The 455,481-nt window shown below is 67.9% G+C and carries 386 protein-coding genes, 4 tRNA genes, 1 other RNA gene, 5 pseudogenes and 2 riboswitches (1 of these 398 only partly in view); of the genes and pseudogenes, 170 read left to right on the plus strand and 226 right to left on the minus strand.

The annotated features are described in order from the left end of the window. Both dnaK and grpE read right to left on the minus strand, forming a co-directional pair. Window positions 1-1,020: the 5' portion of a molecular chaperone DnaK gene (gene dnaK, locus ACTWJ5_RS27650; protein ID WP_074981313.1), read on the minus strand. The gene continues 897 nt to the left of window position 1, outside the view; only the first 1,020 of its 1,917 coding nucleotides appear in the window; the start codon lies at window positions 1,018-1,020; the stop codon falls past the left edge of the window. Window positions 1,021-1,109: 89 nt separating this feature from the next. Next, a complete protein-coding gene (grpE, locus tag ACTWJ5_RS27655; protein WP_009613068.1) occupies window positions 1,110-1,673 on the minus strand; it encodes a nucleotide exchange factor GrpE in 564 nt (187 codons plus the stop codon). 170 nt (window positions 1,674-1,843) lie between these two features. On the opposite strand from grpE, the gene recN reads away from it, so the two are divergent. Continuing rightward, window positions 1,844-3,520 carry a DNA repair protein RecN gene (gene recN / locus ACTWJ5_RS27660; RefSeq protein ID WP_444436937.1) on the plus strand — a complete coding sequence of 559 codons (1,677 nt, stop codon included), beginning with the start codon at window positions 1,844-1,846 and terminating at the stop codon, window positions 3,518-3,520. A 456-nt stretch (window positions 3,521-3,976) separates the two neighbouring features. On the opposite strand, the gene fur is transcribed toward recN, so the two are convergent. Continuing rightward, complete coding sequence (gene fur / locus ACTWJ5_RS27665; RefSeq protein WP_009613072.1) at window positions 3,977-4,381, minus strand: ferric iron uptake transcriptional regulator; 405 nt, start codon at window positions 4,379-4,381, stop codon at window positions 3,977-3,979. A gap of 96 nt (window positions 4,382-4,477) precedes the next feature. Between fur and ACTWJ5_RS27670 the strand changes: the two genes are divergently transcribed. Beyond that, window positions 4,478-5,011, plus strand: coding sequence for an outer membrane protein assembly factor BamE (locus ACTWJ5_RS27670; protein ID WP_444436939.1), 534 nt, complete (start codon window positions 4,478-4,480; stop codon window positions 5,009-5,011). Window positions 5,012-5,071: 60 nt separating this feature from the next. On the opposite strand, the gene ACTWJ5_RS27675 is transcribed toward ACTWJ5_RS27670, so the two are convergent. Further along, window positions 5,072-5,380, minus strand: a complete 309-nt coding sequence (locus ACTWJ5_RS27675) for an RnfH family protein (RefSeq protein ID WP_301501314.1) — start codon at window positions 5,378-5,380, stop codon at window positions 5,072-5,074. Beyond that, the gene (locus ACTWJ5_RS27680; protein ID WP_116425876.1) at window positions 5,373-5,807 is read right to left on the minus strand and encodes a type II toxin-antitoxin system RatA family toxin; all 435 of its coding nucleotides are present in this window, start codon (window positions 5,805-5,807) and stop codon (window positions 5,373-5,375) included. The genes ACTWJ5_RS27675 and ACTWJ5_RS27680 overlap by 8 nt, the downstream gene beginning before the upstream one ends. Window positions 5,808-5,979: 172 nt before the next feature. Between ACTWJ5_RS27680 and smpB the strand changes: the two genes are divergently transcribed. Next, window positions 5,980-6,459, plus strand: coding sequence for an SsrA-binding protein SmpB (smpB, locus tag ACTWJ5_RS27685; protein WP_043268990.1), 480 nt, complete (start codon window positions 5,980-5,982; stop codon window positions 6,457-6,459). 194 nt (window positions 6,460-6,653) lie between these two features. Here the strand turns inward: smpB and ACTWJ5_RS27690 are convergent, their stop codons facing one another. Next, window positions 6,654-7,418 carry an FCD domain-containing protein gene (locus tag ACTWJ5_RS27690; protein ID WP_074981305.1) on the minus strand — a complete coding sequence of 255 codons (765 nt, stop codon included), beginning with the start codon at window positions 7,416-7,418 and terminating at the stop codon, window positions 6,654-6,656. 318 nt (window positions 7,419-7,736) lie between these two features. On the opposite strand from ACTWJ5_RS27690, the gene ACTWJ5_RS27695 reads away from it, so the two are divergent. The 11 genes from ACTWJ5_RS27695 to ACTWJ5_RS27745 all read left to right on the plus strand — a co-directional run bounded on the left by ACTWJ5_RS27695 (window position 7,737) and on the right by ACTWJ5_RS27745 (window position 20,237). Next, window positions 7,737-9,413 carry a lactate permease LctP family transporter gene (locus ACTWJ5_RS27695; RefSeq protein ID WP_074981303.1) on the plus strand — a complete coding sequence of 559 codons (1,677 nt, stop codon included), beginning with the start codon at window positions 7,737-7,739 and terminating at the stop codon, window positions 9,411-9,413. Window positions 9,414-9,483: 70 nt separating this feature from the next. Continuing rightward, a complete protein-coding gene (lldD, locus tag ACTWJ5_RS27700; protein WP_074981300.1) occupies window positions 9,484-10,629 on the plus strand; it encodes an FMN-dependent L-lactate dehydrogenase LldD in 1,146 nt (381 codons plus the stop codon). A gap of 147 nt (window positions 10,630-10,776) precedes the next feature. Further along, window positions 10,777-13,602, plus strand: coding sequence for an FAD-binding and (Fe-S)-binding domain-containing protein (locus ACTWJ5_RS27705; protein ID WP_444436941.1), 2,826 nt, complete (start codon window positions 10,777-10,779; stop codon window positions 13,600-13,602). Window positions 13,603-14,016: 414 nt separating this feature from the next. Beyond that, the gene (locus ACTWJ5_RS27710) at window positions 14,017-14,691 is read left to right on the plus strand and encodes a response regulator (protein WP_043268986.1); all 675 of its coding nucleotides are present in this window, start codon (window positions 14,017-14,019) and stop codon (window positions 14,689-14,691) included. Continuing rightward, window positions 14,688-16,073 (plus strand): sensor histidine kinase, encoded by a 1,386-nt coding sequence (locus ACTWJ5_RS27715; RefSeq protein WP_444436942.1) that lies wholly within the window; start codon window positions 14,688-14,690, stop codon window positions 16,071-16,073. The genes ACTWJ5_RS27710 and ACTWJ5_RS27715 overlap by 4 nt, the downstream gene beginning before the upstream one ends. A gap of 92 nt (window positions 16,074-16,165) precedes the next feature. Next, window positions 16,166-16,417: a hypothetical protein gene (locus ACTWJ5_RS27720; RefSeq protein ID WP_253393082.1), complete on the plus strand. Its 252-nt coding sequence runs from the start codon at window positions 16,166-16,168 to the stop codon at window positions 16,415-16,417. 113 nt (window positions 16,418-16,530) lie between these two features. After that, a riboswitch (yybP-ykoY riboswitch) is annotated at window positions 16,531-16,700 on the plus strand. Window positions 16,701-16,763: 63 nt separating this feature from the next. Continuing rightward, window positions 16,764-17,774 (plus strand): sodium:calcium antiporter, encoded by a 1,011-nt coding sequence (locus ACTWJ5_RS27725; RefSeq protein ID WP_444436943.1) that lies wholly within the window; start codon window positions 16,764-16,766, stop codon window positions 17,772-17,774. Window positions 17,775-17,878: 104 nt separating this feature from the next. Continuing rightward, window positions 17,879-18,556, plus strand: coding sequence for a type 1 glutamine amidotransferase domain-containing protein (locus tag ACTWJ5_RS27730; RefSeq protein ID WP_074981289.1), 678 nt, complete (start codon window positions 17,879-17,881; stop codon window positions 18,554-18,556). Between the two features lie 74 nt (window positions 18,557-18,630). Then, window positions 18,631-18,986, plus strand: a transfer-messenger RNA (tmRNA) gene (ssrA, locus tag ACTWJ5_RS27735). Window positions 18,987-19,173: 187 nt separating this feature from the next. Then, window positions 19,174-19,242: transfer RNA gene (locus tag ACTWJ5_RS27740), tRNA-Ile, on the plus strand. 86 nt (window positions 19,243-19,328) lie between these two features. After that, window positions 19,329-20,237, plus strand: a complete 909-nt coding sequence (locus ACTWJ5_RS27745; RefSeq protein ID WP_444436944.1) for a hypothetical protein — start codon at window positions 19,329-19,331, stop codon at window positions 20,235-20,237. On the opposite strand, the pseudogene ACTWJ5_RS27750 reads toward ACTWJ5_RS27745, so the two are convergent. Further along, window positions 20,225-20,526, minus strand: a pseudogene (locus tag ACTWJ5_RS27750) (tyrosine-type recombinase/integrase); the annotation flags it as partial. The gene ACTWJ5_RS27745 and the pseudogene ACTWJ5_RS27750 overlap by 13 nt on opposite strands. On the opposite strand from ACTWJ5_RS27750, the pseudogene tnpC reads away from it, so the two are divergent. Together tnpC and ACTWJ5_RS27760 are read left to right on the plus strand one after the other, a co-directional pair. After that, window positions 20,508-21,307 (plus strand): annotated as a pseudogene (gene tnpC, locus ACTWJ5_RS27755) (IS66 family transposase); the annotation flags it as partial. The pseudogenes ACTWJ5_RS27750 and tnpC sit on opposite strands and share 19 nt — an antisense overlap. Window positions 21,308-21,366: 59 nt before the next feature. Then, entirely contained in the window at window positions 21,367-21,621 is a 255-nt protein-coding gene (locus ACTWJ5_RS27760; protein ID WP_444436945.1) for a hypothetical protein, read from the plus strand. Between the two features lie 153 nt (window positions 21,622-21,774). On the opposite strand, the gene ACTWJ5_RS27765 is transcribed toward ACTWJ5_RS27760, so the two are convergent. From ACTWJ5_RS27765 to ACTWJ5_RS27795, 7 genes are all read right to left on the minus strand, one after another. Further along, entirely contained in the window at window positions 21,775-22,641 is an 867-nt protein-coding gene (locus tag ACTWJ5_RS27765) for a hypothetical protein (protein WP_444436946.1), read from the minus strand. Between the two features lie 336 nt (window positions 22,642-22,977). After that, entirely contained in the window at window positions 22,978-24,003 is a 1,026-nt protein-coding gene (locus tag ACTWJ5_RS27770) for a reverse transcriptase family protein (RefSeq protein WP_444436947.1), read from the minus strand. Then, a complete protein-coding gene (locus ACTWJ5_RS27775) occupies window positions 23,969-24,286 on the minus strand; it encodes a helix-turn-helix transcriptional regulator (protein ID WP_444436948.1) in 318 nt (105 codons plus the stop codon). The genes ACTWJ5_RS27770 and ACTWJ5_RS27775 overlap by 35 nt, the downstream gene beginning before the upstream one ends. A 42-nt stretch (window positions 24,287-24,328) precedes the next feature. Next, entirely contained in the window at window positions 24,329-24,493 is a 165-nt protein-coding gene (locus tag ACTWJ5_RS27780) for a hypothetical protein (RefSeq protein ID WP_444436949.1), read from the minus strand. 585 nt (window positions 24,494-25,078) lie between these two features. Further along, window positions 25,079-25,402 (minus strand): XRE family transcriptional regulator, encoded by a 324-nt coding sequence (locus ACTWJ5_RS27785; RefSeq protein ID WP_444436950.1) that lies wholly within the window; start codon window positions 25,400-25,402, stop codon window positions 25,079-25,081. Continuing rightward, window positions 25,395-25,760 carry a type II toxin-antitoxin system RelE/ParE family toxin gene (locus tag ACTWJ5_RS27790; RefSeq protein WP_444436951.1) on the minus strand — a complete coding sequence of 122 codons (366 nt, stop codon included), beginning with the start codon at window positions 25,758-25,760 and terminating at the stop codon, window positions 25,395-25,397. Before ACTWJ5_RS27790 ends, ACTWJ5_RS27785 begins: the two co-directional genes overlap by 8 nt. 197 nt (window positions 25,761-25,957) lie before the next feature. Next, window positions 25,958-26,164 (minus strand): hypothetical protein, encoded by a 207-nt coding sequence (locus ACTWJ5_RS27795; protein WP_444436952.1) that lies wholly within the window; start codon window positions 26,162-26,164, stop codon window positions 25,958-25,960. 160 nt (window positions 26,165-26,324) lie between these two features. Here ACTWJ5_RS27795 and ACTWJ5_RS27800 point away from each other — a divergent pair, with 160 nt between their 5' ends. The 5 genes from ACTWJ5_RS27800 to ACTWJ5_RS27820 all read left to right on the plus strand — a co-directional run bounded on the left by ACTWJ5_RS27800 (window position 26,325) and on the right by ACTWJ5_RS27820 (window position 28,630). Beyond that, window positions 26,325-26,573: a hypothetical protein gene (locus ACTWJ5_RS27800; RefSeq protein WP_009613099.1), complete on the plus strand. Its 249-nt coding sequence runs from the start codon at window positions 26,325-26,327 to the stop codon at window positions 26,571-26,573. Between the two features lie 51 nt (window positions 26,574-26,624). Continuing rightward, the gene (locus ACTWJ5_RS27805; RefSeq protein WP_444436953.1) at window positions 26,625-27,137 is read left to right on the plus strand and encodes a hypothetical protein; all 513 of its coding nucleotides are present in this window, start codon (window positions 26,625-26,627) and stop codon (window positions 27,135-27,137) included. A gap of 178 nt (window positions 27,138-27,315) precedes the next feature. Continuing rightward, a complete protein-coding gene (locus tag ACTWJ5_RS27810) occupies window positions 27,316-27,789 on the plus strand; it encodes a hypothetical protein (protein WP_444436954.1) in 474 nt (157 codons plus the stop codon). A gap of 131 nt (window positions 27,790-27,920) precedes the next feature. After that, a complete protein-coding gene (locus ACTWJ5_RS27815; protein WP_444436955.1) occupies window positions 27,921-28,181 on the plus strand; it encodes a hypothetical protein in 261 nt (86 codons plus the stop codon). 104 nt (window positions 28,182-28,285) lie between these two features. After that, the gene (locus ACTWJ5_RS27820; RefSeq protein WP_444436956.1) at window positions 28,286-28,630 is read left to right on the plus strand and encodes a hypothetical protein; all 345 of its coding nucleotides are present in this window, start codon (window positions 28,286-28,288) and stop codon (window positions 28,628-28,630) included. Between the two features lie 15 nt (window positions 28,631-28,645). Here the strand turns inward: ACTWJ5_RS27820 and ACTWJ5_RS27825 are convergent, their stop codons facing one another. Further along, a complete protein-coding gene (locus tag ACTWJ5_RS27825) occupies window positions 28,646-29,566 on the minus strand; it encodes a LysR family transcriptional regulator (RefSeq protein ID WP_444436958.1) in 921 nt (306 codons plus the stop codon). A gap of 158 nt (window positions 29,567-29,724) precedes the next feature. Here ACTWJ5_RS27825 and ACTWJ5_RS27830 point away from each other — a divergent pair, with 158 nt between their 5' ends. From ACTWJ5_RS27830 to ACTWJ5_RS27840, 3 genes are all read left to right on the plus strand, one after another. After that, complete coding sequence (locus ACTWJ5_RS27830) at window positions 29,725-31,416, plus strand: AMP-binding protein (RefSeq protein WP_444436959.1); 1,692 nt, start codon at window positions 29,725-29,727, stop codon at window positions 31,414-31,416. After that, window positions 31,413-34,685, plus strand: a complete 3,273-nt coding sequence (locus ACTWJ5_RS27835; protein ID WP_444436960.1) for a carboxyl transferase domain-containing protein — start codon at window positions 31,413-31,415, stop codon at window positions 34,683-34,685. Before ACTWJ5_RS27830 ends, ACTWJ5_RS27835 begins: the two co-directional genes overlap by 4 nt. Before the next feature lie 154 nt (window positions 34,686-34,839). Next, window positions 34,840-35,271 carry an HMA2 domain-containing protein gene (locus tag ACTWJ5_RS27840; RefSeq protein WP_444436961.1) on the plus strand — a complete coding sequence of 144 codons (432 nt, stop codon included), beginning with the start codon at window positions 34,840-34,842 and terminating at the stop codon, window positions 35,269-35,271. 4 nt (window positions 35,272-35,275) lie between these two features. Here the strand turns inward: ACTWJ5_RS27840 and ACTWJ5_RS27845 are convergent, their stop codons facing one another. The 14 genes from ACTWJ5_RS27845 to ACTWJ5_RS27910 all read right to left on the minus strand — a co-directional run bounded on the left by ACTWJ5_RS27845 (window position 35,276) and on the right by ACTWJ5_RS27910 (window position 49,498). Next, window positions 35,276-35,812, minus strand: a complete 537-nt coding sequence (locus ACTWJ5_RS27845; protein ID WP_074981257.1) for a hypothetical protein — start codon at window positions 35,810-35,812, stop codon at window positions 35,276-35,278. A 19-nt stretch (window positions 35,813-35,831) separates the two neighbouring features. Continuing rightward, a complete protein-coding gene (locus tag ACTWJ5_RS27850; protein WP_444436962.1) occupies window positions 35,832-36,077 on the minus strand; it encodes a FeoC-like transcriptional regulator in 246 nt (81 codons plus the stop codon). Further along, window positions 36,074-38,401 (minus strand): Fe(2+) transporter permease subunit FeoB, encoded by a 2,328-nt coding sequence (gene feoB / locus ACTWJ5_RS27855; protein WP_444436963.1) that lies wholly within the window; start codon window positions 38,399-38,401, stop codon window positions 36,074-36,076. Before feoB ends, ACTWJ5_RS27850 begins: the two co-directional genes overlap by 4 nt. After that, complete coding sequence (locus tag ACTWJ5_RS27860; protein WP_249918724.1) at window positions 38,398-38,631, minus strand: FeoA family protein; 234 nt, start codon at window positions 38,629-38,631, stop codon at window positions 38,398-38,400. The genes feoB and ACTWJ5_RS27860 overlap by 4 nt, the downstream gene beginning before the upstream one ends. Window positions 38,632-38,652: 21 nt before the next feature. Then, window positions 38,653-38,886 carry a FeoA family protein gene (locus ACTWJ5_RS27865; RefSeq protein ID WP_074981249.1) on the minus strand — a complete coding sequence of 78 codons (234 nt, stop codon included), beginning with the start codon at window positions 38,884-38,886 and terminating at the stop codon, window positions 38,653-38,655. Beyond that, window positions 38,883-41,003, minus strand: coding sequence for a heavy metal translocating P-type ATPase (locus tag ACTWJ5_RS27870; RefSeq protein ID WP_444436964.1), 2,121 nt, complete (start codon window positions 41,001-41,003; stop codon window positions 38,883-38,885). Before ACTWJ5_RS27870 ends, ACTWJ5_RS27865 begins: the two co-directional genes overlap by 4 nt. Next, the gene (locus ACTWJ5_RS27875; RefSeq protein ID WP_074981244.1) at window positions 41,003-41,443 is read right to left on the minus strand and encodes a YtxH domain-containing protein; all 441 of its coding nucleotides are present in this window, start codon (window positions 41,441-41,443) and stop codon (window positions 41,003-41,005) included. The genes ACTWJ5_RS27870 and ACTWJ5_RS27875 overlap by 1 nt, the downstream gene beginning before the upstream one ends. A 2-nt stretch (window positions 41,444-41,445) precedes the next feature. Continuing rightward, entirely contained in the window at window positions 41,446-41,745 is a 300-nt protein-coding gene (locus tag ACTWJ5_RS27880; protein ID WP_249918721.1) for a hypothetical protein, read from the minus strand. Further along, window positions 41,742-41,987, minus strand: coding sequence for a hypothetical protein (locus ACTWJ5_RS27885; protein WP_253411284.1), 246 nt, complete (start codon window positions 41,985-41,987; stop codon window positions 41,742-41,744). The genes ACTWJ5_RS27880 and ACTWJ5_RS27885 overlap by 4 nt, the downstream gene beginning before the upstream one ends. A gap of 2 nt (window positions 41,988-41,989) precedes the next feature. Next, entirely contained in the window at window positions 41,990-42,712 is a 723-nt protein-coding gene (locus ACTWJ5_RS27890) for a ferritin-like domain-containing protein (protein ID WP_253411286.1), read from the minus strand. Continuing rightward, window positions 42,699-43,046, minus strand: coding sequence for a hypothetical protein (locus tag ACTWJ5_RS27895; RefSeq protein ID WP_249918719.1), 348 nt, complete (start codon window positions 43,044-43,046; stop codon window positions 42,699-42,701). Before ACTWJ5_RS27895 ends, ACTWJ5_RS27890 begins: the two co-directional genes overlap by 14 nt. Before the next feature lie 896 nt (window positions 43,047-43,942). Beyond that, window positions 43,943-45,274, minus strand: coding sequence for an OprD family porin (locus ACTWJ5_RS27900; RefSeq protein ID WP_116425900.1), 1,332 nt, complete (start codon window positions 45,272-45,274; stop codon window positions 43,943-43,945). 276 nt (window positions 45,275-45,550) lie between these two features. After that, window positions 45,551-48,208 carry a bifunctional diguanylate cyclase/phosphodiesterase gene (locus ACTWJ5_RS27905; protein ID WP_444436965.1) on the minus strand — a complete coding sequence of 886 codons (2,658 nt, stop codon included), beginning with the start codon at window positions 48,206-48,208 and terminating at the stop codon, window positions 45,551-45,553. Between the two features lie 255 nt (window positions 48,209-48,463). Further along, window positions 48,464-49,498 (minus strand): LacI family DNA-binding transcriptional regulator, encoded by a 1,035-nt coding sequence (locus ACTWJ5_RS27910; protein ID WP_253411290.1) that lies wholly within the window; start codon window positions 49,496-49,498, stop codon window positions 48,464-48,466. Between the two features lie 204 nt (window positions 49,499-49,702). On the opposite strand from ACTWJ5_RS27910, the gene ACTWJ5_RS27915 reads away from it, so the two are divergent. The 4 genes from ACTWJ5_RS27915 (at window position 49,703) to ACTWJ5_RS27930 (ending at window position 53,587) form a co-directional block, all read left to right on the plus strand. Then, entirely contained in the window at window positions 49,703-50,224 is a 522-nt protein-coding gene (locus tag ACTWJ5_RS27915; protein WP_024128099.1) for a gluconokinase, read from the plus strand. 74 nt (window positions 50,225-50,298) lie between these two features. Beyond that, window positions 50,299-51,651, plus strand: coding sequence for a GntP family permease (locus ACTWJ5_RS27920; RefSeq protein ID WP_058070069.1), 1,353 nt, complete (start codon window positions 50,299-50,301; stop codon window positions 51,649-51,651). A 36-nt stretch (window positions 51,652-51,687) separates the two neighbouring features. Beyond that, window positions 51,688-51,837 carry a hypothetical protein gene (locus ACTWJ5_RS27925; RefSeq protein ID WP_181926053.1) on the plus strand — a complete coding sequence of 50 codons (150 nt, stop codon included), beginning with the start codon at window positions 51,688-51,690 and terminating at the stop codon, window positions 51,835-51,837. A 130-nt stretch (window positions 51,838-51,967) separates the two neighbouring features. Then, entirely contained in the window at window positions 51,968-53,587 is a 1,620-nt protein-coding gene (locus ACTWJ5_RS27930) for an NADP-dependent glyceraldehyde-3-phosphate dehydrogenase (RefSeq protein WP_074981226.1), read from the plus strand. Window positions 53,588-53,606: 19 nt separating this feature from the next. On the opposite strand, the gene ACTWJ5_RS27935 is transcribed toward ACTWJ5_RS27930, so the two are convergent. Both ACTWJ5_RS27935 and ACTWJ5_RS27940 read right to left on the minus strand, forming a co-directional pair. Next, window positions 53,607-53,906, minus strand: a complete 300-nt coding sequence (locus tag ACTWJ5_RS27935; protein WP_423359355.1) for a hypothetical protein — start codon at window positions 53,904-53,906, stop codon at window positions 53,607-53,609. A 97-nt stretch (window positions 53,907-54,003) separates the two neighbouring features. After that, a complete protein-coding gene (locus ACTWJ5_RS27940; protein ID WP_444436967.1) occupies window positions 54,004-54,681 on the minus strand; it encodes a YceH family protein in 678 nt (225 codons plus the stop codon). 231 nt (window positions 54,682-54,912) lie between these two features. Between ACTWJ5_RS27940 and ACTWJ5_RS27945 the strand changes: the two genes are divergently transcribed. Next, window positions 54,913-56,406, plus strand: coding sequence for an aldehyde dehydrogenase (locus ACTWJ5_RS27945; protein ID WP_116425904.1), 1,494 nt, complete (start codon window positions 54,913-54,915; stop codon window positions 56,404-56,406). 337 nt (window positions 56,407-56,743) lie between these two features. Here the strand turns inward: ACTWJ5_RS27945 and ACTWJ5_RS27950 are convergent, their stop codons facing one another. Then, the gene (locus tag ACTWJ5_RS27950; RefSeq protein WP_444436968.1) at window positions 56,744-57,424 is read right to left on the minus strand and encodes a type 1 glutamine amidotransferase; all 681 of its coding nucleotides are present in this window, start codon (window positions 57,422-57,424) and stop codon (window positions 56,744-56,746) included. Window positions 57,425-57,708: 284 nt separating this feature from the next. On the opposite strand from ACTWJ5_RS27950, the gene ACTWJ5_RS27955 reads away from it, so the two are divergent. The 9 genes from ACTWJ5_RS27955 (at window position 57,709) to ACTWJ5_RS27995 (ending at window position 67,486) form a co-directional block, all read left to right on the plus strand. After that, window positions 57,709-58,929 (plus strand): cytochrome P450, encoded by a 1,221-nt coding sequence (locus ACTWJ5_RS27955; protein ID WP_043268890.1) that lies wholly within the window; start codon window positions 57,709-57,711, stop codon window positions 58,927-58,929. Then, window positions 58,926-60,206 carry an FAD-dependent oxidoreductase gene (locus ACTWJ5_RS27960; RefSeq protein WP_444436969.1) on the plus strand — a complete coding sequence of 427 codons (1,281 nt, stop codon included), beginning with the start codon at window positions 58,926-58,928 and terminating at the stop codon, window positions 60,204-60,206. The genes ACTWJ5_RS27955 and ACTWJ5_RS27960 overlap by 4 nt, the downstream gene beginning before the upstream one ends. Next, window positions 60,203-60,643: a flavodoxin domain-containing protein gene (locus tag ACTWJ5_RS27965; protein ID WP_074981214.1), complete on the plus strand. Its 441-nt coding sequence runs from the start codon at window positions 60,203-60,205 to the stop codon at window positions 60,641-60,643. Before ACTWJ5_RS27960 ends, ACTWJ5_RS27965 begins: the two co-directional genes overlap by 4 nt. 10 nt (window positions 60,644-60,653) lie before the next feature. Then, entirely contained in the window at window positions 60,654-61,376 is a 723-nt protein-coding gene (locus tag ACTWJ5_RS27970) for a type 1 glutamine amidotransferase (protein WP_253392559.1), read from the plus strand. A 121-nt stretch (window positions 61,377-61,497) separates the two neighbouring features. Further along, a complete protein-coding gene (locus tag ACTWJ5_RS27975) occupies window positions 61,498-62,871 on the plus strand; it encodes a glutamine synthetase family protein (RefSeq protein ID WP_444436970.1) in 1,374 nt (457 codons plus the stop codon). Then, the gene (locus ACTWJ5_RS27980) at window positions 62,868-63,560 is read left to right on the plus strand and encodes a substrate-binding periplasmic protein (protein ID WP_058070077.1); all 693 of its coding nucleotides are present in this window, start codon (window positions 62,868-62,870) and stop codon (window positions 63,558-63,560) included. Before ACTWJ5_RS27975 ends, ACTWJ5_RS27980 begins: the two co-directional genes overlap by 4 nt. A gap of 152 nt (window positions 63,561-63,712) precedes the next feature. Continuing rightward, on the plus strand, window positions 63,713-64,462 hold the full coding sequence (locus ACTWJ5_RS27985; RefSeq protein ID WP_116425909.1) for a FadR/GntR family transcriptional regulator: 750 nt from the start codon (window positions 63,713-63,715) through the stop codon (window positions 64,460-64,462). Window positions 64,463-64,904: 442 nt separating this feature from the next. Further along, window positions 64,905-65,648 (plus strand): cache domain-containing protein, encoded by a 744-nt coding sequence (locus ACTWJ5_RS27990; protein ID WP_009613135.1) that lies wholly within the window; start codon window positions 64,905-64,907, stop codon window positions 65,646-65,648. Window positions 65,649-65,998: 350 nt separating this feature from the next. Continuing rightward, on the plus strand, window positions 65,999-67,486 hold the full coding sequence (locus tag ACTWJ5_RS27995) for an APC family permease (protein ID WP_444436971.1): 1,488 nt from the start codon (window positions 65,999-66,001) through the stop codon (window positions 67,484-67,486). Window positions 67,487-67,723: 237 nt separating this feature from the next. Here ACTWJ5_RS27995 and yjiA read toward each other — a convergent pair whose 3' ends face one another. The 4 genes from yjiA to ACTWJ5_RS28015 form a co-directional block, all read right to left on the minus strand. Then, a complete protein-coding gene (gene yjiA / locus ACTWJ5_RS28000; protein WP_444436972.1) occupies window positions 67,724-68,704 on the minus strand; it encodes a GTPase in 981 nt (326 codons plus the stop codon). Between the two features lie 75 nt (window positions 68,705-68,779). Then, window positions 68,780-68,983, minus strand: coding sequence for a YbdD/YjiX family protein (locus ACTWJ5_RS28005; RefSeq protein WP_249918706.1), 204 nt, complete (start codon window positions 68,981-68,983; stop codon window positions 68,780-68,782). Between the two features lie 15 nt (window positions 68,984-68,998). Further along, a complete protein-coding gene (locus tag ACTWJ5_RS28010; RefSeq protein ID WP_444436973.1) occupies window positions 68,999-71,065 on the minus strand; it encodes a carbon starvation CstA family protein in 2,067 nt (688 codons plus the stop codon). A gap of 200 nt (window positions 71,066-71,265) precedes the next feature. Next, window positions 71,266-71,772 (minus strand): DUF3015 domain-containing protein, encoded by a 507-nt coding sequence (locus ACTWJ5_RS28015; protein WP_074981201.1) that lies wholly within the window; start codon window positions 71,770-71,772, stop codon window positions 71,266-71,268. 146 nt (window positions 71,773-71,918) lie between these two features. Here ACTWJ5_RS28015 and ACTWJ5_RS28020 point away from each other — a divergent pair, with 146 nt between their 5' ends. Beyond that, window positions 71,919-72,290, plus strand: coding sequence for a PilZ domain-containing protein (locus ACTWJ5_RS28020; RefSeq protein ID WP_009613140.1), 372 nt, complete (start codon window positions 71,919-71,921; stop codon window positions 72,288-72,290). 656 nt (window positions 72,291-72,946) lie between these two features. Here ACTWJ5_RS28020 and radA read toward each other — a convergent pair. The 3 genes from radA to ACTWJ5_RS28035 form a co-directional block, all read right to left on the minus strand. Further along, window positions 72,947-74,320, minus strand: a complete 1,374-nt coding sequence (radA, locus tag ACTWJ5_RS28025; RefSeq protein ID WP_444436974.1) for a DNA repair protein RadA — start codon at window positions 74,318-74,320, stop codon at window positions 72,947-72,949. 95 nt (window positions 74,321-74,415) lie between these two features. Beyond that, window positions 74,416-74,658 carry a hypothetical protein gene (locus ACTWJ5_RS28030; RefSeq protein ID WP_074981196.1) on the minus strand — a complete coding sequence of 81 codons (243 nt, stop codon included), beginning with the start codon at window positions 74,656-74,658 and terminating at the stop codon, window positions 74,416-74,418. Between the two features lie 77 nt (window positions 74,659-74,735). Next, on the minus strand, window positions 74,736-74,978 hold the full coding sequence (locus ACTWJ5_RS28035; protein WP_074981193.1) for a YdcH family protein: 243 nt from the start codon (window positions 74,976-74,978) through the stop codon (window positions 74,736-74,738). 193 nt (window positions 74,979-75,171) lie between these two features. Here ACTWJ5_RS28035 and mscL point away from each other — a divergent pair, with 193 nt between their 5' ends. Further along, window positions 75,172-75,585 (plus strand): large-conductance mechanosensitive channel protein MscL, encoded by a 414-nt coding sequence (mscL, locus tag ACTWJ5_RS28040; RefSeq protein WP_301501267.1) that lies wholly within the window; start codon window positions 75,172-75,174, stop codon window positions 75,583-75,585. 17 nt (window positions 75,586-75,602) lie between these two features. On the opposite strand, the gene ACTWJ5_RS28045 is transcribed toward mscL, so the two are convergent. Beyond that, window positions 75,603-77,156 (minus strand): TerC family protein, encoded by a 1,554-nt coding sequence (locus ACTWJ5_RS28045; protein ID WP_444436975.1) that lies wholly within the window; start codon window positions 77,154-77,156, stop codon window positions 75,603-75,605. Between the two features lie 188 nt (window positions 77,157-77,344). Next, window positions 77,345-78,121: a ferredoxin--NADP reductase gene (locus ACTWJ5_RS28050; protein ID WP_061562836.1), complete on the minus strand. Its 777-nt coding sequence runs from the start codon at window positions 78,119-78,121 to the stop codon at window positions 77,345-77,347. 128 nt (window positions 78,122-78,249) lie between these two features. On the opposite strand from ACTWJ5_RS28050, the gene ACTWJ5_RS28055 reads away from it, so the two are divergent. The 3 genes from ACTWJ5_RS28055 to ACTWJ5_RS28065 all read left to right on the plus strand — a co-directional run bounded on the left by ACTWJ5_RS28055 (window position 78,250) and on the right by ACTWJ5_RS28065 (window position 80,124). Further along, window positions 78,250-79,374 carry a methyltransferase gene (locus ACTWJ5_RS28055; protein ID WP_444439673.1) on the plus strand — a complete coding sequence of 375 codons (1,125 nt, stop codon included), beginning with the start codon at window positions 78,250-78,252 and terminating at the stop codon, window positions 79,372-79,374. A gap of 82 nt (window positions 79,375-79,456) precedes the next feature. Beyond that, on the plus strand, window positions 79,457-79,717 hold the full coding sequence (locus tag ACTWJ5_RS28060; protein ID WP_253412216.1) for an antitoxin: 261 nt from the start codon (window positions 79,457-79,459) through the stop codon (window positions 79,715-79,717). Beyond that, window positions 79,714-80,124: a type II toxin-antitoxin system VapC family toxin gene (locus ACTWJ5_RS28065; protein ID WP_009613158.1), complete on the plus strand. Its 411-nt coding sequence runs from the start codon at window positions 79,714-79,716 to the stop codon at window positions 80,122-80,124. Before ACTWJ5_RS28060 ends, ACTWJ5_RS28065 begins: the two co-directional genes overlap by 4 nt. A 146-nt stretch (window positions 80,125-80,270) precedes the next feature. On the opposite strand, the gene ACTWJ5_RS28070 is transcribed toward ACTWJ5_RS28065, so the two are convergent. From ACTWJ5_RS28070 to ACTWJ5_RS28095, 6 genes are all read right to left on the minus strand, one after another. Next, window positions 80,271-81,248 carry an IS110 family transposase gene (locus ACTWJ5_RS28070; protein WP_444436200.1) on the minus strand — a complete coding sequence of 326 codons (978 nt, stop codon included), beginning with the start codon at window positions 81,246-81,248 and terminating at the stop codon, window positions 80,271-80,273. A gap of 561 nt (window positions 81,249-81,809) precedes the next feature. After that, window positions 81,810-82,385 carry a nucleotidyltransferase family protein gene (locus ACTWJ5_RS28075; protein ID WP_444436976.1) on the minus strand — a complete coding sequence of 192 codons (576 nt, stop codon included), beginning with the start codon at window positions 82,383-82,385 and terminating at the stop codon, window positions 81,810-81,812. After that, a complete protein-coding gene (locus tag ACTWJ5_RS28080; protein ID WP_249918700.1) occupies window positions 82,382-83,350 on the minus strand; it encodes an XdhC family protein in 969 nt (322 codons plus the stop codon). Before ACTWJ5_RS28080 ends, ACTWJ5_RS28075 begins: the two co-directional genes overlap by 4 nt. Window position 83,351: 1 nt before the next feature. Continuing rightward, window positions 83,352-84,587, minus strand: a complete 1,236-nt coding sequence (locus tag ACTWJ5_RS28085) for a c-type cytochrome (RefSeq protein WP_444436977.1) — start codon at window positions 84,585-84,587, stop codon at window positions 83,352-83,354. A 2-nt stretch (window positions 84,588-84,589) separates the two neighbouring features. Further along, a complete protein-coding gene (locus ACTWJ5_RS28090) occupies window positions 84,590-85,123 on the minus strand; it encodes a (2Fe-2S)-binding protein (protein WP_064584484.1) in 534 nt (177 codons plus the stop codon). Then, window positions 85,116-87,947: a xanthine dehydrogenase family protein molybdopterin-binding subunit gene (locus ACTWJ5_RS28095; RefSeq protein WP_261747565.1), complete on the minus strand. Its 2,832-nt coding sequence runs from the start codon at window positions 87,945-87,947 to the stop codon at window positions 85,116-85,118. Before ACTWJ5_RS28095 ends, ACTWJ5_RS28090 begins: the two co-directional genes overlap by 8 nt. Before the next feature lie 300 nt (window positions 87,948-88,247). Here ACTWJ5_RS28095 and ACTWJ5_RS28100 point away from each other — a divergent pair, with 300 nt between their 5' ends. Next, window positions 88,248-89,459, plus strand: a complete 1,212-nt coding sequence (locus ACTWJ5_RS28100) for an MFS transporter (protein WP_116424339.1) — start codon at window positions 88,248-88,250, stop codon at window positions 89,457-89,459. Between the two features lie 444 nt (window positions 89,460-89,903). Here ACTWJ5_RS28100 and ACTWJ5_RS28105 read toward each other — a convergent pair whose 3' ends face one another. The 3 genes from ACTWJ5_RS28105 to ACTWJ5_RS28115 are packed head-to-tail and all read right to left on the minus strand — an operon-like array spanning window position 89,904 to window position 92,507. Next, entirely contained in the window at window positions 89,904-90,050 is a 147-nt protein-coding gene (locus ACTWJ5_RS28105) for a DUF2474 domain-containing protein (RefSeq protein ID WP_009613174.1), read from the minus strand. A gap of 10 nt (window positions 90,051-90,060) precedes the next feature. Then, entirely contained in the window at window positions 90,061-91,068 is a 1,008-nt protein-coding gene (gene cydB / locus ACTWJ5_RS28110; RefSeq protein ID WP_074982911.1) for a cytochrome d ubiquinol oxidase subunit II, read from the minus strand. A gap of 2 nt (window positions 91,069-91,070) precedes the next feature. After that, window positions 91,071-92,507 carry a cytochrome ubiquinol oxidase subunit I gene (locus ACTWJ5_RS28115; RefSeq protein WP_444436978.1) on the minus strand — a complete coding sequence of 479 codons (1,437 nt, stop codon included), beginning with the start codon at window positions 92,505-92,507 and terminating at the stop codon, window positions 91,071-91,073. 426 nt (window positions 92,508-92,933) lie between these two features. On the opposite strand from ACTWJ5_RS28115, the gene ACTWJ5_RS28120 reads away from it, so the two are divergent. From ACTWJ5_RS28120 to ACTWJ5_RS28165, 10 genes are all read left to right on the plus strand, one after another. Beyond that, the gene (locus tag ACTWJ5_RS28120; protein WP_074982906.1) at window positions 92,934-93,713 is read left to right on the plus strand and encodes a MetQ/NlpA family ABC transporter substrate-binding protein; all 780 of its coding nucleotides are present in this window, start codon (window positions 92,934-92,936) and stop codon (window positions 93,711-93,713) included. 90 nt (window positions 93,714-93,803) lie between these two features. After that, on the plus strand, window positions 93,804-94,700 hold the full coding sequence (locus ACTWJ5_RS28125) for a sigma 54-interacting transcriptional regulator (protein WP_009613178.1): 897 nt from the start codon (window positions 93,804-93,806) through the stop codon (window positions 94,698-94,700). Between the two features lie 220 nt (window positions 94,701-94,920). Beyond that, a complete protein-coding gene (locus ACTWJ5_RS28130) occupies window positions 94,921-95,262 on the plus strand; it encodes a hypothetical protein (protein ID WP_135499954.1) in 342 nt (113 codons plus the stop codon). A 302-nt stretch (window positions 95,263-95,564) separates the two neighbouring features. Further along, window positions 95,565-97,520 (plus strand): choline BCCT transporter BetT, encoded by a 1,956-nt coding sequence (gene betT, locus ACTWJ5_RS28135; protein ID WP_444436979.1) that lies wholly within the window; start codon window positions 95,565-95,567, stop codon window positions 97,518-97,520. 273 nt (window positions 97,521-97,793) lie between these two features. Further along, the gene (locus ACTWJ5_RS28140) at window positions 97,794-98,300 is read left to right on the plus strand and encodes a sigma-70 family RNA polymerase sigma factor (RefSeq protein ID WP_074982904.1); all 507 of its coding nucleotides are present in this window, start codon (window positions 97,794-97,796) and stop codon (window positions 98,298-98,300) included. Next, the gene (locus ACTWJ5_RS28145; RefSeq protein WP_074982901.1) at window positions 98,297-99,265 is read left to right on the plus strand and encodes a FecR domain-containing protein; all 969 of its coding nucleotides are present in this window, start codon (window positions 98,297-98,299) and stop codon (window positions 99,263-99,265) included. The genes ACTWJ5_RS28140 and ACTWJ5_RS28145 overlap by 4 nt, the downstream gene beginning before the upstream one ends. A gap of 101 nt (window positions 99,266-99,366) precedes the next feature. Further along, window positions 99,367-101,778 carry a TonB-dependent receptor gene (locus ACTWJ5_RS28150; RefSeq protein ID WP_074982899.1) on the plus strand — a complete coding sequence of 804 codons (2,412 nt, stop codon included), beginning with the start codon at window positions 99,367-99,369 and terminating at the stop codon, window positions 101,776-101,778. Window positions 101,779-101,785: 7 nt separating this feature from the next. Then, window positions 101,786-102,934 (plus strand): PepSY-associated TM helix domain-containing protein, encoded by a 1,149-nt coding sequence (locus tag ACTWJ5_RS28155; protein WP_074982897.1) that lies wholly within the window; start codon window positions 101,786-101,788, stop codon window positions 102,932-102,934. Next, window positions 102,931-103,113, plus strand: coding sequence for a hypothetical protein (locus ACTWJ5_RS28160; RefSeq protein ID WP_074982895.1), 183 nt, complete (start codon window positions 102,931-102,933; stop codon window positions 103,111-103,113). Before ACTWJ5_RS28155 ends, ACTWJ5_RS28160 begins: the two co-directional genes overlap by 4 nt. Then, complete coding sequence (locus ACTWJ5_RS28165) at window positions 103,110-103,835, plus strand: DUF6796 family protein (protein WP_074982893.1); 726 nt, start codon at window positions 103,110-103,112, stop codon at window positions 103,833-103,835. The genes ACTWJ5_RS28160 and ACTWJ5_RS28165 overlap by 4 nt, the downstream gene beginning before the upstream one ends. Here the strand turns inward: ACTWJ5_RS28165 and ACTWJ5_RS28170 are convergent. The 16 genes from ACTWJ5_RS28170 to ACTWJ5_RS28245 form a co-directional block, all read right to left on the minus strand. Further along, complete coding sequence (locus ACTWJ5_RS28170; protein WP_058073004.1) at window positions 103,823-104,188, minus strand: type II toxin-antitoxin system VapC family toxin; 366 nt, start codon at window positions 104,186-104,188, stop codon at window positions 103,823-103,825. The two genes, ACTWJ5_RS28165 and ACTWJ5_RS28170, sit on opposite strands and share 13 nt — an antisense overlap. Then, on the minus strand, window positions 104,182-104,397 hold the full coding sequence (locus ACTWJ5_RS28175; protein WP_253392721.1) for a ribbon-helix-helix domain-containing protein: 216 nt from the start codon (window positions 104,395-104,397) through the stop codon (window positions 104,182-104,184). The genes ACTWJ5_RS28170 and ACTWJ5_RS28175 overlap by 7 nt, the downstream gene beginning before the upstream one ends. A 68-nt stretch (window positions 104,398-104,465) precedes the next feature. Then, a complete protein-coding gene (locus ACTWJ5_RS28180; protein ID WP_444436981.1) occupies window positions 104,466-106,490 on the minus strand; it encodes an OPT family oligopeptide transporter in 2,025 nt (674 codons plus the stop codon). Between the two features lie 278 nt (window positions 106,491-106,768). Continuing rightward, on the minus strand, window positions 106,769-107,605 hold the full coding sequence (gene tauD, locus ACTWJ5_RS28185) for a taurine dioxygenase (protein ID WP_043268829.1): 837 nt from the start codon (window positions 107,603-107,605) through the stop codon (window positions 106,769-106,771). A 195-nt stretch (window positions 107,606-107,800) separates the two neighbouring features. After that, entirely contained in the window at window positions 107,801-108,619 is an 819-nt protein-coding gene (locus ACTWJ5_RS28190) for an ABC transporter permease subunit (RefSeq protein WP_444436982.1), read from the minus strand. Further along, window positions 108,609-109,400, minus strand: coding sequence for a taurine ABC transporter ATP-binding protein (locus ACTWJ5_RS28195; RefSeq protein WP_116424329.1), 792 nt, complete (start codon window positions 109,398-109,400; stop codon window positions 108,609-108,611). The genes ACTWJ5_RS28190 and ACTWJ5_RS28195 overlap by 11 nt, the downstream gene beginning before the upstream one ends. 289 nt (window positions 109,401-109,689) lie before the next feature. Further along, window positions 109,690-110,700 carry a taurine ABC transporter substrate-binding protein gene (tauA, locus tag ACTWJ5_RS28200; protein WP_444436983.1) on the minus strand — a complete coding sequence of 337 codons (1,011 nt, stop codon included), beginning with the start codon at window positions 110,698-110,700 and terminating at the stop codon, window positions 109,690-109,692. 80 nt (window positions 110,701-110,780) lie between these two features. Beyond that, window positions 110,781-111,752, minus strand: coding sequence for an aliphatic sulfonate ABC transporter substrate-binding protein (locus ACTWJ5_RS28205; protein ID WP_009613194.1), 972 nt, complete (start codon window positions 111,750-111,752; stop codon window positions 110,781-110,783). Window positions 111,753-111,928: 176 nt separating this feature from the next. Continuing rightward, window positions 111,929-112,831 carry an acyl-CoA dehydrogenase family protein gene (locus ACTWJ5_RS28210; protein ID WP_444436984.1) on the minus strand — a complete coding sequence of 301 codons (903 nt, stop codon included), beginning with the start codon at window positions 112,829-112,831 and terminating at the stop codon, window positions 111,929-111,931. 177 nt (window positions 112,832-113,008) lie between these two features. Further along, complete coding sequence (locus ACTWJ5_RS28215; protein WP_444436985.1) at window positions 113,009-113,971, minus strand: ABC transporter substrate-binding protein; 963 nt, start codon at window positions 113,969-113,971, stop codon at window positions 113,009-113,011. An 11-nt stretch (window positions 113,972-113,982) separates the two neighbouring features. Beyond that, window positions 113,983-114,969, minus strand: a complete 987-nt coding sequence (locus ACTWJ5_RS28220) for an aliphatic sulfonate ABC transporter substrate-binding protein (protein WP_444436986.1) — start codon at window positions 114,967-114,969, stop codon at window positions 113,983-113,985. Between the two features lie 112 nt (window positions 114,970-115,081). Further along, window positions 115,082-116,233 carry an acyl-CoA dehydrogenase family protein gene (locus ACTWJ5_RS28225; protein WP_444436987.1) on the minus strand — a complete coding sequence of 384 codons (1,152 nt, stop codon included), beginning with the start codon at window positions 116,231-116,233 and terminating at the stop codon, window positions 115,082-115,084. A gap of 4 nt (window positions 116,234-116,237) precedes the next feature. Next, entirely contained in the window at window positions 116,238-117,320 is a 1,083-nt protein-coding gene (locus ACTWJ5_RS28230; protein WP_058488300.1) for an LLM class flavin-dependent oxidoreductase, read from the minus strand. 17 nt (window positions 117,321-117,337) lie between these two features. Beyond that, window positions 117,338-118,282 carry an ABC transporter substrate-binding protein gene (locus ACTWJ5_RS28235; protein WP_253412243.1) on the minus strand — a complete coding sequence of 315 codons (945 nt, stop codon included), beginning with the start codon at window positions 118,280-118,282 and terminating at the stop codon, window positions 117,338-117,340. A gap of 12 nt (window positions 118,283-118,294) precedes the next feature. After that, on the minus strand, window positions 118,295-119,362 hold the full coding sequence (locus ACTWJ5_RS28240; RefSeq protein WP_444436988.1) for an LLM class flavin-dependent oxidoreductase: 1,068 nt from the start codon (window positions 119,360-119,362) through the stop codon (window positions 118,295-118,297). Between the two features lie 531 nt (window positions 119,363-119,893). Next, window positions 119,894-120,790, minus strand: coding sequence for a LysR family transcriptional regulator (locus ACTWJ5_RS28245; protein WP_444436989.1), 897 nt, complete (start codon window positions 120,788-120,790; stop codon window positions 119,894-119,896). A gap of 113 nt (window positions 120,791-120,903) precedes the next feature. On the opposite strand from ACTWJ5_RS28245, the gene ACTWJ5_RS28250 reads away from it, so the two are divergent. The 3 genes from ACTWJ5_RS28250 (at window position 120,904) to ACTWJ5_RS28260 (ending at window position 123,461) form a co-directional block, all read left to right on the plus strand. After that, on the plus strand, window positions 120,904-121,509 hold the full coding sequence (locus tag ACTWJ5_RS28250; RefSeq protein ID WP_043268807.1) for a 3-mercaptopropionate dioxygenase: 606 nt from the start codon (window positions 120,904-120,906) through the stop codon (window positions 121,507-121,509). Beyond that, window positions 121,506-123,089, plus strand: coding sequence for a rhodanese homology domain-containing protein (locus ACTWJ5_RS28255; RefSeq protein WP_444436990.1), 1,584 nt, complete (start codon window positions 121,506-121,508; stop codon window positions 123,087-123,089). The genes ACTWJ5_RS28250 and ACTWJ5_RS28255 overlap by 4 nt, the downstream gene beginning before the upstream one ends. A 120-nt stretch (window positions 123,090-123,209) precedes the next feature. Next, window positions 123,210-123,461: a hypothetical protein gene (locus ACTWJ5_RS28260; protein ID WP_074982868.1), complete on the plus strand. Its 252-nt coding sequence runs from the start codon at window positions 123,210-123,212 to the stop codon at window positions 123,459-123,461. 6 nt (window positions 123,462-123,467) lie between these two features. Here the strand turns inward: ACTWJ5_RS28260 and yedA are convergent, their stop codons facing one another. Then, entirely contained in the window at window positions 123,468-124,355 is an 888-nt protein-coding gene (gene yedA / locus ACTWJ5_RS28265; protein WP_444439675.1) for a drug/metabolite exporter YedA, read from the minus strand. A 167-nt stretch (window positions 124,356-124,522) separates the two neighbouring features. On the opposite strand from yedA, the gene ACTWJ5_RS28270 reads away from it, so the two are divergent. Beyond that, complete coding sequence (locus ACTWJ5_RS28270) at window positions 124,523-124,969, plus strand: Lrp/AsnC family transcriptional regulator (protein ID WP_009613218.1); 447 nt, start codon at window positions 124,523-124,525, stop codon at window positions 124,967-124,969. Between the two features lie 195 nt (window positions 124,970-125,164). Next, window positions 125,165-126,327 (plus strand): IS3 family transposase gene (locus ACTWJ5_RS28275; protein WP_112302876.1). Its coding sequence is split into 2 segments (ribosomal slippage): window positions 125,165-125,420 and window positions 125,420-126,327, totalling 1,164 coding nucleotides; the frame shifts between segments, so codons are not numbered across the junction. A gap of 320 nt (window positions 126,328-126,647) precedes the next feature. Here the strand turns inward: ACTWJ5_RS28275 and ACTWJ5_RS28280 are convergent. Continuing rightward, window positions 126,648-127,928 carry an acetyl-CoA C-acetyltransferase gene (locus ACTWJ5_RS28280; protein ID WP_074982866.1) on the minus strand — a complete coding sequence of 427 codons (1,281 nt, stop codon included), beginning with the start codon at window positions 127,926-127,928 and terminating at the stop codon, window positions 126,648-126,650. Between the two features lie 167 nt (window positions 127,929-128,095). On the opposite strand from ACTWJ5_RS28280, the gene ACTWJ5_RS28285 reads away from it, so the two are divergent. Beyond that, a complete protein-coding gene (locus ACTWJ5_RS28285; protein WP_301501227.1) occupies window positions 128,096-129,451 on the plus strand; it encodes a 3-oxoacyl-ACP reductase in 1,356 nt (451 codons plus the stop codon). Window positions 129,452-129,893: 442 nt separating this feature from the next. Here the strand turns inward: ACTWJ5_RS28285 and ACTWJ5_RS28290 are convergent, their stop codons facing one another. Further along, entirely contained in the window at window positions 129,894-130,886 is a 993-nt protein-coding gene (locus ACTWJ5_RS28290) for an AraC family transcriptional regulator (protein ID WP_043268798.1), read from the minus strand. Window positions 130,887-131,098: 212 nt separating this feature from the next. Between ACTWJ5_RS28290 and ACTWJ5_RS28295 the strand changes: the two genes are divergently transcribed. The 9 genes from ACTWJ5_RS28295 to ACTWJ5_RS28335 all read left to right on the plus strand — a co-directional run bounded on the left by ACTWJ5_RS28295 (window position 131,099) and on the right by ACTWJ5_RS28335 (window position 135,974). Next, complete coding sequence (locus ACTWJ5_RS28295) at window positions 131,099-131,956, plus strand: MaoC family dehydratase (RefSeq protein WP_074982862.1); 858 nt, start codon at window positions 131,099-131,101, stop codon at window positions 131,954-131,956. Between the two features lie 48 nt (window positions 131,957-132,004). Continuing rightward, the gene (locus ACTWJ5_RS28300) at window positions 132,005-132,313 is read left to right on the plus strand and encodes a MazG-like family protein (RefSeq protein WP_043318744.1); all 309 of its coding nucleotides are present in this window, start codon (window positions 132,005-132,007) and stop codon (window positions 132,311-132,313) included. Further along, entirely contained in the window at window positions 132,306-133,058 is a 753-nt protein-coding gene (locus tag ACTWJ5_RS28305; protein ID WP_074982859.1) for a methyltransferase, read from the plus strand. The genes ACTWJ5_RS28300 and ACTWJ5_RS28305 overlap by 8 nt, the downstream gene beginning before the upstream one ends. Window positions 133,059-133,116: 58 nt before the next feature. Continuing rightward, a complete protein-coding gene (locus ACTWJ5_RS28310) occupies window positions 133,117-133,707 on the plus strand; it encodes a DUF4136 domain-containing protein (RefSeq protein WP_058071695.1) in 591 nt (196 codons plus the stop codon). A 120-nt stretch (window positions 133,708-133,827) separates the two neighbouring features. Next, complete coding sequence (locus tag ACTWJ5_RS28315) at window positions 133,828-134,391, plus strand: DUF4136 domain-containing protein (RefSeq protein ID WP_074982930.1); 564 nt, start codon at window positions 133,828-133,830, stop codon at window positions 134,389-134,391. Next, window positions 134,388-134,873, plus strand: a complete 486-nt coding sequence (locus ACTWJ5_RS28320; protein ID WP_074982854.1) for a GNAT family N-acetyltransferase — start codon at window positions 134,388-134,390, stop codon at window positions 134,871-134,873. The genes ACTWJ5_RS28315 and ACTWJ5_RS28320 overlap by 4 nt, the downstream gene beginning before the upstream one ends. Further along, the gene (locus tag ACTWJ5_RS28325; protein ID WP_043318751.1) at window positions 134,860-135,234 is read left to right on the plus strand and encodes a DsrE family protein; all 375 of its coding nucleotides are present in this window, start codon (window positions 134,860-134,862) and stop codon (window positions 135,232-135,234) included. Before ACTWJ5_RS28320 ends, ACTWJ5_RS28325 begins: the two co-directional genes overlap by 14 nt. Then, complete coding sequence (locus ACTWJ5_RS28330) at window positions 135,231-135,695, plus strand: glycine cleavage system protein H (protein WP_074982852.1); 465 nt, start codon at window positions 135,231-135,233, stop codon at window positions 135,693-135,695. The genes ACTWJ5_RS28325 and ACTWJ5_RS28330 overlap by 4 nt, the downstream gene beginning before the upstream one ends. A 72-nt stretch (window positions 135,696-135,767) precedes the next feature. After that, window positions 135,768-135,974 (plus strand): hypothetical protein, encoded by a 207-nt coding sequence (locus ACTWJ5_RS28335; protein ID WP_009613244.1) that lies wholly within the window; start codon window positions 135,768-135,770, stop codon window positions 135,972-135,974. A gap of 7 nt (window positions 135,975-135,981) precedes the next feature. Here the strand turns inward: ACTWJ5_RS28335 and ACTWJ5_RS28340 are convergent, their stop codons facing one another. Further along, window positions 135,982-137,607 carry a methyl-accepting chemotaxis protein gene (locus ACTWJ5_RS28340; RefSeq protein ID WP_074982850.1) on the minus strand — a complete coding sequence of 542 codons (1,626 nt, stop codon included), beginning with the start codon at window positions 137,605-137,607 and terminating at the stop codon, window positions 135,982-135,984. Window positions 137,608-137,797: 190 nt separating this feature from the next. On the opposite strand from ACTWJ5_RS28340, the gene ACTWJ5_RS28345 reads away from it, so the two are divergent. Further along, window positions 137,798-138,472, plus strand: a complete 675-nt coding sequence (locus ACTWJ5_RS28345; RefSeq protein WP_083426807.1) for a M15 family metallopeptidase — start codon at window positions 137,798-137,800, stop codon at window positions 138,470-138,472. A 544-nt stretch (window positions 138,473-139,016) separates the two neighbouring features. Here the strand turns inward: ACTWJ5_RS28345 and ACTWJ5_RS28350 are convergent. The 3 genes and pseudogenes from ACTWJ5_RS28350 to ACTWJ5_RS28360 all read right to left on the minus strand — a co-directional run. Further along, window positions 139,017-139,103, minus strand: a pseudogene (locus tag ACTWJ5_RS28350) (LysR family transcriptional regulator); the annotation flags it as partial. Window positions 139,104-139,111: 8 nt separating this feature from the next. Then, window positions 139,112-141,397, minus strand: a complete 2,286-nt coding sequence (locus ACTWJ5_RS28355; protein WP_444436991.1) for an ATP-binding cassette domain-containing protein — start codon at window positions 141,395-141,397, stop codon at window positions 139,112-139,114. Next, the gene (locus ACTWJ5_RS28360; protein ID WP_074982848.1) at window positions 141,394-141,858 is read right to left on the minus strand and encodes a MarR family winged helix-turn-helix transcriptional regulator; all 465 of its coding nucleotides are present in this window, start codon (window positions 141,856-141,858) and stop codon (window positions 141,394-141,396) included. Before ACTWJ5_RS28360 ends, ACTWJ5_RS28355 begins: the two co-directional genes overlap by 4 nt. 622 nt (window positions 141,859-142,480) lie before the next feature. On the opposite strand from ACTWJ5_RS28360, the gene ACTWJ5_RS28365 reads away from it, so the two are divergent. After that, window positions 142,481-142,657, plus strand: coding sequence for a hypothetical protein (locus ACTWJ5_RS28365; RefSeq protein ID WP_444436992.1), 177 nt, complete (start codon window positions 142,481-142,483; stop codon window positions 142,655-142,657). Between the two features lie 64 nt (window positions 142,658-142,721). After that, complete coding sequence (locus tag ACTWJ5_RS28370; RefSeq protein WP_444436993.1) at window positions 142,722-143,318, plus strand: GrpB family protein; 597 nt, start codon at window positions 142,722-142,724, stop codon at window positions 143,316-143,318. 148 nt (window positions 143,319-143,466) lie between these two features. Here ACTWJ5_RS28370 and ACTWJ5_RS28375 read toward each other — a convergent pair whose 3' ends face one another. Then, window positions 143,467-143,706 (minus strand): hypothetical protein, encoded by a 240-nt coding sequence (locus tag ACTWJ5_RS28375; RefSeq protein WP_058071700.1) that lies wholly within the window; start codon window positions 143,704-143,706, stop codon window positions 143,467-143,469. Window positions 143,707-143,880: 174 nt separating this feature from the next. Between ACTWJ5_RS28375 and ACTWJ5_RS28380 the strand changes: the two genes are divergently transcribed. Further along, on the plus strand, window positions 143,881-144,138 hold the full coding sequence (locus tag ACTWJ5_RS28380) for a hypothetical protein (RefSeq protein WP_253392210.1): 258 nt from the start codon (window positions 143,881-143,883) through the stop codon (window positions 144,136-144,138). A 37-nt stretch (window positions 144,139-144,175) separates the two neighbouring features. On the opposite strand, the gene ACTWJ5_RS28385 is transcribed toward ACTWJ5_RS28380, so the two are convergent. From ACTWJ5_RS28385 to ACTWJ5_RS28420, 8 genes are all read right to left on the minus strand, one after another. Next, window positions 144,176-144,271: transfer RNA gene (locus ACTWJ5_RS28385), tRNA-Sec, on the minus strand. Between the two features lie 82 nt (window positions 144,272-144,353). Continuing rightward, window positions 144,354-146,279 (minus strand): selenocysteine-specific translation elongation factor, encoded by a 1,926-nt coding sequence (gene selB / locus ACTWJ5_RS28390; RefSeq protein WP_444436994.1) that lies wholly within the window; start codon window positions 146,277-146,279, stop codon window positions 144,354-144,356. Further along, the gene (selA, locus tag ACTWJ5_RS28395; RefSeq protein WP_444436995.1) at window positions 146,276-147,682 is read right to left on the minus strand and encodes an L-seryl-tRNA(Sec) selenium transferase; all 1,407 of its coding nucleotides are present in this window, start codon (window positions 147,680-147,682) and stop codon (window positions 146,276-146,278) included. Before selA ends, selB begins: the two co-directional genes overlap by 4 nt. 95 nt (window positions 147,683-147,777) lie before the next feature. Continuing rightward, window positions 147,778-148,710 carry a formate dehydrogenase accessory protein FdhE gene (fdhE, locus tag ACTWJ5_RS28400; protein ID WP_444436996.1) on the minus strand — a complete coding sequence of 311 codons (933 nt, stop codon included), beginning with the start codon at window positions 148,708-148,710 and terminating at the stop codon, window positions 147,778-147,780. 171 nt (window positions 148,711-148,881) lie between these two features. Then, a complete protein-coding gene (locus tag ACTWJ5_RS28405; RefSeq protein ID WP_074982835.1) occupies window positions 148,882-149,508 on the minus strand; it encodes a formate dehydrogenase subunit gamma in 627 nt (208 codons plus the stop codon). Window positions 149,509-149,589: 81 nt separating this feature from the next. Next, on the minus strand, window positions 149,590-150,522 hold the full coding sequence (gene fdxH / locus ACTWJ5_RS28410) for a formate dehydrogenase subunit beta (RefSeq protein WP_074982833.1): 933 nt from the start codon (window positions 150,520-150,522) through the stop codon (window positions 149,590-149,592). Beyond that, entirely contained in the window at window positions 150,519-153,614 is a 3,096-nt protein-coding gene (fdnG, locus tag ACTWJ5_RS28415; RefSeq protein ID WP_444436997.1) for a formate dehydrogenase-N subunit alpha, read from the minus strand. The genes fdxH and fdnG overlap by 4 nt, the downstream gene beginning before the upstream one ends. 169 nt (window positions 153,615-153,783) lie before the next feature. Next, window positions 153,784-153,978, minus strand: a complete 195-nt coding sequence (locus tag ACTWJ5_RS28420; protein WP_074982828.1) for a hypothetical protein — start codon at window positions 153,976-153,978, stop codon at window positions 153,784-153,786. Window positions 153,979-154,176: 198 nt separating this feature from the next. On the opposite strand from ACTWJ5_RS28420, the gene ACTWJ5_RS28425 reads away from it, so the two are divergent. The 3 genes from ACTWJ5_RS28425 (at window position 154,177) to ACTWJ5_RS28435 (ending at window position 157,023) form a co-directional block, all read left to right on the plus strand. Next, window positions 154,177-156,204: an NADPH-dependent 2,4-dienoyl-CoA reductase gene (locus tag ACTWJ5_RS28425; RefSeq protein ID WP_249918668.1), complete on the plus strand. Its 2,028-nt coding sequence runs from the start codon at window positions 154,177-154,179 to the stop codon at window positions 156,202-156,204. A gap of 238 nt (window positions 156,205-156,442) precedes the next feature. After that, entirely contained in the window at window positions 156,443-156,721 is a 279-nt protein-coding gene (locus tag ACTWJ5_RS28430; RefSeq protein ID WP_249918667.1) for a type II toxin-antitoxin system RelE/ParE family toxin, read from the plus strand. A 14-nt stretch (window positions 156,722-156,735) separates the two neighbouring features. Further along, window positions 156,736-157,023, plus strand: a complete 288-nt coding sequence (locus tag ACTWJ5_RS28435; RefSeq protein ID WP_043318788.1) for a HigA family addiction module antitoxin — start codon at window positions 156,736-156,738, stop codon at window positions 157,021-157,023. Window positions 157,024-157,281: 258 nt separating this feature from the next. On the opposite strand, the gene ACTWJ5_RS28440 is transcribed toward ACTWJ5_RS28435, so the two are convergent. Continuing rightward, window positions 157,282-157,716, minus strand: a complete 435-nt coding sequence (locus tag ACTWJ5_RS28440; protein ID WP_253392203.1) for an SRPBCC family protein — start codon at window positions 157,714-157,716, stop codon at window positions 157,282-157,284. An 89-nt stretch (window positions 157,717-157,805) separates the two neighbouring features. Between ACTWJ5_RS28440 and ACTWJ5_RS28445 the strand changes: the two genes are divergently transcribed. From ACTWJ5_RS28445 to ACTWJ5_RS28465, 5 genes are all read left to right on the plus strand, one after another. Further along, window positions 157,806-158,255: a DMT family transporter gene (locus ACTWJ5_RS28445; protein WP_253392202.1), complete on the plus strand. Its 450-nt coding sequence runs from the start codon at window positions 157,806-157,808 to the stop codon at window positions 158,253-158,255. Window positions 158,256-158,410: 155 nt separating this feature from the next. Then, window positions 158,411-159,655 (plus strand): DUF1835 domain-containing protein, encoded by a 1,245-nt coding sequence (locus tag ACTWJ5_RS28450; protein WP_444436998.1) that lies wholly within the window; start codon window positions 158,411-158,413, stop codon window positions 159,653-159,655. A gap of 47 nt (window positions 159,656-159,702) precedes the next feature. After that, complete coding sequence (locus tag ACTWJ5_RS28455) at window positions 159,703-160,140, plus strand: YkgJ family cysteine cluster protein (protein WP_074982816.1); 438 nt, start codon at window positions 159,703-159,705, stop codon at window positions 160,138-160,140. Window positions 160,141-160,192: 52 nt separating this feature from the next. Then, entirely contained in the window at window positions 160,193-161,542 is a 1,350-nt protein-coding gene (locus ACTWJ5_RS28460) for an MATE family efflux transporter (protein ID WP_253412627.1), read from the plus strand. 112 nt (window positions 161,543-161,654) lie between these two features. Further along, window positions 161,655-162,113, plus strand: coding sequence for a DUF2214 family protein (locus ACTWJ5_RS28465; protein WP_074982812.1), 459 nt, complete (start codon window positions 161,655-161,657; stop codon window positions 162,111-162,113). Here the strand turns inward: ACTWJ5_RS28465 and ACTWJ5_RS28470 are convergent. Beyond that, the gene (locus ACTWJ5_RS28470; RefSeq protein WP_444436999.1) at window positions 162,110-162,943 is read right to left on the minus strand and encodes an arylamine N-acetyltransferase family protein; all 834 of its coding nucleotides are present in this window, start codon (window positions 162,941-162,943) and stop codon (window positions 162,110-162,112) included. The two genes, ACTWJ5_RS28465 and ACTWJ5_RS28470, sit on opposite strands and share 4 nt — an antisense overlap. Further along, window positions 162,940-163,152, minus strand: coding sequence for a hypothetical protein (locus ACTWJ5_RS28475; RefSeq protein ID WP_074982808.1), 213 nt, complete (start codon window positions 163,150-163,152; stop codon window positions 162,940-162,942). The genes ACTWJ5_RS28470 and ACTWJ5_RS28475 overlap by 4 nt, the downstream gene beginning before the upstream one ends. Window positions 163,153-163,336: 184 nt before the next feature. On the opposite strand from ACTWJ5_RS28475, the gene ACTWJ5_RS28480 reads away from it, so the two are divergent. Continuing rightward, window positions 163,337-163,897, plus strand: coding sequence for an NADPH-dependent FMN reductase (locus ACTWJ5_RS28480; RefSeq protein WP_074982806.1), 561 nt, complete (start codon window positions 163,337-163,339; stop codon window positions 163,895-163,897). Between the two features lie 726 nt (window positions 163,898-164,623). Here the strand turns inward: ACTWJ5_RS28480 and ACTWJ5_RS28485 are convergent. Both ACTWJ5_RS28485 and cbpA read right to left on the minus strand, forming a co-directional pair. Then, window positions 164,624-164,926 carry a chaperone modulator CbpM gene (locus tag ACTWJ5_RS28485; protein WP_074982804.1) on the minus strand — a complete coding sequence of 101 codons (303 nt, stop codon included), beginning with the start codon at window positions 164,924-164,926 and terminating at the stop codon, window positions 164,624-164,626. Beyond that, window positions 164,923-165,873: a curved DNA-binding protein gene (gene cbpA, locus ACTWJ5_RS28490; RefSeq protein ID WP_074982802.1), complete on the minus strand. Its 951-nt coding sequence runs from the start codon at window positions 165,871-165,873 to the stop codon at window positions 164,923-164,925. The genes ACTWJ5_RS28485 and cbpA overlap by 4 nt, the downstream gene beginning before the upstream one ends. Before the next feature lie 125 nt (window positions 165,874-165,998). On the opposite strand from cbpA, the gene pdxR reads away from it, so the two are divergent. Next, window positions 165,999-167,417 (plus strand): MocR-like pyridoxine biosynthesis transcription factor PdxR, encoded by a 1,419-nt coding sequence (gene pdxR, locus ACTWJ5_RS28495; RefSeq protein WP_074982800.1) that lies wholly within the window; start codon window positions 165,999-166,001, stop codon window positions 167,415-167,417. 284 nt (window positions 167,418-167,701) lie between these two features. Here pdxR and speA read toward each other — a convergent pair whose 3' ends face one another. From speA to ACTWJ5_RS28515, 4 genes are all read right to left on the minus strand, one after another. Then, window positions 167,702-169,615 carry an arginine decarboxylase gene (gene speA, locus ACTWJ5_RS28500; RefSeq protein ID WP_074982797.1) on the minus strand — a complete coding sequence of 638 codons (1,914 nt, stop codon included), beginning with the start codon at window positions 169,613-169,615 and terminating at the stop codon, window positions 167,702-167,704. A gap of 232 nt (window positions 169,616-169,847) precedes the next feature. Continuing rightward, window positions 169,848-170,219, minus strand: coding sequence for a translation initiation factor Sui1 (locus tag ACTWJ5_RS28505; RefSeq protein ID WP_043268734.1), 372 nt, complete (start codon window positions 170,217-170,219; stop codon window positions 169,848-169,850). A 390-nt stretch (window positions 170,220-170,609) separates the two neighbouring features. Continuing rightward, window positions 170,610-171,149 (minus strand): NUDIX hydrolase, encoded by a 540-nt coding sequence (locus ACTWJ5_RS28510; RefSeq protein WP_436278283.1) that lies wholly within the window; start codon window positions 171,147-171,149, stop codon window positions 170,610-170,612. Then, entirely contained in the window at window positions 171,149-172,216 is a 1,068-nt protein-coding gene (locus ACTWJ5_RS28515) for a DUF2333 family protein (RefSeq protein WP_074982793.1), read from the minus strand. The genes ACTWJ5_RS28510 and ACTWJ5_RS28515 overlap by 1 nt, the downstream gene beginning before the upstream one ends. 249 nt (window positions 172,217-172,465) lie before the next feature. Between ACTWJ5_RS28515 and ACTWJ5_RS28520 the strand changes: the two genes are divergently transcribed. Further along, a complete protein-coding gene (locus ACTWJ5_RS28520) occupies window positions 172,466-174,079 on the plus strand; it encodes a GGDEF domain-containing response regulator (RefSeq protein WP_074982790.1) in 1,614 nt (537 codons plus the stop codon). Between the two features lie 352 nt (window positions 174,080-174,431). Here ACTWJ5_RS28520 and speB read toward each other — a convergent pair whose 3' ends face one another. Both speB and ACTWJ5_RS28530 read right to left on the minus strand, forming a co-directional pair. Next, window positions 174,432-175,394, minus strand: coding sequence for an agmatinase (gene speB / locus ACTWJ5_RS28525; RefSeq protein ID WP_061562890.1), 963 nt, complete (start codon window positions 175,392-175,394; stop codon window positions 174,432-174,434). Between the two features lie 67 nt (window positions 175,395-175,461). Then, entirely contained in the window at window positions 175,462-176,559 is a 1,098-nt protein-coding gene (locus ACTWJ5_RS28530) for a polyamine ABC transporter substrate-binding protein (RefSeq protein WP_444437000.1), read from the minus strand. A 109-nt stretch (window positions 176,560-176,668) separates the two neighbouring features. Between ACTWJ5_RS28530 and ACTWJ5_RS28535 the strand changes: the two genes are divergently transcribed. The 24 genes from ACTWJ5_RS28535 to ACTWJ5_RS28650 all read left to right on the plus strand — a co-directional run bounded on the left by ACTWJ5_RS28535 (window position 176,669) and on the right by ACTWJ5_RS28650 (window position 205,462). Then, window positions 176,669-177,577, plus strand: coding sequence for a LysR family transcriptional regulator (locus ACTWJ5_RS28535; protein WP_444437001.1), 909 nt, complete (start codon window positions 176,669-176,671; stop codon window positions 177,575-177,577). A 133-nt stretch (window positions 177,578-177,710) separates the two neighbouring features. Continuing rightward, the gene (dsbD, locus tag ACTWJ5_RS28540) at window positions 177,711-179,567 is read left to right on the plus strand and encodes a protein-disulfide reductase DsbD (RefSeq protein WP_444437002.1); all 1,857 of its coding nucleotides are present in this window, start codon (window positions 177,711-177,713) and stop codon (window positions 179,565-179,567) included. A 141-nt stretch (window positions 179,568-179,708) separates the two neighbouring features. Further along, on the plus strand, window positions 179,709-180,152 hold the full coding sequence (gene aroQ / locus ACTWJ5_RS28545; RefSeq protein ID WP_009613296.1) for a type II 3-dehydroquinate dehydratase: 444 nt from the start codon (window positions 179,709-179,711) through the stop codon (window positions 180,150-180,152). A 25-nt stretch (window positions 180,153-180,177) separates the two neighbouring features. Then, a complete protein-coding gene (gene accB, locus ACTWJ5_RS28550) occupies window positions 180,178-180,645 on the plus strand; it encodes an acetyl-CoA carboxylase biotin carboxyl carrier protein (protein ID WP_043268722.1) in 468 nt (155 codons plus the stop codon). A gap of 17 nt (window positions 180,646-180,662) precedes the next feature. Beyond that, on the plus strand, window positions 180,663-182,009 hold the full coding sequence (accC, locus tag ACTWJ5_RS28555) for an acetyl-CoA carboxylase biotin carboxylase subunit (RefSeq protein WP_074982782.1): 1,347 nt from the start codon (window positions 180,663-180,665) through the stop codon (window positions 182,007-182,009). 108 nt (window positions 182,010-182,117) lie between these two features. Then, on the plus strand, window positions 182,118-182,996 hold the full coding sequence (gene prmA / locus ACTWJ5_RS28560; protein ID WP_116424288.1) for a 50S ribosomal protein L11 methyltransferase: 879 nt from the start codon (window positions 182,118-182,120) through the stop codon (window positions 182,994-182,996). 75 nt (window positions 182,997-183,071) lie between these two features. Next, the gene (locus tag ACTWJ5_RS28565; RefSeq protein WP_444437003.1) at window positions 183,072-184,580 is read left to right on the plus strand and encodes a DUF3426 domain-containing protein; all 1,509 of its coding nucleotides are present in this window, start codon (window positions 183,072-183,074) and stop codon (window positions 184,578-184,580) included. 227 nt (window positions 184,581-184,807) lie between these two features. After that, the gene (gene dusB, locus ACTWJ5_RS28570) at window positions 184,808-185,806 is read left to right on the plus strand and encodes a tRNA dihydrouridine synthase DusB (protein WP_009613304.1); all 999 of its coding nucleotides are present in this window, start codon (window positions 184,808-184,810) and stop codon (window positions 185,804-185,806) included. Then, on the plus strand, window positions 185,803-186,123 hold the full coding sequence (fis, locus tag ACTWJ5_RS28575) for a DNA-binding transcriptional regulator Fis (RefSeq protein WP_009613305.1): 321 nt from the start codon (window positions 185,803-185,805) through the stop codon (window positions 186,121-186,123). Before dusB ends, fis begins: the two co-directional genes overlap by 4 nt. A 97-nt stretch (window positions 186,124-186,220) precedes the next feature. Next, window positions 186,221-187,828: a bifunctional phosphoribosylaminoimidazolecarboxamide formyltransferase/IMP cyclohydrolase gene (gene purH, locus ACTWJ5_RS28580; RefSeq protein WP_074982777.1), complete on the plus strand. Its 1,608-nt coding sequence runs from the start codon at window positions 186,221-186,223 to the stop codon at window positions 187,826-187,828. A 220-nt stretch (window positions 187,829-188,048) separates the two neighbouring features. Beyond that, entirely contained in the window at window positions 188,049-189,338 is a 1,290-nt protein-coding gene (purD, locus tag ACTWJ5_RS28585; RefSeq protein WP_074982774.1) for a phosphoribosylamine--glycine ligase, read from the plus strand. A gap of 137 nt (window positions 189,339-189,475) precedes the next feature. Further along, a complete protein-coding gene (locus ACTWJ5_RS28590) occupies window positions 189,476-192,280 on the plus strand; it encodes a hybrid sensor histidine kinase/response regulator (RefSeq protein WP_301503095.1) in 2,805 nt (934 codons plus the stop codon). Window positions 192,281-192,750: 470 nt separating this feature from the next. Further along, window positions 192,751-193,347 (plus strand): MarC family protein, encoded by a 597-nt coding sequence (locus tag ACTWJ5_RS28595; RefSeq protein WP_074982771.1) that lies wholly within the window; start codon window positions 192,751-192,753, stop codon window positions 193,345-193,347. Between the two features lie 273 nt (window positions 193,348-193,620). Beyond that, the gene (urtA, locus tag ACTWJ5_RS28600; protein WP_253412600.1) at window positions 193,621-194,889 is read left to right on the plus strand and encodes an urea ABC transporter substrate-binding protein; all 1,269 of its coding nucleotides are present in this window, start codon (window positions 193,621-193,623) and stop codon (window positions 194,887-194,889) included. A 172-nt stretch (window positions 194,890-195,061) separates the two neighbouring features. Beyond that, a complete protein-coding gene (urtB, locus tag ACTWJ5_RS28605; protein WP_116424282.1) occupies window positions 195,062-196,648 on the plus strand; it encodes an urea ABC transporter permease subunit UrtB in 1,587 nt (528 codons plus the stop codon). 133 nt (window positions 196,649-196,781) lie between these two features. After that, window positions 196,782-197,861: an urea ABC transporter permease subunit UrtC gene (urtC, locus tag ACTWJ5_RS28610; RefSeq protein ID WP_253393091.1), complete on the plus strand. Its 1,080-nt coding sequence runs from the start codon at window positions 196,782-196,784 to the stop codon at window positions 197,859-197,861. Then, on the plus strand, window positions 197,858-198,703 hold the full coding sequence (urtD, locus tag ACTWJ5_RS28615) for an urea ABC transporter ATP-binding protein UrtD (protein ID WP_116424280.1): 846 nt from the start codon (window positions 197,858-197,860) through the stop codon (window positions 198,701-198,703). Before urtC ends, urtD begins: the two co-directional genes overlap by 4 nt. Before the next feature lie 202 nt (window positions 198,704-198,905). Further along, window positions 198,906-199,604: an urea ABC transporter ATP-binding subunit UrtE gene (urtE, locus tag ACTWJ5_RS28620; RefSeq protein WP_116424279.1), complete on the plus strand. Its 699-nt coding sequence runs from the start codon at window positions 198,906-198,908 to the stop codon at window positions 199,602-199,604. A gap of 289 nt (window positions 199,605-199,893) precedes the next feature. After that, window positions 199,894-200,727, plus strand: a complete 834-nt coding sequence (locus tag ACTWJ5_RS28625; RefSeq protein WP_444437005.1) for an urease accessory protein UreD — start codon at window positions 199,894-199,896, stop codon at window positions 200,725-200,727. Between the two features lies 1 nt (window position 200,728). Continuing rightward, window positions 200,729-201,031, plus strand: coding sequence for an urease subunit gamma (locus tag ACTWJ5_RS28630; RefSeq protein WP_043268703.1), 303 nt, complete (start codon window positions 200,729-200,731; stop codon window positions 201,029-201,031). Between the two features lie 43 nt (window positions 201,032-201,074). Next, window positions 201,075-201,581, plus strand: coding sequence for a GNAT family N-acetyltransferase (locus ACTWJ5_RS28635; RefSeq protein WP_116424277.1), 507 nt, complete (start codon window positions 201,075-201,077; stop codon window positions 201,579-201,581). Window positions 201,582-201,731: 150 nt separating this feature from the next. After that, the gene (locus tag ACTWJ5_RS28640; RefSeq protein ID WP_009613335.1) at window positions 201,732-202,037 is read left to right on the plus strand and encodes an urease subunit beta; all 306 of its coding nucleotides are present in this window, start codon (window positions 201,732-201,734) and stop codon (window positions 202,035-202,037) included. Window positions 202,038-202,156: 119 nt separating this feature from the next. Continuing rightward, entirely contained in the window at window positions 202,157-203,857 is a 1,701-nt protein-coding gene (ureC, locus tag ACTWJ5_RS28645; protein ID WP_249918642.1) for an urease subunit alpha, read from the plus strand. A gap of 357 nt (window positions 203,858-204,214) precedes the next feature. Beyond that, window positions 204,215-205,462, plus strand: a complete 1,248-nt coding sequence (locus ACTWJ5_RS28650) for a substrate-binding protein (RefSeq protein WP_074982750.1) — start codon at window positions 204,215-204,217, stop codon at window positions 205,460-205,462. Between the two features lie 6 nt (window positions 205,463-205,468). Here ACTWJ5_RS28650 and ACTWJ5_RS28655 read toward each other — a convergent pair whose 3' ends face one another. After that, window positions 205,469-205,732, minus strand: coding sequence for a DksA/TraR family C4-type zinc finger protein (locus ACTWJ5_RS28655; protein WP_043318848.1), 264 nt, complete (start codon window positions 205,730-205,732; stop codon window positions 205,469-205,471). A gap of 156 nt (window positions 205,733-205,888) precedes the next feature. Between ACTWJ5_RS28655 and ACTWJ5_RS28660 the strand changes: the two genes are divergently transcribed. After that, a complete protein-coding gene (locus ACTWJ5_RS28660) occupies window positions 205,889-206,560 on the plus strand; it encodes a hypothetical protein (protein ID WP_444437006.1) in 672 nt (223 codons plus the stop codon). A 99-nt stretch (window positions 206,561-206,659) separates the two neighbouring features. Further along, on the plus strand, window positions 206,660-207,316 hold the full coding sequence (locus ACTWJ5_RS28665; protein WP_074982745.1) for a hypothetical protein: 657 nt from the start codon (window positions 206,660-206,662) through the stop codon (window positions 207,314-207,316). 6 nt (window positions 207,317-207,322) lie between these two features. On the opposite strand, the gene ACTWJ5_RS28670 is transcribed toward ACTWJ5_RS28665, so the two are convergent. After that, window positions 207,323-208,186, minus strand: coding sequence for an isocitrate lyase/PEP mutase family protein (locus ACTWJ5_RS28670; protein ID WP_009613347.1), 864 nt, complete (start codon window positions 208,184-208,186; stop codon window positions 207,323-207,325). Window positions 208,187-208,402: 216 nt separating this feature from the next. Between ACTWJ5_RS28670 and ACTWJ5_RS28675 the strand changes: the two genes are divergently transcribed. Together ACTWJ5_RS28675 and osmE are read left to right on the plus strand one after the other, a co-directional pair. Continuing rightward, entirely contained in the window at window positions 208,403-209,668 is a 1,266-nt protein-coding gene (locus ACTWJ5_RS28675) for an Hsp70 family protein (RefSeq protein WP_253412755.1), read from the plus strand. Window positions 209,669-210,546: 878 nt separating this feature from the next. Beyond that, window positions 210,547-210,897, plus strand: a complete 351-nt coding sequence (gene osmE / locus ACTWJ5_RS28680) for an osmotically-inducible lipoprotein OsmE (protein ID WP_116424272.1) — start codon at window positions 210,547-210,549, stop codon at window positions 210,895-210,897. A 16-nt stretch (window positions 210,898-210,913) separates the two neighbouring features. Here the strand turns inward: osmE and ACTWJ5_RS28685 are convergent, their stop codons facing one another. Beyond that, on the minus strand, window positions 210,914-211,168 hold the full coding sequence (locus tag ACTWJ5_RS28685) for a hypothetical protein (RefSeq protein WP_116424271.1): 255 nt from the start codon (window positions 211,166-211,168) through the stop codon (window positions 210,914-210,916). 112 nt (window positions 211,169-211,280) lie between these two features. Between ACTWJ5_RS28685 and ACTWJ5_RS28690 the strand changes: the two genes are divergently transcribed. Continuing rightward, a complete protein-coding gene (locus ACTWJ5_RS28690; protein WP_301296436.1) occupies window positions 211,281-211,736 on the plus strand; it encodes a GyrI-like domain-containing protein in 456 nt (151 codons plus the stop codon). Between the two features lies 1 nt (window position 211,737). On the opposite strand, the gene ACTWJ5_RS28695 is transcribed toward ACTWJ5_RS28690, so the two are convergent. Then, a complete protein-coding gene (locus ACTWJ5_RS28695) occupies window positions 211,738-213,810 on the minus strand; it encodes an AsmA family protein (RefSeq protein ID WP_444437007.1) in 2,073 nt (690 codons plus the stop codon). 496 nt (window positions 213,811-214,306) lie between these two features. Here ACTWJ5_RS28695 and ACTWJ5_RS28700 point away from each other — a divergent pair, with 496 nt between their 5' ends. Then, a complete protein-coding gene (locus ACTWJ5_RS28700) occupies window positions 214,307-214,813 on the plus strand; it encodes a phage infection protein (RefSeq protein WP_444437008.1) in 507 nt (168 codons plus the stop codon). Between the two features lie 69 nt (window positions 214,814-214,882). Here the strand turns inward: ACTWJ5_RS28700 and ACTWJ5_RS28705 are convergent, their stop codons facing one another. Next, complete coding sequence (locus ACTWJ5_RS28705; RefSeq protein ID WP_444437009.1) at window positions 214,883-216,184, minus strand: MFS transporter; 1,302 nt, start codon at window positions 216,182-216,184, stop codon at window positions 214,883-214,885. A 252-nt stretch (window positions 216,185-216,436) separates the two neighbouring features. Here ACTWJ5_RS28705 and ACTWJ5_RS28710 point away from each other — a divergent pair, with 252 nt between their 5' ends. The 3 genes and pseudogenes from ACTWJ5_RS28710 (at window position 216,437) to ACTWJ5_RS28720 (ending at window position 218,776) form a co-directional block, all read left to right on the plus strand. Further along, complete coding sequence (locus ACTWJ5_RS28710) at window positions 216,437-216,682, plus strand: DUF6868 family protein (RefSeq protein WP_116424267.1); 246 nt, start codon at window positions 216,437-216,439, stop codon at window positions 216,680-216,682. Window positions 216,683-216,991: 309 nt separating this feature from the next. Beyond that, window positions 216,992-217,873, plus strand: a pseudogene (locus ACTWJ5_RS28715) (methyl-accepting chemotaxis protein); the annotation flags it as partial. Between the two features lie 198 nt (window positions 217,874-218,071). After that, on the plus strand, window positions 218,072-218,776 hold the full coding sequence (locus tag ACTWJ5_RS28720; RefSeq protein WP_411353680.1) for a methyl-accepting chemotaxis protein: 705 nt from the start codon (window positions 218,072-218,074) through the stop codon (window positions 218,774-218,776). 148 nt (window positions 218,777-218,924) lie between these two features. On the opposite strand, the gene ACTWJ5_RS28725 is transcribed toward ACTWJ5_RS28720, so the two are convergent. From ACTWJ5_RS28725 to ACTWJ5_RS28735, 3 genes are read right to left on the minus strand one after another with little or no spacing between them, the layout of a single operon-like run. Beyond that, window positions 218,925-219,581: a DUF799 domain-containing protein gene (locus ACTWJ5_RS28725; protein ID WP_253392916.1), complete on the minus strand. Its 657-nt coding sequence runs from the start codon at window positions 219,579-219,581 to the stop codon at window positions 218,925-218,927. Then, complete coding sequence (locus tag ACTWJ5_RS28730; protein ID WP_061563343.1) at window positions 219,581-219,952, minus strand: DUF4810 domain-containing protein; 372 nt, start codon at window positions 219,950-219,952, stop codon at window positions 219,581-219,583. Before ACTWJ5_RS28730 ends, ACTWJ5_RS28725 begins: the two co-directional genes overlap by 1 nt. A 30-nt stretch (window positions 219,953-219,982) precedes the next feature. After that, entirely contained in the window at window positions 219,983-220,660 is a 678-nt protein-coding gene (locus tag ACTWJ5_RS28735; RefSeq protein ID WP_009613369.1) for a CsgG/HfaB family protein, read from the minus strand. A 577-nt stretch (window positions 220,661-221,237) separates the two neighbouring features. Here ACTWJ5_RS28735 and ACTWJ5_RS28740 point away from each other — a divergent pair. Beyond that, window positions 221,238-222,773 (plus strand): hypothetical protein, encoded by a 1,536-nt coding sequence (locus ACTWJ5_RS28740; protein WP_444437010.1) that lies wholly within the window; start codon window positions 221,238-221,240, stop codon window positions 222,771-222,773. 350 nt (window positions 222,774-223,123) lie between these two features. Then, complete coding sequence (locus tag ACTWJ5_RS28745; protein WP_444437011.1) at window positions 223,124-223,576, plus strand: BRO-N domain-containing protein; 453 nt, start codon at window positions 223,124-223,126, stop codon at window positions 223,574-223,576. 181 nt (window positions 223,577-223,757) lie between these two features. On the opposite strand, the gene ACTWJ5_RS28750 is transcribed toward ACTWJ5_RS28745, so the two are convergent. The 9 genes and pseudogenes from ACTWJ5_RS28750 to ACTWJ5_RS28790 form a co-directional block, all read right to left on the minus strand. Beyond that, window positions 223,758-224,177, minus strand: a complete 420-nt coding sequence (locus tag ACTWJ5_RS28750; protein ID WP_444437012.1) for a hypothetical protein — start codon at window positions 224,175-224,177, stop codon at window positions 223,758-223,760. Window positions 224,178-224,341: 164 nt separating this feature from the next. After that, window positions 224,342-224,767, minus strand: a complete 426-nt coding sequence (locus ACTWJ5_RS28755) for a hypothetical protein (RefSeq protein ID WP_444437013.1) — start codon at window positions 224,765-224,767, stop codon at window positions 224,342-224,344. Window positions 224,768-224,935: 168 nt separating this feature from the next. Next, window positions 224,936-225,328 (minus strand): hypothetical protein, encoded by a 393-nt coding sequence (locus ACTWJ5_RS28760; RefSeq protein WP_444437015.1) that lies wholly within the window; start codon window positions 225,326-225,328, stop codon window positions 224,936-224,938. 592 nt (window positions 225,329-225,920) lie between these two features. Then, window positions 225,921-226,175, minus strand: coding sequence for a MafI family immunity protein (locus ACTWJ5_RS28765; RefSeq protein ID WP_444437016.1), 255 nt, complete (start codon window positions 226,173-226,175; stop codon window positions 225,921-225,923). 5 nt (window positions 226,176-226,180) lie between these two features. Then, window positions 226,181-226,378, minus strand: a pseudogene (locus ACTWJ5_RS28770) (hypothetical protein); the annotation flags it as partial. Window positions 226,379-226,756: 378 nt separating this feature from the next. Then, window positions 226,757-236,005, minus strand: coding sequence for a two-partner secretion domain-containing protein (locus tag ACTWJ5_RS28775; protein WP_444437017.1), 9,249 nt, complete (start codon window positions 236,003-236,005; stop codon window positions 226,757-226,759). A gap of 126 nt (window positions 236,006-236,131) precedes the next feature. Continuing rightward, window positions 236,132-237,829 carry a ShlB/FhaC/HecB family hemolysin secretion/activation protein gene (locus ACTWJ5_RS28780; RefSeq protein WP_444437019.1) on the minus strand — a complete coding sequence of 566 codons (1,698 nt, stop codon included), beginning with the start codon at window positions 237,827-237,829 and terminating at the stop codon, window positions 236,132-236,134. Between the two features lie 113 nt (window positions 237,830-237,942). Continuing rightward, window positions 237,943-239,022 (minus strand): fatty acid desaturase family protein, encoded by a 1,080-nt coding sequence (locus ACTWJ5_RS28785; RefSeq protein ID WP_444437020.1) that lies wholly within the window; start codon window positions 239,020-239,022, stop codon window positions 237,943-237,945. A gap of 18 nt (window positions 239,023-239,040) precedes the next feature. After that, on the minus strand, window positions 239,041-240,138 hold the full coding sequence (locus ACTWJ5_RS28790) for a flavin reductase family protein (protein WP_444437021.1): 1,098 nt from the start codon (window positions 240,136-240,138) through the stop codon (window positions 239,041-239,043). 147 nt (window positions 240,139-240,285) lie between these two features. Between ACTWJ5_RS28790 and ACTWJ5_RS28795 the strand changes: the two genes are divergently transcribed. The 5 genes from ACTWJ5_RS28795 (at window position 240,286) to ACTWJ5_RS28815 (ending at window position 243,884) form a co-directional block, all read left to right on the plus strand. Then, window positions 240,286-240,921 carry a TetR family transcriptional regulator gene (locus ACTWJ5_RS28795; protein ID WP_043268660.1) on the plus strand — a complete coding sequence of 212 codons (636 nt, stop codon included), beginning with the start codon at window positions 240,286-240,288 and terminating at the stop codon, window positions 240,919-240,921. 486 nt (window positions 240,922-241,407) lie between these two features. Beyond that, the gene (gene ureE / locus ACTWJ5_RS28800; protein ID WP_116424259.1) at window positions 241,408-241,908 is read left to right on the plus strand and encodes an urease accessory protein UreE; all 501 of its coding nucleotides are present in this window, start codon (window positions 241,408-241,410) and stop codon (window positions 241,906-241,908) included. Beyond that, window positions 241,905-242,579 carry an urease accessory protein UreF gene (locus ACTWJ5_RS28805; RefSeq protein WP_074985080.1) on the plus strand — a complete coding sequence of 225 codons (675 nt, stop codon included), beginning with the start codon at window positions 241,905-241,907 and terminating at the stop codon, window positions 242,577-242,579. The genes ureE and ACTWJ5_RS28805 overlap by 4 nt, the downstream gene beginning before the upstream one ends. 11 nt (window positions 242,580-242,590) lie before the next feature. Continuing rightward, complete coding sequence (gene ureG / locus ACTWJ5_RS28810) at window positions 242,591-243,205, plus strand: urease accessory protein UreG (RefSeq protein WP_444437022.1); 615 nt, start codon at window positions 242,591-242,593, stop codon at window positions 243,203-243,205. Between the two features lie 106 nt (window positions 243,206-243,311). After that, on the plus strand, window positions 243,312-243,884 hold the full coding sequence (locus tag ACTWJ5_RS28815; protein ID WP_074985082.1) for a HupE/UreJ family protein: 573 nt from the start codon (window positions 243,312-243,314) through the stop codon (window positions 243,882-243,884). Window positions 243,885-244,132: 248 nt separating this feature from the next. Here the strand turns inward: ACTWJ5_RS28815 and ACTWJ5_RS28820 are convergent, their stop codons facing one another. From ACTWJ5_RS28820 to mdlC, 4 genes are all read right to left on the minus strand, one after another. Then, window positions 244,133-245,383, minus strand: coding sequence for an OprD family porin (locus tag ACTWJ5_RS28820; protein ID WP_074985084.1), 1,251 nt, complete (start codon window positions 245,381-245,383; stop codon window positions 244,133-244,135). Window positions 245,384-245,479: 96 nt separating this feature from the next. Beyond that, window positions 245,480-246,943: an aldehyde dehydrogenase family protein gene (locus ACTWJ5_RS28825; RefSeq protein WP_301500806.1), complete on the minus strand. Its 1,464-nt coding sequence runs from the start codon at window positions 246,941-246,943 to the stop codon at window positions 245,480-245,482. A gap of 14 nt (window positions 246,944-246,957) precedes the next feature. Continuing rightward, window positions 246,958-248,295 (minus strand): MFS transporter, encoded by a 1,338-nt coding sequence (locus ACTWJ5_RS28830; RefSeq protein ID WP_261747509.1) that lies wholly within the window; start codon window positions 248,293-248,295, stop codon window positions 246,958-246,960. A gap of 63 nt (window positions 248,296-248,358) precedes the next feature. Further along, window positions 248,359-249,945 (minus strand): benzoylformate decarboxylase, encoded by a 1,587-nt coding sequence (gene mdlC / locus ACTWJ5_RS28835; protein ID WP_301500807.1) that lies wholly within the window; start codon window positions 249,943-249,945, stop codon window positions 248,359-248,361. A gap of 109 nt (window positions 249,946-250,054) precedes the next feature. On the opposite strand from mdlC, the gene ACTWJ5_RS28840 reads away from it, so the two are divergent. Further along, window positions 250,055-250,951, plus strand: a complete 897-nt coding sequence (locus ACTWJ5_RS28840; RefSeq protein ID WP_116424253.1) for a LysR family transcriptional regulator — start codon at window positions 250,055-250,057, stop codon at window positions 250,949-250,951. Window positions 250,952-250,958: 7 nt separating this feature from the next. Here ACTWJ5_RS28840 and ACTWJ5_RS28845 read toward each other — a convergent pair whose 3' ends face one another. Next, a complete protein-coding gene (locus tag ACTWJ5_RS28845) occupies window positions 250,959-252,284 on the minus strand; it encodes an MFS transporter (protein WP_444437023.1) in 1,326 nt (441 codons plus the stop codon). A gap of 335 nt (window positions 252,285-252,619) precedes the next feature. On the opposite strand from ACTWJ5_RS28845, the gene ACTWJ5_RS28850 reads away from it, so the two are divergent. Both ACTWJ5_RS28850 and ACTWJ5_RS28855 read left to right on the plus strand, forming a co-directional pair. After that, window positions 252,620-253,678, plus strand: coding sequence for a Rieske 2Fe-2S domain-containing protein (locus ACTWJ5_RS28850; protein WP_444437024.1), 1,059 nt, complete (start codon window positions 252,620-252,622; stop codon window positions 253,676-253,678). A gap of 51 nt (window positions 253,679-253,729) precedes the next feature. Then, a complete protein-coding gene (locus tag ACTWJ5_RS28855) occupies window positions 253,730-254,674 on the plus strand; it encodes a PDR/VanB family oxidoreductase (protein WP_444437025.1) in 945 nt (314 codons plus the stop codon). Window positions 254,675-254,880: 206 nt separating this feature from the next. Here the strand turns inward: ACTWJ5_RS28855 and ACTWJ5_RS28860 are convergent, their stop codons facing one another. The 10 genes from ACTWJ5_RS28860 to amaB all read right to left on the minus strand — a co-directional run bounded on the left by ACTWJ5_RS28860 (window position 254,881) and on the right by amaB (window position 266,546). Continuing rightward, window positions 254,881-255,609, minus strand: coding sequence for a GntR family transcriptional regulator (locus ACTWJ5_RS28860; RefSeq protein WP_074985099.1), 729 nt, complete (start codon window positions 255,607-255,609; stop codon window positions 254,881-254,883). A gap of 361 nt (window positions 255,610-255,970) precedes the next feature. Further along, entirely contained in the window at window positions 255,971-256,732 is a 762-nt protein-coding gene (locus ACTWJ5_RS28865) for an SDR family oxidoreductase (protein WP_009613404.1), read from the minus strand. A gap of 357 nt (window positions 256,733-257,089) precedes the next feature. Then, window positions 257,090-258,022 carry an ornithine cyclodeaminase family protein gene (locus ACTWJ5_RS28870; protein WP_444437026.1) on the minus strand — a complete coding sequence of 311 codons (933 nt, stop codon included), beginning with the start codon at window positions 258,020-258,022 and terminating at the stop codon, window positions 257,090-257,092. A gap of 121 nt (window positions 258,023-258,143) precedes the next feature. Then, entirely contained in the window at window positions 258,144-258,860 is a 717-nt protein-coding gene (locus ACTWJ5_RS28875; protein WP_058071166.1) for an ABC transporter ATP-binding protein, read from the minus strand. Beyond that, window positions 258,857-259,729 carry an ATP-binding cassette domain-containing protein gene (locus tag ACTWJ5_RS28880; protein WP_074985104.1) on the minus strand — a complete coding sequence of 291 codons (873 nt, stop codon included), beginning with the start codon at window positions 259,727-259,729 and terminating at the stop codon, window positions 258,857-258,859. The genes ACTWJ5_RS28875 and ACTWJ5_RS28880 overlap by 4 nt, the downstream gene beginning before the upstream one ends. Continuing rightward, a complete protein-coding gene (livM, locus tag ACTWJ5_RS28885) occupies window positions 259,726-261,015 on the minus strand; it encodes a high-affinity branched-chain amino acid ABC transporter permease LivM (RefSeq protein ID WP_444437027.1) in 1,290 nt (429 codons plus the stop codon). Before livM ends, ACTWJ5_RS28880 begins: the two co-directional genes overlap by 4 nt. 2 nt (window positions 261,016-261,017) lie before the next feature. Beyond that, entirely contained in the window at window positions 261,018-261,932 is a 915-nt protein-coding gene (locus tag ACTWJ5_RS28890; RefSeq protein ID WP_074985108.1) for an ABC transporter permease subunit, read from the minus strand. Between the two features lie 143 nt (window positions 261,933-262,075). Continuing rightward, window positions 262,076-263,212, minus strand: coding sequence for a branched-chain amino acid ABC transporter substrate-binding protein (locus ACTWJ5_RS28895; RefSeq protein WP_074985110.1), 1,137 nt, complete (start codon window positions 263,210-263,212; stop codon window positions 262,076-262,078). Window positions 263,213-263,599: 387 nt separating this feature from the next. Next, on the minus strand, window positions 263,600-264,883 hold the full coding sequence (gene amaA / locus ACTWJ5_RS28900) for an L-pipecolate oxidase (RefSeq protein ID WP_444437028.1): 1,284 nt from the start codon (window positions 264,881-264,883) through the stop codon (window positions 263,600-263,602). A gap of 172 nt (window positions 264,884-265,055) precedes the next feature. Beyond that, on the minus strand, window positions 265,056-266,546 hold the full coding sequence (gene amaB / locus ACTWJ5_RS28905) for an L-piperidine-6-carboxylate dehydrogenase (protein ID WP_444437029.1): 1,491 nt from the start codon (window positions 266,544-266,546) through the stop codon (window positions 265,056-265,058). Window positions 266,547-266,716: 170 nt separating this feature from the next. On the opposite strand from amaB, the gene ACTWJ5_RS28910 reads away from it, so the two are divergent. Both ACTWJ5_RS28910 and nadE read left to right on the plus strand, forming a co-directional pair. Continuing rightward, window positions 266,717-267,613, plus strand: a complete 897-nt coding sequence (locus tag ACTWJ5_RS28910) for a LysR family transcriptional regulator (protein WP_074985116.1) — start codon at window positions 266,717-266,719, stop codon at window positions 267,611-267,613. Window positions 267,614-267,713: 100 nt separating this feature from the next. Continuing rightward, window positions 267,714-268,541 (plus strand): ammonia-dependent NAD(+) synthetase, encoded by an 828-nt coding sequence (gene nadE / locus ACTWJ5_RS28915; RefSeq protein WP_074985118.1) that lies wholly within the window; start codon window positions 267,714-267,716, stop codon window positions 268,539-268,541. A gap of 1,299 nt (window positions 268,542-269,840) precedes the next feature. Here nadE and trhA read toward each other — a convergent pair. Next, window positions 269,841-270,473 carry a PAQR family membrane homeostasis protein TrhA gene (gene trhA, locus ACTWJ5_RS28920; protein ID WP_116424244.1) on the minus strand — a complete coding sequence of 211 codons (633 nt, stop codon included), beginning with the start codon at window positions 270,471-270,473 and terminating at the stop codon, window positions 269,841-269,843. A 102-nt stretch (window positions 270,474-270,575) separates the two neighbouring features. Beyond that, window positions 270,576-271,022 (minus strand): azurin, encoded by a 447-nt coding sequence (gene azu, locus ACTWJ5_RS28925; protein WP_009613416.1) that lies wholly within the window; start codon window positions 271,020-271,022, stop codon window positions 270,576-270,578. A gap of 374 nt (window positions 271,023-271,396) precedes the next feature. Here azu and ACTWJ5_RS28930 point away from each other — a divergent pair, with 374 nt between their 5' ends. Beyond that, complete coding sequence (locus ACTWJ5_RS28930; RefSeq protein WP_116424243.1) at window positions 271,397-271,984, plus strand: LOG family protein; 588 nt, start codon at window positions 271,397-271,399, stop codon at window positions 271,982-271,984. Here ACTWJ5_RS28930 and ACTWJ5_RS28935 read toward each other — a convergent pair. From ACTWJ5_RS28935 to ACTWJ5_RS28995, 13 genes are all read right to left on the minus strand, one after another. After that, window positions 271,981-272,376 (minus strand): type IV pilin protein, encoded by a 396-nt coding sequence (locus ACTWJ5_RS28935; protein ID WP_116424242.1) that lies wholly within the window; start codon window positions 272,374-272,376, stop codon window positions 271,981-271,983. The two genes, ACTWJ5_RS28930 and ACTWJ5_RS28935, sit on opposite strands and share 4 nt — an antisense overlap. Beyond that, a complete protein-coding gene (locus ACTWJ5_RS28940; protein WP_116424241.1) occupies window positions 272,373-276,041 on the minus strand; it encodes a pilus assembly protein in 3,669 nt (1,222 codons plus the stop codon). The genes ACTWJ5_RS28935 and ACTWJ5_RS28940 overlap by 4 nt, the downstream gene beginning before the upstream one ends. Before the next feature lie 9 nt (window positions 276,042-276,050). Next, window positions 276,051-276,626 (minus strand): pilus assembly PilX family protein, encoded by a 576-nt coding sequence (locus ACTWJ5_RS28945; protein ID WP_116424240.1) that lies wholly within the window; start codon window positions 276,624-276,626, stop codon window positions 276,051-276,053. After that, window positions 276,623-277,381 carry a PilW family protein gene (locus tag ACTWJ5_RS28950; RefSeq protein ID WP_181926001.1) on the minus strand — a complete coding sequence of 253 codons (759 nt, stop codon included), beginning with the start codon at window positions 277,379-277,381 and terminating at the stop codon, window positions 276,623-276,625. Before ACTWJ5_RS28950 ends, ACTWJ5_RS28945 begins: the two co-directional genes overlap by 4 nt. A 1-nt stretch (window position 277,382) precedes the next feature. Further along, on the minus strand, window positions 277,383-277,904 hold the full coding sequence (gene pilV, locus ACTWJ5_RS28955; protein WP_116424238.1) for a type IV pilus modification protein PilV: 522 nt from the start codon (window positions 277,902-277,904) through the stop codon (window positions 277,383-277,385). After that, complete coding sequence (locus ACTWJ5_RS28960) at window positions 277,901-278,365, minus strand: GspH/FimT family pseudopilin (RefSeq protein WP_116424354.1); 465 nt, start codon at window positions 278,363-278,365, stop codon at window positions 277,901-277,903. Before ACTWJ5_RS28960 ends, pilV begins: the two co-directional genes overlap by 4 nt. Window positions 278,366-278,643: 278 nt before the next feature. After that, window positions 278,644-279,492 (minus strand): mechanosensitive ion channel family protein, encoded by an 849-nt coding sequence (locus ACTWJ5_RS28965; protein WP_074985138.1) that lies wholly within the window; start codon window positions 279,490-279,492, stop codon window positions 278,644-278,646. Window positions 279,493-280,552: 1,060 nt separating this feature from the next. Next, window positions 280,553-281,482 (minus strand): transglutaminase family protein, encoded by a 930-nt coding sequence (locus ACTWJ5_RS28970; protein ID WP_116424236.1) that lies wholly within the window; start codon window positions 281,480-281,482, stop codon window positions 280,553-280,555. After that, a complete protein-coding gene (locus tag ACTWJ5_RS28975; protein WP_301500815.1) occupies window positions 281,482-283,980 on the minus strand; it encodes a circularly permuted type 2 ATP-grasp protein in 2,499 nt (832 codons plus the stop codon). Before ACTWJ5_RS28975 ends, ACTWJ5_RS28970 begins: the two co-directional genes overlap by 1 nt. Window positions 283,981-284,030: 50 nt before the next feature. Continuing rightward, window positions 284,031-287,315, minus strand: a complete 3,285-nt coding sequence (locus tag ACTWJ5_RS28980; protein ID WP_444437030.1) for a transglutaminase family protein — start codon at window positions 287,313-287,315, stop codon at window positions 284,031-284,033. A gap of 505 nt (window positions 287,316-287,820) precedes the next feature. Then, complete coding sequence (locus tag ACTWJ5_RS28985) at window positions 287,821-288,948, minus strand: SO2930 family diheme c-type cytochrome (RefSeq protein ID WP_444437031.1); 1,128 nt, start codon at window positions 288,946-288,948, stop codon at window positions 287,821-287,823. Next, complete coding sequence (locus ACTWJ5_RS28990; protein ID WP_074983324.1) at window positions 288,945-290,192, minus strand: parallel beta-helix domain-containing protein; 1,248 nt, start codon at window positions 290,190-290,192, stop codon at window positions 288,945-288,947. The genes ACTWJ5_RS28985 and ACTWJ5_RS28990 overlap by 4 nt, the downstream gene beginning before the upstream one ends. A gap of 423 nt (window positions 290,193-290,615) precedes the next feature. Then, a complete protein-coding gene (locus ACTWJ5_RS28995) occupies window positions 290,616-292,871 on the minus strand; it encodes a YgiQ family radical SAM protein (RefSeq protein WP_444437032.1) in 2,256 nt (751 codons plus the stop codon). Between the two features lie 223 nt (window positions 292,872-293,094). On the opposite strand from ACTWJ5_RS28995, the gene ACTWJ5_RS29000 reads away from it, so the two are divergent. Next, entirely contained in the window at window positions 293,095-294,972 is a 1,878-nt protein-coding gene (locus ACTWJ5_RS29000) for a diguanylate cyclase domain-containing protein (RefSeq protein WP_253409444.1), read from the plus strand. Here ACTWJ5_RS29000 and alr read toward each other — a convergent pair. From alr to rnr, 8 genes are all read right to left on the minus strand, one after another. Further along, a complete protein-coding gene (alr, locus tag ACTWJ5_RS29005) occupies window positions 294,969-296,045 on the minus strand; it encodes an alanine racemase (RefSeq protein WP_253409446.1) in 1,077 nt (358 codons plus the stop codon). The genes ACTWJ5_RS29000 and alr overlap by 4 nt on opposite strands. Window positions 296,046-296,178: 133 nt before the next feature. Beyond that, the gene (dnaB, locus tag ACTWJ5_RS29010; protein ID WP_074983332.1) at window positions 296,179-297,573 is read right to left on the minus strand and encodes a replicative DNA helicase; all 1,395 of its coding nucleotides are present in this window, start codon (window positions 297,571-297,573) and stop codon (window positions 296,179-296,181) included. A gap of 131 nt (window positions 297,574-297,704) precedes the next feature. Further along, window positions 297,705-298,151 (minus strand): 50S ribosomal protein L9, encoded by a 447-nt coding sequence (gene rplI / locus ACTWJ5_RS29015; protein ID WP_009613455.1) that lies wholly within the window; start codon window positions 298,149-298,151, stop codon window positions 297,705-297,707. 21 nt (window positions 298,152-298,172) lie between these two features. Next, window positions 298,173-299,042 carry a hypothetical protein gene (locus tag ACTWJ5_RS29020; RefSeq protein ID WP_058072195.1) on the minus strand — a complete coding sequence of 290 codons (870 nt, stop codon included), beginning with the start codon at window positions 299,040-299,042 and terminating at the stop codon, window positions 298,173-298,175. Window positions 299,043-299,077: 35 nt separating this feature from the next. Then, a complete protein-coding gene (gene rpsR, locus ACTWJ5_RS29025; RefSeq protein ID WP_009613459.1) occupies window positions 299,078-299,308 on the minus strand; it encodes a 30S ribosomal protein S18 in 231 nt (76 codons plus the stop codon). 29 nt (window positions 299,309-299,337) lie between these two features. Then, window positions 299,338-299,754: a 30S ribosomal protein S6 gene (rpsF, locus tag ACTWJ5_RS29030; RefSeq protein ID WP_074983333.1), complete on the minus strand. Its 417-nt coding sequence runs from the start codon at window positions 299,752-299,754 to the stop codon at window positions 299,338-299,340. Window positions 299,755-300,089: 335 nt separating this feature from the next. Continuing rightward, entirely contained in the window at window positions 300,090-300,839 is a 750-nt protein-coding gene (rlmB, locus tag ACTWJ5_RS29035; RefSeq protein WP_074983335.1) for a 23S rRNA (guanosine(2251)-2'-O)-methyltransferase RlmB, read from the minus strand. Beyond that, complete coding sequence (gene rnr / locus ACTWJ5_RS29040) at window positions 300,836-303,553, minus strand: ribonuclease R (RefSeq protein ID WP_074983337.1); 2,718 nt, start codon at window positions 303,551-303,553, stop codon at window positions 300,836-300,838. The genes rlmB and rnr overlap by 4 nt, the downstream gene beginning before the upstream one ends. A 205-nt stretch (window positions 303,554-303,758) precedes the next feature. On the opposite strand from rnr, the gene ACTWJ5_RS29045 reads away from it, so the two are divergent. Beyond that, window positions 303,759-303,845 (plus strand) — tRNA-Leu (locus ACTWJ5_RS29045). A gap of 138 nt (window positions 303,846-303,983) precedes the next feature. Next, window positions 303,984-304,070: transfer RNA gene (locus tag ACTWJ5_RS29050), tRNA-Leu, on the plus strand. A gap of 88 nt (window positions 304,071-304,158) precedes the next feature. Here ACTWJ5_RS29050 and ACTWJ5_RS29055 read toward each other — a convergent pair. From ACTWJ5_RS29055 to ACTWJ5_RS29115, 13 genes are all read right to left on the minus strand, one after another. Further along, window positions 304,159-306,093 (minus strand): methyl-accepting chemotaxis protein, encoded by a 1,935-nt coding sequence (locus tag ACTWJ5_RS29055; protein WP_444437034.1) that lies wholly within the window; start codon window positions 306,091-306,093, stop codon window positions 304,159-304,161. 304 nt (window positions 306,094-306,397) lie between these two features. After that, window positions 306,398-307,693: an adenylosuccinate synthase gene (locus ACTWJ5_RS29060; protein ID WP_074983342.1), complete on the minus strand. Its 1,296-nt coding sequence runs from the start codon at window positions 307,691-307,693 to the stop codon at window positions 306,398-306,400. Window positions 307,694-307,767: 74 nt separating this feature from the next. Further along, entirely contained in the window at window positions 307,768-308,946 is a 1,179-nt protein-coding gene (locus tag ACTWJ5_RS29065) for an ATP phosphoribosyltransferase regulatory subunit (RefSeq protein WP_261747495.1), read from the minus strand. A 35-nt stretch (window positions 308,947-308,981) separates the two neighbouring features. Continuing rightward, window positions 308,982-309,167, minus strand: coding sequence for a DUF2065 domain-containing protein (locus ACTWJ5_RS29070; RefSeq protein ID WP_009613466.1), 186 nt, complete (start codon window positions 309,165-309,167; stop codon window positions 308,982-308,984). Window positions 309,168-309,273: 106 nt separating this feature from the next. Then, complete coding sequence (gene hflC / locus ACTWJ5_RS29075) at window positions 309,274-310,143, minus strand: protease modulator HflC (RefSeq protein WP_074983351.1); 870 nt, start codon at window positions 310,141-310,143, stop codon at window positions 309,274-309,276. Further along, entirely contained in the window at window positions 310,143-311,312 is a 1,170-nt protein-coding gene (hflK, locus tag ACTWJ5_RS29080) for an FtsH protease activity modulator HflK (protein ID WP_074983354.1), read from the minus strand. Before hflK ends, hflC begins: the two co-directional genes overlap by 1 nt. A 94-nt stretch (window positions 311,313-311,406) precedes the next feature. Continuing rightward, window positions 311,407-312,708: a ribosome rescue GTPase HflX gene (gene hflX, locus ACTWJ5_RS29085; protein WP_074983357.1), complete on the minus strand. Its 1,302-nt coding sequence runs from the start codon at window positions 312,706-312,708 to the stop codon at window positions 311,407-311,409. A 12-nt stretch (window positions 312,709-312,720) separates the two neighbouring features. After that, a complete protein-coding gene (gene hfq / locus ACTWJ5_RS29090; RefSeq protein ID WP_003095657.1) occupies window positions 312,721-312,969 on the minus strand; it encodes an RNA chaperone Hfq in 249 nt (82 codons plus the stop codon). Between the two features lie 100 nt (window positions 312,970-313,069). Next, the gene (gene miaA / locus ACTWJ5_RS29095; protein ID WP_116424225.1) at window positions 313,070-314,035 is read right to left on the minus strand and encodes a tRNA (adenosine(37)-N6)-dimethylallyltransferase MiaA; all 966 of its coding nucleotides are present in this window, start codon (window positions 314,033-314,035) and stop codon (window positions 313,070-313,072) included. A gap of 92 nt (window positions 314,036-314,127) precedes the next feature. Continuing rightward, window positions 314,128-316,029 (minus strand): DNA mismatch repair endonuclease MutL, encoded by a 1,902-nt coding sequence (gene mutL / locus ACTWJ5_RS29100; RefSeq protein WP_253391102.1) that lies wholly within the window; start codon window positions 316,027-316,029, stop codon window positions 314,128-314,130. Beyond that, window positions 316,026-317,462 (minus strand): N-acetylmuramoyl-L-alanine amidase AmiB, encoded by a 1,437-nt coding sequence (gene amiB / locus ACTWJ5_RS29105; protein WP_253391101.1) that lies wholly within the window; start codon window positions 317,460-317,462, stop codon window positions 316,026-316,028. Before amiB ends, mutL begins: the two co-directional genes overlap by 4 nt. 8 nt (window positions 317,463-317,470) lie before the next feature. Beyond that, window positions 317,471-317,938, minus strand: coding sequence for a tRNA (adenosine(37)-N6)-threonylcarbamoyltransferase complex ATPase subunit type 1 TsaE (gene tsaE, locus ACTWJ5_RS29110; RefSeq protein ID WP_069863176.1), 468 nt, complete (start codon window positions 317,936-317,938; stop codon window positions 317,471-317,473). Then, on the minus strand, window positions 317,926-319,428 hold the full coding sequence (locus ACTWJ5_RS29115) for an NAD(P)H-hydrate dehydratase (RefSeq protein WP_444437037.1): 1,503 nt from the start codon (window positions 319,426-319,428) through the stop codon (window positions 317,926-317,928). The genes tsaE and ACTWJ5_RS29115 overlap by 13 nt, the downstream gene beginning before the upstream one ends. Before the next feature lie 82 nt (window positions 319,429-319,510). Here ACTWJ5_RS29115 and queG point away from each other — a divergent pair, with 82 nt between their 5' ends. Continuing rightward, complete coding sequence (gene queG, locus ACTWJ5_RS29120) at window positions 319,511-320,578, plus strand: tRNA epoxyqueuosine(34) reductase QueG (RefSeq protein WP_253391099.1); 1,068 nt, start codon at window positions 319,511-319,513, stop codon at window positions 320,576-320,578. A 404-nt stretch (window positions 320,579-320,982) separates the two neighbouring features. On the opposite strand, the gene orn is transcribed toward queG, so the two are convergent. Continuing rightward, the gene (gene orn / locus ACTWJ5_RS29125) at window positions 320,983-321,525 is read right to left on the minus strand and encodes an oligoribonuclease (protein WP_074983370.1); all 543 of its coding nucleotides are present in this window, start codon (window positions 321,523-321,525) and stop codon (window positions 320,983-320,985) included. A gap of 89 nt (window positions 321,526-321,614) precedes the next feature. Between orn and rsgA the strand changes: the two genes are divergently transcribed. Further along, window positions 321,615-322,646, plus strand: a complete 1,032-nt coding sequence (gene rsgA / locus ACTWJ5_RS29130) for a small ribosomal subunit biogenesis GTPase RsgA (protein WP_253391098.1) — start codon at window positions 321,615-321,617, stop codon at window positions 322,644-322,646. Between the two features lie 46 nt (window positions 322,647-322,692). Here rsgA and motB read toward each other — a convergent pair whose 3' ends face one another. Both motB and motA read right to left on the minus strand, forming a co-directional pair. Continuing rightward, a complete protein-coding gene (gene motB / locus ACTWJ5_RS29135) occupies window positions 322,693-323,742 on the minus strand; it encodes a flagellar motor protein MotB (protein WP_253391097.1) in 1,050 nt (349 codons plus the stop codon). A 3-nt stretch (window positions 323,743-323,745) separates the two neighbouring features. After that, window positions 323,746-324,597 (minus strand): flagellar motor stator protein MotA, encoded by an 852-nt coding sequence (gene motA, locus ACTWJ5_RS29140; RefSeq protein WP_043268576.1) that lies wholly within the window; start codon window positions 324,595-324,597, stop codon window positions 323,746-323,748. A 122-nt stretch (window positions 324,598-324,719) separates the two neighbouring features. Between motA and ACTWJ5_RS29145 the strand changes: the two genes are divergently transcribed. The 5 genes from ACTWJ5_RS29145 to ACTWJ5_RS29165 all read left to right on the plus strand — a co-directional run bounded on the left by ACTWJ5_RS29145 (window position 324,720) and on the right by ACTWJ5_RS29165 (window position 332,214). After that, the gene (locus ACTWJ5_RS29145) at window positions 324,720-326,270 is read left to right on the plus strand and encodes an HDOD domain-containing protein (RefSeq protein WP_253391096.1); all 1,551 of its coding nucleotides are present in this window, start codon (window positions 324,720-324,722) and stop codon (window positions 326,268-326,270) included. Window positions 326,271-326,397: 127 nt separating this feature from the next. Continuing rightward, window positions 326,398-327,213 carry a thiosulfate sulfurtransferase gene (gene rhdA, locus ACTWJ5_RS29150; RefSeq protein WP_253391095.1) on the plus strand — a complete coding sequence of 272 codons (816 nt, stop codon included), beginning with the start codon at window positions 326,398-326,400 and terminating at the stop codon, window positions 327,211-327,213. A gap of 3 nt (window positions 327,214-327,216) precedes the next feature. Beyond that, entirely contained in the window at window positions 327,217-328,086 is an 870-nt protein-coding gene (asd, locus tag ACTWJ5_RS29155) for an archaetidylserine decarboxylase (protein ID WP_116424216.1), read from the plus strand. 184 nt (window positions 328,087-328,270) lie between these two features. Next, window positions 328,271-330,079, plus strand: a complete 1,809-nt coding sequence (locus ACTWJ5_RS29160) for a molecular chaperone (RefSeq protein WP_074983385.1) — start codon at window positions 328,271-328,273, stop codon at window positions 330,077-330,079. 62 nt (window positions 330,080-330,141) lie between these two features. Next, the gene (locus ACTWJ5_RS29165) at window positions 330,142-332,214 is read left to right on the plus strand and encodes an EAL domain-containing response regulator (protein WP_253391094.1); all 2,073 of its coding nucleotides are present in this window, start codon (window positions 330,142-330,144) and stop codon (window positions 332,212-332,214) included. Between the two features lie 372 nt (window positions 332,215-332,586). Here the strand turns inward: ACTWJ5_RS29165 and ACTWJ5_RS29170 are convergent, their stop codons facing one another. After that, entirely contained in the window at window positions 332,587-333,723 is a 1,137-nt protein-coding gene (locus ACTWJ5_RS29170; protein ID WP_135499969.1) for an IS481 family transposase, read from the minus strand. Between the two features lie 383 nt (window positions 333,724-334,106). Then, entirely contained in the window at window positions 334,107-335,327 is a 1,221-nt protein-coding gene (gene serB / locus ACTWJ5_RS29175) for a phosphoserine phosphatase SerB (protein WP_253391093.1), read from the minus strand. Between the two features lie 188 nt (window positions 335,328-335,515). Here serB and ACTWJ5_RS29180 point away from each other — a divergent pair, with 188 nt between their 5' ends. Further along, window positions 335,516-337,093: an AhpA/YtjB family protein gene (locus ACTWJ5_RS29180; protein ID WP_444437038.1), complete on the plus strand. Its 1,578-nt coding sequence runs from the start codon at window positions 335,516-335,518 to the stop codon at window positions 337,091-337,093. A 60-nt stretch (window positions 337,094-337,153) separates the two neighbouring features. Here ACTWJ5_RS29180 and ACTWJ5_RS29185 read toward each other — a convergent pair whose 3' ends face one another. From ACTWJ5_RS29185 to ACTWJ5_RS29230, 10 genes are all read right to left on the minus strand, one after another. Beyond that, the gene (locus ACTWJ5_RS29185; protein WP_444437039.1) at window positions 337,154-338,788 is read right to left on the minus strand and encodes a glycosyltransferase family 39 protein; all 1,635 of its coding nucleotides are present in this window, start codon (window positions 338,786-338,788) and stop codon (window positions 337,154-337,156) included. Window positions 338,789-338,929: 141 nt separating this feature from the next. Beyond that, window positions 338,930-339,643 (minus strand): PqiC family protein, encoded by a 714-nt coding sequence (locus ACTWJ5_RS29190; protein ID WP_074983391.1) that lies wholly within the window; start codon window positions 339,641-339,643, stop codon window positions 338,930-338,932. A 155-nt stretch (window positions 339,644-339,798) separates the two neighbouring features. Further along, window positions 339,799-342,063 (minus strand): DNA topoisomerase IV subunit A, encoded by a 2,265-nt coding sequence (parC, locus tag ACTWJ5_RS29195; RefSeq protein WP_444437040.1) that lies wholly within the window; start codon window positions 342,061-342,063, stop codon window positions 339,799-339,801. A gap of 7 nt (window positions 342,064-342,070) precedes the next feature. Then, window positions 342,071-342,595 (minus strand): retropepsin-like aspartic protease family protein, encoded by a 525-nt coding sequence (locus tag ACTWJ5_RS29200; RefSeq protein ID WP_074983396.1) that lies wholly within the window; start codon window positions 342,593-342,595, stop codon window positions 342,071-342,073. Continuing rightward, window positions 342,592-343,602, minus strand: a complete 1,011-nt coding sequence (locus tag ACTWJ5_RS29205; RefSeq protein ID WP_074983399.1) for an esterase-like activity of phytase family protein — start codon at window positions 343,600-343,602, stop codon at window positions 342,592-342,594. Before ACTWJ5_RS29205 ends, ACTWJ5_RS29200 begins: the two co-directional genes overlap by 4 nt. Beyond that, window positions 343,602-345,500 (minus strand): DNA topoisomerase IV subunit B, encoded by a 1,899-nt coding sequence (parE, locus tag ACTWJ5_RS29210; protein ID WP_043316906.1) that lies wholly within the window; start codon window positions 345,498-345,500, stop codon window positions 343,602-343,604. Before parE ends, ACTWJ5_RS29205 begins: the two co-directional genes overlap by 1 nt. Before the next feature lie 11 nt (window positions 345,501-345,511). Continuing rightward, entirely contained in the window at window positions 345,512-346,117 is a 606-nt protein-coding gene (locus ACTWJ5_RS29215; protein WP_301500841.1) for a YqiA/YcfP family alpha/beta fold hydrolase, read from the minus strand. A gap of 48 nt (window positions 346,118-346,165) precedes the next feature. Beyond that, window positions 346,166-346,978: a 3',5'-cyclic-AMP phosphodiesterase gene (cpdA, locus tag ACTWJ5_RS29220; protein WP_058488188.1), complete on the minus strand. Its 813-nt coding sequence runs from the start codon at window positions 346,976-346,978 to the stop codon at window positions 346,166-346,168. A 156-nt stretch (window positions 346,979-347,134) separates the two neighbouring features. Continuing rightward, window positions 347,135-347,593, minus strand: coding sequence for a DUF1249 domain-containing protein (locus tag ACTWJ5_RS29225; RefSeq protein WP_009613530.1), 459 nt, complete (start codon window positions 347,591-347,593; stop codon window positions 347,135-347,137). Further along, window positions 347,584-348,201 carry an NUDIX domain-containing protein gene (locus tag ACTWJ5_RS29230; RefSeq protein WP_074983404.1) on the minus strand — a complete coding sequence of 206 codons (618 nt, stop codon included), beginning with the start codon at window positions 348,199-348,201 and terminating at the stop codon, window positions 347,584-347,586. The genes ACTWJ5_RS29225 and ACTWJ5_RS29230 overlap by 10 nt, the downstream gene beginning before the upstream one ends. A 193-nt stretch (window positions 348,202-348,394) precedes the next feature. Here ACTWJ5_RS29230 and ACTWJ5_RS29235 point away from each other — a divergent pair, with 193 nt between their 5' ends. Continuing rightward, entirely contained in the window at window positions 348,395-349,150 is a 756-nt protein-coding gene (locus tag ACTWJ5_RS29235; protein WP_444437042.1) for an RsiV family protein, read from the plus strand. 383 nt (window positions 349,151-349,533) lie between these two features. Here ACTWJ5_RS29235 and cytX read toward each other — a convergent pair whose 3' ends face one another. Further along, window positions 349,534-350,811: a putative hydroxymethylpyrimidine transporter CytX gene (gene cytX, locus ACTWJ5_RS29240; protein WP_444437043.1), complete on the minus strand. Its 1,278-nt coding sequence runs from the start codon at window positions 350,809-350,811 to the stop codon at window positions 349,534-349,536. A gap of 129 nt (window positions 350,812-350,940) precedes the next feature. Continuing rightward, window positions 350,941-352,821, minus strand: a complete 1,881-nt coding sequence (gene thiC, locus ACTWJ5_RS29245; RefSeq protein WP_009613534.1) for a phosphomethylpyrimidine synthase ThiC — start codon at window positions 352,819-352,821, stop codon at window positions 350,941-350,943. Window positions 352,822-352,933: 112 nt separating this feature from the next. After that, a riboswitch (TPP riboswitch) is annotated at window positions 352,934-353,041 on the minus strand. A 182-nt stretch (window positions 353,042-353,223) separates the two neighbouring features. Here thiC and ACTWJ5_RS29250 point away from each other — a divergent pair. Beyond that, window positions 353,224-354,687, plus strand: coding sequence for a TolC family outer membrane protein (locus ACTWJ5_RS29250; RefSeq protein WP_444437044.1), 1,464 nt, complete (start codon window positions 353,224-353,226; stop codon window positions 354,685-354,687). A gap of 628 nt (window positions 354,688-355,315) precedes the next feature. Here ACTWJ5_RS29250 and ACTWJ5_RS29255 read toward each other — a convergent pair. Continuing rightward, window positions 355,316-356,101 carry a class II aldolase/adducin family protein gene (locus tag ACTWJ5_RS29255; protein ID WP_444437045.1) on the minus strand — a complete coding sequence of 262 codons (786 nt, stop codon included), beginning with the start codon at window positions 356,099-356,101 and terminating at the stop codon, window positions 355,316-355,318. A 213-nt stretch (window positions 356,102-356,314) separates the two neighbouring features. Next, window positions 356,315-357,358 (minus strand): ABC transporter substrate-binding protein, encoded by a 1,044-nt coding sequence (locus tag ACTWJ5_RS29260; protein ID WP_061562971.1) that lies wholly within the window; start codon window positions 357,356-357,358, stop codon window positions 356,315-356,317. A gap of 340 nt (window positions 357,359-357,698) precedes the next feature. On the opposite strand from ACTWJ5_RS29260, the gene ACTWJ5_RS29265 reads away from it, so the two are divergent. From ACTWJ5_RS29265 to ACTWJ5_RS29275, 3 genes are all read left to right on the plus strand, one after another. Continuing rightward, window positions 357,699-358,049, plus strand: a complete 351-nt coding sequence (locus ACTWJ5_RS29265) for a cupin domain-containing protein (protein WP_249918578.1) — start codon at window positions 357,699-357,701, stop codon at window positions 358,047-358,049. Window positions 358,050-358,152: 103 nt separating this feature from the next. After that, a complete protein-coding gene (locus tag ACTWJ5_RS29270; protein WP_444439677.1) occupies window positions 358,153-360,036 on the plus strand; it encodes an oxidoreductase in 1,884 nt (627 codons plus the stop codon). A 240-nt stretch (window positions 360,037-360,276) separates the two neighbouring features. Then, window positions 360,277-360,870, plus strand: coding sequence for a helix-turn-helix domain-containing protein (locus ACTWJ5_RS29275; protein WP_009613541.1), 594 nt, complete (start codon window positions 360,277-360,279; stop codon window positions 360,868-360,870). A 131-nt stretch (window positions 360,871-361,001) separates the two neighbouring features. On the opposite strand, the gene waaA is transcribed toward ACTWJ5_RS29275, so the two are convergent. Together waaA and ACTWJ5_RS29285 are read right to left on the minus strand one after the other, a co-directional pair. After that, window positions 361,002-362,270 carry a lipid IV(A) 3-deoxy-D-manno-octulosonic acid transferase gene (waaA, locus tag ACTWJ5_RS29280; protein ID WP_444437046.1) on the minus strand — a complete coding sequence of 423 codons (1,269 nt, stop codon included), beginning with the start codon at window positions 362,268-362,270 and terminating at the stop codon, window positions 361,002-361,004. 131 nt (window positions 362,271-362,401) lie between these two features. After that, window positions 362,402-363,280, minus strand: coding sequence for a LysR family transcriptional regulator (locus tag ACTWJ5_RS29285; RefSeq protein ID WP_064584696.1), 879 nt, complete (start codon window positions 363,278-363,280; stop codon window positions 362,402-362,404). A gap of 112 nt (window positions 363,281-363,392) precedes the next feature. On the opposite strand from ACTWJ5_RS29285, the gene ACTWJ5_RS29290 reads away from it, so the two are divergent. The 4 genes from ACTWJ5_RS29290 (at window position 363,393) to ACTWJ5_RS29305 (ending at window position 366,976) form a co-directional block, all read left to right on the plus strand. Then, on the plus strand, window positions 363,393-363,725 hold the full coding sequence (locus tag ACTWJ5_RS29290; RefSeq protein ID WP_058488179.1) for a DMT family transporter: 333 nt from the start codon (window positions 363,393-363,395) through the stop codon (window positions 363,723-363,725). A gap of 56 nt (window positions 363,726-363,781) precedes the next feature. Beyond that, on the plus strand, window positions 363,782-364,957 hold the full coding sequence (locus tag ACTWJ5_RS29295) for an NAD(P)/FAD-dependent oxidoreductase (protein WP_444437047.1): 1,176 nt from the start codon (window positions 363,782-363,784) through the stop codon (window positions 364,955-364,957). Then, the gene (locus ACTWJ5_RS29300) at window positions 364,954-365,757 is read left to right on the plus strand and encodes an aldo/keto reductase (protein WP_444437048.1); all 804 of its coding nucleotides are present in this window, start codon (window positions 364,954-364,956) and stop codon (window positions 365,755-365,757) included. Before ACTWJ5_RS29295 ends, ACTWJ5_RS29300 begins: the two co-directional genes overlap by 4 nt. 307 nt (window positions 365,758-366,064) lie before the next feature. Further along, complete coding sequence (locus ACTWJ5_RS29305; protein ID WP_444437049.1) at window positions 366,065-366,976, plus strand: metal ABC transporter ATPase; 912 nt, start codon at window positions 366,065-366,067, stop codon at window positions 366,974-366,976. A gap of 332 nt (window positions 366,977-367,308) precedes the next feature. Here ACTWJ5_RS29305 and ACTWJ5_RS29310 read toward each other — a convergent pair whose 3' ends face one another. The 6 genes from ACTWJ5_RS29310 to msbA form a co-directional block, all read right to left on the minus strand. Continuing rightward, entirely contained in the window at window positions 367,309-368,517 is a 1,209-nt protein-coding gene (locus ACTWJ5_RS29310; RefSeq protein ID WP_444437051.1) for an acyl-CoA dehydrogenase family protein, read from the minus strand. Between the two features lie 11 nt (window positions 368,518-368,528). Beyond that, on the minus strand, window positions 368,529-369,812 hold the full coding sequence (locus ACTWJ5_RS29315) for an acyl-CoA dehydrogenase family protein (protein WP_444437052.1): 1,284 nt from the start codon (window positions 369,810-369,812) through the stop codon (window positions 368,529-368,531). Window positions 369,813-370,150: 338 nt separating this feature from the next. Further along, window positions 370,151-371,575, minus strand: a complete 1,425-nt coding sequence (gene hldE, locus ACTWJ5_RS29320) for a bifunctional D-glycero-beta-D-manno-heptose-7-phosphate kinase/D-glycero-beta-D-manno-heptose 1-phosphate adenylyltransferase HldE (protein ID WP_074983432.1) — start codon at window positions 371,573-371,575, stop codon at window positions 370,151-370,153. A 75-nt stretch (window positions 371,576-371,650) separates the two neighbouring features. After that, window positions 371,651-373,066, minus strand: a complete 1,416-nt coding sequence (locus ACTWJ5_RS29325) for a PIG-L deacetylase family protein (protein ID WP_444437053.1) — start codon at window positions 373,064-373,066, stop codon at window positions 371,651-371,653. A gap of 122 nt (window positions 373,067-373,188) precedes the next feature. After that, on the minus strand, window positions 373,189-374,085 hold the full coding sequence (locus ACTWJ5_RS29330; protein ID WP_074983481.1) for a GNAT family N-acetyltransferase: 897 nt from the start codon (window positions 374,083-374,085) through the stop codon (window positions 373,189-373,191). Between the two features lie 6 nt (window positions 374,086-374,091). Then, window positions 374,092-375,912 carry a lipid A export permease/ATP-binding protein MsbA gene (gene msbA, locus ACTWJ5_RS29335; protein WP_074983437.1) on the minus strand — a complete coding sequence of 607 codons (1,821 nt, stop codon included), beginning with the start codon at window positions 375,910-375,912 and terminating at the stop codon, window positions 374,092-374,094. A 99-nt stretch (window positions 375,913-376,011) separates the two neighbouring features. Between msbA and ACTWJ5_RS29340 the strand changes: the two genes are divergently transcribed. Then, a complete protein-coding gene (locus ACTWJ5_RS29340; RefSeq protein ID WP_261747471.1) occupies window positions 376,012-376,659 on the plus strand; it encodes a lipopolysaccharide kinase InaA family protein in 648 nt (215 codons plus the stop codon). Here the strand turns inward: ACTWJ5_RS29340 and ACTWJ5_RS29345 are convergent. The 14 genes from ACTWJ5_RS29345 to glnE all read right to left on the minus strand — a co-directional run bounded on the left by ACTWJ5_RS29345 (window position 376,646) and on the right by glnE (window position 393,994). After that, entirely contained in the window at window positions 376,646-377,824 is a 1,179-nt protein-coding gene (locus ACTWJ5_RS29345; RefSeq protein WP_245322944.1) for an O-antigen ligase family protein, read from the minus strand. The two genes, ACTWJ5_RS29340 and ACTWJ5_RS29345, sit on opposite strands and share 14 nt — an antisense overlap. 56 nt (window positions 377,825-377,880) lie before the next feature. Then, the gene (locus tag ACTWJ5_RS29350) at window positions 377,881-378,747 is read right to left on the minus strand and encodes a glycosyltransferase family 2 protein (RefSeq protein WP_083426822.1); all 867 of its coding nucleotides are present in this window, start codon (window positions 378,745-378,747) and stop codon (window positions 377,881-377,883) included. A 50-nt stretch (window positions 378,748-378,797) separates the two neighbouring features. Beyond that, window positions 378,798-379,754 carry a glycosyltransferase family protein gene (locus tag ACTWJ5_RS29355; RefSeq protein ID WP_444437054.1) on the minus strand — a complete coding sequence of 319 codons (957 nt, stop codon included), beginning with the start codon at window positions 379,752-379,754 and terminating at the stop codon, window positions 378,798-378,800. 25 nt (window positions 379,755-379,779) lie between these two features. Beyond that, complete coding sequence (locus ACTWJ5_RS29360) at window positions 379,780-380,916, minus strand: glycosyltransferase (RefSeq protein WP_074983444.1); 1,137 nt, start codon at window positions 380,914-380,916, stop codon at window positions 379,780-379,782. Beyond that, window positions 380,900-382,657, minus strand: coding sequence for a carbamoyltransferase family protein (locus tag ACTWJ5_RS29365; RefSeq protein WP_253391075.1), 1,758 nt, complete (start codon window positions 382,655-382,657; stop codon window positions 380,900-380,902). The genes ACTWJ5_RS29360 and ACTWJ5_RS29365 overlap by 17 nt, the downstream gene beginning before the upstream one ends. Window positions 382,658-382,878: 221 nt before the next feature. After that, window positions 382,879-384,342: a lipopolysaccharide kinase InaA family protein gene (locus ACTWJ5_RS29370; RefSeq protein WP_074983448.1), complete on the minus strand. Its 1,464-nt coding sequence runs from the start codon at window positions 384,340-384,342 to the stop codon at window positions 382,879-382,881. Continuing rightward, complete coding sequence (locus ACTWJ5_RS29375; protein ID WP_074983450.1) at window positions 384,339-385,094, minus strand: lipopolysaccharide kinase InaA family protein; 756 nt, start codon at window positions 385,092-385,094, stop codon at window positions 384,339-384,341. The genes ACTWJ5_RS29370 and ACTWJ5_RS29375 overlap by 4 nt, the downstream gene beginning before the upstream one ends. After that, window positions 385,091-385,825, minus strand: coding sequence for a lipopolysaccharide kinase InaA family protein (locus tag ACTWJ5_RS29380; RefSeq protein ID WP_444437055.1), 735 nt, complete (start codon window positions 385,823-385,825; stop codon window positions 385,091-385,093). The genes ACTWJ5_RS29375 and ACTWJ5_RS29380 overlap by 4 nt, the downstream gene beginning before the upstream one ends. Next, complete coding sequence (gene rfaP / locus ACTWJ5_RS29385; RefSeq protein WP_043316963.1) at window positions 385,825-386,631, minus strand: lipopolysaccharide core heptose(I) kinase RfaP; 807 nt, start codon at window positions 386,629-386,631, stop codon at window positions 385,825-385,827. Before rfaP ends, ACTWJ5_RS29380 begins: the two co-directional genes overlap by 1 nt. A 112-nt stretch (window positions 386,632-386,743) precedes the next feature. Continuing rightward, window positions 386,744-387,865 (minus strand): glycosyltransferase family 4 protein, encoded by a 1,122-nt coding sequence (locus ACTWJ5_RS29390; RefSeq protein ID WP_249918566.1) that lies wholly within the window; start codon window positions 387,863-387,865, stop codon window positions 386,744-386,746. Next, window positions 387,862-388,929: a lipopolysaccharide heptosyltransferase I gene (gene waaC / locus ACTWJ5_RS29395; RefSeq protein WP_074983457.1), complete on the minus strand. Its 1,068-nt coding sequence runs from the start codon at window positions 388,927-388,929 to the stop codon at window positions 387,862-387,864. The genes ACTWJ5_RS29390 and waaC overlap by 4 nt, the downstream gene beginning before the upstream one ends. Next, window positions 388,926-389,960: a lipopolysaccharide heptosyltransferase II gene (gene waaF, locus ACTWJ5_RS29400; RefSeq protein WP_253409509.1), complete on the minus strand. Its 1,035-nt coding sequence runs from the start codon at window positions 389,958-389,960 to the stop codon at window positions 388,926-388,928. Before waaF ends, waaC begins: the two co-directional genes overlap by 4 nt. A 79-nt stretch (window positions 389,961-390,039) precedes the next feature. Beyond that, window positions 390,040-390,963, minus strand: coding sequence for a branched-chain-amino-acid transaminase (gene ilvE, locus ACTWJ5_RS29405; protein WP_043316973.1), 924 nt, complete (start codon window positions 390,961-390,963; stop codon window positions 390,040-390,042). A gap of 82 nt (window positions 390,964-391,045) precedes the next feature. Then, entirely contained in the window at window positions 391,046-393,994 is a 2,949-nt protein-coding gene (gene glnE / locus ACTWJ5_RS29410; protein ID WP_444437056.1) for a bifunctional [glutamate--ammonia ligase]-adenylyl-L-tyrosine phosphorylase/[glutamate--ammonia-ligase] adenylyltransferase, read from the minus strand. Between the two features lie 243 nt (window positions 393,995-394,237). Here glnE and aceE point away from each other — a divergent pair, with 243 nt between their 5' ends. The 4 genes from aceE to msrA all read left to right on the plus strand — a co-directional run bounded on the left by aceE (window position 394,238) and on the right by msrA (window position 402,257). Next, complete coding sequence (aceE, locus tag ACTWJ5_RS29415; RefSeq protein WP_444437057.1) at window positions 394,238-396,886, plus strand: pyruvate dehydrogenase (acetyl-transferring), homodimeric type; 2,649 nt, start codon at window positions 394,238-394,240, stop codon at window positions 396,884-396,886. An 11-nt stretch (window positions 396,887-396,897) separates the two neighbouring features. After that, on the plus strand, window positions 396,898-398,538 hold the full coding sequence (aceF, locus tag ACTWJ5_RS29420) for a dihydrolipoyllysine-residue acetyltransferase (protein ID WP_444437058.1): 1,641 nt from the start codon (window positions 396,898-396,900) through the stop codon (window positions 398,536-398,538). A gap of 301 nt (window positions 398,539-398,839) precedes the next feature. Beyond that, the gene (locus ACTWJ5_RS29425; protein WP_444437059.1) at window positions 398,840-401,527 is read left to right on the plus strand and encodes a putative bifunctional diguanylate cyclase/phosphodiesterase; all 2,688 of its coding nucleotides are present in this window, start codon (window positions 398,840-398,842) and stop codon (window positions 401,525-401,527) included. An 82-nt stretch (window positions 401,528-401,609) separates the two neighbouring features. Next, a complete protein-coding gene (gene msrA / locus ACTWJ5_RS29430; RefSeq protein WP_116424178.1) occupies window positions 401,610-402,257 on the plus strand; it encodes a peptide-methionine (S)-S-oxide reductase MsrA in 648 nt (215 codons plus the stop codon). Window positions 402,258-402,580: 323 nt separating this feature from the next. On the opposite strand, the gene ACTWJ5_RS29435 is transcribed toward msrA, so the two are convergent. Further along, on the minus strand, window positions 402,581-403,429 hold the full coding sequence (locus tag ACTWJ5_RS29435) for a 23S rRNA (adenine(2030)-N(6))-methyltransferase RlmJ (protein ID WP_116424177.1): 849 nt from the start codon (window positions 403,427-403,429) through the stop codon (window positions 402,581-402,583). Window positions 403,430-403,562: 133 nt separating this feature from the next. On the opposite strand from ACTWJ5_RS29435, the gene ACTWJ5_RS29440 reads away from it, so the two are divergent. The 8 genes from ACTWJ5_RS29440 to ACTWJ5_RS29475 all read left to right on the plus strand — a co-directional run bounded on the left by ACTWJ5_RS29440 (window position 403,563) and on the right by ACTWJ5_RS29475 (window position 415,873). Continuing rightward, the gene (locus ACTWJ5_RS29440; RefSeq protein ID WP_253391065.1) at window positions 403,563-405,365 is read left to right on the plus strand and encodes an acyl-CoA dehydrogenase; all 1,803 of its coding nucleotides are present in this window, start codon (window positions 403,563-403,565) and stop codon (window positions 405,363-405,365) included. 419 nt (window positions 405,366-405,784) lie between these two features. Beyond that, window positions 405,785-407,527 carry a potassium/proton antiporter gene (locus ACTWJ5_RS29445; RefSeq protein ID WP_253391064.1) on the plus strand — a complete coding sequence of 581 codons (1,743 nt, stop codon included), beginning with the start codon at window positions 405,785-405,787 and terminating at the stop codon, window positions 407,525-407,527. A 132-nt stretch (window positions 407,528-407,659) separates the two neighbouring features. Further along, entirely contained in the window at window positions 407,660-411,028 is a 3,369-nt protein-coding gene (gene mscK, locus ACTWJ5_RS29450) for a mechanosensitive channel MscK (RefSeq protein ID WP_261747459.1), read from the plus strand. A 63-nt stretch (window positions 411,029-411,091) separates the two neighbouring features. Then, entirely contained in the window at window positions 411,092-412,552 is a 1,461-nt protein-coding gene (gene selO, locus ACTWJ5_RS29455) for a protein adenylyltransferase SelO (RefSeq protein WP_074985629.1), read from the plus strand. 123 nt (window positions 412,553-412,675) lie between these two features. After that, window positions 412,676-413,953: a bifunctional O-acetylhomoserine aminocarboxypropyltransferase/cysteine synthase gene (locus ACTWJ5_RS29460; protein ID WP_444437060.1), complete on the plus strand. Its 1,278-nt coding sequence runs from the start codon at window positions 412,676-412,678 to the stop codon at window positions 413,951-413,953. Window positions 413,954-414,005: 52 nt separating this feature from the next. Beyond that, window positions 414,006-414,440 (plus strand): thioredoxin TrxC, encoded by a 435-nt coding sequence (trxC, locus tag ACTWJ5_RS29465; RefSeq protein ID WP_116424174.1) that lies wholly within the window; start codon window positions 414,006-414,008, stop codon window positions 414,438-414,440. A gap of 103 nt (window positions 414,441-414,543) precedes the next feature. After that, the gene (locus ACTWJ5_RS29470; RefSeq protein ID WP_253409533.1) at window positions 414,544-414,987 is read left to right on the plus strand and encodes a YiiD C-terminal domain-containing protein; all 444 of its coding nucleotides are present in this window, start codon (window positions 414,544-414,546) and stop codon (window positions 414,985-414,987) included. Between the two features lie 76 nt (window positions 414,988-415,063). Next, entirely contained in the window at window positions 415,064-415,873 is an 810-nt protein-coding gene (locus ACTWJ5_RS29475; RefSeq protein WP_253409535.1) for a universal stress protein, read from the plus strand. 25 nt (window positions 415,874-415,898) lie between these two features. Here ACTWJ5_RS29475 and ACTWJ5_RS29480 read toward each other — a convergent pair whose 3' ends face one another. Beyond that, entirely contained in the window at window positions 415,899-416,666 is a 768-nt protein-coding gene (locus ACTWJ5_RS29480) for a ParA family protein (RefSeq protein ID WP_253409537.1), read from the minus strand. Between the two features lie 89 nt (window positions 416,667-416,755). Further along, window positions 416,756-417,649, minus strand: coding sequence for a LysR family transcriptional regulator (locus ACTWJ5_RS29485; protein WP_074985579.1), 894 nt, complete (start codon window positions 417,647-417,649; stop codon window positions 416,756-416,758). A gap of 183 nt (window positions 417,650-417,832) precedes the next feature. On the opposite strand from ACTWJ5_RS29485, the gene ACTWJ5_RS29490 reads away from it, so the two are divergent. Together ACTWJ5_RS29490 and gabP are read left to right on the plus strand one after the other, a co-directional pair. Next, window positions 417,833-419,155 (plus strand): MFS transporter, encoded by a 1,323-nt coding sequence (locus tag ACTWJ5_RS29490; protein ID WP_253409539.1) that lies wholly within the window; start codon window positions 417,833-417,835, stop codon window positions 419,153-419,155. A gap of 261 nt (window positions 419,156-419,416) precedes the next feature. After that, complete coding sequence (gene gabP, locus ACTWJ5_RS29495; protein WP_249918545.1) at window positions 419,417-420,811, plus strand: GABA permease; 1,395 nt, start codon at window positions 419,417-419,419, stop codon at window positions 420,809-420,811. A gap of 149 nt (window positions 420,812-420,960) precedes the next feature. Here the strand turns inward: gabP and hemE are convergent, their stop codons facing one another. The 11 genes from hemE to ACTWJ5_RS29550 all read right to left on the minus strand — a co-directional run bounded on the left by hemE (window position 420,961) and on the right by ACTWJ5_RS29550 (window position 436,686). After that, entirely contained in the window at window positions 420,961-422,025 is a 1,065-nt protein-coding gene (gene hemE, locus ACTWJ5_RS29500; RefSeq protein ID WP_249918544.1) for a uroporphyrinogen decarboxylase, read from the minus strand. 200 nt (window positions 422,026-422,225) lie between these two features. Beyond that, on the minus strand, window positions 422,226-423,644 hold the full coding sequence (locus ACTWJ5_RS29505; protein WP_058070738.1) for an FAD-dependent oxidoreductase: 1,419 nt from the start codon (window positions 423,642-423,644) through the stop codon (window positions 422,226-422,228). Between the two features lie 27 nt (window positions 423,645-423,671). Beyond that, entirely contained in the window at window positions 423,672-428,117 is a 4,446-nt protein-coding gene (gltB, locus tag ACTWJ5_RS29510) for a glutamate synthase large subunit (protein WP_253409546.1), read from the minus strand. A 219-nt stretch (window positions 428,118-428,336) separates the two neighbouring features. Next, window positions 428,337-430,013: an AAA family ATPase gene (locus ACTWJ5_RS29515; RefSeq protein ID WP_074985590.1), complete on the minus strand. Its 1,677-nt coding sequence runs from the start codon at window positions 430,011-430,013 to the stop codon at window positions 428,337-428,339. A gap of 6 nt (window positions 430,014-430,019) precedes the next feature. Continuing rightward, window positions 430,020-431,126, minus strand: a complete 1,107-nt coding sequence (gene aroB, locus ACTWJ5_RS29520; protein WP_074985593.1) for a 3-dehydroquinate synthase — start codon at window positions 431,124-431,126, stop codon at window positions 430,020-430,022. Between the two features lie 51 nt (window positions 431,127-431,177). Beyond that, window positions 431,178-431,669: a shikimate kinase AroK gene (gene aroK, locus ACTWJ5_RS29525; RefSeq protein WP_370311007.1), complete on the minus strand. Its 492-nt coding sequence runs from the start codon at window positions 431,667-431,669 to the stop codon at window positions 431,178-431,180. Between the two features lie 35 nt (window positions 431,670-431,704). Further along, window positions 431,705-433,792, minus strand: a complete 2,088-nt coding sequence (gene pilQ / locus ACTWJ5_RS29530) for a type IV pilus secretin PilQ (protein ID WP_074985595.1) — start codon at window positions 433,790-433,792, stop codon at window positions 431,705-431,707. A gap of 56 nt (window positions 433,793-433,848) precedes the next feature. Next, window positions 433,849-434,373, minus strand: a complete 525-nt coding sequence (gene pilP, locus ACTWJ5_RS29535; RefSeq protein WP_074985598.1) for a type 4a pilus biogenesis lipoprotein PilP — start codon at window positions 434,371-434,373, stop codon at window positions 433,849-433,851. After that, window positions 434,370-435,026: a type 4a pilus biogenesis protein PilO gene (gene pilO, locus ACTWJ5_RS29540; RefSeq protein WP_009613645.1), complete on the minus strand. Its 657-nt coding sequence runs from the start codon at window positions 435,024-435,026 to the stop codon at window positions 434,370-434,372. Before pilO ends, pilP begins: the two co-directional genes overlap by 4 nt. Continuing rightward, entirely contained in the window at window positions 435,023-435,622 is a 600-nt protein-coding gene (gene pilN, locus ACTWJ5_RS29545) for a type 4a pilus biogenesis protein PilN (RefSeq protein ID WP_009613648.1), read from the minus strand. Before pilN ends, pilO begins: the two co-directional genes overlap by 4 nt. Further along, entirely contained in the window at window positions 435,622-436,686 is a 1,065-nt protein-coding gene (locus tag ACTWJ5_RS29550) for a pilus assembly protein PilM (RefSeq protein WP_009613650.1), read from the minus strand. The genes pilN and ACTWJ5_RS29550 overlap by 1 nt, the downstream gene beginning before the upstream one ends. Before the next feature lie 185 nt (window positions 436,687-436,871). Here ACTWJ5_RS29550 and ACTWJ5_RS29555 point away from each other — a divergent pair, with 185 nt between their 5' ends. Beyond that, window positions 436,872-439,304, plus strand: coding sequence for a penicillin-binding protein 1A (locus ACTWJ5_RS29555; RefSeq protein WP_116424167.1), 2,433 nt, complete (start codon window positions 436,872-436,874; stop codon window positions 439,302-439,304). Between the two features lie 412 nt (window positions 439,305-439,716). On the opposite strand, the gene ACTWJ5_RS29560 is transcribed toward ACTWJ5_RS29555, so the two are convergent. From ACTWJ5_RS29560 to tkt, 8 genes are all read right to left on the minus strand, one after another. Continuing rightward, the gene (locus tag ACTWJ5_RS29560) at window positions 439,717-440,208 is read right to left on the minus strand and encodes a M48 metallopeptidase family protein (RefSeq protein WP_074985605.1); all 492 of its coding nucleotides are present in this window, start codon (window positions 440,206-440,208) and stop codon (window positions 439,717-439,719) included. 61 nt (window positions 440,209-440,269) lie between these two features. After that, entirely contained in the window at window positions 440,270-441,040 is a 771-nt protein-coding gene (locus tag ACTWJ5_RS29565) for a class I SAM-dependent methyltransferase (protein WP_074985607.1), read from the minus strand. A gap of 43 nt (window positions 441,041-441,083) precedes the next feature. Further along, window positions 441,084-441,506, minus strand: coding sequence for a hypothetical protein (locus ACTWJ5_RS29570; RefSeq protein ID WP_074985610.1), 423 nt, complete (start codon window positions 441,504-441,506; stop codon window positions 441,084-441,086). Window positions 441,507-441,577: 71 nt separating this feature from the next. After that, on the minus strand, window positions 441,578-442,642 hold the full coding sequence (gene fba / locus ACTWJ5_RS29575) for a class II fructose-bisphosphate aldolase (protein WP_074985612.1): 1,065 nt from the start codon (window positions 442,640-442,642) through the stop codon (window positions 441,578-441,580). A 93-nt stretch (window positions 442,643-442,735) separates the two neighbouring features. Further along, complete coding sequence (locus tag ACTWJ5_RS29580; protein ID WP_116424165.1) at window positions 442,736-443,077, minus strand: MliC family protein; 342 nt, start codon at window positions 443,075-443,077, stop codon at window positions 442,736-442,738. Between the two features lie 116 nt (window positions 443,078-443,193). Beyond that, window positions 443,194-444,357, minus strand: a complete 1,164-nt coding sequence (locus ACTWJ5_RS29585; RefSeq protein WP_074985618.1) for a phosphoglycerate kinase — start codon at window positions 444,355-444,357, stop codon at window positions 443,194-443,196. 27 nt (window positions 444,358-444,384) lie between these two features. Next, window positions 444,385-445,434 carry an erythrose-4-phosphate dehydrogenase gene (epd, locus tag ACTWJ5_RS29590; protein ID WP_116424164.1) on the minus strand — a complete coding sequence of 350 codons (1,050 nt, stop codon included), beginning with the start codon at window positions 445,432-445,434 and terminating at the stop codon, window positions 444,385-444,387. A 112-nt stretch (window positions 445,435-445,546) separates the two neighbouring features. After that, window positions 445,547-447,544, minus strand: a complete 1,998-nt coding sequence (gene tkt / locus ACTWJ5_RS29595) for a transketolase (protein WP_444437061.1) — start codon at window positions 447,542-447,544, stop codon at window positions 445,547-445,549. A gap of 291 nt (window positions 447,545-447,835) precedes the next feature. Here tkt and ACTWJ5_RS29600 point away from each other — a divergent pair, with 291 nt between their 5' ends. The 3 genes from ACTWJ5_RS29600 to ligB all read left to right on the plus strand — a co-directional run bounded on the left by ACTWJ5_RS29600 (window position 447,836) and on the right by ligB (window position 452,212). Then, window positions 447,836-448,837 carry an ArsR/SmtB family transcription factor gene (locus ACTWJ5_RS29600; protein ID WP_074985626.1) on the plus strand — a complete coding sequence of 334 codons (1,002 nt, stop codon included), beginning with the start codon at window positions 447,836-447,838 and terminating at the stop codon, window positions 448,835-448,837. A gap of 16 nt (window positions 448,838-448,853) precedes the next feature. Further along, complete coding sequence (metK, locus tag ACTWJ5_RS29605; RefSeq protein WP_058070747.1) at window positions 448,854-450,044, plus strand: methionine adenosyltransferase; 1,191 nt, start codon at window positions 448,854-448,856, stop codon at window positions 450,042-450,044. Between the two features lie 503 nt (window positions 450,045-450,547). Continuing rightward, entirely contained in the window at window positions 450,548-452,212 is a 1,665-nt protein-coding gene (ligB, locus tag ACTWJ5_RS29610) for an NAD-dependent DNA ligase LigB (RefSeq protein ID WP_444437062.1), read from the plus strand. A gap of 4 nt (window positions 452,213-452,216) precedes the next feature. Here ligB and ACTWJ5_RS29615 read toward each other — a convergent pair whose 3' ends face one another. Continuing rightward, window positions 452,217-453,518 (minus strand): ferredoxin reductase family protein, encoded by a 1,302-nt coding sequence (locus ACTWJ5_RS29615; RefSeq protein ID WP_249918536.1) that lies wholly within the window; start codon window positions 453,516-453,518, stop codon window positions 452,217-452,219. A gap of 170 nt (window positions 453,519-453,688) precedes the next feature. Between ACTWJ5_RS29615 and ACTWJ5_RS29620 the strand changes: the two genes are divergently transcribed. Beyond that, complete coding sequence (locus ACTWJ5_RS29620) at window positions 453,689-454,432, plus strand: metallophosphoesterase (RefSeq protein WP_249918535.1); 744 nt, start codon at window positions 453,689-453,691, stop codon at window positions 454,430-454,432. Here the strand turns inward: ACTWJ5_RS29620 and ACTWJ5_RS29625 are convergent. Further along, on the minus strand, window positions 454,411-455,400 hold the full coding sequence (locus tag ACTWJ5_RS29625) for an alpha/beta hydrolase family esterase (protein WP_444437063.1): 990 nt from the start codon (window positions 455,398-455,400) through the stop codon (window positions 454,411-454,413). The two genes, ACTWJ5_RS29620 and ACTWJ5_RS29625, sit on opposite strands and share 22 nt — an antisense overlap. Window positions 455,401-455,481 lie beyond the last annotated feature (81 nt).

Here is a 455,481-nt window from a genome sequence, read left to right on the forward strand (position 1 = left end):
GACGAGGATCACTTCGTCGATCTTCGATACGTCCAGGCCGGCGTCCTTCAGGGCCACGCGGCAGGGCTCGATGGTACGGGTCACCAGGTCTTCCACCAGGGACTCCAGCTTGGCGCGGGACACCTTGACGTTCAGGTGTTTCGGGCCGCTGGCGTCGGCGGTGATGTACGGCAGGTTGACGTCGGTCTGCTGGGTCGAGGACAGCTCGATCTTGGCCTTCTCGGCAGCCTCTTTCAGGCGCTGCATGGCCAGCGGGTCGCCCTTGAGGTCCATGCCGGTTTCTTTCTTGAACTCGTCGACGAGGTAGTCGATCAGGCGCAGGTCGAAGTCTTCGCCACCAAGGAAGGTGTCGCCGTTGGTGGCCAGCACTTCGAACTGGTGCTCGCCGTCGACTTCGGCGATCTCGATCACCGAGACGTCGAAGGTACCGCCGCCCAGGTCGTAGACGATGATGGTGTGGTCGCCCTTGGCCTTGTCCAGGCCGTAGGCCAGCGCAGCCGCGGTCGGCTCGTTGATGATGCGCTTGACGTCCAGGCCGGCGATGCGGCCGGCGTCCTTGGTGGCCTGGCGCTGGCTGTCGTTGAAGTAGGCCGGCACGGTGATGACCGCTTCGGTGACCGGCTCGCCCAGGTAGTCCTCGGCGGTCTTCTTCATCTTCTTCAGGACTTCGGCGGAAACCTGCGGCGGGGCCATCTTCTGGCCCTTGGCTTCGACCCAGGCGTCGCCGTTGTCAGCCTTGACGATGCTGTACGGCACCATCTTGATGTCTTTCTGCACGACGTCTTCTTCGAAGCGACGGCCGATCAGGCGCTTCACCGCGTACAGGGTGTTCTTCGGGTTGGTGACCGCCTGGCGCTTGGCCGGCTGGCCGACCAGGATCTCGCCATCGTTGGCGTAGCCGATGATCGACGGGGTGGTGCGAGCGCCTTCGGCGTTCTCGATCACCTTGACGCTGCCGTTTTCCAGGATGGAGACGCAGGAGTTGGTGGTCCCCAGGTCGATACCAATGATTTTGCCCATATTCACTCTCCAGAAATTAGATTCCGTGCTGATCCCGCTGCGGACCTTGTGCTCGGTTGATTACCCAGATGGGGACCGGGTGGCGGATTTCAAGCCTTCTCGTCGATCGAAGGCGGGGTTTGCTCGGGTGCCTTGCTGACCACGACCATGGCCGGGCGCAGCAGGCGACCGTTGAGCAGGTAGCCCTTCTGGAACACCTTGACCACGCTGCCGGGCTCCAGGTGCACGCTCTCCTCCATCGCCATCGCCTGATGGTGCTCGGGGTTGAACGGCTCGCCGTGGGGGTCGACCGGCTCCAGGTTGTAGCGCTTGAGGGTGTCGTGGAACATCTTGAGGGTCAGCTCGATGCCTTCGCGCATCGGCTTGATCGCCTCGTCGTCCGGGCTGGACATCTCCAGCGCGCGCTCCAGGGTGTCGACCACCGGCAGCAGGTCGCCGGAGAACTTCTCCAGGGCGAACTTGTGCGCCTTCTCGATATCCTGCTCGGCGCGGCGACGCACGTTCTGCAGCTCGGCGGCGACGCGCAGGCTCTGGTCCTTGGCCGCGGCCAGCTGTTCCTCGAGGTCCAGCACGCGGGCGTTCAGGTCGTCGCCGGCAACCTGTTCCGGCTGCTCGTTCAGGTGCGAATCCTGAGTCTGTTGCTCGTCAGACATGCCACTCTCCTAAAAAAGAAAAAGCCTTTGAAAACAAAGCGAACCCAATGGCTCGCGGCTCTGCCGGCTATATGGGGGCCATTTGCGCCGGTTCAAGGGGCGGGCGGTGAATTGCCAGCGACAAAAAATACTGTATAAATAAACAGACCTTTTCACCGGAGCCGCCCTCCATGCTGGTTCACCTCTCCGTGCACAACTACGCCATCGTCGAGCACCTCGATCTCGAGCTCGCCGCCGGCATGACCGTGATCACCGGCGAGACCGGCGCCGGCAAGTCGATCATGCTCGACGCCCTCGGCCTGGCCCTGGGCGACCGCGCCGACAGCGGCGTGGTGCGCCCCGGCGCGGACAAGGCCGACATCCTCGCCAGCTTCGACGTCGGCGCCATCGCCGAAGCCCGCGACTGGCTGGCCGAGCGCGACCTGGAACAGGACGGCCCGTGCATCCTGCGCCGGGTGATCACCGCCGAGGGCCGCTCGCGTGGCTACATCAACGGCACGCCCTGCACCCTGGGCGACCTCAAGGCCCTGGGCGAACTGCTGATCGATATCCACAGCCAGCACGAGCACCAGTCGCTGCTCAAGGCCGACACCCACCGCCGCCTGCTCGACGAATACGCCGGCAGCCAGGACCTGGCGCGCCAGGTGCAACTGGCCGCGCAGCGCTGGAAGCAGACGCGCCACGAATTCGACCGCCTGTCGCGCAGCAGCGACGAACAGCGCGCCCGCCACCAGTTGCTCAGCTACCAGTTGGACGAACTGGAGAACCTGGCCCTGGGCGAGAACGAACTGGAGGCGCTGGAGGCCGAGCACAAGACCCTGAGCAACGCCGGTGCCCTGCTCGGCGCCTGCCGCCAGGTGGTGGACATGTGCAGCGAAAGCGACGCCGGCAACGTGCTGTCGGTGCTGACCGCCAGCCTCAACCGCCTGACCGCCTTCCAGAGCCAGCCCGCGGCGCTGGCCGAGGCGGTCAACCTGCTATCCAGCGCGCAAATCCAGGTAGAGGAAGCGGTGGGCGAGCTGAACCGCTTCGTCGACAACTTCGATGCCGACCCCAGCCGCCTGCAGCTACTGGAAGAACGCATGGACGCCATCTACAGCCTGGCCCGCAAGCACCGTGTGCAGCCCCATGATCTTCAAGCCCTGCAACAGCGCCTGCTGGAGGAACTGGAAGCGCTGAACGCCGACGACGAAGCCGCGGAACGCCTGGGCGAAGAACTGGCCGCCTACGAGCGCCATTACCAGGAAAAAGCCGCGGAACTCAGCGCCCTGCGCCGCCAGGCCGCCCCGCAGCTGGCGGCCCTGGTGGAGACGGAAATGCAGCGCCTGGGCATGCCCGGCGGGCGCTTCGCCATCGAACTGAACGACGCCCCCGCCGACGAGCCCCAGGCCAACGGCCTGGAACAGCTGGAATTCCTGGTCAGCGCCAACCCCGGGCAACCGCTGAAAGGCCTGGCGCGGGTCGCCTCCGGCGGCGAACTGTCGCGCATCAGCCTGGCCATCCAGGTGATCACCGCGCAGACCTCGCGCACGCCCACCCTGGTCTTCGACGAAGTGGACGTCGGCATCGGCGGCCCCACCGCGGAAGTGGTCGGCCAACTGCTGCGCCGCCTCGGCGAAGGCGGCCAGGTGCTGACCGTCACCCACCTGCCGCAGGTCGCGGCCCAGGGCCACCAGCACCTGTTCGTGCACAAGGAGCGCGGCAGCAGCGAAACCCGCACCGCGGTAGCCAACCTGAAGAAGGCCGAACGCATAGAAGAGATCGCCCGCATGCTCGGCGGCGTGGACATGACCAAGGAATCCCTGGCCCACGCCCGCAAGATGGTGGACCGGGCGCTGCAGGGCTGAACGATCGCGAACAAAGCCCTACGAACACGGCGGCTTCTCGTAGGAGCGAGCTTGCTCGCGAATGAGCCCCGCAGCGGAGTCTGTTCGCGAGCAAGCTCGCTCCTACGAAGAGCAGCTCGGCGGCCAACTGTAGGAGCAGGCCCTGCCTGCGATTCGCGCGCAGGGCGCGCTCCTACAAGGGCACGGCGTATGGGCAACCTGTAGGATCTCATCCGCGAATCGCGCCAGATTGTCCGCACCTACACCCCAGGCAAACACAAGGCCCGCAGGATGGCGTTGAGCGAAGCGATACCCATCACCACCACCGCATGGGTTTCGCAAGCTCAACCCATCCTACGAAAAGCGATTCGGCGCAGTAGGCAAGACAGTTGCTCCTACGCGCCAATCTCACCTGAAATCCCCCCTAAAAATGAAAACGGCGGCCCCAAGGCCGCCGTTTTCCGTTCGTTGCAAGGCTTATTTCTTCTTGCGCACGTACAGGACCAGGTTGTGGTCCACCAGCTCGAAGCCGCGTTCCTTGACGATTTCCTTCTGGCGCTTCTCGATCTCGCTGTCCATGAACTCGATGACCTCGCCGGTATCCACGCAGACCATGTGGTCGTGGTGGCCGCTGTCGGCCAGCTCGAACACGGCATGGCCGCCGTCGAAGTTGTGGCGCACCACCAGGCCGGCTGCCTCGAATTGGGTCAACACGCGGTACACGGTGGCCAGGCCGACATCCTCGCCGGCTTCCATCAGCGCCTTGTAGACGTCCTCGGCGCTCATGTGGCGTTGCTCGGCGGAATCGAGCATCTGCAGGATCTTGACGCGCGGCAGGGTGACTTTAAGGCCGGCCTTGCGCAGTTCGCTATTTTCAACCATGTGTGCTTTCTCGGCGCGGAATGCTTCGCAGCATCCTTCAATGCGGGTATGATCGGGGTTTCGTCGCCCAGCCAAGATAGTGGAAGTCACCCCCTGATGCAAAACACCAAGCTCATGCTGACCAGTCTCGCATTCGCAATGGGACTAGCCGCACTCGCCGGTTGTTCGTTCCCGGGGGTCTACAAGATCGACATCCAGCAAGGCAACGTCGTAACACAAGACATGATAGACCAACTGAAGCCGGGAATGACCCGTCGGCAGGTACGTTTCATCATGGGCAACCCGCTGATCGTGGATACCTTCCACGCTGACCGCTGGGACTACCTGTACAGCATCCAGCCCGGCGGCGGCCAGCGCCAGCAGGAGCGCGTCAGCCTGATGTTCAACGGCAACGACCAGTTGATCGGCCTGAACGGCGACTTCCGCCCGGGCGTCAGCCGCGACGAGGCCATCCTCGGCAAGGAATCCACTCCCGCCTCGCCGCAGCAACCGCAGCAGCAGAAGCCGGAACAGCCCAAGGAAGAACCGGCCAAGCCGGGCTCGGTGGAAGAACAGCTGCAGCGCGAAGTCGACGAGGCCAAGCCGGTCGCCGTGCCCACGCCGGAGCCGCTGGAAACCAACCCGCAGTAACAGGCGCATTTATGAAAAAGCCCGGCATCGACCGGGCTTTTTCATGTCCGCGTGTTTCGCTCAGTTCTTGCCCGCCTTGGCGCGGGCGGCGCGCTGCTTGCGCACTTCCTTGGGGTCGGCGATCAGCGGCCGGTAGATTTCCACCCGCTCGCCCTCTTCCAGCACCCGGCCGTCCGGGTCGGCGACCGCCTTGCCGAAGATGCCCAGCGGGCTGTTGAGCACGTCCAGTTCGGGAAACTGCGCGGCGATGCCGGACAATCTCACTGCCTCGCGCACCCGCGTGCCGTAGGGCACGCTCAGGCGCAGCAGGCGCTGGCGCTCGGGCAGCGCGCAGACCACCTCGATGGCGATGCTGCGTTCATCAGCCATACAGCTGCTTGGCGCGCTGGCAGAAGGCGTCGACCATGGTGTTGGCCGCCTGGGTGAACAACGGCCCGAGGGTCGCCTTGACCAGGGCGCCGGCGTAATCGAAGGTCAGGTCCAGGGTGATCTTGCAGGCCTTGTCGCCCAGGGCCTTGAAGGTCCACACGCCGTGCAGCTCGGAGAACGGGCCGTCCTCGAGGTTCATCTCGATGCTCTGCCCGGGTACCAGCACGTTGCGCGTGCTGAAGCGCTGCGACAGGTTGCCCTTGGCCACACAGAGCTCGGCGCGCATCGCCGTTTCGCTTTCCTCCAGCACCTTGCTCGCCGAGCACCAGGGCAGGAACTCCGGGTAGCGCGCCACATCGTTGACCAGGTCGTACAGCGCCTTCGCGGGATAGGGCAGCAGGGCCGAACGCTGGATATGCGTGCTCATAGGGGTCTCGCTTCTTCAGTGGCGGACGCCGGCGAATCGGCGTCCATCGGTACGAAAAACAGCGCGCATTCTCCGAGATTAGCCACCTACCCTCAAGCGCGCATCCCGCCGCACCCGGAATTGGCCGACCCCGATGGCGGTGCGACGAGCGACTCCCTATAATGCGCGGCCTATGGCTAAACAGAAGAAACACCCCCAGGGGACCATCGCGCAGAACAAGAAGGCTCTGCACGACTACTTCATCGAGCAACGCTTCGAGGCGGGCATCGCCCTGGCCGGCTGGGAGGTCAAGAGCCTGCGCGCCGGCAAGGCCCAGCTGGTCGACAGCTACGTCCTGCTCAAGGACGGCGAGGCCTGGCTGCTGGGCAGCCACATCACCCCGCTGACCACCGCCAGCACCCACGTGATCGCCGACCCGGTGCGCACGCGCAAGCTGCTGCTGCACAAGCGCGAGCTGGGCAAGCTGTTCGGTGCGGTGCAGCAGAAGGGCTACGCCTGCGTGGCGCTGTCGATGTACTGGAAGAAGCACCTGATCAAGTGCGAGATCGCGCTGGCCAAGGGCAAGAAGGAATACGACAAGCGCGACACCGAGAAGGAACGCGATTCCAATCGCGAGATCCAGCGCGCCATGCGGCACGGCAAGGACGACTGACGCCAGCCCCCGCCTGCCGCTGTTCGTAGGATGGGTGGAGCGAAGCGATACCCATCGCCGTGACAGCATGGGTATCGCCAAGGCTCAGCTGACACCAGCCCCTGCTTTTCGTAGGAGCGAGCTTGCTCGCGAACAGGGCAGGCACGGCGCCAGGCCTTGTTCGCGAGCAAGCTCGCTCCTACAGGTTCCTGCCGTTAAACCCCCAGCCTGCGCTGCGCCCGCTCCAGGCGCCGCACTTCGTCCTGCGCCTCCTCCAGCACCTCCCGCACATAGGCAATGTGCCGGTGGGAAATCTCCCGCGCCTCTTCCGCCCGGCCCTGCATGATCGCCTCGTACAGCTCGCGGTGCTGACTCATCAGCTGCTCGCGGGTTTCCGCGCGCTGGGCGTACATGCCGCCGATGTTGGTCACCACGTTGTGCTTGAGCAGGTCGAACAGGCCGCGGATGGTGTGCAGCAGCACGGTGTTGTGGCTGGCCTCGGCGATGGCCAGGTGGAAGCTGGCATCGGCCGTCCCCTCCTCGTCGCTGACCTTGTCGTAGTGCTGGTAGCAGGCCTGCAGCGTCTCGAAGGCGCTGGTCAGGCGCTGGTGGTCCACCTCGGTGGCGCGCAGCGCGGCATAGTAGGCGCAGGAGCCTTCCAGGGTGTGGCGGAACTCCAGCAGGTCGCGCTGCGCCTCGGGGTTGCTCTCCAGCAGGTGCAGCAATGGGTCGCTGAAGGTCGAGCCCAGGGACTGCGCGACATAATTGCCGCCGCCCTGGCGGCTGACCAGCAGCCCCTTGGCCACCAGCTTCTGGATCGCCTCGCGCAGCGATGGCCGCGACACGCCGAACTGCTCCGCCAGCACGCGCTCGGCCGGTAGGCGTTCGCCCGCCTTGAGCGTGCCCTCGAGGATCATCGCCTCGAGGCGCTCGACGATATCGTCCGACAAGCGGCGCTGCCGTACCTGATTGAAAGCCATCTTTTCCCCACCTCTCGGCCCGCCTGGCGGAAGGCCCCGTTTCGCAGGGGCGGCAGCCTAACCAGCGGCGCCAACCACAACAAGCCCGGCGATCGCCTGGATCGCCCGGCCCGACAAAAGTTGTAGCGCCGCAAATTGACAGCCTACAGGGATGCTTTTACTCTGGGCGCTCGCTTTTGTAAATTGGTATTACCAATTTTCGAGAGATACGCCGAGACGGTCGTCAGCCTGCCGCCAACCCTTCCCGGGGCGGCGCAAAACCCACGACGCGGCGCAAGACTAGACTCCAATCAAAAAACAATTAGGAGCCAAAACAGCATGCAAACCTGGCAGCAGATCTATACCCCGCTCGGCAGCCTCGGCCTGTCCGCGCTGGTCGCCGTGATCCCGATCGTCTTCTTCTTCCTCGCCCTCGCCGTGTTCCGCCTCAAGGGCCACGTCGCCGGCACCATCACCCTGATCCTCTCCATCGTCGTCGCCATCGCCGCCTACGGCATGCCGGTCGGCAAGGCCCTGGGCGCCGCGTTCTACGGCTTCCTCTACGGCCTCTGGCCGATCGCCTGGATCATCGTCGCGGCGGTGTTCCTGTACAAACTGACGGTGAAGAGCGGGCAGTTCGAGATCATCCGCAGCTCGGTCCTGTCGATCACCTCCGACCAACGCCTGCAGGTGCTGCTGATCGGCTTCTCCTTCGGCGCCTTCCTGGAAGGCGCGGCCGGCTTCGGCGCACCGGTGGCGATCACCGCCGCCCTGCTCGTCGGCCTGGGCTTCAACCCGCTGTACGCCGCCGGCCTGTGCCTGATCGCCAACACCGCGCCGGTGGCCTTCGGCGCCCTGGGCATCCCGATCATCGTCGCCGGCCAGGTCTCGGGCATCGACGCCTTCAAGATCGGCGCCATGGCCGGCCGCCAGTTGCCGCTGCTGTCGCTGCTGGTCCCCTTCTGGCTGGTGTTCATGATGGACGGCCTCAAGGGCGTGAAGGAAACCTGGCCGGCCGCCCTGGTCGCCGGCGGCAGCTTCGCCGTCAGCCAGTACTTCACCTCCAACTTCATCGGCCCGGAACTGCCGGACATCACCTCCGCGCTGATCAGCCTGGTGTGCCTGACGCTGTTCCTCAAGGTCTGGCAGCCGGCCCACGCCGTGGAAGTGCTCGGCGTCTCCGGTGGCGCAGCCGTCGCCGGCGGTGGCAGCGCACCGCGCGCCGAGCCCTCGCCCTACAGCACCGGCGAGATCATCAAGGCCTGGTCGCCGTTCCTGGTGCTCACCGTGCTGGTCACCATCTGGACGCTGAAGCCGTTCAAGGCCATGTTCCTGCCCGGCGGCGCGCTCTACAGCCTGGTGTTCAACTTCCCGATCCCGGGCCTGGACCAGTTGGTGTTCAAGGGCCCGCCGATCGCCGCCGCCGCCACCGCGCTGCCGGCCGTGTTCAAGTTCGACCCGCTGGCCGCCACCGGCACCGCGATCCTGATCTCCGCGATCGTCTCGATGTTCATCCTGCGCATCGCCGCGAAAACTGGTCTGACCACTTTCAAGGAAACCCTGGTTGAACTGAAGTGGCCGGTGCTGTCCATCGGCATGGTGCTGGCCTTCGCCTTCGTCACCAACTTCTCCGGCATGTCCACCACCCTGGCCCTGGTCCTGGCCGGCACCGGCGCGGCCTTCCCGTTCTTCTCGCCGTTCCTCGGCTGGCTGGGCGTGTTCCTGACCGGTTCGGACACCTCGTCCAACGCGCTGTTCGGCGCCCTGCAGGGCACCACCGCGCACCAGATCGGCGTCAACGACACCCTGCTGGTGGCCGCCAACACCACCGGTGGCGTGACCGGCAAGATGATCTCGCCGCAATCCATCGCCGTGGCCTGCGCCGCCACCGGCATGGTCGGCAAGGAATCCGACCTGTTCCGCTTCACCCTGAAGCACAGCCTGCTGTTCGCCGCGGTGATCGGCGTGATCACCCTGCTGCAGGCCTATGTCTTCACCGGCATGCTCGTTCACTAAGCTGTACCTGCCGGGCCCCAGCGCTACGGGGCCCGGCCTTCACCGTCCACCCCAACCGGTGCCCTGCCAGATGATCATTTCCGCCTCCACCGACTACCGCGCCGCGGCCCAACGCAAGATTCCGCCCTTCCTGTTCCACTACGCCGACGGCGGCGCCTACGCCGAGCACACCCTGCGCCGCAACGTGGCGGACCTGTCGGACATCGCCCTGCGCCAGCGCGTGCTGAAGAACATGTCCGAGCTGAGCCTGGAAACCAAGCTGTTCAACGAGACCCTGGCGATGCCGGTGGCCCTGGCCCCGGTCGGCCTGACCGGCATGTACGCCCGCCGCGGCGAAGTGCAGGCGGCGCGCGCCGCGGCCTCCAAGGGCGTGCCCTTCACCCTGTCGACCGTCTCGGTGTGCCCGATCGAGGAAGTGGCGCCGGCCATCGACCGGCCCATGTGGTTCCAGCTCTACGTGCTGAAGGACCGCGGCTTCATGAAGAACGCCCTGGAGCGGGCCAAGGCCGCCGGCTGCTCGACCCTGGTGTTCACCGTGGACATGCCGGTGCCCGGCGCCCGCTACCGCGACGCGCACTCCGGCATGAGCGGCCCGAACGCCCCGCTGCGGCGCATGTGGCAGGCCATGACCCACCCGCAGTGGGCGCTGGACGTGGGCCTGCTGGGCCGCCCGCACGACCTGGGCAACATCTCCAGGTACCGCGGCAACCCCACGGGCCTGGCCGACTACATCGGCTGGCTGGGCGCCAACTTCGACCCGTCGATTTCCTGGAAGGACCTGGAGTGGATCCGCGACTTCTGGGAAGGCCCGATGGTGATCAAGGGCATCCTCGACCCGGAGGACGCCAAGGACGCGGTGAAATTCGGCGCCGACGGCATCGTCGTCTCCAACCACGGCGGCCGCCAGCTCGACGGCGTGCTGTCCAGCGCCCGCGCCCTGCCGGCCATCGCCGACGCGGTGAAGGGCGATTTGACCATCCTCGCCGACTCCGGCATCCGCAACGGCCTGGACGTGGTCCGCATGATCGCCCTGGGCGCCGACAGCGTGCTGCTCGGCCGCGCCTTCCTCTACGCCCTGGCGGTGGATGGCGAGGCCGGCGTGCGCAACCTGCTGGAGCTGATCGAGAAGGAAATGCGCGTGGCCATGGTGCTCACCGGCGCCAAGTCGATCGGCGAAATCACCCGCGATTCGCTGGTGCGCGAACTCGGCGCCTGAGAGCGCCCCCTGTAGGAGCGAGCTTGCTCGCGAACCTGCCCGGCTCCGAGCCCGCCGGGTTCGCGAGCAAGCTCGCTCCTGCAAAATCAAAAGAACACCGATGGGCCGTCCAGCGGTCCACGCTCACCGATGATGACTGGAGCCGCCATGAGCCTGCCCGCCGCGTTCCTCGACACGGTAGAACACCTGATCCCCCGCGAGCGCCGCTTCGACGACCCGCTCTCGACCCTGGCCTTCGGCACCGACGCCAGCTTCTACCGGCTGATCCCCAAGCTGGTGATCCGCGTGGAGAGCGAAGACGAGGTGCGCACCCTGCTGCGCGCCGCCCACGCCCAGCAGGTGGCGGTGACCTTCCGCGCCGCCGGCACCAGCCTTTCCGGCCAGGCGGTCAGCGACTCGGTGCTGCTGGTGCTGGGCGACAACTGGAACGGCCGCGACATCCGAGGCAGCGGCGAGCGGATACGCCTGCAGCCCGGCGTCATCGGCGCCCAGGCCAACGCCTGGCTGGCGCCCTTCGGCCGCAAGATCGGCCCGGACCCGGCCTCGATCAACGCCTGCAAGATCGGCGGCATCGTCGCCAACAACGCCAGTGGCATGTGCTGCGGCACCGCGCAGAACAGCTACAACACCCTGGCCGGCCTGCGCCTGGTGCTGGCCGACGGCACCCTGCTGGACAGCGAGGACGACGCCTGCGTCGAGGCCTTCCAGGCCAGCCACGGCGAACTGCTGGAACAGTTGGCCGAACTGGGCCGGCAGACCCGCGCCAACACCGAGCTGGCAGCGAAGATCCGCCACAAGTACCGCCTGAAGAACACCACCGGCTTCTCCCTCAACGCTCTGGTGGACTACGACCAGCCGCTGGACATCCTCACCCACCTGATGGTCGGCTCCGAGGGCACCCTGGGCTTCATCAGCGCGGTGACCTACGACACCGTGCCGGACCACCCGCACAAGGCCAGCGCGCTGATCGTCTTCCCCGACGTGGAAACCTGCTGCAAGGCTGTGCCGGTGCTCAAGCAGCAGCCGGTGTCCGCCGTGGAACTGCTGGACCGCCGCAGCCTGCGCTCGGTGGAGAACATGCAGGGCATGCCGGTGTGGGTGAAGAGCCTGTCCGCCGGCGCCTGCGCGCTGCTCATCGAATCCCGCGCGGCGACGCAGACGCTACTGCACGAACAGCTCGCGCAGATCATGGCCTCCATCGCCGAATTCCCGGTGGAGAAGCAGGTCGACTTCAGCGAAGACCCGGTGGTCTACAACCAGCTCTGGCGCATCCGCAAGGACACCTTCCCGGCGGTGGGCGCGGTGCGCGAGACCGGCACCACGGTGATCATCGAAGACGTCACCTTCCCCGTCGAACAACTGGCCGAGGGCGTCAACCGCCTGATCGAGCTGTTCGACAAGCACGGCTACGACGAGGCGATCCTGTTCGGCCACGCACTGGAGGGCAACCTGCACTTCGTCTTCACCCAGGGCTTCGACTCGCCCGAGCAGGTGGCGCGCTACTCGGCCTTCATGGACGACGTGGCGCACCTGGTGGCGGTGGAATACGGCGGCTCGCTGAAGGCCGAGCACGGCACCGGGCGCAACATGGCGCCCTTCGTCGAGCTGGAATGGGGCCACGACGCCTACCAGCTGATGTGGCAGCTCAAGCGCCTGCTCGACCCGCAGGGCATCCTCAACCCCGGCGTCATCCTCACCGACGACCCGCAGCTGCACCTGAAGAACCTCAAGCCGCTGCCGGCCGCCGACGAAATCGTCGACAAGTGCATCGAGTGCGGCTTCTGCGAGCCGGTCTGCCCGTCCAAGGGCCTGACCTTGAGCCCGCGCCAGCGCATCGTCATGTGGCGCGACATTCAGGCCAAGCGCCGCAGCGGCGTCGACACCACGCAACTGGAGCGCGACTACCAATACCAGGGCATAGACACCTGCGCCGCCACCGGCCTGTGCGCCCAGCGTTGCCCGGTGAACATCAACACCGGCGAGCTGGTGAAGAAACTGCGCGGCGAGCAGGCCCGCCACGCCGGCACCGCCACCTGGCTGTCGCGCAACTTCGCCACGGCGATGAAAGGCACGCGCTTCATGCTGCATGCCGCCAACGGCGCGCGCATGGTTCTCGGCGCCCCGCGCCTGGCCAGCCTCAGCGCCTCCATCAGCCACGCCAGCAAGGGCCGCGTACCGCAGTGGACGCCGGCCATGCCGCAGCCAGTGCGCTTCAGCCTGCCGGCGGCCAGCGATATCGCCGACAAGCCACGGGTGGTCTACCTCACCGCCTGCGTGTCCCGCGCCATGGGCCCGGCGGCCGGCGACGAGGAACAGGTGCCGCTAATCGACAAGACCCGCCAGTTGCTGGAGAAAGCCGGCTACCAGGTGGTGTTCCCGGACAACGCCGACAACCTCTGCTGCGGCCAGCCGTTCGCCTCCAAGGGCTACAAGCAGCAGGCCGACGACAAGCGCGACGAACTGCTGGCCGCGCTGCTGCAGGCCAGCCGTGGCGGGCTCGACCCGATCTACTGCGACACCAGCCCCTGCACCCTGCGCCTGGTCCAGGACCTGGCCGACAGCCGGCTGCAAATCTACGACCCGGTGAAGTTCATCCGCAGCTTCCTGGTCGAACGCCTGGACTTCCAGCCGCTGGACAAGCCAGTGGCGGTGCACGTCACCTGTAGCACCCAGCACCTGGGCGAAAGCCAGGCGCTGATCGACCTGGTGCGCCGCTGCACGAACGAAGTGGTGATCCCCGAAGGCATCCACTGCTGCGGCTTCGCCGGCGACAAAGGCTTCACCACCCCGGAACTCAACGCCCACTCGCTGCGCAGCCTGAAAGACGCGGTGCAGTACTGCGAAGAAGGCATCTCCACCAGCCGCACCTGCGAAATCGGCCTGAGCGCCCACAGCGGCATCGACTACCACGGCGTGGTCTACCTGGTGGACCGCGTAACCCGCCCCCGCACAGAGGCAATGAATCGCGGATAAATCCGCTCCTACACGAACGGCCCCCTCTCCCGTCAAGGAGAGGGCTGGGAGAGGGAGCGGCGCCAACCCCGAATGCCGCAGCCTCCGAAAAACTGTAGGAGCGGACTCCGTCCGCGATCCGCCACATCCACCATTGCCCCGGCACACAGCACCCCGGCGAGCTCCCGTAGGATGGGTTGAGCGAAGCGATACCCATCGCCGCCACTAACCGGCCCTGCCGCCTTTCCGCTCTTCGTAGGAGCGAGCTTGCTCGCGAACAAACCCCGCTGCCGAGTCTGTTCGCGAGCAAGCTCGCTCCTACAGGAAACACCTCCCCTCGCCTTAACCCCACGTTAAGCGAGCCCTGCCAGCCTCTGCCGCGAAACCGCCGCTGCGGCTATCCTGCTCGGCGACACCATGCGAATGGGGGCGAAGATGAGAATCCTGCTGGCTGAAGACGACCCACTGCTGGGCGACGGCATCCGCGCCGGGCTGGGCCTGGAAGGCGACACCGTGGACTGGGTGACCGACGGCGTGGCCGCCGACCAGGCCCTGGCCACCGACGAGTTCGACCTGCTGGTGCTCGACCTCGGCCTGCCGCGGCGCGACGGCATGGAAGTCCTGCGCGGCCTGCGCAAGCGCGGCGACATGACTCCGGTGCTGATCCTCACCGCCCGCGACAAGGTCGCCGACCGCGTGGCCGGCCTGGACGCCGGCGCCGACGATTACCTGAGCAAACCCTTCGACCTCGACGAACTGCTGGCCCGCGTGCGCGCCCTCACCCGCCGCCACACCGGCCGCGCCCAGCCGCTGCTGGAACACGGCGAACTGCGCCTGGACCCGGCCACCCACCAGGTCAGCCTGGGTGGCGAGCCGGTGGAACTGGCCCCGCGCGAATACGCCCTGCTGCGCCTGCTGCTGGAACAGCGCGGCAAAGTGCTCTCGCGCACCCGCCTGGTGGAAGCCCTGTACGGCTGGGACGGCGAGCTGGAAAGCAACGCCATCGAAGTCCACGTCCACCACCTGCGGCGCAAGCTGGGCAACGAGCTGATCCGCACCGTGCGCGGCATCGGCTACGGCATCGACCGCCCGGCCAAGGACGCGCCTTGAGCGCCACGCCTGGCCGCACGCGCCGCGCCGGCTCGCTGAGCCGGCGCCTGCTGGCGCTGCTGATCGGCGGCGTGACGCTGTGCTGGCTGCTGGCCGGCACCCTCACCTACCACCTCGCCTCGCGCCAGGTGGACCGGCTCTACGACGAAGACATGATCGACTTCGGCGAGGCCGCCCTGCGCCTGGTGGACGTCGCCGGCGGCCAGGGCGAGCTGATCGCCCGCAGCCGCAAGGCCATCGAGGGCCTGCCGCTGGTCAAGCGCGAATCCGCCCTGGGCTACAGCCTCTGGTACCAGGGCCAGCCGCTGTTCGCCACGCCCGGCCTGCCCACCGGCCTGGAGGCCCTGGAGACCGGCTTCTCCGAGATCAGACACAGCGGCATCACCTGGCGCGTCCTGCAACTGAGCACCCGCGACGAAAACGCGCGCATCTGGGTAGTGGAGAACCTCCACCACCGCAGCCACACCCTGCACCTGCTGCTGCTCAGCGCCCTCTTCCCGCTGCTGCTGGCCCTGCCGCTGCTGGCCCTGCTGGTGTGGTTCGGCGTCAACAACGGCCTGGCGCCGCTGCGCAGCCTCACCGCGCAACTGCACCAGCGCAGCGCGCGCAGCCTGCAGCCGGTGGCGCTCAACCGCGCGCCGGTGGAAGTGCACAGCCTGGTCAACGAACTCAACCTGCTGCTCGAACGCCTGGGCACCGCCATGGAGGCCGAGCGCCGCCTGACCAGCGACGCCGCCCACGAAATCCGCACGCCCCTGGCCAGCCTGCGTACCCATGCCCAGGTAGCGCTGCGCTCCTCCGACCCGGCGGTGCTCGCCCACGGCCTGCAGCAGGTCAGCCGCAGCGTCGAGCGCATCGGCACGCTGATGGAACAGATCCTCCTGCTGGCACGCCTGGACAACGAGGAACTGCACGAGACCTTCACCCCCGTCGACCTCGGCCAGCTCAGCGAGGAAACCATCGCCGACCTGGCGTCCCAGGCCATCGACAAGGGCATCGAGCTGACACTGGAGAGCCAGGGCGCCGTGGTCATGGGCGTGCCGGTGTGGCTGGGCATCATGCTCGGCAACCTGGTGAGCAACGCCCTGCGCTACACCCCCGAGGGCGGCCGCGTGGAAGTGCGCCTGGGCACCGAGGATGCGAAGGTGCAGCTGTGGGTGCTGGACTCCGGCCCCGGCGTGGCCGCCGCCGAGCAGGCCGCCATCTTCACCCGCTTCTACCGCAGCCCCGGCGTCGCCTCCGGCACCGGCGGCAGCGGCCTGGGCCTGCCCATCGTCAAGCGCGTGGTGGAAATCCACCAGGGCCACATCAGCCTGCACCCCGGCCTGGACGGGCGCGGCCTGGGCGTGCGGGTGGAGCTGCCGTCCGCGCAACTTTCCTGAACCCCGGCAGCCGCGGCGCAGTCCACCGTTCAGGCCCCGCTCGCCTGGCGAGTCGCCGCCTGTGACATGTTCAGCCGTACAGGTACCGCATCATGAAAACCACCATCCTGTTCATCAGTGCCGCGCTGCTCGCGTCGCCGGTGTTCGCCGCCGACCGCTGCAGCGACAACCTGCAGAGAATCGACGAGAGCATGCAGAGCACCAACCGCAGCGACAGCGTGCAGGAGCAGGCCATGCGGCTCCAGGAAAAGGCCGCCCAGGCCCAGGAACAGGGCAATAGCCAGGCCTGCGTGGCCATGACCGAGAAGGCCCTCAAGCTGCTGAAAGCCTCGTCCAGCAGCTGAAACGACGCCCGGCGGGCGCCGCCGCGAGCGGGGAAACGCGGCGGCCTCGGGGCCGCGGCAATCGACACATGAGGAAACAACCCCTTGAGCGCGCCGGGCAATCCGCTAGAATGCCCGGCGTCATTGGGGAGTAGCCGCCCGCCCGGAACACCGGCGGGGACCACGTCAACATCCTTGGCCGGCAGGCCATGGCGTGGCCAGCGCAAAGCCTGGCAAGACCTTTGACCATGCAACCTCCGCAACGGCCGGGGAGGCGCATGGTCATGGGTACCATACCGGCCGGGAGTTCCACCGTGATGCACCGCCTCCGCCTCGAATCGCCCTCCACCCGCGAGGAGCGCGCGCCATGCTGACCTTCGTCCTCGAACTGCTCGGCATGCTGTTGCTGATCCTGATCGCCGCCGAACTCTTCACCAACGCCCTGGAACACCTGGGCGAGCGCCTGGGCATCTCCGAAGGCGTCACCGGCTCGCTGTTCGCCGCCATCGGCACCGCCCTGCCGGAAACCCTGGTGCCGCTGCTGGCGCTGGTGGCCGGCACCAGCAACGTCTCGCTCAACGAAGAAGTGGGCGTGGGCGCCATCCTCGGCGCGCCGCTGATGCTCTCCACCCTGTCCACCTGCCTGATGGCCTGCTTCGTCCTCCGCGGCCGTGGCCTGCGCGGGCGGCTGGTACCCGAGCGCAGCGGCCTGCTGCGCGACCTCAACTTCTTCCTCCTGGCCTTCTGCCTGGCCACGGTGGCGATGTTCGTGCCCTCGCAACTGCACAGCTACCGCATCGGCCTGAGCGTGTTGCTGGTGCTCACCTACGTCGGCTACATCACCCTCACCCTGCGCGCCTCCCGCGACCTGGTGGAGGACGGCCACGGCACCGCGGCGGAAAACCCCATGTGGCTGTCGCGCCTGGGCCTGCCGACCAACGCCTTCACCGTCCTCGTGCAACTGGCGCTGGGCCTGGCCCTGCTGGTGCTCGGCGCCAAGGGCTTCATCCACGGCGTGGAGGGCCTGTCCGACCTGCTCGGCATCTCCGCCCTGCTGCTCTCGCTGCTGATCATCCCCATCGCCACCGAACTGCCGGAGAAGGTCAACAGCATCCTCTGGGTGCGCCGCGGCAAGGACACCCTGGCCTTCGGCAACATCACCGGCGCCATGGTCTTCCAGGGCACCCTGCTGCCGGCCATCGGCATCCTGCTGACGCCCTGGCAGCCGCGCATCGAAGTGCTCACCGGGGTGCTGGTGACCCTTGGCGCGGCGCTCTGGCTGCGCCTCAACGCCCGCCACAACGGCATCGCCGCCTGGGTGCTGCTGGGCAATGGCGGGCTCTACGTCGCCTACCTGGCCATCACCCTCGGCCGCTGAACGCCGGCGCCGCCGTGCAAGCCACGGCGCAGCGCCTAAACTGACGGTTCCGCCAGGCGCCCGGCCGGCGCCTGCCGTCACACCGCTGCATGCAAGGAGAGGCCATGAAGATCCTGGTAGTGCTCACATCCCACGACCAACTGGGCGACACCGGCAAGAAAACCGGCTTCTGGCTGGAGGAATTCGCCGCGCCCTACTACGTGTTCAAGGACGCCGGCGCCGAGCTGACGCTCGCCTCGCCCAAGGGCGGCCAGCCGCCGCTGGACCCGAAAAGCGACGAGCCCGACGCCCAGACGCCGGCCACCGAGCGCTTCCGCAAGGACCCCGAAGCCCAGGCCGCCCTGGCCAACACGCGCAAGCTGGCCGAGGTGAACGAGGCCGACTACGACGCCGTCTTCTACCCCGGCGGCCACGGCCCCCTGTGGGACCTGGCCGAGGACCAGTACTCCATCGCCCTGATCGAATCCTTCGCCAGCGCCGGCAAGCCGGTCGCCGCCGTCTGCCACGCCCCCGGCGTGCTGCGCCATGTGAAGAACGGCGACGGCAAGCCGCTGGTCGAGGGCCGCCACGTCACCGGCTTCTCCAACAGCGAGGAAGAAGCCGTGGGCCTGACCAACGTGGTGCCCTTCCTGGTGCAGAGCGAACTCAAGGCCAAGGGCGGCCGCTACGCCAAGGCCGACGACTGGCAGAGCCACGTGGAAGTGGACCGCCTGCTGATCACCGGGCAGAACCCCGCATCGAGCGAAGCGGTGGCCGCCGCCGTGCTGAAACTCCTGGGCTGACAGGAGCTTGCAGAGCCCCCTGGTGGACTCGCCGGGGGCTTTGCCGTACACTGGCGCGTACCTTCAAAGGTTCTGGGGCCGATTAGGATTCGACGCCGGTAACAAAACTTGAGGGGCATGCCGAGTAGGTGACAGTTCTCGTAAATCCGCTGCCACAATTCATAGTTGCCAACGACGACAACTACGCTCTGGCCGCCTAAGGGCGCCAGCAGACCCTAGGGGATGCCTGTAAACCCGAAGATTAGGTCTGTCAGATAGAACAGGATCGCCGCCAAGTTCGCTGTAGACGTAACGGCTAAAACTCATACAGCTCGCTCCAAGCGCCCTGCCACTCGGGCCGCGCGGAGTTAACTCAGTAGAGATGGCTAAGCATGTAGAACCGATAGCGGAGAGCTGGCGGACGGGGGTTCAAATCCCCCCGGCTCCACCAAATGCAAGACGAGAAGCCCCTGATTTTCCTAGCGAATTTCAGGGGCTTTTTCATTTCTCGACCGGAGTGTCGAAAAAGTGTCGCGATCTCGCCCCCTGAGATCACGCCCCCCCATACCTGCTGCTATCGCCTCACCACCCCTCCGTCAAGACTTGAAATAAAAAAAGAATTGATGAACTATGCGCACGGGCATGTGGTGTAAAGGTTGCACGCTCTACTAATCATAGAGAGGTCCAGGTTCGAGTCCGGCATGCCAAAGTAATTTGAAGAGATTACTTTGGCATCTGGACTCCATAATAACGAGCTATGGTAAGCGCACTTATCAGAGCCCTTCATTACGTTGTGAAGCGCTCATACTCCTCTTCCGATAGTACGAACCCCCTAGCTCGTAAAACTACGTCTTCAAACCCCTTAATAGGTAGCGAAGCAACAGCGGTTGGCAGTGCCCCTATTGTTCCTGCTGTTCCTGCTGTTCCTGCTGTTCCTGCTGTTCCTGCTGCCGCTCCCGCAACTACCGCCGAAATCCAGAAAGTTCAGTCATACCATGAGGCTAACTTTCAACATGTCACAGAAGCATTAAAACAAACGGAAAAGCACCTAAGAAAAGTCATATCAAAAAATGACTCAACAGGCGAACTTACATTCAGCAGACTATACACAATGCTACTTGGCGTTTGGTGCGAGGCCAGGCTCCACAAGCTCTTATATGAGAAAGGCGCATTCAACGAAGACGAGAGAGAGCTTGTCTACAACAAGAAAGCACTTGATCAGCGCTGGCAGTGCGCACTAGATATAGGCATAAAAAAGAATGCCGGACTAGCGTTGAGTGCAGAAATAACTCGAACCACCGTCCCATTCTCAAAGTTTCACTATTACCAAGAAATGAGCGAGTGGATAACTGAGCACTTTGCACAAGCCATCACATTGCGAAACAAGGTCGCTCATGCCCAATGGCAGTGGCCATTCGGAAACATGCAGGATACCTGGGAGAGCAGCAACAGCTTTAAGGTTTGCGGCACATCGATAGCTTCGTTAAAGAAAGAAAACCTGCTTACCACCTCATTAAAAGTTGACTTGATTAAAGAAATATCAATCACAATCAACAACCTGTCAGTAGACGGAACCATTTACAATGCCGATAACTTCGACTCTCGATATAGAGTCGTTTCAGGCATTATCGAAAAACTGAAAACTGCTGACTATCCCGCATACAGAAGCACCATTGCAGGGACTTACAATCAAACACCATAGCTTCGCAACGGACCATAATTGATTGCCTCCTGCAAATGGTCAGGCGAAAGATGGGCATATCGCATCGTCATCGTGAGCGTCGAATGACCCAGGATTTTCTGGAGCGTGAGGATGTTCCCGCCATTCATCATGAAGTGACTGGCGAAGGTATGCCGGAGCGCGTGGCTAGCCTGCCCTTGCGGCAGCTGAATCGTGGTCCGCTCCAGGGCGCGGCGGAGGATGTGATGCAGGACGTGAACGCACCATGCATTCGCCAATGCGCCCTTACTCCGTCTGCAGGTGCTGCACGAACCGGGGCACGATCCCTTCCCTCTGCGCACTCCTGGATGTGGGTGCAGAGCGGTGGTCCACCGGACAAACCGATCGTCCTCTTCGACTACAGCGCCAGCCGCGCGCAGGACGTGCCGCTGCGTCTGCTCGATGGCTATCGCGGCTACCTGATGACCGACGACTACGCTGGCTACAACGCCGTGGCCGCGCAGGAAGGGATCGAGCGCCTGGCCTGCTGGGCGCATGCGCGGCGCAAGTTCGTCGAGGCGCAGAAGGTGCAGCCCAAGGGCAAGACCGGCCGTGCCGACATGGCGCTGAACCTGATCAACAAGCTCTACGGCATTGAGCGTGATCTGAACGAAACCAACGACACCGAACTCCTGGCCGCCCGCCAGCAACGCAGCCTGCCACTGCTCGGCCAGCTCAAGGTCTGGCTGGACAAGTCCCAGCCACAGGTCGCTGGGCAAACCGCTCTGGGCAAAGCGCTGAACTACCTGGCCAGCAACTGGAGCAGGCTCGTGCGCTATGTCGAAGGTGGGCATCTGCCCATCGACAATAACCGTGCCGAGAACGCCATCCGCCCGTTCGTCATCGGCCGCAAGAACTGGCTGTTCAGCGACACGCCCAAGGGCGCCACGGCCAGCGCGCAGATCTACAGCTTGGTCGAAACCGCCAAGGCCAACGGACAGGAGCCTTACGCCTGGCTGCGCCATATCCTCGATTGCCTGCCAGCGGCACAGAGTGTTGAGGATTACGAAGCACTGCTGCCGTGGAATTGCCCGACGGCCAGTGCATCCTGATCACACGGCCTCGTCAAAGGAAGATGGGGTTTGTGGAGCGTTTACAACGAAGCTGCTGTATGCAGCAGACCTTGAAGCAAGCCGAGCAAGACTCCAGTCGTACGCAGGCAGAAATGCGGCAACGGATGGCAGCTGAGGAAGACGCTAGAGAACAGCGACGCGCTGAGCAGCGTGCTCAATTACAAGCAGAGCAAGCCCGAGCGGAACAGGAAAAGCGCTTCAAGTCATTCCAGTGCCAGTTCTGGTGGCAGCAGCACAGCCAAAACCCTACGGAGCGAACAGCACAGAAGAAGGCTGAAGCATGTGGAGATTGATAGAAAATCCTCGCTCGCCTACATGGATTGGGCAAAGAAAGGAGAAGAGAAAATTCATTCCCTTTCAATGATAAAACCCTAAAGCTTAACTAACCTAATAGTTCTTGCCCTCCCAACTAACAGGACTCTAGGGCTTATTGGAGCAAAGTATTTTCATCTAATTTTTTTACGCGACACCTCCTTTCCACTCTCATCACGGGTAATGAGTTCGCCAGAGCATATTTCAGATAAAAACCCTCTATAGAACTCATTCATCATTGGATTATGGCAGGGCATTACTCCTGCCTTATGATCCTCGACAGCCTCACGCAAAATATCGACATGCCAACATTTCCCTAAGGATATCTCTGCTAGTTTCGTACTCCCTATTGTTCCCGAGTAAACGCCGAGCAACTTGAATTTCTTTTCCTTTTCATGCTCAAGCTTAGTCATGTCGAGCTCTAACAACGCAGAGCTATCACCAGCATTCATCGCTGCAAAAATAGCCTTATTGTGTTCATCGGCCGACTTCATCATGTCCGAATCTTCGCTCAGTACAATAGGTGCCCCGGACATACCAGCGCGGGATAACGAGTCAATCAATAATACGTGACCGCCTAGACGTACCTTTGGCTCACTAGCTATCGTCCCCTTCTTCCAAGTTGGAAGATAATATGGAGCCTCGTCCCCGAAGACGGATTTCATCTCCTCCTTGCTAAATGGATAGCCAAGAATGTATACATCCTTTGCTACAGCCTCCGTGATTTCCGTTCCAGACGCTGCAGAGTGGATATCAACGAAGTGAAAATGATCCTGCAACCCTAGCGGCAACTCATATATTGCGACATCCACTTTATAGCCAAGAGGATGTTCATACCAACATGGAGACATATCCTCAGAATAGAGTGGCAGCATCAACTCAGTTAACTTATTACTCTTGTTTATTAAGGAGACCTTCAAAATGGTAGGTGGAGGATTCGCAATTGAGCATGCGGATGGATTCGCAGGGTCTAACCCGCTCACCACGTGCCAGTTTGTCACCAGCAAAATTGCGTTCCCCACATTGAGAAAAAATCCCGTCGCATGTGAGCGGAGATAGTGTCTCCCCGTATCGGGCTGAATATAGAACGTTTGAAGGTAGCTAGTAGACTGCGAAAGCCTGTGAATCATACGAAGCCTCGGCAAATAAATTAAAATTGCAGTGAGAGCTTAGTTATATTAGCTATCTTTTGACTGAAAAGTAGAAATTTAACAGTCGAAAAGTGTCGAAATCACAGACCAAAGATTGCCGAAAATAGCCTGAGCTACTTCGCTGAAGGGTCCGGCTTTGCTCGTTTTAACCAGATATGGCAATCAACGACCATAGCAAAAAACTAGTTACGCCCCCTTTCCTAAATCGATCACCATTAGCTTGTACTGGGTCGACTTGAGTTTTTTTGCATCCTGCTTGGCATGAAGCGCCCACTTGTTAAATTGGCCATCAATGGAGGCCGCTTCACTCACAGTTCCCGCCAACTTCCTTTTGAGCTCTTCCACAGTATAACCGTAGGAATCCCCTCTGCCTTCAATTGCATCTATCAACTTCCGCACAGCCATAAGACGAGCAAATGGCACTGATAGCGCGGCATCCATTTTTATAACGCCCGTAATATGAGCTGGCTCACCAAAACGAAAGACTTTAGTCTTTCCACTTTTCAGCCGATACCCGTACCGTTTACATATTATTTTTAGCCTAGACTTCAACTCGCGAGGAATTCGGTCGCCAGAGAAAGTCAAGTCATCAATATAGCAACTGAATTTCATGCCGTACTCTTTAGCGACTACGGCACACTCATCGAATAGCTCTTTCGCGACCCAGAAAGATAGTAACGGACTCAAAGGGCTACCGGTGGGCATAACGCCGTCACACGTGGTTAGCCTAGCTAGCTTACCTGCTATGTCGGTAGGGCACTTCATAACATTATGAAAAAACGAATGAACCAAATGCTGCTTGGTTGACCCGTAGAAATCGCTAATATCAAAAGTTGCCGTTTGCCTAGAGCCTATGTGTAAGGCGGCATTGGTTTGATAGGATCGATACCGCACTGCGCCTTGGACGTAATCTGGATAGCTAACTCTGCGCAATAGAGCTAGCACTCTATTATGAACTCTACGCAGCTTTGATTTTGGCTCTTGGACTCCGCGCTGCTTCCTAGGCTTCCCCGTGAATGGATTTGCAGACTGAGAGACAGTAAATTTTTTATAGTTTCCATCCGAGACAAGCAGGGCCTTTATTTCGGCAGGAGTAATTTTCAGAACATCCGACAACTTCTTAAATGAGCCGATCTTGTAAAGACGGCACTGATCAACAGCTATTTCGTTATCAGATTTACGTTTTGGCTTTTCGCTTTTCTTTGGCTGCATTTCGACTCTCGTTCCATTCCAGCAAAGTGATAATGGTTTTAGCCACACCTAGTCGCAACGAATCCGTCGGACGTGGCGCATCGAGATTCTCTGAAAAGAAAAGTATGGATGAAAGCGGGATGTCGAAGTACTCACTATATTTGCTTAGCATATCTAGCGAGGGTTGTTTTTTACCAGACTCTATTTCCGAAAGATGGGAATTCGAGACCCCTAAGCTCTCCGATAAATCAGTTTGAGATAGACCGTAATACGAGCGGATTAATTTAAGGGCTTTACCTAACATACTCACACCTCGGGGGGATGTGACAACAGCGGGGTAGGTTACTCATTCAAGCATCGCAACGATCTTGTGCCAGTATTTATCAATCAGTGGAAGCAAAGGACCAATCACTTTGATCACACTGAAGCAAATTTTAAGCAACAACACACGCCGTTCCGCTTTCAGTTTCTCCAGGTACAGTTCTGCGGTTTTTTTGTCACGTGGTCGCATTTTTGGTGCTCCTATAGGGTTTGCGTCAGCCCACGGAATGTGGAACCAACCTCTCGAGGCAACCGCTATAGACCAGTGACTGATGATCGAACTGTACTTTTCCCCCTACTGAAACCACCAGGCATCGTCGCTCTCGACGATGCCGACTAGGCTGGACGGCCGTGACCCGCGATGGACTACGATGGGCGCGTCGGTGCCAAAATTTAGAGGCCGAAGCCTCCACGGTGCCGGAGCACCAACAGCAATCGAGAAATCATCGCCGCAGAGCCATACTGCGCGCGCATCCAAGCAGCGTCAAGAAAAAATTCGCTCACAGCGAAAATAATTCGCCAGCGATCGATGATCGCTTTCGTCTACCCCTATCTCAGAGGGTCGAAGAAGTGTCGAAAGCAAACGCTGACACTTGCCCTCATTGCCCACCACGCCCCGCTTGAAACTCCCGCCTTTGCTGACTTCTACCAGTAATCGCCATTAACGACGGCGTCAATGAACGGGTTCAAATCCCCCCGGCTCCACCAAACGCAAGACGAGAAGCCCCTGATTTTCCTAGCGAACTTCAGGGGCTTTTTCTTTTCCCACCGGAGCTCACGCACCCGCCTCTTCGATATCGGCGAAATTGCTGATCTTCACCACGCCATCCGGGAATCGGGCAATTACTTCCAATTGCCCGCCCATGGCCTCGATATGGCTGCGCAACGTGGAGATGTACATGTCCGTACGCTTCTCCATCTTGGCGATGGCCGGCTGCTGGACGTGCAATACTTCCGAGAGCATTTTCTGCGAAAGCCCGCGGGCCTGGCGTAACTCGTTCAGCGGCATTTCTGCCAGCAACGCCTGAGCCTTGCCCTCGACTCGAGCCTGAGCCTTAGGCGACATCTTCGCCCGCAGGTCCGCAAATTTCTTAGCCATCGATCAATCCCTCCTGGCGGAGCTGCTGCAAATGTTCGTCATAGAGGCGGTCAGCCACCGGGACGTTTATTCCATACCAGCGATCATCGCCTGTCTTGTCGCCACCGATCAGCAGTATCGCCGAGCGCCTGGGGTCGAACGCATAGAGCGTCCGGAAAGGTCGCCCACCATGCTGGGTCCGCAGCTCTCTCATATGCCCGTGACGGGAACCATTGATGCCGCTGCTGTAGGGGTGGCCCAGTGACGGCCCACGCTCCTCAAGCAACCGAACTGTCACCGCGACGGATTCCTGTTCCTCTTCGGAAAGGGAACTCCACCAGTCACCGAACTCATCGGTGTACTCGATCTCCCACGTCACGAAATATAACCCTCATGGAATATTCCATCAAAGGAATCTTAGATAATAATAGTAGCGCCTGGCAACGACCGAACCAGATAGCATCCTACGCATAGCCTGAAGACAGGTGCGCATGGCGCATTGTCATCGTTAGCGTCGAATGGCCCAGGATTTTCCATAGACGTTTTATGCCCATTCTGTCGCTGGCCAACTCTCATCTAGTCCCCACACGCAGGAACACTCTGCCAGCCACTGAGTTGTGCAGCGCAAAGCCTCCGCAGGTCGACCAGACAGATACCGGCAATGCTCCGGCTCGGCAGCACGCCAGCCTCGATCCACTCGGCTACCACCTCGTCAGGCAAAACACACATCCGACCAAAAGCTTCGATGGTGCACAGATCGAGGTTCAGGTCTGGTTGGTTCATAACACCCACTCCCTAATGGCTTTCTTCCACACCCATAGCCTTTGCTGCACTATGGCGGCTTATGGACGACTCATTTCATGAACTATGTTCATGTACATAGTCAAAATACCTTCCAGGCCTATGCTTTGTACATAGTCCAAAACAATCAGTTACCATTTGAATGAGCATCACCGAGAGAGCACTTCGACTGATAAGCCAGAGCAACCTGAGCGAACTGACGCGCGCAGGCGACACGGACTACAACCGCTGGGTCAGCATCAAACGCGGGAGGGCGCGGGTCGGCGCCGATGAGGTGGAAATCCTCGGCAAGGTCTACCCGCACTACCGCTGGTGGCTGAGCACGGGCGAGGTGTTGCCGGAGATCGGGCAGACAAGCCCTGATCACGACCAGGCCAACCCTGCGGGCTAGGGATATCCACAAGGTTCGATCACAGGAAGTGCGGCAAGGAACGCGGCAGGCATGGCAAAGCGCGAAATCGACGAGCAACTGAAAAGCCTCAGCCTCGACATGGATGAGGAAATAGACGATCGCAACGAACGTCTTGGCCGCAGGCTGGCCCCTGCCCGCCGCGCCCATCAGCCGATGGACCCCAGCCACGCCATCATCCTGGCTGCCTTCATCGTCGTGGGCGGTATCTGGGGCGGAAAGCTGCTTTACGACTACATCCAGGAGCAGCGCATCAAGGCCGCGCTCAATGACGCCGGCCTCTACCTGCAGCAAGCCATGCGCCAGGCCGAACGGGATTCGCAAAGAGCCCAAGCCGAGTTGCGCCAACGAGTAGCGCAGGAAGAAGAGGCGCTGCGACAGCAGAAAGCCGAACAACTCGCCCAGGCTCAGGCGGAACAAGCCAGGGTGGCGCAGGAGAAACGCTTCGCGTCAGCGCAGTGTCAATTCTGGTGGCAGCAGCATGAGCAGCATCCAACCGAGAGAACTGCGCAGAAAAAGGCCGAGGCGTGCGCAGGCGGTAATTGAAAGCGGACGTACTTCGGCATCGAGTTCGATCCACATGAATCGGCCGCCCTCCTCTTCCGCTTTCGCGCCCTTCTCGAACGAAGTATCCGAACCGATACCAAGCCGCTAACAAACCCCACTAAAGGTTTCCCCGCGAAGGCCGCCATGCCGGGTATCCATCACGATCCGGAGCCTTCCGATGTCCAGCATCTCGTCCGTCAGCAACCTGAATCTCCGCTTCACTTCCACCTCAAACTCATCCACCACCACCGCGTCGACGAGTGACGACAGCGGCACCGCCTCCAGTACAACGAGCACCTCCCAAACCAATGCAAGCGGTTCGGCACAAGATGCTGGCGGGGCCGGTGGCGCTGAGGGAAGCGGCAGCAGTTCCAGCAGCACCTCGGACAGCACGCTGGAAAAACTCAAGGAGGCTGTGGAACAGGCGCAAAAGGAGCTGCAGGAAGCCGAACAGGAACTTGCCAAGGTCAGCCAGGGCGGCGGCAACCAGACCGAGGAAGAGAAGCAGGCCCGCCAGGTTCAGGAGCAAGCAGCCCGGGCGCGTGTCGCGACCGCCAGCGCTGCTGTGGCGACGGCCTATGCGGCGTACTCCGAGGCGTTGACGGACTCCGGCAGCAGCACCAGCGGGACCGGAGTGAATACCACGGCTTGAAAACGAAAAAGGGGGGAGGTATTCCTTTCTGGCACAGCCTGGAGCAGCGACACCGCCGCCAGCTCTGGCATAATCCCCGCATTCAGCCGATGGACTCGGCGCTCGCTTTCATCAACGACACGGAGGTCGCCATGCGCGCCATCAAGACCGTTCTGTTCCACCTGCTCTACACCTTCCGCGGCCTGGTACGGCTGGTCTGCAAGCTCCTTTCCGGGCTGTTCCTGTTCGGCTTCATCTTCGGCCTGTTCGCCATCGCCAACCACGACGGCATGGTTGGCGGCACCTTGAGCATGTTGGTGTTCTGCGTCGGTTTCGGTGCGCTGGCGTTCTACTACGACGTGTTGCTGCTCAAGCTGAAGCCCGAAGGCATCGACCTGGTGCTGCTGCAGTAAGCGCTGCGCCGCCGCCATAAGCCCTCGCCTCGTCGGGGGCTTTTTGTTGCCGGGCCTGTAATTACACACTGTGTTCCATCCCTCCCCCACCACGAGGCAAGGCCATGGAAGTGCTCTGCGTCCTCATCCTGCTTTCGACGAGCTACTGGTATTTCAAGACTGCGCCAGCCAGCACCTCGATAGCCCTGCGGCTGATTTCGTCTGCCCATGGGGTGTGCGCACTGCTGCTGTTTTCGCTCGCGCTCGTCATCGGGTCTGGCGGTTGGCATCGGGAGGGGAATGGGCAACTGTTCGCCCGGCTGCAGTTGCTTCCCCTGGCCTTGATAGCCTTGTCCTTCTGGTCGTTCCGCGGCCCCAAGGCGCTTCATTGGCTGCAGTTGCTCAACGTCCCGGCCACGCTGTGGCTGGCGCTGATCGACAGCATGCTGGTCAGCGGGAAATGGCTTTAGGCGCAGCCACCGGCCTCAACGCATCCGCTTCACCACCTCCATCAACTGCCCGCGCAGCCACTGGTTCCCAGCCTCGCCATCGGCGTGCCGTGACCAGTAGAGGTTCAGCGTCACCGGCGGCAGTTCCAGGGGCATTGGCAGCAGGCGGTTGCCCAGGCCGCGGTTGAGCAGTTCGGCGTAGCGTCTGGCCATGGTCAGCAGGCAATCGCTTTGGGACACCAGCAGCGCGGCCGACAGGTAGTGCTGGCAATGCTGGCGCACCTGGCGGGTCAGGCCGAGTTGGCCGAGCGCCAGGTCTTCTATGCAGATGCCGCGGCGCCGTGAGGTGACGGCGACGTGTTCGGCGGCCAGGTAGCGTTCTGCCGTCAGTTCGCCGGCGAAGGCCGGGCCGGCCATTACGCACAGGTCGTCGCGCCACAGTTGCCGGTGGCGCAGGGTGGCGTCGGTGGGGCGGGCGATCTCGATGGCGAAGTCGATGCGGCCGGCGGCCAGTTCCTGTTTCAGTTCCGCCCAGTGCACGCTGCTGCTGCGCACGCCGACCTGCGGGGCAGTGCGCTGCAGGTGGTCGAGGATGCCCGGCAGCACCACCGGCTCCAGCTGTTCGGGCATGTTCAGGTGGAAGGTGCGTTGGTCGCGCTGCGGGTCGAAGTCCTGGCGGCGGATCACGCTGCGGCGCAGGCCGTTCAGGGCGTGCTGAATGTCCGGCGCCAGCTGTTCGGCCAGCGGTGTCGGTGCTACGCCGCGGCCGTGGCGGACGAACAGCGGGTCGCCGATCTGCTCGCGCAGGCGCGCCAGGGCGTGGCTGACCGCCGACTGGCTCAGGTGCAGGACGTCCGCCGCGCGGGTCAGGTTGCGCTCGCGGTAGACCACCTCGAAGACGCGGAACAGGTTCAGGTCCAGACGACCGAGCGTCGACCATTCATGTGCTTGATTCATGCCGATCACCCTCTATCCCCAGCCGCTCCAGCCTAGCAGCGATCCCTACTGGAACAACCATGCATAGCGTTCATGGATATCGATGAATAGGCGTCAGTTCTTTCGCTTCCCCCGGCTTTTTAAGATGCAGCGCAACAAGAACGACAAGAGTGCCCGCCATGAACGAAGCCCGTTACCTCCAGGCGCTGCATCGCCTCCAGGCCGCCGCCTGGCCAGCCGGCACGCCGCGCGAGCCGCACTACCCGCACGGGCAGCAGCCGCTTGGCGAATACCTGCGTACCTGGGCGCGCCTGAAGCCGGAGGCGCCCGCGCTGGACTTCTACGGCCACAGCCTGGCCTGGGCCGAGCTGGACCGCCTGGCCGACCGCTGCGCCGCGTTGCTGGCCGAGCTGGGCGTGCGCCCCGGCGAGCGCGTCGCCGTGTTCCTGCCCAACTGTCCGCAGCTGCACATCGCCTTCTACGGCATCCTGCGCGCGGGGGCGGTGTACGTGCCGGTCAGCCCATTGTCGAAGGCGCTGGAGCTGGGCTACCAGCTCAACGACAGCGGCGCCGAAACCCTGCTGTGCTTCGACCAGTTGCTGCCGATCGTGCGCCAGGTGCGCGGTGAAACGCCGTTGCGCCGGCTGCTGGCCACCAGCCTCAGCGAGCTGTGCCCGGCCACGCCGAGCCTGCCGCCGCCCGACATGCTGCTGGCGCCGAAACTGGCCGGGGACGACTTCATCGACTTCCTCCCGGCCCTGGAGGCCTGCCGGGGGCCGGTGCCGCAGCACCAGGCGCGGCTCGGCGACGTGGCGGCGCTCAACTACACCGGCGGCACCACCGGCCTGCCCAAGGGCTGCGTGCATACCCACGGCGACATGCTCTACACCTGCGCCAGCTACCTGTCGGTGGCGAACCGGCTGGAGCAGGACAGCGTCTTGCTGAACTTCCTGCCGGAGTTCTGGATCGCCGGGGAGAACGGCGGCCTGCTGTTCCCGGTGTTCGCCGGCTGCCGCCTGGTGCTGCTGGCGCGCTGGGACGCCGAGGCCTTCATGGCCGCCGTGCAGCGCTACCGCGTCAGCCACTGCACCCTGCTGGTCGACAGCGCCGCCGAGGTGCTGGAGCACCCGCGGGTCGGCGAATACGACTTCTCCTCGCTGCGGGTGTCGGGCGCCATCTCCTTCATCAAGAAGCTGACGCCCAGCTACCGCCGGCGCTGGCGCGAGCTGACCGGCACCACGCTGGTGGAAACCAGCTTCGGCATGACCGAAACCCACACCTGCGACACCTTCATCGTCGGCTTCCAGCAGGACGATTTCGACCTCAACAGCGCGCCGACCTTCGTCGGCCTGCCCGTGCCGGGCACCGACTTCAAGGTCTGCGATTTCGAAACCGGGGAGCTGCTGCCCCTGGGCGCGGAAGGCGAGCTGTGCATCCGCAGCCCGTCGCTGCTCAAGGGCTACTGGAACCGCCCCGAGGCCAGCACCGAAGTGCTGCGCGACGGCTGGCTGCACACCGGCGACCTCGGCCAGATCACCGAGCTGGGCTTCATCCGCTACCTCGGCCGGCGCAAGGAGATGATCAAGGTGAACGGCATGAGCGTGTTCCCCAGCGAGCTGGAGGCACTGCTCGGCCAGCACCCGGCGGTCCTCGCCAGCGCGGTGCTGGCCCGCCCCGACGAGCGCCGCGGCCAGCAGCCGGTGGCTTTCGTCGTGCTCAAGCCGGGCGCCGGCGAAAGCGCCGAGAGCCTGCTCGCCTGGTGCCGCGAGGCCATGGCCGTCTACAAGGTGCCGGAGGTCCGCGTGGTCGCAAGCCTGCCGATGACCGCCACCGGCAAGATCAAGAAGAACGAACTGGAGCCTCTGCTGTGACCCCGCCCTTCGCCAAGCTGCTGATCGCCAACCGTGGCGAAATCGCCATCCGCATCGCCCAGGCCTGCGCCGACCTGGGCATCCGCAGCGTCGCGGTGTTCGCCGAGGACGACGCCGCCAGCCTGCACACGCGCAAGGCCGACCAGGCCGCGCCGCTCAAGGGGCGCGGCGTGCCCGCCTACCTGGACATGGAGCAGCTGATCGCCATCGCCCGCGAACAGGGCTGCGACGCGGTGCACCCGGGCTACGGCTTCCTCGCCGAGAACCCCGGCTTCGCCCGCCGCTGCCAGGCCGCCGGGCTGACCTTCGTCGGGCCGGCGGCCGAGGTGCTGGAGCTGTTCGGCGACAAGGCCGCCGCCCGCGCCCTGGCCGAGCGCTGCGGCGCCCCGCTGGTGGCCGGCCTGAACCACGCCATCGACCTGGCCGAGGCGCAGGCGTTCGCCGCGCAGCACGGCGCGGTGATGCTCAAGGCCCTGGCCGGCGGTGGCGGCCGGGGGATGCGCGCCGTGCGCGAGCCGGCGGAATTGGCCGAGGCCTATGCCCGCTGCCAGTCCGAGGCGCAGGCCGCCTTCGGCAATGGCGCGCTGTACGTGGAGCAGTTGCTGGGGCAGGCCCGGCACATCGAGATTCAGGTGCTCGGCGACGGCACGGGCGCCGTCAGCCACCTGTGGGAACGCGACTGCAGCCTGCAGCGCCGCCACCAGAAGCTGGTGGAAATCGCCCCCAGCCCCGGCCTGGACGCGGGCCTGCGCGAGGCCATCATCGCCTGCGCCCTGCGCCTGGCCGACGAGGTGAACTACCGCGGCCTGGGCACCTTCGAGTTCCTGGTGGCCGACGGGCGCTTCTACTTCATGGAGGCCAACCCGCGGATCCAGGTGGAGCACACGGTCACCGAGCAGGTCACCGGCGTCGACCTGCTACACACCCAGCTGCGCCTGGCCGCCGGCGCCACGCTCGGCGAACTCCAGCTGGACCGGCCGCCCGTCGTGCAGGGCTGCGCCATACAGCTGCGGCTGAACCTGGAAACGCTCCAGGCCGACGGCAGCGCGCGGCCGGCCGCCGGCGTGCTGAGCGCCTACCAGCCGCCGTCCGGCCCCGGCCTGCGGGTGGACGGCTACGGTTACGCCGGCTATGCGGTCAGCCCGGCCTACGACTCGCTGCTGGCCAAGCTGATCGCCAACGCCGGCGACTATCCCAGTGCCCTGCGCCGCGCCTACCGCGCGCTCTGCGAGTTCCGCCTGGAGGGCGTGGCGAGCAACCTGCACCTGCTGCAGAACCTGCTGCAACGCGAGGAGGTCGCCGCCAACCAGGTCGACACCCGCTTCGTCGAGCGCCACCTGGGCGAACTGCTCAGCGCACGCGGCGAGAGCCACCCGCACCGCTATTTCAGCGGGACCGGCAGCGTGGCCGAAACCCGACGCCAGAACGTCGATGCGCCGCCCGGCAGCGTCGCCCTGAACGCGCCGAGCACCGGGGTGGTGGTGGCCCTGGCGGTCGCGGAGGGCGACAGCGTGGCCGCCGGCCAGACCGTCGCCGTGCTGGAGGCGATGAAGATGGAATTCGAGGTCAAGGCCACAAGCGGCGGCATCGTCCGCCTGCTGGCGGCGGCCCCGGGCGATGCGCTGGCCGAGGACCAGCCGCTGCTGTTCCTCGAACCGGCCGAGGTCGAGGGCGGCGCGGCGTTGAGCGAGCAGGCCGTCGACCTCGCCCACATCCGCGCCGACCTGGCCGAGGTCAGGGAGCGCCATGAGCGCCTGAGCGACACGCGCCGCCCCGCGGCGGTGGCCAAGCGGCGCAGGACCGGCCAGCGCACCGCCCGCGAGAACCTCGCGGACCTGCTGGACGAAGGCAGCTTCAGCGAATACGGCGCCATGGCCCTGGCCGCGCAGCGCCGGCGCCGCTCCACCGAGGAGCTGCTGGAACTGAGCCCGGCCGACGGCCTGGTGGCTGGTATCGGCACCGTGGGCGCCGCACAGTTCGGCGAGCAGGCGGCGCGCTGCATGGCCATCGCCTACGACTACACGGTGTTCGCCGGCACCCAGGGGGTGATGAACCACAAGAAGACCGACCGCCTGCTCGCCCTGGCAGCACAGTGGCGCCTGCCGGTGGTGCTGTTCGCCGAGGGCGGCGGCGGCCGCCCGGGGGATACCGACTTCGTCGGCGTGGCCGGGCTGGACTGCCACACCTTCGTCAGCTTCGCGAAGCTCTCGGGGCGGGTGCCGACCGTCGGTGTCGTGTCCGGCCGCTGCTTCGCCGGCAACGCCGCCCTGCTCGGCTGCTGCGAGGTGATCATCGCCACCCGCAACGCCAGCATCGGCATGGCCGGCCCGGCGATGATCGAGGGCGGCGGCCTGGGCAGCTACACGCCGGAAGAGGTCGGCCCGACCAGCGTGCAAGGCCCCAACGGGGTGATCGACGTGCTGGTGGAGGACGAGGCCGAGGCGGTGCGGGCAGCCAAGCAGTACCTGGCCTACTTCCAGGGCGAGACAAGCGACTGGCAATGCGCCGACCCGCGCGAGCTGCGCCATGTGATCCCGGAAAACCGCCTGCGCGTCTACGACATCCGCCGGGTGATCGAGCTGCTCGCCGACCAGGGCAGCGTGCTGGAGCTGCGCCGCCAGTTCGCCCCCGGGCTGGTCACCGCGCTGGTGCGCATCGGGGGCAAGCCGTTCGGCCTGATCGCCAACAACCCCGCGCACCTGGGCGGCGCCATCGACGCGGTGGCCGGCGACAAGGCCGCGCGCTTCATGCAGCTGTGCCAGGCGCGCGGCCTGCCGATCGTCTCGCTGTGCGACACCCCCGGCTTCATGGTCGGCCCCGAGGCGGAAAAACAGGGCACGGTGCGCCACGTCTCGCGCATGTTCGTCACCGCCGCCAGCCTCAGCGTGCCCTTCTTCACGGTGGTGCTGCGCAAGGGCTACGGCCTGGGCGCCCAGGCGATGGCCGCCGGCAGCTTCCACGCGCCGCTGTTCACTGCAGCCTGGCCCAGCGGGGAGTTCGGCGCCATGGGCCTGGAGGGCGCGGTGCGTCTGGGCTTCGCCAAGGAGCTAAGCGCGCAGCCGGACGAAGCCGCGCGCCAGGCGCTGTTCGACAAGCTGGTGGCCAAGGCCTACGAGAGCGGCAAGGCGCTGAACATGGCGAGCTACCTGGAGATCGACGCGGTGATAGACCCGGCGGATACCCGCGCCTGGCTGCTGCGCGGCCTCAACGCTGCCTCCGGCGCCACGCCCGTAGACACCGGCGGGCGGTCGTTCATCGATACCTGGTAACGACGGCACAGGCACCGGGCGACGCCGCCGGTGCCTTTCCCGCGCCGGCTATGCAAGCCGCCCCGCGCCTGCCACGTCGAGCCGACCGCCGGCGACTCTGCGGCGGAATACAAATCGCTATGATGCGGACTCCTATCAGCCGCTCGCCGCCCCCATGACCAACATCGTTTCCTCCCTGCCCGGCCGCATCCGTGTCCGGGACGCCCGGCTGCGCAATGCCGAACGCCTGCACAGGCTGCACGACAAGCTGGCCGCCCTGGACGGCGTGCTTTCCTGCGAGGCCAACGCCAAGTCGGGTTCGCTGCTGGTGCATTTCGCTGCGGAGCAGGTTCGCCTTGTGGACTTCGAGGGCCGCATCGACGCGCTGGTCGACGCCGAACTGGCCGCCCCGCTGCAGGCTGCTGGCCGGCGGCCGCTGAAGATGCGCGTCAACCGCTACGCCAAGCTGGGGATGATCGCCGGGCTGGGCAGTTCGCTGGCCCTGGTGGGCATGGGCTCCAAGCGCGGCCATGCGGCCTGCGGCGCGGTGTTCGTCGCCTGCCTCGGGGTGCACCTGAGCACGCACCGCCGGCACATCCTGCGCTAAGCCTTCAGCCGCCCTCGAACGCCTGCGCCTCCTGGCTGACCAGGCCCACCAGCCGCCTGGCCAGTTCCACGGCTTCGCCCTGCTCGCCGTCGGGCAGGTAGACCTCCATGCCGACGTAGAGGAAGCGCGGGTTGTCCCAGATGCGCCGGGGGATCACCGTGGCGACCGAGTCGCCCAGCGGCACCACTTCGATGCCGCGGCCGGCCAGGCCTTCCCGGGCCAGGGCTGCCGCCAGCGCCTGGCAGAAGCGCGGGTGGCCGCAGTAGAGGTCCACGCTCGGGCCGTCGCGGTCGCGGCCGCTGTGCAGGTCGATCAGCACCCGGTAGCGGCCGCTCGCCAACGGCAGCAGCTGCTCGTACAGGGCGGCATGCAGGAGTTCGTGGTGGAAGCGCTGGTCCGCCCGCGGGTGGCGCCCGGACAGGCCGTCGGGGATGCGCTGCACATCCGCCCGCGCGGGGTCCACGCCTTCGGCGACGCGCTCGCCGAAGGCCAGTTCCTCGCGGTGGATGCCGATGACCAGCAGCGCCGGCGGCCGCCTCATGGCCCCGCGCCCGGCCTCGCTAGCCATTGCCGGGCGTGGCCGCGGCGACCCATTCGTAGACGACTATGCTGGCCGGGTCGCACTTGCAGCAGGAACCCCCGCCGCAGGAGGTGCCGCTCGGCAGGCGCCGTACCCGGCCCTTGCGTTCGAGCACGGCGAGCATGCCTTCCAGGGCCTCGGGCGTGGTGTCCAGGTAGTGCTGCATGTCGTGCAGGCTGACGCGCCCGTGCAGCTTCAGGTAGTCGCTCAGTTGCGACAGGATCATGGCGAGCCTCCTGCGGATGGCGAGAGCGGCACGCCGGCCGGCGCCCGTGGCGCGCGCTGGCCGGCGATGCGCAGGGAAACGAAGGCGGCGGCGAAGGCGAGCAGCACACCGCTGCACCAGGCCAGCGAACTCAGCGGGTGCTCCGCCCAGTTCACCAACTGGTAGAACAGCACCGCCACGCCGTAGGCCAGGCCGGTGGTCCAGCCCACCACGAAGAGCATCCAGCGGGTGCCGGCCTCCTGGTACACGGCGGCCATGGCGGCCGTGCAGGGCGAGTAGAGCAGCACGAACAGCAGGTAGGCGAAGGCCGCCGAGGCGCTGACGAAACGGGTGACCATGGCGCCGAAGATGCTGCTCGACACCTCGTTGGCGGCGGCGACCGCGTCCTGGTCCCCCAGGTCGGCCTCCAGGCCGAGCGGGTCGGTCCAGCGGCCGAAGGCCTCGGCCAGGTTGGCCGGCACGGTGGCGAAGGCGTCGACGATGCCGCCGGCCAGGTCGAAGGGCTTGTCGTCCTCAGCCTCCCCCTGCCCGGCCAGCGCGCCGTAGGTGGCGTTGAGCGTACCGACCACCGCTTCCTTGGCCAGGATGCCGGTGATGATGCCCACCGCCGCCGGCCAGTTCTCCTCGGTCACGCCCATGGGGCTGAAGGCCGGCGCTATGCCCCGGCCCACCTCGGCCAGCACCGAGTGGTCGGGCGCCACGCTGGCGAAGCTGCCGTCGGTGCCGGTGGAGTTCAGCATGTTCAGCACCAGCACCGTGGGCACGATGATGCGCCCGGCCTTGATCACGAAGCCCTTGAGCCGCGCCCAGGTGTGCAGCAGCACGCCCTTGACGGTGGGGATGTGGTACGGCGGCAGCTCCATGATGAAGGGCGTGGCCTCGCCTTCCAGCAGGCTGTGCTTGAGCAGCAGGCCGGTCAGCACAGCGGCGCCGATGCCGATCAGGTAGAGGCCGAACACCACGTTCTGCCCGTGCTCGGGGAAGAACGCCGCGGCGAACAGCACGTACACCGGCAGCCGCGCCCCGCAGGACATGAACGGCGCCATGGCGATGGTCAGCAGGCGGTCGCGGCGGTGTTCCAGGGTACGCGTGGCCATCACCGCCGGGACGGTGCAGCCGAAGCCGACGATCATCGGCACGAAGGACTTGCCGGGCAGCCCCACCCAGCGCATGAAGCGGTCCATGACGAAGGCCGCGCGGGCCATGTAGCCCGAGTCTTCGAGCACCGAGAGGAACAGGAAGAGGAAGCCGATCACCGGGATGAAGGTGGCCACCGTCTGCACGCCGGCGCCGATGCCCTGGGTCAGCAGCGCCACCAGCCAGTCGGGGGTGCCGAACGCGCCGAGCAGGCGGCCCAGGCCGTCGACGAAGAACAGCGCGCCGAGCTGGTCGAAGAGGTCGATGAAGGAGCTGCCGATGTTGATGGTGAACATGAACATCAGGTACATCATCGCGAAGAAGATCGGGATGCCCAGCATGCGGTTGAGCACCACGCGGTCGATGCGGTCGGTCAGGTCGCGGCTGGTACGGCCGAGGCGCGTCAGGGCCTCGCGGGTGATGTCGTTGGCCAGCCCGTAGCGGGCGTCCGCCACCATCACGTCGATGTCGTCGCCCAGCTCCTCGGCCAGCCGGTTCGCCGCCTCGGTCACCTGCGGCCCGGCGATGGCTCGGGCCAGGTCGTCGCCCTCCAGCAGGCGCACCGCCAGCCAGCGCGGCGCCATGCCGCTGCCCGCCTCGGCCAGCTGCGGCAGCAACTCGCCGATGGCCTGTTCCAGGGCGGCGTCGTAGGTCACCTTCACGCCCGGCCGGCGGGCCTGGCGCAGGGCCTCGCGCAGCGCCAGCTTGAGTTCGTCGATGCCGGTGCCTTCCGAGGCCACCACGGGCACCACCGGGCAGCCTAGGCGCTCGGCGAGCTTGCCGGCGTCCACCCGCATGGCCTTTTCCTCGGCCACGTCGACCATGTTCAGCACCACCACCAGCGGCACCTGCATCTCGGCCAGCTGCAGCGTCAGGTAGAGGTTGCGCTCCAGGTTGGAGGCATCGACGATGTTGACCACCAGGCTCGCCTCGTTGGCGTGCACGTAGTCGCGGGCGATCTTCTCGTCCAGCGAGACTTCCTGGTCGACCACGTCCAGGGAATAGGTGCCGGGCAGGTCGACCACTTCGTAGCGCTCGCCCTCGAAGCGGTACTCGCCGACCTTGCGCTCCACCGTCACCCCCGGCCAGTTGCCGACGCGCTGGCGCGAACCGGTGAGGGCGTTGAACGCCGTGGTCTTGCCGCAATTGGGGTTGCCCACCAGGGCGACGACGCGATGTTCTGTCATGGCAGGCGCTCCACCATCAGCGCATCGGCCTCGGCCTTGCGCAGCGACAGGGAGAAGCCGCGCACGCGGATCTCCACCGGGTCGCCCATCGGCGCCACCCGCGTCACCGAGAGTTCGGCGCCGGGGGTCAGGCCCATGGACAGCAGCTTGCGCCGGTAGGCGCTGCCGCCCTGGTTGAAACCGGTCACCCTGGCCCGCTCACCCACCGCCAGTTCTTTCAGCATTGCCATGGTCTGCCTCCCGGTGCGCCGTCAGACGGGGCACACCATGATTCTGTGAGCCACTCCGGCACCCAGGGCGAAACGCGTCTCGCCCCTGGATACCACCAGACCGCCGCCCTGGCTTTGCCGCACGGTGATCTCGCTGCCGACGTTCAGCCCCATCTCGGTCAGCCGCCTGGCCAGGCCCGGCCCGCCGAGCAGCGCGACGATGCGCACCTTGACGTTCTCCCCGGCCATGCTCAGCGGCAGTGCATCGCTGCTCATGGGGCCTCCTGCGGGCGCGGCTGGCCCGGCAGCCCGGCGCCGGCCAGGGCGCGCAGGAGAATGCCGATGGTGCAGCCGTTGTGCAGCATCGAGGCCGAGACCGGGCTCAGCAGGCCCAGCGCGGCGGCGCCGAGGATGCTGCTGTTGAGGCCGGCGATGAGCTTGAAGTTGCTGTTGATCAGGTCGCGCGCGGCCATGGCGATGGCCCGCACGTCGGCCACCCCGGCGATGCCGTCTTCCAGCAGGGCGATGTCCGAGGCCAGGCGGGCGATGTCCGAGCCCTGGCGCATGGAGATGCCGACGTGGGCGCCGCTGAGCGCCGGCGCGTCGTTGATGCCGTCGCCGACGAAGGCGATGCGTGCGCCCTCCTCGGCCAGGGCCTTGATCGCCTCGGCCTTCTCGTCCGGCAGCAGCCCGGCGCGGAAGCCGTCCAGGCCCAGTTCCTCGGCCAGCGCCTGGGCGCGCTCGGGGTGGTCGCCGGTGAGCATGACGATGCGCCGGGCGCCCAGTTCGCGCAGGCGGGCGATGGTGGCGGCGCTGTCCGGGTGCACGCTGTCGAGCATGCCCAGCATGCCGAGCAGCTCGCCGCCGTAGCCGATGTACAGCAGCGTCTTGCCTGCCCGGCGCAGGCGCTCGATGTCCTGCGCGTAGGCGGCGGTGGAAATGCCCTCGTCCTCCTCGACGAAGTGCCGCGAGCCGACCACGATGCGCTTGCCGTCGATGACGCTGGCCACGCCGTGGGCGACGATGAACTCCACCTCGCCGTGGTTGAAGTGCTGCCGGTGCGGCAGGTGGCTGGCCGCCTCGACCACCGCCATGGCCATGGGGTGGTAGTAGTGTTCTTCCACCGAGGCGGCGATGTTGATCACGTCCTCGGCGCTGTAGCCGGCGCTGCACACCAGCGAATCGGTGACGCGCAGGGCGCCGGTGGTCAGGGTGCCGGTCTTGTCGAAGACGAAGGTGTCCGCCTCGGCCAGGCGCTCCAGGGCGTTGGCGCCCTTGACCAGCACGCCGTGACGGCCGGCCTGGTACATCGAGGCCTTGAACGCCACCGGCGTGGCCAGCTTGAGGGCGCAGGAATAGTCGGCCTGGAGCACCGCCGAGGCGCGCTGCAGGCTGCCCGACAGCAGCCAGGTGCCGCCGGCCAGGCCGAGCACCATGGGCACCAGACGGTCGGCCAGGCGCGAGGCTTCCAGCTGGGTGGCGCTCTTCACCGCCAGGGATTGCTCGACGAAGCTGGCGATGCGCGCCGCGGCGGCGTGGCGGCCGACCTTTTCCGCGTAGATGCGCAGGCGCCCCTCCTCCACCAGCGTGCCGGAGAGCACGATGTCGCCGCGGTGACGCACCACCGGCACGCTCTCGCCGGTCATGGTCGCCTGGTTGACCAGCGCCTCGCCGCCCAGCACCGTGCCGTCGACCGGGATCACCGTGCCGGTGGCGGCGATCACCGTGTCGCCGAAGGCCACTTCGCGGGCATCGATCAGTTGCTCGACGCCGTCACGCTCCACCCAGACTTCGTTGCTGGCCGGGCGCAGCAGGCTCTTGAGCAGGTTGTCCGAATGGCGCTCGATGGAGCGCTCCAGGTAGTCGCCCAGCGCCAGCAGGAAGGTGGTGATGTTGGCGGTGAGGAAGTCCTGGCGGCCGATGGAGATGGCCACCGCCAGCGCCTCCAGCACGTGGGAGGTGATGCCCCGCTGCACCAGTTCCGCCAGGGCCTTGCCGAACAGCGGCAGCGACACCGCCATGGACAGCGGGCCCTGCAGTTCCGGTTGCAGGCGGCGGTCGGCCAGCAGCGCCGCGCCGGTGGTCAGCACCCCGGCCGGCGATTCGTCGCCATGGCCGCCGGCCCGCCCCGCGGCCAGCGGCAGGTCCGGGTACTCCAGGGCGAGGATGTCCTGGCGCAGGCGCTCGGCATCGGTCAGCGCGCGCTCGTACTCGACGACCAGGGCCTGGATCGCCGGGTTGACGCGCACCTTGCGCACCCCGCGCAGGGACTCGACGGCCCACTCGATGCGATGCAGTTCGCCGCGCCTGCCCGCCTGGCAGCGGTAGCGATAACGCGCCCGCCCGGCGCTGCCGTGCACCAGGTCGAGGCTGGCGAACCAGGGCCCCGGCATTACTTGTCACCGCTTTGCTGCGCGCCCATCTCGGCCTTGAGGTCGGCCATCTGCTCCTTGAATTCCTCCAGGCCGCCGGCCAGGTTGGCGTAGAGCTTCACCACGGACTTCATCAGCTTGCCGCGCAGTTCCTCGTCGCTCATCACCCAGGCCGCCGCGCCGCCGACCAGCAAGCCGAGGAGGAACTGCTCGGTGTGCCGCGAACGCAGGAAGGTCGGCAGCCCCTGGAGGATGCCGGCGTCCATCCCGCCGGCCAGGCCGAACAGCCCGGCCGCCTCCTGCATGCCCGGCGCGCCGCCCATCATCTGCGGCGGCGGCATCTGCCAGCCGGGCGGGTTCTGCGGCGCATAGCCGTAGCCGCCGTAAGCGTTGCCGGCGTAAGCCTCTTCCCCGTAGCCATATCCGGCGGCGTGGTGCCGCCGCTTGCCCTTCTTAGCCATGCTCAGTTCTCCTGACAGGGCCGTGCCCCGTCGCGTAGCCAACGTTCCACAAGCATCACGCCCACTGCCCCGGCCATGCCGGCGAACAGCGCCCGTGCGTATTCCTGCCGCTGCAGCGCCCGCGCAGCGAGGGTGCCGGCGCACAGCGCGGTGCCGCCCTGCAGGGCATGGCGCGCCACCCGCCGCAGGTCGGGCTGCCCGCTCGCATCCTGGAAGGCGGACAGGCAGGCGCTGGCGACGAAGCCCTTGGCGAAGTTGGCGTCATCCCACCCCGCCCCGCGCACCACCGGATAGGCTTTCATGCCCCCGGCTCCGTGGCGGGCGCAGGCCGGGTGGCCTTGCGTGGGCGGGCGGCGGGTTTCTTCGCCGCCGCGGCCTTGTTCGCGGCGGGCCGGCGCGCGGCCTTGGGCGCCACGACGGGCACCGGCGCCGGCTCGGCCGCTGGCGGTTCTTCGGCGGTTCTCGCCGCCTTGCCGCGGCGGATCAGGCGCAGGGCGACGGCCCCGGCCACCACCCCGGCGGCGAAGGAAATCAGTGGCTGCATGGTCAGTTCTCCTCTTCAGGGTGTGCAGGGTGTGCAGGGTGTGCAGGATTTGCGCGCTGGTGTTTCCACAGGTAGACACCGCCGCCACCGACGGCCACGCCGGCCAGCAGCACCGGGTTGACGCGCTGCAGCAACGGCCCAGCCAGGCCCAGCAGGCCGCCCTGGCCGCTGAGGTGGGCGATCAGGTATTCGGTGAAATCGGAAATCGGGCCATGGCTGGCGTAGGCCTCCTGCGGCGGAACGCCCTTGCCGGCGTGGTAGCGCTCCTGGTCGAAGGCGTCGATGGCCGCCTCGCGGAACGCCGCCAGGTGGTTGGCGGAAGCGGCGGCCTGCAGGTCGAGGAACACCCGGCGCACCTCGGGCTGGCGCACGTGGGCCAGCAGGTAGTCGTAGAGGCGGACGTTGGCGCTCTCGCCCACCACCGCGCGCATGCAGTTGGCCAGCCAGGTCGGCTCGATGGCGGTCTCCGCCGGGAAGGGGTCCAGCGGCCGGGGAATGCCGAACCGCGCGGCCAGCGCCGACAGCGTCTGGATGTGCCGTTCCTGGTCGCGCAGCACGGCGGGGAAAGGCGGCCGCTCGCCGAACGCCTCCACCACCCGGGCGTAGAAACTGCGCGCGGCGTATTCGTCGTACAGGGCGATGCGCACCGCCTGGTGCAGGATCGGGAAGGGCGCGGCGGGTTGCAGCTGGCGCCCGCGCAGGATCGGCTCGTCATAGTTGCGCATCGACGATCTCCCGGTAGCTGTCGAGCAGGATCTCTTCCAGGATGCGGGCCGCCGGCGAGCGGGTGCCGGCAAGAAGATCGCCCCAGGCCTGCTCGGGAATGATCCGCGGGTCGTACTCCACGGCACAGGAACGCGCCAGCGGGTTGAGCCGCAGCGAACGCACGCCGGGAATGCGCGCGGCAATGTCATCGACCTTGCGCAAGGCGCCACGCTCCGGCAGGCGGGCGGCGGAAGGCAACTCCAGGTCCACCAGCTTCAGGCGGATGCGCCCGGGAATGTGATGAACCACGCGAACCTTCGGCAAGAGCGCGAGGAGCGTTTCGAATCCGACCATCCCGATACCTCCCTCAAAGGCGGCTCGAAAATTCCCGAAGACAGTCGGAGATCACTCTCAAACGATTCGGAAGGGGCTGATCGACAATTCGATGATTCTTCGAATTCGCCGGCCCTCGTGGCTCACGCTAGTTCTACGCAAATGATTCGCAATTGACGGCGATCAAATAAGCACGTTGGGTGGCGGGGATTTCGGATGTAAGGCGGGGTGGGAGCGAAAGCCGGGCGGGGACTATCCGTGCCACCGGGGCGGCCGGCGTGGTCGGGGAATCCAATCGCGGACGGAGTCCGCTCCTACATCCGTGCGTCCCAGGGGTCTCGATGCCTACCTGTAGGAGCGCGCCCCGCGCGCGATTCGCGGGCAGGGCCCGCTCCTACAATGGGAATGACGTGGGTGGTCTGTCTTGCAGGCCGCGCCGAGGCGCTCTTCGTAGGAGCGAGCTTGCTCGCGAACGGGGTTTCCCGGGGGCTTAGGTACTGGGTTTGAGAGCGCCCTCTCCCCAACCCTCTCCCGCAAGCGGGAGAGGGGGCTGTCCTGAGTGGCGTTGAAGTCGGGCACCATCCTTCCATCCCGTCACTCCCGCAAACGCGAGAGCCCAGAAAACAGCCCCCTCCCCATCCCCACACAAACCCACCAGCAAAAAAAAGCCGCCCCTGGCGGAGCGGCTGGAAGGACGTTGAATTGAGCAATCACGATTTAATCAACGTCAGGAGCAGGGATTCGGGAATAACCGCTACGCAGCGGGCCGAATCGGATGGGTAATACGTTAACGACCAGCCGGCCTCAGATAAATTCCCTGTCCTGGGAAACACCTTCAGCGAAAACGTAACAATCTGCGGGGAACTCTTGGGGAAGCTGCGATCATCGCGCGGCAACTTCCCCAAGAGAGCGGCGCATCAGAGGATCGACAGCGGATAGTCGACGATCAGCCGCAGTTCGTTGTTGTCGGCCTCGGCCTGGTCGGCGTTGCCGCGGTGGAAGGCCTGGCGCACACGGAAGGACAGGTCCTTGGCCGGGCCGGACTGGACCACGTACTTGGCTTCCACGTCGGTTTCGTGGTGGCTGCCGTCGCTGCCATAGCCGTAGCCGCGGTACGGGCTGTCGGCGGCCATGTGCTCGCCGTTGATGTTGGTGCCGTTGATGTAGCGGGCCATGAAGCTCAGGCCGGGCACGCCGTAGGTGTCCATCGCCAGGTCGTAGCGGGCCTGCCAGCTGCGCTCGCCCGGGCCGTTGAAGTCGGAGTACTGCACCGAGTTGGCCAGGAAGATCGAGTCGCCGGCGGCGCCCGCGCCGTTGTCGCCGAAGCCCACGTAGTCGAACGGGGTGTCGCCCTGCACCTTCTGGAAGGCCAGGGTCAGGGTGTGCGCCTGCAGGAAGGAGTAGGCGGTGGCGAACGACCAGGCGGTGTTGTCGATGCGCCCGGCCTTGGCCTGGCCGTAGTCGTTGGTGCGGTAGATGTTGAAGTCGAAGCCCAGCGACTGGTCGCCGCCCAGCGCCAGAGTGTAGTTGGCGTTGCCGTAGTACTGGCGCCAGATGTCTTCCAGCTCGGCGGCGTAGAGCGACACGCTCAGGTCCGGGGTGATGGCGTAGCGGCCGCCGACGAAGTCGGCGCTGTCGGCCTCGACGTTGGCGTAGGTGGCCCAGATGCCGCCGGTGTGGCTGGTGGTCACCGGGCTGGTGGCGGCGGTGTAGTGGCCGGCTTCCAGGTCCAGGCCCTGCAGCTCGCTGCTCATCAGCGCGAAGCCCTTGGCGGTCTGCGGCATCAGGCGGGTGCCGCCGGCGGCGAAGACCGGGGCGGTGGGCTGCATGTCGCCGAACTTCAACTCGGTCTTGGAGATGCGCACCTTCAGCGCGCCGCCGGCCTTGCCGTAGTCGTCCTCGGGGTTGCCGTGGCGGTCCACCGGGAGGTTGCCGGTGCCGGCGGTGCCGGAGCCGCCGTCGAGCTTGATGCCCAGGTAGCCGAAGGCGTCGACGCCGAAGCCGACGGTGCCCTGGGTGTAGCCGGAGCTGTAGGTGGCGAAGATGCCCTGGGTCCAGTCGCGCTGGTCGCCGGCGCCGTTCTTGCCGTCGTGGTTGTAGTAGAAGTTGCGCAGCAGCAGGTCGAGGTGGCTGTCCTCGAGGAAGCCCTTGGCGTCGGCCTGGTCGCTGACGAAGGGTTCGGCCTGGGCCAGTTGCATGGCGGCGGTGGAAACGGCGAGCACGAGCATGCTGCGTTTGAGGTGCTTCATGGAGTTGCCCCTTGAGTCTTGGAGTGCCGGCCAGTGGTTAGCGTGATGGCCGACTTTTCTTGTAGGCAGGCACAAATGTTCGGCCATGCGTAACAGTCATGGTCGAGCGAACGTAAGTTTCTGTAGTGGAAGTACTTCCGCGCCCCGCTCTATTCCCCTGGCGGAGTGGGGACATGATGCCGGATCGAAGCGCTATTTGAATCCGGATATGGACAAAGGTCTTTTAACAAATACGTAACAATTGTCAGACCTTGTCCGCGCGCCACGCGGCGCGCCTCAGCTCAGGCCGAGGGCTTCCAGCTGGCGCTGCAGGCGCCAGTCCATCACCTGGGCGGCGCCCATCGGGCGGCCGAAGTGGTAGCCCTGGGCGATGTCGCAGCCCAGCCGCGCCAGGGCGGTGGCCGTGGCCGCGTCCTCCACGCCTTCGGCCACCACCTGCATGCCGAAGTTGTGCCCGAGGGCGATGGTCGACTGCACGATCATGGCGTCGGAGAAGTTGTCGGCCATGCCGGAGACGAAGGTGCGATCGATCTTCAGCACCTGCACCGGCAGGCGCTTGAGGTAGGCCAGGGAGGAGTAGCCGGTGCCGAAGTCGTCGATCGACAGCGTCACCCCCAGGTCGCGGATCGCCTGCAGGCTGCGCAGGGCCATCTCCGGGTCTTCCAGCAGGGTGCCTTCGGTGACTTCCAGCTCGACCAGGGCGCCGGCGATGCCGTGGCGGGCCAGCAGGCCCTGCAGTTCGCTGACGAAGTGCGGGTTGCGCAGGTTGTTGGCGCTGATGTTCACCGCCATGCAGGTTTCCAGGCCGTGCTCGCTCCAGGCGCGCAGCTGGCGCAGGGCCTCGTCCAGCACCCAGCGGGTGAGCGGGTGGATCAGCTCGGTGGACTCGGCCATGGGGATGAATTCGCCGGGCGGGATCATGCCGCGCTCGGGGTGCTCCCAGCGCAGCAGGGCCTCGAAGCCGATCACCTGGCCGTCGGCCAGGCTCACCTTGGGCTGGTAGTGCAACTGCAGCCCGCCCTCGCGGATGGCCCGCCCCAGCCAGGTGTGCAAGGCCAGGCGCTCGGGGGTGTAGGTGTCGTCGCAGCGCTGGTAGAGGAGGAAGTCGCGGCGCCCGTGCTTGGCCTGGTACATGGCGATGTCGGCGCAGCGCAGCAGGTCGCCGGGGGTGTCGCCGTGGTCCGGGTAGAGAGCCACGCCGATGCTGGCCGACAACTCCAGCTGGATGCCGCCGGCGGACAGCGGCTGGCGCAGCACCCGGGCGATGCCCTGGCACAGCCCGGGCACGCCGCGCTCGTCGTCCAGCTCGCGGGTGATCACCGCCATCTCGTCGCCGCCCAGGCGGGCGATGCCGGCCTCCTGGGTGCGCAGCCAGGCGCCCAGGCGCGCGCCCACCTGCTGCAGCACGCTGTCGCCGTGCTGGTGGCCGAGGGTGTCGTTGACTTCCTTGAAGCGGTTCATGTCCAGCAGCAGGACGGCGAAGCGCTCGCCGCCGCGGGCGATGCGCTGCTCGATGTGGCGGCCCAGCCAGTAGCGGTTGGGCAGGCCGGTGAGCGAATCGTGGTTGGCCAGGTATTCCTGCTCGGCGAGGTAGCGCTTGCGTTCGGTGATGTCGTGCAGCACCACCAGCAACAGCGCGTTCTGCTGCCAGCTGAAGCGCGTGACGTGGGCCTCGCAGTCGAACGGCAGGCGGGTGTCGCGGCGCAGGAACTGCCACTCGCTGTCCACCTCGCGCAGCTCGCCGCTGAGCAGCCCTTCCAGGTTGGCGCGGCTGGCCACCAGCGACAGGCGCCCGTCAGGCTGGCACTCCGGCGACAGCTCCGAGGGCAGCAGGCCGATCAGGCGCTCCGGCGAGTCGACGCCGAACATGCTCGCGGCGCGTTCGTTGGTGGCGCGCACCCGGCCGTCCACGCCGATCAGCAGCACGCCGTCGTTGATGTTGGTGAACAGTTGGCGGTAGAAACGGCCGTTCTGGCTGATCTCGCCGATCAGCCGGCGCAGCTGCCAGGCGGAAAGGCCCAGGGCCAGGGCGCAGATGGCCAGCAGCACCGCGCTGAAGCCGGCGCGCTTGAGCCAGGGCAGCAGGTAGCTGGCCGAGGCCTGGCCGACCACCGCGTGGATCGGGAAGCTCGCCGAGGGCGCGTCGGCGAACAGCGACGGCTCGCCGCTGATGCTGCGGCCCTCGACCAGGGCGAAGTCCGAGCGGCCCAGGCGCGGGAACAGCGGCGACCACTCCGGCAGGCGGCGGCCGACGGAGTTCAGGGTGTCGGGGGTGCGGTAGAGCACGGTGCCGAAGTTGTCGAACATGCCAGCGTTCATGTGCTCGGCCAGGCCCAGGCGGCGCAGCAGGTCGCCGACGCGGTCGGTGTCGATCAGCGCGCCGACGCGCTGGGTGCGGCCGTCGGCGCCGCGCTGGCCGACGTACATCGGCAGCAGGAAGGCGCCGTTGGGGCCGCGCAGCGTGTGGCCGAAGGCCGGGCGCTCGCTGGCCGGCAGGTCGCCCAGGGCGAGCAGCGGGCGCAGGTGCTCCTCGGCCGGCTGGCCGTGGCCGTCCACGGCGTAGAGATGGCCGTCGCGGAGCACGAACAGGTAGGTCGACACCGGGTCGTAGCGCATCGCCTGCGCCAACTTCCCGCGCACCTGGCCGGCGTCGGCGACCTCGGCCAGGCCCTGCAGGTCTTCCGACACCGCGTAGATGCTGCCGTAGCTCTGCAGCAGCAGAGCGCTGATGTAGCCCTCCAGCGAGCGGGCCAGCGCCGAGAGGTTCTGCCGCACCTGGTCGGTGCTGCTGCGGTAGTCGCGGTACACGCTCCAGCCGCTCAGCCCGACCAGCAACGTGAGGACCAGCAGCACGCCGGCATAGAAGAGCACGCCGATGCGCTGCCGGCGCGAACCTCCCCGGGCGTGGGTGAAGACATCGAAATTGCTGGTCATGTAGATCCGTCTGTGACTGCAGCGAGAGTGTCGAACCCGGTTATGTCACTTAGCCATCATCCGATCAACCACCGGGCGGGTACCTGATGCCTATCGGCAGACCGGCGGCATTCCCCAGTACCGGCCGTCGAACGATGGGCGGGACGCTCTGCAACGCGCCCCGCCGGCCGTGAAACAGGGCGACCGCAAGGCCCGGGAAATGAAGCGCGGCGGCAGCGGACGCAGCGAGATCGGCAGAAATACCCTGTGCATGTTTCAACTGCTCTCGCGCACCATCAGTTCGAAGCCCAGGTCCTGCACCGGCTCGGCGATCGGCCGCGCGGCGATCAGCGCCAGCAGCGTCTCGGCGGCGCGGCGGCCGATGGCCTCGCGCGGGGTACGGATGCTGGACAGGCGCGGCACCATGTAGGCCGAGCTGGGCAGGTCGTTGAAGCCGACCACGGCGACCTGCCGCGGCACTTCGATGCCCTGGCGCAGCGCTTCCAGCAGGGCGCCCTGGGCCAGGTCGTCGTTGCCGAAGAAGATGCCTTCCACGTCCGGCCGCGCGGCCAGCAGCTGGCGGAACAGCTCGCCGCCCAGGCCCACCGAGGACGGCCGCGGCGTCAGCATCTCCAGCGCCGGGTCGTAGCAGCCGGCCTTCTGCAGGGCGCGGCGGAAACCCTCGCCGCGCAGCAGGGTGCGCTGGTCCAGCTGCGCGCCGACGTAGGCCAGGCGCTTGCGCCCGCCGGCCAGCAGGTGCTCGGCGGCGGCCATGCCCGCGGCGATCTGCGAGAAGCCCACGCAGTGCAGACCGGGGCTGTGGTCCAGGTCCATCATGTAGACGCAGGGCACGCCGCTGGCCTCGACCATCCGTCGCGCGCTCTCGGTGCGCTCGAAGCCGGTGAGCAGCAGGCCGCGCGGCTGGTAGGCCAGGTAGTTGCGGATCAGGTCTTCCTCTTCGTCGCGCGAGTAGTGGAAGTTGCCGATCAGCACTTCCAGGCCCTGGGGGCGCAGCACGCCGTGGATGGCTTCGAGGGTGTCGACGAACAGCTGGTTGGACAGCGACGGCACCAGCACCACCACGCTGTGGCTCTGCGCCGAGGCCAGCGCCCGCGCCGCGGGGTTGGCCACGTAGCCCAGCTCGGCGGCGGCCTCGCGGACCTTCAGCACCAGCGCCTCGGCGACGCTGCTGACGCCGCGCAGGGCGCGGGAGGCGGTGATGGGGCTGACGCCGGCGCGCTGCGCCACTTCGTTCAGGGTGGGGCGGCCGCTGGCGCGGGAGTGCTTGTCGTTCTTCTTCTGTGAGGACATCGGCTGGCTTGCCAAACGAAAATCGAGGCACTAAGGTAGCGCTGTCTCGCGAACCCGGCAATTGCCTGAAAGCCCCGGATCGCGCTGTGGCGGAAAAACCGCGGACACCATACGCAAGCACTAGAATGACAAGAAAGCGGAGGCAGCCCCATGCTCTTGGCTTCGACTCTTAAAGACAGCGCTGTCTCCCCACCGAGGTGCGATATGCTCCCCCCCATCCACGCCCTGCTGATCATGGGTGTCTCCGGTTGCGGGAAGACCAGCGTCAGCCAGGCGCTGTGCCGCGCCAGCGGCGCCCACGAGATCGAAGGCGACACCTTCCACCCGGCCGAGAACATCCGCAAGATGAGCGCCGGCATCCCCCTGACCGACGACGACCGCGCCGGCTGGCTGGCCACCCTGGCCGAGCTGCTGCGCCAGGCCGTAGCCGCCGGCCAGCGCCCGGTGCTGACCTGCTCGGCGCTCAAGCTGGCCTACCGCGAACGCCTGCGCGAGGCCGTGCCGGGCCTGGGCGTGGTGTTCCTCGAACTGCCCCGCGAGGAAGCCGCGCGCCGCGTCGCCGAGCGCCCCGGGCACTTCATGCCGGCGACCCTGGTGGACAGCCAGTTCGCCGCCCTGGAGCCGCCCCACGACGAACCGCTGACCCTCGCCGTCGATGCCACCCTGCCGGTGGAAATCATCGTCGAGCAGGCCCTGGCCTGGTGGCGCGCCCACGAGCCGGCCTGAACCGTTTTTTGCCGCGCGCTGAAGACAGCGCTATCCCAAAACGCCCGTAAAAACAACGACAAGGGAGCCCCGCCATGTTCGGTCTGTCCCACGACACCTATCTGCTGCTGGATGCGCTGGTCACCATCATCGGCCTGATCGTGCTGATCACCCGCTTCAAGATCCACCCCTTCCTCGCCCTGATCATCGCCGCCGGCTTCCTCGGCCTGACCTCGGGCATGCCCGTGGCGCAGATCGTCAAGGCCTTCCAGGACGGCTTCGGCGGGGTGCTCGGCTTCGTCGGGGTGATCCTCGCCCTGGGCACCATGCTCGGCAAGATGATGGCCGAGTCCGGCGGCGCCGATCAGATCGCCCGCACCCTGATCGACGCCTTCGGCGAGCGCAAGGTGCACTGGGCGATGATGCTGGCGGCCTTCCTGGTGGGCATCCCGCTGTTCTTCGAGATCGGCTTCATCCTGCTGATCCCGCTGGTGTTCATCGTCGCGCGGCGCAGCGGCGTGTCGCTGATCAAGATCGGCATCCCGCTGCTGGCCGGGCTTTCCGCGGTGCACGGGCTGGTGCCGCCGCACCCGGGGCCGCTGCTGGCCATCGGCGTGTTCGGCGCCGACATCGGCAAGACCATCCTCTACGGCCTGATCGTCGCGCTGCCCACCGCGGCCATCGCCGGCCCGCTGTTCGGCGCCTGGATCGCCCGGGTGATCCCCGGCAGCCCGTCCGAGGAACTGGTGGCGCAGATCGCCCATGAGCCGGAGACCAGCAACCTGCCCAGCTTCGGCATCACCCTGCTGACCGTGCTGCTGCCGGTGTTCCTGATGCTGCTGAAGACCTTCGCCGACGTGCTGCTGCCCGACGGCCACGCCTTCCGCGCCTGGATGGACATGATCGGCCACCCGATCACCGCCCTGCTGCTGGCGCTGCTGCTGGCCCTGTACACCTTCGGTTACGCCCGCGGCTTCGGCTCGCAGCAGATTCTCAAGCTGCTCGACCAGAGCCTGGCGCCCACCGCGGCCATCGTGATGATCATCGGCGCCGGCGGCGGCTTCAAGCAGATGCTGGTGGCCAGCGGCGTGGGCGACGTGATCGGCCACCTGGCCGTGCACGCGCAGATTTCGCCGATCCTGCTGGCCTGGCTGGTGGCGGCGGTGATCCGCGTCGCCACCGGTTCCGCCACGGTCGCCACCATCACCGGCGCCGGCATCGTGGTGCCGGTGGTGGGCATGATCCCAGGGGTCAACCGCGAGCTGCTGGTGCTGGCCACCGGCGCCGGCTCGCTGATCCTCTCCCACGTCAACGACGCCGGGTTCTGGCTGGTCAAGCAGTACTTCAACATGAGCGTCGCCGAGACCTTCAAGACCTGGACGGCCATGGAGACCATCCTCTCCGTGGTCGGCCTGGTGTTCATCCTGCTGCTTTCGCTGGTGGTCTGAGGACCACCGGCTTCCCCCGTGAAAGGAGTACCGCCGATGTCCACCCGAGCCCGCGACCCCAAGCCTTCCCCCGCCAACGACTGGCCGCGCGACTTCGACGTGCGCGAGCGCTATGCCGAGCAGCAGGAGCTGCTCGGCGAGGCCCGGGCGCCAGCCGCGCCCCGGCCGTCCGGCCGCGCCCGCTGAAAGCCCCTCGCCGGGCTTTCCGACGAACGCAAGCTGAAACGATTCACCTTCAGGCCGATCCAGGCTAAAAACAACATTCCGGGCGCCCTTCCCTTCTGCCCCAGCGGCGCCCGTTCCTGAGGGAGGAACCATGAGCCACAACCTCGACACCCTGTTCCCCGCCATCGACGACATCCCCGAGGCCTGGCGCCCCGACGCCCCGGTCGAGCAACGCGACTACCTGGTGAACGGCCAGCTGCGCCGCTGGGACGGTCCGCTGGCGCCGGTGCGCAGCCCGATCTTCCTGAAGAGCGCCGAGGGCGAACGCCAGGTGATCCTCGGCAGCACCCCGCTGCTGGACGCCGACGCCGCGCTGGCCGCCCTCGACGCCGCCGTGGCCGCCTACGACAACGGCCAGGGCCTGTGGCCCAACCTGCGGGTGGCCGAGCGCATCCAGCACGTGGAGACCTTCCTGGCGCGCATGCGCGAGCAGCGCGAGGCGGTGGTGCGCCTGCTGATGTGGGAGATCGGCAAGAACCTCAAGGATTCGGAGAAGGAATTCGACCGCACCTGCGACTACATCGTCGACACCATAGACGCGCTCAAGGACCTGGACCGCCGCTCCAGCCGCTTCGAGCTGGAACAGGGCACCCTCGGCCAGATCCGCCGCGTGCCGCTGGGCGTGGCGCTGTGCATGGGCCCGTACAACTATCCGCTGAACGAGACCTTCACCACGCTGATCCCGGCGCTGATCATGGGCAACACCGTGGTGTTCAAGCCGGCCAAGTTCGGCGTGCTGCTGATGCGCCCGCTGCTGGAGGCCTTCCGCGACAGCTTCCCGCCGGGGGTGATCAACATCATCTACGGCCGCGGCCGCGAGACCGTCTCGGCGCTGATGGCCAGCGGCAAGGTCGACGTGTTCGCCTTCATCGGCACCCACAAGGGCGCCGCCGACCTCAAGCGCCTGCACCCGCGCCCGCACCGCCTGCGCGCGGCCCTGGGCCTGGACGCGAAGAACCCCGGCATCGTCCTGCCGCAGGTGGACCTGGACAACGCCGTGGAGGAAGCCATCACCGGCGCGCTGTCGTTCAACGGCCAGCGCTGCACCGCGCTGAAGATCCTGTTCGTCCACGAAAGCGTGCTGCAGGGCTTCCTCGACAAGTTCAGCGCGCGCCTGGCCCAGCTCAAGCCGGGCATGCCCTGGGAGCCGGGCGTGGCGCTGACGCCGTTGCCCGAGCCGGGCAAGGTGGACTACCTCAACGGCCTGCTGGCAGATGCCCTGGAGAAAGGCGCCAGGGTGATCAACGCCGGTGGCGGCCAGTCGCGCGAGAGCTTCTTCTACCCGGCGCTGCTCAGCCCGGTGACGGCGCGGATGCGCCTGTACCACGAGGAGCAGTTCGGCCCGCTGGTGCCGGTGGTGCCGTACCGCGAGCTGGAGGAAGTGATCGACTACGTGCTGCAGTCCGACTACGGCCAGCAGCTGAGCCTGTTCGGCAGCGACCCCGAGCAGGTCGGCCGGCTGGTGGACGCCTTCGCCAACCAGGTCGGCCGCATCAATATCAACGCCCAGTGCCAGCGCGGCCCGGACAGCTACCCGTTCAACGGCCGCAAGAACTCCGCCGAGGGCACCCTGTCGGTGCACGACGCGCTGCGCACCTTCTCCATCCGCACCCTGGTGGCGACGCGCTTCAATGCCGCCAACAAGGCGCTGATCAGCGAGATCATCCAGGGCCGCGAGTCGAACTTCCTGACTACCGACTACATCTTCTGAAGCCTGCGCAGGCGCCGCCTCAGATGCGGATCAGTGTCTCGGTCGGCGGCGCCTGTTCGTTCAGTTCCTCCACCTGCAGCGCGTAGGGACGGCGCAGGCGCAGCCGCTCGGCATCGCAGAGCAGCGGGCCCTGGGCGTCCTCGGCGCCAAAGGGGTCGTCACGCAACACGCCGGTGATGCGCCCCTGGCGGAACAGCTCGCGGATCGCCAGCAGGTTGTTCTCGCGCTGCCCGCTCAACTCGGCGAGCGAGCGCGGCTGGCTTTCGGACAGCTGGCACAGCACCGACACCAGCAGCGCCTGCGTAAGTCTGGGCCCCATGGAAGCTCCCCTGTGCAGCCATGAAAACGGTCCTGGCACTATGCGGACGAATTCTTAAAGAATGCTTATCCGGCCGTTTCCATGGCCATCGTTGGTTTCAGTCCAGGCCGTTGTCGCGGTCCTGCTCCAGGCGCGCCAGGCGCTCCTCCAGAGCGGCCACGCGGGCCTCCAGCTCAAGGATGCGCGCCTCGTCCTGCACGCTGTGCTCGCCGCGCGGCGCCGGGGCGCCACGGCCGCTGGCGGCGATGGCCGCCTCGCGGTCGGCGGCACTGCCCAGCAGGTGCATGTAGCGGTCCTCGCGCTGGCCGCTCTGGCGTTCCAGCTGCACGGCGAAGCCGCGGGCGGCCAGGCGTTCCAGCTGGTGGCGGACTTCCTCGGTGTCGTCGAAATCGTGCATGCGCATGCTGCGGGTGAGCAGCTCGTTGAGCGTCTGCGGGCCGCGCAGGAACAGCAGGCCGAGCAGCACCCACTGCGGCTTGACCAGCTCCAGCGCCTTGTCCAGGCGCTGCTCCCAGCGGTCGGCGCGGCTGCCCATCACCAGGCGCACCATCTCCAGGCCCTCCAGCCTGCGCAGGGCCTGGCCGACCTGGCCGGGGTTGAGGTCCATCACCGGCTCGCGGCTGGTCTTCTGGTTGCAGGCGGTGACCAGGGCGTTGAGCGTCAGCGGATAGGTTTCCGGGGTGGTCAGCTGCTTCTCGATCAGGCTGCCGAGCACGCGGATCTCCACCGCGCTGAGGGGGTCGCGCTCGGGCAGGCTTGTGGATTCTTCGTTCATGTTGTTTCCAAGGGTCGCGTCGAGGCCCTTAGCCTAGCCGCGTCCGTCGGCTTTGGCACCCTCCATGGCGTCGCGCCTCACAGCGGGCCGGCCTGCAGGCGGCTGACCGGCAGCGCTTCGCAGGCGACTATTGGCACTGGCGAGGGCTTAAGATATGGTCTCATATGTATTATTCGGCTCGCCTCCCCGGCGGCCACCCACACCACAACAACGATCAGGAGCGACCCCACCATGACCCAAGCGACCCGAGCCGACTGGGAAGCCCGCGCCAGCCAACTGCGCATCGAAGGCCGCGCCTTCATCGACGGCCAGTACCGCGACGCCGCCGACGGCGCCACCTTCGACTGCCTCAGCCCGGTGGACGGGCGCCTGCTGGCCAAGGTCGCCAGCTGCGACGCCGCCGATGCCGAGCACGCCGTGCAAAGCGCCCGCGCCGCCTTCGAGGCAGGCACCTGGTCGCAGCAGGCGCCGGCCGCGCGCAAGGCCGTGCTGGTGCGCTTCGCCGAGCTGCTGGAGGAGCACGCCGAGGAGCTGGCGCTGCTGGAAACCCTGGACATGGGCAAGCCCATCGGCGATTCGCTGAACGTCGACCTGCCCGGCGCGGTGGACAGCCTCCGCTGGAGCGGCGAGGCCATCGACAAGGTCTACGACGAAGTGGCCGCCACCCCGCGCGACCAGCTCGGCCTGGTCACCCGCGAAGCGGTGGGCGTGGTCGCCGCCATCGTGCCGTGGAACTTCCCGCTGATGATGGCCAGCTGGAAACTCGGCCCGGCCCTGGCCACCGGCAACTCGGTGATCCTCAAGCCGTCCGAGCGCTCGCCGCTGACCGCCATCCGCATCGCCCAGCTGGCGCTGGACGCCGGCCTGCCCAAGGGCGTGCTCAACGTGCTGCCGGGCTACGGCCACACCGTGGGCAAGGCCCTGGCGCTGCACATGGACGTGGACACCGTGGTGTTCACTGGCTCGACCAAAATCGCCAAGCAGTTGCTGGTCTACGCTGGCGAATCGAACATGAAGCGCGTGTGGCTGGAGGCCGGCGGCAAGAGCCCGAACATCGTCTTCGGCGACGCTCCGGACCTGCAGGCCGCCGCCGAGTCCGCGGCCGCCGCCATCGCTTTCAACCAGGGTGAAGTCTGCACCGCGGGCTCGCGCCTGCTGGTGGAAAAATCCATCAAGGCGCAGTTCGTGCCCATGGTGGTGGAAGCCCTGAAAGGCTGGAAAGCCGGCCACCCGCTGGACCCGGACACCAACGTCGGCGCCCTGGTGGACGGCCGCCAGTTGGAGCAGGTGCTGGGCTACATCGAGGCCGGCAAGGCCGAGGGCGCCCAGCTGATGACCGGCGGCCGCCAGGTACTGGAGGAAACCGGCGGCACCTACGTGGAGCCGACGCTGTTCGACGGCGTGAGCAACGCCATGAAGATCGCCCGCGAGGAAATCTTCGGCCCGGTGCTCTCGGTGATCGAGTTCGAAGGCGCCGAGGAAGCCATCCGCATCGCCAACGACACCCAGTACGGCCTGGGCGCGGCGGTCTGGACCCGCGACATCACCAAGGCCCACCAGACCGCCCGCGCCCTGCGCGCCGGCAGCGTGTGGGTGAACCAGTACGACGGCGGCGACATGACCGCGCCCTTCGGCGGCTTCAAGCAGTCGGGCAATGGCCGGGACAAGTCGCTGCATGCGTTCGATAAGTACACCGAGTTGAAGGCGACCTGGATCAAGCTCTGAGGCGGCGCTTGCCGGCTGCGGTGAGGCGCCTTTCGTAGGAGCGAGCAAGCTCGCTCCTACGGTCCAGGCCGGCGAGGCTCCTCATAGGATGGGTTGAGCTTGCGAAACCCATGCGGCCGCGGTGATGGGTATCGCTTCGCTCAACGCCATCCTACGAAAAGCTGTGCTTCCTGGCACCGTAGGAGCGGGCCCTGCCCGCGATTCGCGCGCAGGGCGCGCTCCTACAGTGGGCACGGTGCTGGGGCAATCCGTAGGAGCGGATCTCATCCGCGAATCGCGCCGGAGATGACGGCTATCGCGGAGAAGCTCCGCTCCTACAAAAGCACCAAGCCCCCAATCACAACCGCCCCAGAAAATCCCCCAGCAACCCCCGGCAATTCCCCTTGTTCACCCCCTCCCGCTCGGCAATCTCCGCACGAATCCGCTCCGGCAAATCCCCCGCTTCGGCCATAAAGCGCCGGCCCTCCTCGCTGCGCCGCCAATAGGCGATCCAGGTATCGAACATCGCCGTATCGATCTCCGGGTGGAACTGCACGCCCAGGCTGCGCCCATGGCTGTAGGCCTGGGGCGCCAGTTCGGTGGCACCCAACAGGGTGGCACCCGGCGGCGGAGTGAAGGCATCGAAGTGGAAGTTCAGCCACGGACCGCGGAAGGCCCAGTCCGCCTGCGGGGTGTCGATGGGCGTCCAGCCGATCTCGGCCTGGCGGTTGCGGTACACCTCGCCGCCCAGGGCGCGGGCCAGCAGCTGGCTGCCGAAGCAGATGCCCCAGGTCGGCACGCCGCGCGCCTGCACGGCCTTCAGCCAGGCCAGCTCGCCGCCCAGCCAGGGCACGCGGTGGTCGTAGGCCGACTCGGGGCTGCCCAGCACCAGCAGCAGTTCCAGGCTCTCCGGCGGCGGCAGGCCTTCCTCTACGCAGCGCAGTTCCAGGTCGATGCCCTGCTCGGCGAACAGCTCCGGCAGGCAGCCGGCGACGTCGGCGGCGTCGTGCAGCACGGCGATGGCACGGGATGGTTTCATGGCGCTTTCTCCTTAAAAGATTTTAAAACAGATTTTTTATTTGCCTCATCCGCTGCGCTGAAACCCGCATGAAACCTGGACCCTCGCTTTCACGAGCAACCAAACCCCACCCAAAAGGCACCGGAAAGGCGAAAAAAGCCTGTTGAAAACTATGAAACCATATTTTAAATTCAAATCCATCCCCCGCCGTCCACCGACGGCGGATGGCGGCGCCGCCCGGCATCGCCCATCACAACAACAGCGCACCGCCCACTGGCGGCAAGCGCCAGAACGGAGGTGTCCGAATGACCACCAGCGCCCCTACCCGCCTCGATGACGCGCCCTACCTGGATGTCAGCGATCCGAGCTTCTCCATCCGCTCCCAGGCGGTGATGGATGCCCGCGCGCAAAGCTGGTTCGCCCGCACGCCCTATGGCATCGCCGTGCTGCGCTACGACGAGGTGAACAAGCTGCTGCGCGACCAGCGCCTGCGCCAGGGCAGCTACGCCTGGCCCGCGCACAACAACGCCAGCGGCAGCTTCGCCGACTGGTGGATGCGCATGCTGCTGAGCAAGGAAGGCGCCGACCATTCGCGCTTGCGCCGCCTGGCCAACCCGGCCTTCGCGCCCAAGCTGGTGAAGCAGATGATGCCGGACTTCCAGCGCCTGGCCGGCGACCTGATCGCGCAGTTCGAAGGCCGCGGCGAGTGCGAGTTCGTCAGCGAGTTCGCCGAACCCTACGCCACCCAGGTGATCTGCCTGCTGCTCGGCCTGCCGATCAGCGAGTGGAAGGGCCTGGCCGACCTGGCGGTGGAGATGGGCCTGGCCCTGGGCGTGACCTTCAAGCGCGACGAGGCGCGCATCAACGCCGCCACCGACAAGCTGTTCGGCTACGCCCGCCAGGCGGTGGAAGCGCTCAAGCGCAACGGCCTGGGCGAGGACTTCCTCAGCAGCCTGGTGCGCGCCAACGAAGAGGACAAGAACGCCCTCAGCGACCAGGAGCTGTACGACATGATCGTCCTGGCGATCTTCGGCGGCATCGACACCACCCGCAACCAGCTCAGCCTGGCCATGGACACCTTCCTCCAGCACCCCGCGCAATGGGAGCTGCTGGGCAACGACGCGGAACTGGCCCGCGCCGCCGTGGAAGAAGTGATGCGCGTGCGCCCGACCGTCACCTGGGTCACCCGCGAGGCGCTGGAAGACTTCGAATACCAGGGTCTGCACATCGCCAAAGGCACCACCGTGCACCTGTTCAGCCAGGCCGCCGGCAGCGACCCGCACGCCTTCGAGGACGCCAGCTTCGACATCACCGCCAAGCGCCTGCCGCACTTCGGCTTCGGCGCCGGCGCGCACCACTGCATCGGCCACTTCATCGCCCGCGGCGACATGACCGCGGCCCTGGCCCTGCTCGCCCAGCACCTGAAGCACCCGGCGCCCAACGGCGAGGCCGAATGGCTGCCGGACAGCGGCAACACCGGCGCCACCCGCCTGCCGATCCGCTTCGACGCGGTGCCGGCGAAATGAACGCCCCCAGCATAGCCATCGTCGGCAGCGGGCCCTCGGCCTGCTACCTGGCCCAGGCCCTGCGCAAGCACTGGGCGGACGCGCAGATCGTGCTGATCGAGCGTCTGCCCGCGCCCTTCGGCCTGGTGCGCTACGGCGTGGCGCCGGACCACCAGGGCACCAAGGCGGTGTGCCGGCAGTTCGAGCGGCTGTTCAAGCGCGAAGGCGTGGCATTCCTCGGCAACCTGGAAGTGGGCCGCGACCTGTCCCTGGAGCAATTGCGCGAGGCCTTCGACCTGGTGGTGCTCGCCACCGGCCTGTACGGCGACCGCCGCCTGGGCATTCCCGGCGACGAGCTGCCCGGCGTCTACGGCTCCGGCCGCGTCACCCGGCTGTTAAACGGCCACCCGGACGAACAGGGCTTCGCCCCGGCGTTCGGCCGCCGCGTGGCCATCGTCGGCAACGGCAACGTGGCCATCGACGTGCTGCGCCTGCTGGCCAAGTCGGCCGAGGACTTCGCCGGCTCCGACATCGCCGAGGCGCCGCTGCAGGCGCTGCTGGCCGAAGGCGTGGAGCGCATTGACATCCTCGGCCGTTCGCCCGCCGCCCAGGCCCGCTTCGACCCGGTGATGCTGCGCGAACTCGGCAAGCTGGCCGGGGTGCGCATCCGCATCGAGGACCTGCCGCCGGCAGACGCCCCCTGTGCCGATGCCGCCGAGCAGGCGCGCCTGGACGTGCTGCGCGCGCTGGCCGCGCAGGAGCAGCCGGTGGCGGGCCGCGAACTGGTCTTCCACTTCGGCTGGACACCCCAGGCCATCCACGGCGCCGCAAGCGTCGAAGCCCTGGAGCTGCGCCACGTCGACGGCCGCGAACTGCGCCTGGAGGTGGACAGCCTGGTCAGTGCCATCGGCTTCGAGGAAGCGGCCGACGGCCTGCTGCAACGCGATGCCCTGCTGGGCGCCAGCGCCGACCTCAAACGGGGCCGCCTGGACGAGGGCCTGTACTGCGTCGGCTGGCTGCGCCGCGGCCCGCGCGGGACCATCCCGGAGAACCGCCAGGACGCCCGCCTGGTCGCCGAAGCCATGGTCGCCGACCAGCAGGCCGCGCCGCGCAGTGGCCGCCCCGGGCTCACCGCCCTGCCCGCCGGGCTGCGCGAACGTGGCGTCGGCTACGCCCAGTGGCAGCGCATCGACCACGCCGAAACCCGGGCCGCCGCCCCCGGCCGCGTGCGCCGCAAGATCACCGACCGCGCCGGCATGCTCGCCATCGCCCGCAGCCCCCAGGAGAACCCCGCATGAACATCCTCATCCTCTTCGGCACCGAGACCGGCAACGCCGAGATGGTCGCCGACGACCTCGCCGACGCTATGGGCGCCGACTATCCCACCCAGGTCCGCGACATGGCCGCGTTCGACCCGGCCGGGCTGAACCCGCAGGACTTCCACGTCATCGTCTGCTCCACCTACGGCGACGGCGAGCTGCCCAACAGCGCCCAGCCGTTCCACGCCGCGCTGCAAGGCCAGCGCCCGGACCTGGCCGGCCTGCGCTTCGCCACCTTCGGCCTGGGCGACAGCTTCTACGAGACTTTCAACCGCGGCAGCCGGATCATCGCCGATGCCCTGGTGGAACTGGGCGCGCAGCAGGTCGGCGAACACGGCCAGCACGACGCCTCCAGCGGCGAGCTGCCCGGCGACGCGGCGCTGGCCTGGGCCAAGGGCCTGCTCGGGCAGATCTGAGGAGAACGCCATGCGCCTGTGCATCATCGAGAACGGCCTGATCCCCGAGGAACTGCAGGACGCTTTCGGCAGCTACCCGGCGATGATCGAAAGCTGGCTGGCCCCGGCGCTGCCCGAGGCGGACTTCACCTACGTCTCGGCGGTGCGCGGCGAGCCGCTGCCCGAGGCCACCGCCTTCGACGGCTACCTGCTGACCGGCTCGCGCCACAGCTGCTACGAGCACAGCCCCTGGATGCTGCATCTGGTGGCCCTGTTGCGGCGCCTGCGCAGCCTGCGCCGGCCGGTGTTCGGCATCTGCTTCGGGCACCAGATCATGGCCGACGCCTTCGACGGCCGCACCACCCGCGCCGAGGTCGGCTGGGGCGTCGGCGCCCAGGCCTACCGGTACGACGCCGAGGGCCTGGAGGACGCGGCCACCCTGGTGTTCCACCAGGACCAGGTCAGCAGCCTGCCGCCGCAGGCGCGGGTGGCCGGCGGTTCCGCGCATTGCCCGCACGGCGTGCTGGAGTACGCCTTCCCGGCGCGCTCGGTGCAGTTCCACCCGGAGTTCAGCGTGGACTACCTGGCCGCCCTGCTCGACCGCTATGGCAACGGCCTGCTACCGGCGGACGTCACCGCGCGGGCCTGGGAATCGCTGCGGCGGCTGAGCCCGGACAACCGGCAGATCGCCCGCTGGGCCGCCGCCTTCTTCCGCGAACACGCCCGCCCGGCCTGTTCCCCGTTCATCCCCTAGCCCGGCACTTCGCAGAGAGGTTCCGTTCTTCGCCCAAAAACATATAAACACAGTTTGTAAATTTAAATTCATCCGCCATCGCAGCGTGCCTTGCCTGCCGCTGCCCGAGGAGAACCCCGAAATGACAGCGCTCGATCTACACAAGGAATACAACACCAGCTCCGCCGTCGCCCAGGATCTCGCCGCGCGCATCCGCGAATCCGGCGTGGAGTACCTGTACTACCAGGTGGTCACCCTCAGCGGCCGCGTGCTGGCCAAGGTGGTGCCGGCCAAGCACCTGCTGCGCAACCTGGAGAAGGGCGTGCAGTTCCACCGCACCGCGCTCTCCGACCTGCAGAGCACCCGCGCCGGCGTGCTGCTCGGCGGCGGCGCCCAGGCCGCGGAGTTCACCGCCATCCCCGACGTCGGCAGCTTCAACGTGCTGCCCTGGGACAAGTCCATCGGCAGCTTCTTCTGCCGCCTGTACGAGCCCGACCACCGCCAGGAAGTGGCCGGCCAGGTGCTGGCCACCGACGCCCGCGGCCTGCTGATCGACAGCCACAAGGCCTTCACCGCCGGCACCGGGCTGAGCCTGAAGACCGGCTGCGAACCGGAGATGACCTGGTTCGGCGACAAGCTGGAGGTCAAGGTGCGCCCCGGCGCCAGCCCGGCCTACCACCTGGGCAACCTGGAGACCATGCGGCCGATCTTCCAGCGCGTGATGCAGTACGCCGGCGCCATGGGCCTGGACATGATCGAGGGCGACTACGAGGACCCGGGCCAGCTCGAACTGAACTGGATGTTCGACGACTGCCACCTCACCGCCGACCGCCTGGTGACCTACCGCCTGATCTGCCGCCAGGTGGCCAACGAGTTCGGCGTGCGCGCCAGCTTCATGCCCAAGCCCACCACCGGCAGCATGGGCAGCGGCTGCCACCACAACTTCAGCCTCTGGCGCGGCGAGCAGAACGTGCTGGCCGAAGCCGGCCGCCGCGAACTGCACCTGACCGACACCGGCCGCCACGCCCTCGGCGGCCTGCTGGCCCACGCCCCCGGCTCGATGCTGGTGATGGCTTCCACCGTGAACTCCTACAAGCGCTTCTGGGACGCCGGCCTGTTCGCCCCCAACCGCCTGAACTGGGGCATGGACAACAAGACCTGCACCGTGCGCCTGTCGGCCAACGGCCGCCTGGAATACAAGCTGCCCGACGCCAGCGTGAACCCCTACCTATCGCACACCCTGCTGCTGGCCGGCATCCGCGACGGCCTGGAAAACCGCACCGACCCGGGCGCCCCGGACAACAGCGACAGCATCCCCGCCGCCCGCGAGAACGTGCGCATGCCGATGACCCTCGGCGAAGCCGTGCAGGCCTTCGACGAAGACGCCGTGGTGCGCGGCGCGCTGCCACCGGCGATGGCCGAGCTGTACCGCGACCTCAAGGCCGACGAGTGGGCGCGCTACTGCTCCGTCGTCACCGAGTGGGAAGCCAAGATGTACATGGACTACCTGCCATGAGCGGCGTATTGCGCGTTCTCTGCGCCGACCTGCCGGCCCCGCCGCTGTTCCACAAGGATGCCGAGGGCTATCGCCACGGCTACGAGTCCGACGTCGCCCGCGCCCTGGCCAGGCGCCTGGGCCGCGAAGCGCAGTTCGTCTACCGCAACTGGGCGGACTTCTACCCGGCGCTGCAGGCCGGCGACGCCGACATCCTGCTGTGCGGCCAGGGCATCTCCAACTACCGCCTGACCCTCGCCGACTTCACCGCGCCCTACGCGGTGTTCGACGAGGCGGTGATGGTGCTGCGCGGCAGCCTGGTGCGCAGCCCGGCGGACCTGGTCGGCAAGCGCGTCGGGGCGATCGCCAACAGCCTCAACATGGCCCTGGCGGAAACCTTCGAAGGCTGCGTCACCGTGCCCTTCGGCGGCGACACCGACGACGTGCTCGGCGACATGGTCCGGGCCCTGCGCGAAGGCCATATCGACGCCCTGGTGGACGACGACGTGGCGCTGGTGCCCCTGGCCGAGGAGCCCGACCTGGCCATCGGCTTCAGCGTGCCCACCCACAACCGCTGGGGCATCGCGGTGAAGCGCGGCCAGGGGCCGTGGCTGGACGAGGTGGACAGCGCCCTGGCGGCGCTGAAGGCCGACGGCGAACTGCAACGCATCTGGCAACAGTGGATGCCGAGCCTGGCCTACCCGTTCTGACACAACTCGCGGCAATCGGCCGCCCCCTGGGGCGGCCGCTTTCTACATTGAACTCTGAGTATGAGGTTATACTGCGCCAGCCCCTCACCCTCTCCGGCCCTTACAGGAGTTCTGGCTCCGGCGCCCAGCCCCCGCCGCGGCCGCAACGCAGCATGAATGGATCCTCACCCACCGCTCCCGGCCCCTTCATCCGCCTGCGCCAGGAAGGCCGCACCGAAGAGGTCGTGCGCCGGCTGATGGACGCCATCGACCTCGGCCTGTTCGCCGAGGGCCAGCAACTGCCCAGCGAGACCGAGCTGGCCATGCAGTTCGGCGTGGCCACCGTGACCCTCCGCGAAGCCCTGGCCTACCTGCGCCAGCGCGGCGTCATCGAGACCCGCCGCGGGCGCAACGGCGGCAGCTTCATCCGCGCCATCGAGGAAATCCCCGCCGAGATCGTCTTGAGCCGCCTCGACGAGCTGAGCACCATCGACCTGCGCGACCTCTGCGACGAACACATCGCCATTTCCGGCACCGCCGCGCGCCTGGCCGCCCGCCGCGCCTCCCGCGAGCACCACCAGCACCTGGCGCAGTACATCGAGACCCTGGGCAAGGCCACCACCCGCCACGAACGCCGTCGCGCCGACGCGCGCTTCCACATCGAGATCGCCGTGGCCTCGCAGTCGGTGCGCCTCACCCACGCGGAAATCCGCCTGCAGGCGGAGATCGGCGAGCTGCTCTGGCTGCCGGTGCCCGGCGCGCCCGGCGTGGAAACCATCCAGCAGGAGCACACGGCGATCCGCGAAGCGATAGTCGCCGGCGACCCGAACCTGGCCGGCGCCCTGGTCGAGGCCCACGTCAACCGCGGCGTGAAACGCCTGATCGACATGAAGCTGGAACTCCTGGCCCAGGAAGCGCCCTAGGCCGAACGGCCCCACGTAGGAGCGCGCCCTGCGCGCGAATCGCGGACAAGGTCCACTCCTACCCCCACGGCAAATATGACACCCATCGCCTGGCCGCATGGGTTTCGCCAAGGCTCAACCCATCCTACGAAAAGCGCCTCGGTGCAATCGGCAAGACAGTTGCTCCCACATCGGCTGGCGACGTCTTTCGTAGGATGGTGTTGAGCGAAGCGATACCCATCGCCAAGGCAGCATTCACAGCTCAACCCACCCTACGTGGAAGTTGACTGCGTACACCTGTAGGAGCGGGCCCTGCCCGCGATTCGCGCGCAGGGCGCGCTCCTACAGGTGGATTCGGAGCCAATTGGCACAACCCTTGCCCTGTTTTTCCCCTACAAACCTCTGATTTAGGATTTTTATCCGCCGGAGGTCCGCTTCCCCTTAGAACAAGAGACTCCAGGCCATGGCGAGCGCAGTGTGTGAAACCCCGTTGGACGAGTGCGCCCAGCGCATCGACGTGTCGATCAGTAACATCTTTGCCCAGATCGACACCCTGGCCAACGCCATCGACAGCATCTGGCGCGAGGCCGACGGCAGGCCCGTGGATTCCGCCGACCTGGCCAGCCTGCGGCCGCTGATCGAAGGCTGCCTGACGCAGCCCGGCGCCTGCCTGCAGGGTTGCGGCGTGGTGCTGCAGCCGGGCGTGCTGCGCGACAAGGAGATGTACCTGGAGTGGCGCCAGCTGGGCGCCGGCGGGCGCACCGTGCCGCTGAGCCTGAACTTCAACCGGCGCAGCGAGAACTTCTACGACTACTGCGCCATGCCCTGGTTCGCCATCCCGCGCGACAGCGGGCGCAGCAGCGTGGTCGGTCCTTACGTCGACCTCTACGGCCAGGACATGTACATCCTCACCTTCTCCCGCCCGCTGCTGCTGGAGGGGCGCTTCCTCGGCGTGGCCGCCGCGGACATCGCGCTGAACCGCTTCGAGCGGGTGGTCACCGCCAAGCTCATGCGCCTGGAGCACGAGGCGCTGATCCTCAGTGGCGAGGGCCGGGTGGTGGCGGCCAACACCGCCAACTTCATCGCCGGCGAGATAGCCAGCCTCGGCCTGGCCAGCGATACCCGCTGCCAGCGCGCCAACCTGGCCGAGCAGTCCGCCCACTGGACCCTGGTGCAACTGCCGGAGAAGCGCCACCGCGCAGCCTGAGCCCGCCAGTGCTCCCGAAGGGAGCAATGCGGCGTTACTCCGCCCTATTTTCGTCCCCCGCCGGGGCGCTGAACGGCCCTGGCGGCCCCGTCGCCCGGGCCGTTGCGCGCAAGAGCCCGCCGCTCTAACTCCAGCCTTCCCATCGTCCAGCGCAGAGAGCCCAATAAAACATTTTAAATCATATGTAATATGGCATAGGCTGTGCTTGCTCCACGCAGGCGGCCGCCGCTGTTACCCCGGCCCGGCCGCCCCGGTTTTCACCGCTGCCGCCACACGCCGTGGGCAGCGGGCTCCCAGTCCCGATCCATCTGTTCAATGCCGACGTGCATAGCCATACAGGAACAATAACGATGAACAGTCCGATCCAACCCGGCATCGCCCCGGTCGACCGCGATGCGGAACAGCTCCGCGCGCTGGGCTATTCCTCCAACTTCGAACGCAGCATGAGCCTGTGGCAGAACTTCGCCCTGGGCTTCACCTACCTGTCGCCGGTGGTCGGCGTGTACAGCATCTTCGGCCTGTGCCTGGCCGCCGGCGGGCCGCCGATGTTCTGGTCGTACCTGCTGGTGGGCCTGGGGCAGATGCTGGTGTGCCTGATCTTCTGCGAGGTGGTTTCGCAGTTCCCGATCTCCGGCGGCGTGTACCCCTGGGCCCGACGCCTGGTGGGCAAGCGCTGGGCGTGGATGGTCGGCTGGATCTACTCGGTGTCGCTGTGCGTGACCATCGCCGCGGTGGCCCTGGGCGCCGGCCCCTACGTCGCCACGCTGCTCGGCTTCGAGGCCGACCCGGCGACCAACACCCTGATCGGCCTGGGCCTGACGCTGGTCGCCACCCTGCTCAACCTCAGCGGCACCAAGCTGCTGGCGCGGGTGGCCATGTTCGGCTTCCTCTGCGAGCTGATCGGTGCCATCGTCATCGGCGGCTACCTGCTGATCTTCGAACGCCACCAGCCGATCTCGGTGCTGTTCAACACCTTCGACATCCGCATCGACGGCGCCTACTGGCCGGCGTTCCTCACCGCCTCCCTGGCCGGCATGTTCCTCTACTACGGCTTCGAGGCCTGCGGCGACGTCGCCGAGGAAACCCCGAACCCCAGCCGGCGCATTCCCAAGGCCATGCGCATGACCATCTGGATCGGCGGCGGCGCCTCGATGTTCGCCGCCCTGGCGCTGATCCTCGCGGTGCCGGACATCGGCGCGGTGATCTCCGGCGCCGACAAGGACCCGATGACCACCATCTTCGACGGCGCCTTCGGCCCGCTCGGCGCGCGCCTGGTGATGCTGGTGATCCTGGTGTCGTTCGTCTCCTGCGTGCTCAGCCTGCAGGCCGCCGCCAGCCGCCTGCTGTACTCCTACGCCCGCGACGAGATGGTCATGGGCAGCCGCCTGCTGCAGCGCCTGTCGCCCAACACCCACGTGCCCACCGCGGCCCTGGTGGTGTGCGGGGTGATCCCGGCGATCATCGTGTGCATCGGCTTCTACCTGCAGAACGCCATCGGCACCGTGGTCAGCTTCGCCGCCATCGGCATCTACCTGGCCTTCCAGATGATCGTCGGCGCCGCCCTGTTCGCCCGCCTGCGCGGCTGGAAGCCCAGCGGCGCCTTCACCCTGGGCAAGTGGGGCTGGCCGGTGAACATCGCCGCCCAGGTCTACGGCCTGCTGGCGATCATCAACATGTCCTGGCCGCGCACGCCGGACGCGCCCTGGTACATCAACTACGGGATCATCCTGGTGGGCACCATCGTGATCGCCGTGGGGCTGGTGTACATGACGGTGTTCAAGCCCTATGACAAGGGCACTGCGCCGGCTGGGGATGCCTGGAAGCTGGCCCGGCATTGAGGCCTGGCCTGAAGAAGAACGCCCGGTGAATGCCGGGCGTTTCTTTTTGAGGAGGGGTCAAGGGCTGGGGAGAGGGAGCGGAGCCCGCCCGATACACCGCAGCCACCGGATAGCGAGGTAGGGCGTTATCCGCCGAATCGCGGACAGAGTTGCTCCTACGGTTACAGGGAGGCTCGGGCGTAGGAGCGGACTTTGTCCGCGATTGGGCTCACCGTGCGCCCTACGGATTCCCGGCGCTCACCCCACGATCGCCTCGAACCCCTGGCGGATCTGCTCCTCCGGCAGGTTGTCGCCGATGAACACGATCACGCTCTCGCGCGCCTCCTCGCCCCAGGGCGTGTCCCAGTCGAAGCCGTACAGCCGCAGCACGCCCTGGAACACCAGGCGGCGTTCCTCGCCCTGGATGTTCAGCACGCCCTTGTAGCGCAACAGCGAGTTGCCGTGCCATTGCAGCAGGTCGTCCATGAATTCGCTCAGGCGCTCGATGTTCAGCGGCTTGTCGCTGCGCAGCACCAGGGTGCGGATGCGGTCGTCGCTGGCCGCCACCGGACGCAGCGGCTGCAGCGGGCGCAGGCCGAGGTCGGCGTTGAGGTTGAAGCCGCGCACGTCGAGCAGGCGTTCCAGTTCGATGCGGCCATGGTCCACCGGGTACAGCTCGGCGCGGCGGTTGATGTGTTGCAGGCGTTCGGCCAGGGCCTGGTACTGCTCGACGCTGACCAGGTCGCGCTTGCTCACCAGGATGCGGTCGCCGAAGCCGACCTGGGCCTGGGCGATGGCCTCCTGCAGGTGACGGTCGGCGTTGGCGGCGTCCACCAGGGTGATGATGCCGTCGAGCAGGTAGCGCTCGCGCAGCGTCTCGTCGACGAAGAAGGTCTGCGCCACCGGCGCCGGGTCGGCCAGGCCGGTGCATTCGATCACCAGGCGGTCGAAGGCGATCTCGCCGCTGTCGCGCTGCTCCAGCAGCAGGTACAGCGAACGCTCCAGGTCGTTGTTGATGGTGCAGCAGACACAGCCGTTGGACAGCGTCATGACCTGCGCCGGGGCATCGCCCAGCAGTTGGCCGTCGATGGGGGCGTCGCTGAATTCGTTCTCGATCACCGCGATCTTCAGGCCGTGTTCGGCCTGCAGGATGTGGCGCAACAGGGTGGTCTTGCCGGCGCCGAGGAAGCCGGTGAGCACGGTCACCGGAATCTGCGCGGGCACTACGGAATCACTCATGGGAACCATCCGGGCAGGAAAATGAAAACGGGCCGCTCGCTGGCGGCCCGTCCGTTTATACACCCATCCGCGGCTTCAGCAGCAACGGATCGGTCGCCCCTTGCCGCCGCCGTAGCGTGCCTCCTGGCGTTCGCGGAAGAACTCCTTGTAGCTCATCACCGGCTTGTCCGGGTGCTTGCTGCGCATGTGCTCGACATAGGTGTCGTAGTCGGGCATGCCCACCAGCATCCTGGCGGCCTGCCCGAGGTACTTGCCCATGCGACTGAGGTCATTGAACACGTGTCACCTCCTGCCTCAGGCCTCGGGAATGGGCTGGAACGGCGCTTCCTTGTCGGTACGCTCCTTCTTGGTCCAGGCCTTGGCGCCGACCTTGATGGAGTACACCAGCACGCTGAACACCACCAGCAGGAACAGCGCGGTGAGGCCGGCGTTGATGTAGGCGTTGACCATCACCGTCTTGACCTGGGCGATGTCCTTGGCCGGGGCCAGGACCTGGCCGGCGTCCAGCGCGGCGCCGTACTTCTGCGCCAGGGCGACGAAGCCCACCGCCGGGTTGCCGTCGAAGATCTTGATCAGGCCCGCGGCGCTGGTGCAGATCAGCAGCCAGGCCGCCGGCAGCGCGGTGACCCACACGTACTGCTGGCGCTTCATCTTGATCAGCACCACGGTGGCGAGCATCAGGGCGATGCCGGCGAGCATCTGGTTGGAGATGCCGAACAGCGGCCACAGGGTGTTGATGCCGCCCAGCGGGTCGACCACGCCCTGGTACAGCAGCCAGCCCCACAGCGCCACGCAGCCGCCGGTGCCGACGATGTTGGCGCCCCAGGAGTCGGTCTTCTTCAGCGACGGGACGAAGTTGCCCAGCAGGTCCTGCAGCATGAAGCGCCCGGCGCGGGTGCCGGCGTCCACCGCGGTGAGGATGAACAGCGCCTCGAAGAGGATCGCGAAGTGGTACCAGAAGGCCATGGTGTTCTCGCCCGGCAGCACCTGGTGGAGGATGTGGGCGATGCCCACGGCCAGGGTCGGGGCGCCGCCGGCGCGGGCCAGGATGGTGGTCTCGCCGATGTCCTTGGCGGTCTGGGTGAGTATTTCCGGGGTGATGGCAAAGCCCCAGCCGCTGACGGTCGCGGCCACCGCGGCGACGTCAGTGCCGACCACCGCCGGCGGGCTGTTCATGGCGAAGTAGATGCCCGGCTCGATCACCGAAGCGGCGACCATGGCCATGATCGCCACGAAGGACTCCATCAGCATGCCGCCGTAGCCGATGTAGCGGGCGTCGGGCTCGCGGTTGAGCAGCTTGGGCGTGGTGCCCGAGGAGATCAGCGCGTGGAAGCCGGACACGGCGCCACAGGCGATGGTGATGAACAGGAAGGGAAACAGGCTGCCCTTCCACACCGGGCCGGTGCCGTCGGTGAACTGCGTCAGGGCCGGCATCTTCAGCTCCGGCATGACGATCAGGATGCCGATGGCCAGGGCGACGATGGTGCCGATCTTCAGGAAGGTCGACAGGTAGTCGCGCGGGGCCAGCAGCAGCCACACCGGCAGCACCGAGGCGATGGCGCCGTAGCCGATCAGCATCCAGACGATCTGCACGCCGTGGAAGGTGAACACCGGCGCCCATTCGGGGCTGGCCGCGACCTGCCCGCCGAGCCAGATGGAGCCCAGCAGCAGGGCCACGCCGACCACCGAGATCTCGCCGATGCGGCCCGGGCGGATATAGCGCATGTACACGCCCATGAGGATCGCGATCGGGATGGTGGCCATCACCGTGAACATGCCCCAGGGGCTTTCCGCCAGGGCCTTCACCACGATCAGGGCGAGCACCGCGAGGATGATGATCATGATCAGGAACGCGCCGAACAGGGCGATGGTCCCCGCCACCTGCCCCATTTCCTCGCGCACCAGTTCACCCAGCGAGCGCCCGTTGCGGCGGCTGGAGATGAACAGGATCATGAAGTCCTGCACCGCGCCGGCCAGGACCACCCCGGCGATCAGCCAGAGGGTGCCGGGCAGGTAGCCCATCTGCGCGGCGAGCACCGGGCCCACCAGCGGGCCGGCGCCGGCGATGGCGGCGAAGTGATGACCGAAGAGGATGTGCTTGTTGGTCGGGACGTAGTCCAGGCCGTCGTTGTTGAGCACCGCGGGGGTGGCTCGGTTGGGGTCCAGTTGCATCACCTTCTCGGCGATGAACAGGCTGTAGTAGCGGTAGGCGACCAGGTAGATGGCAACCGCCGCTACCACGATCCACAGGGCATTGATGGCTTCGCCGCGGCGAAGCGCCACGACTCCTAAGGCACATGCTCCGACTATCGCCACGATCGCCCAGGCGATGTGACGTAGCAGGCTGTTGTTATTGTTCATGGCGATGCTTCCGACTGTTGAAGGGCGAGAATTCGCAGGAAAAATTCTAGTCCTTTCCGGCGAGTCATTTATACGACCTTAGTCTAGAGCCGTTGCAACGATATTGCCGCCTGAAAAGGGGCGGTCTGGTGTCGCGGCCAGCGCCGCGCAAACCGCTCTGCGTCGAGGGTTTGCGCGCGGGCCGGAGCTGGGTGGGAAGCTCAGGCGGGTTGCTTGGCGTAGCGCGCCAGGGTGGCGTCGCGCTGCATCACCGCCAGGGTGTTGGCGTAGACCTGTTCGCTGGTGGCGTCCTGGCTGGCGAAGATTTCGCCGAAGTGCTGCCGGGTGACCTGGGCGAAGTGCGCGCGGTCCTGCGCCTGCACGCCTAGCAGGGTGGCGTAGGCGTCCAGCGCCTCGCCGTGGCCCCTGGCCATGTCCTCGGCGATGCTGTCGAGCATGCCGTTCATGGCCAGGACCGAGCGGCCGCTGTAGCGGATACGCACGTTGGAGTCGCAGCCGTTGGTGCCGGAGGTGAGGCCGAAGGTGGCGTTGCCCGAGGTGCCGTTAGTGGTGGTGGCCAGCAGGTGCGGGAGCAGCCCGCGCTGGCCTTCGAAGAGCAACTGGCCCCAGCCGCAGCCCTTGCTGCTGGCGTCATCGGCCTGGGCCAGCAGGCTCGCCGACGCCAGAACCCCGAGGATAAGCCCCTTTCCCAGAATCTTGTTGTCCATGCTCCGCTCCGCCTTGGTTTGATGGGGAACCGCCCTAGCAGCTTTGGCGACGCCCGGACGGCTGTCAAACCGCCGGCCGGCGATGCGACGGGCGACAGGGGCTTGGCTATAGTGAGGCGAACGCAAATCGGCCGGAGAGCCCACCCATGAGTGACGATCACGCTGAACGACGGCGCTTCAGCCGCATCGCCTTCGACGCCAGCACCGAGGTCGCCCAGGACGGCCAGCGCTGGAAGGCCGAATTGCAAGACCTGTCGCTGCAGGGCCTGCTGGTGACCCGCCCGCCGGGCTGGAACGGCGACCCGGGCAAGCCCTTCGAGGTGCGCATCTACCTGGGCTTCGACGCCAACATCTACATGGAGGCGGACCTGGCCTGGGAACGCGAAGGCCTGCTGGGCTTCATCTGCCGGCACATCGACCTGGACTCCATCAGCCACCTGCGCCGCCTGGTGGAACTCAACCTGGGCGACGCGAGCCTGCTGGAACGCGAGCTGACGGCGCTGGGGGAGCAGGCGTAGGGCGTACAACCGTTCGCGGTTGTACGCCGTTTGACCCAGGGTACGGCCCGCGCCCAGGTCAGCCTCGGGGCTGCCGGGAATCACGGTTAACCGGCGGATAACGTCGAACGTTATCCGCCCTACGCCGCCCCACCCACGCCATTCCCCTGTAGGAGCGCGCCCTGCGCGCGAATCGCGGGCAGGGCCCGCTCCTACAGTTCGCTGGGTAGCACGGCATTCCTCCCCCGGAGCGGACCTTGTCCGCGATAGCCGGAACTATCGGCGCGATTCGCGGATGAGATCCGCCTACGTCGCCCCACCTGCGCCATTCCCCTGTAGGAGCGCGCCCTGCGCGCGAAATCGCGGGCAGGGCCCGCTCCTACAGTTCGCTGGGTAGCACGGCATTCCTCCCCCGTAGGAGCGGACCTTGTCCGCGATAGCCGGAACTATCGGCGCGATTCGCGGATGAGATCCGCCTACGCCGCCCCACCTGCGCCATTCCCCTGTAGGAGCGCGCCCTGCGCGCGAAATCGCGGGCAGGGCCCGCTCCTACCGTATGGGCGAACACGGCTTTTCGTAGGAGCGAGCTTGCTCGCGAATGAGCCCCGCTACGGAATCTGTTCGCGAGCAAGAACTAGGCGTCCCCCTCGCTCCTACGAAGGGCAACTCGGCGCTGGCTATTCGAACAACGCATCCAGCGCCTGCTCCAGGCGCGTCACCGGGATCACCTGCAGCCCCGGCGGGGCCTCCTTGGGGGCGTTGCCCTGGGGCACGATGGCGCGCTTGAAGCCGTGCTTGGCGGCTTCCTTCAGGCGCTCCTGGCCGCTGGGCACCGGGCGCACCTCGCCGGACAGGCCGACCTCGCCGAACACCAGCAACTGATGATCCAGCGGCCGGTTGCGCAGGCTGGACATCACCGCCGCCATCAGCGCCAGGTCCGACGCGGTTTCCAGCACCTTCACCCCGCCCACCACGTTGAGGAACACGTCCTGGTCGTAGGTGGGAATGCCGCCGTGGCGGTGCAGCACCGCCAGCAGCATGGCCAGGCGGTTCTGGTCCAGGCCCAGGGTGACGCGCCGCGGGTTGGCCAGGTGGCTGGTGTCGACCAGCGCCTGCACCTCCACCAGCATCGGCCGCGAGCCCTCCCAGGTGGCCATGACCACGCTGCCGGGCACCGACTCCTGGGCGCGGGTGAGGAAGATCGCCGAGGGGTTGGAGACCTCCTTCAGGCCGCGGTCGGTCATGGCGAACACGCCCAGTTCGTTGACCGCGCCGAAGCGGTTCTTCACCGCCCGCAGCAGGCGCAGGCGGCCGTCGGACTCTCCCTCGAAATACAGCACGGTGTCGACCATGTGCTCCAGCACCCGCGGGCCGGCCAGGGCGCCTTCCTTGGTGACGTGGCCGACCAGGAAGATCGCCGTGCCGCTCTGCTTGGCGAAGCGCACCAGCAGCGCGGCGCTCTCGCGCACCTGGGCGACGCCGCCGGGGGCCGATTGCAGCTGTTCGGTGAAGATGGTCTGGATGGAGTCGATCACCATCACCTTGGGCTGCTCGTGGCGAGCGGTGGCGATGATGCTTTCGATGCAGGTCTCGGTCATGACCTTGAGCTTGTCTTCCGGCAGGCCCAGGCGCCGCGCGCGCATGGCCACCTGCTGCTGCGACTCCTCGCCGGTGACGTAGAGCGCCGGCATGCGGCTGGCGATGCTGCACAGGGTCTGCAGGAGGATGGTCGACTTGCCGATGCCCGGGTCGCCACCGATCAGCACGACGGAGCCGTCCACCAGGCCGCCGCCCAGGGCGCGGTCGAGTTCGTTGGAGGCGGTGCTGAAGCGCGGCATCTCCTCGACGCTGACTTCCGCCAGAGTCTTGATGTTGGCCTGCTGCCCGGCCCAGCCGCCGCGCCCGGAACCAGCGGAACCGCCGGTGGGCGTGGTGTCGACGACGGTCTCCACCAGGGTGTTCCAGGCGCCGCAGTCGGCGCACTGACCGGCCCATTTGGGGAAGGTGGCGCCGCACTCGGTGCAGCCGTACATGCGCTTGGCCTTGGCCATGGGCGGACTCCGTCGAAGACAAAGCCCGCATCATAGCGGTTCGCGCCGGGCGCTTCAGCCCGGCGCGGCAGTGGCCGACGGATGTCGCCGGAGGATCAGCCCGCCAGCAGGCGGTACTGGCTCTCCATGTCGTAGCGCAGGCCTTCGCGACGCATGATCAGCGAGGCCAGGGTGCAGTCGGGGCGCTCGATCCCCTCCTCCACCCGGCTGATGCGCTGGTCCAGCAATTCGTACTGCAGTTTCAGGCGCACCAGGCGCTCCTGGGCCCGGCGCGGGTCGAAGGGGGTCTTGGCCTGCTTGCGGAGGGTCTTGCCGAGGGGACGCTGCTCTTTACGCATGGCGAATCACCAGCAGTAGAAAAGGATGTCCGAAGACTACGCCCGACCTCGGCGAGCCCCCTTGATATCGATCAAGCTCAGGCTGAACGCTGCAACAGTTCGGCGATCTCGTCCTTCAGGGCGACCCGCTGCAGCTTGAGGTTGTTCAGCGCCAGGTCATCCAGCGGCTCGCGCCCGTCCTCGATGTCGTAGATGCGCCGGTCCAGCTCCTCGTAGGTGCCGGCCAGGCGGGTGAAATGGCTGTTCTCGCCGATGAGCTTGGCGATCTTGGCGCGCTGATCGGGAAACTCACGGGCCAGGGGATGGTGCTCCAGCGGCATGGCGGTCCTCCTTACTGCGTGGGTGGATGATTCCCTTCAGCCTAGACCACCACCGAATTTCGCCCAGCGCCGCCGGTCATGCCGGAACTTTTGCGCTGGCGGCTGTCCATGGCGGCTCGGGGGGGAGTGTTCAACGCCGGCGCGGCCGCTAAACTCCCCCCTGTCCCTCTCTATCCCTACAAGGAGTCTGTGCATGAGTCTGCTTAGCGAGTTCAAGGCCTTTGCCGTCAAAGGCAACGTGGTCGACATGGCCGTCGGTATCATCATCGGGGCCGCCTTCGGCAAGATCGTCTCGTCCTTCGTCGGCGACGTGATCATGCCGCCGATCGGCCTGCTGATCGGCGGGGTCGACTTCTCCGACCTGGCCATCACCCTCAAGGCCGCCGAGGGCGACGTCCCGGCGGTGGTGCTGGCCTACGGCAAGTTCATCCAGACCTGCCTGGACTTCCTGATCGTCGCCTTCGCCATCTTCATGGGCGTGAAGGCCATCAACCGGCTCAAGCGCGAAGAGGCCGCCGCCCCCGAAGCGCCGCCGGCGCCGACGCCCGAGGAAGTGCTGCTGACCGAGATCCGCGACCTGCTGAAGAGCCAGCAGAACCGCAGCTGAACCAACCCCGCGCGCCGTCAGGCGGCGCGCGGCGGTTGCAGCAACAGGCGCTCGACGCGCCGCTCCTTCACTTCCAGCACCCGCAGGCGCCAGCCGCGGTGCTCCAGTTCGTCACCGGCCGTCGGCAGGCGGTCCAGCAGGTGCAGCGCCAGGCCGCCCAGGGTGCGGCAATCCTCCGGCGCCTGGCCGCGGAAGCCGATGCGCTCGGCCAGCAACGCCAGGGTGGTGGCGCCGCGCACGCGCCAGCCATCGCTGCCCTTCTCGATGTCCGGGCCGGTCATCTCGCTGGCGTCCGGCAGTTCGCCGGCGATCGCCTGGAGAATGTCGGTCAGCGTCAGCAGGCCCTCGAAGCCGCCGAACTCGTTGACCACGAAGGCCACGTGGGTCGAGGCCTGGCGCATCTGTTCCAGGGCGCCGAGCACGCTGCAGCTGTCCGGCAGGTTCAGCGGCGCCCGCAGCAGCGGCTCGATGTCCGGCTGGCGGCCGGCGAGGATGGCCTTCAGCAGTTCCTTCTTGTGCACGTAGCCCAGCGGCTCATCGACCTGGCCGGCGCGGATCACCAGCAGGCGCGAGTAGGGCGAATCCAGCAGCACCTGGCGCGTCTGAGCGGCATCGGCATCCAGGTCGATGCGGTGCACCTCGGTGCGTTCGGTCATCACCGAGCGGATGGAGCGCTCGGCCAGCTCCAGCACGCCGCTGATGAGCACCCGCTCGCGGCGGTCGAAGGGCGCGTCGGCCGGCTCTTCGCCCAGCATGTCGGCGATTTCCTCGCCCACCTCGTCGGCCTCCACCTTGCCGCCCAGCAGGCGCAGCACCGCGTAGCGCGTGCGCTCGCGCGGGCCGCGGCTGCCCTGCAGGCTGCGCCGGCGGCGCCAGCGCACCACCTGGTTGGCCAGCTCGATGAGGATAGAGAAGCCGATGGCGGCGTACAGGTAACCCTTCGGGATGTGGAAGCCCAGGCCCTCGGCGGTGAGGCTGAAGCCGATCATCATGAGGAAGCCCAGGCACAGCATGATCACCGTGGGGTGGGCGTTGACGAAGGCGGTCAGCGGCTTGCTGGCGACCATCATCAGGGCCATGGAGAAGACCACGGCGATCATCATCACTTCCAGCTGCTCGACCATGCCCACGGCAGTGATCACCGCGTCCAGGGAGAACACCGCGTCGAGCACCACGATCTGCGCCACCACCGGCCAGAACGCGGCGTAGACCCGCGCGCCGCCAGCCTTGTGCACGCGGCCCTCGAGGCGCTCGTGCAATTCCAGGGTGGCCTTGAACAGCAGGAACAGGCCGCCGAACAGCATGATCAGGTCACGCCCGGAGAAGGCCTTGCCGAACACCTCGAACAGCGGTTCGGTGAGGGTCACCAGCCAGGAGATGCTGGCCAGCAGGCCCAGGCGCATCAGCAGCGCCAGCGACAGGCCGATCAGCCGGGCGCGGTCGCGCAGCTGCGGCGGCAGCTTGTCGGCGAGGATGGCGATGAACACCAGGTTGTCGATGCCCAGCACCAGCTCCAGCAGGATCAGGGTGAGCAGGCCGAGCCAGGCCGTAGGGTCCAGGAGCCACTCCATGGTCAGCTCCGGGGCGCGCGCTGGGGCGCGGCGAGGGTGTGGGGGAAGGTATTACCGAAGGGGTCGTCGGCCGCCGGGGGCGGCTCGCTCGTGTGGCAGTCCATGGGGTTCCAGGGGCTATGGATGGACGGCCATCCTAAGGGCAAAGACGCCCGCCCCTTAAGCGGGCAATCTTTTCCAAATCTTGCCTACCAGTAGTTCTCCACGGCGATCTGCCCGGGCTTGCGCGTCAGCGCCAGGCTCATGCCGCGGGTCTTCAGCGCCGTGCGGGTGTCCTCGATCATCTGCGGGTTGCCGCAGAGCATCACCCGCGAATGCTCGGGGGTGAGTTCCAGGCCGGCGGCGCGTTCCAGCTCGCCGTTCTCGATCAGCGTGGTGATGCGCGCGCCCAGGCAGCCGGGCACCTGCTCGCGGGTGACCACGGGGATGAACTGCAGCTTGTGCGCGTGCTCGGCCAGGTAGTCGCGCCCGGCCAGGCCGGCGATCAGCTCGCGATAGGCCAGCTCCTTTTCCTCGCGGGCGCTGTAGACCAGCTTGATGGTCTCGAAGCGCTCCCACACCTCGAAGTCCTGGAGGATCGACAGGAAGGGCGCAAGCCCGGTGCCGGTGGCCAGCAGCCAGAGGTCGCGGCCGTCGGGGAAGCGGTCGAGGGTGAGGAAGCCGAAGGCCTGGCGGTCGACCAGCAACTGGTCGCCCTCGCGCAGGCGGCTCAGCTCGCTGGTGAACTCCCCGCCCGGCACCACGATGGAGAAGAACTCCAGGTGCTCGTCGTGGGGCGCCGAGACCATCGAATAGGCGCGCCAGACGATGCTACCGCTGGGCTTGTACACGCCCAGGCGGGCGAACTGCCCGGCGCGGAAGCGAAAGCCCGCGTCGCGGGTGGTGCGCAGGGTGAACAGGCTGGGGGTCAGCGTCTGCACGTCGAGCAGCGTCTGACGGGTGAACTTCTCTTCGCTGGCGGTCATACTCCGCTCCCGATCCAATCTCTACCTACAGTTTCTCCCATCGCAAGAGCGAGAAACACCGTCAGATATCAGGGCCTTTGCCTCAAACCGCGGCCGGCCTGACCTGGCGCAACGAAAAAGCGATGCCCATGCCGACCTTCCACACGCCCTTCGCCGAACTCGACCTGATCCGCCAGCCGGAGCAACGCAACGACCCGCTGCAAGCCTTCGACGCCGCCGACGAATACCTGCTGCGCCAGGTGGCCGCCGACGGCCTGGCCGGCGATTGCCGGGTGCTGGTGCTCAACGATGCCTTCGGCGCCCTGGCCGCGGGCCTGGCCGGGCACGCGCAGGTGACCAGCAGCGGCGACTCCTTCCTCGCCGGCCAGGCCCTGGGCAAGAACCTGGCGCGCAACGGCCTGGCGGAGGACGCCGTGATATTCGTCCCGGCCAGCGAAACCCCGGCGGGGCCCTTCAACCTGGTGCTGCTGCGGGTGCCCAAGACCCTGGCCCTGCTGGAGGAACAGCTGATCCGCCTGCACGGCCGCCTGGCGCCGGGCGCGCGGGTGATCGCCGGGGCCATGGTCAAGCACCTGCCGCGCGCCGCCGGCGACCTGCTGGAAAAATACATCGGCCCGGTGCAGGCCTCGCTGGCCGAAAAGAAGGCCCGCCTGCTGTTCGCCACGCCTGTGGATAAAGCCCCGGTCGCCTCGCCCTACCCCAGCCGCTACACGCTGGACGAGCCGAAGCTGGAACTGCTCAACCATGCCAACGTGTTCTGCCGCGAAGGCCTGGACATCGGCACCCGCGCCTTCCTCCCGCACCTGCCGCGCGGCCTGGGCCGGGCGCGGGTAGCGGACCTGGGCTGCGGCAACGGCGTGCTCGCCATCGCCAGCGCCCTGGCCAACCCGGAGGCCCACTACAGCCTGGTGGACGAATCCTTCATGGCTGTGCAGTCGGCCCGCGAGAACTGGCGCGCCGCCCTGGGCGAACGCGAGGCGGAATTCCACGCCGCCGACGGCCTGGCCGGACAGCCGGCGGACTCGCTGGACGTGGTGCTGTGCAACCCGCCCTTCCACCAGCAGCAGGTGGTCGGCGACTTCCTCGCCTGGCGCATGTTCCAGCAGGCCCGCCACGCGCTGGTCACTGGCGGCCAGCTGTGGATAGTCGGCAACCGCCACCTGGGCTACCACGCCAAGCTCAAGCGCCTGTTCCGCGGCGTAGAGCAGGTGGCGGCGAACCCGAAGTTCGTGGTGCTCAAGGCGAGCAAGTAGGACCGACGGTCATTGCCTTCTGCGGGGCGGCGGCGCAGGATACACACACAGCTGTACACACATATCTGTGGAGGTCCTTGCCATGTCCTCGCCCACACTCCCCAGCCGCGTCTTCATGAACGGCAACAGCCAGGCGGTGCGCATTCCCCAGGAGTTCCGCCTGGACGCCAGCCGCGTGGAGATCCGCCGCCAAGCCAATGGCGACCTGGTCATCCACCCATTGCCCGAGGACCGCGGCGAGGCGTTGCTGCAGGCGCTGTCCGGCTTCGACGAGGCGTTCATCGAAGCGCTGGAGGAAGGGCAGCGCGAACAGCCGCCGATGCAGGAGCGGGAAGAGCTGTGAAATACCTGCTCGACACCAACATCCTCATCTACCTGCTGAAGAACCGCCCGGAATCCGTGGCCCGACGGGTCAACGCCCTGCCCGCCGACGCCGGCCTGTGCATGTCCTTCTTCACCTACGCAGAACTGCTCAAGGGCGCCGAACGCAGCACCCGGCGCAGCGAGGTCCTGCGCCAGCTGGAGCGCCTGACGCGCCAGGTGCCGGTGGTCTACGACGGTACCCCACGCCTGTGCGAGCACTACGCGACGCAGTTCACCCGCCTCAAGCTGGCCGGCACGCCGATCGGCGCCAACGACCTATGGATCGCCTGCCACGCCCTGGCGCTGGAGGCGACCCTGGTGACGCACAACACCCGCGAGTTCGAACGCATCGACGGGCTGTGCCTGGAAGATTGGGCTGCCGAGTAGGACATCGTGGACGGAGTCCGCTGCTACGCTGCCCCAGCCGCGCCGCGTCCCTGTAGGAGCGCGCCCTGCGCGCGAATCGCGGGCAGGGCCCGCTCCTACAGGTTACCGGGAGGCACGGTATTCCTCCCCCGTAGATACCGTGTCACCTAGCCTCGAGCAAGGGCCAGTTCCACATTGTATGGCTGGCCCGACTTGAGGACGCCATAGGCGATCTGCAGCAGCTTGCGCATGGCAGCACAGATGATCTGTTTACCCGCTTTGCCTTTCTCCTCGAGCCGTAAACGCAGTGCCCGTATCGCCTGGTTATGGCTCATGGCACAGATGGCTGGCATGAACAGGCCTGCCCGCAAGAGGCGTGAGCCGATCTTTGAGATCCTCACCTGGCCCTTGTGTTGGCCGGATTCCCTGAGCCTCGGATTGAGTCCTGCAAAAGCCACGACCGCCCGGGCACTCTCGAAGCGGCTGATTGATCCAAGTTCGGCCAGCAACAGGGCTGCAGTTTTGTCGCTGATACCCTCGATACTCGTCAGCAGATCGCGCTTGCCCCGCAAGTCAGGATCGTTGTCGATATGTTGGCGAATCGCTTCCAGCGTCTGTTCAATCTGCTGTTCCAGATGGGCCGAGACCGACAGGATCGACTCTTTCACCACGTCGCTCTTGGCGGTTTCCAGGCGGTTGATTTCCATCTGGAACAGCTCCTTGAGCTCTTCGTAGCGCCGTACCAGCGCACGGAGTTGCCGCACGCTCACCGGGTCCGGCTGCCAGAGCTGGAGATCCTCGGCATGCCGAGCGCCGTAGAGGGCGATCAACTTGGCGTCGACCTTGTCGGTCTTGACCCGTTGCAACTGGCTTTGCGCATAGCTGGCGATACGTGCCGGATTCATCACGCAGACACGATATCCCCGGGCCAACAGATAATCGCCCAGAGCTTCGTGATAGATGTTGGTGGCTTCCATCACCACCCACGCCCCTGGCTCGGCATGTTTTTGCAGCCACTGGTCAAAGACGCTGAAGCCCGACTGATCGTTGCTCAGATTGCCTTTGGTGCGGTATTTGCCATTGCTCTGCAGAACCGCAATGTCGAAAGTTTTCTTGGCGATATCCACGCCAACTACGATGGCCATAACTCCTGCTACCTCTTACAGCTTTACATCATCAGCACTCCACTCCATCCAACCTTGCCTATACGAGCTACCACCGGGGTGGGGCTCCAGATACCGTTCGGACTCACGAGTGGATTGGGAAGGCAGGAGACTATCTACAGTGCAGGCTCGTAGCCTAGGAGCGGACACGTCTTCCTGGTCTTCCTTCCGGTGATCAGCCGGAGACTACCCGCCGTTATGGCGGGTCGTCGACATACAAGGAGCGGACCTTGTCCGCGATAGCCGGACATATCGGCGCGTTTCGCGGATGAGATCCGCTCCTACGCTGCCCCAGCCACGCCGTGTCCCTGTAGGAGCGCGCCCTGCGCGCGAATCGCGGGCAGGGCCCGCTCCTACAGGTTGCCGGCAGGCACGGTATGCCTCCCTCGTAGGAGCGGACCTTGTCCGCGATAGCCGGACGTATCGGCGCGATTCGCGGATGAGATCCGCTCCTACGCTGCCCCAGCTGCGGCATTCCCTTGTAGGAGCGAGCTTGCTCGCGAACCATGCCGTGCCTGTAGCGGTTCGCGAGCAAGCTCGCTCCTACGAAGAGCCGGGCGTTAGGGACGCGGGGGTGTCTACGTCGCGTAGGACGCCGGGGTCGCCCACTTCGATGGGGTGCCAGGCTTCGCGGTGGGCTTGCAGCACCGTGCGGGCGCCTTCGTCGCCTTGCAGGGTACGGAGTTCCGGCCAGAAGGCGCGGCCGAAGAGGACCGGGTGGCCGCGTTGGCCTTGGTGCAGGGGGAAGACGATGCGCTGCTCGCTGGCTTGCGAAGCCAGCAGGCGCAGGGTTTGCGGTGCTATCCAGGGCATGTCGGCGAGCAGGATCGCCACGCTGGTGGCCGGGTTGTCGGCCAGCGCGGCGACGCCGGCGGCGAGGCTGTGGCCCAGGCCGGATTCCGCCTCCGCGCAGCGCACGACGGAGATATCCACAGGTACGCCAAGCACCGCCGCATCATCCTCCGGGCGCAGCACCACGCAGACCTCGTCGAACGCCTCGCGGGCATTGGCCAGGCTCGCCGCCAGCAAACCACGGCCATCGGCCAGGCGCGCCAGGCGCTTGTCGGCGCCGAAGCGCCGGCCGAAGCCGGCCGCCAGCAGCAGCGCGACGGTCGTCACAGGCTTTCGCGCTGGATGCCGCTGCGGGTGCGGAGGATGTCGGCGAGCACCGCCAGGGCGATTTCCGCCGGGGTCTTGCTGCCCAGGTTGAGGCCGATGGGCGCGTGGATGCGCGCCAGCTCCGCCTCGCCCAGGCCGCCGACGCGCTCCAGGCGCTCCATGCGCCTGGCCGAGGTGGTGCGCGAGCCCATCACGCCGATGTAGAAAGCTTCGGTGCGCACCGCTTCGAGCATCGCCAGGTCGTCGATCTTCGGGTCGTGGGTCAGCGCCACCACCGCGGTATCGGCGTGGCAGCCGCCGTTGGCGATGAAGATCGACGGCAGCTCGCGGCGAATCTCGATGCCGTCCAGCTCGACGCCATCCAGCGCTTCCTCGCGCGGATCGCACAGGATCACTTCGAAGCCCAGGCCCTTGCCGAACTCGGCGCAGGCATGGGCCACGCTGGAATAGCCGGCCAGCAGCAGGCGCTGGGCCGCGCCGACGCGCAGCTGCACCGTGCCGGCGTCGCGTTCCACCCGGGGGCCGTGGCTGTGGTCGTCGTTCAGGCTGCGCGCGCCGCTGGCCAGGTCCACCCGGCGCAGCAGGCGGCGCTGGCCGAGCAGCGCCGCCTCCAGTTCGCGCAGGTGCGCCTGGACTTCGCAGTCCGGCGCCAGGTTTTCCACCAGCACGTCGAGGATGCCGCCGCAGGGCAGGCGGATGTTGCTGCGCTCGTCGCCTTCGCCGTAGCGCACCACCTTCACCGGCTCGGCGAACTCCCCGGCGGCCACGCGTTCGAGGAAGTCATCCTCGACGCAGCCGCCGGACAGCGAGCCCACCCACTGCCCGCCCTGGTTCACCGCCAGCAGCGAGCCCGGCGCGCGCGGCGCCGAGCCGTAGGTGAAGAGCACGGTGCAGAGCCAGACGCGCTGGCCCTCCCGGGACCAGCGCAGCGCCTGGCGAATCACTTGCAGATCGAGATGTTGCACTTCACATCGCCTTGCCGGCGTGGACCGGCACACCATCGGACTTCAGTTGCGCAACCGCCTTGGCGTCGAGGTCGCCGGGCAGGCCGCCCCAGCTTTGACGCAGGTAGTTGAGCAGATCGGTGAGTTGCGCGTCATCCAGTTTATCCGCGAAGCCGGGCATCGGCTGCATGCGTTCGAAGCCGCCGAACTGCTGTTCGCCGATGCCGTCGACGATCACCCGCAGCAGGTTGCGCGAGTCGGCCAGGCGCAGGGTGGTGTTGCCCTGCATGGCCACGGCGATGTGCGGCTTGCCCTCGCCTTCGGTGCCGTGGCAGCCGGCGCAGACGTTGAGGTACTGCTGGCGGCCGCGCTTGGCGCTGGCGGACAGTTGTGGATAAGCCACCGCCTGCACCACCTTGGCCGCCGGCGGCTGGTCGCCCAGCAGGTAGCTGGCCATGGCCCGCAGGTCGGCGCTGTCCAGGTGCTGGGTGCTGTGGTGCAGCACCGGGAACATCTCGTTGAACATGCTGCCCTGGGCGCTCATGCCGTGCTCGAGGAAGGCCGACAGGTCGGCGTGGTTCCAGCCGCGCGCGGCCAGGTCCTCGGGCAGCAGGCTGGGCGCCAGGTAGCCGTTGAGCAGGGCGCCGGACAGGCGCTTGTCCTGCTGCAGCGCGCCGATGGCGTTGCGCGGGGTGTGGCATTCGCCGCAGTGGCCGAGCACTTCCACCAGGTACTGGCCGCGCTGCCAGGGCTCGCTCCTGCCCTCGACGCTCTGCAGCTGGACGCTCTTGCCGTACAGCAGGTTCCAGCCGGCCAGCCCCGCGCGCACGTTGAACGGGAAGCTCAGCGCGGTCTCGGGCGCCGCGCGGTGCACCGGCTCGACGGTCATCAGGTAGGCGTGGATGGCGTCGGAATCCTCGCGCCTGATCAGGTGGTACGAGGTGTAGGGCATCGCCGGGTAGAGGTTGGCGCCGTCCTTGCGCTTGCCCTCGGTGAGGGCGGCGAAGAAGTCGTCGGCGCTGTAGTTGCCGATGCCGTAGTCCTTGTCCGGGGTGATGTTGCTGCCGTAGATGGTGCCGAACGGCGAGGCGATCGGCAGGCCGCCGGCGAAGGGCGCGCCGCGCGCCGCGGTGTGGCAGGCCATGCAGTCGGCGGCGCGGGCCAGGTACTCGCCGCGCTTGACCAGGTCGGCGTCGGCGGCCTGGGCGCCGGCGACCAGGCCCGCGCTCAGCAGCAGGCCGGTTAGCAGTCGCGCCATGCTCAGCCCTCCTTGACCAGGCCGAGGTCGCTGAGGACCTCGGCGGTGGCGTTGTAGTAGCGCACGTAGCCGGTGCAGCGGCAGATGTGGTGGCCCAGGCTGGCCTCGATCACCGACTCCAGCTCGCTCTTCTTCAGCGGCTGGCGCTGGGCCTTTTCCACCAGCACGGTGGCGGCGTTGACGAAGCCCGGCGCGCAGTAGCTGCACTGGAAGGCGAAGCGCTCGACGAACTTCTGCTGGATCGGGTTGAGCTCGCTCACCTGGCCCTGCGCATCGCGCTTGGCGTGGCCTTCGATGGTGCGCACCTTCTTGCCGTCGAACCAGTTGGCGCCGGTGATGCAGGTGCGCACTTCCTCGCTGGTGCCATCGGGGTTGTCGACGATCACCACGCAGGCGTGGCAGATACCCTGGCCGCAGCCCAGGCGCGAGCCGGTGAGGTTCTGGTATTCGTGCAGGTAGTCGATCATCGGCAGGTCTTCGGGGACCTCGACCGGGCCGACGCCTTGACCGTTGAGGGTCAGCTGGAGCTTAGCCATTGAGGGCCTCCTTGATGCGGGCGGGGGTGGCGGGCAGGTCGCGGACGCGCTTGCCGATGGCGTGGGCGATGGCGTTGCCCACGGCGCCGGCGATGGGGATCATCACCACTTCGGCGATGCCCTTGGACGGGTCGCTGGGCGACAGCGGCGGGAGGATCTCCGAGGTCTGCTGCCACACCGCCACGTCCTTGGCGCGCGGCAGGCGGTAGCGGTTGAAGTTCCAGTCGCCCTCGGCCGGGCCGCCCTCGTGCAGCGGCATCTCTTCCAGCAGCGCGTGGCCCAGGCCCATGGCGGTGCCGCCCTCGATCTGGCCCTTGACCAGCTCCGGCACCAGCACCCGGCCGCACTCCACCCAGGAGTGGTGGTTGAGCACCTGCACCTCGTGGCTGCCCTTGTTGACCTTCAGTTCCACCAGGGTGGCCACCGGGCTGTAGTAGGTGACCGCGGCGTTGTTCAGCTGCACCGGCGGGTAGTTCACGCTCCTGCGGTCCAGCAGGTGGAAGCCGGCGCTGGTCATCTGCGCCTTCTTCGCCTGCGGCGCGCCGTCGCCGTATTTCACCGCCAGGCCGTCCAGCGGCAGGCGCTCGCTGACGCCGTCGATGCTGAATTCGCACTCGGCCCAGCTCCAGCGGTTGAAGGCGTGCACCGTGGCGCCGGTGACCAGGCCGCGCTCGTGGGCGCGCCTGGCCAGCACGGCGAAGGGCAGCGGCTGCATGCCGTTGGCGGTGAGTTCGCCGTTCACCCAGTGGGCGTCCTCGCGGCGCACCACGTAGGGGTTGGCCTGGCCGCCGTAGGGGCCCTGGCGCCAGATTTCCAGGGCCGCCGGCCACAGCCCGTGGTTGAACAGCACGCGCGCCGCCTCGCGGGTGGCGTGGCTGAAGTAGTAGGCCGAGTTGGTGGCCGAGGACGCCGAGGCGTACTTGCCCACCCAGCGCGGGTTGCGCAGCTTCTCGTCCTGGGTGGCCTGGCTCATGGTGTAGGGGTCTTCGCCGCTGAGCAGCTGCAGCTCCGGCCACTGCGTCTCGGCGGTCTTCACCTCGTCCGCCGGGCGGCCGAGGAAGTCGGCGGCCACCAGGGCCTGGGAGGTGGACATGCCGGTGCCGATCTCGATGCCGATGTGGCGCAGGTGGATGCGCCCCTCGGCGTCGAACTCCAGGCTGGCCATGGGCGCCTCGGAGCCGGTGCCGAAGTCCTTCTGGCAGATGGCGAAGCCGACGCCGTACCAGTTGTCCGGGTCCTGCGCGTCGAACTGCTTCTTGCGCTCGGCACGGTTCTTCCACACCTCGTGGGCGGCGGCCTTGTCGAGGATCTCGTGCAGGCGCAGGGCGCCGGCGGGCACAGCGCCCTGAGTGTTCTTCATGCCCGAGACCAGCGCGTTGCGCCGGCGCAACTCGATGGGGTCGGCGCCCAGGCGCTCGGCGATCTCGTCCACCATCATCTCGGTGGAGGCCATGCTCTGCAGGGTGCCGTAGCCGCGCATGGAGCCGGCCTCGACGCCGCGCGAATGGTAGGCGGTGGCCTGCAGGTCGCTCTGCGGCATGTAGTAGATGGACTGCGCGGCGGTGGCGCCCACGGCGGCCACCGAGGCGCTGTAGTTGGCGCGGCCGCCGCCGTCCAGGCTCATCTCGGCGCGGAAGATGCGGAAGCCCAGGTCCTTCTTGTCCACCGCCAGCTGGTAGCGGATGTCGAAGGCGTGGCGCTTGATGCCGCTCTGGAACTGCTCGTAGCGGTCGTTCGCCAGGCGCACCGGCACGCCTTCGCCATACAGCGCCGCCAGGGCCGCGTAGAAGACGAAGATGTTGTGGTCCTTGGAGCCGTAGCCGACGGTGTAGCCGGGGTGGATGTTCAACGTGGCCAGGCCGAAGCGCGACGGCGCGATCATGTGCACCGTCTCGTAGGCGGCCTCGAACGGGCACTGGGTGGCGACCACGAAGTGCAGGGTCTTGCTGGCCGGGTCGTACCAGCCGTTGCCGTTGTCCGGCTCCAGCGCGGCGGGCTCGATGGACGGCGTCCTGTAGCGCTCGTCGAAGACCAGCCAGTCGGCCGGCGGGTTGTCCACCTGGTCCTTGATCTTCTGCGCGTAGAACAGGCCCTGCTCGGTGAGGTCGCCGTGCTGGCTGGGCTGCTGGTCCCACACCGGCTTGCGGTTGCGGATCATCGGGAACAGGATCGAGGCCTTGAGGCTGGAGAACTCGTCCTCGTCGGCCGAGGTCTTCCCGCCCACCCGCACGTAGCGGAAGCTGCCGTAGGGGTCGCCCTGGTACAGCGGCGCCTGGGCGCCGTAGCGGATGGCCTTGTCGTTGAACTTCAGCTTGAGCTTGGCCCGGCGGAAGCGCTCGAAGTCGTGCCAGATGAGGATGGCCACCGGGTGGCCGATGAACATCGGCACCTTGCCGGCGGGCAGCAGCGGGTCCGGGCCGTGGGCCTCGGGGAAGGCGATGCCGTCTTTGGCCAGATCGTCGGCGGTGACGATGCGGTCCGGCTGCAGATCATCGCCCAGCCAGGCGAGGTCGTAGCCTTCGTAGAGGCGGTCGGCCTTGAGCGTCTTCAGCAGCATGGCGTGGCCCTGCTGCTGTGGCCAGCCGGGCATGTCCTTGGCGCGGATGTCGCGGGCGAACACCTTGTTGCCGCAGACCTTGGAAATGGCGTCGTTGCGGAAGCGCACCTTGCCGTCGTGGCCGAGCCACTGCTCGGCCGGCACCGTCACGCTCTTCTCCATCAAGGCAGCGAAAGCCCGGCTGCCCAGCGGCGCCAGGGTGACGCTCACGCCGGCGATCAGACCGCCCTGGAGGAAAGCGCGCCGGGAGATATCACGGTTGGACATGGATCATCCTCTGGGCGGTGCACTACCCGCCCATGTCGTTATGGAGTTCTGGAACCGGCGGAACCGAGGCAAAGGACTGCGCGACGGCGGCATGCGAGCCGCGTCGTCCTACGGAAAATCCTGACCGATACGTCAACTTTACCCAAATCCTACGCCTCAGGCAAAAGTTAAGCAGGGCGGTCAGCGAACCGAATGCGCCGTGGCCGTCCACTCGTCTGAAGGAAAATGCCTACCGAATTTGTTACGGCGTGCTACGCTCACCGGCCTTTGCTTAGCTCCCTAACCAGTCGTCCGCGCACCATGTCCGCCGAAGCCACCTCGCTGCTCCGCCACCGTCCCTTCCTCGCCTTCTGGCTCGCCCGCGTGTGCACCGCCAGTGGCTTCCAGATGCTCACCGTGGCCATCGGCTGGCACATGTACGAGCTGACCCACAATGTGCTCGACCTCGGCCTGGTGGGCCTGGTGGAGTTCCTGCCGCGGGTGCTGTTCATGCTGCACACCGGGCACGTCGCCGACCGCTACGACCGGCGCAAGGTCGCCGCCCTGTGCCAGGTGGCCCAGGGCTTGGTGGCGCTGGCCCTGGTGCTGGGCGCCAGCACCGGCAACGTGACCCGCGAGATGATCTTCGTGCTGGCCTTCCTGCTCGGCAGCGCGCGTTCCTTCGAGATGCCGACCACCCAGGCGCTGCTGCCGAACATCGTGCCCAGCGCCCTCTTCCCCCGCGCGGTGGCCGCCTCGGCCTCGGCCATGCAGGCGGCGACCATCGCCGCGCCGGCCCTGGGCGGCCTGCTCTACGCCTTCGGCGCCTTCTGGGTGTACGCGCCGACCACGCTGCTCTATTTCATGGCCTGCGCGCTGTCGCTGAGCCTGCAGGCGCGCCGGCAGAACAGCATCCAGGGCAAGGCCAGCCTGCAGTCGCTGATGGCCGGCATCCATTTCATCCGCAGCCGCCCGGACATCTTCGGCGCCATCTCCCTGGACCTGTTCGCCGTGCTGCTGGGCGGCGCCACCGCGCTGCTGCCGGTGTTCGCCAAGGACATCCTGCTCACCGGCCCCTGGGGCCTGGGCCTGCTGCGCTCGGCGCCGGCGGTGGGCGCGCTGCTGATGTCGTTCTGGCTGGCGCGCTTCCCCATCGAGCGCAACGTCGGGCGCATCATGTTCCTGGCGGTGGGCATCTTCGGCGTGGCGACCATCGCCTTCGGCCTGTCCACGTCCTTCTGGCTGTCCCTGGGCGTGCTGGTGGTGCTGGGCGCGGCGGACATGATCAGCATGGTGATCCGCGGCGCCTTCGTGCAGCTGGAGACCCCGGACGAGATGCGCGGCCGCGTCAGCGCGGTGAACGGGCTGTTCATCGGCGCCAGCAACCAGCTCGGCGAGTTCGAGTCGGGGCTGACGGCGCACTGGTTCGGCACGGTGCCGGCGGTGGTCATCGGCGGCGTGGGCACGCTGATCGTTACCGGGGCGTGGATGAAGCTGTTTCCGACGTTGGCGCAGCGCGACAAGCTGCACTGAAGCGCTCTTCGCTCTTCGCTCTTCGCTCTTCGTAGGAGCGAGCTTGCTCGCGAACAGAGTTCCCCGGCGATTCTGGAATTCAGGTTTCAGAGCGCCCTCTCCCCAGCCCTCGGCTGCGCGCCCCGCCCTGAAGGGAGAGGGGGCTAGTCCGTGCCGAGAGGGGGAATGGTTTCAGCCGGTAATCCCTGTGCTAGCCGGCTAACGCCGAAATATCAGCATCTGCCCAACAGTCCCCTCTCCCTTCAGGGAGAGGGTTAGGGAGAGGGAGCGGAGTCAACCCCAGGCGCTGTAGCGACAGGGAAACTCCGTTCGCGAGCAAGCTCGCTCCTACGAAAAGCCAAAAAGCCAAAAAGCCAAAAAGCCGAAAGCCCAAAAAGCCCCCGCATAAAAAAGCCCCCGCCAAAGCGGGGGCTACAGGCACCCGAAGGCGCCCAAGTGGGAGTCTCAGTGCGGCGTCCCCAACCCCGCCGCATTCATCAGCAGGCGCATCAGCCAAGCCGCCACACCCAGGGCGGCGACGCTACCCGCCCAGATCAGCACCAGCCAGCCCAGGCGCTTGTACAGTGGCGCTTTCACGGTTTGCGGTTTCATCGCCGAGCCCTCAGTGGTAGCCATCGCCGTGCTTCACCTTGCCGCGGAACACGTAGTAGCTCCAGGCGGTGTAGCCGAGGATGAAGGGGATGATGAACAGCGCGCCCACCAGCATGAAGCCCTGGCTCTGCGGCGGCGCCGAGGCAGCCTGGATGCTCACCCCCGGCGGGATGATGTTCGGCCACAGGCTGATGCCCAGGCCGCTGTAGCCGAGGAAGATCAGCACCAGGGTGAGCACGAAGGGCAGCGCGTTGTCGTTGCGCGCCACCGAGCGCAGCAGGGCGTAGAAGGTCAGCAGCACCAGCAGCGGAACCGGGGCGAACCAGAACAGGTTGGGCAGGCTGAACCAGCGCTGGGCTATGTCGGCGTGGGCCAGCGGCGTCCACAGGCTGACGATGCCGATCACCGCCAGCAGCACCAGCGCCAGCGGCCGCGCCAGGTCGTGCATGCGCTCCTGCAGCTTGCCTTCGGTCTTCATGATCAGCCAGGTGCAGCCCAGCAGGCTGTAGGCGACGATCAGGCCCAGGCCGCAGAACAGCGGGAAGGGCGCGAGCCAGGCCAGCGAGTCGCCGGCGTACTGTCCGTCGACCACCGGCAGGCCCTCGATGAAGGCGCCCAGGGCCACGCCCTGGAAGAAGGTCGCCGCCAGCGAGCCGCCGATGAAGGCCTTGTCCCAGATGTGCCGCTTGCGCGCCTTGGCCTTGAAGCGGAACTCGAAGGCCACGCCGCGGAAGATCAACCCCACCAGCATCAGCACCAGCGGCAGGTACAGCGCCGAGAGCACCACCGAGTAGGCCATCGGGAAGGCGCCGAACAGCCCCGCGCCGCCGAGCACCAGCCAGGTCTCGTTGCCGTCCCACACCGGCGCCACCGTGTTCATCATCACGTCGCGGTCGCGCTCGTCCTTGAAGAACGGGTAGAGCATGCCGATGCCGAGGTCGAAGCCGTCCATCACCACGTACATCATCACGCCGAAGATGATGATCACCGCCCAGATCAGCGGAAGGTCGATACCCATGCTCAGTTCCTCCCCGCCGGGTGGTCGTCATCGTCGTCGAAGCCCTCGGCGGTGGCCGACAGCGGCCGCGCCGCGGTGCGCTGGCGACCGGCGCCACCCTCGTTGTGCTCGCGGCCCTCGTCGGTGACCGGGCCCTTGCGCACCAGGCGCATCATGTAGCCGATGCCCACGCCGAACAGCGAGAAGTACACCAGCACGAACATCACCAGGGTCAGGCTCATCTGCAGGGTGCTGTGGTTGGACACGCCGTCGGCGGTGCGCATCAGCCCGTAGACCACCCAGGGCTGGCGGCCGACCTCGGTGGTGAACCAGCCGGCGAGCAGCGCCAGCAGCCCCGAGGGGCCCATCCACAGCACCAGGCGCAGGAAGGCGCGGTTGCGGTACAGCCCCTCGCGCCAGCGCAGCCACAGGCTCCAGACGCCAACCAGGATCATCAGCATGCCCAGGCCGGCCATGATGCGGAACGACCAGAAGACGATGGTGGAGTTGGGCCGGTCCTCGCGCGGGAAGTCCTTCAGCGCCGGGATCGGCTCGGTCAGGCTGTGGCGCAGGATCAGGCTGCCGAGCACCGGGATCTCGACCTTGAAGCGGGTTTCCTCGCGCTGCATGTCCGGCCAGCCGAACAGGATCAGCGGCGTCGGGCCGCCCTCGGCGTTGTCCCAGTGGCCCTCGATGGCGGCGATCTTCGCCGGCTGGTGCTCCAGTGTGTTCAGCCCGTGGGCGTCGCCGATCATGGCCTGGATGGGCGCGACCAGCAGCGCCATCCACATGGCCATGGAAAGCATCTTGCGAATCGCCGGGTTGTCGCGCCCGCGCAGCAGGTGCCAGGCCGCCGAGGCGCCGACGAAGAAGGCGGTGGAGAGGAAGGCGGCGATGGACATGTGCAGCAGGCGGTAGGGGAAGGACGGGTTGAAGATCACCGCGAACCAGTCCACCGGGATCACCCGCCCGTCGACGATCTCGAAGCCCTGCGGCGTCTGCATCCAGCTGTTGGAGGCGAGGATCCAGAAGGTCGACATCAGCGTGCCCAGGGCCACCATCACCGTGGCGAAGAAGTGCAGGCCCGGGCCGACGCGGTTCCAGCCGAACAGCATCACGCCGAGGAAGCCGGCCTCGAGGAAGAACGCGGTGAGCACCTCGTAAGTCAGCAAGGGCCCGGTGATGCTCCCGGCGTAGGCGGAGAAGTGGCTCCAGTTGGTGCCGAACTGGTAGGCCATGACCAGGCCGGAGACCACGCCCATGCCGAAGTTGACCGCGAATATCTTCGACCAGAAGTGATAGAGGTCGCGGTAGACCTCCTGGCCGCTCTTCAGCCACAGCCCTTCGAGCACCGCCAGGTAACTGGCCAGGCCGATGGTGATGGCGGGGAAGATGATATGGAAGGAGACGGTAAAGGCGAACTGCATACGCGCCAGTTCCAACGCCTCAAGACCCAACATGACGTTTCCTCTTCAGGGTGACGCCCGTCGTCGCACGCAGCGGGCAACTCGCCGGCCCACGGGAGCCGACAGTTTCAGCGGTGATCCTGGAATCGGATTCTTGTTCGGGCCGGCGGACCTGTGGTCGCGGCGGTACGCCAAGCAAAGACTAGCAGGGCGTGCATTGATGCAGCTCAAGAAAGCCCGTCGATGGTACCCCCGGCCCCGGAAAATGCCGCCGTGGCGGGTTGCCGCGCGGCAGCTTGCCTCAGTCCGAATATGAATTTCAGTCATATAAAAATGAATAAATAATATTTTAATGGAATAAAAAATCCCGGTAGCTTTCGCTCCAACGGCGCCCGCAGAGGCGCCGGAGCCAACCCCCGCCGCCCGCGTCGCCGCCACGAGCGCGACCTGCCCGGCACGCTGCCCTACAAGGACACCGTCATGAAGAAACTGCTGCTCATCACTGCCCTCGCCGCCGCCTTCAGCGCCTCGGTCAACGCCAACGAGAAACTGGTGGTGGCCGCCACCCCGGTGCCCCACGCGGAAATCCTCGAGCTGATCAAGCCGACCCTGGCCAAGGAAGGGGTGGACCTGGAGATCAAGGTCTTCACCGACTACGTGCAGCCCAACGTGCAGGTGGCCGAGAAGCGCCTGGACGCCAACTACTTCCAGACCAAGCCGTACCTGGACAACTTCAACAAGGGCAAGGGCACCGACCTGGTCACCGTGACCGGCGTGCACGTCGAACCCTTCGGCGGCTACTCGAAGAAGTACAAGTCCCTGGCCGAGCTGCCCGACGGCGCCACCGTCGCCCTGCCCAACGAAGGCAGCAACAGCGGCCGCGCCCTGCTCCTGCTGCAGAAGGCCGGCGTCATCAAGCTGAAGGACCCGCACAACGCCCTGGCCACGCCGAAAGACATCGCCGAGAACCCCAAGCACCTGAAGTTCAAGGAGCTGGAATCGGCCCTGCTGCCGCGCGTGCTGGACCAGGTCGACCTGGACCTGATCAACACCAACTACGCCCTGGAAGCCAAGCTCAACCCGGTGAAGGACGCCCTGATCCTCGAAGACCGCAACTCGCCCTACGTGAACTACCTGGTGGCGCGCCCGGACAACAAGGACAGCGACGCGCTGAAGAAACTCTCCGCGGCCCTTACCAGCCCGGAAGTGAAGGCCTTCATCGAGAAGAAATACGACGGCGCGGTGATCCCCGCCTTCTGATCGATGCCCAGCCGGCGGCGCCGCGCAGCGCCGCCCATCCCCCACGCCGGTGAGCATCCGCACCGGCGTTTTCATTTCGAGATCGCGCAGATGAAAGTCCCCCAACCGCTGCTGACCTTCCCCGACGCCGATAAGAGCCCGCTGAGCATCCGCGCCAAGGCGCTGGTGTTCTTCGACCCGCGTTCGCACCAGGTGCGCGACGAGGTCGAGCGCCTGGCCCCGGGCCTGCAGCCGGTGCTGATCCGCGGCGAGACCGGCACCGGCAAGGAACTGCTGGCCCGGCACATCCACCGCGCCAGCGAGCGCCCCGGGCTGTTCGTCGCGGTGAGCTGCAGCGCGCTGAGCCGCAACTTCGCCGAGGCCGAGCTGTTCGGCTACGCCCCCGGCGCCCACAACGGCCCGGTGGGCAGCCGCGCCGGCTGGCTGGGCTCGGCCAACGGCGGCACCCTGTACCTGGACGAGATCGCCGACCTGCCGCTGGCCTTGCAGGAGAAACTCCTGCGCGTGCTGCAGGAACGCGAAGTGCTGCGCGTCGGCGCCCGCGAACCGATCCCGGTGGACGTGCGCCTGGTGGTGGCCACCAGCATCGACCTGGGCCAGGCGGTGGCCGCCGGCAAGTTCCTCGAACCGCTGCGGCAATACCTGGTGGACGGCGACCTGGAACTGCCGCCGCTGCGCCAGCGCATCGGCGACATCCTGCCATTGGCCGAATACTTCCTCGGCATCCACGCCCAGCGCCTGGACCTGCCGGTGCCGCACATCGGCGAAGCGACCCAGGCGGCGCTGGAAGCCTACCCCTGGCCGGGCAACATCCGCGAGCTGGAGAACGTCATCCACTTCGCCCTGCTGGTCAGCCCGGGAGCGGAAATCCAGCCGCAGCACCTGAACCTGCCCGACGCCGCGCCGGCGGACCTGCGCCAGCTGCTGCGCCGGCCCGGCGTGCGCGAACAGTTGCGCGCGCTGCTGGAAGAAGACCCGCTCCCGTAGGTGCCGGCTATGCCGAGCTGCTCTTCTGCTCTTCGTAGGAGCGAGCTTGCTCGCGAACAGACTCCGCTGCGGGGCTCATTCGCGAGCAAGAACTAGGCGTCCCCCTCGCTCCTACGAGAAGCCGTGCTCGCCTGCAATGTAGGAGCAACTGTCTTGCAAGCCGCGCCGGGGCGCTTTTCGTAGGATGGGTTGAGCTTGCGAAACCCATGCGGTTGCGCTGATGGGTATCGCTTCGCTCAACACCATCCTACGAAAAGCCATGCGCGCTCCTGCAAGGATCTCGGCCCCCGCGAAAAAGCGTCTCCTAAGCCCTGAACGTCCGCGAAAAGCGACGAATGGTCGCAGTGAAACGATTCGCCTACCCCGCCGCCGGCAGCAGGGAATCCTGATGGAAAGGTCAAAAACAGGAATTTCTCTGACATTTACAGCAAAAAGCAGCCTCATCGACCACATCGATACCGATCATCAGGCGCATCAACTTCTTTTTGTCATGAAGATCAGGGAAAATGGCTGTCAGGCAGTCGGGACCCAATTTCCCCGGCGCCTTTGGAGACTATCGTGACCAGCTTTGCCGCTCTTGCCAGCTTTTTCGCCGCCACCGCTTTCCTCAACGTACCTCAGCAGGTCGATCCGGAACGCCGTGAAGTCCGCCGCGTGAAGCGCCGCCGCAAGTAAAGCAGTACCCGCTCCGCTCGGCCCCCGCACGGGGCCGGCGGCGGGACCATCGGTCCCGAGGATTGGCCCTGGCACGGCCTTTCGTGTTTATATTGATCGGTTGATCAATTAAAAACACGAGGAACCCCGCCCGTTTTGTCCGCCGTTCCCTCCCCCTCCGTCACCGCGTCCCCCACCCCCGCCATGCGCATGAACCCACCGGTCTTCTACGGTGCGGCAGCGCTGATCCTGCTGTTCGTCGCCCTGGTCATCGGCTTTCCCGCCGAGGCCGGCCAATGGCTGCTCGACGCCCAGGCCTGGGCCGCCGCCAACGTCGGCTGGTACTACCTGCTGGCGATGACGCTGTACCTGATCTTCGTGGTGGTCACCGCGCTTTCCGGCTACGGGAAGATCAAGCTCGGTGCCGACCACGACGAGCCGGAATTCAGCTACCTGTCCTGGGCCGGCATGCTGTTCGCCGCGGGCATCAGCATCACCCTGTTCTTCTTCTGCGTGTCCGAGCCGCTGACGCACTTCCTGCAGCCGCCCCAGGGCGCGGCCGGCGGCGCCGAGGCCGCGCGCCAGGCCATGCAGCTGCTGTTCCTGCACTGGGGCCTGCACGGCTGGGGCGTGTTCGCCCTGGTGGCCATGGCCCTGGCCTACTTCGCCTACCGCCACAACCTGCCGCTGGCGCTGCGCTCGGCGCTGTACCCGCTGATCGGCAAGCGCATCAACGGGCCCATCGGCTACACCGTGGACTGCTTCGGCATCGTCGCCACCGTGTTCGGCCTGGGCGCGGACATGGGCTTCGGCGTGCTGCAGCTCAACGCCGGGCTCGACTACCTGTTCGGCGTGGCCCACAGCCACCCGGTGCAGATGACGCTGATCGCCCTGATGATGGGCGCGGCCATCGCCGTGGCGGTGTCCGGCGTGGACAAGGGCATCCGCCTGCTGTCCGACATCAACATGCTGCTGGCCTGCGGCCTGCTGCTGTTCGTGCTGTTCGCCGGGCCCACCCAGCGCCTGCTCAACACCCTGGTGCAGAACATCGGCGACTACCTGGGCGCGCTGCCGACCAAGAGCTTCGACCTCTACGCCTATGGCGAGGGCGGCGACTGGCTGGGCGGCTGGACGGTGTTCTACTGGGCCTGGTGGATCGCCTGGGCGCCCTTCGTCGGCCTGTTCATCGCGCGCATCTCCCGCGGGCGGACCATCCGCGAATTCGTCTTCGGCGTGCTGTTCATTCCCCTGGGCTTCACCCTGGCGTGGATGTCGATCTTCGGCAACAGCGCCCTGGACCAGGTGCTCAACCACGGCGCCGTCGAACTCGGCCGGGTGGCCGTGGCGGAGCCGCAGATGGCGCTCTACCAACTGCTGCAGGACTACCCCGGCAGCCGCGCGCTGATCGCCGTGACCGTGCTGGTCAGCTTCGTATTCTTCGTCACCTCGGCCGACTCCGGCACCGTGGTGCTCTCCACCCTCTCCGCCCGCGGCGGCAGCGCCGACGACGACGGGCCGAAGTGGCTGCGGGTGTTCTGGGGCCTGGCCACCGCGCTGGTCACCGGCGGCCTGCTGTTCGCCGGCAGCATCGATGCGCTGAAGTCGGCGGTGGTGCTCACCTCGCTGCCCTTTTCGCTGATCCTGCTGCTGATGATGTGGGGCCTGCACAAGGCCTTCTACCTCGAATCCCAGCGCCAGCGCGCGCGCAGCCACTCCCTGGCGCCGCCGCTGGCGGCCAAGGCCGGCGGCTGGAAGCGGCGCATCTCCCAGGCGGTGCACTTCCCCACCCGCGACGAGGTGTACCGCTTCCTGGCGGACGTGGTGAGCCCGGCGATGGCCGAGGTGGCGGAGGTGTTCCGCGACAAGGGCCTGCAGGTGGACGCCGACCTCGACCCGGGCAACCTGGAACTGAGCCTGGAGATCGGCCACGGCGAGCAGCACCCGTTCTACTACCAGGTATCGATGCGCGGCTACTTCACGCCGTCCTTCGCCCGCGCCGGCATGGGCGGCCTGCACCTGAAGAACCGCCGCTACTTCCGCGCCGAGGTGCACCTGGCCGAGGGCAGCCAGGACTACGACCTGATGGGCTACGGCAAGGAGCAGATCATCAACGACATGCTCGACCAGTACGAGCGGCACCTGCAGTTCCTGCATCTGGTCCGCTGAGAACCTGCCTACGATCTGCTGCGCGTCGGCATAACTGCGTTGAAAACAGGCGAGGAATGCTCATTTAGCGGCCTAAACTCCGCTTCCTCGCCTGTCTGACTCGCTGCGCTCGCCCTTCGGGCCAGCCTTCGGCTGTTACTCCCGTTGGTCGTTGCGCCTTGTTCTGCTCTAGCTCGCGAGATCGTAGACAGATTCTGGGCACGACCAAGGGAGGCCTGGAAATAGGCAATTGATAGTGATTATCATTGGCCATTCTTTTTCCAGGCCATTCCCATGTCGGCTACCGTCCTCAACCAACAGCACGCCCTGCGCGACCTCTACAGCGAGCACCACGGCTGGCTGCACGGCTGGCTGCGGCGCCGCCTGGGCAATGCCTGCGATGCCGCCGACCTGGCCCAGGACACCTTCGTCCGCGTGCTGCGCGCGCGCAACGCCAGCGAAATCCGCGAGCCACGCGACTACCTGGCCACCGTGGCCCGCGGCCTGATGGTCGACCACTTCCGCCGCCGCGCGCTGGAACAGGCCTACCTGGAAGCCCTGGCCAGCCTGCCGGAAGACGAGCAGCCCTCGCCGGAGACCCAGGCCCTGCTGTTCGAGGCGCTGATGGAGATCGACCGCCTGCTCGACGGCCTGGGCGCCAAGGTCAAGCGCAGCTTCCTGCTGGCCCAGGTGGAAGGTCTGACCTACGCCGAGATCGCCGAGCGCCAGGGCATTTCCCTGCGCACGGTGAACAACCACATGGCCAAGGCCATGGAACACTGCTGCCTGATGCTGCCATGAGCACCGCCACTCCCAGCGAGACCGAGCGCCAGGCCATCCGCGCCGCCGCCCAGTGGTACGCGCGCCTCTACTCCGGCCAGGCCAGCGATGCCGACCGCAACGCCTGGCAGCACTGGTACGCCGCCAGCGCCGAACACCAGCACGCCTGGGCCCGGGTGGAACAGGTGCGCCAGCAATTCGCCCGGGTGCCGGGGCAACTGGCCGGACCGACGCTGGGCGCCCGCGCGCTGTCGCGCCGGCAGATGCTCGGCGGCCTGGGCAGCCTCGCCCTGGGCCTGCCGCTGGCCTGGCTCGCCTGGCGCGACACGCCCTGGCAGGCCTGGCTGGCCGACTACCGCAGCGCGGTGGGCGAACGCCGCGAAGTCACCCTGGCCGACGGCTCCTCGCTGACGCTCAACACCGACAGCGCGGTGGACGTGCTCTTCGACCCCCGACAACGCCTGCTGCGCCTGTTGCGCGGGGAAATCTTCGTCAGCACCGCGCCGGACCCCAGCGGCAGCGCGCGGCCCTTCCGCGTGGAGACGCCCCAGGGGCGCATCCTCGCCCTGGGCACCCGCTTCAGCGTGCGCCTGCTCGACGGCCGCACCCGCGTCGCCGTGCTCGACAAGGCCGTGGAAGTCCGCCCCCAGGCCGCGCCGCAGCGCAGCCGCATCCTGCACGGCGGCGAGCAGCTCGACCTCGACGCGCTGGAACTCGGCCAACTGCGGCACAACGACGCCAACACCGCGGCCTGGCTGGCCGGCAGCCTGATCGCCGTGGACCGCCCGCTGGGCGAGCTGCTGGAGGAACTCTCGCGCTACCGCAACGGCGTGCTGCATTGCGACCCGCAGGTGGCCGGCCTGAAGGTCTCCGGCAACTTCCCCATCGGCGACACCGACCTGGCCCTGGCCGCCCTGGAATCCGGCTTCGACCTGCGCATCGTGCGCCATACGCGCTTCTGGATCAGCGTGCAGCCACGCGCCTGAACGCCGGGGGCGAAAAAAATCCGCCCGCCCTTGCACTTTTTTCCGCCCTCGCCCGGCCCCCTCTTATTCCGGGCCATCTGGCCCAACTTGGGGGAGCTTGCATGAACCGCTACACCACCCCGGCGCCGACCACCGGCAGCCGCTCGTTGCACAAACCGCTGGCCCTGGCCATCGCCCTGGCCCTGGGCGCCGGCGCGCTCGCCGCCACCACGACCCAGGCCGCGGAAGCCGCGCGCTACGACATCGCCGCCGGCCCGCTGGCCGAGGTGCTCGGGCGCTTCGCCAGCGCCGCCGGGGTGGCCCTGTCGTTCGACGCCGCGCAACTGCGCGGCCGCCAGTCCAGCGGCCTGCACGGCAGCTACGACGTCACCGGCGGCTTCAGCGCGCTGCTCGCCGGCAGCGGCCTGGAAGCCGAGCCCCAGGCCAACGGCAGCTACGTGCTGCGGCCGCTGCCCACCGACGGCGCCGTGGCGCTGTCGGCCAGCACCATCACCGCCAGCCTCGGCGCCGAGACGCTGCCGCCCGCCTATGCCGGCGGCCAGGTGGCCAGCGGCGCGCGCCTGGGCATGCTGGGCAACGCCGACCTCATGGACACGCCCTTCAGCGTCACCAGCTACACCGCGCAGACCATCGAGGCGCAGCAGGCGCGCAGCGTCGCCGACCTGCTGGTGGCCAACGACCCGTCGGTGCGGGTGGTCGGCGGCCGCGGCGACCTGGTGGACACCTACGTCATCCGCGGCTTCAACGTGAACAACGCCGACGTCGCCCTCAACGGCCTGTACGGCGTGCTGCCCTACTGGCGGGTGCCGATCGAGTTCGCCGAGCGCGTCGAAGTGCTCAAGGGCCCCACCGCCCTGCTCGGCGGCATGTCCCCCGGCGGCAGCGTCGGCGGCACCATCAACCTGGTGCCCAAGCGCGCCGAGGACCAGCCGCTGACCCGCGTCAGCCTGGACTGGACCGACCGCTCGCAGGTCGGCACGCACCTGGACATCGGCCGCCGCTTCGGCGAGGGCAACGCCTTCGGCGTGCGCTTCAACGGCGTGTACCGCAACGGCGACACCGCCATCGACCACCAGAGCCGCGAGTTCCCGCTGATGTCCCTGGCCCTGGACTTCCGCGGCGAGCGCCTGCGCCTGTCCAGCGACCTGCTGTACCAGAAGGAAAGCCTGGAAGGCGTGGTGCGCCCGGTGATCACCGGCACCGCCACCAGCATCCCCCACGCGCCGGACTCCAAGACGCGCTTCGGCCTGCGCGATTCCTACCTGGACCAGGAGGACTACTCCATGGTCAACCGCGGCGAGTACGACCTCAGCGACCACCTCACCGCCTTCGCCAGCATCGGCGGACGGCAGAGCAACTACGAGACCATCGCCGCCAACAGCATCCTCAACGGCAACCAGGGCGACATCATCAACGGCCTGGCGCGCCAGCGCGCCGACCGCCGCACCTACTCCGGCGAGGCCGGCCTGCGCGGCGACTTCGACACCGGCCCGGTGCGCCACGACTGGACCTTCAGCGCCAACCGCCTGCACGAGCGCGTGGGCATGGTCTACGTGTTCACCGGCATGCAGCCGGGCAGCCTCTACGAGACCTCGCCGCACACGCCGATCCCGGACTTCTCCAGCCTCGACGGCGGCATCCCCAAGACCAACGAAACCGACCTTTCCGGCGTGGCCCTGGCCGACAAGCTGTCGATCCTCGACGAGCGCGTGCAGTTCACCGCCGGCGTGCGCCGGCAGACGGTGCAGTCCAAGGACTACGACCCGTCCAGCGGGGCGCGCACCAACAAGTACGACGAGCACGCCTGGACGCCGATGTTCAGCCTGCTGGTCAAGCCGCTGGACGAGCTGTCGCTGTACGCCAACTACATCCAGGGCCTGAGCCAGGGCGACACCCCGCCCTCCACCGCGGCCAACGCCGGCCAGGCGCTGGCGCCGTACAAGGCCGAGCAGTACGAGGTCGGCGCCAAGTACGAACTGGGCAGCTTCACCACCACCCTGGCGCTGTTCGAGATCAAGAAGCCCAACGCCTTCCTCGACGCCGACAACGTGTTCCGCGCCGACGGCGAGCAACGCAACCGCGGCATCGAGCTGAGCCTGTTCGGCGAACTGACCGACGACCTGCGCGTGCTGGCCGGCGCCACCTACATCAAGGCCGAGCAGAGCAAGACCGCCAACCCCGCCAGCGAAGGCCAGGACGCCCCCGGCGTGCCGCGGCGCCAGGCCAACCTGGGGCTGAGCTGGGACACCCCGTTCGTCCAGGGACTGACCCTCGACGGCCGCTGGATCTACACCGGCGCGGCCTACCTGGACACCACCAACGACCTCAAGGTCCCGCACTGGAACCGCGTCGACGTCGGCGCCAGCTATGCCTTCCAGGTCGCCGGCAAGCCGCTGGTGGCGCGGGCCAACCTTGAGAACCTGCTGGCCAAGGACTACTGGACCGCGTCCAACGGCTACATGACCGTCAGCTCGCCGCGCACCCTGTCGCTGTCGCTGACCGCGGACTTCTGAGGCGCCCATGACCGCGAAAGCCCTGCGCACCTGGTACCTGGTGCACAAGTGGACCAGCCTGGTGTCCACGCTGTTCCTCCTGCTGCTGTGCCTGACCGGCCTGCCGCTGATCTTCCACGAGGAGATCGAGCACTACCTGGAACCGCACCCGGAGCTCAAGCCGCTGACCGCCGAGTCGCCGCGCATCGACTACGACGACGTGGTGGCCCGCGCCCTGGCCGCGCGCCCGGGCGAGGTGGTGCGCTTCGTGGTGTTCGACCCCGACGAGCCGCTGGGCGCGGTGATCACCGCGCCCAGCCTGGTGCCGCCGCCGGAGATCGGCCACGTGCAGCCGTTCGACGCGCGCACCGGCGAGTTCTTCGACCCGGAGCCGCCGCCCGGCGGCTTCATGTACCTGATGCTCAAGCTGCACACCGACCTGTTCATGGGCCTGCCCGGCTACCTGTTCCTCGGCTTCATGGGGCTGCTGCTGGTGGCCTCGCTGGTATCCGGGGTGGTGGTCTACACGCCCTTCATGCGCAAGCTCGACTTCGCCGCGGTGCGCACCAGACGTAGCCGCCGGGTGAAGTGGCTGGACCTGCACAACATGCTGGGCATCGTCACCCTGGCCTGGGTGCTGGTGGTGGGCGCCACCGGGGTGATCAACACCCTGGCGCTGCCGATCCTCATGCTCTGGCGCAGCGACCAGCTGGCCGACATGACCGCGCCCTACCGCGACGCGCCGCCCATGGCCGACAACGGCTCGCTGCACAAGGCGCTGCAGACCGCCCAGGCGGCGGCGCCGGACATGACCATGAGCTTCATCGGCTTCCCCGGCACCCAGTTCAGCAGCCAGCACCACTACGCGGTGTTCATGCACGGCGCCACGCCGCTGACCAAGCGCCTGCTCAAGCCGGCCCTGGTGGACGCGCAGACCGGCGAGCTGACCGACATCCGCGAGATGCCGCTGTACGTGAAGACGCTGTTCCTCTCGCAGCCGCTGCACTTCGGCGACTACGGCGGGCTGCCGCTGAAGATCGTCTGGACGCTGCTCGACCTGGTGGCCATCGTCGTCCTCGGCAGCGGCCTGTACCTGTGGTTCGCGCGGCGCAAGACCATGGAGAAACGCCTGGCCGACCTGCAGGCCGGGCACCTGGCCGCGGAGGGCGAGGCATGAAGCGCAACCTGTGGATGGTGTTCCGCTGGCCCCTGGCGCTGGCCGTGCTCAGCCTGGTAGGGCTGATTTCCGCGCTGGTCGGCGACGGCCCCTGGGACGCGCTGTCCTGGTTCGCCCTGGGCGTTCCCCTGGTGGTGATCCTGGCGGCGCTGGCCCGCGCCCGCAGGCCGTCGCCATGAACCCGATCTACAGCGACCGCGCCCTGCGCCTGTGCGGCTACGCCGGGCTGCTGGCCGCGGTGTTCTGGATGATCGGCGACGCCGGCCTGCTCGGCGCCCGGGCCAACCTCGCCGACTACCCGCCGCTGCAGGACTACCTGGCGCGGATCAGCTTCGAAGGCCTGGACTACATGCTGCCCAACAGCGAGCCGCGCCTGGCCTTCGGCGCCCTGGTGGCAGTGCTGGCCATGCCGCTGTACCTGCTCGGCGCCTGGCACTGGTTCCTGGTCGCCCGCGGCCGGGGCTGGATGGCCTGGACGCTGTTCGCCCTGCTGGTCTGCGGCAACGCCTACTCGCCGCTGGGGCACGCCGCCTTCTACCACCTGGGGATGGTCTACAAGACCCTCCTGCTGGTGCCGGCGGACGCCCATCCGGCGCTGCTGGCGCTGGGCGAGCAGTTCCACCGCCTGCTGATGATCGCCTGGGTGGCGGCGGTGGGCGGCCTGGTGGCCGGGCTGGCCGTGCTCACCCTGGCCATCGCCTGCGGGCGCACGCGCCTGCCGCGCAGCAGCGCGCTGCTGCTCAACCCGCTGAGCCTGGGGGTGCTGGGCCACTTCGCCCCCGCCGTGCTGGCGGAGCCGCTGGGCACCTGGCTGCGCGGCGCCGGCATCAACATCGGCTGGTTCGTCGCCTACGCCTTCTCCAGCCTGTGGTTCGCCCGGCGCGGGGCTCAGAGCCGGTAGGGCAGGCGCACGCCGGCGTCGTCGACGGGGAAGTCCCTGGTGTTGCGGGTGACCAGCAGGCGCCCCTGCACCTCGGCGCTGGCCTTGATGATGGCGTCCGGCAGCTTCACCCGCAGCGCCTGGCGCACCGCCACGGCGCGCTCGGCGACGGACGCGTCGAGCGGCACCAGGGCGAAGCTGTCGAGGAAGGCGCGGGTGGCCGCGGCGGTGGCGGGCGTGGCGCCGATCATCACCTCCATCCAGGTGACGATGCTGATGGCGGGGTCATCGTAGCGGCGCAGCTCGTCGCGGGCCTGTTCGTGGCCGTTGAGGTAGTCGATGAGGATGTTGGTGTCGAACAGCGCCTTCACCATTCCTCGCGCACCTTCTCCTGGTAGGCCAGGCCGTCGCCGGCGCTGCCGTTCCACAGGCCGAAGGCGGCCTCGGCATCCTGCCGGCGGTGCCGGACCAGGTATTCGGCGACCGCCTCGCGAATCAGCGCGGCGCGCGATTGCTGCTGTTGCTCGCCCAAGGTATTGAGCGCCTCGAGGTGTTCGGCGGGGATGTCGACCAGGGTACGCATGGCGTCCTCCATATGTGATATCGATAACATATATCACATATCTCTGATCGACCAAGCCTCCGTTTGTATCAGCGTTTGCCCAGCACCTGGCGGTGGAACAGCACGCAGACCACCACGAACACCAGCAACCCCAACCACTGCGCGGTGTCCTCGAAGCCGGCGCCGACCAGCGCCAGGGGCGCGTCCTTGCCGCTGGTGCCGATCAGCGCGGCGAGCAGGATGCCCATCAGGCTCTCGCCGACGATCAGCCCGGAAGCCAGCAGCACGCCGCGGCGGCGCGGCAGGTCGGCGTACTTGTCCTCGTTCACCCCGGCGGCCTGGGCGCGCTTCTTCAGCGCGCTCTCCAGCAGCCAGGCGAGCACCGCGCCCACCACCAGGGTCATGCCGATGGTCGGCGGCAGGTAGATGCCCAGGCCCACGGCCAGCACCGGCAGGCTGGCCTTGCCGGTGCGGCGCAGGAGCAGGTCGACGAGGATCAGGGCGATGCCCAGGGCCATGCCGATGAGGATCATGTTCCAGTTCAGCGCGTTGTGGAAAATCCCGCTGGCGATGGCGGTCATCAGCGTCGCCTGGGGCGCGGCCAGGGCCGCGCCGGGGTCCATGCCCTCGCGCGGCAGGGCACCGGTGAAGCCATAGGCGTTGTACAGCAGCTCCAGCACCGGCGGGATCACCAGCGCGCCCACCAGGCAGCCGACGATCAGCGCCACCTGCTGGCGCCAGGGCGTGGCGCCGACCAGGTAGCCGGTCTTGAGGTCCTGCAGGTTGTCGTTGGAGATGGCGGCGATGGCCAGCACCACGGCGGTGGTGAACAGCGCCAGGGCGATCGCCAGCTTGCCGCCCTCGCGGGCCAGGAAGCCGGTCTCCAGCGAGCCGACGCCGAGGATCAGCAGCGACACCAGGATCACCGCGATGATGCCGATGCCGGAGATCGGGCTGCTGGAGGAACCCACCAGGCCGGCCATGTAGCCGCAGGCGGCGGCGATCAGGAAGCCGAAGAAGAAGGCGAACACCACGCAGGTGGCCACCAGGCCCCAGAAGGCGAAGCCGGCGAGGTCCGGCGCGGCCTGGCCGAGGAAGTAGGCGAAGACCACGAACAGCGCCACCAGCAGCACGGCGGCGATGGCCAGGATCCAGGCCGCCGGCATGTCGCGCTCGGTGCGCAGGTCGCTGGTCTCGGCGCGCCCGCTGATGGCGCTGAGCGAGGCCCAGACGCCCTGCACCATGGGCTTGAACAGGGTGGCCAGGGTCCAGAGCGCTGCCACGCCGATGGTGCCGGCGCCGAGGAAGCGCACCTGGCTGCTCCACAGCTTGCTGGCCAGCTCCGGCAGGCTCTGCCCGGCAGCCAGGGTGCTGTTCACGGTGAGCAGCGGCACCGCCACGCCCCAGGCAATCACCACGCCGATGAGGATGGCGATGCCGGCGGTGATGCCCATCAGGTAGCCGGCGCCGACCAGCGCCAGGGAGAAGCCGGTGGACAGACGGAACGCCGCCTGGCCGGCGGTGAGCCAGAAACTGAAGCCCTCGGCCAGCAGCTTGAAGCCGCTGCTGAACAGGCTGAACAGCGCCGCCACCAGGCCGCCGGCGAGGATGTCGCGCAGGCCCGGCTTGCTGCCGTCGCCGGTCTGCGGGTGTTCCTCGTCATGGCTGCCGACGCGCAGGATCTCCGCCGCCGCCACGCCCTCGGGGTACGGCAGGCTGCTCTGCACCACCATCACCCGGCGCAGCGGGATGGTGTAGAGCACCCCGAGGATGCCGCCGATGGAGCAGATGGCCGCGGTCTGCCAGAACGGGAAGCCGGCCCAGTAGCCGATCATCAGCAGCCCCGGGAGGATGAAGATGATCGACGACAGGGTGCCGGCGGCCGAGGCCTGGGTCTGCACCATGTTGTTCTCCAGGATGTTCGAGCCGGAGAAGTAGCGCAGCACCGCCATGGAGATCACCGCGGCGGGGATCGAGGAGGCGAACGTCAGGCCGACCTTCAGGCCCAGGTAAACGTTGGAGGCGGTGAAGACGACGGTGATGAGGGCGCCGAGAATGAGCCCGCGCAGGGTCAGTTCGGCCAGGTTCGATTCGTCCGGAATCCGTTCGAGCATGGAAGGAAGTCTCTGAAAGGCAACCTGCCAAGCTTAGGCCAGAGCGGCGCGCGCGCCCACGACGCCGAATATCGCCCAGGCGACGCCCCCCGCTTTTCGTAGGAGCGAGCTTGCTCGCGAACAGCTTCGGCACGAAGCGGTTCACACCCACCACGCCGAATGCCACCCACTCAACGCCCCCGCTTTTCGTAGGAGCGAGCTTGCTCGCGAACAGCTTCGGCACGAGGCGGTTCGCGAGCAAGCTCGCTCCTACAAGGGCAAGGGTTGGCGTGCGGGGATCAGAACGGTTTGTCGCCGAGGATGGTCGCGCGGTGCATCACCCGGCGCTGCGGGCGGTAGTCGTCCACCGCGTAGTGCTGGGTCACGCGGTTGTCCCAGAAGGCCACGTCGTTCTCGCGCCAGCGCCAGCGCACGGTGAACTCCGGGCGGGCGACGTGGGCGAACAGCAGGTCGAGGATGGCCCGGCTCTCGGCCGCCGAGAGCTCGTTGATGCGGGTGGTGAAGCCATCGCTGACGAACAGCGCCTTGCGCCCGGTGACCGGGTGGGTGCGGATCACCGGGTGCGAGCGCGGCGGGTTCTTCTTGCGCGCCTCCTCCAGCCGCGCCAGGTCGGCGTCGGTGGCGCCGAAACGTTCCTGGGGGAAGGACTTGCTGATGTCGTGGGTGGCGGTCAGGCCATCGAGCAGGCGCTGCAAGGGTTTGGACAGCGCCTCGAAAGCGGCGATGCCGCTGGCCCAGAGGGTGTCGCCACCGTAGGGCGGCAGTTGCTTGGCGGCCAGCACTGCACCCAGGGCGGGGGTTTCCAGGAAGGTCACGTCGGTGTGCCAGATGGCGTTGTCGCGCACGTCGGTGACGGCGGTGTCGAGCACGATCACCTCACGCTGCTCGGGCACGCTGGGGTAGATCGGGTGGATATGCAGGTCGCCGAAGCGCGCGGCGAAAGCGGCCTGCTGCGAAGGAGTCAGCGGCTGGTCGCGGAAGAACAGCACCTGGTGGGTGAGCAGGGCCTGCTCGATGGCCTGCTGTTGGGCGTCGTCCAGCGGCTGGCGCAGGTCGATGCCGGAGACTACGGCGCCGAGGGCGGGGCTGAGGGGGGCCAGGGTCAGGGTGGTCATTTCTTTTCTCTCTCGTGTTCTATACAGGGAAGAGCACCCTCTCCCCAGCCCTCTCCCGCAAGCGGGAGAGGGAGCCGTTCGGTGTATCCGTCGAGCGCCGAGCTAGCCGGCGACTCCGATCAGTCCCCTCTCCCGCTTGCGGGAGAGGGTTAGGGAGAGGGGCTCTGGCTCTTGCTCTTACCCCAGCCCCAGGCCCTACTCCCAGGAAGCAAACCGCCCCTGCAACCAGCGCAAGCCCACCTCGAAGCTCAACGCGATCCCGGCGATCAGCAGAATCCCCAGCACCACCACATCGGTCGCCAGGAACTGCGCCGCCGACTGCACCATGAAGCCCAGCCCGCGGTTGGCGGCGATCAGCTCGGCGGCGACCAGGGTCGACCAGCCCACGCCCAGGGCGATGCGCAGGCCGGTGAGGACTTCCGGCAGGGCGCTGGGCAGCACCACGTGGCGCACCACCTGCCAGCGGTTGGCGCCCAGGCAGCGCACCGCCTGGATGCGCGACTTGTCCACGCGGCGCACGCCGGCGGCGGTGGCGATCAGCAACGGGGCGAACAGCGCGAGGTAAATCAGCAGCACCTTGGACAGCTCGCCGATGCCGAACCAGATGACGATCAGCGGCAGGTAGGCCAGCGGCGGGATCGGCCGGTAGAACTCCACCAGCGGGTCCAGCGCGGCGCCCACCAGCGGGTTGAGGCCCATGAGGATGCCCAGCGGAATCGCCGTGAGCACCGCGGCGCCGAGAGCCAGCAGCACTCGCAGCAGGCTGGTGCCGATGTGCTGCCACAGCGTGGCGTCGACGTAGCCTTCGGCGAGCACCCGCTGCAAAGCTTCGTAGAGTTGCTCGGGAGCCGGCAGGAACAGCGTGTCGACCCAGCCGAAATGGGTGGCGAACCACCAGAGCGCGGCAAGTGCGGCGATGCTCCCGGCGGCGGCCCAACGCCGCGCGTCGCGCGGGCGGGTAGGCTTGGCGCGGCGGCGGGCGGGCAGCTTGGCGCTGAGGGTGTCAGTGGGCATGTTCGGCCTCCGGTTCTTCGAGGAACTCATCCAGCAACGCCTGGCGCAGGCGGCCGAACTCCGGGTCGGCCTTGATCGACCGCACCGGCTCGCCGGCCGCGTAGCGCCGCGCGAAGTCCGGGCGCAGGCGCTTGACGATGCGCGCCGGCGGGCCGTCCATGACCACCAGGTCGGTAGCCAGGAACAGCGCCTCGTCGACGCTGTGGGTAATCAGGAACAGGCCCTTGCCGGTCTTGCGCCACAGGTCCAGGGTGAGCACCTGCATGCGCTCGCGGGTCAGCGCGTCGAGGGCGCCGAAGGGCTCGTCCAGCAGCAGGAAGTCCGGCTCCACCGCCAGCGCGCGGGCCAGGCCCAGGCGCTGGCGCTGGCCGCCGGAAAGCTGCGAGACGCGGTAATGCGCGTGCTCCTGCAGGCCCACCAGGGCCAGCACCTCGCGGGCGCGGACCTCGCGTTCGGCGCGGCCCAGGCCACGGATGCGCAAACCCAGGGCGACATTGTCGAGGGCGTCCAGCCAGGGCATCAGGGCGTCGTCCTGGAACACCACGCCACGCTCGCCGCCGGGGCCTTCGAGGGTCCGCCCGTCGATCTGCACGCGGCCGCGGTCGGGCTTCTGGAACCCGGCCAGGACGTTGAGCAGCGTGGACTTGCCGCAGCCCGAAGGGCCCAGCACCACCAGGGACTCGCCCTTGGCCACGTCCAGGGTCAGCTCATGCAGCACGCGCCGGGTCTGGCCATGCTGCTGGAAAGAAAGGCTCACGGCCTCGGCCGTCAGACGGCTCATGTTTCTGCCCTCCGTAGGGTAAGAAGGAATGCTGGGGGCGCTTCGCACGTTGCGCTCTTCGCTCTCAGCTCTCTGCCCTTCGCTCTTCGCTCTTCGTAGGAGCGAGCTTGCTCGCGAACAGCCCGGCACCTTTCTCCACCTCGTCATCCCCGCGAACGCGGGAACCCAGAGACTCTGGATCCCCGCGTTCGCGGGGATGACGGGGAAGGTGCGGTGTGAAGCGGGTTCGCGAGCAAGCTCGCTCCTACAGGGAGATCGAGCGGGGAGATCGAGCTGGGAGATCGTGCGATCAGCGCTGCCCCACCTGCACGCTCTCCGCCTGGCGCACGTACTCCGCGCTGACGTAGGGCGAGTAATCCTTGAGCACCGAAGGCACGCGCTTCTGCTCTTTCAGGAAGGCCGCAGTGCCGGCGATGTCCTTGGCGGTACCGCCGCCCAACAGCGCGCTGGACAGTTGTTCCTTGGTCTCGGGGAAGGCGCTGCCGGCCAGCAGCTCCGGCACGTCCTCGGGCGAAGCGCCGGTCAGCCGGGCGATCTTCTTCGCCTGCTCGGAATCGGCGGTCCACTGGGCCTTGTGCGCGTTGTAGTCGGCGAAGGAATCGAGGGTCACGCGGGCGAACTTGGCCAATACCTCCGGGTGCTTCTCGGCGAAGTCCTTGCGCGCCACCCAGACTTCGAAGGTCGGCGCGCCCCATTTGCCCACTTCCGCGGCGTCGGTCAGCACCTTGCCGCTCTTCTTGATCTCGCCCAGGGCCGGGGCCCAGACGAAGGCGCCGTCGATGTCGCCACGGCGCCAGGCGGCGGCGATCTCGGTGGGGTTGAGGTTGACGATCTTCACCTGGGTCGGGTCGATCTTCCAGTGCTTGAGCGCGCCCAGCAGGCTGTAGTGCGAGGTGGAGACGAAGGGCGTGGCGATGGTCTTGCCGACCAGGTCCTCGGGCTTCTCGATCTTGCTGCCGTTGTGCACCACCAGGGCCTCGGCCGCGTTGATCTGCGCAGTGACGATGAAGGCCACGATCGGCAGGCCGCGCGAAGTGGCGGCGGCCAGCGGGCTGGAGCCCAGGTTGCCGAGCTGCACGTCGCCCGAGGCGATGGCGGCGACCACTTCCGGGCCGCTGTTGAAGCGGCGCCAGTCGAGCTTCTCGCCGATGGCTTTCTCGTAGGTGCCGTCGGCCTGCGGGACCTTGGTCGGGTCCACGCCGGTCTGGTAGCCGAGGGTGATGTCGGCCTGGGCGATGCCGGCGACGCCGGCCAGGGTGAGCGCGGCCAGCAGGCGGCGCGGGGCGAAAGTGCGTTTCATGGGGTGCTCCTGGAAATGCATTCGGGGCGGCCGGCCGGGCCGTGACGGGCCGCCCCTCGCGGAGCGGCGGAAAGTTCGCTTCAGTTGCGCGCCAGGTCCGGCTGCCAGACCTGCACGGCGCGGGCGTCCACCGGCTTGGGCAGCAGACCCTCGGCGTAGAAGGCGTCGGCGATGCGCTGCTGCTCGTCGAGGCCGTCGGCGCGCACCGGCTGCACGTCGTAGCTGCGGCGGGCGTTGGCCTGCTCCACGGTGGCGGCGTCGAGGTTGCCCCACAGCGGGCCGAGCAGCCTGGCCGCGTCGGCCGGGTGTTGCTTCACCCAGCGCCCGGTCTTCTGCAGTTCGGCGAAGACCTGCCCGAGCACTTGCGGGTGGGCCTTGGCATAGTCACTGGAGGCCAGGTAGTAGCGCTGGTAGCTGGCCAGGCCCTGGCCGTCGGCGAGCACGCGGGCGTGCTGCTGGCGCTGGGCGCTGGCGACGTAGGGGTCCCAGGTCACCCAGGCGTCCACCTTGTGATTCTCGAAGGCGGCGCGGCCGTCGGCGGGGGTCAGGTAGGCCGGCTGGATGTCGGAGAACTTCAGCCCGGCCTTGGCCAGCGCGGCGATCAGCAGGTAGTGGCTGCCAGCGGCCTTGGTCACGGCCACGCGCTTGCCTTTCAGATCGGCCAGGGATTTCAGCGGCGAATCCTCCGGCACCAGGATCGACTGCGCGGTGGGCGACGGGGTTTCGCGGGCGAAGTAGGTCAGCTGCGCACCGGCGGCCTGGGCGAAGACCGGCACGGTGTCGGCGACGTCGGCGGACAGGTCGACGTTGCCGACGTTGAGCGATTCGAGCAGCGGCAAGCCGCTGGGAAACTCATGCCAGGACACCTTGATGCCCTGCTTGCCCAGCTCGCGCTCCAGGGTGCCCTGGGCCTTGACGATGGTCAGCAGGGTGGAGGACTTCTGGAAACCGATGCGCAGGGTGCCTTCGGCGTGCGCGCCCAGGGCGCCCAGCAGGGCGGCGGAGGCGGCGAGGCCGACGGCGAAACGGCGCAGGAACGGGCTGCGGGACATGGGTACGGCTCCTCGGGTACGGGGCGGCCGCCTGCAGAGCGAGGACGGACCACGGGACTGGTGTCAGGTGTTCTGGATGAGTCCGGTGGTCCGGTGAAGTGAAGATTACAGCTATAAAAAATCAGAAATAAATAATTTTTAGTTCTTAACTAATACCGCGCGGATTCATCCCGCCATCAGTGCGCAGCCCCCAGCAGCCGGGCCCTCACGCCCTCCGCGCGGAGGCTGGCCTGGGCCGCCTGGCGGGCCACCGCCAGGGCCTGGGCGGCGAGGTTGGAGAAGTGGCTGGCGCGACCGAAGGCCAGCGCCGCGCCCGCCTCGATGTCCTCGTCCAACTGCCGGGCGGCCTGCTCGCTGAGCACCAGGCCCAGGCCGAGCAGCCGCGACAGCTCCGAGGCCTCGGGCAGGTCCAGGCTGTCCGCGGCCTGCAACGCCAGGCCCAGGGCGACGTTGGCCTGCAGCAGCTGCGCCAGGCCGTCGCCGAGCACGCGCCGCGGCGTGGCCGCCAGGCCCGGCGGCAGCAGGATGTCCTCCGGGTGCAGGCGCAGGCCCTGGCAGTGGGCGCCGGCGCGCAGCGCAAGGCCGGCCCGCGCGCTGGGCAGCGCAGCCAGCAGGAAGTCGCCGCTGGGCGCGTGCCAGGCGCGCAGCAGCAGCCAGTCGGCCGCCTCGGCGGTGAAGGCATCCCATTGCGCGCCGTTGACGCGGAAGCCGCCGCGCAGGTGTTCCTCGGCCCGCAGCAGTTGGCCATCGTCCTCGCCCAGGGCGCCCCACAGCGGCTCGCGCAGCAGGCTCAGGTGCAACAGGCGCTGCAGCTGTTCGCGGCTGCCGAGCAGGCGCACGCGGGTCAGTTGCAGGTGGTGCACGGCGAACAGCCGGGCCAGGCCGCCGTCGCGCTCGCAGAGGTCGCGCAGAACCTGCAGGACCTCGCGCCAGGGGCTGCCGGCGCCGCCCAGCTGGGCCGGCAGCGACAGCCGCAGCAACCCGGATTCGCGCAGGGCGCGGGCCCAGGCGGCGGGGCCGGCGACGGCGGGCTGGGGGAACGGCTCGGCGGGAGCCAGCCGGGGCGGGGCGACGCTCATGGGCACCTCGGGACGACGGGATCAGTGCCTGGGCGAATGGCGCGCGGGAAGACTGAAGCGAAGGGGTTCGGCGGCGCCCCGTTGCGCCGCGCGCGAGGCGCGGCCGGGGCGGCACTTAGAACCATATCCAAGCAGTGCGGCAAGGTTAAATAACCTTTTTGCCTTAGCTGAGAACCGTCAGGGCTGCCGTTGGCCAACGGCCGGCCCCTGCTCCACCGCGAAGCCCGCGGCGAAGGTCGGCTGCACGTCCAGGCGCTGCGGGATCAGCCCATGGGCCTGGTAGAAATCCGCGGTCTCCTGCTGCTGGGCGAGGGTCTGCGCGTCCAGCGCCTGCCAGCGCAGTTGCCGGCGCTCGAACTGCAGGCGCGCGGCGTCCTCGGGGAAGCCGATGATCTTCGCCAGGCTGCGCGAATACTCGTCCAGGTGCGCGTAGGCCCAGCGCTGGGCGCCGGCCAGGCGTTGCAGGTAGTCCTGCAGGGCGGCGCGTTTCGCCGGGTCGGCCAGGGCGCTGTCGGTGGCGGCGAGGAAGCTGTTGCCGGCCCACAGGCCGCGGCCGTTGACCAGCACCCGCGCCTTGTCGGCGGTCTCCGAGAGCGCGGTGTAGGGCTCCCAGGTCGCCCAGGCGTCCACCGAGCCGTTGGCCAGGGCCATCTTCGCGTCCACCGGGCCGAGGAAGCGCAGTTCCACGTCCTTCTCGCTCAGGCCTGCCGAAGCCAACGCCTTGAGCGCCACGAAGTGGCCGATGGAGCCGCGCCCGGTGGCGATGCGCTTGCCCTTGAGGTCCGCCGCCGAATGCAGCGGCGAGTCGCCGCGGACGATCACGGCGGTGCCGTAGGGGTCGGACTTGTCCACCGCGATGGCCTTCACCTGGGCGCCAGCAGCCAGGGCGAAGAGCAGGGGTGCATCGCCGATGATGCCGGCATCCACCGCGCCGGCGTTGAGCGCTTCGGCCAGGGGCGCGGCGGCGGGGAATTCGAACCACTGGATGTCGTAGGCCAGGCCCTTGAGCGCGCCGGCGGCGTCCAGCTGGGCACGCATGTTGCCCTTCTGGTCGGCCAGGCGCAGGGTCGCGCGCTCGGCGGCGAGGGCCTGGCCGGCGGCCAGGCACAGCAGCAGGAACAGGCTGAGGATCTTGCGCATGGCGGGGCTCCTCAACGCTGGCCGACTGTGAGGTCGGCAGACAGCTGGCGGGCCACCTCGGCGGCGCCGGCGGACAGGCTGAAATCGAACGCCGGGGCGACGTCCAGCGCCTTGGGCAGCACGCCCTCGCCGTGGAAGAAGTCGGCGGCCTTCTGCAGCGTGGCGGCGATGTTCGCATCGAACACGATGGGGCTGATGCGCGCCTCGCCCACCCAGCGGCGCGTCACCTCCCGGGGCATGTTCAGGTCCTTGGCCAGCGCCGCGGCGAAGGCGTCCGGATGCTGCAGGGCCCAGACCTGGGCGCGCGCCAGGCGCGTCAACAGGTCGCTGATGGCGGCCTTCTTGCCGGCGATGGCGGCGTCGCTGGCCAGGGCGTAGGAGTAGCCGGTCATGATGCCGTCGCCGTTGTCGATCACCCGCGCCTGGTCGAGCAGCACGGCGCTGGAGGTGTAGGGCTCCCAGGGCACCCAGGCGTCCACCGAGCCGCGCACCAGGGCGGCGCGGCCGTCCACCGGGCCGAGGAAGGAGAAGGTCACGTCCTCGGGCTTGAGCCCGGCGCGGCGCAGCGCGCCCAGGGCCATGAAGTGGCCCCAGCCGCCGCGGTTGACGGCGATGCGCTTGCCCTTGAGCTCGGCCACCGAGTGGATCGGCGAATCCTTGCCCACCACCAGCGCCACGGTCGCCGGGTTGAAGTGCCAGGCGCCCACGGCCTTGAGCGGCGCGCCGGCGGCGTAGACGAAGAGGAACGGGATGTCGCCGGTGAAGCCGATGTCCAGGGCGCCGGCGTTCAGCGCTTCGAGCACCGGGGCGCCGGAGGGGAAGGCGGACATCTCCAGCTTGTACGGCAGGTTGTCCAGCTCGCCGGAGGCGCGCAGCGAGGCGTAGCGGTCGCCCTTCACGTCGCCCAGGCGCAGGGTGACGGGTTCGGCGGCGCTGGCGGCGCCGGCCAGCAAGGTCGCGGCCAGCAGGCCGGCGAAAACACGCAGGGTTCGTTTCATGGGGCAATCTCCAGGCGGCTTCGCACGGAAGCCAGGGGTTGTCTTGGGGCTATCCGTTCCGCCGGTGCGGTCGCCGATATTGCCGTCGTTGTTGTCGGGTGATCGCGCGGGCTCAGGGACTCAGCGCCGCCCTCCCCGCCGCGATCCAGACGCTGTCCTTCTGCGGGGTGTGCACGCGCCCGCAGAGCACGTCGCGGTAGTGGCGCTGCAGCGGGTTGTGCCGGCTCAGGCCGTGGTTGCCGCTCAGCTCCAGGGCCTTCTCGACCACCGTCACCGCGTTGTCGGTGACGGCGACCTTGATCAGTCCCGCCTCGCTGGCGCTCAGCCGCTCGCGGCAGGCGGCGTCGAGCAGCAGGCGGTTCTGCAGCAGCAGGCCGTCGATGGCGCCCAGCGCTTCCTGCACCCGCGGCAGGCTGGCCAGGGGCGCGCCGAGGCTGGCCGGCACGCGCTCGCGCAGCCAGCCCAGCAGCCAGTCGCGGGCGGCACCGGCGATGCCGTCGTAGAGCGCGCCAAGCAGCGCCGCGCTGGCCTGGGCGAAGTCGCGCAGCACCGCTTCGTCCGGCGCCGGCGGCTGGTCGTGGGGGTAGAGGCCGACGGCGTGTTCCAGCGGCACCGGCACGTCTTCGAAGATCACCTCGTGGCTGCCGGTGGCGCGCATGCCCAGGTGGTCCCAGCTTTCCACGATGCGGATGCCGGGGCTGTCGCGGCGCACCAGCCAGGCGCCCACGCGCGGCGTCGGCTCGTCGCTGCGCGCCCACACCGCCAGCCAGGTCAGCCCGGGAATGCCGGTGGTGTAGAGCTTGTGCCCGGACAGCCGCCAGCACTCGCCGTCACGCCGCGCCACGGTTTGCGGCAGGCCGCCGCGCGAGGGCGAGCCCAGCTCCGGCTCCACCCGCAGGCTGTTGATCAGCGCGCCCTGCTCCAGCGCCTCGCGGGCCACGCGGCGCTTCAGCGCTTCGGGCCAGCCGGGGTTGTCGGCCAGGCGCCGCAGGTGCAGGTACTGCATGCACAGCACCAGCGCGGTGGAGGGTTCGCCACGGGCCACGGCGCCGACCACCCGGCGCAGTTCGCCGAGGCCGGCGCCGGGGCCGCCGAGCGCCTGCGGCAGGGCCAGGCCGAGCAGGCCGAAGTGCTGCAACAGGGCGAGGTTGGCATGGGGGAAGTCGCCGCTGCGGTCGTAGGCCTCGGCGCTCTCGGCCAGTTGCCGGGTGAGCGCCGGCAGCAGGTCGTTGAGCGCCAGCGGCGGGGTCTGCAAATTGGCCATGGGTTCAGGCCGTGGCACGCCGGCGCTCGCGCTCGGCGACCTTGGCGCGGGTCAGCGGGATCAGCTCGCGGCCGTATTCCACGGCGTCGTTGAGCGGGTCGAAACCACGGATGAGGATGCTGCGCACGCCCAGGTCGTAGTAGGCCAGCAGCGCATCGGCGACCTGCTCCGGGGTGCCGACCAGCGCGGTGGAGTTGTGCCCGCCGCCGACCAGCTTGGCGATGCCGGTCCACAGGCGTTCGTCGACGCGGTCGCCCTGCTCCACCGCCTTGAGCAGGCGCTGGGCGCCGACGCTCTGCGGCTTGCCCTTGGGGAAGCCGGCCTCGCCCAGGCGCTGGCTGGCGGTCGCGCGGATCGCCTCGGCCCTGGCCCAGGCCTCTTCCTCGGTGCGCCCGAGAATGGGCCGGAACGACAGGCTGAACTCCACCTCGCGGCCGTTCTGCCGAGCCTGCTCGCGCACCGCGGCGATGGTCTCGGCGGCCTGGGCCAGGGGCTCGCCCCAGAGCATGAACACGTCGGCCTGCCTGCCGGCGACCTTCAGCGCCGCCTCCGAGGAGCCGCCGAAATACACCGGGATGTGCGGCTTCTGCTGCGGGCGGATAGCCGAGAAGGCCTGCTCCACGCGGTAGTGCTCGCCGTGGAAGTCGAAGGGCTCGGCGCTGGTCCAGGTGCGCTTGAGCACTTCGATGAACTCGTCGCTGCGGGCGTAGCGCTGGTCGTGGTCGAGGTAGTCGCCGTCCTTGCGCTGGTCGGCGTCGCTGCCGCCGCTGATGATGTGCACCGCCAGGCGCCCGTCGAGCAGGTGTTCGAGGGTCGCCAGCTTGCGCGCGGCCAGGGTCGGGGCGACGAAGCCGGGGCGGTGCGCCAGCAGGAAGTTGATCCTGGAAGTGGCCAGGCCGGCGGTGGCGGCCACCAGGAAGCCGTCCGGCTGATCGGACCAGTAGCCGACCAGGATGCGGTCGAAGCCGGCCTCCTCGTGGGCGCGGGCGAAGGCGGCGATGTACTGCTTGTCGAGGATCGGGCCGGCCGGGGCGATGGTCTCGGAGGCCAGGCGGTGGCCGATCATGCCGAGGAACTGGATGCTCATGGGGTTGCGTCCTGTGCTCAGTGGAAGGCGTTGGCGAAGGAGGGGTCGATCACGCTGGCGGTGTCGAAGGCCTTGGGCAGCGCGCCGGTCTGCAGCAGGAAATCGGCGGTGCCCTGGTAGTCGGCGGCGGCCTGGGCGTCCACCGGGCCGACGCTCATGCCGGCCTGGCCGATCCAGTGACGCGACACGGCCGGGTCGAGGTTGGCCTTCTTCGCCCAGATGTCGGCGTACTGCTCCTTGTGCGCCTCGACCCAGGCCCGGGCCTTCTGCAGGCGGCCGAGGAAGTCGGCGATCTGCGCGCGCTTGGGCTCGATGGAGGCGGCGTTGGCGGCGATGCTCGACAGCCCCGGCATCAGGTCGCGGGCGGTGAGGATCGGGCGCGCGCCGGAGAACACGATCTGCTGCGAGATGTACGGTTCCCACACCGGGAAGGCGTCGATGCTGCCGCGCGGCAGGGCGGCGGCGGCGTCGATGGGCATCAGCTTGACGAAGTCGACGTAGTCGCTGGGCAGGCCGGCCTTCTCCAGCGCGCGCAGGGTCAGTTGCTGGCTCCAGGCGCCGGGCCAGTAGGCGACCTTCTTGCCCTTGAGGTCGGCGATGCTCTGCACCGGCGAGTCCTTGGGCACCAGCAGGGCGATGGTGTCGGGGTTCTGCCGCGACACGCCGATGAGCTTCACCGGCGCGCCCTTGGCGGCCAGGAAGATGAACCCGGAATCGCCGAGGAAGCCCAGGTCCAGCGCCCCGGCCTGCAGCCCTTCGGCCACGGGCGCGGCGGACTGGAAGTGCTTCCAGTCGACCGTGTAGGGCGCGCCTTCGAGCACCCCGGAGGCCTCCATGGAGGCGCGCACGTTGTAGTAGTTCTGGTCGCCCACGCGCAGCGTCGGCAGGTCGGCGGCCTGGGCCAGGGGCGCGCCCAGCAGCAGCGCGGCGAAGGTGGCGCGCAGGCGTCGTTTCAGGTTCATCGGTGGGGCTCCTCAGCCGGCGCGGCGCAGTTGCGGCAGGCGGGCGATGTGGTCGTGAATGGCGGGAATCAGGCCCTGGCCGTAGCGCACGGCGTCGCCGAGCGGGTCGAAGCCACGGATCAGGAAGGTGGAAACGCCCAGGCGGTAGTACTCGCCCAGGGCGGCGGCGACCTGCTCGGGAGTGCCGACCAGGGCGGTGGAGTTCCAGCGCGCGCCGGTCAGCCGGGCCACGCCGGTCCACAGCCGGGTGTCGAGCACGTCACCTTGTTGCGCGGCGGCCAGCAGGCGTTGCGAGCCGACGTTCTGCGGCTGGTGGTCGTGCAGCGGCAGGCCCAGGCGCTCACGGTTCTCGCGCACCTGTTCGAGCACCTCGGCGGCGCGCTTCCAGGCGGCTTCCTCGGTGTCGGCGACTATCGGCCGGAACGACACCGAGAAGCGCGGTTCGCGGCCCTGGGCCCGGGCGGCGGCGCGCACCCGGCGGATGTGGCCGTCGACGGCGGCCAGCGGCTCGCCCCAGAGCATGTAGGTGTCGGCGTGCCTGGCGGCGACCTCGATGGCGGCGTCGGAGGAGCCGCTGAAGTAGATCGGGATGTGCGGCTTCTGCCGCGGGCGCACGGCCGGCGAGGCGCCCTGGAAGCGGTAGAACTCGCCGGCGAAGTCCACCGGGGCCTCGGCGGTCCAGATGCGCCGCAGGGCGTCGAGGTATTCGTCGGTGCGGGCGTAGCGGCGGTCGTGGTCGAGGTAGTCGCCGTCGCGCGCCAGGTCTTCGTCGTTGCCGCCGCTGACCACGTTCAGGGCGAGGCGGCCGTCGCTGAACTGGTCGAGGGTGGCGAGCTGGCGCGCGGCCAGCGGCGGTGCGATCACCCCGGGCCGGTAGGCCAGCAGGATACCCAGGCGCCGGGTGGCGGCGGCGACGAAGGAACTGACCACGGCGCCCTCGGCGGCATTGCTGAAGTAGCCCACCAGCACGCGGTCGAAGCCGGCGTCCTCATGGGCCTGGGCGAAGCGCCGGACGAAACCGGCGTCCACCGCCTCCCCCAGCGGCTGGTCCACCTCGGAACTCGGGGTGGCGGTGATCATGCCGAGAATTTCCACGCTCACTGTGTTGCCCTCGCCTGGGCCGCTGCATAAGGGCGGCGGCTTTCGTTATAAGAAAAACGTCTTGATGGACGTTGTTCTTAGAAGCTATAGGCAAGCACTTCATGATGGAAATTCATTTTTGGCATATTCTAATATGCTAATTACGCATATTCAGGGTTGGCCAAGTTGCGCGGGGGAGGTTTTTTGCTTTTGTAGGAGCGAGCTTGCTCGCGAACAGAGTTTCCCGGTCATGCCGGTATCAGGCATGAGAGCGCCCTCTCCCTAACCCTCTCCCTGAAGGGAGAGGGGACCGTTGGGCAGGGTTTGATGTTATGGCGTCAGCCGGCAACCCCCGCGGTTTCCGGCTGAAACCACTTCCTCTCTCGGCACGGACAAGCCCCCTCTCCCTTCAGGGCGGGGCGCGCAGCCGAGGGCTGGGGAGAGGGGACGGAGTCGACCTGAGACGACAGCGCTGCCGGGAGAGTCTGTTCGCGAGCAAGCTCGCTCCTACAGGGGGCGAATGAGTAAGACTCACCCCACCCGCATATCCAACCCATCAGCCACCGCATCGCCGAACAACCGCGCCGGCGCCTCCAGGTTGCCCAGCAAGCGCGGCCGCACCAGCCAGAGCTGGATCAGCGGCTGGAAATCCTCCAGCTGCAACACCCGCAGCTGCTCCCGATAACGGCTGCGCGCAAGAGCCGGCGCCGGCACCAACCCGAGGCCACGCCCCTCGGCAACCAGACCCAACTGCAGCTCGCTACCGAAGGTCTCCAGGTTCAGCTGCAAGCCCAACCCCTGGTCGGCCAGGGCGCGCTGCAGGCCGGCGCGGAAGCCGCAGCCGTCGGGGTTGAGCACCCAGCCGTGCTGGTAGCAGTCGAGCAGACGGCGGGCCTGCACGTCGTTGTCGCGGGCGGCCACCACGCACAGCTCCACGCGGCCCAGCGGCGTGGCGCCGAGGTCGTCGGGGAACACCTTGCTCGGCGGGAACAGCACCACCGCCGCGTCCAGCTCGGCGTTCTCCAGCCGCGCCAGCAGGTGGCTGCCCCAGCCGCTGCTGACCTGGGCGCGCAGCTCCGGGTACTCGCCGGCCAGGCGCCGCAGCGCTTCCAGCAGCACCACCTCGCCGATGCTCTGCGGCACGCCCAGGCGCAGCACGCCGCTGGGCGCGGTGTCGCTGGCCACCAGTTCGCGCAGCCCGTCCACCTCGCGCAGCACCCGGCGGCACTGCTCGTAGACGCGCAGGCCGGCGGCGGTGGGCTTGAGCGGCTTGGTGTTGCGGTCCAGCAGTTCCACGCCCAGGGCTTCCTCCAGGCTCTGTATCCGGCGGGTGATGGCCGACTGCGTCAGGCCCAGGCTCTCGGCGGCCTGGCTCAGGGAGGCGTTGCGGATCACCGCGACGAAGGCGTCGATGTCGTCGATCTTCATGGGGCTGGCACCAATTGCATTTCTCGCATATTAGCTTAGATTCAAAATGCATTTCAGGAATAAAAACGCGTTTGCTACCGTACAGCCAGAACCTTCCGGAGTGAATACGCCGCATGTCCGCCCCCCTGCGTTTCGACCGCCTGCGCCAGTTCATCGGCGACCTGGCCAGCCTGCTCGACGAACATCCCGACGAAGCCACCCTGCTCGCCAGCGCCCGCCCGCTGCTGGCCGAGCTGGTGCGCCATGACGACTGGCTGCCCGAGGCCTGCGCCCAGCCCGACGCGCAGCGCTACCAGCAGTACCTGCTGCACGCCGACTCGCAGCAGCGCTTCTCGGTGGTCAGCTTCGTCTGGGGTCCGGGCCAGCGCACGCCGGTGCACGACCACCGCGTCTGGGGCCTGATCGGCATGCTGCGCGGCGCCGAATACTCGCAGCCCTTCGCCTTCGCCGCCGACGGCAGCCTGCAGCCGGCCGGCGCGGCGCTGCGCCTGGAGCCGGGCGAGGTGGAGGCGGTGTCGCCGCGCATCGGCGACATCCACCAGGTCAGCAACGCCTTCGCCGACCGGCCGTCCATCAGCATCCACGTCTACGGCGCCAACATCGGCGCGGTGCGGCGTGCCGTCTATACCGCCGAGGGTGAAGAGAAGCCCTTCATCTCCGGCTATTCCAACAGCCAGTTGCCCAATATCTGGGACCTGTCGAAAGAGAACCCCGCATGAGCCAGATCGCCCGCCGTACCTTCCATGACCTCCGCGCCGCCCTCCTCGCCCGCCGCGAGCTGGCGCTGCTCGACGTGCGCGAGGAAGACCCCTTCGCCCAGGCGCACCCGCTGTTCGCCGCCTACCTGCCGCTGTCGAAGCTGGAGCTGGAGGTCTACGCCCGCGTGCCGCGCCGCGATACGCCGGTCACCGTCTACGACGACGGCGAAGGCCTGGCCGAAGTCGCCGCGCAGCGCCTGCTGGCGCTGGGCTACAGCGACGTGGCCGTGCTCGACGGCGGCCTGGCCGGCTGGCGCGCTGCCGGCGGCGAGCTGTTCAAGGACGTCAACGTGCCGAGCAAGGCCTTCGGTGAGCTGGTGGAAGCCGAGCGCCACACCCCGTCGCTGGCCGCCGAACAAGTGCAGGCCCTGCTCGATGCCAAGGCCGACGTGGTGGTGCTGGACGCCCGCCGCTTCGACGAATACCAGACCATGAGCATCCCCGGCGGCATCAGCGTGCCCGGCGCCGAGCTGGTGCTGCGCGTCGCCGAGCTGGCGCCCAGCCCGGCCACCCGCGTCATCGTCAACTGCGCCGGGCGCACCCGCAGCATCATCGGCACCCAGTCGCTGGTGAACGCCGGCATCGCCAACCCGGTGTCGGCGCTGCGCAACGGCACCATCGGCTGGACCCTCGCCGGCCAGCAACTGGAACACGGCCAGGCGCGGCGCTTCGGCGAAGTCTCCGCCGCCACCCGCGCAGCCGCCGCCCAGCGCGCCCGCGCCGTGGCCGACCGCGCGCGGGTGGCGCGCATCGACCTGGCCGGCCTGCGCCGGTGGCAGGCCGAAGGCGCGCGCACCACATACCTGTTCGACGTGCGCACCGCGGAGGAATACGAGGCCGGCCACCTGCCCGGCTCGCGCTCCACTCCCGGCGGCCAGCTGGTGCAGGAGACCGACCACGTCGCCAGCGTGCGCGGCGCGCGCCTGGTGCTGGTGGACGACGACGGCGCGCGCGCCAACATGAGCGCTTCCTGGCTGGCGCAGATGGGCTGGGAGGTGGCGGTGCTGGACGGCCTGTCCGCCGCCGACTTCAGCGAACGGGGCGCCTGGTCCGCACCGCTGCCGCAGCAACCGCAGGCCGAGACCATCGCCCCGCAGACCCTGGCCCAGTGGCTGCGCGAGCCGGGCACCCGGGTGCTCGACTTCACCGCCAGCGCCAACTACGTGAAACGCCACATTCCCGGCGCCGCCTGGGCCCTGCGCAGCCAGTTGAAAGAAGCGCTGGCGCAGCTGGGCACGGCCGAGCGCTACGTGCTCACCTGCGGCAGCAGCCTGCTGGCGCGCTTCGCCGTGCCGGAAGTGCAGGCCCTGAGCGGCAAGCCGGTGTTCCTGCTCGAAGGCGGCACCGCCGCCTGGGTCGCCGCGGGGCTGCCCACCGAGGAAGGCGAGAGCCTGCTCGCCGCGCCGCGCATCGACCGCTACCGCCGTCCCTACGAGGGCACCGACAACCCGCGCGAGGCCATGCAGGGCTACCTGGACTGGGAATTCGGCCTGGTCGAGCAGCTCGGCCGTGATGGCACCCACGGCTTTTTCGTCATCTGAAACCCCGCCATTTCGCGACGTCTGTCGGTGAGTGGCGAAAAAATGACCACCTGTCGGCTGTCCGGGAAAGTGATGGGAATTTTGACGTTCCGGGGTGTCTTAGCCTGCAGAGGTGCCACCATGAACGTCACCCACCGCTACGCCATCCACTACCGCCTGCGCGAACAGCCGCGCCGGCTGATCCACGAGTGGTCCGAGGAACCCAACGAATTCCTCGCCCTGCTCCAGGTGCTGCTGCACCTGGCGCAGGAGACCGGCGAAGACCCCACCGGGCTGACCGACGCCCCCCTGGACCCCAACCTGATCCCCAACCTGCGGCACAGCGCCGACCGCGTCGGCGTCAGCCGCGTGCGCATCGTCCCGATCAACTGAGCCGGCTCAGGCCGCCTCGCGCCGCCGCCACTGCGGCAGGCTGATCAACACCACCGCCCCGATGATCACCGCCATCGCCAGCGCCTCCGGCCAGCCGATGTGCTCGCCGGCGAACGCCACCCCGAGCAGCACGGCCACCGCCGGGTTGACGAAGGCATAGCTGGTGGCCGCCGCCGGCCGCACGTTGGCCAGCAGGTAGACGTAAGCGCTGAAGGCGATGATCGAACCGAACACCACCAGGTAGCCCAGCGCCAGCCAGCCGCGCACATCCAGCATCTGCTGCAGGTGCTCGCCGGAAAGCTGGCTGCCCAGCAGCAGCGCGGCGCCGCCCACCAGCATCTCCAAGGCGCTGGCCATGGGCCCGGCCGGCAGGTCCAGACGCCGGCTCCACACTGAACCGAAGGCCCAGGCCGCGGCGGCGAAGAGAATCAGCGCGGCGCCCGCCGGGCTGCCCTGCAGGTTGGAGCCGAGGTTGAGCAGCACGATGCCGCACAGCCCAAGGCCGATGCCGCTCCACTCCAGCAGGCTGTTGCGCTGGCCGAACAGGCGCGCGAACACCAGGGTGAACAGCGGCACCGTAGCCACAGCCAGGGCGGCCACGCCCGAAGCCACGCCCCAGTGCTCGGCCACCGTCACCCCGCCGTTGCCGCAGCTGAGCAGGAGCACGCCGATGGCCCCGGCGTTCAGCCACTGCCGCCCGCTGGGCAGCGGCGCGCCGCGGTACAGCGCCCAGGCCAGCAGCAGCGTCCCGGCGATGACGAAGCGGCAGCCGGCCATGAGCATCGGCGGCCAGCTTTCCACGCCGATGCGGATCACCAGGTAGGTCGAGCCCCAGATGAAATAGAGGGCGAAGAAGGCGGCGATCAGCGTCAGCGAAACGCGGGCTTTGGGCATGGGCATGACGGACATGGCAGAGGGCTCGACAAGTGGGTCGTAGCGTCTCATTTTATTAAGTGCTTTCAGGCCTTATAAGGCACAGAAAACGCATTATCTGGCGGAACACTTTTCTTTCGATGGATTTTCAAACGCAAAGCCATCGATTCGACAGACGAGAGAAACCGATGGACAAATACGACCGCGCACTGCTCGCCGCCCTGCTGGAAAACGGCCGCCTGTCCTTCGCCGAACTGGCCCGGCGCATCAACCTCTCGCCCCCGGCGGTGGCCGACCGCGTGGCGCGCCTGGAGGCCGACGGCGTGATCACCGGCTACCACGCCAGCGTAGACCTGACCAAGCTCGGCCGCCCGATCCAGTGCCTGATCGAACTGCGCCTGAACGACCACCGCGGCGCCCTGCAACTGCAACGCCTGACGGAAATCCCCCAGGTGCTCGACTGCTACCGGGTGACCGGCGAATCCTGCGTGATGCTGCGGGTGACGGTGACCAGCACCGCCGAGCTGGAAGAGCTGATCGACCAGTTGGCCCAGCACGGGGCGAGCAAGACTTCGCTGGTGCTGTCCACGGCGCTGGATGGGCGGGTGCATCCGGCGATGTTGCAGGGGGGATGAAAGGCTGAGGGCTGGGGGCTGAGGGCTTTTCGTAGGAGCGAGCTTGCTCGCGAATGGTGCTTGCCGGCGGGCTTGGGAGGTGGGCTTTAGAGCACCCTCTCCCTAACCCTCTCCCTGAAGGGAGAGGGGACTGTAGTGGTCTACTAACCCCGGACACCCATTTAGGCGAGAATGCTCGCCACAGAGAGGTGTCCGATGACCAAGCAACGCCGTACCTTTACCCCTGAGTTCAAGCGCGAAGCTGCCTGCCTGGTGCTCGATCAAGGCTACAGCCATGCCGAAGCGGCCCGTTCGCTCGGCTTGGTCGAGTCGGCCCTACGCCGATGGGTTAATCAGCTTCAGCAGGAGCGCGGCGGCGTTACGCCGGCCAGCAAAGCGTTGACGCCAGAGCAGCAAAAAATCCAAGAGTTGGAAGCCCGGATCACGCGCCTTGAACGCGAGAAATCGATACTAAAAAAGGCTACCGCGCTCTTGATGTCGGAAGATCTCGAGCGTACGCGCTGATCCGCCAGCTCAGCGACCATGAGCCCGTTGATTGTTTGTGCGAAGTGTTCGAAGTCACTCGCTCAAGTTACTACGCACATCGTCACAGAAGGCGAACTCCGGACGTTGAACGACTGCGGTTGCGCAGTCGAGTGAATGAGTTGTTTACGCGAGGTCGAAGTGCGCCCGGCAGCCGTACCATCATGGCAATGATGCAAGAAGAAGGTGAGCAAATCGGGCGGTTCAAGGTCCGCAGCCTGATGCGTGAGCTGGCGTTGATCAGTAAGCAGCCAGGATCACATGCGTACAAAAAGGCCACAGTGGAGCGGCCAGATATTCCGAACACCTTGAACCGAGCGTTTGATGTCGAAGCGCCAAATCAGGTCTGGTGTGGAGACATCACTTACGTCTGGGCACAGGGCAAATGGCACTATCTGGCGGTTGTCCTGGATCTGTATGCACGCAGAGTGGTTGGTTGGGCCTTATCAGAAAAGCCGGATGGAGACCTGGTGGTCAAAGCGCTGGACGTCGCCTACGAACAACGTGGAAAGCCTCAAGGACTCCTGTTCCACTCCGACCAGGGATCGCAATATGGCAGCCGTCAGTTCCGCCAGAGACTGTGGCGCTACCGCATGCGCCAGAGCATGAGCCGCCGAGGCAACTGTTGGGATAATGCACCGATGGAGCGAGTATTTCGCAGTTTGAAATCAGAGTGGATACCGACCACGGGCTACCTGACCGGGCAGCAAGCTCAACGAGACATTGGCCAATACCTGATGGGCCACTACAACTGGATCCGGCCGCATCAGTTCAACGATGGACTGGCTCCAGCGAAAGCTGAAGAAAAACTTAAAACCGTGTCCGGGATGAGTTGACCACTACAGACTGTTCGGAGCGCTTGGATGCTCTGGAGTCAGCCGGCAACCTCGGCGATTTCCGGCTGAAACCACTTCCTCTCTCGGCACGGACTAGCCCCCTCTCCCTTCAGGGAGAGGGCTGGGGAGAGGGGGACGGAGTCGACCTGAGACGATAGCGCTGCCGGGAGAGGCTGTTCGCGAGCAAGCTCGCTCCTACGAAAAGCCAAAGCCCCCACCCTGCGCGCAAAAAAAGAGGCGGCACCGCTCGCACGGCACCGCCTTAAGTCACGGAGTTGCTGTTACATCGTGGGCCGGCCACAGCCGCCCGATGTATTGGATTACTTTTCCACGATCGCGGTCACACCTTGCCCGCCCGCCGCGCAAATCGAGATCAGCCCGCGCCCTTTCCCGGCCGCGTCCAGCAGCTTGGCCAGGTTGGCGACGATGCGACCGCCGGTGGCGGCGAAGGGATGGCCGGCGGCCAGGGAGCTGCCCTTGACGTTGAGCTTGCTGCGGTCGATCGAGCCCAGCGGCGCGTCCAGGCCGAGGCGGGTCTTGCAGTATTCCGCGTCCTCCCAGGCCTTGAGGGTGCACAACACCTGGGCGGCGAAGGCCTCGTGGATCTCGTAGTAGTCGAAATCCTGCAGGCTCAGGCCGTTGCGCGCCAGCAGCCGCGGCACGGCGTAGACCGGGGCCATCAGCAGGCCTTCTGCGCCCTCGCCGACGAAGTTCACCGCCGCCGCCTCGCCGTCGCGCAAATACGCCAGGATCGGCAGGCCGCGTGCCTTGGCCCAGTCCTCGCTGGCCAGTAGCACCACCGATGCACCGTCGGTCAGCGGGGTGGAGTTGGCTGCCGTCAGGGTGCCGCGCGGGCCCCTCTCGAACACCGGCTTGAGGGTGCCGAGCTTCTCCAGGTTGATGTCCGGGCGCAGGTTCTGGTCGCGGGTCAGGCCGCGGAACGGCGTCATCAGGTCGCTCTGCCAGCCCTCGGCGTAGGCCGCGGCCAGCTTGATGTGGCTTTCGTAGGCGAGCTTGTCCTGCTCGTCGCGGGGAATCTGCCAGGTCTGCGCCATCAGCTCGCAGTGCTCGCCCATGGACAGCCCGGTGCGCGGCTCGCCGTTCTTCGGGATGTGCGGCAGCAGGTGGCGCGGGCGGATCTTCAGCAGGCTCTTGAGCTTGTCGCCGTTGGACTTGCCGCGGTTGGCCTCCAGCAGGATGCGCCGCAACCCCTCGTTGACGCCGATGGGCGCGTCGGAGGTGGTGTCCACGCCGCCGGCGATGCCGCAGTCGATCTGCCCCAGGGCGATCTTGTTGGCCACCAGGATCGCCGCCTCAAGGCCGGTGCCGCAGGCCTGCTGGACGTCGTAGGCCGGGGTCTGCGGGGCCAGGCGGGTGCCCAGCACGCATTCTCGGGTGAGGTTGAAGTCCCGCGAGTGCTTGAGCACCGCGCCGGCCACCACCTCGCCCAGGCGTTCGCCGTGCAGGTTGTAGCGCTCGATCAGGCCGTCGAGGGCGCAGGTCAGCATCTCCTGGTTGCTCGCCGTGGCGTAGACGGTGTTGGAGCGGGCGAAGGGAATACGGTTGCCGCCGACGATGGCGACCCGTCGGGTCTGGGTCATGCAAGGCTCCTTGCGGGCTGAGCGGGTTCTGGCGCACAGGCTAACCTTAGCCGGTCCCGTCGCATTGGCCGCCCCGCCATGGCGCAGGTCAGCGCGGTCAATTGCGCGGAACCGGTGCCTGCGTAGAGTGGTCGGCACTTCGAGTATCCGTGCAGGAGCCCCCGTCCATGACCGATCGCTACATCGCCTTCGCCAACTCCAACGTCGGCCGCCGCCTGGTCGGCGCCTTCGGCCTGCCCGCGCCGGTACGCCTGGAACGCTGGAGCGCCGGGCGCACCCGGCCGGTGGACGGCGCCCTGTTGCTGGGCGGGGCGGGCAACCTGGGCGAGGCCGTGCTGGGCTTCAGCCAGCGCCTGACCGACGCCGTCTACGCCGCCGTGGAAGGCCAGTACGGCCTGCCGCGCTGGACCGCCGAGCACGGCCCGAAGCTCAAGGCGATGGTGTTCGACGCCAGCGGCCTGAGCGGCTTCGAGCAACTGATCGAACTGCGCGACTTCTTCCAGGCCGCCCTCAAGGGCCTGGACCTGTGCCCCCACGTGGTCATCCTCGGGCGCGCCCCGGAATCGCTGAAAGACCCCGTCGCCGCCAGCGTGCAGCGCAGCCTGGAGGGCTTCAGCCGCTCCCTGGGCAAGGAGATCCGCCGCGGCGGCAACGTGCAGCTGCTGTACGTCGGCAAGGGCGCGGAAGACCAGCTCGAAGGCGCCCTGCGCTTCTTCCTCTCGCCCAAGAGCGCCTACGTGTCCGGCCAGGTGATCCGCCTTTCCGCCTACGCCGGCCAGGTGCAGGACTGGAGCCGCCCACTGGTGGGCAAGCGCGCCCTGGTCACCGGCGCGGCCCGCGGGATTGGCGCGGCCATCGCCGAAACCCTGGCCCGCGACGGCGCCGAGGTGGTGTTGCTGGATGTGCCGCCGGCCAAGGACGCCCTCGACGCCCTGGCCGCGCGCCTGGGCGGCAAAGGCGTGGCCCTGGACATCTGCGCGCCGGACGCCGGCGAGAAGCTGGTGGAAGCGCTGCCCGAAGGCGTGGACATCGTGGTGCACAACGCCGGCATCACCCGCGACAAGACCGTGGCGAAGATGAGCGAGGCGTTCTGGAACTCGGTGATCGACGTCAACCTCAAGGCCCCGCAGGTGCTCACCCAGGCCCTGCTCGACGCCGGCAAGCTGCGCGACGACGGCCGCGTGGTGCTGCTGGCCTCCATCAGCGGCATCGCCGGCAACCTCGGGCAGACCAACTACGCGGTGAGCAAGGCCGGCCTGATCGGCCTGGCCCAGGCCTGGGCCCCGGCCCTGGGCAAGAAGGGCATCAGCATCAACGCGGTGGCCCCGGGCTTCATCGAGACGCAGATGACCGCGGCCATCCCCCTGACCATCCGCGAGGCCGGCCGGCGCATGAACTCCATGGGCCAGGGCGGCCTGCCCCAGGACGTGGCCGAGGCCGTGGCCTGGTTCGCCCAGCCGGGCAGCGGGGCGGTGAGCGGGCAGGTGTTGCGGGTTTGCGGGCAGAGTTTGCTTGGGGCGTGAGGGTGGCGATGATGTGCCGGCTTTGCCGGGGGGATCGCGGATGAATCCGCTCCTGCACCTCCAGGGAAGCACGGCTTTTCGTAGGATGGTGTTGAGCGAAGCGATACCCATCACCACGGCAGCATGGGTATCGCAAACTCAACCCATCCTACGAAGAGCACCTCGGCGCAAGACAGTTGCCCCTACGATCGTGCTTCCACACGATGACGCCAAACCCACCTGTAGGAGCGCGCCCTGCGCGCGATTCGCGGGCAGGGCCCGCTCCTACAAGGTTAATGCCGAACCTTCGCCCCACGCCGGACAGGCCCGCGGGGCGCGCAGCCGAGGGCTGGGGAGAGGGCGCTCTTCAGGACAAACACCAAAGCCACCGGCAGAACAGCGTTCGCGAGCAAGCTCGCTCCTACGAAAAGCCATGCCCTCCCGTCGCGAGGTTCTTCCCCCCTCAAACCTTCCCGCGCTTGCGGAACTCCACCGGCGTCTCCCCCACCCAGCGCTTGAAGGCGCGGTAGAAGGTACTCGGCTCTGAGAACCCGGTGCGCTCGACGATCACCTCGATACGCTCGTCGGTCTTCAGCAGCAGCTCCTTGGCCAGCCGGCAGCGGTAGTCGGTGACCAGGTCGTTGAAGCGCACCCCGGCCATGGCCAGGCGCTCGCGCAGGCGCCGGGCCGGCATGTCCAGGCGTGCCGCCACCTGCTCCAGGGTGGCGCCGCCGTCCACCAGCAGCTCGCCGATCAGCTCGCGCACCTTGCGCACCAGGTCCAGGCGTTCCACCTCGGCCAGTTGCCGGCGCGCCAGCGACTCGTGCATGCGCAGCAGTTCCGGCGCGGCGTGGCGCGAGGGCTTGTCCAGCACCGCGGCGTCGAAGACCAGCGCGTAGCGCTCTGCCCCCAGGCGCACCGGGCAGCCATAGACCTGGCGATAACGTTCGGCAGGGGCGCCCTCGCCGTGCATCAGCTCCACTTCGTGGGGCCTGAAGTCGCCCTCGGTGAGCGCGTGGAACAGGCGGATCACCGCGCCGGCGAGCATTTCCGGGAAGTGCCGGTTGGTTCCGGCGCTGTGGCCGAGCAGCAGCACGGCGCGCTCGCCCTCCACTTCCAGGCGGGCGTTGAGGGTGTCGGAGAGCAAGCGCACGTAGCGCAGGGCGTGGCGCAGGCCCTCGCCGAAGGTGGCGCTGGAGAGGAACAGGTATTCCAGCAGCAGGCCGTGGAAGGCCGGCAGGTGCCCGGCCAGGTACAGGCCGACGTGCTCCTCGCCGCATTCCTCGGCGGCGGCCTTCCAGAACAGGTTCTGCGCACTATGCGGGAAGCGCCCGGCCGGCAGGGCGCCCGGCGGCAGGCCAACCCGGGCGAGCACACGGTCGGGATCGCTGCCGCTGGCGCGCAGCGCGTCGATCACCGGGCGCATCAGCGCCACATCGTCGGTCAGATCGTGCATGGTATTTATTCTGGTTATCCATGAAGCGGGCCCATCTTAGGCAGCTTTCCTACCGCCTCTCAAGTAACACGCCATGGCAGCGGTCGAATTATCCACAAGCCCCATGCCAGAGCCGCCAATTGACCGGCCTGCCGCCACGCCGCCCCGCCCCGGCCAATGCCCGGCCGGGCCCGGCGGCTAAGCTGAAGGCAATACCGCTCAGGAGATTCCGAATGCCCAAAGACTGGCTGGACCTGTCCGCCCCACCCGCCCTGCCCGGCCTGTTCCTGCGCGCCGCCGTGCGCCGCGGCCTGCGCGGCCGCAGCCTGCCCACCCGCGGCGTGCGCGCGCCGGTGATGGTCGACGCCCGGCACCTGGAGCGCTACCGCCAGGTGTGCGGCTTCAGGAACGACCACCTGCTGCCGCCGACCTACCCGCACATCCTCGCCTTCGGCCTGCAGATGGGCCTGCTCACCGACGCCCGCTTCCCCTTCCCGCTGCTGGGCCTGGTGCACCTGGAGAACCGTATCAGCGTATTGCGCCCGCTCGGCGGCCTGGGCCCGTTCCAGGCCAGCGTGCGGGTGGCCGACCTGCAGCCCCACGACAAGGGCGTGACCTTCAGCCTGATCACCCAGCTGCACGACCAGCTCGGCCTGCTCTGGGAAGGCGACAGCCGCCTGCTGTTCCGCGGCATGCGCCTGGAAGGCACGCCGCCGGAACGCGAGGAACAGCCCGAGCTGCCGCTGGAGCAGATCGACCACTGGCAATGCCCGGCGGACATCGGCCGGCGCTACGCCCGCGTGGCCGGCGACTACAACCCCATCCACCTGTCGGCGGCCAGCGCCAGGCTGTTCGGCTTCCCCCGCGCCATCGCCCATGGCCTGTGGAACAAGGCGCGCAGCCTGGCGGCCCTGGGCGAGCGCCTGCCGGCGGCCGGCTACCAGGTGGAAGTGCGCTTCCAGAAGCCGGTGCTGCTGCCCTCCAGCGTCACCCTGCTGGCCAGCGAGGTGGCCCCGGCCGGGCAGTTCGCCCTGCGCGGCGAGGACGGCCTGCCGCACATGGCCGGCGCCTGGAAACCGCTCGACGCTTGATGCGGCGCCGCTGAAGCCGGAAGCTATGGGGCTCCCAAGGAGCCCCCGATGAACCTCGACGAACTCACCGCGCGCCTGCACGCGATCCGCGACCACAACGATTGGAAGCGCTTCCACAGCCCGAAGAACCTGGCCATGGCCGCCAGCGTGGAAATGGCCGAGCTGGTGGAAATCTTCCAGTGGCTGAGCGAGGACGAGTCGCGCCAGCTGCCCGCCGACAAGCTCGCCCACGCAGGCCAGGAGGTCGGCGACATCGTTCTCTACCTGCTGCTGCTCTGCGCCGAACTGGGCCTGGACATGGACCAGGTGGTGCGCGCCAAGCTGGCCGACAGCGAAAGGCGCTTCGTGCATGGCTGACCGGCATTTCGACGAACTGGCCACGCGCTTCGCCGAGAAGATCTACGGCGGCGCCAAAGGCGCCATCCGCCTGGCCGTGCTGCAGGCCGACCTGGCCGAAGCGCTGCCCGAGCGCCCGCTGCGCGTGCTCGACATAGGCGCCGGCCTGGGCCACATGGCGCTGTGGCTGGCCGAGCGCGGCCACCAGGTGACCCTCGCCGAACCCGCCGCGCCCATGCTCGAAGGCGCCCGCCAGCGCTTCGCCGAGGCCGGCCGCGCGGCCACCTTCATCGAGGCGCCCTGGCAGGCGCTGCTCGGCCAGCTCGACGAACCCTACGACCTGGTGCTGTGCCACGCCGTGCTGGAATGGCTGGCCGAGCCCCAGGCCATCCTCCCCGTGCTGCACCTGCTGACCGCCCGCGACGGCTGGCTGTCGCTGGCCTTCTACAACCGCGACGCGCTCATCTACCGCAACCTGCTCAAGGGCCACTTCCGCAAGCTGCGCAAGCAGCGCTTCGCCGGCGAAGGCCAGAGCCTGACGCCGCAGCAGCCGCTGGACCCGCGCGAGCTGGAAGCGGCCATGGCGGACGCCTGGAACATCGAGGCACGCAGCGGTGTGCGGGTGTTCCACGACTACATGCCGCAGGAATTCCAGCACAAGGCCGAGCCCCTGGACCTAGTGGAAATGGAACTGGCCTACCGCCGCCACCCGGCCTTCGCCGGCCTGGGGCGCTACCTGCACTGGCTGTGCCGCCCGCGCGAATAGGTGCACAATCGCCCCATCACCGTCGTCGCCCGCGCCCCGGCGCGGGCGGGAGCCCCGCATGTCGCCACGCCTGATCCTGCTGCCGCTGCTCGCCGCGCTGGCCGCCTGCCAGAGCCAGAATCCCTACACCAACCAGTCGCTGCCGCCGCCCCCGGTGCCAGCCCAGGCCAGCGCCCCGGGCTTCGATCCCGGCGCCTACCCGGCCGCGCCGCCGGACTACGGCCGCTACCGCTCGTGGAACTGGACCGGCGCGCCCAGCGGCGCCACCACCTACGGCAGCTCGCTGCAGGACGCGGTCAGCGAAGGCCTCGACCAGGTCGGCCTGCGCCCGGCGCGCCCTGGCGCCACGCCGGACCTGCGCGTGAGCGCGCGGGTCAGCAGCGAGCAGCGCACCCGCCAGGTCACCGACTACTACGGCGGCGGCTACTACGGCGGCTGGAACGATCCCTGGTACGGCGCCTCCATCCCGGTGACGCGGACCTACATAGTGCAGGTCAACGTGGTGCGCATCGAACTCTACGACGCCCGCGACAACCACGCCGTCTGGGTGGCCTCGGCCGAATACCAGCCCAGCGGCAACCAGAGCGAACAGGCCCGCGGGCTGCGCGAAGCGGTGCGCAAGGCGTTGTCGGGCTACCCGCCGCACTGAGGCGCTTGTCCGGCTTTCCTGCCAGAAAACTGCGGAATAGGGCCATTTCGAGGCATTCCGCCACTTGCCTTTGCGCACGCTCTGAGCTTCGATGAAGACTCTGTCTGGAGTATGCCGATCATGATCCGCCGTCTGTTGTTGCTGGGCCTGCTGCTGGGCCTGGCCGCCTGTGAGACCGTCAACCTCAACCGCGACTACGATTCCAGCCGCGATTTCGCCGCGTACCGCAGCTGGGCCTGGGCGCAACCGGCCTTCGAATACCGCCCGGACGACCCGCGCATCAAGAGCGACCTCACCGAGCAGCGCATCCGCTCGGCGGTGGCCGACCAGCTCGACCAGCGCGGCCTGCGCCCGACTCAGGGCAGCGCCGCGCCCGACGTGACGGTGCGCGCCTACCTGATCGTCGACCAGCGCCAGGACCAGGTCACCACCTACACCGGCGGCTACTGGAACGGTTATTGGGGCGGCTACTGGGGCGGCCCGGCGATGGCCGAGTCGCGCACCGTGACCTACAAGGTCGCCACCATCCAGGTCGACCTGCTCGACGGCAAGGACGGCAAATTGGTGTGGCGCGGCAGCGGCGAGCAGATCATGCGCAGCAGCCCGCCGACCCCGGCCGAGCGCGAAGCGGCGATCCGCGAGACCGTGCAGAAGGTCCTCGCCCAGTACCCGCCACGCGGATGAGCCTGCAGCATCGCCCCGTGGAAGCCGGCGACCTCGCCGAGGTGGCCGGCTTCGTACGTGATGCCGACGAGCTTTTCTACGCCTACCCCAAGGCCCGGTGGCCGTTCAGTGTCGAACAGCTGGCCGCCGCCGTGGCCGAGCGCCGCGCCAGTACCCTGGCCCTGCTCGACGGCCGCGCCGCCGGCTTCGCCAACTTCTACCAGAGCCTGCCCGGCGAGTACTGCGCGCTGGGCAACATGATGGTCGCGCCCTGGGCCCGCGGGCACGGCGTGGCGCGCTACCTGATCGGCGTCATGGAAGACCTCGCCCGGCGTGACTACGCTGCACCGCTGATGAAAATCTCCTGCTTCAACGACAACGCCGGCGGCCTGCTGCTCTACGCCGGCCTGGGCTATCGCCCGGTAGGCATCGTCGAGCGCCAGACGCCGGACGGCCGCCGCGTGGCCCTGGTGCAGATGGAGAAAGCCCTTGGACCAGCCTGACATCCAGCGCGTGCTGATCATCGTCAGCAGCGGCCCGAGCACCCCGGCGCGCTGCGCCGCGCCCTTCTACACCGCCACCCTGCTGGCCTGCATGGACGCCGAGGTGACGCTCTTCCTCAGCGGCGAGGGCGTGCAACTGGCGCGCCAGGACGTGGTGGACAACCTCTACGCCGCCCCTGGCGGCGAACCGCTCAGCCACTTCATCCAGCAGGCCAAGGAAGCCGGCGCGCGCCTGCTGATGTGCCGCGCCCCCGGCGTGCCCATCGACGAAAGCGCGCTGATCGGCGAAATCGACGAAATCGCCAGCGGCGGCGAACTGGCGCGGATGATCCTCGAATACGACCGGGTGCTGACCCTGTGAAACTGCATGGCCTGGAATTCCCCGACGACCTGCTCTACGCCCCGGACTACAACCTGTGGCTGCGCGAAGAAGCCGACGGCGCCGTGACCCTCGGCCTGAGCGCCTATGGCTGCGCGCTCTACGGGCAGATCTTCGCCTTCACCCCCAAGCGCGACGGCTGGCACATCGAGCACGACCGCAGCTTCGGCGTGGTGGAGTTCGCCAAGGCCGCCTCTTCGGCCCGCTGCCCGCTGGCCGGCACCCTGCTGGTAAGCAACGAGGAAGTGCAGCGCCGCCCCGGGCTGATCAACCTCGACTGCTACGGCGAAGGCTGGATGGTGCGCCTGCGCCCGGACGACTGGGCCGCCGCCAAGGCCGGCTTCGTCAGCGGCCAGGCGGCGCTGGAGGCCTTCGCCGAACGCATGCGCCTGGATGCCTTCGACCCCGAGGGCAACGACGTCCAGGCCCTGCGCCGCGACTGAGCTTAAGCCAGCCATAATCTTCGCCGGCCTAGGCTGTGCGATCCGCAAGCTCCCCCACAGAAGGAGTCCACCATGCCCCGGCTTCCCGCGCTCGTCCTCGCCCTGCTCGCCCTCTCCGGCTGTGCCGGGCAGAGCAGCTACAACCTCGGCGCCATCGAGTCGCCGGTGAAGGAATCCTTCGGCCTCGACGACGTCGAACGGCAGCCCATGATGGGCGCGCAGTTCCAGCAACAGGGCGGCTTCTCGTCCCAGCAGCAGCGCCTGCTGATGGGCCAGTAAGGGCGCCCTAGTCCACCCGGAAGCCCGCCAACTGCTGCTGTTGCTCGACCGCCAGGCGCGCCAGCTCCAGGCTCGCCGCGGCGCTCTGCTCGGCGTTCTCCACCACGCTCTGGATGCTGTCGTTGAGCTGGGTGATGTTCTGGCTGATCTCATGGGCCACCGCCGTCTGCTCCTCGGTGGCGGTGGAAATCTGCGCGTTGCCGTCGGCGATGCGGTCGATGGCATTGGCGATGTGCCGCAGCGCCTCGCCGGACTCGCGCGAATGCCGCACGCTGTCCCCGGCCCGCTCGCGGGATTCCTGCATCACGCCCACCGCCTGGCGCGCGCCGCTCTGCAGCGAATCGATCATGCCGCGGATCGACTCGGTGGCCTTCTGCGTGTTGCTCGCCAGGCTGCGCACCTCGTCGGCCACCACGGCGAACCCGCGCCCGGCCTCGCCGGCCCGCGCCGCCTCGATGGCGGCGTTGAGCGCCAGCAGGTTGGTCTGCTCGGCGATGCTCTGGATCACCCCCAGCACGCTGCCGATCTCGTCGCTCTGGCTGTGCAGGCGGTCGATCACCTCGGCGCTCTCCTGCACCGCCTGCGACAGACGCTCGATGGCGCCCAGGTTGGCCTCCACCAGCTCGGTGCCCTGATGCGCCTCGCGGCGCACGTCCTCGGCCACCCGCGCCATGTCCAGGGCGTTCTCCGCCACCTGCTGCACCGCGGCGCTCATCTCGTGCACGGCGGTGGCGACCATGGCGGTCTGGTCGCCCTGGCCGTTGGCGGCATCGCTGACCTGGGCGCTGATGGCGCTCATCTCCTCCGACGCGCTGGCCAGCTGCACCGAGGCGCCGCCCAGGTGGCGGATCAGCCGCTGGAAGTGTTCGAGCATGGTGTTGAAGGCCTGGGCGGTCTGCGCCAGCTCGTCGCGGCCCACGGCCTCGGCGCGCAGGCTCAGGTCGGAATTGCGCTGCACCGTGGCGATGGTCCGGCCCAGTTGTTCCAGCGGGCGGTTGATCGAGCGGCTGACCAGCAGGCTGAACAGCAGCATGCCGACCAGCACCACCACGGCGATGGCCACGAAGCTGGCCTTCATCGCCTGGTAACGCGCGGTGGAGGCCTGGCTCAGCCTTTCGCCCTCGCGGACCTGCAGCTGGGCCAGCTCCTCCAGCGCATCCCCCAGCGGGTCGAAGGCCGCATACAGGCGCCGGATGAAGCCGGCGTCGCTCTCGCCGCGCAGGCTGCCGTCGGTCTGCGCCTGCAGCGCGTCCACCAGCTTGTCCACCGCGGCCATGCGCGCGCGGATGCCGGCCACCATCTGCTGCTCGGCATCGGTCATCTTGCTGTCCTGCACCAGGCGCCAGGAGTCCGCGATGGTCTTGCGCGCCCCGCCGATGGCGCCGCGCAAATCGTCCACGTCGATCACCCCGGAGCGGTACTTGTGCAGCGCATCCACCATGTTCACCGCATAGGCGTTGGAGATCAGGTTGAGCCGGTTCACCGGGCGCATGCGGTCGTTGAACAGCTCGTCGAAATCATCGTTGAGCCGGTCGGCGTTGTACGCCGCCAGCGCCATCACCCCGGCCAGCACCAGCAGGGGCAGGAACGCCAGCGACAGCAGGCGGGTACGTACGCGGATCTGGTTGAGCATCGCATCTCTCCTGGGCTGCTCGAACTCGTGCGCGGACCGCACAACCGCGATCCGCTCGTCTCGGCGAATGGATCGGCCCACCCGGGAGGAACTGGACCTGAGGATTGAGTAGGAAAAATCCCGCCATTTCGAGAGATGCGTCCCAGGAAAGGGCTGCTAGGGTGAAAGAAACCCCACGCCCGGAGGCCGGATGCTCCGCCACGCCCTCGCCCTGCTCCTGCTGCTGGCCAGCCTCGGCGCCAACGCCGACCAGCCGGCGCAACCCGGCTTCGTCTACCTCGACCAGGTGCTGCAGCACGCCCATTACGAAGCGCGCTACTACAGCGGCGACAACTTCGTCGGCAGCCGCATCGACGGCTACGAAAGCCCACGGGTGATCCTCACGAAGGAAGCGGCCACGGCCCTGGCCGAGGTGGAACGCGACGTCGCCCTGAGCGGCCTGCAACTGAAACTCTTCGACGGCTACCGCCCGCAACGCGCCGTGGCCCACTTCCAGCGCTGGGCCGCAGACCTGGCCGACACCCGCACCAAGGACCGCTACTACCCGCACCTGGACAAGGCGGCACTGTTCCGCGACGGCTACATCGCCAAGAAATCCGCCCACTGCCGCGGCAGCACGGTGGACCTCACACTGGTCGATGCCAGGACCGGCCAGGAACTGGACATGGGCAGCCACTTCGACTTCTTCGGCCCCATCTCCCACCACGGCACCAACCTGATCACCGTGCAACAGACGCGCAACCGCGAAACCCTGCGCAGCGCCATGCAACGCCACGGCTTCGAACCCTACGCCAACGAGTGGTGGCACTACACGTTGAAGCAAGAGCCCTACCCCAACACCGCCTTCGACTTCCCCGTGAAATAGCTAGCGCACGCTTTTCGTAGGAGCGAGGGGGACGCCTAGTTCTTGCTCACGAACCGCCCAAACTCCGCAATCACCGGATAACACGTTCGCGAGCAAGCTCGCTCCTACAGTCAACCCCTCAACCAGGACACCCCATGACCCAGCCCCCACCTTCGACGGCCAACGCTGGAGCAACGCCGAAGCCGACCGCCACCTGATCTTCCGCAACTGGCTGCGCAGCCATCCGCATACCAGCACCTCAAGGAACGGCTCGCCGAGCAGTTCGCTACCGACCGCAAGGCCTACAAGCAAGGCAAGGACGAGCTAGTGGCACGGATACTGGGCAAGGCCCTGCACCAACGACAGGCACAGGGCAGCGACTCAGGCGGGCGGGTACAGGGAGCCAGAACGTAGGATGGGTTGAGCGCAGCGATACCCATGCGGCCGACGTTCTTGTTGATGCCGCAGAGTTGCGCAGCCCTGCGTACCGCCAGACTCTGGACCAGAGTCTCGGGATAGGCTTGCCAGAGGTGAGGTTTTCGCAGTCGCGCCATCGGTGTGCCCGTCGCTCGATATGTAAACGCTCAGCAGCCCGTGAGAAGCGTAGTTCTTCGGCCGCGACCAGGAAGCAGCGCAAGTGCCGAAGCTCCATGTCTCACCTCACCGCGTCCCGGACAAATGGCGCCGAAGAAATGGCCCCGTCACGGATTCCGGATCGCTGATCATCGCTGCGGGCAAACCCTCGAAAATGATCCGCCCGCCTTGCTTGCCTGCTCCCGGCCCCATCTCGATCAACCAGTCGGCATGAGCCATGACATCCAGGTTGTGCTCAACCACGATGACGGTGGCGCCTCGCTGCGTGAGACCGTCGAGAATGGCAAGCAGCCGATCGACATCAGACATATGCAGACCGGATGTAGGCTCGTCGAAGACGTACAGGCTGCCTTCCTCCGCCAATCTGGACGCCAGTTTCAAACGCTGGCGTTCGCCGCCGGACAGGGTGCTCAAGCGCTGTCCCAGCGTCAGATAGCCCAGCCCCACTTTGGAGAGCCGCTGCAAGGGTTCGGAAATGTCCCGGCAGGACTGGAAATGCCGCAGCGCCTGCTCCACCGATAAGGCCAGAACCTGGGCGATATTGCAGCCCTGCCAGGTGATCGCGCGTGCCGCCTCGTTGAACCCCGTGGCGCCACAGGCATCGCACGGCGTTTCCACGCTGTCCATGAAAGCAAGGTCGGTCTGGACCAGCCCCAGGCCCTTGCAGGCCGGACAAGCGCCCTGGGCATTGCTGCTGAACAGGCTGGCGGGTTGGCCGCTGGGCTTCGCAAAGCCCGCGCGAATCTCGTCGAGCACGCAGACGTAGCTTGCCACCGACGAACGCCGCGTTCCTCCCAGGCCTTTCTGATCGATCAGGATGGCCTGCGGGCAATGGCGCGGCAGCAGGCGGTTGACGAGCGTGCTTTTACCGGAGCCGGCAACGCCCGTCACTACGCTCAGCACGCCCGTGGGTATGGATACGCTGACATCGCGCAGGTTGTGCAGCGAAAGGCCATGCAAGGCGATCTGCCCCGTCGGCGCGCGCGGCTCGCGTTTCAGGGGGGTGGCCCGTCGCAGGTAACGCCCCGTCAGGGTATCGGCCTGCCGCAGACCTGCGTAGTCGCCCTGGTACACCACCTGGCCGCCATCCTTCCCGGCGCCAGGCCCCATGTCCACCACATGATCGGCAATGGCGATGACGTCCGGGTCGTGCTCCACCACCAGGACGGTGTTGCCCTTGTCGCGTAGTCCACGCAGCAAGGTGTTGAGTTGGTGGACATCGCGCGGATGCAACCCCACGCTGGGCTCGTCGAAGATGTAGGCGATGTCGGCCAGGCTGCTGCCCAGGTGGCGAACCATCTTCACGCGCTGGGATTCCCCACCCGACAAACTGGCGGTCTCCCGGCCCAGGCTGAGGTAGTCCAGGCCGATGGCGCGCATCTGTTCCAGTCTTTCGACGATGGCTGCCAGCACCGTCGCAACGGATTCGGCGCCGATCGTCCGGATGAAGGCCAACAGGTCGGCAATCTCCAGGCTGGCGCAGTCCGCGATGGACTTGCCGTTGATCTTGCAGGACAGGATGGCCGGATTGAGCCGCGCGCCCCCGCAGTCCGGGCAGCGCTGGCGTGTGATGACGCGGGCAAGCCCCTCGCGCTCGGCGGGGGTCAGGCGGCTGGGCTCATGGTCCAGATAGGCGCGCCGAAAGCGCGGAACAACACCCTGAAACCGCGCCGATGACGGCCATCCGGGCAGCGGACTGCTCACGGCAAGATCGTCGGCATACAGCAGCGTCTGCCATTCGTCCGGGCTGTAGTCGGCCAGCGGCTTGTCACAATCGAACAGGCCGGAGCAGGCATAGCGTTTCCAGCGGAACGTGCCGCGGGCAAATGTGGGGAATCGGATCGCCCCCTGGTTCAGGGACTTGCTGCAGTCGAACAGAAGGTCAAGGCCCAGCTCGTCCACCCAGCCCAGCCCCTGGCAGGTCGGGCACATCCCCTGCGGGTGATTGAACGAGAACACATTCGAGTAGCCCACGAAAGGCTGGCCCAGGCGCGAGAACAGCAGCCGCAGCAACGGCTGTATGTCGGAGGCCGTCCCTACCGTCGAGCGCGCATTGCCGCCCAGCGGTTTCTGATCGACCACGATGGATGCTGGCAGATTGCGCAAGGCGTCGGCCTGCGGCTGGCCGTAGTGCGGCAGCCGGTGCCGCACGAAGGCGCTGTGGCTTTCGTTGAGCTGGCGCTGGGACTCGGCCGCGATCGTGTCGAACACCAGTGAGGACTTCCCCGAGCCGGATACGCCGGTGAACACCGTAAGGCAGTGCTTGGGAACCTTCAGGGTGACGCTGCACAGGTTATTGTTGCGCGCGCCGATGATCTCCATGTCGCGGTACGGGGTGTGTACGGGGCTCACGGGCGCGTTTCCTGTTCGGCGTCATGCGCGGTCAATGCCGCGCTGACCTTCTCGCAAAGCTCCGTAAACATGGCCTGCTCACCGGGCGTCAGCGCGGCCATGGCGCACTGTGCCGCGTCGCGCCTGCCTGTGGCGGCGCGCACGAGGAAGTCGCGCCCTCGCCGCGTCAACGCGGTGACCTGCTCGCGACGGTCCCCGTCGCCCTGCATTTGCTCCACCAACTTGAGGTCCTTGAGCACGCGCAGGGACTTGGAGATGCCGGTACGCGCCGCGCCCAACTTGTCACCCAGCAGCGAGGGTGTCATGGGGCCTTGCAGGCGCAGCAGTTCCAGAATGTCGTACTGGGCCCAACTCACCGCCTCGGGCGTGTAGCGGGTGCGTCGCGCCACGAGGATGCACTGGAGGTGCGAGAGTGCATTCTCCAGAGCACCGGGTTCTTCGTCGGGCTGAACTGTGGTCATGGAAATACAACAAGTTGCTTTAATGCAACTTGACTCAAGTGGATTCAGGTATATTTTACACATATGGTTTCCATATGGAAATCATATGTGTAATCTGTGCTGCCTCCCCAACTGCCAAGAAACCACGCCACCGCGCACTGGGGCGGCAGCTTGCCGCCCCGGTCGCTACTCGATCGCCGGCTTCCGCAGTGCCTTCCATAGCCCTTCGGCCACGCGCTCCACAGGGATCGAGCCTGATGCGCTACAACACCGGTGTCATCGGTATCGTTCTGCTGAACAATTACTCTACTGCCGAAGATTGAGGAGACCTCATCGCTGTCGCCCGTCAGGTTGCGGAGAAGGCAGGCATCACCACTGCCGACTTCAGCACAAGCGCCACCGAGTGGTAGCACTACACGTTGAAGCAGGCGCCGTCTCCCAACACCGCCTTCGACTTCCCCGTGAAATAGCTAGCGCACGCTTTTCGTAGGAGCGAGGGGGACGCCTAGTTCTTGCTCGCGAACCGCCCAAACTCCGCAATCACCGGATAACACGTTCGCGAGCAAGCTCGCTCCTACAAGAGCATGGCCAACCCGCCCCCCTCAGGAATAGGCTCAGCCAAAACCTGCAAACGGGAAGACTCATGAGTACCGTCGACGACCAGACCAACCCACACGCCAGCGACCAAAGGACGCAAGACCGCCATCGCTTGCGAAACCTCCTTCTGGCCGGCGCCGAATCCGCTCCCACAGAGCACGCCGATGCGGCCTTCTTCGAGCACCTGCGCAACCGAATCAATGAACAAAGGAAGAAGCCCTAACAACGACGATGAACCTGCGCACCGGCCCGAACGTCGAACGACAGCCCCTCAGCCAGGACACCCCATGACCCAGCCCCCCACCTTCGACGGCCAACGCTGGAGCAACGCCGAAGCCGACCGCATCGAACTGGCAGAAGCCAACCCGGACTGGCTCCGGCGCTTCGCCGAGGAAGCCGATGCCATCGCCACCGCCCTGTCCCTGCCCGGCCTGAAGATCGAACACTTCGGCAGCACGGCGGTGCCCGGCCTGAAGGCCAAGCCGATCATCGACATCCTCCTGCTCCCCCCGCCCGACGCCGACTGGCAAAGCCTGGTCGCCCCGCTGGAAGCCCTCGGTTACCAATACTGGCGCGACAACCCGGCGCCGCAGCGGATGTTCTTCGTCAAGGGCATGCCGCCCCAGGGCCAGGGCAGAACCCACCACGTCCACGTCATGAACCTGGCCGACGCCGACTGCCACCTGATCTTCCGCAACTGGCTGCGCAACCATCCGCAGGACGCAGCCGAATACCAAAGCCTCAAGGAACAACTGGCAGAACGCTTCCCCACCGACCGCGAGGCCTACACGCAAGGCAAGGACGAGTTGGTGGCCCGGATACTGGGCAAGGCCCTGCAAGAGGGCCGCGACTCAGGTGGATCGGCACAGGGAGCCAGGACGTAGGATGGGTTGAGCGCCAGCGATACCCATGCGGTCGATGATGGGTATCGCTGCGCTCAACGCCATCCTACGTGGTGCAGCAGGCACGCATGGGTGCAGAGGAACCACATCGCTTTCCTGGCTCTGTCTGCCGAGCTTTCCATGACTGCAACTACTGCTCTTCGTCAGGACTGAGTTGCCCGGCAACGGGCAAAGACTCTCCAGTCAGCAACCACCACCGATACTGCGGATAAAGCTCCCCAAGCCGCTCCAGCTCCTCAGCACCAATGCGTGCTCTTCCCCGCTTGATGCTCTGCCAGCGCACGTAGTCCTTGCTGTTCACCTCAGCCAAATCCTTCAGACTCGTCTGCTCCAGCAAGAGCAGCGCTCTATCGGCCATGCCTTGCGCCATTAAAAAATTCCGTTATGGAGTATTGCCATAAGTGCAGATTTATGGAAATAATCCATAAATCATCGTGATCCCAAGTCCGATGAATACTGACGGAACAGGCGTTGAACTGGAAGACTGCTGCCCAGGATCGGCCTGTTCCTGTCCCCTGAGTTTCCATCACGGAAGGAGACACCAATGCCCCATTTCGACACCTCCACCGCCCTCGCACTGCTGGGCAAGACCATCCAAGCGGACCTGACCTTGAAAGACGCGCCGTATCTTGAAAGCTATCGCGGTCGCGTCGTCGGGGTGGCCCTGACCGTGGAGGATGAGCCCCCGTACTTTCTGGTGCGCAATCCGGCTGAGCCGCAGCGCTTTCCGGAAGAATTGCTATGGAGCGATATCCACAGCCTGCAAGTAATCGACGACGAGACGCCAGCCAGCGAAACCTGAAAGTTATCGCAGCGAAGACAGAATAATCGGAGGGAAGTGGCGGAAGGCAGTGAGAGTCGAACTCACCCAGGAACGGCTGCCGTCCCCCACCGGGTTTGAAGCCCGGCCACGCCACCGGGCGTGATTGCCTTCCGTGTTGGCTTGCGCCTTTGCGCCAGAGAGTGGCGCTTGGATGTTGCCATCTTTGTGTCGACGCTGGCCACAGCCTGCGGTTGTCATACCTCCGAATTTTCCGTGGCCTGCAGCGCCAATGCCGAATCCTCGCGAACCCTCCGCTCATTGCCGAACCGCCGGGTGAAGCCGATGCGGTCGAAGTATTCCAGTAGCTGGATGCTGCGCTTGCGGCCTATGCCGATGCGGTCGCGGAAGGCGGCGGCGCGGATCAGGCCTTGTTCGGTGTGGAGTTGCAGGGCTTGTCGGGCCAGTTGGCGGAGGGCTTCGTCGGGGTAGAACAGGTCTTTCACCACCTGGTGCAGTTGGCCGAGGCGGGCGAGTTTGCGCAGCAGCAGGCGCATGGTGGCTTCGTCGACTTGCAGTTCGCGGGCCAGGTCGCGGGTCCACGGTGGGTCGTAGGCACCGGCTTGCAGCAGGGGGCGGATGCGTTCGCGCAGGGCTTCGTCTTCGGCGCCCAGTTGCACGCGATGGTCCGGCAGGTGCAGCCAGGGGCCGCTGCTTTCCACGGTCTTGCCGGCCAGGGCCTGTTCCAGCAGGGCGATGAAGATCGGGCGTTCCAGTTGCGCAAAGGCGTAGCGGCGCAGGCGGTCGCGGTCGGGGCCGAGTTCGTCGGGTTGTTCGGCGTGGAAGCGGGCCAGGGCTTGCAGCAGGTGTTCGCCCAGGGCGTACCAGCGTTCGGCGGTGAACAGGCGCGGGCCGCCGCGGGTGGGGATTTCCAGCAGTTCGGCGGGCAGTTGCCAGCTTGCCCGGGGGCGGTTGAATTGGCGGGCCAGCAGTTTGGGGTCTAGGCCGTTTTCGGCGTGTTGCAGCAGCACCGGCAGGGCCTGTTCCAGGCCTTCGCCGCGCAGGGCCTGGAGTTGTGCCAGACGCTCCGGGCTGCGGCGGTTGCGGGCCGGGGCGAAGGGGTCGAGCACGCGGCCGCCGCCGAGGGTGCGTTGGGCGGATTGGTCGCGCAGCACCAGGCGGTCGCCGTGCACGGTTTGCACGGGAGCGTTCAGCACGAGCTGCGCGAAGGCTCTTTCGCCCGGCGCCAGGCGTTCGTCTTCCAGCAGGGCGACGCGGCCGGTCACGTCCTGGGCGCCCAGGTGCACGTGCAGCGGCGTCCAATGGGCCAGGGCGCGGGGCTCGCCGGGAAGCAGTTGCAGGTCGATGTCGATGCGGGTGGTGGGCGCGTGCAGTTCCGGCGCCAGCAGCCAGTCGCCGCGTTTCACCTGGTCCGGGCCCAGGCGTTCGCCGGCGATGTTGACCGCCACCCGCTGGCCGGCGTGGGCCTGCTCGGCGGCGCGGTTCTGGGCGTGCAGGCCGCGCACGCGCACCGGGCGGCCGGCGTTGCCCAGCTGGAGTTCATCGCCCACCTTTACGCTGCCGGAGAAGGCCGTTCCGGTGACCACCAGGCCCGCGCCGCTGACGCTGAAGGCGCGGTCCACGGCCAGGCGGAAGCCGCCCTGGCTGGAGCCTTCATGGACCTCGCGGGCGGCCTTGGCCAGAGCCTGGCGCAAAGCATCTACGCCCTCCCCCGTGACGCTGGAAACCGGGTAGATCGGCGCGCCGGCCAGCGGCCCCGCGGCCAGCAGGCTTTCCACTTCGCCGCGGGCCTCGGCCAGGCGCTGCGGGCTGACGCGGTCGGCCTTGCTCAGGGCCACCAGGGCGCGGGGGATGCCGAGCAGTTCGACGATGGCCAGGTGCTCGCGGGTCTGCGGCATCACGCCGTCGTCGGCGGCCACCACCAGCAGCACCAGGTCGATGCCGCTGGCGCCGGCCAGCATGTTGTGGACGAAGCGTTCGTGGCCGGGCACGTCGATGAAGCCGGTCAGCGCGCCGTCGCCGAGGTCGGCGTAGACGTAGCCCAGGTCGATGGTGATGCCGCGTTCGCGCTCGGCCGGGCGGCGGTCGCCTTCCACGCCGGTGAGCGCGCGCAGCAGGGCGGTCTTGCCGTGGTCGATGTGCCCGGCGGTGCCGACGATCAAGCCTCGCCCTCCGCCAGCAGCGGCAGTTGCGCGAGGAAGGCGGCCTCGTCGTCGAGCTGGCGCAGGTCGAGCCACAGGGTGTCGTCGTCGATGCGCCCGAGCACCGGGATCGGCAGGCCGCGCAGGCGTTCTTCCAGTTCGCGCAGGGCGCGGCCGCGCAGGCGTTTGTTGCTCTGCGGGCGCAGGGCCAGGGCAGCGCTGGGCAGGCGCGCCACCGGCTGGGCGCCGCTGCCGATCATGCCCAGGGCGGCTTCCGCGCTCACCGCCCAGTTGGCGCCCAGTTGTACGGCAAGCAGCGGCGCCAGGCGCGCGGCCTGGGCCTGGATGTCGACCTGTGGGCGGCTGAGCAGGCGCAGGGTGGTGAGGCGTTCGGCCAGGCGGTCGGGGTCGCGGTACAGGCCGAGCACGGCCTCCAGCGCGGCGAGGGTCAGCTTGTCCACGCGCAGGGCGCGCTTGAGCGGGTTCTTCTTGATCCGCCCGATGAGTTCCTTGCTGCCGAGGATCAGTCCGGCCTGGGGGCCGCCGAGGAGTTTGTCGCCGCTGAAGGTGACGATGTCGGCGCCGTCCTTCAGGGCTTCCTGCACGGTCGGTTCCTTGGGCAGGCCCCAGCGCGTCAGGTCCACCAAGGTGCCGCTGCCCAGGTCTTCCAGCAGCGGCAGGCCGTGGGCGTGGGCGATGCCGGCGAGGTCGCGGGTGGCGACGCTGGCGGTGAAGCCCTGCACGCTGTAGTTGCTGGTGTGCACGCGCATCAAGAGGCCCGAGCGCGGGCCGATGGCGGCTTCGTAGTCCTTGGCGTGGGTGCGGTTGGTGGTGCCGACCTCGACCAGTTTCACCCCGGCGCGGGCCATGATGTCGGGGATGCGGAAGGCGCCGCCGATCTCGATCAGTTCGCCGCGGGAGATGATGCCTTCCTTGCGCGCGCCCAGGCTGTTGAGCGCCAGCAGCACGGCGGCGGCGTTGTTGTTGACCACGGTGACCGCCTCGGCGCCGGTCAGCTCGCGGATCAGCCCGGTGATGAGGTCGTCGCGGTCGCCACGCCTGCCGCTGGCCAGGTCAAACTCCAGGTTGAGCGGGTAGCGCGCGGCCAGGGTGATGGCTTCGATGGCTTCATCCGGCAGCAGGGCGCGGCCGAGGTTGGTGTGCAGCACGGTGCCGGTGAGGTTGAACACCCGCCGCACACGGCTGGCGTGGTGCGCGGCCAGGCGTTCGCCGGCGCGGCCGGCGAGCACCGCTTCGCTCAGTTCCACGGCGGCGAGCTGGCCGTGGCGGGCCGGCTCGCGCAGTTCGTCGAGCAGGTCGCGCAGGGTGCCGAGCAGGGCTTCGCGACCGTAGCGCTGTTGCAGGGGAGCGCAGGCCGGGCTGCGCAGCAGGCGGTCGATGGAGGGCAGGCGGGCGGAGGTCATGCGCAGTCCTGTCTGGTGCTTCGAGGGTTGGGGAGGCGATGGGTATCGTCGCGGGCTCCTCAACCCATCCTACGGGGGTCTGGATGCAGTCTAGGTCAGTCTGCGCCGCCGGGTGACAGCAGCAGGTTGGGCGCGCTGCGCAGGTAGCCTTCCTCGGCCAGGCGGATGTCCAGGGCCAGGCTGGCGAGGTCGTCGGCCTGGGGCTCGGCGGCTTCGTCGTGCTCCAGGTAGCACTGCTTGAGGTAGGCCTGGCAGTTGGGGCAGACCTCGGCGCGCAGCGGGGCATGGATGACCTCGCGGCTGTCGCTCTGCTCCGACAGGTAGAACAGGCCCTTGCTCTGTCGGCAGTGGCTGCACTTGATGCGCACGTAGTGCCACTGGCAGGAGCACAGCGAGCAGGCCAGGTAGCGCAGGCCGTTGTACTTGCCGCGATTGTGGATGACGCCGGCCACCGGCGGCGAGCCGCAGGCCGGGCACAGGGTCTGTTCCTCGCGCTCGCTGAGCAGGCCTTCGGGCAGGCGCAGCAGCCAGTGGCTGAAGGCGACCTGCAGGGTGGCGCCGAGGAAGGGCACCAGGGCCGCCGGCAACAGGTCGAACTGACCGTTGAGCAGGGCCAGGGCCCAGGCCTTGCGCTGGCCGGCGTCGGCCTTGCGCAGTTGCTGCAGGGCATCGGCGATGGAGCTGGCCGGGCTGGTGGCGAAGGCCTGCAGCAGCGGGTCGAGCAGCGCCAGCCAGGCGCCTTCGCGCACCAGCACTTCGAAGCCCAGCGGCGGCATGCCGTGTTCGACGCTGCGGCGCAGGGCGGCTTCGTCGGGCATGGGCAGCGGCGGTGGGTTGTCGAGCAGGTGTTGCTGGATGTCGCACAACTCGGCCAGCAGGCTCAGGTAGTCGCCCAGGGGGTGGCCTTCGGCGAGCTGGCGCAGGCGCTGGCCACGCAGGGTGAAGAGCTGTGGCGCGGGCAGCTTGAGGAACGGGGGGATGTTGGCGGCGGCTTCGATCTGGCCGGGTTCGAGGATTTGGCCTGGCACGCAGGACTCCTTTGCGATGGGCTTTGGAGAGGGGGTGAAGGCCGAGCCCTGAGCTGGCGTGGGTTCCCTCTCCCTAGCCCTCTCCCTGAAGGGAGAGGGGATTGTTCGGTGTATGGGTGGATGCCGTGCCCATGGGGGTTCGCGAGCAAGCTCGCTCCTACAAGGGCCTGCTCAGTGGCCTTCCCCCTTGTCCACGCTCTTCAGCCAGGCGGCGTGGTGCTTGCGTGCCCAGGCGCGGCTGACCCAACCATAGAGCATCGCGCCCATGGAGCCCTTGACCCAGATACCGGCGTAGATGTGCACGATGATGCTGCTGATCAGCACGAAGGCGGCGAAGGCGTGCAGCAACGCGGACAGGCGGATGACCTCGATGCCGAACCAAGCGCTGAAGTACTGGCGCCAGATCACCAGGCCGGTCACCAGCAGCGCCAGCATGCACAGCAGCAGGACCCAGAACAGCAGCTTCTGCCCGGCGTTGTAGCGGCCCACCGCGGGGAGGTTCTCCTCGCGGTTGCCGACCACGTCGCGCCACTGCTTCAGCCACTGCACGTCGCTGCGGTCGAGCAGGTTGTGGTGGGCGAAGCGCAGCACCAGGCCGAGGAAGAACACGAACATCGCCAGCCCCAGGAAGGGGTGCAGGATGCGCGTCCAGGGCCCGCCGCCGAACAGGCTGCTGAGCCAGAACAGCGCCGGGTGGAAAAGCGCCAGCCCCGACAGGCCGGCGAGGATGAAGAAGATCGCCACCAGCCAGTGGTTGCTGCGCTCGTTGGCGGTATAGCGTTGGATGTCTTTTTTCATGCTGGGCTCCTCTGAGGGCCGACGAGCGCCCTCTCCCCAACCCTCTCCCCGACGGGAGAGGGGGCTGTTCGGTGCATGGGCTCAACGCGGGTCGCGCGGGTCATAGCGGTGCACCGAAGGGTCGACCTTGTGTACCGGCGCCTCCGGGTCCGGCCCCGGCTGCTCGTCCTCTTCCGTGCGGTTGGGGCCGATGCGGGTGTAGTGGAAGAACCCGGCGAGCACCACCGCGCCCATGGCCAGCAGGCCCAGCGGCTTGGTGATGCCCTTCCACAGGCTGACCATCGGGCTAATGGCCGGCTTGTCGGGCAGGCCGGCGTACAGCGAGGGCTGGTCGTTGTGGTGCAGCACGTACATCACGTGGGTGCCGCCGACGCCTTCGGGGTCATACAGCCCGGCGTGCTCGAAGCCGCGCGACTTGAGGTCCTCGATGCGTTCGGCGGCGTGCTCCTTCATGGCGTCCTTGGTGCCGAAGACGATGGCGCCGGTGGGGCAGGTCTTCACGCAGGCCGGCTCCATGCCCACGCTCACGCGGTCGGAACACAGGGTGCACTTGTAGGCCTTGTGGTCCTTCTGCGAGATGCGCGGGATGTTGAACGGGCAGCCGGTGATGCAGTAGCCGCAGCCGATGCAGTGGTCCTGGTTGAAGTCGACGATGCCGTTGGCGTATTTCACGATCGCCCCCGGGCTCGGGCAGGCCTTCAGGCAGCCCGGCTCGGCGCAGTGCATGCAGCCGTCCTTGCGGATCAGCCATTCGAGGTTGCCGTTGGGGTTCTCGTGCTCGGTGAAGCGCATCACCGTCCAGGAATCGGCCGTCAGGTCCAGCGGGTTGTCGTACACCCCGTGGTTGTGGCCCACCTCGTCGCGCAGCTCGTTCCATTCCGAGCAGGCCACCTGGCAGGCCTTGCAGCCGATGCACTTGGACACGTCGATGAGCTTGGCCACTTCCTGCTGGTTGCGCACCGAGGGCATCGGCGTGGTGGTGGCCGAACGGGCACTGATGTCTTGCGTGCTCATGCCTCACCTCCGCTGATTTTCTCGACGTTGACCAGGAACGACTTGAACTCCGGCGTCTGCGTGTTCCCGTCGCCGACGAAGGGCGTCAGGGTGTTGGTCAGGTAGCCGTTGCGCGCCACCCCGGCGAAGCCCCAGTGCAGCGGGATGCCGACGTGGTGCACGGTCTTGCCGTCGACCTGCAGCGGGCGGATGCGCTTGGTCACCACCGCCACGGCCTTGATGTAGCCGCGGTTGGAGGAGACCTTCACGCGGTCGCCGGCAGCAATCCCCAGTTCCTTGGCCAGTACCTCGCCGATTTCCACGAACTGCTCCGGCTGGGTGATAGCGTTCAGCCGGCAATGCTTGGTCCAGAAGTGGAAGTGCTCGGTGAGGCGGTAGGTGGTGGCCGCGTAGGGGAACTCGTCGGCCTTGCCGAAGACTTCCATGTCGTTCTTGAACACCCGCGCGGCCGGGTTGCTGGTGGCCTTGGGGTTGTCCTTGTGCAGCGGGTTGACGCCGATGGGCGTCTCGAACGGCTCGTAGTGCTCGGGGAAGGGACCCTCGGCCATCTTGTCCACGGCGAAGAAGCGCGCCACCCCCTCGGGGTTCATGATGAACGGGTTCATGCCCGCCTCCGGCGGCACGTCGGGCTTGTAGTCGGGCACGTCGGTGCCGCCCCAGGCCTTGCCGTTCCACCACACCAGGCGTTTCTTCTCGGGGTCCCACGGCTTGCCGGCAAGGTCGGCCGAGGCGCGGTTGTAGAGGATGCGCCGGTTGGCCGGCCAGGCCCAGGCCCAGCCGAGGGTCTGGCCCATGGCGTAGGGGTCGGCGTTGTCGCGGCGGGCCATCTGGTTGCCCTGCTGCGTCCAGGAACCGGCGAAGATCCAGCAGCCGCTGGCGGTGCTGCCGTCGTCGCGCAGCAACGCGAAGCCGGGCAACTGCTCGCCGGCCTTGGCCAGGACCATGCCGTTCTTCGGGTCGACCAGGTCGGCCAGGGCCTTGCCGTTGTACTCCTTGGCCAGCTCTTCGGGGCTCGGCTCGTCCGGGCGCAGGTAGGGCCAGTCGAGGCCGAGGATGGCGTCGGGGAACTTGCCGCCCTCCTTCGTGTACAGCTCGCGCAGGCGGTGGTACAGCCCGGCCATGATGGCGATGTCCGGGCGCGCCTGGCCCGGCGGCTCGCCGCCCTTCCAGTGCCACTGCAGCCAGCGCCCGGAGTTGACGATAGAGCCGTCCTCCTCGGCGAAGCAGGTGGTGGGCAGGCGGATCACCGTGGTCTGGATGGCCTGGGTGTCGACGTTGTTGAAATCGCCGGCGTTGCGCCAGAACTCCGAGGTCTCGGTGGCCAGCGGGTCCATGATCACCAGCCACTTGAGCTTGGCCAGCGCGGCGCCGACCTTGCCCTTGTTGGGGAACGAGGCGATGGGGTTGAAGCCCTGGCAGAAGTACCCGTTGACCTTGCCCTGGTACATCATGTCGAACACCCGCAGCACGTCGTAGCCGGCGCCGGGCATGTCCAGCTTGGGCAGCCAGTCGAAGCACCAGTTGTTCTCGGCCGTGGCGGCCTTGCCGAACCAGGACTTCATCAGGCTGACGTGGAACTTGCCGTAGTTCTGCCAGTAGGACAGTTGCCCCGGGCGCAGCGGCTTGGCGGTGCGCTTGGCGATGTAGGCGGCGTAGTCCTGCTCGGCGTCCATGGCCAGGGTCAGGTAGCCGGGCAACGAGTTGGACAGCAGCCCCAGGTCGGTCAGGCCCTGGATGTTGGAGTGCCCGCGCAGGGCGTTCATGCCGCCGCCGGGCATGCCGATGTTGCCCAGCAGCAGCTGCACCATGGCGCCGGTGCGGATCATCTGCGCACCCACCGAGTGCTGCGTCCAGCCCAGGGCGTACATGATGGTCATGGCCTTGCCGGGGGCCGAGGTCTCGGCGATCTCGGCCCAGACCTTGAGCATCATGTCCTTGGGCGTGCCGCAGATGTTGCTGACCACGTCCGGCGTGTAGCGGCTGTAGTGCTGGCGCAGCAGGTTGAACACGCAGCGCGGGTGCTGCAGCGTGGGGTCGACCTTGGCGAAGCCGTCCTCGCCGCGCTCGTAGTTCCACGCGGACTTGTCCGGGTAGCTGCGCTTCTCGGCGTCGTAGCCGTTGAACAGGCCGTCCTCGAAGCCGAAGCCTTCCTGCACGATGAAGGCGGCGTCGGTGTAGTGCTCGACGTATTCCTTCTGGTACTTGCCGTTCTCGATCAGGTAGCTGATCAGGCCGCCGAGGAAGGCGATGTCCGTCCCCGTGCGGATGGGCGCGTAATAGTCGGCCACCGAGGCCGAGCGGGTGAAGCGCGGGTCCACCACCAGCAGGCGCGCCTTGTTGTGCGCCTTGGCTTCGGTCACCCATTTGAAGCCGCAGGGGTGCGCCTCGGCGGCGTTGCCACCCATGATGAGGATCAGATCGGCATTCTTGATGTCGGTCCAGTGGTTGGTCATGGCTCCACGGCCAAACGTCGGGGCAAGACTTGCCACCGTCGGGCCGTGTCAGACACGCGCTTGGTTATCGAACCCCAGGATGCCGAGGGAACGCACCACCTTGTGGGTGATGTAGCCCGCTTCGTTGGAAGACGCCGAGGCGGCCAGGAAGCCGGTGGTCAGCCAGCGGTTCACCGTCTGGCCCTGCTCGTTCTTCTCGATGAAGTTGGCGTCGCGGTCGTCCTTCATCAGCCGGGCGATGCGGTCCAGCGCCTCGTCCCACTCGATGCGCTTCCACTCGCTGGAGCCGGGCTCGCGGATCTGCGGGTACTTCAGGCGGTTGGGGCTGTGGACGAAGTCCAGCAGGCCCGCGCCTTTCGGGCAGAGGGTGCCGCGGTTGACCGGATGGTCGCCGTCGCCCTCGATGTGGATGATGTTCTGGGTGACGTTCTTGGCCGCGTCGCCCTGGCTGTACATGAGGATGCCGCAGCCTACCGAGCAATAGGTGCAGGTGTTGCGGGTCTCGGTGGTGCGTTCGAGCTTGAAGTGGCGGATCTGTTCGGCGAAGGCCTCCGGGGGCGCCATGCCGAGGGCCGCAAGGCTTGATCCTCCAAGGCCGACGGCGGCGACCTTGAAGAATTGCCGACGGTTCATATCCATCGTGCGTCTCCTGATCAGGCAAAGGGCGCCCAGTACCTGGCCAGGCGCCTCTGTTTAAAAGATAGCCAACCTGGCACTTTGTGCCAGGGCAAACCATAGGGAGCAGGCGCAGACTCTGCCTGAAAAGACCGATTCGCTTTCCTGACCCGCGTCAGCACGCGGGGCCGGGTCAGCGGAAATAAAGCAGTACCTGCAAATCGGTACGCGAGGGGTAGGAACAGATCAGCTGGCCGTCGTCGCCCAGGCAGGAGGGCTGCAGGTCCTGGTTGACGGTCTCGTGCAGCCCCAGCAGGAGCAGGCCCAGCAGCGCGGCGAGCAGGTAGTGGCGGTAGTGCCGCAGGTGCTTTCTTCTTGTGCTGTTCATGACAACCTCCCGCGCAAGCCTGTCAGGGAACCGGGGGCGGCGAAAGCTGCCGCCCCACCGTTCCAGTGTGTGCCCGCTGCGCCAGCTGTCAAGCCGCGGCGGCTTGGCCCAAATGCCCGCGGCAGCCGTCAGCCGGGCCGTTCACCGGCGCCGCGCAACTTCCTATGGTGCGCTCATCGCCCTGCCGACGAAGCCAGCATGCACGCCACCGACGCCAGCCCCTACCCTCACCTGCTCGCCCCGCTGCGGATCGGCCCGCTGCAGCTGCGCAACCGCGTGGTCATGGGCTCCATGCACACCGGCCTGGAGGACCGCCTGTGGGACTTCGGCAAGCTCGCCGCCTACTACCGCGAGCGCGCCCGCGGCGGCGTGGGGCTGATCATCACCGGCGGCTTCGCGCCCAACCGCGAGGGCTGGCTGCTGCCGCTGGGCAGCGACCTGACCGGCAGCCTGCAGGTGCCGGCGCACCGCCGCCTGACCCAGGCGGTGCACGCCGAGGGCGGGCGCATCCTGCTGCAGATCCTCCACGCCGGGCGCTACGGCTACCACCCGCTGGTGGTCTCGGCCTCGCCGCTCAAGTCGCCGATCAGCTGGTTCGCCCCGCGCGAGCTGTCCGAGCGCGGCATCGCCCGCACCATCGCCGCCTTCGGCCGCTGCGCGCGCCTGGCCCGCGCCGCCGGCTACGACGGGGTGGAAATCATGGGCAGCGAGGGCTACCTGCTGAACCAGTTCCTCTGCCCGCGCGGCAACCGCCGCCAGGACCGCTGGGGCGGCAGCCTGGAGAACCGCATGCGCCTGGCGCTGGAGATCGTCCGGCGCATCCGCCGCGCGGCGGGCGAGCGCTTCGTCATCGGCTACCGCCTGTCGCTGCTCGACCTGGTGGAAGGCGGCAATACCTGGGACGAGGTACGCCAGGTGGCGCTGGCGCTGCAGGAGGCCGGCGTCGATGTGCTCAACAGCGGCTTCGGCTGGCACGAGTCGCGGGTGCCGACCATCGTCACCTCGGTGCCGCGCGCGGCCTTCGCCGAGGTGACCGCGCGCCTGCGCCGCGAGCTGCGCATCCCGCTCATCGCCAGCAACCGCATCAATACCCCGGAGCTGGCCGAGGCGCTGCTCGCCAGCGGCCAGGCGGACCTGGTGTCACTGGCCCGGCCGCTGCTGGCCGACCCGCAGTTCGTGCAGAAGGCCGCCGCCGGCCAGCCCGGGCGCATCAACACCTGCATCGCCTGCAACCAGGCCTGCCTCGACCACGCCTTCGCCAACCGCCGCGCCAGTTGCCTGGTCAACCCACGCGCCGCCCACGAGACCGAACTGCGCTACCGCAAGGCGCGCCAACCCAAGCGCATCGCGGTGATCGGCGCCGGCCCCGCCGGGCTCTCGGCCGCCTGCGTGGCGGCCGAGCGCGGCCACCGCGTCAGCCTGTTCGAGGCCAGCGGCGCGATCGGCGGGCAGTTCAACCTGGCCCGGCGCATCCCCGGCAAGGAAGAGTTCGGCGAAACCCTGCGCTACTTCGCCGTGCGCCTGGCCGAGCTGGGCGTGGACCTGCAGCTGAACCGGCATATCGCCCGCGGTGAGCTGCAAGGGCAGTTCGACGAGGTGATAGTCGCCACCGGCATCCGCCCGCGAGCGCTGAAGCTCCCGGGCATCGAGCATCCCAAAGTGCTCGGCTACCTCGACGTGCTGAACGGCGCGCCGGTGGGCCGGAAGGTGGCGCTGATCGGCGCCGGCGGCATCGGCTTCGACGTCGCCAGCTTCCTGCTCGCCGAACGCGAAGGCCCGCAGCCGCTGGGCCAGTGGCTGGGCGAATGGGGCATCGACCTGGACAACAGCACACCCGGCGGGCTGCGCAGGCCCACGCCGATCACGCCGAAACGCCAGCTCTGGCTGCTGCAGCGCAAACCGGGCACGCCCGGCGCCGGCCTGGGCAAGACCAGCGGCTGGGTCCACCGCGCCCACCTGAGGCACCACCAGGTGCGGATGCTGGGCGGCGTGGAATACCTGCGCATCGACGACGCCGGCCTGCACATCCGCATGGACGGCCGCGAACAGTGCCTGGCGGTGGACAACGTGGTGATCTGCGCCGGCCAGGAACCGCTGCTGGAGCTGCACCCCACCCAGGCCGCGGAGAACCTGCGCCACCACATCATCGGCGGCGCCCGCCTGGCGCGCGAGCTGGATGCCAAGCGGGCGATCAGGGAGGGGGCGGAGTTGGGGGCGCGGTTGTGAGGGGGTGTGTTTCGTTGGGGGGGGCTTGGTGCAGTTCTGAAGAGCGCCCTCTCCCTAACCCTCGGCTGCGCGCCCCGCCCTGAAGGGAGAGGGCTGGGGAGAGGGAACGGTGGTGACCTCATGCACCGCCATGACCGGGAAACTCCGTTCGCGAGCAAGCTCGCTCCTACGAGAAGCGGCGCCATCCTACAAGCATCTCGGCTCAGGAAACTGTAATCTGTTAGATTACAGTCCGGCGATGATCAGGAGCTTCCGCCACAAGGGCCTGCGTGCCCTATACCTGCATGGGGATCATCGCGGCGTCAGGGCTGACCATGTGTCCAGGCTGCTGCGCATCCTTGCTGCCCTGGATGCCGCCAAGGACCCCAGGGAAATGGACCTGCCCGGCTATCGCCTGCACGGGCTGAAAGGCACGCTGCGGGGCTACTGGTCCGTCAGCGTCTCCGGCAACTGGCGGGTGATCTTCCGCTTCGAAGGCACCGACGCGGAACTGCTGGACTACCTCGACTACCACTGAGCGGAGGGCTCGCCATGGCCATGCACAACCCACCCCACCCGGGCGAAATCCTGCGCGAGGATGTTTTGCCGGCCCTGTGCCTGTCGGTCACCGCGCTGGCCGCGCACCTGGGTTTCAGCCGGCCGCACCTGTCCAAGGTGCTGCATGGCCGCGCGCCCATCAGCGCCGACCTGGCCTGGCGCCTGGAACAGGCCGGCCTGTCCAGCGCCCGGCACTGGCTGGCGATGCAGGCCGCCTACGACCTCTGGCAGGTCAGCCAGCAACCCCATCCACCGATCCCCCGCCTGCAGGCAGTGGCATAAAACGGGAAATCCCGAGGCCCCTTCGTAGGAACAATTATCTGCCGGCTGCACCAGGTGCATTTCGTAGGATGGGTTGAGCCTGCGAAACCCATGCGGTCACGGTGATGGGTATCGCTTCGCTCAACCCATCCTACAGGCTACGAAAAGCAGCGGCGCCTACAAGTGGCGTAGGGCGTATAACCGTTCGCGGTTATACGCCGCCTGACCTTGGCCCCAAACACGCTCCGCGTTCAACCTCGAAGCACCCGCCCCCGAACCTCACGGCGAAAACCCCATCGACCAAGGCAGCTCCTCCGACTCCAGCAACGCCTTGATCGCCCGCAAATCCTTCTCCACCCACTGCGCGTCGCGTTCGAAGGCGGCGTCGTCCATCGCCGGCTGGCGCAGCAGGGTCAGCTGCAGTTCGCAGCCGTCGCCGTTGGCGATCAGGCGCAGGGGGATGTGGATGGGCGGGGCGTCTTCCGGCAGCACGTCGTGGTCCAGCACGCCGAACGGGTTGCGCGGCGAGAAGCGCACCCGCAGCGGCCCCTGGGGCGTCTGCGCCAGCCAGTGGTCGGCGTCCAGCGGCTCGATGGCGCTGCACAGGCCCGAGGCCCAGCGCGGGAAGTTGCGCGGCTCGGCGAGGAAGTCGTAGGCCACCTGCCAGGGGCGCTCGATGCGCGCGGCCAGGGTACGGGAAGCGGAGGTGCCCATGGTTTCTCTCCTGGGAAGCGGGAGCGCTGCTCCGGTCTGGTGCATACTAGCCGGCTGTCCTTTTCGCTTCGACTGCCAAGGAGTACCCCATGCCCACGCCACCCTGGTGGATGTTCGTCCTGCCGCTGATCGCCGGCGCCTGCCTGCCGCTGCAGGCGGGCATCAACGGCCAGTTGGCCAAGCAGGTGTCCAGCGTGCTGGCCGCCGCGCTGATCTCCTTCGTCGTCGGCACCTTCGGCCTGCTGGTGCTGACCCTCGCCAACCGCGAGTTCCCCGCCCTTCAGGCGCTGCGCTCGCTGCACTGGTGGCACTGGTGCGGCGGCTTCCTCGGCATGTTCTTCATCTTCATCGCCGCCTTCGCCGCGCCGCGGGTCGGCGCCCTGCTGTTCATGGTGCTGGTGCTGGCCGGCCAGCTGGGCATGGCCATGACCCTCGACCACTTCGGCTGGGCCGGCTTCAAGGAAAACCCGGTCAGCGCCCTCAAGCTGGCCGGCATCGCCGCCATCGGCGTGGGCATCTGGCTGATCCGCAAGGGCTGAGCCCCGGCATTGCCCGGCGCGGGCGCCGCCGCTATAGTCGGGCGGCGGCGTCCACCACGCCACCGGTCCGCGGAAAGGGTTCGCCCAGGTGCTGCATCCGCCGACTTTCCATACGACTCCGGCCCGACAGCGGACCCGGCCCGAAAGGAGCTCGTATGTCCCCGACTTCCGGCCAAGACGGCCGTATCGACCTCGACCGCCAACGCCAGCACGCCAAGGCCCTGCTGCGCGACCTGCGCGCCGGCCAGGCGCAAGCCCTGCAACGCCTCCGCGCCCAGGCCCCGCACGGCCTCGGCCACCCGCCGCGGCTGGCCGACTGCCAATGGCTGCTGGCGCGGGAGCTGGGCTTCGCCAGCTGGCCGAAGCTCAAGGCCCACGTCGAGGCCATCGCCTTCGCCGCGCGCCACCCGGACTTCGCCAGCGGCGACGAAGCCGCCTGCCTGCACCTGCGCTGCGGCAACGACATCGCCCACAGCCTGGAACTCGCCGGCTTCCGCGGCGAGTTCCGCATGTTCGCCGACCCGCTGAGCATGGGCCCCGTGCCGGCGCTGCCGGAAGAAAGCTTCCGCCAGCTGCGCGCGGCCTTCGTCAGCCAGGCCTTCGACATCCCCGCGGCCGACGCCCTGCGCCGCACCCAGGACGAATACGCCCTGCTCGACAGCCTACCCGAGCGCCAGCGGGTGGTGCTCTGGTGCGAGGCCGATGCCTACGACCAGCTGTTCCTGATCCGCGTGCTCGCCGGCCTGCCGCGCTTGCCCGAGCGCCTGGAGCTGATCGAGACCGACCGGGTGCCCGGCGTGCAGCGCTTCATCGGCATCGGCCAACTGGCCCCCGACCTGCTCGCCTGGCTCTGGCCGCAGCGCCGGCCGCTGGGCGAAGAGGCCCTGCTGCTGGCCCGCGAAGCCTGGGACGCCTACCGCCAGCCCTCGCCACAGGCCTGGGCCACGCTGGCCAGCAAACCGACACCGGCGTTGCCGCTGCTGGGCAATGCCCTGCGCCGCCAGTTGCAGGAGCTGCCCGGCGCGCGCGACGGCCTGTCGCTGACCGAACGCCTGAGCCTGGGCATAGTCGCCGAGCGCGGCGAGCTGCCCCTGGGCCGGGTGTTCGCCGAGCTGATGACGCACCGCGAGCCGTTGCCCTACCTGGGCGACCTGATGTTCCACGTGCTGATGCGCCCGCTGATCGACAGCCCCACCCCGCTGTTGCTGGAAGCCGAGCCGCAGCTGCCCTGGGCCCAGCGCCCGGTGCATCTCACCGCGCTGGGCCGCCAGGTGCTGGCCGGCGAGCGCCACGGCCTGGACCAGCTGGCCGCCGAGCGCTGGGTCGGCGGCGTGCGCCTGCGCCCGGGGCAGCCGCACTGGACGCTGGACGACGACCTGCAGCCGCGCTGGCGCGACTGACGCCGCCGTTTCGTCGAAAGGGCGCGCAATCCGCCGCCGAGGCCACTATGATTGCGCGCCCCGCAACGCACCGTGCCGCCGCCATGAGAAAACCGCCGCTGATCGCCAACGCCGAACTCGACCGCCTGGAAACCTGGGCGAAGTACAGCTCGGGCCTGTGCCGCGACTGCCACGCCACCTGCTGCACCATGCCGGTGGAAGTGCGCATCGGCGACCTCATCCGCCTGGGCGTGGTGGACGAGTTCGAACGCGAGGAGCCGGCGAAGAACATCGCCAAGCGCCTGAGCAAGGAAGGCCTGGTCGAGCGCTTCAACCAGAAGAGCGGCATCTTCACCCTCACCCGCAGCAGCAACGGCGACTGCCTGTACCTGGACCGCAAGACGCGCCTGTGCACCGTCTACGCCAAGCGCCCGGACACCTGCCGCAACCACCCGCAGGTGGGCCCGCGCCCAGGCTACTGCGCCTACCGCAAGAAGCAGGCATAAGGCCGCGGGCGCTCCGGTCCCGCTATACTGCGGCGCTGCTGCGGAGCCTTGCATGAACCCACTGAGCGACGCCTGGCGCGATCGCCCGACCCACCGACGGGTCTGGGCGCTGGCCGCGCCGATGATCCTGTCCAACGTATCCGTGCCGCTGGTGACCCTGGTCGACAGCGCGGTCATCGGCCACCTGCCCCACGCCCACCAACTGGGCGCGGTGGCCGTGGGCGGCAGCCTGTACACCCTGCTGGTGGGCGTGCTCGGCTTCCTGCGCATGGGCACCACCGGCTTCGCCGCCCAGGCCGCCGGGCGCGGCAACGGTGGCGCGCTGCGGCGCATCCTCGGCCAGGGCCTGCTGCTGGCGATGGGCCTGGCCTTGCTGCTTGGCCTGCTGGCCCTGCCGCTGACACCCGTGGCCATGGGCCTGATGAACGCCTCGCCGGAACTCGACGGCCTGGCCCGGCAGTTCTTCCACATCCGCCTGTTCGGCCTGCCCGCGGCCCTGGCCAGCTACGCGCTGATCGGCTGGCTGCTGGGCACGCAGAACGCCCGCGGGCCGCTGGCCATCCTGCTGACCACCAACCTGGTGAACATCGCCCTGGAGCTGCTCTTCGTGCTCGGCCTGGGCTGGGGCGTGGCCGGCGCCGCGCAGGCCTCGGTGATCGCCGAGTGGAGCGGCGCGGCCCTCGGCCTGTGGCTGGCCCGCGGCGCGCTGGGGCGCTTCCCCGGCGTGCCGGACTGGCGCCGCCTGCGCCGCTGGGTGAGCTGGGCGCCGCTGCTGATGGTCAACCGCGACATCTTCATCCGCAGCCTGGCGCTGCAGGGCGTGTTCTTCCTGGTGACCGTGCAGGGCGCGCGCCTGGGCGACGCCACGGTGGCGGCCAACGCCCTGCTGCTCAACGGCCTGATGATCACCTCCTATGCCCTCGACGGCCTGGCCCACGCGGTGGAGGCCCTGTGCGGCCACGCCATCGGCAGCGGCGACCGGCGCACGCTGCGCCGCTCGCTGCTGGTGGCCTGCGGCTGGTCGCTGCTGGCCAGCCTGGCCTTCGTGCTGTTATTCGGCAGCGCCGGGCACCTGTTCATCGCCCTGCAGAGCGACATCCCCGAGGTGCGCGCGGTGGCCGACCAGTACCTGCCGTACCTCGCCGTGCTGCCCCTGATCGGCATGTGGAGCTACCTGCTGGACGGGCTGTTCATCGGCGCCACCCGCGCCCGCGAGATGCGCAACGCCATGCTCCTGGCCTGCGCCGTGAGCCTGCCGCTGGGCTGGCTGCTGCAGCCGCTGGGCAACCACGGGCTGTGGCTGGCGTTCCTCAGCTTCATGCTGCTGCGCGGGCTGATCCTCGCCGCCTACGCCTGGCGCCTGACGCGCCGCGACGCCTGGCTCGGCCTGCCCTCGGCCTGACTGGCAGGCGCCGCCGCCGCGCTCTAAAGTGCCAGGCGGCGCCCATGATCGCGCCGAGCACAACGAAGCCGTGGCGCAGACCACGGCCCACGCCTGACAAGGAACCGACGACATGGCTTCAGCCCTGGTTGCCTACCTGCACTTCATCTCCATCTTCGTGATGTTCGCCCTGCTGGTGCTGGAGCACCGCCTGTTCCAGCTGCCGCTGGACGCCAGGCGCGCCCGCAGCCTGGTGATCATCGACCTGGCCTACGGCGCCAGCGCCGGCGTCGTGCTGCTCACCGGCATCGCCCGCACCCTGTGGTTCGCCAAGGGCCTGGACTACTACCTGCACAACGCCGCCTTCCACGCCCTGGTCGGCCTGTTCGTGCTGGTGGCGCTGCTGTCCATCTACCCGACGCTGACCTTCCTCAACTGGCGCAACGCGCTCAAGGCGGGCCAGGCCCCGCAGGTCGGCGAGGCCCAGGGCCGGCGGGTGACGCTGGTGATCCGCATCGAGCTGCTGGCGATGCTGATCCTACCGCTGCTGGCCAGCCTGATGGCCCACGGCATCGGCATGACCGGCAACTAGAGCAGCCGCGCCAGGGGCTCGCGCAGGGCCTCGGCGGTGGCCGGCGGCAGGCGCAGGTGGAAGCGCCCGCGCAGCACCTCGATCAGTTCGTCCACGTCGAGGATCCGCCGCTGCTCGGCGTTGCCCTTGGCATCGCGCCAGCCGAACTGGCCGTCGAGCAGGGTCAGGCGCGTGTCGCCCTCGCTGAGCGCTACCCGCAGGCTCTTGCGGAACACGCTGTCCGGGTGCGTCGAGGTGTACCAGTTGCGCGGCAGGTAATCGACCCAGTGCTGCGGTTGCAGGGTGAAGCGGTACAGTGCCTGCCAGCCGCTGGCGGTGTGCAGCGCCAACTCCAGCTCATCGCCGTCGTGGGGCGCGATGCGCCAGCCGCCGGGCAGCTCCTCGCCGATCACCAGCGGCAGCGGCCGCGGCGGGTTGGCGCCGCCGAAGCCGACATCCGCCAGGTAGGGCCCCTCGTCCAGCTCGATGCGCAGCAGCAGGTGGCTCTGCTGGGTGCGCTCGACCTCCGCCGGCATGCCCCAGCGCACCCGCGCCACCAGCAGGCTGACGCGGTAGCCAAGGCTGGCCAGAAGCCGGGCGAACAGGCTGTTCAGTTCGAAGCAGTAGCCGCCGCGGCCACCCTCGACGACCTTGGCGAAGACCGCCTCCGGCTCGATGGCGACGGGCCGCGCCAGCAGCACGTCGAGGTTCTCGAAAGGCAGGTGGTGCAGCGCCGCGTCGACCAGGCGTTCGAGGCTCTGCAGGGTCGCGGCCGGCGGCTGCGGCGGCAGGCCGAGGCGCGCCAGGCAGGCCTGCAGTTGCTGCGGGGTGAAGGGGGTGAGTGGCGTCATGGGGTTTCTCCTCGGGCCAGGGCGGCGGCCTCCAGACGGAAGCCCGGCTGCCAGCCGAGCCGGTGGCGCGCCAGCGCGGTGCTGACCTCGGTGTCCTGCTCCGCCAGGTTGTAGCACCCGGGCGCGCCCCACTCCAGCGCCAGCAATATGGGCAACAGGCGCTTACCCACGGCGCCGGTGGCGCCGGCGAAGAAGATTCTCGTGCACATGTTCGACCTCGTCTGGAGAGTGGATGGGGCCACTCTAGGGGCCCAATGGCACAGTCAACAGAGCCAAGAATCAACGGAAAGACTGGGACATCGCCTCGCGACCGATCCGCGCAGCGCCCCCGCGAATGCCACATTTCTCGTCTATAACGAAGGTTCCCGACTTCCCTAGCCACAAGGAAATGCCATGAGCAAAGTCTTCGACGTCGCCGTGCTGGTCGGCAGCCTGCGCAAGGAATCCCTCAACCGCAAGGTGGCCCTGGCCCTGGCCGAGCGGGCCCCGGCGAACCTGAAGCTGGAGATCGTCGAGATCGGCCAGCTGCCGCTGTACAACGAGGACCTGGACGGCGACAACGCCCCGGCCGCCTACGCGCCCTTCCGCGAGCGCATCCGCCGCGCCGACGCGGTGCTGTTCGTCACCCCGGAATACAACCGCTCGGTGCCAGGGGCGCTGAAGAACGCCATCGACGTGGGCTCGCGCCCGTACGGCAAGAGCGCCTGGGGCGGCAAGCCGGGCGGCGTGGTCAGCGTCTCGCCGGGGGCCATCGGCGGTTTCGGCGCCAACCATGCGCTGCGCCAGTCCCTGGTGTTCCTCGACGTGCCCTGCATGCAGCAGCCGGAAACCTACCTGGGCGGCGCCGGCAACTTCTTCGACGCCGCCGGCAAGGCCAACGACCAGGTCGGGCCCTTCCTGCAGACCATCATCGACAGCTACGCCCGCTGGGTGGAGAAGATCGCCGGGGCCTGAGGCCCGCGCCGAGCCGCTTTCGTAGGAGCGAGCTTGCTCGCGAACAAGCCCCGCAGCGGAGATGGTTCGCGAGCAAGCTCGCTCCTACGAAGAGCATCATTCTCCTCGTAACGCGTCATCGTTCCAGGGCAACGGTGTGCCTTCCTGCCCACGAAATCGCGCGCAGGGCGCGCTCCTACATTGGAATGGTGTGGGTGGAGTGGCGTAGGAGCGGATCTCATCCGCGATCCGCGCCGGGATATCCGGCTATCGCGGACAAGGTCCGCTCCGGGGAGGAATACCGCGCCTCCCGGCAACCTTGTAGGAGCGGGCCCTGCCCGCGAAATCGCGCGCAGGGCGCGCTCCTACATGGAATGGTGCGGGTGGGGCAGCGTAGGAGCGGATCTCATCCGCGATCCGCGCCGGGATATCCGGCTATCGCGGACAAGGTCCGCTCCTACGGGGAGGAATACCGCGCCTCCCGGCAACCTTGTAGGAGCGGGCCCTGCCCGCGAAATCGCGCGCAGGGCGCGCTCCTACATGGAATGGTGCGGGTGGGGCAGCGTAGGAGCGGATCTCATCCGCGATCCGCGCCGGGATATCCGGCTATCGCGGACAAGGTCCGCTCCTACGGGGAGGAATACCGCGCCTCCCGGCAACCTGTAGGAGCGGGCCCTGCCCGCGATTTCGCGCGCAGGGCGCGCTCCTACATGGGGAACGTGGGGCGGGGCGGACTCCCCCGCCCCTTCAATCTTCCTCGTAACGCGCCAGCCGCTGGCGCAGGCGGGCGTTCTCGGCGCGCAGCTGCTCCACCTCATCGAGCAGGCGCAGGGCCAGGGCGATGCCCGGCCAGTCCACCTCGAACTCGCGTTGCAGGCGCACCGCGCGGCGCACCAGGGTCAGCGACTCGACGCTGAACAGCCAGGTGTCGCCCCGCCGTTCCAGGGGCTCGACGATGCCGACCTCGACTATCTCCAGCAGCGTCTCGCGCGGCAGCCGCGCGCCCTCGCAGAGCTCTTCCAGCTCCAGGCTCAGCAGTATGTCGCTCATGGCCGTTTACCCCACTGGCTGCGTGGATCGAAGGCCGCGCGGGCGGCCAGTTCTTCCCAGTGCTTGCGCGTCTCGCCCTCGGGCGCACCCTTGGGCATCACCACCTTGAGCACCGCGTAGAGGTCGCCGGCGGGGTCCTCGCCCTTGCCGGCCAGGCCCTTGCCGCGGATGCGCAGGCGCTGGCCGCTCTGGCTGCCCGGCGGCACGCTGAGGGCGATGCGGCCGTTCAGGGTGGGCACCTCGATCTTCGCCCCCAGCGCCGCTTCCCAGGGCGCCAGCGGCACGCTGAGGACGAGGTCGCGGCCGTCGACGTCGAACAGCGGGTGCGGCGCCAGGCGGATGATCAGGTAGAGGTCGCCGGCCGGCGCGCCGCCGATGCCGGGCGCGCCCTGGCCCTTCAGGCGGATGCGCTCGCCGTCCACCACGCCCGGGGGAATGCGCACCTTCAGCGTCTTCTCCACGTCGGGCCGGCGCCGGCCCTGCTCGTCGTAGCTGGGCAGGCCGAAGCGGATCGGCTGCGGCTCGCCGGACTGGCTTTCCTCCAGGAACAACGGCACTTCCAGTTCGATGTCGCGGCCGCGCCTTTCCCGCCGGCGATGCGCCTGCGGGCCGGCGTGGGCGCCGAAGATCGACTCGAAGAAGTCGGAGAAATCCTGCTCCTGGAAATGCTCGGCGCCTTCGAAGCCGCCGGACGGCTGCCAGCCCGGCGGGGCCTCGAAGCGACCGCTCTGCTGGTACTGGCGCAACTGGTCGTATTCGGCGCGCTTCTCGGGGCTCTTGAGCACCTCGTAGGCTTCGGAGACTTCCTTGAAGTGCGCTTCGGCGTCCGCCTCCTTGCTGACGTCGGGGTGGTATTTGCGCGCCAGTTTGCGGTAGGCGGTCTTGATCGCCTTTTCGTCGGCGTCCGGCGCCACGCCCAGCGCCGCGTAGTAATCCTTGAAGTCCATCGCCTTGCTGCTCCCGGGTCTGGAACTGCAAGCCTAGCCGCTGGCGCGGCACTCGTCCGCTCGCGACGGCTGATCCGCGTCATGGCATAGTCATTTTTTCCACAACCTCCGCAGCGAACCAGGCCATGACCGAGCCCCTCGCCCTGCGCCTGGACCCCGGCCTGGCGCAGCCGATCTACCGCCAGCTCTACGAGCGCATCCGCGAGGCCATCGCCCGCGGCACCCTGCGCCCGGGCGAGCGGGTGCCGCCGGTGCGCGGCCTGGCCAGCGAGCTGGGCGTGGCCCGCGGCACCGTGGAGCTGGCCTACCAGTTGCTGACCAGCGAAGGCTACCTGCTGGCCCGCGGCCCGGCGGGCACCGTGGTTTCGCCGCAACTGGCGGGGCGCAACGCCGAGCGCCCGGCGCGCCTGGCGCCGCAACCGGAGCAGGTGCTGCCCGGGCTGATCGCCCACGGCCCGCAGGTGCTGCCGCTGCAACTCGGCCTGCCGGCGCTGGACGCCTTCCCCAAGGCGCTGTGGTCGCGCCTGGCCGCGCGCCGCCTGCGCAACACCGCCGACGTCGAGCTGGCCTACCCCGACCCTTGCGGCTACGCCCCGCTGCGCGAGGCGCTGGCCGGTTACCTCAACGTATCCCGCGGGATCGCCTGCGAGCCGGCGCAGGTGCTGATCTGCGCCGGCTACCAGGGCGCCCTGGACCTGGTCAGCCGCACCCTGCTGCAGCCGGGCGATGCCTTCTGGCACGAGGACCCCGGCTACCCGCGCGGGCGCCAGCTGATGGCCGCAGCCGGCGCCAGGTCGGTCGCGGTGCCGGTGGACGCCGACGGCCTGTGCGTGGAACAAGGCCTGCGCCGCGCGCCCGACGCCCGCTTCGCCCTGGTCACGCCCTCGCAGCAGAGCCCCACCGGCGTGGCCCTGAGCCTGCCGCGGCGCCTGGCACTGCTGGACTGGGCGGCCCAGGCCGGGGCCTGGATAGTGGAAGATGACTACGACAGCGAATACCGCTATGCCGGCTTCCCGCTGCCGGCGCTCAAGAGCCTGGACCGCCAGGGCCGCGTGCTCTACGCCGGGACCTTCAGCAAGGTGCTATGCCCGGCCCTGCGCCTGGGCTACCTGGTGGTGCCGCCGCCACTGCTGGAGCGCTTCGTGCGCAGCCAGCAGACCTTCGCCAACGGCTGCGCCGAGCTGCAGCAAGCGACGCTGTGCGACTTCATCACGGAAGGCCACTTCGCCCGCCACCTCAAACGCACCCGCACGCTCTACGCACAGCGCCGGCAACTGCTGCGCACGGCCCTGGAGCGGCGCCTGGGCGAGCGCATGAAATTCGCCGAGCTACCCGGCGGCCTGCACCTGATCGGCCGGATCGACGGCGACGACAAGGCCATCGCCGCCCGCGCAAGGGAAGCCGGCCTGGGCTTGCAGGCGCTGAACAATTGGTGCGTGGAGGCGCGCCAGGAACCGGCGCTGGTGATGAGCTTCACCAATGTAAAAGACGAGAGGCAGGCAGCCGAATTGGCCAGGCGCGTGGCGGGGGTAATGGGAGCGTAGGGCGTATAACCGTTCGCGGTTATACGCCGCTACACCTCACTTATCCCGCGCACCAAGGCTGAGCTGGACACCCAGGCCAGACCGCAGGCTAGCCCGGGAGCGGTTCCGAGGCTGAATCCAGTGTGCGCCTATGGCCAAGGTCAATCGGCGTATAACCGCGAACGGTTATACGCCCTACGAATGGGTGATGCAGCCCTGTAGGAGCGAGCTTGCTCGCGAACAACCGCCGCAGCAGGGTCAGGTTCGCGAGCAAGCTCGCTCCTACGAAGAGCGGGTCGTGCCGGTCAGGAGGACAGGTAGGCCGAGCGCGTCAGGCCCAGGCGCAGGGCGTCGAGGAACTGGGTGCGCTCGCGGGCGGTGAGCTTGGCCCCGGCCACCTTGTCGCGGTAGTGGGTCATCAGCTCCTCGGGCGACAGGTGCACGTAGCGCAGCATGTCCTCGATGGTGTCGTGGGTCTCGATGCCGGCGTGGTGGAAGCTGCCGTCGGCGTTCTGGTAGACGTTCACCGAGTCGGTGTCGCCGAACAGGTTGTGCATGTCGCCGAGGATTTCCTGGTAGGCGCCGACCAGGAACACGCCGATCAGGTAGTCCTCGCCTTCCTTCACATCGTGCACCGGCAGGCTGGTCTCGATGCTCTGCTCGTCGACGTACTGGGTGATCTTGCCGTCGGAGTCGCAGGTCAGGTCCTGCAGCACCGCGCGGCGGTCCGGCTCCTCGCCCAGGCGGTGGATCGGCAGGATCGGCAGCACCTGGCCGATGGCCCAGGTGTCGGGCAGGCTCTGGAACACCGAGAAGTTGCAGATGTATTTGTCGGCGAGCTTGTCGTTGAGCTCGTCGAGCACCTGGCGGTGCGAACGCTGGCGGGCCTTGAGCTGGTTGTGCAGGCGCCGGCAGATGGCGAAGTAGCACTGCTCGGCCAGGGCCTTCTGGGCCAGGCTGATCTTGCCCTCGGCGTACTGGCTGGCGGCGTCACTCATGTAGTGGGTGGCGCGCCAGTAGGTCTCGGTGACCATCTCGGCGTCGGTCGGGCCGAGCAGGTCGGCCAGGTACTGGACGATCTCCGGCTGCTCGGCGAGGTCGGTGATCTTCGGCAGCTCGTCGTTGTGCCGCTCGACGTCGGTGACCTGGGTGATCAGCACCGCGTGGTGCGCGGTCAGCGCGCGGCCGCTCTCGGAGAAGATGTGCGGGTGCGGCAGGCCCTGGGCGTCGCAGAACTCCTTGAGCATGCCCACCACCACACCGGCGTAGTCGTCGATGTCGTAGTTGATCGAGCTTGCGTTGCGCGAGTGGGTGCCGTCGTAGTCCACGCCCAGGCCGCCGCCGACGTCCACGTGGTCCACCGGCAGGCCGAGGGCGCGCAGCTCGCCGTAATAGCGGATGGCTTCCTTGAAGCCGTGCTGGTAGTCGGCCAGGTTGGCGATCTGCGAGCCCATGTGGAAGTGCAGCAGGCGCACGCCCTGGTCCAGCCCGGCCTTGCGGAAGCGCTCGACCACCGACAGCAGCTGCGCGGCGGAGAGGCCGAACTTGGCCTTCTCGCCGCCGGTGTCGGCCCACTTCGAGGAGGCCAGCGAGGACAGCCGCACGCGCAGGCCGACCTGCGGCAGCACGCCGACGTGCTCGGCCTCCTCGATCACCAGCTGCACCTCGGACTCCTTCTCGATGACGATGAAGACGTTGTGCCCGAGCTTCTGCCCCATCAGCGCCAGCTTGATGAACTCGCGGTCCTTGTAGCCGTTGCAGACTATGGTCCCGCCCTTGGGCGCCAGCGCCAGCACCGCCATCAGCTCCGGCTTGGAGCCGGCTTCCAGGCCGATGGAGACCTTCTGGGTGGCGATGATGCTTTCCACCACCGCTTCCTGCTGGTTGACCTTGATCGGGTAGAGCGCGGTGTAGCGGCTGCCGTATTCCAGGCGCGCGATGTTGGCGTCGAAGGCGCCGGTCAGCTTGCGCACGCGGTCCTGCAGGATGTCCGGGAAGCGCACCAGCAGCGGCAGCGACAGGCCCGCCTCGCGCAGCTGGCCGACCAGCGCATGCAGATCGATCGGCTGGGCGTCGGCGCCCTGCGGGCGCACCTCGACGTTGCCGGCGTCGTTGATCGCGAAATAGCCGGCGCCCCAATGGCGGATACCGTAGATGCTGCGGCTGTCCGCCACCGTCCAGTTGCTGCCGTCGTCTTTGCGGGTCCGTCTTGCGGCCATGCGCGGGTGTCTCCTGAAAAGAAAGTCGAGCGCCCGGCGCGGGTAGCGCGCGGACGCAACAAGCCTAAACGTCGGGTATGACGTTGCCGTGTTGACCGCCATCTCTGGCGGTAGTTTAGGAAAGCGTGGCGAACTCGCGAGCGCGGCGCATCTCCCATCTAGGGAACGGGCTGGCCGGCATGCCGGCGCCATGCGCCGCTGCCTAACCCGTTCCCTGCAGGGGAGAGACGAATCAGCCGCCGGATTTCTTAGCCTTGAAGCCGCGCTTGGCCAACTCTTCGAGGAGCAGTTCGACGTGGTCGCCCTGGATCTCGATGACGCCGTCCTTCAACGCGCCGCCGGTGCCGCAGCGTTTTTTCAGCGCCGTGGCCAGTTCCTTGAGGGCGTCTTCGGCCAGGGGCACGCCGCTGACCGTGGTCACGGTCTTGCCGCCGCGGCCCTTGGTCTCGCGGCGCACACGGGCGATGCCGTCGCCGGCCGGGATCACGGACTGCTTGCAGATGCAGGCGCCAACGGGCTGGTTGCAGTCCGGGCAATGCCGGCCCGCATCGGTGGAGTAGACGAGCCCGCCGAGGGCGGACAGGGAGGATGCTTTCTTGACCACCGGGCGTTTTCCCCAGGATTGGCCTCTAAGGGCCAGGTCAACGAATGATCGGCTGGCGCCGACCGCGACGCCCCACTCAGGCAGGGGCTGCGCATTCCCGCCGGAGGACCCGAGCGGAAAGGTCGCGCAATTTACCAGCATTGGAGGCAAATGCTAAGGGTGGAAATGCGTCATTGATCGGCGGATTGGCGACATGCCGGTAGAGCACCCTCACCCCGGCCCTCTCCCGCAAGCGGGAGAGGGAGTCCGCGCCGGGAGCACCGAGCACCACTGCTATTGCGGCGTGGATGCACAAACCACGGCTTGCCCATGGCACAGTTTCGCCGCCCACTCAGGACAGTCCCCTCTCCCGCTTGCGGGAGAGGGTTAGGGAGAGGGGCTCTTGCTCTTTTAAAGCTGCCCCAGGAACAACCGCAAAGCCTGCAACGAATCCGGACAATACAAAGCCCCGGAACCAGCCTCCTCCAACGCCACCACCGGCTCGACGAACCGCGCCTCCAGCACCTCCTCCGGCTGCAGCCTCAGCGCCCCATCCCAGGTCGCCGAGAACACCGCACACCACAGCCGATTACCCGGCTCGTCGAAAAAGAAGGTGCCATGCTCGCGCAACTCCACACCGGCCACGCCCAACTCTTCCTCCAACTCACGGCTGGCCGACAGCGCATAGCTCTCGCTGGCCTGGACCATGCCGCCAGCGGCGGCGTCCCAGTAGCCCGGGTACACCGCCTTGCTCAGGCTGCGGCGGTGCACGCAGAGCTGCCCGGCGCCGTTGAACAGCAGGATGAAGGTGCCGCGGCCGATCAGCCCGCGCTCACGCAGCTGGGCGCGCGGCAGCTCGCCCAGCAACTGGTCACGCTCATCGACCCAGGCGATCAGTTCCCGGTCCGAGGCCAGCCGGTGGGCGGCCTCGGCGGCGCTGACGAGGTCCATCAGCCCTGCGCCAGCAGTTGCCGCAGATCGATGATCGCGGCGTTGGCCCGGGAAATGTAGTTGGCCATCACCAGCGAATGGTTGGCCAGCACGCCGAAGCCGCTGCCGTTGAGCACCATCGGGCTCCACAGCGGCTCCTGGGTGGCTTCCAGCTCACGGATGATCTGCCGCACGCTGACGGTGGCGTTCTTCTTCGCCAGCACGTCGGCGAAGTCGACCTCGATGGCGCGCAGGATGTGCGACAGCGCCCAGGCCTGGCCGCGGGCCTCGTAGAACACGTTGTCGATCTGCAGCCAGGGGGTTTCCTGCAGCTCTTCGTCGACCTGCGGCGCCTGCCCCGGCGCCAGCGCCGAGGCGGTCTTGATGTTGGTGTTCAGCTTGACCCGCCCGACACTGGCGGACAGGCGCTGGGACATCGAGCCCAGGCGGGTGGAAACGTCGCCCAGCCAGTTGTTCAGGCTGTCGGCGCGGGCATAGAACTGCGCGCTGGGCTGCTCGGCGGAAAGCCGCGCCAGGTAGCGGTCCAGGGACTTGATGCCCTCGGCGTACTCCGACTCGGAAGACGGCAGCGCCCAGCTCTTGTTGTCGAAGTTGAAGCGCGGCTCGGCGCGGGCCAGGTCGGCGTCCTCGGTGGACTGCGACTGCGAACGGGCGAAGTCCTTGCGCAGCGCGCGGGACAGGTCGCGGGTCTGCACCAGCACGCCGTATTCCCAGCTGGGCATGTTGTCCAGCCACAGGCCCGGCGGGAAGATGTCGTTGGACAGGTAGCCGCCCGGCTTGTTCAGCAGGGTGCCGACCACTTCCTTGAGGGTTTCCACGGTGGTGTAGCCCACCACCATCTGCCGCCCGGCGCGCTCGGCGGCCTGCTGCGCATGCTGCTGCACGGGGAACAGGTCCGGCTCGCGGCTCCAGTACCAGCCGACCAGGGCGGCGATCACCAGGTAGGCGCCCAGCAGGCCACCGACCACGCGCACCAGCCAGGGCCCGCCGAAGTAGGCGCGCACATCGTCAACCCTGTCGTCGACGCGCTCGCGCACCGAGCCGCCGCGATTCTTCCAGTTCCACATGGCAAAGTCCTTGGTTCGACCTAACGGAAAAAGGTTGGACCGCAGGCCCCGCCACAGGTGCCGGGCGATGCCGCGATCCAGGCGCACTAGCATGCCGCAGTCGGCGCCCGAAGGGCAGCCTACCCTCTGCATGGCACGCCTGGCGATCCTTGACCGACATCACTGGAATTGCCAGCGGCAAATGGTAGCATGATGCCATCACCGCTCTGGCGACCCCGCCACCGCGTCAGCCCTCACAAGAAGTGCGCCATGACCGAGCACGACGATCCCACCCGCGATCGCTTGAAACACCATTTTGCCCAGCGGGTGATCCACCAGGCCCGGCACGTGCTGGAGATCTGGCAGCAGCTCAGCCGCTCGGAGTGGACCGCCAGCGGCATGGCCGACCTGCGCGAGGCCGTCCTGCGCCTGCAGCGCTACGCCGAACGCTTCGAACAGGCCGAGCACGCCCAGTTGGCCGCCGCCATTGGCGCCGGGCTGGACGCCGTGGCGGGCAACCGCGGGCGCCTGTCCAGCGAGCTGATCAACGAGTTCGCCCAATTGATGCTACGCCTGTCGCGCACCGGCCTGCGCCATGGCGACCAGCTCGAACACACCCAGCTGCCGCCGCTGCGCAAGCCGGTCTACCTGGCCCTGCAGGACGCCGAGCGCGCCGAGCGGCTGGCCCAGCAGCTGGAATTCTTCGGCGTCCACGCGCAACTGTGCGAGCACGCCGCGGCCTTCCGCGCGGCCATGGCCGAACGCCACCCGGCGGCGCTGCTGATGGACGTCGACTTCGCCGGCGCGGGCCTCGGCCTGGCCCTGGCCGAGGAAGTCCAGGCGGGCCTGGCGCACAAGCTGCCGGTGCTGTTCTTCAGCCACGAGGACACCGACACCCCGACGCGCCTGGCCGCGGCCCGCGCCGGCGGCCAGGAGTTCTTCAGCGGCACCCTGGACGCCTCCGGGGTGCTGGAAAAGATCGAGATGCTCACCCGCGTCGCCCACTACGACCCCTTCCGCGTGCTCATCGTCGACGACTCGCGGGCCCAGGCGGCGCACACCGAGATGGTCCTCAACGGCGCCGGCATCGTCACCCGCGCGCTCACCGCGCCGCTGTCGGTGATGGCCGAGCTGGCCGAGTTCCAGCCGGACCTGATCATCCTCGACATGTACATGCCCGAATGCCTGGGCACCGAATTGGCCAAGGTGATCCGCCAGCACGAGCGCCACGTCAGCGTGCCGATCATCTACCTGTCGGCCGAGGACGATCTGGACAAGCAGCTCGACGCCATGAGCGAGGGCGGCGACGACTTCCTCACCAAGCCGATCAAGCCGCGCCACCTGATCGCCACGGTGCGCAACCGCGCGGCGCGGGCGCGCAGCCTCAAGGCACGGATGGTGCGCGACAGCCTCACCGGGCTGTACAACCACACCCACACCCTGCAGCTACTGGAAGACGCCAGCTACCGCGCGCGCCGCGAAGGCCAGCCGCTGGCCTTCGCCATGCTCGACATCGACCACTTCAAGAAGGTCAACGACAGCTACGGCCATCCCATGGGCGACCGGGTGATCAAGAGCCTGGCGCTGTTCCTCAAGCAGCGCCTGCGCAAGACCGACCACATCGGCCGCTACGGCGGCGAGGAATTCGCCGTGGTGCTGCCGGACACCGACAGCGCGGCGGCGCACAAGGTGCTGGAGGAAATCCGCCAGCGCTTCGCCGAAATCCGCTACCCGGCCAAGCCCGCCGACCTGGCCTGCACCTTCAGCTGCGGCATCGCCCAGCTGGGCGCGGACGAAGACGCCACCGTCCTGGCCCGCCGCGCCGACGAAGCGCTGTACCGCGCCAAGCATGGCGGGCGCAATCGGGTCGAGGTGTTCGCGTAGCACGCCGGCCCCCCCGGCTATCGCGGACAAGGTCCGCTCCTACGCTGTTTTCTGGGTTCCCGCGTTCGCGAGAATGACGCCGGAAAATACGACGCTCACCCCGTCATTCCCGCGAACGCGGGACGCGGCTCCATCGCGAACAGCGCTTGCGCTGGCCCGAAGGGGAATAACCCAATAGACAGCGGCTTTTCGTAGGAGCGAGCTTGCTCGCGAACCGCATTGCACCGCGTTTGTTCGCGAGCAAGCTCGCTCCTACGAAGAGCATTTCGGCGCAGCCGGCAAGTCATTCGCGCGCCAGGTTCGACCATGAAGCCCCATAGGATGGGTTTCCCGCGCCCACAGGGTCATCCCATCAACGCTCGCCCAGCTTGTGCCGCGCCGCGTACAGGCAAACCATCTCCATCGCCAGGGTCGCGCCGGCCAGGGCGGTGATCTCGGCGCTGTCGTAGGGCGGCGCGACTTCCACCACGTCCATGCCCACCAGGTTGATGCCACGCAGCGCGCGGAGGATTTCCAGCGCCTGGTGCGAACTGAGCCCGCCGCAGACCGGCGTGCCGGTGCCCGGCGCGAAGGCCGGGTCGAGGCAGTCGATATCGAAGGTCAGGTACACCGGGTTGTCCCCCACCCGCGCGCGGATGCGTTCGGCGATGGCCTGCGGCGAGTGGCGGTGCACTTCGCGGGCGTCCAGCACCTGGAAGCCCATCACATCGTCGTTGGTAGTGCGCAGGCCGACCTGCACCGAGCGCGCCGGGTCCACCAGCCCCTCGCGGGCGGCATGGTAGAACATGGTGCCGTGGTCGATGCGCTGGCAGTCCTCGTCCGGCCAGGTGTCGCTGTGGGCGTCGAAGTGGATCAGCGACAGCGGGCCGTGCTGCTTCGCATGGGCCTTGAGCAGCGGGTAGCTGATGAAGTGGTCGCCGCCCAGGGTCAGCAGCGCGCAGCCGGCATCGAGGATGCGCGCGGCGTGGGCTTCGATGGCTGCCGGGGTTTCCTGCGGCACGCCGTGGTCGAAGGAACAGTCGCCGTAGTCGATCACCGCCAGGTGGTCGAAGGGGTCGAACTCCCAGGGGAAGTGCCGGGCCCAGGCCATCTGCACCGAGGCGGCGCGGATCGCCCGCGGCCCGAAGCGGCTGCCGGGGCGGTTGGTGGTGGCGGTGTCGAAGGGCACGCCGCTCACCACCAGGTCGACGCCGCGCAGGTCGCGGCTGTAGCGGCGGCGCATGAAGCTGGTGATGCCGGCGTAGGTGGATTCGGCGGCGGTGCCATACAGGCTGTCGCGGGTGATGGCCTGGTCGTTGTCGTGGGCTTGATCCATGGAGTCCTCATCATCGGTGTTTTTTGGGTGTGTCCTGATAGCTCGGTGCCTGCGGCTCCACCCTCGCTCAGGAGCGGGTGCGGAACGCCGACCACAGCCGCGTCCGCTCGCGCTGCTGCTTCAAGGTCAGCAACTGCTCGCCGAACAGCTTCTGGCGCATGGCCGGCGCCGGGTAGATGTCCGGGTCGCCGGCCACATCGGCATTGAGCAGCGGCGTGGCCTTGCGGTTGGCGTTGGCGAAGTACAGGGTGTTGGTCAGCTCGGCGATGGCGTCCGGGCGCAGCATGAAGTCGATGAAGGCGCGCGCTTCCTGCGGGTGCGGCGCGTCCACCGGGATGGCCATGGTGTCGAACCAGATCAGCGTGCCTTCCCTGGGTATCCGGTAGATCACCTCGAATGGCTTGTTCGCCTGCCTGGCCTGCGCGGCGCCCATCAGCGCGTCGCCGGTGTAGGTCAGCGCGAGGCACAGCGTGCCGTTGGCCAGGTCGTTGATGTGCTTGCCGCTGGCGATGTAGCGCACGTTGGGCTGCAGCTTCTCAAGCAACTGGCGGACCTGGGCCAGGTCGGCCGCGTAGGTGCTGTAGGGCGACTTGCCCAGGTAGTTGAGCGCCACGCTGATCACCTCCTGGGGCGAGTCGATCAGCGAGATGCCGCAGTCGGCCAGGCGGCTGGCGTATTCGGGCTTGAACAGCAGGTCGAGGCTGTCCAGCGGCGCGTCGGGGATGCGCTTGAGCACTTCGTCCTTGTTGATCGCCAGGCCCACGGTGCCCCAGGTGTAGGGCACGCCATAGCGGTTGCCCGGATCGATGGCGGCCAGCTTGGCCAGCAGCTCCGGGTCGAGGTTGGCGAAGTTCTTCAGCTGCGCATCGTCCACCGGCTGCACGGCCTTGGCCTGGATGGCGCGGGCCAGCCCGCTGCTGGCGGGGAAGACCACGTCATAGCCGCTGCGGCCGGTCATCAGCTTGCTGTCGAGCACCTCGGCGCTGTCGAAGGTGTCGTATTTGACGCGGATGCCGGTTTCCTTCTGGAAGCGCTGCAAGGCTTCGGCGCCGACGTAATCCGCCCAGTTGTACAGGTTGAGCACCCGCTCCTGCGCCTGCAGGGGCATGGCCAGGGCCGCGAGCAGGGCCGCAAGGGAAGCCCAGGGAAACACACGCATGATCATCGCCTCGGGGTTGTTGTGGTTATGGGGCGAGCATGGGGCGGGCTTTACTTTGTAAAAATACAAAGTTAATTACTTTGGCATTGCATTTTTGCAATGTTTGGAGACAGCCATGCTCAGCCAGTTGCGCGACCTCGACCTGCAGTTGCTGCGCCTGTTCGTCACCGTGGTGGAGTGCGGCGGCTTCAGCGCGGCACAGGGCGAGTTGGGCCTGAGCCAGCCGAGCATCAGCATCCAGATGGCCAAGCTGGAGACGCGCCTGGGCTACCGCCTGTGCGAGCGCGGCAAGGGCGGCTTCCGCCTGACGCCCAAGGGCGGGCACCTGCTGCAATCGACGCGGCGGCTGTTCGTCGCCATCGAGGGCTTCCGCGACGAGGCGCGCGGCGTGGCCGACAAGCTGCTGGGCGAGGTGCGCATCGGCCTTTCGGAAAGTCTCGAAGAAAGCGTCGTCGCGCGACTGTCCGAGGCGATCCGCCGCTTCCGCCAGCGCAACGAGGCGGTCAGCCTGGAGCTGCTCACCGCCACCCCCGCCGAACTGGAGCGCCTGTTATTGCAGGACCGGCTGCACCTGGCGGTCGGCTACTTCGCCGGCACCCAGGCGGCGCTGGAGCATCACCCCCTGTTCATCGAATCCCAGGGCCTGTATTGCGGCGCGGGCCACCCGGCCTTCGAGCACAGCAAGCCGACCCGCGACTCCCTGGCCGACGCCGATCAGGTGCTGCATCCCTACCGCTTCATCGCCGCCGACGAACCGCTGCAGACCAGCCGCAGCAGCGCGCGCTGCGAACAGGTGGACGGCAGCCTGGCGTTCATCCTCTCCGGCGCGCACATCGGCTACCTGCCCCGGCATGTCGCGCAACCCTGGATCGAGCGCGGCCAGTTGCGCGAACTGCTGCCGGGTGAACTGGGCTTCGAGGTGGCCTTCAGCCTGACCCGCCACCGTGGCCGCCACCCCGGCGACGCCGAACAGGCCTTCGTCAGCGACCTGCTGGGGGCGTTCGGCCAGCGCGCGGCCGATTGACGCGGCAGCGACGCGGGAACCAGGACTCGCCGGCGCAGTCCCACAGCCTCGATCACTTCTTGTGACAGCTCCTCGGGCCGCATCGGAAGCTTTCCGCTATCATGCCGCCACCCAGAAAGTCCGCGAGAGTTCCATGCGCCGCCTGCTGACCCTGCTCCTGTTCCTGGTCGCCCTGCCCGCCACGGCCGGCCTGTTCGACAAGCCGGCCCCCGCCGCCCCCGGTTTCAGTACCGCGGCGCCGGCCGAGGGCAAGTTCCTCCCGGTGGCCGAGGCCTTCCGCCTGAGCGTCGAGGACAGCGACAGCCAGCAGGTGCTGCTGCGCTTCGTCAACGCCGAGGGCTACTACCTCTACCGGCACCGCATGAAGTTCCAGGTCGAGCCGGCCGAGGTCAGCCTCGGCGACGTGCAGCTGCCGCCGGGCAAGGCGCACCACGACGACTACTTCGGCGACTCCCAGGTCTACTACGCCATCACCGACGTCAAGGTGCCGGTGAACAACCCGCAGAAGCTGCCCTACCGCCTCACCGTCACCTACCAGGGCTGCGCCGACAAGGGCCTGTGCTACGCCCCGGAAACCGCCCAGGTGCAGGTTTCCGCCGCGGGCGTCGCCAGCCTCGGCGCCAAGCCCGCCGCCGCCGGCAAGGCGGCCGTGGCCTCCGGCGAGCCGGCGGTGGTCGACGACCTGCTGGCGCTGCTCAAGGGCGAAGGCAGCGGCAAGATCAAGAAGCTCGACCGCGGCCTGCTGATCGCCTTCCTCGCCGGCCTGACGCTGACCTTCACCCCCTGCGTGCTGCCGATGCTGCCGATCCTCTCCGGCGTGGTGCTGCGCGGGCGCCCGGGCGGCATGCGCGGTTTCACCCTGTCGCTGGCCTACGTGCTGCCGATGGCGGTGTGCTACGCCGTGCTCGGCGCGCTGATGGGGCTGTTCGGCGCCAAGCTCAACCTGCAGGCGATGTTGCAGTCGCCCTGGGTGCTGGTGCCCTTCGCGGCCTTCTTCGTGGCCTTCGCCATCGCCATGTTCGGCATCTTCGAGCTGCGCCTGCCGGGCTTTCTGCGCGAGCGCCTGGACCGCATGGCAGCCGACACCCGCGGCGGCTCCATCGCCGGCGCGGCCACCCTGGGCGTGCTTTCCAGCCTGCTGGTCTCGCCCTGCGTCTCGGCGCCCCTGGCCGGCCTGCTGCTGTACATCGGCAGCACCGGCGACGCCCTCGGCGGCGGCCTGTTGCTGTTCGCCCTGGGCCTGGGCATGGGCACCCCGCTGGTGATCTTCGGCGCCGGCGGCGGCGCCGTGCTGCCGAAATCCGGGGCCTGGATGACCGGCGTGCGCAACTTCTTCGGCGTGCTGCTGCTGGCGGTGGCCATCTGGCTGCTGGAGCGGGTGCTCTCCGGCCCGGTGAGCCTGGCCCTGTGGGGCGCCCTGGCCGGCGGCGTGGCCATCGCCCTGGGCACCCTGGAACTGGTGAACAAGACGCCGCTGCAACGCGGCGCCCAGTTGCTCGGCCTGATGTTCCTGGTCTACGCCCTGGCGGCCTGGGCCGGCGCCCTGCGCGGCGAGTCCGACCCGCTGCACCCGCTGGGCCGCTCCGAACCCTCCAGCCATGCCGGCCCTCCCAGCTCGACGCCCGGCCAGTGGCAGAACCTGACCACCCCGGCGCAGCTCGACGCCGCCCTGGCCCAGGCCAGCGCCGCCGGCCGGCCGGTGCTGCTGGACTGGTACGCCGACTGGTGCATCAGCTGCAAGATCATCGAACGCCAGGTGCTGCCGGACGCGGCAGTGCAAGCGCAACTGGCCGGCTACCAGTTGCTGCGCTTCGACATGACCGACAGCACCGCCGAGCAGCGCGCCCTGCTCGACCGCTACAACCTCTTCGGCCCGCCGGCGCTGCTGCTGTTCGCCGCCAACGGCCAGGAACACAGCGACCTGCGCATCGTCGGCGAGACCAACGCGGCCACCCTGGCCGCCCATCTGCAACAGGCCGGCGCGCGCTAGAGCGCGCCTCATATTTCTGCAGCAATCATCAGGCAACATGCCGACATCTACCGCAAAACCGGCATGACTGGACAGTCACGCCCGGTTTCCGGCATAGTCCCGGCCAATTTCCAATCCGCGCGATGAGAGAACAACAAGCCGATGGCCACCCTACTGGTCCTGCACGGGCCCAACCTGAACCTGCTCGGCACCCGCGAACCCGGCGTCTACGGCTCGGTCACCCTCGAGCAGATCAACCAGGACCTGGAGCGCCGCGCCCGCGAGGCCGGCCATCACCTGATGTACCTGCAGAGCAACGCCGAGTACGAACTGATCGAGCGCATCCACGCCGCGCGCGGCGAAGGCGTGGACTTCATCCTCATCAATCCGGCGGCTTTCACGCATACGAGTGTCGCACTACGTGACGCGTTGCTCGCGGTGAGCATCCCATTCATCGAAGTGCACCTGTCCAACGTGCACAAACGTGAACCTTTCCGGCATCACTCCTACTTCTCCGACGTGGCGGTAGGGGTGATCTGCGGCCTGGGCGCCACAGGCTACCGCCTGGCCCTGGAGTCCGCCCTCGAACAACTTGAACGCCCGTGACCATCACCTGGGAGTGCGAACGCTAATGGACATCCGTAAAGTCAAGAAACTGATCGAACTGCTCGAAGAATCCGGCATCGACGAGCTGGAAATCCGCGAAGGCGAAGAATCGGTACGCATCAGCCGCCACAGCAAGACCGCCGCCCAGCCGATCTACGCTGCCGCCCCGGCCTACGCGCCCGCCCCCGCTGCCGCGCCGGCCCCGGCCGCTGCCGCCGCACCAGCCGCCGAAGCCGCGCCGGCCGCCGCCAAGCTCAACGGCAACGTGGTCCGCTCGCCGATGGTCGGTACCTTCTACCGCTCGCCGTCGCCGACCGCCGCGCCCTTCGTCGAAGTCGGCCAGAGCGTGAAGAAAGGCGACATCCTGTGCATCGTCGAAGCCATGAAGATGATGAACCACATCGAGGCTGAAACCAGCGGCGTCATCGAGCAGGTCCTGGTCGAAAGCGGCCAGCCGGTCGAATACGACCAGCCGCTGTTCACCATCGTCTAAGCCGCGGGGAACCTGCGATGTTGGATAAAGTACTGATCGCCAACCGCGGCGAGATCGCCCTGCGCATCCTGCGCGCCTGCAAGGAGCTGGGCATCAAGACGGTCGCGGTGCACTCCACCGCCGACCGCGAGCTGATGCACCTGTCGCTGGCCGACGAGGCCGTGTGCATCGGCCCGGCCCCGGCCGGCCAGTCCTACCTGCACATCCCGGCGATCATCGCCGCCGCCGAAGTCACCGGCGCCAACGGCATCCACCCGGGCTACGGCTTCCTCGCCGAGAACGCCGACTTCGCCGAACAGGTGGAACGCTCCGGCTTCACCTTCATCGGCCCGAGCGCCGACGTGATCCGCCTGATGGGCGACAAGGTCTCGGCCAAGGACGCCATGAAGAAAGCCGGCGTGCCCACCGTGCCGGGTTCCGACGGCCCGCTGCCGGAAGATGAGGAAACCGCCCTGGCCATCGCCCGCGAAGTGGGCTACCCGGTGATCATCAAGGCCGCCGGCGGCGGCGGTGGCCGCGGCATGCGCGTGGTGCACAGCGAGGAAGAGCTGATCAAGTCGGCCAAGCTGACCCGCACCGAGGCCGGCGCCGCCTTCGGCAACTCCATGGTCTACCTGGAGAAGTTCCTGACCAACCCGCGCCACGTGGAAGTCCAGGTGCTCTCCGACGGCCAGGGCAACGCCATCCACCTGGGCGACCGCGACTGCTCGCTGCAGCGCCGCCACCAGAAGGTGCTGGAAGAAGCCCCTGCGCCGGGCATCGACGAGAAGGCCCGCGCGGAAGTCCTCGAACGCTGCGTTCGCGCCTGCGTCGAGATCGGCTACCGCGGCGCCGGCACCTTCGAGTTCCTCTACGAGAACGGCCGCTTCTACTTCATCGAGATGAACACCCGCGTGCAGGTGGAGCATCCGGTGTCGGAGATGGTCACCGGCATCGACATCGTCAAGGAAATGCTGCGCATCGCCTCCGGCCAGAAGCTGTCGGTACGCCAGGAGGACGTGGTGATCCGCGGCCATGCCCTGGAATGCCGGATCAACGCAGAGGACCCGCGCACCTTCATGCCCAGCCCGGGCAAGGTGAAGCACTTCCACGCCCCCGGCGGCAACGGCGTGCGCGTCGACTCGCACCTGTACAGCGGCTACACCGTACCGCCGAACTACGATTCGCTGGTCGGCAAGCTGATCACCTACGGCAAGGACCGCGACGAGGCCCTGGCGCGCATGCGCAATGCCCTGGACGAGCTGATCGTCGACGGCATCAAGACCAACATCGACCTGCACAAGGACCTGGTCCGCGACAAGGAATTCTGCAAGGGCGGCGTGAATATCCATTATCTGGAAAAGAAACTCGGCATGGGTCACTGACCTCAAGCCGATAAAAGCGCTGGAGGCTGGAAGGCTGGACGAAAAAGCGGATAATCCCGCCCTTCGTCCGGCCTTCCAGCCTTCAGCCGTTTTCTCACGAGGTTTTTTATGCCCTGGGTTCAAGTCCGCCTCGCCATCACCCCGGAACAGGCGCCCACCTACGAGGACGCGCTGCTGGAAGTCGGCGCCGTCTCGGTGACCTTCATGGACGCCGAGGACCAGCCGATCTTCGAGCCGGACCTGGGCACCACCCCGCTGTGGACCCACACCCACCTGCTGGCCCTGTTCGAGGACGGCACCGACGAGGCCGCGCTGCTGGCCCACCTGCAGCTGCTGACCGGCGGCGAACTGCCCCAGCACCAGGTCGAAGTGGTCGAGGACCAGGACTGGGAACGCAGCTGGATGGACAACTTCAAGCCGATGCGCTTCGGCCGCCGCCTGTGGATCGTGCCCAGCTGGCACGAGGCGCCGGAGCCGGAGGCGGTGAACCTGCTGCTCGACCCGGGCCTGGCCTTCGGCACCGGCACCCACCCGACCACCGCGCTGTGCCTGGAATGGCTCGATGGCCAGGAACTGGCCGGCGACACCGTGCTGGACTTCGGCTGTGGCTCCGGCATCCTCGCCATCGCCGCGCTGCTGCTGGGCGCGAAGCGGGCGCTGGGCACCGACATCGACCCGCAGGCCCTGGAGGCCTCGCGCGACAACGCCACGCGCAACGGCATCGACCCGGCGCTGTTCCCGGTCTACCTGCCCGCCGATCTGCCCGCCGGGCAGGCCGACGTGGTGGTGGCGAACATTCTCGCCGGTCCCCTGGTCTCACTGGCAGGCCAGCTGACTTCCCTGGTCAAGCCCGGCGGCCGCCTGGCCCTGTCGGGCATCCTCGCCGAGCAGGCCGAGGAAGTGCGCGCCGCCTACGCCGACGCCTTCGAGCTGGAGCCGACCGCCGAGCGCGAAGGCTGGGTACGCATCAGCGGCCGCCGCCGCTGAACCCTGGTGGCGGCCAACTGCCCGCACGCCGAGGCTTGAGTTAGACTAAGCGACCGTTTATCGCCGGACCGCCGCATGAGCGCCAGTTTCATCACACAGTGCCCGCATTGCCTCACCAGTTTCCGCGTCAACCAGGCGCAGCTGGGTGCGGCCAATGGCGCTGTGCGCTGCGGCGCCTGCCTCAAGGTATTCAACGCCCCGCAACATATGCTGGGCGGCACCGCTCGCTCCGGCGGCGAGCCCATCCAGCCGCCGGCAGCGGCCCCGAAACCCGCAGCGCCCGCCGCGCCGAGCGAGCCCCCGCGCACCGTCCCGGCGCCCGGCGTCGCCACCCTCGGCTGGCCGCTGGCGCCGCACAGCGCGCGGCCGTCCGCCGACAGCACGGTAGCCCCGGCCATCACGCCCGCGCCGGCCCCCATTCCGGCACCGGCGCCCGCCCTGGCAGCGCCCCCACCGGCGGAAGAAGCCCCCGCCGCGGCCAAGCCCGCCGACGATACCCTGTGGATCCACGACGATCTGGACCTGGACAGCCTCAACCTCGACGAAGAGCTGGCCAAGCTCGACGAATTCGAGCTGTCCCAGGAATTCCGCGAACTGCAGTCCGCACCCAAGCCGGCCGAGGCCCTGCTGGGCAACCGCCCGGTGGTGCGCGACCCGCATGACGAGCGCTGGGCCGAGGCCCTGCTGCGCGACGAGGAACGCCAGGCGAGCGAAGGCGGCCGCCAGGAACCAAGCCTGGGCCGCATCGACGCAGAGGCCGAGCAACCGTCCGTCGCGCCGCCCCAACCGCAGCCGGCGCCGGCCGAAGAGCCGGCCGTGGCCGCCGCGGTCGAAGAAGAGGAAGACGACGACCTGCCGAGCTTCAGCGCCCGCCGCGACGACGAGCCGCTGGAAGCGCTGGAGGCGGAAGCCACCGAGCAGGATGAGGAACCCGAGGCCGAGCCTCCGCTGATGTCGCGCGAAACGCCCCGCCTGGGCACACCGCCGGACGAGGACGAAGAAGACCGCGAGCCCCTTCGCCCCGACCCGGGCCTGGGCGAGACCGCCCTGCGCGACCTCAGCGACGAACCCCTGCAGTTGGACTGGCAGAAGCCCAAGAGCCGCTGGGGCCGCCGCCTGCTCTGGCTGCTGCTGATCCTCCTGGCCCTGGCCGGCCTGGGCGGCCAGTACGTGGCCTACCACTTCGACGAGCTGGCCCGCGAGGACGCCTACCGCCCCTGGTTCGCCGAACTCTGCCCGCAACTGGGCTGCAGCCTGCCGTCCAAGGTCGACGTCGAGCAGATCCGCAGCAGCAACCTGGTGGTGCGCAGCCACCCGGACTTCAGCGGCGCCCTGGTGGTGGACGCGATCATCTACAACCGCGCCAGCTTCTCCCAGCCCTTCCCGCTGCTGGAGCTGCGCTTCGCCGACCTCAACGGCCAGCTGATCGCCAGCCGCAGCTTCAAGCCCAGCGAATACCTGGGCGGCGAACTGGCCGGGCGCAGCGAGATGCCGCCGCAGACGCCGATCCACGTGTCGCTGGACATCCTCGACCCGGGCCCCAAGGCGGTCAATTACAGCCTCAGCTTCCATTCGCCGGAGTGACCGGCGCGTAGCGCAGAACCCCGCGCAGCGCCAGTTCCGCTCGTCTTCCAACCCCAGGCAATAAGCCGGCGGCTGTTCAGAATTTATCCAAAATCGCCTTTATCCGGTCATCGAGAGCGGGTATCATGCCCTCCCTTTTTTGCAAGCACCGGTGGCCTCTCGCCGACCCTCCCCGAGTCCTCGACCCGCGGGAGCGTACAGCGATTACGCCCCATAACAGGGAAGCGATGTCGGTGGTTCGCATCGGCTCTTACACACTGCCCAACAGACTGATCCTGGCTCCCATGGCCGGCGTCACCGATCGCCCGTTCCGCCAGCTGTGCCGCCGCCTCGGCGCCGGCATGGTGGTCTCGGAGATGGTCACCAGCGACGTGCGCCTGTGGAACAGCCGCAAGTCGCGCCTGCGCCTGGTGCATGACGGCGAGGACCAGCCGCGTTCGGTGCAGATAGCCGGCGGCGACCCGCAGATGCTCGCCGAGGCCGCCCGCGCCAACGTCGAGCTGGGCGCGCAGATCATCGACATCAACATGGGCTGCCCGGCCAAGAAGGTCTGCAACAAGGCCGCCGGCTCCGCGCTGCTGCGCGACGAGAAGCTGGTGGCCGAGATCCTCGAGGCCGTGGTGGCCGCCGTCGAAGTGCCGGTGACGCTGAAAATCCGCACCGGCTGGGACCGCGACAACCGCAACGGCGTGAACGTCGCGCGCATCGCCGAGCAGTCGGGCATCCAGGCCCTGGCCGTGCACGGCCGCACCCGCGCCGACCTGTACACCGGCGACGCCGAATACGAAACCATCGCCGCGATCAAGCAGGCGGTGTCCATCCCGGTGTTCGCCAATGGCGACATCACCTCGCCGCAGAAGGCCCGCCAGGTGCTCCAGCACACCGGCGCCGACGCCTTGCTGATCGGCCGCGCCGCCCAGGGCCGGCCGTGGATATTCCGTGAGATCGAGCACTACCTGAGCACCGGCGAGACCTTGCCGGCGCCGTCCCTGGCCGAGGTGGAAAGCATTTTGCTGGAGCACCTGGCCGCCTTGCATGCCTTCTATGGGGAAGAGCTGGGTGTCCGCATCGCCCGCAAGCACGTGGGCTGGTACCTGGCGACGTTACCGGGGGCGGCGGAGTTCCGCGCCCAGTTCAATCGTTTGCAGAACACGGATGCACAGAGCGCCAGCGTCAGGCAGTTCTTCGCCGAGCGCCATGACAACGGAAAAGGGGTGGCCGCATGACAACGATGACCGAGACTTTAGTGAGTGGAATGACACCCGTGAGCGACAACGCGAACCTCAAACAGCACCTGAACACGCCGACGCAGGAAGGCCATACCCTGCGTGACAGCGTCGAGAAGGCACTGCGCAACTACTTCGCCCACCTCGATGGGCAGCCGGTCACGGACGTGTACAACATGGTGCTCTGCGAAGTGGAGGCACCGCTGCTGGAAACCGTGATGGACCACGTGAAGGGTAACCAAACCAAGGCGTCGGAGCTGCTCGGCCTGAACCGCGGCACCCTGCGCAAGAAGCTCAAGCAATACGACCTGCTCTAAAAGCCGCTGGAGGCTAAAGGCTGAAGGCCGGACGAAAAAGCGCCCCTCGTCCAGCCTCCTGCCTCCAGCGCTCTTATCCTCATCAGATGGAACCGTTATGACCGACCACTCCCTCCGCCTGCCCATCCGCCGCGCGCTGATCAGCGTCTCCGACAAGACCGGCGTCGTCGACTTCGCCCGCGAGCTGGTCGCCCTCGGCGTGGAGATCCTCTCCACCGGCGGCACCTACAAGCTGCTCAAGGACAACGCCATCGCCGCCGTGGAAGTGGCCGACTACACCGGCTTCCCGGAAATGATGGACGGCCGCGTCAAGACCCTGCACCCGAAGGTGCACGGCGGCATCCTCGGCCGTCGCGACATCGACGGCGCGGTGATGGCCGAGCACGGCATCAAGCCGATCGACCTGGTGGCGGTCAACCTGTACCCCTTCGAGGCCACCGTGGCCAAGGCCGACTGCGACCTGCCGACCGCCATCGAGAACATCGACATCGGCGGCCCGACCATGGTCCGCAGCGCGGCGAAGAACCACAAGGACGTCGCCATCGTGGTCAACACCGGTGACTACGCCGGCGTGGTCGCGGCCCTGAAGGCCGGCGGCCTGACCTACGCCCAGCGCTTCGACCTGGCCCTGAAGGCCTTCGAGCACACCGCCGCCTACGACGGCATGATCGCCAACTACCTGGGCACCATCGACCAGGCGCGCGACACCCTCTCCACCGAAGGCCGCGGCGCCTTCCCGCGCACCTTCAACAGCCAGTTCATCAAGGCCCAGGAAATGCGCTACGGCGAGAACCCGCACCAGAGCGCGGCCTTCTACGTCGAGGCGAAGAAGGGCGAGGCCAGCGTCTCCACCGCCGTGCAACTGCAAGGCAAGGAGCTGTCGTTCAACAACGTGGCCGACACCGACGCCGCGCTGGAGTGCGTGAAGAGCTTCGTCAAGCCAGCCTGCGTCATCGTCAAGCACGCCAACCCGTGCGGCGTGGCCGTGGTCCCGGAGAACGAGGGCGGCATCCGCAAGGCCTACGACCTGGCCTACGCCACCGACACCGAGTCGGCCTTCGGCGGCATCATCGCCTTCAACCGCGAGCTGGACGGCGACACCGCCCAGGCCATCGTCGAGCGCCAGTTCGTCGAAGTCATCATCGCCCCGAAAGTCTCCGCCGCCGCCCGCGCCGTGGTCGCCGCCAAGGCCAACGTGCGCCTGCTGGAATGCGGCGAGTGGCCGGCCGAACGCGCCCCGGGCTGGGACTTCAAGCGCGTCAACGGCGGCCTGCTGGTACAGAGCCGCGACATCGGCATGATCACCGAGGCGGACCTGAAGATCGTCACCCAGCGCGCGCCCAGCGAGCAGGAAATCCACGACCTGATCTTCGCCTGGAAAGTGGCCAAGTTCGTCAAGTCCAACGCCATCGTCTACGCCAGGCACCGCCAGACCGTGGGCGTCGGCGCCGGCCAGATGAGCCGCGTCAACTCCGCGCGCATCGCCGCCATCAAGGCCGAACACGCCGGCCTGGAAGTCAAGGGCGCGGTCATGGCCTCGGACGCCTTCTTCCCGTTCCGCGACGGCATCGACAACGCGGCCAAGGCCGGCATCACCGCGGTGATCCAGCCGGGCGGCTCGATGCGTGACAACGAAGTCATCGCGGCGGCCGACGAAGCCGGCATCGCGATGGTGTTCACCGGTATGCGCCACTTCAGGCACTGATCGTAAAAAGCCGCTGGAGGCTGGAGGCTGGACGGAAAAGCGCCAGCCTTCTGCCCAGGACGGGGCTATTGATGATTGGCAATGGTCTTCGCCGGCATGTGTCATTTTCGATCACTGATCGTAAAAGCCGCTGGAGGCTGAAGGCTGGAGCTGGACGAAAAAGCGGCACCCTCGTCCAGCCTCCAGCCTTCAGCCTCCAGCCCAACACAGGGTTATAGCAATGAACGTATTAGTGATTGGCAGCGGCGGCCGTGAACACGCCCTGGCCTGGAAGGTCGCCCAGGACCCGCGCGTGGCGAAGGTCTTCGTCGCCCCGGGCAACGCCGGCACCGCCACCGAGCCCAAGTGCGAGAACGTCGCCATCGACGTGCTGGCCCTGGAGCAACTGGCCGACTTCGCCGCGAAGAACGTGCAGCTGACCATCGTCGGCCCCGAAGCACCGCTGGTCGCCGGCGTGGTCGACCTGTTCCGTTCGCGCGGCCTGGACATCTTCGGCCCGACCAAGGGCGCGGCCCAGCTGGAAGGCTCCAAGGCCTTCACCAAGGACTTCCTGGCCCGCCACAAGATCCCCACCGCCGACTACCAGAACTTCACCGAAGTCGAGCCGGCCCTGGCCTACCTGAAGGAGAAAGGCGCGCCCATCGTGATCAAGGCCGACGGTCTGGCCGCGGGCAAGGGCGTGATCGTCGCCATGACACTGGAAGAAGCCGAGGAAGCCGTGCGCGACATGCTCGCCGGCAACGCCTTCGGCGACGCCGGTTCGCGCGTGGTGATCGAGGAGTTCCTCGACGGCGAGGAAGCCAGCTTCATCGTCATGGTCGATGGCCAGAACGTGCTGCCCATGGCTACCAGCCAGGACCACAAGCGCGTCGGCGACGGCGACAGCGGCCCGAACACCGGCGGCATGGGCGCCTACTCGCCGGCCCCGGTGGTCACCCCCGAGGTGCACCAGCGGGTGATGGACGAGGTCATCTACCCGACCGTGCGCGGCATGGCCGAGGAAGGCAACGTCTACACCGGCTTCCTCTACGCCGGCCTGATGATCGACAAGAGCGGCGCGCCCAAGGTCATCGAGTTCAACTGCCGCTTCGGCGACCCGGAGACGCAGCCGATCATGGTGCGCCTGGAAAGCTCCCTGGTCCTGCTGGTGGAAGCCGCCCTGGCCAAGGCGCTGGACAAGGTCGAGGCCACCTGGGACCCGCGCCCCACCGTGGGCGTGGTGCTGGCCGCCGGCGGCTACCCGGGCGACTACGCCAAGGGTGACGTCATCGAAGGCCTGGCCGAAGCCGCCAAGCTCGACGGCAAGGTGTTCCATGCCGGCACCGCGCTGAAGGACGGCCAGGTGGTCACCTCCGGCGGCCGCGTGCTCTGCGCCACCGCCATCGGCCCGAGCGTGTCCTCGGCGCAGCAGCAGGCCTACCGCCTGGCGGAGCAGATCCGCTGGAACGGCTGCTTCTACCGCAAGGACATCGGCTACCGTGCCATTGCCCGCGAACGCGGCGAAGGCTGAAAGGCCGGCGGGCGCTGCCTTTGCGCCCGCTTTTTCCGACCTGCGGTCGGCAGGCAGCCATGTGCGGGCCCGGGTGGATTTCGGGCCCGTCGGCACTTGGCTATAATCCGGCCACTCTCCACCGAAGGGAATTCGCCGTGCGCCGGCTCTGGAACGCCACAGGACTCCTGGTCTGCCTGCTGCTGACCGCCCTGCTCGCCGGCCCGGGCTTCGCCCAGGCGCAGGATGCCGGCGGTTGGTCGCAGTTGCACGACGGCGAAGGCCGCCTGCAGTTGCAGGACGTCCTCTCCGCACGCCTGCGCCCGCTGTTCAGCCCCCTCGACATCGAAGACCTGCACGCCCCCGCCGGCCCCGGCGCCATCTGGCTGCACTACCGCCTGCCGGCCAGCGACGCGCCGCGCCAGCTGCGCCTGTTCTCGCCGAGCCTGGACAGCCTGCAGCTCTACCTGCTGCACGGCTCGCAACTGCTGGAAGAACGCCAGGCCGGCAACCTCTACCCCGGCCAGCGCCCGCTGCTCAACAGCGACATCCTGCTGCCACTGCGCAGCAGCCCCGAAGTCCTCGACCTCTACCTGCGCCTGAGCTCCAGCCAGAGCCTGCGCCCCACCATCAGCCTGGAAAGCACCGAGTACCCCGCCGGCCAGCAACGCCCGCTGCAGTTCGGCATCCTCCTCGGCTGCCTGGGCATGCTGCTGCTCTACAACCTGGTGCGCTTCGCCTACAACCGCGTGCGCAGCGGCCTCTGGCTGGCCGGCGTGCACGCCGGGCTGCTGCTGGCCTGCCTGACGCTGTTCGGCCTGCTCAGCCCCTGGTACGGCACCCACCAGACCTGGCAGCCGCTGACCGCCCAGCTGGCCCTGCTGCTGGTGCTGTGCTGCGCCCTGGGCTACACCGCCAGCTTCTTCCACGACCAGCCGCCGCGCCGCCCGCTGGGCCGCCTGTTGGCGCTGGGCAGCCTCGGCCTGCTGGGCTTCGGCGCGCTGCTGCACCTGGCCCTGGACATCCCCACCGGCGAGCTGCTCTATGGCCTGGTGGCGATCACCAGCCTGGGCATGTTCCTCATCGCCGCCTACTACATGCGCCACGGCTACCGCCCGGCGCGCCTGTTCGTCGTCGCCACCGGCCTGTTCGTCAGCGCCTGGCTGCTGTCCCTGCCGGCCCTGCTCGGCTACGTGCCCACGCGCAGCGACTGGCTCGGCAGTGCGCTGCTGGGGCTGACCGCGGCGGCCGGCTTCCTGCTCAGCCTGGCCCTGGCCGAGCGCCAGCGCCAACTGCAGCAGGAGAGCTTCGACGCCAGCCGCAAGCGCGCCGCCAGCAGCGCCGAGCTCAAGGCCAAGGGCGAGTTCCTGGCGAAGATCAGCCACGAAATCCGCACCCCCATGAACGGCGTGCTGGGCATGACCGAGCTGCTGCTCGGCACGCCGCTGTCGGCCAAGCAGCGCGACTACGTGCAGACCATCCACAGCGCCGGCAACGAGCTGCTGGCGCTGATCAACGAAATCCTCGACATCTCCAAGCTGGAGTCCGGGCAGATCGAGCTGGACGAGGTGCAGTTCGACCTGGGCGCGCTGATCGAGGACTGCCTGGCGATCTTCCGGGTGCGCGCCGAGCAGCAGAAGATCGAGCTGATCAGCTTCACCCAGCCGCAGGTGCCACGGGTGATCAGCGGCGACCCGACGCGCCTGCGCCAGGTGCTGCTGAGCCTGCTGGACAACGCCTTCAAGCAGACCGAGGAAGGCGAAATCCTCCTGGTGGTGGCCCTCGACGGCCCGCCGGGCAAGACGCGCCTGCGCATCGCCGTGCAGGACAGCGGCCGCCCGCTGGACCCCAACGACCGCCAGGCCCTGCTCACCGCCGAGCTGCACAGCCGCGACTTCCTCTCCGCCACCCGCCTGAGCAGCCGCCTGGGCCTGGTGATCGCGCGCCAGCTGATCCAGCTGATGTCCGGCCAATTGGGCATCGAAAGTGGCCTGGACAGCGGCGGCGACAGCGGCAACACCCTGTGGCTGAGCCTGCCGCTGGACCAGGACATGCTCGAACACCCCACCGCCGACCTCGACAGCCCGCTGCAGGGCGCGCGCCTGCTGGTGGTGGACGACAACCAGACCTGCCGCAAGGTGGTGGTGCAGCAGTGCAGCGTTTGGGGCATGAACGTCAGCGCCGTGGCTTCCGGCAAGGAGGCCCTGGCCCTGCTGCGCACCAAGGCGCACCTGCGCGAATACTTCGACGTGGTCCTGCTCGACCAGGACATGCCCGGCATGACCGGCATGCAACTGGCGACCAAGATCCAGGAAGACCCCAACCTCAACCACGACATCCTGCTGATCATGCTCACCGGCATCAGCAACGCGCCGAGCAAGATCATCGCCCGCAACGCCGGGATCAAGCGCATCCTGGCCAAGCCGGTGGCCGGCTACACGCTCAAGGCCACCCTTGCCGACGAACTGGCCCAGCGCGGCCCCAGCGGCGTGACCAACTACCTGCCGGCGGCCGCCGAACCCACGCCGCTGAGCCCGCCCAGCGACTTCCGCGTGCTGGTGGCCGAGGACAACAGCATCTCCACCAAGGTCATCCGCGGCATGCTCGGCAAGCTCGACCTGCAGCCGGACACCGCCAGCAACGGCGAGGAAGCCCTGGCCGCGATGAAGGCCACCCAGTACGACCTGGTGCTGATGGACTGCGAGATGCCGGTGCTCGACGGCTTCTCCGCCACCGAGCGCCTGCGCGCCTGGGAAGCCAGCGAACACCGCCCGCACACCCCGGTGGTGGCGCTCACCGCGCACATCCTCAGCGAACACAAGGAACGCGCCCGCCTGGTCGGCATGGACGGGCACATGGCCAAGCCGGTGGAACTGTCGCAACTGCGCGAACTGGTGGCCTACTGGGTAGCCGAGCGCGAACGCCGCCTGCGCCAGCAGAGCGACGCGGCGCTGCCGTCCTGACGCCCATCACGGCGCCGAGGTGCTTTTCGTAGGATGGGTTGAGCTTGCGAAACCCATCGGGCCACGTTGATGGGTATCGCTTCGCTCAACCGCATCCTACGGGCGTTGTGTTTGCCGGGGGATGTAGGAGCGGACTCCGTCCGCGATGGGCAAGGCCCAGGCACCGCCCTATGCACTTTCCCGCTTTTCCGCTTTTCGTAGGAGCGAGCTTGCTCGCGAACGGGGTTTCCAGGCGGCTTAGGTGTTTCGAGTTGACCTCGCCCCAGCCCTCTCCCTGAAGGGAGAGGGCTGGGGCGAGGGAAAGGAGCCGAGCCAATACACCAACGTCACCGGTGAACACCCTTCGCGAGCAAGCTCGCTCCTACAAATAACAACCCCCGCCGAAACCCGCCCCCAGGCAATGACCCACCCCACCCCGCCCGCTATGCTTCTGCCCCAGCAGAGCCATCTCACCCGGACGAGATTCCCCCATGCATGTGCTGTTCAGCGTGTACCTGAAGATGCTGGTGCTCTACAGCCCCTTCTTCGTGCTTTCCTGCTTCATCAGCCTCAGCCGCGGCTTCGCCCCGCGCGATCGCAAGCACATGGCCTGGCGCGTGGCCCTGGCGGCGCTGGTCGCCAGCGTGCTGCTGTACCTGTTCGGGCGCTACATCTTCACCCTCTTCGGCATCACCGCCGATGCCTTCCGCATCGGCGCCGGCAGCGTGCTGTTCATCTCCGCCCTGGGCATGGCCCAGGGGCGCTCGGCGGTGCAGAGCGACAACGTGCAGCAGGACGTCACCATCGTCCCGCTGACCATCCCCATCACCGTCGGCCCCGGCACCATAGGCGCGCTGCTGGTGATGGGCGTCGGCCAGCACTGGGAGGACAAGCTGCTGGCGCTGCTGGCGATCTTCCTCGCCTGCCTCACCCTCGGCGTCACCCTCTACCTGTCCGACCGCATCGAGCGGATGCTCGGCGAGCAGGGCCTGCAGATCGTCAGCCGGCTGATGGGCCTGTTCGTCTGCGCCCTGGCCGCACAGATCATCATGACCGGCGTGCGCGGCTACTTCCTGCCCGCGCCCTGAGACCGGCATCACGCGACGGCGCGCCCCAATTGGGGGCGAATCGTCCGTGCACCACGCCGGCGCACCAGAATGGCGCCCCGAAAACCCTGGCCGAAACGGCAGAAAATCCCGCGCAGGCCTTCTGGCACAGGGCTTTGCGCTGCTTGGCACGGATGCTGCGATAGACCTCCCGACCCGCAGGGGTCCCCTACCCATTTCGGGAGGCTGCACAGGCGACGGCCCAGAATCCGCCCGGCACCCTCCCAGGTACTGGAAGCCAAGGAGGCTGCCGCGATGAAACGTCGTCCCCTGTTGAAAAGCACCCTGGCGGTGAGCGCGCTGCTGCTCACCGGCCTGTTCCCCTTCGGCTCCCAGGCCGCCGAGACCATCAAGGTCGGCATCCTGCATTCGCTGTCCGGCACCATGGCCATCTCCGAGACCTCGCTCAAGGACATGGCGCTGATGACCATCGATGAAATCAACGCCAAGGGCGGGGTGAACGGCAAGAAGCTGGAGCCGGTGGTGGTAGACCCGGCGTCGAACTGGCCGCTGTTCGCCGAGAAGGCCCGCCAGTTGCTGACCCAGGACAAGGTCGCGGTGGTCTTCGGCTGCTGGACCAGCGTGTCGCGCAAGTCCGTGCTGCCGGTGTTCGAGGAACTCAACGGCCTGCTGTTCTACCCGGTGCAGTACGAGGGCGAGGAAATGTCGCCCAACGTCTTCTACACCGGCGCCGCGCCGAACCAGCAGGCCATCCCCGCGGTGGAATACCTGATGAGCGAGGACGGCGGCGGCGCCAAGCGCTTCTTCCTGCTCGGCACCGACTACGTCTACCCGCGCACCACCAACAAGATCCTGCGCGCCTTCCTGCACAGCAAGGGCGTGGCCGACAAGGACATCCAGGAGGTCTACACGCCGTTCGGCCACAGCGACTACCAGACCATAGTCGCCGACATCAAGAAATTCTCCGCCGGCGGCAAGACTGCGGTGATCTCTACCGTCAACGGCGACTCCAACGTGCCCTTCTACAAGGAACTGGCCAACCAGGGCCTGGAAGCCACCGAAGTGCCGGTGGTGGCCTTCTCGGTGGGCGAGGAAGAACTGCGCGGCATCGACACCAAGCCGCTGGTGGGCAACCTGGCGGCGTGGAACTACTTCGAGTCGGTGAAGAACCCGCAGAACGAGAAGTTCGTCGCCGACTGGAAGGCCTACGCCAAGGCGAAGAACCTGCCGAACTATTCCACCGCCGTGACCAACGACCCGATGGAAGCCACCTACGTCGGCATCCACATGTGGGCCCAGGCCGTGGAGAAGGCCGGCAGCACCGACGTCGACAAGGTCCGCGAGGCCATGGGCGGGCAGACCTTCAAGGCGCCCTCGGGCTTCACCCTGACCATGGACAAGACCAACCACCACCTGCACAAGCCGGTGATGATCGGCGAAATCCAGGACGACGGGCAGTTCAACGTGGTCTGGAAGACCCCCGAGCCGATCCGCGCCCAGCCCTGGAGCCCGTTCATCCCGGGCAACGACAAGAAGCCGGACTACGCGGTGAAGAGCAACTGAGCCGGCGCTCGCCAGAGCCCCTCTCCCCAGGAGAGGGGACGCCACGCCAACCTCACGCGCGACAGTGAGCGCCATGCTCCCGGTCGCGTGCCGTACGGCCCCCTCTCCCTTCAGGGAGAGGGCTGGGGAGAGGGTGCTCTAGCCCAAGCGCCAGCCTCTCAGGAACCACACCATGCCCACTGCCCTCTACCGCCTGCTGCAAACCTGCGCCCTCGCGCTGGCCACCCTCCTCGCCCTGCCCGCGCAAGCCGGCCCGGCGCAGGACTTCGCCGCCGCCGACAACGACGGCCGCGCCACGCTGCTCGAACACTGGGCCGCCGCCCCCGAGGCCGAGCGCCTGCCGCTGCTCGAAGCGCTCCAGGCCGGGCGCTTCGCCGTCGACGCGCAGAACCACGCCTTCCTCCTCGGCGACGACAAGCAGTACCGCCCCGCCGAAGGCGACGCCACACCCGCCGGCGAACCCGACAAGCTGCGCCTGAACAACCGCCTGCGCGGCCTGCTCAACACCGCCCTGGCCAGCCACCAGCTGGTGGCGAAGGACCCGACGCTGCGCCTGGAAGCCGCGCGCCAGCTGCAGAAGACCGCCAAGCCCGCGCAGCGCGAACTGCTCGCCCAGCGCACCGGCGCGGAAACCGACGACAAGGTGAAAGCCGCCCTGCAACTGGCCCTGGCCAACCTGCAACTGGCCGACGCCGACCCACAGGTACGCCTGGCTGCCGTGCGCCTGCTCGGCGACTCCGGCGACCCGCTGGCCCTCACCCGCCTGCAGAACCTGCTCGACCCGGCCGTGGAAGCCGACGAACAGGTGCGCACCGCCGCCGCCACCAGCCTGGCCCAGGTCAAGCGCCGGCTGATGGTCGGCGACCTGCTCGGCCAGGCCTTCAGCGGCCTGTCGCTGGGCTCCATCCTGCTGCTGGCGGCCCTGGGCCTGGCCATCACCTACGGCCTGCTCGGCGTCATCAACATGGCCCACGGCGAGATGCTGATGCTCGGCGCCTACTCCACCTACGTGGTGCAGTCGCTGCTGCAACGCTTCGCCCCCGGCCTGCTGGAGTACTACCCGCTGCTGGCCCTGCCGGTGGCCTTCGGCGTCACCGCGGCCATCGGCATGGCCCTGGAACGCACGGTGATCCGCCACCTCTACGGCCGCCCGCTGGAAACCCTGCTGGCCACCTGGGGCATCAGCCTGGTGCTGATCCAGCTGGTGCGCGTGCTGTTCGGCGCGCAGAACGTCGAGGTGGCCAACCCGGCCTGGCTGTCCGGCGGCGTCCAACTGCTGCCGAACCTGGTGCTGCCGTGGAACCGCATCGTCATCATCGGCTTCGCCCTGTTCGTGCTGGCGCTCACCTGGCTGCTGCTCAACCGCACGCGGCTGGGCCTGAACGTCCGCGCGGTGACGCAGAACCGCAACATGGCGGCCTGCTGCGGCGTGCCAACCGGGCGCGTGGACATGCTCGCCTTCGGCCTCGGCTCGGGCATCGCAGGGCTCGGCGGGGTGGCCCTGTCGCAGGTCGGCAACGTCGGCCCGGACCTGGGCCAGAGCTACATCATCGACTCCTTCCTGGTGGTGGTGCTCGGCGGCGTCGGCCAGCTGGCCGGCAGCGTCTGCGCGGCCTTCGGCCTGGGCGTGGCGAACAAGATCCTCGAACCGCAGATCGGCGCAGTGCTGGGCAAGATCCTGATCCTGGCGCTGATCATCCTGTTCATCCAGAAACGCCCGCAGGGGCTGTTCGCCCTGAAAGGGAGGGTCATCGATTGATGAAAACGCCAATGCCCGAACCAGCTGCTCTTCGTAGGAGCGAGCTTGCTCGCGAACAGCGCCCGCAGCGAAGCCGTTCGCGAGCAAGCTCGCTCCTACAGGGTGCATCCGCCGACCGTGGGGAGATCTGCCCGTGAACCAACCACTCACCGTGACGGCCGCGCAGAAGGCCGGCCCGAAACTCACCGCCGGCATCGTCGTCGCAGCCCTCGTCGCGCTGCTGATCCTGCCGCTGCTGCACCTGCTGCCCGAGGCCAACGCCCTGCACCTGTCGGCCTACGGCCTGACGCTGACCGGCAAGATCCTCTGCTACGCCATAGTCGCCCTGGCCCTGGACCTGGTCTGGGGCTATGCCGGCCTGCTGTCCCTCGGCCACGGCCTGTTCTTCGCCCTGGGCGGCTACGCCATGGGCATGTACCTGATGCGCGAGGCGGCCGGCGACGGCCTGCCGGCGTTCATGACCTTCCTGTCGTGGAACGAATTGCCCTGGTACTGGGCCGGCACCCAGCACTTCCTCTGGGCCCTGTGCCTGGTGGTGCTGGCGCCGGGGCTGCTGGCCTTCGTGTTCGGCTTCTTCGCCTTCCGCTCGCGGATCAAGGGCGTGTACTTCTCGATCATGACCCAGGCCCTGACCTTCGCCGGCATGCTGCTGTTCTTCCGCAACGAGACCGGTTTCGGCGGCAACAACGGCTTCACCAACTTCCGCAGCATCCTGGGCTTTTCGATCACCGCGCCGGGCACCCGCGCCGCGCTGTTCCTGGCCATCGTCCTGCTGCTGGCGGCCAGCCTGGCGCTGGGCTTCGCCCTGGCACGGAGCAAGTTCGGCCGGGTGCTCACCGCCCTGCGCGACGCCGAGAACCGCCTGATGTTCTGCGGCTACGACCCGCGCGGCTACAAGCTGTTCGTCTGGACCCTGAGCGCGGTGATCTGCGGCCTGGCCGGCGCCCTGTTCGTGCCGCTGGTGGGCATCATCAACCCCAGCGAGATGTCGCCCACCAACTCCATCGAAGCCGCCGTGTGGGTGGCCCTGGGCGGGCGCGGCACGCTCATCGGCCCGCTGCTCGGCGCCGGCGTGGTGAACGGCGCCAAGAGCTGGTTCACCGTGGCCTTCCCGGAGTACTGGCTGTTCTTCCTCGGCGCCCTGTTCATCGTCGTCACCCTGTACCTGCCGCGGGGCATCCTCGGGCTGATCAAGCGGGAGAAAGCGCAATGAGAGCCGTTCCCCACCTGATGCTGGAACCGGCCTTCGACCCCAGCGGCACCAGCCGCGACGCCGTCGGCCTGGGCGCCAGCGCGAGCGAAGGCCTGGACGTGCGCCACGGCACCATCCTCACCCTGGAAGACATCAACGTCAGCTTCGACGGCTTCCGCGCCCTGCGCGACCTGACGCTGTACATCGGCGTGGGCGAGCTGCGCTGCATCATCGGCCCCAACGGCGCGGGCAAGACCACGCTGATGGACGTGATCACCGGCAAGACCCGCCCCGACAGCGGCAAGGCGTACTTCGGCGAGACCTACGACCTGCAGCGCATGAGCGAGGTGGAAATCGCCCAGGCCGGCATCGGCCGCAAGTTCCAGAAGCCCACGGTGTTCGAGGCGCTCTCGGTGTTCGAGAACCTGGAGCTGGCGCAGAAGGCCGACAAGTCGGTGTGGGCCAGCCTGCGGGCGAAGCTCAGCGGCGAGCAGAGGGACCGCATCGAGGAGGTGCTGACCACCATCCGCCTGCGCGAATCGCGCAACCGCCCGGCCGGCCTGCTCTCCCACGGCCAGAAGCAGTTCCTGGAGATCGGCATGCTGCTGGTGCAGGAGCCGCAACTGCTGCTGCTCGACGAACCGGTGGCGGGCATGACCGACGCCGAGACCGAATTCACCGCCGAACTCTTCAAGTCCCTCGCCGGCCAGCACTCGCTGATGGTGGTGGAGCACGACATGGGCTTCGTCGGCAGCATCGCCGACCACGTCAGCGTGCTGCACCAGGGCCACGTGCTGGCCGAGGGCTCGCTGGAAGAAGTGCAGGCGAACGAGCAGGTGATCGAGGTTTATTTAGGACGATAAAAGAGTCGATAAGAGCCGATAAAAAGCGCTGGAGGCTGGACGAAAGAGCCGGTGCTTCCTCGTTCAGCCTCCAACCTTAAGCCTCCAGCGGCTTTTAAAACCGATAAGAGCCGAGAAAAGCGCTGGAGGCTGGACGAGGGAGTCGCTTTTTCGTTCAGCCTTCAGCCTCGAGCCTTCAGCGGCTTTTCAAAGGATTCAAAGCATGCTCAATGTTGAAAATCTGCATCAGTTCTACGGCGGCAGCCACATCCTCCGCGGCCTGTCGTTCGACGCGAAGATCGGCGAAGTCACCTGCCTGCTCGGGCGCAACGGCGTGGGCAAGACCACCCTGCTGCGCTGCCTGATGGGCCTGGTGCCGGCGCGCGAGGGCAGCGTCAGCTGGGAGGGCAAGGCCATCACCGGCTTCAAGCCGCACCAACGGGTGCACGCCGGCATCGCCTACGTGCCCCAGGGCCGCGAGATCTTCCCGCGGCTGAGCGTGGAGGAGAACCTGCTGATGGGCCTGTCCCGCTTCAGCGCCAGGGAAGCGAAGCAGGTGCCGGAGTTCATCTACGAACTCTTCCCGGTGCTGCGCGAGATGAAGCAACGCCGCGGCGGCGACCTCTCCGGCGGCCAGCAGCAACAGCTGGCCATCGGCCGCGCCCTGGCCAGCCGCCCGCGCCTGCTGATCCTCGACGAGCCCACCGAAGGCATCCAGCCCTCGGTGATCAAGGAGATCGGCGCGGTGATCCGCAAGCTCGCCGAGCGCGGCGACATGGCCATCCTGCTGGTGGAACAGTTCTACGACTTCGCCGCCGAACTGGCCGACCAGTACCTGGTGATGGCCCGCGGCGAGATCGTCCAGCAGGGCCGCGGCGCAAACATGGAAAGCGAAGGCGTACGCGGGTTGGTCGCCATCTGAACGGATGCTGCGCTGTCTTCTGGGTTCCCGCGTTCGCGGGAATGACGATGGGGGAATACGATTTCAATCCCGTCATTCCCGCGAACGCGGGAACCCAGTGACGTCACCACCCAGTCGCGAACCATAATGGTGCACGACACGCCCCAATGCACCGCAATCGCCCCCATACCTGACCACTCGGACAACCCGCCCAGCCGCATAACCCAGGCACTTCAGGGCCCACGCACTATCCTGGCGCAGAAGGCACGCCAATTGCTCTACCCAGGGCAACCCCAGCAGAACACGCCCCATGAACGCACCCGCCGCCCTCTTCCACCCCGCCTGGCACGCCGAGCTTGAGTTGGCCTACGCCCGCGTCGGCGACAGCACGCGGCCGGTCACGCGGCGCCACCTGGGGCCGCTGCGGGTGCAGAAGCACCTCTACGCCGAAGGGCCGGAAGTCTGCCAGCACATCGTGGTGCACCCTCCCGGCGGCATCGCCGGCGGCGACACCCTCGCCCTCGACATCCATGCCGGCCCCGGCGCCTGGGCCCAGCTCACCAGCCCCGGCGCGGCCAAGTGGTACCGCGCCGCCACGCCGGCCAGCCAGCGCCTGCGCATCCGCGTCGAGGCCGGCGCCACCCTGGAATGGCTGCCCCAGGAAACCATCGTCTTCTCCGGCGCCCAGGCCGAACTGCAGACCGACATCGACCTGCAGGGCGACGCCCGCCTGTTCTACTGGGACGTGGTCGCCCTCGGCCGCCCCGCCGCCGGCGAGCGCTTCGACCAGGGCCGCTTCGCCGCCACCCTGGACATCCGCCGCGACGGCCGCCGCCTGTGGCACGAACGCCAGCGCATCGACGGCGGCGAGCGCCTGCTGGACTCGCCCATCGGCCTGGCCGGGCAACCGGTCATGGCCACGCTGATCGCCAGCGGGCAGATCGACGCCGAGTTGCTGGAAGCCTGTCGCGCGCTACCCTGCCAGGGCCGCGGCAACCTCAGCCAATTGCCCGGCCTGCTGGTCGCCCGCTGCCTGGCCGCCGAGGCGCTGCACGCCCGCGCCTGGCTCATCGAACTCTGGCGCGCGCTGCGGCCCGCGCTGCTCGGCCGCGAGGCCGGCCCCCCCAGAATCTGGAGCACCTGAGATGGATTTGACGCCCCGCGAGAAAGACAAGCTGCTGATCTTCACCGCCGGCCTGGTGGCCGAACGGCGCCTGGCCCGTGGCCTGAAGCTGAACCACCCGGAGGCCATCGCGCTGATCTCCGCCGCTCTGCTCGAAGGCGCCCGCGACGGCCGCACGGTGGCCGAGCTGATGCACTATGGCACCACCCTGCTCAGCCGCGAGCAGGTGATGGAAGGCGTGCCGGAGATGATCCCGGAGATCCAGGTGGAAGCCACCTTCCCCGACGGCACCAAGCTGGTCACCGTGCACCAGCCCATCGCCTGACCAGCGACCGCTTTCGAACGAACCTGCCTGAAGGAACACCGCAATGCTGATCCGCGACGCCAACCCAACCGACCTCGGCGCCCTGCGCGACATCTACAACGACGCCGTGCTCAACACCACCGCGATCTGGAACGAAGTCGCCATCGACCTCGACAACCGCCGCGCCTGGCTGGAACTGCGCGCCCAGCAGGGCTTCCCGGTGCTGGTCGCGGAAGACGCCAGCGAAGTGGTGGGCTACGCCAGCTACGGCCCCTGGCGCGCCTTCGACGGCTTCCGCGAAACCGTCGAGCACTCGGTGTACGTGCGCGCCGACCAGCGCGGCAAGGGCGTCGGCCCGCAACTGATGCAGGCGCTGATCGACCGCGCCCGCGCCCAGGGCCTGCACGTGATGGTGGCGGCCATCGAGAGCGGCAACGCCGCCTCCATCCGCCTGCACGAACGCCTGGGCTTCGCCACCACCGGGCAGATGCCGCAGGTGGGCCAGAAGTTCGGCCGCTGGCTCGACCTGACCTTCATGCAACTGATCCTCGATGCGCGGGATACGCCCTGACAAAAGACGAGAAAAGCCGCTGGAGGCTGAAGGCTGGACGAGGGCCATCGCTTTTTCGTTCAGCCTCCAGCCTCCAGCGAATCGAGGGAAGCTGCGCATGAAAAACAGTCGTCAACCCCACACCGACAGGTTCGGCCCCAGGAGCACCCCATGATCCCTGGCGAATACGACGTCCAGCCCGGCGAGATCGAACTCAACGCCGGCCGCCGCACCCTGGCCCTGACCGTGGCCAACGGCGGCGACCGGCCGATCCAGGTCGGCTCGCACTACCACTTCTACGAGACCAACGACGCCCTGCAGTTCGACCGCGAAGCGGCCCGCGGCATGCGCCTGAACATCCCCGCCGGCACCGCGGTGCGCTTCGAGCCGGGGCAGAGCCGCGAGGTGGAGTTGGTGGAGCTGGCTGGCGAGCGTCGCGTCTATGGCTTCGCCGGGCGGGTGATGGGCAATCTGTAAAGCCGATAAGAGCCGATAAGAGCCGATAAGAGCGCTAGAGGCTGGACGAGGGAGTCGCTTTTTCGTTCAGCCTTAAGCCTTAAGCCTCCAGCGGCTTTTAAACCGAGAGGAAGGGAACCATGAAAATCAGCCGCCAAGCCTACGCCGACATGTTCGGCCCCACCGTCGGCGACCGCGTGCGCCTGGCCGACACCGAGCTGTGGATCGAGGTGGAGCAGGACTTCACCGTCTACGGCGAGGAAGTGAAGTTCGGCGGCGGCAAGGTCATCCGCGACGGCATGGGCCAGGGCCAGCTGCCGGCGGCCGAGGTGGTCGACACCGTCATCACCAACGCGCTGATCCTCGACCACTGGGGCATCGTCAAAGCCGACGTGGGCCTGAAGGACGGCCGCATCTCCGCCATCGGCAAGGCCGGCAACCCGGACATCCAGCCCGGCGTGACCATCGCCCTGGGTGCCAGCACCGAGGTCATCGCCGGCGAGGGCATGATCCTCACCGCCGGCGGCATCGACACGCACATCCACTTCATCTGCCCGCAGCAGATCGAAGAAGCGCTGATGAGCGGCGTCACCACCATGATCGGCGGCGGCACCGGGCCTGCCACCGGCACCAACGCCACCACCTGCACCTCCGGGCCCTGGCACCTGGCGCGCATGCTCCAGGCTGCCGACGCCTTCCCGATGAACATCGGCTTCACCGGCAAGGGCAACGCCAGCCTGCCGCTGCCGCTGGAAGAACAGGTGCGCGCCGGCGCCATCGGCCTGAAGCTGCACGAGGACTGGGGCACCACCCCGGCGGCCATCGACAACTGCCTGAGCGTGGCCGACCGCCTCGACGTGCAGGTGGCCATCCACACCGACACCCTCAACGAATCCGGCTTCGTCGAAACCACCCTCGCCGCCTTCAAGGACCGCACCATCCACACCTACCACACCGAGGGCGCCGGCGGCGGCCACGCGCCGGACATCATCCGCGCCTGCGGCTTCGCCAACGTGCTGCCCAGCTCCACCAACCCGACGCGGCCGTTCACCCGCAACACCATCGACGAGCACCTGGACATGCTCATGGTCTGCCACCACCTGGACCCGAGCATCGCCGAGGACGTGGCCTTCGCCGAATCGCGCATCCGCCGCGAGACCATCGCCGCCGAGGACATCCTCCACGACCTCGGCGCCTTCAGCATGATCAGCTCCGACAGCCAGGCCATGGGCCGCGTCGGCGAAGTGATCACGCGCACCTGGCAGACCGCCGACAAGATGAAGAAGCAGCGCGGCGCCCTGGATGGCGACGGCGCGCGCAACGACAACTTCCGCGCCAAGCGCTACATCGCGAAATACACGATCAACCCGGCGATCACCCATGGCGTCAGCCACGAAGTGGGCAGCATCGAAGTGGGCAAGCTGGCCGACCTGGTGCTCTGGCGCCCGGCCTTCTTCGGCGTGAAGCCGAGCCTGATCCTCAAGGGCGGCGCCATCGCCGCCAGCCTGATGGGCGACGCCAACGCCTCCATCCCCACCCCGCAGCCGGTGCACTACCGGCCGATGTTCGCCAGCTTCGGCGGCAGCCGCCACGCCACCAGCCTGACCTTCCTCAGCCAGGCCGCCTGGGAATCCGGCCTGCACGCCCGCCTGGGCCTGCACAAGGCCATCGGCGTGGTGCAGGGCTGCCGCACGGTGCAGAAGACCGACCTGATCCACAACGCCTACCTGCCGCACATCGAGGTGGACCCGCAGAACTACCAGGTGCGCGCCGACGGCCAACTGCTGTGGTGCGAACCGGCCGAGGTGCTGCCCATGGCGCAGCGTTATTTCCTGTTCTGAGCACCCGCCCAGGAACACCCTCGTAGGATGGTGTTGAGCGAAGCGATACCCATCGCCACGGCCGCATGGGTTTCGCAAGCTCAACCCATCCTACGAAGGCACCTCGGCGCAGCCTGCAAGACAGTCGCACCTACGCCACAAGCGAGCACGGCTTCTCGGTACACCACGCCATTCCCCTGTAGGAGCGCGCCCTGCGCGCGATTCGCGGGCAGGGCCCGCTCCTACAGGCGGCTGAAATCCCCCGGGGAAATTCAGAAGACCTCCCCCACCGGCACCGCTTCGCATTTCCCCGCCGAGTCCACCCCCTACGCTGGCAGGGCCTCTGTGCCCGTCCCTCCAGAACAACAAGGACTCCCGATGAAACGACTGACCGCCACCCTGGCCCTGGCGCTGGGCCTGTGCGCCTGCGCCCAGGCCGCCAACCCCATCACCCTGGGCCTCAACTACCCCCGCACCGGCAGCTACCAGAACGAAGGCCGCGACCAGATGCGCGGCGCCCTGCTGGCCATCGACGAGATCAACGCCAACGGCGGCGTGCTCGGCCGCTCGCTGCGGCTGTCCAGCCACGACAGCGCCTCGCGCTCGAAGAAGGCCGTGGCCAACGTCGACAAGCTGGCCGACGAGGGCGCCGCCATGCTCTTCGGCGGCGCCTCCAGCGCCGTGGCCATCGCCGCCGGCAAGCGCGCCGCCGAGCGCGGGCTGCTGTACTTCGGCGCCGTCACCTACTCCAACGACACCACCGGCAAGGACGGCCACCGCTACATGTTCCGCGAGGGCATCAGCGCCTGGATGAGCGCCCGGGTGCTGGGCCAGTACCTGGCGCAGAAGCACCCGGGCAGCCGCTACTTCTACGTCACCTCCGACTACACCTGGGGCCACACCACCGAAGCCTCGCTACGCCAGGCCACCGGCACCCAGGACGGCGCCCAGCACCCCGGGCGGCGCATTCCCTTCCCCGCCGTCGGCCTGGCGCACTACCGCGACAGCCTCGCCCAGGCGGCCGCCAGCGACGTCCAGGTGCTGGTCCTGGTGCTGTTCGGCCGCGACCTGGTGCGGGCCATGCAGGTGGCCCACGACCTCGGCCTGACCAGGCGCATGCAGATAGTCGCGCCCAACCTCACCCTGAACGTGATCGAGCAGGCCGGGCCGAGCGTGATGGAGGGCGTGGTCGGCACCGAGCCCTGGACCTGGCGCGTGCCGGAACTGGAGAACAGCGCCCGCGGCAAGGCCTTCGTCAACGACTACGTGAAGCGCTACCAGAAGTACCCGTCCAGCTCCGCCGCCTCGGCCTACGGCATCGTCTACCAGTGGGCGGACGCCGTCAGGCGCGCCAACAGCCTGGACAGCGAGGCGCTGATCAGGGCGCTGGAAGGCCACCGCTACGCCCTGCTCAAGGGCGAGCAGTACTGGCGCGCGTTCGACCACCAGAACGTGCAGCGCATTTATGCGGTGAAGGTGAAGCCGCGCAGCGAAGTGCTGAAGGACCCGCTGAAGCAGGACTACTTCGAGATCATCCACCAGCTCGACGGCGACCAGGCCGCACCCAGCCTCGACGAGTGGAAGGCGGAAAGGCGCGCCGCCGGCAAGCCCCCGCAGTTGCAGTGAGGCGCCTCAGCGCAGCTGGCTGTCCTTGCTGCCGCGCCGGTTGTAGCCGGCGAAGGCCGCCTGCTCGTCGTGGGCGGCCTGGCAGTTCACGCACAGACGCACGCCGGGCACGGCCTTGCGCCGCGCCTCGGGAATGGGCGCATCGCACTCCTCGCAATGCGTCAGGCTCTCGCCGCGGGGCAACTGGCTGCGCGCCCGGGCGACTGCGTCCTCGATGGTGCTGTCGATCTGTTCCTGCACCGCGCCGTCGTTCGCCCAACCACTGGCCATGGCAACCTCCGATCAAACTTTGTACAGATTGCAGATATTGGCGCCCCGGCGGCCGATTGCAAGGGCGAAAACGCGGCGGGGTGCGCTGAAAAGCCCCTTCCCCGGGCGCCGCGCAACGAGAACAATAGCGCGCTTTCCCGCCATGGATGTTCCCCGATGCGAATCCTCCCGTCTCCTCTGCTCCACTGCCTGCCGCTGGCCCTCTGCGCCCTGCTCGGCAGCCAGGCCCAGGCCGCCGAGGCCCCCGGCGTCGAAGCCGACCTGGTCGACGCCAACCGCTACCTGCTGCTGTACAGCGCCACCGCCGACGAGCGCTTCCTCGACCGCCTGGACGCCACCGGCAAGCACCTGCAAGCGGCCCTTGCGCAACGCCAGGATGCCACCACGCTGCGCACACTCTGGGCCAGCTACGAGCAGGGCCGCCAGCAGATGCTGGCCGAGCACGCCGCCCGCAAGCTCGACCAGAACGGCGAGATGGCCCGCAGCCTGAAGCTGGCCGAGCCCCTGGACGCCTACCTGCAAGCCCACCCCCTGGCCACCCCGGGCCTGGCCGACGACCTGCGCAGCCGCGCCCTGCTCACCGCCCGCCTGGCCAACCTGCAGAAGGTCGACGGCCCGCGCGCCGAGGCCGAGGCGGCGAACGTCAAGGCCCTGGACGAGCGCATCCAGCAGCGCATCGATGCCCTGGCGAAGAGCGACCCGGCCCTGCACGACGAACTGGACAAGCGCTGGCGCTACCTGCAGGTCAGCCAGCGCAACGGCCAGCAGTTGCTCTATCCCTTCAACGCGCAGATCGAGGCCATGCTCGGCAAGCTGGCCGGCGCCTGACGGGGACCCGGAGGCGGTCTACCGCAGCTTCGGAATCGTCCGATATCCGGCGCCGGGAGGGCCGCCAAGAATGGCGGCTCCATCGCCAGGAGCCGCCCCATGCACCGCCTCGTCCTTTCCCTGCTGCTGAGCCTGCTGGCCAGCCTGCCGACCGCGGCCCTGGCCGATGACTTCGACGCCACCCTGCAGGCCGCGCAGCGCTACCTGCTGCTCTACAGCGCCACGGGGGACGAACGCTTCCTCAAGCGCCTGGAACGGCTCGACGAGGCCTTCCAGGGCCAGGTCGCCGAACAGCACAACGGCGAGACGCTGCAGGACATCTGGTCGCTCTACGGCGAAACGGTGGCGCAGGTGGAAAGCGGCTACGAACAGAGCGGCCCGGCGCTACGCCAGGCGCTGGCCCAGGCCCTGGAAGTCTCGGCGCTACTGCAGGAATTCCGCCTCCAGCCCGGCGCCACGCCGGGGGATGCGACCCTGGCGGCCAACCTGCAGCGCCTGGCCCTGCTGCAGGCCAAGCGGGCCAACCACCGCCTGCTGGGGGAAGACACCGACACCCTGCGCGAGGCCATCGCCGACCTGCAGCAGACCATCGAGACGCAGTTCGCCGCCCTGCCGGCCAGCGTCGAAGGCGAAGCGATGCGCGCCCGCTGGCGCTACCTGCGGCTGACCGAGCGCCCGGCCGGTACCCTGCTCTACCCGTTCAACGCCCAGGTCGAGTACCTGCTGGAGAAGCTCGGCGAGAACGGGGAAGCCTGAAAGGCCCTACTCCTTCACTTCCATGTATTCCCTGGCGAAGATCTGGTACTCCTCCGGCAGGGTGTACTTCTTCGCCAGCTCCGAGGCTGTCAGGTCGGAGGCATCCACGCCGCGCTGCTCGCGCAGGCAGTCGTAGGTCGCCTTGATGGCGGCGAAGTAGGCGGCATGGCCGTCCACCACGATGCGCACACCGAGCTTGGCCAGGCGCTTGTCGTCGTGCAGCTTCGGGTTGCCGTAGGACACCAGCATCAGCGGCACGCTCAGGTGCCGGGCGATGGCCTCCAGGTGCTCGAAGTCGCGGATGCCGACCATGCAGATGCCGTCGGCGCCGGCGGCCTGGTAGGCCAGGGTGCGGCGGATCACGTCGTCCACCTCGATCACCTCGGCGTTGGTCCGCGCGATGATCGCCATCTCCTGGTCCACCCGCGCCTCCAGCGCCGCGCGGATCTTGCCCACGCCCTCCTCCACCGGGATCAGGTCGGTGGACTTGCGGCCGAACTGCGCCGGCAACAGGGTGTCCTCGATGGTCAGCGCGGCCACGCCGGCGCGCTCCAGCTCGACGATGGTGCGCATCACGTTCAGCGCGTTGCCGTAGCCGTGGTCGGCATCGGCGATCACCGGCAGGCGCGCCACGCGGCCGATGCGGGTGGCCTGCTCGACGAACTCGCTGAGGGTGATGAGGGCGAAGTCGGGCGCCGCGAGCACTTGTAGCGAAGCTACAGAACCACCCAGGATGCCGACCTCGAAGCCGAGGTCACCGGCGATGCGCGCCGACATCGGGTCGAACACCGATGCCGTGTGGTAGCAGGAGGAAGAGTTCAGCAACGCCCGGAAACTCTGGCGTAGCTCGTGGTGGGAGGCTCTGTGCATGGCGGGATCCAACTGCGACCTGGAAGTGGGAAAGGGTTCTGCGGAATCGGCAAACTCATGTAGCAAAACTACAGGATGGCAAATGTAGCAAAACTACAAGGCCTTCCCAAGCACTCTATAACCTCCACCGTCCAGCGGCACATGAGCCGATAGTCGAGCAGGCCCAGGCGCACTCGCGTAAACTGCGCGGCCGTTTTTTCGCCGGACCTTTCCGCCATGCTGCACTCCACTGACGCCCGCGCCCTGGGCATCGACTTCGGCACCTCCAACTCCACCGTCGGCTGGTGGCGCCCCGAGGTGGAACCGCTGATCGCACTGGAAGACGGCAAGATCACCCTGCCCTCGGTGGTCTTCTTCAACACCGAGGAACGCCGCCCGGTCTACGGCCGCCAGGCCCTGGGCGAATACCTGGAAGGCTACGAAGGGCGCCTGATGCGCTCGCTGAAAAGCCTGCTCGGCTCGCCGCTGCTCAAGAGCGAGACCACGGTGCTGGGCAGCGCCCTGCCGTTCAAGGACCTGCTCGGGCTGTTCATCGGCGAGCTGAAGAAGCGCGCCGAGGTAGTCGCCGGCCGCGAGTTCGAGGCCGTGGTGCTGGGCCGCCCGGTGTTCTTCGTCGACGACGATCCCGAGGCCGACCGCGAAGCCCAGGACACCCTGGTGGCGGTAGCGCGGAAGCTCGGCTTCAAGGACATCTCCTTCCAGTACGAGCCCCTGGCCGCGGCCTTCGACTACGAGCGCGGCATCCAGCGCGAGGAGCTGGTGCTGATCGTCGACATCGGCGGCGGCACTTCGGACTTCTCCCTGGTGCGCCTGGCCCCGGAACGCCGCGAGCAGGCCGAGCGCCAGGCCGACATCCTGGCCACCGGCGGCGTGCACATCGGCGGCACCGACTTCGACAAGCAGCTCAGCCTGCAGGGCGTGATGCCGCTGTTCGGCTACGGCAGCCGGATGAAGTCGGACGCGCTGATGCCCACCAGCTACCACCTGAACCTGGCCACCTGGCACACCATCAACGCGGTGTACGCGCAGAAGTCGCAGCTGGCGCTGAAGAACATGCGCTACGACATCGTCGACGGCACCGGCATCGACCGCCTGTTCCGCCTCATCGAACAGCGCGCCGGCCACTGGCTGGCGATGCAGGTGGAAGCCAGCAAGATCGAGCTGAGCGACAGCCAGCGCCGCGACATCGACCTGGCCCGCATCGAACCGGGCCTGGTGGCCGAGCTGACCCGCGAACTGTTCGAGGGTGCGATAGAGCCGCAACTGGAGCGCGTGCGCGCCGGCATCGGCAAGCTGCTGGGCGACGCCGACATCGACGCGGCCAAGGTCGACAGCGTGTTCTTCACCGGCGGCTCCAGCGGCGTCCCGGCCCTGCGCCAGAGCGTGGCCGCCATGCTGCCCAACGCCCGCCACGTCGACGGCGACCACTTCGGCGGGATCGGAAGTGGCTTGGCTATCGAGGCTAAAAAGCGCTACGGCTGAGAGGCTAGCTCTTCGTAGGAGCGAGCTTGCTCGCGAACCGTGCCTACCGGGGACTTTGGGGGGTGGGCTGTAGAGCGCCCTCTCCCTAACCCTCTCCCTGAAGGGAGAGGGGACCGTTCGGAGTGCGCTGATGTTTCGGCATTAGCCGGCTAGCACGGAGATTACCGACTGAAACCAATCTTCCTCTCGACACGGACTAGCCCCCTCTCCCTTCAGGGAGAGGGCTGGGGAGAGGGAACGCGCTCAGGTCCAGCTCAAGAGCAATCGGGAAACTCCGTTCGCGAGCAAGCTCGCTCCTACAAAAGCAATCACCCCGACACCGCCTGTACCCAAACCAACGCAGCGTGCCGGCCCTGCGCCGGAGCGTGGCGGCCATGCGACCCAACACTCGCCACGTCGATGGCGACCGCTGAGGCGAAGAAGCGCTACGGCTGAGAGGCAGGCTCTTCGTAGGAGCGAGCTTGCTCGCGAATCGTGCCTACCGGGGACTTTGGGGCTGGATGTAGAGCACCCTCTCCCTAACCCTCTCCCTGAAGGGAGAGGAGACCGTTGGGCAGACGCTGGTGTTCTGGAGTCAGCCGGCGACGCCGAAAGCTACCGGCTGAAACCATTCCCTCTCTCGGCACGGACAAGCCCCCTCTCCCTTCAGGGCGGGGCGCGCAGCCGAGGGCCGGGGAGAGGGAGCGGAGTCGAGCCAAAATACCCAAGCCACCTGGAAACTCCGTTCGCGAGCAAGCTCGCTCCTACAAGTCACCTCCCCCGTAGGGCGTATAACCGTTCGCGGTTATACGCCTCCTCCCCCAGTTTTTTCGAACTCCCCTCCCCACCCCCGACTCGAAACAGCACCACCCACAGGTCCGAGCCGACAAGGAGGCCCCATGTACCGGCAAGCCCTGCTGACCGTCACCGCCCTGGCCCTGCTCGCGGGCTGTTCCCATGAATCCACCCGGGTGCAGAACCCGGTCAACCTGGTGACCTACCGCGACGAGCCGCTGGTGCGCGACGTGCACGACGGCATGAGCAAGGACGAGGTGCTGCGCGTCGGCGGCCCGCCGTCCAGCAGCCAGGCGCGGGCGTACAAGGCTGGTAGCTGCAACAGCTACATCCTCAACAAGGACGGCCGCGAGCAGCCCTACTACGTGACCTTCGACGACCAGGGCAAGGTCGACGGGACCGGCTTCCTCAGTTGTTCCGAACGCGACCGCCACGACAGCGACGCCCACCCCTGAGGCCGGCGGGCGGCGCTCAGCTGAGCGCCGCCACCAGCTCGGCCTTGGTCATCCGCCAGCGCCCGCGCACGCCTGCGCGGGTCGCGCGCGCCAGCAACTCCTTGCGCGTCATGCCCAGCAACTTCTCGGCGGCCGGCTTGCTGCGCCGGGCGAGCCTGGCCAGGGCGTCCACCTCTTCCGGGCTCAGGCCCAGCTTCCCGTACTGCGCCTGAACGTGCGCCCGCTGCTTCTCATGGCGCGCCGTGTGGCCCTGCGTACCGTTGCGAGGCATGGCAATCTCCTTCTGCAAAGGGGGGAACAGAGCAATGGACCTGGCGTTGCGAAAAATATTCAGCCTTTGTCGCTGCCGTCTATCATGCGAGCAGGAAACAGGAGAGGACCTCATGAAACAGCGCATCGTCGAATTGCCCGCCTTCAGCGTGGTGGGCCTGGAATACCGTGGTGACGGCCAGGACGGCAGCATCGGCCAGCTCTGGCAGCGCTTCCTGCCGCGCGAGCATGAGGTCGCTGCGCAGGCCGACGACCGCAGCGCCTATGGCATCTGCGCCCAGGCCGCCGGCGGCGTCTTCCACTACGTCGCCGGCCTGCCGGTGGCGCCGGGCGCCGCGGTGCCCGAGGGCATGGTGAAGTTCGAAGTGCCGGCGCATAAGTACGCGGTGTTCACCCACGTCGGGCCGGTGGAAGGCATCGCCGACAGCTTCCAGCGCATCCACGCCGAACTGCTGCCCCAGCGCGGGCTGGAGCCGCGCCACGCGCCATCCTTCGAGCGCTACACCGAGCGCTTCCACGGGCCGGACGACGCCGCCTCGGAAACCGACCTGTACATCCCCGTCTACTGACTCAGCGCTTCGGCGCCCGGGCCGGCTGCTTCATCTGCGCCAGCAGGGCGGCGCACTGGTTGTCCTCGCTCTTGCTCGGCGCGATCAGCGCCAGCAGCCCGGCCGCCGGCCCCGCCGCCACGCCCAGGGCGACCATGCCGGCGCCGCGGGCGATCAGCGGGCCGGCATGCACCCCGGCCTTCGGGTTCTTGAAGGTGCCCTGCACGTATAGCGGCGAGCGCAGCGAGAACAGCCGCACGCCCTTGCTGTGGGGAATGATGTCCAGGTCCAGCTGCTCGGTGGCGAGGTTGCTGGTGCCCTCGACGTTGATGATGGCGTTCTCGGTATCGAAGGCGAAGATCCGCGGCTGGGCCAGGCCCTTGGTGATGCCGACGTCGGCCGCCGCGCAGTTGATCTTCACGTCGTCGTCGCCGAACAGCTTGGCCACCAGGTAGTTGCCGACGTTCAGCCCGGCGATCTCCATCAGCCCCTTGCTGATCCGCCCGTCGTTGATCAGCAGCTTGAGCTCGCCGTTGGCGCCGCCGAGGATGGCCGCCACCGAGTTGCCGGTGCCGGCCAGGGCGGCGTCGCCGTTGAGTTCGCCGAAGCTGGTCTGCATGGGCGCGAAGCTGGGGAACAGCTGCTTCAGCTTGAAGCCGCGGGCCTGCAGCTGCACCCGGCTCTGCATCGGCGCCTTGCCGCCGTCCAGGCGAATCTGCGCGGTCAGGCTGCCGCCGGCCACGCCGAAGCGCAGCGGGTCCAGGCGCAGCAGGCCGTTCTCCAGACGCAGGTGGGTCTGCAGGTCGCTGATGGGCAGCTTGTCGCTGTGGACGATGCGCTTGCCGGCGAACTCCACGTCGGCGTCCATGGCGCGCCAGCGCTCGGTGCGGAACTCCTCCACCGGCAGCACCTTGTCCGCCGGCTGGCGGGTGCTCTGGCCGCGCGCCTGCTTCTGTGCGTTGCTGTCGGCGCCGATCAGCGGGCCGAGGTCGGCCATGCGCAACTGCTCGGAGGTCAGCTTGCCGCTGAGCCGCGGCCGCGGCTGGCCGTTGACGAAGGTCAGGCTGCCGTGCAGGTCGCTCTCGCCGACCTTGCCGTTGAAGTTCTGGTACTCGAAGCGCGCGCCGGCCGGCTCGTGCAGTTGCGCGCGCAGGCGGCCGTCGGTGGAATAGGCCGGGGTGTCCGGCAGGGTCACGCCGGTCAGCGGGTAGAGATTGGCCATGCTGGTGCCGGCCAGCTTCAGGCGCAGGTCCAGGGCGCCCAGGTGCAGCGGGTCGGTGAGGGTGCCGAGCACCGCGGCGCGGGTGTCGCCCACCTTCACCTCGGCCTGCAGCGGGAACGGCCGGCTGGCGTCTTCCAGGGCCAGCACGCCGCCCACCTTGCCCTCGCCGGCCAGCGGCAGGCCCTTGTAGGTGCCGCGCACCTTCCAGCCGAACACGTAGTCCTGGGTGGCCGCCGCCTGCTCACCGCCCAGCGCCTTGCCGGCCAGTTGGGCGAAGGGCACCGGCTTGCCGAGGCTGTCCACGAGCACTTCCAGGCGCGTCTTCAGGGTCTGGTCGTCGAAGCCCACGCGGCCCTTGTCGAAGCCGATCTCGCCGATGGCCAGGGACCAGGGCGTGGGCTCCTCGGGCTGCCCTTCTTCCTTGGGCGGCAGGGTGAAGGTCCAGTTGGCGCGGCCGTCGGCCAGGCGCAGCAGGTCGGCGCTGGGCTGCGTCAGGCGCACCTGCGGGATCACCACCTGGTGCCACAGCAGCGGCAGCGGCGAAAGGCGGAACTCCACGTGCTTGAGGCTGGCGAACTCGGCCGCGCGGGTCTTGCCCTGCGCCCAGTCGGGGTTGCCCAGGGTGATGTCGCTGGCGGCGAAGTGCGGCCAGGGCACCCAGGCGCGCCAGCCGCCCTCCTCCGGCTCGCGCTGCCAGAGCACCTGCAACTCGCCGTTGATGGCGAAGGGGCGGCCGATGGCGGCGGAGACCTTGTCGTTGATCAACGGCCGCACGCGGTTCCAGTCGAAGGTGGCGATGAACGCCAGCGCCGCCACCAGCAGGGTGAGCAGGCCGGCAAGGCTGAACAGGCAGATTTTTGCGCCGCGCGTCATGCAGAACTCCTTGTCGCCGCGTCGGTTGGGTGCGCCCAGGCAGGCTCTTCTACCGGGTTGGACCGCAGGGCGCCGGCGAAATGCCGGAAAAATCGCCGGGGCGGAAAATCGAACGTTTCCCCAACGTAGCACGCCACCCCGACCGCACGCCGACATCCGCGCGTCGATGCAAGCCGACGCCATGCCCCCAGAAACAGGCACAACCGCTCTGGCATGCGGTTCAGCGAGCGATTTGGCCGCTTCCGGGAAGGCTCCCGGGCTGCCACATCGATAAAACATCCAATAAACAGATATAAACAATCGCATCGATACAGCCCATCGAGGCCATTGATAGAAGTCAATATTTAAAATCATCTAATTGTTTTTAAAAGGATTAATCAAACATCATCGCCATCGATAGCGACCATTACCCGGCTTCGTTTTCAAATCGATAATCCAGATTGGATACTGGCTCCGTGTCCAGAACAACACCCCTTTCCTCCAGGAGCCAAACATCATGAAACGCACTCTCACCTTCGGTTTCGCCCTTTCCCTGATCGCCGCCAACCTCGCCTTCGCCGCCCCGCAAGTGGCCGAGAACGGTTCCTCCTACAGCGTCGACCGTCTGCACCAGCAAATGCAGGCCCGCGTCGCCGAGAACGGCAGCGGCCAGACCATCGAGCGCCTGCACAAGCAACTGAGCGAGCAGGTCCGTGTTTCGGAAAACGGCAGCAGCCAGACCATCGACCGCCTGCACAAGCAAATGGGTGAAGAAGCCCGCGTGGCCGAGAACGGCAGCAGCCGCACCATCGACCGCCTGCACCAGCAGATGGGTGAAGAGGCCCGCGTAGCCGAGAACGGCAGCTCCAACACCATCGACCGTCTGCACAAACAGATGGGTAGCGAGGAAGCCCGCGTGGCCGAAAACGGCAGCAGCCACACCATCGACCGTCTGCACGGCGCCATGAGCGTTGCCGAATCCGGTGGCGACACCGTCTTCAACGCCCACTTCCGTCAGGCCTGAAGCAACGCGCAGTACACCGCAAGGTGAAAGAAAAGCCCGGCATTCGCCGGGCTTTCTCATTTCTGCGGGTCAGCTCGCCTGGTCGGGCGAACCGTCGGAGCGGCCGATGCTCGGCGGGGCCTCCACCACCAGCTCTTCCGGCACCTCTTCCACCCGCGGGTCGAGGGTGGCGGCCATGGGGCTGACGGTGTCGGGCATGGCCACGTGGTGCAGCGGCGCCTCGTCGACGCGGTGGATGCCGGTGACGCGCCGCGGCTGGACCCAGAAGATCAGCAGCAGCGCATAGGCCGACACCAGCATGTAGAACATGCCCGGGCCGAAGTGGCTCATCAGCGCGCCGGCGAACAGCGGGCCGATGCACGCGCCCACCCCGTAGGTGGTCAGCAGCATGGCCGAAAGCGCCACGCGCCGCGGCTGCTCGACGTGGTCATTGGCCAGGGCCACCGCCAGCGGATAGAGGGTGAACAGCAGCATGCCGGTGACGAAGCCGTTGGCCAGCAGCGCCCAGTACGGCAGCTGGATCAGCCCCCACATCGGCGCGGCGGCCACGCACAGCAGCAGCGCGTTGCCGCGGATCAGCCAGCTGCGGTTGACGCGGTCCGACAGCCAGCCCAGCGGCCACTGCGCGCAGAAGCCGGCGACGATGCACATGCCGACGAACAGGCTCGACTGCGAAGTGTCCAGCCCATTGCGGTTGGCGTACACCGGCGCCAGGCCGTAGAAGGCGCCGACCATCAGGCCGGCGACGAAAATGGTGCCCAGCGACTGCGGCACGCGCCTCCAGAAGAAGCCGATCTCCAGCGGCGCCGCCACCAGCTTGGCCGGGTGCACCCGGCGCGTCAGCGCCAGCGGGATCAGGCAGGCGGAAAAGCAGATCGCCACCAGCAGCAACGGCTTGTAGTCCAGCGCCGGGCTCGCCGCCAGCAGGCCCTGGCCGAGCACCAGGCCGAGGTCCACCGCGACCATGTAGCCGGCGAACACCTTGCCGCGCTGGTGCCCTTCGGCCTGCTCGTTGAGCCAGCTCTCGATCACCATGTACTGGTTCATCATCACCGCGCCCATCACGAAGCGCAGCGCCACCCAGACCGCCAGGGTGTCGATGAGCGCGTGCAACAGCACGATCACCGTGGCCAGGCCCGCGCAGGCCACGTAGGAACGGATGTGGCCGAAGCCGGCGATCAGCTTGTGGCCGAACTTGCCGCCGCAGACCAGGCCGAAGTAGTAGGCCGCCATCAGGCCGCCGACCCACAGGTCGCCGGCGCCCTCGGCGGTCAGGCGCAGGCCCATGTAGGTGGTGAACAGGCCGGAGCCGGCCAGCATCAGAAGGGTGGCGGTGTAGAGCGCGGGGAAGGTGACGAGCGGGCTGAACATGGGGCTACCTCGCCGGGCGACGCTGCGCACGGCGGACGAGAGGACCAGGGAGAGGGGCCGGGAAACCACGGGCGCAGCGGGGCGACCACCACCGCGCGGGAACCGGCCGCGGGCCACGCCGCAAAGCCGCGGCACGGCAGCGGCGCATTATCCACGGCGGCCGGCCGCCCCGCCATTGGCCGCGACGTTCGGCGAGTGTCGGAACCGTCCGACATAGACGCCCTCGAATGAAAAAACGCCCGGGAGATCGCCATGAACGTCAGAGACCCGCAGGAATTCCTGCTCTGGTGCACCCTGCTCAACTACGCCGTGCTGCTGCTCTGGTTCGGCGCCTTCAGCCTCGCCCACGACGGCCTGTACCGCCTGCACAGGCACTGGTTCGGCCTGGGCCGGGAAGCCTTCGACGCCCTGCACTACGGCGGCATGGCGGTGTACAAGATCGGCATCCTGCTGCTCAACCTGGTGCCGCTGCTGGCGTTGTGGATAACCGGGGGCTGAGCCGCCCCCGGAACGGTGCGCCTCGTTTCTGGCGTCAGATTTTTCTCACTTTTTCCTACGGTTCCGCCATGCCCTGCCGATAACACCTCCCTGGCGCGGTGCGCCTCGCCATGGCCTCGACAAGAACAATCTCCGAATGGCCTGCCTTCACCGAACCTTCTTTGGAGATCGTCAATGCATAGCTGGATATCCAACCTGAGCGTGAACCTCAAGTTGGCCCTCGGCTTCGGCGTGGTCCTGGCGTTTACCGCCATCCTCGCCGTGGTCAGTTGGGTCGGCCTGGGCTCGCTGATCGACCGCAGCAACTGGATGAGCGACATCACCGAGCTCAACGCCCGCCTCACCAAGCTGCGCATCACCCGCCTGCAATACATGATCGCCGACGGCGGCGAGCAGGAAGCCGGCGCCGTCATGAGCGCCCTGGGCGAATTCAAGGCGCACCAGCAGAAACTGCGCGGCTACTTCGTCAGCCCCGAGAACGTGCGCATGCTCGACCAGTTGGGCGGCGTCATCGCCGACTACGAGAAATCCCTGGCCGCCATGCGCAGCGGCTACCAGAACGCCAGCGCCACCCGCCGCGCCCTGGAAGGCGAGGCCGCCCGCGCCGGCGAGCTGACCGCGCAACTGCAGGAAGACGTGCTCAAGGCCCCGGCCGACGAAGAACGCGCCGCCCGCTACCAGGCCATCAGCCGCACCCGCGAGGACCTGCTGCAGGCCCGCTACGACGTGCGCGACTACCTGGCCACCGCCCTGTCCCGCGATGGCGACGGCGTCACCCGCCACCTGGACGAAAGCCTCGCCAGCCTACCGACGCTGGAAAGCACCCTCGGCCCCGACCTGGCGGCCCGCGTGCAGCAACTGGGCGCTGCGCTGCGCGGCTACCGCGAGGGCGTACAGGCCCTGCGGGCGAACATGGCCGCCATCGTCCAGGCGCGCAAGGAAATGACCACCCAGGGCCAGGACATCGTCAAGCTCAGCGAATCTCTCTACCAACTGCAACTGGACCGCCGCGACATCGAAAGCGCCCGCGCCCGCAACCTGCAGGTGCTCTTCACCCTGCTGGCCCTGGTGCTGGGCGGCCTGGCCGCGGTGGTCATCACCCGGCAGATCACCCGCCCACTGCACGCCACCATGGAAGTGGTCGACCGCATCGCCGCCGGCGACCTGTCCCGCGACATCCAGGTCGAGCGCCGCGACGAACTCGGCCGCCTGCAACAGAGCATGCAGCGCATGAGCCACAGCCTGCGCGACCTGATCGGCGGCATCCGCGATGGCGTGACGCAGATCGCCAGCGCCGCCGAGGAGCTGTCGGCGGTCACCGAGCAGACCAGCGCCGGTGCCAACAGCCAGAAGGTGGAAACCGACCAGGTGGCCACCGCCATGCACGAAATGTCCGCCACCGTGCAGGAAGTGGCGCGCAATGCCGAGCAGGCCTCCCAGGCCGCGTCCGCCGCCGACCGCGAGGCCCACGACGGCGACCGCGTGGTGAACCAGGCCGTGGAACAGATCGAGCGCCTGGCCGAGGAAGTGGAACGCTCCGCCGACGCCATGCAGCGTCTGGAACAGGAGAGCGAGAAGATCGGCAAGGTCATGGACGTGATCAAATCGGTGGCCGAACAGACCAACCTGCTGGCCCTCAACGCTGCCATCGAAGCCGCCCGCGCCGGCGAGGCCGGCCGCGGCTTCGCCGTGGTGGCCGACGAAGTCCGCGCCCTGGCCCAGCGCACCCAGCAGTCCACCGAAGAGATCGAAGCCCTGGTCGCCGGCCTGCAGAGCGGCACCCGCCAGGTCTCCAGCGTCATGCTCGGCAGCCGCGAACTGACCGCCAGCAGCGTGGCCCTGAGCCGCCAGGCCGGCGAATCCCTGGGCAGCATCACCCGCACCGTGTCGAACATCCAGGCGATGAACCAGCAGATCGCCACCGCGGCCGAGGAACAGAGCGCCGTGGCCGAGGAAATCAGCCGCAGCGTGGTGAGCGTGCGCGACGTCTCCGAACAGACCGCCGCGGCCAGCGAAGAAGTCGCCGCCTCCAGCGTGGAACTGGCGCGCCTGGGCGGGCAATTGCAGACGCTGGTGAGCCATTTCCGCGTCTGATCAGAATCGTCTGATTCCCCCGCCAGGCCCGCCCGGCGAAAGCTGGGCGGGCCCTTGCTGAGGGTGGATGGGTCATGGCAGGGACGCCGGGCCCATCCTTGCCGGCGGCAGAAGAGACAACCTCATCCCTTCGCCCGGCCTCGGCGGGTCAGTCGGTGCCGTACTTCGGCGAACGCGGACCGTACAACAGCGCACCCGGTTGCCCGGCGGACAGCAGGCGCTGGCTGGCGACACCGGCGATGGGGTAGCCGGCATCGTCCTGGGCGCTGCTGATGATCTGCTTGACCGCCGCGGTGATCAGCATGCCCAGCAGGCCGCCGTTGTTGCTGCTGCCCTCCTCGCTGGAGGCGGTGGCGCTTCCCGTCCACAGGGTGGTGCCGGTCTTCAGGTCCACCAGCTTGGCCCCGGCGGTCACCACGGTCGCGCTGCTCAGCACCATGTAGCTGGTGCCGTACTGCGTCACGGTGATGTACAGGGCCGCATCCGCACCGAAGATTTCCTGCAGCTTCGCCGGGGACACCGCATGGATGTCCGCCGGGGTGGAGAGGCCGTTCTGGCGGAACGTCTCGGCCACCAGCGCCACCGGCAGCACGTAGTAACCGGCCTCGGCGAGCGGGAAGGTCACCTGCGAGAGCATGCTGTAGGTCGCCTTCACGTCCGGCGAATCGTTCAGCGGCGGCAGCACCAGGATCGAGCGCGGCCGGGCCTGCTTGTAGGCGGAGTAGTCGACGGTCTTCTGCGGCGCACAACCGGCGAGCAGCGCCAGCGCAAACAGGGCCAGCAAAGTCTTGATCGGGTTCCACATCACTTGCTACCTCCCTGCCTTGCGTTCTTCAGCAGAAAATCCATGTAGGCCGACGACTCCGGGAACAGCGCCTTCTCGGTATTGAACTGCTGGACCATCTGGTCGTCCTTGCCCAGGCTCGAATACAACAGGCCCAGTTGCGCGTGATAGCCCGGCGGAACATGGCCGTCGGTGGCGGCGATCTTCTGCAGGTCGCGCTCCAGCGCCTCGGCCTGCGCCTCCTTCGCCTCGGTGGTGAAATAGTCGTGGACCTGGGACTGGTAGCTTTCCCACTGGTACAGCGTCTTCGGCGAGGAACACCCGGCAAGCGACGCCACGCCTGCGCACACCAGCGCCACCAGGCAGCCCCTGGAAACAAAGTTCTTACCCATGAACATCACTACTCCCTGCTTTCCTTCGGGTTATCGGGCCGGGTTCCAGGCGCCGCTGTCCACCGCGTTCACCAGCTTGTTCACCGCCTCGCGCATGGCCAGGTCGAGGACCTTGCCGTTGAGCGTGGAGTCATAACTGGCGGTGCCGCCGAAGCCGATGATCTCGCGGTTCGACAGCTCGTACTCGCCCGCCCCCTGCGAGGAATAGACGACCTCGGAGGTGCTGATGTTGACGATGTTCAGCGCGACCTTGGCATAGGCCACCTGGGTCTTGCCGCGCCCGAGAATGCCGAACAGCTGGCGGTCGCCGACCTCCTTGCGACCGAATTCGGTGACATCGCCGGTCACCACATAGTCGGCGCCCTTGAGCTGCTGGGCCTGGCCCTTGATAGCGGCCTCCTGCTGGATCTCGCTCATGTTGTCGCGGTCCAGCACGTTGAAGCGGTTGGTCTGCTGCAGATGGGTGATCAGGATGGTCTTCGCCTGGCCGCCAAGGCGGTCGACGCCATCGGAGAAGATGCCCCGCATATAGCTGGAGCGGTTATCGAACTTGCCCACCGCAATGGGCGAACGCACGCCGGAATACGGCTTGTTGACGCTCTCCACCTGTTGCACCGGCAGCGCCCTGGAGCTTTCCGTGGCACAACCGCCGACCGTCAGCAGGGCGGCGGACGCCACGCCCAACAACAAGCCCCGGGACATTTTCATCTTCACACTGCATTCCCCCTCGGAAATCCAATAAACAGGGCCGCCAGCCAATGCCGACGGCCGTCCTCTCAATGGCCAGGCAATGCCATCGAGCCACCATGGCAACCGGAACCACGATGGGCCCGGGCACCCGACGCGCACGGCGGAGCCCATGCGCGCAGGCATGCGAGGAAGGAAAGTTCGAGCACGGGAAACGCAGCCGCTACAGGACGTACCGGCGTGAACGGCAGGAAGAGGCGAGACAAGGCCTGGCATCCAGCCTGTGGGAATGAACTGCATCCCGTCGATCCTTCGAAAACATCTTGTTACCTGGCCGCGCCATTAAAACACAAGCATTGAGCCACCACCCACGCCACCTACGTGGAATCAGAAGTGCCTCAAGAAATCCTCTTCGCGCAGTGGACGGAACCGCGGCTCCAGCATGGGGCTCCTGGCCATTGCGAGCACGCCGGCGCGCAACAGTCCATGCAAAAAGCCCTTTCCCCAGCGTTTTTCAGATGTGTCCTAAACCCATCGCATAGCGAAGCAAGCAGTCTCCGGGCAAGTTCTGGAGAACCGCAACCTAGAGCCTTCCGCGATGAAAACGCAGTCGAACGACGCCACCCGGCGCCCCGACGTTGCCTACCTGGCAACCCGGACACGAACCCTCTACCACCGCCTGGTCGACCTGGACTCCGCACGCCTGCCGCCAGCCACACGCCTCAAGCAACTGGAGCGTTCGCGAGCGGAAGTCTTCGACCTGGGGCACAACCTCGCCGAATTGCTCGGCGACCGACGGGGCAGCACCGAGCGACGGCGGGCGGACAAGGCGGCGCAACTCATCGCCGCCCTGCACCGCCGGCTGATCCAGGGCTACTGGGCCCTGGCCCGGGGCGAATGCGCCGAGGCGCAACTCAAGGCACTGCTCTTGCAGCGCACGCTGCGCAGCGCCCAGGAAATCCACTTCAGCGCCCTGCTCAACGGCCAGGAGGCACCGGCCGGTTTCTGGCGCCTGCTCCATCGCCTCTACGCCAAGGCCCGGCAGGCGTCGCTGCAGGACATCGACGTGAAGGACCCGGAAATCCCGGAAGCCCGCAGCCAGAGCATCAGCCGCGGCTACCTCGGCGCGTTGCTGCTGGCCAGCTCCGCTCCCCTGCAGATGCCCGGGGAAGCCCTGCAGGTGCTGATCGAATCCCTGGAAACGCTCGCCTCGACAGCCCGCCTGGACAATGCCCGCGACACCGACCGCTGGATCGTCGCCAGCGACCGCGACCAACCCTTCCTCGACACCGCCAAGGCGCCCGCCGCCGAAGGCCACCTGGCCCTGCAACTGGACGAAGCGCTCAAGGTGATGCAGCACTTCAAGGGCCTCGGCGCCGCCGGCGAGGGGTTCGACCTGAAGGACCACCTGCTGCGCAGTTGGCGCGGCCAGGCGCCCGGCGCCAACTGGGAAGCCTGCCACGGCTTCGGCGCACTTCTGGAGCACCTGGGCGCCGGCAGGGACGAGGCCGCCCTGGACGCCCAGCACTTCGCCCTCCAGGCCAAGGCGCAGGACGTCTGGGCAATCCACAGCGACGGCCGGGGCGGGCTCGACGAAGAAGTGCCGCACCTGGAGCCCATCGAATTCAAATCCCCCAGCGAAAGCGCCGCCGAACGGCCCCCGGTCATAGCGCTGAGCCAGGTCACGCCCCTTTCCAACGGAGTATCCGCGCTCTGGAGCAACGGCGAGCCCCCACCGCCCAAGGCCGGCGACCTGCTCGGCATCCGCCCCGGCTCCGAAGCGCCCTGGCAACTGGCGCGCGTCGACAGGGCAACCCCGGCAGGCAACGGCCAAGCCCTGCTCACCCTCACCTGGCTCTCGAAACATCCCCGCGCCTGCCGCATCACCCTGCGCAGCAAACTGCAGGAAAGCGCCCCACGCAACGCCCTGCTGCTGGACGACGCCGGCACGACACGCATCCTCTGCCCCACGCTACCGCTGGCCAGCGGCAAGAAGCTGCTGGTGGAGGAAGCTGAAAGCCGCTACATCGCCCTGCTCGGCGAGGTGCAGGACGGCGGAGCGGAACCGGCCTGCTTCAGGTTGCAGCGCCTGGACATCGAGGTGGAGGCAGAGCCGGCTGGCAGCCCGGGATAAATCCGCCGCCTTTTCGCCAAGGCCCGTCCTACAGGGAATTTCGGAAATTATCCGTCTTCCGCCGCTCCAGCGACCTGCCTATCCTGCCCCGGCCACGGTCAGTCCCGTGGCCGGGTTTGACAGTCCGACGAATAGGCGCGATGCGCCAGAAGGTGCAGGCGAAAACGGCGAACGTTTTCGCAGGCTCCCGCACACCTGCAGTTTTCTGCTGCAATCCTCCATGGCGGATCGTGCGGGGGAGACCTTCGGGTCTGCCGGTTCCTATTCCCGGTCTGTCACCCCCGCACGGTCCGCCTCCATTCGACTGACAGCGGATGGCGGCGGCTCCTCAATGGAATAGGAGTCCGACAATGCACGACGCATACACCCCAACCACCTTCATTCGCCACGGCCGCCCCCTGCGCGGCGTGATGATCGACAACCAACCCTGGTTCGCCGCCCAGGACCTCGCCCGCCTCCTCGGCTTCGGCTACCCCCAGCGCTTCCACCATCGCTTCCGCCCCCACGAAACCCGCCGCATCCACGTCCGCTACGCCACCGACAGCGAAGAACCGCTCGACATGATCAACGAAGCCGGCCTCTACAAGGCCCTGGTCCGCTTCGGCCACCCGGAAAGCCAGCACCTGGACCAATGGCTGAGCCGCGAAGTCATCCCCACCCTGCGCGACCAACACACCCCCGACGACCACACACCCCGCCGCGTACTGATGAACTGGCAGGCACGCCGGGTGATGTTGCTGGATTGGCAGGGGGAACTGTGGGTGCCGCTGGAGGAGATGCCGAGGTTGATGCGGGATCGGTGAGGGGTAGGTGCGGCTATTTACTGGTTCAGGAAAAAGGGGATGGGCTTATTCTCTGAAAATAGAAAATAAGTCTGCCTCTTTCCCCTCTGACTCTAACCGCCGGATCAATTTAAGAGCAGAAAAACGAACTCACGCCCTTTTCCTTTTTCAGTCTGGCGTTTCACCAAGAGTTACCAAATTGCTAGCAGTCGACACTCTTTTGCTTGGCTTCCAACGCTTTAATCGCCCGCACACCTAGAAACGAGAAGCCAATAAATGCAAACACAACCAGATGCATAGCCAGGCCAGCCCAAGACTGAACATAAAAGGCAAACAGTGTGTCAGCTATATATACAGCCAGCGGAACAATCAGAATCCTGGGGATTGTTTTCGAAGCGTAAGCGATAGCGGCGAGAATGGCAGCCGCAACCAAGTGCAGCGCAGCACCAGGAATAGCGAATGGTAAAATTAAGCCGGCAAGGATCACCACGTCATGGTGCATGATCAGAAATATTCCATTTGCAGCGGTGAAGCCTGCAACCCAGTATGTCCAGTTACGAGGCGTCTTGCGCAGACGTTGCATACGGAACGCTAGTACTTTTGGATCGTGCGTCTCAGTCATATTTGAATTTCCCTATAGTAATTTACAAGTGAGCAGTTAGTGTAGAGAGCGACAGCTGAGCACATTGATAGCCCCAGAAAAAGGGGACAGATTTATTTTCATTACTCTAGCCCTGCCCGCCAGATCAGTTTTAGAGTAGAAAAAATAAATCTGCCCCTTTTCGGTCATTTCGCTTTCCAGTCTCGCATCCCACTATACGGATCATCTATATTATCTCTCAACTCCTCTACTGCTTCATGTATCTCCTTCAATACATCAGGAGACACTTGGCTGGAGTCGAGGGCACTCAAAAACCTAAGAACACGCCCAAGCCCTAGTCTCGCGACTATCGAAACTATCGTTTCTGCTGCCCCTAAGCTTTGGCCATCCCAAAGTGCGACTAAAGCATCCTCTATTGACGATCTTAATTCACCATTCAAAAAATCATAAGTATTCCACTGCCTATCGCTTAACTCTGAAAGAGCATTAAGAGCATCTTCCTTAGACACCACTCCAGACTTAACACCCTCCAATACCTCAGCAAACTCACAACTTATAGCTTCTATCGACATAGACTCTGGCAAACACCGATAATACTCAGCAGACTTCATACATTAAAAACCCACAGGAATATGAGTTAAATTATAAAAAAGGGGGACAGATTTATTTTCATTACGCTAGCCCTGCCCGCCAGATCAGCTTTAGAGTAGAAAAATAAATCTGTCCCTTTTCGTCTCTTTTCGTCGGTCCCCTTTTCGCCGCCCTCCCTGCAGTCGACTTCATTCGACCATCTTTTTTATAAATCGAAGCCCACCCTTATCTCGAACCACATACACTGACTCATACTGAAAAGACAGGATAAATCCAAAATCTGTTTCACCAGAGAGCCTAGTTAGAAATCCTTCAATATCAGACTGACTATAATCGAGGGTGCTTGCCCTACAATGAATTGCCCCCCTTATGCCGACCTTCCATGTAAGCTGGACACCCTCAGCCACAACGTCATCAAACTCATCGGCATAACTAAACACGAAATGTGAACCTGACTTATTAAACTCCCCCCATAACTCCTCTCCCTCATGCGAGAAGCACTCCCCCATATGAGAGAGCACCTTGGCCACATCATCAAGCTTCGCCCCCCTCTCCAACTCCAAAGACATTGTAATAGTCATCACCCACCCTTAATAACCTTAACCCCCCATCTTACCTTTTAAAAAGGGGTAGATTTATTCCTCGTGCTCTAATCCTGCCCAGCCGGCCAACTCTAGAGCAAGGAAAATAAATCCGCCCCTTTTCGTTTAACAAGTTTAAACCACATACAGAGATAAAGTTTGACAATGGCAACTCAGCAGAGCTTTCAACACCTGACAAAAGGGCATCCTGCAACTTAACCACCCCCTCTCGAAGTCAAGAACAACATCAAAACAATTAAACTCAAATTCCCTGATTAAAACATTATCCGAGCGTGCCCTTTCATCAATCGCCCTATTCAAAACAGCGCACACTAGCATTAAACTCCTGAGCGATAAACTGCTCCATTAGATAACCACCGTTAGTCATGATCACCTCCCTAATTAGAGCGGGAACGCCGTCTGAATCACCCCATCACGAACATTAACCTTAATCGTGGAGGTTAAAAAAAGTGAAACAAAAAAGCAAAAAAGGGGACAGATTTATTTATCACACCCTAATCCTGTCCAGTCAGCCAGCTTTAGAGTAGGAAAAATAAATCTGTCCCCTTTTCGCTCTCTTTTCGTTGTTGCTCTACTTCTTTAGCCCCAGCAAATGTTTAAATGGCCCCTCATCCATATTCAGCCCCAAATCTCGAGCCAGCTCAACCGCCTCACTATACTCTTCATCCGTTATAGAAACATTATACTCACAGATATGATCACACAATATCTCGAACGCTAGACCCTCTTCGTTATACGCGACATAATCCAAGACACCCTTAAGAAGATCAGCACTCAAACGCCCCTCAAATCTAGCACTAAACTTCACAATACGATCTGCAAACATAAAACCTACTTAATTGGCTTATAAGGTGGTACAGGAGCGTCATCAGGGAACGCAGTAATTACCTTCCCTGTAGCTGGCTGGTATACAATTCGCATGCGCACACCATCACGAACTTCATAAGCCACCCATTTTGCCGGATCTCCCTTAGCCGTATAAACCCAACCCGTCCCAGTTTGCGCATACCATTTAGTCTCTGGAGACGTCCAAAAGAAAAAGAAAGAAAAAAGGGGACAGATTTATTTCTCACACCCTAACCCTACCCAGCCAGCCAGCCAGCCAGCCAGCCAGCTTTAGAGTATGAAAAATAAATCTGCCCTTTTCGCGCCCTTTTTGGATGTTACTCAGTCTACCCCTTACCCCTGGCCTTAAAGTAATTTATCAAAACCAAAACACATACTGCGCCAGTTGCAACCGCCCCCCCCCTCACCACATCAAACAGGGAAGACGCGAGAATATCCAGAACATCTATTACCTCCCCTCTTAACACTCTAACCAAGATAATACTAACTACAAATGCAAAAAACATCGCAGCACAGGAAATAAAAAAAGTACGGACAATAAACCAAACCCAAAACACTATTTTACTTCCTATCATTACTTAGCCCTCCAGAAACTTCATCGCTCACCATCTCAGAAATCACCCCTCCCGTCACATTCCCTAGGATTTCATTAGTTCCTGAACCTAGTTCCTTAGGTAAATATCCCCCTGCATATTTCCCGAATACACTGCCAACCCCGGAACCTGCTCCAGCACCAATCACCGCAGGAATCGAATCAGCACCCTTGATTTGACTACCAATATAGGCTCCCCCCATGTTGATAACAGTGGAGATAGGCAGTGATTTCCCCTGAGTGAACGCTCCGACTAGTGTGGCAACCGTGGCATCGGTATAGCTGAATTGGTTTGGATCTTTTGTCAACTGGTAGCTGACATTAGCCCCACCCCCTATTAATGCACCGGTCCCCATAGCTCCAAGGGCTGCCGTTCCACCGATACCGAAGCTTCCGGCGGACATAACCACTCCCCATCCTTCCAACAGACCTTTCACCGGATCAGGCCCCTCAAACCCTTCTTGACGAGCCTTTTCCTGCATAGCTGCGGTGATCTCTTCCGGCGAGGCTCCAGCCTGAATCATCTGAGTACCTAGACTCGTCACCGACGCGCCATACCCTGGATCGACTGGGAACCACATGTCATTGTTTTCAGCCGCGTTCTTACCCGCCTGAGCCCCGGTCACCGCGCCGCCGAGGTCTCCTCCCGCCAAGCCACCAGCCATGCCGCTGGCCAACGAAGCAAGCGCAGACACGGTCTGTTTCTGGCTTTCGTTCAACTCCTCGGGGTTCGCGGTGTGGTATAGCGCCTGCATGATGGAGGTGGTACCCGCTGCCGCGACCGTACCGCCAATGGCGCCTGCTGCCGACGAATTTCCCTGAGCCGAGGCAACCAAAGCGCCAAGTACGGCGTGCGCCATAAGGCGGGCAGACTCGTCGTTTCCGGCGTACTCGTGGATGGCGCTGGCCAGGTACGGAGCAGATGCCCCCGCCAAAGCCGAACCTATGTCCCCACCGGACAGCCCCTGTAGGACAGCAGTTACAGCCTGAGCAGCTTTCTGGTAACTGCCCCCAGTGCCGTACTTGCTCATGATGTCTTTGTAGGCATCAGTGGCTAGCAGTTGCTTCTGGTACGTATCCAGATCGTCTGCACTGGCACCTGGACCAGGCGGCTCCACACCTTTCTTGTGCAGTTCGTCCTGCGCTGCCTTGTTGGCGTCCAGTTCCCCCTGCGTCCGAACGATATCCATCGCCTGGGTGCCAATCTCGGCGATCAGTTGCACCTGCTTCAGCCGGTTCTGTTCCTTCTCCTTGTCGAAGATCGGGCTGATGCTGCCGTTGGCGTGCTCGACGTCGCGGCTCAGGCTGGCCACGTCCTGCTGCTGGTTGGCCGGGTCGCGGATTTCGAGGGTGCCGTTGGAGATGGCCGAGCCGGTGGTGCCGCTGGCGCTGTCGCCGTGGTTGTAGGCGACCAGCATGCCGCTGGGCATGTTGCTGATGAATTTGCCGCTGCCATCGCTGCCGCTGCTGATGCTGACGCTCTGCTGCTGGCTCTTGTAGTCGGCCTTGTTGTCGATGCTGCTCCAGCCCAGGGTGCCGGTGCTCAGGCGGTTCTTGTCGGCTTCGGCGGTGCTGGCGATGACGCTGCCGTCCAGTTGCGTGTGGTTGCCCACGTCGATCTGGAAGCCGCCCTTGCCGGCGTAGAGGCCGGTCTGTTCCTGCACGCTCTTGTAGTTGGAGTCGATCTTGCTCTGGCTGGCACTGACGCTGGCGCTGCCGCCAGTGCCGATGATGGCGACGCTCGCCCCGGCGGAGACGTTCTTCTGCTTGGAATCGTAGTAGTCGCTGTCCTGCAGGCTCTGCAGGGTCAGGTCGCGGCCGACGTTGGCGATGATCTGCTCGCCATTGACCTGGGCGCCCTTGAGCGTGGTGTCGCGGCCGCTGACCAGCTTGACCTGGCTGCCGGCGTCCAGGGTGGTTTCCGTCCAGGTGGTGCCGGTGCCGATTTCCTTGCCCGAGCCCTGGTTGGCGTTGGCGAAGATGCTCAGGCCTACCCCGTTGTCCGCCGAATACCCCACGCTCACGCCAACCGCGCCGCCGCTGCTCTTGTTCTTGCCATCGAGCTTCTGGGTGTTGGCGGCGGCTTCGAGCAGGATGTCGCGGTTGGCGGCCAGCAGCATGTCGTTGCCGGCCTTGAGCTGGCTGCCCTGGATGCGGATGTCGCCGTCCTGGCCCACGGCGCCGCTGCCGGTGGCGAGGATGTTGAGGTTGTTTCCTGCGGTCAGGCTGCTGCCCTGGCTGACGCTCTGCTCCTGGGTCTGCTTCGAGCTGGACTTCTGCGAGCCGAGCGAGGCGCTGATGCCGAAGAACTGGCTGACGCCGCCCCCTTCGGTGCCCTGCTGCGCCGCCTGCCAGGCCTGCACGCCGGTCAGCCCGGCCTTGATGCCCTGCAGCGCGGAGAGCCGGCTGTCGTCTTCGTGCCTGGCCTGCTTGGCAGTCTGGTAACCAGCGTCCATGGCACTACCCACAGTGCCGGAGAGCGCCAGGGTCAGGCCACTGCTCTTGCTCTTGTAGGTCTGCTCGCTGCGGTTCTCGTTCTGCGCGGCGAGGATGTCGACGTTCTGCCCGATGAGGTTGATGTCCTTGCCGGCGACCACGTCCGAACCGCGGATGGTCAGGTCCTTGCCGGCCTGGATGTCGACGTTGCCCAGCACGCTGCCGATGGTGCTGCCGCGGGTCTGCTCGCTGTGGCTGGTCTGGGTGGCCTGGGTGCTGGCCGAACCGAGGGTGAAGCCGAGCCCGCCGCTGCTCATCACGCCGGATTTCTTCTTCGACTCGGCGTGGCTGGTCTCGCTGGTTTCGCTGGCGCCGTCGATCAGCACGTTGCGCCCGGCCAGCAGGCTGGTGCCATTGGTGGAGGCCACGTCGCTGCCGCTGACACCGATGTCCTGGCCGGCGCGGATGGCGATCTTGTCGGCGCTGACCAGCGAACCTTTCTGGGTGGTGTAGAGGGAAGTGTCCTCGGTCTTTTTCTCCGAGCTTGAGAGCAGCCCATGGCTGCGTTTGGTCTTGCTCAGCGCATGGCTGTCGGTTTCCGCCGCTGCCTGCAAGTTCACGTCACGGGAGGCGTATAGGTAGGCCTCGTTGCTGGCGCTGATGGTGCTGGCGGTCAGGTTCAAGTCCTGCCCGGCGCTTGCCACCAGGTCACCGCCCGCTGTCAGTTCCGCGCCGAGCTGGCGGGTCTGCCCGGTCTGTTCGACGGTGCGGCTGCTGCTGGTCTTGCTGCGGACTTCGACGCTGGCGGCGTCTTCGACAGCGCTCAGGTTGATGTCGCGACCGGCGGCGGCGGTCAGGTCGCCCTTCGCGCTCGCCTGGCTGCCCACTACGTTCAGGTCACGCCCCGCATCCAGCACCAGGTCGCCCCCGGCCGTCAGGCTGGAGCCGTGGTTCTGCGCGACCGTGGTGGTGGTGACGTGGTGCCCGCCCTGCTGGATGTCGCGCAGACGGCTGGCGTCGGTCACGGCTTGCAGGTTGATGTCACGGCCAGCGCCGAGGTAGCTGTCGCCGCCGCTGGCGAGGCTGCCGCGGTTGGTGATGTCGCGGCCGGCGTCCAGGCTGAGGTCGCTGCGCGCGCTGATGCTCGCGCCGGCGTCGAGGAAGCTGCGGTATTCGTCGCCGCCGATGCCGGCGGTGACGGCGGTGCGGTCGTTGACGATGTCGCCCTTGAGCGCGGTGAGGTCCACCTGTTCGCCGCGGATCTGCCCGGCCAGGGCGTTGCGGATGCTGTCGCCGGCCAGCAGGCTGACGCGCTGGCCGGCGTCCATCAGGCCGCCCTGGAGGATGCTGCCGCCGGCGCTGGCGCTGAGGTCTTCGCTGGCGCGCAGGGTGCCGACGTTGACCAGGTCGCCGCCGGCCATGAGGTTGAGGTCGCGGCCCTGGATCAGGCTGCCGCCGCGCAGGTTGCGCGCGTCGGTCTGGGCCAGGTAGACCACCGGGACCAGCACCTGCTGGCCGTCGATCACGCGGGTTTCCATCCACACGATGTCGTGGGTCAGCGCCGCCACCTGTTCGGCGGAAAGGCCCACGCCAACGCTCAGCTGCAGCGCATCCTTGGCGGCCAGGGCGTTGTCCATCAGGTACTGGAACTGGTCGTAGTCGCTGGTCAGGCCGTCGAGGAAGCGCTGGCCGGTCTGGGCCTGGATGGCCTCGCGGATCAGGCGGGTCTCGTAGGCGCCGTCGCCCAGGCGCTTCCAGGCCTGGTCCGGGTCGAAGCCGAGCTTGCCGAGCAGGTAGTCGGAGTTGAGGAAGCGCCCCAGGTCGGTGAGCGCCGGGTTGGTTTCGATGAGGTAGTGGCTCTGCGGGTCCGGACTGCGGATGAACATCCCGTACTGCCCCTGGGGCAGGCGGAAGGTGTCGGCCGCCGTCGGGTCCACGGCGGCGAAGGGCACGCCGCTGTAGTCCACCGGGATGAAGCTGACCTGCTGGCTGCCGTCGGCGGCCGTGTGCGTCACGCTCTGCACGGTCTGCGGCCCGCTGGCCTGGGCGTCGCTGGACTGTTTGTTGAGGGTCAGGTTGACCGTGCCCAGTTGCCCGCCCAGCAGGCTGCCGGCCAGTTGGCCGGTGAGCTGGGCGAGGCTGTATTCGCTGACGGTGCCGTTCTGCAGGTTGTGCGCCACGTTGAGGGTGACGCGGTTGCCGGCCTGCAGCGTGGCCGGCGCGGACTGGGCGCCGTCTTCGCTCCAGGTGACGACCGGGGTGCCGATCGCCCAGCGGTCGCCGTTGTAGATGGCCCAGAGCTGGTCGTACAGGTCCTGGTCGAAGGTGCCCGCGGCCATCTTGGTGTTGAAGGCGCGGGCCAGGTTTTCCATGGTGTCCCACTGGCCGGTGGGGATCTTGCCGTAGTCGCCCGGCACCACGTTGATGACCACCACCTTGTTGCCGGTGCGCGAGGTGTTGCCCTGGTTGAGCAGCGAGTCGGCGTTGATGGTCAGGTCGCCGTTGGCGGCGAGGGTGCTGTTGCGGTTTTCCACCGCGCCGGCGTCGATGGTCAGGTTGCCTCCGGCGGTCAGCCAGGCGGCGGGGCTGTTCTGGGTGATGCGCTCTGAGAGGGTTTCGTTGACGTCGATCTTGCCGCGCTTGAAGGAGTCGTGGCCGCCGCAGTGCTGGCCGCACTGCACGTCGAACTCACCGAAGGTGGTGATCTGTTCGAAGGCGAAGACGTCGCGGGCGTTTTCCAGGCTCGCCACGTCGAGGTGGATGTCGCCTTGCGCCTCGATGGTGCCGGAGCGGTTGCTCAGGCTCTGCGCCCGCCCGCCGTCCTGGCCGGCGAAGCTGAGGTTGCCCTGGCTGTAGAGGTCGCCGTAGCGGTTGCTCAGGCTGGCCGCGCGCAGGGTCATGTCGCCGCCGCTGAACAGCAGGCTGTCGGCGCCGTTGGCGATGCCCTGGCTGGCGATGTCCAGCGCGCCGAGGGCGCCGAGGGTGCCCGTGTTATTCACTTGCGCGGCGCTGACGTGCAGGGCCTGGTTGGCGATCAGCCAGCCCTGGTTGTTCAGGTTGCCGGCGAGGCTGAGCCGGGTGTCCAGGCCGCTGGCCAGGCGACCGCCCTGCTGGGTGAAGTCGCCGGCGTTCAGGGTGAAGTTGCGCTGGGCGGACAGCAGGCCGGCGTTGTGGGCGTCGCCGCCAAGGCTCAGGCCCAGGTCGCCGTCGCTGAGCAGTTCGCCCTGGTTGTTCAGGTAGGCGGCCGTCACGCTCAGGTTGCCGGCGCTGGCGATGCGTTCGCCGGCGCCGACTTCCAGGCCCTGGCCGACGCGCAGGTCGAGGGCGCCGTTGACGCGCATCTGCCCGGCATTGGTCACGCTGCCGAGCTGCCATTGGCCTTCGCCCAGGCCAGTGAGCGAGCCCGCGCCGACGAGGCTGCCCGCGCCCAGGCGGAACAGGCCGGTGCCGGCATGCTGGACCTGGCCCTGGCCGTTGAGCAGGGCTGCGCCGCTGCCCAGTTCGAAGGCCTGGCTGGCGACGCCGATGCTCCCGCCCTGGTTGTTCAGCTGGCCGGCGCTGCGGATGTGGCTGCTGTCGCCGCCGAGCGCGCGCAGGCGCCCGCCCTGGCTGTTGTCCAGCGTGCCGCTGTCCAGCTCCAGGCTGGTGGCCGATTCGATCAGGCCAGCCTGGTTGTTCAGCGCGCCGCTGCTGGCGAGCACGACGCGGCCGCCGCTGAGCTGGCCGCCGCCGTTGTCCAGTGTGTTGCCGGTGACGCTCAGCTCGCTTTTGCCGAACAGCTGGCCGCCCCGGTTGATGAGGTTGCCAACCACCAGTTCGAGCTTGCCGAGCAGGCTGGCGATGCTGCCGGCCTCGCCGTCGGCCTGGCTGTTGTCGAGGCTCGCGGCGCTGATGGCGACGCTGTCGCCCTGCACGGTGCCGGCCTGGTTCTGCAGGCTGCCCGCCCCCAGCGCGGCGGTCACGGCGCCGCCCTGGGCATGGACCAGCCCCCGCTGGTTGTTCAGCGCGCCGGCCGTTACCGAAAGGCCCGCGGCGCCCGCCAGCAAGCGCCCGGACGCGGAGTTGTCGACGCTGCCGGCAAGCACGTCGAGCCGCTCGCCGCGCAGGGTGCCGCCACGGTTGTCGAGCTGGCCGACGGCACGGGTGAACAGCAGGGCCTGGTCGCCTGCGTCGATCAGGCCGGTGGCGTTGTTCAGCACGCCATCCAGGCTCAGGCTCAGCTGTTCGCCATTGCCCACCACCGCGCCGCCCTGGCTGTTGTCCAGGTTGCCGCCCAACAGCTCGACGCGCTGGCCCAGTACCACGCCGCCACGGTTTTCCAGCTGCGACGCTTGCAACCGCAGGCCCGCGTCGCTCTGGATGCGCCCCTGGTCGTTGGACAGGCGCTGTTGCGCCGTGAGCGCCAGGCCATCCGCGCCGGCGACCAGCAGCCCCTGGGCGCTGTTGTCGATGACGTCGGCGCTCGCCTGGATGCCATCGCCCACGATGCGGCCGCCGCGGTTATCCAGCGCCCCGCTGGTCTGCAGCAACAGCTGGGCCCCGGCGAGGGCCCCCTGGCGGTTGTCCAGGCTGCCCGCCGTGACGTCCAGGTTGCCCTGCACCGATTGCAGGCGCCCCAGCGCGTTGTTCAGCGCCTGGGCCACGGTCAGTTTCAGCGCGCCGTCGGCGCTCAGCGTACCGCCGGAGTTGTCGCTGATGCTGGCGAGGTCGGCCTGCAGCGTGCCGCCCAGCAACAGGCCGTTGGCGTTGTCGAGATCGCCGGCGGTCAGGGTCAGGGCGGAGCCGGCCTGGACCCGCCCATTGCGGTTGGCCAGCGACTGGGCATTCAGGCTCAGCCGCTCGGCGGCCAGGGTGCCGCCGCTGTTGTCCACGACCCCGCGGGAAGTCAGGTCGAGGCGCTGCGCCACCAGCTTGCCGGCGGCGTTGGCGAGGTTGCCGACGTCCAGCAGCAGGGCGCCGCTGGCCTGGGCCAGGCCCGCGGCGTTATCGAAGGCGCCGCTCAGGCGCAGGTCGAGGTTGCCCCGCTCGGCGCTGAGAACGCCGCCCTGGCGGTTGTCCAGGCTGCTGCCGGCGAGGTAGATGGAGTCGCCGACCTGGGTTCCCGCCCGGTTGTCCACCGCTCCGGCGCTGATCCGCAGGGCCTGCGCGGCCTGCAGCTTGCCGCCGGCGTTGTTCAGCTCGCCCTGGCTGTTCAGGGCCAGGTCGCCGCCGCTGGTGCCGATCAGGCCGCCGGCGTTGTCGATGCGCTGCGCGTCGATCCGTGCGCTGCCAGCGACGATGCGCCCCTGCTGGTTATCCAGCGTGCCGCCGGCCAGCGTCAGGCTGCCGCCATTCACCTCCAGGCGACCGTTGCGGTTGTCCAGGCTGGTGAAGTTCAGGCTGGCCGCCTGGCCGTCGCCGAAGCGGACCAGGCCGCCCAGGTTGACCACGGCGGGGGCGTCGAGCAGCAGGCTGCGCTCGCCGATCAGCTGCGCGCTGTCGCCGAGGTTGTTGAACTGGCGGGTGCGCAACGCGACTTCGCGCCCCTGCAGGGTTCCGCGGTTGTCCAGTTGCCGTCGGGCGTCGACATCGATGCGCTCGGCGTAGGCCTGCCCCGCGTTGTCCAGGGTGTCGGCGGCCACGCTCAGGCTGCCGGTGGCATCCAGCCGGCCGCGGTTGCCAACGTGGTCGGCGGCGATGTCCAGGCTTTGCCCGGCGATGCGTTGCTCCCCATCGATGCCGGCGACGATCTGGCCCGCGTTGTCCAGGCTGCCGGCGCGCAGTTGCACGCCTTGCCTGGCCGCCAGGCTCTGCGCATTGCTCAGCGCACCGCTGGCCTGCACGCTGGCGCTGCCCCCGGCATAGGCCGGGCCGTTCAGTGCCACGTCCTGGCCCTTCAGCGCCAGGTCCCCGCTGGCCGAAGCCTGGGCCAGCTGCAGCTTGCCGTTGGCATCGATGCGGATGTCGCCGGCGCTGGCCGCCATGTTGCCGGCCAGTTTCACGCCCACGCCCTGTTCGGTGCCGACCAGGCGAATGGTGTTGGCGTACATGCCGCCCAGCGCCGAGCTGTCGATGGCCAGTTGCGGCTTGGCGCTGCCGTCGTCGGGCTTGGCAGTCGCAGCCAGGGTTTGCGCGTCCACCGTGTTGCGCCCAGCCACCACGGTGAGCTGCTTGGCGTACAGGTCGGCGTTGAGTTTGGCGCTACGGGTGATCAGTTCGAACTGGTCGAGGTTGCTGGCGTTGAGCCCGGCGCCTTCGATGGCGATTTCACCGCCGTCGACGTCGTAGCCCTGCAGGCGTTCGCCGGCCAGGATCGGCTTGCCGGTGGTGAGGGTGGCGCGCGGGGTGTTGATGAAGCCGCAGCCGTTGCAGGTGATGCCGTGGGGGTTGGCGACGATGACGTGGGCGCCCTGCCCGGCCACCTCGGTGTAGCCCTTGAGCTGCGAGGGGCTGCCGCCGGTGACTTCGTTGAGGATCTTCTGCGCCGCCTGGCCCTTGAGGTTGGGGTTGCCGAGGATGATCCCGCCCAGCTGGGTGCCCTGGGTCTTGCCGGTGGCGTTGTTGAGGATCAGGCCCTGCTGGCCAACGCCGTAGTCGCTGAATTTGTTGTGCGAGAGGCCGCTGCCGTTGGGCGTGGCGATGTTGACGATGGGCACGCCATTGCCCGCTGCGCCGATCTGCGTGTTGCCGCCGGCGGCCGCATCCACCGCCAGTTGGGCGGCGGCTGCGACTATCGGATTGAGGATCAGCAGGCCGGCCAGGGCGCTGGCGATGGCCTGGTAGAGGGGGCGGCGGATGTCCATATGGGCGGCCTCTTGCGTGCTTTCGCCGGGCCGGGCCGGGCATCCCGCGGCATGCGCCGGTTCGGATGCGGGGCCGCTCGCCGCGGCGGGGGTGTTGTCCTTGTTCGTCGTCTTTTCGCGCGGCCGTCAGAAGAACAGGTCGACGCGGAAGTACACCGGGTGTTCGCGTTTGTCGATCACGCTGGGCCGCTCCAGGGAGCGGGCGAAGCTCAGCGTCGCGGCCAGGTACTGGCCGCGGGCGTTGAACTCCAGCGCGTGGCCGCTCAGGCGGCCGTGCAGTTCGGGGTTGTAGCGGCCGTGCTCGATGGCGCCGAAGTCGTAGCCGTAGCCCACGCCGTATTCCTGCAGCCAGGGCTGCAGCGCCACCCAGGTCACCGGGCGGCGCCAGCGCAACTGGTTGCGCCAGTAGTAGCCGCTGTCGCCGGACAGGCTCTGGTCCTTGAAGCCGCGCACCGAGTTGAGCCCGCCGAGGCTGATGCGCTGCGGGCTGTAGAGCACGTCTTCGCTCTTCTGCGCGGTGGCCAGGGCGTCGAAGCTGAAGTTCTCGCCCCACAGCTGGAAGGGCTGCAGGTAGCTCAGGGTGAGGGTGTATTTGTCGTAGCGCGCGTGGGGCTGGTAGGGCTGCGGGTCGTGCTCGCCCTGGGCGCCGAGCGCGCCTATGCCCTGCTGCCAGCCGGCGTCGAGGTTGACGAAGGCGCTGCCGATGCGCCGGCCGTGGTTGAAGCCCAGCTGGCCCTCGGTGATGCGGCTGCTGGAGACGTCGAGCTTCTCGTCGTCGATGTAGTTGTTCGAGCGCACGTGGGCCAGGCCGAAGTTGACCGCGGTCTTGCTCAGGCTGTCGCGGTGCAGCACGCGCTCGGCGCCGAACTGGTGGGAGCGGCTGTCGCCGTCGAGCTTGAAGGCGAAGCCGCTGCCGTCGTTGCGGGTGCGGTAGTAGCTCTGGTTATAGCTGTAGCTGAAGGTCCACCAGCCGTAGGGCAGGCTGTAGAACAGGCCCTGGTTGTCGGAGTGCTTCCAGTGGTCGCTGACCACGTCCTCGGCCACCCGCAGGCCGAGCTGGTCGGCCAGGCCCAGCGGGCTGTCCCAGTCCAGGCCCAAGCCGGCCTGCTGCTCGCCGCTGCTGCGGTCGCCGTTATTGTCGCGGAAGGCCGAGACGCGCCAGGGCTTGCCGCGCTCGCCGGCCAATTGCACGCGGCTGCCGCCGACCTGCTCGCCGGGCACCAGTTCCACTTGCGCGTGGCGCGAGGGCAGGCGGTTGACCTGGTCCACCAGTTGTTCCAGCTCGCGCAAGTCGAGCACCTCGCCGGCCTTGCCGGGGAAGCCCATGGCCAGTTCGCGCGGGGTGGCCACGGCGGAGTCGTCGAAGCCTTCCAGGCGGCCTTCGACCACGATGATTTTCAGCGTGCCGCCGGAGAGGTCCTGCTGCGGCAGATAGGCGCGGGTGGTGACGAAGCCGCGGGCCAGGTAGTGGTCGGTGATGGCCTTGAGCAGCGCGTTGAGCTGGGCCACGCCCAGGCACTGGTCGCGGTAGGGCGCCAGCAGGCGCTCGCGGGTGGTGGCGCCGAGGTGCCCGGCGCCTTCCAGGGTGATTTCGCGGATATCGAAGCAGCGCGTGTCGGCGGGCTGTTCGGCGGGGGCCTGCGGCGCCACCTTGCCGGGCAGCTGCTGCAGCTCCTCCAGGCGCTTCTGCTGTTCGCGCAGTAACTGCTCCTGGCGGTCGCGCTGCAGGTCGCGGTCACCGGGAGTGGTCAGCGGCGCGGCGGAAACATCCAGAACGACGGCCAGGGCCAGGCCCAGCGTCCAGTAATGGGGAATGGACTTCATCCCTTCGATCCCTCGACTACGACATCCAGTTGCAAAACCGGGCTGATTAAATCATGGCCAATTGATGTTGAGGGAGTGTCATTCGGCGACTGGTTTCACTTTTAGGACTATTCCTATGAGGCGGATTCACCCTTGGCCGGCAGGCGGTGAACCCAGATGCGCCGCAGCACCGCGGCGAATTGCCGCGACAGGCGCCCGCTGTTGTAGTACTGGCCATAGCGCTCGGCTATCTGCCGCACTTCGCGGGCCAGTTCGGCGTAGCGGCGCGCCGGCAGGTCGGGGAACAGGTGGTGCTCGATCTGGTGGCTGAGGTTGCCGGTGAGCAGGTGCAGCAGCGGCCCGCCCTCCAGGTTGCTGGAGCCGCGCAGCTGGCGCAGGTACCAGTGGCCGCGGCTCTCGCCCTGCAGCACGCTGGCCGGGAACACCGCGGTCTTCTCGGTGAAGTGGCCGCAGAAGATCACCGTGAAGGTCCACAGGTTGCGCAGCAGGTTGGCCACGAGGTTGCCGCAGAACACCGCCCAGAAGCCGCCGGCCAGCAGGCCCAGCAGGGGGAAGGTGAGGTAGTCCTTGGCCCACTGGCGGCCGAGCTTGGCGTTGAACTGGCGCAGCAGCGGGCGCAGTTCGTCCTTGCCTAGGCGGCCCTTGAAGTACTGGTCCAGGCGCAGGTGCTGGATGGCCACGGCGTACTGGAAGAGCACGGCCTGAATCGCCACCCACAGCGGCTGCCAGCGGTAGAAGGGCTTCCACTTCTGCTCGGGGAACAGGCGCACCACGCCGTAGCCGACGTCGTCGTCCTTGCCCAGGACGTTGGTGTAGGTGTGGTGGATGTGGTTGTGGGTGTGCCGCCAGAAGTCGGAGGGGCCGGCGATGTCCCATTCGTACTGGCGCCCGGCGAATTCCGGGTCGTTCATCCAGTCGTACTGGCCGTGCATGACGTTGTGGCCCAGCTCCATGTTCTCGAGGACCTTGCCCAGGCCCAGGAGCAGGCTGCCGAGCAGCCAGGTGGAGGCGGACCAGCCGCACAGCAGCAGCGCGCGACCGGCCCAGCAGCAGGCGCGCACGGCGCTGCGCACGCGGCGGATGTAGCGGGCATCGGCGGCGCCGAGGTCGTCCAGGGTGCGTTGGCGCAGGGCGTCCAGTTCGGCGCCGAAGGCGGCCAGCTCGGCCGGGGTGAGGTCGCGGTCTTCGCGCATGCTGGGGTTCCGGGGAGGCTAGAGGTCGAGGCTGACGTCGCCCTGCGGGGCGCTGACGCACAGGCGGATGGGTTGCTGCGGCTCGCTGTGCAGCGCGCCGCTGCGCAGGTCGCGCACGCTGCCGGCGAGCAGGGTGCAGGTGCAGCTGGCGCAGATGCCCTGGCGGCAGCCGTGGGCCGGGCGCAGGCCGGCAGCCTCGGCCTGTTCCAGCAGGCTGCGCTGGTTGTCGCCGGTTACCTGGCGGCCGCTGCGGGCGAAGTGCAGGTGGACCTCGCGCTGGGCTTCGTCGGTGGACCAGGCGGGCGCGCTGAAGGCTTCCCACTGCAGGCTGGCGGCGCGGGGTTCGAGGTGGTCGCGCACGGCGCCGACGAAGCCGGCCGGGCCGCAGGCCAGCACGTGCCCGGCGGGCAGGCCCTGCAAGTGTTCCGCGTGGAAGCGCCCGCGCAGTTCGCCGGCCTGCGCCGCGCCGCCGCTGATGGCCCAGCGCGGGCGGAAGTTGGGGTACTCGCGGGCCAGGGCCTGTAGGCGCTCGACGAAGGCACGCTGGCTGCGTTCGCGCACGTAGTGCAGCAGTGTCACCGGGCCGCGGTAGCCGTCGGCCAGGGCCTGGCGCAGCAGGCCGAGCAAGGGTGTCAGGCCGCTGCCGGCGGCCAGCAGCAGCACGCCGCGTTCGTCCTGCGGCCAGTGCAGTTCGCCGCCCGGCGCGCCCAGTTCCAGCACGTCGCCAACGCACAGCCGGCCCAGCAGCAGCGGCGAGACCCGCCCGCCGGGTTGCAGCTTCACCGCGATCTCCAGGCAGCCGTCCTCTTCGGCGATCAGGCTGTAGCTGCGCCCCAGGCGCACGCCGTCGTGCTCGATGAACAGCTGCAGGTGCTGGCCCGGCCGCGCGCCACGCCAGTTGGCATTGGGCCGCAGGCGCAGGGCGAGCATGTCGTCGGCCACCCACTGGCGGCCTTCGACGCGGACGAACACCCGGTTCAGCGCCCAGGCCGGGTTGAGCACGGCCAGCACGGCATCGACATCGGCCTCGCGCAGCCAGCGCTGGCGCACCAGCGCGCGCAGGGGGCCGAGCAGCGGGCGCAAGGCGCGCAGCCAGGCCAGGGGAAGCAGGGACATGGACGGCATCCAGACAGTAAACACTTGTTCACTAAACTGGCATGCCGCCACTTTTCAGTCAACAGTCGTTCACTGAAGTGGCCGGCGCAGTCGCCGATTTCCCCGGCCATTTGCTAGAGTGCCGGGGCCCCTGCCATGGAAGCCCCGATGTCCTCTCCCCGCGCCGAACAGAAACAGCAGACCCGCCAGGCCCTGATGGACGCCGCGCGCGGCCTGATGGACAGCGGCCGCGGCTTCGGCAGCCTCAGCCTGCGCGAAGTGGCGCGCGCGGCGGGCATAGTCCCGGCCGGGTTCTACCGGCACTTCGCCGATATGGACGCCCTGGGCCTGGCCCTGGTGGCCGACGTCGACGAGACCTTCCGCCAGACCCTGCGCGCGGTGCGGCGCAACGAGTTCGAGCTGGGCGGGGTGATCGAGGCCTCGGTGCGCATCTTCCTCGACGCGGTGAGCGCCAACCGCACCCAGTTCCTGTTCCTGGCCCGCGAGCAGTACGGCGGCTCGCTGCCCATCCGCCAGGCCATCGGTACCCTGCGCCAGCGCATCACCGACGACCTGGCGGCGGACCTGGCGCTGCTCAACAAGCTGCCGCACCTGCAGGCCCAGGACCTCGACGTGCTCGCCGACCTGGTGGTGAAGACAGTGTTCGCCACCCTGCCCGAGCTGATCGACGCGCCGGCCGAGGCGCTGCCGGCGCACCTGACGCCGGAGGCCAAGGTCACCCAGCAGCTGCGTTTCATCATGATTGGGGCAAAGCACTGGCTGGGGATCGGGGCGCGGGGCTGAGGCTGGGGCTTCCTTGTAGGAGCGAGCTTGCTCGCGAACCAGCCGGAGACGCCTGAGTTCTGGTTCAACTCCGCTCCCTCTCCCTAACCCTCTCCCTGAAGGGAGAGGGGACCGTTCGGAGTGCTCGGATGTTCTGGAGTTCGCCGGATGCCGTGATACCCGGCTGAAGCCTTGCTGTCAGCCGGCACGGACAAGCCCCCTCTCCCTTCAGGGCGGGGCGCGCAGCCGAGGGCTGGGGAGAGGGGACGGAGTCAAACCGAAATACCCAGGCCGCCTGGAGACTCCCTTCGCGAGCAAGCTCGCTCCTACAAAAACCCTCATTCCGCCCCACATCGGTGCGCACCATTTACGTGCGCACCAGCAACGCGCACGCGCACCATTCCTGATCACTCGGACAACCCGCCCAGCCCCCGCCATTGCTGGCCGCGCCCGCCCCTGGCAAGGCCCTTGCTGTAGCTCGGCCATTGCCTACTGCCGGACACCGCCATGCTGGTCATCCACCAACGCATCGAGCCCCGCGAGCGCTGGGACGCCGAACTGCACCTGAACTACGAGGCGCGCAGCAAGAGCCGCCTGCGCTGCTACAGCCGCGATGGCGAGGACGTCGGCCTGTTCCTCGAACGCGGCCAGCCGCCGCTGGCGGACGGCGACTGCCTGCTGGCCAACGACGGCCGCGTGGTGCGCGTGTGCGCCGCGCCCGAGCAGTTGATGCACGTGACCTGCGCCAGCCCGCGCGAGCTGAACCGCGCCGCCTACCACCTGGGCAACCGCCACGTGGCGCTGCAGGTGGGCGAAGGCTGGCTGCGCCTGCTCGACGACTACGTGCTCAAGGCCATGCTCGACCAACTCGGCGCCACGGTGCAGAGCATCGAAGCGCCGTTCCAGCCCGAGCACGGCGCCTACGGCGGCGGCCATCACCATTCGCACCATGGCGAGGCGGAATTCAACTACGCGCCGAAGCTGCACCAGTTCGGAGTGCGCAAGTGAGCAACACAGGCCTCTGGCCGTTGCTGCGCCTCGCCAGCCCGCAGTTGCCCATCGGCGGCTACAGCTATTCCCAGGGCCTGGAAGCCGCCCTGGAGCATGGCCTGGTGAGTGACGCCGACAGCGCCTTCGCCTGGCTGGCCGACCAGTTGCAACTGAACCTGGCACGCTTCGAGGGCCCGCTGCTGGCCGAGCTGCTGCGCGCCGCGCTGGCCGCCGACTGGGCCGCGCTAAGCGATGCCGCCGAACGCCACCGCGCCAGCCGCGAGACCCGCGAGCTGGCCCTGGAAAGCCGGCAGATGGGCTTCTCCCTGGCGCAACTATTGGAAGCCCTGCCCGAGCTGGACGAAGCGGCCCGCGCCTGGCTGGCCGCGCAGCCGGAGCCCTCGCTGGCCGCCACCTGGGCGCTGGCCGCGCGGGCCTGGGGCCTGGACGTGGAGCAGGCCCTGGCCGCCTGGCTGTGGAGCTGGGCCGAGAACCAGCTCGCGGTGCTGATGAAGGCCCTGCCCCTGGGCCAGCTGGCCGCGCAGAAGCTCACCTCGCGCCTGCTCCCCGAACTCGAACGCGCCTGCGCCGCCGCGCTGGCGGAGGACGCGCCCGGCGGCGCGCCCTTCGGCCTGGCCCTGGCGAGCATGGTCCACGAAACGCAATACAGCCGTCTGTTCCGTTCCTAGGAGAACCCTGCATGAACTCCCAACCCCTGCGCGTCGGCATCGGCGGCCCGGTGGGCTCCGGCAAGACCGCCCTGACCCTGGCGCTGTGCCACGCCCTGCGCGAGCGCTACAACCTGGCCGTGGTGACCAACGACATCTACACCCAGGAAGACGCCCAGTTCCTGGTGCGCAACCAGGCCCTGGCGCCGGAGCGAATCATCGGCGTGGAAACCGGCGGCTGCCCGCACACGGCGATCCGCGAGGACGCCTCGATCAACCTGGAGGCGGTGGACCAGCTCAACCGCCGCTTCCCGGGCCTGGAGCTGATCCTGGTGGAGTCCGGCGGCGACAACCTCTCGGCCACCTTCAGCCCCGAGCTGTCGGACCTGACGCTGTACGTGATCGACGTTTCCGCCGGCGACAAGATCCCGCGCAAGGGCGGCCCGGGCATCTGCAAGTCCGACCTGCTGGTGATCAACAAGATCGACCTGGCGCCGCTGGTCGGCGCCTCGCTGGAGGTGATGGAGCGCGACGCGAAGAAGATGCGCGGCGAGCGGCCCTTCGTGTTCAGCAACCAGAAGACCGGCCAGGGGCTGGGCGAAATCATCGCCTTCATCGAACGCCAGGGGCTGCTGACCGCGGCCTGAGTTTGTTTTTGGGTTCCCGCGTTCGCGGGAATGACGATGTCGACGCTCACCTGCGTCTCCCCCGCGAACGCGGGGGCCCAATAACCCCATGTATCAAGGAAGCCCCATGTCCCTGCGCAAAAGCCTCTACGCCCTGGCGCTGTTCCTCACCCCGGCCATCGCCTTCGCCCACCCCGGCCACGGCGAGCACGGCCTGGCCGCCGGCGTGCTGCACCCGCTGACCGGCCTCGACCACCTGCTGGCGATGTTCGCCGTCGGCCTCTGGGCCGCCCAGCAACGGGGCGCGGCGCGCCTGGCGCTGCCCTGCACCTTCGTCGGCGCCATGCTGCTCGGCGGCCTGCTCGGCTTCGACGGCGTGCAGTTGCCCTTCGTCGAGACCGGCATCGCCGCCTCGGTGCTCGCCCTCGGCTTGTGCGTGGCCCTGGCGGTGCGCCCGCCGCTGCCGCTGGCCATGGCCGTGACCGCGCTCTTCGCCCTGGCCCACGGCATCGCCCACGGCCTGGAGCTGCCGGAACTGTCCAGCCCCTGGGCCTATGCTGCGGGCTTCGTCTGCGCTACCGCTGCGCTGCATGCCGCGGGCTATGCGCTGGTGCGCTTCCTGCCGCAGGCTGCGGCGCCGTTGGTGCGTGTGGCGGGTTTGGCCTCGGCGGGTGCCGGGGTGTGGCTGCTGGCGGGTTGATCGCGAATCCGGATTGAGAATCGCGGACGGAGTCCGCTCCTACGGGGGAGGAATACTGTGCCTCCCAGCAGCCTGTAGGAGCGGGCCCTGCCCGCGATTCGCGCGCAGGGCGCGCTCCTACATGGGAATGAGCATGGGACTGAGCCAAGGTGCTCTTCGTAGGAGCGAGCTTGCTCGCGAATGAGCCCCGCTGCGGAGTCTGTTCGCGAGCAAGCTCGCTCCTACGAGAAGCCATACACACCGATCCGTCAGAGCGAAATCGGGTAGTTGAAGATCACCCGCGTCTGGTCGAAATCGCTGTTGAAGCTGCGTCGGTTGCTCGCATGGTTGACGCGCACGTTGAGCTTCTTCAGCGGCCCGCTCTGCACCGTGTAGCCCAGCTCCACATCACGCTCCCATTCCTTGCCGCCGCTGCCGGCCTTGGTGGTGGCGTTGTCGCCCTTGCCGTAGCGCACCATGCTCACCAGGCCGGGCACGCCCATCGCGGCGAAGTCGTAGTCGTAGCGCAGCTGCCAGGAACGCTCGTCCTCATTGGTGAAGTTGCCGTTGAACATGTCGTTGCCCATGGTCCGCCCGCTGCTGCCGTAGACCGACTGCCAGCCACCCTCGCCGCCGACCTTCTGCAGGCCGAGGTAGAGGGTATGCCCGCCATGGTTGGCCGAGAGCAGCGCGTAGGCGGTGTGGCTGTCGATGTCGCCGGCCAGGGCGCGGCCGTCGTCGCGGTCGAAGAACAGGCCGAGGTTGGCGCCCAGCACCCAGTCGCCCACCGGCTGCTTGTGCAGCAGGTTGAAGTAGCGCTGGGTGTAGATGTCCTCCAGTTGCGCGTACCAGGCGCCGACCAGGGTGCGTTGGTCGTTGAAGCGGTATTCGCCGCCGGCGTAGTTGAAGGCATCGGATTTCGCCGTGGGCGCCGACCAGGACGACAGGTCCTGCATGTCCGCCGAATTGCGCAGGCTGACCTGGTCGTAGCGCCCGCCGTACAGGCTCACCCCGGCCCACTCGCGGGACACCAGCGCCGCGCCGCGGAAGGTCTGCGGCAGCAGGCGGCCGTCGTCGTAGCGCAGCACCGGCACGTCCGGCAGCATCTCGCCGAGCTTCAGCTCGCTGGCCGACAGCCGCAGCTTGGCCGCCACCGCCATGCGCCCGTACTCGTCGGCGGCCTTGCCGTCGTCGTGCACCGGCAGCAGCTCGGAGCCGCTCTGGTCGCGGCTGCTGTTCAGCTTCACGCCGTACAGGCCCATGGCGTCCACGCCGAAGCCCAGCGGCCCGCGGGTGTAGCCGGAGCTGAACTTGAGGATGAAGCCCTGGGCCCATTCGTTGATCAGGCTCTTGCCGGCGCTGTGGTCGCGGAAGTCGCGGTTGAACGCGTAGTTGCGCAGCACCAGGTCGGTGCGCGAATCCTCGAAGAAGCCGCCCTCCTCGGCCAGCGCGGGCGCGCACAGCAGCGGCAGGGCCACGCAGGCGAGGGACGGCAATAGGGCGGTGTGACGGTTTTGCATTGTTATTGTTCTCCGTTTTTTTCGGGGTGCAGCGGCCCGCGGCGCGTCCGTGTGAGCGCGCCGTGGGCGGGGTGGGTGGCAGAACCGGCTAGGCGATCAGAACGGGTAGTGGCGCGCCTCCCGTTGCACGCTCACCCAGTGGTCGCGGGTGAATTCGTCGATCGCCCAGTCGCCGTTGAAGCGGCCAAGGCCGGAGTTCTTCTCGCCGCCGAAAGGCGCGTTGGCCTCGTCGTTGACCGGGATGTCGTTCACGTGGGTCATGCCTGCGCGCACCTTGCGGGCGAAGGCCACGCCGCGCTCCAGGTCGCGGGTGAACACGGCGCTGGAAAGGCCGTACTCGCTGGCATTGGCCAGCTCCAGGGCGTGGGCTTCGTCGCGGGCGCGCAGCAGGCCGATCAGCGGGCCGAAGATTTCGTCGCGGGCGATCTCCATGTCCGGGCCGACTTCGCCGTACACGTGGGGCGCCAGCAGTTGGCCCTGCACGCCGCCTTCGTACAGCGGTTTGGCGCCTTCGCGGCGGGCCAGGGCGACCTTCTCCAGCAGGCCTTCGAGCTGGCGGGCATTGATGATCGGGCCCACCGCGGTCTCCATCGACTGCGGGTCGCCGACCTTCACCTGCTTCACGCGCTCGACGAAGCGTGCGGCGAAGACGTCGTACAGCGCGTCGACCACGATGATGCGGTTGATCGCCATGCAGATCTGCCCCTGGTGCAGGAACTTGCCGAACACCGCGGCGTTCACCGCCTGCTCCAGGTCGGCGTCTTCCAGCACCACGAAGGGGCTGTTGCCGCCCAGCTCCAGGGCCACGTGCTTGAGGTGCGCGCCGCCGCTGGCGATGCGCCCGATGTTGCGCCCCACCGGGGTGGAGCCGGTGAAGGTCACCAGGCCCGGCACCGGGTGCTCGACGAAGGCGTCGCCGATCTCGCTGCCGGCGCCGACCACCACGCCGAGCACCCCGGCCGGCAGCCCGGCCTCCTCGAAGATGCGCGCCAGCAGCAGGCCGCCGCACACCGGGGTGTCGCTGGCCGGCTTGACCACCACCGCGTTGCCCAGCGCCAGGGCCGGGGCCAGCGAGCGCTGGGTGAGGTGCAGCGGGAAGTTCCACGGGCTGATGACGCCGACCACGCCGATGGCGCTGCGGTACACGCGGCTTTCCTTGCCGGGGATGTTGGAGTCGACGATGCGCCCGTGCACGCGGCTGGGGAAGGACGCCGACTCCAGGGTGATGCCCCGCGCCGCGCCCCATTCCAGGGTGGCCTTCAGACGGGTGCTGCCGGACTCGCGGATGATCCAGTCGATGATCTCCTCGCGGCGCCGGTCGAACACTTCCACCACCCGGTGGAGCAGCGCGGCGCGCTCCGCCGGCGGCAGCGCGGCCCAGGCCGGCTGCGTTTCGGCGGCCTTGCGGTAGGTGGCATCCAGGTCCTCGCGGCTGGCCTGGGGGATTTCCGCCAGCAGGCTGCCGTCGTAGGGGTTGCTGTCGCGCAGCACCTTGCCGGCGCTGCCGGTGCGCCATTCGCCGGCGAGGGGTTGCAGGTGGAAGTCGGTGTAAGCGGTCATGGACGTTCTCCTGATCAAACGGGTTTTTCCGGGGCGGCGAAGGCCGCGCCGGCGTCGCGCGGACGCACGCGGATGAAGCCGATGGCCAACGCGCCGATGACGCCGGGCAGGGCGAAGGCCAGGAAGTTCTCCTGGAACGGCAGCTCCAGGGCCAGCAGGCTGCCGCCGAGCATCGGCCCGGCGATGGCGCCGAGGCGGCCGATGCCGGCGGCCCAGCCGACCCCGGTGGAGCGCACGTGGGCCGGGTAGAACTGCGAGGCGTAGGCGTGGATCACCGCCAGGGTGCCGATGGTGGTGGCGCCGGCGATCACCAGCAGGGCGTTGAGCAGCCAGGGGCCGGGGTTGATGCCCAGCGCCGCCAGCGAGGCCGCGGCCAGGGCGAAGAACAGCACCAGCGTGCGCTGGGTGCCGAGGCGGTCGGCCAGCCAGCCGCCGAACAGCGCGCCGAGGGTGGCGCCGACGTTGAGGGTGACGAGGAACACCAGGCTGGAGGTCAGCGGGTAGCCGCCGTTGGCCATCAGCTTCGGCAGCCAGGTGTTGAGGCCGTAGCTCATCAACATGCACATGGCGAAGCCGAGCCACAGCAGCAGCGTGCCCAGCGCCTGGCCGCCGGCGAACAGCTGCGGCAGGCGCGCCTTGTCCGCGTCGGCATGGGGTTTGGCGATCGCCAGTTCGGCCCCCGCACGGTAGTTCGGCTCGACCTTGGCCAGCAGCGCATCGAGTTCGCCGCGGCGGCCCTTGAGTTCGAGGAACGCCGCCGACTCCGGCAGGTAGCGCAGCATCAGCGGTACGCTCAGCACCGGCAGCACGGCGACGTAGAACACCGACTGCCAGCCCCACTGCGGGATCAGCGCGATGCCGACCAGCGCCGAAAGCACCGCGCCCACCGAGTAGAAGCTGGACATCACGGTGATCAGCGTGGCGCGGCGCCCGGCCGGGGCGAACTCGCTGATCAGGTTGACCGCGCTGGGCACCAGGGCGCCCAGCGCCAGGCCGGTGCCGAAGCGGCAGACGCCCAGCTCCAGCGGGTTGCGCGCATGCCCGGTGAGGAAGGCGGCGAGGCTCGCCAGCAACGTCATCAGGATCACCAGGCGGCGCCGGCCGAAGCGGTCGGCCAGGGGCGCCAGCAGAGTGCCGCCGAAGAGCATGCCGAACAGCGCGCAGCTGCCCAGGGTACCGGCCTGCACCGGGCTGAGCTGCCACTCGTGCATCAGGCGCGGCACCACCGAGCCGTAGACCACCATGTCGTAGCCGTCGAACAGCATGATGAAGCAGCCCCAGGCGAGGATCAGCCAGTGGGTGCGGTTGAAGCGGGCGGCGTCGATCACCGCCGCGACTGTCGTCTTGTGCATAACCACCTCTTGTTATTTTTCTGTGGGTGTAGCGGGAGGCGCCCAAGGCAGGGCGCGCACGCGTCAGGGTTCGATGGTCAGGGTGGGCACCTCGATCAGCACCGGCTCGTCGCCGGCCAGGGCGCGGGCCAGTTCCGCGCGCAGGCTGGCGGCGTCGGCCGCCTGCACCGAGCGCACGCCGTAGCCGCGGCCGAGCTGGCAGAAGTCCAGGCCGGGCACGTCCAGGCCCGGGGCGTCGGGCACGTCGAGCACCCCGGCGAACCAGCGCAGCGCGCCGTAGGTGCCGTTCTTGAGGATGATGAACACCGCCGGGATGCGGTATTGCGCGGCGGTCCAGAGCGCGGTGATGCCGTAGTTGGCCGAGCCGTCGCCGATGATGCCGATCACCCTGCGCTGCGGTTGCGCCAGCTGCACGCCGACCGCCGCCGGCAGGCCGAAGCCCAGGCCGCCGGCGGCCGGGAAGAAGTAGCTGCCCGGCTCACGCATCCGCACCCGCTGCCAGAAGGCGTTCACGGTGGAGGTGGATTCCTTGACGAAGATGGCGTCGTCCGGGGCCAGTTCGTCGATCACGTCGAACACGGTTTCCGGGTGCAGCAGGCCTGCTTCGTCGGCACGCGGCGCCGGGCGCGGCAGGGCTTCGGGCATCGGCCGCGCGTTGGGGTGTACCGCCTCCACCAGGGCTTCGAGGGTGAGGAAGATATCGCCGACCAGGGCATCGCCCATGGGCGCGCGGGCGGCCTCGCCGGGGTCGCAGGTGATGTGCACCAGTTCGGCGCCGGCGGGCAGGTAGTCGCCCGGGGCGAACTGGTGGTAGCGGAACACCGGGGCGCCCACCACCAGGATCAGGTCATGCCCGGCCAGCCGTTGCGAGATGCCGGCGATGGCCGCCGGCAGCACGCCGCGGAAGCACGGGTGGCGGGTGGGGAACGGGCAGCGCGAGGCAGACGGTGCGACCCAGGCCGGCATGCGCAGCTTCTCCGCCAGTTGCACGGCCAGCGGGTTGGCGCGGGCACCGTCGACGTCCGGCCCCAGCACCAGCACCGGGTTGCTCGCCCGCGACAGGCGCCCGGCCAGTTCGCCCAGTTGCGCCGGCGAAGGCAGCCCGGCGCTGGCCACGTTGCGCGCGGCCAGGTGCTCGACGCCCGCCGGCGCCGGCTGTGCCCAATCGTCGTAGGGAATCGACAGGTACACCGGGGCCTTGGGCGCCAGGTTCGCCATGTGGATGGCCTGGCTCAGCGCGCGCGGCACGTCCTGGGCACAGGCCGGCTCGGCGCTCCACTTCACCAGCGGCTTGGGCAGCTGCGGCGCCTCGACGTTGGCCAGCATGGCCTCCACGCCGATCATCGAGCGCACCTGCTGGCCGGCGCTGATCACCAGCGGGCTGTGGCTGTACCAGGCGTTGGTCAGCGCGCCCATGCCGTTGCCGGTGCCGGCGGCGGCGTGCAGGTTGACGAAGGCCGGCTGGCCGCTGGCCAGGGCGAAGCCGTCGGCCATGCCGACCACCGCGCCTTCGTGCAGGCCGAGGATGTAGCGGAAGTCCGCGGGGAAGTCCTTGAGGAACGGCAGCTCGTTGGAACCGGGGTTGCCGAAGATGGTGGTCAGGCCGTGGCGACGGAGGATGTCGTAGGAGGCGCAATGGACGGTTTTCATGCTGGCCCTTCAGGCTCGTTCTTGGGTTTGCGCTACTCTCGCAGCGGCCTGATAATCGATCAAATCGATAGTCTTTCTATCGAAAATAAAAACTATCTATGTGACTGTCATGGCCCAGATCGACCTCAACCTGATCCGCACCTTCGTCACCCTCTACGAGGCCGGCAGCGTGACCGCGGCCGCCGAGCGCCTGTTCGTCACCCAGCCCTCGGTGAGCTACGCCCTGGCGCGGCTGCGCGAGCTGTTCGACGACCCGCTGTTCAGCCGCAGCCGCGACGGCATCCAGCCGACCTTCGTCGCCGAGCAGCTGTACGCCACCCTGCGCGAGGCGCTGACGCGCATCGAGGGCGCGGTGCAGAGCACCCGCCAGTTCGACCCGGCCACCACCGAGCGGCGCTTCCGCATCGCCCTGTCGGACCTGGGCGAGCTGGGCTTCCTGCCGCTGATCCTGGCGCGGCTGAACCGCGAGGCGCCGCTGGCCGAGGTGGAAGTGCTGCCGCTGCAGGTGGACGAGGTGGGCGACTGGCTGGCCAGCGGCAAGGTGGACACCGCCATCTGCCGCCAGGCGGTGCCCGGCAGCCGCAGCCGGGTGCTGATCCAGGAGCGCTACGTGTGCCTGCTCAGCGCCGACCACCCGCGCATCGGCGAACGCCTGGAGCTGGCCGGCTACCTCGCCGAGCGCCACGTGGTGGTGACGCGCACCTCCGGCCACGGCATCGCCGAGGACGTGCTCCAGGCGATGAAGCTGGAGCGCCGCATCGCCCTGCGCGTGCCGCACTTCTCGGTGCTGCCGAAGATCATCCCCGGCACCGACCTGCTGACCATCCTGCCGGCGCAGATCGCCCGCATGTTCGTCGCCGAGGGCGGGCTGAAGATGCTCGAACTGCCCTTCGCCGTGCCGGCGTTCGAGGTGTCCCTGCACTGGCGCGCGAGCAGCGAGCAGTCGGCGGCGCTGGAGTGGTTCCGCAACGCCATCGCCGACGCGATCCTCGAAGGGCAGCATTGAGGAGTCCTCAGTGCGCGGCCAGCGGCTCGCCGGCCGGCGCCGCCGGGCGCAGGCCCAGCAGCACCAGGGCGGCGGCGGCGAAGACCACGGCGAACACGCCGTACAGGTGCAGCGGTTGCCAGCCGTCGTCCAGCAGCAGCCCGGCCACGGTGGGCGAGAGAATTGCGCCCAGGCGCCCCACGCCGATCGCCCAACCCACCCCGGTGGCGCGCACGCCGGCCGGATAGATCAGCGGCGACAGCGCGTAGAGCCCGGCGATGCAGCCGTTGGCGAACAGCCCGATGAGCAGCCCCAGGCCAAGCGCGGCGGCCAGTGACGAGGCCGAGCCGAGGAACAGCACCAGCAGCGCCGCGGTGACCAGCATGAAGCCCTGCAGCACCCGCGCCAGCGGCACGCGCGCCGAGAGCGCGCCGACCAGGGCGGCGCCGAAGATGCCGCCGATGCTCAGCAGCACGCCGCCGGTGATGCCCTGCTGCGCGGTGAGGCCGGCGGCGGTGAGCAGCTTGGGCGTCCAGCTCATGATGAAGTAGAAGCCGAACATGGCGAGGAAGAACAGCAGCCAGATCAGCAGCGTCGAGCGGCGCAGCGCGGGCGCCAGCAGCTGCAGCATCGCCACGCCGGAGGCCTCGCGCGAGCGGACTTCGGGCAGCGCATCCAGGCTCTGCAGGCCCAGGCGCCGGGCCAGGTCGTTGACCCGCGCCAGGGCGTTGGCCGGACGGCGGGCGAGGAGGAAGTCCAGCGATTCGGGCAGGCCCGCCAGCACCAGCGGGATGGCCGCCAGGGAGATCAGGCCGCCGGCCAGGAACACCGAGCGCCAGCCCCAGTGGCCGATCAGCCACACCGCCAGCAGTCCGCCGAAGGTGGCGCCCAGGGCGTAGCCGGTGGATTGCAGGCTGACCGCCAGGGGGCGCCAGCGGCGGTTGGCGTATTCGGCGGCGATCACGTTGCTGCTGGCGAGGATGCCGCCGATGCCAAGGCCGGTGAAGCCGCGCAGCAGGGCCAGTTGCGTCGGGCTCTGGGCCAGGGCCGAGCACAGCATGCCGAGGCCGCACAGCAGCAGGCAGAAGAGGATCAGCGGGCGGCGCCCGAAGCGGTCGGCGCGCGGGGCGATGAACAGCGAGCCGGCGGCCATGCCGAACAGCCCGGCGCTGAGCAGCAGGCCGACCTGGGCGCCGTTCAGGCTCCACTCGGCGGAGACCGAGGCGGCGGTGAAGGCCATCACCAGCACGTCGAAGCCGTCGATCATGTTGAGCAGGATGCAGATGCCGATGGCTGTCCACTGGAAGCGGTTCATCGGGCCCTGGTCGAGGGCATGGCGCAGGTCACGATTCATGGGCGCACCTCCGGCGGACGGAGGTTCGGGAATGGGCGCACGGCATGGCGGGTTCCTCTTGTTCTTGTTGTGGAGGCTTTGCTGGCGCACACCCTGGCAGCAGTGGATCCCGAAAACAAGCCCTATTGGATCCCAAAAACACGGAATGGACTGACGGAATCTACAGAGCCCAAAGACTTTACGATGCCAGAACCCTTATTTATCGGAGATTTCAGCCTGATCATGGAATTCGTTCGGTTATCGAACTGATTATTTTTCGACCACCACGGTTGACAGGCCTTCCGCTCGAAGCCAACCATTGGATCCAATAAAAACCACAAGATGAGGATCGCCCCATGTTCCCGAAGAACGCCTGGTACGTCGCCTGCACCCCCGACGAGATCGCCGAGAAGCCCCTGGGCCGGCAGGTCTGTGGCGAAAAGATGGTCTTCTACCGCGGCCCCGAAGGCCGCGTGGCGGCGCTGGAGGACTTCTGCCCGCACCGCGGCGCGCCGCTGTCGCTGGGCTTCGTCGAGGACGGCAAGCTGATCTGCGGCTACCACGGCCTGGCCATGGGCTGCGAAGGCCACACCGAGTCCATGCCCGGCCAGCGCGTGCGCGGCTTCCCGGCGATCCGCAAGTTCGCCGTGGAAGAGCGCTACGGCTTCATCTGGGTGTGGCCGGGCGACGCCGCGCAGGCCGACCCGGCGCTGATCCACCACCTGGAATGGGCCGACAACCCGGACTGGGCCTACGGCGGCGGCCTGTACCACATCCAGTGCGACTACCGGCTGATGATCGACAACCTCATGGACCTGACCCACGAGACCTACGTGCACGCCAACAGCATCGGCCAGAAGGAGATCGACGAAGCCGCGCCGAAGACCCGCACGGAGGGCGACGAGGTGATCACCGAGCGGCATATGGAAAGCGTCATGGCTCCGCCCTTCTGGCGCCTGGCCCTGCGCGGCAACGGCCTGGCCGACGACGTGCCGGTGGACCGCTGGCAGATCTGCCGCTTCACCCCGCCCAGCCACGTGCTGATCGAGGTTGGCGTGGCCCACGCCGGCCACGGCGGCTACCACGCCCCGGCGCAGCACAAGGCGGCGAGCATCGTGGTCGACTTCATCACCCCGGAGAGCGAGACCTCGATCTGGTACTTCTGGGGCATGGCGCGCAACTTCCAGCCGCAGGACGCGGCGCTCACCGCGACCATCCGCGAGGGCCAGGGGAAGATCTTCGGCGAGGACCTGGAGATGCTCGAACAGCAGCAGCAGAACCTGCTGCGCCATCCGCAACGGCAACTGCTGAAGCTGAACATCGACGCCGGCGGCGTGCAGTCGCGGCGCATCCTCGAACGCCTCTGCGCGGCCGAGCAACAGCAACCCGCCGCCGCGCTCATCGCCAGCGCCTGAGCCCCTTTCCAGAGCCGGCCCGCGAGGCCGGCCAAGCGTGAGACCGCCACCGTGCTAGACGTCGTCATCACCCGCGTGCAGCGGGAAACCCCGGACATCCTCAGCCTCGAACTGGCCCGCCCCGACGCCGGCCCCCTGCCCGCCTTCAGCGCCGGCGCGCACATCGACCTGCACTTGCCGGGCGGGCTGGTGCGCCAGTACTCGCTGTGCAACGCGCCGGAGGAAACCCACCGCTACCGCATCGCCGTGCTGCGCTGCGCCGACTCGCGCGGCGGCTCCCGCGCGGTGCACGAACTGCAGGCCGGCCAGCCGTTGCGCATAGGCGAACCGCGCAACCTCTTCCCCCTCGCCGAAGGCCCGGGGCGGCGCCTGCTGCTGGCCGGCGGCATCGGCATCACCCCGCTGCTGAGCATGGCCGAGCAACTTTCGCGCAGCGGCGCCGACTTCGAGCTGCACTACTGCGCCCGCTCGGCGCAGCAGGCGGCTTTCGTCGAGTACCTGGCGCAATCCGCCTTCGCCACCCGTGTGCATTGCCACTTCGATAACGGCGAGCCGGCGCGGCGCCTGGACGTGGCGACGTTGCTGGCGGCGCAGGCGGGCGATGCGCAGCTGTACACCTGCGGCCCGGCGGGCTTCATGGAGCATGTGCTGGACAGTGCGCGAGCCCTGGGCTGGGACGAGTCGCGCCTGCACCGTGAGTACTTCGGCGCTGAGCCGGACGTGGGCGGCGAAGCCTTCGAAGTGCAGTTGGCGAGCAGCGGGCAGGTAGTGCGCGTGGAGGATGGGCAGAGTGTGGTGGAAGCGCTGCGGTGCGTCGGTGTGGAGGTGCAGGTGGCGTGCGAGCAGGGTATCTGCGGTACCTGTCTGACGCGGGTGTTGGAAGGGGTGCCGGAGCATCGCGACCAGTACCTGACCGAGGATGAGCAGGCTGCCAATGACCAGTTCACGCCTTGTTGCTCGCGGTCGCGGAGTGCGCGGTTGGTGTTGGATCTGTAGGGATGGGATTGCTTGGGGAGTTTCCCGTGTAGGAGCGGGCCCTGCCCGCGAATCGCGCGCAGGGCGCGCTCCTACACCCTCCGGCAAACACACCGCCCCGTAGGATGGGTTGAGCGAAGCGATACCCATCACCGCGACCGCATGGGTTTCGCAGGCTCAACCCATCCTACGCAGAGCGCCTCGGCGCGGCCGGCAGAACCATGCCCCTACGACCGGTCTTTTTCCGCAGCAGTGGGCTTCTTCAGCACCGCCACACCCTCGCGCGGCGGGTGGAAGTATTCGGCGTAGCGCAGGGTAGCGTTGGCATGCTCGCGCATGATCGCCTCGGCGCGGGCGCCCTGGCCGTTGACCAGGGCGTCGTAGGCGGCGTGGTGCTGCATGTGGGCGAAGTTGAAGCGCTGGTATTCGCGGGGCAGGTTGTCGCGGTCCACCGCCAGCGAGCTGACCGAGGCGAACGGCAGGTGGTCGTTGCGCGCCAGGGCCTCGGCAATGGCGCGGTTGCCGCTGGCCTCGATGATCGCCTGGTGGAAGCGCATGTTGAGGCTGTGGTAGGCCTCCAGGTCCTCGGGCAGCACGTGGCCCTTTTCGAAAATGCGGTCGCCTTCGTCCAGGCATTGCTGAAGCTGCGCCCGCGTCTGCTCGGAGATTCCGCGCTCGGCCGCCTGGCGCGCCGCCAGTCCTTCCAGCACGCCGCGTACCTCCACGGCGCCGGCGATGTCGTCCTCGGTGACCTCGCGCACCGTGTAGCCACGGTTGCCGGCCTTGACCAGCAGCCCTTCCTGCTCCAGCACACGCAACGCCATGCGCACCGGCATGCGCGAAACCTGCAGGCGCTCGGCGGTGGGAATCTCGACGATGCGCTCGCCGGCGGCCAGTTCGCCGGAGGCGATCATCTTGCGCAGTTCAGCCAGCACGCGTTGGCCTGGTTTGCTCATCGAGGGGGCTCTTGTGGCGGGGAGGAGTTGGCGGATGATAACGCGGTGTGGTGCTTTTCGTAGGAGCGAGCTTGCTCGCGAATGGAGCTCCCCGGCAGCTGCGCAGTTGGCCCCAACCTCAGTCCCCTCTCCCCAGCCCTCGGCTGCGCGCCCCGCCCTGAAGGGAGAGGGGGCTTGTCCGTGCCGAGAAAGGATTTGGTGTCAGCCGGGTAATCGGTACAAGCCGGCTGACGCCGAAACATCAGCGCGCTCCGAACGGTCCCCTCTCCCTTCAGGGAGAGGGAGCGGAGTCAAACCAACGCAGAGGAATCGCCGGGAAACTCCGTTCGCGAGCAAGCTCGCTCCTACAAGAGCCTGCTCCTCACCCCTTGCGATGCACCGAGAACCCCGCCCAGGCCTGGCTCACCGGCATGATCTCCAGGCTGTTGATGTTGATGTGCGGCGGCTGGTTGACGATCCAGTGGATGGTCTCGGCGATGTCTTCGGGCTGCAGCGCCTCGGTGCCGGCATAGGTCTTGTCGTAGCGGGCCTGGTCGCCACCGAAGCGCACCAGGGAGAACTCGCTTTCGCACAGGCCCGGTTCCAGGTTGCTGACGCGCACGCCGGTGCCCTGCAGGTCGCAGCGCAGGCTCAGGGAGAACTGTTCGACGAAGGCCTTGGTGGCGCCGTAGACGTGGCTGCCGGGGTACGGCCACTGGCCGGCCACCGAGCCGAGGTTGAGGATGCTGGCGCCGCGGCCGTGGGCGATCAGCCGGGGCAGCAGCAGGCGGGTGCAGTACATCAGGCCCTTGATGTTGGTGTCGACCATGGTGTCCCAGTCGTCCAGGTCGCACTCCTGCGCCGGGTCCGCGCCCAGGGCCAGGCCAGCGTTGTTGATCAGCGCGCGCAGTTTGTCGAAGCCGGCCGGCAGGTTGTCCACGGCGCGGGCCACGGCGGCGCGGTCGCGCACGTCGAGGGTGAGCGGCAGGACTTCGGCCTGGGCGGACAGTTCCTTGGCCAGGGCCTGCAGGCGGTCTTCGCGGCGGCCGGTGATCACCAGCGACCAGCCGTCGCGGGCGAAACGGCGGGCGCAGGCTTCGCCGAAGCCGGAGGTGGCGCCGGTGATGAACAGGGTGGGAGTCATGGGCCAATTCCTCTGCTGGCGGTTTTTCTGTCGGACTTCGCAGGATAGCAGCCCTGCCCCGCCAGCCAGCGCTACAGCGGCCGTCCACAATGGCCGAACAGTTCGGCAGGCGCCCAGGGACGCGGGGCGGAGAGGTTTTCCCCCAGGTTTTCCACAGGCTGTTCCACAGCCGGCAGCGGTTTTCCCGAATGCCTGGCGAGCGCCTGCCACGGGCGCAGAAGCCCAGATGTTTCGCGGCTTGCGCCATGCCCCTGGTCAGTATTCAGGCAGTGCTGCGCAACCCACGGCACGCCTGGGCCGGGAGCAGCTTTCCCAAGCTTATCCACAGCTTGCCCAACAGATTCCGTGGACAACCCGCTAGCCGCCCTGCTCCACCAGCAGGCGCGCGGCGATCAGGTCTTCCAGGGCGTAGCCGACCGACTTGAACAGGGTGATTTCCTGGTCGTCGCGGCGCAGCCCCCGGCCCTGCAGCAGGTCGCCGAGCTGGGTGTGGATGGCCGATTCGGCGATGGCGCCTTCGGCCAGGGGGATCAGCAGGTCGCCGGCTTCCTCCAGAGCGCCTTCGCGGGTGTCGACGACGATGCGCGCGCGGCGCACGGCTTCGCTGTCGGTCTCGCGCATGCTCGGCAGGAAGGCGCCGACCAGGTCGAGGTGGGTGCCGGGGCTCAGCCACTCGCCGCGCACCAGCGGCTCGCGGGAGGTGGTCACGCAGCTGATGGTGTCGGCCGCGGCAACGCCTGCGGCGAGGTCTTCGCAGGCGCGCACCGGGTAGCCTTCGCCGGCCAGGCGCTCGACCAGCGCGGCGACCTTGGACGGGTGCCGGCCCCAGATGGCGACGTCGGTGTAGTCACGCACCGCGCAATGGGCGCGCACCATGTGCGGCGCCAGGGTACCGCTGCCGACGATGAGCAGGCGCTCGGCGTCACGCCGGGCCAGGTGGTCCGCCGCCAGGGCCGAGGTGCAGGCGGTGCGCCGGGCGGTGAGTTCGGAGGCTTCGAGCAGCGCCAGCGGGCGGCCGTCGACGCCGTCGAACAGGCAGAACAGCGCCGCCACCGCCGGCAGGCCGCGCGCGCCGTTGCCGGGGAATACGGTGACCAGCTTGACGCCGATGTCCTGCCCCGGGCGCCACACCGGCATGGTCAGCAGCGTGGCGTCGCCGGGCAGCGCATGGCAGCCGCGCACCGGCGCCTCGCAGGCGCCGGCCAGGCCCTGGCGCAGGGCTTCGATCAGTTGTGGATAAGCCAGGCGCTCGGCGACGTCGGCGTTGGTGAGGAAGCGAACGTTTTGCATGGGGCCCCCGGTGAAGGCTGGTTCATTGGATCCCCGCGTTCGCGGGGAAGACGGAATCGAATACCGGAGCGGGACTCGACCCCGTCATTCCCGCGAACGCGGGAACCCAGCGACTACGACGCTAATGCCCACCCAGATAGGCGTCGCGCACCTCCTGGTTGCCCAGCAACTCCGCGCCCGTGCCGCTCATGCGGATCTCGCCGTTGACCATCACGTAGCCGCGGTCGGAGAGCCTGAGGGCGTGGTTGGCGTTCTGCTCGACGAGGAACAGCGTCATGCCGGTCTGCGCCAGTTCGCGCAGGGTCTGGAAGATCTGCTTGACCACGATGGGCGCCAGGCCCAGGGAGGGTTCGTCGAGCAGCAGCAGCTTGGGCCGGCTCATCAGCGCGCGGGCGATGGCGAGCATCTGCTGCTCGCCGCCGGACATGGTCATGGCGCGCTGGTTGCGCCGCTCCTTCAGCCGCGGGAAGAGGTCGAACATGCGCTGCATGTCTTCCTGGGCGTGGTCCATGCCGATGGGGATGGTGCCCATCAGCAGGTTCTCCTCCACGCTCATGTCGGGGAACACCCGGCGCCCTTCCGGCGACTGCGCGATGCCGTTGGAGGCCACGTAGTGCGCCGAGCGCCGGGCGATGTCCTGGCCACGGTAGAGAATCTGCCCGGCGGCCGCGCGCGGCTGGCCGAAGATGGACATCAGCAGGGTGGACTTGCCGGCGCCGTTGGCGCCGATCAGCGCCACCGTCTCGCCTTCGCCAACGGTCAGGGAAACCTTCTTCAGCGCCTGGATCGGCCCGTAGAACACATCCACATCACGGAATTCCAGAATCGGCGCCGTCATGCGACCTCCTCTTCGTCTGCGCCCAGGTAGGCGGCGATCACCTTGTCGTTGCTGCGGATCTCCGCCGGCAGGCCGCGGGCGATCACGTCGCCGTGGTCGAGCACGATGATGTGGTCGGAGATGTTCATCACCATGCCCATGTCGTGCTCGATGAGCAGCACGGTGATGCCGTGGTGGTCGCGCAGGAAGCGGATGATCCGGCTCAGCGCCTGGGTCTCGGCCGGGTTGAGGCCGGCGGCCGGTTCGTCCAGGCAGATGATCTCCGGGCGCGTGCACATGGCCCGGGCGATCTCCAGGCGGCGCTGCTGGCCGTAGGACATCTCGCCGGCCAGGCGGTTGGCGCAGTCCACCAGGTCGACCACTTCCAGCCAGTAGAAGGCGTGGTCCAGCGCATCGCTTTCCGCGCGGCGGTAGCCGGGGGTGTTGAGGATGCCGGCGACCAGGTTGCGGTTGGCGTACATGTGCTGCGCCACCAGCAGGTTCTCCACCACCGACATTTCGCGGAACAGGCGGATGTTCTGGAAGGTGCGCGCGAGCCCCGCGCGGTTCACCAGGTGGGTGCCGCCGAACATCTTGTAGTACACGCGGCTGCCGAACTGCGCCGGGTTGATGAAATCGCCGCCCTGGAACGGCTGGCCGAGGATCTTGATGACGTCGGTGGTGCCGCCCTGGGTGTTGAGCAGGATCTTCCCGCCGGTGGCCTTGTAGAAACCGGTCAGGCAGTTGAACACCGTGGTCTTGCCGGCGCCGTTGGGGCCGATCAGCGCGGTGATGGAGCCGCGCTCCACGTCCAGGTTGACGTCGTTGAGCGCCTTGATGCCGCCGAAGTGCATCATCAGGTGCTCGACGCTGAGAATCTTGTCGCTCATGGCGCCACCCCCTTGCGTGCGGCGAAGCCCCGGCGGTTGATGCGGATCAGCCCGCGCGGGCGCCAGATCATCATCAGCACCATGAGCATGCCGAACAGCAGCACGCGGTAGTCGGCGAAGCTGCGCAGCAGCTCCGGCGTCACCGTCAGGACGAAGGCGGCGATCACCACCCCGAGGGTCGAACCCATGCCGCCGAGCACGACGATGGCGAGGATCAGCGCCGACTCGAAGAAGGTGAACGACGACGGGTTGACGAAGCCCTGGTAGCTGGCGAAGAACACCCCGGCCAGGCCCGCGGTGGAGGCCCCGAGCATGAAGGCCGAGAGCTTGACCAGCACGTGGTTCAGGCCCAGCGAGCGGCAGGCGATCTCGTCCTCGCGCAGCGCTTCCCAGGCGCGGCCCACCGGCATGCGCGTGAGCCGGTGCTTGACGTACAGCACCAGCAGCACCACCAGGAACAGCACGGCGTAGATGAAGATGAACTTGAGGTTCTGGTTGTAATCGATGCCGAGGAACTCGTGGATGGGCGTGCCGCCCTCCTTGGCGCGGCGGCCGAACTCCAGGCCGAAGAAGGTCGGCGCCGGCACCTGCATGCCGTTCGGGCCGCCGGTGAAGGACAGCCAGTTGTTGAGGATCAGGCGGATGATCTCGCCGAAGCCCAGGGTCACGATGGCCAGGTAGTCGCCGTGCATGCGCAACACCGGGAAGCCCAGTAGCGCCCCGGCCATGGCCGCGGTGATGGCGGCCAGCGGCAGCACCGTCCAGAAGCCCAGGCCCAGGTACTGGTAGCCCAGCGCCAGGCCGTAGGCGCCGATGGCGTAGAAGGCCACGTAGCCCAGGTCGAGCAGCCCGGCCAGGCCGACCACTATGTTCAGGCCCAGGCCCAGCAGCACGTAGATCAGCCCGAGGATGACCACGGTGAGCAGGTACTTGTTGGCGAAGAACGGCAGCGCCACGGCGGCCACCACCAGCAGCGGGATGATCCAGCGCAGGCGCGTCTTGTAGCCCGGCGGCAGCACCTGGATGCCGGAGTCGGAGCCCTCGAAGCGGTCGAGGACGCGGCTGCCGACGGTGGTCTGCAGGAACAGGCTGAGCACCAGGCGCCCGGCCATGACCGCGCCGACCATCCAGGCCAGGCGCACCGGTTGCAGGTTGAAGCTGTAGCCGTCGAGCACTATGCCGACGATGGGGCCGAACACGATGAGGGCGACCAGGCCGGCCAGGACGGTGTCCACCAGGCTCTGCTTGAGGTCGATGCGCGGGGCGGAAGCGGTTGCGCTAGCCATGCTCACACCTTCGATACCTGGGGACGGCCCAGGAGTCCTTGCGGTCGGAAGATGAGAATGGTCACCAGCAGCCCGAAGGCGAACACGTCCTTGTAGTCGGTGTTGACCATGCCGGAGAACTGCGCCTCGGCAACGCCGAGGATGAGGCCGCCGAGCATGGCCCCGGGCAGCGAGCCGATGCCGCCGAGCACCGCGGCGGTGAACGCCTTGATGCCGATGATGAAGCCGGCGTAGAAGTCGAAGGTGCCGTAGTTCATGGTGATCAGCACGCCGGCCAGCGCGGCCATGGCGGCGCCGATGACGAACACGTAGGAGATCACCCGGTCGGTGTTGATGCCCAGGATCGAGGCCATCTTGCGATCCTGCTGGGTGGCGCGGCACATGCGCCCGAGCTTGGTGTACTGGATCACGTAGGTGAGTACGGCCATGCCGGCGAAGGAGGCCAGCAGGATGAACAGCTTGGTGTAGGTCAGTTGCACCCAGCCGTCGCCGATGTGGAGCTTGAAGGCGCCCTCGAGCAGCGTCGGCACGCCCTGCTGGCGCGGGCCCTGGGACAGCTGCACGTAGTTCTGCAGGATCAGCGACATGCCGATGGCGCTGATCAGCGGCGCCAGGCGCGTGGAGTTGCGCAGCGGCTTGTAGGCGATGCGCTCGATCACCCAGCCGTACACGCCGGTGACCAGGATGGTGAAGATCAGCGTGCCGAGGATCAGCAGCGGGAAGGAATGCAGGCCGAAGAAGGCCAGCAGCGCCAGGCCGATGGCGGAAAGGTAGGCCGAGACCATGTAAACCTCGCCGTGGGCGAAGTTGATCATGCCGATGATGCCGTAGACCATCGTGTAACCGATGGCGATCAGGCCGTAGACCGACCCGAGGGTCAGCCCGTTGATCATTTGCTGGAGAAAGATGCCGTCCACGATTGGATACTCACGCAAGCGGGGCAGGAAAAGGCTGACGCGGCGCGCCTGATGCGGCTCGTGACCGCCAGCGGGCGACGTCGACCTGCGGGGATGCCGGCGCCGCTCGTGGCGGCGCCGGCAGTCGGCGCTTCAGGCCGGGATCACTTCTTGAAAGCGTCCAGCTGGTGGTACTTGCCCTTGTCGTCCCACTCGTAGACCACGTAGTCGGAGACTTTCAGGTCGCCCTTCTGGTCCCACTCCTTCTTGCCCATCACGGTCTGCACCGGGTGCGACTTCAGCCACTTGGCAGCGGCCGCCGGGTCGGTCTTGCCGGCGCCGTTGAAGCCGGCCGCCAGGGCCTGCACCGAGGCGTAGGCGTAGAGGGTGTAGCCCTCGGGCTCGAAGCCGCCGGCGCGGAACTTCTCGACCACCGCCTTGCCGTCGGGGATCAACCGCGGGTCGGCGCCGAAGGTCATCAGCACGCCCTTGACGTATTGCGGGCCGCCGGCGGTGGTGACCAGTTCGTCGGTGACGATGCCGTCGTCGGACATGAACTTGGCGGTCAGGCCCTGTTCGCGCATCTGCCGCACCAGCGGGCCGGCCTCGGGGTGCAGGCCGCCGAAGTAGACGACCTCGGCGCCGGAGGCGCGGATCTTGGTGACCAGGGCGTTGAAGTCCTTCTCGCCGCGGGTCAGGCCCTCGTACAGCACTTCCTTCACGCCGCGCTTGTTCAGCTGCGCGCGGGTGGCGTCGGCCAGGCCCTGGCCGTAGGTGTCCTTGTCGTGGATGACCGCGACCTTCTTGGCCTTGAGCACGTCGACGATGTAGTCGCCGGCGACGATGCCCTGCTGGTCGTCGCGGCCGCACATGCGGAACATGCCGGAGAGGCCGCGCTCGGTGACCGCCGGGTTGGTCGAGCCGGGGGTGATGGCGATGATGCCGGCCTCGTCGTACACCTCGGAGGCGGGGATGGTGGAGGAGGAGCAGAAGTGGCCGACCACCGCCACCGCCTTGTCTTCGTCGACCAGGCGGTTGGCCACGGCCACGGCCTGCTTCGGTTCGCAGGCGTCGTCCGCCTTCACCAGCTTGATCTTCTCGCCGTTGACGCCGCCGGCGGCGTTGATGTCCTCGGCGGCCTGGGTCGCTCCGCGCCAGTATTGCTCGCCGAAGGAGGCATTGGCCCCGGTGTGCGGGCCGGCGACGCCGATCACGACGTCGGCCTGGGCGAGAGAAGTCATGCCCATCGCGGCGGTTACCGCCAGGGCCAGAAAGCCTTTTCTGAAAATCTTCTGCGACATGGAGTTTTGCTCCTGAGGTTTTTGTGGTGACGCGCGAAACAACAGATGTTGGCGATTAGCCAACAGCAAGCCGCGTGCCATCCGTTTTTGTTATTCGAAAAGTCGGACAGCAGAACCGGCCAGGGCCGGCAGAAAACAGCTTTTGGCGTGTGCAACCCCCAAAAACAAAAGGTGCAACCCAAACATCCGATGGGCGCAACCGTCCATCCCGCGAGCTGGCACAACCAGCAGCCAACGGGCGCAACCCGAGCGGTAACCATCGCTGTCACCTAACTGCACATTCTCGGTGCGCGCCCATCGAGGTAACGCACCAAAAAGGCTAGACCAAAGTGCAGAAGGGGCCAGACGAGGCGGACGGGGCCGGGCGCCCCCGTCCCGGGCGCGCCACTAGATCACCACGCGCAGGCACTGCCCGGCGTGGTAGAGCGAGAAGCCCGCCTCGTACAGGCAGCTGCGCAGGCCCGCCGCGGAAACCTCCTCCAGCGGCCGCAGGGGCATGGGCAGGGCGCTGGCCTCGCCGCGCAGCAGGAAGTCGGCGAAGGCCTTGCCCACCACAGTGCCGGTGGTCACCCCGCGGCCGTTGTAGCCGCTCATGGCGAGCAGCCCCGGCGCCGGCTCGAACAGGCGCATCAGGTGGTCGGGGGTGAAGTCGATGCAGCCGGTCCAGGTGAATTCCCAGTCCACCTTGCCCAGCCGCGGGAAGTAGTGCTGCTGGATGCGGTCGGCCCAGCTGCGGATGAACCATTCCGGCTTGCCGGTGCCCTTGCCCAGGCTGCCGAGCAGCAGGCGGCCGTCGGCGTCGCGGCGGATGCTGCTGAGCACCTGGCGGGTGTCCCAGGAGCCCTGGCCGCCGGGCAGGATGCGCGCGGCCTCGGCGCCCTCCAGCGGGCGCGAGGCGACCTGGTAGTAGTAGCCGGGGAAGAAGGTGCGGCGCAGTTGCGTCCACTCGCCCTCGGTGTAGGCGCTGGAGGCGATCACCACCTTCTGCGCCAGCACGCTGCCCTCGCCGGTGATGACGCGCCAGGCAGCGCCCTCGCGCTCCAGCGCGGTCACCGCCGAGTTGTGGTACAGCCCGCCGCCCAGCTCGACCACGGCGCGGGCCAGGCCGCTGACGTAGGCCATGGGGTTGAGGGTGCCGGCGCGGCGGTCGAGCAGCGCGCCGGCGATCCGCTCGGTGCCGCAGGCCTCGGCGCAGGCCGCGCCGGTGAGCAGCTCGACCGGGGCGCCGCGGCGCTGCCATTGCTCGCAGCGGCTGCGCAGGTCGTCCAGGCCGCGCTGGTTGTGGGCCATGTGCAGGGTGCCTTCGCGGCGCGCCTGGCAGTCGATGGCGTACTTGTCGATCAGCGAGAAGACCAGCGAGGGCGCCGCGCCAAGCATGCGATTCAGGCGCGCGCCGACCTCCTGGCCCATGCCCGCCTCGATGTCGTCCGGCGGAATCCACAGGCCGGCATTGACCAGCCCGACGTTGCGCCCGGCGCCGCCATGGCCGGTTCGATGGGCCTCCAGCACACAGACGCTGCGCCCCGCCTCCAGCAGGTGCAGGGCCGCGGAGAGCCCGGTGAAGCCGGCGCCGACGACGCACACGTCGGCCTCGTGTTCCCCCAGCAGCGACGGCGCCTGCGGCCGCTCGGGGGTCAGGTGTTCCCACAGACACTCTTGGCGAAGCGACATCCAGCGATCCTTCTACGCGAACCTTGTGAATGACTCTGTACTGCGGCCGACAGCCCGGCGTAGCCCCCCCCTTGTAGGAGCGAGCTTGCTCGCGAACCGATTCCGCTGCGGGGCCTGGTTCGCGAGCAAGCTCGCTCCTACGAAGAGCGGGAGCGCTCCCGGGCTGTAGCCCTCAATCGAACACTATGCCCTGGGCCAACGGCAACTCCCGCGACCAGTTCACGGTGTTGGTCTGCCGGCGCATGTAGGCCTTCCAGGCGTCGGAGCCGGATTCGCGGCCGCCGCCGGTTTCCTTCTCGCCACCGAAGGCGCCGCCGATTTCCGCGCCGCTGGGGCCGATGTTGACGTTGGCGATGCCGCAGTCGCTGCCGATCGCCGACATGAAGGCTTCCGCCTCGCGCAGGTCGGTGGTGAACACGCAGGACGACAGGCCCTGGGGCACGGCGTTGTTCAGCGCCACCGCCTCGTCGAAGTCCTTGTAGGGGACCACGTAGAGGATCGGGGCGAAGGTCTCGCTGCGCACCACGTCGCTCTGCTCGGGCATCTCGACGATGGCCGGGGAAACGTAGAAGGCGTCGGGGAACTGCTGTTGCAGCTGGCGCTCGCCGCCGAACACCACGCCGCCCTCGCCGCGCGCCTGCTCCAGCGCGCCCTGCATGGCCAGGAAGCTGCGCTCGTCGATCAGCGGGCCGACCAGGTTGCCCTGCAGCGGGTGGCCGATGCGCACCTTCGAATACGCGGCCTTCAGGCGGGTGACGATCTCGTCCTTCACCGACTCGTGGGCGATCAGCCGGCGCAGCGTGGTGCAGCGCTGCCCGGCGGTGCCCACGGCGCTGAACAGGATGGCGCGCACGGCCATGTCCAGGTCGGCGCTGGGGGCCAGGATCATGGCGTTGTTGCCGCCCAGCTCGAGGATGCTGCGGCCGAAGCGCGCGGCGACGCGCGGGCCCACTTCGCGGCCCATGCGGGTGCTGCCGGTGGCGCTGACCAGGGCCACGCGCGGGTCGTCCACCAGGGCCTCGCCGGCGGCGCGGTCGCCGATCACCACCTGGCTGAGGCAGGCCGGGGCGTCGCCGAACTGCGCCAGGGCCTTGTCGAACAGGGCCTGGCAGGCCAGCGCGGTGAGCGGCGTCTTCTCCGACGGCTTCCACACCACCGGGTTGCCGCACACCAGGGCCAGCGCGGTGTTCCACGACCACACGGCGACCGGGAAGTTGAAGGCGCTGATGACGCCGACCACGCCCAGCGGCTGCCAGGTCTCGCGCATGTGGTGGCCGGGGCGCTCGGAGGCGATGGTCAGGCCGTAGAGCTGGCGCGACAGGCCGACGGCGAAGTCGCAGATGTCGATCATCTCCTGCACTTCGCCCTGGCCTTCCTGGGTGATCTTGCCGGCTTCCCAGGACACCAGCTCGCCCAGCTCGGCCTTGTGCGCGCGCAGCTGCTCGCCGAACAGCCGCACCAGCTCGCCGCGGCGCGGCGCCGGCACCGCGCGCCAGGCGGCGAAGGCCTGGGCCGCGCGGCCGATCTTCTGCTCCACTTCGGCGGCGCTTTCCAGGCGCACGGCGCCCAGGCGGCTGCCGTCGATGGGGCTGTGGATGACATGGTCGCCGTTGGAGTAGAGGGAGGAATCGACTCCCAGTTTCTCGAGCAGTGCGGAAATCATCGCGTCTCCTGAGCCAGTCGGTTAAGCCATTGGAATGCAAGCAGTAATAACCGGCTTGCAGGCGGCCAACAAACAACGTTTCCTATGCACATCATTCCGTAAATTCATGCCAGGGGCGGCTGCGCGTCGGCGGAGCCGCCCCTGGGGCCTTCACAGAGCCGATCACGACGATGCTCAACAAACGCCACCTGCCCTCCATGACCGCCCTGCAGTGCTTCGAGGCCGTGGCCCGGCACCTGAGCTTCACCCGCGCCTCGGAGGAGCTGGCGCTGACCCAGAGCGCGGTGAGCAAGCAGGTGGCGCAGCTGGAGGAAATGCTCCAGCACCTGCTGTTCCGCCGCGTGCGCCGGCGCCTGCAGCTGACCCCGGCGGGCGAGCTGTACCTGCAGGAGGTGCGCAAGATCCTCAGCCAGGTGGAGCTGTCCACCCGCTACCTGCTGTCCTACGGCGGCGAGACCGAGGTGCTGCGCGTGTCCACCCCGCCCACTTTCGGTGCGCGCTGGCTGATCCCGCTGCTCAACGGCTGGCGCCACCGCCACCCGAACATCCACCTGGACCTGCGCCAGGAACTGGAGCCCGACGACCTGCTGCACTCGCGCTGCGACGTGGCCTTCTTCTTCGGCCCCGGCACCCTGCCCGGCGCCGAGTGCCTGCACCTGTTCGGCGAGGAAATGCTGCCGGTGTGCTCGCCGGCGATCCTCCCGGCGCAGCCGCTGGACGACCCGCTGCAGCTGGACGAACTGGTGCTGCTGCAGAACGCCACCCGCCCGGAGGCCTGGCACGAGTGGTTCGCCAGCCTCGACCGGCGCAGCGAGCACAGCTTCCACGGGCCGCGCTTCGACACCTTCTACATGTGCATCCGCGCCGCCCAGGCCGGCTGCGGCGTGGCCCTGCTGCCGCGCTTCCTGGTGGAGGAGGAACTGGCCGAAGGCAAGCTGGTGGTCGCCTGGCCGCACAGCCTGCAGAGCCGCAGCGCCTACTACCTGGCCTACCCCGAGCAGGCCGCGGCGGTGCCCAAGGTGCGCGCCTTCGTCGAGTGGATCGGCGAGCACCTGCAACAGCCCTGAAGCGCCCGCGACCATCCGGGCATCGCCCGGCACGCCGTGTGCTGGTATTTTTTCCGCATCCGACGGGCCGCGCCCGTCCACAACCGGACAGAGGAGCCCCATGAAAACCATCCAAGACACCATCGCCAAGGACCTCAACGCGCAGCCGCCCTTCCAGTCGGAGGCCGACGTGCAGGCGGAAATCCAGCGCCGCATCCGCTTCATCCAGGACTGCCTGCGCGAGTCGGGCACCAGGACCCTGGTGCTGGGCATCAGCGGCGGTGTCGACTCCCTCACCGCCGGCATGCTCTGCCAGCGCGCCGTGGAAGGCCTGCGCGAGGAGACCGGCAACCCGGACTACCGCTTCATCGCCGTGCGCCTGCCCTACAACGTGCAAGGCGACGAGTCCGACGCTCAGGCGGCGGTGGACTGCATCGACCCGGACGAGCGCCACACGGTGAACATCGGCCCGGCGGTCCAGGCCCTGGCCGAGCAGACCCGCGCCCTCGACGGCCTGCCCGCCGCCACCGTGGACTTCGCCCTGGGCAATACCAAGGCGCGCATGCGCATGGTCGCCCAGTACACCATCGCCAACGCCCGCCAGGGCCTGGTGGTGGGCACCGACCACGCCGCCGAGGCGGTAATGGGCTTCTTCACCAAGTTCGGCGACGGCGCCTGCGACATCGCCCCGCTGACCGGCCTGGTGAAGCACCAGGTGCGCACCATCGCCCGCACCCTGGGCGCCCCGGAATTCCTCGTGGAAAAAGTGCCCACCGCCGACCTCGAAGACCTCGCCCCGGGCAAGCCGGACGAACACGCCCACGGCGTGACCTACCAGGAGATCGACGCCTTCCTGCACGGCCAGCCGGTCAGCCCGGAAGCCTTCGAGATCATCAAGCGCACCTACGAGAAGACCCACCACAAGCGGCAGTTGCCGAAGGCGCCGTAAGCGGGCCCTGCGCCATTCCCCTGTAGGAGCGAGCTTGCTCGCGAACGGCGTATCCCGGACGCCGTTGGTGTCCGGATGAACTCCGCCCCCTCTCCCCAGCCCTCTCCCTGAAGGGAGAGGGGGCCGTTCGGAGCGTTCGGCGAGCTCAGCGTCATCCTGATACGCCTAGCTACCCCCGTAGGAGCGGACCTTGTCCGCGATTAACCGACCCCACCGGCGCGATTCGCGGATGAGATCCGCTCCTACGCTGCCCCACCCACTCCATTTCATGTAGGAGCGCGCCCTGCGCGCGATTCGCGGGCAGGGCCCGCTCCTACAGGTTGCGCCGAGATGCTCTTCGTAGGAGCGAGCTTGCTCGCGAACGGCGTACCCCGGACGCCATTGGTGTCCGGATGAATTCCGCCCCCTCTCCCCAACCCTCTCCCTGAAGGGAGAGGGGGCCGTTCGGAGCGTTCGGCGCGCTCAGCGTCATCCTGATACGCCTAGCTACCCTCGTAGGAGCGGACCTTGTCCGCGATTAACCCGCCCCACCGGCGCGATTCGCGGATGAGATCCGCTCCTACGCTGCCCCACCCGCGCCATTCCATGTAGGAGCGCGCCCTGCGCGCGATTCGCGGGCAGGGCCCGCTCCTACAGGTTGCGCCGAGATGCTCTTCGTAGGAGCGAGCTTGCTCGCGAACGGCATATCCCGGACGCCATTGGTGTCTGGATAAACTCCGCCCCCTCTCCCCAACCCTCTCCCTGAAGGGAGAGGGGGCCGTTCGGAGCATTTGGCGAGCTCAGCGTCATCCTGATACGCCTAGCTACCCTCGTAGGAGCGGACCTTGTCCGCGATTAACCGGCCCCACCGGCGCGGTTCGCGGATGAGATCCGCTCCTACGCTGCCCCACCCACACCATTCCATGTAGGAGCGCGCCCTGCGCGCGAAATCGCGGGCAGGGCCCGCTCCTACAGGTTGCGCCGAGATGCTCTTCGTAGGAGCGAGCTTGCTCGCGAACGGCGTACCCCGGATGCCATTGGTGTCCGGATGAATTCCGCCCCCTCTCCCCAACCCTCCCCCTGAAGGGAGAGGGGGCCGTTCGGAGCATTTGGCGAGCTCAGCGTCATCCTGATACGCCTAGCTACCCTCGTAGGAGCGGACCTTGTCCGCGATTAACCCGCCCCACCGGCGCGATTCGCGGATGAGATCCGCTCCTACGCTGCCCCACCCGCGCCATTCCATGTAGGAGCGCGCCCTGCGCGCGATTTCGCGGGCAGGGCCCGCTCCTACAAGCTGCCGGGAGGGACTGTATTTCGCGCCTACGCCACCCGCGCCGGCAGCACGTACTGCCACACCGCCACGAAGTGCAGCAGGCTGCCGGCGATCACGAACAGGTGCCAGATGCCGTGCCAGTGGCGGAAGCGCTCGTCGTAGGCGAAGAACAGGATGCCGATGGTGTAGCTGGCCCCGCCGGCCACCAGCCAGGCCACGCCGCCCGGGCCGAGGGCGTGGTACAGCGGCCCCAGGGCGATCAGCACGATCCAGCCCATCACCGCGTAGATGACGATGGACAGCACCCGCGCCTCGGAGCGCGGCTTGAGTTCCTGCAGCATGCCCAGCACCGCCAGGCCCCAGACGATGCCGAACAGCGTCCAGCCCCAGGCGCCCTTGAGGCTCACCAGGCAGAAGGGCGTGTAGCTGCCGGCGATCAACAGGTAGATCGACAGGTGGTCGAGCTTGCGCAGGATCGCCTTGGCCCGCCCGCGCACGCTGTGGTAGGTGGTGGAGACGCTGTAGAGCAGCAGCAGGCTGCCGCTGTAGACCGAGACGCCGACTATCTTCAGCGCATCGCCGAGCAGGCTGCTGGCAACCACCAGCCAAGTGCCGCCCACCAGCGCCGCCACGGCGCCGAGCAGGTGGGTCCAGGCATTGAATCGTTCACCGTGGTACACGTTTTCCCCCTGACGCGCCCCAGGCATGGCGGGCCGCGTACCCGGATAAGTTAAAACGAAAAAGCCCGGCTGCAAGCCGGGCTTTCGTACGAGGCGACGAACTCACTTCAGTGCAAGGGTGCCCTTCATCATTGCCGAGTGGCCCGGGAAGCTGCAGAAGAACATGTATTGCTCGCCTTCCTTGAGCTTGGAGACGTCGAAGCTCACCGAGTCCTTCTCGCCGGAGCCGATGATCTTGGTGTGGGCGATCACGCGGGTGTCGCCGTCCTTCAGGTAGTTCTTGTCCAGGCCGGCGGCCATGCCGTCGGCGACCACGCCCTGCATGTCGGCGGCGGTGGTCAGTACCCAGTTGTGGCCCATGACGTTCTTCGGCAGGGCGCCGGGGTGGGACAGGTTCACGGTGAAGGTCTTGCAGCTCTTGTCCACGCTGATGGCGTTGGTGTTGAACTGCATCTGGTCGTTGCCTTGAATGTCCACCGAGCATTCGGCAGCCAGCAGCGGGGCGCTGAACAGACCGAGCAGGGTGACAGCAGCGAGTTTGTGGAACATACGAGCCTCCTGGGCAGGTTGGGCGGAGAATCCGGAACGGCAGACTGCCCGATAGTCGGGTGGCGCCTGCTGATCCAGGTCAATTCGGTGCGGGCGGCGCCATAGTCTTGCCAGCATGCAGTTCTATCAGGCTGATACGAACTTTCAACGAGGCAAATTAGCGCGCCCCGTCCAGCATAGACCGTCACGGATGCCTGACGGAGAGCGTCGCCATGCACGACAAATCGGATACAAACATGTATACAATTTTTCAGCAAGTCCTCGCGTGCTATGCCCAGGGCGCTTGCGGCGGCTAGGTCGGCCATGGCGGCTTGGAGCGCGGACACGCAGCAGTTACTCTGACGACCGTTTTGACGGTCACGGAGTTCCAGGCAATGACCTTGCGTTCCATCTGCGTATTCTGCGGCGCCAGCCCCGGTGCCAGCCCCATTTACCGCGAAGCGGCCGAGAGCCTCGGCCGGCATATCGCCGAACGCGGTCTGCGCCTGGTCTACGGCGGTGGTGCCGTGGGCCTGATGGGCATGGTGGCCGATGCCGCCCTGGCCGCCGGCGGCGAGGTGGTGGGGATCATCCCGCAGAGCCTGAAGGAGGCGGAAATCGGCCACAAGGGCCTGAGCCGCCTGGAGGTGGTCGACGGCATGCATGCGCGCAAGGCGCGCATGGCCGAGCTGAGTGACGCCTTCATCGCCCTGCCCGGCGGCCTGGGCACCCTGGAGGAACTCTTCGAGGTCTGGACCTGGGGCCAGCTGGGCTACCACGCCAAGCCCCTGGGCCTGCTGGAAGTGAACGGCTTCTACGACCCGCTGCTGACCTTCCTCGATCACCTGGTGCAGGAACGCTTCGTGCGCGCGGAACATCGCCAGATGCTGCAGCGCGGCGCCACCCCGGCCGAACTGATCGATGCCCTGCAGGCCTGGAAGCCCCTGGCCGCGCCCAAGTGGGTCGACCGCGCGCCGACCTAGCGCCAGCACTCGCTGGTGGCCGGGCTGCGCTGGCCCAGGGCATCGAGCGTCAGGGTGCCGCAGCGCGGATCGTTGCGCTGTGGCGCGACGCTCAGCAAATAGCCACCATTGCCGCTCCCGCCGGCCGCCACCGTCAGGGCGTAGCGCCCATTGCGCGAGCGCGCCTGCAGCCCGAGAGAGGCGATGTCGGCATTCGCCACCACATAGCGGCGGTTCTGCGCGAAGAAGCGTTCCTGGCGCGCCGCCGCCTCCATCAACAGGGCCTGGCCTTCGGCGCGGTCGGAGCGCCGCGCGTATTCCACGTAGCTGGGATAGGCGACGCTGGCGAGGATGCCGACGACGACCACGGCGATCATCAGCTCCAGCAGGCTGAACCCCCGCTGCCTGCTCATTCGGATGCCTCCATCTGGCGCCAGCTCTGCCGGCCCGGACGGATACCATCGTAGAAGCGCACCGCCCCTTCACTGCCGTGGGCGACCCCCAGGCCGCTGGACAGGTCGAAGCCGAGAGACGCCCCGCCCAGGCCGCCGGGGAGCAGCACGCCGGCGACCTTGTCGTTGCCGACACGGTCCTGCGCATCGACCACGCCGTCGTTGTTGTAGTCCAGCGCGTCCGTCAGCGGCGCCCCGCCGGTCAGAGGGTTGAGCGCCAGCAGCCAGGTGCTGACGCCATCCTGGCAGGGATCGGCGTTCGGCGTCAGCGTGGCGAACAACGCCAGCCGGCCGCTGCTGGCCGGGTCGGCGACGACCTGTTCGCCGGTCTGCGGCAGGTCCAGCAGCCAGCCATGCTTGCCGTTGCCGCCCGAGCCAGGCTTCTGCGCAGCGGGCGCCCAGGCCAGCGGGTTGCTGCTGAGGCTTCGGTAGCTGTCGGCGGTCTGGGTGAACTTCTGGGCCTGCAGCCTGTTGCGCGTCACCGTCGAGTCGTTGCCGCCCTGCTCTCCCGACATCAGCCTGTCCCAGATGCCGTAGAGGCTCATCGCCCGGCTGGTGTCGGCCTCGGCGTCGTGGACCTCGAAGTACTTGCCGGTGCCCAGCAGCGCCAGCACGCCCTGGCCCGAGGGATGGCGGACCAGCCAGGGCGCCGCGGTGATGGGCTGGACATTGCTGGAGGCGTCGCGGGCGCGGAACAGCGGCCGGCCGGCCAGCCCGACCCGGTAGTCCGCGGCGCTGGCGGAGTCGGGGCCGCCATATCCGTCCTGGCTGGTGGCCTTGTAGAGGTCGAAGCGCCAGAGGTTGCCGAGCAGGTCGCCGGCGTAGGCATGGTCGACGATGCCGTCGCCGTCCATGTCCGCGGCGCGGGGGCTGGACAGGCCGTTGGCGGCATCGCCGCCCTGGCTCACGTTGAGTTCGCGCAACAGCGCGCCGGTGGCGATGTCGATCAGGTAGAGCACCGCCATGTCCTGCAGGCCGTCGTAGCCGTTGGCGGCCAGCACCGCCCACTGGCCGCTGTGCAGGCGGGTGATGACCGGGCGCGCCAGGGTATGGCCGAGGCGCGCGAACGGGCCGGCGCCGCCTTCGATCTCCCAGAGCAGTTTCGGCTGCTGCGGGTCGGTGACGTCCAGGGCGAAGAGCGCGCGGCCGCCGGCGCCGAGGCCGCCGACCAGCACGCTGCGCCAGGCACCGCCGAAGAACACGTCCTCGGCGACCAGGGGACCATCCACCAGGTAGCGATGCTCCGCAATGGTGTAGCGCGGATCGGTCAACCGGTACATGCCGGCCAGGGCGGGACGGGGCACGAAGGCGAAGACCTCTTCGCCGGTCTCGGCGTCGAAGGCGTGCAGCATGCCGTCGTTGGCGCCGACGTAGATCATGCTGCGCCGCGAGGCCTGCGCCGCCTTGAATTCACTGTAGGCGTTGTCCCTGCTGCTCAGGCCGTCATTGTCGGGGTCTTCCAGGCGGTCGCGCGGGAGCGCCGGGCGGGACGGCGCCGTCACCAGCAGCGGCGCCGAGTTGACGATGTCGCCGAGCAGCCCGCCGCGCCTGCGGAACTCGCCTCCTTCGAGGTCGCGCTTGCCGGCCAGGTACTGCACGCGCGCTTCGCCGCGGGCGTCCTGGTCGCCGGAGAGCGTCTGGTTGAAGACACGCCGCTGCCCGCTGTCGAGGTTGCTCCAGGCGAAGTCCACCAGGCTCTTGCCCTTGCCCATGAGTATCCGCCGCGGGCTCTTGCGCGCGTCGAGCAGCGCCTTGGCGCTCCACAGCTGCTGCCGGCCGGCGTTCGCCGGTTGCAGGTACTTGACCAGGTCGCCGCTCCAGTCCTCGCTGGAGAAGGAGGCGACGTAGACATGCGCCTGGTCCTTCACCTCGCCGGCCGCCACCGCTGGCCGCGCCGCCGAGGCGGTGCGGTTGGCGATGCGCGAGAGGATGCTGGCGAAGGCGTCGACCATCTGCTGCGGGTCCTCGGCGCTGAAGAACTCGCCGCGGGAGTTGATCGCCGCGTGCCAGAGGTCGTAGACGTTGTTCTTGTCACTGGACTTCGCCGGCGGCCAGGCGATGCTGCCGTTGGCCAGGCCCTGGTAGCCAGCCCCCTCGAAGGTGCCGCCCGCCCATTTCGGGCTAACCAGCGACTGCCCCAGGCCCAGGCTCATGGTGAAGGTCACCAGGTGCTGCCAGGTCGCCGGGTTGTTGCGCGGGTCCCAGTATTGCCTGGTGGCGTCCGCCTGGGCGAAGGGAACGTAGGGCTTCAGCTCGTTGGCAAGGTCCGTGCGCGCATCGGTGGCCCAGTAGTGGAAGGCCAGGTCGGCCAGGGTGTCCTTCGCCCCGTCCTTGAAGGGCGAGCGGGCCGCGTAGCGAGTGCCATCCGGCATCGTTCTGCCATTGGCATCAATGTTGCCGCCCACCGAACCTCCCCTGCCGTTCCACAGTCCATCGGTCATCATCAGGTGGTAGCTGGGGCGGCAGGTGAATTTAGGTTCCTGCTTGCCGCCGGGCTCGAAGTCGTAGGCTGGGCTGTCCTCGTCGGCGATGAATTTGCCGGCCCGGTCCAGCGCCTGGCGCAGGGGCGTACCGCCGCTGAACCTGACGCTCGACAGCCAGTAGAAGAAGTCCGCGCGGTGCTTCTTGGCGAATGGACGCAGCAGATTGCCGCCGCTGTAGCTGATGCCGTTGCACCCCCACTGCCCATTGAGCTGGCTGCAGCCGTTCAAATCCTGCCAGGTCAGCCGGATGGACTCGGGCAGGCTGCTGAAAGCCAGGTTGGCGGCGCTCTGGGTGGCCAGGGCGCGGTTGCGGTAGAAGGCGTACCAGATGGCGAAGTTCTCCCGCTCGTCCTCCCCGTTCGGGCCGGAGTTCGCGCCAACCTTGACCAGTTTGTAGCAGCTGTCGTTGTCGGTCGCGGACGCCGAGCAGCCGCTCAGACTCGCGTCGAACCTGTAGTAGTACGCCGGCACGCCGCTGCTGGTCAGATCCGCCCAGTAGTTGTTCGTGAGAAATTCATTGCTACAGGAGGGAACCACCCTGCCGTTGAGTCGCGCCTCGCACGAGAACTGTCCTGTTCGCTTGATCTCCAGATTCAAGCCGGTGGCGATCTCCTTTCTCCAGACTTGCCCGTTGGAGGAGATATAGGCCTTGTGCTTGAAGTCTCTTTCGGGATGCCTAGCTGTCTTGGAATCACTCGACGAGTCCGGGGAGTAACTCCAGGTCACCCGGTACTCGTTGGCCAGGTCGACCGTCTGGCGTCGTTCATCGAAACCGTTGCGCCTGACCCGGGTGAAATCGAAGCCGCCGCCCTGGCTGACAGGGTATTCGCCCACTGTCAGTTGGCCGTTGCTGAACCTGACCTGCTTCGGCACCCGGTAGGTCAGCCGGGGGTTGTAGTACATCGCGTTGTAGCTGGCCGACTTGGCCCGGCGGCTATCGGCGTCCCTCTCGATGTTATCGGGGACATAGGCATCCCACATGCTGCCGGAACTGTCCATAGTCAGGATCAGGTTCGGCGCCACCGTCTGGCTGAGGAACAGCGGCTGCTGGCTGATGTGCAGCTTATCGGCGCTCGCCGGTGCGATCAGCCAGGGCGCGGCCAGGCCGAGGAGGAGACGGGGGTAGTGGCGGCGAAGGCTCATCGGCTTTCCTCAGTTCACGTAGCGCCGGGCGAAGACCGATTGCAGGAGCACCGGCGTGCGCCCGTCATCGCTCCCGGCATAGACGTCGGCGTAGTAGTAGTCGGTGCGCAGCTGCGGCTCGTCGAGGTTGCCCAGGTTCAGGCCGTCGCCATCGCTGGCGAAGTAGGCGGCGTGCTGGCGCAGCGTCCGCTCGAAGCCGCCCTGGCCGTCGTAGTCGATGGCGTTCTGCGCCTTCTCCCACCACGCACCCGGATCGCTGCTCCAGCCCCATTGCCAGGCGCCCTGCGCGTTGACGCGCCGCACGCTGTCCACCTGCAGCACGCAGAGGCCCTGGCGCCCGGCGCAACTGGCGCCGCGCAGGTCGTCGCTGCCGGCGATATCCGCCAGGCGCCGCTCGACGTTGCGCAAGGCCGATTCGGCCGCATTGAAGGCGCGCACCTGCTCCGCGCGATTGCCGGCCAGGCGGAACTCCAGCTGGCTGGCGGAGATGCCGGACAGGGCCAGCAGGGTCATCAGCAGCAGCATGACCAGCGCCACGATGAGCACGGCGCCGCCCTGGGCCGTTGCGCTTGCACGGACAGTCATGGCTTCAGGCTCCTCTGGGCGATGGCGGCGAAGGCGATCTGCAACGGACGGGTGTCGCTGGCGGCGATGACGGGGGGTCGGCCACTCAGCGCCTGCCAGTCGCCGCGCACTCCGCTGGCGATGCCATCGCCCTGACCGCCCTTGCCGGCGAACAGCAGGTACAGGCCGAGCTGCTGCACTTGCTCGGCGCTATCGGAAAGCGGCTGGAAGCTGAAATCCACCAGCTCCTCGACCAGCACGCTGGCGGAGCCGGGGCCGCTTCCGCCTTCGACGAAGGCGGCGCAGGTCAGCGTTCCGGCGTTGCTGTCCAGCGCCAGGCGGGCGACCACGGTGAGCGGTTGCGTGGAGAAGGGCAGCGACGTTCCGCCGCAATCCGCCTCCTGCGCCTCCAGGCCACGCTGGTAGCGCACGCACAGGGCCGCGCTCTTGCCGCCCTGGGTCAGGGCCAGCGTCTGCCCGGCGGCGAAAGCCGGGCAGCCATGGACGGCTACCCGTGCCGGGAAGGCTTCCTCGGCTATTTGCGCCTGGGGTTTGGCCCGGTAGCCGGCGCGGGCCACCAGGCGCTCGATGGCGTGGGTGGCGAAACGGGCATTGCCCTGGTTGGCCAGTTGGCCGAACTGGAACTGGGCGTGGCGCTTCTGGTCGAGGAACAGCTGGGTGACGCCGATGATCAGCACGCTGCCGAGCAGCAGCGCCACCATCAGTTCGACCAGCGACAGGCCCCGCTGGCCATGGCGCAGATGAGAGCCCCTCATTTCACAGCTCCGCGCGCAGCACGTAGCTGCACACGCCCCCATCGCACATTTTCGAGCGTTCGTCGGCCCAGGCGACTCGGATCATCACCAGGGAACCGGCGTCGGAACAGGCTTCGCCCGAAGCGCTGCGGCAGACCGCAAAGTTTTCCGTCAGGATGTCCGCGGTTACCGGCAGCAGGCGCTCGACCCGGCCACGCCAGCAGCCGAGGTCGGCGGTCGCGACATCGTCGCCACCGCTACCGCGCTCTCGTGTCCCGCAGTTTTGGGGTATGGCTGGAAAGGCCTTGAAATACTTCGACTCGCCGTCCAGTTGCCCCGTCGCGTCGAGCACCGCGTCGCGGTTGCTGCGCATCATCTCCAGCAGGTCGTGGGCGAGCATCACCGCGTTGCCCTGCAGGGTGGCCTCCTGGGTGTTCTGCACCGCCCGCGACTGCAGGGCGAGCATGCCCAGGCCGCCCACCGTCAGCACCAGCAGCGCCACCAGCACCTCGATCAGGCCGACGCCTGCGCACGCGGCCCTCATGAGCAGCCTCCGCTGGCCGGCAAGGCTATCTGCCCGCTGGCGAGGATGCGGATGCGCTGGCAAGTCGCGCCGTCCACGGCCGGGCAGATGCTGATGCAGGTCGCGTTGCCGCCCAGGCGCCCATCGGCGCGGAAGACGATGCTGCTCGCAGCGCTGGCCAGGACGACGGCGTCACGCAGCGTCACCTGCCGCAGGCTGGTGCTGCCGGCCGTCACCGCCAGTGCCCCGGTCCAGGCGCTGCCCTGGGCCGGCTTCAGTGTGACGGAGCGCCCGCGGCTGGCCGCCTCGCCGCGGGTATAGAGCAGCAGAGAGTACAGCTCCTGGGCGGCGCCCTGCACCTGTTGGTTGCGTATCAGTTGGGTGAAGCCGGGCACCGCGATGGCGGCGGTGATGGCCAGCACGGCCAGGGTGACGAGCAACTCGATCAGGCTGAAAGCGGCGAAGCGGGAATGGCGTGGCATCGGGCCCCCGGGCGATGAAGACGGCGACCGGTGCGGGAGGCGCCGGTCGAGGTCTGCCCAGGGTGCGCTTGTCGGCGGGGGGAATATGCAGGATGAATCGCCAGCTTCGGCCGGGCCTCCCCACTCGGGGGAAGGTGAAATTTCCTATGGCGGCAGGAAAGCTCCTGCGCGCTCACCGGCCGTCGAGGATTGGCGACCGCCCATCCCCAACGGCGTAGGAAAACGCATTCGGAAGCACCAGAGGCACCCTTGCGGTGCCCCTGTGTAAGGCGCGGCGCTCAGCCGGCGGGTTGCTGCACGATGATGGTCTGCGCCGGCATCGGCGCCGGGAAGCCGGTGCCCAGGGCTTCCTTGATGGTGCGGTTGGTGTCGAAGTAGACCTGCCAGTAGTTGTCGTTGTGGCAGTACGGGCGCACCGCCAGCACCGGGCCGACCAGGTTGAACTCGAGGATTTCCACGTCCACCGGCGGCTCGGCGAGCACGTTGGGGATCTGCGCGATGCGCTCCTTGAGCAGGGCCGCGGCGGCGGCGTAGTCGGCGGCGCCGGACAGCTGGGCCTTGAGCTCGACGCGGCGGAAGTCGTTGTGGCTGTAGTTCTGGATGGTGTCGCCGAAGATCTTGTTGTTGCCCACCAGGGTCAGCACATTGTCCGGGGTGTTGATGGCGGTGACGAACAGGCCGATCTCCTTGACCGTGCCGGTGACGCCGGCGGCGGTGATGAAGTCGCCGACCTTGAACGGCCGCAGGACGATGATGAAGCCGCCGGCGGCGAGGTTGGCCAGCAGCCCCGACCAGGCCATGCCGATGGCCACGCCGGCCGCGGCGATCAGCGCCGCCAGGCTGGTGGTCTGCACGCCGAAGTAGCCGAGGATGCCGATCACCAGGACGATGTTGAGGGTCACGGTGATGAAGGAGCCGACGTAGCGCAGCAGCGTCGGGTCGACGCTCTGCCGGGCCAGGGCCCGCTCGACCATGCCCACCGCCAGGCCGATCAGCCAGCGGCCGATCACCCAGAAGGCGATGGCGGCGAGGATCTTCATGCCGAAGGCCAGGGCGTACTGCTGCACCAGCGTCCAGATTTCGTTGAACTTCTCCGTACCCACGTTGACGATGTTGGTGTCGCCCATTGCCTGGCCCATCCGTTGATTGGGAAATGACCAGGGAAAAGCTAGCACGCCGTTCGCGGCTTGCCCGGCGGGTGGGACGGAGCGACTCTTTTGCCGGCTGCGCCGAGGTGCTCTTCGTAGGAGCGAGCTTGCTCGCGAACAGACTTCGCCGCGGGGCTCATTCGCGAGCAAGCTCGCTCCTACGAGAAGCCGTGCCCGCCGGTATGGTAGGGGCTGGGCCTGCGCACGATAAGGCTCAAGAGCGCCCTCACCCCAACCCTCTCCCGCAAGCGGGAGAGGGGGCTGTCCTGAGCGGGCGGGGAATCCGGGGTCATCCCGGTACACCTAGCTACGAACAGCGCTTGCCCGTAGGGCGCAAGACCGTAGGAGCGGACCTTGTCCGCGATAGCCGGAACCACCGGCGCGATTCGCGGATGAGATCCGATCCTACGCTGCCCCACCCACGCCATTCCCCTGCGCGCGTTTCGCGGGCAGGGCCCGCTCCTACAGGCTGATGCCGAACTTCCAGACCACGCCGAACGGCCCCCTCTCCCTCCGGTAGAGGGCTGGGGTGAGGGAACGGTGTCAACCAGGCACACAGCAGCCACCCGCAAGCACCGTTCGCGAGCAAGCTCGCTCCTACAGGCTGATGCCGAACCTCCAGCCCACGCCGAACGGCCCCCTCTCCCTCCGGGAGAGGGCTGGGGTGAGGGAACGGTGTCAACCGGACACGCAGCAGTCACCCGCAAGCATCGTTCGCGAGCAAGCTCGCTCCTACAGGCTGATGCCGAACTTCCAGCCCACGCCGAACGGCCCCTCTCCCTCCGGGAGAGGGCTGGGGTGAGGGAACGGTGTCAACCAGGCACACAGCAGCCACCCGCAAGCACCGTTCGCGAGCAAGCTCGCTCCTACAGGCTGATGCCGAACTTCCAGACCACGCCGAACAGCCCCCTCTCCCTCCGGGAGAGGGCTGGGGTGAGGGAGCGGAGTCAACCGGACACATAGCAGTCACTCGCAAGCACCGTTCGCGAGCAAGCTCGCTCCTACGAAGAGCACCTCGGAATCTGGCCGTGTTGCTCCGTCACACCGCCAGCTCCCAATGCGGCATCACCGTCACCCGCACTTCCGGGTCGTGGCTGCCGCCGCCGAGGATCACCCCGCGCAGCGGCGAGACGTCGGCGAAGTCGCGGCCCCAGGCCAGGGTGATGTGTTCCAGGGCCGGGAGGATGTTGTTGGTGGGGTCGAAGTCCACCCAGCCGTTGGCCGGGCAGTACAGCGAGACCCAGGCGTGGGAAGCGTCGGCGCCGATCAGGCGGGGCTGGCCGGGTGGCGGGCGGGTCAGCAGGTAGCCGCTGACGTAGCGTGCCGCCAGGCCGCGCGAGCGCAGGCAGGCGAGCATCAGGTGAGCGAAGTCCTGGCACACGCCGCGGCGGCGTTCCAGCACTTCGGTCAGGGGCGTCGCCACCTGGGTGGCTTCGGCGTCGAAGGCGAATTCGTCGAAGATTTTCTGCATCAGCGCCGCGGCGCCTTCCAGCAGCGGCCGGCCGGCGGGGAAGCAGTCGGCAGCGAATTCGGCGAACTGGCGCTTGATGCGCACGTAGGGCGATTCCATGCGGAAGCGGCAGGCCTCCAGTTCCTGCGCCGACAAGGCGCGGCCGCTGAAGGCCAGGTCGGCGGCCACTTGTTCCCAGGCCGGCGAGGGGTACAGCGGCAGGCGCGGCAGCACTTCGATCTGCAGGCGGGCGTTCACCTGCAGTTCGTCGTGGGGCCGTTCGAAGGCCAGGCGCGTCAGCGGGTTGCCGAACACGTCGAAGCCGTCGCTGCGCTGGGTGGGCACGGGTTCGATCTGCAGTTCGCGGCCCAGGCAGCGCTGCCGGGGGCAGTCGCGCGGCCACAGGTGCAGCAGTTGCTGCGACAGCGACACCGGCGCGGCATAGCGGTAGCGGGTGTCGTGGAACACCTGGTAGCGCGCCACCGGCGCGGACGTTGGGGAAAGCTGGGCTTCGGCCATTAGGTGGATACCGTGCGCTGGCTGATGTCGTCGACGTGGGCGAAGTAGCGCAGGCCGAGGCGGTCGGATGCCTGGCCGGCGCCCTGCGCCAGTTCGCGCAGCAGGCGCGCCAGGCCGGCGAGCACTTCGTCCTGCCCGGCGCTGCCGAACAGCGGGTTCTCCAGGGTGGCGAAGTCGAAGGCCAGCAGGCGCGCGGTGAGCAGCGCCAGTTCCTGCTCGCGGGGCATGCCGAATTCCTGGTGCAGGCGTTCCAGGGAGCGCTCCAGGGCCTGCAGCTGGAAGTACAGGGCGTGGGGGTTCTGCTCGTGCAGCAACAGCAGGTCGAGCACCGGGATCAGCTGCGGCCCGGCGAGGTAGCGCGAGCGGTAGGTGATGGTGCTGTTGCCCAGCTCCAGCAGCCATTCCAGGGCGCCCGGGTCCCAGGCCGCGCCGCCGTCGAGGAAGCCGGCGATGGCGTCGGCGAAGAACTGGATGCGCTCGATGCGCCGGCCGATCATCAGGAAGCGCCAGCCGTCGTCGCGGGTCATGTCGTCGAGGGCGAAGCCGGACAGCGCGGCCAGGGACATCAGCAGGCGGTTGAGGAAGTCCAGGGCGTCGCCCAGTTCGGTGTCGCGCGCGTCCAGCGCCTGCAGGTCGCGCTGCAGTTCCATCAGCGCCAGCCAGTTCTCCCGCGACAGCCGCCCGCGAACCTGGGCGGCGGCCCAGTGCAGGCGGCGCAGGTTGGCGCAGAGGCTGTTGCTCCAGTGCTCGTCCAGCAGGGCCGCCAGCAGGCGTTGCTCCAGCGGCGCCTCGCCCTGGGGGATCAGGCCCATGGCACCGGCCAGGTCCAGCGCGCTGCGCAGGGCCTGCTCGTCGCCGTCGGCATCGACGTAGCGCGACAGCACCACGCGCAGCAGCCGGGCGTTGTCGTCGCAGCGCTCGGCGTAGCGGCCGAACCAGTAGAGGTTCTCCACTACCCGCGAGGGTAGGTACGGGTCCTGCCGGATCAGGTCGCGCGCACCTATGTTGCGCGGCCGCAGCGGCTCGCCGTGGACCGGGCGGTCGGCCAGCACCCAGGTGTCCTTGCTGGCCCCGCCGCGCTGCATGGAGACCACTTCGGCGTCCGCCGCCGAGGCCACCCGCGTCAGGCCGCCGGGCATCACCCAGTAGCGGCCGTCGCTGGCGGCCACGGCGAACACGCGCATGCCGATGGCGCGCGATTGCAGTTCGCCGCGCGCGCCGGCCTGCTGCCAGACCGGCGCCTGGGACAGCTGCGCCTGGCGCTGCGCCACGTAGGCGTGGGGCTGCGCGCGCAGGCGCTGGCACAGTTCGGTGCGGGCCGCCGGGCCCAGGGTGTGGCCGAACAGCGGCTCGAAGCTCTGCGAGGGGAAGGCCGGCTTGATGACCAGGCGGTCCAGTTCGCCCAGCGCCATGTCCAGGGCGCCCGGTTCGCCGCACCAGTGGGTCTGCACCGCCGGCAGCAGCAGGTCCTCGCCGAACAGCCGGCGGCTGGCCGCCGGCAGGAAGCCCAGCAGCCCCGGCGACTCCAGCACGCCGCTGCCCAGGGCGTTGGCCACCAGCACGCGGCCGCGGCGCACGGCGTCGAGCAGGCCGGGCACGCCGAGGGCGGAGTCGGTGCGCAGTTCCAGCGGGTCGCAGAAGTCGTCGTCCAGGCGCCGCAGCACCGCGTGGACACGCTTCAGGCCACCGAGGGTCTTGAGGTAGAGGGTCGCGTCGCGCACCGTCAGGTCGTGGCCTTCCACCAGCGGGAAGCCCAGCTGGCGCGCCAGGTACAGGTGCTCGAAGTAGGTTTCGTTGAAGCGCCCCGGGGTCAGCAGCACCACCAGCGGCGTCTCGCCGTCGGCCGGGGCGCAGTGGGCGAGGGTTTCCTGCAGGGTGCGGAAATAGCCGGCCAGGTACTGCACGCGCAGTTCGCGGTACAGCTCCGGCAGGGCGCGGGAGATGATCTGCCGGTTCTCCAGGGCGTAGCCGGCGCCCGAGGGCGCCTGGGTGCGGTCGGCGAGCACGTGCCAGCGGCCGTCGGCGTCGCGCGCCAGGTCCACGGCATAGCTGTGCAGGTAGATGCCGCCGGGCACCGGCAAACCGCCGCAGGGCCAGAGGAAGTTGGGGTGGCCGTAGACCAGTTCGGTCGGCAGCACGCCCTCGGCGAGCAGGCGCTGCTCGCCGTAGAGGTCGGCCAGCACCGCGTTGAGCAGCCGCCCGCGCTGCGCCACGCCGGCGGCGATGCCGGCCCATTCCTCGGCGGACAGCAGGTTGGGCAGCAGGTCCAGCTCCCAGGGGCGGTCGGCGCCCTTGGGGTCGGCGTAGACGTTGTAGGTCACACCGTTTTCCTGGATCTGCCGCGCCAGCAGGGCCTGGCGCTGCTCCAGCTGCGCGGCGCTGGCGCGCTCCAGGCGCTGCACCAGGCGTTGCCAGTGCGGGCGCACGCCGCCCGCGGCGTCCAGCAGTTCGTGGTACGCCGTGGCGGACAGCGGGTAGTGGGCGAGCAACTCGGACATCAGGGACTCGGCGTGCAAGGCGGCCTGTTCACTTTAGCGGGCGGCGGCGCTCATGTCCGCCGCAGGTCGAGGGTCATCGGCAATTCGGCGTCGGCGCGCGGCGCCTCCACGTTCAGCTTGCCGGGTGTGTGGCCGTGGCGGAAGAAGCGCGCCAGGCGCCGGCTCTCGGCTTCGTAGGCGTTCACCGGGAAGCTGTCGTAGCTGCGCCCGCCGGGGTGGCTGACGTGGTACTGGCAGCCGCCGAGGGAGCGCTGCATCCAGGTGTCGACGATGTCGAAGACCAGCGGCGCCTGCACGCCGATGGTCGGCTGCAGGCAGGACGCCGGCTGCCAGGCGCGGTAGCGCACCGCGGCGACGTATTCGCCGACCTGGCCGGTGGGCCGCAGCGGCACCGGGCGGCCGTTGCAGGTGACCACGTAGCGGTCCGGGGCCATGCCGCTCAGCTTCAGCTGCACGCGCTCCAGGGACGAGTCCACGTAGCGCACGGCGCCGCCGGGTGCGCCCTCCTCGCCCAGCACGTGCCAGGGCTCCAGGGCCTGGCGCAGTTCCAGGTCGATGCCCTTCACCGCGTAGTCGCCGTATTTCGGGAAGCGGAATTCGAAATGCGGGGCGAACCAGTCGCTGCGCAGCGGGTAGCCGAAGGCGTTGAGTTCGTGGACCACGTCGGCGAAGTCCTGCTCGACGAAGTGCGGCAGCAGGAAGCGGTCGTGCAGCTCGGTGCCCCAGCGCACCAGCTTCGGCGGCGTGTAGGGTTCGGCCCAGAAACGCGCCACCAGGGCCCGCAGCAGCAGTTGCTGGGCCAGGCTCATGCGCGCGTGGGGCGGCATTTCGAAGGCGCGCAGTTCCAGCAGGCCGAGGCGGCCGCTGGCGCTGTCCGGCGAGTACAGCTTGTCGATGCAGAATTCGGCGCGGTGGGTGTTGCCGGTGATGTCCACCAGCAGGTTGCGCAGCAGGCGGTCGACCAGCCACGGCGGGCAGTCGGCGCCCGGCTCGGGCATCTGCGCGAAGGCGATCTCCAGTTCGTAGAGCGCGTCGTTGCGCGCCTCGTCCACCCGCGGCGCCTGGGAGGTCGGGCCGATGAACAGGCCGGAGAACAGGTAGGACAGCGAGGGGTGGTTGTGCCAGTAGCTGACCAGGCTGCGCAGCAGGTCCGGGCGGCGCAGGAAGGGCGAGTCCGCCGGGGTGGCGCCGCCGAGGACGAAGTGGTTGCCGCCGCCGGTGCCGACGTGGCGGCCGTCGACCATGAACTTCTCGCTGGACAGCCGCGACTGGCGCGCCGCCTCGTAGAGGAATTCGGTGCGCTCGACCAGTTCGCCCCAGTTCGCCGAGGGGTGGATGTTCACTTCGATCACGCCCGGGTCGGGGGTGACGCGGAAGTTGGTCAGGCGCGGGTCGGCCGGCGGCTCGTAGCCTTCCAGCAGCACCGGGCAGCCCAGTTCGCCGGCGGTGGCCTCGATGGCGGCGACCAGCTCCAGGTAGGCCTCCAGCTCCGCCAGCGGCGGCATGAACAGGTACAGCCGGCCTTCGCGCGGCTCGGCGCACAGCGCGGTGCGGGTGATCCAGCCGGCGGACTGGTGCATCAGCGGCTGGCGCGTGGCGTCCGGGCCGCCGGGCATACGCTCGCGTACCTGTTGCAGTTGCGCGGCGCGGCGCAGCGGTGGGCGCGGCTGGCTGGGGTCGGCGGGGTTGACGTAGGGGTAGTCGGCCTCGCTGGCCCAGGGCTGCGAGTCCAGCGGCAGGCGGTAGCCCAGCGCCGAGTCGCCGGGGATCAGCCGGCAGTGCTCGTCGCGCAGGAACCAGCGGCCACTTTCCCAGGTGTCGCCGGCGGCGCTGCGGGCCAGCGGCAGCACGTGGCCGACCACTTCGCCCAGGCCGCGCTCGAACACCTTGCGCAGGCGATCGCGTTCCAGCGGGTCGTCCAGGCGCGCGTCTTCCGGGGTGACGTTGGCCGGCAGCCGACGTTCGCGCCAGAGGTAGTAGAACCAGTCTTCGTAGGCGGCGAACAGGGTGTCGCCGGTCAGCCCCAGGCGCCCGGCCAGGCGGCGCAGGAAGCGCGCGGCCAGGGCGGCGTCGGCGCCGTAGCTGCGGCCTTCCTCGGCGTAGAGCATGGGGTTGTTCCACAGCGGCTCGCCGTCGCGCCGCCAGAAGCAGTTCAACGACCAGCGCGGCAGTTGTTCGCCCGGGTACCACTTGCCCTGGCCGAAGTGCACCAGGCCCTTGGGCGCGTAGTGGCGGCGCAGGCGATGGAACAGCTCGGCGGCCAGGCGGCGCTTGTTCGGGCCCAGGGCGGCGGTGTTCCACTCGGGGTCGTCGGGGTAGTCGATGGCGATGAAGGTCGGCTCGCCGCCCATGGTCAGGCGCACGTCCTGTTCGGCGAGGTCGGCGTCGATGCGCGAACCCAGTTCGCGGATCGCCTGCCACTGTTCCTCGCTGTAGGGTTTGGTCACCCGCGGCGCTTCCCACACGCGCTCCACGCGCATCTGGTGGCTGAACTGCACCTCGCATTCCTCCAGCGCGCCGGTGATCGGCGCCGCCGAGGACGGCTCGGGGCTGCAGGCCAGGGGGATGTGGCCCTCGCCGGCGAACAGCCCGGAGGTCGGGTCCAGCCCCACCCAGCCGGCGCCGGGCAGGTAGACCTCGGCCCAGGCGTGCAGGTCGGTGAAGTCCACTTCGGTGCCGCTGGGGCCGTCCAGGGATTTCTGGTCGGCGGTGAGCTGGATCAGGTAGCCGGAGACGAAGCGCGCCGCCAGGCCCAGGTGGCGCGCCAGCTGGACCAACAGCCAGGCCGAATCGCGGCAGGAGCCGGAGGCCAGCTCCAGGGTCTGCTCGGGCGTCTGCACGCCGGGCTCCATGCGGATGAGGTAGCGCACGTCGCCGGCCAGGCGCTGGTTCAGCGCGACCAGGAAGTCCACGGTGGGGCTGGCGTCGCGTGGCACCGCGGCGAGGTATTCGGCGAACCGCGGGCTGGCCGGCTGGCGCGCGAGGTAGGGCGCCAGTTCGCGCCGCTCGTCGGCGCCGTAGGCGAAGGGGAACTGCTCGGCGTAGGGCTCGAGGAAGAAGTCGAAGGGGTTGAACACCGCCATCTCGGCGACCAGGTCCACCTCCACCCGCAGTTCCTCGGTCTTCTCCGGGAACACCAGGCGCGCCAGGTAGTTGCCCTGCGGGTCCTGCTGCCAGTTGATGAAGTGCTTGCCCGGGGCGACCTTCAGCGAATAGCCGAGGATACGCGTGCGGCTGTGCGGCGCCGGGCGCAGGCGCACCAGTTGCGGGCCGAGGTTCACGGCGCGGTCGTAGCGGTAGTGGGTGACGTGCTGCAAGGCGACATGGATCGACACGGCGGGCCTCCTGCGGGCCTGGGCGACACAGCTTCCGCGCAAGTCCCGTGCCAGCCGCCAGGGGCCGTGGAACGGGCTGCGCACGGGCGCCGGGCACCATCGCGGGGCCCGGGGGTGCATGCCGGGCATGGGGGTGCACGGAAATGGGGCGCCGGCTGGGGATAGCCTAGACGGTGGGGTGTGACAGGGGGGGAGAAGGTTGGGTGGTCTTTCGTTGGGGCGAGGTTGCTCGCGAACGGGGGTTGCCTGGGGTGTGGTGGTCAAATAATTTCGGGGGGGGTTTGGTGTTGGGCTGTAGAGCGCCCTCTCCCTAACCCTCTCCCTGAAGGGAGAGGGGACCGTTCGGCAGAAACACAGACCATGGCGTTAGCCGGAACCGAAGTCGCAGATTGAAACCCTATTTATCCGCAGGCACGGACAAGCCCCCTCTCCCTTCAGGGAGAGGGCTGGGGAGAGGGAACGGAGCCCCTCCCCCACGCACCGAAGTCGAAGGAAAACTCCAGCCTCAAATACACCCCCCCGCCAACCCCGCAATCCACCGCTCCAGCACCTCCAACCCCTCCTTGTGCACCAACGCCCGCCCCAGCTCCGGCATCATCTCCCCAGGCTTGTCACTGCCGACACGGTAGGTCAGCACCGACAGCTCCGGATGCCCCGGATGGATATCCTCGCGACGCCCACCAGTACCATTGCCAGCCGCCACCGGCTGCTTGCAGAACCCGTAGTTCACCCCCAACTCGGCACTGGCATCGATATACAGCCCCGACGTACGCGCCGCCCCCTTCGGGTTGTGGCAATGACCACAGTTGGCGTCGAGATAGCTGCGCGCCTGCTTCTCCAGGCTCTCGCCTGCGCGCGGGTGGCCCCAGAGGGCGTTCTGCGGCACCTGCGCCAGCGCCGGCAAGCCCTGCAGGAAGCCGCGCGCCTGCCAGTGGCGCAGCTGGTTGTCGCTGCCCTCGGCGTAGGCGAAGTCCTTGTTCAGGTGCCGGGCCTTGGGGCCCAGCGGGGCAATGCCGGCGCCTTTGGTCTCGGCGTGGCATTCGGAGCACTGGTTGGCGTCCGGCACCATGTAGGTGAAGGCCACCTTCTGCCCGGCTGCGTCCTGCAGTTCCAGGGCCTGACTGTCGCCGGCCAGTTCCAGGTGCGCTTCCTTCTGCTCGGCGTCCCACACGTAGGGCAGCGCCGTCCAGCCGTCCTTCTGCTTCACCAGCACGCGGGTCTCGACCAGGCGCACCCTGGCCAGGTCCAGGCCCTGCTGCGGGTCGCGGTCGTCCTGCGAGTTCTCCAGCAACTGGCCCTTGCCGTCGGTGGGGTAGTAGAAGGTCTTGGTCAGCACCGTGCCCAGCGGGTAGTCGAAGTGGTCCTCGGCGTATTTCGCCGCCTGCCCCTCGGGCATCCACACGGTGCGCAGCTTGTGCGCGTAGTCGGTGAACAGCGGGGTGTTGAGGTCGTAGGGCAGCACCTCGGGCGCGGGCTTCAGGTGGCCGTCGCCCAAGTGCAGCATGCCCCAGCCGCTCAAGGTCTGCGGGTAGTCGTCGCCCTCGGGCTGGTAGCGCGGCTTCGCCTGCTGCCCGCACCCGGCCAGCGCCACGGCCAGGGCGAGCGACAACCAGGCGCAGGCGGCTCGCGTCATGCCTTGCCTCCCTTCTCGCCCAGGCCGGCCTGTTCGATCTTCGGCAGCGGCTTGAGCTTGCAGCGGTGGCCGCTCATGTCGGTGCTGATGTTCTTGTAGCCGTTGGGGCCGTCGACGTTGACGATGCCGGCCTCGCCGTTGTCGATGCAGATGGCCAGTTCCTCCGGCAGCTTGCCGTCGACCAGTTTCTTCTGGTTCACGTAGCCGTCCCAGAGGATGTCCGGCAGGCGCCCGTTGAGGCCGAACTTGGCGATCTTCAGCGCCTTCAGCTCCAGGTGGTCGGGGCTGTCGCCGCCGGGGCCGAAGGTGTTGCCGTGGATGTAGATGCCTTCGGGGTAGGGGTCGAAGTTCGGCTGCGTCGCCTTGTCCGAGTAGTTGGTGCTGTAGTAGCTGCTGATGATGACGTTGGCGGTCTTGTGGTCGCCGATCCTGTTGTCGAAGATTTCCACGTCGTCGTTGGAGTTCACCACCACCCCGGAACCGGCCGGGACGCTGGCCACCGGCGTGCCCTTGTGGCCGAAGTTGTCGTGGTTGTTGCCCTGCACCTCGTTGTTGTAGACGCGGGTGCCGCGCCCCGGCTGCTGCAGGTTGGGCATATTGAAGACGAGGATGCCGCCGGTGTTGCCGGTGGCGACGTTGTCGTAGACGTCGGCGCCGATGGTGTTCTCGATCTCGATGCCGGCGACGTTGCGCTCGGCGCGGTTGTTGCGCACCACCACGTTGCGCGACTGGCCGACGTAGATACCGGCGTCCGAGGCGCCGATGGCCACGTTGCCCTCCAGCAGCACGTTCTCGGTCTGCACCGGGTACAGGCCGTAGGCGCCGTTCTCGGTGGCCGGGCCGTTGGTCCATTCGGTGCGCACGTTGCGGATCACGATGTTCTTGCCGCCCAGCACCTTGAGCGCGTCGCCCTTGCTGTCCTCGATGGCCAGGTTCTCGATGGTGAAGTCCGAGGCGTCCACCAGCAGCCCTTCGGCGCCGGCCTTCTGGTTGCGGAAGCTGAGGATGGTCTTGTCCATGCCGTCGCCGCGGAGGGTCACGCCGTCGACCTTGAGGCTGAGGCCACGGTCGAGGTGGTAGGTGCCGGCGGGGATCGCGATGACGTCACCGGGCTTGGCCTTGATCAGCCGGGCCTGCAGGTCTTTCTGGAAGTCCGCGCTGACCGCGGCGGTGGGTTTGTCCTGCTCGCCGCAGGCGGCCAGGAGCACGGCGAGGCTGAGGAGGGACAGGGCGGCGCGACGCATGGCGGGGTCTCCGGTCTTGTTTTTATGATTTTGGAACTATAGTGCCAAAATGTTTCCATGGATAGCCCGGACACAGTCGCCTCCCTGTAGGAGCGAGCTTGCTCGCGAATGGTGTGGGTTCCGAAGAGCCCCTCTCCCTAACCCTCTCCCTGAAGGGAGAGGGGACCATTGGGCAGAAACGGGGCCCCTGGAGTCAGCCGGCAACGCCGAAAGCTACCGGCTGAAACCATTCCCTCTCTCGGCACGGACAAGCCCCCTCTCCCTTCAGGGCGGGGCGCGCAGCCGAGGGCTGGGGAGAGGGAGCGGAGTCAACTCGAAATACCTTCGTTACCGGGAAACTCTGTTCGCGAGCAAGCTCGCTCCTACGAAAGCAGGCCCGGAAACGAAAACGGGGCCTCACGGCCCCGTCATCGGTCATACAGCTCAGCGCGGTAGGTTCGGCTGGCGCTTGGTGGTGCGCTTCTTGCCCTTGGCGTAGGCCGCGGCCTTGCCCTCCTCGCCCTTGTTCCACGGGCGCGAGCCGTCGCTGGCGCGCGGCGGCAGGCCGGTGTGCTGGGTCAGCAGCGGCTTGCCGGCCTTCTTGCTGCCCACTGGGGTGGAGTTCTTGCGCCGGGCGCTCTGGTAGCTGCCGTCGGCGTCGGGCTGGTGGGTGGGGATCAACTGGTGCTTGCCGTTGCCGATCAGGTCGGCGCGGCCCATGTCCTTGAGCGCCTCGCGCAGCATCGGCCAGTTGTTCGGGTCGTGCCAGCGCAGGAAGGCCTTGTGCAGGCGGCGATGGCGCTCGCCCTTGACGATGGTCACCGCGTCGCTCTTGTAGGTGACCTTGCGCAGCGGGTTCTTGCCCGAGTGGTACATGGCCGTGGCGGTGGCCATCGGCGAGGGGTAGAAGGCCTGCACCTGGTCGGCGCGGAAACCGTTGCGCTTGAGCCACAGGGCGAGGTTCATCATGTCCTCGTCGGTGGTGCCCGGGTGCGCGGCGATGAAGTACGGGATCAGGTACTGTTCCTTGCCCGCCTCCTTGGTGAACTTCTCGAACATCTGCTTGAAGCGGTCGTAGCTGCCGATGCCCGGCTTCATCATCTTCGACAGCGGGCCCTGCTCGGTGTGCTCCGGGGCGATCTTCAGGTAGCCGCCGACGTGGTGCGTCACCAGCTCGCGGACGTACTCCGGCGACTCCACCGCCAGGTCGTAGCGCAGGCCCGAGGCGATGAGGATCTTCTTCACCCCCGGCAGGTCGCGGGCGCGGCGGTACAGCTGGATCAGCGAGGAGTGGTCGGTGTTGAGGTTCTCGCAGATACCGGGGAACACGCACGACGGCTTGCGGCAGTGCTTCTCGATCTCCGGGTCCTTGCAAGCGATGCGGTACATGTTGGCGGTCGGCCCGCCGAGGTCGGAGATCACCCCGGTGAAGCCCGGCACCTTGTCGCGGATTTCCTCGATCTCGCGGATGATCGAGTCTTCCGAGCGGTTCTGGATGATCCGCCCTTCGTGCTCGGTGATCGAGCAGAAGGTGCAGCCGCCGAAGCAGCCACGCATGATGTTCACCGAGAAGCGGATCATCTCGTAGGCCGGGATCTTCTCGCCGCCATAGACCGGGTGCGGCACGCGGGCGTACTGCAGGCCGAAGACGTAGTCCATCTCCTCGGTGCTCAGCGGGATGGGCGGCGGGTTGAACCACACGTCGGTCTCGCCGTGGCGCTGGACCATGGCCCGGGCGTTGCCGGGGTTGGTCTCCAGGTGCAACACGCGGTTGGCGTGGGCGTAGAGCACCGGGTCGTTCTTCACCTTCTCGAAGGACGGCAGGCGGATGACGGTGCGCTCGCGGGTCAGCTTCGGGTTGGGCAGCAGCTGCACCACCTTGGCTTCGTTGGGGTCTTCCTGCGGGCCCTTGTCCTGCTCGATGGCGCAGGCGGCGGTGTCCTGGGTGTTGACGTAGGGGTTGATGATCTTGTCGATCCTGCCCGGGCGGTCGATGCGCGTGGAGTCCAGCTCGAACCAGCCCTCGGGGGTGTCGCGACGGACGAAGGCGGTGCCGCGCACGTCGGTGATCGACTCGATCGGCTCGCCGGCGGACAGGCGCTGGGCCACTTCCACCACGGCGCGCTCGGCGTTGCCGAACAGCAGGATGTCGGCCTTGGCGTCCATCAGGATCGAGTGGCGGACCTTGTCCTGCCAGTAGTCGTAGTGGGCGATGCGACGCAGCGAGGCCTCGATGCCGCCGAGCACGATCGGCACGCCCTTGTACGCCTCGCGGCAGCGTTGGCTGTAGACCATGCTGGCGCGGTCCGGGCGCTTGCCGGCGTTGCCGCCGGGGGTGTAGGCATCGTCGGAGCGGATCTTCCGGTCGGCGGTGTAGCGGTTGATCATCGAGTCCATGTTGCCGGCGGCCACGCCGAAGAACAGGTTCGGCTTGCCCAGCTTCATGAAGTCGTCTTTCGACTGCCAGTCGGGCTGGGCGATGATGCCCACGCGGAAGCCCTGGGCTTCCAGCAGGCGGCCGATGATGGCCATGCCGAAGGACGGATGGTCGACGTAGGCATCGCCGGTGACGATGATGATGTCGCAGGAATCCCAGCCCAGTTGATCCATCTCTTCCCGGCTCATCGGCAGGAACGGCGCCGGGCCGAAACACTCGGCCCAGAACTTGGGATAGTCGAACAGCGGCTTGGCGGCTTGCATCACGGGCACCGGGGGCATCTCTAGGAATAGGGTCGCGAAATCGCGGGCGCGGAATATAGCACAAAAAGTGAACAATTCCGACCGGGACGCTGGGGTTTTTCCCGGCGCGGGGCGACCGCCGGACGGGGACGATTGGCGGCGCCGCCGCAGTGGCAACTGGCTATACTCGCTCCACCGTCTCAACAGGCTTGGCCACAGCGGCCGGGAACAGGGAGTGTCAACCGTGCGTCATCTGTGGTGTCTGTTGTTCCTCCTGCTCGGTTGCGCCAGCGCCGCGGCCCAGCCCCTGGTGCTCGACGAACGGGCCAGCGGGCGCTGGCTGAACGACGGCCTGATGCTGCTGGAAGACCCGGGCGCACGCCTGGACCTGCAACAGGCACGCGAGCAGGACGCCGCCTTCGTGCCCGCCAAGGGCCGCACCAGCGTCGGCCAGAGCCCCAACCCCTGGTGGCTGCGCCTGGACCTGGAACGCCAGGCCACCCCACCCGGCGGCTGGTGGCTGGAGGTGGACGCGGTGAACCTGCTCGACCTGCGCCTGTACCTGCCCGACGGCCAGGGCGGCTACCGCGAGCTGCGTTCGGGCGAGGCGGTGCCCTTCGCCGAGGGCCGCGACCGCAGCTACCGCCGCCCGGTGTTCCACCTGCCCGCCGGCGAAGGCCCGCTGCGCCTGTACCTGCGCAGCCTGGACCCGGCCGGCAACTCCTTCCCGCTGCGCATCTGGTCGCAGGACGACCTGCAGGACCACCGCGCCGAGACCAACCTGTTCCTCGGCGGCGTCTACGGGCTGATCGCCGCGCTGCTGCTGTACAACCTGTTCATCCTGTTCAGCCTGCGCGACCGCGCCTACTTCTGGTACGTGCTCACCACCGGCTTCGCCCTGCTGTTCAGCATGGGCATGACTGGCCACGCCTTCGAGCTGCTCTGGCCGGGCGACGCGGTGCCCTGGTGGCTGAACCGCATCACCCTGCCCTCGCTGTGGGGCCTGTGCGTCACCCGCTTCACCCAGACGTTGCTGCAGACCCGCCGCAACGTGCCCTGGGCGCACCACATGCTGACGCTGAACTGCCTGCTGTACGTCGCCTCGGTGCTGCTCAACGTCTTCGTCGGCCGCTCCGAGGCCGGCTGGGTGCTGGCCACCACCACCTTCGTCGGCATCCCGGCGGCGCTCGGCGCGGCCATCACCCGCTCGCTGCAGGGCTCGCTGCCGGCGCGCCTGTACCTGGTGGGCTTCGGCCTGGTGCTGTCCAGCGTGAGCATTTCGGTGATGCGCGCCCTGGGCGTGGTGCAGCCGTCGCCGACCACCGCCTACCTGTTCCCGGTGTCGGTGGCCATGGAGTCCATCCTGTTCTCCTTCGCCCTGACCTCGCGCATCCAGGAACTCAAGCGCGAGAAGGCCCAGGCCCTGGAGCAGGCCAACCGCGAGAAGAGCGCGCGCATGACCCTGCTGCAGAGCGCGCAGAACGACCTGGCGCAGGCCGTGGCGGCGCGCACCGCCGAGCTGACGCAGAGCAACCGCCTGCTGCTCGAACGCGAGGCCCAGCTGCGCCATGCCGCGCACAACGACCCGCTCACCGGGCTGCCCAACCGCCGCTACCTGGTAGAGCACGCCGAGCAGGCGCTGCAGCAGGCCCAGCAGAACGGCGAGAGCCTGGCGCTGATGCTGATCGACCTCGACCACTTCAAGCCGATCAACGACACCCACGGCCACGACGCTGGCGACTTCATGCTCCAGCACGTCGGCCACCGCCTGCGCCAGTGCGTGCGTTCCAGCGACTGCGTGGCGCGCCTGGGCGGCGACGAGTTCGCCGCGCTGGTGTCCGGCCCCGACGCCGAAAGCCACGCCCGGGAAATCGCCGTGCGCCTGCTCAGCGAACTGTCGCGGCCGGTGCAGTTCGACCGCCTGGAACTGAGCATCACCCCGAGCATCGGCGTAGCCATCTACCCGCGCCACGCGCTGCAGTTCGCCAAGCTGTACAAGGCCGCCGACCAGGCGCTGTACCAGGTCAAGGGCAGCGGCCGGGCCAGCTATGCGCTGGCCGGGGAGGACGGCAACGGTGACTTCTGGCTGGAAACGCTGAAGACTTCGGACCGGCTGGTCTAGGCGCTGTACTTGCGCGGCACCCGCGCGGTGACCTTGGTCAGCAGCTCGTAGCCGATGGTGCCGGCGTGGGCGGCCACTTCGTCCACCGCCAGCTGCGTGCCCCAGAGTTCCACCGGGGCGCCAACGGTGGCTTCGGGCAGGTCGGTGAGGTCCACCGCCAGCATGTCCATGGAGACCCGGCCGGCCAGCGGCGCGCGCTGGCCGGCGACCAACACTGGAGTGCCGCTGGGCGCGTGGCGTGGGTAGCCGTCGGCGTAGCCACAACTCACGGTGCCGATGCGCGACGGCCGTTCGGCCACCCAGGTGGCGCCGTAGCCGACGCTCTCGCCTACAGACACCTCGCGGACGGACATCACCTGCGCATGCAGGCTCATGGCCGGGCGCAGGCCCATCTCGGCCGCGCCCAGGTCGGCGAAGGGCGAGGCGCCGTAGAGCATGATGCCGGGACGGATCCAGTCCATGTGCGCCGCCGGGATGCTCAGCACGGCGGCGGAGTTGGCCAGCGAGCGCTGGTCGAAGTCCAGGTCGAGCAGGCCGAGGAAGCATTCCAGTTGGTCTTCGGTGAGCGTGTGGCCGCGCTCGTCGGCGCAGGCGAAGTGGCTCATCAGGTTCAGCTCGGCGACCTGCGGGGCGCCGCGCAGGCTCGGGAAGACCGCGCGCAAGGCCTCGGCGGAGAAGCCCAGGCGATGCATGCCCGAATCCAGCTTGAGCCAGACGTTGAGCGGATGCGGCAGGTTGCTGGCCAGCAGCGTCGCCAGTTGCTCCGGGCCCTGCACGGCGATGTCCAGGCGCAATTGCGACGCCACCAGGAATTCGCTCGGCTCGAAGCAGCCTTCCAGCAGCAGGATGCGCGCGGTGCCGTGCAGCGCGCGGACCTCGGCGGCCTCCTCCAGGCAGGCCACGGCGAAGCCGTCGGCCTCGTCACGCAGCGCGGTCACCACCTCGCGCACGCCATGCCCGTAGGCGTTGGCCTTGACCACGGCGAACGCCTCGCGGCCCGGCGCGCAGCGCTTGGCCAGGGCGTAGTTGTGCTGGATGGCGGAGAGGTCGATATGGGCGATAAGGGGGCGCATGGGGGTCCAGGCTGAAGGCTGAAGGCTGAAGGCTGAAGGCTGAAGGCTGAAGGCTGAAGGCTGAAGGCAAACAGCATAACCCCCGGCCACTCCGCATCAAGCTCTTACGTACAGCCTCCAGCCTTGCTCGTCTTTATTCGTCTTCGAAGTTGTACATGCCCGGGGCAAGGTTCTCGAAGCGCGTGAAGCGGCCGAGGAAGGCCAGGCGCACGGTGCCGATGGGGCCGTTACGCTGCTTGCCGATGATGATTTCGGCCACGCCCTTGAACTCGGTTTCCGGGTGATACACCTCGTCGCGGTAGACGAACATGATCACGTCGGCGTCCTGCTCGATCGCTCCGGATTCGCGAAGGTCGGAGTTCACCGGGCGCTTGTTCGGGCGCTGTTCCAGGGAGCGGTTGAGCTGCGACAGCGCCACCACCGGGCAGTTGAATTCCTTGGCCAGGGCCTTGAGCGAGCGGGAGATCTCGGAAATCTCGTTGGTGCGGTTGTCGCCGGAGGAACCGGGGATCTGCATCAGCTGCAGGTAGTCCACCATGATCAGGGCGATCTCGCCGTGCTCGCGGGCCAGGCGCCGGGTGCGCGCGCGCATTTCCGAGGGCGAGATGCCGGCGGTGTCGTCGATGAACAGCTTGCGCTCGTTGAGCAGGTTGACCGCCGAGGTCAGGCGCGGCCAGTCGTCGTCCTCCAGCTTCCCCGAACGCACCTTGGTCTGGTCGATGCGGCCCAGGGACGAAAGCATACGCATCACGATCGAGTCCGAAGGCATCTCCAGGGAGTACACCAGCACCACCTTGTCGGTGCGCAGCACGGCGTTCTCCACCAGGTTCATGGCGAAGGTGGTCTTGCCCATGGACGGACGGCCGGCGACGATGACCAGGTCGGCCGGCTGCAGGCCGCTGGTCTTCTCGTCGAGATCGGTGAAGCCGGTGGAGATGCCGGTGAAGGCGTCGTTGGTGTTGAACAGGTGGTCGATCCGGTCGATCGTCTTCACCAGGATGTCGCCGATGCCCACCGGGCCGCCGGTCTTCGGCCGCGCCTCGGCGATCTCGAAGATGCGCCGCTCGGCTTCGTCGAGCACCTCGTTGGCGCTGCGGCCCTCGGGGTTGAAGGCGCTGTCGGCGATGTCGCTGCTGATGCCGATCAGTTGGCGCAGGGTGGCGCGCTCGCGGATGATCTGCGCGTAGGCCTTGATGTTCGCCACCGAGGGGGTGTTCTTCGCCAGCTCGGCCAGGTAGGCCAGGCCGCCGACCTGCGACAGCTGGCCTTCGCGCTCCAGCAGCTCGGAGAGGGTCACCACGTCGATCGGCTGGTTGCCTTCGGCGAGCTTGTACACCGCGCGGAAGATCAGGCGGTGGTCATGGCGGTAGAAGTCGCCATCGGACACCGCGTCCGACACCCGCTCCCAGGCGTTGTTATCGAGCATCAGGCCACCCAGCACCGCCTGTTCGGCTTCGATCGAATGCGGCGGCACCTTGAGGGTGGCCGTTTGCAGGTCGTATTGCTCGGGGACGGTGATGTCGTTCATGGGGCTCGGCGCAGGAAACTCGGATGGATGCAGAAAAACAAAGGGCACGGACCGCTAGGCGGTACCGTGCCCGATGTTAGCGAACTGCCGCGTCCACGCAAGGTGTCCACGGCGTCGCAGCGACGGATCGCTTACTCGGCGACGACGACCACGTGCAGGGTCGCTTCGACGTCGGTGTGCAGTTGCACTTCGATGTCGTATTCGCCGACGGTGCGCAGGGCACCGTTGGGCAGGCGCACTTCGGCCTTTTCCAGCGGGTAGCCGGCAGCGGAGACCGCTTCGGCGATATCGCGGGTGCCGATCGAGCCGAACAGCTTGCCTTCGTCGCCGGCGTGGGCGCCGATGGTGACGATCAGCTCGGCCAGTTGGGCGGCGCGGGCTTCAGCGTCGGCCTTCTTGGCGGCAGCGGCCTTTTCCAGCTCGGCGCGGCGCTCTTCGAAAGCAGCGACGTTGGCCGGGGTAGCGGCGGTGGCCTTGCCCTGCGGCAGCAGGTAGTTACGGGCGTAGCCGCCCTTGACGTTCAGTTTGTCGCCCAGGTTGCCCAGTTTGGCGATCTTTTCCAGCAGGATGACTTCCATTTGAGTCTTACCTCTTAACTTTTAACCTTCACCGTTCGTGGAGCCCTGGCGACGTACCAGGCGACCACGAAAATCAAACAGACTATCGACGACAGCAACCAGACAGATCACATTCCCCAGCATCAGCGCCAGGCCGTACAACAGCACCAGCCAGAACCCCGGCAGGCGTTTCAGCGCGACCAGCCCGTGACCGAGCGCGAGCCCGGCGAACAGCAGCGGCACGGCGCACAACGGCGCCACCACGGCGAACTGCGGGCCCAGCAGCGGCACCACCAGCACGCCCAGCAGCAGCGCGATGGCCACCGCCGGCGCCAGGCGCAGCGCGCGGAACTCGCGGCCGAACCCTTGCGGGTTGTACAACGCCGCTTGCCAGTAGCGCGCCAGCATCAGGCACAGCAGGCTGATGACCTGCAGCGAGGCGGCCAGCAGGCCGGTAACGGCCGGCACCAGCCCCGCTTGCAGCTCGGCCTGCTGGTCCGCCGAAAGCTTCGCTTCCGACAGCACCTGCGGCAGCACCTTGCCAAACGCCTCCGCCAGACCTTGAACCAGCCCGGCGGATACCGTGCTCAACAGCAGCACGTAGAACACGCCCAACACCACGCTGGCCAGCATGACCCGATTCCAGGACATGCTGGAGCGCAACACCTGCGCCAGGACCGCCGAACCCAGCATCACCAGGGTGACCGTGGGGTCGCCCAGGTACCACCAGGCCAGGGCCGGGAGCAGCGCCCAGGCCAGGATGCCAATGGCATCGCCGGTTCCTCGGCGCAGCAGCACCAGGCTGCCGGCGGCGGCACCGAGCCAGAAGAACGGCTGCAGTACCGCGGCTGCGACGACCACCAGGGTCGCCTGCATGCGGCCTCGCATGACGAATTCAGCCAATGCGCGCATGCGATCTATCCATCAAGGCTACGTCGACTGCCCGATCAACGGCCGTGGCTGTCGGTGTAGGGAAGCAGGGCCAGGTAGCGAGCGCGCTTGATGGCGGTCGACAGCTGACGCTGGTACTTGGCCTTGGTGCCGGTGATGCGGCTCGGAACGATCTTGCCGGTTTCGGAAACGTAGGCCTTCAGGGTGTTGAGATCTTTGTAATCGATCTCCTTGACGCCTTCAGCGGTGAAACGGCAGAACTTACGACGACGGAAGAAACGTGCCATGTTATCGGCTCCTCAATACTGGTCCGGGATTACTCGTCGGCGCTGTCGCGGCTGTCTTCGCCGTCAGCGGACTCGTTTTCGTTGGCGTCGGGACGCTCACGGCGCTCACGGCGCTCGTTGCGGCTCTCTTCGGCCTTCAGCATTTCGGACTGGCCGGTAACGGCTTCGTCGCGACGGATCACCAGGTTACGGATGACGGCGTCGTTGTAGCGGAAGTTGTCTTCCAGCTCGGCCAGGGCCTTGGCGCTGCACTCGACGTTCAGCAGAACGTAGTGAGCCTTGTGCACGTTGTTGATGGCGTAAGCCAGCTGACGACGGCCCCAGTCTTCCAGGCGGTGAACCTTGCCACCGTCTTCTTCGATGACCTTGGTGTAACGCTCGACCATGCCACCGACTTGCTCGCTCTGGTCCGGGTGAACCAGGAACACGATTTCGTAATGACGCATAAATGCTCCTTACGGGTTGCAGCCTGCCGACGATGCGGTCAGGCAAGGAGTGAATGTCTTTTTGACTTGCCGACAGGTGGACGCGTAAGCGCCTGCCCGGACGGCAAGGGGCGACATTCTAGAGAAGGGGGGAAGGCGGCGCAAGGCAATTGATGAATATTTGAGCAGCTACAGGCTACAGGCGAAGAGCATGTGCGGGGCTCTTCGTAGGAGCGAGCTTGCTCGCGAACCGGGCGGGCACGGTGCCGAGGTTGGTTCGCGAGCAAGCTCGCTCCTACAGGGAGGACGGGACTGGCTCTTCGCTCTTGCCTGCAGCTTGCAGCTTGCAGCCGCTCTTAGGCCTTTTTCGCCTGGCGCTGCCGGACGATCTCGAACAGGCACACACCGGTGGCCACCGACACGTTCAGGCTGCTGACGCTGCCGCCCATGGGCAGCTTGGCCAGGTAGTCGCAGTGCTCGCGGGTCAGGCGGCGCATGCCCTTGCCTTCGGCGCCCATGACCAGCACGGTGGGGCCGGTGAGGTCCAGTTCGTAGAGGGTCTGGGTCGCCTCGCCGGCCGTGCCGACCACCCACAGGCCGCGCTGCTGGAGCTTTTCCAGGGTGCGCGCGAGGTTGGTCACGGCCACCAGCGGGATCACTTCGGCGGCGCCGCAGGCGACCTTGCGCACGGTGGCGTTGAGGGTCGCCGACTTGTCCTTCGGCACTATCACCGCCAGCGCGCCGGCAGCATCGGCGGTGCGCAGGCAGGCGCCGAGGTTGTGCGGGTCGGTGACGCCGTCCAGGGCCAGCAGCAAGGCCGGCCCCGGAGTGCGCTCGAGCAGCTCCTCGAGCATGTTCTCGCCCCACACCTGGCTAGGGCTGACCTCGGCGACCACGCCCTGGTGCACGCCCTCGGCCCACTCGTCGAGCTCCTTGCGGTCACGGGTGCCCACCGGCACCCGCGTCTGCCCGGCCAGTTCCACCAGCGCCTGGACCCGCGGGTCGTGCCGCCCCTCGGCCAGCCACAGCTGCTTGACGCGCTTGGGGTGATGACGCAGCAGCGCCTCTACGGCGTGCACGCCGTAGACCCTTTCCCACTGGCTCATGGCTTGGCCTTAGGCTTGCCTGCCGGGGCGCCCTCCGCCTTGGGCTTGGACGGCCCCTTGCGGTGCTTGCTCGGCTTGGCGGTCTTGGCCTTCTGTTTCGACGGCTTGCGCGGTTTCTCCGCAGCGGCCTTGGTGTTCTTCGCCGGCTTGCCCTGGGCCTTGGCCGCAGGGCGCTTGCCGCCCACCTTGGCTTCGTCGAGCAGCGCCTGCTTCAGCGCGCGGCTTCTGTTCACATCGGTGTTGCCGAGCATTTCCTCGGCCTTGGCGAGCATCTCCGGCGCCACCGAGGGCAACGCCTGGACCACGCCGACCTTGCGCTTGCGCGGCGGCGCCACGGGCAGCGGCGGCTCCGGCACTTCCGGCTGCAGCTCGCGCGGCTGGCCCTTGGCCCTGGCCGGCTTGGCGGCCTTGGCAGGCTTGCCGGGCTTGGCCGCCTCGGCCTTGTCGCCGCGCTTCTTGCGGCCGATGGGCGCGCTGAGCGCGTTTTCGGCCAGTTCGAAGTCGATCTTGCGCTCGTCCAGGTCAACCCTCGCCACAACCACCTGGGTGGTGTCGCCGAGGCGGAAGCTGCGCCCGGTGCGCTCGCCGGCCAGGCGGTGGTGCACGGCGTCGAAGTGGTAGTAGTCGCCGGGCAGCGCGGTGACGTGCACCAGGCCCTCGACATAGATGTCGGTCAGCTCGACGAAGATGCCGAAGCCGGTGACCGCGGTGATCACGCCGTCGAAGGTCTCGCCGACGCGGTCGCGCATGTATTCGCACTTCAGCCAGTTGGTGACGTCACGGGTGGCCTCGTCGGCGCGCCGCTCGGTCATCGAGCACTGCTCGCCGAGCTGTTCAAGGCGCGGCTCGTCGTACGGGTAGATGCGCGCCTTGGGCATGCTGGCGGCGCCGGCGCGCTGCACCAGGTCGGTCTCGCGCTTGGAGCGGACCACGCTGCGGATGGCGCGGTGCACCAGCAGGTCCGGATAGCGGCGTATCGGCGAGGTGAAGTGGGTGTAGGCCTCGTAGTTGAGGCCGAAGTGGCCGTTGTTGTCCGGGCTGTACACCGCCTGGCTCAACGAGCGCAGCATCACCGTCTGGATCAGCTGGAAGTCCGGGCGGCCCTGGATGGATTCGAGCAGCGCCTGGTAGTCGCCGGGAGTCGGCTCGCCCTTGCCGCGGTAGAGGGTCAGGCCCAGTTCGCCGAGGAACTGCCGCAGGTTGTTCAGCTTCTCCTGCGGCGGGCCGTCGTGGACGCGGTACAGCGCGGGGATTTCCAGCTTCTCGAGGAACTTGGCGGTGGCCACGTTGGCCGCCAGCATGCACTCCTCGATCAGCTTGTGCGCGTCGTTGCGCTGGGTCGGGCGGATCTCCGAGATCTTGCGGTCGGCGCCGAAGACGATGCGCGTCTCCTGGGTCTCGAAGTCGATGGCGCCGCGCACGTGGCGGGCGGCGACCAGCACCTTATAGAGGTCATAGAGGGTGCGCAGGTGCGGCACCACGTTCGGCAGTTGCTCGGCCAGGCGCGCGGCCTCGGGGCTGTCCGGGGTCTCCAGGTACTGGCTGACCTTGGTGTAGGTGAGCCGCGCGTGGGAGTGGATGACCGCCTCGTAGAACTGGTAGCCGGTCATCTTGCCGGCCTTGGACAGGTTCATCTCGCAGACCATGGCCAGGCGGTCGACCAGCGGGTTCAGCGAGCACAGGCCGTTGGAGAGGATTTCCGGCAGCATGGGGATGACGCGCTCGGGGAAGTACACCGAGTTGCCGCGCTTGGCCGCCTCCTCGTCCAGCGCCGAGCCCACCTTTACATAGTGGGAGACGTCGGCGATGGCGACGTACAGCTTCCAGCCGCCGCCCTTGCGCTTCTCGGCGTAGACGGCGTCGTCGAAGTCGCGGGCGTCCTCGCCGTCGATGGTCACGAACGGCAGGGTGCGCAGGTCGACGCGCTTCTCCTTGTCCTTGTCCGCCACCTCGGGCTTGAGCTTGGCCGCTTCCTTCTCCACGCCCTGGGGCCAGACGTGGGGAATATCGTAGCTGCGCAGGGCGACTTCGATCTCCATGCCCGGCGCCATGTAGTCGCCGAGCACTTCCACCACTTCGCCCTGGGCCTGGCGGTGCACGCTGGGCCACTGGTCGATGCGCACCTGGACGAACTGGTTGTGCTTGGCCGCGCCGTGCTTGCCCGGCGGGATCAGCACTTCCTGCTGGATCTTCGGGTTGTCGGCGACCACGGTGCCGATGCCGCTCTCCTCGAAGTAGCGGCCGACCAGTGTCTCGTGGGCGCGCTCGATGACTTCGACGATGGCGCCTTCGCGGCGGCCGCGGCGGTCGAAGCCGGAGACGCGCGCCAGGGCGCGGTCGCCGTCGAACACCAGGCGCATCTGCGTCGGGCTGAGGAACAGGTCGTCGCTGCCGTCGTCGGGGATCAGGAAGCCGAAGCCGTCGCGGTGACCGGCGATGCGGCCGCGGATCAGGTCCAGCTTGTCCACCGGGGCGTAGGCGCCGCGACGGGTATAGATAAGCTGGCCGTCACGCTCCATGGCGCGCAGGCGACGGCGCAGGGCCTCCTCCGACTCCTCGTCGGCGAGCTTGAATTCTTCCAGCAGTTGCGCGCGGGTCGCGGGCGCGCCGCGTTCGGCGAGGTGCGCCAGGATGAGTTCGCGGCTGGGGATGGGGTTTTCGTATTTTTCCGCTTCGCGGGCGGCCTCGGGATCGAGGGTTTGCCAATCGGCCATCAGGGTGAGATCACCTTGTCGTCTATAGATGTAAGTGCCATGTGCTTATTGAAGCGCGAAATCCGCCCGTCGGTCAGCTTTGGTCACGAATAAATTTTTTATCGCATCAGGGGTTTACAAGCCAAAGTGGGCTCCGTATAGTTCGCGCCCACAGCGTCGCTGAGACGTTGTAACACGGAAACGATGAGCAATCATCGCATCCAGTGCCCAGGTGGCGGAATTGGTAGACGCACTAGGTTCAGGTCCTAGCGGTGGCAACACCGTGGAAGTTCGAGTCTTCTCCTGGGCACCACTTATTTCACGATAGAGCCCCTGGCTGTATCGCGGCGGTTCGGAACCCTGATAACCGGACATTGAGACGCCGAAGCGACCGAAAGGTTGCAATACCGCAAGACGATGAGCGATCATCGCACCCCATGCTGAAAAGCATGCCCAGGTGGCGGAATTGGTAGACGCACTAGGTTCAGGTCCTAGCGGTGGCAACACCGTGGAAGTTCGAGTCTTCTCCTGGGCACCATCTTCAAGCGAAAAAGCCGAGCACTGCTCGGCTTTTTCGTTTCTGCCGTTCGCAGGTGCGGGCCGGGCGCGTCGCCCGGCCCCTCCCCTCATGCCTTGAACTGCCCCAGGCTGGCGCGCAGCTGCGCCGCCAGGCCGTCCAGCACGCGCCCGCTGCTGGCGGTGGCGGCGACGGCTTCCGCGGCGCGCCCCGCCTCGGCGTGGATCACCTCGACGCGCCCGCGCACCGCGACCGCACCGGCCGCCTGCTGCTCGGCGGCATGGGCCGCCGATTCGATGGCGCCATGCACTTCCTCCACGGCCCGCTGCACTTCACGCTGCAGGCGCTCGCTATCATGCAGCGCGGCCAGCCCCTGCACCGCCTGTTCACGGGCCTGACCGATGGCTTCCACCGCCTCGCGCGCGCCACGCTGCAAGGCATCGATATGCGTCTGGATGTCGCCGGTGGATTGCTGCGTCTTGCTCGCCAGCGCCCGCACCTCGTCGGCCACCACGGCGAAACCGCGGCCGCTCTCGCCGGCACGGGCCGCCTCGATGGCGGCATTGAGCGCCAGCAGGTTGGTCTGCTCGGCAATGCCGTGGATCACCGAGAGCACCACTTCGATCTGCTCGCTCTGCTGCGCCAGCTTCTCGATCACCCCGGCGCCGCTCTGCACGCGGGATTCCAGGGTTTCGATGAGGCCGCCGACGCGCCGGGCGATGGCCGCGTTGTCGTCAGCCGCCTTGCGGATGGACGCCACGCGCTCCAGCGCCTCCTGCATGGCCTGGCTTTCCAGCTGGGCTTCGGCGGCCATGCCGGCGAGCGCCTCCAAGCTGCCCGCCACTTCGTTGCGCTGGCGATCGGCGGCCGCCTCAGCGCTGGCGCTGCGCGAGGCCAGGGCGGCGATCTCGCTGCCGGTGCGCTGCGCCACCTGCCCCGCCTCGCGGACGATGGGCTGCAGCTTGTCGACGAAGCGGTTCACCGCGGTCGCCATCTCGCCCACTTCATCATTGCTATCCAGGCGCACGCGGCGGGTCAGGTCGCCCTCCCCGGCCGCCAGGTCGTTGAGCGCATCGATCAACAGGCGCAGGCGATTCACCACTCGCCGCCCGAGCACCAAAGCCAGCACCAGCAGTACGCCCAGGCCGACCAGCACCAACCCCAGACCGATGTGCCAACGCAGGCTACCGGCGGAAGCTTCCACCGCGCCTTGTGCACCCTGACTCATCTCGGCGGCCGCCTGCTGCGCCGCCTGCAGACGGGCGGTCAGCGCCTTGTTGCTGTCGGCGGCGGCGCCGGCCAGGCTGTCGGCCACCAGTTGGTCGCCACTGGCGATCAGGGCAGAGAAGCGCTTGTCCAGGGCTTCCACCTGCTTTTCCACCTCGGCGGTGGAAATGCCCAGGCGCACGGTACCGATCACCACGCCGTTGGGGCTGATGGGCACGCTGGAAAGGATCACAGAATCGTCGTGGGCGGCCGCTTCCAGCACCTTGTCCAGGGCGCGCTCGCCCTGGCCCTTGGCGAGCAGCGCCTGGATGCGCGAGTCCTCGCGGTTGAGGTAACGCGTCAGGTGCTGCCCCTGGGCATCGTCGTAGACCACGAAGAGCACGTTGGGGTTGGCCTGGGCGCGCCGGGCGTACTCGGAGAGCGTCGGTACGTCGTTGTCCCACATGGCCTTGGGCGCCACCGCGGCAAGCAGTTGGGCAAGCTGGTCGGCGGACTGCCGCAGGCTCTGTTCGAGGCTTTGACGGGTTTCGCCGCGTTCCTCCTCCAGGCGCGCCGACAAGGCGGCGCCGAGGCGTTCGCGGGTTCGCGCGGACAGCTCGGTGAGCCCGGAACTGAGTTCGCCACCGGCGCGCTCCAGCTCGCCGGCCAGGCGCTGCGACTGGCCACCCAGGCGTTCGCCCAGGTCGGCCACCAGTTGATCCACGGTACTGCGGGTGAGCCACAGGGCGATCAGCAACTGCACCAGCAGTGCCAGGCCCAGGGCGATGAACACGGGGCGCAGCAGGCGGCTGCGCAACAGCGAAAGGACGGCGGACACGGAGTGCCTCCTCGGGTAACGGAATACTGGCGCGGGATGCGCCGATGCCATTTGCCAGCAAGGGGCGTGCCGTTGGAGTGGCCATTGGCCGGAGATGCCTCCAAGAGCACCCTCTCCCTAACCCTCTCCCTGAAGGGAGAGGGCTGGGGAGAGGGAAAGGAATTCAGCTTCGCACCGAAGCAATCGGCAGACGCCCGTTCGCAAGCAAGCTCGCTCCTACGAAGAGCACCCAAACGAAAAAGCCGCTTCCCCATCAGGAGAAGCGGCTTTTCACACCCTTCGCAGCGGCTAGCGCCGCGACGGATCAGCCGAACGGGTGGCGCAGGACAATGGTCTCGTTGCGGTCCGGGCCGGTGGAGATGATGTCGATGGGCGCACCGACCAGCTCCTCGATGCGCTTGATGTAGGCGCGGGCGTTGGCCGGCAGGGCTTCCAGGGTCTTCGCGCCGACGGTGGATTCGCTCCAGCCCGGCAGGTCCTCGTACACCGGCTGCAGGCCGATGTAGCTGTCGGCGTCGGTCGGCGCGTCGGTCAGCAGTTCGCCGGCGGCGTTCTTGTAGCCGGTGCAGATGCGCACGGTCTGCAGGCCGTCGAGGACATCCAGCTTGGTCAGGCACAGGCCGGACAGGCTGTTGATCTCGATAGCGCGACGCAGGATCACGGCGTCGAACCAGCCGCAGCGACGGGCACGGCCGGTGGTGGCGCCGAACTCGTGGCCGACCTTGGCCAGGTGCGCGCCGACGTCGTCGAACAGCTCGGTCGGGAACGGGCCCGAGCCCACGCGGGTGGTGTAGGCCTTGGTGATGCCCAGGATGTAGTCCAGGTACAGCGGACCGAAGCCCGAACCGGTGGCGGTGCCGCCAGCGGTGGTGTTGGAGCTGGTGACGAACGGGTAGGTGCCGTGGTCGATGTCCAGCAGCGAGCCCTGGGCGCCTTCGAACATGATGTTCTCTTCGGCGCGGCGCAGGTCGTGCAGGGTGCCGGTGACGTCGGCCAGCAGCGGCTTCAGTTGCTCGGCGTAGTCCATGCACTCGTCCAGGGTCTTCTGGAAGTCGACCGCCGGCTCCTTGTAGTAGTTCTGCAGGACGAAGTTGTGGTAGTCCAGCAGCTCGCCCAGCTTGGCGGCGAAGCGCTCGCGGTGGAACAGGTCGGCCACGCGCAGGCCGCGGCGGGCGACCTTGTCTTCGTAGGCCGGGCCGATGCCGCGGCCGGTGGTGCCGATCTTGGCGTCGCCACGGGCGCGCTCGCGCGCCTGGTCGAGGGCGACGTGGAAGGACAGGATCAGCGGGCAGGACGGGCTGATGCGCAGACGCTCGCGCACCGGTACGCCCTTCTCCTCCAGCTTGGCGATCTCGCGCAGCAGCGCGTCGGGCGCCAGCACCACGCCGTTGCCGATCAGGCACTGCACGCCTTCGCGCAGGATGCCCGACGGAATCAGGTGCAGCACGGTCTTCTCGCCGTCGATCACCAGGGTGTGGCCAGCGTTGTGGCCGCCCTGGTAACGAACCACGGCAGCAGCCTGGTCGGTGAGCAAGTCGACGATCTTGCCTTTGCCCTCATCACCCCACTGGGTGCCCAGGACTACGACATTCTTACCCATAACACTTGTCCCCATCGTGGATATTCGGTGCCGGCCTCGGCCGGCGGAAACTCGCGGTGCCCGTCGATCACGGGTCAGAAGGGCACCACCTGCCAATTGCCTTCGCGCAGCTGCAGTTGCGCATCGCAACCCGCCTCGCGCGCCGAAGCCGCATCCTGCCCGGGCAGCGCCTGAACCACGCGCCGCCCGTCGCGGCGCAGCTGCTGCACCGCCTGCCAGAGCCCGGCCCCTTCGGCCGGCGCCCAGATGCCTTGCACCGGCGCGTCCAGCCGCACCTGGCCCAGGGTCACCAGGGTTTTCAGGTCGGTGGAGAAGCCGGTGGCCGGCCGCGCACGGCCGAAGTCGGCGCCGATGTGGTCGTAGCGACCACCCTGGGCGATGGACTCGCCGACGCCGGGCACGAAGGCGGCGAACACCACCCCCGTGTGATAGTGGTAGCCGCGCAGCTCGCCGAGGTCGAAATACAACGGCAGCTGCGGGAAGCGTTGCGCCAGGGAGTCGGCGATGACGACCAGGTCGGCCAGGGCGGCCTTGACCACCGCCGGCGCATCGGCCAGCACTTCGGCGGCCTGCTCCAGCACTTCGCGGCTGCCGCACAGCTCGGCCAGGGCGCGGAGCATGCCGGCGAGCTGGGCCGGCAGGCCTTCGGTGAGCGCGGCGACTTCATCCACCGCCTTGCGCTGCAGGGCGTCGAACAGAGCCTGCTCGGCTTCGCCGGACAGGTCAGCGGCGCGGGCCAAGCCACGATAGATACCGACGTGGCCGAGGTCCATGTGCACGTCCGGCACCTCGGCCATGGCCAGCATGTCGAGCATCAGGCTGATGACTTCGACGTCGCTCGCCGGGCTGGCGTCGCCATAGAGTTCGGCGCCCAGCTGGATCGGGCTGCGCGAGGTGGCCAGGGCGCGCGGGCGAGCATGCAGCACGCTGCCGGCGTAGCACAGGCGGTTCGGGCCCTCGCGGCGCAGGCTGTGGGCGTCCATGCGCGCCACTTGCGGCGTGATGTCCGCGCGGAAGCCCATGAGCCGGCCCGAGGCCGGGTCGGTGACCTTGAAGGTGCGCAGATCCAGGTCCTGGCCGGCACCGGTCAGCAGGGACTCCAGGTATTCGATATGCGGGGTGACGACGAACTCGTAACCCCAGCGCTGGAACAGGTCCAGCACCTGACGGCGGGCTGCTTCCACACGCGCCGCCTCAGGTGGCAGCACTTCTTCGATCCCATCTGGCAGCAGCCAGCGGTCTACCGTTGCCATGTCGCCTCTCCCCTTTCAGCCGGGCGGCAATTCATCTAGTGAATCCAGTAAAGAAGGCCGGTGCCGAGCAGCATGCTGCCCAGCCCGATGAGCCGCAGGCGCCGGTCGTCGAGGCGACCGAGCCCGCTGACGGCCTCACGCCAGCCACGCGGATACAGGAAAGGGAGGATGCCCTCCAGCACCAGCAATAGACAGAATGCTTTGCCGAATTCCTGCCACATGACCCTTGTACACAAATCTCGCGGACGCAAAAAAGCCGGGATTTCCCGGCTGGCCCATGATAACACGTTTTCTCCGGCGGGCGCTGCCGCCCGCCGGAGAACCCACTCAGGGCTTGGACTTCTCCAGGTAACGGAAGAACTCGTTGTCCGGGCTCAGCACCAGGACGTCCTTCTTGTCGGCGAAGCTGTCGCGGTAGGCCTTGAGGCTACGGGTGAAGGCGTAGAACTCCGGCTCCTGGTTGTAGGCCTTGGCATAGATGGCAGCCGCCTTGGCGTCGCCCTCACCGCGGGTTTCCTCAGACTGCCGATAGGCCTCGGCCAGCAGCACGCGGCGCTGGCGGTCGGCATCGGCGCGGATACCCTCGGCCAGTTCGCGGCCCTTGGCGCGGTGCTCGCGGGCCTCGCGCTCGCGCTCGGTGCTCATCCGCTCGAACACGCTGCGGTTGACTTCCTTCGGCAGGTCGATGGCCTTGACGCGCACGTCGATGACCTCGATGCCCAGCTCCTTCTGCGCCATGCGGTTGAGCGACGCGGTGATGTCGCCCATCAGGGCGTCACGCTCGCCGGACACCACCTCGTGCAGGGTGCGCTTGCCGAACTGGTCGCGCAGGCCGGCTTCCAGGCGCCGCGACAGGCGCTCGTCGGCGATCTGCTTGAGGCCCGAGGTCGCGGTATAGAAGCGCTCGGCGTCGGCCACACGCCACTTGGCGTAGGCGTCGACCATCACCGCCTTCTTCTCCAGGGTGAGGAAGCGCTGGGTCGGCGAATCCAGGGTCAGCAGGCGGCCGTCGAACTTGCGCACCTGGTTGACGTACGGAATCTTGAAGTGCAGGCCGGGCTGCACGTCCGACTCGACCACGCGGCCGAAACGCAGCAGCACCGCGCGCTCGGTCTGCTGCACCACGTAGATGCTGCTCCACAGCGCCACGGCAGCCACCACGGCGGCGATCAGGGCGATCAGGGATTTGTTACTCATCAGCGGCTCTCCCTGGTGCGCAGGTCACGTTGCTGCAGGTCGCTGGCGACCCGCGAGCCGATGTCCGGCGTGCTGCTCGTCGTACCCGCCGCGCCACTGCCCGGGGTCGCCGAGCCACGGCCGTCGATCATCTTGTCCAGCGGCAGGTAGATCAGGTTGTTCTGCCCCTGCTGACCGGTGACCAGCACCTTGCTGCTCTGCGACAGCACGTCCTGCATGGCATCCAGGTACAGGCGCTCGCGGGTGACTTCCGGCGCCTTGCGGTATTCGCCGGCCAGCTTGCTGAAGCGGTCGGCCTCACCCTCGGCGCGGGCCACCACCTCGTCGCGGTAGCCGTTGGCTTCCTCGATGATGCGCTGAGCCTGGCCACGGGCTTCGGGCACCACGCCGTTAGCGTAGGCTTCGGCCTGGTTCTTCTCGCGCTGCTCGTCTTCGCGGGCGCGGATCACGTCGTCGAAGGCTTCCTGCACCTCGCGCGGGGCGGCGGCGCTCTGGATGTTCACCTGGGTCACGGTGATACCGGTCTTGTAGGTGTCCAGGAAACGCTGCAGGCGATCGCGCACCTCGGTGGCCATCTGTTCGCGGCCCTCGGTGAGGATCTGGTCCATGGTGGTGGAGCCGGCCACGTGGCGCAGGGCGCTCTCGGTGGCGTGCTGCAGGCTGACCTCGGGCTGGTCGACGTTGAGCACGAAGTCCTTCAGGTTGCTGACCTTGTACTGCACGGTCAGCGGGACCTCGACGATGTTCTCGTCCTCGGTGAGCATCTGCCCCTGCTTGCTGTAGGCACGCTCGCGGGTGACGTTCTCCTGGAACTTCTTGTCGATCGGCGGGAAGTAGAAGTTCAGGCCCGGGCCTACGGTGTCGTAGTACTTGCCCATGCGCAGGATGACCGCCTGCTCCTGCTCGTCCACCACATAGATGGCGTTGTACAGCCAGAGCACGGCGAGCACGGCCAGGCCGATGCCGAACAGGCCCAGGCCACCGCCCTTGCCGCCGACGGGGCTGCCGCCGCGCGGTTTCTTGCCGCCGAAGATGCGATTGAGGCTGTCCTGCAGCTTGCGGAAGGCCTCATCGAGATCCGGAGGGCCCTGTCGGCCGCCACCACGGCGCCCGCCCCAGGGGTCCTGATCGTTCTTGTTCGAGTTGTCACCCGGCTCGTTCCAAGCCATAGCGCTCTCCATCTAATAACGCGAAACGCGCCTGCGGCGCGACCACCCATGCTACCGAATGCCCCGCCCGGTGCCAAAAGCACCGTTCCAGGCTTTATTGCAAAGTGTGTTGCGCAATGAACTCCGCCGGCTGCCATCCCTCGCGGCTGATCAGGCGGTTCAACTCGACACGCGGCAGGCGAACCTGCAAAACGGCGCGTCCCTGCTCGTCGTGGTCCTCGGATTGCACCGCGCCCAGCTCGAAGAACTGTGCGCGCAGGCGCCCCAGGCGCTGCGGCAGGCAGAGCGTGCCGACGAACAGGTCGTCGCCCAGCAGCTCGGCCACCGCCTTTTCCAACAGTTCCAGCCCGCGCCCGTCACGGGCGGAGAGCCAGACCCGCACCGGTTTGCCGGTCTCGTCGCGCTGGATTCGCGCGTCCATGTCCGGCAGCAGGTCGATCTTGTTGTACACCTCGAGCATCGGCAGCTCGTTGGCGCCGATCTCGGTCAGCACCGCGTGCACCTGTTCCACCTGCGCGTCGCGCTCCGGCTCGTGGGCATCGATCACGTGCAGCAGCAGGTCGGCGTTGCTCGACTCTTCCAGCGTAGCGCGGAAGGCCTCGACCAGCTTGTGCGGCAGGTGGCGGATGAAACCCACGGTATCGGCCAGCACGACCGGGCCGACGTCCTCCAGCTCGAGCCGGCGCAGGGTCGGATCGAGGGTGGCGAACAGCTGGTTGGCCGCGTAGACCTCGGAAGTGGTCAAGGCGTTGAACAGCGTGGACTTGCCGGCGTTGGTGTAGCCGACCAGGGAAACCGAGGGGATTTCCGCCCGGCGCCGGCCACGACGGGCCTGCTCACGCTGGCTGCGGACCTTCTCCAGGCGCTGCTTGATCTGGCGGATGCGTGCGCGCAGCAGGCGGCGGTCGGTTTCCAGCTGGGTTTCACCTGGGCCACGCAGGCCGATACCGCCCTTCTGCCTTTCCAGGTGGGTCCAGCCGCGCACCAGGCGCGTGCTCATGTGTTCGAGCTGCGCCAGCTCCACCTGCAGCTTGCCCTCATGGGTGCGGGCGCGCTGGGCGAAGATGTCGAGAATCAGACCGGTACGGTCGAGCACCCGGCATTCGAGGACGCGCTCGAGGTTGCGTTCCTGGCTGGGCGTCAGGGTGTGGTTGAAGATGATCAGCTCGACGTCCTGGACTTGCACCAGGTCGCGCAGCTCATCGACCTTGCCACTGCCGATCAGGAACTTGGCCGACGGCTGATGGCGCGAAACGTTGACGAATGCCACCGACTCCGCGCCCGCCGAACGGGCCAGCTCCTGGAATTCCTGCGGGTCTTCGCGCGCCTCGGGGTCCTGACCTTCCAGATGGACCAGAATGGCCCGTTCCCCACCACCCGGGCGCTCAAAGAACAAGGCGGGCTACCGTCAAGCGTTGCCCGGCTCGGCCGGTTGATCGCCGCTGGGCAGACGCACCGGACGGCTGGGCACGACGGTGGAAATGGCGTGCTTGTAGACCATCTGGCTGACAGTGTTCTTCAGCAAAATCACGAACTGGTCGAAGGATTCGATCTGACCTTGCAGCTTGATACCGTTCACCAGGTAGATGGAGACCGGTACGCGTTCTTTTCGCAGGGTATTCAGGTAAGGGTCTTGTAGCGAATGCCCTTTTGACATATGCCGCACTCCTTTAGGGAATCAATAGATTTAGTAGTAGTCGAATGGCTTGTTGCCGTCGGTAACCCCAAGGATAGACGGCTGAATTATGGTCTCGAACCTATATGGAGACCGCCTCAAGATATTTCAAGGCACGCGGCAGATTGTCGCCTGCCAGACTGTCCAACCAGTGTAGATGGCCCCAGCTGCGCAGCCAGGTGAACTGGCGCTTGGCTAGTTGCCGGGTGGCAATCACGCCGCGCTCCTCCATCTCAGCGTAGGACAGTTTGCCCTCGAGGTATTCCCATACCTGTCGGTAGCCCACGGCACGAATGGATGGCAGCCCGGCGTGCAAGTCGTCTCTCGCGCGAAGTGCTTCGACCTCGGCGATGAAGCCCTGTTCCAGCATCTGACGAAAACGTTGTGCGATTCGCGCGTGCAGTACCTGGCGCTGCTGAGGTGCAATCGCCAGTTGCGCCACAGTATACGGTAATTGCGCCGCGCCTGGCGCGCTGGAACCGGCATTTTCAGCCGCCTGGCGGCGGCGGTGGTCGCTCATCGACAAGCCGCTGACGCGTTGCACTTCCAGCGCCCTGACCAGGCGTTGCGGGTCGTTGGGGTGGATGCGCGCCGCCGACTCCGGGTCGACCCGCTGCAATTCGGCATGCAGCGCCGCCCAGCCCTCGGCCGCGGCCCAGGCTTCCAGCTCGGCGCGCACCGCCGGATCGGCGCTGGGCATGTCCGCCATGCCTTCCAGCAATGCCTTGAAATACAACATGGTGCCGCCGACCAGCAGGGGGATGCGCCCCGCCGCGGTGATCTCGGCCATGGCCGCCAGGGCGTCGGCGCGGAATTCCGCCGCCGAATAGCTTTCGGCCGGGTCACGGATGTCGATCAGTCGGTGCGGGAATTCGGCCAGGACTTCCTTCGAGGGCTTGGCCGTGCCGATGTCCATGCCACGGTAGACCAGCGCCGAGTCGACGCTGACCAGTTCGATGGGCAGCAGCCGCGCCAGTTCCAGCGCCAGGTCGGTCTTGCCGGCGGCGGTCGGGCCCATGAGGAAGATGGCGGGAGGCAGGGAGGACATCGGCAACTCTTCGGCAGAACGGGCGCGTGCATACCGCGCGCTGAATCGATTGGCGCGCAGTTTACTGCACTTGGCTTAACGCTGGCTTTATTTCAGCGCCCGCGCAGGAAGAGTTTGTCCAGCTCGTCCAGGCCCAGCTGCGTCCAGGTGGGCCTGCCGTGGTTGCACTGGCCGCTGCGCTCGGTGATTTCCATGTCGCGCAGCAGGGCGTTCATCTCCGGCAGCGTCAGGCGCCGGTTGGCGCGCACCGCGCCGTGGCAGGCCATGGTCCCGAGCAGTTCGTTGAGATGCGCCTGGATGCGGTCGCTGGTGCCGTATTCCAGCAGGTCGGCAAGCACGTCGCGCACCAGCTGGGTCGCCTCGGCCTGCTTGAGCAGCGCGGGAACCTGGCGGATCGCCAGGCTTTCCGGGCCCAGGCGCTGCAGTTCGAAGCCGAGCCGGCTGAACCAGCCGCCGTGTTCCTCGGCGCAGTCGGCCTCGCGCTCGCTCACCGCCAGGGATTCGGGCACCAGCAGCGGTTGGCCGCGCAGGCCTTCGCTGTCCATGGCGATCTTCAGACGCTCGTAGGTGATGCGCTCATGGGCCGCATGCATGTCCACCAGCACCAGGCCGTGGGCATTCTCGGCGAGGATGTAGATGCCCTTGAGCTGAGCCAGGGCGTAGCCCAGCGGCGGGACGTCCTGGGCGCTCTCGGGGAGCGGCTGGGGCGCGGATTGCTCCGGCAGCGGCGCGAAATAGGTGCGGTAGGCGCCCTGGGCCTCGGCGGCGGGTGGCATGTCCTGGCGCGGCGGCTGGTAGGAATAGCCGCCGCCGGAACCGGAGGAACCGCCCGAGCCGCTCCAGGTACGCGCCGCGGCCGGGGCCTCCAGCACCTTGTCCGACAGGCTCATCTCGCCCTGCGGGCCGAATTCCCCGGCGGCCTGCCCGGTGGGGCGCGGCACGGTCAGGGTGGTGGCCCCCGGCGGCGCCAGCTGGTCGTCCGGACGCACCTCGGCGAGCGCCCGGTGCAGGGTGCCGTAGAGGAAGTCGTGGACCATGCGGCTGTCGCGGAAGCGCACTTCGTGCTTGGTCGGGTGCACGTTGACGTCCACCGTCGCCGGGTCGACCTCCAGGAACAGCACGAAGGTCGGGTGGCGGCCGTTGTAGAGCACGTCGCGGTAGGCCTGGCGCACCGCGTGGGCGACCAGTTTGTCGCGCACCATGCGGCCGTTGACGTAGAAGTACTGCAGGTCCGGCTGGCTGCGGGAGAAGGTCGGCAGGCCGACCCAGCCCCACAGGTGCAGGCCGTTGCGCTCGATCTCGATGGGCAGCGCCTGTTCGAGGAAGGCCGGGCCGCACACGGCGCCGACGCGGCGCGCGCGGGCGGTCTCGTCCGCGGCCTCGTGCAGGCTGAAGATGGTCTTGCCGTTGTGGCGCAGGTGGAAGGCCACGTCGAAGCGGGCCAGGGCCAGGCGCTTGATGACTTCCTGCAGGTGGTCGAACTCGGTCTTCTCGGCGCGCAGGAACTTGCGCCGCGCCGGGGTGTTGAAGAACAGGTCGCGGACCTCGACGCTGGTGCCCACCGGATGCGCCGCCGGCTGTACCCGCGGCTGCATGTCGCGGCCCTCGGTCTCCACCTGCCAGGCCTGCTCGGCGTCGGCGGTGCGCGAGGTCATGGTCAGCCGCGATACCGAGCTGATCGAGGCCAGGGCCTCGCCGCGGAAGCCCAGGCTCATCACCGCCTCGAGGTCTTCCAGCTCGCGGATCTTGCTGGTGGCGTGGCGCGCCAGGGCCAGCGGCAGGTCGTCGGCGGGGATGCCGCCGCCGTCGTCGCGCACCCGCAGCAGCTTGATGCCGCCCTGCTCCACCTCGATGTCGACGCGCCGGGCGCCGGCGTCCAGGCAGTTCTCCAGCAGTTCCTTGATCACCGAGGCCGGGCGCTCGACCACCTCGCCGGCGGCGATCTGGTTGGCCAGCCGCGGGCTGAGCAGCTGGATGCGGCGTGCTTCGTTCATTGCTGCGCCGCCAGGGAGGTCGCGGGGATGTTCAGTACCTGGCCGATGCGCACGCTATCGGTCTTCAGGTTGTTGGTGCTGCGCAGGGTGGCCATGCTCACGTCGTAGCGCGCGGAGATCATCGACAGGCTCTCGCCGGCGCGCACCACGTGCTGGCGCGGCCCGCTGGAAATCTGCCCGCCGTCGCGCAGCGAGGCGATGTAGGTGCCCGGCGGCGGCGTCTGCACGAAGTACTGGCGCACACCGGCGGCGATGGAGCGGGCCAGGGCCTGCTGGTGCGAGGCGCTGTTGAGCTTCTGCGACTCGCCGGGATTGGAGATGAAGCCGGTCTCCACCAGGATCGACGGGATGTCCGGCGACTTCAGCACCATGAAGCCGGCCTGCTCGACGCGGTTCTTGTGCAGCGAGGTGACGCGGCCGACGTTGGTCAGCACCTTGTGCCCGACATCCAGGCTGGAGGACATGGTGGCGGTCATCGACAGGTCGAGCAGCACGCCGGCGAGCATGTGGTCCTTGTCGTCGAGGCTGACGCTGCCGTCGCCGCCGATCAGGTCGGAACGGTTTTCGCTGTCGGCCAGCCAGCGCGCGGTCTCGGAGGTGGCGCCGCGGTCGGAGAGGGCGAACACCGAGGCTCCGAAGGCGCTGCGGCTGGGCGCGGCGTCGGCGTGGATGGAGACGAACAGGTCGGCGCCCTTCTTGCGCGCGATGGCGGTGCGCCCGCGCAGCGGGATGAAGTAGTCGCCGGTGCGCGTCAGCTCGGCGCGGAAGCCCTTCATCTGGTTGATCTGCCGCTGCAGTTCGCGGGCGATCGACAGGGTGATGTTCTTCTCGTGCAGGCCGTTCGGGCCGGAAGCGCCCGGGTCCTCGCCGCCGTGGCCGGCGTCGATGGCGATGATGATGTCGCGCTTGCCGCCGGCAGGCACCGGCGCCTTGGCCACCGGCTGCGTCGGCGTCACCGGGGTGGCCGGCTGGTTCGGCGTGGGCGTGGCGGGCACGTCGGGGGTGATGTCCGCGCCCTGGTCGTAGAGGTCCACCACCAGGCGGTTGCCGTACTGCTGGTTGGGCGGCAGGACGAAACTCTTGGGCGTCACCTGGGCCGAGAGGTCCAGCACCAGGCGCAGGTCGGTGGGCGAGCGCTGCGCCGAACGCACCGAGGTGATCGGGGTGTTCTTCAGCTTGAGCTGGTTCAGCGCGGTGCTCAGCTGCGCGCCGCTAAGGTCGATGACGATGCGGTTGGGCGCGCTGAGGGTGAACAGGCTGTGCTGCACCGGGCCGGACAGGTCGAACACCAGGCGCGTGTTGTCCGGCGCGCGCCACAGGCGCACGCTCTTGATCTGCGTGATTTGCGCGGCGGCAAGAACCTCGCCGGCGCCCAGCGCCAGCAGGATGAACAACCCGGCCAACAGCGCCCGAAGGCGCAACCCCCAACCCATGTTTTTTCTCATGCTCCCGTAGCCAGGACGGCGCACCAGGCTTCGCCCCGCACTCCGTGCGGTTCCAGGCGCAGCATGCGGCCGCCCGCTTGCGGAGTAATGGTAATGTCCAGGTCGGCCTTTGGCAAAATGCCCGCGCCCCTTTCGGCCCACTCGATCAGGCACAGGGCGTCGCCTTCGAAGTAATCGCGGATGCCCAGATATTCCAGTTCCTCGGGGTCGGCCAGGCGGTACAGATCGAAATGGAAGGCGCGCACCTCGCCCAGCTCGTAGGGCTCGACCAGGGTGAAGGTCGGGCTCTTCACCGCCCCGGCATGGCCCAGGCCGCGCAGAATGCCGCGCGAGAGCGTGGTCTTGCCGGCGCCGAGGTCGCCGTGCAGGTAGATCACCCCGCGCCCGCCGGTAGCCTGGGCGATCCTCGCGCCCAGCGCGTACATGGCCTCCTCGCCATCGGCGAACAGCTTCAGTTCAGGCATGGGGCGAACTCCTCGAGCAACTGACGAACGGCAGGGATCAGGTCGCTGGCCGCGAGCCCCCGTCCCTGTGCGCCAAGCAGCTCGCCGGCGCGGGCGTGCAGCCAGACGGCCAGGCAGGCGGCGTCGAAGGGTTCGAGTTTCTGTGCCAGCAGCGCACCGACGACACCGGACAGCACATCACCCAGGCCGGCGGTGGCCATGGCCGGATGACCATGGGAGCACAACGCCAGGCGGCCGTCCGGCGCAGCGACCAAGCTGCCGACGCCCTTGAGCACGGCCACCGCCTGGTAGCGGCTGGCCAGCTCACGCACGGCGGCGGCCCGGTCGGCCTGCACCTCGGCGGTGGGGCGGCCCAGCAGGCGGGCCGCCTCGGCGGGGTGCGGGGTGATCACCAGGCTACCCGCCGGGCGCTGCACCTGGCCCTCGGCCAGCAGGTTGAGCGCATCGGCGTCCCACACCTGGGGCAGGTCCAGGCTGGCCGCGGCGCTGGCCAGGCAACGGCCCCAGGCGTTGCGGCCGATGCCGGGGCCGACCACCAGCACGCTGGCGCGCTCGGCGGCGCGCAGCACCTCGGCGGACGAGGACACGCCGCGGGTCATCAGTTCCGGGCAACGCGCCAGCGCCGCCGGCACGTGGGCGGCGCGGGTGGTGACGGAAACCAACCCGGCGCCGCTGCGCAGGGCCGCTTCGCCAGCGAGCAGGGTGGCGCCGCCCATGCCGTGGTCGCCGCCGATCAGCAGCAGGTGGCCGAACAGGCCCTTGTGCGCCGCCTTCGGCCGCGGCGCCAGCTGCGCCAGGCTGGTGGGCGCCAGGCGCATGGCCTGGGCCTCCTCGGGCAGTTGCGCGGGGTCGGCGTCGAGGTTGTCGAAGGCCAGCTCGCCGCACTGGTCCGGGCCTTCGCCGGTGAACAGGCCGAACTTGAGGCCGATGAAGGTCACCGTCAGGTCGGCGCGCACCGCGCAGCCCAGCACCTGGCCGGTATCGGCGCTGAGGCCGGAGGGGATGTCAATGGCCAGGACCGGCAGGCCGCTGGCGTTGATCCGTTCGATGGCCGCCGCATACGGGTCACGCACCGCGCCACCGAGGCCGGTGCCGAGCAGCGCATCCACCAGCACGCCATGCAGTTCGGCGTGTTCGTGCCAGGGCAGGATGGTCACGCCGGCGGCCAGGGCCTCGGCGTGGGCGGATGCGGCGTCCCCGGCCAGCCGCGCGGTATCGCCCACCGCCAGCACGCGCACGTTCCAGCCGGCGCGCTGGGCCAGGGCGGCGACCAGGTAGCCATCACCGGCGTTGTTGCCGTGCCCGGCCAGCACCGTCAGGCGCCCGGCGTCCGGCCAGCGCCGGCGCAGGGCACGCCAGGCCGCGTGGGCGGCGCGCTGCATGAGTTCGAAGCCGGGTGTGCCGGCGGCGATCAGGCGCGCGTCGAGGTCGCGCACCTGCCGGGCGCTGTACAGCGCGGTCGGCAGACTGTCGTGAGGGTGCGAATTCATCGGGTTTCCGCGGGGAATCGGGCGCCGGTCGGCGCGGTCTGGCAGAATTATACCTACCCCGGTCCCGCTTTCCCGCCCCCGCATGCACGATTCCACATCCGATTACAGCGCCATCGCCGAGCGCATCAAGGCCTGGGGCCGCGAGCTGGGCTTCCAGCAGGTCGGCATCGGCGGGCTGGACCTGGCCAGCCACGGCGAGCACCTGCAGCGCTGGCTGGCCGCCGGCTACCACGGCGAGATGGACTACATGGGCGCCCACGGCAGCAAGCGCTGGCGCCCGGACGAGCTGGTGCCCGGCACCCTGCGGGTGGTCTCGCTGCGCATGGACTACCTGCCCGGCGACACGCGCATGGCGCAGCGCCTGGCCGAGCCGGAGAAAGCCTACGTATCGCGCTACGCCCTGGGCCGCGACTACCACAAGCTGGTGCGCAAGCGCCTGCAGCAGCTGGCCGAACGCATCCAGCAGGAGGTCGGCCCGTTCGGCTACCGCGCCTTCGTCGACAGCGCGCCGGTGCTGGAGAAGGCCATCGGCGAACAGGCCGGGCTTGGCTGGATCGGCAAGAACACCCTGCTGCTCAACCGCAAGGCCGGCAGCTACTTCTTCCTCGGCGAACTCTTCACCGACCTGCCGCTGCCCCTGGACGAACCCCACGGCAGCGAACACTGCGGGCGCTGCAGCGCCTGCCTGGACATCTGCCCGACCAACGCCTTCGTCGGCCCCTACGTGCTGGACGCGCGGCGCTGCATCTCCTACCTGACCATCGAGCTGAAGGGCCCGATCCCCGAGGAACTGCGCGCGCCCATGGGCAACCGGGTGTTCGGCTGCGACGACTGCCAGATCGTCTGCCCGTGGAACCGCTTCGCCCGGCCCAGCGAGCAGGGCGACTTCCAGCCGCGCCACGGGCTGGACAATGCCGAGTTGGCCGAGTTGTTCCTCTGGAGCGAGGAAGAGTTCCTCAGCCGCACCGAAGGCTCACCGCTACGCCGGGCGGGCTATGAAAGGTGGCTGCGCAACCTGGCGGTGGGGCTGGGGAATGCGCCGTCGAGCATTCCGGTGATAGAGGCGTTGAAGGCGCGGCGGGAGTTTCCGTCGGAGTTGGTGCGCGAGCACGTCGCGTGGGCGCTGCGGCGGCATGGGGTGGAGCGGTAGAGGTTCTGCTGGCTGGGTTGGGAGCGCGTCCTGAAGAGCCCCTCTCCCCAGCCCTCTCCCTGAAGGGAGAGGGGGCTTGTCCGTGCCGGCTGAAAGCAAGGTTTCAGCCGGACACCACAGCGGAATATCCGGCTGACTGCAAAACATCCAACCCTGCCCAACGATCCCCTCTCCCTGAAGGGAAAGAGGGCTTGTCCGTGCCGAGAGAAGGAAGGCTTCAAATGGAGACCTTCGGCGTTGCCGGCTAACTCCAGAGCATCCAAGCACTCCGAACGGTCCCCTCTCCCTTCAGGGCGGGGCGCGCAGCCGAGGGTTAGGGAGAGGGAGCGGAGCCAAACCGACACACCTCAGCCACCTGGAAACCCCGTTCGCGAGCAAGCTCGCTCCTACGAAAAACCAGCGACTCAGACCTTGATGAAGGTCTCGCGGTAATAGCGCAGCTCGGCGATGGATTCGCGGATGTCGTCCAGCGCCAGGTGGGTATTGCCCTTCTTGAAGCCATCCCGCACCTGCGGAGCCCAGCGCGCCGCCAGTTCCTTCAGGGTGGAGACGTCGAGGTTGCGGTAGTGGAACCAGGCTTCCAGCTTCGGCATGTACCTATAGAGGAAGCGGCGGTCCTGGCAGATGCTGTTGCCGCAGATGGGCGAGGCGCGCTTGGGCACCCATTTTTCCAGGAAGGCCAGGGTCATGGCCTCGGCCTGGGCGGCGTCGATGTCGCTTTCGCGCACGCGCTGGGTCAGGCCCGACTGGCCGTGCTGGCGGGTGTTCCACTCGTCCATGCCGGCGAGGGTCTCCTCGCTCTGGTGCACGGCGATCACCGGGCCTTCCGCGAGAATGTTCAGCTCGCTGTCGGTGACGATGGTGGCCATTTCGATGATCACGTCCCGGTCCGGGTCCAGGCCGGTCATCTCCAGGTCGATCCAGATCAGGTTCTGTGGGTTCTGCATGGTGCGCTCCTAGGCTCAAGCCCTCTAGTTTAGCGGGAAGAGCGAATGCGCATGCTAAACTCGCCGGCGATTTTTCCCGTGGATTGCATATGGCCAAGCGTCATCTCACCCGCCGGCAGAGCTGGCGCATCGAAAAGATCCAGGAAGAGCGCGCCGCGCGCGCCGCCAAGCGCGAGTCGCGGGCCCTGGAAGAGCTGGAAGGCGGCGACCTGGGGCCGGAGCAGAACGGCCTGGTGATCGCCCACTTCGGCGTCCAGGTGGAAGTCGAGGCGCTGGAGGGCGAGCACGCCGGCGACGTGCTGCGCTGCCACCTGCGCGCCAACCTGCCGCCGCTGGTGACCGGCGACCGCGTAGTCTGGCGCCCGGGCAACCAGGGCATCGGCGTGATAGTCGCGCAGTTGCCGCGCACCTCCGAGCTGTGCCGCCCGGACATGCGCGGCCTGCTCAAGCCGGTGGCGGCCAACGTCGACCGCATCGTCATCGTCTTCGCCCCGCGCCCGGAACCCCACGCCAACCTGATCGACCGCTACCTGATCGCCGCCGAGCACGCCGGCATCCAGCCGCTGCTGCTGCTGAACAAGGCCGACCTGATCGACGAGCAGAATGCCGAGCAGATCGACGCCCTGCTGGGCACCTACCGCGACCTGGGCTACCCGCTGCTGGAGGTCTCGGCCTTCAACGGCCTGGCCATGGACGCCCTGCGCGCGGCGCTGAACGATCACGTCAGCGTGTTCGTCGGCCAGTCCGGGGTGGGCAAGTCGTCGCTGGTCAACGCCCTGCTGCCGGGGGTGGACACCCGTGTCGGCGACCTCTCGGAGATCACCGGCAAGGGCACCCACACCACGACCACGGCGCGGCTGTTCCACTTCCCCGCCGGCGGCGACCTGATCGACTCCCCCGGCATCCGCGAGTTCGGCCTGGGGCACGTCACCCGCGACGACGTCGAGGCCGGCTTCATCGAGTTCCGCGACCTGCTCGGGCACTGCCGCTTCCGCGACTGCAAGCACGACCGCGAACCGGGCTGCGCGCTGCTCAAGGCGCTGGAGGAAGGCCGCGTCAGCCCGCAACGCATGGCCAGTTATCGGCACATTCTCGCCAGCCTGCCGGAAACGGATTACTGATCAGCGCTCGCGCTCCGACAACTTTGTCGGAGCGCCAGGCCCGCCTTCACTGCTTCTTCAGCTCGTCCAGCTTCAGCTTGCCGTCATCGAACAGGTTGAGCTTCTCGCGCACCTGTTCGGCGGGCAGCGGCTGGAACGCGGGCGCGGCGCCCTGGGGCGGCGTCGGCGCGGCACCAGCGGGCGTCGTAGCCCCGGCCGGCTGGCTGGCCGCCGGCTCCTCGGCGGTGCCGTCCTGGCCCTCGATGGCGCGTTGCGCGCGCTTGGTCAGGACGATGATGTCGATGCGCCGGTTCACCGGGTTCAGCGGGTTCTTGCGGTCGAACAGCTGCGACGAGGCGTAGCCCACCACCCGGGCGATCTGCCCTTCCGGGTAGCCGCCGGCCACCAGGGCGCGGCGCGCGGCGTTGGCGCGGTTGGCCGACAGCTCCCAGTTGCCGAACTCGTCGCCAGAGTAGGGCTTGGCGTCGGTGTGGCCGCTGATGCTGATCTTGTTCGGCACCTGCTTGATGGTCTCGGCCATGGCCAGCAGGATGTCCTCGAAGTACGGCTGCAGGCGCGCGCTGCCCAGGTCGAACATCGGCCGGTTCTCGGCGTCGACGATCTGGATGCGCAGGCCGTCGCGGGTGATCTCGAACAGGATCTGGTCCTTGAAGCGGCGCAGCGTGGGGTTCTCGTCGACCTTGTTCTGCAGTTCCTGCAGCAGCAGCTCCAGGCGCTCGTGCTCGATCTGCTCGGCCTGGCGCTCGGCCTCGGCGGGGTTGACCTCCTTCTCCGACTCCGGGCTGATGCGTGTCTCGTCCGCCTCCGGCTGCGCCTGGATCTGCGGGTTGAGGGTCTTGTCCGGGGCCGGCGTCGGCGTGCCGCCGAGGTCGATCACGTAGGGGCTGGCACTCTCGGTGAAGCCGATGGGGTCCTGGAAGTAGCCGGAAATCGCCTTCTTCTGCTCGGGGGTGGCCGAGGACAGCAGCCACAACACCAGGAAGAACGCCATCATCGCCGTGGCGAAGTCGGCGAAGGCGATCTTCCAGGAGCCGCCGTGGTGGCCGGCGGCGTAGCGCTTGACGCGCTTGACGATGATCGGCTGGTTGTTATCCATCGTTTAGCGCCCGCGTACCGCCTGTTCCAGCTCGCTGAAGCTCGGACGGTGCGCCGGCAGCAGCACCTTGCGGCCGAACTCCACCGCCAGCGACGGCGGCATGCCCGAGGCCGAGGCCACCAGGCAGGCCTTGATCGCCTCGTAGAGGTTCAGCTCTTCCTTGGCGTCGTGCTCCAGGGCGTTGGACAGCGGGCCGACGAAGCCGTAGGCGGCGAGGATACCGAGGAAGGTACCGACCAGCGCCGCGGCAACGTGGTGGCCGATCTCCGCCTGGCTGCCCTGGCCGAGCAGGGCCATGGTGATCACGATGCCGAGCACCGCGGCGACGATACCGAAGCCGGGCAGCGCGTCGGCGACGCGGGTCACGGCGTGGGACGGGTGCTCGAAGTCTTCCTTGAGGCTGCCCAGTTCCATGTCGAACAGGCCTTCCAGCTCGTGGGGCGCCATGTTGCCGGAGGACATGATGCGCAGGTAGTCGCAGATGTAGGCGGTCATGCGCTCGTCCTTCAGCACCGCCGGGTACTTGCTGAAGATGGGGCTGGAGGCGGGTTCCTCGAGGTCGGCCTCGATGGCCATCATGCCTTCGCGGCGGCTCTTGTTGAGGATCTCGTAGAGCATCCCCAGCACTTCCAGGTAGAAGACGTGGGTGAAGCGGTTGCTGAACATCTTCGGCGCCTTCTTCAGCACCGTCATGAAGGTGCTGCCGGGGTTCGCCTGGAGGAAGGCGCCCAGCGCGGCACCGCCGATGATCAGCACTTCGAAGGGCTGCACGATGGCCATGATCTTGCCGCCGGAGAGCAGGTAGCCGCCGAGGACGCTGCCCAGCAGGACAATGATGCCGATGATTTTTGCCATTGAAGAGTCGACTGGAACGGTGGACGGGACGGGAGCGCCAATATGCGCCACCCTCTTGTTATCGGAGAAACCGCGCAAGACTATAGGCTGCAAATTGTAAAAACCAGTTCGGCGGCCCAAGCATGCCCATCCAGACACCCGACCCGCAGCGCCTCGCCTCCTGGCTCCAGTTGCTGGAGGAGTTGCCGCTGCCGGTACCCGCCGAACAGCACGAGCGCGTGCGCCGCGCCCTGGCGGACAACCGCCGGTCCCTGCGCGACATCGTCGACCTGCTGCAGGACAGCCCGACCCTGGCCCTGGCCATCCTGCGCGAGGCCAACCGCGCGCGCATGGCCCAGGACAACCCGGCGGAAAGCCTGGAAGTGGCCCTCAGCCGCCTCGGCCTGGTACGCGCCGCGGCCCTGCTGGAGGGCCTGCCCAGCGTGCCCGCCGCGCAGATGCCGCCGGCCCTGGGGCAGATGCTGCTGATCAGCCGCCACGCCATGCAGCAGGCCAGCGGCCTGTTCGCCAGCCGCCTGGCGCGCCTGTGGCAGGAAATCCACTGGGGCAGCCTGTTCATCCTGGCGCCGGTCTGGGCCCTGGCCACGGCGCGCCCGGACCTGCTCGAAGAATGGCAGCAGCAGGTGCTCGGCGAAGGCCGCGCCAGCGCCGAGGTGGAGCAGGAATTGCTGGGCATGCGCCTGCTGCCGCTGTGCGCGGCCCTGGCCGAGCGCTGGCGCCTGCCGGAATGGATCGGCCAGGGGCTGCGCCTGCTCGGCGAGGACCACGAACTGCTGGTCCGCGCCCTGCACCTGGCCCACGCCGAAAGCGAGCCGCTGGCCCAGCAACAGCGCCTGGACGCCGACCCCGAGCTGGCGCGCTGGCTGACGCGCCCGGCCAACACCATCCTCTTGGCCAACAGCCTGGCGATGGCCGCGCACCAGTCCTGGGGCGGGCCGCACATGCTGCGCTGGCAGCGGCTCACCGCGCTCTATCTGCAGGAACCGCTGGAGGCGCTGCAGCAGCAGGTTCACGCCCTGGCCGTGGAGAGCGCCCGCAAGGACGCCGACGCCCGTTACTGGCACCCGGCCCAGGCGCTGCTCTGGCCCTGGGACAGCCAACGCTGGCTGCCGCGCCACGCGCCCACATCCGAGCCTACGGCGGCTAACGCTCCCGCCCCCGCCGCCGGCAACCCAGAACAATGGCGCCGGCTGTGCGCCGAACTGCTGCGCACGCCCAGCCCGTTCGGCAACCTGGTGCCGCTGCTGGAATGCGCCAGCGAAGCCCTGCACGCCTGCGGCCTGGGCCGCGCCGTGTTGTTGCTCGCCGACCGCCAGCAAAACCTGCTGCAGGCCCGCCGCAGCTTCGGCCTGGCCCCCGCGGAGCAGAACCTGCAACTGCCGGTGGCCAGCAGCCAGCTGCTGCGCCGCCTGCTGGAACGCCCGGCGCGCCTGCACCTCACCCCGGCCAACATGGCCGAGTACTCCGCGCTGCTGCCCGGCCGCCTGAAGGCGGCGCTGCCCGGCGACCACCTGCTGCTGCGTTCCCTGGCCCGCGGCCAGCGCGTGGTGATGCTGGTGGTCGCCGACCGCAACGGCCACCCCATCGGCGAGGTCCAGGGCCAGGCCTTCGACAAGACCTGCCAGTGCATCGAGCGCGCCCTGCAGCAATTCGGCGCACCTGCGGCCCAGTGACACGCCCTGAAGCGATTGCCCGCCAGCGCCCCGCGCTTTTTCGTTAAACTGCGGGGTTTCGCGGGTAGCCCAGGGCGCCAGCTCACGCCATCCCGTCCCCCGCACCCGCCCTCAGGGAGATGCCGACATGTCCGCCTTTTCCGACCTGCCCCTGGTGATAGAACCGGCCGAGCTGGCCACCCGCCTGGACGCTCCCGAGCTGATCCTGGTCGACCTGACCAGCCCGGCGCGCTACGCCGAGGGCCACCTGCCCGGTGCCCGCTTCGTCGCCCCCGCGCGCACCCAGTGGGGCCAGCCGCCGGCGCCCGGCCTGCTGCCGGCCAAGGCCGACCTGGAAGCGCTGTTCGGCGAACTGGGGCACAATCCGGACGCCGTGTACGTGGTGTACGACGACGAAGGCGGCGGCTGGGCCGGGCGCTTCATCTGGCTGCTGGACGTCATCGGCCACCAGCGTTACCACTACCTGGACGGCGGCTTGCACGCCTGGCTGGCCGAGGGCCGTGAGCTGAGCCAGGCGGTTCCGGCGCCGGCCGGCGGCCCGCTGCCGCTGACGCTGCACGACGAACCCACCGCCACCCGCGAATACCTGCAGAGCCGCCTGGGCGCCGCCGACCTGGCCGTCTGGGACGCGCGCAACCCCAGCGAATACAGCGGCCAGAAGGTGCTGGCGGCCAAGGGCGGGCACATCCCCGGCGCGGTCAACTTCGAGTGGACCGCCGGCATGGACGCGGCCCGCGCCCTGCGCATCCGCACCGACATGGCGCAGATCCTCCAAAGCCTGGGCATCACCCCGGACAAGGAAGTGATCACCCACTGCCAGACCCACCACCGTTCCGGCTTCACCTACCTGGTGGCCAAGGCCCTCGGCTACCCGCGGGTCAAGGGCTACGCCGGCTCCTGGTCGGAATGGGGCAACCACCCCGACACCCCCGTAGAGGTTTAAGGAATGTCGTTCAAAGATCGTCTGTTCATCCTCGGCCAGTACCTGCTGCCGCATCACCTGCTGTCGCGCCTGATCGGCTGCGCGGCCGAATGCCGCGCCGCCTGGTTCAAGAACCGCCTGATCGGCTGGTTCGCCCGCCGCTACCAGGTCGACATGCGCGAGGCGCTGGTGGAAGACCTGCAGGCCTACGAGCACTTCAACGCCTTCTTCACCCGCGCCCTGAAGGACGGCGCGCGGCCGCTGGACGAAACGCCCGGCGGCGTGCTCTGCCCGGCCGACGGCGCCATCAGTCAGCTCGGCCCGATCGAGCATGGGCGCATCTTCCAGGCCAAGGGCCACAGCTTCAGCCTGACCGCGCTGCTGGGCGGCGACGCCGAGCGCGCCGCGCCCTTCATGGGCGGCAGCTTCGCCACCGTCTACCTCTCGCCGAAGGACTACCACCGCGTGCACATGCCGCTGGCCGGCACCCTGCGCGAGATGGTCTACGTGCCCGGCCGGCTGTTCTCGGTGAACCAGCTCACCGCCGAGCAGGTGCCGGAACTCTTCGCCCGCAACGAGCGGGTGGTCTGCCTGTTCGACACCGAACGCGGGCCCATGGCCGTGGTGCTGGTGGGCGCGATGATCGTCGCCTCGGTGGAAACCGTGTGGGCCGGCCTGGTCACGCCGCCGAAGCGCGAGCTGAAGGCCTTCGCCTACGACGAAGCGGCCCGCCAGCCCATCCACCTGGAAAAAGGCGCGGAACTGGGACGCTTCAAACTGGGCTCCACCGCCATCGTGCTGTTCGGCCCCGAGCAGGTCGCCTGGGCCGAACAACTGGCCGCCGGCAGCCCAGTGCGCATGGGCCAGTTGCTGGGCAACGCCCACCAGGCGTGAGCCGGCGCAGGCCGGGCAGCCTGTATCCGGCCTGTTACCCGAAAGCCTACGGCAGGCCCGCTTCCCAACCTGGGAACGGGCTGCCTTCTCAGGTGGATACTGCTAGAGTTTGGAAAAAACCGGCGCCCAAGACCGGCACAACGGTCCAGCGAACGGCCCAGATCGTGGAGCACCTCATCCGACCATGGACAATACGAGTCCCCAGCAATTGCTGCGCGTTCCCACACCGACGCAGGAAAGCCTGAGCTTCTGCAACGTCACCGCGCGCGACATCAAATACTGGCTGGACCACCTGCCCAAGGCCAACCTCGGCGAGACCGCGCGCCAGCTCTACCAGGGCCTGATCGAGCTGAACCAACTGAAGCTCCCGGTGGAAGCCCGCCTGCAGCTGCTGGAGCTGTTCCGCCCGGAAGTCCAGTCGGTCTGCCACAACCTCGAACGCCATTTCCTCAACCAGTCCATCGTCCTCGACGAGCGTCCGCGCAAGGTCGCCAACCTCTGCCAGGCCCTGCAGAACCACCTGGCCGTCGGCTACAAGCTGGTGGTGGTGCGCGAGGCGCCGCGCTTCACCCGCGAACGCGCACAGATCCTCACCCTCGCCCTGCAGCGGGCGATCCGCAGCCTCTGCGGCCCGCTGATCCGCGCCCAGCAGCTCTACTGCCCGGTGCCGGAAAGCCTGTGGCTGGAGCTGCACCAGCTCTACCAACTGGCGCGCAGCAAGGGCGTGCAGGCCCTGGCGGTCCGCGACGACCTGGCCAAGCACGGCAACACCCTGACCATCGAACAGGCCTACCTGGTGGCCCTGCTGCTGGGCTGCGCCCGCTGCAACCAGATGCGCCAGGCCGGCATCGCCCAACTGGCCGAAGCCCTGGAGGGTTGGGGCGCGCTGGTGCGCCTGCAGGAGGCCGACCTGCCGTCCAGCCTGTTCGTGGTCGCCCCGCAGGTGGACGGCCCGCCGCGCTACCGCTCGCTGTACAAGGCCGGCGACCTGCACAACGGCCTGGGCATGGACCCGCAGCGCCTGGTGGCGGCGATCAAGGAATACATGGACGCCCCCGCCGAGCAACGCGCCAAGCTGCCGCTCAAGGGCGCCGAGCGCATCAGCATCGACCTGCTGCAGCACCTGGCCAGCGCCTGGGGCGACATCGCCGAGCGCAGCTTCCAGCGCACCTCCGGCCAGGGCCAGCTGACCCTCTGCATCGGCATGAGCGCGCTGCACTACTACCTGTCCGGCCGGCGCCCGTTCGCCGACCTGCTCAAGCTGCCCGAACCGGTGCAGGCGACCTTCCAGGCGGAAGTGAACGACGCCTGGGCCAATGCCTTCGATGCGCAAAAGGTCACCGACTGGCAACCGGGCATGCCACTGGAGGAAATCGAATACCAGCCGCTGCGGACGGCGGAGCAAGGCTCGGCCGACGCCGCCGAGTCGGCGACCAGCGACGAGTACCCGGTCTTCGCCCTGCCCATCGTCAACCACAGCCCCGGCGGCTACTGCCTGACCTGGCCGAAGGAAATCCCCAGCCAGTTGCAGGCCGGCGAACTGCTCGGCATCCAGGACGTTCCCGGCCAGGGCTGGAGCATCGCGGTGGTGCGCTGGATCCGCCAGGTCCGCGGCGGCGGCACGCAGATGGGCATCGAGCTGATCGCCCCCATCGCCCAGCCCTGCGGCCTGCAGCTGCTGCGCAAGTCGGAGCAGAGCAGCCACTACCTGCGCGCCCTGCTGCTGCCGGAGATCGCCGCCATCTCGCGGCCGGCGACGCTGATCTCGCCGCGGCTGCCGTTCCAGGAAGGCAGCCGCGTGCAGATCAACCTGCATGGCGAGGAACGCCGCGCCACCCTGACACGCAAGCTCACCGCCACCGGCAGTTTCAGCCAGTTCGAATACAGTACCCAGGAGCGTCCGAAGGGCGCCGACGATAAGCCCGTCACAGGAGCGAACGGCCACACGGGGCACGGGGAGGAAGACTTTGACTCACTCTGGAAGTCGCTGTAGATTCGGCCGCACTCCATTCGTCGCCTCCTGGCTGCCGTCCGGCGCGCCATAAGCAGCTCTTCATGGCCAATGAAAAGAAAACCGTCCGCCTGCTGATCCTGGAAGACTCGCAGAACGAGGCCGAACGTCTGGTCAGCCTGTTCCGCAACGCCGGGCGTGCGACCCGCGTCCACCGCGTGACCTCCAGCGAAGACCTCGGCGAGGCCCTGCAACAGACCTGGGACCTGCTGATCGCCGCCCCGCACAGCGCTGCCCTGGCGCCGGAGGAGGCCCTGGCCAGCCTGCGCCGCCAGGCCAAGGACATCCCCTTCATCCAACTGGTCGAAGGCAACGACTCCGACAGCATCACCGAGGCCCTGGCCCTGGGCGCCCAGGACGCCCTGCCCCAGGGCGAGGACGAGCGCCTGGTGCTGGTGGCCAACCGCGAACTCGCCGCCCTGGAGGAACGCCGCGCCCGGCGCACCGCCGAGGTCGCCCTGCGCGAGGCGGAAAAGCGCTGCCAGCTGCTGCTGGACAGCTCGGTGGACGCCATCACCTACGTCCACGACGGCATGCACATCTACGCCAACCGCGCCTACGTCGCGATGTTCGGCTACGAGGACGCCGAGGAACTGGAAGGCCTGCCGATGATCGACCTGATCGCCGCCGCCGACCAGGCCACCTTCAAGGATTTCCTCAAGGGCTACCAGCACGGCGAGGGCGACAACGAACTGCTGTGCGACGGCGTGCGCGTCGATGGCCAGACCTTCCGCGCGCGCATGGGCTTCTCGCCGGCCACCTACGACGGCGAGCCGTGCATCCAGGTGGTGATCCGCGCCGAGCAGGACAACAGCGAACTGCAGGAGAAGCTGCGCGAGGTCAGCAGCCAGGACCTGGTCACCGGCCTGTTCAACCGCGCCTACTTCCTCGACCTGATGGATGCCGCCGTGGAGCGCGCCGTCACCGCCGGCCAGCCGGCCACTCTCGCCTACCTGCTGCTCGACCGCGCGCAGCACCTGCAGCTGAGCCTGGGCATCGCCAGCATCGACCTGCTGCTGGCCGACCTCGCCCATCTGCTGCGCGAGCACTTCCCCGAAAGCGCGCAACTGGCGCGCTTCAGCGACGACGCCTTCAGCGTGCTGCTCGACGGCCAGACGCCGGAACAGAGCAAGGCCCTGTTCGCCAGCCTGCTGAAGAAGGTCGAGGGCCACCTGTTCGACATCCACGGGCGCACCGCCCAGGTCACCCTGTCGATCGGCTGCGCCGGGCTCGACGAAAAGACCAGCCGCGCCCAGGACGTCATCGACCGCGCCCATCGCTGCGCCGACGAAATCGCCCAGGCCGAGGGCAACGGCATCAAGCTCTACGACCCGGCCGACGAACTGGCCGCCGCCGCCAGCCGCGGCGACCTGCTGGCGATCATCCAGCAGGCGCTGGAGAAGAATGCCTTCCGCCTGCTGTTCCAGCCGATCATCAGCCTGCGCGGCGACAGCCACGAGCTGTACGAAGTGCTGCTGCGCCTGCTCAACCCGCAGGGCGAGGAAGTGCCCGCCGCCGACTTCTTCGGCGCGGCCAAGGCCGGCGGCCTGGCCGAGCGCATCGACCGCTGGGTGCTGCTCAACTCCATCAAGCTGCTCGCCGAGCACCGCGCCAAGGGCCACAACACCAAGCTCTTCGTGCACCTGTCCGGCCCCAGCCTGCAGGACGCCGGGCTGCTGCCCTGGCTGGCGGTGGCGCTGAAGGCCGCGCGCTTGCCGGCCGACTCGCTGATCCTGCAGGTCAGCGAAACCGACGCCGTGGCCCACCTCAAGCAGGCCAAGGCGCTGAGCCAGGGCCTCGCCGAGCTGCACTGCCAGGTCGCCCTCGGCCAGTTCGGCTGCGCGCTGAACCCGTTCAACACGCTCAAGCACATGAACGTCGACTTCGTGAAGATCGACGGCTCCTACGTGCAGGACCTCAGCCGCCCGGAGAACCAGGAGAACCTGCGCACCCTGATGGCCAGCCTGCACGCCCAGGCCAAGCTGACCATAGTGCCCATGGTGGAGAGCGCCACGGCCCTGGCCACCCTCTGGCAGGCCGGCGCCAACTACATCCAGGGCCGCTACCTGCAGGGCCCGAGCCAGGCGATGGATTACGACTTCTCTTCGGAGGAGTGATCCGCTCAAACACGTCCCCCGTAGGATGGGTTGAGCGAAGCGATACCCATCACTGCGACCGCATGGGTTTCGTAAACTCAACCCATCCTACGAAAGGCACCTCGGCGCACGGATTCACTTGTAGGAGCGGGCCCTGCCCGCGAATCGCGCGCAGGGCGCGCTCCTACAGGTCGACACCAAGCTCCGTGGCGGGTGATCGGTAGGGCGCATAACCGTTCGCGGTTATCCGCCTATACTCCTGTGCCTTCCGGCAAACGTAGGATGGGTTGAGCGAAGCGATACCCATCACCACGACCGCATGGGTTTCGTAAATGTTCTGCCGGGACACATAGGTAACGCCTGTCGGGACACATGGGTAACGGTTTCCCATGGTCACTCCGGCTGCCTGAGGTCGACCTGCCGGACCGTTTTGTTGATGAAAATGATGTCGAGTACGCCATCCTCCTTGGCGGGGCGGATGGCGACTCGCTCACCCGCCAGACCTTCGCTGACGAATACCATTCGGCCATCGAGGCGAATCTGGCCCTTGGTATGTACCGTCAGCACCCGCTCTCCGGGCTCGTACTCCACTTCCAGCAACTTTTCCGGGTATGGCCTGGGGCTGCTCCGGTAACGCGTCAAGGGCGGCTTCTGGCCCAGCGCCTGATGCGGACGTTGCTGATTGTACTGTTCCAGCCAGCGGTCCATACCCGCCTGGCATTGCTCCAGGGTGCGGAAGTGCGCGTCGTGCAGCAGCTCGCGCTTGAGCGTCTGATGGAAGCGTTCGAGCTTGCCTTGGGTCTGCGGATGGTGAGGCCGGCTGTGTCCGACCTTGATGCCCAAGCGCATCAACCAGACTTCCAGAGCCGAGAGGCCGCCGCGACGGGTTGAGCCCCAGGGTGGGCCGTTGTCGCTGGTAATGCGCCGGGGCAGGCCATAGCGCCGGAATACCCTGATCAGTTGTTGGCGGACCGTTTCACGCCGCTCGTCAGCACAGGCCGCCAGGCACAGGGCAAAGCGTGAGTGGTCATCGAGCAGCGTCAATGGATGGCAATGCTGGCGCTGGCCGAACAGCGCAAAGTGCCCCTTGAAGTCCATCTGCCAGAGGTCGTTTGGCGCCTCGTGCTCGAAGCGCGATGTCGCGGCAGGGCCGGCGTCGGCCCCATAACGCAACGGCCGGCCATGCCGGCGCAGAATCGCATCGAGCGTGCTGTGATGCGGACGTGCAGACTCGTCACCCGACATCAGGCTGCGCAGTTTGCGGCCGCCCCAGGCGGGATAGGCCTCATGCAAGGCCAGGACAGCGTGCTCCAGGTCCTCGCTGCTACGGCGGGGGCAACTCAAGGGACGCCGGGACTTATCCAGCAATCCCGGTTCGCCTTGCTCTTGGTAGCGTCGAAGCCACTTGTAGGCTGTTTTCGGACTGATCTCGAAGCGCCGGCACAGCTCCCGCACGTTGGCATCAGGCTGTTCTGCCAGGAGAACGAACTCATATCGACTGGACACAGGTGTGCACTCCTTCCACGGCATCGCTCGATCTCCCGATACGGCAATTCCGTGATCCTAAATGCGTTACCTATGTCTCCCGACACCTGTTACCCATGTCTCCCGGCAGAACATAAACTCAACCCATCCTACGAAAGGCGCCTCGGCGCACAGATTCACTTGTAGGAGCGGGCCCTGCCCGCGAATCGCGCCCAGGGCGCGCTCCTACAGGTCGACACCAAGCTCCGTGGCGGGGCTCGGTGGGCGCATAACCGTCCGCGGTTATCCGCCGATACACCAAGGCCATGGCCAACATCCAGGTCAATCCGGAGCCGCCGGAAGCGGCGGACACCGCCATGGGCACGGCATTTCCCGTAGGAGCGGATTCATCCGCGATCCGGCCGACAGGCCGGTATTCCCACACCGCCTCAGCGCCCGTCCACGCCCTCGCGGTCGCGGAAGCCCAGCAGGTAGAGGATGCCGTCCAGGCCCAGGGTGGAGATGGCCTGCTTGGCCGACTGCTTGACCAGCGGCTTGGCGCGGAAGGCCACGCCCAGGCCGGCCAGGCCGAGCATCGGCAGGTCGTTGGCGCCGTCGCCCACGGCGATGGTCTGCTCCAGCTGCAGGCCTTCCTTCGCCGCCAGTTCGCGCAGCAGGTCGGCCTTGCGCTGGGCGTCGACGATCGGCTCGATGGCCACGCCGGTGACCTTGCCGTCGACGATCTCCAGCTCGTTGGCGAAGACGTAGTCGATGCCCAGCTTCGCCTGCAGCTGGTGGGCGAAATAGGTGAAGCCGCCGGAGAGGATCGCGGTCTTGTAGCCCAGGCGCTTGAGCTCGGCGAACAGCGTCTCGGCACCCTCGGTCAGGCGCAGCGAGGCGCCGATTTCCTCGAGCACGTCCTCGGACAGGCCCTTGAGCAGCGCCAGGCGCTCCTTGAAGCTGGCGCGGAAGTCCAGCTCGCCGCGCATGGCGCGCTCGGTGATTTCCGACACCTGCTCGCCGACGCCGGCGGCCTTGGCCAGCTCGTCGATGACCTCGGCCTCGATCAGCGTCGAGTCCATGTCGAACACCGCCAGGCGGCGGTTGCGGCGGTACAGCGAGTCGCGCTGGAAGGCGATGTCGACGTTCAGCTCCTGGGCCACGCTGAGGAACTCGGCGCGCAGGGCCACCGGGTCGGCCGGCTCGCCGCGCACGGAGAATTCGATGCAGCCCTTGCCGCGCTCGGCCGGCATGTCCAGCGGCATGCGCCCGGACAGGCGGTCGATGTGGTCGATGTTCAGCCCGTACTTGGCGGTGATCGAGCTGACCCGCTGCAACTGCTCGGCGGTCACCCGGCGCGTCAGCAGGGTGACGATCTGGCGCGGCTTGCCCTGGCCGCCGACCCATTGCTGGTAGTCGGCCTCGGAGACGGGGGTGAAGCGCACCTGCTGGTCGAGCTCGTAGGCGGTGAAGAGCACGTCCTTGAGGACCGCGGAGGCCCGCTCGGTATCGGGAATCTCCACCAGGATGCCAAAGGACAGGGTGTCGTGGATCACCGCCTGGCCGATGTCGAGGATGTTCACCCCGCCCTGGGCCAGCACGCCGGTGATGGCGGCGGTGAGGCCGGGGCGGTCTTCCCCGGTGATGTTGATCAGGACGATTTCGCGCAAGGCGCAGTCTCCGCCATGGAAAAAGCGCACATTCTAGCGCCTTTCTCGGCCGCCGCCTCGCCCGCCGGCGGCACAACCGCCGATCGGATCGTCCGTGCCGGCCGGATCACGGACGGACCGGCGCTTTGCCCGTTTCCGGGGCGCCGTTATACTGCCGGGACTGTCCTTCATAGAAGACCGAGCCCGCTGTGACCCGGCCCACGTCCGTCAAGCCCGACAATTTCTTCCTGTTGCTGTACCACGCCCTGCGCCAGCGCCGGGTGCCCATCGCCCTGCGCATCGCCATCCACAGCCTGTTGCTGGTGGCGGCGGCGCTGCTGATCTACGCCTGGGTGATGGGCATGCAGTTCAAGCAGGCCATGCACCAGCAGGCCGACGCCGTGGGCCAGAGCCTGACCACCCAGACCGCGGCCTCGGCCACCGAGCTGCTGGTGTCCAACGACATCCTCAGCCTCAACGTGCTGCTGGGCAACCTGACCAAGAACCCGCTGGTGGCCCACGCCGCCATCTACAGCGCCGACGGCCGCACCCTGGCCGAGGCCGGCTCGCGGCCCAAGCAGGGCCTGCTGGGCGACAGCGAGGGCGTCTACTCGACGCAGATCACCTTCCAGGAGGTCATGGCCGGCCAGCTGCGCATCAGCCTGGACATGGAGCAGTTCCAGCAGCCGATGATGGTCAGCCTGCAGAGCATGGGCCTGATCAGCCTGATCCTGCTGCTGCTCACCCTGACCCTCAGCCTGCGCCTGGGCCGCCACATCTCCACCCCGCTGCTGCAGTTGCGCGTGTGGCTGCGCGACCCGGACGACCCCGCCCCCGGCGCCGGCCTGCAGAATGAGATCGGCGACCTGGCCCGCCAGCTCCAGGCACGCCTGGTGCCGGAGAAGCCGCCGGCCCCCGAGCCCGCTCCCGCGCCGCGCAAGCCCGCGCCCAAGGCGGCCGCGCCGACCCTGGCGAAAGCCGCGGAGAAACCCGCCGGGAAGGCCGTCGACGACGACATCGCCAGCGAGCCGGACGACGAACGCGAACCCCGCCTCGACCTGCCGCGCGACGAGCACGAGTTCGACGAGAACATCTTCGCCGAGGACGAGCTGCACGACGAAACGCCCGCGGCCGCTGAGGCGTTCGCCGAGGACTTCTCCGAAGAAGCCGCCGAAATCGCCGAAGAGCCCGAGGAAGAACCCGAGCCGGTGCTACCCAACCCCTGCGCCGTGCTGGCCGTGCAACTGGGCAACCAGGAACAGCTGCGGCGCCTGCCGCGCAGCCGCCTGGTGGACCTGCTGGAGCGCTACCGCGACTGCCTGGAACAGGCCGCGCGCCTGTACAAGGGCCAGCTGCTCACCCTCAGCGACGGCGGTAGCCTGATCCTCTTCCACGCCCGCGACGACGACGACTACCTCACCCACGCCCTGTGCTGCGGCGAGCTGATGCGCGCCCTCGGCCACGCCCTGCAGATCGAGGTGGTGGACAGCGGCATTACCCTGCAGCTGCAACTGGGCCTGACCCAGGGCGACGAGCTGGCGGAACTGGCCCAGGCCGAGCTGCTGCAGGAAGGCGCCGTGCAGAACGCCCTGAACCTCAGCCAGCACAGCCGCAACCTGCTGCTGATCGAGCGCGCCATCGCCGAGGACGAGCAGGTGCGCCAGCGCGCCCGCGTCCGCGCCATCGCCAACCCGGCCGAGGCCAGTTGCGTGGAATGGCTGAAGGAACCCTACCCGTCGATGCTGGAACGCCAGCTCACCCGCATGCGCGCCCTGCGCACCTCCTGACCGCGCTGCCGGCCGCCATCGGGCGGCCGGCCCCGTCTCTCCCTGAGCTATCGAGCAGCCTCAGGGCAGGTACAGCAGCACATGGGGCTCATGGTCGAAGTCGGCAGCCACCAGCGGCTTCAGGCCAGCCAGGGCTGACGGCTGCAGGGCCCGCAAGCGCGCCGCCGACATCACCAGGTAGAGCGGGCCGCGCAGGCCCTGCAGTTGGCTGTCCTGATCGACGAAGCGCGGCGTCAGGTCGTGGTCGAGGTTGACCAGGTACTTGATCGCCTTGGCGTCCTTGCCCAGGCCAACGAAGACCACCGGCGCCGGTTTGGCGGCCATGGCGGCATCAGCGGCCAGGGTGAAGGCGCGCGTGCCGTACAGCGCTCGCTCCATGGGCTCGAAGGCGAGGATATAGGCAGCCCACAGCGCCAGCACGGCGCAGCCGGCCAGCCCCGGCGCCCGCAGCCGCGGGTGGCGCAGCACCCACAGGGCCGAGCCCTGCAGGAGCAGCAACAGCGCCAGGGTGGCGTACAGGGCGAGCTGGTAGCCCTGCAAGGCTCCGGCCAGACGCCGCCAGGCGAATGCCAGTGCCAGCGCCAACAGCCCGGGCAGGAGCAACCAGACACCCTGCATCACCCAGCGCAACGCCGAAGCCAGGCGGCTGCCAGCCACCCGGAACGGGTACGCGGCGACTATCGCCATGTAGGGCGCCGCCGCCAGGATGTAGCGGGCCTTCTTCGCCTGCGGCACGGAAAGGCCGAGCATCACCAGCAGCGCCGCCAGGACGCAGGCCCAAAGCAGTATCCGCGCGCCCTCGGCCTCTCCCCGCCCGCGTGCGCCGGGCAGCAGCAACAGTGCCGGCAGCGCCAGGGGGAAGGCCAGGGCGTAATTGCCGGGCGCACTGAGGAAGTAATAGAACGGCGAGCTGGCCCCGGCGCTGCCGTCGAAACGGCCGATGACCTGCATCTGCAGCACCTCCCGGACGAAACCGGGGCCGCCGCTCAGCTCGGCGGCGCCCAGCAGGGCCAGGCAGCAGAACACCAGCAGGGCCGCGGCGAACGGCCCGAGGACCAGCAGCCGGCGCCAGTCCCGCGCCGCCAGCCAGCAGGCGCAGACTGTTGCGGCGGGAATCACCAGGCCCAGCGGGCCACGGACCAGGAAACCGCCCAGCAGCAGCGCCCCCAGCTTTGCCAGTAAGGACGGCAGCGGGCGCTCGCGGTCGCGATGGGCTAGGTAGAAGGCGCCCAGAGCCAGTGCCGCGACCATCTGGTCCAGCGAGACCGCGCGGGTCTCGCTGACGAAGGTCGCGGTGAGCAGCAACAGCGCCACGGCGAGCAGCGCCCAACGCGGCGAGATCGGCTCCAGCAGGCGGTACACCAGGACCACCAGCGCCGCCGCGGCCAGCGCCGAGGGCAACCAGGCGGCCAGGCTGTCGACGCGGCCGAACGGCAGCGACAGCAGGTAGATGAGCAGCGTCGAGGTGCCCGGGTAGTCCGGGTAGGGTTCGCCATAGGTGCTGGGAAACAGGCTCGGCCCGTGGCGCAGCATTTCCTGGGCGAACAGCACGAAGCGCGAGTCGAAGCCGATGACCGCCCGCCCCTTGGCCTGGGCGCAGAACAGCAGCAGGGCGAGCGCGCCCAGCAGCCAGGCGCGGGCGGCCGGGCCCAGGCTGGCCAGCCTGGAGGGCGACAGGGAGAGGGACGACGGCAAGGGCTTACCCCCGCCGGGGGCCGATCGAAGGGATTCCGATCAACGGTGCCGGCAGAACCGCTGCCTTGTTAGCACCGTCGCGGTCAAGAAATCGTCAATGAAGACGGCCCGCGGAGGAGAACCCTCGCGGGCCGCAGCCGATCAGAAGCGGAAGACTTCGACGTTGTTGTGGATGGGCACCACCAACGGCATCTTCGGCCCTTCTTCCTTGGGCTTGGCGGCCTGCTCGGTGCTCGCCGCCGGCTTGCGCGGAGCGGCCGGCTGCTCGGTGGCCACCGCCACCGGGCGCACGTCCTGGGCCAGTTGCCCGGCGAGGCGGCGCAACAGTTCGCTCTGCGCACGGACCTGGTCCTGCAGGCTGCCGTCGTGCTTTTCCTCTTCATGGAACACGCGGCTGTCGCGCAGCGTGCCCTTCTGGTCGAGCAGGCGCCAGCGCGCATCCAGCACCGCCGGCTCCTTCGGGCCGGAATCCAGGCGGGTGATGGTCAGCATCACCTGCACCTGCGGGGTGAACCCCGGCTGTTCCGGGAACAGCGCCAGGCGGGTGGTGTCCAGGCTACTGGACAGCTGGCGCACCAGCAGTTGGCTGACGTTGGTTTCCAGGCTGCCGGCCCAGCGCGCCTCGGTGGACAGGTTGAGGATGCCATCGGCCTGGCGCTGGACCATGGACTCACGTTGCAGGTAGTCGGCCAGTTGCACCGGACCGAGGAGTACGGCGATACCGTTGTCGCGGGTCGGCAGCGGGGCCGCACCGGCATCCAGTTGGTACAGTTGCGTCGGCCGATTCACCGTACAGCCCGTCAGCCCGAGGAGGCCGACGAGGGAAAGACATGCGAGGACGCGCAGGGCGCTCATCGTGCAATCACCGTTAATTCGCCGAAGATCGGCGTCACTTGCTACAAAAAACCACAAACCAAAACGACAATGGAGCCATGGCGCCAGCGTCAAAGGGACCTATCATCCCTTAACCGGCGCCATAGCTCCAGAGGCAGAGTGTATCGCAGAGCGTTTCAGTCCTGAGACAGTGACTCGACCAGCAGCGCATCGACCCTCTGGAAGCCACGCGGCAGCTTGTTGCCGCGCCGCCCGCGTTCGCCCTTGTAGTGCTCCAGGTCGTCGCCGCGCAGCGACAGGGTGCGCTTGCCGGCCTGCAGCACCAGGGTCGCCCCCGGCGGCAGAACTGCCAGGTCGGTCAGGTATTCCTCGCGACTGGCCACGCGCTCGCCCGGCACGCTGATGATCTTGTTGCCCTTGCCTTTGGCCAGCTGCGGCAGGTCGGAGACCTTGAACAGCAGCAGGCGGCCCTCGGTGGTCACCGCCGCCAGCCAGTCCTGCTCGACGTCGGCCACCGGCCGCGGGGCCATGACCTGGGCGCCATTGGGCAGGCTGAGCAGGGCCTTGCCGGCCTTGTTCTTGGCCTGCATGTCCTCGCCCTTGACCACGAAGCCGTAGCCGGCGTCCGAGGCCAGCACGTACAGGGCGCTGTCCTCGGGCAGCAGCACGCGCTCGAAGCTGGCGCCCGGCGGCGGCGTCAGGCGGCCGGTCAGCGGCTCGCCCTGGCCGCGCGCCGACGGCAGGCTGTGGGCCGCCAGCGAGTAGCTGCGCCCGGTGGAGTCGATGAACACCGCGTATTGGTTCGAGCGCCCCGGTGAGGCGGCCTTGAAGGTGTCGCCGGCCTTGTACGAGAGCCCTTCGGCGTCGATGTCGTGGCCCTTGGCGCAACGCACCCAGCCCTTGTCGGAGAGCACCACGGTAACCGGCTCGGTGGGCATCAGCTCGGTTTCCGAGAGGGCCTTGGCCTCGGCGCGCTCGACGATCGGCGAGCGGCGGTCGTCGCCATAGGTCTCGGCGTCGGCGATCAGCTCGTCGCGCACCAGCTTGCGCAGCTTGGCGTTGGAACCGAGGATCGCCAGCAGCTTGGCGCGCTCCTTGGCCAGCTCGTCCTGCTCGCCGCGGATCTTCATCTCTTCCAGGCGCGCCAGCTGGCGCAGGCGGGTGTCGAGGATGTAGTCGGCCTGCACGTCGGTGAGGGCGAAGCGCTCCATCAGCACCGGCTTGGGCTGGTCCTCGGTGCGGATGATGTGGATCACCTCGTCGAGGTTGAGGAAGGCGATCAGCAAGCCTTCCAACAGGTGCAGGCGCTTCTCCACCTTGTCCAGGCGGAACTGCAGGCGGCGGCGCACGGTGTCGGTGCGGTAGGTCAGCCATTCGCTGAGCAGCTGGCGCAGGTCCTTGACCTGCGGCTTGCCGTCCAGGCCGATGACGTTGAGGTTCACCCGGTACGAGCTTTCCAGGTCGGTGGTGGCGAACAGGTGGGTCATCAGCTCGTCGGCGTCCACGCGGTTGGAGCGCGGGATGATGACGATGCGGGTGGGGTGCTCGTGGTCCGACTCATCGCGCAGGTCGGCGACCATCGGCAGCTTCTTGGCCTGCATCTGCGCGGCGATCTGCTCCAGCACCTTGGCCCCGGAGACCTGGTGCGGCAGCGCGGTGACCACGATGTCGCCGTCCTCGACGCGGTACACGGCGCGCATGCGCACCGAGCCGCGGCCGGTCTCGTAGATCTTCTGCAGGTCGGCGCGCGGGGTGATGATTTCCGCCTCGGTGGGGAAGTCCGGGCCCTGCACGTGCTCGAGCAGCTCGCCGACGCCGGCGTCCGGCTGGTCGAGCAGGCGCACGCAGGCCGCGGCCACTTCGCGCAGGTTGTGTGGCGGCACGTCGGTGGCCATGCCCACGGCGATGCCGGTGGTGCCGTTGAGCAGCAGGTTCGGCAGCCGCGCCGGCAGCACTGCCGGCTCCTGCATGGTGCCGTCGAAGTTCGGCACCCAGTCGGCAGTGCCCTGGCCCAGCTCGGAGAGCAGGGTTTCGGCGTAGCGCGACAGGCGCGCCTCGGTGTAGCGCATGGCGGCGAAGGACTTGGGATCGTCCGGCGCACCCCAGTTGCCCTGGCCATCCACCAGCGGGTAGCGGTAGGAGAACGGCTGGGCCATCAGCACCATGGCTTCATAGCAGGCCGAGTCGCCGTGGGGGTGGTACTTGCCGAGCACGTCGCCGACGGTGCGCGCCGACTTCTTGTGCTTGGAGTCGGCGTCCAGGCCCAGTTCGCTCATGGCGTAGACGATGCGCCGCTGCACGGGCTTCAGGCCGTCGCCGATGTGCGGCAGGGCGCGGTCCATGATCACGTACATGGAGTAGTTCAGGTAGGCCTGTTCGGTGAACTCGGCGAGGGAGCGGCGCTCCACGCCTTCCAGGCTCAGATCGAGGGTTTCGCTCATGCGTGCCTCACGGGGAAGTGTTCTGGCGCAGCACCAGGGTGCCGTCGCGCTGGGAGAATTCGAGTTGTCTGAGGGCGCTCATGCCGAGCAGCACCTCGTTGCCGCCCATGCCCGGGGCGATGATCGCCGGCACGTCGCGTAGCAGGATGTCGCCAAGCTCCAGGCGTTGCAGGCGCGTGCGCCAGCCCCGGGTGCGGCCGTTGGCGGTGTCCAGGTCGATGGGCGCGCCACGCTGCAGTTGCAGGCGCAGGGCCAGGCCCTCCGGCACGGCCACGGCGCTGGCGCCGGTGTCCAGCAGGAAGGTCGCCGGGGTACCGTCGATCAGACCGTCGAACACGTAGTGGCCCTGGCGGTTGCCCAGCAGGCGCAGCTCCACGTAGCCGTCGCCGTGCAGCGACTGCGGCTGGACGTTGGGGTTGTGCTGGCGCTTTTCCCATAGGCCGAAGAAGTGCGTGGCCAGGCCGATGCCGGCCAGCCAGGCGAGCAGCATCATGGCCTTGCCGAGGCGGCGTCCGGGTTGCGCGTCGTTCATTTGCCACCCAGCCAGCCCTCCGCCGGGGCGGCGAAGCGCAGCACGTAGGGTCGCGCATCGCCGTCGGCGCGGGCCGCGTCGCCATTGTCCAGACCGATCCAGGCGCCCTTGTCGTCGATCACCAGGGCCTCGGCCACACCGTAGGGCAAGGCGTAGCGGCGCTCCGGGGCCAGGGCGCCGTCGGCGAACGACCAGCAGCGCTCGGCGGCGCCGCTGTCGGCGTTGCGCCGGCAGACCTGGTGCACCAGGCGCTCCAGGGTGAACAGCTTGCCCTGGTACAGCGCCAGGTCGGAGAAGTCCAGGGCCAGCGGCTTGTCGCTTTCCAGCTGCGGCGGCGGCAGCGCCGTCCCGGCCTCGCTGAGCAGCACGCAGGCGCCGTCGCATTTCCAGCTGCCGTTGTCGTTGCGCAGGCGCAGCAGGCCGCGGCGCTGGCGTTCGGCGGCGAGCCACAGGCGCTTGCCGTCGGCGTCGATGGCCAGGCCTTCGTAGTAGGCGTTGTTGACCATCAGCAGGCCGCTGGCGCGCGCCTGGCGCAGCAGCGTCGGCGGCAGCTCCAGCCATTGCGCGGCGCCGGCCTCCGGCACCCGCAGCACGCCGGCATAGGCCTCGCTGACCAGGTAGCGGTTGCCCTTGCCGTCGCAGCTGACGCCTTCGAAGTCCATGGCCCCGCCGCGCACCAGGCCATACAGCCAGGTGCGCGCGCGGGCGCCCCAGGACAGGCCGCTGTCGGGCAGCCCGGGCGCGCTGAAGGTCTCGGCGCGGGCCTGCCAGACGCTGCCCGGGGTCTCGTCCGGGCGCAGGCCGTAGAGGCGGTCGTCGTCGCGGTCGGATACCGTCCACAGCTCGCCGCCGCACAGCGCCAGCCCCGACAGGTTGCCCGCGGGCATGCCTTCCACGGCGTGCTCGGAGAGGAACTGCAGGGCCGGCCCCTGCCCTACCGCGGGTGCGTCCGCCAGGGCCTGGGCGCAGCCGAGCACGGCCGCCAGGGCGGCCAGCGCGCGGCGCATCAGGCCAGGACCTCGGCCAGGTTGCCCTTGGTCTCCAGCCAGGACTTGCGGTCGCCGGCACGTTTCTTGGCCAGCAGCATGTCCATGATCTCGACGGTGCCCTCGGCGTCTTCCAGGGTCAGCTGCACCAGGCGCCGGGTGTTCGGGTCCATGGTGGTTTCGCGCAGCTGCGGCGGGTTCATCTCGCCCAGGCCCTTGAAGCGGGTGACCTGCGGCTTGCCGCGGCGCTTCTCGGCCAGCAGCCGGTCGAGGATGCCGTCGCGCTCGGCGTCGTCCAGGGCGTAGAAGACTTCCTTGCCCAGGTCGATGCGGTATAGCGGCGGCATGGCCACGTAGACGTGCCCGGCTTCCACCAGCGGGCGGAAGTGGCGGACGAACAGCGCGCACAGCAGGGTGGCGATGTGCAGGCCGTCGGAGTCGGCGTCGGCAAGGATGCAGATCTTGCCGTAGCGCAGCTGGCTCAGGTCGGCGGCGCCCGGGTCGACGCCGATGGCCACGGCGATGTCGTGCACTTCCTGGCTGGCCAGGACTTCGCCGCCGTCCACTTCCCAGGTGTTCAGGATCTTCCCGCGCAGCGGCATGATCGCCTGGAACTCCTTGTCCCGCGCCTGCTTGGCCGAGCCGCCGGCGGAGTCGCCCTCCACCAGGAACAGCTCGGCGCGCATCGGGTCCTGGCCGGCGCAGTCGGCCAGCTTGCCGGGCAGCGCCGGGCCCTGGGTGATCTTCTTGCGCTCGACCTTCTTGCCCGCCTTCAGGCGGCGGCCGGCGTTGCTGATGGCCAGCTCCGCCAGTTGCAGGCCCAGCTCGGGGTTGGCGTTGAGCCAGAGGCTGAAGGCGTCCTTCACGACGCCGGAGACGAAGGCCGCCGCCTCGCGAGACGACAGGCGCTCCTTGGTCTGCCCGGAGAACTGCGGCTCCTGCAGCTTCATCGAGAGGACGAAGGCGATGCGTTCCCAGACGTCTTCCGGGGCCAGCTTGACGCCGCGCGGCAGCAGGTTGCGGAACTCGCAGAACTCGCGCATGGCATCCAGCAGGCCCTGACGCAGGCCGTTGACGTGGGTGCCGCCCTGGGCCGTGGGGATCAGGTTGACGTAGCTTTCCTGCAGCGATTCGCCGCCCTCGGGCAGCCACAGCAGGGCCCAGTCCACCGCCTCCTTGCTGCCGGCCAGGGTGCCGCAGAAGGGCTCTTCCGGCAGGCGCGGCAGCTCGGATACCGAGTCGGCCAGGTAGGAACGCAGGCCGTCCTCGTAGTGCCATTCGACGCGCTCGCCGCTGCTCTTGTCCTCGAAAGTGACCAGCAACCCCGGGCAGAGCACAGCCTTGGCCTTGAGCACGTGCTTCAGGCGGCTGACGGAGAACTTCGGCGAGTCGAAATACTTCGGATCGGGCCAGAAGCGCACGGTGGTGCCGGTGTTGCGCCGGCCGACGCTGCCGATGACCTCCAGGTCGCTGGCCTTGAAGCCGTCGGCGAAGGTCATGCGGTATTCGTTGGCGTCACGCTTGACGCGCACTTCCACCTGAGTGGAAAGCGCGTTCACCACCGAGATGCCCACGCCGTGCAGGCCGCCGGAGAACTGGTAGTTCTTGTTGGAGAACTTGCCGCCGGCGTGCAGCTTGGTGAGGATCAGCTCGACCCCCGGCACGCCCTCTTCGGGGTGGATGTCCACCGGCATGCCGCGGCCGTCGTCGATCACTTCCAGCGAGTTGTCCTCGTGGAGGATCACCTGCACGCTCCTGGCGTGACCGGCCAGGGCCTCGTCCACGGAGTTGTCGATGACTTCCTGGGCCAGGTGGTTGGGCCGCGTGGTGTCGGTGTACATGCCCGGGCGCTTGCGCACCGGATCGAGGCCGGAGAGGACTTCGATGGCTTCTGCGGTATAGGCGTTCTGCTGGGCCATGGGGTCCCTTTTCAAAGAGTTGTGAAATCGAGGTCGCGCCACAGGCCCGCCGGCACCCCGGCGAAGGCCAGCAGCGCCGGCAGCCAGCGGGCGAAGCCCTGGAAGCCGTGGTCGCCGCCGGCCTCGACGCGCAAGGCGCAGGCCCGGTAGAAGACCGCGGCGACCTTGTAGTCGAGGGTTTCATCGCCGGTCTGCAGCCACACCTGGTAGCGCGCCGCATCGACCGGCGGCGGCACTTCGAGTTCCGCCAGGGCGTCGACGTGGTCCTGGGTCAGCACCCATTCCTCGCCGCTGTAATGGTTCTTCTGCGGCCCCAGGTAGCCGTCGAAACGGCCGTGGGGCAGCACCGCCGGGTTGATCAGCAGGGCCTTGAGGCCGTGCCGCTCGGCGAGATGGGTCGCATAGTAGCCGCCCAGGGAACTGCCGACCAGCAAGGGCCGGTCGAGTTCGCCGATGGCCGCCTGCAGCTGGGCCATGGCCTGCCGCGGGTGGTGGTGCAGTTCGGGCACCCGCAGGTGCGCCTGCAAGCCCAGGCGGCCCATGACGGCCATCAGCTGGCGGGCCTTCTGCGAGGCCGGGGAACTGTTGAAGCCGTGGATATAGAGGATATCGGTCATGGTGCGGGAGGCTACAAGCAGCGAGCCGCTGCCTGCAAGCCGCACACGTCAGTAGCCCTGGACGCTGTAGTCCACCTGGAAATCGATGCCGGTGACCCGCGACACGCCGGTCTGCACGCCGCCATCGGGCAGCAGGCGCAGCCAGCGGTAGCCCGGCGCCAGGGTGTCCACGCCGAAGTCCTCGCTGCCCGGGGCGAACTGCACGCAGGTGGAGGGGGACGCCAGTAGGCGCACGTCGCCGCGCAGGCGGTCGATCTCCTGGTGCACGTGGCCCCAGAGCAGACAGCGCACATGTCGGTGGCGGTCGAGCACGGCGAACAGGTCGTCCGGGTTGCGGATGCCGATGCGGTCCATCCACTGGCTGCCGATGCTCACCGGGTGGTGGTGGAAGGCCACCAGCACGTGGCGATCACGCGCGTCGTGCAGGGCTTCGTCCAGCAGCGCCAGTTGCTCGGCGGACACCTGCCCGGGCACCGCGCCGGGGATGGTGGAATCGAGCAGGACGATGCGCCAGGCGCCCAGGTCGAGCACCGGGTCGAGGAGGTCGCTGCCGGCGCAGACTTCGCGCATGGGCGCCAGCTCGTCGTGGTTGCCGGGGAACCAGCGGGCCGGTGCCTGAATGCTGGAACAGATATCCAGGAAACGTCTGTACGACTCCGGGGAACCGTCCTGCGAGATATCACCCGTCGCCAGGACCAGGTCGATCCGCGGCTGCTCCTCGAGGACGCGCTTCACCACCTGTTGCAGGCTGTCCGCGGTATCCATGCCGAGAAGCCGGCCATCGTGCTCGGCGAACAGATGGCTGTCAGTGAGCTGCACCAGCAGCACCGGCTCATTTGAGGAAAATTCTTTCGCAGGCAATGCGCCTTCTCCTGTCAGGCGAGGCGTCGTCGTTGAAGGAAGTATGGTGACAGCCCCGGTGCCGGGCAAACCGGGAAAGAGTCACAGTTCACAGTATGCTCGCCGTCGGCCGGACGAACGACATTCTATCATGGCGCAATGCCATCACCCACGCTTTCAGCGTTGCAGGACCGGCTCCAGCTCGTGGCCGCAGGCCAGGCAGTGGCTCAGCCATTCGCCGAGGAAGAGGTTGAGCTGGCTCTTCTCGTCCGGCTGGTGCATGGCCTGGTTCGGGTAAGGGTAGATGGCCAGCAGGCGGCGCGCCTGCTCGGCGCCGACCACTTCGGCCATGCGCGCGTCATGGTAGACGCGCACTTCCAGGCGCGGCGCGGGCAGCCAGGGCAGGCCCAGCTCCTGGCGCACCTGCAGGGTGGTGGTGTAGGGGCAGGCCTCGATCACTTCCAGGGCCAGCACGCCGAGCAGGCGTTCGCCCTCGCTCAGCGCCACGCGGCGCTGCGACTGCACTTCGCGCATGTCCGGCAGCAGCCGCATCAGGCGCAGGTAGTTGGCCTCGCAGGTGGCTTGCAGCCCGGCCAGGTCGACGCGGTAGCGTTCACGCAGCAGGTTCACACCCATAGGCCACGAACCTCGGCGCGGTTCAGCGCCAGCCATTGCAGGGCGAGCATGCTCGCGGCGTTGTTGACGCGCCCGTCGCGCACGGCCTGCAGGGCATCCTCGAGGGCCAGCACGTGGACGCGGATGTCCTCGCCCTCCTCCTCCAGGCCGTGGATGCCCGAGGCCCGGCTGCTGTCGCAACGGCCGACGAACAGGTGCACCAGTTCGTTGCAGCCGCCGGGCGAAGGCAGGTACTGGCTGATCGGCCAGAGCGCGCCGAGGTTCAGGCCGGCTTCTTCCACGGCTTCGCGGCGGGCGACCTCTTCAGGTTCTTCGTCCTTGTCGATCAGCCCGGCGACCAGCTCCAGCAGCCAGGGGTTGACCCCGGCCTCCAGGGCGCCGACGCGGAACTGCTCGATCAGTACCACTTCGTCACGCTGCGGGTCGTAGGGCAGCACGCAGACGGCATCGTGGCGGACGAACAGCTCGCGGCTGATCAGCGGCCCCATGTCGCCGGCGAACTGGCGATGACGCAGATGCAGACGCTCGATGCGATAGAAGCCGCGGAAGCACTCCTCGCGTCGAGTGATCTCCACGTCGTCCGGACCCGCCTTGAAGATATCCGCCATCCCACACACTCATCGATCGGTTGAACTTCGCGCCATCCTATCGCGACGCCGTGCCCCGTGCAGCCTCTTTCCGCCACCGCCCGGCGGGGAGCCGCGCGACACTGCTACACTCGGCGGCGCGGCGAACCCGGCGCGGCTTCGCCGGTCCAAGCCGCGCGGCCAACCGCCGCCGGACACGCAAAGAAGGACTCCCATGGATTTTCTGAAAACCCTTGCCGCCACCGGCCTGCTGCTGATGCTCGGCGGCTGCCAGAGCCTCTTCGGCCCCGGCCTGGGCGACCCGCTGAGCGCCCGCCACACCGCCTTCGAGCACCTGCAGCCGGGCTGCCAGGGCGAGCAGTGCCCGCTGTTCAACCTGGACACCCTGAGCTTCGACGGGGAACCCGCGCTGGACGCCGCCATCGAGGCGCAGTTGCTCGACCTCACCCGCAACACCCCGGACGACCCGCGCCCGGCCAGCCTCGCCGGCTACGAGCGGGATTTCCTGGCCAGCGCCAAGCCGGGCTGGAGCAGCTACCTGCAGGCGAAGATACGCGAGCAGCATGACGGCCTGGTGATCGTCGAGCTGTCCAGCTACGTCTTCACCGGCGGCGAATACGGCCAGCCGGGGCGCGCCTTCATCAACTACGACCGCCGCCTGCACAAGGTGCTGACGCTGCAGGACGTGCTGCTGCCCGGCCAGGAAGAGGCCTTCTGGCAGAACGCGCGCCTGGCCCACCAGGCCTGGGTGGTGCAGAACAAGCTGGTGGAACAGGACGCGAACTTCCTCAGGGACTGGCCGCTCCAGAAGACCCCGCACTTCGCCCTGACCTTCGGCGCGCTGACGCTGAAGTACGACATCGACCGCATCGCCCCGCACTCGGTCGGGCACCCGGAGCTGAAGATTCCGTATCCGCGGCTCAACGGCATCGTCAAGCCGTACTATTTCCCGGGGCGTGGGGCGCAGTAGGGCATCGCACGATTCCCATGTAGGAGCGCGCCCTGCGCGCGATTCGCGGGCAGGGCCCGCTCCTACAGATCACCGAGAGGCATGGTGCTGCCCGTAGGAGCGGACCTTGTCCGCGAACGGTGTTCACCGGCGGCAGCAGTGCTTCGGATTCGTTCCCTCTCCCGCAAGCGGGAGAGGGGGCTGTCCGGCATGGACGGGGGTTCGGCATCAACCTGCAGGAGCAGCTGTCTTACAGGCTGCACAGAAGTGCTCTTCGTAGGAGCGAGCTTGCTCGCGAACCGCATGGCACCGCGTTTGTTCGCGAGCAAGCTCGCTCCTACGAGAAGCCATGCCCGCCTGCAACGTAGGAGTGGACTCCATCCGCGATCCGGCCGCCAGGCCGCTCAACCCTTCGCGCCGATGCGCCCCAGCGCCAGTTGCAGCACCCCGGCCACCAGCAGCGCCGGCAGGGTGGCGCCCAGGTCCGGGGCGTAGTTGGCCAGCAGGTGGTAGGTGACCACGCCGCCGGCCCAGGCCAGCAGCGAGCCCCAGCGCAGGCCGGGGCGGACTTCCGCGGCGGCGCGGCGGCGCAGCAGGAAGTGGTCGACCAGCACCACGCCGAACAGCGGGGCGAACACCGAGCCGATCAGCAGCAGGAAGTTCTGGTACTGCTCAAGCGGCGCGAACCAGGCGATCAGGGTGCAGAGCACGCCGATGATCAGCGCCAGGTGCTCGACCTTCAGCGGCACCAGGATGCCGCTGGAAACCGCCGCCGAGTGGATGTCGGCGAAGGCCTTTTCCGACTCGTCGAGTAGGATCAGCAGCAGCGGGATGCCCATGCCGGCGCCGGCCAGGGCCAGCAGCAGGGCGTTGGCGTCGCTGCCCTGGGCGAACGCCAGGGTGTAGGCCACGCCCAGGCCCATCAGCCAGAAGCAGCCGATGAAGAAGCCCAGCGCGGCGCCGCCGAACACCTGCCCGGCGTGCTTGCCGAAGCGCGAGTAGTCGGCGATCAGCGGCAGCCAGGACAGCGGCATGGCGATGGCGATGTCGAAGCCCACCGCCAGCGGCAGCGAGCCGTCGCCGCCACGGGCCCAGATGGCCGCGAGGTCCGCGCGGTGCAGCAGGTCCCAGGTCAGCCAGATGCAGGCCGCCAGCAGCAGCCAGATGCCCCACTTGCGCAGCACGCGGCGGACGAAGGCCAGCGGCCCGCTGACCGCCAGCAGGGTGGCCAGGGCGCCGAACACCAGGGTCCACAGCGCCGGGCTGGTCCAGGCGCTGCCCTCGCCGAAGGCGCGCGCGGCCAGCAGGCTGGCGGCGTCGCGCATGACGATCACCTCGAAGGCGCCCCAGCCCACCAGTTGCAGCAGGTTGAGCACGGCCGGCAGCGCCGCGCCGTGGCCGCCGAGGCTGAGCTTGAGCGAGGCCATGGCGGCCAGCCCGGTGTCGCTGCCGATCACCCCGGCGGCGGCCAGCAGCAGCACCCCGACCAGGGTGCCGAGGAAGATCGCCAGCAGCGAGCCGGCCAGGCCCAGGCCGGGCGCCAGCAGCGCGCCGGTCTGCAGCACCATCAGGCCGATGCCGAGGGAGAACCACAGGGAGAACAGGTCGCGCAGGCCGAGCACGCGCTGGGCGGAGCCAACGGCGACGGCCGGGGAATAGTTGGTTGCGGTGAGAGTGGTCACGATGTGCGCAAGGCTCTGGGGTTATTGGGATGTGTCTTCTTTTCGTAGGAGCGAGCTTGCTCGCGAACAGCCCGGGCTCGGGGCCGGTTCGCGAGCAAGCTCGCTCCTACGGGTGCCGCGGTGTAGCGATCAGACCTGCTTGTAGATCACCGAGCCTTCATCCTTGAAGCGCGCGGCCTGTTCCTGGAAGCCGGCCTCGATGGCCTTCTGCTCGTCGGTCAGGCCGTTTTCCTTGGCGTAGTCGCGGACTTCCTGGGTGATCTTCATCGAGCAGAACTTCGGCCCGCACATGGAGCAGAAGTGCGCGACCTTGGCCGAGTCCTTCGGCAGCGTCTCGTCATGGAAGGCGCGCGCGGTGTCAGGGTCCAGGCCGAGGTTGAACTGGTCTTCCCAGCGGAACTCGAAGCGCGCCTTGGACAGCGCGTTGTCGCGGATCTGCGCGCCCGGATGACCTTTCGCGAGATCGGCAGCATGCGCGGCGATCTTGTAGGTGATGATGCCGGTCTTCACGTCATCCTTGTTCGGCAGGCCCAGGTGCTCCTTGGGCGTGACGTAGCAGAGCATGGCGCAGCCGAACCAGCCGATCATCGCCGCGCCGATGCCCGAGGTGATGTGGTCGTAGCCGGGGGCGATGTCGGTGGTCAGCGGGCCGAGGGTGTAGAACGGCGCCTCGTCGCAGCATTCCAACTGCTTGTCCATGTTCTCCTTGATCAGCTGCATGGGCACGTGGCCGGGGCCTTCGATCATCACCTGCACGTCGTGCTTCCAGGCGATCTTGGTCAGCTCGCCGAGGGTTTCCAGCTCGCCGAACTGGGCGGCGTCGTTGGCGTCGGCCACCGAGCCCGGGCGCAGGCCGTCGCCCAGCGAGAAGCTGACGTCGTAGGCCTTCATGATTTCGCAGATTTCCTCGAAGTGCGTATAGAGGAAGTTCTCCTGGTGGTGCGCCAGGCACCACTTGGCCATGATCGAGCCGCCGCGCGAGACGATGCCGGTGACGCGCTTGGCGGTCAGCGGCACGTAGCGCAGCAGCACACCGGCGTGGATGGTGAAGTAGTCCACGCCCTGCTCGGCCTGCTCGATCAGGGTGTCGCGGAAGATTTCCCAGTTCAGGTCCTCGGCGATGCCGCCGACCTTCTCCAGCGCCTGGTAGATGGGCACGGTGCCGATCGGCACCGGGCTGTTGCGCAGGATCCACTCGCGGGTCTCGTGGATGTGCTTGCCGGTGGACAGGTCCATCACCGTGTCGGCGCCCCAGCGGATGCCCCAGGTGAGCTTCTCCACCTCTTCCTCGATGGACGAGCCCAGGGCGCTGTTGCCGATGTTGCCGTTGATCTTCACCAGGAAGTTGCGGCCGATGATCATCGGCTCCAGTTCCGTGTGGTTGATGTTCGCCGGGATGATGGCGCGGCCGCGGGCGATCTCCTCGCGGACGAACTCGGCGGTGATCTCCTGCGGGATGCTGGCGCCGAAGCTCTGCCCCGGGTGCTGGTCCTTGAGCAGGCCGGCGGCGCGGGCTTCCTGCAGCTTCATGTTCTCGCGGATGGCGATGTATTCCATCTCCGGGGTGATGATGCCCTGGCGCGCGTAGTGCATCTGCGTGACGTTCTTCCCGGCCTTGGCCCGGCGCGGGGTGCGCACGTGGGCGAAGCGCAGGGCGTCGAGGCTGGCGTCGGCCAGGCGGGCCTGGCCGAAGTCGGAGGTCAGGCCGGGGAGGATTTCCGTGTCGCCGCGCTCGTCGATCCAGCGCGAGCGCACATCGGGCAGGCCCTTGCGCAGGTCGATGCGCACTTCGGGGTCGGTGTAGGGGCCGGAGGTGTCGTAGACGAACACCGGGGCGTTCTTCTCGCCGCCGAAGGCGGTGGGGGTGTCGGCCAGGGAAATTTCCCGCACCGGCACGCGGATGTCCGGGCGCGAGCCGGTCAGGTAGACCTTGCGCGAATTGGGGAAGGGCTGCGCCGACTGGCGATCGAGCTGTTCAAGGCGGGTTACGTTGTTCTTCTGGGTGCTCATCCTGGCTCTCCTGGGTTGATTGTCGGGAGAACCTGGGTGACGCGGGAGCCGCAAGGCACTGCGGAGAAAGGACGCGTCCAGGGAGGGCTGGGGCCGGCCGGAAAGGCACTGGGGACGCGGACTTCTTGTTCCCTACGCGGGTGCTAACCCGATCAGGTTCAACGGGATCCGGAACTATCCGATCTCAGCCCCTCGCAATGGGGCACCCCGACAAGAACGTCCGCAGTCTAAACAAGAGTTCGGTGCTTGGCCAATGCCGCCGGGCCGAAAGTATCGGATGCGACTTCGCGGTCACGCCCCGGCAACTACAATGCTGCAACGAATTGCCCGAAGATGGCGCCTTGACCGCCAATCGGGGCGACCGTAGCCTTGCCCCACCCGCACACTTTCTAGGACGAACGAATGCTGCGCAGACTCTCCCTGGCTGTCGCCGTGGCCGCCTCCACAGGTTTCGTCTGGGCAGCACAGCCCACGTCGAGCGTCGCTCCACTGCCGACCAAGACCGACCTGATCAGCGTCTACAAGGATGCCGTAGACAACAACGCCGACCTCGCCGCCGCCCAGGCCGACTACCTGGCGCGCAAGGAAGTCGTGCCCCAGGCGCGCTCCGGCCTGCTGCCGCAGATCAACGCCGGCGGCAGCCTGGGCACCAGCCGCACCTCGCTGGACACCCCGGACGTCACCCTCAACCGCAGCAGCCAGCTGGTCCAGGCCAGCCTCAGCCAGCCGCTGTTCCGCGCCGACCGCTGGTTCCAGCTCAAGGCCGCGGAAAACATCAGCGAACAGGCCCAGCTGGAATTCTCCGCGACCCAGCAGCGGCTGATCCTGCAGACCGCCGAGACCTACTTCGGCGTGCTCCGCGCCCAGGACAACCTGGCCGCCAGCAAGGCCGAGGAAGCGGCCTTCAAGCGCCAGCTCGACCAGTCCAACGAACGCTTCGACGTCGGCCTGTCGGACAAGACCGACGTGCTCGAATCCCAGGCCGGCTACGACACCGCGCGGGCCAACCGGATCGTCGCCGAACAGGCGGTGGAAGACGCCTTCCAGGCCCTGGTGACCCTGACCAACCGCGACTACAGCGGCATCGAGGGCATCCTCCACTCGCTGCCGGTGGTGGTGCCGACGCCGAACGACGCCAAGGCCTGGGTGGATACCTCGGTGCAACAGAACATCGCCCTGCAGGCCAGCAACTTCGCGGTTACCGCCGCCGAGGAAACCCTGCGCCAGCGCAAGGCCGGGCACCTGCCGACCGTGGACGCGGTGGTGCAGTACCAGAAGGGCGACAACGACGCGCTGGGCTTCACCAACGCCGACGGCAGCGTCCCGCACTACGGCAAGTGGGTGGACCAGACCAGCGTCGGCGTGCAGCTGAACATCCCGATCTACAGCGGCGGCCTGACCAGCTCCCAGGTGCGCGAGTCGTACCAGCGCCTGAACCAGAGCGAGCAGCTGCGCGAAAGCCAGCGCCGCCAGGTGGTGCAGGACGCGCGCAACCAGCACCGCGCGGTGAACACCGACGTGGAAACGGTGAAGGCGCGGCGCCAGGCGATCATCTCCAACCAGAGCTCGCTGGAAGCCACCGAGATCGGCTACCAGGTCGGCACCCGCAACATCGTCGACGTGCTCGACGCCCAGCGCCAGCTGTACAGCGCGGTGCGCGACTACAACAACAGCCGCTACGACTACATCCTCGACAACCTGCGCCTGAAGCAGACCGCCGGCACCCTCAGCCCGGCCGACCTCCAGGCCCTGGGCACCTACCTCAAGGCCGACTACAACCCGGACAAGGACTTCCTCCCCCCGGACCTGGCCAAGGCCGCCGAGCAGCAGCTGGAAAACAGCAGCAAGGCGCGGACCCAGCAGTGAACGACAAGCCCGGCAGAAGCCGGGCTTGTTGTTTGCGGAGCGGACTCCGTCCGCTCCTACGCCACACCCCCACACCATTTCCATGTAGGAGCGCGCCCTGCGCGCGATTTCGCGGGCAGGGCCCGCTCCTACAGGTTGCTGGGGAGCACGGTATTCCTCCTCCCCCGTAGGAGCGGACCTTGTCCGCGATAGCCGGACGTCCCGGCGCGGATCGCGGATGAGATCCGCTCCTACACCGCTCCACCCACGCCATTTCCATGTAGGAGCACGCCCTGCGCGCGAATCGCGGGCAGGGCCCGCTCCTACAGGTTGCTGGGGAGCACGGTATTCCTCCTCCCCCGTAGGAGCGGACCTTGTCCGCGATAGCCGGACGTCCCGGCGCGGATCGCGGATGAGATCCGCTCCTACGCCACGCCACCCGCACCATTCCCATGTAGGAGCGCGCCCTGCGCGCGAAATCGCGGGCAGGGCCCGCTACCCACGCCATTTCCATGCAGGGGCGTAGGGCGGATAACGTTCGACGTTATCCGCCGTTTGACCGGAGTTGCGGACCGCTCGAGGTCGACCTTGGAGTGAACGACCAGCACGGTTAGGCGGCGTATAACCGCGAACGGTTATACGCCCTACGTCAGTTCCTATAGTCCGGCTGGATGCGGTCCAGCATGCGCAGCAGCGCCTCCCAGGCCAGGTCGATGCCGTCCGGGTCGCTCAGTTCGCCCTCGGCCTGCGGCTGGTGCGGTTCGTTGAACTGGCGCTCGGTGCGCCGGCACACCGCGTCCGGCGGGATCACCAGTTCGCCGCCGGCCTGGGCGGCGATCTGGATGTCGCAGGCCTTCTCCAGGTAGTACATACGCAGGAACGCCTGCTTCACGCTCGCGCCCACGGTCAGCAGGCCGTGGTTGCGCAGGATCATCCCCAGGTGGTCGCCGAGGTCGCGCACCAGGCGCTGCTGCTCGTCGAACGACAGCGCGATGCCCTCGTAGTCGTGGTAGCCCAGGCGCCCGTAGAACTCCATGGACATCTGGTTCAGCGGCAGCAGCCCCGCGGCCTGGGCCGCCACCGCGCAGCCGGCGCGGGTGTGGGTGTGCAGCACGCACTGGGCGTCCTCGCGGGCGGCGTGGATGGCGCTGTGGATGACGAAGCCGGCCGGGTTGACCTTGTAGCGCGTCGGCGCCACCGGGTTGCCGGCCAGGTCGATCTTCACCAGGCTGGAGGCGGTTATCTCGTCGAACATCAGCCCGTAGGGGTTGATCAGGAAATGGTGCTCCGGTCCCGGAAGGCGCAGGGAAATGTGGGTGAAGATCAGGTCGCTCATGCGGAAATGGGCGATCAGCCGGTAGCAGGCGGCCAACTCCTCGCGCAGCTTCCACTCTTCGGCGGAGCAGGTTTCACGGGAAGGCATCGGGATGGTCATGCCGGGGTTCCTCTTGTTGTTCGAACAACAGGCTACAGGCGAAGAGCACGTGCGGGGCTCTTCGTAGGAGCGAGCTTGCTCGCGAACCGGGCGGGCACGGTGCCGGGTTTGGTTCGCGAGCAAGCTCGCTCCTACAGGGGACCGGCTCTTCGCTCTTGCTTGCAGCTTGCAGCTTGCAGCTTGCAGCTTGCAGCTTGCAGCCTATAGCTTGACCTATTGCGCCGCCCAGGCGTTGAAGCGCTCTTCCAGCTCCTCGCCATGGTCGGCCCAGAACTCGTCGTCCATGGCCAGGCCCACCTTGATGTTCGCCGGCGCGGTCGGCACCCAGCGCGCCAGGTCCTGCGGCAGGCGTTCGGCGGCCTGCTTGTTGGTCGGGCCGTAGGGGATGTTGTGCACGTAGTCGACCTGGGCGTCGGCCTGGTTGGCGAAGGCGATGAAGCGCTTGGCCAGGTCGACGTGCTGCGAGCCCTTGATGATCGCCCAGTAGTCCATGCCGTACAGCGCGCCCGGCCAGACCAGGTCGAGGTTGCGCCCGCTCTTGTGAGCGTCGGCGATGCGCCCGGTGTAGCTGGTGGTCATCACCACGTCGCCGGCGGCGAGCCACTGCGGCGGCTGGGCGCCGGCTTCCCACCACTGGATCGATGGCTTGATCTGGTCGAGCTTGGCGAAGGCGCGGTCGACGCCGGCCTTGGTGGAGAGCACCTTGTAGACGTCCGCCGGGGCGACGCCGTCGGCCATCAGGGCGAACTCCAGGTTGTACACCGCGCGCTTGCGCAGGCCGCGCTTGCCGGGGAATTTCTTCAGGTCCCAGAAGTCCTGCCAGCCGCTGGGCGCGGTCTTCAGCTTGTCGGCGTCGTAGGCGATGGCCACGCCCCACACCAGCGCGGCCGAGCCGCATTCCTTGGCGGCGTTGGGCACCAGTTGGTCGGCGCCGCCCAGTTGCTTCCAGTCCAGCGGCACGAACATGCCCAGGTCGCAGTTGCGCGCCAGGTCCGGGCCCTCGATCTGCACCACGTCCCAGTCGGCGTGGCCGGTGTCGGTCATCACCTTGATGCGCGCCATCTCGCCGTTGTACTCGGCCTGGGTCAGGCGCGCCCCGCTGGCCTTGGCGAAGGGCTGGAAGAAGGCCACGTCCTGGGCCTTCTGCCCGGCGCCGCCATAGCCGACCACGACCATGGAATCCTGCGCCTGGGCGCTGCCGAGACCGAGTCCCAGGAGCAGCAGCAGGGGTTGCAAAGCGTTCTTGCGCGAAATCATCGAGCGGACCCTCTGTGGATGCGAACCGTGGCCACCGCGGTGGCACGGCGGAGGTGGGTTGGGCGTACCGGAACAACTCGCGGATGGAGGCGACTGGCAGTCAGAGGCGAAGGGGCGCCGCGGCGTGGAGCGGCCGGCGCGGGTAGATACCGTGGGGTACGGTTCATGCGCATCTCCTCTTGTAGTTGTTGTGGAGTACGTCGCTGGGCACGCCTCGTCGGCGACGGGGCGTGGAAATGAAACTACCCAGTCACTTTTAAAAAAACAAGTTGATTTTTTACTGAAGGTAAATTTCCATGGAAATACGTTAGATGACCATCCGCCCACCAGGAGCCCCGCCGTGTCCGACGTCATCCACTTCCAGAAGTCCGCCCTGCAGTTCCAGCCCTACGCCGGCCAGGCGCCGGAGAACGCCGCCATCTGCCGCCTGGTCGGCCCGGCCGACAGCCAGACCATGGGCGCCGGCCTGGCCCGCTTCGACGGCTGCTCCATCGAGTGGACGGTGCTCTACGACGAGTTGATCGTGGTGCTGGAAGGCCACTTCCGCCTGCGCCTGGGCGAGCGCGTCATCGAGGCCGCGCCGGGCGACGTGATCTGGGTGCCGGAGCGCACGCCGCTGGCCTACGAGGGCGAAAAGGCCTGTGTGTTCTACGCCCTCTACCCGGTCGACTGGCAGGCCCGCAACGCCTGAGCCTCCCGCAGAACAACAAGAAAGGACGACGTCCGTGAGCCATGCCTTCCCGCACCTGTTCAGCCCGCTGCAAATCCGTGGCAAGCGCCTGAAGAACCGCATCATGTCCACCGGGCACGACACCTCCATGCCCACCGACAACCTGGTCAACGACCAACTGGTGGCCTACCACCAGGCCCGCGCCAAGGGCGGCGTGGGGCTGATCGTGATGCAGGTGGCGGGGGTGCACGACAGCGCCCGCTACACCTCCCACGTGCTGATGGCCACCGACGACGCGTGCATCCCCGGCTATCGCCGCGTCGCCGAGGCCTGCCATGCCGAGGGCACCCTGGTGCTGTCGCAGATCTTCCACCCCGGGCGCGAGATCATGGAGTCCAGCGACGGCCTGCTGGCGGTGGCCTACTCCGCCTCGGCCTCGCCGAATGAGCGCTTCCGCGTCATGCCGCGCGAGCTGGACCAGCGCATGATCGACGAGATAGTCGCCGGCTACGCCGCTGCCGCGCGGCGCCTGCACCAGGCCGGGCTGGACGGCGTGGAGGTGGTGGCCAGTCACGGCTACCTGCCGGCGCAGTTCCTCAACCCGCGGGTGAACCGCCGCACGGACGGCTACAACGGCGACCTCGACGCGCGCCTGCGCTTCACCCGCGAGGTGATCGCCGCGGTGCGCGCGGCCACCGCCGAAGACTTCATCGTCGGCCTGCGCATCTCCGCCGACGAGCGCGACCCCGAGGGCCTGACCGAGGACGAGTCGCTGCTGGCCGTGCGCGCACTGCAGGGCGAGCTGGACTACGTGCACATAGTCGCCGGCACCTCCGCCTCCCTCGGCGGCGCCATCCACATCGTCCCGCCCATGGCCATCGAGGCCGCCTACCTGGCCAGCAACGCGGCGACCTTCAAGGCGCGCCTGGACATCCCGCTGTTCGTCACCGGGCGCATCAACCAGCCGCAGGAGGCCGAACTGATCATCGCCCGCGGCCAGGCCGACGTGTGCGGCATGACCCGCGCGCTGATCTGCGACCCGCAGATGCCGAACAAGACCGAGACCGGCCACGTCGAGGACGTGCGCGCCTGCATCGCCTGCAACCAGGCGTGCATCGGCCACTTCCACCGCGGCTACCCGATCTCCTGCATCCAGCACCCGGAAACCGGCCGCGAGCTGCAGTACGGGCGCATCGAGCCGGCCACCCAACGCAAGCGCGTGCTGGTGGCCGGCGGCGGCCCGGCGGGCATGAAGGCCGCGGCGGTGGCAGCCCAGCGTGGCCATGAGGTGATTCTCTGCGAAGCCGGCGCGCAGCTCGGCGGCCAGGTCAACCTGGCACAACTGCTGCCGCGCCGCGCCGAATTCGGCGGCGCCTCCACCAACCTGCAGCGCGAAATGCAGCTGGCCGGCGTGGAAGTGCGGCGCAACACCCGCGTCGACCGCGCCCTGGTGGAAGCCGAGAAGCCCGACCTGGTGATAGTCGCCACCGGCGCCAGGCCCTACTGGCCGCCCTTCGAGCGCGGCGGCGAACTGCAGGTGGTGGACGCCTGGCAGGTGCTGCGCGGCGAGGTGCAGGTCGGCCGCTCGGTGCTGGTCACCGACTGGCGCTGCGACTGGATCGCCCCCGGCATCGCCGAGCAGCTGGTGCGCGCCGGCCACCAGGTGCGCCTGGCGGTGAACGGCACCCACGCCGGCGAGAACCTGCCGCTCTACGTGCGCGACCACCTGGCCGGCGAACTGCACCGCCTGGGCATCGAGATCACCCCCTACGCGCGGCTGTACGGCTGCGACGACAGCAGCGTCTACCTGCAGCACAGCGCCAGCGGCGAACCGATGATCTTCGAAGGCATCGACACCCTGGTACTGTGCCAGGGCCACCAGCCGGTGGACGACCTGGCCGCCGAACTGGAAGGCCGGGTGGAATTCCGCCGCATCGGCGACTGCCTGGCCCCACGCACGGCCGAAGAGGCGATCTACGAAGGCCTCAAGGCCGCCTGGGCAATCTGAGTCGATGGGGTGGGCGTAGGGCGGATAACCGTTCGCGGTTATCCGCCGCCTGACCTTGGCCACCGCGCGCTCGGAGCCGAACCCGAAGCTGCCCCGCCCCACGCCGAGCCCAGCAACGAAGTCCGCGGCAAGCAAGGTGTAGCGGCGTACAACCACGAACGGTTGTACGCCCTACGCGACCCACAGGCGCGGCGCATTGTTTAGAATGCCCCACGACCGACTCGCCAGGACCCTCGCCGCATGAGCCCGAAAGCCCCGCAGCAAGCCCCCGCCAGCGCCGAAGCGCAGTTCCTCGGCACGCGCATTCGCGGCCTGCGCAAGCGGCGCGGCATGACCCTGGCCGAGCTGGCCGAGCAGAGCAAGCTCACCGCCGGCTACATCAGCCAGTTGGAACGCAACCTGGCCTACCCGTCGATCCCGGCGCTGTTCAACATCGCCCGCAGCCTGGGCGTGACCATCCAGTGGTTCTTCGCCAGCGAGGTGCAGGCCGACCCGGCCGACGCCGGCTACGTGGTGCGGCGCAATGCGCGTACCAGCGTGCACTACGAGGACGGCATCGTCGACGAACTGCTCAGCCCGCAGCCCACCCGCCAGCTGGAAATCCTCCACTCGCGCTTCCCGCCCGGCACCTACAGCCAGCAGAGCTACAGCCACGAGGGCGAGGAAGCCGGCTACCTGCTCAGCGGCACCTTCGAGCTGTGGGTGGGCGAGCGGTATTTCCTGCTCAACGAAGGCGACAGCTTCAGCTACTCCAGCCAGGAGCCGCACCGCTACGGCAACCCCGGGGACGTGGATGCGGTGGTGCTCTGGGTGATTACGCCGCCGACGTTCTGATCCTCAGCGTAGGGCGTATAACCGTTCGCGGTTATACGCCGCCTGACCGTACGGGCCGTCCACGCCAAGGTCAGCCCTGGAGCCGCCTGGGGCCACGGTCAAACGGCGGATAACGTCGAACGTTATCCGCCCTACCCCAACAACCGCGCCAGACCGTCGAGCAGCCGCCGCAACGCCCCCTGATTGGCCCTGAGCACCCCCAACCCAGCCTCGGCCATGCGCTGCGCCACCGCCGGCTCGTCCCACAACTGCCCCACCGCCACCGCCAACGTCGGCGCATCCAGCACCTCGCGCAGGGCGCCGACCTCGCGCAGTTGCGCGGCGATCTCGAGGAAGTTGAACAGCTTTGGCCCGGACAGCACCGGCTTGCCCAGCGCCGCCGGCTCCAGCAGGTTGTGCCCGCCGTTGGGCACCAGGCTGCCGCCGACGAAGGCGATGTCGGCCAGGGCGTAGAGGAACAGCAGTTCGCCCATGGTGTCGCCGAGCAGCACCTGGGTGGCGGCCTGCACCGGCTCGCCGCCGGAACGGCGCAGCGTGGCGAAGCCCTCGCGACGGCACAGTTCGAACATGCCGTCGAAGCGTTCCGGGTGGCGCGGCACCAGGATCAGCAGGGCGTCCGGGTGCGTTTCCAGCAGCTTGCGGTGGGCGGCGAGAACGATCTCGTCTTCCCCGGCATGGGTGCTGGCGGCGATCCACACCGGCCGGGCCTCGACCTGCCAGTCATGGCGCAGGGCCGTGGCGCGGGCGAGCAGTTCGGGGTCGATGCTCAGGTCGAACTTGATCGAGCCGGTCACGCTCACGCACTCCGGGCGCGCGCCCAGGCGGCGGAAGCGCTCGGCCTCGGCCTCGGTCTGCACCGCCAGCCAGCTCATCTCGCCGAGCATCGGCCGCGTCAGCCCTTCGAAGCGCGCGTAGCCGCGGGCCGAGCGCTCGGACAGGCGCGCATTGGCCAGCGCCACCGGGATGCCGCGGCGGGCGCACTGGTGGATGTGGTTGGGCCACAGCTCGGTTTCCATGATCACCGCCAGGCGCGGCTTCACCCGGTCGAGGAAGCGCGCCGCGGCCCAGGGCAGGTCGTAGGGCAGGTAGCAGTGCTGCACGCTGTCGCCGAACAGCGCGCGGATGCGCTCGGAGCCGGTCGGCGTCATGCAGGTGACGGTGATCGGCAGCTGTGGATAACGCTGCTGCAGGGCGCGGATCATCGGCGCCGCGGCGATGCTCTCGCCCACCGACACGGCGTGCACCCAGATGCCGCCCGGCTGCATGGCCGGCAGGCCGAAGGCAAAGCGCTCGCCGATGCGCCGGGCATAGGCCGGCGCCTTGCGCGAACGCAGGAACAGGCGCAGCGCGACCAGCGGCAGGCCCAGGTGGAACAGCAGGGTATAGAGAGTCCGGTTCATGGCGGCGGAGAGTAGCAAATAACGCCGGGGGTTCGCGCATGCGGGCCGCTCTTCGTAGGAGCGAGCTTGCTCGCGAACATCCCCACGACGGAGTGCGTTCGCGAGCAAGCTCGCTCCTACAATCGTGCGTCCTATTCCTTCAGGTGTTCGGCGAAGCATTCGCCCAGCCACTGCGCCGCCGGGCCCAGGGGCTCGTCGCGGCGCCAGACCAGTTCCACCACCAGCGGCGGCGGCGTCCAGTCGCTGGCCAGCTCCACCAGCAGCGGCTGGTAGGCCGGGTACTGCGCCACATGGCGCGGCAGCCAGGCCCAGCCGAGGTCGCGCATCAGCAGTTCGGCCATGGCGTAGAAGCTGTCGGCGCGCCACACCAGCGGGCTGATCTGCTCGCCGCCGGGGTAGTGGCTGTCCTGCGGCGCCATCAGCAACTGGCGGTGCCGCGCCAGTTCTCGGCGGTCGGCGTAGTCCAGGCTGGCCAGGACGTGGCCGGCGCCGCACACGGTGACCATCTCGATGGTGCCCAGGTGCTGGCGCTCCAGTTCGTCCGGCATGCCCTCGTGGTGGAACAGCAGGCCGAGGTCGGCGCGGCGCTCCAGCAGCTTGCGCGCCACGTCGCCCTGGGCGCCGCTGGCTAGTTGCACTTCCAGGGTGGGGAAGGCCCGGGCCAGCGCCTGCAGGCCGGAAAGCACCGGCTGGTAGGGCATGGCCTCGTCCTGGGCCAGGCGCAGGCGCGCTTCCTCGCCGCGCACCAGGGCCATCGCCCGGCTTTCCAGGCGCTGGCACTGGCGCAGCACCTCGCGCGCCTCGTCGAGCAGCGCCCTGCCCTCCTGGGTCAGCACCGGCTGGCGGCCGCTGCTGCGGTCGAACAGGCTCACGCCCAGGTCGCTCTCCAGCAACGCGATGGACGAGCTGACCGCCGACTGCACACGCTGGAGCTGGCGCGCCGCCGCCGAGAAGGAAGATTGATCGGCAACGCTGACGAAGAGTCGCAACTGGTCCAGGTTCCACTGCATAGCCTATCTCCTTTGCAGATAGGTAATGACTTTATCCCATCGCCAGGAACACTAGAATGTCGCTATTCGCAACATCGGCCGCCCGCCCGGCCGCTCCTGGGGAGGACTGAATATGCCCGGCTATCTCTATCTCGCCATCGCCATCGTCGCCGAAGTCATCGCCACCGCTTCGCTGAAGTCGGTGAAAGGCCTGTCCACGCCGCTGCCCCTGCTGCTGGTGATCGTCGGCTACGCCATCTCCTTCTGGATGCTCACCCTGGTGGTGCGCAGCATCCCGGTGGGCATCGCCTACGCCATCTGGGCCGGCCTGGGCATCGTGCTGGTCAGCGTCGCCGCGCTGGTGCTCTACCAGCAGAAACTCGACGCCCCGGCGCTGCTGGGCATGGGCCTGATAGTCAGCGGCGTGGTAGTGATCCAGCTGTTCTCCGGCAGCGTCAGCCACTGAGCCGCAGCCCCCTCGGTTATACTGCGCGCTTCGTTTCACGCGAGGCGCGCCCTTCCATGACCCAACCCCTGAGCACCGACATCCTCGTCGTCGGCGGCGGCATCGCCGGCCTCTGGCTGAATGCCCGCCTGCGCCGCGCCGGCTATTCCACCGTGCTGGTGGAGAACGCCGCGCTCGGCGGCGTGCAGAGCATGCGCTCGCAGGGGATCATCCACGGCGGCACCAAGTACGCCCTGCACGGCGCGCTGACCGGCGCCTCGGAAGCCATCGCCGACATGCCCTCGCTGTGGCGCCAGTGCCTGGCCGGCGACGGCGAGCTGGACCTGCGCGGCGTGCGCGTGCTCTCCGACGCCCACTACCTGTGGTCGCCGGGCGGCCTGGCCGGCAACCTCACCAGCTTCTTCGCCAGCAAGGCGGTGCGCAGCCGCGTCGCCCAGGTGAAGGGCGACGAACTGCCACCGGCGCTGCAGGACAAGGCCTTCAAGGGCAAGGCCTACCGCCTCTCCGAACTGGTGCTTGACGTGCCCAGCCTGGTCGCCCACCTGGCGGTGCTGGGCGGTGAAGGCCTGCTGGCCGGGGAACGCATCGAGCCGCTGCGCGAAGGCGACGAGCTGGTCGGCCTGCGCGTCGACGGCCGCGACATCCGCGCCCAGCGCGTGGTGCTGGCCGCCGGCGCCGGCAACGAGGCGCTGCTGCGCGAACTCGGCCTGGAGCAACCGGCCATGCAGCGCCGCCCGCTGCACATGGTGCTGCTCAAGGCGCCGACGCTGAAGCCGCTGTACGCCCACTGCGTCGGCGGCGGGCCCAAGCCGCGGGTCACCGTGACCACCCACCCGGCCGCCGACGGCCAGTGGGTGTGGTACCTGGGCGGCGACATCGCCGAAGCCGAGGGCGTGGCCCGCAGCGAAGCCGAGCAGATCGCCGAGGCCCAGCGCGAGCTGCGCAAGCTGCTGCCCTGGGTCGACCTCTCCGCCGCACGCTGGGCCACCCTGCGGGTGGACCGCGCCGAGCCGGCGCAATCCGGCCTGCTGCGCCCGGACAGCGCCTTCCTCGCCGACCAGGGCCGCCTGCTGGTGGGCTGGCCGACCAAGCTGGCACTGGCGCCGAACTTCGCCGACCGCGTCTTCGAGGCCCTGGACCGCGACGGCATCCGCCCCGCCGCCGGGCAGGCGTTGCCGGAGCTGCCGCGCCCGCCCCTGGCCCGCCCGGTGTGGGAGGAGCTGCTGCCATGAGTGGCCTGCACGCACTGCATCGCCCGCTGGGCCGCACCGGCCTGAACGTCTCGCCGCTGGGCCTGGGCACCGTCAAGCTGGGCCGCGACCAGGGCGTGAAGTACCCCAGCGGCTTCCGCATCCCCGACGACCGCGAGGCCGCCGACCTGCTGGCGCTGGCCCGCGAGCTGGGCATCAACCTGATCGACACCGCGCCGGCCTATGGCCGCAGCGAGGAACGCCTCGGCCCGCTGCTGCGCGGCCAGCGCCAGGACTGGGTGATCGTCAGCAAGACCGGCGAGGAATTCGAAAACGGCCAGTCGCGCTTCGACTTCAGCGCCGCCCACACCCGCCTGTCGGTGGAGCGCAGCCTGCGCCGCCTGGAGACCGACTACGTCGACCTGGTGCTGGTGCACTCCGACGGCAACGACCTGCACGTCCTGCGGCACACTGAGGTCTACGAGACCCTCGAACGGCTCAAGCAGGAAGGCCTGATCCGCGGCTTCGGCTTCTCCGGCAAGACCGTCGACGGCGGCCTGCTGGCGCTGCAGCGCGGCGACTGCGCCATGGTCACCTACAACCTCAACGAACAGGCCGAGAAAGCGGTGATCGACCATGCCCTGGCGCAGCACCGCGGCATCCTGGTGAAGAAGGCTCTGGCCAGCGGCCACGCCTGCCTGGGCGAGGGCCAGGACCCCGTGCGCGCCAGCTTCGAACTGGTGTTCGGCCACCCCGGGGTGGGCGCGGCCATCGTCGGCACCATCAACCCGCAGCACCTGCGGCACAACGTCACGCTGGCAGCCGAAGTCCTCGGCGGCTGAGCCCTGGCGGCCGAATCCGGCGGCGCCACGACCGTTGATCGGCAGTCACCCAAGGTTGACACAAAGGGCGCATTCCTGTGCCATGCTCAGACTCCGCGGTGAAAAACCGCGGCACGTAAAATTGCCGCCAAAAGCTCGCTGACAGGAAAAACATCCGAAAACAGAGCGCCTTTCAGGGCTAACCTCGAAATAATCGAGGGTTTTCGAAGTTCGCCGTCAACGCCGTAGCCACTGGCAACCCGGAACGATCGGCCAGGCCGCCCACCCTGAAGGCGGCCCGATGCGCCCTGTACGACGAGGACCGCCCATGCCCCGTACGCTCGCCCGCAAGGACCCGACCGCCTTCAAGACCCTACCGTTGCTGGTCGAGGCCAACCCCGACAACCTGGTCTACCAGGGCCTTGGCCTGCCGCTGAATTTCTCCCAGGTCCTGGGGCGCCGCCGCCCGGTCGAGGTGGCCGATACCCAGCGCTTCACCGCCGAGCTGGCCAACCTGGGCGTGTCGGTGCGCCTGACGCTCAACTGGCAGGGCCGCGACTACTGGGTGCTGGTGCGCCAGCAGCGCGTCGACCGCGGCGACACCGTGCTCAAGCTGATTTCCGGCTACGTGCCGTCCCACGAACTGAACCTGCCGCTGCTCACCGCCATCCAGGAAGTCGCCGAGGAATGCCTGGTGGAAACCGCCGACGGCTGGCTCGGCGGGCGCTTCGGCGACACCTGGCTGCCGACGCCCTACCAGGGCACCCTGCGCTACCGCGAGGCCAGCCACTTCTCGCTGACGCCGCTGTCCGGCGCCGCGCGCCCGGTGCAGGCCGGCGCCCTGCGTCTACTCGAGCGCCCGCAGGCCTACGTGCACCTGCCCACCGCCTCGCTGCAGCTGGTCTACGACCTGCGCATGGAGCTGCCCAAGGACGTGCGCGACGTCAGCCTGTTCCACGTCGACGAGCGCCTGGAAAGCGGCCCCCTGGTGGCCCGCCTGGACCGCCGCCGCCCGGACCTGTACCTGCTGCCGCTGGAACACGGCCAGCCCACCGACGCGCTCTTCACCCTGCGCAAGGGCGAGCTGGTGAAGGCCGCGACCCGCGGCATCTGGCTCTCGGAAAGCTTCGCCGAGCAGGACGGCTGGCTGGTGCGCGACGAACGCATCCGCTTCCGCGACTGGCTCGACAGCCTGCCGCCGGCCAACGGCAATTCCGGCAAGGGCCGGCGCACGGCCTGACGCAGACAAGGTTCGCTCTGTTGTTTTCTGGGCTATTCCCCTCCGGGCCAGCGCAAGCGCTGTTCGCGATGGAGCCGCGTCCCGCGTTCGCGGGAATGACGGGATTAAGATTCGTGTTTTCCAACGTCATTCCCGCGAACGCGGGAACCCAATAGGCAGTTGCGCCTACGTTGCAGGCGGGCACGGTTTTTCGTAGGAGCGAGCTTGCTCGCGAACGAATTCCGCAGCGGGGTTTGTTCGCGAGCAAGCTCGCTCCTACGAAGAGCATTTCGGCGCTGCCGGCAAGGCGCTCGTGCTGCCCTGGAACCGTAGGAGCAGGCCCTGCGCTCCGGTCACTTCAACTGGCTGGAGCTCTTGCCCAGCAGCCTGCGCGCCACGATCAGCAGTTGGATCTGCTGGGTGCCTTCGAAGATGTCGAGAATCTTCGAGTCCCGCGCCCATTTCTCCAACAGTTCGTCCTCGCTGTAGCCCAGGGCGCCGGCCAGTTCCACGCATTTCAGGGTGACCTCGTTGGCCACGCGCCCGGCCTTGGCCTTGGCGATAGAGGCCTCCTTGGAGTTGGGCTGGCGGTTGTCGGCCATCCATGCGGCCTTCAGCGTCAGCAGGCGCGCCGCTTCCCATTCGGCCTCCAGGCGATACAGGGTCGCCTCGGCATGGCTGACGGAGAGCAGCGGCTTGGCGTAGTCGAAACGGCACCCGGCCTTCTTCAGCAATTCGCGGGCGCGGTCCAGCGAGGCCTTGGCCACGCCCACGGCCATGGCGGCCACCAACGGGCGGGTGTTGTCGAAGGTCTCCATTACGCCGGCGAAGCCCTTCTGCACGTCGATCTCGGCATTGCCCAGCAGGTTCGCCGCCGGCACCCGGCAATCGCTGAAGCTGATGGAGGCGGTATCCGAGGCCTTGATCCCGAGTTTCTTCTCCAGGCGGGTGACGGTCATGCCGGGGGTGCCCTTCTCCACCACGAAGGACTTGATCGCCGCGCGGCCCAGGCCACGGTCCAGGGTGGCCCAGACCACCACCGCGTCGGCGCGGGCGCCGGAGGTGACGAAGATCTTCTCGCCGTTGAGCACGTAGTGGTCGCCGTCCTTGCTCGCCGTGGCGCGGATCGCCGCCGAGTCCGAGCCGCAGCCCGGTTCGGTGATGGCCATGGCCGCCCAGGTGTCGCCGAAGCGCTTGAGCTGTTCGTCATTGGCCACCGCGGCGATGGCGGCGTTGCCCAGGCCCTGGCGCGGCATGGCCAGCAACAGGCCGACATCGCCCCAGCACATTTCCATCACGCCCAGGCAAGCGGAAAGGTTGCCGCCGTTCTTCACGCCCTCCTCCGCCGCCGCGCCCTTGCGCTTGCTGGCCGAGGTGGCGCCCACGGCGTCCGGCGAGCCGGCGTTCATGCCGTCCAGCAGCGCGGCCAGCAGGTCCAGTTCCTTGGGGTAGGCGTGCTCGGCCTTGTCGTATTTGCGTGAGATCGGCCGCAGGTAGTTTTCCGCCACCTGGTGCGCCTGGTTGACCAGGCCACGGAATTTCTTCGGGGTTTCCAGGTACATGCAGGCGCTCCTCAGAGGTGCAGGCCGCCGGCCATCACGGCCACGGCGCGCAGGTCGCGGTACCAGCGCTCGGCTGGGTGTTCCTTGGTGAAGCCGTGGCCGCCGAGCAGTTGCACGGCGTCGGTGCCGATCTTCATGGCCTTCTCGGCACAGAGCAGGCGTGCGAGGTAGGCCTCGCGATGGAACGGCTGGCCGCGCTCGGCCAGGGCGCAGGCGCGCCAGGTCATCAGGCGCATGGCGTCCAGCTCGATGGCGATGTCGGCGACCATGAAGGCCACGCCCTGGCGGTGGCTGATGGGCTCGCCGAAGGCCTCGCGCTCGTTGCAGTAGCCGCTCACGTAGTCCAGCGCCGCCTGCGCGGTGCCCAGGGCCAGGGCGCACCAGGCCAGGCCGCTGAGGTCGAGGAAGACCTGGTAGTCGAATTTCTCCGCGGCCAGGCGCCGTTCGGCGGCCACCTTCACACTCTTCAGGCGGATGCGCGCGGTGCCGGCGGCCTTCAGGCCCATGGCCGGTTCGGGGCGGCGTTCCACGCCCCTGGCGGCGGCATCGACCAGGAACAGCGCCGGGCCGTCGGCAGTCTGTGCGGCGACCAGCAACTGGCTGGCGTCGAGGCCGCGTACCACCAGGCACTTCTCGCCGGACAGCAGGTAATGGCGGCCGCGCTTGCGCGCCTGGGTCTTCAGTTGCGCGGCGTCGGCCAGCAGCTGTGGCTCGCCGACGGCGATGCCGATCAGCGGCGGGCCGTCCTCGCCGACGAACGCCGGCAGCCACTGCGCCTGTTGCTGCGGGCTGGCCCAGCGGCGGATGCAGTTGGCCGCCGACAGCGGCACCAGCAGCGCGGCGGCCAGGCTCAGGTCACCGCGGGCCAGGGCTTCGGCGATCAGGGCGTTGGTCAGCACGGTGCGCTCGCCGGCCATGCCGCCGTGCACTTCGTTCACCCCGTAGTAGGACAGGCCCAGTTCCTGGGCCTGGTTGAGCAGTTCGGCGGGCACCCCGGCGTTGGCGTCGGCATCGTGGGCGGCCGGGCGCAGCACCTCGGCGGCGAAGCCTTCGAGCATTTCCACCAGCATCTGCTGTTCGTCGGACAGCGACAGGTCGAAGAGCCCGTCCGGGTCGACCTTGCGCGGCGTCTTGAGCTGCTTGGCAGCGCGCTGGCTGGCCATGCGGAAGCCGGTGCGGCTGCCGGTGTAGAGCAGTTTCTCGAAGGGTTTGCGCAGTTTCAGGCGGTCCGGCCAATCGGCCTGGGCCACCCGGTTGAGCACGGCCAGGGCGCGGCCCTGCACGTCGGTGGTCATGGCATCTCGCTCCACGCGGGGATGGGATGCCGGGATCATGCGCCGGGAAGCGGCGGGGGGACCATGACCGCTTTGCCGGGACGCGCTGGCACGGCGGTCACTGGGAACGTAGGGCGTACAACCGTTCGCGGTTGTACGCCGTTACACCCAGGCACATCGGCGGCTCCGAGGTCGAGCCCGGAGCACTCTGGGGTCCAATATGGAGGTCGGCCGGAGCGCCTGAGCCTGGCGCGGCTGGTGAGGGGCGCTTCGAGTTTGGCAGCGAGCAGGGGTCAGCCGAGGTCAGGCGGCGTATAACCGCGAACGGTTATACGCCCTACGTCCATGGGATATCGGCGTCAGCGCTTCTGGCGGATCTTTTCGACGATGGCGGTGGTGGAGCTGTTCGGCACCAGGCCGAGCACGCGCACTTCGCCGCCGTAGCCGGCGACTATGTCGGCGCCGACCACCTGGTCGACGGAGTAGTCGCCGCCCTTGACCAGCACGTCCGGGCGCACCTGGGCGAGCAGGCGTTCGGGGGTGTCTTCGCTGAAGCTCACCACCCAATCCACCGCGCCGAGGCCGGCGAGCACCGCCATGCGTCGGTCGACGCTGTTGATCGGCCGGCCCGGGCCTTTCAGACGACAGACCGAGGCGTCGTCGTTGACCGCCACGATCAGCCGGTCGCCCTGGGCGCGGGCCTGTTCCAGGTAACTGACATGGCCGGCGTGGAGGATGTCGAAGCAGCCGTTGGTGAAGACGATCTTCTCGCCGTGGGCGCGGGCGTCCTCGATGGCCAGCAGCAGTTGCTCCAGGCCCAGCACGCCGCGCTCGGAGCCCTGCTCGCGCTGCACCGCGCGGCGCAGTTCGGGGGCGCTGATGGCCGCGGTGCCGAGCTTACCGACCACGATGCCGGCGGCCAGGTTGGCCAGGGCCACGGCCTGCGGCAGGTCCTCGCCGGCGGCCAGGGCGCCGGCCAGGGTGGAGATCACGGTGTCGCCGGCGCCGGTGACGTCGAACACCTCGCGGGCGCGGGCCGGCAGGTGCAGCGCCGGGTGGCCGGGGCGCAGCAGGGTCATGCCGTGCTCGCCGCGGGTCACCAGCAGGGCGCCCAGGTCCAGGTCGCCGAGCAGCTTCAGGCCCTTGGCCACCAGTTCGTTCTCATCCTGGCAGCGGCCGACGATGGCTTCGAATTCGGAGAGGTTCGGGGTGATCAGGCTGGCGCCGCGGTAGATGGAGAAGTCCTTGCCCTTGGGGTCGGCCAGCACCGGGATGTTGCGCTTGCGCGCGGCCTGGATCAGCGCCTGGTGGTTCTTCAGCGCGCCCTTGCCGTAGTCCGACAGCACCAGCACGCGGACCTGGTCCAGCAGCGCCTCGGTCTCGCGGGCCAGGGCCTCGGCGTCGGTCCTGAAGGGTTCCTCGAAGTCCACCCGCAACAACTGTTGATGCCGGCTCATGACGCGCAGCTTGACGATGGTCGGCTGCCCGGCGATGCGCTGGAAGCGGGTGGTCACGCCCACCGCGCCGAGGCTGTCGGCCAGGCTGGCGGCGGCCTCGTCCTCGCCGGTGACGCCGACCAGGAAGGCCGGGGCGCCCAGGGCGGCCAGGTTCAGCGCGACGTTGGCCGCGCCGCCGGGGCGGTCCTCATGCTGCTCGACCCGCACCACCGGCACCGGAGCCTCGGGCGAGATGCGCGAGGTCGCGCCGTGCCAGTAGCGGTCGAGCATCACGTCGCCGACCACCAGCACAGGGGCCTGATCGAAACGGGGCATGGTCAGTTTCATGGGAACTCCGCAGGTCGAAATCGCCGCGGATAATACCATAGCCGCTCGCCCGGCCTCGCGCCGGACGCCGGTCGTTCAGCGCAGCGGACGCACCCAGAACAGCTCGTGGCGACGCACCGCCTTGCGGAAGAATTCGTCCTCGCCGAAGGCCGGCCAGCGGCGCCCGGCCAGGGCCCGCTGGATCAGCCGGCGCAGGCGTTTCTTGGCCGGCAAAGGGACTGTCAGGTCGTGCTGCATGGCCAGGGCCTGGGCCTTGTCGAGGCGCATGGCGGCGTCCAGCGTCGGGCTCCACAGGGCGTCGGCCGGCAGCGGCTCGATGCACGGCGGCAGGGCCACGCCGCCTTCGGCCGGGCCCATGGGCCAGCGGTCGTTGTCGTGCAGGTGGTTGGCGTAGAACAGCAGGGTCTGCGGCTTCCAGGCGCTGCGCTCGATCGCCTCGCACAGCGCGCGCGTGGCGTGCACGTGGTCGGCGTGGGGGTCCAGCTGCGGGTGCGGGGTGACCAGCACCTCGGGGCGGAAGTGCTCCAGTAGCGCCGCGAGGTCAGCCACAAGGTTGTTCCAGCTGGGCACGCCGTCGGCGTCGGCCGGCAGCTGCAGCGGGTTATGCCGGCGCAGGTCGCGGATGTCGCTCTCGCCGGACTCCCGCGAGCCGAAGCCCTTGTCCGGTTCGCCGCACATCGCCGGCAGTTGCAGGCAGTAGTAGCCCAGTTGCACGCAGCGGCTGGCCGGCACCCCGCCCCACAGCGGCACGGCCAGGCTGTCCCAGGTGCGCAGGCGGCCCTTCAGGCGCGCCGCGGCGGCCTTGTCCAGGCCCAGGCGCTGGTAGTGCTCGGCCTCGATCTCGCCCTGGGTGAGGGTGACGATGCTGACCTCGGCGGCGCGGCTGTACAGGCCGAAGGCGGCCAGTTCGGCGTCGTCGGCGTGGGGCGCGATGACCATCAGCCGGCGTTCGGCGTAGTCCGGGTTGTGGAAGGCGTGCAGGGTGCCCTGGCTGTCGAGGCGGCAGTGGCGGCCGCGGATGCGCAGGTGCCCACTGCGTAGGGCCGCACCCTGGCCGGACAGGTTGAGGTAGCGCACGCCGTTCACGCCGCGCTCGAAGTCCTGGCGGTCGACACCCTCGCTGCCTTCGATCAGCACCTGCGGGTCGAGCCAGCGCCCCAGCCAGTTGGCCTTGACGCGGATCTGCAGCAGCAGCGTCTCGTGGTCCGCGGGCAGCGCATCGGTGGCAACGTGCAGGCCGTGCGGGCCGAGGGAGGCCGGCAGGCTCAGCTGGCCTTCCGGGAAGTCGTAGCGGTAGTCGTCGCGCGGCGAGTAGAACAGGTGGTCGGCGAACCAGGCCTCGTGGGCCAGCCAGCCCAGCAGCACGGCCAGGGGTACGCTCCACCAGGGGGCGAATACGCCGAGGGCGACCAGCGCCAGCAGCGCGACGAGCAGCACCAGGCGCTTCTTGCGGCGGTGGGCCTTGAGCAGTTGCTGCTTGCGGGCGCTCATGGGCGTTCTCCGGGGAGGGGACGTATTGCCTTGTAGATGTAGGAGCGAGCTTGCTCGCGAATGAGTCCGCTGCGGAATCTGTTCGCGAGCAAGCTCGCTCCTACGAAGAGCATTTCGAGCATTTACACCTGGAACACCGGCACCCGGTGGCACCAGCGGTCCTTGTATTCGCGGTCGGCGCGGCCGAAGGAATAGCGTAGCGGCTTGCCCAGCGCCTCGGCCTCGGCCCAGGCCTGCTGGGTGTTGACGTGGGTGAGCACGCTGCCGGGGCTGAACTCGCGGTTCTCCGGGGCCACGCCGCCGTTGATGTACTCGACGCTGATCCACTTCGGCGACTCGACGCGGTAGAGAATCTGGATCGCCACCGGCTCGCCGTCCAGGCGCACCAGCGAGCCGCGCATGAATTCGCGCATCAACTCCAGCACCTCGGCCAGGCGCGCCTTGCCCGGCACCTCGAAGCCCCAGCGGCGCTGGAACAGTTCGGCGTAGATGCGCGCCTGTTCGGCCGGGCTCAGCTCGTCCATCGGCTGCAGCACGCCGCCCGCCTCTTCCAGCAGGCGCAGTTCGCGGCGCTGGTTGTAGCGGAATTTCTTCGAGAAGTCCGCCGGCGCGCGGTTCAGCGCCAGCTCTTCATCTTGCCGGCGGGCGTCGGTCACCTGCTGCTGGTTCAACTCGGACAGGTAGCGCACCCGGTGGCGCAGGGCGATCCGCGCGTCCTCGGCAACCGGCAGGATGACCTCGGCATTGCCCAGGTCGAACAGCGCCTTCTTGCCTTCGCGCTTGAGCACGTCCTTGGACAGCGCCAGATGCCGGCCCCAGGTGGGGATGGCGGCGCGCAGCTGGCCGTCGGCGACCCAGCCCAGGTAGCGCACCGGGATGCCGGCCAGGCCGGCCAGGCGCTCCACCACCTGCGGGTGGGTGGCCACGCTGCCGCCGAAGCGTTGCCAGGCCTCGGCGTAGGCCGCGGCGTCGATGGTCGTCCAGCCGCGCTCGCGGAAGCAGCGCAGGCGATCGAGCAGGGCCATTCAGACCGACTCGCCGACGCCGTCCTCGGCCGGCTCGTCGGCGAACTGCCTGGCGTGCAGGCGCGCGTAGTAGCCGTTGAGGGCGATCAGCTCGTCGTGGGTGCCGCGCTCGACGATGTGGCCCTGGTCCATCACCAGGATCAGGTCGGCGCGCTCGATGGTGCTCAGGCGGTGGGCGATCACCAGGGTGGTGCGGCCCTCCATGACCTTCTCCAGGGCGGCCTGGATGTGCCGCTCGGACTCGGTGTCCAGCGCCGAGGTGGCCTCGTCGAGGATCAGCACCGGGGCGTCCTTGAGCAGCGCGCGGGCGATGGCCAGGCGCTGGCGCTGGCCGCCGGAGAGCATCACGCCGTTCTCGCCCACCTCGGTGTCGAAGCCTTCGGCCAGGCGGTCGATGAACTCGCGGGCGAAGGCATCCTCGGCGGCCTTCTCCACCGCGCTGCGCGGCTTGCTGGCGAGGTCGCCGTAGGCGATGTTGTTGAGCACGCTGTCGTTGAACAGGTTGACCTGCTGGGTGACCAGCGAGATGTGCTTGCGCAGGTTGCGCAGGCGGTAGTCGTCGACGTCCACGCCATCGAGGAGGATCTTGCCCTCGCTGTGGTCGTAGAAGCGCGGGATGAGGTTGGCCAGGGTCGACTTGCCGCTGCCGGAGCGGCCGACCAGGGCGACCATCTGCCCCGGCTCGACGCTGAAGTTGAGGTCATTGAGCACGCGCTTGTCGGTGCCCGGGTAGGTGAAGCTGAGGTTCTTCACTTCCAGGCGGCCCTGCACGCGCTCCTTCTCCACGCTGCCATGGTCCACCTCGGGCTGCTCGTCGAGCTGCTCGAAGATGCTCTCGGCGCCGGCCACGCCCTTCTGGATGGTGGAGCTGACCTCGGAAAGCTGGCGGATCGGCTTGGGCAGCAGGCCGGCCATGGAGATGTAGGCCACCAGGTCGCCGACGGTGGCGTCGCCGCGCAGCAGCAGCACCAGGTACAGCAGCACCGCCATGGCGCTGTAGATCACCAGTTGCAGCATCGGCGTGTAGATCGCCGAGGTCTTGTTCATGCGCAGGTTCTTGCTGGTGTTCTCGTGGCTCACCTGCAGGAAGCGCTCGCGCTCGTAGGCCTCGCCGCCGAAGCTGCGCACCACGCGGTAGCCCTGGATGGTCTCGGAGGAAACGTGGGTCACGTCGCCCATGGCCACCTGGATCTTCTTGCTCTGCTTGCGGAACTTGCGGCTGGCGCTGGTCACCATCACGGCGATGACCGGCAGGATGGCGACCATCACCAGGGTCAGCTTCCAGTTCATGTACAGCAGCGAGAGGAACAGGAAGACCACGGTCATGCCTTCGCGGATCACCACCTTGATGGCGTCGGTGGCGGCGCCGGTGACCATGGTCACGTTGAAGGTGATGCGCGAGATCAGGTGCCCGGAGTTGTGGCTGTCGAAGTAGCGGTTGGGCAGCGTCAGCAGGTTGTTGAACAGCGCCACCCGCAGGTCGTGCACCAGGCCCAGGGAGACGCGGGCGATGTAGTAGTTGCCGAGGAAGGAGCCGATGCCCTGCCACACCGCGATCATCACCACCAGCAGCGGCACCGCGTAGAGCAGCGAGAGGTCGCGCAGCCAGGGCCAGGGCGCGTTGGGGAACAGCTTGGCGTCCGGGTGCGTCAGGCCGTCGACGAAATACTTGAGGATGCCGGCCAGCATCGGCTGGGTGGCGGCGAAGATCAGGAAGCCGACGATGCTCAGGGCGAACATGCCCCAATAGGGCCGCACGTAGGTGAGCAGGCGGAAGTAGATCTTCAGGCTCGAGGGCTCTGCGGTGTCTTTGCCGGTCATGAAAGAATCGCACGCTGAAAAGGCCGGCGATTATAACACAGGCCTCTCGTTTGCCCGGCGCCTGGGCTACTATAGCCGGCCCCCGTCCAGGAAGCCGGTATGCAAGAGCTCGACCTATCCGCCTACGAATCGCTTCGCGCCGGCGCCACCGTGCTGGAAGCCGACAAGCACGGCGACAAGGTCATGCGCCTGCCCGACGGCAACTTCGTCAAGCTGTTCCGGCGCAAGCGGCTGATCTCCTCGGCGGCGCTCTACCCTTACGCCCAGCGCTTCGCCGACAACGCCCGGGCGCTGCAGCGGCTGGGCATTCCCTGCCCCGAGGTGATCGGCGTCTACCGCGTGCCCGGCATCGCCCGCGACCTGGTGCACTACCGCCCGCTGCCGGGCCAGACGCTGCGCCAGTTGATCGCCGCCGGCCAGGCCGACAGCGCCCTGCGCGAGCGCCTGGGCGAGCTGATCGCCCGGCTGCACGAGCGCGGCGTGTACTTCCGTTCGCTGCACCTGGGCAACGTGGTGCAGACCCCGCAGGGCGAATTGGGGCTGATCGACATCGCCGACATGAAGACCCAGCGCCGCGCCCTCGGCCGCGCCCAGCGCAAGCGCAACTTCGCGCACATGCTGCGCTATGCGGAGGATCGGCAGTGGTTGCTGGCGGATGAGGGCGGCGAGCTGAGCGAGGGCTACCTGCGCCACGGCACGGTACGCTGGGACGCCCGCGAACTGCGGGGCATCCTCAACGCCGGTTGAGTTCGCCGCCGGCCTGCCCGGCCGGGCGCTTCAGGCTCAGGCCGAGCAGGAACACCGCCCAGGGCATCAGCCACATGGCGCGGGTGCGCTCCCACAGGCTGAATACGTCGAACTGCATGGCCACGCTGGCATAGACCCACAGCAGCAGCAACGCCAGGCCCAGTTGCGTATGGCGGCTGCGCCAGGCCCGCAGGCCCAGCATCGCCCAGAGCACCAGCCAGACGAGCAGCGCCGGAATCCCATACTGCAGGGCGGTGTGCAGCAGGAAATTGTGGGCGCTGCCATGGTAGCCGCCGGCCCAGCCCTGGACCTCGTAGGTGGTGCCGTAGCCCACGCCGTTCCAGAAATGCTCGCGCAGGATCGGCAAGGCGCTGCGCAACAGCTCCAGCCGCTCCGAATCCCCCCTTGCCATCAGGCTCGGCTCCAGGCAGAACAGCGCGATGCCGCCGGCCAGGGCCGACAGGGCAGCCAGGCGCTTGCGCCAGCCCGGCAGCAACACCAGGCAGAACACTGCCGTGGCCATCAGCGCCAGGAGCGCACCGCGGCTGCCGCACAGGGCGACATAGACCAGCGGGGGGAGCTGCAACAGCAGCCAGGCCAGCCACCAGCCGCGCCTCGTCGGACGCAGCGGCAACGCCATCACCAGCAGGAAGCCCGTGGCGTAGGCGGCCGCGTTGGGGTTGTCGAGGAAGCCTCCGAAGCCGTTCAGGCGCTCGGGCGCATAAGCCGGCGCCCAGAGCAGCGCGGCCAGGCTGTAGAGGCTGTTGAGGACACCGAGCAGCACCAGGGTGCCGCGCAGGCGTGGCTCGCTGGCCCGGGCCCAGAGCAGCCAGCCACAGACCAACAATACGAAGAGGCTCGACTGCTTGACCCGCGACAATCGGTCGAAATCGCCGACGGCCCACAACAGCGAGAGGTTGGCCCAGGCGAACAGCGCCAGGAACAACCACATTTCCCTGCGTTCGGCGATCAGCCGCCCCAGTTCGGCGCGGCGGGCGATTACCAGCCAGAGCGCCGGCAGGTACACGAACAGCGCCACCATGGTGTAGTAGAACTTCATGGTCGGCGTCAGCAACACCCCGGCGATGGTCCAGAACACGCCGAACCCCAGCATCGCCTCGGCCACCCGGTCCCTGCGGGCGATTGGTACACCGCCTTGACTCATCGCGGGCCGCCAGGTCTGCCACGCTTGCAACAACATCGACTTCATCCCGGACGCACTCATCCCTCGTGGAACTTGAACATGAGGTGACGCAGGCGACGCCAGGTCACGCGATTCCAGCGCCATGGCGGCAGCCGCAGAAGAAGCCGCAGGGCATAGGCCTTGTCCGATACCACCGAGTACTTGAGCGCCTTGTTGATCACGCAGGTCAGGCCCTGCGAGTAGCAGGGATGGCCACGGTAGGGGGCGATGGCCATCAGGTCGTAGTCGAGCTGGCACTGGTAGGCGGTCTTGGACATGTTGCCCGCATGCCTGCGGTAGAGCGTCACCAGGTCCGGCAGCACATCCGTGCGATAGCCCAGGTGGGCGATCTTCAGGGTGATCTGGAAATCCTGGATGCGGATCGCCGGGTCATAGCCCCCGGCACGGTCCAGCGCCTCGCGTCGATACATGGCCACGGGGGCGCCGATGGCGTGGGCGCGGGACAGCAGCTCGGCGAAGCTGTAGCTGCGCAGCGACTTGCCCTCCTCGGTCTTCAGCCGCCGCCCTTCGGAGTCGACGTAGACCACCCGCGCCCCGACGCAGCCCACCTGGGGATGCGCCTCGAGGTAGGCGGCCTGCAGCGACAGGCGGCCCGGCAGCATGACGTCATCGGAATCGGGCGTGGCGATGAACTCGCCGCGGGCATGGCTCAGGGCCGTGTTCAGCGCGGCGCTGACGCCCTGGTTGGCTTGCCGGTAGAACTGGAAGCCGTAGCGCTGGCGCAGGGCCTCGATCTTTTCGGCGCTGGCATCCTGGGAGCCGTCGTCGACGACGATCAGCTCGAAATTCGGATAATCCTGCTCGAGGATGCTCAGCAGGGCCTCCTCGATGTAGCGTTCGCGGTTGTAACAGGGAACCAGCACGGAGATCAGCGGCCTGGGCACGACCACCTCCGGCCCCGATGGCCGCCACGAAAGCTTCGGCGCATGAATGTTCAAATTCCCAGAGCCCGGCGTAATCGCTCCAGCCTGCCCGGTTGCGGACGTGGGCGCAAGGGTGGCGTCATCGCCTCGACGATGCGCGCCCCGATCTGGCTGAAACCGAAGCCTTCCTCGGCCAGTTGGCGGCCCTGCGCGGCGATGCGCGCGGCCAGGGCGGGGTCCTCGCGCAGCACCTGCAGCTTGCGGCGCAGCTCGGGGATGTCGCGGTAGAACACCACGTTGTGCATGTCCGCCAGGCCCAGCGCGCGGTTTTCCTCCTCGCCTTGGTCGTAGGCGAAAAGCACGCAGCCGCAGGCCATGGCCTCGAAGTTCTTGATCATGTACTCGCCCATGCCGACGTCCGCGCTGACGAAGAAGCGGATGCGGTTGAGCGTGTTCAGGTAGTCCTCGCCGGAGTTGGTCTTGGTGACCAGCAGGTTCTCCACCTTGCCCAGCTCGTCCAGCAGCGCCTTGCGCCCGCTGTAGGCGACGCTGCCGGTGCTGCCGACGAAGGCCAGTTCGATGTCGCGCTCGCGGCCCAGGTCGTGGAGCAGGTCCTGGTCGTAGCCCTTGGGCACGAAGACGGCGTCGAAGCCCTCCTCGCGCAGGCGCCGGGCGACCACCGCGCCGGAGCTGATCACCCGCGCCCAGGGCATGCGCCGGTAGTGGGCGCTGAACTTGCCGGTGTACTTGCAGGGGATGTAGTTCTGGTAGGCGTCGTGCTCGAGGATCACCAAGTTCGGCACGCTGGCGATGAAGGAAGCCTGGCGCATTTCCTTCTTGAAGCGCAGGAAGAACAGGATGCGGTCGTAGCGCGAGACGTCGACCTGCTCGCGGAAGTAGCGGCGCAGGTTGGCCTGCTCGTCGCTGCTCAGCCAGCGCAGGTCGCAGTCGCAGTGCTCGGCGATGCCGTCGTAGAGGCGGTCGAGAATGGCGCGTTGTTCTTTCTGGACCAGGAACAGGACTTTCAAGATTCACCCTTGGCGGCCGCGGCCGTCATTCGGAAACGCCACGCGTCAGCGCACGGACCATCGGCAGGCTCCAGAACTCCTGGCGCACGGCCTCGTCGGAGAAGCGCGTGTGCAGGCGCTCGTCCATCAGCCGGGCGCAGGCCTCGCGCTGCTGCCGGTCGAGCGCCGCCAGATGCCCCAGGCCCTGGGCCAGGGCCGCGTCGTCGCGCAGCGGGAAGAGGATGCCCAGGCCCTCGACGATTTCGCCGGCGCCGCCGCCGGCGGTGGAGATCAGCGGCACGCCGGCGGCCATGGCCTCCAGCAGGACCATGCCGAAGGGCTCGTGGTCGGAACTCAGAGCGAACACGTCGAAGGCCTTGAAGTAGCGCCGCGCGTCCGGCACCTGGCCGAGGAACAGCACGCGCTCGGCGATGCCAAGCTCGCGGGCCAGCGCCTTGAGGTCTTCCTCCAGGCGGCCCTTGCCGAGGATCGCCAGCAGCGCGTTCGGCGGCAGCTGCGGCAGGGCCTCGGCGAAACCGCGCAGCAGCGTGGCCTGGTCCTTGTCCGGGTGCAGGCGGCCGACGTTGCCGACCACCCAGGCGTTGTCCGCCAGGCGCAGGTGCTGGCGCGCCGGGTAGCGCTCCACCTGCTCGGCCTGCAGGGCGTCGACGTCGACGCGGTTGTACAGCGTCTCGATGCGCTCCGCCGGCCAGGCCGGCAGGCACTGGCGCAGTTCGTCGCGCACGGCGTTGGACACCGCCAGCAGGCTCAGGCGCTTGGCGAACAGCTTGGCGAACAGCTTGCGGCCGAGCCGGCGGTAGTCGCCGAAGCCGTGGTGCACGCCGATCACCGGCAGGCGCGTGGCCAGCATGGCGACCCAGGTGGGCTTGAAGCGGTGGGCGATGCAGAAGCGGAAGTCCCGCGAGCGGGCGATCTCGCGCAGGTCGCGGATGGCGCGCAGCTTGAGGCCGCGCACGTCCTTCGAGCTGTAGTCGAGGAACAGCACCTCGTCGCTGGCGCAGCCGGCGGCCACCTCGGCATCGGGCGCGCCGGTGAGGAACACCGTGGTCACCCGGTAGCCGGTGCCGGCGAACAGGCTGGCGTACTGACGGGCGCAATCCAGGAAGGGCCCGTCATAGCCGTGGCAGAACTGCAGGACCCGCGGTTCAGCCGAGCGAGTCATAGGCCGCCGCGCCTTCCTTGACCACCAGGATGTCCTGCATGATCAGGTATTGCAGGTCCGAACCGTAGAACATGTTCAGCGCGTCGGTCGGCGAGCAGATCATCGGCTCGCCACGGCGGTTCAGCGAAGTGTTCAGCGCCACGCCGTTGCCGGTGAGTTTCTCCAGCTCCTTCATCAGGTCGTAGTAGCGCGGGTTGAACTCGCGCTTGAGCACCTGGGCGCGGGAGGTGCCGTCCTCGTGGACGACTTCCGGCACGCGGGTCTTCCACTCTTCGTTGACCTCGAAGGTGAAAGTCATGAACGGCGCAGGGTGGTCGATCTTGAACATCTGCGGGCCGACGGTATCCAGCATCGACGGGCAGAAGGGCCGCCAGCGCTCGCGGAACTTGATCTGCGCGTTGATGCGGTCGGCCACGCCCGGCACGCTCGGGCAGCCGAGGATGGAGCGGCCGCCGAGGGCGCGCGGACCGAATTCCATGCGGCCCTGGAACCAGGCCACCGGGTTGCCGTCGGCCAGCACCTTGCCGATCAGCTCGGGCACGTTGTCGATCTTGCGCCAGGCCGGCTTGGACGCGTGGCGGGCGCAGGCGGCGATGACGTCTTCGTTGCTGTATTCCGGGCCGAGGTAGACGTGTTCCATCTTCTCCACCGGCACGCCGCGCTCCCAGGAAACGTAGGCGGCGGCGCCGACCGCGGTGCCGGCATCGCTGGAAGCGGGCTGCACGTACAGCTCCTTCACTTCCGGACGCGAGATGATCTTCTGGTTCAGCTTGACGTTCAGCGCGCAGCCGCCGGCGAAGGCGATCTTGCCGGTTTCGCGGAGGATGTCGCCCAGGTAGTAGTCCATCATCTCCAGCGCCAGCTTCTCGAACAGCGCCTGGATGCTGGCGGCGTAGTGGATGTATGGGTCGTCGGCGATGTCGCCTTCGCGTTTCGGGCCCAGCCACTCGATCAGCTTGGGCGAGAAGTAGTAGCCCTTGCCCTTTTCCTTGTAGCGGCGGAAGCCGATGACGTTGGCGTACTCGGTGTTGATGATCAGCTCGCCGTTCTCGAACTTGGCCAGGCGCGAGAAATCGTACTTGCTGGCGTCGCCGTAGGGCGCCATGCCCATGACCTTGAACTCGCCGTCGAGCATGTCGAAGCCGAGGTACTCGGTGATCGCGCCGTACAGGCCGCCGAGGGAGTCCGGGTCGTAGAACTCCTTGATCTTGTGGATCTTGCCGTTCTCGCCGTAGCCGAAGAAGGTGGTGGCGTACTCGCCCTTGCCGTCGATCCCGAGGATCGCGGTCTTCTCCTTGAAGCCGGAGCAGTGGTAGGCGCTGGAGGCGTGGGCCAGGTGGTGCTCCACCGGCTGGATCTTGACCTTCTTCAGGTCGAAGCCCAGTTGCTGCAGGCACCACTGGATGCGCTTGTAGTAGCGCTTGTAGCGGCGGTTGCCGAGCAGGATGGCGTCCAGCGCGCGGTCCGGGGCGTAGGCGTAGCGCTTGGCGTAGTGCCAGCGGGCCTTGCCGAACAGGCTGATGGGGGCGAAGGGAATGGCCACCACGTCGACGTCGGCGGGCTTGATGCCGGCCTGCTCCAGGCAGAACTTGGCCGACTCGTAGGGCATGCGGTTCTTCGCGTGCTTGTCGCGGACGAAGCGCTCTTCTTCGACCGCCGCGACCAGCTTGCCGTCGATGTACAGGGCGGCGGAAGGGTCATGGCTTACGGCGCCGGACAGGCCGAGGATGGTCAATGACACGGGTAAGAGCCTCTTTGAAAGCAGCTGGAAGCTTGAAGCCGGAAGCTTGAAGCAACAGCGATGTTCGTCATAGCCCCTGGGGGCTTTCGTCTTCCAGCATCAAGCCTCGGGCTTGAAACCGGGATAAATTCTCTTAGAAGCAGCTCGAAGCCGGAAGTTTGAAACTGGAAGCCAAAAACAACCTACCCGCCTCCGGGCTCCTGTCTTTCAGCCTCCAGCCTTCAGCCGCCTTTAGGTATTCGTTCATCCAGCAACCGGTGCAACGCGCTGCCCTGCGGCCAGTTGCGCAGGAAACGTGCGCGGTCGCGGGCGTAGGCGCGCTCGAAACCCGCCTGGCCGTGGTGCTTGTGCATGGCATCGAGGTCGATCAGCGCCCAGCGCCCCGCATCGCCCTCCCCCTGCCAGAACAGGTTGTGGCCCTTGAGGTCGCCGTGGCTGATGCGCTCGCGCCGCAGCGCCGCGAACAGGCTGTCCAGGGCCTTGAGTTCGGCCTCCGGCGGCATGCCGGCCCCATCCGGATCGTCCAGGTGGGGTTTGAAACGGGCAATTATATCCTGCCCGGCCAGGTAATCGGTAATCAGGAAGGCCGGCCCGCGCAGCCACAGCCAGCGCCGCTCTAGCACCGCCAGGGGTTTCGCGGTGGCGATGCCGAGGGCTTCCAGGCGGTTGCCCTCGCGCCAGGAGGCCCAGGCGCGGCTGGGGCGCCAGAAGCGCTTGAGCCAGTGCAGCAGGTTCTTGATGTTGTAACGCTTAACTACCAGTGGGCGGCCATCCAGCTCCACTTTCGCCACGGTAGCGGCACCGCCGGTCTTGTAGACATGCCCCCGGTCAATGAAAGCGTCCGGCTCGGCCAGCAGCGGCGTCAGGCCGGCTTCCTCTTCGCGGCGCACCGCGCGCAGGCCGAAGGCGCCGCGGCGCACGCTGAACAGGCTGCAGTCGCGGCCGATCTTCTTCAGCAGGTCGGCCACGCGCCAGCGGCGCACCCGGGCGATTTCCTTCTGCAGGGCCTCCAGCGGCAGGGCATGCTCGCCGTTGACCAGCAGGTAGTGCACCAGCAGCTCTTCGAGGAAGGGGTCGAGGCTGGCCGGCAACTGGGCGAAGAACACCCCGAGGTTTTCCAGCACGTGCTTGCGCGACAGCGGCTGGCCGGGCGTTTCGGCGCGGATGCCGGCGCCGTCGATCAGGTACAGGCGGCCGTCGTGGCGCAGCAGGTTGTCCAGGTGCAGGTCTTCCTGCCAGAGGCCCTTGGCGTGCAGTTCGGCGATGGCCGCCAGGGCCTCGCCGAGCACCGCCTGCTGGGCGTCGGACAGCGCCGGCTCGGCTTCCACCGCGCGCCAGGCGTCGCCCAGGCTGTGGGCGTCGTCGAGGAATTCGAAGAGCAGCCAACCGCCCTCGCCTTCGCGCAGGCCGTCGGCCAGCAGCAGCGGCGTGGTCAGGCCCTGTTCGGCGAGCAGGCGCACGCCGGCCAGCTCGCGCTGGAAGTGCCGCGCGGCCTTGCCGCCGACCAGCAGCTTGGCCAGCACCTGGCGCCCGCGCCAGTTGCCTGCGCCGACGTAGCGCCGGCCCGGCAACACGCGCAGCAGGCTGTCCAGGCGCAGTTCGGCGGGGCCGGCGCCATCGGCCAGTTCCAGTCGCAGCGGCAGCGTCGGCTGGCGCCCGGCGTTTCGCATCTCGCCCAGCCTCACCCGCGTTTCTCCTTCTTGCGCCGGCGCGCGCCCAGGCGCTTGTACCAGTGGTCCACCTCGGCGCCGCTGGCCGCGCTACCCAAGTAGGCGGCGAGCAGTTGGCGCACGTCCACCTCGCTCCAGTCAGGCGCGCGGCGCAGCAGCGGCTCCAGGTCCTTGACGCGGTCGCGCAGGCCGAACCACAGCGGGCGGGTCTTCTCCAGGTCGATCAGGCAGGCCTGGAAGCCGTCCTCGGCCTCCCGCAGGAAGATGTGCTTGGGATAGAAGCAGCCGTGCATCTGCCCGGCCTCGTGCAGGCGCCGGGCGAGCATGCCGCAGGCGTGCAGGATGGCCTGGCGGCGCTCCGCCGGCAGGCCGGACCAGTCCTTCAGCCAGGCGTCCAGGTCGCGCCAGCCGTCCAGCGCGCGGGTCACCAGGATGGCGCGGCGCTCGCCGCCCTCGCGGCGTTCGCCGAAGAAGGCCGCCTGCAACGCCGGGATGCCCAGTTGCTGGTAGCGCTGGATGTTGCGGAACTCGCGGGCGAAGGTCGGCTCGCCGCCCGGGCGCAGCAGGCTGCGCGTGAGGTGGTTGCTCTGCCGCTTGAGGTAGTAGGTGCCGCCTTCCAGCTCCAGGCGGAACACGCAGCTCATGCCGCCGCGCTCGGTGTTGGGCTCGTCCACCGCCTCCAGCGGCAGCGTCCAGAGCGCGTCGAAGTCGGCCAGGCCCTGGCTGTGCAGGCGCTCGCGGTCGTCGTCGGCGATGAAGTCGTTCACTCGCGTCCCTCGTAGAAATGGGCGATGCGCCGCACGCGGACCTTGTCCGAGGCGTTCAGCCGCTCGCGCCGGCGGTACTGCAGGTAGAAGCGCAGGCGCTGGGTGGCGGAAAGGTGGTACTTGGCCACCTTGTCCAGGGTCGCCAGGTCCTTGGTCACGCGGTGGCGCAGCATGAAACTGACCCAGTAGTTGCCGATCGGGCAGTCGATGAAATACACGGTGCCGGCGGCGTCGACCAGGATGTTGCGCCACTTCAGGTCGTTGTGGGTGAAGTGGTGGTCATGCATCAGCCGGGTATGAGCGGCCAGTTGCCGGCTGACGTGGTCGACCCAGGCGCGGTCGCGCAGGCGCGAGTCGTCGCGCCGGGCCAGCGCGGCCAGGTCCTCGGTGCCCGGCACTTCGCGGGTGACCATGGCGCCGCGGACGAAGGCGCCGTGCTTGCGCTCCAGGCCCCAGGCCACCACCTCGGCGGTGGGGATGCCCCACTTGGCGAACTGCTTGAGGTTCTGCCACTCGGCCTTGATCCGCGGCCGCGCCAGGTAGCGGTGGTAACCCTTGCCGGCGCTGTTGTAGCGCTTGACGTAGTAGCGCACGCCGTCGCGCTCGACGCGGATCACTTCGGACTTGGGGTCCTTGGTCAGGCGCTCGCCCTGCAGGGCGAATACCGCGTCCAGGCTGCCGAAGTCGGCGGACAGGTGGCGGTAGGCGGGTTCCAGGGTCCAGCCCGACATCAGAGCAGGTCTCCGTAGCGCTGCTTGCGATCGTAGAGTTTGGCGGCCTTGCGCTCCATCCAGGCGAGCAGAGCGGCCTCCTCGCGGAGGATGTCGCGCAGGGGCTTGCGGAAGTAACCGCGCAGGAAGCGTAGCTTGTCGCGTTGCGTCAGGCCGATGTCCAGCGCCGAGAAGTACAGCGCGGCCAGGTCCTTGTCGCGCCAGCGCCGCGGCGTGGCGGCGCGGGTCTGGGCGCGGTGCAGGTCGATCACCGACAGGCGCAGGTCGTCGGGCGTCGGCGGGCGATCGGTGTGCAGCAGGAAGTGGCAGATGTAGCAGTCGCGATGGTTCACCCCGGCGCGGTGCATGGTGCCGACCATCTTCGCCACTTCGTCGATCAGCGCGCGCTTGAAGCGCGGCGCCGGCGGCTCGCGCAGCCAGTTCAGCGACAGCTGTTCGAGGTCGATGGTGGGCGCCAGCTCCTCGGTGACGATGAAGGAATGCTGGCGCGCCGGGTCGCTGCCGCGCTCGCCGTAGGCCACCGCGGTCATGGTCGCCACGCCCGCCTGGTGCAGGCGCTCCAGGGCGCGCTGTTCCTGGCCGGCGCCGAGCACCGGGAGCTTGGCGCTGAGCAGGTTCTTGAAGATTTCGCCCCAGCCGATGCCGCGGTGGATCTTGACGAAGTAGCCGCGGCCGTCGACCTCGGTGCGCAGGGTGCGGCGGCCTTCCAGCTCGCGGTAGACCTTGCCCTGCAGGCGCTCGACCTCGACGAAGGGGTCCTTGCCGGCCCATAGGCTCCTGAACGGCTCGCGCAGCTCAAGCTTCATGGGCGCCCGCCTTTCGTAGGAGCGAGCTTGCTCGCGAACGCTTTTGCGCTGGACAGGTTCGCGAGCAAGCTCGCTCCTACAGGGAGCCCGGGGAAGCCGGGGAGAGGGATGTTCATGGGCGCTCCTGCAGGATCACGTCCGCGGCGTGCTGCGGCATGGAGTACAGGTCCGCCGTGTCGGCGAAGGCCAGGCCGTTGCGCGACCAGGCGGCGCGCGCCGCGTCGTCCCGGAGCATCTCCGCCAGCATGCGGTTGAAAGCGTCCTGCTCGAAGGGCGACGGCACCACGCGGCCGGCATCGGCCTCGGCTATGTAGTGGGCGTAGCCGCAGACGTCGGTGACCAGCACCGGCAGCCCGGCGACCACCGCCTCCAGCAGCACGGTGCCGGTGTTCTCGTTGTACGCCGGGTGGATCAGCAGGTCGGCGCCGAGCAAAAAGCGCGGGATGTCGCTGCGGCCCTTGAGGATCTGCACGTGGTCCGACAGGCCCAGGGCCTTGACCTGTAGCAGGAAGGGCTTGGGGTCGTCCTGGCCGATGGCGATCAGCCGGGTGCGCTTGCGCAGGTCCCGCGGCAGCGCCGCCAGGGCCTTGAGGCTGCGGTCCAGGCCCTTGGTCTTGAAGCCCGAGCCGATCTGCACCAGCAGCAGGTCGTCGTCGGCCAGCTTGAATTCGCGGCGGAAGTCGGCGCGGATTTCCGCGGCGTTGGCCGGCGCGCGGCGGTCCAGGGCGATGCCCGGGGGCAGCAGGTGGAAGCGCTCGATCGGGGTGCGGTAGTGCTTGATGAACAGCGGCTGCTGCACCTCGGAGATCATCAGCACCTCGGTCTTCGACTCGGGGGCGAACACCGCCCGCTCGTAGTCGGCGAAGTGCTTGTAGCGGCCCCAGCGGCGGTAGATGGGGTTGCGCAGGGTCTGCGCCTTGTCTTCGAAGCAGCCGTCGGCGGCGTAGTAGACGTCGAGGCCCGGCATCTTGTTGAAGCCGATCACCCGGTCCACCGGGTCGCGCGCCAGGTCGGCGGCCAGCCAGGCGCTGAATTTCTCGTTGCGGCGGTGGTTGAACAGCGCCTTGACCGGCGCCACGCGCACGTCGAAGCCGGGCGGCACCTCGCCTTCCCAGATCGGCGTGTAGACGCGGATGGAATGGCCGCGCTTCTGGCATTCCAGGGCGATGCGCATGAAATCGCGCTGCAACCCGCCGAACGGGAAGTACTTGTACAGGACGAAAGCCAGTTTCATCGAAGCGTCTCCGGGGCCAGCAGCAGCGCCTCCAGTTGCAGCGCCACGCGCTGCGGGTTCAGGCGCGTGAAGCACAGGGGCTGCTCTTGCCGCAGGTCGAACTGGCGCTTGTCTTCGGCCGTCGGCTGGTAGGTGCAGGTCTTCTGCAGGCAGGGTGCGCAGGGCCAGTCGCTGGCCAGGTGCACCTGGGAACGCCCGTAGGCGCCGGTCAGCCCGGGGTTGGTCGGGCCGAACAGCGACAGCGTCGGCACGTCCAGGGCGGCAGCCAGGTGTCCGAGCCCGGTGTCCACCGCCACGCAGGCGGAAGCGCCGGCCAGGACCTTGGCCATGCCTGCGAGGGATAACCTGGGGAGCACCGAGGTGTTTTCCAAGCCCTGGGCGATGCGCTCGGCGCGCTGGCGCTCGTTGTCGTTGCCCCAGGGCAGGCGCACCGACCAGCCGCGCTCGCCCATGCGTTCGGCCAGCTCGCGCCAGTAGGCCTCGGGCCAGTGCTTGGTGACCCAGGTGGTGCCGTGCAGGAACACCAGGTAGGGCTCGCCGGCGCTCCCGTCGATCAGCAGGCCGCGGTCCAGGCCGTAGTCGCCGACGCCCGCCGGCAGCGGGTAGTCCAGCGCCTGGGCGAACAGCTGGCGCACGCGCTCCACCGCATGCTGGCCCCAGGCGACCGGGTAGCCGCGGTCGTAGAAGCGGCTGGCCGCCGGCTCGCGCGCGGATTCCCTGTCCAGTCCGGCGACCGGCACCTTCTTCGCGTAGCGCGTCAGCCAGGCGCTCTTGAGCAGACCCTGGGCGTCGATCACCAGGTCGTAGTCGACCTCGCGCAGGCGCTTCTTGAAACGCCGCCACTCGCCGTTCTTCAGGGTCTGCCAGAGGTTCTTGCGCCAGCGCCGGATGGCCACCGGGATGACCTGGGCCACCGCCGGGTGCCAGGCAGGGATCTCGGCGAAGCCTTCCTCGACCACCCAGTCGAACTGGATGCCGGGGATGGCCCGGGCGGCGTCGGTGAGCGCCGGCAGGGTATGGATGACGTCGCCCAGGGACGACGTCTTGATCAGCAGCACCCTCATTCGACGTCGACCGGGTCCGCGACCAGGCGGTCGAGCGCCTGCAGCACCATCGACGGCGGCAGCTCGCGCAGGCAGTTGTAGTGGCCGAAGCGGCACACACGGTCGAAGCAGGGGCTGCATTCCAGGCCCAGGCGGACGATTTCCACGGCATCGGCCAGCGGCGGGGTGAACTGCGGCGAGGTGGAGCCGTAGACCGCCACCAGCGGGCGGTTCAGCGCGGCGGCCACGTGCATCAGGCCGGAGTCGTTGCTGACCACGGCGGAGGCGCAGGACATCAGGTCGATGGCCTCGGCCAGGGCGGTTCCGCCGGCGAGGTTCACCGACTCCTCGCGCAGGCCGGGGATCAGCCGCGAGCGGATGTCCTCGCCGCCGGGGTGGTCGTTCTTCGAGCCGAATATCCACACCTGCCAGCCGGCGCGGATCTTCGCCTCGGCGACCTTGGCATAGAACTCCGCCGGCCAGCGCTTGGCCTCGCCGAACTCGGCGCCGGGGCACAGCGCCAGCACCGGACGGTCCAGGCTCAGGCCGAACTTGGCCAGGGCCGCGTCGCGGCTGGCCGGGTCGATGGCCAGGCGCGGCTGCGGGTAGGGCTTGGGCAGCTCGGCGCCCGGCGGGTAGGCCAGGGCCATGAAGCGCTCGATCATCAGCGGGTAGCGCGCCTTGTCGAGCTTGCGCACGTCGTTGAGCAGGCCGTAGCGCATCTCGCCCTTCCAGCCGGTGCGCCTGGCGATGCCGGCGAAGAACGGCACCAGCGCGGACTTGAGCGAGTTGGGCAGGAGGATGGCCTGGTCGTACTGGCCGGCCAGGGACTTGCCGATGCGCCGGCGCGCGGCGATGTCGAGCACGCCGTGGCCGAGCGGGAAGCTCAGGGCCTGGCGCACTTCGGGCATGCGTTCGAGGATCGGCCGGCTCCAGTCGGGCGCCAGCACGTCGATCTGGCAGTCGGGGTGTTCGCGCTTCAGGCACTCGAAGAGCGTCTGCGCCATCACCATGTCGCCGACCCAGGAGGGACCTACGATCAGAATGTTCATATGGGCTGCAGGCTATAGGCGGCAGGCTGCAGGTACAAGGCAGAACGCCTGCAGCCTGGAGCCTGCGGCCTCAGGCCGTTTATTTGACCAGTGTGCGCCACTCCGGATGGGCGCTGGTCTTGCCGGTGACCAGGTCGAAGTAGGCCTTCTGCAGTCGCTCGGTCACCGGGCCGCGGCGGCCGATGCCGATCTGCCGGCCGTCCACCTCGCGGATCGGGGTGACTTCGGCGGCGGTGCCGGTGAAGAAGGCCTCGTCGGCGATGTACACCTCGTCGCGGGTGATGCGCTTCTCCACCACCTTGATGCCCAGCTCGTCGGCCAGGGTCAGCACGGTGTTGCGGGTGATGCCGTTCAGGCAGGCGGTGACTTCCGGGGTGTAGATCACGCCGTCCTTGATGATGAAGATGTTCTCGCCCGAGCCTTCGGCCACGTAGCCTTCGGGGTCCAGCATCATGGCCTCGTCGGCGCCGCCGGAGATGGCTTCCTGCAGGGCCAGCATCGAGTTGATGTAGGCGCCGTTGGACTTGGCGCGGGTCATGGAGATGTTCACGTGGTGGCGGGTGAAGGAGCTGGTGCGCACCTTGATGCCCTGCTCCAGGGCGTCGTCGCCCATGTAGGCGCCCCAGTGCCAGGCGGCGACGATCACGTGGACCTTCAGGCCGGCGGCGCGCAGGCCCATGCCTTCGCTTCCGTAGAACACCATCGGGCGGATGTAGGCGCTTTCCAGGTTGTTCTCGCGGACCGCGGCGCGGGTCGCTTCGTTGATCTCTTCCTTGGTGAACGGCATCTTCATGTTCATGATGTGCGCCGAGTCGAAGAGACGGTCGGTGTGGGCCTGCAGGCGGAAGATCGCGGTGCCCTGCGGGGTGTTGTAGGCGCGCACGCCCTCGAACACGCCCATGCCGTAGTGCAGGGTGTGGGTCAGAACGTGGGTGGTCGCGTCGCGCCACTGCACCAGTTCGCCGTCATACCAGATCACGCCATCACGATCGGCCATCGACATATTTGCCAGCTCCTCACAGAAATTCGTCGTCCGGTCGCCGCGGAACCCAGCCCCGCCGGCGACCTGTGCGTACTGCCCGGGATCAGGCGAGCTCGAGCTCGCGCCAGATCCGCATCACTCCGCGGCGTTCTTCATGGAAACGGTCGCCGCCCACTACCCCTGGCTGTTTCTGCAGCGCCAGACGGTGCGCGGCTGCGCGATAGGCCTTGTAGGCCTCCTGCAGGAAACGGACGTCCTCGCTGGCGATCAGGCCAGCCCGCTCCAACCCTTCCAGGATGCGGATGTTGTCGGTGAACTGCAGCAACTCCGGGTGCTGCCACGACCAGGCAAGGGCCGCATATTGCACCATAAATTCGATATCGACGATACCACCGGCATCCTGCTTGAGATCGAAGGGCGCCGCGGCTTCGAAGGCATTCGGCGCGGTGCCGGCGGCGGTCGCGGGGGTGCCCAGGTTGTCGCGCATCTTCGCGCGCATCTCGCTGACTTCCCGGCGCAGCTCGGCCAGGTCGCGGTGCTGCCCGACCACCGCGGCGCGGATGCCCTCGAAGGCTTCGGCCACCCGCGCACTGCCGGCCAGCACGCGGGCGCGCACCAGGGCCTGGTGCTCCCAGGTCCAGGCCTCGTTCTGCTGGTAGGCCTGGAAGGCCGCCAGCGAACTCACCAGCAGGCCGGCGGCGCCGCTGGGGCGCAGGCGCATGTCCACCTCGTAGAGCGCGCCGGAAGTGGTCTGCGTAGTCAGGAAGTGGATGATCTTCTGCCCCAGGCGGGTGAAGAACTGCGAACCGTCGATGGGCTTGGCGCCGTCGGTCTCGCGCTGCGGGTCGCCGTCGTGGATGAACACCAGGTCCAGGTCCGAGCCGTGGCCCAGCTCCAGGCCGCCGACCTTGCCGTAGCCGACGATGATGAAGTCGGTGTCGCAGGGCGTGCCGTCGGCGCGCAGCGGCCGGCCGTGGCGCTGCACCAGCTGGTGCCAGGCCAGGGCCAGGACCTGTTCGAGGATGGCCTCGGCGAGCCAGGTCAGGTAGTCGCTGACCTTCATCAGCGGCAGGGTGCCGGCGATCTCCGAGGCCACCACGCGCAGGCCGTGGGCCAGCTTGAAGTGACGGAGGGTCTCCATCTGCTGTTCGAGGTCATCCTCGGGGATGCGCATCAGCCGCTCGCGCAGCTCGGCGATCAGCTCCGGCGCCTGCGGCGGGCTGAGCAGACGTCCTTCATTAAGCAGTTCGTCCAGCAGGATGGGGAACTTGGCGATCTGCTCGGCCACCATCGGGCTGGCCGCGCACAGCGTCAGCAGGCGCTCCAGGGCGCCGGGGTTCTCGGTGAGCAGCACCAGGTAGGCCGAGCGCCGCGCCACCGCCTCCACCAGGGGCAGCACGCGCTCCAGGGTCAGGTCCGGCTTCTCGTGCTCGGCGAGCATGTTCAACAGCCGCGGGACGAAGGCGTCCAGGCGCTCGCGGCCCAGGCGCTGCATGGCCCGCACCTGGTTGCCGTGGCGCAGGTCGATGAGCCGCTTGAAGGCCGCCGCCGGCTCGGCGAAACCGGCGTCGGCCAGCTGCCGGCAGGCGGATTCCTCGTCCACCTGCTCCTCCCACAGCGGCAGCCACTCGGCACCGGGCGTGGCGCCTTCGCTCTCGCCGCCCTCGTCCTCGTCGGGGTCGGCGATTACCTGGCGGAAGTGCCAGTCGACGCGCTCGCGCCAGTGGTTGATCGCCTCGTGGAACGCGGACCAGTTGGCGAAGCCCATGATGAAGGCGACGCGGATGCGCGACAGCTCGTCCTCCGGCAGCATCTGCGTCTGCCGGTCGTCGATGGCCTGCAGGGCGTGCTCGGCGTAGCGCAGGAACTGGTAGCCCTCGCGCAGCTCGGCGACCACCGCCGGCGGCAGGTAGCCCTGCCCTTCGAGGGTCGCCAGCACCCGCAGCAGCGGCCGCTGCTGCAGGCTCAGGTCGCGGCCGCCGTGGATCAGCTGGAAGGCCTGGGCGATGAACTCCACCTCGCGGATGCCGCCGGCGCCGAGCTTGATGTTCTCGCTCATGCCCTTGCGCCGCACCTCCTGCTGGATCAGCTGCTTCATGTTGCGCAGCGCTTCGATGGCCGAGAAGTCCAGGTAGCGCCGGTAGACGAACGGCCGCAGCAGCTCCAGCAGGCGCTGGCCGGCGTCCTGGTCGCCGCCGACCACCCGCGCCTTGATCATCGCGTAGCGCTCCCAGTCGCGGCCCTGGTCCTGGTAGTACTGCTCCAGCGCGGCGAAGCTGTGCACCAGCGGGCCGCTGGAGCCGTAGGGGCGCAGGCGCATGTCGACGCGGAAGACGAAGCCTTCGACGGTGATGGCGTCCAGCGCCTTGATCAGCTTCTGCCCCAGGCGGGTGAAGAACTCCTGATTGTCCAGGGCGCGGCGGGCGCCCTGGGTCTCGCCGCCCTCGGGGTAGCCGAAGATCAGGTCGATGTCCGAGGACAGGTTCAGCTCACCGGCGCCCAGCTTGCCCATGCCCAGCACCACCAATTGCTGCGGCAGGCCGGAGCGGTTGCCGATGGGCGTGCCGAACTGCTGGCAGTGCCTTTCGTAGAGCCAGCGGTAGGCCAGGTCGATGCCGTTGTCGGCGAGGTCCGACAGGTCGCGGCAGGTGCCGGCCAGGTCGCTGACGCGGGTCAGGTCGCGCCAGACGATGCGTATCTGCTGGCGTCGGCGGAAGCGGCGCAGGCGGCGGCCCAACTCGTCCTCGTCGGCGCAGTCGGCCAGCAGCGCCTCCAGTTGCGCGCGCATCTCGCCGCGCTCCAGCGGCCGGTCCAGCTGGCCGCTGGCCACCAGCTCGAGGAAGGCCGCGGCATCGCGCGCCGCCTGCTCGGCGACGAAGTCGCTGGCGGCGCAGACCTGGGCGAAGTCGGCGTGGCGCTCGGCGGACCACTGCTCATAAAGGGCGGCGTTTTCGGCGGGAAGATCGGCTACGGCGGTGCTGAAGGTCTGCCCCGCGCGCTCGGCGAGGGGCTTCAAGGTGGCCGGCAAGGCGGCCCGGGACGGCAGAGTCATGCATCGATCCTGATGAACGGCAACCCCGCGGAAGCCCCGCCATTCGGGCGCCTGTAGTTTTACTACTAACTTTTTTCGCCCAAGGGCTGTATCCAGTCGCGTTTTGTAGTAAAACTACAACCCGCCGGAACCACCCCCGGTGCACTTCCAAGAATTCGCGGCGTCGCCCACGAGGCCGGCGCTGCTATCGGCAACGATCTACTGGCTTTCGATTCTGGAAGCCTTTCCGCCCTGGAGCAAGCCATGCAAGACCTTGATCCCGTCGAAACCCAGGAATGGCTGGACGCCCTGGAATCGGTCCTGGACCGTGAAGGTGAAGACCGCGCCCACTACCTGATGACCCGCATGGGCGAGCTGGCCAGCCGGTCCGGCACCCAACTGCCCTACGCCATCACCACGCCCTACCGCAACACCATCCCAGTGACCCACGAAGCACGCATGCCCGGCGACCTGTTCATGGAACGCCGCATTCGCTCGCTGGTCCGCTGGAACGCGCTGGCCATGGTGATGAAGGCGAACAAGCACGACCCGGATCTGGGCGGCCACATCTCCTCCTTCGCTTCCTCGGCGACGCTCTACGACATCGGCTTCAACTACTTCTTCCAGGCCCCGACCGACGAACACGGCGGCGACCTGGTGTTCTTCCAGGGCCACGCCTCCCCCGGCGTGTACGCCCGCGCCTTCCTCGAAGGCCGCATCAGCGAAGACCAGCTGAACAACTTCCGCCAGGAAGTGGATGGCCACGGCCTGTCCTCCTACCCGCACCCCTGGCTGATGCCGGACTTCTGGCAGTTCCCCACCGTATCCATGGGCCTGGGCCCGATCCAGGCGATCTACCAGGCGCGTTTCATGAAGTACCTGGAGAGCCGCGGCTTCATCCCCGCCGGCAAGCAGAAGGTCTGGTGCTTCATGGGCGACGGCGAGTGCGACGAGCCCGAATCCCTGGGCGCCATCTCCCTGGCCGGCCGCGAGAAGCTGGACAACCTGATCTTCGTCATCAACTGCAACCTGCAGCGCCTCGACGGCCCGGTGCGCGGCAACGGCAAGATCATCCAGGAACTCGAAGGCGTGTTCCGCGGCGCCGAGTGGAACGTCAACAAGGTCATCTGGGGCCGCTTCTGGGACCCGCTGTTCGCCAAGGACACCGCCGGCCTGCTGCAGGCGCGCATGGATGAAGTCATCGACGGCGAATACCAGAACTACAAGGCGAAAGACGGCGCCTACGTGCGCGAGCACTTCTTCGGTGCGCGTCCGGAGCTGCTGGAGATGGTCAAGGACCTCTCCGACGAGGAAGTCTGGAAGCTCAACCGTGGCGGCCACGACCCCTACAAGGTCTATGCGGCCTACCACCAGGCGGTCAACCACAAGGGCCAGCCGACCGTCATCCTGGCCAAGACCATCAAGGGCTATGGCACCGGCTCGGGCGAAGCGAAGAACATCGCGCACAACGTCAAGAAGGTCGACGTCGAGAGCCTGAAGTCGTTCCGCGACAAGTTCGACATCCCGATCAAGGATGCCGACCTGGAAAACCTGCCGTTCTACCGCCCCGAAGAAGGCAGCGCCGAGGCCAAGTACCTGGCCGAGCGCCGCGCCGCCCTGGGTGGCGTGATGCCGGTGCGCCGCGAGAAGAGCTTCCAGGTCCCGGTTCCCCCGCTGGAAACCCTCAAGGCCATCCTCGACGGCTCGGGCGACCGCGAAATCTCCACCACCATGGCCTTCGTGCGGATCATCTCGCAGCTGGTCAAGGACAAGGAACTCGGCCCGCGCATCGTGCCGATCGTGCCTGACGAGGCGCGTACCTTCGGCATGGAAGGCATGTTCCGCCAGCTCGGCATCTACTCCTCCGTCGGCCAGCTGTACGAGCCGGTGGATAAGGACCAGGTGATGTTCTACCGCGAGGACAAGAAGGGCCAGATCCTCGAGGAAGGCATCAACGAGGCCGGCGCCATGTCCAGCTGGATCGCCGCCGGCACCTCGTACTCCACCCACAACCAGCCGATGCTGCCGTTCTACATCTTCTATTCGATGTTCGGCTTCCAGCGTATCGGCGACCTGGCCTGGGCCGCCGGCGACAGCCGCGCCCACGGCTTCCTGGTCGGCGGCACCGCCGGCCGCACCACCCTGAACGGCGAAGGCCTGCAGCACGAGGACGGCCACAGCCACATCCTCGCCGGGACCATCCCGAACTGCCGCACCTACGATCCGACCTACGCCTACGAGCTGGCGGTGATCATCCGCGAAGGCTCGCGGCAGATGATCGAAGAGCAGCAGGACATCTTCTACTACATCACCGTGATGAACGAGAACTACGTCCAGCCGGCCATGCCCAAGGGCGTGGAGGAAGGCATCATCAAGGGCATGTACCTCCTCGACGAGGACAAGAAGGACGCCGCTCACCACGTGCAACTGCTGGGCTCGGGCACCATCCTGCGCGAAGTGGAAGCCGCGGCGAAGATCCTCCGCGAGGACTTCGGCATCGGCGCCGACGTCTGGTCGGTGCCCAGCTTCAACGAACTGCGCCGCGACGGCCTGGCCGTGGAACGCTTCAACCGCCTGCACCCGGGCCAGAAGCCCAAGCTGAGCTACGTCGAGGAATGCCTGGGCGGCCGCAAGGGCCCGGTCATCGCCTCCACCGACTACATGAAGCTGTACGCCGAGCAGATCCGCCAGTGGGTGCCGAGCAAGGAGTACAAGGTCCTGGGTACCGACGGTTTCGGCCGCAGCGACAGCCGTCGCAAGCTGCGTGACTTCTTCGAAGTGGACCGCCGCTGGGTCGTTCTGGCCGCGCTGGAAGCCCTGGCCGACCGTGGCGACATCGATGCCAAGGTGGTGGCCGAGGCCATCGCCAAGTTCGGTATCGATCCGGACAAACGCAACCCGCTGGACTGCTGAGGAGACGCATTGTGAGTGAGCTGATCCGCGTACCCGACATCGGCAACGGTCAGGGTGAAGTCATCGAACTGCTGGTCAAGGTCGGCGACAAGGTCGAGGCCGACCAGAGCCTGCTGACCCTGGAATCCGACAAGGCCAGCATGGAAATCCCCTCGCCCAAGGCTGGCGTGGTGAAGAGCCTGAAGGTCAAGGTGGGCGACACCCTGAAGGAAGGCGACGAGATTCTCGAGCTGGAAGTCGAGGGTGGCGCAGCCGAGGCTCCGGCCGCAGCGCCTACCCCTGCCGCCGAAGCACCCAAGGCCGAGGTTCCTGCCCCGGCCGCCGCAGCCGCGCCTGTCGCCGCCCCGGCGGCAGCGGCCAGCGTCCAGGACATCGCCGTCCCGGACATCGGCTCGGCGGGCAAGGCCAACGTCATCGAGGTCATGGTGAAAGCCGGCGACACGGTCGAGGCCGACCAGTCGCTGATCACCCTGGAATCGGACAAGGCCAGCATGGAAATCCCCTCGCCGGCCGCCGGCGTGGTGGAAAGCGTGTCGATCAAGGTCGGTGACGAAGTCGGCACCAGCGACCTGATCCTCAAGCTCAAGGTCGCGGGCGCCGCTGCCCCGGCCGCCGCCGAACAACCGGCCGCCGCGCCGGCTCCGGCTGCTGCACCGGCCGCTCCGGCTGCCACTGCTCCGGCTCCGGCCGCCAAGGCCGAAACCCCGGCCCCGGTCGGCGCGCCCAGCCGCGACGGCGCCAAGGTGCATGCCGGCCCGGCCGTGCGCATGCTGGCCCGCGAGTTCGGCGTCGAGCTGGCCGAAGTGAAGGCCACCGGTCCGAAAGGCCGCATCCTCAAGGAAGACGTGCAACTGTTCGTCAAGGAACAGCTGCAGCGCGCCAAGTCGGCCCCGGCCGGCGGCGCCAGCGGTGGCGCGGGCATCCCGCCGATCCCGGAAGTCGACTTCAGCAAGTTCGGCGAAGTGGAAGAAGTGGCCATGACCCGCCTGATGCAGGTCGGCGCCGCCAACCTGCACCGCAGCTGGCTGAACGTGCCCCACGTGACCCAGTTCGACCAGTCGGACATCACCGACATGGAAGCCTTCCGCGTCGCGCAGAAGGCCGCTGCCGAGAAGGCCGGCGTCAAGCTGACCGTGCTGCCGATCCTGCTCAAGGCCTGCGCCCACCTGCTCAAGGAACTGCCGGACTTCAACAGCTCCCTGGCCCCCAGCGGCAAGGCGCTGATCCGCAAGAAGTACGTGCACATCGGCTTCGCCGTGGACACCCCGGACGGCTTGCTGGTGCCGGTGATCCGCGACGTCGACCAGAAAAGCCTGCTGCAGCTGGCCGCCGAAGCCGCCGAACTGGCGGAAAAGGCGCGCACCAAGAAGCTCTCGGCCGACGCCATGCAGGGCGCCTGCTTCACCATCTCCAGCCTCGGCCACATCGGCGGCACCGGCTTCACGCCGATCGTCAATGCGCCGGAAGTGGCGATCCTGGGTGTGAGCAAGGCGACCATGCAGCCGGTCTGGGACGGCAAGGCCTTCCAGCCGCGCCTGATGCTGCCGCTGTCGCTGTCCTACGATCACCGGGTGATCAACGGCGCCGCCGCCGCGCGCTTCACCAAGCGCCTGGGCGAGCTGCTCGGCGACATCCGCACCCTGCTGCTGTAACCGCATCGGCCCCCTTTACAGGGGGCCGATCGCTTTCTACCAACGAGCACGCCACGCTCGTTCTCTCCAGCCCTGTCGGATGACGGGGCTTTTTTTATTCGCGCCGGCCGCCATAATGGCAAACAGCCATTACCCATGGCATTCTCCGATCAACGGCACCCCGCATGCCGCTCAAAATCCTCCCGGTCCCGCCGATACAGGCATTGCTTGTCAGACAAAACCGCATCATGCACCCTTGCCTTCGCCCAACAGAAGTCGGCCGAGGCAAAGTACCTCGCCCAGTAGTGGAAAACCGCCGAGCATGAAGAGTCATCCCGATACCGCCAATCGCCCGGCGGTCGAGGCTGTCACCCAGCTCCCCATCCCTTCGCGGCTGGGGCTGCTGCGCTTCGAGCGGTTGAATGAACCGAGCTGGACCCTGCTGTTCCTCGACCCGGCCTGCGAGCGCGCCTTCGGCGTGCCCGCCGCCGAACTCTGCGGCCTGCTCGACGCCCCCTACGCCAGCCTGATGGAGCCCGAGGCGCGGCACCGCCTGCACGAACAGATCCAGCAGCAACTGGTGGAGCACGCCCACTACCAGGTGCGCTACGCCCTGCACACGCCCCGCGGCGTGCTGAACCTGCTGGAAGTCGGCGAGGCCTTCCAGCAACGCGGCCGCCAACTGCTCCACGGCTACCTGCTGCAGGACGAGGAAGGCGCCCGCCAGGAAACCCAGGGCGAGCTGGCGGAACAGAACCTGCGCCTGCAGATGTCCCTGGAGATGTACCAGCGCTCCCAGGACGAACACCTGCAGCACCTGGTGCGCTCGCGCGCCCAGCAGAACCTGATCGTGCGCCTGGCGCGGCACCGCTACCAGTCCAGCGACCCGCTGCTGGAGGCCGCGCAGCTGATCGCCCAGGCCGCCAGCGAGGCCTACGACGTGGCCCGCGCCGGCATCTGGCGGCTGACCGCCGACGACCACATGGAGCCGATCGCCGTCTACCGCCGCGACATCGACCAGTTCGAACTGCCGCGCGGCTTCGACGCCAGCCGCTACCCCAACTACCTGGACGCCATCAACAGCGGCCGCGCCATCGACGCCCACAACGTCCTGCAGGACCCGCGCACCCGCGAACTGGCCGAGGCCTACCTGCGCCCGCAAGGCATCAGCGCCATGCTCGACGCCACCATCCGCGTCGGCGGCGAGGTGGTCGGCGTGCTCTGCCTGGAGCACATCGGCGAGGTGCGCCTGTGGCAGAGCGACGAGATCGCCTTCGCCGGCGAGCTGGCCGACCAGTACGCCCAGGTCCTGATGAACCACGAGCGGCGCAGCGCCTCCAGCGCCCTGCACCTGTTCCAGCGCGCCGTCGAGCAGAGCGCCAGCGCCTTCCTGCTGATCGACCGCGACGGCGTCATCGAATACGTCAACCCCAGCTTCACCGCCATCACCCAGTACGGCGCCGACGAAGTGCGCGGCCGCCGCCTGGCCGAGGTGCCGGCCCTGGCCAACCTCAGCGAGCTGCTGTTCGACGCGCGCTCCACCCTGGTCAACCAGAACAGCTGGCAGGGCGAGTTCCGCAGCCGGCGCAAGAACCTCGAGCCCTACTGGGGGCAGCTGTCGCTGTCCAAGGTCTACGCCGACGACGGCGAGCTGACCCACTACATCGGCATCTACGAAGACATCACCCAGAGCAAGCTGGCCCAGCAGCACATCGAGAAGCTCGCCTACCGCGATAACCTCACGGGCCTGGCCAACCGGCACTACTTCATCAACGTGCTGGAAGAGCGTCTGCGCGCTGGCTCCGGCCCGCCCCTGGGCCTGCTGCTGGTGGACATCGACAACTTCAAGCGGATCAACGACAGCCTCGGCCACCAGACCGGCGACAAGCTCCTCGCCAGCCTCGCCCGGCGCCTGCGCAGCAGCCTGGTGGACGGCACCACCCTGGCGCGCTTCGCCAGCAACGAATTCGCCGTGCTGCTGGAGGAATCCAGCCCCGGCCGCGGCGAGCGGGTGGCGGCGCAGATTCTCGACGTGCTCGACAAGCCGCTGTTCGTCGACAACCAGCTGATCAACATCACCGGCTCCATCGGCCTGGCCTACGCGCCGCAGCACGGCCATGACCCGCAGACGCTGATGAAGAACGCCGGCCTCGCCCTGCACAAGGCCAAGGCCAACGGCAAGCACCAGCTGCAGACCTTCACCGAGGAAATGACCGCCGAGGCCAGCCACAAGCTGTTCGTCGAGAACAACCTGCGCCGCGCCCTGGTGCAGAACGAACTGGCGGTGCACTACCAGCCCAAGCTGTGCCTGCGCAGCGGCCAGTTGCTCGGCCTGGAGGCGCTGCTGCGCTGGCAGCACCCGGAGAAGGGCATGATCCGCCCGGACCAGTTCATCAGCGTGGCCGAGGAAACCGGGCTGATCATCCCCATCGGCAAGTGGGTGATCCGCGAGGCCTGCCGCATGGGCCGCGAGCTGGCGGAAAACGGCCTGGGCGACCTGAACATCGCCATCAACCTGTCGCCCAAGCAGTTCAGCGACCCCGACCTGGTCGGCTCCATCGCCGCCATCCTCCACGAGGAACAGGTGCCGGCCGGGCGCCTGGAGCTGGAGCTGACCGAAAGCCTGCTGCTGGACGCCACCGCCGACACCAAGCAGCAGCTCGAACGCCTCAAGCAACTGGGCCTGACCCTGGCCATGGACGACTTCGGCACCGGCTACTCGTCGCTGAGCTACCTGAAGAAATTCCCCATCGACGTGATCAAGATCGACCGCAGCTTCATCAAGGACATCCCCGACAACCAGGACGACATGGAAATCACCTCGGCGGTGATCGCCATGGCCCACAACCTCAAGCTGCAGGTGGTCGCCGAAGGCGTCGAGACCGCCGCCCAGCTGGCCTTCCTGCGGCGCAACCGCTGCGACATCGGCCAGGGCTACCTGTTCGACAAGCCGATCCCCGGCGCCCAGCTCGCCAGCAGCCTGCAGCGCTACCCCTGCCGCGGCGACTGAAAAGCTCCAAAGCTCCGACAAAGGCTGTAATCTCCAGGGTCTTCGCGCGTCTATCGCCACCCAGACAAAGGAGACCCAGGCCATGACTCTTCGCTCGCAGATACTCGTGCACAAGCAGGAACTGCCCACCCAGGCCCAGGCCCTGCCCGGCCGTGAAGCGCCGATGCCGGTGCCGGAAACCCACTACGTCAACGGCCATCCGCTGTGCCCGCCGTTCCCCGGCGGCCTGCAGCAGATCGTCCTCGGCCTGGGTTGCTTCTGGGGCGCCGAGCGGCGCTTCTGGCAGCAGCCGGGGGTATGGGTCACCGCCGTGGGCTACGCCGGCGGTCTGACGCCCAACCCCACCTACGACGAAGTCTGCTCCGGCCTGACCGGGCACAGCGAGGTGGTGCTGGTGGTGTTCGATCCACAGCAGACCAGCCTGGAGCAGTTGCTCAAGGTGTTCTGGGAATCCCACGACCCGACCCAGGGCATGCGCCAGGGCAACGACACCGGCACCCAGTACCGTTCGGCCATCTACTGGTACGACCAGGCGCAGAAAGCCGCGGTGGAAGCCAGCCGCGCCGCCTTCCAGAAGGAGCTGAACGCCGGCGGCTACGGCGAGATCACCACCGAAATCCGCGAAGTGCCGCCGTTCTACTACGCCGAGGCCTACCACCAGCAATACCTGGCGAAGAACCCCAACGGCTACTGCGGCCTGCGCGGCACCGGCGTGTGCCTGCCGGCATAACGCGACCCGTAGGAGCGGATTCATCCGCGATGGCGCCGGCAGACGCCGGCGCTCGGCGGGGCATGGTACCGGCCTGGCGGCCGGATCGCGGACGGAGTCCGCTCCTACGGTTGCAGGGAAGCACGGGCGTAGGAGCGGACTCTGTCCGCGATTGGATCCCCAGCCACGCCGGACGCCCCGGTGGCGCGAACGGCCCCTGCTCGCGAGCCGTCGTAGGATGGCGTTGAGCGAAGCGATACCCATCGCCGCCACCGCATGGGTTTCGCCAAGGCTCACCCCATCCTACGAAAAGCACCCTGGCGCAGCGGGCAAGATAGTTGCTCCTACGAAGAGCGTCCTTCCTCGACCAGCCAATCCAGCCGCCAGCCACCCTCGCTCTGCGCCAGCACCTCGGCCAGCCAGGGGAGCAGCTCGCGCAGTTCTTCCTCCAGCGGCCACGGCGGGTTGGCGATGGCCAGGCCGGAGCCGTTGAGGCGGTCGGCGCTGTCCGCCGGGTGCACCAGCAGTTCGACGCGCAGCAGCTTGGGCGCCTTGCTGCGTTCCAGGCCCTGGTAGAAGCGCTTGAGCTGGCGCTCGTCCTTGATCGGGTACCAGATCGCCACCACCGTCTGGCGCATGCGCCCGATGGCCTCTTCCAGCGCGATGACACAGCGTTCCAGCTCGTCGGCCTCCTCGAAGGGCGGGTCGATCAGCAGCACCCCGCGTTTTTCCTGCACCGGCAGCAGCGCCCGCGGCAGCAGCCAGCCGTCGTTCTGGTGCACGGCGATGCGCCGCTCGCCGCCCATGTTGGCCTTGAGCAGGCGGCCGTCCTCCGGGTGCAGCTCGTTCAGGTGCACGCGGTCCTGGGAGCGCGTCAGGCGCCGCGCCAGCTCGGGCGAGCCGGGGTAGTACTGCAGCTCGCCATCGGGGTTCAGCGCGCGCACCACTTCCATATAGTCCGCCGCCAGCTCCGGCACCTCGTCGAGCTGCCACAGGCGGCCGATGCCCGCTTCCCACTCGCCGGTGCGGCTGGCCTCGTCGCCCTGCAGGTCGTACAGGCCGATGCCCGAATGGCTGTCGAGGAAGGCGAAGGGCGTGTCCTTGCGCACCATCAGGGCGAAGATCCGCGACAGGACCAGGTGCTTGAGGACGTCGGCGTGGTTGCCGGCGTGGTAGGCGTGGCGGTAGTTCATGGACGGCAGACTCCTTGGGGGCGTGCAGTTTAGCTGCACCGGCATTGTTTTAGGCCTTTATCACGCTCATGGATGTTGCTGTGCCTGCTTCATTCACCAGACTAGACTGCGGCCATTCCCCTGGAGGCCGACCATGTCCGAGACCCTGCTCAGCTCCCGCAACCTCGCCTTCGAGCTCTACGAAGTGCTCGACGCCGAGGCCCTGACCCAGCGCGAACGTTTCGCCGACCACAACCGCGAGACCTTCGACGCCGCCCTGGCCACCGCCCGCGGCATCGCCGAGGAGCTGTTCGCCCCGCACAACCGCAAGAACGACGAGCACGAGCCGCAGTACGTGGACGGCGCCGCGGTGCTGATCCCCGAGGTCAAGCCGGCGGTGGACGCCTTCAACGAAGCCGGCTTCCAGAATGCCTCGCGCAGCTTCGAACAGGGTGGCATGCAGTTGCCGCACCTGCTGTCGCGCGCCTGCTTCGCGCACTTCCAGTCGGCCAACATCGCCACTTCGTCCTACCCGATGCTGAGCATGGGCTCCAGCCACCTGATCGAGTCCTTCGGCGACGAGGAGCAGAAGCGCCTGTTCCTGCAGCCGATGATCGAAGGCCGCTTCTTCGGCACCATGGCCCTGACCGAGCCCCACGCCGGCTCGTCCCTGGCCGACATCCGCACCCGCGCCGAACCGCACGCCGACGGCAGCTACCGCATCCGCGGCAACAAGATCTTCATCTCCGGCGGCGACCACCCGCTTTCGGAAAACATAGTCCACATGGTGCTGGCCAAGCTGCCGGATGCGCCGCCCGGGGTGAAGGGCATCTCGCTGTTCATCGTGCCCAAGTTCCTGGTGAACCCGGACGGCAGCCTCGGCAAGCGCAACGACGTGGCCCTGGCCGGGCTGTTCCACAAGATGGGCTGGCGCGGCACCACCTCCACCGCGCTGAACTTCGGCGACAACGGCGACTGCGTCGGCTACCTGGTGGGCAAGCCGCACCACGGCCTGGCCTACATGTTCCAGATGATGAACGAGGCGCGCATCGGCGTCGGCATGGGCGCCATCATGCTCGGCTACGCCGGCTACCTGTACTCCCTGGAATATGCCCGCGAGCGTCCCCAGGGCCGCCCGGTGGACGCCAAGGACCCGACCTCGGCGCAGGTCTCGATCATCGAGCACGCCGACGTCAAGCGCATGCTGCTGACGCAGAAGGCCTACGTCGAGGGCGCCTTCGATCTCGGCCTGTACGCCGCGCGCCTGGTGGACGACTGCGAGACGCTGCCCACCGAGGAAGCGCGCAAGCAGGCCCACGAGTTGCTCGACCTGCTCACCCCGATCGTCAAGTCCTGGCCCTCGGAGTTCTGCCTGAAGGCCAACGAGCTGGCCATCCAGATCCTCGGCGGCCACGGCTACACCCGCGAATATCCGGTGGAGCAGTACTACCGCGACAACCGCCTGAACCCCATCCACGAAGGCACCCACGGCATCCAGTCGCTGGACCTGCTGGGCCGCAAGCTCAGCCAGAACGGCGGCGCCGGCCTCAAGCAGCTGACGCGCCTGATCCACCAGGCCTGCGAACGCGCCCGGACGTACCCGTCGCTGGACGCCCTGCGCCAGCCGCTGGAGCAACTGCTGGCGCGCCTGTCGGAAGTGACCCTGGCGCTGCTCGGCGACCTGATGCAGGGCAAGGTCGCCCAGGGCCTGGCCAACTCGGCGCTGTACCTGAAGGCGTTCGGCCACACCGTCATCGGCTGGCGCTGGCTGGAACAGGCGATCCGCGCCGAGGAAGGCCTCGCAGCCGGAAACGCCGCCGACGAGGACTTCTACCGCGGCAAGCTGCAGGCGGCGCGCTACTTCCTGACCTGGGAAGTGCCGTCCTGCCACCACGAGCTGGCCCTGCTGGAAAGCCGCGACGACACCTGTTCCAGCATGCGGGACGCCTGGTTCTAGTCCCGCCTGCCCCTTCCAGCCCCGGTCACGTCCGGGGCTTTTTTATGGGCCAAACCCTGGCGACAGGCTGGCTTTCGTAGGAGCGAGCTTGCTCGCGAACGGAGTATCCCGGTTGCAACGGTGTGCCGGGTTGGGCTCCTCCCCTCTCCCCAACCCTCTCCCTGAAGGGAGAGGGGGCCGATCGGCATGCGCGGGAAGCCAGGCGTCATCCTGGAACCTTCGGCGGTTCGCGAGCAAGCTCGCTCCTACAGGGGGATCCGGCATCGATGAAAGGCCCCCTGAAAGCTCGCTGAAAGGCACTGCAATTAGCCTTTGACAGCCTTGCAAATCCGCAGGTTAGAATCCCTTGGCATGCGGCCTGCATCCTTCCCGTCAACGCCGCCGCTTCCCCCCCTCGCCCCGCCAGGAGATCCGCCGCCTTGGATGCCGTCTCGATCAACACCTATTTCCTGGTGGGCGCGGTGCTGGTGGGCATGAGCATCCTGGTCAGCTCGCTGTCCTCGCGCCTGGGCATCCCGATCCTGGTCATCTTCCTCGCCGTGGGCATGGTCGCCGGCACCGACGGCCCCGGCGGCATCGGCTTCTCCAACTACCCCATGGCCTACCTGGTGGGCAACCTGGCGCTGGCGGTGATCCTCCTCGACGGCGGCCTGCGCACCCGCGTGGCGAGCTTCCGCGTGGCGCTCTGGCCGGCCTTGTCGCTGGCCACGGTGGGCGTGCTGATCACCGCCGGGCTCACCGGCCTGGCCGCCGCCTGGCTGTTCAAGCTGAGCTGGATGGAAGGCCTGCTGATCGGCGCCATCGTCGGCTCCACCGACGCCGCGGCGGTGTTCTCCCTGCTCGGCGGCAAGGGCCTGAACGAACGGGTCACCGCCAGCCTGGAAATCGAGTCGGGCAGCAACGACCCCATGGCGGTGTTCCTCACCGTCACCCTGATCGACATGCTCGCCCACGGCCAGAGCGAGATGAGCTGGAGTTTCTTCGCCCACTTCCTGCGCGAGTTCGGCATCGGCGCCGTGCTCGGCCTGGGCGGCGGCTGGCTGCTGCTGCAGATGATCAACCGCATGCAGCTGGCCAGCGGCCTCTACCCGCTGCTGGCGATCAGCGGCGGCCTGCTGATCTTCGCCCTGTCCAACGCCGTGCACGGCAGCGGCATCCTGGCCATCTACCTGTGCGGCCTGGTGCTGGGCAACCAGCCGATCCGCTCGCGCCACGGCATCCTGCACATGCTCGACGGCATGGCCTGGCTGGCGCAGATCGGCATGTTCCTGGTCCTCGGCCTGCTGGTCACGCCCCACGACCTCTGGCCCATCGCCCTGCCGGCCCTGGGCCTGGCGCTGTGGATGATCCTCTTCGCCCGGCCGCTGTCGGTGCTGGTGGGCCTGGCGCCGTTCCGCGCCTTCCATGGCCGCGAGAAGGTGTTCATCGCCTGGGTCGGCCTGCGCGGCGCGGTGCCGATCATCCTCGCGGTGTTCCCGCTGATGGCCGGGCTGCCCAACGCCCAGCTGTTCTTCAACGTGGCCTTCTTCATCGTGCTGATCTCGCTGCTGGTGCAGGGCACCAGCCTGCCCTGGGCCGCCAAGCTATTGCGCGTGGTGGTGCCGCCGGACCCGGCGCCGATCTCCCGCGCCGGCCTGGAAGTGCACCCGACCAGCGAGTGGGAGTTGTTCGTCTACCACCTGAGCAAGGAAAAGTGGTGCATAGGCGCGGCCCTGCGCGAGCTGAAGATGCCCGAGGGCACCCGCATCGCCGCGCTGTTCCGCGGCACCCAGCTGCTGCACCCCTCCGGCAGCACCATCCTCGAGGCCGACGACATCCTCTGCGTGATCGGCCACGAGCACGACCTGCCGGCCCTCGGCAAGCTGTTCAGCCAGGCCCCGGACCGCGGCCTGGGCGCGCGCTTCTTCGGCGACTTCGTGCTGGAGGGCGACGCCCAGCTCTCGGCGGTGGCCTCGCTCTACGGCCTCAAGCTCGACGGCGTCGATGGCGAGCAGAACCTCGGCCGCTTCATCGCCCAGCAGATCGGCGGCCAGGCGATCATCGGCGACCAGGTGGAGTGGAACGGCCTGACCTGGACCGTGGCCGCCCTGGACGGGAACAAGATCCGCAAGGTGGGGGTCAAATTCCCCGAAGGTCGCCCGGGCCCCGGGTTGTTCCTCTGACAGACCACCTCCACGGACGCTAGCCAAGCCAGCCCACGCCCCCTCCGCGGCGGTGCGTCGGCCGTGCCTTGCCGGCGCCGCACCGGGCGCACTACCCTCACTGCAACCTACCGAGAGCCGCTGATCGCGACCATGCAATCCCTGCGCACCCTGCTCGCCGCCGCCCTGCTCGGCGGCTGCCTCGCCGTCCTGCCCGCGCACGCCGAGGACAGCAACCAGCCACCGTCCGCCGAAGCCGTCCAGCAAAGCCTCGACGGCCTGGCCGAGCGCAAGCTCGCCGACGCCGATGCCAAGGCCACCAAGGCCAGCCTCGAGCGCACCCTGAAGCTGCTCGGCGCCCGCGACGACAGCGAGAAGCAGTTGGCCGAGCTGAAGGCCAGCCTGACCGACGCTCCCCGGCAGATCCTCGAGAACCAGCGCGCCCTGGCGCGCCTGAAGGGCAGCAGCGAGAAGCCGGCGGCCCAGCGCTACGCCGGAGAGAACGTCAGCCGCCTGGAAATGCTGCTCAACGACCGCTCCACCCAGTTGGCCGACTGGCAGAAGCAGCTGACCGAGGCGAAGAGCCAGTACATCACCGCGCAGACCCGCCCGGAACGCGCCCAGTCCGACATCAGCAACGCCCAGGCGCGCCTGCTGGAGATCGGCAACATCCTCAAGGCCGGCAAGGAGACCGGCAAGGCGCTGGCCCCCGAGCGGCGCAACGAACTGCTCGCCGAACAGGTCGCGCTCAACGCGCAGATCCAGCTGCTGCGCCAGCAACTGGCCGGCAACAACCTGTTGCAGGACCTGGCCAGCAGCCAGCAGGACCTGCTGGGCGAACAGGTCGCCCGCGCAGAGCGCGAGACCCTCGAACTGCAGACCATGATCAGCGGCATGCGCCGCGAGCAGTCGGAGAAGACCGTCGCCGAACTGGCCCGCGACGGCAGCCAGGGCGCCGGCAGCGACAGCCTGCTGAGCCAGGAGAACGCCGAGAACCTGCGCCTGTCCGACTACCTGCTGCGCACCACCGACCGCCTCAACGAGCTGACGCGGCGCAACCTCGAGGCCAAGCAGCACCTGGACAGCCTGACCCAGCTGGACCAGACCCTCGACCAGCAGATCAACGTGCTGCGCGGCAGCCTGCTGCTGTCCAAGGTGCTCTACCAGCAGAAGCAGTCGCTGCCGAAGATCAAGACCGACCAGGAACTGGCCGACGAGATCGCCGACCTGCGCCTGTACCAGTTCGAGCTGAACCAGAAGCGCGACGAACTGGCCAACCCGCAGCAGTACATCGACGACCTGCTCGCCCAGCAGCCCCAGGAAGCCGTGACTCCGCAGCTGCGCAAGGATCTGTCCACCCTGGCGGACACCCGCAGCGAGCTGATGGAGCGCCTCAACCACGAGCTCAACGCCGTGCTCAACGAGGCCATCACCCTGCAGCTGAACCAGAAGCAGCTCAAGGACACCAGCGACAACCTGCGCGCCACCCTCGACGAGCAGATGTTCTGGATTCCCAGCAACCGCCCGCTGGACCTGTCCTGGTTCAAGATGACCCCGACGCTGCTGCAGCACCAGCTCTCCGAGGTGCCCTGGGGCTCGGCGGTGGTCGAGGTGGGCGAGGGCCTGATCGACCGCCCGCTGCTGTTCCTGCCGCTGTTGCTGCTGATCGCCGGGCTGCTGTGGAAACGCCGCTACCTCTACGACAAGCTCGCCTCGATCAACGACGACATCGGCCACTTCAAGCGCGACAGCCAGGCGCACACGCCGCTGGCCCTGCTGCTGGCGCTGCTGCTGGCGCTGCCCGGCACCCTGACTCTGGCCATCGCCGGCCTGGCCCTGATGCTCGACGCCCGCGGGCAGAACGCCACCCTGGGCGCCGCGCTGCTGCAGATGGCCGAGGTCTGGCTGGTGTTCTACGCCGCGCACCGCATCCTCAGCCCCGGCGGCATCGCCGAGCGGCACTTCCACTGGAGCCAGGCCCAGGTGCGCTTCAGCAGCAAGCTGATCCGCCGCCTCGGCGTGGTGGTCATGGCCCTGGCCGCGGTGGTCACGGTGGCCGAGCGCCAACCCGGCAGCCTGGCCGACGACGTCATCGGCATCGCCGTGGTGCTCAGCGGCTTCGCGGTGATGACCTGGCTGATGGCGCGCATGCTCTTCGCCAGCCCCAGCACCAGCCGGCCGTCGGTGGTGAAGATGGTGGTCGGCGTGCTCTTCACCGCGCTGCCGGTGATGCTCTTCGTCGCCGTGTGCTTCGGCTACTACTACACAGCCCTGCGCCTGAGCGACCGACTGATCGACACCCTGTTCCTGCTCATGGTCTGGGTGGTGATCGAGGCCACCTTCGTCCGCGGCCTCAGCGTTGCGGCGCGGCGCCTGGCCTACCAGCGCGCCCAGGCCAAGCGGCAGAACCCGCCGAAGGAAGGCGCCGACGGCAACGAGACCGCGGAAGAGCCGACCCTGGGCATCGAGCAGATCAACGAGCAGTCCCTGCGCCTGATCCGCCTGGGCCTGCTGATCGGCTTCGTGGTGGCGCTGTACTGGGTCTGGGCCGACCTGATCAGCGTCGCCGCCTACCTGGACAACGTCACCCTCTACCAGTACACCGGCGGCAGCGGCGACAGCGCCACCAGCCTGCCGATCAGCCTCGGCGACGTGCTCATGGCGCTGGTCATCGCCGCGGTGACCGTGGCCCTGGCGCGCAACCTGCCGGGCCTGCTGGAAGTGCTGGTGCTGCAGCGCCTGACCCTGGCCCAGGGCAGCGCCTACGCCATCACCACCCTGCTGTCCTACGCCATCAGCGGCGTCGGCATCGTCAGCGCGCTGTCCACCCTGGGCGTCAGCTGGGACAAGCTGCAGTGGCTGGTGGCCGCCCTCTCGGTGGGCCTGGGCTTCGGCCTGCAGGCGATCTTCTCCAACTTCGTCTCCGGCCTGATCATCCTCTTCGAGCGCCCGGTGCGCATCGGCGACACCGTGACCATCGGCAACCTGTCCGGCACCGTCAGCCGCATCCGCATCCGCGCCACCACCATCACCGACTTCGACCGCAAGGAAATCATCGTCCCCAACCAGACCTTCATCACCGGGCAGCTGATCAACTGGTCGCTGAGCGACACCGTGACCCGCGTGACCATCAAGATCGGCCTGGCCTACGAGAGCGACCTGGCCCTGGCGCGCAAGCTCATGCTCGAAGCCGCGCGCGCCAACCCACGGGTACTCAACGACCCGGCGCCATCGCTGTACTTCCTGGCCATCAGCGCCAGCACCTTCGACTACGAGCTGCGCTTCCACGTGCGCGAACTGGGCGACCGCAACCCGGCGGTGGACGAACTGCTCACCGCCATCGCCCTGAGCTTCCGCGAGCACGGCGTGGACATGGCCTTCAACCAGCTGGACGTGTTCGTCAAGAACGGCGAGGGCAAGGAAATCCACCTGGCGCAGAACGTCACCCAGCTGCCCCTGGCGCTGCCCGGCGCGCCGCTGAAGGACCAGGACCCGCCGCTGCCGCCCGGCAGCAAGCCCTGAGTCTGGACGGCTCCGGACAAGTCCGAGCACAATGCTCGGACTTACCGGAGCCCGCCTGTGACCTTGAAACAGCTCGACGAACTGACCTTCGACAACCGCTTCGCCCGCCTGGGCGACGCCTTCTCCACCGAAGTCCTGCCCGACCCCATCGCCGAGCCGCGCCTGGTGGTGGCCAGCCCCGCCGCGATGGCGCTGCTCGACCTCGACCCGGCGGTGGCCGGGGAACCGGTATTCGCCGAAATCTTCTCCGGGCACAAGCTCTGGTCCGAGGCCGAGCCGCGGGCGATGGTCTACTCCGGCCACCAGTTCGGCGCCTACAACCCGCGTCTGGGCGACGGCCGCGGCCTGCTGCTGGGCGAGGTGGTCAATGACGCCGGCCAGCACTGGGACCTGCACCTGAAAGGCGCCGGGCAGACGCCCTACTCACGCATGGGCGACGGCCGCGCGGTACTGCGCAGCTCGATCCGCGAATTCCTCGCCAGCGAATACCTGCACGCCCTGGGCATCCCCAGCAGCCGCGCGCTTTGCGTCACCGGCTCGGACACCCCGGTATGGCGCGAGACCAGGGAAAGCGCCGCCATGCTGCTGCGCCTGGCGCCCAGCCACGTGCGCTTCGGCCACTTCGAGTACTTCTACTACACCCAGCAGCACGACAAGCTGAAGGAGCTGGGCGACTTCGTCCTGGCCAACCACTTCCCCGAGTGCCTGGAGCAGCCGCAGCCCTATGCCGCGTTCTTCCGCGCAGTGGTGGAAAGCAACGCCGAACTCATCGCCCACTGGCAGGCCTACGGCTTCTGCCACGGGGTGATGAACACCGACAACATGTCGATCCTCGGCATCACCTTCGACTACGGCCCCTACGCCTTCCTCGACGACTTCGACGCCAAGCACATCTGCAACCACTCCGACGACGCCGGGCGCTACAGCTTCAACAACCAGGTGCCCATCGCCCACTGGAACCTGGCGGCCCTGGCCCAGGCGCTGACGCCCTTCGTCGAGGTGGACGAACTGCGCGAGGCCCTCGGCCTGTTCCTGCCGCTGTACCAGGCCCACTACCTGGACCTGATGCGCCGCCGCCTGGGCTTCACCACCGCGGAGGACGGCGATCTGGACCTGGTGCAGCGCCTGCTGCAGGCCATGCAGAGTGGCGCGGTGGACTACAGCCTGTTCTTCCGCCGCCTCGGCGAGCAGGCGCCGGAACAGGCGCTGGCGCAGGTCCGCGAAGACTTCGTCGACCTCGCCGGCTTCGACGCCTGGGCCGCCGACTACCGCGCCCGCGCCGAACACGAAGGCGGCAGCCAGGACGAGCGCCGCGCCCGCATGCACGCGGTGAACCCGCTGTACGTGCTGCGCAACTACCTGGCCCAGGAAGCCATCGCCGCCGCCGAACAGGGCGACTACTCAGTGGTGCGCGAGCTGCACGAGACGCTCAGCAAGCCCTTCGAAGAACAGCCCGGACGCGAAGCCTTCACCCGCCGCCCGCCGGACTGGGGCCGGCACCTGGAGATCAGTTGCTCCTCCTGAGGCGGTTATAAGCTCAGGCGAAATCGTTCTGGCGCCGCCCCGCGGGCATTGCTCCCGGTCATTGACCGGTCGGGGCGCCGCTCGCATCCTCAGGGCTTTCTGCCCACCAAGGATGCTCGAACAATGAAACTGGAAACCCTGGCGATCCACGCCGGCTACAGCCCCGACCCGACCACCAAGGCGGTGGCCGTGCCGATCTACCAGACCACCTCCTACGCCTTCGACGACACCCAGCATGGCGCCGACCTGTTCGACCTGAAGGTGGCCGGCAACATCTACACGCGCATCATGAACCCCACCAACGACGTGCTGGAGCAGCGCGTCGCCGCCCTGGAAGGCGGCGTGGGCGCGCTGGCCGTGGCCTCGGGCATGGCCGCCATCACCTACGCCATCCAGACGGTGGCCGAGGCCGGCGACAACATCGTCTCGGTGGCCAAGCTCTACGGCGGCACCTACAACCTGCTGGCCCACACCCTGCCGCGCTTCGGCATCCAGACGCGCTTCGCCCCCCACGACGACGTGGCCGCCCTGGAAGCGCTGATCGACGAGCGCACCAAGGCGGTGTTCTGCGAGTCCATCGGCAACCCGGCGGGCAACATCGTCGACCTCCAGGCCCTGGCCGACGCCGCGCACCGCCACGGCGTACCGCTGATCGTCGACAACACCGTGGCCACACCGATCCTCTGCCGGCCCTTCGAGCACGGCGCGGACATCGTGGTGCACTCGCTGACCAAGTACATCGGCGGCCACGGCACCAGCATCGGCGGCATCGTGGTCGATTCCGGCAAGTTCCCCTGGGCGCAGCACAAGGAGCGCTTCCCGCTGCTCAACACCCCGGACCCGTCCTACCACGGCGTGACCTACACCGAAGCCTTCGGCCCGGCCGCGTTCATCGGCCGCTGCCGCGTGGTGCCGCTGCGCAACACCGGCGCGGCGCTGTCGCCGTTCAACGCCTTCCTCATCCTCCAGGGCCTGGAGACCCTGGCCCTGCGCATGGAACGCCACTGCGACAACGCGCTGAAGGTCGCCCACTACCTGGAACAGCACCCGCAGGTGGCCTGGGTGAAATACGCCGGCCTGCCGGAGCACCCCGAGCATGCCCTGGCCAAGCGCTACATGGGCGGCAAGCCGGCCTCGATCCTGTCCTTCGGCATCCAGGGCGGCGCCGAGGCTGGCGCGCGCTTCATCGACGCGCTGAAGCTGGTGGTGCGCCTGGTCAACATCGGCGACGCCAAGTCCCTGGCCTGCCACCCGGCCAGCACCACCCATCGCCAGCTCAACGCCGAGGAACTGGCCCGCGCCGGGGTGAGCCAGGACATGGTGCGGCTGTCCATCGGCATCGAGCACAGCGACGACATCATCGCCGACCTCGAACAGGCCCTGGCCGCCGCCGCGGCTTGATATCCGCCGGGCGCGGCTCCAGATTGGGGGAATCCCCTTCCGGAGCCGCGCCATGACCGACCCCCTGCTGATTCCCTGCCCCCACTGCGGCGGCCTCAACCGCCTGCCGGCCGAACGCCTGGGCGACCATCCGCGCTGCGGGCGCTGCAAGCACGAGGTGCTGCCGGGCAAGCCCTTCGCCGTCGACGAGGCCGGCTTCGCCGCCCAGCTCAAGGGCGACCTGCCGCTGCTGCTGGACGTCTGGGCCGACTGGTGCGGCCCGTGCAAGGCCTTCGCGCCGACCTTCGAGCAGGCCGCCGCGCGGCTTTCCGGACGCTGCCGCCTGGCCAAGCTGGACAGCGAAGCCAACCAGCGCCTGGCCGGGCAACTGGGCATCCGTTCCATCCCCAGCCTGATCCTCTTCAAGGACGGCCGCGAAGTGGCGCGCCAGAGCGGCGCCCTGCCGCTGCCGCAGCTGCTCGACTGGCTGGCCCGCCAGGGCCTGTGAGGCGCCGCGACCGCTTCGGTCAGCGCACCTGAGCGAAGCGGTCATTGCCCGCGCCGACGGCCGGGCTAGGCTTGCTGTGACCCCAGCACAGCGAGACCACCCCATGCTCTTTCCCGAAGAATTCGTCCGCCAGATGACCGAAGAGCACATCGCCTTCGTCAAGCGCACCGGGCTCAAGGCCGAAATCCTCGAGCGCGGCCACGTGCGCCTGCGCATGCCCCTGAAGGGCAACGAGAACCACCTGGGCACCATGTACGCCGCCGCCCTCTTCACCCTGGCCGAATTGCCGGGCGGGGTCCTGCGCCTGACCTGCTTCGAGAGCCACAACTTCTACCCCATCGTCAGGGAAGCCGGCCTGCGCTTCCGCCGCCCCGCCACCAGCGACGTCTGGGTCGAGGCCCGCCTGAGCGACGCCGAGATCGCCCGCATCGCCGAGGAGGCCACGCTCAACGGCAAGGCCGAGTACGTGCTGGACCTGCAACTGAAGGACGAACATGGCGAAGTGGTCGCCGAGAGCCACGCCGTCTATCAGCTGCGCAGCCGTTGATCCGCGGCCCTTGCGCTGCGTCAACATGCGCTCGCGTGGCTGGGCCAGAGTGGTGGGACCGCCGGAGGATCCCACCATGCCCAAGCACATCCTGGTCGCCCACGACCTCAGCGTCGAAGCCGACGTCGCCGTGCGCCGCGCCGCGCAACTGGCCGCCGAGCACGGCGCCCGCGTCAGCCTGCTGCACGTCATCGAACAACCCCTCGGCGCACCGCTGCTGGCCAAGGCCCGGCAGAGCGCCGTCGCCGCGCTGCAGGACAGCGCCCGCAGCGCCGGCCTGGAACACTACCAGCCGCTGGTCGCCGAGGGCCGCCCGGCCAACGTGATAGCCGCCACGGCGCAGGAGCTACAGGCGGACCTGCTGGTCACCGGCACCCACCGCCAGGCCCTGGTGGAGCGTTTCGACGGCACCACCCTGGAGCAGATCCTGCGCTGCAGCCGGGTGCCTGCCCTGCTGGTGACCGACTCGCAGCTGCGCCCCTACCAGCGGGCGCTCAGCGCCCTGGACTTCTCCGTCGGCGCCTGCCACGCCTGGCGCAGCGCCTGCGCCTGGCTGGCGCCGGGCGGCGAACTGCTGGCCCTGCATGCCTACGACGCCGGCAACGACCCCGGCCGGCTGCGCGAACGCCTGGACGAGCAACGCCAACTGCTGGAACAGCTGATGCACGACGAGAGCCAGCAGGTGGGCGGCCCGCTGCCGCAACTCGAGTGCCTGGTGAGTTCGATGGGGGTTCGCGAAGCGCTGGACCACAGCCTGGCCGACTGGCAGCCGCAGCTACTGGTGCTCGGCAGCCGCGGGCGCGGCGCGCTGCAACAGGCCCTTCTGGGCAGCACGGCGCGCTACTACCTGCGCCGGCCGCCTTGCGACCTGCTGGTCAGTGCCTGAATAGAGCAGCTGCAAGCTGCAAGCTTCAGGCTTCAAGCAGACCGTGCAGTTCGACGAACTGCTGGGTCAGCTTGTGGCGGGGGTCGAGGTAGATCAGCGGGGTGCAGGCCTGGTGCGACTCGCGCATCTTTACCGAGCTCATCAGGTACACCGGCAGCACCGGCATTTCCTCTTCCACCAGCTCGTCGAGCAGTTGCTGTGGCAGGCTGGCGCGCGGCTGGAACTGGTTGACCACGATGCCCTCCACTTCCAGGTCCTCGTTGTGGTCCTCCTTCAGCTCCTCGATCTCGCGCAGCAGGCCGTACAGCGCCTGGCGGGAAAAACTGTCGCAGTCGAAGGGGATCAGGCAGCGGTCGGCGGCGATCAGCGCGGATACCGTGTAGAAGTTCAGCGCCGGCGGGGTGTCCAGGTAGATGCGGTCGTAGTCCTCGGCCAGCTCGTCGAGCAGTTTGCGCAGCTTGTTGATCTTGTGCTTGGCCTCGAGCTTGGGCTGCAGGTCGGCCAACTCGGCGGTGGCGGTCACCACATGGAGGTTTTCGAACGGCGTCTCGTAGATGTCCACCTTGCCCTTGCGGGCGAAGGGGCCGCTGGAGAGGCTCTGCTTGAAGAAATCGGCGATGCCCATGGGCACGTCGTCGCCGGTCAGGCCGGTGAGGTAGTGGGTGGAATTGCCCTGGGCGTCCAGGTCCACCAGCAGCGTGCGGTAGCCCTCGGCGGCGCTCACGGCGGCCAGGTTGCAGGCAATGCTCGACTTGCCGACCCCGCCCTTCTGATTGAAAACCACGCGACGCATGAGCACCCCTCCAAGCCGTTCAAGTGACACCGGATTCTATGCAATGCCCATGACAAGGGCGAGCACTTGCGCATGCCGCCGGGCGGCGTCTAACCCGCCGCGCCTCGGGTGACCAGTTCGATGAAGGCCAGCGCCGCCGGCGAGGTCTCGCTGCGCCGCCGCACCAGCCACACCGAGCTGGTCGCGCCAGGGTCCAGCAGGGTGCGGTAGACCACCCCGTCCACCCGCGTGCGGCGGAACGAGCCGGGCAGCATGGAAACCCCCAGGCCCGCCGCCACCAGGCCGATGATGGTCATGGCCTCGCCGGCCTCCTGGCTGATGCGCGGGGTGAAGCCGGCTTGCCGGGCCAGCGCCTGCAACTGGTCGTACAGCCCGGTGCCGTAGCTGCGCGGGAAGAACACGAAGGGCTCCTCGGCCAGCGCCGCCAGTTCCAGGCCCTCCAGCGAATCGCGGGCCAGCGGGTGGTCGGCGCGCAGCACCGCCACCAGCGGTTCGCTGAACAGCTCCACCGCCTCCAGCGAGGCCGGCAGTTGGAAGGAGCGGATCACCCCGACCTGCAGGCGCTCTTCCTGCAGCGCTTCGACGATCTGCCGGCTGCTCATCTCCTGCAGGTCCAGGTGCACTTCCGGGTAGGCCTGGCGGAAGGCGTGGATGCTGCGCGGGATGGCCGAGGTGAAGGGCGCCGAGGCGGTGAAGCCGATGCGCAGCTCGCCCAGTTCGCCCTGGTGCGCGCGGCGCGCCAGGAGCACCGCGCGGTCGACCTGGGCCAACACCTGGCGGGCCTCGTCGAGGAACAGCCGGCCGGCTTCGGTCAGCGCCACCCGGCGGTTGGTGCGCTCCAGCAGGCGCGCGCCTATCTCCTCCTCCAGCGCCTGGATCTGCTGGCTCAGCGGCGGCTGGGAGATGCCCAGGGCCTCGGCGGCGCGGCCGAAATGCAGTTCCTCGGCGACGGCGATGAAGTAACGCAGGTGGCGCAGCTCCATGGGAACTCCGAATGAGTCGAATTACATATCAAACGTGTCGATCAATATATTGGAAATAATAAAAGCCCTTCCTTATCCTTGTCACACAAGCCCAATAACGACTTTCCACTTTCTGCCAGCCTGGCTGCGCGGGCCGATTTCGCTCGCCGCGAGGCACACCCCTTTCCAGAATCGAGGTGAGTTGTGAGTCACTCTGCCGTGCGGGCTTCGTCGGATTCCGAACCCGCCTTGCTGCAGGCCGCCGAGGCGGCCAACCAGGCGCTGGCCGGCGCCGTGAACGACATCGAGAGCTACATCGAGAAAGGCACCCCGGCCTTCATGCGCACCTCGCTTGCGCTGTTCTCCGGCGGCTTCGCCACCTTCGCCCTGCTCTACTGCGTGCAGCCGATGATGCCGGTGCTGTCGCAGACCTTCGCCCTCAGCGCCGCGCAGAGCAGCCTGGTGCTGTCCATCGCGACCATCATGATGGCCCTCGGCCTGCTGGTCACCGGGCCGATTTCCGACGCCATCGGGCGCAAGCCGATCATGGTCGCCTCGCTGGCCTTCGCCGCCCTCTTCACCCTGGCCAGCGCGGTGATGCCGACCTGGCACGGGGTGCTGGCCATGCGCGCGCTGGTCGGGCTGTCGCTCAGCGGCCTGGCGGCGGTGGGCATGACCTACCTGAGCGAGGAGATCCACCCACAGCACATCGGCCTATCCATGGGGCTGTACATCGGCGGCAACGCCATCGGCGGCATGAGCGGGCGGCTGATCACCGGCGTGCTGGTGGACTTCATGTCCTGGCACGCGGCCATCGCCATCCTCGGCGGCCTGGCCCTGGTGGCGGCCGTGGTGTTCTGGCGCATCCTCCCCGAATCGCGCAACTTCCGCCCCACCCCGCTGAACCTCCGGCAACTGGCCGACGGCTTCGCCTCGCACCTGCGCGATGCCGGCCTGCCCTGGCTGTTCCTCGAGGGCTTCCTGCTGATGGGCGCCTTCGTCACCCTGTTCAACTACATCGGCTACCGCCTGCTGGCCGATCCGTACCACCTCAGCCAGGCCGTGGTCGGCGTGCTCTCGCTGGTATACCTGGTGGGCATCTACAGCTCCGCCTGGGTCGGCTCGCTGGCCGACCGCCTGGGCCGGCGCAAGGTGCTCTGGGCGGTGATAGTGCTGATGCTCAGCGGCCTGCTGCTGACCCTGCTGCCGGCGCTGCCGCTGATAGTCGCGGGCATGCTGCTGTTCACCTTCGGCTTCTTCGCCGCGCACTCGGTGGCCAGCAGCTGGATCGGCCGCCGCGCGCTCAAGGCCAAGGGCCAGGCCTCGTCGCTGTACCTGTTCAGCTACTACCTGGGCTCCAGCGTGGCCGGCACCACCGGCGGGGTGTTCTGGCACCACTTCGGCTGGACCGGCGTCGGCCTGTTCATCGCCGCGCTGCTGAGCATCGCCGTGCTGGTGGCCCTGCACCTGGCGCGCCTGGCAGTGTTACCGCGCACCCTTCCCGCGCTGAGCACTTCGCATAGCTGAGTAGTTTCTACACACTCAGCTTTGGTTCTGTCGGCGACAGATATGCCAGTGTCGCCTCCGGATATGACATTCCCATGATCGCGACGCCCCTATCCCGGGGCGTCGTGGCGCTTCTACCCAAATCTTTCGCGCCTACGACCAAGGTCGTAACAAAATGTGGCGCGCATCTTGCGTTCAGGAAAAGGAACACCTCGTTGGATTATCAAAACGGCTTCGGCTGCGCAGGACGCATTTCCTTCCTTTTCTCGCTGTAGGTAACGCATGAGCAGTACCCCATCCGCCGGTCTGGCCCAGGGCCTGAAGAACCGTCACGTCACCATGTTGTCCATCGCCGGGGCCATCGGCGCCGGCCTCTTCGTCGGCTCCGGCCACGCCATCGCCGAAGCCGGCCCGGGCGTCATGGTTTCCTACCTGGCCGCCGGCCTGCTGGTGGTCCTGGTCATGCGCATGCTGGCCGAAATGGCCGTCGCGCAGCCGGACAGCGGTTCCTTCTCCACCTACGCCGACCGCGCCATCGGCCACTGGGCCGGGTTCACCATCGGCTGGCTGTACTGGTGGTTCTGGGTGCTGGTGATCCCGCTGGAGGCCAACGCCGCCGCCGCCATCATCCACGCCTGGATCCCCGGCGCGCCGATCTGGGTCCTGGCCTTCGTGATCACCGCGGCGCTGACCGTGACCAACCTGTTCAGCGTGAAGAACTACGGTGAGTTCGAGTTCTGGCTGGCGCTGATCAAGGTCGGCTCGATCATCGCCTTCCTGGTCATGGGTTGCGCGGCCATCTTCGGCGTCTCGCTGAACCCCGAGGTCAGCGGCATCAGCCACCTGTACGCCGAGGGCGGCTTCCTGCCCAAGGGCTGGGGCGCCGTGCTGGCGGCCCTGCTGACCACCATGTTCTCCTTCATGGGCTCGGAGATCGTCACCATCGCCGCCACCGAGTCCAAGGACCCGGCGCAGCAGATCACCCGCGCCACCAACTCGGTGATCTGGCGTATCGCGCTGTTCTACCTGCTGTCGATCCTGATCGTGGTCTGCCTGGTGCCGTGGAACGACCCGCGCCTGGTGAGCATGGGCTCCTACCAGACCGTGCTGGAGCACCTGCACGTGCCCTACGCCAAGCTGATCGTCGACATCATCGTCCTGGTCTCGGTGACCAGCTGCCTGAATTCGGCGCTCTACACCGCCTCGCGGATGATGTACTCGCTGAGCAAGCGCGGCGACGCCCCGCGCATCGCCCAGGTGACCAGCGCCAGCCGCACCCCGGTGTACGCCGTGCTGCTGTCCACCGCCATGGCCTTCCTGTGCACCTTCGCCAACTACCTGGCCCCGGCCGAAGTGTTCAACTTCCTGCTGGCCAGCTCCGGCGCCATCGCCCTGCTGGTGTACCTGGTGATCGCCATTTCGCAGCTGAACATGCGCAAGAAGCTGCTCGCCCAGGGCCACCAACTGACGCTGAAGATGTGGCTGTTCCCCTGGCTGACCTGGGCGGTGATCATCTTCATCAGCGCCGCGCTGGTGATCATGATGATCCGCCCGGACCACCGCATGGAGGTGGTCGCCACCGCCCTGCTGACCATCGTGGTGGTGTGCTCCGGCCTGTTGGTCTCGAACCGTCGCAAGGCCCAACGCGCCACAGGCTACGCGGCCGACGCCGCCTGACGCAGCGCCCATGAAAAAGCCCCGCCATTGGCGGGGCTTTTTCGTTGGGTGCATGTTTTGTAGGAGCGCGCCCTGCGCGCGAATCGCGGGCAGGGCCCGCTCCTACAGGCTGGCACCGAATTTTCCGACCATGCCCGCAGGGCGAAGCGTCAGTGATACTGCGCCGACAGCTCGTGCACCGCCTCGAAGAAGACGCCGGCATGGGCCGGGTCGACTTCCGGGGTGATGCCGTGGCCGAGGTTGAACACGTGGCCGCTGCCCTGGCCGTAGGCGCCGAGGATGCGCGCCACTTCGCGGCGGATGGCTTCCGGGTTGGCGTAGAGCACCGACGGGTCCATGTTGCCCTGCAGCGCCACCTTGTCGCCGACGCGGGCGCGGGCGCTGCCGATGTCGCAGGTCCAGTCCAGGCCCAGCGCTTCGGCGCCGGTGTCGGCCATGGATTCCAGCCACAGGCCGCCACCCTTGGTGAAGAGGATCACCGGCACCTGGCGGCCGTCGTGCTCGCGGATCAGGCCGTCGACGATCTTCTTCATGTAGGCCAGGGAGAACTCCTGGTACGCCGCCGCCGAGAGGCTGCCGCCCCAGGAGTCGAAGATCTGCACGGCCTGGGCGCCGGCGCGGATCTGCCCGTTGAGGTAGCTGGTGACCGACTGCGCCAGCTTGTCGAGCAGCGCGTGCATGGCCTGCGGGTTGTCGTAGAGCATCGCCTTGGACTTGCGGAAGTCCCTGCTGGAGCCGCCTTCGACCATGTAGGTGGCGAGGGTCCAGGGGCTGCCGGAGAAACCGATCAGCGGCACCCGGCCGTTCAGTTCGCGGCGGATGGTGCGCACGGCGTCCATGACGTAGCCCAGGTCCTTCTCCGGATCGGGGATCGGCAGCGCCTCGATGTCGGCCAGGCTGGAGACCACCTTCTTGAAGCGCGGGCCCTCGCCGCTCTCGAAGAACAGACCCTGGCCCATGGCGTCGGGGATGGTGAGGATGTCGGAGAAGAGGATCGCCGCGTCCAGCTGCGGGTAGCGGTCCAGCGGCTGCAGGGTCACCTCGCAAGCCAGTTGCGGGTTCATGCACAGGCTCATGAAGTCCCCGGCCTTGGCGCGGGTGGCGCGGTATTCCGGGAGATAGCGGCCGGCCTGGCGCATCATCCACACGGGGGTAACGTCGACGGGCTGCTTGAGCAGGGCACGGAGGAAGCGATCGTTCTTCAGGGCAGTCATGGCGGCATCCGGCAAAAAAGTGCGGGCATTTTCGCAAAGCCCAAAGCAAAAGGCACGGCGGGGGCCGTGCCTTTTGTCCATCGCGGCATTCTGCCGCAGCGCTGGTGCTTCTGCTCTTCGTAGGAGCGAGCTTGCTCGCGAACAAACCCCTGCAGCGGGGCTAGGGTTCGCGAGCAAGCTCGCTCCTACAAGAGCAGGTGTCAGACGCCGAGGTAGTCGAGGATGCCTTCGGCGGCCGTGCGCCCTTCGAAGATCGCCGTCACCACCAGGTCGGAACCGCGGACCATGTCGCCGCCGGCGAAGATCTTCGGGTTGCTGGTCTGGTGCTTGAACTGCGCGGCGGCCGGGGCGATGACGCGGCCCTGGCTGTCGATCTCGACCTGGTGCTGCTCGAACCAGGGCGCCGGGCTCGGGCGGAAGCCGAAGGCGATCAGCACGGCTTCGGCCGGGATGATCTCCTCGGAGCCCGGGATCGGCTCGGGGCTGCGGCGGCCACGGGCGTCCGGTTCGCCGAGACGGGTCTCGACCACCTTCACGCCTTCCACCTTGTCCTCGCCGACGATGGCGATGGGCTGGCGGTTGAAGAGGAACTTCACGCCCTCTTCCTTGGCGTTCTTCACCTCTTTGCGCGAACCGGGCATGTTCTCTTCGTCGCGGCGGTAGGCGCAGGTCACGCTCTTGGCGCCCTGACGGATGGAGGTGCGGTTGCAGTCCATCGCGGTGTCGCCGCCGCCCAGGACCACCACGCGCTTGCCCTTCATGTCGACGAAGTCCTCGGGGGACTTCTCGAAGCCGAGGTTGCGGTTCACGTTGGCGATCAGGAAGTCCAGCGCATCGTGCACGCCGGGCAGGTCCTCGCCGGGGAAGCCACCCTTCATGTAGGTGTAGGTGCCCATGCCCATGAACACGGCATCGTACTCATCGAGCAGCTGCTCCATGGTCACGTCCTTGCCGATCTCAGTGTTCAGGCGGAACTCGATGCCCATGCCGGTGAAGACTTCGCGGCGGCGCGACAGCACGTGCTTTTCCAGCTTGAACTCGGGGATGCCGAAGGTCAGCAGGCCGCCGATTTCCGGGTTGCGGTCGAACACCACCGGGGTCACGCCGTTGCGCACCAGCACGTCGGCGCAGCCCAGGCCGGCCGGGCCGGCGCCGATCACCGCGACGCGCTTGCCGGTGGGCTTGACCTTGGACATGTCCGGGCGCCAGCCCATGGCGAAGGCGGTGTCGGTGATGTATTTCTCCACCGAGCCGATGGTCACCGCGCCGAAACCGTCGTTGAGGGTGCAGGCACCCTCGCAGAGGCGATCCTGCGGGCACACCCGGCCGCAGACTTCCGGCAGGGTGTTGGTCTGGTGCGACAACTCGGCGGCGGCCAGGATGTTGCCTTCGGAAACCAGCTTCAGCCAGTTGGGGATGAAGTTGTGGACCGGGCACTTCCACTCGCAGTACGGGTTGCCGCAGCCCAGGCAGCGATGGGCCTGGTCAGCCGCCTGCTGCGGCTTGAACAGGTCGTAGATTTCCACGAACTCGCGCTTGCGCTGGCGCAGCAGTTTCTTCTTCGGATCCTTGCGCCCGACTTCGATGAACTGGAAGTCATTGTTGAGACGTTCAGACATTTCAAGACCTCTTCAGACTTCAGGCGCTTATTGCGGGTTGGCACGGGTGCTGGTCAGCAGGGAACCGAGGCTCGCGGCCTTCGGTTTCACCAGCCAGAACCGACGCAGGTAGTCGTCGAGGTTCTCCAGCAGGTTCGCACCCCACTCGCTCGCCGTTTCCTCGACATATTCCACCAGGACCTTGCGCAGGTGGCTGCGCTGGGCCTCCATCGCCTCGCCGCTGATCCGCTGGATTTCCACCAGCTCATGGTTCACGCGGTCGACGAAGGTGTTGTCCATGTCCAGGACGTAGGCGAAGCCCCCGGTCATGCCGGAGCCGAAGTTGTAGCCGGTCTTGCCCAGTACGCAGACGAAACCGCCGGTCATGTACTCGCAGCAGTGGTCACCGGTGCCCTCGACCACGGCGTGGGCGCCGGAGTTGCGCACGCCGAAACGCTCGCCCGCGGTGCCGGCGGCGAACAGCTTGCCGCCGGTGGCGCCGTACAGGCAGGTGTTGCCGACGATGGCCGACTCCTGGGTCTTGAACGGGCTGCCCTTGGGCGGGGTCACCACCAGCTTGCCGCCGGTCATGCCCTTGCCCACGTAGTCGTTGGCGTCGCCTTCCAGGTACAGGTGCAGGCCGCCGGCGTTCCACACGCCGAAGCTCTGCCCCGCGGTGCCCTTGAAGCGGAAGGTGATCGGCGCCTTGGCCATGCCCTGGTTGCCGTGCACCCGGGCGATCTCGCCGGACACGCGCGCGCCGATGGAACGGTCGCAGTTGCAGATGTCCAGCTCGTACTCGCCGCCCTTGGCGCCTTCGATGGCGCCGCGGGCCAGCTCGACCATCTTCTCGGCCAGCAGGCCCTGGTCGAACGGCGGGTTCTTCTCGACTTCACAGAACTGCGGCTTCTCGGCCGGGATCAGGTCGCTGCCCAGCAATGGGGTGAGGTCGAGGTTGCCCTGCTTGGCGGTTTCGCCGGGCAGGATTTCCAGCAGGTCGGTACGGCCGATCAGCTCGGCGAGGCTGCGCACGCCCAGCTTGGCCAGCCATTCGCGGGTCTCGCTGGCGATGAAGGTGAAGAAATTCGTCACCATCTCGACCGTGCCGATGAAGTGGTCCTTGCGCAGCTTGTCGTTCTGGGTGGCCACGCCGGTGGCGCAGTTGTTCAGGTGGCAGATGCGCAGGTACTTGCAGCCCAGGGCGATCATCGGCGCGGTGCCGAAGCCGAAGCTCTCGGCGCCGAGGATGGCCGCCTTGATCACATCCAGACCAGTCTTCAGGCCGCCGTCGGTCTGCACGCGGACCTTGCCGCGCAGGTCGTTGCCGCGCAGGGTCTGGTGCGCCTCGGCGAGGCCCAACTCCCAAGGCGAACCGGCGTACTTGATGGAGGTGATCGGCGATGCGCCGGTACCGCCGTCGTAGCCGGAGATGGTGATCAGGTCGGCATAGGCCTTGGCCACGCCGGCGGCGATGGTGCCCACGCCCGGCTCGGAGACCAGCTTCACCGACACCAGCGCCTGCGGGTTGACTTGCTTGAGGTCGAAGATCAGCTGCGCCAGGTCCTCGATGGAGTAGATGTCGTGATGCGGCGGCGGCGAGATCAGCGTCACGCCGGGCACCGCGTAGCGCAGGCGGGCGATCAGGCCGTTGACCTTGCCGCCGGGCAGCTGGCCGCCCTCGCCGGGCTTGGCGCCCTGGGCCACCTTGATCTGCAGGACCTCGGCGTTGACCAGGTATTCCGGGGTCACGCCGAAGCGGCCGGTGGCCACCTGCTTGATCTTCGAGCTCTTCAGCGTGCCGTAGCGCGCCGGGTCCTCGCCGCCCTCACCGGAGTTGGAGCGCCCGCCGAGGCGGTTCATGGCTTCGGCCAGCGCCTCGTGGGCTTCCGGCGACAACGCGCCGAGGGAGATGCCGGCGGCGTCGAAGCGCTTGAAGATCGACTCCAGCGGCTCGATTTCGTCGAGGCTCAGCGGCTGCGCGGCAGTCTTCACCTGCAGCAGGTCGCGGAGCATCGACACCGGGCGCTTGTCCACCAGCGCGGTGTATTCCTTGAATTTCTCGTAGTCGCCCTGCTGCACGGCAGCCTGCAGGGTGTTGACCACGTCCGGGTTGTATGCGTGGTACTCGCCGCCGTAGACGAACTTCAGCAGGCCGCCCTGCTGGATCGCCTTGCGGTTGTTCCAGGCCTCACCGGCCAGCAGCTTCTGCTCGTTCTCGATGTCGAGGAAGCGCGCGCCCTGGATGCGGCTGGGCACGCCCGGGAAGCACAGGCCGGTGACCTCGTCGGCCAGGCCGATGGCTTCGAACAGCTGGGCGCCGCGGTAGGAGGCGATGGTGGAGATGCCCATCTTCGACAGGATCTTCATCAGGCCCTTGGAGATGCCCTTGCGGTAGTACTTGAACACCTCGTAGAGGTCGCCCAGCACTTCGCCGGTGCGGATCAGGTCGGCCAGCACCTCGTAGGCGAGGAACGGGTAGACCGCCGAGGCACCGAAGCCCACCAGCACCGCGAAGTGGTGCGGGTCGCGGGCGGTGGCGGTCTCCACCAGGATGTTCGAGTCGCAGCGCAGGCCGGTCTGCACCAGGCGGTGGTGCACGGCGCCGACGGCCAGAGCCGCGTGCACCGGCAGCTTGCCGGGGGCGATGTGGCGGTCGGAGAGCACCAGCAGCACCTTGCCGGCGCGCACGGCTTCCTCGGCCTGGTCGGCGATGTTGCGCACGGCCGCTTCCAGGCCGACCGACTCATCGTAGTTCAGGTCGATGTGGTGGCGGTCGAAGCCCGGGCGCTCCAGGTTCATCAGGCTGCGCCACTTCGCCGGGGAGATCACCGGGGTGGTCAGGATGGCCTGGTTGGCGTGGTGCGGCGACTCTTCGAAGATATTCTGCTCGACGCCCAGGCAGGTCTCCAGGGACATCACGATCGCTTCGCGCAGCGGGTCGATCGGCGGGTTGGTGACCTGCGCGAAGACCTGGCGGAAGTAGTCGTAGGGCGAGCGGATGCGCTTGGACAGCACCGCCATCGGGGTATCGTCGCCCATCGAGCCGACCGCTTCCTGGCCCTGCTCGGCCAGCGGGCGCAGCACCTGGTCACGCTCCTCGAAGGTGACCTGGAACATCTTCATGTACTGCTTGAGCTGGTCGCTGTCGTAGCTGGCCACGCCCTGGTCGTCTTCCAGGGTCGCCTGGATGCGCAACGCGCGCTGGCGCAGCCACTGCTTGTACGGGTGGCGCGACTTCAGGCGGTTGTCGATGTCCTCGGTCTGCAGCAGCTGGCCGGTCTCGGTATCCACCGCGAGGATCTGCCCCGGGCCGACGCGGCCCTTGGCCAGCACGTCCTCGGCCTTGTAGTCCCAGACGCCGATTTCCGAGGCCAGGGTGATGTAGCCGTTCCTGGTGGTGACCCAGCGCGCCGGGCGCAGGCCGTTGCGGTCGAGCAGGCAGACGGCGTAGCGGCCGTCGGTCAGCACCACGCCGGCGGGGCCGTCCCACGGCTCCATGTGCAGCGAGTTGAATTCATAGAACGCGCGCAGGTCGGCGTCCATGGTCTCGACGTTCTGCCAGGCCGGCGGAATGATCATGCGCAGGCCGCGGAACATGTCCATGCCGCCGGTGACCATCAGCTCGAGCATGTTGTCCATGCTCGAGGAGTCCGAACCCACGCGGTTGACCAGCGGACCGAGCTCGTCGAGGTTCGGCATGAACTCGTTGACGAACTTGCTGCGCCGGGCCTGGGCCCAGTTGCGGTTGCCGGTGATGGTGTTGATCTCGCCGTTGTGCGCCAGCAGGCGGAACGGCTGGGCCAGCGGCCACTTCGGCAGGGTGTTGGTGGAGAAGCGCTGGTGGAAGACGCAGATGGCGGTCTTCAGGCGCTCGTCGGAAAGGTCCGGATAGAAGGCGGCGAGGTCCGCCGGCATCATCAGGCCCTTATAGATCATGGTCTTGTGCGAGAAGCTGCAGACGTAATGGTCGGCGTCGGCGGCGTTGGCCACCGAGGAGCGCCGACGGGCGCAGAACAGCTTCACGGCGAAGTCCTGGTCGGACAGGCCTTCGCCGCCGACGAACACCTGCTCGATCTGCGGCAGGCGCTCCAGGGCCAGGCGGCCGAGCACGCTGGTGTCGATCGGCACCTTGCGCCAGCCGACCAGCTGCAGACCTTCGGCCTCGATCTCGCGATTCATGTTCGCGCGAGCGGCCTCGGCCTTCACCGGGTCCTGGTTGAAGAAGACCATGCCCACCGCGTATTGGGCGGGCAGATCGGTCGCGAACTCGGCCTTGGCCACCGCCCGCAGGAACTCGTCGGGCTTCTGGATCAGCAGCCCACAGCCGTCCCCGGTCTTCCCGTCCGCGTTGATCCCACCTCGGTGGGTCATGCAGGTCAGTGCTTCGATGGCGGTTTGCAGAAGTTCATGGCTTGGCTCGCCCTGCATATGGGCGATCAGGCCGAATCCGCAGTTATCCTTGAACGTCTCAGGATGGTACAGACCTGCTTTCATAGGGAACTCTCACCGGCAAAACTTTTTTAATTCAGCGACTTCGCCTGTCTTCTCGCTCAAGCGGCAAGTTTCCGACAGGCAAAGGGAGGCCATTGTACATAGGTACAAGGCGCCTCACAAATTTTTGGCGAGAGGCTGAAATTGGATGTCGCATTCCTGAAAGAAAAAACCCGCCAGTCGTGCTTGTGACTGGCGGGTTTTCATTTTTGCGACAGCGCGTCAGTGGGCGCTGGCGATTTCCTGCTGGATGCTGGCGAAGGTGCGCGGCCAGGGTTTGCCGCCCTGGGCCTTGGCCGACAGGCTCTTCACCGCGGCCACGGCGGCGGCGCGGCTGGGGAAGCTGCCGTAGGTCACCACGTAGAAGGGCTTGCCCTGCAGGGTCTTGCGGAAGTAGCGGTACTCGCCGCCGCCCTGCTTGCTGATGTAGGCCTTGGCGCTGGCCTCGGAGCCAGTGCCCAGCACCTGCACAGCATAATTCCCCGCGGGCTGCGAGCGATACCACTGGCTACCGGCACCACCGGCGGCGGCGCTGGCCTTGGCCGGGGCCGCAGGCTTGCTCGGCGCAGCCTTGGCCACGGCCTTGGGTTCTGCCGGCTTGGCCGCGGGCTTGGCGACCGGTTTCACCGGCTCGGCCTTGGCCACCGGTTTGCTGACCGGGGCCGGGGCAGGCGTCGAAACCACCGGCTGCGCCGGAGCGCTCGCCACGCTCGGCGCCGACGGCACCGGATTCAGCGGTTGCGGCGCGCTCTTTCCGGCCAGCGGCGCGAGCGGCGGTGCAGAGGTGGTCACGGTCGGCGGCACGCCGGGCGCGGGCATGGCGCCTTCGTCAGCGTCTTCCTGGCCACCGGCCTGGGCCATGGGCTCGCGGATGACCGGCTGGGCCTCGCCCACCAGCGGCAGCGGCACCGGCTGGTTGGAACCGGCGAACTCCACCGAGGGGCCGGAGCCCGAGGCCGGCGCCTGGGCGGCGCCCGGCTGCGCGGCGGAACCCATCGGCAACTGCGCGGAAGCCTGGGTGGCGGCGCTATCCGGCTTGCTGGTGCGGCCCTGCATGAACCAGGCCGCGACAACGCCGATGGCGACCACGCCGAGGATCAGCAGATGTTTCTTCGGCAGGCGCAGGCTGGCGCCAGGAGCGGCCTTGCGGGCGCCGCCACGGTCGGCCAGCATCGCCTCGATCAGGGCGTCGCGGGCCACCTGGTTGATCGAGCCCGGCCAGCCGCCGGACTGCTCGTGGATATCGGCCAGCAGGTCGTCGGAAATCAGCTCCGCGCCCTGCCCTGCGCCTTCCAGGCGCTGCGCCAGGTATTCGCGGGTTTCTTCCTCGCTGTAGGGCTGCAGTTCGATGGCGTGGAAGCGCTCCTCGCCCTCGGACAGCGCCTCCAGCCGCGACAGCAGCTCGGGCTCGCCGAACAGGAACACGTGCAGGCGCGCCTCGCTGTTGCCGGCGGCCAGCAACAGCAGCACTTCCAGGGCGCCGTCACGCAGTTGCTCGGCATCGTCCACCAGCAGGTAGACGTCCTGCCCGGTGATCGCCAGCTGGGCGACCTTGGCCAGGATGGCCTCGATGCTCACCTGGGTGATGCCAAGGCCCTGGGCCAGCTGGCGCATCAGGGTGGCTTCGTCGGCCGCCGAACGGCCGGAGATCACCACGCTGGACACCGCATCCTTGTTGGTGCTGGCCACCAGGGCCTGGCGCAGCAGCGTCTTGCCGCTGCCCAGGGGGCCGGTCACCGCCAGCAGCAGGTGGCTGTAGCGCGCCAGGTGGTGCAGTTGGCCCAGCACCGGCTTGCGCTGTGCCGGGAAGAACTTGAAGCCAGGAACCCGCGGAGCGAAGGGATCGTGGCTGAACTGGTAGTGGGCCAGGAAGGCCTCATCGGCATGCAAGCTGGACATGGGACCTCAATGTTCTCCTAACTGATCGACCAGGGCCTGGTAATCAGTACGCAGGGTTTCTTCCAGAATCTCACGAGGGAAGTCCGCAGTGACCACCGCATCCCCCAGCCCTTTCAGCAATACGAGGCGCAGACGGCCGTCGAGCACCTTCTTGTCCACCGCCATGTGCTCGAGGAAGTCCCCGGCGCTCATTTCCTTCGGCGGCACCACCGGCAGTTTCGCCCGCTGCAGCAGGCGCACGCCACGGTCGCGCTCGGCGGCGGTCAGCCAGCCCAACAGATGCGACATCTGCAGTGCCATCACGGTTCCCGCACCCACGGCTTCGCCGTGCAGCCAGACGCCATAGCCCATGTGGGTCTCGATGGCATGACCAAAGGTGTGGCCGAGGTTCAGGGTGGCGCGCACCCCGGATTCCCGTTCGTCGGCGCCCACCACCCGGGCCTTGGCCGCGCAGGAGCGCTCGATGGCTTCGGCCAGGGCGGTGGAGTCGAGCGCCAGCAGCGCGTCGACGTTGTCTTCCAGCCAGGCTAGGAAAGGCTCGTCGCAGATCAGGCCGTACTTGATCACTTCCGCCAGGCCGGCGGACAGCTCGCGCTCCGGCAGCGTGCGCAGCGAGGCGGCATCGATCACCACCGCCTGCGGCTGGTAGAAGGCGCCGATCATGTTCTTGCCCAGCGGGTGGTTGATACCGGTCTTGCCGCCCACCGAGGAATCCACCTGGGACAGCAGGGTGGTCGGCACCTGGATGAAATCGACGCCGCGCTGGTAGCAGGCCGCAGCGAAGCCGGTCATGTCGCCGACCACGCCGCCGCCGAGGGCGATCAGGGTGGTCTTGCGGTCATGCCGCGCCTGCAGCAGGGCATCGAAGATCAGCTGCAGGGTTTCCCACTGCTTGTAGGCTTCGCCATCGGGCAGGACCACGGCGATCTGCGCGTAGTCGGCCAGCGTCTTCTGCAGGCGCGCCAGGTACAGCGGTGCGATTGTCTCGTTGGTGACGATGGCGACCTGCCGCCCACGGATATGCGGCGCGAAATGACGCGGATCATCCAGCAGCCCTTCGCCGATGTGGATCGGGTAGCTGCGGTCGCCGAGATCGACAGTGAGTGTGCGCATGAAGCCCCCAGACAGGAAAGGGCACTAGGATAACGCAGAACCGCGCGCCCTTTAATGGCGCTCCAGCCTGCGCAGGCGATCGAGTATCTCCAGCACCACCAGGCGCGGTGGCCGCTCGTCGGTTTCCACCACCACGTCGGCGATCTCCCGGTACAGCGGATCGCGCAGGGCCATGAGGTCGCGCAGGATCTGCCCCGGGTTGGGCTTCTGCAGCAGCGGCCGGTTCCGGTCGCGGGCGGTGCGGGCGATCTGCTGGTCGACCGAGGCGTGCAGGTAGACCACCTTGCCGCCGGCCTTGAGCGCGGCGCGGTTGGCCTCGCGCAGCACGGCGCCGCCGCCGGTGGCGATCACCACGCCGTCGCCGTCGCAGAGTTCGGCGAGCATGGCGGTTTCCCGCTCACGAAAGCCGGCCTCCCCCTCGACGTCGAAGATCCAGGGGATGTTGGCTCCGCAGCGCTGTTCGATCTCCTTGTCGGAGTCCTTGAAGTCGAGGTGCAGCTCTTTGGCAAGAAGACGCCCGATGGTGCTCTTTCCAGCACCCATCGGGCCTACCAGAATCAAATTGGGCACGGCATTGATCAACGATCGATGGCAATGGCCTGATTATTCATGATCCGGGGAGTGAGGAAAACCAGAAGCTCGTTCTTGGTGTCCGTCACATAGTCGTTCTTGAACAGGCGGCCGACGACCGGTACGTCGCCGAGGAACGGGACCTTGGAGGTGGTCTTGGTCTGGGTGTTGGAGAACACCCCGCCGATGACGATGGTTTCACCGTCGTTGACCAGCACCTTGGCGTTGACCTCGTTCTTCTTGATCGGCGGCACGCCGAGCAGCGCGTTCTGGTAGTCGGGCTCGTCCTTGTTCACCTTGACCTGCATGATGATGCGGTTGTCCGGGGTGATCTGCGGGGTGACCTCCAGGGACAGCGCGGCCTCCTTGAAGGACACCGAGGTGGCGCCGCTGGAGCTGGCTTCCTGGTAGGGAATCTCCGAGCCCTTGAGGATCTTCGCGGTTTCCTTGTCCGAGGTGACCACCTTCGGCTGCGACACCACCTCGCCGTTGCCGGTCTTCTCCATGGCGTTGAGCTGCAGGTCCAGGGTGGTGTTGTCGGTGACGAAGCCGATGCCGATGCCGGAGGTCGGCGTCGCGGTGGTCACGCCCAGGTCAACGAAGGTATTGCTCGTGCTGTTGGCGCCACCGGTGATGTTGAAGTTGCCGCGATTGCTCAGCGAACCACCCCATTGCACCCCCAGCTCCTTGGTGTAGTCGACGCTGGCCTCGACGATGCGCGCCTCGATCATCACCTGGCGTACCGGGATGTCCAGCTGCGATACGATGCGGCGCAGCTCGTCCAGGCGGTCCTGGGTCTGGTAGGCGATGATGGCGTTGGTGCGGTCGTCGACGGTGATGGAGCCACGGTTGTCGGTGCCGGCGGCAGGCTGGGCGCCCGGGCCGGAACTGGTGCCGGTCACGGACTGGAACAGCTTGGCGATGTCGGAAGCCTTGGCGTAGTTCACCTGGATCAGTTCGCGACGCAGGGGCGCCAGTTCGGCGATCTGCTTCTGCGCTTCCAGCTCCTGGCGCTCACGCGCGGCGATCTCGTCGGCCGGCGCCACCAGCAGGACGTTGCCGACCTTGCGCTTGTCCAGGCCCTTGGTCTTGAGCACCAGGTCCAGCGCCTGGTCCCAGGGCACGTTCTGCAGGCGCAGGGTGATGTTGCCCTGCACGGTGTCGGAGGCCACCAGGTTGAGGTCGGTGAAGTCGGCGATCAGCTGCAGCACCGAGCGCACGTCGATGTCCTGGAAGTTCAGCGACAGTTTCTCGCCGGTGTAGGCGAAGCTGTCCTTCTTGCGCTTCTCGGCCTCGTTGCTGGTCATCGGCTTGATGCTGACGGTCATGCGGTTGTCGGTCTGGAACACCAGGTAGTCGTACAGGCCGCTGGGCTCGATGACGATGCTGGCCTTGTCGCCGGCCGCCGAGGCGTTGACGAACTGCACCGGAGTGGCGAAGTCCTTCACGTCCAGGCGCACGCGCAGGCTGTCGGGCAGCTGGGTGCGCGGGAAGTCCAGGCGGATCTTGCCGCCCTGCTCCTGGATGTCCGGGCTGACGCTCGGGTCGGACAGGTCGATGACCACGTTGCCCTCGCCCTGCTCGCCACGCTGGAAGTCGATGTTGCGGATCGCCTTGCCCACCGGCACGTAGGGCTTGGGCTGCGCCGGGCGAGGCGCCGCGGCATAGGCCGGGGCCGCGCTCGGCGCGGAGCTGGCCGCCGCCGCGGGCGCGCCACCACCCTGGCCGACCAGGATGATCAGGTCGTTGCCCTGGGCGCGGGTGGAATACGGCACCAGGGTGGTCAGGTTGATGATCAGGCGGGTGCGGTCCTTGGCCTCGACCACGGTCAGGCTGCGCGCGTTGCCCACGCCCAGCTCGCGGTTCTTGCTGCCCAGTTTGTTCTGCACGCCCGGCAGGTCCAGGGCGATGCGCGCCGGCTGCTCGATGGTGTAGCCACGCGGCGCGGCCACCGGCTCGTCGAAGCCCAGCTTGAGCTCCACGCGATCCCCCGGCAGCGAGGCCACATCGACGCGCTGCAGGTTGGCGGCGAGCAGGCTCGGCGCGAAAAGGCCGGCCAACAGGGCAAAGCCCAGGCGGGTCATAGTTCTGTTCATCGTCGTCTGTATCCGTCGTGCAGACAGCAGTTTGTTATCCATGGTCATCCCCGCCCTTAGGAGCGCTCCTTGAGAGTCAGGCTGCGCGGACGCTCGAGCCAGCCACCCTCACCGTCAGGAACGATCTCGACTACATCGATCTTGCCTTCGCTGATGGAAACGATCTTCCCATCGTTGCGCCCCAGATAATCCCCCACCTTGACCCGGTGCACCCCTCCTGCACCGCGGACCAGGGCGAACGTACCCTCCTGGTTGGACAGTGTCCCCACCATCTCGAAGGTCTCGATGTTGAAACCCTCCAGGAACTGCTTGACCCGCGTTTCGTCGGGCTTGACCACCTTGGAGCCCTTCTGCTTGATCGCCAGGTCGATCTTCACCGGCGGCTGGAACGGGCTGCGCAGGGACGAGGCGTTGTAGGTGAAGGCCTCGTAGGGCTGGAACTTGGGCAGCGGCTCGATGGCGCCCTTGGGCCGCGCACGGACCTCGTCCATGTACGCCTGCAGGTCGGCGAAATCGCCACCCGAACCGCAACCATTCAGACTCAGCAGCAACAGGCCACACAGCATCAGGCGCTTGTTCATTTCTTCGCCCCCGCCTTGTTGGCCGCCGGCTTGGCCTGCACGCCTTTGTCGTTGTAGCGGTAGGTCTTGGCCACGATGGTCATGCGCAGCTTGGTGGTACTGTCCGCACTCACGGGTTTGATCTCGAAGTCGTGCAGGGTGACGATCCGCGGCAGGCTGGCCACGCCGCTGACGAAGGTCGCCAGGTCGTGGTAGCCGCCGACCACGCTGATCTGTATCGGCAGCTCGATGTAGAACTGCTGGGTGACTTCCGGCAGCAGCTTGATTTCCTCGAACTCCAGGCCGCTGCCCAGGCCGGTGCGGGTGATGTCCTCGAGCAGCCCGGGCACCTCGGTGTCGCTGGGCAGCTGGCGCAGCAGCGCGCCGAAGGACTCTTCCATCTCCTTCATCTGGTTCTTGTAGGCTTCCAGGTTGGCCGCCTGGAAGGCCTTGGTGCCGAACTGCTGCTTGAGCGTCTCTTCCTCGGCCCGGCGCTGGTCCAGCTCGCCTTGCAGGTCCTTGAGGTGGAACTGGTAGCCGAGCACCAGCACCAGCACCATCAGCAGCGCGCCGGCGATCACCTTGGCCGCGGCGGGCCAGGAACCGACGTTGTTGAAGTCCAGCTCGTTGATATCGATCTTGCGCAGGCTTTGCAGGGAATCGGCCAGACTCATTTCTTGGCTCCTTGCGCGACTGTCTTCTTCTCCTGTTCCTTGACCTTCTCGCCGGGCTGCGTCTGCTGCACGGTGAGCTGGAAGGTGTTGGCCTGGTCGACGGCGCCCTGGGTGACCGCCTTGACCTCAGTGAGGTTGGGCGAGGTCAGCCAGTCGGAGGCGTCCAGGTTGCGCATCAGGTTGGACACGCGGTTGTTGGACTCGGCGGCGCCGGCGATGGCGATGGTGTGGCCGTTCATTTTCAGGCCGGTGTAGTACACGCCATCGGGCAGGGTGCGCACCAGTTGGTCGAAGACGCGCCCGATGATCGGCCGGTTGCCCTGCAGGTCCTGGATGATCTTCATCCGCTCCAGCAGTTGCTGACGGCGCGTCTTCAGCTCGCTGATCTCCTTGATGCGGGCGTCCAGCACGGCGATTTCCTTGCGCAGGAAGTCGTTGCGCGCGCTCTGGTTCTCGATCGCCGAGCTGAAGTACTGGTCACCGAGGAACACCAGGCCGCCGGAGACCAGCAGCACGCCGCCCAGGGCGACCAGGAAGCGCTGCTTGCGCTCCTCGCGCAGCTGCTCCCGCCATGGCAGTAGGTTGATGCGCGCCATCAGTCGAAACTCCTCATCGCCAGACCGCAGGCAATCATCAGCGCCGGCGCGTCACTGGCCAGCGCCCCGGCATTCACCTTGTTGCTCAGCACCATGTCGGCGAAGGGGTTGGCCACCAGCGTCGGGGTGCCGATCTTCTGCTGGATGAGCCGGTCCAGGTCGGGAATGGAAGCCGTGCCGCCGGCGAGCAGGATGTAGTCGACGTCGTTGAACTGGCCCGCGGCGAAGAAGAACTGCAGCGAACGCGAAACCTGCTGCACCACCGCATCCTTGAACGGTTGCAACACTTCGCTGTCGTAGTCATCCGGAAGACCGCCCTGCTTCTTGGCAAGGCCGGCTTCCTCCACCGACAGGCCGTAGCGGCGCTGGATCTCCTCGGTGAGCTGGCGTCCGCCGAACAGCTGCTCGCGGGTATAGATGGTGCGGCCGTGGTGGAGGACGCTGAGGGTGGTCATGGTGGCGCCGATGTCGACCACCGCGACGGTCAGCTCGTCGGCGTTGCCGCCCAGCTGGTCACCGAGCAGGCCGAAGGCGCGCTCCAGCGCATAGGCCTCGACGTCCACCACCTTGGCGGTGAGCCCGGCCAGGGCCAGCGCGGCCTCGCGCACCTCGACGTTCTCCTTGCGGCAGGCCGCCAGCAGCACGTCGACGCGTTCGGCGTTGCGCGCGGATACACCCTGGACCTCGAAGTCGATGGCGACTTCCTCCAGGGGATAGGGAATGTACTGGTCGGCCTCGATCTTGAGCTGGTTCTCCAGCTCGTCTTCGGAAAGCCCGCCGTCCATCTCGATGGTCTTGGTGATGACCGCCGAGCCGGCGACCGCCACGGCAGCCGTCTTCACGCCGGTGCGCGCCTTGGCGACCACCCGCGACAGCGCCTGGCCGACCCCCTCCAGTTCGGCGATGTTTTTCTCGACCACCGAGTTCGGCGGGAGCGGCTCTACGGCGTAGGCCTCTACCTTGTAGCGCCCGCCCGAACGGCTCAACTCGAGGAGTTTGACCGAAGTCGAACTGATGTCGATCCCCAGCAGTGTGTTCGCTTTCTTAGTGAAGAGCCCTAGCACGACTGATTTCCTATCAGCATCCGAGACTTACGGACGATTTATGTTTTTTGACATTAGATACCAGACTTGACACCCGCGCAAATAGCTCGCCGGCAAAAAAACTGCTTATAATGTGATCAGCTTTTCCCTTTTTGCCGCGCCTTTCGCTTAACTCTCTCTTTTCCCTGGAAATCCAAGACCTGCCAATGCGCCTGCTGAAGTTTCTGTGGTGGACTTGCGTCACCCTTTTTTGTGGAGTGCTGCTCGGTTTAAGTGGCGCCTACCTGTACCTGAGCCCCAGCCTGCCTTCGGTCGACGCCCTGCGCAACGTGCAGCTGCAGATTCCGTTGCGGGTTTACAGCAGTGATAACAAATTGATAGCAGAGTTCGGCGAGATGCGCCGCACGCCTATCCGTTTCGCTGACATCCCGCCGGATTTCATTCACGCCCTTCTGTCGGCCGAGGACGACAATTTCGCCAATCATTATGGCGTGGACGTGAAGAGCCTTATGCGCGCTGCCGCGCAATTATTGTCGACCGGTCACATCCAGACCGGCGGCAGCACCATCACCATGCAGGTGGCGAAGAACTACTTCCTCACCAACGAGCGCAGCTTCTCGCGCAAGATCACCGAGATCCTCCTGGCCCTACAGATCGAGCGCGAGCTGACCAAGGACGAGATCCTCGAGCTGTACGTCAACAAGATCTACCTCGGCAACCGCGCCTACGGCATCGAGGCCGCCGCCCAGGTGTACTACGGCAAGTCGATCAAGGAACTGAGCCTGGCGCAGATGGCGATGATCGCCGGCCTGCCCAAGGCGCCCTCGCGCTACAACCCGCTGGCCAACGTGGCGCGCAGCATGGAGCGGCGCAACTGGATCCTCGAGCGGATGAACAAGCTCGGCTTCATCGACCAGGCCCGCTACCAGGAAGCCGTCGCCGAGCCGGTGGGCGCTTCCTACCACGTGGCGAGCCCGGAACTGGCGGCCCCATACATCGCCGAGATGGCCCGCGCCGATATGGTCGGCCGCTACGGCGGCAATGCCTACACCGAGGGCTACCGGGTCTACACCACGGTGCACAGCGACCTGCAGCAGTACGCCAACGACGCCCTGCGCGAAGGCCTCCAGGAATACGACCAGCGCCACGGCTACCGCGGCCCCGAGGCGCGCATGCCGGGCAAGTCTCTGGACGCCTGGCGCCTGGCGGTGGCCCAGCAGCGCCCGATCGGCGGCCTGGAGCCGGCCATCGTCACCCGCGTGGAGAAGAGCGGCGTGATGGTCGTCACCCGTGACGGCAAGGACGACACCATCAGCTGGGACAACATGAAGTGGGCCCGCCCCTTCCTCAGCAGCAACAGCATGGGCCCGGCGCCGCGCCAGCCCGGCGACGTGCTGCAGCCCGGCGACCTGGTCCGCGTGCAGCGCAAGGACGACGGCGCCCTGCGCCTGACCCAGGTGCCGGCGGCGCAGAGCGCGCTGGTCTCGCTGAACCCGGACAACGGCGCCATCATGGCCCTGGTCGGCGGCTTCTCCTTCGAGCAGAGCAGCTACAACCGCGCCGTCCAGGCCAAGCGCCAGCCCGGCTCCAGCTTCAAGCCGTTCATCTACAGCTGCGCGCTGGACAACGGCTTCACCGCCGCCAGCCTGGTCAACGATGCGCCCATCGTGTTCGTCGACGAGTACCTGGACAAGGTCTGGCGGCCGAAGAACGACACCAACACCTTCCTCGGCCCCATCCCCCTGCGCGAGGCGCTGTACAAGTCGCGCAACATGGTCTCGATCCGCACCCTGCAGGCCCTGGGCGTGGAGCGCGCGCGCCAGTACATCAGCCGCTTCGGCTTCGATGTCCAGGAGCTGCCGCCGAACCTGTCCATGGCGCTGGGCACCGCGACCCTGACGCCCCTGGAGATCGCCGGCGCCTGGAGCACCTTCGCCAACGGCGGCTACAAGATCAGCCCCTACGTGGTCGACCGCATCGAAAGCCGCGACGGCCAGGTGCTGTACCAGGCCAACCCGCCCAGCGTGCCGGTGGAGGACAACCCGCAGGTCGCCGACAAGGAGGCCGTGCAGCCCGTCGCCGCACCGGTGGAGGATGACGACCCGGCCCACGCCAGGACCACCATCGAGCCGACGCCGGCCGAGCGCATCATCGACGCCCGCACCGCCTACATCATGACCAGCATGCTGCAGGACGTGATCAAGCGCGGCACCGGCCGCCGCGCCCTGGCCCTCAAGCGCGACGACCTGGCGGGCAAGACCGGCACCACCAACGACTCCAAGGACGCCTGGTTCTCCGGCTTCAACGCCGACTACATGACCACCGTGTGGGTCGGCTTCGACCAGCCGGAAAGCCTCGGCCGCCGCGAGTTCGGCGGCAACGTGGCGCTGCCGATCTGGATGCGCTACATGGGCGCGGCGCTCAAGGACAAGCCCTCGCACACGCTGCCCGAGCCCTCCGGCCTGGTCAGCCTGCGCATCGACCCGCTCAGCGGCCGCGCCGCGCCGCCGGGCACGCCGGGCGCCTACTTCGAGCTGTTCAAGAGCGAAGACACCCCGCCGCCCATGAGCGAACTGGGCAGCGGCGCGCCGGGCACGCCGCTGCCGGCCGACGAAGGCGCGCCGATGGATCTGTTCTGATCGCGAGCGCTGGTTTTACGGGAACGCCGTTCTCCTGAGGGGGACGGCGTTTTTCGTGGAACGGATCGCGGATGAATCCGCTCCTACGGCATGAGCGAACGTGGCTTTTCGTAGGATGGGTTGAGCTTGCGAAACCCATGCGGTTGCGGTGATGGGTATCGCTTCGCTCAACACCATCCTACGAAAAGCAGCTCGGCGCAGTCGGTGAGACAGTTGCTCCTACATGGGAATGGCGCGCCCTACGTCCGCGACGATTTTTCCCCCAAATGGGAAAAAATTCCGAAAAGACTGATGGCAATATGCCAAGTCTTTTGATTACTCTCCGGATGCGGCGGGGGAAGGCTCCTGCGCGGTCGAACCCCATCCGATCGCCGGGAGCTTCCCGCGGCAACCCAGTCTAGGCGCCGGGAGTTCAGCCCAGTTCGCGCCAGGTCAGGTAGACGCGCAGGTCGAATTCCAACTGGTGATAGCCCGGCAGCATGTATTCGCAGAGCTGGTAGAAGGCCTTGTTGTGGTCGCGCTCGCGCAGGTGCGCCAGTTCGTGCACCAGGATCATCCTGAGGAATTCCGGCGCCGCGTCCTTGAACAGCGAGGCCACGCGGATTTCCTTCTTCGCCTTCAGCTTGCCGCCCTGCACCCGCGAGATCGCGGTGTTCAGCCCCAGGGCGCGCTGCACCACGTCCAGCTTGCTGTCGTAGAGCACCTTGTCCACCGCCGGGGCGTTGCGCATATGCTCCTGCTTGAGCTGCATGGCGTAGGCGTACAGCGCCTTGTCGCTCTGCACCTCGTGGCGCCCGGGGTAGCGGCGCTGCAGGTACTCGCCCAGGCGGTCCTCGGCGATCAACTGGCGGACCTGGTCCTGCAGCTGTTGCGGGTAGGCCTGGAGGTAGCGGAGCGGTTGCATGAAGGTCGGTTCGCGGTGACGGGGCGCGCAGTCTAGCCGATCCGCGCGCCCCTTCGCAGGCTCAGTCCAGCACCACCGCCGAATAGGCCTCGGTGCGGTAGGGGAAGGCCACCTCGGCCTGGTCCTTGAGCGCCGGGTGGGTGGCGATCAGCTCGCGCAGACGCTGCTCGACCCGCGCCTTCTGTTCCGCCGGCAGCGCGGCGATGAAGCTGATCGACATTGTCCGCGCCACTATCACCTGCTCCGCCGGGCCGACGTGGCGGTAGCTGAACTCGCGCAGCTGCAGCGGGCCGAAGGGCGCGCCGGCGAAGGCCCGGCGCCATTCGCCGGTGTGGAAGCGCGGAGTGCTGCCCTCGTAGGGCGCGACTATGTGGGTCAGTTCGGCGACCCAATCCACCCGCTCGTCGCGGACGTTCCATACCAGCCCCAGGTGGCCGCGCGGGCGCAGCACGCGGTGGATCTCGCGCAGCGCCTCGGGGTTGGCGAACCAGTGAAAGGCCTGGGCGCAGAGCACCGCATCCAGGCTGGCGTCGGCCAGCGGCATGCCCCGGGCCGTGCCTTCCAGCACGCGCACGTCGGGCAGTTCCTGGTGCAGGCGCTCGCGCATGGCCGCCACCGGCTCGATGGCGGCCACCTCGGCGCCGGTGCGCAGCAGCAGGCGGGTGAACTTGCCGGTGCCGGCCCCAAGGTCGACCACCTTGCTGCCGGCATGGATGCCGAGGCTGCCGTCGAGCCAGCCGAGCAGCTCGTCGGGATATTCGGGACGCCCGTGGGCGTAGGTCTCGGCCTCCTGGCCGAAGCCCTGCTGGGCGCTGGCGTGGACGCTGTCCATGGAACGGCTCTCCTGTAGGGGATCGCCCTCCGGTATAGCACACTCAGCGCAGGCGGCAGGCCTTGCCTTCCAGGTAGTCGCGGTAGCAGGCGAGCAGCCTGGCCTCGCTGATCCGGCAGCGCTTCTGCCGGCACTGGCTGTGGAACTCGAAGCGCCCGCCGTCGGGCTCGGCGAGCTGGATGCGCAATGCCGGCCAGCCCTTGCTTGGCGCCTTCTCCGGGGTGCTCAGCAGGCGGCCTTCGCTGACCACCAGGGGCGCGCCGGCCGCGGCGTAGTCGAAGACGAACAGTAGCGAGCGCGAGGTCTTCAACGTGCACTCGGTGTGGCTCAGGCAGTTCTGCGCATCCGCCGGCAGGTCGACCGCCGGCGCTCGCGGCGCAGGGGCTGCGGCGGGTGCGGGCGTGCCGGGCGGCTGCGCGGCGCAGCCGGCGAGCAGGAACATCAGCAGGGGGATGAGCCGACGCATGGCAGCCTCTGTGTCTGGCGTGGATACGAAAGAGCCCCGCCAGGGCGGGGCTCTTCAGGGGCGGGGCCGGATCAGTTGATCTTCGGCTCCAGCTCGCCCTTGGCGTAGCGCTGGAACATGCCTTCCAGGGAGATCGGCTTGATCTTGGAGGCGTGGCCGGCGGTGCCGAAGGCTTCGTAGCGGGCGATGCACACGTCGCGCATGGCTTCGATGGTCTTGGCGAAGTACTTGCGCGGGTCGAACTCGCTCTTGTTCTGCGCCAGGAAGCGACGGATGGCGCCGGTGGAGGCCAGGCGCAGGTCGGTGTCGATGTTCACCTTGCGCACGCCGTACTTGATGCCTTCGACGATTTCTTCCACCGGAACGCCGTAGGTTTCCGGGATTTCGCCGCCGAATTCGTTGATGATCGCCAGCCAGTCCTGCGGCACCGAAGAGGAGCCGTGCATCACCAGGTGGGTGCCCGGGATGCGCGCGTGGATCGCCTTGATGCGGTCGATGGCGAGGATGTCGCCGGTCGGCGGCTTGGTGAACTTGTAGGCGCCGTGGCTGGTGCCGATGGCGATGGCCAGGGCATCGACCTTGGTTTTCTTGACGAAGTCGGCGGCTTCTTCCGGGTCGGTCAGCAGTTGGCTGTGGTCCAGCACGCCTTCGGCGCCGACGCCGTCTTCCTCGCCGGCCATGCCGGTTTCCAGGGAGCCCAGGCAGCCCAGCTCACCTTCCACGGACACGCCGCAGGCATGGGCGAAGGCCACGGTCTGCTGGGTCACGCGGACGTTGTATTCGTAGTCGGCCGGGGTCTTGCCGTCTTCCTTCAGCGAGCCGTCCATCATCACCGAGCTGAAGCCCAGCTGGATGGAGCGCTGGCACACGTCAGGGCTGGTGCCGTGGTCCTGGTGCATGCACACCGGGATGTGCGGGAATTCTTCGATGGCCGCCAGGATCAGGTGGCGCAGGAAGGGCGCGCCGGCGTATTTGCGGGCGCCGGCCGAGGCCTGCACGATCACCGGGGAGTCGGTCTTGTCGGCCGCTTCCATGATGGCGCGCATCTGCTCGAGGTTGTTGACGTTGAAAGCCGGGACGCCGTAGCCGAACTCGGCGGCGTGGTCCAGCATTTGGCGCATGCTGATGAGTGCCATGTTTTCACTTCTCCCAGGAAGTTGGGCTCGTTCTATGGTTCGACAGCCTGCCGCAGGGGCAGGCCGCATTCAAGTCTGTTGCGCCGCGCGGTGCTAGCGTGCGCGGCAGCCGCGGCCGATCAGGTCGTTGCTTTCCACCCAGTAGATCAGCCCCTGGTCGCCGGTGACGCTGAAACCGACCAGTCCATCGCTATAGAAAGCACCGGACCCGCCGGGTTCCTCCTCCAGGTGATGGACGACGTCGTCCTCGCCCAGGCGCAGGTCCACCACCGACGAGCGGGCGCCTTCGACGTAGCGCCAGATCACCACGGCGCCGCTGTCGCAGGTCCAGTGGTTCCAGCCGCCTTTGGCGGTGCCGGCGCCGCTTCCCGCAGGGTGGCTGGAACAACCGGCCAGCAGGGCGCCCAGGGCCAGGGCGGCGAGGTAACGCTTCATCGGGCAATTCTCCCTCTCACGGCGATGCCGTATGTCCATTCAGCCCCGCGCCGCCCCAACGCCCCGGTTCAGGGGCATTTCACCGGCTTGTCGGTTGGGGGCGGACGCCGCCAGGCTTACTGCTTGGCGCGCTGCTCCAGCACTTCCACGGCCGGCAGGACCTTGCCTTCGACGAACTCGAGGAAGGCGCCGCCACCGGTGGAAATGTAGGAGATCCGCTCGCCAATGCCATATTTGTCGATGGCCGCCAGGGTGTCGCCGCCGCCGGCGATGGAGAATGCCGGGCTCTCGGCGATGGCCAGGGCCAGGGTCCTGGTGCCTTCGCCGAACTGGTCGAACTCGAAGACGCCCACCGGGCCGTTCCACAGGATGGTCTTCGACGACTTCAGCAGCTCGGCGAACTGCGCGGCGGTCTGCGGGCCGATGTCGAGGATCATGTCGTCGTCGGCGACGTCGGCGATGGCCTTGACGGTGGCGGCGGCGCTTTCGGCGAATTCCTTGGCCACGACGACGTCGACCGGCAGCGGCACGCTGACCTTGGCCGCGATGGCCTTGGCGGTGTCGACCAGGTCGGCCTCGTACAGCGACTTGCCGACCTTGTAGCCGGCCGCGGCGAGGAAGGTGTTGGCGATGCCGCCGCCGACGATCAGCTGGTCGCAGATCTGCGCCAGGCTGTTGAGCACGTCGAGCTTGGTGGAAACCTTGGAGCCGGCGACGATGGCCGCCATCGGCCGCGCCGGGTTGCCCAGGGCCTTGCCCAGGGCGTCCAGCTCGGCGGCCAGCAGTGGGCCGGCCGCGGCGACCTTGGCGAACTTGGCCACGCCGTGGGTCGAGCCCTCGGCGCGGTGGGCGGTGCCGAAGGCGTCCATGACGAAGACGTCGCACAGCGCGGCGTACTTCTGCGCCAGCTCGTCGGCGTTCTTCTTCTCGCCCTTGTTGAAGCGCACGTTCTCGAACAGCACCAGCTCGCCCGGCTTGACCTCGACACCGTCGAGGTAGTCGCGCACCAGCGGCACATCGCGGCCCAGGGCCTTGCTCAGGTAGTCGGCGACCGGCTTGAGGCTGTTCTCCTCGGAGAACTCGCCCTCGGTGGGGCGGCCCAGGTGCGAGCAGACCATCACCGCCGCGCCCTTCTCCAGGGCCAGCTTGATGGTGGGCAGCGAGGCCAGGATGCGGGCGTCGCTCTTCACCACGCCGTCCTTCACCGGCACGTTGAGGTCCTCGCGGATCAGCACGCGCTTACCTTGGAGGTCGAGGTCGGTCATCTTCAAAACGGTCATGACATCAGTCCTGTCTGGGCTGGTTGTTTAACGTTCACTGGCGGCGACCCGCAGGAAGTGCCCCGCGGTGTCGAGCATGCGGTTGGCGAAGCCCCACTCGTTGTCGAACCAGGCCAGCAGGTTCACCAGGCGCGGCCCGGAAACGCGGGTCTGGCTGCCGTCGACGATCGCCGAGTGCGGGTCGTGGTTGAAGTCGCAACTGGCGTGGGGCAGCTCGGTGTAGTCCAGCAGGCCCTTGAGCGGCCCGCTGCCGGCGGCCTCGCGCAGCACCCTGTTGATCTCCGCAGCGGAAGTGTCGCGGGAAACCTGCAGGGTGATGTCCAGGGCCGAGACGTTCACCGTCGGCACCCGGATGGCTTTGGCCTGGATTCGCCCGGCAAGTTCCGGGAGCAGGCGCTCGATGCCCCGCGCCAGCCCCGTCGACACCGGGATCACCGACTGGAAGGCCGAGCGCGTGCGGCGCAGGTCCTCGTGGTGGTAGGCGTCGATTACCGGCTGGTCGTTCATCGCCGAGTGGATGGTGGTGATCGAGACGTACTCGATGCCCACGGCCTCGTTCAGCAGCTTGAGCAGCGGCACGCTGCAGTTGGTGGTGCAGGAAGCGTTGGAGACCAGCTTCTCGGCGCCGGACAGTTGCTGCTGGTTGATGCCGAAGACCACGGTGGCGTCGACGTCGGCCTCGCTGGCCATGGGTTGGGAGAACAGCACCCGCGGCGCGCCGGCGGCAAGGAAGCGCTGGCCATCGGCGCGGCTGTGGTAGACGCCGGAGCATTCCAGCACCAGGTCGAGGTCCAGCGCCGCCCAGTCGATGGCCTCGGGCTCGGCCTGGCGCAGCACCTTCACGCAGTCACCGCCGACGTGCAGGCAGCCGTCGGCCACGCTCACCTCGCCGGGGAAGCGGCCGTGGGTGGAGTCGAAGCGGGTCAGGTATTCCAGGCTCGGCAGGTCGGCCAGGTCGTTCAGCGCGACGATGGAAAAGCCGGCCTTCGCGCCGCGCTCGTGCAGGGCGCGGAACACGCAGCGGCCGATGCGGCCGTAGCCATTGAGGGCGACACGGTAGGACGGATTCCGGGGCATTCGGGCCTGCCTAATCACAAGCCGCTCGAAAGCTGGAGGCTGGAGGCTGGACGAAACAGCAGCTCGGCGCCGCTTGTCGTCCAGCCTTCAGCCTCCAGCCTCCAGCGTCTTTTCAGTCTTCCAGGAGTTCTTCGGCAACCGCGAGCACGTTTTCGACGGTGAAGCCGAAGTGCTCGAACAGCGCCGGCGCCGGGGCCGACTCGCCGAAGGTGGTCATGCCGATCACGCGGCCTTCCAGGCCCACGTACTTGTACCAGTAGTCGGCGTGGGCGGCCTCGATGGCGATGCGCGCGCCGACCTGTACCGGCAGCACGGCCTGCTTGTAGCCGGCGTCCTGCTGCTCGAAGACGCTGGTGGAGGGCATGGAGACCACGCGCACCTGGCGGCCTTCGGCGCTGAGCTTGTCATAGGCCTGCACGGCCAGGCCGACTTCCGAGCCGGTGGCGATCAGGATCAGCTCCGGCTCGCCGGCGCAGTCCTTGAGCACGTAGCCGCCGCGGGCGACGTTGGCCAGTTGCTCGGCGTCGCGCGCCTGGTGCGGCAGGTTCTGGCGGCTGAAGATCAGCGCCGAGGGGCCGTCGTTGCGCTCGATGGCGTACTTCCAGGCCACCGCGGACTCGACCGCGTCGGCCGGGCGCCAGGTGTCCAGGTTCGGCGTCAGGCGCAGGCTGGCCAGTTGCTCGATGGGCTGGTGGGTCGGGCCGTCCTCGCCCAGGCCGATGGAGTCGTGGGTGAACACGTAGAGCACGCGCTGCTTCATCAGGGCGGACATGCGCACGGCGTTGCGGGCGTACTCCATGAAGATCAGGAAGGTCGCGCCGTAGGGGATGAAGCCGCCGTGCAGGGCCACGCCGTTCATGATGGCGCTCATGCCGAACTCGCGCACGCCGTAGAACACGTAGTTGCCCGAGGCGTCGGTGGGGGTCACGCCCTTGCAGCCCTTCCACAGGGTCAGGTTGGAACCGGCCAGGTCGGCGGAGCCGCCGAGCAGTTCCGGCAGCAGCGGGCCGAAGGCGTTCAGCGCGTTCTGGCTGGCCTTGCGGCTGGCGATGGTCTCGCCCTTGGCGGCGACTTCGGCAACGTAGGCCGCAGCCTGCTCGGCGAAGTCGGCCGGCAGCTCGCCCTTGACGCGGCGCTGGAACTCGGCGGCCAGTTCCGGGTGCGTGGCCTGGTAGGCGGCGAAGCGCTGGTTCCACTCGGCCTCGCGGGCGGCGCCGGTTTCCTTGGCGCTCCACTCGGCATAGATCTCGGTGGGGATTTCGAACGGCGCGTGGTTCCAGCCCAGCGCAGCGCGGGTGGCGGCCACTTCGTCGACGCCCAGGGCGGCGCCGTGGCTTTCTTCCTTGCCCTGCTTGTTGGGCGAGCCGAAGCCGATGATGGTCTTGCAGCAGATCAGCGTCGGGGCGTCGCTCTTGCGCGCGGTCTCGATGGCGGTCCTGATCTCGTCGGCGTCATGGCCGTCGACGTTGCGGATCACCTGCCAGCCGTAGGCCTCGAAGCGCTTCGGGGTGTCGTCGGTGAACCAGCCGTGGACCTCGCCGTCGATGGAGATGCCGTTGTCGTCGTAGAAGGCGATCAGCTTGTTCAGGCGCAGGGTGCCGGCCAGGGAGGCGACCTCGTGGGAGATGCCTTCCATCATGCAGCCATCGCCGAGGAAGGCGTAGGTGTAGTGGTCAACGATGCCGTGGCCTTCGCGGTTGAACTGCGCGGCCAGCACCTTCTCCGCCAGGGCCATGCCCACGGCGTTGGCGATGCCCTGGCCGAGCGGGCCGGTGGTGGTCTCGACGCCGGCGGTGTAGCCGTACTCCGGGTGGCCCGGGGTGCGCGAGTTGAGCTGGCGGAAGTTCTTCAGGTCCTCGATGCCCAGGTCGTAGCCGGTCAGGTGCAGCAGCGAGTAGATCAGCATCGAGCCGTGGCCGTTGGACAGCACGAAGCGGTCGCGGTCGGCCCACTGCGGGTTACCCGGGTTGTGCTTGAGGTAGTCGCGCCAGAGCACTTCGGCGATGTCCGCCATCCCCATGGGGGCGCCTGGGTGGCCGCTGTTGGCTTTCTGCACGGCATCCATGCTCAGTGCGCGGATGGCATTGGCTCGCTCACGACGGCTGGGCATCGCTGAATCTCCTGCGGGGGCTGCTTCGATTGATCGAAGGGATGAAAAAAGGCGGCCATTTTCGCCCAGCCGGCCATCGCGGGGCAATGACAATCGGGCGGCCGGTTCCGAAGCGGCAAGCCACAAGCTCCAAGCTTCAAACTGCAAACTCCTGCGTTTGGCCCGCGCGCCCTCCCCGCCCTTGCTTGCGGCTTGCCGCTTACAGCTTGTCGCTACCTTCCGTCTCCAATATCAAAACTTTTTGATACAGCCGTTGCCACCATCGCCCCAGGCCTCTAGACTCCGCCCCCTATGAGCCTGCGCATGCCCCTGATCCGCCACGATGCCTGCGACGAGCTGGCCGCGTTGTGCAAGGCCGGCGGCGACCCGCTGCGACTGAACGTGCTGCGGGTGCTGGCCAACGATTCGTTCGGCGTGCTGGAGCTGGCGCAGATCTTCGCCATCCGCCAGTCGGGCATGAGCCACCACCTGAAGGTGCTGGCCCAGGCCGGCCTGGTGGCGACGCGCCGCGAAGGCAACGCGATCTTCTACCGCCGCGCCCTGCCCCAGGCCGACAACCTCGGCGGCAAGCTGCACGGGGCGCTGCTGGCGGAAGTGGACGAGCTGGCGCTGCCGCCCGAGGTGGACGCCCGCGTCGCCGCGGTGCATGCCCAGCGCGCCGCGGTGAGCCGCGACTACTTCGCCCGCAGCGCAGAGAAGTTCCAGGCCACGCAGGACCTGATCGCAGGGCTGCCGCAATACCGTGAAAGTGTTCTGGCGCTGCTCGACGCACTGAGCTTCGCCCCCGGCGCCACGGCGCTGGAAGTCGGCCCCGGCGACGGCGGATTCCTCCCCGAGCTGGCCCGGCGTTTCGCGCGGGTGACCGCGCTGGACAACAGCGTGGCCATGCTCGACCTGGCCCGCCGGCGCTGCCTGGAGGCAGGGCTGACGAACGTGCGGCTGGACCTGGCCGACGCTCTGCAGGACGCCGCCGAACCGGCCGACTGCGTGGTGCTGAACATGGTGCTGCACCATTTCGCGGCGCCCGCCGAGGCCCTGCGCCAGCTGGCGCGCCTGGTGAAGCCGGGCGGCAGCCTGCTGGTGACCGAACTGTGCAGCCACGACCAGAGCTGGGCCCGCGAAGCCTGCGGGGACCTCTGGCTGGGGTTCGAACAGGAAGACCTGGCCCTTTGGGCCGATGCCGCGGGGCTCGCCCCCGGCGAGAGCTTGTACATTGGTTTACGTAATGGCTTTCAGATCCAGGTGCGGCATTTCGCCAAGCCGGATTCGCGAAGCGTCCTCACCCACCGGTAAAGACAGGAACCGTTAGATGAGCGAATACTCGATTTTCACCTCCGAATCCGTATCCGAAGGCCATCCGGACAAGATCGCCGACCAGATCTCCGACGCGGTGCTGGACGCCATCATCGCCAAGGACAAGTACGCCCGCGTGGCCTGCGAGACCCTGGTGAAGACCGGCGTCGCCATCATCGCCGGCGAAGTCACCACCTCGGCCTGGGTCGACCTCGAAGACCTGGTGCGCAAGGTCATCATCGACATCGGCTACAACAGCTCCGACGTCGGCTTCGACGGCGCCACCTGCGGCGTGCTGAACATCATCGGCAAGCAGTCGGTGGACATCAACCAGGGCGTCGACCGCGCCAAGCCCGAAGACCAGGGCGCCGGCGACCAGGGCCTGATGTTCGGCTACGCCAGCAACGAGACCGACGTGCTGATGCCGGCGCCGATCTGCTTCTCCCACCGCCTGGTCGAGCGCCAGGCCGAGGCGCGCAAGTCCGGCCTGCTGCCGTGGCTGCGCCCGGACGCCAAGAGCCAGGTCACCTGCCGCTACGAAGGCGGCAAGGTGGTCGGCATCGACGCCATCGTGCTGTCCACTCAGCACAACCCGGACGTCTCCTACGCCGACCTGCGCGAAGGCGTGATGGAACTGATCATCAAGCACGTGCTGCCGGCCGAGCTGCTGCACAAGGACACCCAGTTCCACATCAACCCGACCGGCAACTTCGTCATCGGCGGCCCGGTGGGCGACTGCGGCCTGACCGGGCGCAAGATCATCGTCGACTCCTACGGCGGCATGGCCCGCCACGGCGGCGGCGCCTTCTCCGGCAAGGACCCGTCCAAGGTCGACCGTTCGGCTGCCTACGCCGGCCGCTACGTGGCCAAGAACATCGTTGCCGCCGGCCTGGCCGAGCGTTGCGAGATCCAGGTGTCCTACGCCATCGGCGTGGCCCAGCCGACCTCCATCTCGGTGAACACCTTCGGCACCGGCAAGATCAGCGACGAGAAGATCGTCCAACTGGTCCGCGAGCACTTCGACCTGCGTCCGTACGCGATCACCAAGATGCTCGACCTGCTGCACCCGATGTACCAGCCGACTGCGGCCTATGGTCACTTCGGTCGCAATCCGTATGAGCTGACCTACGGTGACGATACCTTCACCGCCTTCACCTGGGAGCGCACCGACAAGGCTGCCGCCCTGCGTGACGCGGCTGGCCTGTAAGGTTCGCCCGACGGAATAGCCCCACTCCGGTGGGCCGTTCACGGTAAGAAAGAATGCCGTTTCTCTGTCTGGGGGAAACGGCATTTTTCGTATGGGGTGGGCCATGGCTTCGCGCACGCATCCTGTTCTTCGCTCCGACCTCAATCCCATCGCGGACAGAGTCTCCTACCGCATGAGCGAGCATGGCTTTTCGTAGGATGGGTTGAGCGAAGCGATACCCATCAGCGCAACCGCATGGGTTTCGCAAGCTCAACCCATCCTACGAAAAGCAGCTCGGCGCAGTCGGTGAGACAGTTGCTCCTACGATTCAGGGAAGCTTGGACGTAGGAGCGGACTCTGTCCGCGATTGGATTCACCGCTTGGCGTGAAGTGAAATCACGACGCTCCCTGAATCCTGTTCGCGATAACGCCACATCCCGGAAACCTCCCACACTCCACCCGGCCCCTTCGCGGCGGCGGCGCACCTAGCCTGGAACCCCCTCCAGGCGCAAGGAAGCCCGCCGATGAAAGCCCTGCTCGCCTCAGCCCTGCTGCTCCTCCCTCCCCTCTCCCTGGCCTGCCCCGACTGGCCTGAACAGCGCGCCCGCGAAGAACTGCTGGGCCTGCGCCAGCAACTGGAAACCTGGGACCACGCCTACCACCTGCGCGGCGAAAGCCCGATCGCCGACGAACTCTACGACCAGGCCCGGCAACGCTTCAGCCTTTGGCGCGGTTGTTACCCACAGCTCGCCGTCGAGCCGACCCCGCCGCTGCCGGCCAGCCGCGGCAAGCTGCGTCACCCCGCGGCCCATACCGGCCTGGACAAGGCCGCCGACGCCAACGAAGTCCGCCAGTGGATGGCCGGGCGCGAGGACCTCTGGGTGCAGCCCAAGGTCGATGGCGTGGCCGTGACGCTGGTCTACCAGGACGGTGAACTGGTCCAGGCCATCAGCCGCGGCGATGGACTCCACGGCCAGGACTGGACCGCCAACGCCCGCCGCCTGCCGGCCGTGCCGCAACGTCTGCCCGCCGCGGGCCGGCTGGTGTTGCAGGGCGAACTCTACTGGCGCCTGCCGGGCCACGTGCAGGCGCAAAGGGGCGGCCTCGGCGCCCGCGGCAAGGTCGCCGGGCTGATGGCGCGCAGCGAGCCGGGCAAACAGGTTTCGCAGGTCGGCCTGTTCGTCTGGGAGTTGCCGCACGGCCCCCAAAGCATGGCGCAGCGCCTGGAGCGCCTGAAGGCGCTGGGCCTTGCGGATAGCGCAGCCCTGACGCTGTCGGTGGCGGGCTTCGAGGACGCCCAGCGCCAGCGCGAGCACTGGTACCGCAGCCCCCTGCCCTTCGCCAGCGACGGCATCGTCGTCCGCCAGGGCTCGCGCCCCGCCGCGAAGGCCTGGCAGGCCGGCAGTGCCAGCTGGGCGCTGGCCTGGAAATACCCCTACCGCCAGGCCCTGGCCGAGGTGCGCCGGGTACATTTCCGCATCGGCCGCACCGGACGGGTGACGCCGCTGCTGGAGCTGCAGCCGGTAACGCTGGACGACCGCCGCATCGCCCAGGTCAGCCTCGGCTCGACGCGGCGCTGGCAGGCCCTGGACATCCGCCCCGGCGACCAGGTGGCCATCGCGCTGGCCGGCCTGACCATTCCTCGCGTGGAAAGCGTGGTCTGGCGCTCGCCGCAGCGCCTTGCGGTAGAGCCCCCGGAGTCCGGGCGCTACCACGCGCTCAGCTGCTGGCGGGCAACGCCCGGCTGCGAGGAACAGTTCCTCGCCCGCCTCGCCTGGCTGGGCGAAGAACAGGGTTTGGCCCTGGAAGGCGTGGGGCCTGGGACTTGGCAGACGTTGCTGGAAGCCGGCCAGATTGCCGGCCTGCTCGACTGGCTGGAATTGCCGCCGGAAGCCCTGCGCCAACTGCCGGGCTTCGCCGAGCACAGTGGCGAACGCCTGCACGCCCAGTTTCGCGCCGCGCGGCAACGTCCCTTCCAGCGTTGGCTGCGGGCGCTGGGCGTACCCCAGGTCGACAGCCTGCCGGCCACCGCGGACTGGGCCGAGCTGAGCGCCCGGCAGGCCAGCGACTGGCGCCAGCTGCCGGGTGTCGGGCCAGTCCGGGCCCGGCAGTTGCAAGCCTTCTTTGCCGACCACGAGGTGCAGCGCCTGGGCGCGCAACTCGCCGCGGCCGGGGTAGCCGGCTTCTGAGCCCTCAGCGCAGGCGGAAGGCTTCCTGGTGGAAATTGCGCGCCGGCATGCCGCGCCGGCCGAGGTCGCGCCGCAGCAGGTCGGCCAGGCCCTGCGGGCCGCAGAACCACAGGCTCGGCCAGCGGCCGTCGGCGTCCGGCGCCATGCTCAGGTCGTCGCCGCGCAGGTAGCCCTCCTCGGCGCTGTAGTGGACCTTCAGCGCCACGCTGGACAGGCCGTCGCACAGCTCGCGCAGGCGCCCCGCGTAGATGGCATCGGCGGGGCTGCGCACGCAGTAGTGCAGCTCCACTTCCGGCGCATCGGCCGGATGCTGCTGCAGCGCCTCCAGCCAGGCCAGGAAGGGCGTGATGCCGATGCCGCCGGCGATCCACACCTGGCGCTCGCCGCCGCGGCGGAAGTCGAAGCAGCCATAGGGCCCCTCGACCTTCACCGCATCTCCCGGCGCCAGGGCATCCTGCAGGCGCCGGGTGTAGTCGCCCAGGGCCTTGATGCTGAAGCGCACCTCGCCATTGCCCTGGTCGGCGCTGGAAATGCTGAAGGGATGCTGCCCCTCCAGGCGGTCGCAGGTGAGGAAGGCGAACTGCCCGGCCTTGTGCCGCCAGTTGCGGCCGAGCCGGCAGGTGACCTCCAGCATGCGCTCGCCGGGCCGCGCCACCGCCGCCACCACGCCCTGGTACGTGCGCCGCCGACCGATGCGCCCGCTCAGGGCGATCAGCGCGCACACCGAGCCCAGCGCCGCGCACAGCGCCAGCAGCCAGCCGAGCGGCTGCGCCCAGTAGCCGGCCGGCGCCAGCACCACGCCATGGAAGGCCAGCACCAGGTAGACCAGCGCCAGCGCTTTGTGCACGTAGCGCCACAGGTGGTAGGGGAAGCGCTGCCAGAGCGTCAGCACCAGCATGGCGGCGAGCAGCCAGGCCGACCACTCGCCCAGCTCCTTGGCCGAGCCGCGGAAGAGCTCGAGGAAGGTCTCCACCCGCGGCCCCTTCGCTGGCTTGGCGACGAACTTCGCCAGCAGCGGCCCGCCCAGTTCCAGCAGGTAGTGCAGCAGGCCCAGGCTGATGGCCAGGATGCCCGCCCAGCGGTGCACCCGGTACATGCGGTCGAGCCCGCCCAGCGGCCGCTCCAGCCAGGCCGGGCGCACCGCCAGGAGCATGATCAGCGACATCAGCGCGAAGGCGACGACGCCGCTCAGCAGGATGGCCTGCTTGCGCAGGACCCAGATATCGAAGGTGGCGGGCGGATCGAGCACGAGCGCCAGACCAAACGCCGCCAACACGGTGGCGATGACGATTCCTATGAACTTCATGTGGCCTCCCTGATTGCGAGCCTGGTCCGAGACTGGGCGCGCGGCCTTAATCATCCCTGAAGTTCATAGGGGAATTTTCCGCTGTTCGGCCTTGCCATGATCCAGGTCAAGCGCTGGGCAAGGCCGCGGGCGTGCCGCACAATGCCGGACCTGGCCAGGAGACAACCCGCATGCGTATCCGCGTCCTTTCCGACCTGCACCACGAGCACTTCGGCGGCCGCCGCGAGCTGCCCGCGGTGGACGCCGACCTGGTGGTGCTGGCCGGCGACATCCATGAGCACCTGCAGGGCCTGCACTGGGCCCGCGAGGCCTTCCCCGACACGCCGGTGGTCTACGTCGCCGGCAACCACGAGTTCTACCATTCCGACCTGCCCGAGCTGACCCAGGCCATGCGCAACCTGGCCCGCGCCCTGGACATCCACTTCCTGGAGAACGACGCGGTGATCATCGACGGCGTGCGCATCCTCGGCGCCACCCTGTGGACGGACTTTCTGCTCTACGGCGAGGAAACCCTGCCGCTGACGCTACAGCGCGCGCTGCGCCTGATGCCCGACTTCAGCTGCATCGACTGGTTCACCGCGCCCTTCACCCCGGCGCTCAGCCAGCAGCTGTTCGAGGCCTCGCGGGACTGGCTGGCGGCGCAGCTGGCCGAGCCCTTCGCCGGGCCGACCGTGGTGGTCACCCACCATGCGCCCAGCGCCCGCTCCATTCCGCCGCAATACGTCGGCGACAGCCTATCGCCGGCCTTCGCCTCGGACCTGGAGCACTTGGTGCAACAGTGCGACCTGTGGCTGCACGGCCACGTGCACGATGCCCTGGACTACCGCATCGGCCGCGCCCGCGTGGTGGCCAACCCGGGCGGCTACCCGGGCGAGAAGGGCGGCTTCGACGCCTACGGCACCGTGGAAGTCTGAGCCACCGGCAACTGCTTGAAGAAGCGCCAGATCTCCGCCGGCCCGTCCAGTTCGGGGTCGGCGATGCCGAACAGGCGCGGCGGCCGATAGCCCGGCTGCGACAACAGATGGCCGCCGCCGTGCACGCTCACCAGTTCCACCGGCAGCATTCCCTCGCCCTGCCATTGCCAGCGCTCCGACCAGACCGGGCCGGGGCGCGTCAGCGGCTCGCGCTGCGCCGGCGCGCTGATGCCGTTGCGCCGCGCCAGCTCACCGGCCGAAGCCTCGCTGGAGAGCACCTCGCCGCGGTCGCCGAAGCCGAACAGCTTCACCCGCCCGCCACCGTAGGGGTTGATCGGGTCGCGCGTGCCGTTCATCAGCAGCGCCGCCACCGCCCGCTGCGACTCGCTGCAAGCATTGTTCGCCGCGCTCGGCAGGCTGGCCGCCACCAGGGCGATGCCGGCCAGCGGCAGTTCGGACTCCGCGGCCATGCGCAGGGCCATCTGCCCGCCGTTGGAGTAGCCGGCGAAGAACACCCGCTGCGGGTCCACCTGGCGTTCGCGCTGGATCCGCCGCACCAGCCGGGTGAGGAAGGCCACGTCGTCGATGTTGCGGGTGCGCGCGCTGTAGCTGGCCACCTTGCGGCAGTCGTTCCAGTGGCCCTCGAAGCCGTCGGGGTAGAGCACCAGGAAGCCGTCGCGGTCGGCCAGGGCGTCGAAGCCGAAGCCGCTGTCGCGGCGCATCAGTTGGCCGTTGCTGCGCGAGGCGTGCAGCACCACCAGCAGCGCCGGGTTCGGCGCCAGGTTGGGCGGCACGTAGAGCACGTAGCCACGGCGCAGGCCGCCGGCGCGCAGGGAGCTGTCCTCGCTCACCCCGGTGAGCATCGGCGGGCGCAACTGCTCGCCGGGCAGCAGGTACCAGGCGCCCACCAGCAGGGCCGCCAGCAACAGCAGGATCAGCGCCTGAACCAGGCGAATCGCGATACGCATCCAGCCTCCCCCGCTCCGCCCGACGGAGCGCGTTCAATGGATCGACCAGGCCGCGGACTGCCATGGGGCAACCCCCACGCG

It is taken from the genome of Pseudomonas sp. A6 (assembly GCF_052367875.1).
In the GTDB taxonomy this organism is placed as follows: domain Bacteria; phylum Pseudomonadota; class Gammaproteobacteria; order Pseudomonadales; family Pseudomonadaceae; genus Pseudomonas; species Pseudomonas citronellolis.

Bases quoted from the DNA above. Each gene is read 5' to 3' on its own strand.
- ACTWJ5_RS28205 (WP_009613194.1), bottom strand. From the start codon at position 111,752: ATGTCCCGCAGCCCGTTCCTGCGCCGTTTCGCCGTCGGCCTCGCCGCC.
- ACTWJ5_RS28130 (WP_135499954.1), top strand. From the start codon at position 94,921: ATGGGTATCGCTTCGCTCAACACCATCCTACGAAAAGCCATGCGCGCT.
- ACTWJ5_RS27920 (WP_058070069.1), top strand. From the start codon at position 50,299: ATGTTCGGTCTGTCCCACGACACCTATCTGCTGCTGGATGCGCTGGTC.
- ACTWJ5_RS28380 (WP_253392210.1), top strand. From the start codon at position 143,881: ATGCCCCATTTCGACACCTCCACCGCCCTCGCACTGCTGGGCAAGACC.
- fur (WP_009613072.1), bottom strand. From the start codon at position 4,381: ATGGTTGAAAATAGCGAACTGCGCAAGGCCGGCCTTAAAGTCACCCTG.
- ACTWJ5_RS29315 (WP_444437052.1), bottom strand. From the start codon at position 369,812: ATGACCACCGACGTGCAGGGCCGCGCCCTGGCCGTGCTCAACCGGGTG.
- ACTWJ5_RS28085 (WP_444436977.1), bottom strand. From the start codon at position 84,587: ATGGCGCGACTGCTAACCGGCCTGCTGCTGAGCGCGGGCCTGGTCGCC.
- ACTWJ5_RS28795 (WP_043268660.1), top strand. From the start codon at position 240,286: ATGTCCTCTCCCCGCGCCGAACAGAAACAGCAGACCCGCCAGGCCCTG.
- osmE (WP_116424272.1), top strand. From the start codon at position 210,547: ATGTACCGGCAAGCCCTGCTGACCGTCACCGCCCTGGCCCTGCTCGCG.
- ACTWJ5_RS27795 (WP_444436952.1), bottom strand. From the start codon at position 26,164: ATGAACCAACCAGACCTGAACCTCGATCTGTGCACCATCGAAGCTTTT.
- ACTWJ5_RS29290 (WP_058488179.1), top strand. From the start codon at position 363,393: ATGCCCGGCTATCTCTATCTCGCCATCGCCATCGTCGCCGAAGTCATC.
- urtE (WP_116424279.1), top strand. From the start codon at position 198,906: ATGCTCAATGTTGAAAATCTGCATCAGTTCTACGGCGGCAGCCACATC.
- ACTWJ5_RS28775 (WP_444437017.1), bottom strand. From the start codon at position 236,005: ATGGACATCCGCCGCCCCCTCTACCAGGCCATCGCCAGCGCCCTGGCC.
- ACTWJ5_RS27845 (WP_074981257.1), bottom strand. From the start codon at position 35,812: ATGAGGCGGCCGCCGGCGCTGCTGGTCATCGGCATCCACCGCGAGGAA.
- ilvE (WP_043316973.1), bottom strand. From the start codon at position 390,963: ATGTCGATGGCCGATCGTGATGGCGTGATCTGGTATGACGGCGAACTG.
- ACTWJ5_RS29625 (WP_444437063.1), bottom strand. From the start codon at position 455,400: ATGCGTATCGCGATTCGCCTGGTTCAGGCGCTGATCCTGCTGTTGCTG.
- ACTWJ5_RS28150 (WP_074982899.1), top strand. From the start codon at position 99,367: ATGAACCGCTACACCACCCCGGCGCCGACCACCGGCAGCCGCTCGTTG.
- tauD (WP_043268829.1), bottom strand. From the start codon at position 107,605: ATGACCACCCTGACCCTGGCCCCCCTCAGCCCCGCCCTCGGCGCCGTA.
- ACTWJ5_RS28520 (WP_074982790.1), top strand. From the start codon at position 172,466: ATGACCGAGCACGACGATCCCACCCGCGATCGCTTGAAACACCATTTT.
- betT (WP_444436979.1), top strand. From the start codon at position 95,565: ATGAACCCACCGGTCTTCTACGGTGCGGCAGCGCTGATCCTGCTGTTC.
- ACTWJ5_RS28475 (WP_074982808.1), bottom strand. From the start codon at position 163,152: ATGTGCACGAGAATCTTCTTCGCCGGCGCCACCGGCGCCGTGGGTAAG.
- tsaE (WP_069863176.1), bottom strand. From the start codon at position 317,938: ATGCCTGAACTGAAGCTGTTCGCCGATGGCGAGGAGGCCATGTACGCG.
- ACTWJ5_RS27815 (WP_444436955.1), top strand. From the start codon at position 27,921: ATGCGCGCCATCAAGACCGTTCTGTTCCACCTGCTCTACACCTTCCGC.
- ACTWJ5_RS28060 (WP_253412216.1), top strand. From the start codon at position 79,457: ATGTCCTCGCCCACACTCCCCAGCCGCGTCTTCATGAACGGCAACAGC.
- ACTWJ5_RS28945 (WP_116424240.1), bottom strand. From the start codon at position 276,626: ATGACTGTCCGTGCAAGCGCAACGGCCCAGGGCGGCGCCGTGCTCATC.
- miaA (WP_116424225.1), bottom strand. From the start codon at position 314,035: ATGTCCTCCCTGCCTCCCGCCATCTTCCTCATGGGCCCGACCGCCGCC.
- ACTWJ5_RS28235 (WP_253412243.1), bottom strand. From the start codon at position 118,282: ATGAACCTGAAACGACGCCTGCGCGCCACCTTCGCCGCGCTGCTGCTG.
- ACTWJ5_RS28670 (WP_009613347.1), bottom strand. From the start codon at position 208,186: ATGCACAGAGCCTCCCACCACGAGCTACGCCAGAGTTTCCGGGCGTTG.
- ACTWJ5_RS28255 (WP_444436990.1), top strand. From the start codon at position 121,506: ATGAGCCAGATCGCCCGCCGTACCTTCCATGACCTCCGCGCCGCCCTC.
- ACTWJ5_RS28825 (WP_301500806.1), bottom strand. From the start codon at position 246,943: ATGACCGCTTACACCGACTTCCACCTGCAACCCCTCGCCGGCGAATGG.
- ACTWJ5_RS28095 (WP_261747565.1), bottom strand. From the start codon at position 87,947: ATGTCCAACCGTGATATCTCCCGGCGCGCTTTCCTCCAGGGCGGTCTG.
- dnaB (WP_074983332.1), bottom strand. From the start codon at position 297,573: ATGAACGACATCACCGTCCCCGAGCAATACGACCTGCAAACGGCCACC.
- ACTWJ5_RS27870 (WP_444436964.1), bottom strand. From the start codon at position 41,003: ATGCCGGGGCCCTGGTTCGCCAGCCTCGACCTGGTGCACGGCAGCGCC.
- ACTWJ5_RS27860 (WP_249918724.1), bottom strand. From the start codon at position 38,631: ATGGCAATGCTGAAAGAACTGGCGGTGGGTGAGCGGGCCAGGGTGACC.
- ACTWJ5_RS27965 (WP_074981214.1), top strand. From the start codon at position 60,203: ATGAACATCCTCATCCTCTTCGGCACCGAGACCGGCAACGCCGAGATG.
- selA (WP_444436995.1), bottom strand. From the start codon at position 147,682: ATGACCTCCGCCCGCCTGCCCTCCATCGACCGCCTGCTGCGCAGCCCG.
- dusB (WP_009613304.1), top strand. From the start codon at position 184,808: ATGTCGGTGGTTCGCATCGGCTCTTACACACTGCCCAACAGACTGATC.
- ACTWJ5_RS28315 (WP_074982930.1), top strand. From the start codon at position 133,828: ATGATCCGCCGTCTGTTGTTGCTGGGCCTGCTGCTGGGCCTGGCCGCC.
- dsbD (WP_444437002.1), top strand. From the start codon at position 177,711: ATGCGCCGCCTGCTGACCCTGCTCCTGTTCCTGGTCGCCCTGCCCGCC.
- fba (WP_074985612.1), bottom strand. From the start codon at position 442,642: ATGGCACTCATCAGCATGCGCCAAATGCTGGACCACGCCGCCGAGTTC.
- ACTWJ5_RS28640 (WP_009613335.1), top strand. From the start codon at position 201,732: ATGATCCCTGGCGAATACGACGTCCAGCCCGGCGAGATCGAACTCAAC.
- ACTWJ5_RS28270 (WP_009613218.1), top strand. From the start codon at position 124,523: ATGGACAAATACGACCGCGCACTGCTCGCCGCCCTGCTGGAAAACGGC.
- ACTWJ5_RS28995 (WP_444437032.1), bottom strand. From the start codon at position 292,871: ATGCAAGCCGCCAAGCCGCTGTTCGACTATCCCAAGTTCTGGGCCGAG.
- ACTWJ5_RS29230 (WP_074983404.1), bottom strand. From the start codon at position 348,201: ATGGCGGATATCTTCAAGGCGGGTCCGGACGACGTGGAGATCACTCGA.
- ACTWJ5_RS27725 (WP_444436943.1), top strand. From the start codon at position 16,764: ATGCTGACCTTCGTCCTCGAACTGCTCGGCATGCTGTTGCTGATCCTG.
- ACTWJ5_RS27995 (WP_444436971.1), top strand. From the start codon at position 65,999: ATGAACAGTCCGATCCAACCCGGCATCGCCCCGGTCGACCGCGATGCG.
- waaC (WP_074983457.1), bottom strand. From the start codon at position 388,929: ATGAGGGTGCTGCTGATCAAGACGTCGTCCCTGGGCGACGTCATCCAT.
- epd (WP_116424164.1), bottom strand. From the start codon at position 445,434: ATGCCCCGGAATCCGTCCTACCGTGTCGCCCTCAATGGCTACGGCCGC.
- ACTWJ5_RS28660 (WP_444437006.1), top strand. From the start codon at position 205,889: ATGCGAATCCTCCCGTCTCCTCTGCTCCACTGCCTGCCGCTGGCCCTC.
- ACTWJ5_RS28485 (WP_074982804.1), bottom strand. From the start codon at position 164,926: ATGAGCGACATACTGCTGAGCCTGGAGCTGGAAGAGCTCTGCGAGGGC.
- hldE (WP_074983432.1), bottom strand. From the start codon at position 371,575: ATGAAACTGACCATGCCCCGTTTCGATCAGGCCCCTGTGCTGGTGGTC.
- ACTWJ5_RS29250 (WP_444437044.1), top strand. From the start codon at position 353,224: ATGCTGCGCAGACTCTCCCTGGCTGTCGCCGTGGCCGCCTCCACAGGT.
- ACTWJ5_RS27730 (WP_074981289.1), top strand. From the start codon at position 17,879: ATGAAGATCCTGGTAGTGCTCACATCCCACGACCAACTGGGCGACACC.
- ACTWJ5_RS28365 (WP_444436992.1), top strand. From the start codon at position 142,481: ATGAGTACCGTCGACGACCAGACCAACCCACACGCCAGCGACCAAAGG.
- ACTWJ5_RS28850 (WP_444437024.1), top strand. From the start codon at position 252,620: ATGTTCCCGAAGAACGCCTGGTACGTCGCCTGCACCCCCGACGAGATC.
- ACTWJ5_RS28450 (WP_444436998.1), top strand. From the start codon at position 158,411: ATGTCCCCGACTTCCGGCCAAGACGGCCGTATCGACCTCGACCGCCAA.
- ACTWJ5_RS28210 (WP_444436984.1), bottom strand. From the start codon at position 112,831: ATGAGCGTCGCCCCGCCCCGGCTGGCTCCCGCCGAGCCGTTCCCCCAG.
- ACTWJ5_RS29435 (WP_116424177.1), bottom strand. From the start codon at position 403,429: ATGAACTACCGCCACGCCTACCACGCCGGCAACCACGCCGACGTCCTC.
- hemE (WP_249918544.1), bottom strand. From the start codon at position 422,025: ATGACTGCCCTGAAGAACGATCGCTTCCTCCGTGCCCTGCTCAAGCAG.
- ACTWJ5_RS28975 (WP_301500815.1), bottom strand. From the start codon at position 283,980: ATGTCCGAGTTGCTCGCCCACTACCCGCTGTCCGCCACGGCGTACCAC.
- fdxH (WP_074982833.1), bottom strand. From the start codon at position 150,522: ATGAGCACGCAAGACATCAGTGCCCGTTCGGCCACCACCACGCCGATG.
- amaA (WP_444437028.1), bottom strand. From the start codon at position 264,883: ATGTCGCTTCGCCAAGAGTGTCTGTGGGAACACCTGACCCCCGAGCGG.
- ACTWJ5_RS27820 (WP_444436956.1), top strand. From the start codon at position 28,286: ATGGAAGTGCTCTGCGTCCTCATCCTGCTTTCGACGAGCTACTGGTAT.
- ACTWJ5_RS28510 (WP_436278283.1), bottom strand. From the start codon at position 171,149: ATGGACCTCGTCAGCGCCGCCGAGGCCGCCCACCGGCTGGCCTCGGAC.
- ACTWJ5_RS29065 (WP_261747495.1), bottom strand. From the start codon at position 308,946: ATGGCAACGGTAGACCGCTGGCTGCTGCCAGATGGGATCGAAGAAGTG.
- ACTWJ5_RS28090 (WP_064584484.1), bottom strand. From the start codon at position 85,123: ATGGCTAAGCTCCAGCTGACCCTCAACGGTCAAGGCGTCGGCCCGGTC.
- ACTWJ5_RS28750 (WP_444437012.1), bottom strand. From the start codon at position 224,177: ATGACTGAGACGCACGATCCAAAAGTACTAGCGTTCCGTATGCAACGT.
- ACTWJ5_RS29310 (WP_444437051.1), bottom strand. From the start codon at position 368,517: ATGTACCTGGAAACCCCGAAGAAATTCCGTGGCCTGGTCAACCAGGCG.
- pilN (WP_009613648.1), bottom strand. From the start codon at position 435,622: ATGGCGCGCATCAACCTACTGCCATGGCGGGAGCAGCTGCGCGAGGAG.
- ACTWJ5_RS27930 (WP_074981226.1), top strand. From the start codon at position 51,968: ATGAGCCACAACCTCGACACCCTGTTCCCCGCCATCGACGACATCCCC.
- ACTWJ5_RS27950 (WP_444436968.1), bottom strand. From the start codon at position 57,424: ATGAAACCATCCCGTGCCATCGCCGTGCTGCACGACGCCGCCGACGTC.
- rfaP (WP_043316963.1), bottom strand. From the start codon at position 386,631: ATGAAGCTTGAGCTGCGCGAGCCGTTCAGGAGCCTATGGGCCGGCAAG.
- rhdA (WP_253391095.1), top strand. From the start codon at position 326,398: ATGTCCGCCTTTTCCGACCTGCCCCTGGTGATAGAACCGGCCGAGCTG.
- ACTWJ5_RS28215 (WP_444436985.1), bottom strand. From the start codon at position 113,971: ATGCGCAAGATCCTCAGCCTGTTCCTGCTGCTGTGCCTGGCCGCCGGC.
- ACTWJ5_RS28820 (WP_074985084.1), bottom strand. From the start codon at position 245,383: ATGCAAAACCGTCACACCGCCCTATTGCCGTCCCTCGCCTGCGTGGCC.
- ACTWJ5_RS28690 (WP_301296436.1), top strand. From the start codon at position 211,281: ATGAAACAGCGCATCGTCGAATTGCCCGCCTTCAGCGTGGTGGGCCTG.
- ACTWJ5_RS27990 (WP_009613135.1), top strand. From the start codon at position 64,905: ATGGCGAGCGCAGTGTGTGAAACCCCGTTGGACGAGTGCGCCCAGCGC.
- ACTWJ5_RS28340 (WP_074982850.1), bottom strand. From the start codon at position 137,607: ATGCTCAACCAGATCCGCGTACGTACCCGCCTGCTGTCGCTGGCGTTC.
- ACTWJ5_RS29340 (WP_261747471.1), top strand. From the start codon at position 376,012: ATGCAAGAGCTCGACCTATCCGCCTACGAATCGCTTCGCGCCGGCGCC.
- ACTWJ5_RS28375 (WP_058071700.1), bottom strand. From the start codon at position 143,706: ATGGCGCAAGGCATGGCCGATAGAGCGCTGCTCTTGCTGGAGCAGACG.
- thiC (WP_009613534.1), bottom strand. From the start codon at position 352,821: ATGAGCACCCAGAAGAACAACGTAACCCGCCTTGAACAGCTCGATCGC.
- metK (WP_058070747.1), top strand. From the start codon at position 448,854: ATGAGCGAATACTCGATTTTCACCTCCGAATCCGTATCCGAAGGCCAT.
- rpsR (WP_009613459.1), bottom strand. From the start codon at position 299,308: ATGGCACGTTTCTTCCGTCGTCGTAAGTTCTGCCGTTTCACCGCTGAA.
- ureG (WP_444437022.1), top strand. From the start codon at position 242,591: ATGAACTCCCAACCCCTGCGCGTCGGCATCGGCGGCCCGGTGGGCTCC.
- ACTWJ5_RS29620 (WP_249918535.1), top strand. From the start codon at position 453,689: ATGCGTATCCGCGTCCTTTCCGACCTGCACCACGAGCACTTCGGCGGC.
- ACTWJ5_RS28535 (WP_444437001.1), top strand. From the start codon at position 176,669: ATGCTCAGCCAGTTGCGCGACCTCGACCTGCAGTTGCTGCGCCTGTTC.
- ACTWJ5_RS29235 (WP_444437042.1), top strand. From the start codon at position 348,395: ATGGATTTTCTGAAAACCCTTGCCGCCACCGGCCTGCTGCTGATGCTC.
- ACTWJ5_RS28460 (WP_253412627.1), top strand. From the start codon at position 160,193: ATGAACCCACTGAGCGACGCCTGGCGCGATCGCCCGACCCACCGACGG.
- ACTWJ5_RS28440 (WP_253392203.1), bottom strand. From the start codon at position 157,716: ATGGGCACCTCCGCTTCCCGTACCCTGGCCGCGCGCATCGAGCGCCCC.
- ACTWJ5_RS28180 (WP_444436981.1), bottom strand. From the start codon at position 106,490: ATGCTCGAACGGATTCCGGACGAATCGAACCTGGCCGAACTGACCCTG.
- ACTWJ5_RS29475 (WP_253409535.1), top strand. From the start codon at position 415,064: ATGCCCAAGCACATCCTGGTCGCCCACGACCTCAGCGTCGAAGCCGAC.
- aroB (WP_074985593.1), bottom strand. From the start codon at position 431,126: ATGCGCACACTCACTGTCGATCTCGGCGACCGCAGCTACCCGATCCAC.
- ureC (WP_249918642.1), top strand. From the start codon at position 202,157: ATGAAAATCAGCCGCCAAGCCTACGCCGACATGTTCGGCCCCACCGTC.
- ACTWJ5_RS28310 (WP_058071695.1), top strand. From the start codon at position 133,117: ATGTCGCCACGCCTGATCCTGCTGCCGCTGCTCGCCGCGCTGGCCGCC.
- hflK (WP_074983354.1), bottom strand. From the start codon at position 311,312: ATGGCTTGGAACGAGCCGGGTGACAACTCGAACAAGAACGATCAGGAC.
- ACTWJ5_RS29615 (WP_249918536.1), bottom strand. From the start codon at position 453,518: ATGAAGTTCATAGGAATCGTCATCGCCACCGTGTTGGCGGCGTTTGGT.
- ACTWJ5_RS27885 (WP_253411284.1), bottom strand. From the start codon at position 41,987: ATGCAGCCACTGATTTCCTTCGCCGCCGGGGTGGTGGCCGGGGCCGTC.
- ACTWJ5_RS28100 (WP_116424339.1), top strand. From the start codon at position 88,248: ATGTCCGCCGAAGCCACCTCGCTGCTCCGCCACCGTCCCTTCCTCGCC.
- ACTWJ5_RS28860 (WP_074985099.1), bottom strand. From the start codon at position 255,609: ATGAGCAAACCAGGCCAACGCGTGCTGGCTGAACTGCGCAAGATGATC.
- ACTWJ5_RS28010 (WP_444436973.1), bottom strand. From the start codon at position 71,065: ATGAACAATAACAACAGCCTGCTACGTCACATCGCCTGGGCGATCGTG.
- ACTWJ5_RS27695 (WP_074981303.1), top strand. From the start codon at position 7,737: ATGCAAACCTGGCAGCAGATCTATACCCCGCTCGGCAGCCTCGGCCTG.
- gltB (WP_253409546.1), bottom strand. From the start codon at position 428,117: ATGAAAGCAGGTCTGTACCATCCTGAGACGTTCAAGGATAACTGCGGA.
- parC (WP_444437040.1), bottom strand. From the start codon at position 342,063: ATGAGCGAAACCCTCGATCTGAGCCTGGAAGGCGTGGAGCGCCGCTCC.
- ACTWJ5_RS27720 (WP_253393082.1), top strand. From the start codon at position 16,166: ATGAAAACCACCATCCTGTTCATCAGTGCCGCGCTGCTCGCGTCGCCG.
- smpB (WP_043268990.1), top strand. From the start codon at position 5,980: ATGGCTAAACAGAAGAAACACCCCCAGGGGACCATCGCGCAGAACAAG.
- urtB (WP_116424282.1), top strand. From the start codon at position 195,062: ATGCCCACTGCCCTCTACCGCCTGCTGCAAACCTGCGCCCTCGCGCTG.
- ACTWJ5_RS29200 (WP_074983396.1), bottom strand. From the start codon at position 342,595: ATGAACGACGCGCAACCCGGACGCCGCCTCGGCAAGGCCATGATGCTG.
- speA (WP_074982797.1), bottom strand. From the start codon at position 169,615: ATGGCCGCAAGACGGACCCGCAAAGACGACGGCAGCAACTGGACGGTG.
- ACTWJ5_RS29505 (WP_058070738.1), bottom strand. From the start codon at position 423,644: ATGTCTGAACGTCTCAACAATGACTTCCAGTTCATCGAAGTCGGGCGC.
- waaA (WP_444437046.1), bottom strand. From the start codon at position 362,270: ATGAACCGGACTCTCTATACCCTGCTGTTCCACCTGGGCCTGCCGCTG.
- ACTWJ5_RS29225 (WP_009613530.1), bottom strand. From the start codon at position 347,593: ATGGGTGTGAACCTGCTGCGTGAACGCTACCGCGTCGACCTGGCCGGG.
- ACTWJ5_RS29205 (WP_074983399.1), bottom strand. From the start codon at position 343,602: ATGCGCCGCGCGCTGGCCGCCCTGGCGGCCGTGCTCGGCTGCGCCCAG.
- ACTWJ5_RS28480 (WP_074982806.1), top strand. From the start codon at position 163,337: ATGAGCAAAGTCTTCGACGTCGCCGTGCTGGTCGGCAGCCTGCGCAAG.
- ACTWJ5_RS27905 (WP_444436965.1), bottom strand. From the start codon at position 48,208: ATGACCAGCAATTTCGATGTCTTCACCCACGCCCGGGGAGGTTCGCGC.
- ACTWJ5_RS29570 (WP_074985610.1), bottom strand. From the start codon at position 441,506: ATGCGTCGGCTCATCCCCCTGCTGATGTTCCTGCTCGCCGGCTGCGCC.
- purD (WP_074982774.1), top strand. From the start codon at position 188,049: ATGAACGTATTAGTGATTGGCAGCGGCGGCCGTGAACACGCCCTGGCC.
- queG (WP_253391099.1), top strand. From the start codon at position 319,511: ATGCACGATTCCACATCCGATTACAGCGCCATCGCCGAGCGCATCAAG.
- ACTWJ5_RS28445 (WP_253392202.1), top strand. From the start codon at position 157,806: ATGCCCACGCCACCCTGGTGGATGTTCGTCCTGCCGCTGATCGCCGGC.
- ACTWJ5_RS27770 (WP_444436947.1), bottom strand. From the start codon at position 24,003: ATGCAGCCAAAGAAAAGCGAAAAGCCAAAACGTAAATCTGATAACGAA.
- ACTWJ5_RS28345 (WP_083426807.1), top strand. From the start codon at position 137,798: ATGCTCCGCCACGCCCTCGCCCTGCTCCTGCTGCTGGCCAGCCTCGGC.
- ACTWJ5_RS28745 (WP_444437011.1), top strand. From the start codon at position 223,124: ATGCACGACGCATACACCCCAACCACCTTCATTCGCCACGGCCGCCCC.
- ACTWJ5_RS27955 (WP_043268890.1), top strand. From the start codon at position 57,709: ATGACCACCAGCGCCCCTACCCGCCTCGATGACGCGCCCTACCTGGAT.
- ACTWJ5_RS27940 (WP_444436967.1), bottom strand. From the start codon at position 54,681: ATGAACGAAGAATCCACAAGCCTGCCCGAGCGCGACCCCCTCAGCGCG.
- waaF (WP_253409509.1), bottom strand. From the start codon at position 389,960: ATGAACATTCTGATCGTAGGTCCCTCCTGGGTCGGCGACATGGTGATG.
- ACTWJ5_RS29480 (WP_253409537.1), bottom strand. From the start codon at position 416,666: ATGCGTCGCGTGGTTTTCAATCAGAAGGGCGGGGTCGGCAAGTCGAGC.
- ACTWJ5_RS28425 (WP_249918668.1), top strand. From the start codon at position 154,177: ATGCACGCCACCGACGCCAGCCCCTACCCTCACCTGCTCGCCCCGCTG.
- aroQ (WP_009613296.1), top strand. From the start codon at position 179,709: ATGGCCACCCTACTGGTCCTGCACGGGCCCAACCTGAACCTGCTCGGC.
- ACTWJ5_RS27805 (WP_444436953.1), top strand. From the start codon at position 26,625: ATGGCAAAGCGCGAAATCGACGAGCAACTGAAAAGCCTCAGCCTCGAC.
- ACTWJ5_RS28565 (WP_444437003.1), top strand. From the start codon at position 183,072: ATGAGCGCCAGTTTCATCACACAGTGCCCGCATTGCCTCACCAGTTTC.
- ACTWJ5_RS28170 (WP_058073004.1), bottom strand. From the start codon at position 104,188: ATGGTGAAGGCGCTGTTCGACACCAACATCCTCATCGACTACCTCAAC.
- ACTWJ5_RS29560 (WP_074985605.1), bottom strand. From the start codon at position 440,208: ATGCAACCGCTCCGCTACCTCCAGGCCTACCCGCAACAGCTGCAGGAC.
- alr (WP_253409446.1), bottom strand. From the start codon at position 296,045: ATGCGCCCCCTTATCGCCCATATCGACCTCTCCGCCATCCAGCACAAC.
- ACTWJ5_RS28165 (WP_074982893.1), top strand. From the start codon at position 103,110: ATGAACCCGATCTACAGCGACCGCGCCCTGCGCCTGTGCGGCTACGCC.
- ACTWJ5_RS29215 (WP_301500841.1), bottom strand. From the start codon at position 346,117: ATGACCGATATCCTCTATATCCACGGCTTCAACAGTTCCCCGGCCTCG.
- ACTWJ5_RS28930 (WP_116424243.1), top strand. From the start codon at position 271,397: ATGACCTTGCGTTCCATCTGCGTATTCTGCGGCGCCAGCCCCGGTGCC.
- ACTWJ5_RS28940 (WP_116424241.1), bottom strand. From the start codon at position 276,041: ATGAGCCTTCGCCGCCACTACCCCCGTCTCCTCCTCGGCCTGGCCGCG.
- motB (WP_253391097.1), bottom strand. From the start codon at position 323,742: ATGGATAACAACCAGCCGATCATCGTCAAGCGCGTCAAGCGCTACGCC.
- ACTWJ5_RS29485 (WP_074985579.1), bottom strand. From the start codon at position 417,649: ATGGAGCTGCGCCACCTGCGTTACTTCATCGCCGTCGCCGAGGAACTG.
- ACTWJ5_RS29145 (WP_253391096.1), top strand. From the start codon at position 324,720: ATGCCCATCCAGACACCCGACCCGCAGCGCCTCGCCTCCTGGCTCCAG.
- ACTWJ5_RS28895 (WP_074985110.1), bottom strand. From the start codon at position 263,212: ATGTCGCAGAAGATTTTCAGAAAAGGCTTTCTGGCCCTGGCGGTAACC.
- ACTWJ5_RS27910 (WP_253411290.1), bottom strand. From the start codon at position 49,498: ATGTCCTCACAGAAGAAGAACGACAAGCACTCCCGCGCCAGCGGCCGC.
- ACTWJ5_RS27825 (WP_444436958.1), bottom strand. From the start codon at position 29,566: ATGAATCAAGCACATGAATGGTCGACGCTCGGTCGTCTGGACCTGAAC.
- ACTWJ5_RS28710 (WP_116424267.1), top strand. From the start codon at position 216,437: ATGAACGTCAGAGACCCGCAGGAATTCCTGCTCTGGTGCACCCTGCTC.
- ACTWJ5_RS28320 (WP_074982854.1), top strand. From the start codon at position 134,388: ATGAGCCTGCAGCATCGCCCCGTGGAAGCCGGCGACCTCGCCGAGGTG.
- ACTWJ5_RS28470 (WP_444436999.1), bottom strand. From the start codon at position 162,943: ATGACGCCACTCACCCCCTTCACCCCGCAGCAACTGCAGGCCTGCCTG.
- ACTWJ5_RS28070 (WP_444436200.1), bottom strand. From the start codon at position 81,248: ATGGCCATCGTAGTTGGCGTGGATATCGCCAAGAAAACTTTCGACATT.
- pilV (WP_116424238.1), bottom strand. From the start codon at position 277,904: ATGAGGGCCGCGTGCGCAGGCGTCGGCCTGATCGAGGTGCTGGTGGCG.
- urtA (WP_253412600.1), top strand. From the start codon at position 193,621: ATGAAACGTCGTCCCCTGTTGAAAAGCACCCTGGCGGTGAGCGCGCTG.
- hfq (WP_003095657.1), bottom strand. From the start codon at position 312,969: ATGTCAAAAGGGCATTCGCTACAAGACCCTTACCTGAATACCCTGCGA.
- ACTWJ5_RS28285 (WP_301501227.1), top strand. From the start codon at position 128,096: ATGACCGATCGCTACATCGCCTTCGCCAACTCCAACGTCGGCCGCCGC.
- glnE (WP_444437056.1), bottom strand. From the start codon at position 393,994: ATGACTCTGCCGTCCCGGGCCGCCTTGCCGGCCACCTTGAAGCCCCTC.
- ACTWJ5_RS27840 (WP_444436961.1), top strand. From the start codon at position 34,840: ATGACCAACATCGTTTCCTCCCTGCCCGGCCGCATCCGTGTCCGGGAC.
- ACTWJ5_RS28290 (WP_043268798.1), bottom strand. From the start codon at position 130,886: ATGCACGATCTGACCGACGATGTGGCGCTGATGCGCCCGGTGATCGAC.
- ACTWJ5_RS28725 (WP_253392916.1), bottom strand. From the start codon at position 219,581: ATGTGGAACCCGATCAAGACTTTGCTGGCCCTGTTTGCGCTGGCGCTG.
- livM (WP_444437027.1), bottom strand. From the start codon at position 261,015: ATGGCTAGCGCAACCGCTTCCGCCCCGCGCATCGACCTCAAGCAGAGC.
- orn (WP_074983370.1), bottom strand. From the start codon at position 321,525: ATGCAGAACCCACAGAACCTGATCTGGATCGACCTGGAGATGACCGGC.
- ACTWJ5_RS28175 (WP_253392721.1), bottom strand. From the start codon at position 104,397: ATGCGTACCCTGGTCGACATCCCCGCCGAACACCTCGAGGCGCTCAAT.
- ACTWJ5_RS28465 (WP_074982812.1), top strand. From the start codon at position 161,655: ATGGCTTCAGCCCTGGTTGCCTACCTGCACTTCATCTCCATCTTCGTG.
- ACTWJ5_RS28730 (WP_061563343.1), bottom strand. From the start codon at position 219,952: ATGGGTAAGAACTTTGTTTCCAGGGGCTGCCTGGTGGCGCTGGTGTGC.
- ACTWJ5_RS28910 (WP_074985116.1), top strand. From the start codon at position 266,717: ATGCTCAACAAACGCCACCTGCCCTCCATGACCGCCCTGCAGTGCTTC.
- ACTWJ5_RS29190 (WP_074983391.1), bottom strand. From the start codon at position 339,643: ATGAGCGCCCTGCGCGTCCTCGCATGTCTTTCCCTCGTCGGCCTCCTC.
- tkt (WP_444437061.1), bottom strand. From the start codon at position 447,544: ATGCCCAGCCGTCGTGAGCGAGCCAATGCCATCCGCGCACTGAGCATG.
- nadE (WP_074985118.1), top strand. From the start codon at position 267,714: ATGAAAACCATCCAAGACACCATCGCCAAGGACCTCAACGCGCAGCCG.
- ACTWJ5_RS29425 (WP_444437059.1), top strand. From the start codon at position 398,840: ATGAAGAGTCATCCCGATACCGCCAATCGCCCGGCGGTCGAGGCTGTC.
- ACTWJ5_RS28950 (WP_181926001.1), bottom strand. From the start codon at position 277,381: ATGAGGGGCTCTCATCTGCGCCATGGCCAGCGGGGCCTGTCGCTGGTC.
- ACTWJ5_RS28245 (WP_444436989.1), bottom strand. From the start codon at position 120,790: ATGAAGATCGACGACATCGACGCCTTCGTCGCGGTGATCCGCAACGCC.
- ACTWJ5_RS27880 (WP_249918721.1), bottom strand. From the start codon at position 41,745: ATGAAAGCCTATCCGGTGGTGCGCGGGGCGGGGTGGGATGACGCCAAC.
- ACTWJ5_RS28630 (WP_043268703.1), top strand. From the start codon at position 200,729: ATGGATTTGACGCCCCGCGAGAAAGACAAGCTGCTGATCTTCACCGCC.
- ACTWJ5_RS27705 (WP_444436941.1), top strand. From the start codon at position 10,777: ATGAGCCTGCCCGCCGCGTTCCTCGACACGGTAGAACACCTGATCCCC.
- ACTWJ5_RS27875 (WP_074981244.1), bottom strand. From the start codon at position 41,443: ATGGCTAAGAAGGGCAAGCGGCGGCACCACGCCGCCGGATATGGCTAC.
- cydB (WP_074982911.1), bottom strand. From the start codon at position 91,068: ATGGGTATCGACCTTCCGCTGATCTGGGCGGTGATCATCATCTTCGGC.
- ACTWJ5_RS29345 (WP_245322944.1), bottom strand. From the start codon at position 377,824: ATGAGTCAAGGCGGTGTACCAATCGCCCGCAGGGACCGGGTGGCCGAG.
- ACTWJ5_RS27945 (WP_116425904.1), top strand. From the start codon at position 54,913: ATGACCCAAGCGACCCGAGCCGACTGGGAAGCCCGCGCCAGCCAACTG.
- ACTWJ5_RS28865 (WP_009613404.1), bottom strand. From the start codon at position 256,732: ATGACTCCCACCCTGTTCATCACCGGCGCCACCTCCGGCTTCGGCGAA.
- ACTWJ5_RS28960 (WP_116424354.1), bottom strand. From the start codon at position 278,365: ATGCCACGCCATTCCCGCTTCGCCGCTTTCAGCCTGATCGAGTTGCTC.
- mutL (WP_253391102.1), bottom strand. From the start codon at position 316,029: ATGAACGAAGCACGCCGCATCCAGCTGCTCAGCCCGCGGCTGGCCAAC.
- ACTWJ5_RS27915 (WP_024128099.1), top strand. From the start codon at position 49,703: ATGCTCCCCCCCATCCACGCCCTGCTGATCATGGGTGTCTCCGGTTGC.
- ACTWJ5_RS28530 (WP_444437000.1), bottom strand. From the start codon at position 176,559: ATGATCATGCGTGTGTTTCCCTGGGCTTCCCTTGCGGCCCTGCTCGCG.
- ACTWJ5_RS28030 (WP_074981196.1), bottom strand. From the start codon at position 74,658: ATGCGTAAAGAGCAGCGTCCCCTCGGCAAGACCCTCCGCAAGCAGGCC.
- ACTWJ5_RS28655 (WP_043318848.1), bottom strand. From the start codon at position 205,732: ATGGCCAGTGGTTGGGCGAACGACGGCGCGGTGCAGGAACAGATCGAC.
- ACTWJ5_RS29360 (WP_074983444.1), bottom strand. From the start codon at position 380,916: ATGACTCGCTCGGCTGAACCGCGGGTCCTGCAGTTCTGCCACGGCTAT.
- ACTWJ5_RS27935 (WP_423359355.1), bottom strand. From the start codon at position 53,906: ATGGGGCCCAGACTTACGCAGGCGCTGCTGGTGTCGGTGCTGTGCCAG.
- radA (WP_444436974.1), bottom strand. From the start codon at position 74,320: ATGGCCAAGGCCAAGCGCATGTACGGCTGCACCGAGTGCGGCGCCACC.
- ACTWJ5_RS28120 (WP_074982906.1), top strand. From the start codon at position 92,934: ATGAAGAAACTGCTGCTCATCACTGCCCTCGCCGCCGCCTTCAGCGCC.
- ACTWJ5_RS28845 (WP_444437023.1), bottom strand. From the start codon at position 252,284: ATGAATCGTGACCTGCGCCATGCCCTCGACCAGGGCCCGATGAACCGC.
- ACTWJ5_RS28815 (WP_074985082.1), top strand. From the start codon at position 243,312: ATGTCCCTGCGCAAAAGCCTCTACGCCCTGGCGCTGTTCCTCACCCCG.
- ACTWJ5_RS29070 (WP_009613466.1), bottom strand. From the start codon at position 309,167: ATGTGGCAGGAATTCGGCAAAGCATTCTGTCTATTGCTGGTGCTGGAG.
- ACTWJ5_RS28970 (WP_116424236.1), bottom strand. From the start codon at position 281,482: ATGGCCGAAGCCCAGCTTTCCCCAACGTCCGCGCCGGTGGCGCGCTAC.
- ACTWJ5_RS27785 (WP_444436950.1), bottom strand. From the start codon at position 25,402: ATGGCTAAGAAATTTGCGGACCTGCGGGCGAAGATGTCGCCTAAGGCT.
- ACTWJ5_RS29440 (WP_253391065.1), top strand. From the start codon at position 403,563: ATGTCCGAGACCCTGCTCAGCTCCCGCAACCTCGCCTTCGAGCTCTAC.
- ACTWJ5_RS28105 (WP_009613174.1), bottom strand. From the start codon at position 90,050: ATGAAACCGCAAACCGTGAAAGCGCCACTGTACAAGCGCCTGGGCTGG.
- aroK (WP_370311007.1), bottom strand. From the start codon at position 431,669: ATGGGTGCTGGAAAGAGCACCATCGGGCGTCTTCTTGCCAAAGAGCTG.
- ACTWJ5_RS28765 (WP_444437016.1), bottom strand. From the start codon at position 226,175: ATGTTTGCAGATCGTATTGTGAAGTTTAGTGCTAGATTTGAGGGGCGT.
- ACTWJ5_RS27960 (WP_444436969.1), top strand. From the start codon at position 58,926: ATGAACGCCCCCAGCATAGCCATCGTCGGCAGCGGGCCCTCGGCCTGC.
- ACTWJ5_RS28370 (WP_444436993.1), top strand. From the start codon at position 142,722: ATGACCCAGCCCCCCACCTTCGACGGCCAACGCTGGAGCAACGCCGAA.
- hflC (WP_074983351.1), bottom strand. From the start codon at position 310,143: ATGAGTAACAAATCCCTGATCGCCCTGATCGCCGCCGTGGTGGCTGCC.
- ACTWJ5_RS29565 (WP_074985607.1), bottom strand. From the start codon at position 441,040: ATGGACAGCGTCCACGCCAGCGCCCAGCAGGGCTTCGGCCAGGAGGCC.
- ACTWJ5_RS28705 (WP_444437009.1), bottom strand. From the start codon at position 216,184: ATGTTCAGCCCGCTCGTCACCTTCCCCGCGCTCTACACCGCCACCCTT.
- ACTWJ5_RS29170 (WP_135499969.1), bottom strand. From the start codon at position 333,723: ATGCCGTGGAAGGAGTGCACACCTGTGTCCAGTCGATATGAGTTCGTT.
- ACTWJ5_RS29115 (WP_444437037.1), bottom strand. From the start codon at position 319,428: ATGAATTCGCACCCTCACGACAGTCTGCCGACCGCGCTGTACAGCGCC.
- ACTWJ5_RS28595 (WP_074982771.1), top strand. From the start codon at position 192,751: ATGCATGTGCTGTTCAGCGTGTACCTGAAGATGCTGGTGCTCTACAGC.
- ACTWJ5_RS29295 (WP_444437047.1), top strand. From the start codon at position 363,782: ATGACCCAACCCCTGAGCACCGACATCCTCGTCGTCGGCGGCGGCATC.
- ACTWJ5_RS27690 (WP_074981305.1), bottom strand. From the start codon at position 7,418: ATGGCTTTCAATCAGGTACGGCAGCGCCGCTTGTCGGACGATATCGTC.
- ACTWJ5_RS28880 (WP_074985104.1), bottom strand. From the start codon at position 259,729: ATGAGCGACAAGATTCTCAGCGTCGAGCACCTGATGATGCACTTCGGC.
- ACTWJ5_RS28055 (WP_444439673.1), top strand. From the start codon at position 78,250: ATGCCGACCTTCCACACGCCCTTCGCCGAACTCGACCTGATCCGCCAG.
- ACTWJ5_RS28700 (WP_444437008.1), top strand. From the start codon at position 214,307: ATGAAACGCACTCTCACCTTCGGTTTCGCCCTTTCCCTGATCGCCGCC.
- ACTWJ5_RS28230 (WP_058488300.1), bottom strand. From the start codon at position 117,320: ATGAGCATCCAGTTCCTCGGCATGATCGGCCACCGCCTGGCCTCCGAG.
- ACTWJ5_RS29255 (WP_444437045.1), bottom strand. From the start codon at position 356,101: ATGACCATCCCGATGCCTTCCCGTGAAACCTGCTCCGCCGAAGAGTGG.
- ACTWJ5_RS28050 (WP_061562836.1), bottom strand. From the start codon at position 78,121: ATGACCGCCAGCGAAGAGAAGTTCACCCGTCAGACGCTGCTCGACGTG.
- ligB (WP_444437062.1), top strand. From the start codon at position 450,548: ATGAAAGCCCTGCTCGCCTCAGCCCTGCTGCTCCTCCCTCCCCTCTCC.
- ACTWJ5_RS27980 (WP_058070077.1), top strand. From the start codon at position 62,868: ATGAGCGGCGTATTGCGCGTTCTCTGCGCCGACCTGCCGGCCCCGCCG.
- ACTWJ5_RS28420 (WP_074982828.1), bottom strand. From the start codon at position 153,978: ATGAACAGCACAAGAAGAAAGCACCTGCGGCACTACCGCCACTACCTG.
- ACTWJ5_RS28790 (WP_444437021.1), bottom strand. From the start codon at position 240,138: ATGTCCCTGCTTCCCCTGGCCTGGCTGCGCGCCTTGCGCCCGCTGCTC.
- mdlC (WP_301500807.1), bottom strand. From the start codon at position 249,945: ATGAAAACCGTCCATTGCGCCTCCTACGACATCCTCCGTCGCCACGGC.
- motA (WP_043268576.1), bottom strand. From the start codon at position 324,597: ATGGCAAAAATCATCGGCATCATTGTCCTGCTGGGCAGCGTCCTCGGC.
- ACTWJ5_RS28015 (WP_074981201.1), bottom strand. From the start codon at position 71,772: ATGGACAACAAGATTCTGGGAAAGGGGCTTATCCTCGGGGTTCTGGCG.
- ACTWJ5_RS28965 (WP_074985138.1), bottom strand. From the start codon at position 279,492: ATGGGCGACACCAACATCGTCAACGTGGGTACGGAGAAGTTCAACGAA.
- rpsF (WP_074983333.1), bottom strand. From the start codon at position 299,754: ATGCGTCATTACGAAATCGTGTTCCTGGTTCACCCGGACCAGAGCGAG.
- accB (WP_043268722.1), top strand. From the start codon at position 180,178: ATGGACATCCGTAAAGTCAAGAAACTGATCGAACTGCTCGAAGAATCC.
- yjiA (WP_444436972.1), bottom strand. From the start codon at position 68,704: ATGAGTGATTCCGTAGTGCCCGCGCAGATTCCGGTGACCGTGCTCACC.
- rsgA (WP_253391098.1), top strand. From the start codon at position 321,615: ATGGCCAAGCGTCATCTCACCCGCCGGCAGAGCTGGCGCATCGAAAAG.
- pilQ (WP_074985595.1), bottom strand. From the start codon at position 433,792: ATGAACAGAACTATGACCCGCCTGGGCTTTGCCCTGTTGGCCGGCCTT.
- ACTWJ5_RS28830 (WP_261747509.1), bottom strand. From the start codon at position 248,295: ATGCACAAGACGACAGTCGCGGCGGTGATCGACGCCGCCCGCTTCAAC.
- ACTWJ5_RS27925 (WP_181926053.1), top strand. From the start codon at position 51,688: ATGTCCACCCGAGCCCGCGACCCCAAGCCTTCCCCCGCCAACGACTGG.
- cbpA (WP_074982802.1), bottom strand. From the start codon at position 165,873: ATGGACTTCAAGGATTACTACGCGGCGCTGGGCGTGGCGCCGGACGCC.
- ACTWJ5_RS29600 (WP_074985626.1), top strand. From the start codon at position 447,836: ATGAGCCTGCGCATGCCCCTGATCCGCCACGATGCCTGCGACGAGCTG.
- ACTWJ5_RS29260 (WP_061562971.1), bottom strand. From the start codon at position 357,358: ATGATTTCGCGCAAGAACGCTTTGCAACCCCTGCTGCTGCTCCTGGGA.
- ACTWJ5_RS27830 (WP_444436959.1), top strand. From the start codon at position 29,725: ATGAACGAAGCCCGTTACCTCCAGGCGCTGCATCGCCTCCAGGCCGCC.
- ACTWJ5_RS29460 (WP_444437060.1), top strand. From the start codon at position 412,676: ATGAAACTGGAAACCCTGGCGATCCACGCCGGCTACAGCCCCGACCCG.
- pdxR (WP_074982800.1), top strand. From the start codon at position 165,999: ATGACCGAGCCCCTCGCCCTGCGCCTGGACCCCGGCCTGGCGCAGCCG.
- ACTWJ5_RS28785 (WP_444437020.1), bottom strand. From the start codon at position 239,022: ATGCGCGAAGACCGCGACCTCACCCCGGCCGAGCTGGCCGCCTTCGGC.
- ACTWJ5_RS29470 (WP_253409533.1), top strand. From the start codon at position 414,544: ATGCTCTTTCCCGAAGAATTCGTCCGCCAGATGACCGAAGAGCACATC.
- ACTWJ5_RS27970 (WP_253392559.1), top strand. From the start codon at position 60,654: ATGCGCCTGTGCATCATCGAGAACGGCCTGATCCCCGAGGAACTGCAG.
- ACTWJ5_RS28020 (WP_009613140.1), top strand. From the start codon at position 71,919: ATGAGTGACGATCACGCTGAACGACGGCGCTTCAGCCGCATCGCCTTC.
- ACTWJ5_RS27865 (WP_074981249.1), bottom strand. From the start codon at position 38,886: ATGAGCAGCGATGCACTGCCGCTGAGCATGGCCGGGGAGAACGTCAAG.
- ACTWJ5_RS28665 (WP_074982745.1), top strand. From the start codon at position 206,660: ATGCACCGCCTCGTCCTTTCCCTGCTGCTGAGCCTGCTGGCCAGCCTG.
- ACTWJ5_RS28635 (WP_116424277.1), top strand. From the start codon at position 201,075: ATGCTGATCCGCGACGCCAACCCAACCGACCTCGGCGCCCTGCGCGAC.
- ACTWJ5_RS28455 (WP_074982816.1), top strand. From the start codon at position 159,703: ATGATTGCGCGCCCCGCAACGCACCGTGCCGCCGCCATGAGAAAACCG.
- rlmB (WP_074983335.1), bottom strand. From the start codon at position 300,839: ATGAGCCAGTGGGAAAGGGTCTACGGCGTGCACGCCGTAGAGGCGCTG.
- fis (WP_009613305.1), top strand. From the start codon at position 185,803: ATGACAACGATGACCGAGACTTTAGTGAGTGGAATGACACCCGTGAGC.
- ACTWJ5_RS29285 (WP_064584696.1), bottom strand. From the start codon at position 363,280: ATGCAGTGGAACCTGGACCAGTTGCGACTCTTCGTCAGCGTTGCCGAT.
- urtD (WP_116424280.1), top strand. From the start codon at position 197,858: ATGAGAGCCGTTCCCCACCTGATGCTGGAACCGGCCTTCGACCCCAGC.
- ACTWJ5_RS28875 (WP_058071166.1), bottom strand. From the start codon at position 258,860: ATGACGGCGCCGATTCTGGAATTCCGTGATGTGGATGTGTTCTACGGG.
- tauA (WP_444436983.1), bottom strand. From the start codon at position 110,700: ATGAAACGCACTTTCGCCCCGCGCCGCCTGCTGGCCGCGCTCACCCTG.
- ACTWJ5_RS28405 (WP_074982835.1), bottom strand. From the start codon at position 149,508: ATGAAAAAAGACATCCAACGCTATACCGCCAACGAGCGCAGCAACCAC.
- aceE (WP_444437057.1), top strand. From the start codon at position 394,238: ATGCAAGACCTTGATCCCGTCGAAACCCAGGAATGGCTGGACGCCCTG.
- feoB (WP_444436963.1), bottom strand. From the start codon at position 38,401: ATGACAGAACATCGCGTCGTCGCCCTGGTGGGCAACCCCAATTGCGGC.
- ACTWJ5_RS28695 (WP_444437007.1), bottom strand. From the start codon at position 213,810: ATGACGCGCGGCGCAAAAATCTGCCTGTTCAGCCTTGCCGGCCTGCTC.
- gabP (WP_249918545.1), top strand. From the start codon at position 419,417: ATGAGCAGTACCCCATCCGCCGGTCTGGCCCAGGGCCTGAAGAACCGT.
- ACTWJ5_RS27675 (WP_301501314.1), bottom strand. From the start codon at position 5,380: ATGGCTGATGAACGCAGCATCGCCATCGAGGTGGTCTGCGCGCTGCCC.
- ACTWJ5_RS27900 (WP_116425900.1), bottom strand. From the start codon at position 45,274: ATGAAGCACCTCAAACGCAGCATGCTCGTGCTCGCCGTTTCCACCGCC.
- ACTWJ5_RS27850 (WP_444436962.1), bottom strand. From the start codon at position 36,077: ATGATCCTGTCGCAACTGAGCGACTACCTGAAGCTGCACGGGCGCGTC.
- azu (WP_009613416.1), bottom strand. From the start codon at position 271,022: ATGTTCCACAAACTCGCTGCTGTCACCCTGCTCGGTCTGTTCAGCGCC.
- ACTWJ5_RS27780 (WP_444436949.1), bottom strand. From the start codon at position 24,493: ATGCGACCACGTGACAAAAAAACCGCAGAACTGTACCTGGAGAAACTG.
- ACTWJ5_RS28240 (WP_444436988.1), bottom strand. From the start codon at position 119,362: ATGATCACCGCCACCCCGAGTTCCGAGGTGGACCAGCCGCTGGGGGAG.
- ACTWJ5_RS28625 (WP_444437005.1), top strand. From the start codon at position 199,894: ATGAACGCACCCGCCGCCCTCTTCCACCCCGCCTGGCACGCCGAGCTT.
- amaB (WP_444437029.1), bottom strand. From the start codon at position 266,546: ATGATTTCCGCACTGCTCGAGAAACTGGGAGTCGATTCCTCCCTCTAC.
- mscL (WP_301501267.1), top strand. From the start codon at position 75,172: ATGAGTCTGCTTAGCGAGTTCAAGGCCTTTGCCGTCAAAGGCAACGTG.
- msbA (WP_074983437.1), bottom strand. From the start codon at position 375,912: ATGACCGGCAAAGACACCGCAGAGCCCTCGAGCCTGAAGATCTACTTC.
- ACTWJ5_RS29390 (WP_249918566.1), bottom strand. From the start codon at position 387,865: ATGAAACTGGCTTTCGTCCTGTACAAGTACTTCCCGTTCGGCGGGTTG.
- lldD (WP_074981300.1), top strand. From the start codon at position 9,484: ATGATCATTTCCGCCTCCACCGACTACCGCGCCGCGGCCCAACGCAAG.
- ACTWJ5_RS29020 (WP_058072195.1), bottom strand. From the start codon at position 299,042: ATGCGCGCATTGGCTGAATTCGTCATGCGAGGCCGCATGCAGGCGACC.
- trxC (WP_116424174.1), top strand. From the start codon at position 414,006: ATGACCGACCCCCTGCTGATTCCCTGCCCCCACTGCGGCGGCCTCAAC.
- ACTWJ5_RS28145 (WP_074982901.1), top strand. From the start codon at position 98,297: ATGAGCACCGCCACTCCCAGCGAGACCGAGCGCCAGGCCATCCGCGCC.
- ACTWJ5_RS28300 (WP_043318744.1), top strand. From the start codon at position 132,005: ATGAACCTCGACGAACTCACCGCGCGCCTGCACGCGATCCGCGACCAC.
- ACTWJ5_RS27670 (WP_444436939.1), top strand. From the start codon at position 4,478: ATGCAAAACACCAAGCTCATGCTGACCAGTCTCGCATTCGCAATGGGA.
- ACTWJ5_RS29275 (WP_009613541.1), top strand. From the start codon at position 360,277: ATGAGCCCGAAAGCCCCGCAGCAAGCCCCCGCCAGCGCCGAAGCGCAG.
- ACTWJ5_RS28990 (WP_074983324.1), bottom strand. From the start codon at position 290,192: ATGCGTCGCGCCGCCCTGTCCCTCCTCAGCCTCGCCGTGCTCCTGGCC.
- yedA (WP_444439675.1), bottom strand. From the start codon at position 124,355: ATGCCCAAAGCCCGCGTTTCGCTGACGCTGATCGCCGCCTTCTTCGCC.
- ACTWJ5_RS29270 (WP_444439677.1), top strand. From the start codon at position 358,153: ATGTCCACCGGGCACGACACCTCCATGCCCACCGACAACCTGGTCAAC.
- ACTWJ5_RS29305 (WP_444437049.1), top strand. From the start codon at position 366,065: ATGCCCCGTACGCTCGCCCGCAAGGACCCGACCGCCTTCAAGACCCTA.
- ACTWJ5_RS29160 (WP_074983385.1), top strand. From the start codon at position 328,271: ATGGACAATACGAGTCCCCAGCAATTGCTGCGCGTTCCCACACCGACG.
- pilO (WP_009613645.1), bottom strand. From the start codon at position 435,026: ATGAGTCTGGCCGATTCCCTGCAAAGCCTGCGCAAGATCGATATCAAC.
- speB (WP_061562890.1), bottom strand. From the start codon at position 175,394: ATGGATCAAGCCCACGACAACGACCAGGCCATCACCCGCGACAGCCTG.
- ACTWJ5_RS28675 (WP_253412755.1), top strand. From the start codon at position 208,403: ATGCTGCACTCCACTGACGCCCGCGCCCTGGGCATCGACTTCGGCACC.
- ACTWJ5_RS29580 (WP_116424165.1), bottom strand. From the start codon at position 443,077: ATGAAGCGTTACCTCGCCGCCCTGGCCCTGGGCGCCCTGCTGGCCGGT.
- ACTWJ5_RS28735 (WP_009613369.1), bottom strand. From the start codon at position 220,660: ATGAAAATGTCCCGGGGCTTGTTGTTGGGCGTGGCGTCCGCCGCCCTG.
- pilP (WP_074985598.1), bottom strand. From the start codon at position 434,373: ATGAACAAGCGCCTGATGCTGTGTGGCCTGTTGCTGCTGAGTCTGAAT.
- recN (WP_444436937.1), top strand. From the start codon at position 1,844: ATGCTGGTTCACCTCTCCGTGCACAACTACGCCATCGTCGAGCACCTC.
- ACTWJ5_RS27890 (WP_253411286.1), bottom strand. From the start codon at position 42,712: ATGCGCAACTATGACGAGCCGATCCTGCGCGGGCGCCAGCTGCAACCC.
- ACTWJ5_RS28335 (WP_009613244.1), top strand. From the start codon at position 135,768: ATGCCCCGGCTTCCCGCGCTCGTCCTCGCCCTGCTCGCCCTCTCCGGC.
- ACTWJ5_RS29515 (WP_074985590.1), bottom strand. From the start codon at position 430,013: ATGTCCAGCTTGCATGCCGATGAGGCCTTCCTGGCCCACTACCAGTTC.
- ACTWJ5_RS28650 (WP_074982750.1), top strand. From the start codon at position 204,215: ATGAAACGACTGACCGCCACCCTGGCCCTGGCGCTGGGCCTGTGCGCC.
- mscK (WP_261747459.1), top strand. From the start codon at position 407,660: ATGCAATCCCTGCGCACCCTGCTCGCCGCCGCCCTGCTCGGCGGCTGC.
- accC (WP_074982782.1), top strand. From the start codon at position 180,663: ATGTTGGATAAAGTACTGATCGCCAACCGCGGCGAGATCGCCCTGCGC.
- ACTWJ5_RS27975 (WP_444436970.1), top strand. From the start codon at position 61,498: ATGACAGCGCTCGATCTACACAAGGAATACAACACCAGCTCCGCCGTC.
- prmA (WP_116424288.1), top strand. From the start codon at position 182,118: ATGCCCTGGGTTCAAGTCCGCCTCGCCATCACCCCGGAACAGGCGCCC.
- grpE (WP_009613068.1), bottom strand. From the start codon at position 1,673: ATGTCTGACGAGCAACAGACTCAGGATTCGCACCTGAACGAGCAGCCG.
- ureE (WP_116424259.1), top strand. From the start codon at position 241,408: ATGCTGGTCATCCACCAACGCATCGAGCCCCGCGAGCGCTGGGACGCC.
- rplI (WP_009613455.1), bottom strand. From the start codon at position 298,151: ATGGAAGTCATCCTGCTGGAAAAGATCGCCAAACTGGGCAACCTGGGC.
- parE (WP_043316906.1), bottom strand. From the start codon at position 345,500: ATGGCCCAGCAGAACGCCTATACCGCAGAAGCCATCGAAGTCCTCTCC.
- rnr (WP_074983337.1), bottom strand. From the start codon at position 303,553: ATGGCCGATTGGCAAACCCTCGATCCCGAGGCCGCCCGCGAAGCGGAA.
- ACTWJ5_RS28250 (WP_043268807.1), top strand. From the start codon at position 120,904: ATGTCCGCCCCCCTGCGTTTCGACCGCCTGCGCCAGTTCATCGGCGAC.
- ACTWJ5_RS28295 (WP_074982862.1), top strand. From the start codon at position 131,099: ATGCCCAAAGACTGGCTGGACCTGTCCGCCCCACCCGCCCTGCCCGGC.
- ACTWJ5_RS28260 (WP_074982868.1), top strand. From the start codon at position 123,210: ATGAACGTCACCCACCGCTACGCCATCCACTACCGCCTGCGCGAACAG.
- ACTWJ5_RS27895 (WP_249918719.1), bottom strand. From the start codon at position 43,046: ATGGTCGGATTCGAAACGCTCCTCGCGCTCTTGCCGAAGGTTCGCGTG.
- ACTWJ5_RS28840 (WP_116424253.1), top strand. From the start codon at position 250,055: ATGGCCCAGATCGACCTCAACCTGATCCGCACCTTCGTCACCCTCTAC.
- ACTWJ5_RS27710 (WP_043268986.1), top strand. From the start codon at position 14,017: ATGAGAATCCTGCTGGCTGAAGACGACCCACTGCTGGGCGACGGCATC.
- ACTWJ5_RS28115 (WP_444436978.1), bottom strand. From the start codon at position 92,507: ATGTTGGGTCTTGAGGCGTTGGAACTGGCGCGTATGCAGTTCGCCTTT.
- purH (WP_074982777.1), top strand. From the start codon at position 186,221: ATGACCGACCACTCCCTCCGCCTGCCCATCCGCCGCGCGCTGATCAGC.
- ACTWJ5_RS28435 (WP_043318788.1), top strand. From the start codon at position 156,736: ATGGCCATGCACAACCCACCCCACCCGGGCGAAATCCTGCGCGAGGAT.
- ACTWJ5_RS28360 (WP_074982848.1), bottom strand. From the start codon at position 141,858: ATGACCACAGTTCAGCCCGACGAAGAACCCGGTGCTCTGGAGAATGCA.
- ACTWJ5_RS28155 (WP_074982897.1), top strand. From the start codon at position 101,786: ATGACCGCGAAAGCCCTGCGCACCTGGTACCTGGTGCACAAGTGGACC.
- ACTWJ5_RS28125 (WP_009613178.1), top strand. From the start codon at position 93,804: ATGAAAGTCCCCCAACCGCTGCTGACCTTCCCCGACGCCGATAAGAGC.
- ACTWJ5_RS27985 (WP_116425909.1), top strand. From the start codon at position 63,713: ATGAATGGATCCTCACCCACCGCTCCCGGCCCCTTCATCCGCCTGCGC.
- ACTWJ5_RS28280 (WP_074982866.1), bottom strand. From the start codon at position 127,928: ATGACCCAGACCCGACGGGTCGCCATCGTCGGCGGCAACCGTATTCCC.
- ACTWJ5_RS27810 (WP_444436954.1), top strand. From the start codon at position 27,316: ATGTCCAGCATCTCGTCCGTCAGCAACCTGAATCTCCGCTTCACTTCC.
- ACTWJ5_RS27680 (WP_116425876.1), bottom strand. From the start codon at position 5,807: ATGAGCACGCATATCCAGCGTTCGGCCCTGCTGCCCTATCCCGCGAAG.
- ACTWJ5_RS27775 (WP_444436948.1), bottom strand. From the start codon at position 24,286: ATGTTAGGTAAAGCCCTTAAATTAATCCGCTCGTATTACGGTCTATCT.
- ACTWJ5_RS28760 (WP_444437015.1), bottom strand. From the start codon at position 225,328: ATGACTATTACAATGTCTTTGGAGTTGGAGAGGGGGGCGAAGCTTGAT.
- ACTWJ5_RS29585 (WP_074985618.1), bottom strand. From the start codon at position 444,357: ATGACCGTTTTGAAGATGACCGACCTCGACCTCCAAGGTAAGCGCGTG.
- ACTWJ5_RS28190 (WP_444436982.1), bottom strand. From the start codon at position 108,619: ATGCCCACTGACACCCTCAGCGCCAAGCTGCCCGCCCGCCGCCGCGCC.
- ACTWJ5_RS27760 (WP_444436945.1), top strand. From the start codon at position 21,367: ATGCAGCAGACCTTGAAGCAAGCCGAGCAAGACTCCAGTCGTACGCAG.
- ACTWJ5_RS28160 (WP_074982895.1), top strand. From the start codon at position 102,931: ATGAAGCGCAACCTGTGGATGGTGTTCCGCTGGCCCCTGGCGCTGGCC.
- ACTWJ5_RS28740 (WP_444437010.1), top strand. From the start codon at position 221,238: ATGAAAACGCAGTCGAACGACGCCACCCGGCGCCCCGACGTTGCCTAC.
- ACTWJ5_RS27800 (WP_009613099.1), top strand. From the start codon at position 26,325: ATGAGCATCACCGAGAGAGCACTTCGACTGATAAGCCAGAGCAACCTG.
- ACTWJ5_RS28985 (WP_444437031.1), bottom strand. From the start codon at position 288,948: ATGACGCGAGCCGCCTGCGCCTGGTTGTCGCTCGCCCTGGCCGTGGCG.
- asd (WP_116424216.1), top strand. From the start codon at position 327,217: ATGTCGTTCAAAGATCGTCTGTTCATCCTCGGCCAGTACCTGCTGCCG.
- amiB (WP_253391101.1), bottom strand. From the start codon at position 317,462: ATGGGTTGGGGGTTGCGCCTTCGGGCGCTGTTGGCCGGGTTGTTCATC.
- ACTWJ5_RS28305 (WP_074982859.1), top strand. From the start codon at position 132,306: ATGGCTGACCGGCATTTCGACGAACTGGCCACGCGCTTCGCCGAGAAG.
- ACTWJ5_RS29380 (WP_444437055.1), bottom strand. From the start codon at position 385,825: ATGTCGGGCTGGACCCTGGAACCCGCCTACCGCCACCTGTCCGCCGAC.
- ACTWJ5_RS29325 (WP_444437053.1), bottom strand. From the start codon at position 373,066: ATGAGCGCCCGCAAGCAGCAACTGCTCAAGGCCCACCGCCGCAAGAAG.
- ACTWJ5_RS28035 (WP_074981193.1), bottom strand. From the start codon at position 74,978: ATGCCGCTGGAGCACCATCCCCTGGCCCGTGAGTTTCCCGATCAGCGC.
- ACTWJ5_RS29300 (WP_444437048.1), top strand. From the start codon at position 364,954: ATGAGTGGCCTGCACGCACTGCATCGCCCGCTGGGCCGCACCGGCCTG.
- ACTWJ5_RS28870 (WP_444437026.1), bottom strand. From the start codon at position 258,022: ATGCAAAACGTTCGCTTCCTCACCAACGCCGACGTCGCCGAGCGCCTG.
- ACTWJ5_RS29555 (WP_116424167.1), top strand. From the start codon at position 436,872: ATGCGCCTGCTGAAGTTTCTGTGGTGGACTTGCGTCACCCTTTTTTGT.
- msrA (WP_116424178.1), top strand. From the start codon at position 401,610: ATGACTCTTCGCTCGCAGATACTCGTGCACAAGCAGGAACTGCCCACC.
- ACTWJ5_RS28685 (WP_116424271.1), bottom strand. From the start codon at position 211,168: ATGCCTCGCAACGGTACGCAGGGCCACACGGCGCGCCATGAGAAGCAG.
- ACTWJ5_RS28045 (WP_444436975.1), bottom strand. From the start codon at position 77,156: ATGGAGTGGCTCCTGGACCCTACGGCCTGGCTCGGCCTGCTCACCCTG.
- ACTWJ5_RS28780 (WP_444437019.1), bottom strand. From the start codon at position 237,829: ATGAAGTCCATTCCCCATTACTGGACGCTGGGCCTGGCCCTGGCCGTC.
- ACTWJ5_RS28195 (WP_116424329.1), bottom strand. From the start codon at position 109,400: ATGAGCCGTCTGACGGCCGAGGCCGTGAGCCTTTCTTTCCAGCAGCAT.
- ACTWJ5_RS28755 (WP_444437013.1), bottom strand. From the start codon at position 224,767: ATGAAGTCTGCTGAGTATTATCGGTGTTTGCCAGAGTCTATGTCGATA.
- ACTWJ5_RS29165 (WP_253391094.1), top strand. From the start codon at position 330,142: ATGGCCAATGAAAAGAAAACCGTCCGCCTGCTGATCCTGGAAGACTCG.
- ACTWJ5_RS28225 (WP_444436987.1), bottom strand. From the start codon at position 116,233: ATGGCCAATTTGCAGACCCCGCCGCTGGCGCTCAACGACCTGCTGCCG.
- ACTWJ5_RS28430 (WP_249918667.1), top strand. From the start codon at position 156,443: ATGATCAGGAGCTTCCGCCACAAGGGCCTGCGTGCCCTATACCTGCAT.
- ACTWJ5_RS28220 (WP_444436986.1), bottom strand. From the start codon at position 114,969: ATGAAACGAACCCTGCGTGTTTTCGCCGGCCTGCTGGCCGCGACCTTG.
- ACTWJ5_RS28140 (WP_074982904.1), top strand. From the start codon at position 97,794: ATGTCGGCTACCGTCCTCAACCAACAGCACGCCCTGCGCGACCTCTAC.
- ACTWJ5_RS29060 (WP_074983342.1), bottom strand. From the start codon at position 307,693: ATGGGTAAGAATGTCGTAGTCCTGGGCACCCAGTGGGGTGATGAGGGC.
- ACTWJ5_RS28935 (WP_116424242.1), bottom strand. From the start codon at position 272,376: ATGAGCAGGCAGCGGGGGTTCAGCCTGCTGGAGCTGATGATCGCCGTG.
- ACTWJ5_RS28720 (WP_411353680.1), top strand. From the start codon at position 218,072: ATGTCCGCCACCGTGCAGGAAGTGGCGCGCAATGCCGAGCAGGCCTCC.
- ACTWJ5_RS28515 (WP_074982793.1), bottom strand. From the start codon at position 172,216: ATGTGGAACTGGAAGAATCGCGGCGGCTCGGTGCGCGAGCGCGTCGAC.